Source organism: Calothrix sp. NIES-2100, assembly GCF_963875285.1.
Classification (GTDB): Bacteria; Cyanobacteriota; Cyanobacteriia; order Cyanobacteriales; family Nostocaceae; genus Aulosira.
The window spans coordinates 7,020,046-7,481,418 of record NZ_CAWNLA010000001.1 but is presented as its reverse complement, the minus strand read 5'-3'; the positions used below and the strand labels follow the sequence as shown (position 1 = coordinate 7,481,418).

Annotated in this window: 380 protein-coding genes, 6 tRNA genes and 1 riboswitch (2 of these 387 cut by a window edge); of the genes, 209 read left to right on the top strand and 177 right to left on the bottom strand. The window is 41.3% G+C overall.

Features of this window, described 5'->3' with window-relative positions; all coding sequences use genetic code 11:
* The 3 genes from AACU32_RS30510 to AACU32_RS30500 all read left to right on the top strand — a co-directional run.
* Positions 1-701, top strand: partial view of an Hsp70 family protein gene (locus AACU32_RS30510; protein WP_096605310.1) — the 3' end only. 898 nt of this gene lie to the left of the window's left edge; only the last 701 of its 1,599 coding nucleotides appear in the window; the start codon falls outside the window, past its left edge; the stop codon is at positions 699-701.
* A 5-nt stretch (positions 702-706) separates the two neighbouring features.
* Complete coding sequence (locus AACU32_RS30505; protein ID WP_096605308.1) at positions 707-1,057, top strand: hypothetical protein; 351 nt, start codon at positions 707-709, stop codon at positions 1,055-1,057.
* 372 nt (positions 1,058-1,429) lie between these two features.
* On the top strand, positions 1,430-3,013 hold the full coding sequence (locus AACU32_RS30500) for a multicopper oxidase family protein (protein WP_096605306.1): 1,584 nt from the start codon (positions 1,430-1,432) through the stop codon (positions 3,011-3,013).
* A gap of 5 nt (positions 3,014-3,018) precedes the next feature.
* On the opposite strand, the gene AACU32_RS30495 is transcribed toward AACU32_RS30500, so the two are convergent.
* Complete coding sequence (locus AACU32_RS30495) at positions 3,019-3,360, bottom strand: hypothetical protein (RefSeq protein WP_096605304.1); 342 nt, start codon at positions 3,358-3,360, stop codon at positions 3,019-3,021.
* A gap of 579 nt (positions 3,361-3,939) precedes the next feature.
* On the opposite strand from AACU32_RS30495, the gene AACU32_RS30490 reads away from it, so the two are divergent.
* The 3 genes from AACU32_RS30490 (at position 3,940) to AACU32_RS30480 (ending at position 7,091) form a co-directional block, all read left to right on the top strand.
* Positions 3,940-4,776: a DUF2382 domain-containing protein gene (locus AACU32_RS30490; protein WP_096605302.1), complete on the top strand. Its 837-nt coding sequence runs from the start codon at positions 3,940-3,942 to the stop codon at positions 4,774-4,776.
* A 355-nt stretch (positions 4,777-5,131) separates the two neighbouring features.
* Positions 5,132-6,013 carry a DUF2382 domain-containing protein gene (locus AACU32_RS30485; RefSeq protein ID WP_096605300.1) on the top strand — a complete coding sequence of 294 codons (882 nt, stop codon included), beginning with the start codon at positions 5,132-5,134 and terminating at the stop codon, positions 6,011-6,013.
* Between the two features lie 169 nt (positions 6,014-6,182).
* Complete coding sequence (locus AACU32_RS30480) at positions 6,183-7,091, top strand: DUF2382 domain-containing protein (RefSeq protein ID WP_339378391.1); 909 nt, start codon at positions 6,183-6,185, stop codon at positions 7,089-7,091.
* Between the two features lie 59 nt (positions 7,092-7,150).
* Here AACU32_RS30480 and AACU32_RS30475 read toward each other — a convergent pair whose 3' ends face one another.
* Complete coding sequence (locus tag AACU32_RS30475; RefSeq protein WP_096605298.1) at positions 7,151-8,329, bottom strand: MFS transporter; 1,179 nt, start codon at positions 8,327-8,329, stop codon at positions 7,151-7,153.
* A 125-nt stretch (positions 8,330-8,454) separates the two neighbouring features.
* Here AACU32_RS30475 and AACU32_RS30470 point away from each other — a divergent pair, with 125 nt between their 5' ends.
* A complete protein-coding gene (locus AACU32_RS30470; RefSeq protein ID WP_096605296.1) occupies positions 8,455-9,378 on the top strand; it encodes an ion channel in 924 nt (307 codons plus the stop codon).
* Positions 9,379-9,381: 3 nt separating this feature from the next.
* Here the strand turns inward: AACU32_RS30470 and AACU32_RS30465 are convergent, their stop codons facing one another.
* Together AACU32_RS30465 and AACU32_RS30460 are read right to left on the bottom strand one after the other, a co-directional pair.
* The gene (locus AACU32_RS30465) at positions 9,382-9,576 is read right to left on the bottom strand and encodes a hypothetical protein (RefSeq protein ID WP_096605294.1); all 195 of its coding nucleotides are present in this window, start codon (positions 9,574-9,576) and stop codon (positions 9,382-9,384) included.
* Positions 9,577-9,709: 133 nt separating this feature from the next.
* A complete protein-coding gene (locus AACU32_RS30460) occupies positions 9,710-9,871 on the bottom strand; it encodes a hypothetical protein (RefSeq protein ID WP_339378390.1) in 162 nt (53 codons plus the stop codon).
* A 202-nt stretch (positions 9,872-10,073) separates the two neighbouring features.
* Here AACU32_RS30460 and AACU32_RS30455 point away from each other — a divergent pair, with 202 nt between their 5' ends.
* Both AACU32_RS30455 and AACU32_RS30450 read left to right on the top strand, forming a co-directional pair.
* On the top strand, positions 10,074-10,364 hold the full coding sequence (locus AACU32_RS30455; protein ID WP_096605292.1) for a hypothetical protein: 291 nt from the start codon (positions 10,074-10,076) through the stop codon (positions 10,362-10,364).
* A 192-nt stretch (positions 10,365-10,556) separates the two neighbouring features.
* Complete coding sequence (locus tag AACU32_RS30450) at positions 10,557-11,417, top strand: DUF4351 domain-containing protein (RefSeq protein WP_096605290.1); 861 nt, start codon at positions 10,557-10,559, stop codon at positions 11,415-11,417.
* Positions 11,418-11,557: 140 nt separating this feature from the next.
* Here AACU32_RS30450 and AACU32_RS30445 read toward each other — a convergent pair whose 3' ends face one another.
* The 4 genes from AACU32_RS30445 to AACU32_RS30430 form a co-directional block, all read right to left on the bottom strand.
* Entirely contained in the window at positions 11,558-14,263 is a 2,706-nt protein-coding gene (locus tag AACU32_RS30445) for a type I secretion system permease/ATPase (protein ID WP_096605288.1), read from the bottom strand.
* A complete protein-coding gene (locus AACU32_RS30440) occupies positions 14,212-14,970 on the bottom strand; it encodes a peptidylprolyl isomerase (RefSeq protein ID WP_096605286.1) in 759 nt (252 codons plus the stop codon). Before AACU32_RS30440 ends, AACU32_RS30445 begins: the two co-directional genes overlap by 52 nt.
* 352 nt (positions 14,971-15,322) lie before the next feature.
* The gene (locus AACU32_RS30435) at positions 15,323-16,120 is read right to left on the bottom strand and encodes a TIGR00297 family protein (RefSeq protein ID WP_096605284.1); all 798 of its coding nucleotides are present in this window, start codon (positions 16,118-16,120) and stop codon (positions 15,323-15,325) included.
* A 53-nt stretch (positions 16,121-16,173) separates the two neighbouring features.
* On the bottom strand, positions 16,174-16,305 hold the full coding sequence (locus AACU32_RS30430) for a hypothetical protein (RefSeq protein ID WP_339378389.1): 132 nt from the start codon (positions 16,303-16,305) through the stop codon (positions 16,174-16,176).
* Between the two features lie 157 nt (positions 16,306-16,462).
* Between AACU32_RS30430 and AACU32_RS30425 the strand changes: the two genes are divergently transcribed.
* Positions 16,463-16,894 (top strand): VOC family protein, encoded by a 432-nt coding sequence (locus AACU32_RS30425; protein WP_096605282.1) that lies wholly within the window; start codon positions 16,463-16,465, stop codon positions 16,892-16,894.
* Here the strand turns inward: AACU32_RS30425 and AACU32_RS30420 are convergent.
* Positions 16,824-17,492, bottom strand: a complete 669-nt coding sequence (locus AACU32_RS30420; RefSeq protein ID WP_096608243.1) for an alpha/beta fold hydrolase — start codon at positions 17,490-17,492, stop codon at positions 16,824-16,826. The two genes, AACU32_RS30425 and AACU32_RS30420, sit on opposite strands and share 71 nt — an antisense overlap.
* A gap of 422 nt (positions 17,493-17,914) precedes the next feature.
* Between AACU32_RS30420 and AACU32_RS30415 the strand changes: the two genes are divergently transcribed.
* Entirely contained in the window at positions 17,915-18,466 is a 552-nt protein-coding gene (locus AACU32_RS30415) for a hypothetical protein (RefSeq protein WP_096605280.1), read from the top strand.
* Between the two features lie 167 nt (positions 18,467-18,633).
* Here the strand turns inward: AACU32_RS30415 and AACU32_RS30410 are convergent, their stop codons facing one another.
* Both AACU32_RS30410 and AACU32_RS30405 read right to left on the bottom strand, forming a co-directional pair.
* Entirely contained in the window at positions 18,634-19,725 is a 1,092-nt protein-coding gene (locus AACU32_RS30410; protein ID WP_096605278.1) for a tetratricopeptide repeat protein, read from the bottom strand.
* A 64-nt stretch (positions 19,726-19,789) separates the two neighbouring features.
* A complete protein-coding gene (locus AACU32_RS30405) occupies positions 19,790-20,542 on the bottom strand; it encodes a 16S rRNA (uracil(1498)-N(3))-methyltransferase (protein WP_096605276.1) in 753 nt (250 codons plus the stop codon).
* Between the two features lie 202 nt (positions 20,543-20,744).
* On the opposite strand from AACU32_RS30405, the gene AACU32_RS30400 reads away from it, so the two are divergent.
* Both AACU32_RS30400 and AACU32_RS30395 read left to right on the top strand, forming a co-directional pair.
* Positions 20,745-22,328: an AAA-like domain-containing protein gene (locus AACU32_RS30400; protein WP_096605274.1), complete on the top strand. Its 1,584-nt coding sequence runs from the start codon at positions 20,745-20,747 to the stop codon at positions 22,326-22,328.
* Between the two features lie 27 nt (positions 22,329-22,355).
* Positions 22,356-25,094, top strand: coding sequence for an ABC transporter substrate-binding protein (locus tag AACU32_RS30395; RefSeq protein WP_096605273.1), 2,739 nt, complete (start codon positions 22,356-22,358; stop codon positions 25,092-25,094).
* A gap of 137 nt (positions 25,095-25,231) precedes the next feature.
* Here AACU32_RS30395 and sir read toward each other — a convergent pair whose 3' ends face one another.
* A complete protein-coding gene (sir, locus tag AACU32_RS30390) occupies positions 25,232-27,250 on the bottom strand; it encodes a sulfite reductase, ferredoxin dependent (protein WP_096605271.1) in 2,019 nt (672 codons plus the stop codon).
* A 304-nt stretch (positions 27,251-27,554) separates the two neighbouring features.
* Positions 27,555-28,091 (bottom strand): hypothetical protein, encoded by a 537-nt coding sequence (locus tag AACU32_RS30385; RefSeq protein ID WP_096605269.1) that lies wholly within the window; start codon positions 28,089-28,091, stop codon positions 27,555-27,557.
* A 391-nt stretch (positions 28,092-28,482) separates the two neighbouring features.
* On the opposite strand from AACU32_RS30385, the gene AACU32_RS30380 reads away from it, so the two are divergent.
* Positions 28,483-29,424 (top strand): ADP-ribosylglycohydrolase family protein, encoded by a 942-nt coding sequence (locus tag AACU32_RS30380; RefSeq protein ID WP_096605267.1) that lies wholly within the window; start codon positions 28,483-28,485, stop codon positions 29,422-29,424.
* 238 nt (positions 29,425-29,662) lie between these two features.
* On the opposite strand, the gene cutA is transcribed toward AACU32_RS30380, so the two are convergent.
* The 5 genes from cutA to AACU32_RS30355 all read right to left on the bottom strand — a co-directional run bounded on the left by cutA (position 29,663) and on the right by AACU32_RS30355 (position 32,995).
* Entirely contained in the window at positions 29,663-29,995 is a 333-nt protein-coding gene (gene cutA, locus AACU32_RS30375) for a divalent-cation tolerance protein CutA (protein ID WP_096605265.1), read from the bottom strand.
* A gap of 5 nt (positions 29,996-30,000) precedes the next feature.
* Positions 30,001-31,077, bottom strand: a complete 1,077-nt coding sequence (locus AACU32_RS30370) for a transposase (protein WP_096605263.1) — start codon at positions 31,075-31,077, stop codon at positions 30,001-30,003.
* A gap of 21 nt (positions 31,078-31,098) precedes the next feature.
* Entirely contained in the window at positions 31,099-31,956 is an 858-nt protein-coding gene (locus tag AACU32_RS30365; RefSeq protein WP_096605261.1) for a hypothetical protein, read from the bottom strand.
* Between the two features lie 164 nt (positions 31,957-32,120).
* Positions 32,121-32,780, bottom strand: a complete 660-nt coding sequence (locus tag AACU32_RS30360) for an Npun_F0813 family protein (RefSeq protein ID WP_096605259.1) — start codon at positions 32,778-32,780, stop codon at positions 32,121-32,123.
* Entirely contained in the window at positions 32,753-32,995 is a 243-nt protein-coding gene (locus AACU32_RS30355) for a hypothetical protein (protein WP_339378388.1), read from the bottom strand. The genes AACU32_RS30360 and AACU32_RS30355 overlap by 28 nt, the downstream gene beginning before the upstream one ends.
* Before the next feature lie 123 nt (positions 32,996-33,118).
* Between AACU32_RS30355 and AACU32_RS30350 the strand changes: the two genes are divergently transcribed.
* From AACU32_RS30350 to AACU32_RS30315, 8 genes are all read left to right on the top strand, one after another.
* Positions 33,119-33,191, top strand: a tRNA-Arg gene (locus AACU32_RS30350).
* A 68-nt stretch (positions 33,192-33,259) separates the two neighbouring features.
* Positions 33,260-33,916, top strand: a complete 657-nt coding sequence (locus AACU32_RS30345; RefSeq protein WP_096605257.1) for a group I intron-associated PD-(D/E)XK endonuclease — start codon at positions 33,260-33,262, stop codon at positions 33,914-33,916.
* A 78-nt stretch (positions 33,917-33,994) separates the two neighbouring features.
* Positions 33,995-34,540: a DUF2214 family protein gene (locus AACU32_RS30340; protein WP_339378387.1), complete on the top strand. Its 546-nt coding sequence runs from the start codon at positions 33,995-33,997 to the stop codon at positions 34,538-34,540.
* Between the two features lie 803 nt (positions 34,541-35,343).
* Positions 35,344-36,531, top strand: a complete 1,188-nt coding sequence (locus AACU32_RS30335; RefSeq protein ID WP_096605255.1) for a tyrosine-type recombinase/integrase — start codon at positions 35,344-35,346, stop codon at positions 36,529-36,531.
* 808 nt (positions 36,532-37,339) lie between these two features.
* Positions 37,340-37,519, top strand: coding sequence for a hypothetical protein (locus AACU32_RS30330; RefSeq protein WP_190748831.1), 180 nt, complete (start codon positions 37,340-37,342; stop codon positions 37,517-37,519).
* A gap of 93 nt (positions 37,520-37,612) precedes the next feature.
* Positions 37,613-39,880, top strand: coding sequence for an AAA family ATPase (locus AACU32_RS30325; protein WP_096605253.1), 2,268 nt, complete (start codon positions 37,613-37,615; stop codon positions 39,878-39,880).
* A 918-nt stretch (positions 39,881-40,798) separates the two neighbouring features.
* Positions 40,799-41,335, top strand: a complete 537-nt coding sequence (locus AACU32_RS30320) for a hypothetical protein (protein WP_339378386.1) — start codon at positions 40,799-40,801, stop codon at positions 41,333-41,335.
* 134 nt (positions 41,336-41,469) lie between these two features.
* Positions 41,470-41,961 (top strand): hypothetical protein, encoded by a 492-nt coding sequence (locus AACU32_RS30315; protein ID WP_096605247.1) that lies wholly within the window; start codon positions 41,470-41,472, stop codon positions 41,959-41,961.
* A 454-nt stretch (positions 41,962-42,415) separates the two neighbouring features.
* On the opposite strand, the gene AACU32_RS30310 is transcribed toward AACU32_RS30315, so the two are convergent.
* The 4 genes from AACU32_RS30310 to AACU32_RS30295 all read right to left on the bottom strand — a co-directional run bounded on the left by AACU32_RS30310 (position 42,416) and on the right by AACU32_RS30295 (position 45,501).
* Positions 42,416-42,487, bottom strand: a tRNA-Thr gene (locus AACU32_RS30310).
* 84 nt (positions 42,488-42,571) lie between these two features.
* Positions 42,572-42,657: transfer RNA gene (locus AACU32_RS30305), tRNA-Tyr, on the bottom strand.
* Between the two features lie 108 nt (positions 42,658-42,765).
* Complete coding sequence (locus AACU32_RS30300; RefSeq protein ID WP_096605245.1) at positions 42,766-44,586, bottom strand: ABC transporter ATP-binding protein; 1,821 nt, start codon at positions 44,584-44,586, stop codon at positions 42,766-42,768.
* A 93-nt stretch (positions 44,587-44,679) separates the two neighbouring features.
* Complete coding sequence (locus AACU32_RS30295; RefSeq protein WP_445223200.1) at positions 44,680-45,501, bottom strand: DUF6816 family protein; 822 nt, start codon at positions 45,499-45,501, stop codon at positions 44,680-44,682.
* Positions 45,502-46,070: 569 nt separating this feature from the next.
* On the opposite strand from AACU32_RS30295, the gene AACU32_RS30290 reads away from it, so the two are divergent.
* The 3 genes from AACU32_RS30290 to AACU32_RS30280 all read left to right on the top strand — a co-directional run bounded on the left by AACU32_RS30290 (position 46,071) and on the right by AACU32_RS30280 (position 47,671).
* Positions 46,071-46,211 carry a hypothetical protein gene (locus AACU32_RS30290; RefSeq protein WP_339378385.1) on the top strand — a complete coding sequence of 47 codons (141 nt, stop codon included), beginning with the start codon at positions 46,071-46,073 and terminating at the stop codon, positions 46,209-46,211.
* A gap of 98 nt (positions 46,212-46,309) precedes the next feature.
* Positions 46,310-46,765, top strand: coding sequence for a roadblock/LC7 domain-containing protein (locus tag AACU32_RS30285; RefSeq protein WP_339378384.1), 456 nt, complete (start codon positions 46,310-46,312; stop codon positions 46,763-46,765).
* Positions 46,766-47,116: 351 nt separating this feature from the next.
* A complete protein-coding gene (locus tag AACU32_RS30280) occupies positions 47,117-47,671 on the top strand; it encodes a protoglobin domain-containing protein (RefSeq protein WP_096605241.1) in 555 nt (184 codons plus the stop codon).
* 401 nt (positions 47,672-48,072) lie between these two features.
* Here the strand turns inward: AACU32_RS30280 and AACU32_RS30275 are convergent, their stop codons facing one another.
* From AACU32_RS30275 to ffh, 7 genes are all read right to left on the bottom strand, one after another.
* The gene (locus AACU32_RS30275) at positions 48,073-48,477 is read right to left on the bottom strand and encodes a ChuX/HutX family heme-like substrate-binding protein (protein WP_096605239.1); all 405 of its coding nucleotides are present in this window, start codon (positions 48,475-48,477) and stop codon (positions 48,073-48,075) included.
* 73 nt (positions 48,478-48,550) lie between these two features.
* Positions 48,551-49,504, bottom strand: coding sequence for a PhoH family protein (locus AACU32_RS30270; RefSeq protein WP_096605237.1), 954 nt, complete (start codon positions 49,502-49,504; stop codon positions 48,551-48,553).
* 271 nt (positions 49,505-49,775) lie between these two features.
* Positions 49,776-49,952 (bottom strand): 30S ribosomal protein S21, encoded by a 177-nt coding sequence (rpsU, locus tag AACU32_RS30265; RefSeq protein ID WP_086682879.1) that lies wholly within the window; start codon positions 49,950-49,952, stop codon positions 49,776-49,778.
* Positions 49,953-50,008: 56 nt separating this feature from the next.
* A complete protein-coding gene (locus AACU32_RS30260; protein ID WP_339378383.1) occupies positions 50,009-50,149 on the bottom strand; it encodes a hypothetical protein in 141 nt (46 codons plus the stop codon).
* Positions 50,150-50,211: 62 nt separating this feature from the next.
* Entirely contained in the window at positions 50,212-50,655 is a 444-nt protein-coding gene (locus AACU32_RS30255) for a KH domain-containing protein (RefSeq protein ID WP_096605235.1), read from the bottom strand.
* Positions 50,615-50,878 carry a 30S ribosomal protein S16 gene (gene rpsP / locus AACU32_RS30250; RefSeq protein ID WP_096590652.1) on the bottom strand — a complete coding sequence of 88 codons (264 nt, stop codon included), beginning with the start codon at positions 50,876-50,878 and terminating at the stop codon, positions 50,615-50,617. Before rpsP ends, AACU32_RS30255 begins: the two co-directional genes overlap by 41 nt.
* Before the next feature lie 440 nt (positions 50,879-51,318).
* Complete coding sequence (gene ffh / locus AACU32_RS30245; RefSeq protein WP_096605233.1) at positions 51,319-52,782, bottom strand: signal recognition particle protein; 1,464 nt, start codon at positions 52,780-52,782, stop codon at positions 51,319-51,321.
* Between the two features lie 292 nt (positions 52,783-53,074).
* On the opposite strand from ffh, the gene AACU32_RS30240 reads away from it, so the two are divergent.
* On the top strand, positions 53,075-53,716 hold the full coding sequence (locus AACU32_RS30240; RefSeq protein ID WP_096605231.1) for a Uma2 family endonuclease: 642 nt from the start codon (positions 53,075-53,077) through the stop codon (positions 53,714-53,716).
* Between the two features lie 80 nt (positions 53,717-53,796).
* Here AACU32_RS30240 and AACU32_RS30235 read toward each other — a convergent pair whose 3' ends face one another.
* Both AACU32_RS30235 and AACU32_RS30230 read right to left on the bottom strand, forming a co-directional pair.
* A complete protein-coding gene (locus AACU32_RS30235) occupies positions 53,797-55,176 on the bottom strand; it encodes an aminopeptidase P family protein (RefSeq protein WP_096605229.1) in 1,380 nt (459 codons plus the stop codon).
* A gap of 129 nt (positions 55,177-55,305) precedes the next feature.
* Positions 55,306-55,557: a hypothetical protein gene (locus AACU32_RS30230; RefSeq protein WP_096605227.1), complete on the bottom strand. Its 252-nt coding sequence runs from the start codon at positions 55,555-55,557 to the stop codon at positions 55,306-55,308.
* A 53-nt stretch (positions 55,558-55,610) separates the two neighbouring features.
* Between AACU32_RS30230 and AACU32_RS30225 the strand changes: the two genes are divergently transcribed.
* The 5 genes from AACU32_RS30225 (at position 55,611) to AACU32_RS30205 (ending at position 59,485) form a co-directional block, all read left to right on the top strand.
* Complete coding sequence (locus AACU32_RS30225; protein WP_339378382.1) at positions 55,611-55,754, top strand: hypothetical protein; 144 nt, start codon at positions 55,611-55,613, stop codon at positions 55,752-55,754.
* Between the two features lie 324 nt (positions 55,755-56,078).
* Positions 56,079-56,285 (top strand): helix-turn-helix domain-containing protein, encoded by a 207-nt coding sequence (locus tag AACU32_RS30220; RefSeq protein ID WP_339378381.1) that lies wholly within the window; start codon positions 56,079-56,081, stop codon positions 56,283-56,285.
* 59 nt (positions 56,286-56,344) lie between these two features.
* Complete coding sequence (locus AACU32_RS30215; protein ID WP_096605223.1) at positions 56,345-56,560, top strand: helix-turn-helix domain-containing protein; 216 nt, start codon at positions 56,345-56,347, stop codon at positions 56,558-56,560.
* A gap of 152 nt (positions 56,561-56,712) precedes the next feature.
* Positions 56,713-58,113, top strand: coding sequence for a hypothetical protein (locus AACU32_RS30210; RefSeq protein WP_096605221.1), 1,401 nt, complete (start codon positions 56,713-56,715; stop codon positions 58,111-58,113).
* A gap of 133 nt (positions 58,114-58,246) precedes the next feature.
* Positions 58,247-59,485: a hypothetical protein gene (locus AACU32_RS30205; protein WP_096605219.1), complete on the top strand. Its 1,239-nt coding sequence runs from the start codon at positions 58,247-58,249 to the stop codon at positions 59,483-59,485.
* A 363-nt stretch (positions 59,486-59,848) separates the two neighbouring features.
* On the opposite strand, the gene rsmG is transcribed toward AACU32_RS30205, so the two are convergent.
* Positions 59,849-60,589 (bottom strand): 16S rRNA (guanine(527)-N(7))-methyltransferase RsmG, encoded by a 741-nt coding sequence (rsmG, locus tag AACU32_RS30200; RefSeq protein ID WP_096605217.1) that lies wholly within the window; start codon positions 60,587-60,589, stop codon positions 59,849-59,851.
* Between the two features lie 159 nt (positions 60,590-60,748).
* Entirely contained in the window at positions 60,749-61,423 is a 675-nt protein-coding gene (locus AACU32_RS30195; protein WP_096605215.1) for an ABC transporter ATP-binding protein, read from the bottom strand.
* Positions 61,424-61,825: 402 nt separating this feature from the next.
* Here AACU32_RS30195 and AACU32_RS30190 point away from each other — a divergent pair, with 402 nt between their 5' ends.
* The 5 genes from AACU32_RS30190 (at position 61,826) to AACU32_RS30170 (ending at position 65,309) form a co-directional block, all read left to right on the top strand.
* A complete protein-coding gene (locus AACU32_RS30190) occupies positions 61,826-62,758 on the top strand; it encodes a Sll0314/Alr1548 family TPR repeat-containing protein (protein ID WP_096605213.1) in 933 nt (310 codons plus the stop codon).
* A 94-nt stretch (positions 62,759-62,852) separates the two neighbouring features.
* On the top strand, positions 62,853-63,305 hold the full coding sequence (locus AACU32_RS30185) for a DUF3531 family protein (RefSeq protein WP_096605211.1): 453 nt from the start codon (positions 62,853-62,855) through the stop codon (positions 63,303-63,305).
* An 18-nt stretch (positions 63,306-63,323) separates the two neighbouring features.
* Complete coding sequence (locus tag AACU32_RS30180) at positions 63,324-63,779, top strand: NUDIX hydrolase (RefSeq protein ID WP_096605209.1); 456 nt, start codon at positions 63,324-63,326, stop codon at positions 63,777-63,779.
* A 906-nt stretch (positions 63,780-64,685) separates the two neighbouring features.
* On the top strand, positions 64,686-65,018 hold the full coding sequence (locus AACU32_RS30175) for a Mo-dependent nitrogenase C-terminal domain-containing protein (protein WP_096605207.1): 333 nt from the start codon (positions 64,686-64,688) through the stop codon (positions 65,016-65,018).
* Positions 65,019-65,036: 18 nt separating this feature from the next.
* Positions 65,037-65,309, top strand: coding sequence for a cupin domain-containing protein (locus AACU32_RS30170; RefSeq protein ID WP_096605205.1), 273 nt, complete (start codon positions 65,037-65,039; stop codon positions 65,307-65,309).
* 39 nt (positions 65,310-65,348) lie between these two features.
* Here the strand turns inward: AACU32_RS30170 and AACU32_RS30165 are convergent, their stop codons facing one another.
* Positions 65,349-65,909: a hypothetical protein gene (locus AACU32_RS30165; protein WP_096605203.1), complete on the bottom strand. Its 561-nt coding sequence runs from the start codon at positions 65,907-65,909 to the stop codon at positions 65,349-65,351.
* 128 nt (positions 65,910-66,037) lie between these two features.
* On the opposite strand from AACU32_RS30165, the gene AACU32_RS30160 reads away from it, so the two are divergent.
* Positions 66,038-66,784 (top strand): creatininase family protein, encoded by a 747-nt coding sequence (locus tag AACU32_RS30160; protein WP_096605201.1) that lies wholly within the window; start codon positions 66,038-66,040, stop codon positions 66,782-66,784.
* 285 nt (positions 66,785-67,069) lie between these two features.
* Here the strand turns inward: AACU32_RS30160 and AACU32_RS30155 are convergent, their stop codons facing one another.
* Together AACU32_RS30155 and psbA are read right to left on the bottom strand one after the other, a co-directional pair.
* Entirely contained in the window at positions 67,070-68,461 is a 1,392-nt protein-coding gene (locus tag AACU32_RS30155; RefSeq protein WP_096605199.1) for a malic enzyme-like NAD(P)-binding protein, read from the bottom strand.
* A gap of 278 nt (positions 68,462-68,739) precedes the next feature.
* A complete protein-coding gene (gene psbA, locus AACU32_RS30150) occupies positions 68,740-69,822 on the bottom strand; it encodes a photosystem II q(b) protein (RefSeq protein WP_096605197.1) in 1,083 nt (360 codons plus the stop codon).
* A gap of 672 nt (positions 69,823-70,494) precedes the next feature.
* Between psbA and AACU32_RS30145 the strand changes: the two genes are divergently transcribed.
* From AACU32_RS30145 to AACU32_RS30135, 3 genes are all read left to right on the top strand, one after another.
* A complete protein-coding gene (locus tag AACU32_RS30145; protein WP_096608239.1) occupies positions 70,495-74,859 on the top strand; it encodes an amino acid adenylation domain-containing protein in 4,365 nt (1,454 codons plus the stop codon).
* A 138-nt stretch (positions 74,860-74,997) separates the two neighbouring features.
* Positions 74,998-77,667 carry a hybrid sensor histidine kinase/response regulator gene (locus AACU32_RS30140; RefSeq protein WP_096605195.1) on the top strand — a complete coding sequence of 890 codons (2,670 nt, stop codon included), beginning with the start codon at positions 74,998-75,000 and terminating at the stop codon, positions 77,665-77,667.
* 57 nt (positions 77,668-77,724) lie between these two features.
* Positions 77,725-79,191 (top strand): hybrid sensor histidine kinase/response regulator, encoded by a 1,467-nt coding sequence (locus AACU32_RS30135; RefSeq protein ID WP_096605193.1) that lies wholly within the window; start codon positions 77,725-77,727, stop codon positions 79,189-79,191.
* 164 nt (positions 79,192-79,355) lie between these two features.
* On the opposite strand, the gene ftsE is transcribed toward AACU32_RS30135, so the two are convergent.
* Together ftsE and AACU32_RS30125 are read right to left on the bottom strand one after the other, a co-directional pair.
* Positions 79,356-80,096 (bottom strand): cell division ATP-binding protein FtsE, encoded by a 741-nt coding sequence (gene ftsE, locus AACU32_RS30130; protein WP_096608238.1) that lies wholly within the window; start codon positions 80,094-80,096, stop codon positions 79,356-79,358.
* Positions 80,097-80,322: 226 nt separating this feature from the next.
* Positions 80,323-81,078: a WecB/TagA/CpsF family glycosyltransferase gene (locus AACU32_RS30125; protein ID WP_096605191.1), complete on the bottom strand. Its 756-nt coding sequence runs from the start codon at positions 81,076-81,078 to the stop codon at positions 80,323-80,325.
* Between the two features lie 548 nt (positions 81,079-81,626).
* On the opposite strand from AACU32_RS30125, the gene AACU32_RS30120 reads away from it, so the two are divergent.
* The 3 genes from AACU32_RS30120 to AACU32_RS30110 all read left to right on the top strand — a co-directional run bounded on the left by AACU32_RS30120 (position 81,627) and on the right by AACU32_RS30110 (position 84,757).
* The gene (locus AACU32_RS30120; protein ID WP_096605189.1) at positions 81,627-82,343 is read left to right on the top strand and encodes a response regulator transcription factor; all 717 of its coding nucleotides are present in this window, start codon (positions 81,627-81,629) and stop codon (positions 82,341-82,343) included.
* A 302-nt stretch (positions 82,344-82,645) separates the two neighbouring features.
* Positions 82,646-84,319, top strand: coding sequence for a SpoIIE family protein phosphatase (locus tag AACU32_RS30115; RefSeq protein ID WP_096605187.1), 1,674 nt, complete (start codon positions 82,646-82,648; stop codon positions 84,317-84,319).
* A 3-nt stretch (positions 84,320-84,322) separates the two neighbouring features.
* Positions 84,323-84,757, top strand: coding sequence for an ATP-binding protein (locus AACU32_RS30110; protein WP_096605185.1), 435 nt, complete (start codon positions 84,323-84,325; stop codon positions 84,755-84,757).
* Between the two features lie 120 nt (positions 84,758-84,877).
* On the opposite strand, the gene AACU32_RS30105 is transcribed toward AACU32_RS30110, so the two are convergent.
* Complete coding sequence (locus AACU32_RS30105) at positions 84,878-85,303, bottom strand: nuclear transport factor 2 family protein (protein WP_096605183.1); 426 nt, start codon at positions 85,301-85,303, stop codon at positions 84,878-84,880.
* 359 nt (positions 85,304-85,662) lie between these two features.
* On the opposite strand from AACU32_RS30105, the gene queG reads away from it, so the two are divergent.
* Together queG and AACU32_RS30095 are read left to right on the top strand one after the other, a co-directional pair.
* Positions 85,663-86,637 carry a tRNA epoxyqueuosine(34) reductase QueG gene (gene queG / locus AACU32_RS30100; RefSeq protein WP_096605181.1) on the top strand — a complete coding sequence of 325 codons (975 nt, stop codon included), beginning with the start codon at positions 85,663-85,665 and terminating at the stop codon, positions 86,635-86,637.
* A complete protein-coding gene (locus tag AACU32_RS30095; RefSeq protein WP_096605179.1) occupies positions 86,612-87,247 on the top strand; it encodes an HAD-IA family hydrolase in 636 nt (211 codons plus the stop codon). Before queG ends, AACU32_RS30095 begins: the two co-directional genes overlap by 26 nt.
* A 445-nt stretch (positions 87,248-87,692) precedes the next feature.
* Here AACU32_RS30095 and AACU32_RS30090 read toward each other — a convergent pair whose 3' ends face one another.
* On the bottom strand, positions 87,693-88,067 hold the full coding sequence (locus tag AACU32_RS30090; RefSeq protein WP_096605177.1) for a hypothetical protein: 375 nt from the start codon (positions 88,065-88,067) through the stop codon (positions 87,693-87,695).
* A gap of 216 nt (positions 88,068-88,283) precedes the next feature.
* Between AACU32_RS30090 and AACU32_RS30085 the strand changes: the two genes are divergently transcribed.
* Positions 88,284-88,814: an orange carotenoid protein N-terminal domain-containing protein gene (locus AACU32_RS30085; RefSeq protein ID WP_096605175.1), complete on the top strand. Its 531-nt coding sequence runs from the start codon at positions 88,284-88,286 to the stop codon at positions 88,812-88,814.
* Positions 88,815-89,006: 192 nt separating this feature from the next.
* Here AACU32_RS30085 and AACU32_RS30080 read toward each other — a convergent pair whose 3' ends face one another.
* Entirely contained in the window at positions 89,007-89,738 is a 732-nt protein-coding gene (locus tag AACU32_RS30080) for an ATP-binding cassette domain-containing protein (protein ID WP_096605173.1), read from the bottom strand.
* 256 nt (positions 89,739-89,994) lie between these two features.
* Here AACU32_RS30080 and AACU32_RS30075 point away from each other — a divergent pair, with 256 nt between their 5' ends.
* Positions 89,995-90,444, top strand: coding sequence for an orange carotenoid protein N-terminal domain-containing protein (locus AACU32_RS30075; protein WP_096605171.1), 450 nt, complete (start codon positions 89,995-89,997; stop codon positions 90,442-90,444).
* Positions 90,445-90,634: 190 nt separating this feature from the next.
* Here AACU32_RS30075 and AACU32_RS30070 read toward each other — a convergent pair whose 3' ends face one another.
* From AACU32_RS30070 to AACU32_RS30040, 7 genes are all read right to left on the bottom strand, one after another.
* The gene (locus AACU32_RS30070; protein WP_096605169.1) at positions 90,635-91,954 is read right to left on the bottom strand and encodes a tetratricopeptide repeat protein; all 1,320 of its coding nucleotides are present in this window, start codon (positions 91,952-91,954) and stop codon (positions 90,635-90,637) included.
* A gap of 962 nt (positions 91,955-92,916) precedes the next feature.
* A complete protein-coding gene (locus AACU32_RS30065; RefSeq protein ID WP_096605167.1) occupies positions 92,917-94,134 on the bottom strand; it encodes an ABC transporter permease in 1,218 nt (405 codons plus the stop codon).
* Positions 94,135-94,207: 73 nt separating this feature from the next.
* Positions 94,208-95,680, bottom strand: coding sequence for an efflux RND transporter periplasmic adaptor subunit (locus tag AACU32_RS30060; RefSeq protein WP_096605165.1), 1,473 nt, complete (start codon positions 95,678-95,680; stop codon positions 94,208-94,210).
* 978 nt (positions 95,681-96,658) lie between these two features.
* The gene (locus tag AACU32_RS30055; RefSeq protein WP_096605163.1) at positions 96,659-97,516 is read right to left on the bottom strand and encodes an oxygenase MpaB family protein; all 858 of its coding nucleotides are present in this window, start codon (positions 97,514-97,516) and stop codon (positions 96,659-96,661) included.
* Positions 97,517-97,611: 95 nt separating this feature from the next.
* Complete coding sequence (locus tag AACU32_RS30050) at positions 97,612-98,742, bottom strand: CO2 hydration protein (protein WP_096605161.1); 1,131 nt, start codon at positions 98,740-98,742, stop codon at positions 97,612-97,614.
* A gap of 158 nt (positions 98,743-98,900) precedes the next feature.
* Complete coding sequence (locus tag AACU32_RS30045) at positions 98,901-100,400, bottom strand: NADH-quinone oxidoreductase subunit M (protein WP_096605159.1); 1,500 nt, start codon at positions 100,398-100,400, stop codon at positions 98,901-98,903.
* Between the two features lie 204 nt (positions 100,401-100,604).
* On the bottom strand, positions 100,605-102,461 hold the full coding sequence (locus tag AACU32_RS30040; protein WP_096605157.1) for an NAD(P)H-quinone oxidoreductase subunit F: 1,857 nt from the start codon (positions 102,459-102,461) through the stop codon (positions 100,605-100,607).
* Positions 102,462-103,054: 593 nt separating this feature from the next.
* On the opposite strand from AACU32_RS30040, the gene AACU32_RS30035 reads away from it, so the two are divergent.
* The 11 genes from AACU32_RS30035 to AACU32_RS29985 all read left to right on the top strand — a co-directional run bounded on the left by AACU32_RS30035 (position 103,055) and on the right by AACU32_RS29985 (position 114,065).
* Positions 103,055-103,363, top strand: a complete 309-nt coding sequence (locus tag AACU32_RS30035) for a carbon dioxide-concentrating mechanism protein CcmK (protein ID WP_009457333.1) — start codon at positions 103,055-103,057, stop codon at positions 103,361-103,363.
* A gap of 87 nt (positions 103,364-103,450) precedes the next feature.
* On the top strand, positions 103,451-103,795 hold the full coding sequence (locus AACU32_RS30030) for a carbon dioxide-concentrating mechanism protein CcmK (protein ID WP_010995041.1): 345 nt from the start codon (positions 103,451-103,453) through the stop codon (positions 103,793-103,795).
* 6 nt (positions 103,796-103,801) lie between these two features.
* On the top strand, positions 103,802-104,101 hold the full coding sequence (locus AACU32_RS30025) for a EutN/CcmL family microcompartment protein (protein ID WP_096605155.1): 300 nt from the start codon (positions 103,802-103,804) through the stop codon (positions 104,099-104,101).
* A 79-nt stretch (positions 104,102-104,180) separates the two neighbouring features.
* On the top strand, positions 104,181-105,830 hold the full coding sequence (locus AACU32_RS30020) for a ribulose bisphosphate carboxylase small subunit (RefSeq protein ID WP_096605153.1): 1,650 nt from the start codon (positions 104,181-104,183) through the stop codon (positions 105,828-105,830).
* A 216-nt stretch (positions 105,831-106,046) separates the two neighbouring features.
* Positions 106,047-106,835: a transferase gene (locus tag AACU32_RS30015; protein ID WP_096605151.1), complete on the top strand. Its 789-nt coding sequence runs from the start codon at positions 106,047-106,049 to the stop codon at positions 106,833-106,835.
* 166 nt (positions 106,836-107,001) lie between these two features.
* Entirely contained in the window at positions 107,002-107,790 is a 789-nt protein-coding gene (locus AACU32_RS30010; RefSeq protein ID WP_096605149.1) for a BMC domain-containing protein, read from the top strand.
* A gap of 285 nt (positions 107,791-108,075) precedes the next feature.
* Complete coding sequence (locus AACU32_RS30005; RefSeq protein WP_096605147.1) at positions 108,076-109,035, top strand: LysR family transcriptional regulator; 960 nt, start codon at positions 108,076-108,078, stop codon at positions 109,033-109,035.
* Between the two features lie 156 nt (positions 109,036-109,191).
* Positions 109,192-110,817, top strand: a complete 1,626-nt coding sequence (locus AACU32_RS30000; RefSeq protein ID WP_096605145.1) for a mucoidy inhibitor MuiA family protein — start codon at positions 109,192-109,194, stop codon at positions 110,815-110,817.
* Between the two features lie 16 nt (positions 110,818-110,833).
* Complete coding sequence (locus AACU32_RS29995; RefSeq protein ID WP_096605143.1) at positions 110,834-111,577, top strand: metallophosphoesterase; 744 nt, start codon at positions 110,834-110,836, stop codon at positions 111,575-111,577.
* A gap of 178 nt (positions 111,578-111,755) precedes the next feature.
* Positions 111,756-112,448, top strand: coding sequence for a Uma2 family endonuclease (locus tag AACU32_RS29990; RefSeq protein WP_096605141.1), 693 nt, complete (start codon positions 111,756-111,758; stop codon positions 112,446-112,448).
* 228 nt (positions 112,449-112,676) lie between these two features.
* Positions 112,677-114,065, top strand: a complete 1,389-nt coding sequence (locus tag AACU32_RS29985) for an alkaline phosphatase PhoX (RefSeq protein WP_096605139.1) — start codon at positions 112,677-112,679, stop codon at positions 114,063-114,065.
* A gap of 87 nt (positions 114,066-114,152) precedes the next feature.
* On the opposite strand, the gene AACU32_RS29980 is transcribed toward AACU32_RS29985, so the two are convergent.
* Together AACU32_RS29980 and AACU32_RS29975 are read right to left on the bottom strand one after the other, a co-directional pair.
* The gene (locus AACU32_RS29980) at positions 114,153-115,133 is read right to left on the bottom strand and encodes an endonuclease/exonuclease/phosphatase family protein (RefSeq protein ID WP_096605137.1); all 981 of its coding nucleotides are present in this window, start codon (positions 115,131-115,133) and stop codon (positions 114,153-114,155) included.
* 487 nt (positions 115,134-115,620) lie between these two features.
* On the bottom strand, positions 115,621-115,821 hold the full coding sequence (locus AACU32_RS29975) for a hypothetical protein (protein WP_096605135.1): 201 nt from the start codon (positions 115,819-115,821) through the stop codon (positions 115,621-115,623).
* 309 nt (positions 115,822-116,130) lie between these two features.
* On the opposite strand from AACU32_RS29975, the gene mnmE reads away from it, so the two are divergent.
* The 4 genes from mnmE (at position 116,131) to AACU32_RS29955 (ending at position 119,498) form a co-directional block, all read left to right on the top strand.
* Positions 116,131-117,525, top strand: a complete 1,395-nt coding sequence (mnmE, locus tag AACU32_RS29970) for a tRNA uridine-5-carboxymethylaminomethyl(34) synthesis GTPase MnmE (protein ID WP_096605133.1) — start codon at positions 116,131-116,133, stop codon at positions 117,523-117,525.
* A gap of 364 nt (positions 117,526-117,889) precedes the next feature.
* Positions 117,890-118,660, top strand: coding sequence for an SDR family NAD(P)-dependent oxidoreductase (locus AACU32_RS29965; protein WP_096605131.1), 771 nt, complete (start codon positions 117,890-117,892; stop codon positions 118,658-118,660).
* Positions 118,661-118,764: 104 nt separating this feature from the next.
* Positions 118,765-119,181, top strand: a complete 417-nt coding sequence (locus tag AACU32_RS29960) for a XisH family protein (RefSeq protein ID WP_096608237.1) — start codon at positions 118,765-118,767, stop codon at positions 119,179-119,181.
* On the top strand, positions 119,169-119,498 hold the full coding sequence (locus tag AACU32_RS29955; protein WP_096605129.1) for a XisI protein: 330 nt from the start codon (positions 119,169-119,171) through the stop codon (positions 119,496-119,498). Before AACU32_RS29960 ends, AACU32_RS29955 begins: the two co-directional genes overlap by 13 nt.
* A gap of 1 nt (position 119,499) precedes the next feature.
* Here the strand turns inward: AACU32_RS29955 and AACU32_RS29950 are convergent, their stop codons facing one another.
* Together AACU32_RS29950 and AACU32_RS29945 are read right to left on the bottom strand one after the other, a co-directional pair.
* Positions 119,500-123,564: a PAS domain-containing protein gene (locus AACU32_RS29950; RefSeq protein WP_096605127.1), complete on the bottom strand. Its 4,065-nt coding sequence runs from the start codon at positions 123,562-123,564 to the stop codon at positions 119,500-119,502.
* A gap of 167 nt (positions 123,565-123,731) precedes the next feature.
* Complete coding sequence (locus tag AACU32_RS29945) at positions 123,732-124,580, bottom strand: alpha/beta hydrolase (RefSeq protein WP_096605125.1); 849 nt, start codon at positions 124,578-124,580, stop codon at positions 123,732-123,734.
* A gap of 199 nt (positions 124,581-124,779) precedes the next feature.
* On the opposite strand from AACU32_RS29945, the gene AACU32_RS29940 reads away from it, so the two are divergent.
* The 3 genes from AACU32_RS29940 (at position 124,780) to AACU32_RS29930 (ending at position 130,093) form a co-directional block, all read left to right on the top strand.
* Entirely contained in the window at positions 124,780-125,655 is an 876-nt protein-coding gene (locus tag AACU32_RS29940) for a lysophospholipid acyltransferase family protein (protein ID WP_445223238.1), read from the top strand.
* A gap of 730 nt (positions 125,656-126,385) precedes the next feature.
* The gene (locus tag AACU32_RS29935) at positions 126,386-127,786 is read left to right on the top strand and encodes a Ppx/GppA phosphatase family protein (RefSeq protein ID WP_096605121.1); all 1,401 of its coding nucleotides are present in this window, start codon (positions 126,386-126,388) and stop codon (positions 127,784-127,786) included.
* 180 nt (positions 127,787-127,966) lie between these two features.
* The gene (locus tag AACU32_RS29930; RefSeq protein WP_096605119.1) at positions 127,967-130,093 is read left to right on the top strand and encodes a serine/threonine-protein kinase; all 2,127 of its coding nucleotides are present in this window, start codon (positions 127,967-127,969) and stop codon (positions 130,091-130,093) included.
* Positions 130,094-130,324: 231 nt separating this feature from the next.
* Here the strand turns inward: AACU32_RS29930 and AACU32_RS29925 are convergent, their stop codons facing one another.
* Positions 130,325-131,044, bottom strand: coding sequence for a hypothetical protein (locus AACU32_RS29925; RefSeq protein WP_339378380.1), 720 nt, complete (start codon positions 131,042-131,044; stop codon positions 130,325-130,327).
* 1,381 nt (positions 131,045-132,425) lie between these two features.
* Here AACU32_RS29925 and AACU32_RS29920 point away from each other — a divergent pair.
* Positions 132,426-133,796, top strand: a complete 1,371-nt coding sequence (locus AACU32_RS29920; protein ID WP_096605115.1) for a serine/threonine-protein kinase — start codon at positions 132,426-132,428, stop codon at positions 133,794-133,796.
* Positions 133,797-133,811: 15 nt separating this feature from the next.
* On the opposite strand, the gene AACU32_RS29915 is transcribed toward AACU32_RS29920, so the two are convergent.
* The gene (locus AACU32_RS29915) at positions 133,812-134,723 is read right to left on the bottom strand and encodes a c-type heme family protein (protein WP_096605113.1); all 912 of its coding nucleotides are present in this window, start codon (positions 134,721-134,723) and stop codon (positions 133,812-133,814) included.
* A 185-nt stretch (positions 134,724-134,908) separates the two neighbouring features.
* On the opposite strand from AACU32_RS29915, the gene AACU32_RS29910 reads away from it, so the two are divergent.
* Positions 134,909-135,775 (top strand): phosphate/phosphite/phosphonate ABC transporter substrate-binding protein, encoded by an 867-nt coding sequence (locus AACU32_RS29910; protein ID WP_096605111.1) that lies wholly within the window; start codon positions 134,909-134,911, stop codon positions 135,773-135,775.
* Positions 135,776-135,835: 60 nt separating this feature from the next.
* Positions 135,836-137,041: a glycosyltransferase family 4 protein gene (locus AACU32_RS29905; RefSeq protein ID WP_096605109.1), complete on the top strand. Its 1,206-nt coding sequence runs from the start codon at positions 135,836-135,838 to the stop codon at positions 137,039-137,041.
* A gap of 28 nt (positions 137,042-137,069) precedes the next feature.
* Here the strand turns inward: AACU32_RS29905 and AACU32_RS29900 are convergent, their stop codons facing one another.
* The 4 genes from AACU32_RS29900 to AACU32_RS29885 form a co-directional block, all read right to left on the bottom strand.
* Complete coding sequence (locus AACU32_RS29900) at positions 137,070-137,828, bottom strand: MBL fold metallo-hydrolase (protein ID WP_096605107.1); 759 nt, start codon at positions 137,826-137,828, stop codon at positions 137,070-137,072.
* Positions 137,829-137,899: 71 nt separating this feature from the next.
* Positions 137,900-138,670, bottom strand: a complete 771-nt coding sequence (locus tag AACU32_RS29895; protein ID WP_096605105.1) for a hypothetical protein — start codon at positions 138,668-138,670, stop codon at positions 137,900-137,902.
* Between the two features lie 541 nt (positions 138,671-139,211).
* Positions 139,212-142,013: a GAF domain-containing sensor histidine kinase gene (locus AACU32_RS29890; protein ID WP_096605103.1), complete on the bottom strand. Its 2,802-nt coding sequence runs from the start codon at positions 142,011-142,013 to the stop codon at positions 139,212-139,214.
* Between the two features lie 487 nt (positions 142,014-142,500).
* Positions 142,501-142,986, bottom strand: a complete 486-nt coding sequence (locus tag AACU32_RS29885) for an NADAR family protein (protein WP_096605101.1) — start codon at positions 142,984-142,986, stop codon at positions 142,501-142,503.
* Positions 142,987-143,167: 181 nt separating this feature from the next.
* Here AACU32_RS29885 and AACU32_RS29880 point away from each other — a divergent pair, with 181 nt between their 5' ends.
* Both AACU32_RS29880 and AACU32_RS29875 read left to right on the top strand, forming a co-directional pair.
* Complete coding sequence (locus tag AACU32_RS29880; protein ID WP_096608236.1) at positions 143,168-143,671, top strand: DUF2243 domain-containing protein; 504 nt, start codon at positions 143,168-143,170, stop codon at positions 143,669-143,671.
* A gap of 146 nt (positions 143,672-143,817) precedes the next feature.
* The gene (locus tag AACU32_RS29875) at positions 143,818-144,426 is read left to right on the top strand and encodes a DUF4129 domain-containing protein (protein ID WP_096605099.1); all 609 of its coding nucleotides are present in this window, start codon (positions 143,818-143,820) and stop codon (positions 144,424-144,426) included.
* Between the two features lie 266 nt (positions 144,427-144,692).
* Here the strand turns inward: AACU32_RS29875 and AACU32_RS29870 are convergent, their stop codons facing one another.
* Complete coding sequence (locus AACU32_RS29870) at positions 144,693-146,786, bottom strand: DUF1565 domain-containing protein (RefSeq protein WP_339378379.1); 2,094 nt, start codon at positions 146,784-146,786, stop codon at positions 144,693-144,695.
* Positions 146,787-147,423: 637 nt separating this feature from the next.
* Positions 147,424-148,509 carry a glycosyltransferase family 4 protein gene (locus AACU32_RS29865; RefSeq protein ID WP_096605095.1) on the bottom strand — a complete coding sequence of 362 codons (1,086 nt, stop codon included), beginning with the start codon at positions 148,507-148,509 and terminating at the stop codon, positions 147,424-147,426.
* A 481-nt stretch (positions 148,510-148,990) separates the two neighbouring features.
* Between AACU32_RS29865 and AACU32_RS29860 the strand changes: the two genes are divergently transcribed.
* The 4 genes from AACU32_RS29860 (at position 148,991) to AACU32_RS29845 (ending at position 154,604) form a co-directional block, all read left to right on the top strand.
* Entirely contained in the window at positions 148,991-149,791 is an 801-nt protein-coding gene (locus AACU32_RS29860; protein WP_445223237.1) for an ABC transporter permease, read from the top strand.
* A gap of 348 nt (positions 149,792-150,139) precedes the next feature.
* Complete coding sequence (locus tag AACU32_RS29855; RefSeq protein WP_339378378.1) at positions 150,140-151,984, top strand: bifunctional serine/threonine-protein kinase/formylglycine-generating enzyme family protein; 1,845 nt, start codon at positions 150,140-150,142, stop codon at positions 151,982-151,984.
* Between the two features lie 506 nt (positions 151,985-152,490).
* Positions 152,491-152,637 carry a hypothetical protein gene (locus AACU32_RS29850; protein WP_339378377.1) on the top strand — a complete coding sequence of 49 codons (147 nt, stop codon included), beginning with the start codon at positions 152,491-152,493 and terminating at the stop codon, positions 152,635-152,637.
* Positions 152,638-152,774: 137 nt separating this feature from the next.
* A complete protein-coding gene (locus AACU32_RS29845; protein WP_096605091.1) occupies positions 152,775-154,604 on the top strand; it encodes a bifunctional serine/threonine-protein kinase/formylglycine-generating enzyme family protein in 1,830 nt (609 codons plus the stop codon).
* A 496-nt stretch (positions 154,605-155,100) separates the two neighbouring features.
* Here the strand turns inward: AACU32_RS29845 and AACU32_RS29840 are convergent, their stop codons facing one another.
* The gene (locus AACU32_RS29840) at positions 155,101-155,235 is read right to left on the bottom strand and encodes a hypothetical protein (protein ID WP_339378376.1); all 135 of its coding nucleotides are present in this window, start codon (positions 155,233-155,235) and stop codon (positions 155,101-155,103) included.
* A gap of 479 nt (positions 155,236-155,714) precedes the next feature.
* On the opposite strand from AACU32_RS29840, the gene AACU32_RS29835 reads away from it, so the two are divergent.
* Positions 155,715-158,912 (top strand): glycoside hydrolase family 15 protein, encoded by a 3,198-nt coding sequence (locus AACU32_RS29835; protein WP_445223199.1) that lies wholly within the window; start codon positions 155,715-155,717, stop codon positions 158,910-158,912.
* An 86-nt stretch (positions 158,913-158,998) separates the two neighbouring features.
* On the opposite strand, the gene AACU32_RS29830 is transcribed toward AACU32_RS29835, so the two are convergent.
* Positions 158,999-159,310 carry a DUF1232 domain-containing protein gene (locus AACU32_RS29830; protein WP_096605089.1) on the bottom strand — a complete coding sequence of 104 codons (312 nt, stop codon included), beginning with the start codon at positions 159,308-159,310 and terminating at the stop codon, positions 158,999-159,001.
* Positions 159,311-159,602: 292 nt separating this feature from the next.
* On the opposite strand from AACU32_RS29830, the gene AACU32_RS29825 reads away from it, so the two are divergent.
* From AACU32_RS29825 to AACU32_RS29815, 3 genes are all read left to right on the top strand, one after another.
* A complete protein-coding gene (locus AACU32_RS29825) occupies positions 159,603-160,364 on the top strand; it encodes a MotA/TolQ/ExbB proton channel family protein (RefSeq protein WP_096605087.1) in 762 nt (253 codons plus the stop codon).
* Between the two features lie 198 nt (positions 160,365-160,562).
* Positions 160,563-161,252: a biopolymer transporter ExbD gene (locus tag AACU32_RS29820; protein WP_096608233.1), complete on the top strand. Its 690-nt coding sequence runs from the start codon at positions 160,563-160,565 to the stop codon at positions 161,250-161,252.
* Positions 161,253-161,663: 411 nt separating this feature from the next.
* Positions 161,664-162,029 carry a phage holin family protein gene (locus AACU32_RS29815; protein WP_096605085.1) on the top strand — a complete coding sequence of 122 codons (366 nt, stop codon included), beginning with the start codon at positions 161,664-161,666 and terminating at the stop codon, positions 162,027-162,029.
* Positions 162,030-162,239: 210 nt separating this feature from the next.
* Here the strand turns inward: AACU32_RS29815 and psb29 are convergent, their stop codons facing one another.
* On the bottom strand, positions 162,240-162,947 hold the full coding sequence (psb29, locus tag AACU32_RS29810) for a photosystem II biogenesis protein Psp29 (RefSeq protein ID WP_096605083.1): 708 nt from the start codon (positions 162,945-162,947) through the stop codon (positions 162,240-162,242).
* A 242-nt stretch (positions 162,948-163,189) separates the two neighbouring features.
* Here psb29 and AACU32_RS29805 point away from each other — a divergent pair, with 242 nt between their 5' ends.
* Complete coding sequence (locus AACU32_RS29805; protein ID WP_096605081.1) at positions 163,190-163,786, top strand: chromophore lyase CpcT/CpeT; 597 nt, start codon at positions 163,190-163,192, stop codon at positions 163,784-163,786.
* A gap of 157 nt (positions 163,787-163,943) precedes the next feature.
* Here the strand turns inward: AACU32_RS29805 and AACU32_RS29800 are convergent, their stop codons facing one another.
* Positions 163,944-164,312, bottom strand: a complete 369-nt coding sequence (locus AACU32_RS29800) for an STAS domain-containing protein (protein WP_096605079.1) — start codon at positions 164,310-164,312, stop codon at positions 163,944-163,946.
* Between the two features lie 402 nt (positions 164,313-164,714).
* Positions 164,715-165,767, bottom strand: coding sequence for an oxygen-dependent coproporphyrinogen oxidase (gene hemF / locus AACU32_RS29795; protein ID WP_096605077.1), 1,053 nt, complete (start codon positions 165,765-165,767; stop codon positions 164,715-164,717).
* Positions 165,768-166,253: 486 nt separating this feature from the next.
* Here hemF and AACU32_RS29790 point away from each other — a divergent pair, with 486 nt between their 5' ends.
* The 8 genes from AACU32_RS29790 (at position 166,254) to AACU32_RS29755 (ending at position 175,889) form a co-directional block, all read left to right on the top strand.
* Entirely contained in the window at positions 166,254-166,778 is a 525-nt protein-coding gene (locus tag AACU32_RS29790) for a polyketide cyclase / dehydrase and lipid transport (protein ID WP_096608232.1), read from the top strand.
* A gap of 207 nt (positions 166,779-166,985) precedes the next feature.
* A complete protein-coding gene (locus AACU32_RS29785) occupies positions 166,986-168,056 on the top strand; it encodes an Mrp/NBP35 family ATP-binding protein (protein ID WP_096605075.1) in 1,071 nt (356 codons plus the stop codon).
* Positions 168,057-168,156: 100 nt separating this feature from the next.
* Positions 168,157-169,473, top strand: coding sequence for a rod shape-determining protein RodA (gene rodA / locus AACU32_RS29780; RefSeq protein WP_096605073.1), 1,317 nt, complete (start codon positions 168,157-168,159; stop codon positions 169,471-169,473).
* 131 nt (positions 169,474-169,604) lie between these two features.
* Entirely contained in the window at positions 169,605-169,799 is a 195-nt protein-coding gene (locus AACU32_RS29775) for an NAD(P)H dehydrogenase subunit NdhS (protein WP_096605071.1), read from the top strand.
* Positions 169,800-169,945: 146 nt separating this feature from the next.
* Positions 169,946-170,602 (top strand): HAS-barrel domain-containing protein, encoded by a 657-nt coding sequence (locus AACU32_RS29770; RefSeq protein WP_096605069.1) that lies wholly within the window; start codon positions 169,946-169,948, stop codon positions 170,600-170,602.
* Between the two features lie 300 nt (positions 170,603-170,902).
* Positions 170,903-173,038 (top strand): cation:proton antiporter domain-containing protein, encoded by a 2,136-nt coding sequence (locus tag AACU32_RS29765; RefSeq protein WP_096605067.1) that lies wholly within the window; start codon positions 170,903-170,905, stop codon positions 173,036-173,038.
* A gap of 358 nt (positions 173,039-173,396) precedes the next feature.
* Complete coding sequence (locus AACU32_RS29760; RefSeq protein ID WP_096605065.1) at positions 173,397-174,323, top strand: UDP-glucuronic acid decarboxylase family protein; 927 nt, start codon at positions 173,397-173,399, stop codon at positions 174,321-174,323.
* A gap of 174 nt (positions 174,324-174,497) precedes the next feature.
* Positions 174,498-175,889, top strand: a complete 1,392-nt coding sequence (locus AACU32_RS29755) for a UDP-glucose dehydrogenase family protein (protein WP_096605063.1) — start codon at positions 174,498-174,500, stop codon at positions 175,887-175,889.
* A 470-nt stretch (positions 175,890-176,359) separates the two neighbouring features.
* Here the strand turns inward: AACU32_RS29755 and AACU32_RS29750 are convergent, their stop codons facing one another.
* The 4 genes from AACU32_RS29750 to AACU32_RS29735 form a co-directional block, all read right to left on the bottom strand.
* Entirely contained in the window at positions 176,360-177,154 is a 795-nt protein-coding gene (locus tag AACU32_RS29750; RefSeq protein WP_339378375.1) for an LmeA family phospholipid-binding protein, read from the bottom strand.
* A 218-nt stretch (positions 177,155-177,372) separates the two neighbouring features.
* A complete protein-coding gene (locus AACU32_RS29745) occupies positions 177,373-177,564 on the bottom strand; it encodes a type II toxin-antitoxin system HicB family antitoxin (protein ID WP_096605059.1) in 192 nt (63 codons plus the stop codon).
* 165 nt (positions 177,565-177,729) lie between these two features.
* The gene (hetF, locus tag AACU32_RS29740; protein WP_096605057.1) at positions 177,730-180,216 is read right to left on the bottom strand and encodes a cell division protein HetF; all 2,487 of its coding nucleotides are present in this window, start codon (positions 180,214-180,216) and stop codon (positions 177,730-177,732) included.
* 299 nt (positions 180,217-180,515) lie between these two features.
* Positions 180,516-180,746, bottom strand: coding sequence for a hypothetical protein (locus AACU32_RS29735; RefSeq protein WP_339378374.1), 231 nt, complete (start codon positions 180,744-180,746; stop codon positions 180,516-180,518).
* A gap of 2,128 nt (positions 180,747-182,874) precedes the next feature.
* Here AACU32_RS29735 and AACU32_RS29730 point away from each other — a divergent pair.
* Complete coding sequence (locus AACU32_RS29730; protein WP_096605055.1) at positions 182,875-183,198, top strand: thioredoxin family protein; 324 nt, start codon at positions 182,875-182,877, stop codon at positions 183,196-183,198.
* On the opposite strand, the gene AACU32_RS29725 is transcribed toward AACU32_RS29730, so the two are convergent.
* Complete coding sequence (locus AACU32_RS29725) at positions 183,185-183,418, bottom strand: DUF5818 domain-containing protein (RefSeq protein ID WP_096605053.1); 234 nt, start codon at positions 183,416-183,418, stop codon at positions 183,185-183,187. The two genes, AACU32_RS29730 and AACU32_RS29725, sit on opposite strands and share 14 nt — an antisense overlap.
* Positions 183,419-183,567: 149 nt before the next feature.
* Positions 183,568-185,421 carry a S8 family peptidase gene (locus tag AACU32_RS29720; RefSeq protein WP_096605051.1) on the bottom strand — a complete coding sequence of 618 codons (1,854 nt, stop codon included), beginning with the start codon at positions 185,419-185,421 and terminating at the stop codon, positions 183,568-183,570.
* Between the two features lie 110 nt (positions 185,422-185,531).
* Here AACU32_RS29720 and AACU32_RS29715 point away from each other — a divergent pair, with 110 nt between their 5' ends.
* From AACU32_RS29715 to AACU32_RS29695, 5 genes are all read left to right on the top strand, one after another.
* Positions 185,532-185,951 (top strand): hypothetical protein, encoded by a 420-nt coding sequence (locus AACU32_RS29715; protein ID WP_096605049.1) that lies wholly within the window; start codon positions 185,532-185,534, stop codon positions 185,949-185,951.
* Positions 185,952-186,080: 129 nt separating this feature from the next.
* On the top strand, positions 186,081-186,503 hold the full coding sequence (locus AACU32_RS29710) for a GIY-YIG nuclease family protein (RefSeq protein ID WP_339378373.1): 423 nt from the start codon (positions 186,081-186,083) through the stop codon (positions 186,501-186,503).
* 12 nt (positions 186,504-186,515) lie between these two features.
* The gene (thiD, locus tag AACU32_RS29705; protein ID WP_096605048.1) at positions 186,516-187,349 is read left to right on the top strand and encodes a bifunctional hydroxymethylpyrimidine kinase/phosphomethylpyrimidine kinase; all 834 of its coding nucleotides are present in this window, start codon (positions 186,516-186,518) and stop codon (positions 187,347-187,349) included.
* A gap of 170 nt (positions 187,350-187,519) precedes the next feature.
* Positions 187,520-188,143 (top strand): hypothetical protein, encoded by a 624-nt coding sequence (locus AACU32_RS29700; protein WP_096605047.1) that lies wholly within the window; start codon positions 187,520-187,522, stop codon positions 188,141-188,143.
* A 337-nt stretch (positions 188,144-188,480) separates the two neighbouring features.
* Positions 188,481-188,819 (top strand): P-II family nitrogen regulator, encoded by a 339-nt coding sequence (locus AACU32_RS29695; protein ID WP_086686886.1) that lies wholly within the window; start codon positions 188,481-188,483, stop codon positions 188,817-188,819.
* Positions 188,820-188,968: 149 nt separating this feature from the next.
* On the opposite strand, the gene rdgB is transcribed toward AACU32_RS29695, so the two are convergent.
* The 6 genes from rdgB to AACU32_RS29665 all read right to left on the bottom strand — a co-directional run bounded on the left by rdgB (position 188,969) and on the right by AACU32_RS29665 (position 195,316).
* Positions 188,969-189,553 carry an RdgB/HAM1 family non-canonical purine NTP pyrophosphatase gene (rdgB, locus tag AACU32_RS29690; protein WP_096605045.1) on the bottom strand — a complete coding sequence of 195 codons (585 nt, stop codon included), beginning with the start codon at positions 189,551-189,553 and terminating at the stop codon, positions 188,969-188,971.
* A gap of 193 nt (positions 189,554-189,746) precedes the next feature.
* A complete protein-coding gene (locus AACU32_RS29685; protein ID WP_096605043.1) occupies positions 189,747-191,183 on the bottom strand; it encodes a phosphoglucomutase/phosphomannomutase family protein in 1,437 nt (478 codons plus the stop codon).
* Positions 191,184-191,510: 327 nt separating this feature from the next.
* Positions 191,511-192,014: a plasmid segregation centromere-binding protein ParR gene (locus AACU32_RS29680; RefSeq protein ID WP_096605041.1), complete on the bottom strand. Its 504-nt coding sequence runs from the start codon at positions 192,012-192,014 to the stop codon at positions 191,511-191,513.
* Positions 192,015-192,019: 5 nt separating this feature from the next.
* Positions 192,020-193,168, bottom strand: coding sequence for a ParM/StbA family protein (locus AACU32_RS29675; protein WP_096605039.1), 1,149 nt, complete (start codon positions 193,166-193,168; stop codon positions 192,020-192,022).
* 210 nt (positions 193,169-193,378) lie between these two features.
* Positions 193,379-194,002 (bottom strand): DedA family protein, encoded by a 624-nt coding sequence (locus tag AACU32_RS29670; RefSeq protein WP_096605037.1) that lies wholly within the window; start codon positions 194,000-194,002, stop codon positions 193,379-193,381.
* A gap of 231 nt (positions 194,003-194,233) precedes the next feature.
* On the bottom strand, positions 194,234-195,316 hold the full coding sequence (locus tag AACU32_RS29665; protein WP_096605035.1) for a Gfo/Idh/MocA family protein: 1,083 nt from the start codon (positions 195,314-195,316) through the stop codon (positions 194,234-194,236).
* A gap of 771 nt (positions 195,317-196,087) precedes the next feature.
* Between AACU32_RS29665 and queC the strand changes: the two genes are divergently transcribed.
* Complete coding sequence (gene queC, locus AACU32_RS29660) at positions 196,088-196,765, top strand: 7-cyano-7-deazaguanine synthase QueC (RefSeq protein ID WP_096605033.1); 678 nt, start codon at positions 196,088-196,090, stop codon at positions 196,763-196,765.
* A 198-nt stretch (positions 196,766-196,963) separates the two neighbouring features.
* Here the strand turns inward: queC and AACU32_RS29655 are convergent, their stop codons facing one another.
* The 3 genes from AACU32_RS29655 to AACU32_RS29645 all read right to left on the bottom strand — a co-directional run bounded on the left by AACU32_RS29655 (position 196,964) and on the right by AACU32_RS29645 (position 199,523).
* Positions 196,964-198,325 carry a hemolysin family protein gene (locus AACU32_RS29655; protein ID WP_339378372.1) on the bottom strand — a complete coding sequence of 454 codons (1,362 nt, stop codon included), beginning with the start codon at positions 198,323-198,325 and terminating at the stop codon, positions 196,964-196,966.
* A 184-nt stretch (positions 198,326-198,509) separates the two neighbouring features.
* Positions 198,510-199,211, bottom strand: coding sequence for a hypothetical protein (locus AACU32_RS29650; RefSeq protein ID WP_096605029.1), 702 nt, complete (start codon positions 199,209-199,211; stop codon positions 198,510-198,512).
* A gap of 147 nt (positions 199,212-199,358) precedes the next feature.
* Positions 199,359-199,523: a hypothetical protein gene (locus AACU32_RS29645; protein ID WP_339378371.1), complete on the bottom strand. Its 165-nt coding sequence runs from the start codon at positions 199,521-199,523 to the stop codon at positions 199,359-199,361.
* A 141-nt stretch (positions 199,524-199,664) separates the two neighbouring features.
* Here AACU32_RS29645 and AACU32_RS29640 point away from each other — a divergent pair.
* Positions 199,665-199,737: transfer RNA gene (locus tag AACU32_RS29640), tRNA-Ile, on the top strand.
* Positions 199,738-199,796: 59 nt separating this feature from the next.
* Here AACU32_RS29640 and AACU32_RS29635 read toward each other — a convergent pair.
* Positions 199,797-200,225, bottom strand: a complete 429-nt coding sequence (locus AACU32_RS29635) for a hypothetical protein (RefSeq protein WP_096605027.1) — start codon at positions 200,223-200,225, stop codon at positions 199,797-199,799.
* A 101-nt stretch (positions 200,226-200,326) separates the two neighbouring features.
* On the opposite strand from AACU32_RS29635, the gene pyrE reads away from it, so the two are divergent.
* On the top strand, positions 200,327-200,947 hold the full coding sequence (gene pyrE, locus AACU32_RS29630; RefSeq protein WP_096605025.1) for an orotate phosphoribosyltransferase: 621 nt from the start codon (positions 200,327-200,329) through the stop codon (positions 200,945-200,947).
* A gap of 112 nt (positions 200,948-201,059) precedes the next feature.
* Positions 201,060-201,905, top strand: a complete 846-nt coding sequence (locus AACU32_RS29625; RefSeq protein ID WP_096605023.1) for a transposase — start codon at positions 201,060-201,062, stop codon at positions 201,903-201,905.
* 40 nt (positions 201,906-201,945) lie between these two features.
* On the opposite strand, the gene AACU32_RS29620 is transcribed toward AACU32_RS29625, so the two are convergent.
* The gene (locus tag AACU32_RS29620) at positions 201,946-202,650 is read right to left on the bottom strand and encodes a DUF4058 family protein (RefSeq protein ID WP_096605021.1); all 705 of its coding nucleotides are present in this window, start codon (positions 202,648-202,650) and stop codon (positions 201,946-201,948) included.
* Positions 202,651-202,730: 80 nt separating this feature from the next.
* Between AACU32_RS29620 and AACU32_RS29615 the strand changes: the two genes are divergently transcribed.
* Positions 202,731-203,045 (top strand): type II toxin-antitoxin system Phd/YefM family antitoxin, encoded by a 315-nt coding sequence (locus AACU32_RS29615; protein ID WP_096605019.1) that lies wholly within the window; start codon positions 202,731-202,733, stop codon positions 203,043-203,045.
* A 212-nt stretch (positions 203,046-203,257) separates the two neighbouring features.
* Here AACU32_RS29615 and thiC read toward each other — a convergent pair whose 3' ends face one another.
* Together thiC and AACU32_RS29605 are read right to left on the bottom strand one after the other, a co-directional pair.
* A complete protein-coding gene (gene thiC, locus AACU32_RS29610) occupies positions 203,258-204,637 on the bottom strand; it encodes a phosphomethylpyrimidine synthase (protein WP_096605017.1) in 1,380 nt (459 codons plus the stop codon).
* A 6-nt stretch (positions 204,638-204,643) separates the two neighbouring features.
* Positions 204,644-204,739: riboswitch (TPP riboswitch) on the bottom strand.
* Positions 204,740-205,380: 641 nt separating this feature from the next.
* Complete coding sequence (locus tag AACU32_RS29605) at positions 205,381-206,253, bottom strand: phosphodiester glycosidase family protein (RefSeq protein WP_096605015.1); 873 nt, start codon at positions 206,251-206,253, stop codon at positions 205,381-205,383.
* Positions 206,254-206,538: 285 nt separating this feature from the next.
* On the opposite strand from AACU32_RS29605, the gene AACU32_RS29600 reads away from it, so the two are divergent.
* The 4 genes from AACU32_RS29600 (at position 206,539) to AACU32_RS29585 (ending at position 212,985) form a co-directional block, all read left to right on the top strand.
* Entirely contained in the window at positions 206,539-207,117 is a 579-nt protein-coding gene (locus AACU32_RS29600) for an rRNA large subunit pseudouridine synthase E (protein WP_096605013.1), read from the top strand.
* A gap of 378 nt (positions 207,118-207,495) precedes the next feature.
* Positions 207,496-209,226: a sensor histidine kinase gene (locus AACU32_RS29595; protein ID WP_096605011.1), complete on the top strand. Its 1,731-nt coding sequence runs from the start codon at positions 207,496-207,498 to the stop codon at positions 209,224-209,226.
* A 369-nt stretch (positions 209,227-209,595) separates the two neighbouring features.
* A complete protein-coding gene (locus AACU32_RS29590; RefSeq protein ID WP_096605009.1) occupies positions 209,596-211,581 on the top strand; it encodes a serine/threonine phosphatase in 1,986 nt (661 codons plus the stop codon).
* Between the two features lie 150 nt (positions 211,582-211,731).
* Positions 211,732-212,985, top strand: coding sequence for an FHA domain-containing serine/threonine-protein kinase (locus tag AACU32_RS29585; RefSeq protein WP_096608231.1), 1,254 nt, complete (start codon positions 211,732-211,734; stop codon positions 212,983-212,985).
* A 46-nt stretch (positions 212,986-213,031) separates the two neighbouring features.
* On the opposite strand, the gene AACU32_RS29580 is transcribed toward AACU32_RS29585, so the two are convergent.
* Positions 213,032-213,250, bottom strand: a complete 219-nt coding sequence (locus AACU32_RS29580) for a DUF4327 family protein (protein ID WP_096605007.1) — start codon at positions 213,248-213,250, stop codon at positions 213,032-213,034.
* A gap of 1,080 nt (positions 213,251-214,330) precedes the next feature.
* On the opposite strand from AACU32_RS29580, the gene AACU32_RS29575 reads away from it, so the two are divergent.
* From AACU32_RS29575 to AACU32_RS29505, 15 genes are all read left to right on the top strand, one after another.
* Positions 214,331-214,750, top strand: a complete 420-nt coding sequence (locus tag AACU32_RS29575; RefSeq protein ID WP_096605003.1) for a tetratricopeptide repeat protein — start codon at positions 214,331-214,333, stop codon at positions 214,748-214,750.
* Between the two features lie 253 nt (positions 214,751-215,003).
* Positions 215,004-215,993 carry a UDP-N-acetylglucosamine 4,6-dehydratase (inverting) gene (gene pseB, locus AACU32_RS29570; RefSeq protein WP_096605001.1) on the top strand — a complete coding sequence of 330 codons (990 nt, stop codon included), beginning with the start codon at positions 215,004-215,006 and terminating at the stop codon, positions 215,991-215,993.
* A complete protein-coding gene (gene pseC, locus AACU32_RS29565) occupies positions 215,951-217,153 on the top strand; it encodes a UDP-4-amino-4,6-dideoxy-N-acetyl-beta-L-altrosamine transaminase (RefSeq protein ID WP_339378370.1) in 1,203 nt (400 codons plus the stop codon). Before pseB ends, pseC begins: the two co-directional genes overlap by 43 nt.
* Positions 217,153-217,899, top strand: a complete 747-nt coding sequence (locus AACU32_RS29560; protein ID WP_096604997.1) for a cytidylyltransferase domain-containing protein — start codon at positions 217,153-217,155, stop codon at positions 217,897-217,899. Before pseC ends, AACU32_RS29560 begins: the two co-directional genes overlap by 1 nt.
* A gap of 63 nt (positions 217,900-217,962) precedes the next feature.
* Entirely contained in the window at positions 217,963-219,060 is a 1,098-nt protein-coding gene (pseG, locus tag AACU32_RS29555) for a UDP-2,4-diacetamido-2,4,6-trideoxy-beta-L-altropyranose hydrolase (RefSeq protein ID WP_339378369.1), read from the top strand.
* A gap of 33 nt (positions 219,061-219,093) precedes the next feature.
* Positions 219,094-220,152, top strand: coding sequence for a pseudaminic acid synthase (gene pseI, locus AACU32_RS29550; protein ID WP_096608230.1), 1,059 nt, complete (start codon positions 219,094-219,096; stop codon positions 220,150-220,152).
* Between the two features lie 93 nt (positions 220,153-220,245).
* Positions 220,246-221,397: a hypothetical protein gene (locus AACU32_RS29545; protein WP_096604993.1), complete on the top strand. Its 1,152-nt coding sequence runs from the start codon at positions 220,246-220,248 to the stop codon at positions 221,395-221,397.
* Between the two features lie 51 nt (positions 221,398-221,448).
* Positions 221,449-221,634, top strand: coding sequence for a hypothetical protein (locus AACU32_RS29540; protein WP_339378368.1), 186 nt, complete (start codon positions 221,449-221,451; stop codon positions 221,632-221,634).
* Positions 221,635-221,907: 273 nt separating this feature from the next.
* Entirely contained in the window at positions 221,908-223,794 is a 1,887-nt protein-coding gene (locus tag AACU32_RS29535) for a phytanoyl-CoA dioxygenase family protein (RefSeq protein ID WP_339378367.1), read from the top strand.
* Between the two features lie 35 nt (positions 223,795-223,829).
* Positions 223,830-224,393 (top strand): GNAT family N-acetyltransferase, encoded by a 564-nt coding sequence (locus AACU32_RS29530; RefSeq protein ID WP_339378366.1) that lies wholly within the window; start codon positions 223,830-223,832, stop codon positions 224,391-224,393.
* 3 nt (positions 224,394-224,396) lie between these two features.
* The gene (locus tag AACU32_RS29525) at positions 224,397-225,107 is read left to right on the top strand and encodes a cytidylyltransferase domain-containing protein (RefSeq protein ID WP_096604987.1); all 711 of its coding nucleotides are present in this window, start codon (positions 224,397-224,399) and stop codon (positions 225,105-225,107) included.
* Complete coding sequence (locus AACU32_RS29520; RefSeq protein ID WP_096604985.1) at positions 225,104-226,078, top strand: Gfo/Idh/MocA family protein; 975 nt, start codon at positions 225,104-225,106, stop codon at positions 226,076-226,078. The genes AACU32_RS29525 and AACU32_RS29520 overlap by 4 nt, the downstream gene beginning before the upstream one ends.
* 4 nt (positions 226,079-226,082) lie before the next feature.
* Positions 226,083-227,351: a DegT/DnrJ/EryC1/StrS aminotransferase family protein gene (locus tag AACU32_RS29515; RefSeq protein ID WP_096604983.1), complete on the top strand. Its 1,269-nt coding sequence runs from the start codon at positions 226,083-226,085 to the stop codon at positions 227,349-227,351.
* Entirely contained in the window at positions 227,348-228,337 is a 990-nt protein-coding gene (locus AACU32_RS29510; protein ID WP_096604981.1) for a hypothetical protein, read from the top strand. Before AACU32_RS29515 ends, AACU32_RS29510 begins: the two co-directional genes overlap by 4 nt.
* Before the next feature lie 127 nt (positions 228,338-228,464).
* Positions 228,465-231,179 (top strand): hypothetical protein, encoded by a 2,715-nt coding sequence (locus AACU32_RS29505; RefSeq protein ID WP_096604979.1) that lies wholly within the window; start codon positions 228,465-228,467, stop codon positions 231,177-231,179.
* A 162-nt stretch (positions 231,180-231,341) separates the two neighbouring features.
* Here the strand turns inward: AACU32_RS29505 and AACU32_RS29500 are convergent, their stop codons facing one another.
* The 4 genes from AACU32_RS29500 to AACU32_RS29485 all read right to left on the bottom strand — a co-directional run bounded on the left by AACU32_RS29500 (position 231,342) and on the right by AACU32_RS29485 (position 236,304).
* A complete protein-coding gene (locus tag AACU32_RS29500; RefSeq protein ID WP_096604977.1) occupies positions 231,342-232,145 on the bottom strand; it encodes a class I SAM-dependent methyltransferase in 804 nt (267 codons plus the stop codon).
* 90 nt (positions 232,146-232,235) lie between these two features.
* Positions 232,236-233,390, bottom strand: coding sequence for a glycosyltransferase family 4 protein (locus AACU32_RS29495; protein WP_096604975.1), 1,155 nt, complete (start codon positions 233,388-233,390; stop codon positions 232,236-232,238).
* A gap of 1 nt (position 233,391) precedes the next feature.
* Positions 233,392-235,572 carry an O-linked N-acetylglucosamine transferase, SPINDLY family protein gene (locus AACU32_RS29490; RefSeq protein WP_096604973.1) on the bottom strand — a complete coding sequence of 727 codons (2,181 nt, stop codon included), beginning with the start codon at positions 235,570-235,572 and terminating at the stop codon, positions 233,392-233,394.
* 198 nt (positions 235,573-235,770) lie between these two features.
* Positions 235,771-236,304, bottom strand: coding sequence for a type IV pilin-like G/H family protein (locus tag AACU32_RS29485; RefSeq protein WP_096604971.1), 534 nt, complete (start codon positions 236,302-236,304; stop codon positions 235,771-235,773).
* Positions 236,305-236,667: 363 nt separating this feature from the next.
* Between AACU32_RS29485 and trxB the strand changes: the two genes are divergently transcribed.
* The 4 genes from trxB (at position 236,668) to AACU32_RS29465 (ending at position 240,640) form a co-directional block, all read left to right on the top strand.
* Complete coding sequence (trxB, locus tag AACU32_RS29480) at positions 236,668-238,041, top strand: thioredoxin-disulfide reductase (RefSeq protein ID WP_096604969.1); 1,374 nt, start codon at positions 236,668-236,670, stop codon at positions 238,039-238,041.
* A 234-nt stretch (positions 238,042-238,275) separates the two neighbouring features.
* Positions 238,276-239,250 carry a cysteine synthase A gene (locus AACU32_RS29475; protein WP_096604967.1) on the top strand — a complete coding sequence of 325 codons (975 nt, stop codon included), beginning with the start codon at positions 238,276-238,278 and terminating at the stop codon, positions 239,248-239,250.
* 121 nt (positions 239,251-239,371) lie between these two features.
* A complete protein-coding gene (locus tag AACU32_RS29470) occupies positions 239,372-239,704 on the top strand; it encodes a (2Fe-2S) ferredoxin domain-containing protein (protein ID WP_096604965.1) in 333 nt (110 codons plus the stop codon).
* A gap of 54 nt (positions 239,705-239,758) precedes the next feature.
* Positions 239,759-240,640 carry a DUF5331 domain-containing protein gene (locus AACU32_RS29465; protein ID WP_096604963.1) on the top strand — a complete coding sequence of 294 codons (882 nt, stop codon included), beginning with the start codon at positions 239,759-239,761 and terminating at the stop codon, positions 240,638-240,640.
* 27 nt (positions 240,641-240,667) lie between these two features.
* Here the strand turns inward: AACU32_RS29465 and AACU32_RS29460 are convergent, their stop codons facing one another.
* The 3 genes from AACU32_RS29460 to ygfZ all read right to left on the bottom strand — a co-directional run bounded on the left by AACU32_RS29460 (position 240,668) and on the right by ygfZ (position 242,765).
* The gene (locus AACU32_RS29460; protein ID WP_339378365.1) at positions 240,668-240,847 is read right to left on the bottom strand and encodes a hypothetical protein; all 180 of its coding nucleotides are present in this window, start codon (positions 240,845-240,847) and stop codon (positions 240,668-240,670) included.
* Between the two features lie 26 nt (positions 240,848-240,873).
* A complete protein-coding gene (locus tag AACU32_RS29455) occupies positions 240,874-241,590 on the bottom strand; it encodes a carbonic anhydrase (RefSeq protein ID WP_096604961.1) in 717 nt (238 codons plus the stop codon).
* Positions 241,591-241,781: 191 nt separating this feature from the next.
* The gene (ygfZ, locus tag AACU32_RS29450) at positions 241,782-242,765 is read right to left on the bottom strand and encodes a CAF17-like 4Fe-4S cluster assembly/insertion protein YgfZ (protein WP_096604959.1); all 984 of its coding nucleotides are present in this window, start codon (positions 242,763-242,765) and stop codon (positions 241,782-241,784) included.
* Between the two features lie 196 nt (positions 242,766-242,961).
* Here ygfZ and cobJ point away from each other — a divergent pair, with 196 nt between their 5' ends.
* The 4 genes from cobJ (at position 242,962) to AACU32_RS29430 (ending at position 249,504) form a co-directional block, all read left to right on the top strand.
* Entirely contained in the window at positions 242,962-244,695 is a 1,734-nt protein-coding gene (gene cobJ, locus AACU32_RS29445) for a precorrin-3B C(17)-methyltransferase (protein ID WP_096604957.1), read from the top strand.
* A 158-nt stretch (positions 244,696-244,853) separates the two neighbouring features.
* Positions 244,854-245,141 (top strand): DUF2934 domain-containing protein, encoded by a 288-nt coding sequence (locus AACU32_RS29440; RefSeq protein WP_096604955.1) that lies wholly within the window; start codon positions 244,854-244,856, stop codon positions 245,139-245,141.
* Between the two features lie 70 nt (positions 245,142-245,211).
* The gene (locus AACU32_RS29435; protein WP_096604953.1) at positions 245,212-245,562 is read left to right on the top strand and encodes a hypothetical protein; all 351 of its coding nucleotides are present in this window, start codon (positions 245,212-245,214) and stop codon (positions 245,560-245,562) included.
* Positions 245,563-245,808: 246 nt separating this feature from the next.
* A complete protein-coding gene (locus AACU32_RS29430; RefSeq protein WP_096604951.1) occupies positions 245,809-249,504 on the top strand; it encodes an eIF2A-related protein in 3,696 nt (1,231 codons plus the stop codon).
* 251 nt (positions 249,505-249,755) lie between these two features.
* Here AACU32_RS29430 and AACU32_RS29425 read toward each other — a convergent pair whose 3' ends face one another.
* Positions 249,756-250,319 carry a pentapeptide repeat-containing protein gene (locus AACU32_RS29425; RefSeq protein ID WP_096604949.1) on the bottom strand — a complete coding sequence of 188 codons (564 nt, stop codon included), beginning with the start codon at positions 250,317-250,319 and terminating at the stop codon, positions 249,756-249,758.
* A gap of 235 nt (positions 250,320-250,554) precedes the next feature.
* Positions 250,555-251,523: an SGNH/GDSL hydrolase family protein gene (locus AACU32_RS29420; protein WP_096604947.1), complete on the bottom strand. Its 969-nt coding sequence runs from the start codon at positions 251,521-251,523 to the stop codon at positions 250,555-250,557.
* Between the two features lie 471 nt (positions 251,524-251,994).
* Here AACU32_RS29420 and AACU32_RS29415 point away from each other — a divergent pair, with 471 nt between their 5' ends.
* The 6 genes from AACU32_RS29415 to AACU32_RS29390 all read left to right on the top strand — a co-directional run bounded on the left by AACU32_RS29415 (position 251,995) and on the right by AACU32_RS29390 (position 260,917).
* Positions 251,995-252,135 (top strand): hypothetical protein, encoded by a 141-nt coding sequence (locus AACU32_RS29415; RefSeq protein ID WP_190477982.1) that lies wholly within the window; start codon positions 251,995-251,997, stop codon positions 252,133-252,135.
* Positions 252,136-252,321: 186 nt separating this feature from the next.
* Positions 252,322-255,216, top strand: coding sequence for a glycerol-3-phosphate acyltransferase (locus AACU32_RS29410; RefSeq protein WP_096604945.1), 2,895 nt, complete (start codon positions 252,322-252,324; stop codon positions 255,214-255,216).
* 90 nt (positions 255,217-255,306) lie between these two features.
* Entirely contained in the window at positions 255,307-255,657 is a 351-nt protein-coding gene (locus tag AACU32_RS29405; protein ID WP_096604943.1) for a cupin domain-containing protein, read from the top strand.
* Between the two features lie 809 nt (positions 255,658-256,466).
* Complete coding sequence (locus tag AACU32_RS29400; RefSeq protein WP_096604941.1) at positions 256,467-257,846, top strand: CmpA/NrtA family ABC transporter substrate-binding protein; 1,380 nt, start codon at positions 256,467-256,469, stop codon at positions 257,844-257,846.
* 106 nt (positions 257,847-257,952) lie between these two features.
* Positions 257,953-258,792 carry a nitrate ABC transporter permease gene (ntrB, locus tag AACU32_RS29395; RefSeq protein WP_096604939.1) on the top strand — a complete coding sequence of 280 codons (840 nt, stop codon included), beginning with the start codon at positions 257,953-257,955 and terminating at the stop codon, positions 258,790-258,792.
* A gap of 121 nt (positions 258,793-258,913) precedes the next feature.
* On the top strand, positions 258,914-260,917 hold the full coding sequence (locus AACU32_RS29390) for an ABC transporter ATP-binding/substrate-binding protein (protein WP_096604937.1): 2,004 nt from the start codon (positions 258,914-258,916) through the stop codon (positions 260,915-260,917).
* A gap of 47 nt (positions 260,918-260,964) precedes the next feature.
* Here AACU32_RS29390 and AACU32_RS29385 read toward each other — a convergent pair whose 3' ends face one another.
* Entirely contained in the window at positions 260,965-261,354 is a 390-nt protein-coding gene (locus AACU32_RS29385; protein WP_096604935.1) for a hypothetical protein, read from the bottom strand.
* 76 nt (positions 261,355-261,430) lie between these two features.
* Here AACU32_RS29385 and AACU32_RS29380 point away from each other — a divergent pair, with 76 nt between their 5' ends.
* Together AACU32_RS29380 and AACU32_RS29375 are read left to right on the top strand one after the other, a co-directional pair.
* Entirely contained in the window at positions 261,431-262,297 is an 867-nt protein-coding gene (locus AACU32_RS29380; RefSeq protein WP_096604933.1) for a nitrate ABC transporter ATP-binding protein, read from the top strand.
* A gap of 516 nt (positions 262,298-262,813) precedes the next feature.
* Positions 262,814-265,258 (top strand): CHAT domain-containing protein, encoded by a 2,445-nt coding sequence (locus AACU32_RS29375; protein ID WP_096604931.1) that lies wholly within the window; start codon positions 262,814-262,816, stop codon positions 265,256-265,258.
* A 95-nt stretch (positions 265,259-265,353) separates the two neighbouring features.
* On the opposite strand, the gene AACU32_RS29370 is transcribed toward AACU32_RS29375, so the two are convergent.
* Both AACU32_RS29370 and AACU32_RS29365 read right to left on the bottom strand, forming a co-directional pair.
* Complete coding sequence (locus AACU32_RS29370) at positions 265,354-265,677, bottom strand: hypothetical protein (protein ID WP_339378364.1); 324 nt, start codon at positions 265,675-265,677, stop codon at positions 265,354-265,356.
* A 57-nt stretch (positions 265,678-265,734) separates the two neighbouring features.
* Positions 265,735-266,436: a TIGR02117 family protein gene (locus AACU32_RS29365; RefSeq protein WP_096604927.1), complete on the bottom strand. Its 702-nt coding sequence runs from the start codon at positions 266,434-266,436 to the stop codon at positions 265,735-265,737.
* A 364-nt stretch (positions 266,437-266,800) separates the two neighbouring features.
* On the opposite strand from AACU32_RS29365, the gene AACU32_RS29360 reads away from it, so the two are divergent.
* Positions 266,801-267,688, top strand: a complete 888-nt coding sequence (locus AACU32_RS29360) for a lipid kinase (RefSeq protein WP_096604925.1) — start codon at positions 266,801-266,803, stop codon at positions 267,686-267,688.
* A gap of 152 nt (positions 267,689-267,840) precedes the next feature.
* Positions 267,841-268,446, top strand: a complete 606-nt coding sequence (locus AACU32_RS29355) for an exopolysaccharide biosynthesis protein (RefSeq protein WP_339378714.1) — start codon at positions 267,841-267,843, stop codon at positions 268,444-268,446.
* Positions 268,447-269,041: 595 nt separating this feature from the next.
* Here AACU32_RS29355 and AACU32_RS29350 read toward each other — a convergent pair.
* Positions 269,042-270,031 (bottom strand): cyanophycin synthetase, encoded by a 990-nt coding sequence (locus AACU32_RS29350; RefSeq protein ID WP_096604921.1) that lies wholly within the window; start codon positions 270,029-270,031, stop codon positions 269,042-269,044.
* Positions 270,032-270,610: 579 nt separating this feature from the next.
* On the opposite strand from AACU32_RS29350, the gene AACU32_RS29345 reads away from it, so the two are divergent.
* Positions 270,611-270,844: a hypothetical protein gene (locus AACU32_RS29345; protein ID WP_096604919.1), complete on the top strand. Its 234-nt coding sequence runs from the start codon at positions 270,611-270,613 to the stop codon at positions 270,842-270,844.
* A gap of 41 nt (positions 270,845-270,885) precedes the next feature.
* Positions 270,886-271,023, top strand: a complete 138-nt coding sequence (locus AACU32_RS29340; RefSeq protein ID WP_339378363.1) for a hypothetical protein — start codon at positions 270,886-270,888, stop codon at positions 271,021-271,023.
* 166 nt (positions 271,024-271,189) lie between these two features.
* Here the strand turns inward: AACU32_RS29340 and AACU32_RS29335 are convergent, their stop codons facing one another.
* The 6 genes from AACU32_RS29335 to purS all read right to left on the bottom strand — a co-directional run bounded on the left by AACU32_RS29335 (position 271,190) and on the right by purS (position 276,813).
* Positions 271,190-272,593 (bottom strand): ferredoxin:protochlorophyllide reductase (ATP-dependent) subunit N, encoded by a 1,404-nt coding sequence (locus AACU32_RS29335; protein WP_096604917.1) that lies wholly within the window; start codon positions 272,591-272,593, stop codon positions 271,190-271,192.
* Positions 272,594-272,745: 152 nt separating this feature from the next.
* On the bottom strand, positions 272,746-273,486 hold the full coding sequence (locus tag AACU32_RS29330; RefSeq protein WP_096604915.1) for a DUF5331 domain-containing protein: 741 nt from the start codon (positions 273,484-273,486) through the stop codon (positions 272,746-272,748).
* A gap of 30 nt (positions 273,487-273,516) precedes the next feature.
* On the bottom strand, positions 273,517-274,383 hold the full coding sequence (gene bchL / locus AACU32_RS29325) for a ferredoxin:protochlorophyllide reductase (ATP-dependent) iron-sulfur ATP-binding protein (protein ID WP_190749058.1): 867 nt from the start codon (positions 274,381-274,383) through the stop codon (positions 273,517-273,519).
* An 894-nt stretch (positions 274,384-275,277) separates the two neighbouring features.
* Entirely contained in the window at positions 275,278-275,532 is a 255-nt protein-coding gene (locus tag AACU32_RS29320; RefSeq protein WP_096604913.1) for a TIGR02450 family Trp-rich protein, read from the bottom strand.
* Between the two features lie 144 nt (positions 275,533-275,676).
* Positions 275,677-276,354, bottom strand: a complete 678-nt coding sequence (gene purQ / locus AACU32_RS29315) for a phosphoribosylformylglycinamidine synthase subunit PurQ (RefSeq protein ID WP_096604911.1) — start codon at positions 276,352-276,354, stop codon at positions 275,677-275,679.
* A gap of 180 nt (positions 276,355-276,534) precedes the next feature.
* Positions 276,535-276,813 (bottom strand): phosphoribosylformylglycinamidine synthase subunit PurS, encoded by a 279-nt coding sequence (gene purS / locus AACU32_RS29310; protein WP_096604909.1) that lies wholly within the window; start codon positions 276,811-276,813, stop codon positions 276,535-276,537.
* A 145-nt stretch (positions 276,814-276,958) separates the two neighbouring features.
* Between purS and AACU32_RS29305 the strand changes: the two genes are divergently transcribed.
* The gene (locus AACU32_RS29305) at positions 276,959-277,363 is read left to right on the top strand and encodes a Fur family transcriptional regulator (RefSeq protein WP_096604907.1); all 405 of its coding nucleotides are present in this window, start codon (positions 276,959-276,961) and stop codon (positions 277,361-277,363) included.
* Positions 277,364-277,436: 73 nt separating this feature from the next.
* On the opposite strand, the gene AACU32_RS29300 is transcribed toward AACU32_RS29305, so the two are convergent.
* On the bottom strand, positions 277,437-277,571 hold the full coding sequence (locus AACU32_RS29300; protein ID WP_339378362.1) for a hypothetical protein: 135 nt from the start codon (positions 277,569-277,571) through the stop codon (positions 277,437-277,439).
* A gap of 65 nt (positions 277,572-277,636) precedes the next feature.
* Between AACU32_RS29300 and AACU32_RS29295 the strand changes: the two genes are divergently transcribed.
* The gene (locus AACU32_RS29295; RefSeq protein WP_096604905.1) at positions 277,637-279,451 is read left to right on the top strand and encodes a DUF5777 family beta-barrel protein; all 1,815 of its coding nucleotides are present in this window, start codon (positions 277,637-277,639) and stop codon (positions 279,449-279,451) included.
* 146 nt (positions 279,452-279,597) lie between these two features.
* On the opposite strand, the gene AACU32_RS29290 is transcribed toward AACU32_RS29295, so the two are convergent.
* Positions 279,598-280,575, bottom strand: coding sequence for an SPFH domain-containing protein (locus AACU32_RS29290; protein ID WP_096604903.1), 978 nt, complete (start codon positions 280,573-280,575; stop codon positions 279,598-279,600).
* 210 nt (positions 280,576-280,785) lie between these two features.
* Positions 280,786-281,220, bottom strand: coding sequence for an NfeD family protein (locus AACU32_RS29285; RefSeq protein ID WP_096604901.1), 435 nt, complete (start codon positions 281,218-281,220; stop codon positions 280,786-280,788).
* A 225-nt stretch (positions 281,221-281,445) separates the two neighbouring features.
* On the opposite strand from AACU32_RS29285, the gene AACU32_RS29280 reads away from it, so the two are divergent.
* Together AACU32_RS29280 and AACU32_RS29275 are read left to right on the top strand one after the other, a co-directional pair.
* Positions 281,446-283,365, top strand: a complete 1,920-nt coding sequence (locus AACU32_RS29280; RefSeq protein WP_096604899.1) for a protein phosphatase 2C domain-containing protein — start codon at positions 281,446-281,448, stop codon at positions 283,363-283,365.
* A 635-nt stretch (positions 283,366-284,000) separates the two neighbouring features.
* Positions 284,001-284,273, top strand: coding sequence for a ferredoxin-thioredoxin reductase variable chain (locus AACU32_RS29275; RefSeq protein WP_096604897.1), 273 nt, complete (start codon positions 284,001-284,003; stop codon positions 284,271-284,273).
* A gap of 5 nt (positions 284,274-284,278) precedes the next feature.
* Here AACU32_RS29275 and AACU32_RS29270 read toward each other — a convergent pair whose 3' ends face one another.
* Complete coding sequence (locus AACU32_RS29270; RefSeq protein ID WP_096604895.1) at positions 284,279-284,500, bottom strand: hypothetical protein; 222 nt, start codon at positions 284,498-284,500, stop codon at positions 284,279-284,281.
* A gap of 114 nt (positions 284,501-284,614) precedes the next feature.
* Between AACU32_RS29270 and AACU32_RS29265 the strand changes: the two genes are divergently transcribed.
* Positions 284,615-284,944, top strand: coding sequence for a hypothetical protein (locus AACU32_RS29265; protein ID WP_096604893.1), 330 nt, complete (start codon positions 284,615-284,617; stop codon positions 284,942-284,944).
* A gap of 96 nt (positions 284,945-285,040) precedes the next feature.
* Here the strand turns inward: AACU32_RS29265 and AACU32_RS29260 are convergent, their stop codons facing one another.
* The 5 genes from AACU32_RS29260 to AACU32_RS29240 all read right to left on the bottom strand — a co-directional run bounded on the left by AACU32_RS29260 (position 285,041) and on the right by AACU32_RS29240 (position 290,140).
* The gene (locus AACU32_RS29260; protein ID WP_096604891.1) at positions 285,041-285,832 is read right to left on the bottom strand and encodes a YdcF family protein; all 792 of its coding nucleotides are present in this window, start codon (positions 285,830-285,832) and stop codon (positions 285,041-285,043) included.
* Positions 285,833-286,032: 200 nt separating this feature from the next.
* Positions 286,033-286,536 carry a hypothetical protein gene (locus tag AACU32_RS29255; RefSeq protein ID WP_096604889.1) on the bottom strand — a complete coding sequence of 168 codons (504 nt, stop codon included), beginning with the start codon at positions 286,534-286,536 and terminating at the stop codon, positions 286,033-286,035.
* A gap of 18 nt (positions 286,537-286,554) precedes the next feature.
* Complete coding sequence (locus AACU32_RS29250; RefSeq protein WP_096604887.1) at positions 286,555-288,096, bottom strand: bifunctional aminoglycoside phosphotransferase/ATP-binding protein; 1,542 nt, start codon at positions 288,094-288,096, stop codon at positions 286,555-286,557.
* Positions 288,097-288,415: 319 nt separating this feature from the next.
* Positions 288,416-288,712, bottom strand: a complete 297-nt coding sequence (gene rplY, locus AACU32_RS29245) for a 50S ribosomal protein L25 (RefSeq protein WP_096604885.1) — start codon at positions 288,710-288,712, stop codon at positions 288,416-288,418.
* 84 nt (positions 288,713-288,796) lie between these two features.
* Complete coding sequence (locus AACU32_RS29240) at positions 288,797-290,140, bottom strand: adenylosuccinate synthase (protein WP_096604883.1); 1,344 nt, start codon at positions 290,138-290,140, stop codon at positions 288,797-288,799.
* A 709-nt stretch (positions 290,141-290,849) separates the two neighbouring features.
* Between AACU32_RS29240 and AACU32_RS29235 the strand changes: the two genes are divergently transcribed.
* Complete coding sequence (locus tag AACU32_RS29235) at positions 290,850-293,393, top strand: PAS domain S-box protein (protein ID WP_096604881.1); 2,544 nt, start codon at positions 290,850-290,852, stop codon at positions 293,391-293,393.
* 239 nt (positions 293,394-293,632) lie between these two features.
* The gene (locus tag AACU32_RS29230) at positions 293,633-294,676 is read left to right on the top strand and encodes an adenosine deaminase (protein ID WP_096604879.1); all 1,044 of its coding nucleotides are present in this window, start codon (positions 293,633-293,635) and stop codon (positions 294,674-294,676) included.
* Positions 294,677-294,896: 220 nt separating this feature from the next.
* Here AACU32_RS29230 and AACU32_RS29225 read toward each other — a convergent pair whose 3' ends face one another.
* Together AACU32_RS29225 and AACU32_RS29220 are read right to left on the bottom strand one after the other, a co-directional pair.
* Entirely contained in the window at positions 294,897-295,640 is a 744-nt protein-coding gene (locus AACU32_RS29225; RefSeq protein ID WP_096604877.1) for a class I SAM-dependent methyltransferase, read from the bottom strand.
* Positions 295,641-295,843: 203 nt separating this feature from the next.
* Positions 295,844-296,179 (bottom strand): rhodanese-like domain-containing protein, encoded by a 336-nt coding sequence (locus AACU32_RS29220; protein ID WP_096604875.1) that lies wholly within the window; start codon positions 296,177-296,179, stop codon positions 295,844-295,846.
* A gap of 148 nt (positions 296,180-296,327) precedes the next feature.
* Here AACU32_RS29220 and mutL point away from each other — a divergent pair, with 148 nt between their 5' ends.
* Together mutL and AACU32_RS29210 are read left to right on the top strand one after the other, a co-directional pair.
* Positions 296,328-298,010 (top strand): DNA mismatch repair endonuclease MutL, encoded by a 1,683-nt coding sequence (gene mutL / locus AACU32_RS29215; protein ID WP_096604873.1) that lies wholly within the window; start codon positions 296,328-296,330, stop codon positions 298,008-298,010.
* 222 nt (positions 298,011-298,232) lie between these two features.
* On the top strand, positions 298,233-299,096 hold the full coding sequence (locus tag AACU32_RS29210; RefSeq protein ID WP_096604871.1) for an SHOCT domain-containing protein: 864 nt from the start codon (positions 298,233-298,235) through the stop codon (positions 299,094-299,096).
* Between the two features lie 391 nt (positions 299,097-299,487).
* Here AACU32_RS29210 and AACU32_RS40805 read toward each other — a convergent pair whose 3' ends face one another.
* The 8 genes from AACU32_RS40805 to AACU32_RS29170 all read right to left on the bottom strand — a co-directional run bounded on the left by AACU32_RS40805 (position 299,488) and on the right by AACU32_RS29170 (position 310,617).
* Positions 299,488-299,724: a hypothetical protein gene (locus AACU32_RS40805; RefSeq protein WP_445223198.1), complete on the bottom strand. Its 237-nt coding sequence runs from the start codon at positions 299,722-299,724 to the stop codon at positions 299,488-299,490.
* Positions 299,725-299,883: 159 nt separating this feature from the next.
* On the bottom strand, positions 299,884-301,326 hold the full coding sequence (locus tag AACU32_RS29200) for an FAD-dependent oxidoreductase (RefSeq protein ID WP_096604869.1): 1,443 nt from the start codon (positions 301,324-301,326) through the stop codon (positions 299,884-299,886).
* Positions 301,327-301,468: 142 nt separating this feature from the next.
* Positions 301,469-302,878 (bottom strand): oligosaccharide flippase family protein, encoded by a 1,410-nt coding sequence (locus tag AACU32_RS29195; protein ID WP_096604867.1) that lies wholly within the window; start codon positions 302,876-302,878, stop codon positions 301,469-301,471.
* 98 nt (positions 302,879-302,976) lie between these two features.
* Positions 302,977-304,515 carry an O-antigen ligase family protein gene (locus AACU32_RS29190; protein WP_339378361.1) on the bottom strand — a complete coding sequence of 513 codons (1,539 nt, stop codon included), beginning with the start codon at positions 304,513-304,515 and terminating at the stop codon, positions 302,977-302,979.
* A 97-nt stretch (positions 304,516-304,612) separates the two neighbouring features.
* Complete coding sequence (locus AACU32_RS29185; RefSeq protein ID WP_339378360.1) at positions 304,613-306,814, bottom strand: GumC family protein; 2,202 nt, start codon at positions 306,812-306,814, stop codon at positions 304,613-304,615.
* Positions 306,815-307,333: 519 nt separating this feature from the next.
* A complete protein-coding gene (locus tag AACU32_RS29180; RefSeq protein WP_339378359.1) occupies positions 307,334-308,032 on the bottom strand; it encodes an exopolysaccharide biosynthesis polyprenyl glycosylphosphotransferase in 699 nt (232 codons plus the stop codon).
* A 156-nt stretch (positions 308,033-308,188) separates the two neighbouring features.
* Positions 308,189-309,415 (bottom strand): glycosyltransferase family 4 protein, encoded by a 1,227-nt coding sequence (locus AACU32_RS29175; protein ID WP_096604861.1) that lies wholly within the window; start codon positions 309,413-309,415, stop codon positions 308,189-308,191.
* 29 nt (positions 309,416-309,444) lie between these two features.
* Positions 309,445-310,617 carry a glycosyltransferase family 4 protein gene (locus AACU32_RS29170; RefSeq protein WP_096604859.1) on the bottom strand — a complete coding sequence of 391 codons (1,173 nt, stop codon included), beginning with the start codon at positions 310,615-310,617 and terminating at the stop codon, positions 309,445-309,447.
* Positions 310,618-312,104: 1,487 nt separating this feature from the next.
* On the opposite strand from AACU32_RS29170, the gene AACU32_RS29165 reads away from it, so the two are divergent.
* From AACU32_RS29165 to AACU32_RS29145, 5 genes are all read left to right on the top strand, one after another.
* Entirely contained in the window at positions 312,105-313,622 is a 1,518-nt protein-coding gene (locus tag AACU32_RS29165; protein WP_096604857.1) for a hypothetical protein, read from the top strand.
* Complete coding sequence (locus AACU32_RS29160) at positions 313,607-314,386, top strand: AAA family ATPase (RefSeq protein ID WP_096604855.1); 780 nt, start codon at positions 313,607-313,609, stop codon at positions 314,384-314,386. Before AACU32_RS29165 ends, AACU32_RS29160 begins: the two co-directional genes overlap by 16 nt.
* A gap of 891 nt (positions 314,387-315,277) precedes the next feature.
* Positions 315,278-317,152: a PKD domain-containing protein gene (locus tag AACU32_RS29155; RefSeq protein WP_096604853.1), complete on the top strand. Its 1,875-nt coding sequence runs from the start codon at positions 315,278-315,280 to the stop codon at positions 317,150-317,152.
* Between the two features lie 1,199 nt (positions 317,153-318,351).
* A complete protein-coding gene (locus AACU32_RS29150; RefSeq protein ID WP_096604851.1) occupies positions 318,352-320,244 on the top strand; it encodes a PKD domain-containing protein in 1,893 nt (630 codons plus the stop codon).
* A gap of 1,453 nt (positions 320,245-321,697) precedes the next feature.
* Positions 321,698-322,504: a class I SAM-dependent methyltransferase gene (locus AACU32_RS29145; RefSeq protein WP_096604849.1), complete on the top strand. Its 807-nt coding sequence runs from the start codon at positions 321,698-321,700 to the stop codon at positions 322,502-322,504.
* A 232-nt stretch (positions 322,505-322,736) separates the two neighbouring features.
* Here AACU32_RS29145 and AACU32_RS29140 read toward each other — a convergent pair whose 3' ends face one another.
* The 3 genes from AACU32_RS29140 to AACU32_RS29130 form a co-directional block, all read right to left on the bottom strand.
* Entirely contained in the window at positions 322,737-324,131 is a 1,395-nt protein-coding gene (locus AACU32_RS29140; RefSeq protein WP_096604847.1) for a hypothetical protein, read from the bottom strand.
* Between the two features lie 243 nt (positions 324,132-324,374).
* Positions 324,375-325,472 carry a beta-N-acetylhexosaminidase gene (nagZ, locus tag AACU32_RS29135; RefSeq protein WP_096604845.1) on the bottom strand — a complete coding sequence of 366 codons (1,098 nt, stop codon included), beginning with the start codon at positions 325,470-325,472 and terminating at the stop codon, positions 324,375-324,377.
* A 451-nt stretch (positions 325,473-325,923) separates the two neighbouring features.
* Positions 325,924-327,159, bottom strand: a complete 1,236-nt coding sequence (locus AACU32_RS29130; protein WP_096604843.1) for a septal ring lytic transglycosylase RlpA family protein — start codon at positions 327,157-327,159, stop codon at positions 325,924-325,926.
* A gap of 9 nt (positions 327,160-327,168) precedes the next feature.
* Between AACU32_RS29130 and AACU32_RS29125 the strand changes: the two genes are divergently transcribed.
* On the top strand, positions 327,169-327,339 hold the full coding sequence (locus AACU32_RS29125; protein ID WP_339378358.1) for a hypothetical protein: 171 nt from the start codon (positions 327,169-327,171) through the stop codon (positions 327,337-327,339).
* Between the two features lie 364 nt (positions 327,340-327,703).
* Here AACU32_RS29125 and AACU32_RS29120 read toward each other — a convergent pair whose 3' ends face one another.
* The 12 genes from AACU32_RS29120 to AACU32_RS29065 all read right to left on the bottom strand — a co-directional run bounded on the left by AACU32_RS29120 (position 327,704) and on the right by AACU32_RS29065 (position 348,348).
* The gene (locus tag AACU32_RS29120; RefSeq protein ID WP_339378357.1) at positions 327,704-330,817 is read right to left on the bottom strand and encodes a beta strand repeat-containing protein; all 3,114 of its coding nucleotides are present in this window, start codon (positions 330,815-330,817) and stop codon (positions 327,704-327,706) included.
* Positions 330,818-330,819: 2 nt separating this feature from the next.
* Positions 330,820-335,658: a beta strand repeat-containing protein gene (locus tag AACU32_RS29115; RefSeq protein WP_096604841.1), complete on the bottom strand. Its 4,839-nt coding sequence runs from the start codon at positions 335,656-335,658 to the stop codon at positions 330,820-330,822.
* Positions 335,659-336,325: 667 nt separating this feature from the next.
* Entirely contained in the window at positions 336,326-337,510 is a 1,185-nt protein-coding gene (locus AACU32_RS29110; protein ID WP_096604839.1) for a glycosyltransferase family 4 protein, read from the bottom strand.
* A 239-nt stretch (positions 337,511-337,749) separates the two neighbouring features.
* On the bottom strand, positions 337,750-338,334 hold the full coding sequence (locus tag AACU32_RS29105) for an acyltransferase (protein WP_096604837.1): 585 nt from the start codon (positions 338,332-338,334) through the stop codon (positions 337,750-337,752).
* Between the two features lie 183 nt (positions 338,335-338,517).
* Positions 338,518-339,840, bottom strand: coding sequence for an O-antigen ligase family protein (locus AACU32_RS29100; RefSeq protein WP_096604835.1), 1,323 nt, complete (start codon positions 339,838-339,840; stop codon positions 338,518-338,520).
* A 7-nt stretch (positions 339,841-339,847) separates the two neighbouring features.
* Positions 339,848-340,837, bottom strand: coding sequence for a glycosyltransferase family 2 protein (locus tag AACU32_RS29095; RefSeq protein ID WP_339378356.1), 990 nt, complete (start codon positions 340,835-340,837; stop codon positions 339,848-339,850).
* Between the two features lie 96 nt (positions 340,838-340,933).
* Positions 340,934-342,373 carry an oligosaccharide flippase family protein gene (locus tag AACU32_RS29090; RefSeq protein ID WP_096604833.1) on the bottom strand — a complete coding sequence of 480 codons (1,440 nt, stop codon included), beginning with the start codon at positions 342,371-342,373 and terminating at the stop codon, positions 340,934-340,936.
* Between the two features lie 121 nt (positions 342,374-342,494).
* Complete coding sequence (locus AACU32_RS29085; RefSeq protein ID WP_096604831.1) at positions 342,495-343,451, bottom strand: beta-1,6-N-acetylglucosaminyltransferase; 957 nt, start codon at positions 343,449-343,451, stop codon at positions 342,495-342,497.
* 136 nt (positions 343,452-343,587) lie between these two features.
* Positions 343,588-344,535: a glycosyltransferase family 2 protein gene (locus tag AACU32_RS29080; RefSeq protein WP_096604829.1), complete on the bottom strand. Its 948-nt coding sequence runs from the start codon at positions 344,533-344,535 to the stop codon at positions 343,588-343,590.
* Positions 344,513-345,625 carry a WecB/TagA/CpsF family glycosyltransferase gene (locus AACU32_RS29075; RefSeq protein ID WP_096604827.1) on the bottom strand — a complete coding sequence of 371 codons (1,113 nt, stop codon included), beginning with the start codon at positions 345,623-345,625 and terminating at the stop codon, positions 344,513-344,515. The genes AACU32_RS29080 and AACU32_RS29075 overlap by 23 nt, the downstream gene beginning before the upstream one ends.
* A gap of 43 nt (positions 345,626-345,668) precedes the next feature.
* Positions 345,669-347,702, bottom strand: coding sequence for a GumC family protein (locus AACU32_RS29070; RefSeq protein WP_096604825.1), 2,034 nt, complete (start codon positions 347,700-347,702; stop codon positions 345,669-345,671).
* 523 nt (positions 347,703-348,225) lie between these two features.
* Positions 348,226-348,348, bottom strand: a complete 123-nt coding sequence (locus AACU32_RS29065) for a hypothetical protein (protein WP_339378355.1) — start codon at positions 348,346-348,348, stop codon at positions 348,226-348,228.
* Positions 348,349-348,735: 387 nt separating this feature from the next.
* Here AACU32_RS29065 and AACU32_RS29060 point away from each other — a divergent pair, with 387 nt between their 5' ends.
* The 6 genes from AACU32_RS29060 to AACU32_RS29035 all read left to right on the top strand — a co-directional run bounded on the left by AACU32_RS29060 (position 348,736) and on the right by AACU32_RS29035 (position 361,395).
* The gene (locus tag AACU32_RS29060) at positions 348,736-355,104 is read left to right on the top strand and encodes a DUF4347 domain-containing protein (protein ID WP_339378353.1); all 6,369 of its coding nucleotides are present in this window, start codon (positions 348,736-348,738) and stop codon (positions 355,102-355,104) included.
* Positions 355,105-355,514: 410 nt separating this feature from the next.
* A complete protein-coding gene (locus AACU32_RS29055; protein WP_096604821.1) occupies positions 355,515-356,165 on the top strand; it encodes a sugar transferase in 651 nt (216 codons plus the stop codon).
* 701 nt (positions 356,166-356,866) lie between these two features.
* A complete protein-coding gene (gene pds / locus AACU32_RS29050) occupies positions 356,867-358,306 on the top strand; it encodes a 15-cis-phytoene desaturase (protein WP_096604819.1) in 1,440 nt (479 codons plus the stop codon).
* Positions 358,290-359,222 (top strand): 15-cis-phytoene synthase CrtB, encoded by a 933-nt coding sequence (gene crtB, locus AACU32_RS29045; RefSeq protein WP_096604818.1) that lies wholly within the window; start codon positions 358,290-358,292, stop codon positions 359,220-359,222. The genes pds and crtB overlap by 17 nt, the downstream gene beginning before the upstream one ends.
* 119 nt (positions 359,223-359,341) lie before the next feature.
* Positions 359,342-359,433: transfer RNA gene (locus tag AACU32_RS29040), tRNA-Ser, on the top strand.
* Positions 359,434-360,066: 633 nt separating this feature from the next.
* Positions 360,067-361,395, top strand: coding sequence for an ABC transporter substrate-binding protein (locus AACU32_RS29035; RefSeq protein WP_096604816.1), 1,329 nt, complete (start codon positions 360,067-360,069; stop codon positions 361,393-361,395).
* Between the two features lie 170 nt (positions 361,396-361,565).
* Here AACU32_RS29035 and AACU32_RS29030 read toward each other — a convergent pair whose 3' ends face one another.
* The gene (locus AACU32_RS29030; protein ID WP_096604814.1) at positions 361,566-362,378 is read right to left on the bottom strand and encodes a hypothetical protein; all 813 of its coding nucleotides are present in this window, start codon (positions 362,376-362,378) and stop codon (positions 361,566-361,568) included.
* A 351-nt stretch (positions 362,379-362,729) separates the two neighbouring features.
* Entirely contained in the window at positions 362,730-363,674 is a 945-nt protein-coding gene (locus AACU32_RS29025) for a serine hydrolase (RefSeq protein ID WP_096604812.1), read from the bottom strand.
* 22 nt (positions 363,675-363,696) lie between these two features.
* Between AACU32_RS29025 and AACU32_RS29020 the strand changes: the two genes are divergently transcribed.
* The 3 genes from AACU32_RS29020 to AACU32_RS29010 are packed head-to-tail and all read left to right on the top strand — an operon-like array spanning position 363,697 to position 366,699.
* Entirely contained in the window at positions 363,697-364,410 is a 714-nt protein-coding gene (locus AACU32_RS29020) for a C40 family peptidase (protein ID WP_096604810.1), read from the top strand.
* Complete coding sequence (locus AACU32_RS29015) at positions 364,407-365,420, top strand: glycosyltransferase family 2 protein (RefSeq protein WP_096604808.1); 1,014 nt, start codon at positions 364,407-364,409, stop codon at positions 365,418-365,420. The genes AACU32_RS29020 and AACU32_RS29015 overlap by 4 nt, the downstream gene beginning before the upstream one ends.
* Positions 365,421-365,466: 46 nt before the next feature.
* Positions 365,467-366,699 (top strand): MFS transporter, encoded by a 1,233-nt coding sequence (locus AACU32_RS29010; protein WP_096604806.1) that lies wholly within the window; start codon positions 365,467-365,469, stop codon positions 366,697-366,699.
* 48 nt (positions 366,700-366,747) lie between these two features.
* Here AACU32_RS29010 and AACU32_RS29005 read toward each other — a convergent pair.
* Positions 366,748-366,821: transfer RNA gene (locus AACU32_RS29005), tRNA-Arg, on the bottom strand.
* Positions 366,822-366,858: 37 nt separating this feature from the next.
* Here AACU32_RS29005 and moaC point away from each other — a divergent pair.
* The 9 genes from moaC (at position 366,859) to AACU32_RS28960 (ending at position 374,003) form a co-directional block, all read left to right on the top strand.
* Positions 366,859-367,383 (top strand): cyclic pyranopterin monophosphate synthase MoaC, encoded by a 525-nt coding sequence (gene moaC, locus AACU32_RS29000; RefSeq protein WP_096604804.1) that lies wholly within the window; start codon positions 366,859-366,861, stop codon positions 367,381-367,383.
* 420 nt (positions 367,384-367,803) lie between these two features.
* The gene (locus tag AACU32_RS28995) at positions 367,804-369,003 is read left to right on the top strand and encodes a GAF domain-containing protein (protein WP_096604802.1); all 1,200 of its coding nucleotides are present in this window, start codon (positions 367,804-367,806) and stop codon (positions 369,001-369,003) included.
* Positions 369,000-369,434: a response regulator gene (locus tag AACU32_RS28990; RefSeq protein ID WP_096604800.1), complete on the top strand. Its 435-nt coding sequence runs from the start codon at positions 369,000-369,002 to the stop codon at positions 369,432-369,434. Before AACU32_RS28995 ends, AACU32_RS28990 begins: the two co-directional genes overlap by 4 nt.
* 261 nt (positions 369,435-369,695) lie before the next feature.
* Positions 369,696-370,754: an ABC transporter substrate-binding protein gene (locus AACU32_RS28985; RefSeq protein WP_096604798.1), complete on the top strand. Its 1,059-nt coding sequence runs from the start codon at positions 369,696-369,698 to the stop codon at positions 370,752-370,754.
* Positions 370,751-372,466, top strand: coding sequence for a sensor histidine kinase (locus AACU32_RS28980; protein WP_096604796.1), 1,716 nt, complete (start codon positions 370,751-370,753; stop codon positions 372,464-372,466). The genes AACU32_RS28985 and AACU32_RS28980 overlap by 4 nt, the downstream gene beginning before the upstream one ends.
* A gap of 214 nt (positions 372,467-372,680) precedes the next feature.
* On the top strand, positions 372,681-372,938 hold the full coding sequence (locus AACU32_RS28975) for a 2TM domain-containing protein (protein ID WP_096604793.1): 258 nt from the start codon (positions 372,681-372,683) through the stop codon (positions 372,936-372,938).
* Between the two features lie 118 nt (positions 372,939-373,056).
* Positions 373,057-373,365, top strand: a complete 309-nt coding sequence (locus AACU32_RS28970; protein ID WP_096604791.1) for a DUF3181 family protein — start codon at positions 373,057-373,059, stop codon at positions 373,363-373,365.
* A 61-nt stretch (positions 373,366-373,426) separates the two neighbouring features.
* Positions 373,427-373,648: a hypothetical protein gene (locus AACU32_RS28965; protein WP_096604789.1), complete on the top strand. Its 222-nt coding sequence runs from the start codon at positions 373,427-373,429 to the stop codon at positions 373,646-373,648.
* Between the two features lie 142 nt (positions 373,649-373,790).
* On the top strand, positions 373,791-374,003 hold the full coding sequence (locus AACU32_RS28960) for an acetyltransferase (protein ID WP_096604787.1): 213 nt from the start codon (positions 373,791-373,793) through the stop codon (positions 374,001-374,003).
* An 816-nt stretch (positions 374,004-374,819) separates the two neighbouring features.
* Here AACU32_RS28960 and AACU32_RS28955 read toward each other — a convergent pair.
* From AACU32_RS28955 to AACU32_RS28945, 3 genes are read right to left on the bottom strand one after another with little or no spacing between them, the layout of a single operon-like run.
* Positions 374,820-375,680, bottom strand: coding sequence for a glucose-1-phosphate cytidylyltransferase (locus AACU32_RS28955; protein WP_096604785.1), 861 nt, complete (start codon positions 375,678-375,680; stop codon positions 374,820-374,822).
* Between the two features lie 54 nt (positions 375,681-375,734).
* On the bottom strand, positions 375,735-377,009 hold the full coding sequence (locus AACU32_RS28950) for a class I SAM-dependent methyltransferase (RefSeq protein ID WP_339378352.1): 1,275 nt from the start codon (positions 377,007-377,009) through the stop codon (positions 375,735-375,737).
* A 44-nt stretch (positions 377,010-377,053) separates the two neighbouring features.
* Positions 377,054-378,079 carry an NAD-dependent epimerase/dehydratase family protein gene (locus AACU32_RS28945; RefSeq protein WP_096604783.1) on the bottom strand — a complete coding sequence of 342 codons (1,026 nt, stop codon included), beginning with the start codon at positions 378,077-378,079 and terminating at the stop codon, positions 377,054-377,056.
* A gap of 1,347 nt (positions 378,080-379,426) precedes the next feature.
* Here AACU32_RS28945 and AACU32_RS28940 point away from each other — a divergent pair.
* The 11 genes from AACU32_RS28940 (at position 379,427) to AACU32_RS28890 (ending at position 396,263) form a co-directional block, all read left to right on the top strand.
* Positions 379,427-381,793 (top strand): NACHT domain-containing protein, encoded by a 2,367-nt coding sequence (locus tag AACU32_RS28940; RefSeq protein WP_096604781.1) that lies wholly within the window; start codon positions 379,427-379,429, stop codon positions 381,791-381,793.
* Positions 381,794-382,029: 236 nt separating this feature from the next.
* Positions 382,030-384,114 (top strand): glycosyltransferase, encoded by a 2,085-nt coding sequence (locus tag AACU32_RS28935; protein ID WP_339378350.1) that lies wholly within the window; start codon positions 382,030-382,032, stop codon positions 384,112-384,114.
* Positions 384,115-384,140: 26 nt separating this feature from the next.
* Positions 384,141-384,707, top strand: a complete 567-nt coding sequence (locus tag AACU32_RS28930; RefSeq protein WP_096604779.1) for a hypothetical protein — start codon at positions 384,141-384,143, stop codon at positions 384,705-384,707.
* On the top strand, positions 384,707-386,443 hold the full coding sequence (locus AACU32_RS28925) for an ABC transporter ATP-binding protein (protein ID WP_096604777.1): 1,737 nt from the start codon (positions 384,707-384,709) through the stop codon (positions 386,441-386,443). Before AACU32_RS28930 ends, AACU32_RS28925 begins: the two co-directional genes overlap by 1 nt.
* A gap of 138 nt (positions 386,444-386,581) precedes the next feature.
* Complete coding sequence (locus tag AACU32_RS28920) at positions 386,582-387,787, top strand: hypothetical protein (protein ID WP_096604775.1); 1,206 nt, start codon at positions 386,582-386,584, stop codon at positions 387,785-387,787.
* Entirely contained in the window at positions 387,780-388,967 is a 1,188-nt protein-coding gene (locus AACU32_RS28915; RefSeq protein ID WP_096604773.1) for a glycosyltransferase, read from the top strand. The genes AACU32_RS28920 and AACU32_RS28915 overlap by 8 nt, the downstream gene beginning before the upstream one ends.
* 15 nt (positions 388,968-388,982) lie before the next feature.
* Entirely contained in the window at positions 388,983-390,764 is a 1,782-nt protein-coding gene (locus AACU32_RS28910) for a glycosyltransferase (protein WP_096604771.1), read from the top strand.
* A 110-nt stretch (positions 390,765-390,874) separates the two neighbouring features.
* A complete protein-coding gene (locus AACU32_RS28905; protein WP_096604769.1) occupies positions 390,875-392,071 on the top strand; it encodes a glycosyltransferase family 2 protein in 1,197 nt (398 codons plus the stop codon).
* Positions 392,072-392,110: 39 nt separating this feature from the next.
* Entirely contained in the window at positions 392,111-393,553 is a 1,443-nt protein-coding gene (locus AACU32_RS28900; RefSeq protein WP_096604767.1) for an RNA-guided endonuclease InsQ/TnpB family protein, read from the top strand.
* A gap of 52 nt (positions 393,554-393,605) precedes the next feature.
* Positions 393,606-394,847 (top strand): efflux RND transporter periplasmic adaptor subunit, encoded by a 1,242-nt coding sequence (locus AACU32_RS28895; protein ID WP_096604765.1) that lies wholly within the window; start codon positions 393,606-393,608, stop codon positions 394,845-394,847.
* Positions 394,848-395,081: 234 nt separating this feature from the next.
* Positions 395,082-396,263 carry an ABC transporter permease gene (locus AACU32_RS28890; protein WP_096604763.1) on the top strand — a complete coding sequence of 394 codons (1,182 nt, stop codon included), beginning with the start codon at positions 395,082-395,084 and terminating at the stop codon, positions 396,261-396,263.
* Between the two features lie 207 nt (positions 396,264-396,470).
* Here the strand turns inward: AACU32_RS28890 and cobW are convergent, their stop codons facing one another.
* The gene (gene cobW, locus AACU32_RS28885) at positions 396,471-397,511 is read right to left on the bottom strand and encodes a cobalamin biosynthesis protein CobW (protein WP_096604761.1); all 1,041 of its coding nucleotides are present in this window, start codon (positions 397,509-397,511) and stop codon (positions 396,471-396,473) included.
* Positions 397,512-397,700: 189 nt separating this feature from the next.
* Here cobW and AACU32_RS28880 point away from each other — a divergent pair, with 189 nt between their 5' ends.
* A complete protein-coding gene (locus AACU32_RS28880; RefSeq protein WP_096604760.1) occupies positions 397,701-398,561 on the top strand; it encodes a glycosyltransferase family 8 protein in 861 nt (286 codons plus the stop codon).
* Between the two features lie 172 nt (positions 398,562-398,733).
* Here AACU32_RS28880 and AACU32_RS28875 read toward each other — a convergent pair whose 3' ends face one another.
* Positions 398,734-399,447, bottom strand: a complete 714-nt coding sequence (locus AACU32_RS28875; protein WP_096604758.1) for a biliverdin-producing heme oxygenase — start codon at positions 399,445-399,447, stop codon at positions 398,734-398,736.
* Between the two features lie 888 nt (positions 399,448-400,335).
* Here AACU32_RS28875 and glmM point away from each other — a divergent pair.
* The 7 genes from glmM to AACU32_RS28840 all read left to right on the top strand — a co-directional run bounded on the left by glmM (position 400,336) and on the right by AACU32_RS28840 (position 409,590).
* Positions 400,336-401,796: a phosphoglucosamine mutase gene (gene glmM, locus AACU32_RS28870; RefSeq protein ID WP_096604756.1), complete on the top strand. Its 1,461-nt coding sequence runs from the start codon at positions 400,336-400,338 to the stop codon at positions 401,794-401,796.
* A 59-nt stretch (positions 401,797-401,855) separates the two neighbouring features.
* Complete coding sequence (gene hpsL / locus AACU32_RS28865; protein WP_096604754.1) at positions 401,856-403,517, top strand: hormogonium polysaccharide biosynthesis protein HpsL; 1,662 nt, start codon at positions 401,856-401,858, stop codon at positions 403,515-403,517.
* A gap of 1,048 nt (positions 403,518-404,565) precedes the next feature.
* Positions 404,566-405,546, top strand: a complete 981-nt coding sequence (gene hpsN, locus AACU32_RS28860; RefSeq protein WP_096604748.1) for a hormogonium polysaccharide biosynthesis glycosyltransferase HpsN — start codon at positions 404,566-404,568, stop codon at positions 405,544-405,546.
* Positions 405,547-405,636: 90 nt separating this feature from the next.
* Positions 405,637-406,812, top strand: a complete 1,176-nt coding sequence (gene hpsO, locus AACU32_RS28855) for a hormogonium polysaccharide biosynthesis glycosyltransferase HpsO (RefSeq protein ID WP_096604746.1) — start codon at positions 405,637-405,639, stop codon at positions 406,810-406,812.
* 126 nt (positions 406,813-406,938) lie between these two features.
* Positions 406,939-408,123 carry a hormogonium polysaccharide biosynthesis glycosyltransferase HpsP gene (hpsP, locus tag AACU32_RS28850; RefSeq protein WP_096604744.1) on the top strand — a complete coding sequence of 395 codons (1,185 nt, stop codon included), beginning with the start codon at positions 406,939-406,941 and terminating at the stop codon, positions 408,121-408,123.
* Positions 408,124-408,260: 137 nt separating this feature from the next.
* Positions 408,261-408,899 carry a peroxiredoxin gene (locus tag AACU32_RS28845; protein ID WP_096608224.1) on the top strand — a complete coding sequence of 213 codons (639 nt, stop codon included), beginning with the start codon at positions 408,261-408,263 and terminating at the stop codon, positions 408,897-408,899.
* A gap of 109 nt (positions 408,900-409,008) precedes the next feature.
* The gene (locus AACU32_RS28840) at positions 409,009-409,590 is read left to right on the top strand and encodes a Uma2 family endonuclease (RefSeq protein WP_096604742.1); all 582 of its coding nucleotides are present in this window, start codon (positions 409,009-409,011) and stop codon (positions 409,588-409,590) included.
* An 82-nt stretch (positions 409,591-409,672) separates the two neighbouring features.
* Here AACU32_RS28840 and AACU32_RS28835 read toward each other — a convergent pair whose 3' ends face one another.
* From AACU32_RS28835 to AACU32_RS28825, 3 genes are all read right to left on the bottom strand, one after another.
* Complete coding sequence (locus AACU32_RS28835; RefSeq protein ID WP_096604740.1) at positions 409,673-411,910, bottom strand: dynamin family protein; 2,238 nt, start codon at positions 411,908-411,910, stop codon at positions 409,673-409,675.
* 344 nt (positions 411,911-412,254) lie between these two features.
* Positions 412,255-414,336, bottom strand: a complete 2,082-nt coding sequence (locus tag AACU32_RS28830; RefSeq protein ID WP_096604738.1) for a dynamin family protein — start codon at positions 414,334-414,336, stop codon at positions 412,255-412,257.
* Positions 414,337-414,350: 14 nt separating this feature from the next.
* Positions 414,351-414,686 (bottom strand): DUF3040 domain-containing protein, encoded by a 336-nt coding sequence (locus AACU32_RS28825; RefSeq protein WP_339378349.1) that lies wholly within the window; start codon positions 414,684-414,686, stop codon positions 414,351-414,353.
* Between the two features lie 411 nt (positions 414,687-415,097).
* Here AACU32_RS28825 and AACU32_RS28820 point away from each other — a divergent pair, with 411 nt between their 5' ends.
* The 3 genes from AACU32_RS28820 to AACU32_RS28810 all read left to right on the top strand — a co-directional run bounded on the left by AACU32_RS28820 (position 415,098) and on the right by AACU32_RS28810 (position 417,294).
* Positions 415,098-415,994 carry an ABC transporter permease gene (locus AACU32_RS28820; RefSeq protein ID WP_096604736.1) on the top strand — a complete coding sequence of 299 codons (897 nt, stop codon included), beginning with the start codon at positions 415,098-415,100 and terminating at the stop codon, positions 415,992-415,994.
* Positions 415,995-416,051: 57 nt separating this feature from the next.
* Positions 416,052-416,255 (top strand): hypothetical protein, encoded by a 204-nt coding sequence (locus AACU32_RS28815; RefSeq protein WP_096604734.1) that lies wholly within the window; start codon positions 416,052-416,054, stop codon positions 416,253-416,255.
* 139 nt (positions 416,256-416,394) lie between these two features.
* The gene (locus AACU32_RS28810; protein ID WP_096604732.1) at positions 416,395-417,294 is read left to right on the top strand and encodes an ROK family protein; all 900 of its coding nucleotides are present in this window, start codon (positions 416,395-416,397) and stop codon (positions 417,292-417,294) included.
* Here AACU32_RS28810 and AACU32_RS28805 read toward each other — a convergent pair.
* The 10 genes from AACU32_RS28805 to AACU32_RS28760 all read right to left on the bottom strand — a co-directional run bounded on the left by AACU32_RS28805 (position 417,291) and on the right by AACU32_RS28760 (position 423,573).
* Positions 417,291-417,527, bottom strand: coding sequence for a type II toxin-antitoxin system HicB family antitoxin (locus AACU32_RS28805; RefSeq protein WP_096604730.1), 237 nt, complete (start codon positions 417,525-417,527; stop codon positions 417,291-417,293). The genes AACU32_RS28810 and AACU32_RS28805 overlap by 4 nt on opposite strands.
* The gene (locus tag AACU32_RS28800) at positions 417,520-417,747 is read right to left on the bottom strand and encodes a type II toxin-antitoxin system HicA family toxin (RefSeq protein WP_096604728.1); all 228 of its coding nucleotides are present in this window, start codon (positions 417,745-417,747) and stop codon (positions 417,520-417,522) included. Before AACU32_RS28800 ends, AACU32_RS28805 begins: the two co-directional genes overlap by 8 nt.
* Before the next feature lie 58 nt (positions 417,748-417,805).
* The gene (locus AACU32_RS28795; protein ID WP_096604726.1) at positions 417,806-419,077 is read right to left on the bottom strand and encodes a ribulose bisphosphate carboxylase small subunit; all 1,272 of its coding nucleotides are present in this window, start codon (positions 419,075-419,077) and stop codon (positions 417,806-417,808) included.
* A gap of 90 nt (positions 419,078-419,167) precedes the next feature.
* Complete coding sequence (locus AACU32_RS28790) at positions 419,168-419,548, bottom strand: type II toxin-antitoxin system VapC family toxin (protein WP_096604724.1); 381 nt, start codon at positions 419,546-419,548, stop codon at positions 419,168-419,170.
* A complete protein-coding gene (locus AACU32_RS28785) occupies positions 419,545-419,772 on the bottom strand; it encodes a type II toxin-antitoxin system Phd/YefM family antitoxin (RefSeq protein WP_096604722.1) in 228 nt (75 codons plus the stop codon). The genes AACU32_RS28790 and AACU32_RS28785 overlap by 4 nt, the downstream gene beginning before the upstream one ends.
* Before the next feature lie 77 nt (positions 419,773-419,849).
* On the bottom strand, positions 419,850-420,512 hold the full coding sequence (locus AACU32_RS28780) for a Uma2 family endonuclease (RefSeq protein WP_096604720.1): 663 nt from the start codon (positions 420,510-420,512) through the stop codon (positions 419,850-419,852).
* A 47-nt stretch (positions 420,513-420,559) separates the two neighbouring features.
* Complete coding sequence (locus tag AACU32_RS28775) at positions 420,560-421,147, bottom strand: GDSL-type esterase/lipase family protein (RefSeq protein WP_096608222.1); 588 nt, start codon at positions 421,145-421,147, stop codon at positions 420,560-420,562.
* Between the two features lie 117 nt (positions 421,148-421,264).
* A complete protein-coding gene (locus tag AACU32_RS28770) occupies positions 421,265-421,594 on the bottom strand; it encodes a ribulose bisphosphate carboxylase small subunit (protein ID WP_096604718.1) in 330 nt (109 codons plus the stop codon).
* Positions 421,595-421,638: 44 nt separating this feature from the next.
* Positions 421,639-422,046 (bottom strand): RuBisCO chaperone RbcX, encoded by a 408-nt coding sequence (gene rcbX / locus AACU32_RS28765; protein WP_096604716.1) that lies wholly within the window; start codon positions 422,044-422,046, stop codon positions 421,639-421,641.
* A 96-nt stretch (positions 422,047-422,142) separates the two neighbouring features.
* Complete coding sequence (locus AACU32_RS28760; RefSeq protein WP_096604714.1) at positions 422,143-423,573, bottom strand: form I ribulose bisphosphate carboxylase large subunit; 1,431 nt, start codon at positions 423,571-423,573, stop codon at positions 422,143-422,145.
* A gap of 941 nt (positions 423,574-424,514) precedes the next feature.
* Here AACU32_RS28760 and AACU32_RS28755 point away from each other — a divergent pair.
* Together AACU32_RS28755 and panB are read left to right on the top strand one after the other, a co-directional pair.
* A complete protein-coding gene (locus AACU32_RS28755; protein WP_445223197.1) occupies positions 424,515-425,630 on the top strand; it encodes a ligand-binding sensor domain-containing protein in 1,116 nt (371 codons plus the stop codon).
* Positions 425,631-425,836: 206 nt separating this feature from the next.
* Positions 425,837-426,607, top strand: coding sequence for a 3-methyl-2-oxobutanoate hydroxymethyltransferase (panB, locus tag AACU32_RS28750; protein WP_096604710.1), 771 nt, complete (start codon positions 425,837-425,839; stop codon positions 426,605-426,607).
* A 741-nt stretch (positions 426,608-427,348) separates the two neighbouring features.
* On the opposite strand, the gene AACU32_RS28745 is transcribed toward panB, so the two are convergent.
* The 6 genes from AACU32_RS28745 to AACU32_RS28720 all read right to left on the bottom strand — a co-directional run bounded on the left by AACU32_RS28745 (position 427,349) and on the right by AACU32_RS28720 (position 430,271).
* The gene (locus AACU32_RS28745; RefSeq protein WP_096604708.1) at positions 427,349-427,648 is read right to left on the bottom strand and encodes a hypothetical protein; all 300 of its coding nucleotides are present in this window, start codon (positions 427,646-427,648) and stop codon (positions 427,349-427,351) included.
* Positions 427,629-427,874 carry a hypothetical protein gene (locus AACU32_RS28740; protein ID WP_096604706.1) on the bottom strand — a complete coding sequence of 82 codons (246 nt, stop codon included), beginning with the start codon at positions 427,872-427,874 and terminating at the stop codon, positions 427,629-427,631. Before AACU32_RS28740 ends, AACU32_RS28745 begins: the two co-directional genes overlap by 20 nt.
* A 708-nt stretch (positions 427,875-428,582) precedes the next feature.
* Positions 428,583-429,059: a hypothetical protein gene (locus tag AACU32_RS28735; RefSeq protein WP_096604703.1), complete on the bottom strand. Its 477-nt coding sequence runs from the start codon at positions 429,057-429,059 to the stop codon at positions 428,583-428,585.
* Positions 429,060-429,432: 373 nt separating this feature from the next.
* Complete coding sequence (locus AACU32_RS28730) at positions 429,433-429,657, bottom strand: type II toxin-antitoxin system HicB family antitoxin (protein ID WP_096604701.1); 225 nt, start codon at positions 429,655-429,657, stop codon at positions 429,433-429,435.
* Complete coding sequence (locus AACU32_RS28725) at positions 429,654-429,881, bottom strand: type II toxin-antitoxin system HicA family toxin (RefSeq protein ID WP_096604699.1); 228 nt, start codon at positions 429,879-429,881, stop codon at positions 429,654-429,656. Before AACU32_RS28725 ends, AACU32_RS28730 begins: the two co-directional genes overlap by 4 nt.
* 9 nt (positions 429,882-429,890) lie before the next feature.
* Complete coding sequence (locus AACU32_RS28720) at positions 429,891-430,271, bottom strand: hypothetical protein (RefSeq protein ID WP_339378347.1); 381 nt, start codon at positions 430,269-430,271, stop codon at positions 429,891-429,893.
* Between the two features lie 345 nt (positions 430,272-430,616).
* On the opposite strand from AACU32_RS28720, the gene AACU32_RS28715 reads away from it, so the two are divergent.
* Positions 430,617-431,363, top strand: coding sequence for a Uma2 family endonuclease (locus AACU32_RS28715; RefSeq protein ID WP_096604697.1), 747 nt, complete (start codon positions 430,617-430,619; stop codon positions 431,361-431,363).
* 81 nt (positions 431,364-431,444) lie between these two features.
* Positions 431,445-432,302 (top strand): HIT family protein, encoded by an 858-nt coding sequence (locus AACU32_RS28710; RefSeq protein ID WP_096604695.1) that lies wholly within the window; start codon positions 431,445-431,447, stop codon positions 432,300-432,302.
* A 192-nt stretch (positions 432,303-432,494) separates the two neighbouring features.
* On the opposite strand, the gene AACU32_RS28705 is transcribed toward AACU32_RS28710, so the two are convergent.
* Positions 432,495-433,193: a Uma2 family endonuclease gene (locus AACU32_RS28705; RefSeq protein WP_096604693.1), complete on the bottom strand. Its 699-nt coding sequence runs from the start codon at positions 433,191-433,193 to the stop codon at positions 432,495-432,497.
* Between the two features lie 105 nt (positions 433,194-433,298).
* On the opposite strand from AACU32_RS28705, the gene AACU32_RS28700 reads away from it, so the two are divergent.
* From AACU32_RS28700 to prmA, 3 genes are all read left to right on the top strand, one after another.
* Positions 433,299-435,368 (top strand): serine/threonine-protein kinase, encoded by a 2,070-nt coding sequence (locus AACU32_RS28700; protein ID WP_096604691.1) that lies wholly within the window; start codon positions 433,299-433,301, stop codon positions 435,366-435,368.
* Positions 435,369-436,056: 688 nt separating this feature from the next.
* Entirely contained in the window at positions 436,057-437,637 is a 1,581-nt protein-coding gene (gene serA / locus AACU32_RS28695; RefSeq protein WP_096604689.1) for a phosphoglycerate dehydrogenase, read from the top strand.
* 77 nt (positions 437,638-437,714) lie between these two features.
* On the top strand, positions 437,715-438,635 hold the full coding sequence (gene prmA, locus AACU32_RS28690; RefSeq protein ID WP_096604687.1) for a 50S ribosomal protein L11 methyltransferase: 921 nt from the start codon (positions 437,715-437,717) through the stop codon (positions 438,633-438,635).
* Positions 438,636-438,729: 94 nt separating this feature from the next.
* On the opposite strand, the gene trxA is transcribed toward prmA, so the two are convergent.
* Positions 438,730-439,047 carry a thioredoxin gene (gene trxA, locus AACU32_RS28685; protein ID WP_096604685.1) on the bottom strand — a complete coding sequence of 106 codons (318 nt, stop codon included), beginning with the start codon at positions 439,045-439,047 and terminating at the stop codon, positions 438,730-438,732.
* A 581-nt stretch (positions 439,048-439,628) separates the two neighbouring features.
* Here trxA and AACU32_RS28680 point away from each other — a divergent pair.
* The gene (locus tag AACU32_RS28680; RefSeq protein ID WP_096604683.1) at positions 439,629-440,621 is read left to right on the top strand and encodes a DnaJ C-terminal domain-containing protein; all 993 of its coding nucleotides are present in this window, start codon (positions 439,629-439,631) and stop codon (positions 440,619-440,621) included.
* A gap of 56 nt (positions 440,622-440,677) precedes the next feature.
* Here AACU32_RS28680 and AACU32_RS28675 read toward each other — a convergent pair whose 3' ends face one another.
* The 4 genes from AACU32_RS28675 to AACU32_RS28660 form a co-directional block, all read right to left on the bottom strand.
* The gene (locus AACU32_RS28675) at positions 440,678-441,340 is read right to left on the bottom strand and encodes a glutathione S-transferase family protein (protein WP_096604681.1); all 663 of its coding nucleotides are present in this window, start codon (positions 441,338-441,340) and stop codon (positions 440,678-440,680) included.
* Positions 441,341-441,380: 40 nt separating this feature from the next.
* Entirely contained in the window at positions 441,381-442,037 is a 657-nt protein-coding gene (locus AACU32_RS28670; RefSeq protein WP_096604679.1) for a glutathione S-transferase family protein, read from the bottom strand.
* Between the two features lie 177 nt (positions 442,038-442,214).
* Positions 442,215-442,760, bottom strand: a complete 546-nt coding sequence (locus AACU32_RS28665; protein WP_096604677.1) for a peroxiredoxin family protein — start codon at positions 442,758-442,760, stop codon at positions 442,215-442,217.
* A 266-nt stretch (positions 442,761-443,026) separates the two neighbouring features.
* Positions 443,027-443,638: a peroxiredoxin gene (locus tag AACU32_RS28660; RefSeq protein WP_096604675.1), complete on the bottom strand. Its 612-nt coding sequence runs from the start codon at positions 443,636-443,638 to the stop codon at positions 443,027-443,029.
* Positions 443,639-443,778: 140 nt separating this feature from the next.
* Between AACU32_RS28660 and AACU32_RS28655 the strand changes: the two genes are divergently transcribed.
* Positions 443,779-445,863, top strand: coding sequence for an amylo-alpha-1,6-glucosidase (locus tag AACU32_RS28655; RefSeq protein ID WP_096604673.1), 2,085 nt, complete (start codon positions 443,779-443,781; stop codon positions 445,861-445,863).
* Positions 445,864-446,048: 185 nt separating this feature from the next.
* Here AACU32_RS28655 and map read toward each other — a convergent pair whose 3' ends face one another.
* The 5 genes from map to AACU32_RS28630 form a co-directional block, all read right to left on the bottom strand.
* A complete protein-coding gene (gene map / locus AACU32_RS28650) occupies positions 446,049-446,876 on the bottom strand; it encodes a type I methionyl aminopeptidase (RefSeq protein WP_096604671.1) in 828 nt (275 codons plus the stop codon).
* Between the two features lie 185 nt (positions 446,877-447,061).
* Entirely contained in the window at positions 447,062-447,481 is a 420-nt protein-coding gene (locus tag AACU32_RS28645; protein ID WP_445223236.1) for a cupredoxin domain-containing protein, read from the bottom strand.
* Positions 447,482-447,907: 426 nt separating this feature from the next.
* A complete protein-coding gene (locus AACU32_RS28640) occupies positions 447,908-450,721 on the bottom strand; it encodes an insulinase family protein (RefSeq protein WP_096604667.1) in 2,814 nt (937 codons plus the stop codon).
* Positions 450,722-450,996: 275 nt separating this feature from the next.
* A complete protein-coding gene (locus AACU32_RS28635; RefSeq protein WP_096608221.1) occupies positions 450,997-451,422 on the bottom strand; it encodes a VOC family protein in 426 nt (141 codons plus the stop codon).
* Between the two features lie 129 nt (positions 451,423-451,551).
* On the bottom strand, positions 451,552-452,064 hold the full coding sequence (locus tag AACU32_RS28630) for a TIGR02652 family protein (RefSeq protein ID WP_445223235.1): 513 nt from the start codon (positions 452,062-452,064) through the stop codon (positions 451,552-451,554).
* Between the two features lie 316 nt (positions 452,065-452,380).
* Between AACU32_RS28630 and AACU32_RS28625 the strand changes: the two genes are divergently transcribed.
* The 5 genes from AACU32_RS28625 (at position 452,381) to AACU32_RS28605 (ending at position 457,239) form a co-directional block, all read left to right on the top strand.
* Positions 452,381-452,920 (top strand): gamma carbonic anhydrase family protein, encoded by a 540-nt coding sequence (locus AACU32_RS28625; RefSeq protein WP_096604663.1) that lies wholly within the window; start codon positions 452,381-452,383, stop codon positions 452,918-452,920.
* Positions 452,921-453,123: 203 nt separating this feature from the next.
* Positions 453,124-453,249 carry a photosystem II protein Y gene (locus tag AACU32_RS28620; RefSeq protein WP_096604661.1) on the top strand — a complete coding sequence of 42 codons (126 nt, stop codon included), beginning with the start codon at positions 453,124-453,126 and terminating at the stop codon, positions 453,247-453,249.
* Positions 453,250-453,381: 132 nt separating this feature from the next.
* Positions 453,382-454,632 (top strand): bifunctional folylpolyglutamate synthase/dihydrofolate synthase, encoded by a 1,251-nt coding sequence (locus AACU32_RS28615; RefSeq protein WP_096604659.1) that lies wholly within the window; start codon positions 453,382-453,384, stop codon positions 454,630-454,632.
* Positions 454,633-454,996: 364 nt separating this feature from the next.
* Positions 454,997-456,163: an FIST signal transduction protein gene (locus AACU32_RS28610; protein WP_096604657.1), complete on the top strand. Its 1,167-nt coding sequence runs from the start codon at positions 454,997-454,999 to the stop codon at positions 456,161-456,163.
* Between the two features lie 5 nt (positions 456,164-456,168).
* The gene (locus AACU32_RS28605; protein ID WP_096604655.1) at positions 456,169-457,239 is read left to right on the top strand and encodes a sensor histidine kinase; all 1,071 of its coding nucleotides are present in this window, start codon (positions 456,169-456,171) and stop codon (positions 457,237-457,239) included.
* A gap of 373 nt (positions 457,240-457,612) precedes the next feature.
* Here AACU32_RS28605 and AACU32_RS28600 read toward each other — a convergent pair whose 3' ends face one another.
* Positions 457,613-458,911: an ABC transporter substrate-binding protein gene (locus AACU32_RS28600; protein ID WP_096604653.1), complete on the bottom strand. Its 1,299-nt coding sequence runs from the start codon at positions 458,909-458,911 to the stop codon at positions 457,613-457,615.
* A gap of 141 nt (positions 458,912-459,052) precedes the next feature.
* Between AACU32_RS28600 and pilM the strand changes: the two genes are divergently transcribed.
* The 3 genes in view from pilM to AACU32_RS28585 are tightly spaced (at most 4 nt apart) and all read left to right on the top strand, a layout consistent with a single transcriptional unit that may run on beyond the window.
* Entirely contained in the window at positions 459,053-460,159 is a 1,107-nt protein-coding gene (pilM, locus tag AACU32_RS28595; RefSeq protein WP_096604650.1) for a type IV pilus assembly protein PilM, read from the top strand.
* Between the two features lie 4 nt (positions 460,160-460,163).
* The gene (locus tag AACU32_RS28590) at positions 460,164-460,928 is read left to right on the top strand and encodes a PilN domain-containing protein (RefSeq protein WP_096604648.1); all 765 of its coding nucleotides are present in this window, start codon (positions 460,164-460,166) and stop codon (positions 460,926-460,928) included.
* Positions 460,925-461,373, top strand: partial view of a pilus assembly protein PilO gene (locus AACU32_RS28585; RefSeq protein ID WP_096604646.1) — the 5' portion only. It continues 310 nt past the right edge of the window; 449 of the gene's 759 nt are visible here — the first part of the coding sequence; the start codon lies at positions 460,925-460,927; its stop codon lies beyond the right edge, outside the window. The genes AACU32_RS28590 and AACU32_RS28585 overlap by 4 nt, the downstream gene beginning before the upstream one ends.

Genomic DNA, 461,373 nt, shown 5'->3' with positions numbered 1-461,373 from the left:
TAGAAAACATTCTCAAAGAACACGCATTTTTTGAAAGACTTGATGACTCGATGACGAGTTTGTTACAGCAAGCCAGAAGACAGGGAATCGAACTGGCGGATATTAATGCTGTGTTGTTAGTTGGTGGTACAGTGCAACTACCAGCGGTGCAGACATGGGTAAAACAGTACTTTACACCTGATAAAATTCGTTGTGAACGTCCCTTTGAAGCGATCGCTCAAGGTGCGCTGCAAATCACCCAAGGGATAGAAATCAAAGACTTTCTTTACCACAGTTATGGCGTGCGCTACTGGGATAGACGTAATCAACGCCACAGTTGGCATCCAATTATTAAAGCTGGACAAGCTTATCCCATGAGTCAGCCAGTAGAATTAGTGCTAGGCGCATCCTTAGAAAATCAGCCCAGCATCGAGTTAATCATGGGAGAATTGGGTGCAGAGACTGGTGGTACAGAAGTTTACTTTGATGGCGATCGCTTAATTACCCGTCGTCTCGATAATGGCGCGACTACCGTCAAACCCCTGAATGATAAAGATGGCGCGAGAACAATCGCCCAACTAACACCACCGGGATTTCCCGGAAGCGATCGCATCAAAATCCAATTTCAAGTTGACGAACAACGCTTTTTGCGCATCACAGTTGAAGACTTATTAACCAACGACACAGTCTTAGAAAATCAACTCGTCGCCCAATTGAGTTAACTGAAATGCCATTGTATCGGGTGACAATGCGATCGCATCGCCTTGCAATTGAATTGCATCGCCTGGAAACTCAATTGCATCGCCCTGCAATTGAATTGCATCGCCTAGAAACTCAATTGCATCGCCCTGCAATTAAATTGCATCGCCTGGAAACTCAATTGCATCGCCTGGAAACTCAATTGCATCGCCTTGCAATTGAATTGCATCGCCTGGAAACAATTACAAAGATTGCATACCAAAATAATCTCAACTTCAAACAACAATGGGAAATATGCATTTGTAGGGGCGGGGTCTCCCCGCCCTTTCCCCGCTTTCCCCTTACAAAACTTTACATAGTTCGGTTTAATTGCGCTTAGTTACTCATAACAACAAATATGTAAGCAATACCCTACCGACGAACATTACTATATTGCTAGCGCAGTCTTAAATCATTCGTGAAAAATTAGATCCCCGACTTCTTTGAGAAGTCGGGGATCTGGAAAGCGAAAATTTTCACAAACCATATAGAATTGCTACAGTGAGTGTTAATTTTTCCCACCTACCTCACCCAATTCCCAGCAAAAAGCAATAAATTATTTTTTATATTCACTAAATAGATATACATCTATTGTTGGCGTACTCCTGAATGCATCAAAGAGAACAACATTAAGTACAGTCACATTCAATGTGCATCTAAGCTTGCTTGTTGACTTAGCACTGTTTCGGTCATTTATTAGGAAAACAACAATATGAATATTACCAGACGCGAAGCCATTAAACTTAGTTTAGCTGGCGGTGGAGTTCTGCTATCGCCCTTTGGATTTCCCAGTATTGCTTCAGCACAATTAAGTCCACAAATCCCGCGTTTTCAGCTTCCTTTTAAAATCCCACCTGTTCTTCAACCTAAACGTAGTGATGACGTTTTTGATTATTATGAAATCAAGATTCAAAAATCTGCAATCGAGATTTTACCTGGACTGAAAACAGAGATTTGGGGCTATAACGGTATCAGTCCCGGACCGACAATTAGACAACGAGGTGGTGATCCAACTAAAGGGGGAAGATTATCGAAAGTCCGTTTTATTAATCAGTTAGATAAAGATAGCCAAGGAAGGTTAATTAATAACGTCATTCATTTACACGGTATGGCATCTTTACCAGAATACGATGGCTATGCCATTGATTATATTCCTCCGCAATACTTCAAAGATTACATTTATCCCAACGATCGCGCCGCCACACTTTGGTATCACGACCATACTCTCGATTTCACATCCCGCAATGTCTACATGGGTTTAGCAGGGATGTACATTGTTGAAGATGATTATGAACTGAATTTACCCCTACCGAAAGGCGATTATGATGTCCCGCTCATTATTCAAGATAAGCGATTAGCTAATGACGGCAGTTTAGTATTTAATGACAACAATCAAAGAAGCATTTACGGAGACGTGATTCTTGTCAATGGCGTACCTTGGCCGCAAATGCAAGTAGCTAATCGCAAATACCGCTTCCGAGTTTTAAACGCTTCTGCATCTCGAAATTACCGACTAATTTTGAGTCAAAAACCAGATGCACAAACCAGCGGTGAAAGAATAATTGTCATTGGTAGTGACGGAGGTTTACTTGCTGCACCTGTAGAATTAGTTTCACCATTGCAAGGTCTACAGATTGGCATGGCAGAACGCTATGATATCGTCATCGATTTTTCCAAATATCCCATCGGTTCCCAAGTCTACTTAAGGAATGTTGGCTTCTCCGGTACCATCGATAACGATATCCGCACTCATACCATCATGCGTTTTGATGTCACACGCTCTGAACAAGATGACAGCATCATTCCCCAGCAAATACGTCCTGTAGAATCTTTAACAGATAAACCCATCGCCCGCACCCGAAACTTCCGCTTTGAACGTAACAACGGACAGTGGAAGATTAATAACCTCACCTGGGACTCCAAGCGAGTAGATGCTAATCCCCAACCAGGTGATGTGGAGATTTGGGAATTGGTGAACCCTGGAAGCGGTTGGGTACATCCCGTCCACATTCATCTGGTTGACTTGCAACTACTCGATCGCAACGGCTTACCCCCACGCCCTTATGAACGGGGTTGGAAAGATGTCTTCTTAGTTGGTGAATTCGAGACAGTCCGCGTGATTGCTCAATTTCGTAGTCGGGATCGAAGGGATATCAAAGGTAAATTTATGATGCATTGCCATAATCTTGTTCATGAAGACCATGCAATGATGACTCAGTTTGAAGTTGGTCAAGGTGGTCATGACCCGGTAACGACAGCAGCAGCGCTACCAATTTCCCAAATCACAACGCTGTAATCAGCTTAGTTTCCAGCCCCATAATTTTCCTGATTATATTTCGCGATCGCTTCCATATCGTAAGGATTAGCAGCTTGAGGACGAACAGAGTTGACAGCAGATTGTTTTTCAGGAGTAGAATTTTCATTCTCCGTTTTGCTGTCTGCTGTTTGCTGATTACTCTGGGACTCATCAACTTTAGCCTGAGGTAATTCCGGCGATGGAGTTACCTCAGGTGAAACAGCGTTCACAGTATTTTCAGCCAGCCATGAATTCCCTTCCATCCAAGGCGTTGCAAAAGTCGTTTCCGCAATCAGTAAAACTGAGGCAATCAACAAAATTAGTGTCAAGAACACAGTTTTCCACATACAAATTTTGCCATTTTCATCTGTGAGGTTTTATCTTTACTCTAAACCAACTACTAATTAAATCAATAACTAGAAATAAATCAACACAACTTTGGTATCCTAGATAACTCTTATTTAATTTTTGTAAAAAAAGCAATTGTCAGTTGTCAGTTGTTACAGTCAACCGTCAACCGTCAACCGTCAACAGTTAAGAGTCATTTGTCCCCTTTCATGGTGATGAAAACTTTTTCATTGGCGCTAACTTTCTTAACTCAATTCCACTTCTAGGTCATATTTAGATGATTAAAGTGCCAAAAATTGATAAAAATCTTTACACTACTTTCAGATTGCGACTCTCTGCCTAACGCTCTCATACTAAAGTAAGAGACTTAATTTATAAAATAAATTTATATATAACTTTAGTTATACATAAATTCACCATCATCGATAATCTCAGACTCTTGATGAAGCTCTTCAGTTCTTCAGGATGAAGTCGCTACCCGAACTCTTGCAAATAAATTCAGCCGCCAGCAGGATGAAAATCAATTCAATAATTTATAGGCTGATGTATAGATATTTGCAACTAGTTTTAAAGAATTTATGCCTCTATACAAACTTGAAGATTTTGAACCTAACTACCGAGAAATATTTGGTGGTGATGATGTTAAAGCCTTAGAACTCTATACTGAAGGTGGTGTGAGAGTTGGCTCAGTTGCCGATGCTTTAGTTGACCACGATGGTCGTTTCCGCTATCTAGTTATTGACACCAGCTTTGAGGGTGGTAATAAGAAAATATTATTACCTATTGGTCTTGCTCATATTCATTATTCTGAAAAGAAAGTATATGTTGATGGGTTGAGTAAAGAGCAGGTAGAACGCTTACCTGAATATCGCGAAAACATTGTTGTTAATGAAGATTATGAAGAAAATGTCCGCAATGTTTATCACCCACCAATCGGTCAATTAACTAACGAGCAAGGAACATCGGGTTACCAAGCACCTGATTTATTTGAATTGAATGCTCAAGATCAACAAACCTTCAAACTATATGAAGAGCGATTAATTGCTAGTAAAAATCGTGTAAAAACAGGAGAAGTTACAGTAGGTAAGCACATTGAAACGGAAACTGCACAAGTTTCTGTTCCTTTGCAAAAAGAGCGTGTTGTGATTGAAAGAGTGACTCCAACCACAGAAACTGTAGTCAATGCACAAGAATTACATTTTCAAGAAGGAGAAGTAGCACGCATAGAAGTTTACGAAGAAACACCAGATATTCGTAAAGAAACTGTTGTCCGGGAAGAAGTCCGAGTGAGGAAAGTAGTAGATAGCAATACTGTTGAAGCAGAAGAAACAGTGCGCCGAGAAGAGTTAGATATTGACACTTCCGGTAATTTGGATGTGAATGAAACAAATCCGCCCAGAGATATAGCTATTTAATTACCTAGACTACGGTATGAGAATTTTTGTAGGGTGCGTCAGTGCTAACTATTGAGAGTGCTGCAATTGTACAAGTTTCTGATACAGCCTACAAATTGGGTACTTTCGAGAATTTATAGTGCAGGCGGAGATAATAATCAACTTTGCCTGCACTCTTGATATTTTAAATGAAAGTTAATTTATTGATTTAACCACCATCATTAAAAAAATAAATTTGCATGGTAAAACATTAAATATCTATTTCTTAAGATGAAAATCATCAACTGAATTCAGTCGTGAGAAAGATGAAATAACGTCAATAAAAATATAGTTTAGATAATAGCAGATGAGATTTAAAGACTGAGGAAAAAATATCATGGCACTTTATAAACTACAAGATTTTGATCCTAACTACCAAGATACTTTTCAGGGTAATGATATTAAAGGTCTTGGTGTTTACGCGGAAGGTAGAGATGAGAAGATTGGTAGTATCAGCGATGTTTTAGTAGATGATGAAGGACATTTTCGTTATTTAGTCGTTGACTTAGGCTTCTGGATTTTTGGTAAAAAAGTATTGCTACCCATTGGACGCGCTCGGATTGACTATAACGTTGACCGTGTCTACGCCATTGGTATGACCAGACAACAAGCTGAAGAATTACCAGAGTTCAATGAACGCTCAGGTATTGATTACGATTATGAAGAGCAGGTACGTGGAGTATACCGCCGTCCTGTAGATGCAACATCTGCTGTTGACACATCAAGACCTCTAAATCCTTCTGCACCTCTAGATGCAAGCTATCCTGCTTATAACCGCGATACATACACTTATGAACAAGAACCTTCTTTGTTTAACATCAATGAGAGTGATAACCAAACTCTGAAATTGTATGAAGAAAGACTAATTGCTGGTAAAAAACGTCAAAAAGCGGGAGAAGTAGCGATTGGTAAGCGCGTGGAAACTGATACTGCAAGAGTAGCAGTACCTTTGGAAAAAGAGCGCGTAGTAATTGAGCGTGTCACCCCAACAGATGCTGGTCGTCCTGTTGCTCCTGGCGAAGCTAATTTCCGCGAAGGTGAAGTAGCTCGCGTGGAAATCTATGAAGAAACTCCCGATATTCGCAAAGAAGCAGTTGTGCGTGAAGAAGTGAGAGTCACAAAAGTTGTGGAGCAAGAAACCTCTGAAGCTCAAGCAACTGTCCGTCGGGAAGAATTAGATGTAGATACTACTGGTGGACTACCAATTGAAGAACGTTAATTAACATCGCTATGCTGCTAGATCCCCGACTTCTTCAAGAAGTCGGGGATCTAAATCCTCAAAACCACAATTATCAATTTTTATTTTTGGCGATCGCATTTAATAAAAGCTAGTTAATAAAAGCTATAGTTTTACGTCCCCAAAGCAGTTAGTTAATAATTATTGCCTTATGAATAGCCAAACTGTGACAAGGAAATCGGAAATAGCCAATCCAGCAAATATTAGTAACCGGATTAGCAAAATGCTGGATAATTTGAGCAGTAAAGTGAAAAATTTTGCTGTGCTAGATAAAAAAGGACAACTGATAGGTGAAGTCAAAAATCTAATTTTGGATTCAGAAAATCGCCTAAACTTAGTTATATCTCAATGGGATAATCAATACAGCCTAGAATCTAATAGTAAGCAATATACAGATAATTTTTTACAATTGCGAAGCCAGAGAATTCAGAAAATTGATAACCCGACTCAATCGATTTTCCTAGATTTAGAAAAATCGGAAATAGACAATACACCAGAAAATGTATCAGCGCACAAACAAGGCGGGCAGATCATGTCAGATGGCTCAAATGGACAAATAGCTAATAATCCAACTATCAATAGTAGTCTAGAAACTACAAGTGTAGCAGAAGTTCAGGAAGAAGAGATTATTCAGTTACTAGAAGAAAGATTAGTTATTAATAGTAGCAAACGGAAAGTAGGTGATGTAATTGTCCGCAAAGAAATTGAAACGCGGATGGTACAAGTTCCTGTCCGGCGTGAGAAATTGATTGTCGAACAAGTCAGCCCCGAATATAAACAGCTAGCAGAAATTGATTTAGGGGAAGAGACAATAGCCGATATTAATTTGACGGAAGCGTCAGAAATACCTGAAGTTGCAAGTTTGGACAATGGTTTAACTGTCAGCGGCTTGTTTAGCTCTCCGAAAATTGCTAGCTTACTTTTGAATGCGATCGCCTTAGAGAAGCAACCTGGTTATCAACAGGTACGAGTCTCAATTGTGGTTGACAATGAGGAATACCGCCAGAAATACCAAGAGTGGTTTGATCGCTGTTCTCTAGGTCAAGCACCAAAAGCATAGTAAAAATAAAAAATCAGCTTTTCTCCTGTTAGCTAGTAGTAGGGTGGGCATTGCTCACCCTAATTTTTTGGTGTATATTTTTGCCGAGTAGCGATCGCCAAAAATAAAACTAAAAATGTCAGGGTTCCGGCTAAATATAAAGGATAGCCATAGGTTGTGGGATTTGATTGGTTAATCAGCATTGCTGCAATCACAGGCCCCACACCATTGGCGATGCTTAAATAAGAAGCATTCAATCCTAAAGCAGTTCCCTGTTCTTGGGGTTGAGCATTCAGGGAAATTAAGGCGTTGATCATCGGTTGCACTAGAGAATTGAACAGTGAAAAGAGGATGCTGACTGCTACAAAATAAATAATATTAGCCCAAACTGGCATTAAACTAAACGAAAGACTGCGGATAAATAAACCTAAAAATAATATTTTGACTAAATTAAATTTGCGACTGAGAATTGATACTCCCCAAGTTTGCATGATCACACCCAGCACACCAAACACGAGAAACATCAGTGTTAAATTTTGACTATTTTGCCCTAAAACATTCAAAAAATATGGTTGAAAGGCGTAGGTGAAAATAGTAAAAGTAGTGCCAATAAAAAAGTTAATAATCAGCAGAATACCAACTTTAGGAAGAAACAGACCTTTAATTAAATTATCTAAACCTATATCAAAAATGTTTTGATATTTTTCCGCCTTGTTTTTAAGGGTTTCCGGTAAAAGGAAAATTGTGATGATCACAGCTAAGAATGCTACCGCACCCGAAACAAGAAACCCAGCGCCCAAGGAAATCTGCTGTGCTAACAAACTTGTGGCTGGCCCTAAGACAAAGCCTAGCCCTAATGCTGCGCCATAAATCCCAAAACCTTTAGCGCGATTCTCAGGAGTAGTGATATCAGAAATAATGGCTTGGGCGACAGAAGCATTACCGCCTGTAATCCCATCGAGAAATCGGGCGAGGAAGAGAGCGACTGCTGTTGTTGCTGTGCCAGCCATTAGGTTAGCGATCGCAGTTCCCGCTAAACTAATAATCAATAACGGCTTTCTACCAAAGCGATCGGAGAGTTTACCAATGACTGGAGTCGCAAAAAACTGAGATATAGAGTAAATGGAAAATAATAAACTGGTTTGAAAATCACTGAGTTCAAATTGTTTGCCATAAAGATAGATAATAGGAATTAAAATCGTAAAACTGAGGGAATTAATAAAGGCGATTAAAGCGGTAATCCAAAAATGTCGATTCATAAACGATAGATCAGCACCTGGTTGTTATTAAGTCAAGGCAGAGGGTAGGGGAGCTCCTGAGCAGGGGAGCAAAGGGGACAAGGAAGACCAATGACCAATGACCAATGACCAATGACAAATGACAAATGAAATTTCGATTGCAGAAAATTTTCCGCAAGCACGACCCACATCGGCTTGAGCGAGTATACATCAAAATTAGGGACGGACAGTTTAAGATTGTGGGCTTGGGTGCTTGGTATTCTTACTGGCGCGACCCTTATCATCTTTTGTTGACAATTCCTTGGACTGGCTTTTTACTGCTAATTGCTGTCGCCTATTTGGTGATTAATGCCATATTTGCTTTAGCTTATCTAGCAGGAGGAGACTGTGTTGAGAATGCTCGACCTGGTAATTTTTTAGATGTCTTCTTTTTCAGCGTGCAAACCCTGGCATCTATTGGCTACGGGGCGATGTATCCGAAAACAACTTATGCCAATACTATCGTCACTATTGAAGCGATCGCAGGTTTGATGGGTATTGCTTTGATGACTGGATTGGCGTTTGCTCGCTTCTCTCGTCCTACTGCGCGTGTAGTTTTTAGCCGTGTCGCTGTGATTACAGCCCATGATGGTGAGCCAACTCTCATGTTCCGCACAGCTAATCAACGGCGCAACCAGATTCTCGAAGCTCAAATGCGAGTGTACTTGATGCGAGATGAAGTCACTGCTGAGGGACACAAGATGCGGCGGATTTACGATCTCACGCTGCGGCGGAATCTATCACCTAGCTTTACATTAAGTTGGTCAGCGATGCATATCATTGATGAGTTTAGCCCGCTATATGGAATGACACAAGAATTATTAGTTAAAATGCATACCTCGATTGTGGTTTCCCTCAGCGGTATTGATGAAACAGTAGCACAGGTTGTTCATGCTCGTCATACCTATGGTTCTACTGATATTCTTTGGAATTATGAGTTTGTGAATATCATACATGAAACAGATGATGGACATCGCTATATTGATTACCAAGCCTTCCACGATGTCTTACCTCTGGATGAAGGAAGTTAAATTTTAATCAGCAGTCTCAGTAGGTAGTGGTTGTAATGGTTTAACTACTACTCGACCATTTTCAACCACAGTACAATTTTTGACTACAGTTTTGCTGTGCTTATCTCGAATATCTTGACACTGGTTGTGATGAGAGATATTTTGCTCCTGTTGTTGATTGAGGGCAACTACACAACTAGGGCATGGCGTAGAAGACATATCAATTACTTTGATCTCTATATTAATTATCGCGCGATTAACAGCTTTCGGCTGAAAAATCTGCTATGTGACCGAAGAAAGGCAGAGAGCAGAGGGTAGTAGGCAGAAGGTAAAAAAATGCTAAGTGAACTACCTACACTGACCTTGCGGTACAGTGTAGGCTTCCCAATTCATTGGGGATTGCTGGAGTTTTCACAAGGGTGAGCAGGCGATCGCTTTGCACTAAAGTGTAACTAGATACCATAATTCCGCCTGCGCCTATGCCAGTACCTACGGCTAAAATGGTGATTTGCAAATTGCGATCGCTCTTTTGTTTCTTTTCCTCGGCTAGGCGATCGCTTTGTCGAGTAAGCTGGAACCATGCGTCAAATAGCCTAGTTCCGCTTTAATCTGTTCTTGGAAGTCGGGACAGTTTTCTAAGCTAAATTTTTCTAAAAAGCTGATATCTTCATCTTTGACTATGCCCTCAGAAGTTCATTAATGAGGTTATTTTCCTCGTGAATGAGGCTCAGAAGTTCATTAATGAGGTTATTTTCCTCGTGAATGAGGCTCTGAGGTTCATTAATGAGGTTATTTTCCTCGTGAATGAGGCTCAGAAGTTCATTAATGAGGTTATTTTCCTCGTGAATGAGGCTCAGAAGTTCATTAATGAGGTTATTTTCCTCGTGAATGAGGCTCAGAAGTTCATTAATGAGGTTATTTTCCTCGTGAATGAGGCTCAACTCCTCTTTAAACAGCAAATATACTTAGCAATTAGAAATCGCGGCTATGAAAACGTAGTGGTGTAGTACAGCTAATACCAATTTAAAGAATGTTGGCGACATATAAATTATTCTTTAGGGCACAACAATGTTGTGTCCCTACCCGTCTATCGCAGTTTTTTTCAGAATTCAGGGGATAAACCACTACGCAGGCGATGCCTAAGGCTGGCTACGCCTACGCTTTATTGCAAAATATAGTTACCGAGTAAGCGTAAGGCCTTGAGTTACGATAACACTTGCAAATACCTCGCAGAAACCTACCCAGCCGATTTTGCCAGATGGTTACTTGCATCTGAAACTTCAGATATCCAAGTACTTAAAACCGAATTGACTCTCGAACCCATTCGCGCTGATTCTGTTACCTTTCTGCAAATCGCCAATCAAATCCTGCATTTAGAGTTTCAAACTTCGCCCAAATCCACACCACCGCTTGACTTTCGGATGCTGGATTATTACACCAGATTGAAACGTCAATATTGGTGTGATATTCAGCAGGTGCTAATTTTCCTGCAAGCGACATCATCAGAAATTGCTTTTCAAACTCAATATGTAGACACCAACACCATACATAAATACCGCGTCATTCGCCTCTGGGAAGAAGATCCCACCCCTTTGCTAGCTAACCCCGCACTATTACCCCTGGCGACATTAGCGCAAAGCAACTCACCCCCAGACTTATTACAGCAAGTCGCGGCGGCTGTCGATATGATTGAAGAAACAGATGAGCGACAAAATATATCAGCTTGCGTACAACTTCTAGCTGGTTTGCGGTTTGACAAAAGTTTAATTACACAGCTTTTTCGAGAGGATATTATGCAAGAATCTGTGATTTACCAGGATATTTTGCAGAAGGGATTGCAACAGGGATTGCAACAGGGAGAAGAACAAGGAAAGAAACAAGAGGCGCTACAACTGGTTCTGCGTCTTGTGACACGCCGTTTAGGTGCAATTGAACCCCAGACGGAACAGCAGATTCGAGCTTTAGCGATCGCTCAATTAGAAGATTTAGCCGAGGCGCTGTTAGATTTCACTAGCCAAGCTGATTTAGTCAATTACCTCACAAATATTTCCCCAGCTTAAGCAGATACAGCAAAAAAAGCGGCATTAACGTGAGTCAATAAATCGTAGGGGCGGGTTAAGCCAGATACTCACGGATGATGGGAGCATATCTGTGAACCCGCCCCTACAGCTTGTGAGAAATGTGAGGTAATGCGGTGATGCTAAATGTTCGCTTGTTGGCGTTGATAAAGTGACCAGTACAATCCTTTTTGCTGCAACAATTGGGGATGTGTACCACGTTCTGCAATTACCCCTTGTTCCATCACTAAAATCAAATCCGCACGTTTGAGGGGGGCGAAACGGTGGGCGATGAGAAACACGGTGCGGTTGGCGGAGATTTTTTGCAGGTTTTGCAGTACTTGCTGTTCGGTTTCGCTATCTAAGGCGCTGGTGGCTTCATCCAAAATTAAAATCGGTGCTGAGGAAAGGAACAACCGCGCTAAGGCTATCCGTTGTCTCTGTCCCCCCGATAAGGCTGTACCCCGTTCGCCCACGTTGCTTTCGTAACCGTAGGGTAATTGACTGATGAAATCATGGGCTACGGCTAACCGGGCTGCTTCTACTACTTGTTCAGCAGTAATATCGGGGTTGCCAAGGGTGATATTTTCTAAGATGGAACCGTTAAATAAAAAGTCTTCTTGCAAAACTACACCAATTTGTTGCCGCAGTGAAGCTAAATCGGCACTTTTAATATCAAAACCATCAATTAAGACGCGTCCTGATTCAATTTGATAGAGGCGTTGCAATAATTTAGACAGGGTACTTTTACCGGAACCACTACGCCCAACAATCCCGACAAATTGCCCTGGTTCAACGTTAAAAGAAATCCCGCGTAAAACTGGTTCTGTAGTTGCTTGGTAACGGAAAAATACTTGCTCAAAAGTGATTTGTCCGTTCAGGGCTGGTAATACTAATCCGGTTCCTGCTTCCGCTTCGGGAGCAACGTTGAGAATATCACCAATTCTGTCTACAGAAAGGAGAACTTGTTGCAAATTCTGCCACAACTGCACTAATCGCAACAGAGGCCCGGTGACTCTTCCTGATAACATTTGAAAAGCTATCAGTTGACCAATAGTAAGTTTTTGGTCAATGACTAATTTGGCTCCAAACCAGAGAATTAATAAGGTAGAAAAATTGGTGAGAAAATCACCAAGATTGCTGCTGATGTTGGAGGTAGTCGAAGCTTTAAAACTGGTGCGAATGAAGCGCGCAAATAAACCTTCCCAGCGATCGCGGGCTACTGGTTCGGCTGCATGGGCTTTAACTGAGTGTATCCCGGTAACAGTCTCTACCAGAAACGATTGACTATCAGCGCTGCGGTTAAAGGTTTCGTTCAGCCAACCTCGCAAAATTGGTGTCGCCACTATTGTTAATGTGGCAAATAATGGCAATACAGCCAAAGCCACAAAGGTGAGGGGGATATTGTAATAAAACATCAATGCTAAATACACCACAGCAAAGATGCTATCTAATATCACCGTTAAGGCTGTACCTGTGAGAAACTGACGAATTTGTTCGAGTTCTTGGACTCTGGCTACTGTGTCCCCGACGCGCCGCGATTCAAAATAAGCTAAAGGCAAACGCATTAAGTGACGAAATAGCTGCGCTGATAAACTTAAATCTAGTCGTCGGGCTGTATGGGTGAAGATAAATAGCCGGAGAATGCCGAGTACAGCTTCAAATATCGCTACCAGTAAAAGTGCGATCGCCATGACATCGAGAGTCGGTAAACTCTCTTGTACCATGACTTTATCAATTACAACTTGGGTAATTAGCGGTGTCGTTAACCCCAAAAGCTGCAATGTCCAAGACGCAAGCAAGACTTCGCCTAATAATTTTCGGTATTTCCAAACTGCGGGAGTAAACCAACTCAGGTTGAATTTTTCTTCCTGAGAGATGAGTTCAACTGTCCACATTTGCCCATCCCAAGCGGCTTCCAGCACAGATTGGGGGAGACTTTCACAAGTGCGATCGCTATTTAAAGGATTAGCGATAATTAAGCGATCGCCTTTAATACCATAAGCTACCACCCATGTAGGACTTGCTTGCGCTTCACAATTCCACTGCATCAAAGCCGGAAAAGACAAGGAGCGCAAATCACTCCAACTTATTTGCAACCGTTGCAACACCAACCCCAATTTTTCTGCTGCTTCCACAACATTTTTTGGGCGTTGTCCCCGTAGTTGGCGTTGTACCCATTCCAACTTCACAGCATGATCCAAATGCTGCGCCACCATCGTTAAACAAGCTGCGGCTGTATTCCCGCTAGCCACAAACGGATAGTTATAAGTTGTCGGCGAAGGGCTAGGAGCTAGAGACTGGGGGCTAGGGGCTAGGGGCTGGGGACTATGAACTAGAGAATTAGTTGTTTCTCCCCCTTGTCCCTCTTGTCCCCGGTTGGTGAGCGAAGCCGAACCATGTCCCCCCTGTCCAGCAAAAAACCCCTCCATCTCCGGCGTTAAAACTTCCGTCCACAGTGCTGTTTCCCAACAAACAACTATGACTTCTTTACTAGCAGCAACAGCTTTGCATTCTACAGATAATTTTTGTAAATCCCCAAACCAGTCTCCTGGTTGTAAAGCTGCTAACGGCTTGCCAATTTCTTCTTCGCGCAAGCGAACTTTACCAGTGACAATAAAAAACTGGTTACCTCCTATAGTATTTGACCAAATTTTTTCTCCTAAACGATACCGACGAATTTCTGATTGATTTTGTAATCGGGATTGTTGTTCAGAAGTAAGCCAGCATAGCGGCGGTTGATTCCACGGTACAGAAGCTAGCACGTTTATTCGTAAAGATTGAGTATCCAGAATTTTTATTTCACTTGTAATTTGACTGTCAGCTTTTGAATTTTTTCTGCTAGCCATTTCTCAAACAACTCATTTTGTAGTGCTTGCTTTAGTTGAGTATCTTCTAAAGAGGCTGGCAAAAATTGTTCTACTCGAAACAAACCATAACGACCTTCAATTTCTATTGGGCCGATTAATTGTCCGGGAGTTGCTGCATCAATAGCAGATCTCAAGATATCTGGCAATGTACCCCGACTAATTGGCCCCATCATGCCATTGACAATGCGATCGTCCGTTAATGAATACTCTTTGGCTAGTTGCTCAAAACTGCCTCCTTCTTCGATTTGAGTATGTAGTTCTTCACTCAGTTCGCGATTATCCACAAATATTCTCGAAATTACTACCCTATCTAGATAGATTTTGCGTTCAATAAAATACTCTGGCAGTTTAGGTTCGGTGACTACAGCTTTCAATTTTTCTAACTTAAAAGTCAAAGCAATTGATGAGTGAAATGTCTGGTAATCTGTGCCATTCTTCTTTAACCATTCTTGAAAAATTTGCGGGTCGGTTAGTTGATTTTTCAGCCGAAAATCAATAATTGTCTGTTCTGTGAAAGCCGAACTGATATCAATATCCTCTCTAATACTGATTTCTTGCTCAATTATGTGCTGGCGAATAATATCACCAATAAACTGCGTCAACTTGCCAGAGGCTTGCAGATATTTTACTGCCTGTTCAATAGAAATTGGTTGGTTATCTACAGTTAAAAATGATAAAGATTCCATAAACTGATTAGGTATTAAAATAATAAATAATTGCTACAATTCCAACTGTAATAATATAGAGATTTCCCAAGATTATTGGTTACATTCAATACCAAAATCTCTCTATAAAATAAATTAGTAAATTAATTTAGATAATTACTAATATTATGTTGTGAGCAGAAAAATACCAACCTCATCTCTTACTTAGAGAAAAATAGTGCATATATTTGGCTCTTTAAAACATAAGTAAATTGGCAAAAATTATTTTCCATCCACTGAAAAAGGCAAAAGCATCTGTAACCATGAAAAATGGCTAAAGACCGATGATAAATAACACCCTTAAAAATTATCTTGAATCGTGCTAGCTAGTTAATTAAGCAATAAAAATTGCCCAGACGTAAGCAATTAACATAGCAGCGATCGCACCGATGAATGTATTGAAAATATTCACTAATTCATTAGTGAGCCAGGTATATTGAGATTGCAATGTTGCACCGATTACACTTTCTAAGCTAGTCGCAATCAAAGCCGCGATCGCACACCAAACTACGCCTAACAAGTTTATCAAACCGACTCCCCAACCGAGAGATGCGATCGCAATTGAAGCCACCACCCCGGCTAAAGTTCCCTCTAAACTGACTGCGCCTTCGGTTCCGCGAGGTACTGGTTGCATTGTGGTAATCAAAAAGGTTCGTTTACCGTATGCTTTACCCACCTCACTAGCACAAGTGTCAGAAAGTTTGGTACTAAAACTCGCCACATAGCCCAACACCAGTAAAGACTGGAGACTCGTGACTAAAGACTGAGGAAGAGAAGCAAACAATCCTGCGTTTAAAATTCCAATTCCTAAAGCACACAGCGCCGCAATCAACGCCGAACCCCAGACGTTTTCCGGGCCTCTCGCGCCAGAACGCTTTTCAGCAATTCCTTCGGCTTCTTTTTGTGCTATACCTATCCGCGTCACTCCAGAACCCACTAAAAAATAGAATGCGACTACCAGATACCCTTGCCAACCCAATGTTCCCCAAATGATCACACCCAGAACCCAAGCGTGGAATATTCCCGCCGGGGTGAGCAGCTTCTTAGGAGCAATCCAAACTAAACCCAACAGAATTGCGTTTAATCCGACTCCCACCAACCAAGGATTTGCAGAATCAAAGAAAGAGAGCATCAGCAATACATCTTATTTAGCGTGAACTGAATATCAACAGAATAGCGAATTTCTCACTTTCCTGCTTCATCCTCTTCACCCCATAATCCAAGAATTACAGATATTCTCTCCTGTTTCCGGATAAAGTTGGCATTGGGGAGGCAGTGCGTTGGACGGGTTCCCCGGCTTGAAGCAACTGCCGTCATGGGGCATTAGTCAAAAGTCAAGGGTCACTGGTCAATAGTCAAAAGCTTGTTGAATATTGACTTTGGACTTTGGACTATTGACTCTTTAACTACATTCAAGCAATTAAGAATAAATTATAGATAGCAATAATCAGTACTAGTGTTCTAGGCAAAAACTATGAGCGCAATTTTATTTCATCTTGCTTTCCCGGTCACAAACATTGCCCAAACAAAAGCATATTATGTAGATGGTTTGGGCTGCATTCCTGGACGTGAGAATCCCCACGCTTTGATACTTAATTTATACGGTCATCAATTGGTAGCTCACACCACTAAAGAACCTTTGACACCCCAACGCGGTATTTATCCCAGACACTTTGGGCTAGTTTTTACTTCAGAACAAGATTGGCAAGATTTACTAGAAAGGGCACAACAGCACCAACTACTTTTTCGAGAAGAACCCAAAAAACGCTTTGTGGGGTTGCCTCTAGAGCATTACACGTTCTTTTTAGAAGATCCTTTTTATAACTTAATGGAATTTAAATATTACCGTCACCCAGAGGCGATTTTTGGCGGTTCTGAGTATTCGCAAATTGGGGATAGGACTTAATCGGCTCGCTTAATGTCTCTGCTACTGCGGCTAAACACCTAGAATCTGACAGCATCCAGGGGTGTAAAGCCACAGGAAATATCATCTCTTTTCCCACGGGCATTTGAGAACTCTTAGCTGGGACAATCATCAAATCATAAGGAGTCCAGATTGATGTAAAGTTGATATCCTGCAACATCGCCACATCAGAATTTAAATCTTGCAGCAAAGCACTGTTGGGACGCATTTGCACGCAACCTGTCCGCTGAGATCCATAAGCGATTACAGTGCCTTGATGGGGCGAAGAAATAGTAATAAACCGCTGTACCCGCTTAATTCCCTCCAGCCGCTGGATATAGTAACGACTGACAATTCCGCCCATGCTGAAAGCAACTAAATCCAGTGGTTGTTCTGGAGGAAATTCTTTATTTACATAATCTGCTACCTGCTTTGCCAACTCATCTAAACCTTTAGCACCATTATTGGGCACTAGATCTAAGGCATAGACAGACCAACCACGTTGTTTTAAATATTTCCCCATTCTATAGAAAACTGCCCCTGTGTCATCAATGCCATGTACTAACAACACAGGATTACGTTGCTGATTTTGATTGTTAATTACCATATTTGTGCTGAATCGCTTCTGTAGAAAATGTAACTGAGTCTCATTGTCACTGCAAAACTATCTATGACACTCCTTTTACTGGTTTAAAGTCAACAACTGCACTTTGCTGAAAATCAGGATTTTCCAAATGAAGAATTGTTAATTTTTATTAAGCTAACGTTCAGAATCTTGCCCTGAGTTACAGTAAAATTTAATAATTAATTCTTAGAGTATGTATTGTATGCAGGTTATGGGTGCTCCCACAAATCAGGTGAAAACACTTGCGCTGTATTATTACTACAATGTTGATTAAGTAGAAACCTATGAAGGTGGTCATCCAAAATAGGATGATGCAAAGCAAAAAAAATGTAACATAATGTCGTAATTTTTAATAATTACGGTAAAAATTCCACATAATAAAGGCAGGAGCAATTGTAATGGATTTTATCAAAAAGTTGATTTCGGGCATTGTCGGTTTCCTAACTGGACTTTTACCAGGGAAAAAGAAGAAAAGCAACGGTTACTTCTTAGAACTTGATGAATCCAAGGATGCAAAGCCAGTAGCTGCTGTTACAGAAGCAGCTAAAGAAGCAGCTAAAGAAGTAGCAGATAATGCCAAAAAAGCAGCAGAAACTGTTGCAGATAATGCTAAAAAAGTAGCCGAAACAGTTACATCACCATCCAAGGCAGAATCATTAAACGGCACAAAAACAGCTGCTTCTAAGTCTTCTAAGTCTAAGAAAAAATCAACTAAAGAAGCAAAACCAGCTGATGTGCAACTAGTTCAGACTGCTCAAGGTCTAAAAGTTGAACCAGGTAAGAATGATAAAGCCGCAGCAGCTAAAGTAGTTAAAGAAGCACCAAAAGAAACCACCTTTGCACCCAAATATGTTGCTGGTGGAGTTGGTAGCACTAACGGTCGCCGCCGTCCCGGAGCTAATATGAGTGCTTACTTGGATCTCGCACGTCAAGTGAAAACTCCTGGTTAAGTTTACTTGCTTCGCCTGTCATTTATCATTTGTCAGCGATGCACTAAGTTTCGATTTCCCTGCGAGACGCTACGCGAACGCTCAACTACCGCTGGCCTAAGTGTTGTTTTCCATCGGGTTTAATACTTTCCTTTGTATAGATTTGTCCAACTTTTGTGGTGCGATCGCTAATTATCCCGATCTATTTTTTGGGTAAGGTTTGAAAATACGAGTCCACTATATAAATGAAATGCTGGGTCCCAATTAGTCTTATCCCTACGAAACAGGTGAATGTGAGACTGGATGTTACCCAGCATTTCTGTTTGATCTAATATTGTTTCTGCAAAGTGTGTGAAATCTGACCAGACGTTGATTTGAGGTAGTTGCTGGTCAAGCCATTCTTGTAAAAAATTCCAATTAATTCTGATGGTATTTTGGCTAGTTTGAGATGTGATTTCTAATCCTTTTTGGTATTGATAGCTTTTGTCAGAAAGTCGCAAAATACAACCCCTACCCGGTAGGTGTAAATCACAAAATTGTGCATAGTCTTGGGTTTGAGTTTTGTGTTCTAGTTTGCGGTAAGGATCGCCATCTACGACTTGCTCAAAAATAGGTAATAGTCCCACTACCCGTGCTTTGACTTCTGACCATTTGAAGGTTAGTGAACCGAGTTGATTTGCGGGGTTACGGCAAACAATAGTAGTATTCGCAGCAGATTCGACAAAATTATGCACTTGAAACACTCGAATTTGCCCAATAGCAGCGATTGTTACCCAAAAGCAGGGAATACCAGCTTGTTGTAGTTGTGTACCGTAAAACTTGAGTTCTCCGATTTGTCCAATGCGATATAACTTCCAGCCGCGACTGGGTAAACTTAGCCTTGCAGTGTAGGTGTCAATTTGGAAAATCTGGGCAAATTTGGGCGCTAATTTGGCTTTGAGTTCATTACTCAGAGGTTCTAAGACGAGTACGCCTAATTCTGTATTACTAGGTTCTGTTGTCGCCTCAATAATAGCTCTTTGTCTTGCTTCTTGTTCAATTTCCTGTAGTCGCTGCAAACCCTGACGGGCTTGCGTCAAAATTTTAGTATTGGTTGTACTTCTTAACAAATGTCGGTAAACCTTTTGTGCATTCTCATACTTTCTTGAGACTTCATGCAGTCGTCCCAGATAAAATTGCACCCAAGGATTCTCTGGCGATTCTTCTAACAGGGGCTTGAGTAATTTAGCGGCAGTGTGATAGTCTTTACGCTCAAAGGCATTGGCAACTTGTTCAATCATCACTTTGTTTACACCCACACTGGAAGAATATCTCTCTCGCGCCTCTGCGTGAGATATACATCCTTTATACTTCACACGCTGCGGAAACTAGTGATAAAGCCACAACTGGCGCTGTCACAGCCCGCAAAATCCGACGACCAAGGGAAACTCCTTGAAATCCCGCCGCGATCGCACTATCAATTTCTTGTTGTGTCCATCCTCCCTCTGGGCCTATAGCGATAATTAATCCTTGGTCATTTGTCATTTGTCCTTGGTCATTTGTTATACCTTCGACTTTGCTTATTTGGTGCGGTAAGCAATCTTTGAGGTGAGGAAAGTTACCACGGGCTTCACAGATATATTTGTGGCTATTTTCAAAAGACAAACTACTGCTAAAAGCCACAGGTTCTAAAATTGTCGGCACAAAAGCCCGCTCTGATTGTTCCGCAGCTTCCGCCGCAATTCGCCGCCAGCGTTCGAGTTTTTGGGGGCTTGGTTGCAGTAAAGTACGATCGCTCAAAACTGGGGCAATTGTTGTTACTCCTAACTCAGTACAACACCTGACTACTTCATCAAATCCATTTCCTTTGGGTAAGGCTACCATCAGGGTGATTGATACAGGTAACTCAGTTTCCACCACCAGCGGTTCTAAAACCTGTCCTTGCTCCCCTGCTAGCTGGGTTAACCACCATTTACCCTTACCATCCATTGCAATAAAGCGATCGCCTTCACGCAACCGCAACACCCGTGCTAGATAGTGTTGTTGCTCTTTGGTGAGGGAAATTTGCCCTTGTTGGAGTTGAGAAGGTGCGATCGCAATTCTTTGCAGTTGAGCCATAAGATTTTCTGCACTGTGGGAGTATCAATATTTTTTTGCTTTCCGGAATAACTTCGGATTTGGGTGAAATATCAGTGTATGTCTTCATAAAAACATTAAAATCGAGTAAATCCACTTCAGTAGTTTCTCTTAAGTATACGGAATCAAGGCTAGGACTGAGAAACGATGCAGGTAATTCATTGAGCTTGGGGAATGATTCTGGATGAGTAACGATAGCAAAATTAGAATTTTGTTTTTGACGGCTGAACCTACTGATACTGCTAGACTGCGTTTACAACAAGAGTTACGAGAAATCAAACAAAGGCTGCAACAAGCCAATCAGCGAGAAAGATTTCAGCTAGAGTTTGGATTTTCTGCTCGTTCAGGAGATATAAGCCAAGAATTACTGAATTTTCAGCCTCATATCGTGCATTTTTCTGGACATGGTACAAGTACTGGTGAGCTTTGCTTTGAAGATGAGTTGGGTAAAATGCAACCTGTCACTCCCCAGGCTTTAGCTGCGTTGTTTGAATTAGTAGCCAATCAAGTTGAGTGCGTGATTCTAAATGCTTGTTATTCAGATATTCAAGCCAAAGCTATTGCCCAGCATATCCCGTTTGTAATTGGCATGAATACAGCAATTGGCGATCAAGCTGCGATCGCTTTTGCTGTGGGTTTTTACAAAGCGCTAGGTGCAAATCTCTCACCTGAAAAAGCTTTTAAGTGGGGGCTTGCAGAGATTCAGCTAAAAAATATTCCTGAAGAATTAACCCCAGTTCTTCGTAAAAAGACAGAAAACCAATCTCCAGGCGATTTTTATGTAGAACGTCCTCCCACTGAGCAGCGCTGTTATGAGGCGATTAAGCAGCTAGGTGCCTTAATCCGAATTAAAGCGCCTGACAAGATGGGGAAAACATCTCTGATGAACAGGATTCTTACTTATGCACGAGCGAATAACTTTCAAACCGTAACTTTGAGTTGTCGGCGGTTAGTAAATCGCCAAGTTGCAACTGATATGGAAAGATTCTTACAGTCATTTTGTGCTGTTGTTAGTAACGAGCTAGGGTTAACTAATAAGGTAAATGAATATTGGGATAATCAACTGGCCTCTATTTATAACAGTAGTGAATATTTTAAACAATACCTATTACCAAATACTGCTAACGATTTAGTGATAGCATTGAATCATGTGGATTTGATTTTTGAACACCCTGAAATCGGCCAAGACTTTTGTAATCTTCTCCGAAGTTTTCACGACATAGCAAGACGCGGCGATCCAAATAGCAAAATTTGGGAAAAACTTCGTTTAATTATTGTCCATTCTACGGAATTTTATACATCTTTAGATATTAATAACTCACCACTGGCTAATGTGGGTTTAGTGGTAGATTTACCTGAATTTAGTCGGGAGCAAGTACAACAGTTACTCAAGGCTCATGATCTTAAGTTGAAAGGCCAAAACATTGAGCAACTGATGGCTATGGTAGGAGGACATCCTTATCTTCTGCGAATTGGTATCGATGAATTTAAGTTTAATAAAAAGAAATTTGAGCAATTTTTAAAAGAAGCACCCACCCCATCTGGAGCATTTAGTGACCATCTACGCGAACTCTTGGAACAACTCGAAAATAATCTAGAGTTGAGAACAGCATTCAGTCAAGTTATATCGGCGGATGTAGAAAATCCGGTTAAATTACATCCAAGGATTGCAAAATCTTTACAACGTTTGGGATTGATAAAGTTAAAAGGTTTTTTTGCAGAGCCGCGTTGTGAATTATATCGGCTTTATTTTCAAATGTTCCTTTAATAGATAGCAGATAGGTAAAAATCAACAATGAATCAACCAGAAAAATATTATCAAGTTGGTGGTACTTTAAAACCTGATGATCCTAGTTATATAGAGAGACAAGCTGACAAAAATCTGTATGAGGGATTGAGAAATGGAAATTTTTGCTATGTATTTAACTCCCGACAGATGGGTAAGTCTAGCTTACAGGTAAGAGTCAGTAAAAAATTAGAAAATGAAGACTTTAAATGTGTTGTAATCAGCCTAGAAAGGTTTGGGACTAAAGGAGTTACTCAAGATCAGTGGTATGATACTTTAATCAAAAATATAGCAGATAACTTCGATTTACAAAAAGAGCAATTGTCAACCTTATTTAAAGACAATAGGCGATTAACTCCTTTAAATCGGTTAAGTGATTTTATTGAAAATATCCTATTATCACAAATTGATAAAAACATTGTTGTTTTTATAGATGAAATCGATACTGTTCTCAGTTTAGATTTTCCGACTGATGATTTTTTTGGATTTATCCGTTATTGCTATAATCAACGCGCCAATAACCCAAATTATGAACGAATTACCTTTGCCTTATTAGGAGTAGCTACACCATCACAATTGATCAAAGATACGCAACGTACTCCTTTTAATATAGGGGTAGCGATTCAATTAAATGGTTTTTCCTTTCCAGAAGCTCGACTTTTAACTGAAGGTTTAGAAAGCAAAGTAAATGACTTGAAAATTGCCGAAAACATTATTCGAGAAATCCTGAAATGGACTGGTGGTCAACCATTCCTCACACAAAAGATATGTCAAATTATTTTGTATGATGAAAATGTGATTCCTAGTGATGAAAAACTAATATCCAAATGGATAGAAGAATTAGTGAAAACACTGATAATTGATAACTGGGAATTTCAGGATGAACCACAACATTTAAGAACTATTCGCAATCGGATTATTAATAGTAAAGAACCTATTGTTAAATTACTTAAATTTTATCGAAAAATTTTACAACATCATGAATTATCAATTACTAATACTCCAGAGCAAAGTGAACTTGTATTATCAGGTTTGCTAGAAGAAAAATCAGGAAAATTAAAAGTTTACAACCTCATTTATGAATCTATTTTTGATTCTAACTGGGTTGCTGAAATGCTTGCGGAGATGCGACCTTATGAAGACGAATTACTAGGATGGTTATCTTCTAATCGTCAAGATAAATCTTGGCTATTACAGGGTAAAAAATTACAAAAAGCAATGAAATGGTGTGCTGATAAAAATTTGACAATTGAAGATTATCAATTTATTAATGCTAGCCAGGAGTTAAAACTACGGAAAGTTGAGCGTTTTCAGCGCTGGCTAACATTTATAACTGTAAGCATGGTAATTATTGCTGGGATAAGTACATTTCAATTGAAAGAAAAAATTCAATCGTTATTTTTACCATATATTTTAGAGCCAGAACTATTTAGTCAAGGAGAAAAGACTTTTTTTTTGGGCGATGCAAATTATTATCAGACGCAGGGTGTAGAAGCCTTTAAGCAAGGTAATTATTCAGAAGCAATAGAGCTTTTTCAAAAAGCTAAAAATGTTGATCGTAGTGATCCTGAAGCAGAGATTTATTATAACAATGCACTAGCACATAAACAAGAAAATGATACAAAGATTAAGCCTTTAACTATAGGAGTAGTTGTACCTATATATGCAAGGAAAGAAGTTTCTAAAGCAACATTGAGAGGAGTCGCACAAGCCCAGGCTAATTTTAACAAAAATGGTAATGGTGGATTAAAAGGTCGATTATTGAATATTGTAATTGCCGATGATAGTAATAACCCAAACTTAGCTCGAAAAGTTGCTCAAGAGTTAATTAAAGACTCAAATGTATTAGCAGTGATTGGGCACAATGCTAGCGAAGCTGCTAAATATGCACTTTCTGAATATCAAAAAGCTGATTTAGCAATGCTATCTAACGCTAGCAGTAGTAATTTATTACGCAGTCAAGTTTTTTTTAGAACAACCACTTCTAATAAGGTTAATGCTGAATTATTGAGCAAATATGCTATCAAAAATAAAATTAAGCGAGTTGTGATTTACTATAAACCTGAAGATGCCTACAGTGATGACGTAACACGGAATTTTGAAACCTTCTTTCAGCAGCAGGGTGGTAAAGTAGAGCTTGTAGATTTGAGAAACCCAAAACAGAATGCATCCGATCAATTTAAACTCAGTCTCGTCTCAAAAAATCCACCGGATGCGGTTGTATTTTTTCCTACTACGGAGCTAATTTCTACTGTAATTGACATTGTTCGCGCTCAAGGAGATCTACCGTCCGTAGCAAAAAAGGTAAGGCTGTTGGGAGGAACAACTTTGTATAATTCAGAATCTTTCAAACAAGGTAAAGAATATGTTCAAGGACTAATACTGTCGCTTCCCTGGTTTCCCGAAGAACCAAACTCGAAAGCATTTGCAGAGCAAGCTTGCAACAGATGGGAAGATCAGATTAGCTGGTCAACGGCCTCTAGTTATGATGCGACTCAGGCTTTTATCGCAGCCGTATCAAAGTCTGACAATCCTTCTAGGAAGGATGTAATTAACAATCTCAAATCTATTCAGCTTCCAGCTAATCAAACTTCAGGAGATGAACTCAAATTTACTGATGGTGAACGGACAAATCTTAAACCAGTTTTAGTTCGTGTAGTTAAAGGTAGCGGCAAGAAGTGTGGAGGTCTCGAAGGAGGCGGATTTCATTTTGAAAAAGTGCCGGAAGACCAATCTTTATCTAACTAAATAGTTAAATGAACAAAGATAAACGCTGATAAATTATGAGGGGTTGGGAAGGGTGAGATCCCCGACTTCTTTAAGAAGTCGGGGATCTCGTAGCCTAGCAAAGTAGGTGTGGCGGACTACTAGCCCCTCGTCCCTAACTAGAGATTCTGTAAATAAGCGTCTAGCGCTTCATTTACCAATTCGGTCATTGGCCTACCTTGGGTAGCTGCGGCGGCTTTGAGCTTGTCATAAACCTCATGTTGCAGGCTGACACGACGGCGGGTTTTATAGCTGGCGATCGCTGTATTTGCGATCGCCACTTCTTGTCCTTCACTTTCTGCTGTTATTGAGTCTGCCATTGTTTCTACTAAACCATCGCTATCGTCTGTAACTTCTGGTGCTGCAACGGTTTGGGCTTCGTAATTAGCAGCAAATTCCCGAATGGCATCAAAACCGATGCGATCGCAAAAATCCCCAAAGCTTTCTTCTGCGTTTTTCGACTGTTTAAAGTAAACGAAAATCGGTTCTAGCTGGGTTTCCAAGTCGTTGTGGTGTAGCCGTTCCATGTAAGGCTGGGCTAACCGCGTCTGATTTGGCGAACCTCCTAACCATACTTGGTAACTTTCCGGCGCACTCCCGACAAAAGCGAGTTCCGCCATGTAAGGACGAGCGCAGCCATTCGGACAGCCTGTCATCCTTACCACAAATTCTTCATTTTGTAAACCGACTTTATCCAAAATTTTGCTAATTCGGTCTAAAATACCTGGAATTGCCCTTTCGGATTCGGTGATTGCTAACCCGCAAGTAGGTAAAGCGGGACAAGCCATCGCCAACCTTTCTAAGCGGTCAATTTTGCTGGGGTCGGATATAACGCCGCGACGGTCGAGAATTTCTTGAATCGCGGCTTTGTCTGCTGGTGCAATTTCGTAAAAAATCAGGTTTTGGTGGGCTGTGAGGCGGATGGGTAGGTTAAATTGCTCAACGATTTCCTTTAAGGCGGTTTTCAGTTGAAATGAACCTTCATCCTTGACGCGACCGTTATCAATGGAAATTCCCAAGAACAGCTTGCCATCGCCTTGTTCGTGCCATCCTAAGAAGTCATGATATTTAAATTCTGGCAGTTCTTTAAAGGGAGCGATCGCTTTGCCAAAATATTCTTCGACTTTGGCGCGGAATTTCTCTACACCCCAATCGTGGAGTAAATATTTTAATCTGGCGTGACGGCGGTCAGTGCGATCGCCATAATCTCTCTGGGTGGCTACAATTGCTTTCACGATGTCGTAAACATCTTCTTTGGCTACATAGCCTATCGGATCGGCTAGCCTTGCGAAGGTTTCTTCTTTGTTGTGTGTCCGTCCTAAGCCACCACCAGCAAAGACGTTAAATCCTTCTAATTTGCCTTTCTTATTGGTAATGACGACTAAGGTCAGGTCTTGGGAATACAAATCAATAGAATTATCCCCCGGCACTGTCACACAAGCTTTAAACTTGCGAGGCATATAGTATGTGCCATAGAGGGGTTCTTCGGAATTGTTGATTAGTGTCCCATTACTATCGCTTTGTCGCGCTGCTTTCACCTCTGGGCTTTCTTCAGCACTAATTACCTTTTCGCCATCTAGCCAAATTTCGTAATAAGCACCGGTTTGGGGCGACAACAAGTCAGCAATATTTTGGGCATATTCCCAAGCATACTGATATTCTGGGCGATTCTTCCAGGGTGCTGGGGGAGCCATCACGTTGCGGTTGACATCGCCACAAGCGCCCAAAGTGGAACCGAGATTATTCACAATAGAAGCGATCGCCGCTTTGAGATTTTTCTTTAAAATCCCATGTAGCTGAAACCCTTGACGGGTAGTGGCCCGCAACGTGTGGTTACCATATTCATCAGATAGCTTATCTAAAGCTAGATATAGCTGCGGCGGTACTAAACCACCTGGGTTTTTTGTCCGCAGCATAAATTGGTAATCTTTCTCCTGCCCCTTGACGCGATTATCACGGTTATCTTGTTGATAAGACCCGTGAAACTTCAGTAACTGCACTGCATTTTCGCTAAAGTGAGTTGTATCCTGAAGTATCTCGGTGGCTACAGGTTCACGCAAAAAATTACTATTTTCCTTGATTCCTTCTACTTTGGAAGGCTTACGGCTAGCTATCGGGGAAGGAGGAGATTTAACCATTAGAGTTGTAGACTGTTCTTAATAAGGCATCAGTAGAAGCCGAAGCGGCAAATTTCAAAGCACTGATTCGGCCAGGTGATCCCCGGATATCCGGTCGGAATTATGAGGAATATTTTAATTTTAACATGGCAAAAAGCTGGCTTTGTCAGTGAAGCAACACTTAACAAAACCAGCATACCAGTATATATGGTTGTGCCAAACTATAACATTTGGAACTGTAGAACAAACAACTCACTAATCTACCTTATCTACTTCATCTACCCATTCTCCTCAAACTACGTAAGACTCACCAATGCCCAATGCCCTATTTAAAGCGATAACCTAGACCACCTTGGATGCTGACAGCAGAAGCAGGGCTATTTTGGTAAGTCTTCATACCTAGGGTGGCGTTACTGTAGATCAGGAAGTTTTTGGCGACTTCAGATTCTACACCAGCAGTTAGGGCTACTCCGTCTCTATCGCCTACGGGAGTTTGTTTACCATCTTTTTCTACGAAGGAATAACCACCAGCTAAATAGACGTTAGTTCCTTTAGCAATTGGCGCATCTACGGAAATTTGGGGAATAATTGCAGTTGTCTGATCGGTAAACATAATTTGAGTCCGTGCAGAAAATGGAGTGGGGCCTAATTTTAAACGGCCTGTAACGTTACCACCAAATTGAGCATCTTGACCAACTTGCCCGCCATTAGTCACACCACCTGCAACACCAGCACCGATATAGCTAGCATCAGTACCCTTTTGTGTTTGTGCAGAAGCTTGACCAGCATTTATAAAAAGAGGAGCAACTACTAAAGAAGACAATGCAGAAATTGTTACCAAAGACTTGAGTACACCTTTCATAATTTTGACCAAATATTGTTTTTTTGCTGTTAAATTAAAAGTCGTAAACTGAGAAGAAATGTTCCGATTAATTCTCAATTTCTACTAAATGTTTGTCTCTATTGATGCATATAACTTACAGGCTGTGTATCAATCAAAGCTCTAAATAGCAATGCTATAATTACAGAACATTGTTCGGTTATCCGGGATTTTTTGCCAAAAGTAGACGCTTTTTAAACTGGCACAATAAAGAGCAAAAAAGATTAGCCCAGAAAAGCCGGATAAAAACGATTAGCACCCCGAGCAGAAGATTTATATATAGGATGAAATAGTCGGTTGTAACAGCTATTGCAATAAGCTCTAGAGGGAATCTATAAAGTAAAGTTTTAGAGACTTCTATGGAGACTGAATAATGCTAACCGCTGCAAAAACGTTGTCTGGATTGATGGGTTTATGTATCGGTGATGCGTTGGGTGTGCCGGTGGAGTTTACTAGCCGCGCTGAACGAGTTAAATCTCCAGTTACCAAGATGCTAGGTTATGGCACATGGAATCAGCCGCCAGGAACTTGGTCTGATGACAGCTCTTTGACTTTTTGTTTGGCTGAAAGTCTTTGTAGAGGGTATTCGTTAGATGCTATAGCCAATTCCTTCTGGCGCTGGTACAAAGCCGCTTACTGGACTCCCCGTGGTCAACTATTTGATATTGGCAATACCACCCATGCGGCGATTATGCGCTTGAAACAGGGCATTTTACCCAGGGAAGCAGGGGGAAAAATTGAAAATACCAATGGCAATGGATCGTTGATGAGAATCTTGCCAATGGCATATTGTCACAAAATGTTAACCTTCAGCGAATTAATCGCCAGGGTGCATGATGTTTCTGCAATTACCCATGCCCATACGCGATCGCTCATGGCCTGTGGAATTTATATTACTATTGCCGTTGCCCTGTTAGAAGGGGCTGACCCCCAAGCCGCTTATCTACAAAGTTTAAACAAGCTGGAGACTGTTTATTCTCCACGGGAATATTTGTTAGAAAAACCCCATTTTGCCAGAATCTACAGTGGCGAAATTGCCAAACTACCAGTAGAAGAGATTAATTCTGGTGGCTATGTAATTGATACCCTAGAGGCAGCACTGTGGTGTTTGTTAAATAGCTCATCTTATTCTGAAGCAGTATTAACAGCAGTGAACTTAGGTGGAGATACGGATACTACCGCTGCGGTGACTGGTGGGTTAGCAGGAATTTATTACGGGTTGGAAAATATTCCCCAAGAGTGGATGAACCAAATCGCCCGCAAACAAGACATTATTAACTTAGCAACTCGGTTTGCGGCTGCTGTTTATAGTTAATTGGCGATTGTGAATCAACAACAAAATTAGGTAATAAATATCCCATCTTCTAGGAACGTAGGAAGATGGGGTAATTTCTCTTAATAAAAAACTCCATCCCCTCGTGGATGGAGTTTTTGGGCATGGGACATGGGTAAGATATTCCCAATGCCCAATGCCCAATGCCCAAAGCGACGGGGCGACTATCTCTCTCCACCCACTCTGGCGATGGAGTTTCCCGTCGCTTTCAATGAATTGCCTAGCACTCACCCTTGATTTGTTCCGAAATCCATTGCAGGTAAGGTTGAGAACCTGCAACAATCGGTAAAGCAATAATTTCCGACAACTCATAAGAGTGCAGTTCCCGAATTTTGGCTTCTAAAGTGGGATATTGTGCCAAATCAGTTTTAATCAGTAACTGCCATTCATCTTCTGTGTGTATTTTCCCTTGCCAGGTGTAAATCGAGTGGATGGGCAACAGACTCACACAAGCAGCGAGTTTAGCTTCCACAAGGGCATTAGCGATCGCTTGTGCCTCTTGGACATTGGCTGCTGTCACTAATACCACACCATAGCCAGCAGGTATTTCCATGATATCTAAACCGGAGATAAGGAATATACCTGACCATCAATTAACAATCGCGTGATGCCTTTAGCTTGGAGATGAGTACGAGCCTTGTGTAGCATTTTACTATCAGGCACTTTAATCACGCGATCGCGCTTGGTAGAAAAGCGCTTAGCCACGCGATGGTTATCGAACACTGGTAGAGTTCTTTGCTGAGTTTCCAGGTTGGGGATTTGCCCCAAATCACCAAAGTCTCGCAGTGGACGGGTAATTAATTCTGAGGATCTGTCAATGACCAAATAGCAAGTTTTAGGCAATTGTGCTGACGACAATGGTAACACCTGAACTGGTGCTTCACCGGGTTTGCGTCTTGTCACTAAAGGTCTTGCTTCCTCATAGTCATCGTCCTCATCCTCATCAAAAAAGTCATCATCTTCGTCTAAATCGTCCTCTAAATCGTCCAAATCTTCAGACTCATCTAACAAGTCTTCGCCTAGCATTTGGGCTAAGACGTTGGCTTGTGGAGGCTCATCATCTAACAAGCGGTTAGAAATGTTGCCGATTTCTGCCCGTTTGGGAGTCGGAAGATTGGGGATTTCCGGTGGTTTAGGAGTAGGAAGGCTGACGATTTCTGGTAGCTTAGGACTGGGAAGATTGGGGACTTCTGGCGGCTTTTTCGGGATGATTTCCAGCTGTTCTGCGGCGGGAGGTTGGGGTTTTGCTTCCGCTGAAGAACGCCGCTTTACTCTTCTGATAGCGGGGGTTGATTCCTCGCTATCATCTTCTGGTGATACTACTACTTTTTCCGGCTCAACCTTAGACAACTCCAAAGGCGGTTTGTCCGTAATTGGAATTTCTTTTTTTGGCTGTTGCTGAATCAACAGTGGTAACTGATCGTAGTTTACCTGTGCCCTGCCTTCGGGAGTTCTCGCCGCACGTTTCAAAGAAACGAGGTACTCGTACTCATCTTCTGGTAAGGTGCTTTTGAGCAGGCGGCTAATTGTCGAGTTACTAACGTCATAGCGTTCTGCCAAAGTTGAGGTTGTTTCGGCAGTTTCTCGATATAACTTGAGAATTTCTTGTTTATCAGAATCGGTTAATTTTCTCACGGTAGATCCCAAAAATCTTTTCTAAGCTCGTTTTCTTCCTCGCTCCCGCCGCGATCGGCTCAATGATGTGTCATATTCTAAAACAGCCCCCATGCCAAATAAAACTCCACTAAATACCCAAAACACTTCTAATATGTCTCCACTTTGATAATTAGGAATCGAATTTGTGGCATATTTAAACCACATATCTGCAATGTAGAGTGAAAACGCTGCGGCTGCAATCATTCTCCAAGATTGGGCAACTCGTCCCCCCCAAAAGGCTAAGAGTAAAGTTGTGGCGATAATTAAAATAGCTACATCGCTAACTACGTAAAACCAATTTAAAATACTGCCTAGCAACTCTAGCGGTTTGGTTTGTTTCAACGAAATCCACCAAGCTAACAAACTACCAAATACGCCAATTGCCAAAACAATTAGCCATTGCCATTTTTCGAGATTGATTCGCCTATGAGCCGCTGCTAAAATCATACCTGTACCAAGACACAGATAAGTTACTACAAAAAATACATCGCCAATAGAAACATCCGGTTCTTCTTTCAAGATGATTTCCGTATAACCGAAAATTATCCCTCCTAGGAAATAAGACAGCATACCTATGCCAATAGCGAGCCAAACATTTCGACCACTGACTATTTGCTGACTACGCCAATTCCTCAAGCATAAGATACCGGCACCCAGGTAAGCTAACGCTTCAAAAATATTTGTACCAATTACATACCACTCGGCACGGCTTTCTATGCCATTTGGTTCTGGGACTTTAGCGCTAAACAATAGATAGTATAACAGTGCCAGTACAGCCCAGCCAATGCCAAGTAAGACGATGTTCCCTGTTTTGAAAATAGATTTAGAACCGTAGGAATTGTCGTAAGAAGTACCCATAAGGCTTGACTATGTAAATACACTTTGGCAGTATTGTGACTTGCATGACTTTGTAGGAAGCAGTTTATCTGAAAACCAACTAGTCAATTGCTTTGTCAAACAATACACAATTAAATTAAAAGAGCAACTATCTGTGGTCACAGTTTTTTCCTAGCAGGTCTATGCTATTGCCACAGTTTACTCATTGGAGATTGAATTAGCCAACTAATAAATAGCGATCGCTCTGCTTCTGGCATATCTTGTAACCGATCAACCACTGGATGGGCGAAGTTGGCATTACCAAAATAGGTTTTCCCTAGTTTATGGAGTTCCTGTAAAAAGATAACTATATGATTTTCTTGCCAGGGAGGTAGGCTGGCTGTTTCCAGTGGATCTAGTTTTAACAAAGATTTTACTGCTTCTAGCGAAGATGCTTGCGGCAGTTGCTTTTGCCGCAATACCTCCGCAATATCTTTTTCAAATAAAGACGCTTGCTTAGCACCTAAAAAATCTTCAATGTCGATATGCACCGCTTGCAATAGCAAAATACAGCCTAGGACGAAAATTGCTGTTTTGCTGTGCTCGTCAGTGTCACTACCTAACTGTTCTAAACGGATTTTTCCCCAGACGGTAAAACGATCTGGCTCCTCCAACAATACACAGGCTTTACCTCGATTATCCGTTAATTCTCTCCACAAGGCTCTAGCTTCTTCCTCTTGGCTAGCTTTAAAAACACTAATCAAGCGGAAGGTTTGCCCCTGATAGTGGAGGACTGGCATTGGCTGCTCCCGTTTCGGGTGCTGAATGCTTGATATTTCTACATCCTGCCGTTTGAGAATAAACATGGCACTAGCAAATAACTCCTCACAGGGGCGTTCTCGATATGCGATCTATAATCCGATTTCACAGCATCGCCAAGAGTGCGATTACCTAGCATACAGTAGCCTTGAGCCTGGCGATCGCACCAGGCAACTCGACAATTTACTCCCACACCCAAATCACCCATTGACCACACAATATCTTTAACCAATAGTCCATTTACTTCGTTTTTAGTGTACATTGATTAACTAGCGACTAGCATCTTAGCCTTCCTACAGAGAAATCTGCAATTTTCAATTGCTTCTTTGTCGGAGAAACGATATAATTGGTTATATGACTCCCCCAAGAGCCATAGTATTATTTTGGGCGCGTAGCTCAGTGGATAGAGCAATTGCCTTCTAAGCAATCGGCCGCAGGTTCGAACCCTGCCGCGCTCGTTTCAGATAAGAACGAACCCTTAAGCAAAGACGCATGATATTGTCATGACATCGATTGAGGGTTTGTTTTGCTGCATCACACAAAAAATAAAGGTGATATTGCTGCTACAAAAGCGATCGCAGATCTAACAGTCAAAGGCTATTTAATTCTCACACCAGTAGTGTGTGAGCATTTACCATTTGATTTTGTTGCTTACAAAGATGAGAAATTTTATAAAATACAAGCTAAATATGCAGGAGACAACAGAGTAGTCAATAGGACTATCTGGGTAGATAAGAATGGGACTCATCAGAAAAAATATAAAGCCGAAGACTTTGATTTTTATGCTGTTTATCTACCTGATATAGATAAAGTTGTCTATCCTTCAGTTAATTTTAGTGGTTGCTACATCACCACCCAAATACCTAATTCAGCCACACCTTTTTACTGGTGGGAAGATTTTAGAGAGTTTACGGAAGAAGCGCCTAAGCGAACTTACAAGGAATTTGGAGTTGACTTAACAACTAGGAAATTTAATCCAGACTCTAGAATTAATACCAGAAAAGTAGAACGACCATCAAAAGCAGAATTAGAAAAATTGGTGTGGGAAAAACCTACAGCGCAAGTCGGTAGAGATTTTGGTGTTTCTGATAAAGCTGTTGAGAAGTGGTGTAAGGCTTATGGTATAGAGAAGCCGCCTAGAGGTTATTGGGTGAAGAAGGTTTTTGGGAAAGTAGAAGCCTAGATTTTAAAAGTAGGATGTGCAATTGCTCAATCAAAGTTAGCGTTGAATACCAATGAGCATCCAAATCTGTCTGAATAATTGGTTACTTTTTCGCTGGTTGGCTTAGTGCTAGCGTGGAATTTAAAGTCAGAAAATAGCAACTTAGCAGAAATTAGAAATATTATGTGGGTAAGTGCGATCGTTGCGTATTTGCATTACTTAAGCTTTATCTTGTGTTTTGGTGTGCTGGTGTTAGAAGCATTTACCTTAAACACAGAGTTAAGTTTAAAAGAAGCTGGGAAAATTGTCATAGCCGATGCGATTTATGGTATATCGGCAATTGTTGTGCTGATTACAGGTATCTTGCGTGTTGTCTATTTTGGTAAAGGTACAGATTACTATTTGCACAACCCAGTTTTCTACGCCAAAGTAGCAGCTTTTATCGTTGTGGGTTGTTTGTCTATTTATCCCACTGTTTCTTTTCTTAGTTGGTTGAAAAGTCTGCTACAAGGGGAAGCACCCAAGTTAGAATTAGCAAAGCTGAACCGTCTAATCTGGTTAATTAGGGCTGAACTTGTTGGCTTTATCCTCATTCCCTTATTAGCAGTCATCATGGCTAGAGGAATAGGCATAAACTTTGCATAAATTACTTCAGATAGTGCAGTTTTCATCACACTAAACCCTGATACGTAATCACCTAGTAAATACTTATGAGGATGTGTTAGGGCTATGCAAATATTGGGGAGTTTCAGAAAGTGAGGATGAGCCTAAGCAACATATTTCTCAATGCGTTAAGCGTTGCTATAATGCACCCTACTAGACTGGTTGTTTTCCAAAAATCAAATAATAGACTAGTAGGTTGGGTTGAACGAAGTAAAACCCAACAATACCAAGTTTTTTGGGTGTTAAGTTGGGAACGAAAACCAACCTACGACTACTATTATTAAGGAAGCCACGATTCGGGGGTCTAAGTTCAACCCAACTTACAATTATCTATAATGGTTTCAATTGTTCTAATACTTGAGAATCAAGATATTTTTGTTCAATTATTTCTACCGAATTATCACACCATTTAGCAACTACAGCCGTAGGAACACCTTTTGTGTTTTATTCATAAAATTTGACTATTAAAATAATGTATTCTACTAAAATCATAGTCAAATCATAGTCAAAATACAAGCAGGGTACTCAAAATTTTGACCCAATAGCCAAATCATAGTCAAATCATAGTCAAAAATATGAGTAAAGAACTCAGTTATTGCACGTCTGAATTCCTTATAAGGGCTGAAACCCTTAATTTAGCGTAGGTTATATAGACAAAATAAAAAGCCCGTGACGAGGATTGAACTCGTGACCTCACCCTTACCAAGGGTGTGCAAAATGAACGATTATCAAGGCTTTGAGCGAGTTGCATAGTTGGATTATGCAAGAACTATGCAACTTAGAGAATGTACGAGAAGCCGTCATCTAGAGTACCCAAGATTAACCCACGCAACAACAATGGCGGAATCATAATTAGGTTCCAATACCAAGGGAAGCAATACTCACTCTCTCCAGGTGGCAAATATAGCGATAGGCTAGCGATCGCGAACGCCGATAGAATAGCTAGTCAAATTAAAACTGACATTCTTGCAGGCTACTTTGATCCCACGCTAGAGAAGTATCAACCAATAGTTCAACAGCCTGATAACCTTGTCTCAATCAATAAAAATGTAGCGTTAAACCTTAAGGAATTGTGGGAACAGTACAAGGTAGCTAAACAAGCAAGTGTGGCTGAAACCACTCAAAAAGAGAAATGGTCACAGATTGATAGATGCTTGACTAAAATTTCACCTGAGATGTTGAATCTAGAAAACGCACAGTTGTTGATACCAGAATTACTCAAAACCTATTCTGTTACTACGCTTGAGCGCATTATTAACGATATACACGCTTGTAGTAATTGGGCATTTGAGATTGGATTAATTAGTATTAACCCTTGGAGAAGGTTGAAACAACAGTTACCAGATAAGCCTCAAAGCGGTAGAACAAAAAAAGCATACTCACGAGATGAAGTCAACGCTATCGTTCAAGCTTTTAGGGGTGATTGGTACTGCAACATCAAGTCAGCCTTCAAAGATAGTTGGTATGCTGATTTCGTAGAATTCTTGTTTCTTACTGGATGCCGTCCTGAAGATGCGATCGCGCTAACTTGGGATTGTGTGAAAGAAAAAGTAATTGTCTTTGATAAAGCATATTGCTGTGGTGTACTAAAAAGTACCAAAAATAACAAAGCTCGTATGTTTCCAATCACACCACAAATCAGAGAGTTGCTAGATAGGCATTCAACTTATATTTCTCCCATTCCTGGTAAATTAATATTTCCAGCACAGAATGGTAGTTACATCAACCTCAGAAACTTTACACAAAGGTACACCAAGAGGATTGTAGAAAATTTAGTCAACGAAGGTAAGGTAAAACAGTACTTACCAACTTACAACCTAAGAAATACTAGTATTACTCATTATCTACGTCAAGGTGTAGATATAGCTACTGTAGCGGCGCTTATGGAAACATCAGAAGAGATGATTAATTTGCATTACTGGAGTCCAGATGATGACATTATCAATAATAATGTTCAGTTACCTGAGATTTAGAAGCATAGTCATAATACAGGTACAAGTACCAGCGTTATAACTGTATTCATCATACTCGCACTACAGCACTCATAATACAAACATTAACTAAGGATAGTAAACACGCATTACTATCCTTTTTTCTTACTTCATGTAACAGCTAATAGTTATCTCATGTACGGCGCGCCTTCAATATTAAGTAAGTTACTATGGCTAACTTCACGTATGTACGATAACTAAGATTAACAACTTATTGTAGTTAGCTATTTGCATTAATGCAATTACCAATAGATAAGATACTTATCTTAAGTAAGAGTTACATGAACTATCTTAAATACATTTATCTTAGCTAAGATATCTACCTTAACTATCTATCTTATTTATGATTAGATAATGTACTTGTATGCTGTAAGAAAATAGAGTTATCAATGCTAAAGCTATTAACTAGATTGACATCAATAAGAATGAAGTAAATTTGCTGTTAATATAATCAATTCTCAAAAAATATCTAGATCTAGATAATAGATTTAAATCATTTCTTTTCTAGAAAGTAAACACAAATTCAATTTAAATGTTTACAATGAATATGAGGATTAAAAAACCTCTCTGAACCATGAAAACTGAATATCCAAGACGCTCTGAGGTAACTGAGGCATTGAATAGCCAAGAATGCTGAAGGTAGGTAAAAAACGGGCTGAGGATATTCTGTATAGTACCTGACCACACTTCTAAGGAAGACTGGTTATCCCTTATCGTAAGAAAGGGTTAGACATCTAATAATTAGATGGCTAGGTCGTGTCTATTCAATTTAAATTTAACGATAATAACAATGACAAATATGAAAAAAAATACGCTAACTCGCGTTGTACCTACAAGATTAACCAACTATGATTATGATACTTTTGTGGCTACTGCCAAACAACATAAAATGTCTACTACGGCTTTACTGAGGCAGTTAATTCTAGAGTATATCGATAAGCAAAAAACAAAAATACCAGTACTTAATTGAGTACTGGCGTTTCTGCTTATAAAATTTTAACTATATTACTTCGACTATATTAAGCTGACTAATTTAATTCGATATATTAATAATAATTTTAACATGACTTCTAATTATAATAACATTCCTTATGTAGATCAGCGTCAAGAAGTTATTAATTGGCTATTAGAAAATGGTTATCCAGTATTGCCAGTAGCACCAGCCCAAGACGCTAGTAAGTATCCCCAGCTTAAAAAAAATACTAAAGAAATTGAGTTAGATAAACATGGTAAACCTCAGCCCATATTCACAGGTAAGAATCCATCATATCTAGATAAAGATGGTAAACCACATCTCATAAACCACAGCAAATATCAGAATGAACTACCTACTGATAAAGAATTAGAAGAGTGGTTTGTTCATCCAGATAACGGTATTGGTACGCTAGGTGGATGGAACAATACTATTTGGTTAGATTTTGATACTAAAAACTTTGATTCTCTAGAAGATTGCGAGCGCGCGATTGAATCTTATCTAGAAGATTATCCACAATTACAAGAAACATTTACCGAACGCACTCATAGTGGTGGATATCGATTAGGAGTCAAAGTTAAGCAGCTACCTAATTTTACAAATTTCTCGCTAAAACCCGGTGGTCATCATATAGGTGAAGCATTAAGGGAAGGAAGGTTTACTGTATTAGCTCCAACCGTAGGAACATCAGGGAATGCTTACTGCAATATCAAGCGAGTTCCATTAATTGAAGTAGAATATCTGGAATCAATAGGTATTTATTCAACCAAAAAGAAGAAGGAAGAAAAAATAAAAATCAAAAAGGAAACAACCCGCGCTCCTCAACAAGTTAATACATCTACTATTAGATTGGAATTGTTAGGGAGTGAAACGAGTAAAAGTGTTCTGGAAGGTAATGCTGCTACTGAAGACCGTTCTGAAGCTCTTACAACTGCCATTAGAGAGTGGCTCGGCTGGGAAAACTGGTGTAATGAACAAGGTATTAACTACAGTGGCACAACTGAGAAACTAGCTCAAGAAGCTGGTAAGAAGTTAGGGATTGATTCAGATAAGATTCAACGAATTCTAGATAGTGTTGACCCTAATGATTGCCATCCAGCACTGCTATTTATGGCAGATGAATCTGAATGTTGGTTAAAAATTCGCAACCTAGATAAGAATGTCTATGAACAAAGCTGTCCAGACCATATTAAACAAGATAAGCCAAATTCTCACACAAACTATGAATCAGTAATGAATGAATTAGAGCGAATTTTGCAGATTGAAGACCCTGGACTACAGAAGTGGGAACTAGAACAACTGTCAAGGCAAACTAAAATTAAACCCAGCAAGCTACTAGAAATTTATGAAGCTAAGTTAACTGGTAGTCAGAGCTTTGCCCCTAAAGATGTTCACGAATTTCTAGCCTCAAGTTCAGATGAACGTGAATGGGTGATTGCGGCTCATATCAGTGTAGCTACCACTGTGCTTTTATTTGCCGATGGGGGTGTAGGTAAAACACTACTAGCCTATGACATTTGTAAAGCTGTTGCTACTGGTCAAGCTTGGAATGGTTACAGAACTAAGCAGGGTCAAGTCTTAATCATTCAAACTGATGAACCTGAGATTGATACAACAGAACGGCTGAACATTGCTGGTTTTAAAGATATCCCAAGAGGAGTAATTAACATTGAAACTAATTGGCAGTTTTCACAGATACGCCAATTGAGGCAATGGATTGAGCGTGAACGTCCTTTATTTGTGGTGATTGATTCTCTAACATCAGCTAACCGCAATAGTGGAGTAGAAGAAAAAGATACATCATACGGTGCTGTGTTATATGATCTACGAGATATTGCCAATGAGTATAAATGCTCAATTATGGTTTTACACCATGAAAACAAAGCTGGTGGTACTAGAGGTACAACAGCGATTTGTGACAATGTATCTGAAGTATGGCGGCTGCATAAGGGTGAAGCAAAAGATAATTTATCAACCACACAACGGGTATTAGAAATAGGAAAGTCCCGTTCTGGTTGTACCGGAAAATCTCTAATTAATTTAGATACAGATGATTACTCTTGGAAGCATCAAGGTAACTTCGGGGAACCAGAAAACGTATCTAAATCACTAAAGGAGAAGCTTTTAGGTTTCTTAGAAGACCAACCAGGAATTGAATACACAGCAGACCAACTGGCAACCGAATTTAAGAGCAACCGGGAAACTGTCAGACGTAACCTAGAGAAACTACGTCAAAAAGGGCAGATTGACCGTAAAGATAAAAAAGCAGATACAAATGGTGGTAAGCAACAAGTATGTGTTTATTTTGCTCCTCACCTACGAATAAGTGTGGAACCTTGCCTTGAAATGCAGTTATAGCAAGCTTTGTAAGCCTCCACACTGGGGGTAAATCTAAGGGTCAACACATCTTTAATGTTGATCCTTATAGTCAAAAACTTGATTACTTTAATCAGAACAATTGTAGTTTTTAATTATTAGGTAGATGTTGCCTGTTTGCTAATACCATTTCACGAAAATCTTGATACACTTCACTCCCCCAGCTTGGCTATGTCTATCAATTTTAAAGTTAAACGGTATAACTCCTCTATTTTTACGCCTCTTGTCAAGAAAGGCATTTAAATGACAAAGTTGAGATGCGATCGCACAATTCATTATTGCGTTTAGTGTTCAGAGTTGAAACATTATTTTTCTCTATTCGTAGTAATAAAAGAGAGATAACTAACACAGGAGCCGCGCCATTATTTTTGAATAGGCTGCACACAATCATACTGTGGAACCTACAATTGGAACCTATAGTTGAACCTTCAAACCCAGTCATAGCAATGCTTTTAGCTAAGGTTCCACATAATTTACAGCTATTACACTTCAAAGTTATAGTGGTGGAGAAAGACAGAACCAAAAATCATTCAAGCGCTTAGTATAACTCATTTATTTATTTAAACTAACTGGTTCTTTTGATGCCTAATATTAAGCTCTACCGTTATGATTTCTGCCTTTAATGTTACTTATTTTAATCTTATTGCGTTTAACTAACTATAGTAGTTATGTACTTAATGATGCAAAGTAAATAATGATAGGTTATTGATGCTATAAATATATATATTGGATATATGATGTTTTTATTATTGTGGTATGAGTTACTAGGATTAGTGTAATCGCGCCTCAGTATTGATGAGTATTTATACTTGAATATTTTACAAATTAATCAGTAATTCTTACCTAGCTACTCATATAAGTAGCTATGCCATAGTGGTAGTAGTTTAAATCACAATTACTATGATAAAACTATTAAGTACGCTCACAGTGGCATCCACACTATTCTCTTTATGTTTGCCTATGACAGCTTTGGCACAAGTGGGTGATTCATTGTGTTCTATGACAACCAGTAGTGGAACTACTATTAATTTGAGTAGTTTGTGTTCAGGTAGTAGTCAGGCTAGTGAGTTACAATCAGGTTTGTATCTACAAGGTGTTACTGCAAAACGTATAAAAGAGGTCAATAGTTATAAGAGATTTATTTCAGGTGTTGTCGCAAATAAAAGTAATGAGTTGCATTTTGGCTCGGAATTAGTATATCAAATATACAACCTGAAATCAGGACAACTAGTTGTAACTGATAGTAACTCTAAGCCAATTCATAGTATTAACCCCGGCGAATTAGTTAGTTTTAATTTTGAAGTTCCTCTTAGGTTTGATGTAATAGTAATACAAGTAAAATCTGATAAATTTAGTGGTAGCCCTATTTGTTTTGCAAATACTCAAGAGAAAGAAAATTATTGCAGACAATTGACTAGAGAAGTTAGAAGGCTTTAATTTTTATCAACAGTTTTGAAAGTTTACAGTTGCTATTTACTGAAAACATCCAAGGATAAAGGAAACGCTCAATCAACTGTTATCAACTTTCTCTTTTGGGGAACTATGTATTTAACCAAATAGAGCAATAAGAAATGATTCGCAAAATTTATGCTATACCGTTAGCACTGTCAATGTCTTTATGTACAGGTTTATCAGCTTGTACCCAACAGAAAACAATATCGGCTGCAACTCCTGTACAAACACCAATTCCTGTACAGACACCAACTTCTAAAACTACACCTAAAGCGATTCCATTAACATCAGATGTGAAGGCACGTAAATTTTTGGAAAGCTATTTTAATGAAATAACTACAGGGGGTTTTAATGGCTCAACATATTATTGCAAGTCCAGTAATGCATTTACCTTTTACTCGCCTAGAAAATATGAAATTTTGAAAATTTTACCAGGAAAAGAAAATTCAATGATAGCCCGTACTCGAATTGAATCAAGCAACGCTGGTGGTGTACCTATTATCAAAAATTGGACGTTTCTTATGAAGAATGAAAAACCAGAGTCTTCTTCATCCATTAAAGAAGCTGCTGAATATGGTTATTGTATTTTTATAGTGACAGATCAGTTTTAACAACTATTACATGGAATTTATTGTAACTTCTGTCTAGCATCAACACTTAGCAGGAATACCAAGAAAATCCTACTAAATATCAGTGTTTGGTAGGATTTTTCTTGTCTAGTATTAAATAATTATTAACCCATAATGTAAGCTTTTAGCGCATAAACATTAATACTTACTACTAAAAGCCCCTATAACAGGCGATACGTTGTTTTAGATTTATGACACCTGAAACTGAAAATAGAGGCTTTAGAGGCAGCTAAACCATAGCAGTACTTCCTATCTACGTGGTGATGAATCAACCAAGTAAGTTGTCTGATTATAATAACTTATTGATTTATTGTAGTTTGATAAGTAATCCTGTTATGCAACTTCTATGCAACTAGATTGATATAAAGCGATACTGGTAGAGTACAGCCAATTTATGCAACTTGCACAAAATCGTTGTTTTTTCAATGATTTAAAAAGCCCGTGACGAGGATTGAACTCGTGACCTCACCCTTACCAAGGGTGTGCTCTACCACTGAGCCACACGGGCAAAATTGAACTTTTATTTGAGTTAAGAGTTATAATGCTGGGAAATTTACCATTCACTCAGCGATTATAACTCATAACTTTGAAGTGGTGGGCCGGGCTGGATTTGAACCAGCGTAGGCGTAAACCAACGGATTTACAGTCCGTCTCCATTAACCACTCGGACACCGACCCATTTGTCTCACGATTTACAATAGTAGCGCCAAGTTTTCTAAACCGCAAGGGGTTGAGAAAAATTATTTTGGAGAACTGGATTTCGTAAGGAAACCCAGTTCTTCACGCCTAACTCAGAAGTTCACCGGTTTCTTGCAAGGAATGCAAGCGGCGGTAAATACCCTCTTGGCGCAAAAGTTCATCGTGGCTACCGACTTCCACAATTTTGCCTTGATCGAGAACGACAATCTTATCGGCTTCCCGGACTGTACTCAGGCGGTGAGCGATGATGATTGTGGTGCGAGTTCCTTGAATTGATCGCATCGCTAATTGAATGGAACGCTCAGACTCGTAATCTAAGCTGGAGGTAGCTTCGTCAAAAACTAGCACGTCTGGTTCTACCAGCAGCGCCCTCGCAATTCCCAAGCGCTGTCTTTGTCCACCAGATAACCTCACACCACGTTCGCCGACAACGGTGTAATAACCTTGGGGTAGGTGTTGTACTACTTCATCAACTCTGGCAATCCTACAGGCTTCCTGAACCTGCTCAAAACTAGCATTTGGTCTGCCATAGGTGAGATTGTCTAACAAAGTTCCGTTGAAGATATCGACTTCTTGGTGAACGATCGCTAATCTCCGCCGATAATTACCGACATCTAATGTGCGAATATCTTGACCATCAATGAGAATTTGTCCCTGTTGAGGTTCAAAATACCGCAACAACAGCTTCACTAAGGTAGATTTACCAGAACCAGAACGCCCAACCAAGGCTACTGTTTGGTATGGCTCAATCAATAAGTTGATATCTTGCAACACTAGACGATTGGCATCATACCCAAAATTAACATGGGATAGCTCGATTTTGCCAGTAAATTGATAGGCTGATTCAGCTTGATTTTCTACGTTTAATAAACTCTCTGAATCATAGCCAGTTGGCTCTTGCAGAAATTCGTGAAACCGGAGCATGGAAGAATAGCGACGGGCAAAAACTTCTGCTAGGTTGCTGATAGGTTCCAATTCAGCATACGCCATGCTGGAAAGAGTTAAGGTCATGACAAAATGACCAAGAGAAATCTTCCCGCCGACTGTGGCTGCTAAAGTTAAGCCCAGTATGGCAAATACACAGAATTGAATTACAGTTTTCTGCCAAGTTAATAGATTTACGTAACCTTTGTGGATACGATAATCTACTACTTTTAGTTCCCGATCCAAGCGTTGCTTTTGCCGTTTTAGTTCTTTAGCTTCCGTCGCAAATGCTTTCACTGTTTTGATATTGGTGATCAGTTCTGAGGTTCGACTTTCGGTATTTTCCATATACCTATCTAGCCGACTTTCATACCCAATGATCCTTTGTAAATCTCTCAAACTAAAGCTGAGAATAATCACAAAAGAAATCAAATATAAACTTGCAATCCGCCAATCAATTAACAAGATAAACACAAAAATTCCCAGCACTCGCAGCAGCTTAGGAATTAACTGTCCCGCAATTTCGGGATATGTCCAAGTGTGGTTAGTAACACCTCTGGCTACTCTTCCGGCTATACGTCCGGGGTTATTTTCATCATAAAATTCTAGCGGTAGAGTGAGAATTTTGGCTATAGCTGTTTGGTTATTTTCTCGACGCGCTCTTAAGGCTATATCCCAGTGAAACCAACTAGTTAACCAAGGTTGTGTTGGCGCTCTCACAACTGTGACAATAAAAATTATACCCAGTAATACACCCAAAGATAGATGTTTATTAACTGGGTAATTAATAATGTCAGAAAAATTTGCGATCGCTCTTTGGAGTGGTTTGTCTAATGGTTGACCGGATAAAACGTTTAAAATTTGTCCAATGGCATAAGGTACAACCAAATCAATAATTTCGTAAATGCTGGATGTTGCAATACTGAAAATACTCTGCCCCCAGTAGGGACGAAAATAATGTAGAATATCTCGAAATTTGGCCATGATGCACTCTTCCAAGAGCGTGAGCTTGAGCTTGGAATCTTTATACTACATATGTATTACGCTGTAGTCAAGCTCTAGATCTTTAAATCATCCTTAGGGAGTAGTTGGCAAATGAGAAGGATAAAATTCTAGGTGATAGCGATAAAGAGCCACAGGTTTAGAGCCTGCGGCAAAGTAATCTGGATCTTGAGGTGAAAGGTAAACAGCAGTAACTTGATCCGCTTCTATGGCTGGATGAGATGTTAAACGACGGTAAGCAGTGGTAGATTCGACAGAGTTAAAATAAGGACGAGAACCGCCTTTAAACAGTTGTTGAAACACTTCTGTGGTGATGAACTGACCGTCAGAAGTAGTTTCCGTGGCGCGTGCGGTAACAGCAGAAACTAGTTGACGGTCTCCACGCAATAATGTTATCTGACGATTAGGCGAATTTGGATCTATTTTCACAGATAACACAGCTTCATTGCCTAAATAAGCGCGTGCTAAATTCAAACTATTAAAGGCTCTATCAGCTACTAATTTTGATGATTTGTTATCTATCTGAGGGATGGTTTTTAATCTAGAAACAGGTGATTTTTCGGGAATAAACCTGACTAAAAAACTTATAGGCTGATTGAGTTGTTTGCGGTTAGCGTCAAATCCAGGTGTGACGATATCTGGTGCTAAAGGTGCAACTAAATCCACTAATGTACTCTTAACCTGCCAATAACCTGCCATCCACTCAGGATAAGCTAAATCTCCTGAAGCAGGTTGCACAGAACTTAATTTTTCCCATTGGGGAAAATTAGCCAGTCGTTGAGATAATTCCCCAGCGCTAGCGTATCCACTCCACCCAAATAACAACAAAGCTACCAAGCAAAAGTTCCAAATCGCCTTCATAGCCAGCAATTGATTTTTTAGCGAGTAAAAATTCATCTCCAGAATTATTGTGTTACATTTCGTTGACGCAAATAACAACGAACGCAAGCAAATATAACTTATCAGCTGTCAGCCAACTAAATATGCACATAGGGGAGTACTTTGTTTAGTACTATGGAATACACAAATTTATATAGAAAAAAATAATGGTTTACTGTTTGAAAAGTAAATTAATAATAGTGTAAAATCCGATAAAATACTGATGGACTGATTTCAGGGTGCATAATAACGGATGCAATCGCTTTGTGAATTGCATCTTCGCTGAAAAATAGTTACGTCAAAATTCTCAGAGCATACTGTAAGTACTGATGTGCTTGCAGAGTATATTTGCACTCCTGATATCAGTGTGGGCAATTCCAATTGCTTTTACGCTCATAGAAGGTAGGGCTGCAATTATCCCCAGGGCTATAGAAGTATGATCCTGGGATAAATTGAGATGGAAATCCTACGTATTGCGATCGCACTTAGCGTAGGTGCAGGGAAAAATAGCTTGATTCGCAAACATTCAGATTCTCGACTTTGTCAATCAAAGGGTGCAAATTCCCATACTTAGAGGACTAACTCGCATGGATTGTCCCAGTGCTGCGAAGCCAGAAGAGATTGCGATCGCTTTGGAATTGCATAGTGCAAGCAAAAAACCACCTTTAACGGTTGTGAATCCTACTCAAAAAGCTTCAATCACGGAGGCTTTAAAAGTACTTACTTGAGAAAGTATGAAACCCTCGATATTGTAGTTAGCAGATCAGCCTCAATGCATTTGGGCAATATCCTCAAGCTACTCCCCAGGACATTTAGCCAAATGTTCATGGATGCGCGCAAAAACCGTGTTTTGCCAATAAATTCACAGACAAATAATCAACAAATTATCCCAACAATTACTGAAGAAAAAGCCATGATTAACATTTCCATGTTACAACAGGTTCTACAAGAATTTGTTAGTGGTACATCCCACATTCAAGGAGCAGCTTTAGTCAGTCCTGACGGTCTCGCTTTAGCTTCAGTACTACCTAATGAGATGGATGAAGACCGCACAGCCGCCATGTCAGCAGCGATGCTTTCTTTAGGCGAACGTATAGGTAGCGAATTAGTTCGCGGAACTATTGACCGGATTGTTGTTGAAGGCGAAAAAGGTTTTGGAATTGTCGTTAGCTGTGGACCAGATGCAGTTTTATTAGTTTTAGCTAACGCCGCCGTTAAACAGGGTTTATTGTTCCTAGAAATCAAACGCGCTGTTTCTCAAATTGCGCCTTTAGTGGCTTAATTTTCAACTCAAATTATACCAATTACTAAAATTCGGTTAGACATTGTCATCGGAAAATATAGATTATATCCGAATGGCTTCATCTCAAATAATTCATGTTGATTACGAATTGGTATTAGCTCATACGCTGATTTTTGGATGATTATTTTTCTCGATAATCTAAATCCAAGTATCCAATTTACACAGGAAATAACAATTCTGGATTTTGCAGTATTGTTATTAGGTAAATTTATCAATTGTGAATTTTATCAATATATCTAAATTGGAGAATTCACAATTTACTAATTTGCCATGTTTACTGTGAACATCTCGTCTTATCTAGTTTTGATTGATTCTTAGGAAATTTGCATCATGACTTTAGATCCACATACCTTTATGTCTACTTTAGAAAAGCGTATTGGTTTGACATCTGAGGATAAAGACTTACTTAAATCTCAAGCAGATTGGGGGTTAAAAACAGCTTCAGAGATGGCGGATCACTTTTATACGTACTTGGGACGCGATCCAGAAATGAATGCAATCTTACATCATAGTGAAGAGCGTATGCATCGCCTACATGAAACTTTTATTCAATGGTTTCACGAAATGTTTACAGGTATGGATGATTGGGGTAATGCGTATGCAGAACGCCGTTGGAAAATTGGTCTAGTTCATGTCCGCCTCGGGATAGGGCCTCTACAAGTTGTCCCAGCAATGGCAACGGTAATATATGAAGTAGGCAAGCAACTTACAAAGGATGGCAAAAGTGCAAATCTCAAAGATGCTCTTGGTCGTATGTGTATGATTGACTTAGCCTTCATTGAGCAAGCTTATATAGAAGTATCTTCATCGGCGGTTTTGCGAGAAACAGGCTGGTCAGAAGGACTGTTTAAGCGCTTAATTGTTAGCGGTGCTAAAGCTATGTAAGAGCATATTTGGAAAGTTTCAAGTAACACTTAAAATAATTCGTAAGTAATTGGTAATTCATGACTGTTTTAGACAGGTGATATCGGCAATAATTACTTATTACGTATATACCCTTTGGGTAGTTTCCCAAAGGGTATTATGAAGGGAGCATCCCAAATGTGTAAATTGATTTTTTTGTAGCGATCGCTCTCTAGGGCGCTTCAAATACCTTAGGGAGCAAGATGCTCCCACTACAAATTTATTCAGAGCAAAATTGGGATGCTCCCAATTACGAATTACGAATTACGAATTAGTAGCGATCGCTCTCTAGGGTGCTTCAAATACCTTAGGGAGCAAGATGCTCCCACTACAAATTTATTCAGGGCAAAATTGGGATGCTCCCAATTACGAATTAGTAATTATTAAATCTCAGCTGGTAAAGGTTGCCAAACTTCTCCATACTGATCTTTAAGAGCTTGCCAAGTTTCTACTTGACCTGGTTCATATTCTCCGGGCTTACCCCATTGGAGAAAGAAACTTAAAGCAGGCTCCTGTTTTTCATCTAAAAACCGGATAGCGTAGGTAGTAAAGTTACCTCTTTTCGCTTCACCCGTTTCAAATTTCACTTGAGTAATTTTGTCCATATTCAAGTGAAACTCAAAATTTTCGGTGTGCATATTGGCATATTTACCCTTGGGTAATTCTGCATAAAATAGCTTTTCTAGCTTGCTTCTGACTTCTAATACACCAGCACTGCTAGTTACTATTAAACGCAAAGTTCCTAAGTTTTCGCAAGCTGCTAAAAATTCTTTTAATGTTGTGGTCATTTGTCATTTGTCCTTTGTCAGTTGTCAGTTCTCATTTATCATTTGCTTTTGGAGATTAGCCGATGATTAATGACTATTTTTCATATTGTTCGTAAGCAGCGACGATGCGCTGAACTAGGGGATGACGCACGACATCTTTTTGAGAAAATTCACAAAAAGCTATGCCTTCAACGTTCTTTAAAACGTGTAAAGCTACTGCTAAACCTGATTGTTGGTTTATTGGTAAATCGGTTTGTGTCATGTCACCTGTAATTACCATACGCGAACGGAAGCCCAAACGAGTCAAAACCATTTTTATTTGTGCAGGTGTAGTATTTTGGGCTTCATCGACAATGACAAAAGCGTTATTTAGGGTGCGTCCCCGCATATAAGCAAGTGGTGCGACTTCAATTACACCCCGTTCCATTAAATTGGGTACTTTTTCCGGATCGATAAATTCATTAATAGCATCATAAAGTGGGCGGAGATAGGGATTGACTTTCTGTTGTAAATCTCCGGGTAAAAAGCCGAGTTTTTCGCCAGCTTCGACCGCAGGACGAGTTAAAATTAGCTTTTCAAACTGGTTGGCGAGGAGTGCTTGAACGGCGACTACAACGGCGAGAAAAGTCTTACCAGTCCCAGCAGGGCCAGTAGAGAAGATGAGGTCACGTTTGCGTAGGACATCAATATACTGTCGCTGGCGAAAGGTTTTGGCGCGGATTTCTTCACCCCGGCGAGTTCTGGCAAGGATATCTCTTTGTAAATCTTGCAGTTCCCCTTCTCGATGGGTATCTAATGCTTGACGGGCTGTGGAAATATCCGCACTAGAGATAGTATTACCTTTAATCCAGAGGTCTTCGAGCGATCGCACTAATCGCGAAGCTAAATCAACTTGTTTTGGTGTTCCCGAAATATGTAAGTCCTGTCCGCGTAATACCAAGCTGGCCCCTGTTTGCTGGGATAAAAGTTTGAGATTTTCTTCTCCATCTCCAGCTAGAGCGATCGCACTCGGAACATCCGGCAGCTCAATTTTGTAGGCCTCTGCCATAGTATTTTTTAATATATGAGGAGTGTTTATCAGATTTCAGCAAAACTATGACAAATTTTCTTGTTTAAATATAAAATTCTGAGTTTTTAGTCAGTTGTCAGTTGTCATTTATCTCGCTAGCCCCTAACCCCTAACCCCTCTTCAAGGGGAAAAGTAGAGATACGATTAATCACATCTCTACTTTTTGTAGGTTTGCTCTCAAAATAGTTTCAAACCTAAACTTGCATGATTGATTTAGGTTAACCACATTCACCAAAGACACCACTTTAATTTAGTAGCGGACACCTTTGCGTGCAGCTTCCTCTTTGCGCTTGCGTCGTAAACTAGGTTTTTCGTACCTTTCCCGGCGTCTAACTTCTGACAAAATTCCGGCTTTTTGAATTTTCTTTTTAAAACGTCTCAGCGCTGAGTCTATTGACTCGTTCTCACCTAAACGAACTTCAGCCACTCCCTGGTTTCACCTCCTGAAAGAGATTGTTCAGAGTTATTTATGATTATCACTAACTACAAGCAGTATGGCGATCGCTTCTCCTGATGATAAACACCCATATTTTTAATCCTCAAAAGGATTGAGAGCATTTCTCTAGTGAGGCGATGCCTAACACCACTGATGCCAGAGTACCAAATTTGGCGTTTTTTAACCATTGCTATCTACTAGAAGGTCTGAGCGGAGTATAAACCGCCCAGACTGGCTCTCAAGTTTGAACCTAGCGAGTGCGGGGTTTAGCGATGGGTCTGGGGCCGTTTCCGTTTCCGTTTCCACGTCTGTCCCTTGATTTGGGTGGCGGTAATCGCTCTTCCCGGTCTTCATCAAAAGATGCACCTTCTCGTGAGGCGCTGCTGCCATAAATATCCAGATATACTGATTGGCCAGCAACATCGGCCGCTGCGGCAATTACTGTACGAATCGCCTGAATATTGCGTCCTCCCCGACCAAAGACTTTTCCTTTATCTGTGCTGTCAAAGGCGATGCGAATCCAAGCCTTTTGCAGGCTTTGAGAAATTTCACAATCGACGCTTAAAGACTCTGGAGATTCTAAAAACGGCTGCACTAAAAACCTCACCAACCCCTCATAATTGGGGCTGGCTGTGGGGGATTGTTTTCCGACACTATGATGCGGCTGTTGTGGCACTGACCTGTTCAAAAACATTGGCTTTTACTAGGATGCGACGGACGGTGTCAGTGGGTTGAGCGCCTTGTTGCAGTCGCTTGACGATTCCGGGAACGTCCAATCTTACTTCATCCGTTCTGGGGTTATAAAATCCCAGTTCTTCTAGGGGACGACCATCGCGGCGAGCGAGGCTGTTGATAGCTATGATGCGGTAACTCGCTTCCCGCTTTTTACCGTATCGCTTCAAGCGCAGTTTGATCATGATTTAAAAATCGTTCTCCTGTTTGTAAATATCAGTTGAAAGCAAGTGCCGCTTTGTAGAAGTCAAAAGTTCACAGTCTAAAGTCAAAAGACTTTGTTATCTGTAGTTTTTGACCTTAATGAGCCAAAAACTTATCTTTGGCTGTTGCCGATAAATTGAGGCTCTACTTCTTTTAGGCACAATTTTCCATCCTGGAATGCTAATTTTAGCACTTGCTGGGCATTAACTGCTATTTGTCATTTGTCATTTGTCATTTGTCATTTGTCATTTGTCAGTTGTTTAGGCTGATGACCTTTGACTGTTGACTTTTGACTATGGTCACTGAGTTTAGGCTACGCGGTAATCGAGCGTAAAGCCTTCGGCATAGCTTCGCTTAGCGCGTAGCGTCTCGCAGAGAAGTTGAGATTCAACTACTGCCAAGTAGAAGTGTGGACTGTTGCCTAAAGATTCCCGAAGCCTTTCTTTTTTTTCTCACTCTTTTTCTTTTTCGTTGCGCCGGGGTTGTTGTTGGTGTAACCGCGCCATCCTGGGGCTGGGGGACGATTACCTCCTCCTGCGAAGGCGTTACCCATACCACCACCAAACATTCCGGGCATACCGGGGAATTGACCTTGACCCATTTGCTGCATGAGCGATCGCATTTTTTGGAAATCAGCTACTAATTTGCTGACATCTGCTTCTCTATAGCCTGCTCCAGAGGCAATACGCCGTCTGCGGCTGGGAGAACTGGCTAATAAATCAGGGTCTTGGCGTTCTTGGCGAGTCATGGAGTTAATCATGGCTTCACAGCGTTTTAGCTGGCTTTCTCCATGCTTTAGCTGGTCATCAGAAAGCTTGTTCATCCCCGGAATCATCTTAATGATTCCACCCAGCGAACCCATGTTTTTCAGCAGGCGCAATTGCTTGAGAAAGTCGGTGAAGTCAAATTTTGCCGACAGGATTTTCTCCTGCATTTTCTCGGCATCTGCCAAGTCTATTTCTTCTTGGGCTTTTTCCACCAAGGTCAAGACATCGCCCATCCCCAAAATCCGCGATGCCATCCGGTCTGGGTAAAATGGTTGCAGTGCCTCGACTTTTTCACCCACACCCACAAACTTAATGGGCGCACCGGAAATTTGCCGCACTGACAGTGCAGCACCACCACGGCTATCTCCATCTAGTTTGGTCAGAATTGCCCCAGTAATCCCAATTTCTTCGTGGAAGGTACGGGTAAGATTTGCGGCTTCTTGACCAGTCATGGAATCCACAACCAGCAAAGTTTCGTGGGGTTGGACTATGTCTTTAATCCTGGCCAGTTCTGCCATCATGTCTTCGTCAATTTGCAGACGACCAGCCGTATCAATAATTACCGTATTTACGCCTTCCGCTCTGGCGCGTTCTACACCTTGGCGAGCAATTTCTACTGGATCTGCATCACTTCCCAGTTCAAATACTGGGACTTCAATTTGCTTACCCAAGGTCACCAACTGATCGATCGCGGCTGGACGATACACGTCTGTAGCCACCAACAAACAACTACGATTTAATTTACGGAGATGTAAAGCTAACTTAGCAGTAGCAGTGGTTTTACCAGTACCTTGCAACCCAGCCATTAGCACAATGGTAGGTTCTCCCTCGACTTCTACCAGAGGAACATTTTCTTCCCCCATCACCTGCACCAGTTCATCGTAAACAATTTTGATAAACTGTTGGTCAGGTCGCACGCCAGAGATCACCTCAGATCCCTGTGCTTTGGCTTCGACTTCACTAATAAAATCTTTGACTACCTGGAGGTTGACATCTGCTTCCAACAAAGCGCGGCGAACTTCTCGCAACGCATCTTGAATGTTGGACTGAGAAATTTTATCTTGTCCGCGCAGTTTCTTCCAGGCAGATTCTAAACGGTCAGCTAATGCATCAAACATAATTTCGATTACAGATAGTAAGCCAGTAGAAATTTTCGGTAGAGTTTTAACGTGCTATTTACTAGCTTAGTAGTTTTCTCACCAACTTGAGCAGGGGTATACCTATCTGTGGGGATTGGGGGAAAAGTAGGATTGGGGAGACAACCAGACGCGAGGACGCAAAGAAATGACAAATGTCAAGTTAACACTAGAGCAGTTATTCATCGCTAACTAAAAGCGTCGCCCCTATAAATCAAGTACAGTGAAGGTAAGAATAGCTATTGTACAGCGAGACTAGAGATGACATATCGCTATGACTAGCAACACTCTCATCCAAACCACAGAAATTATTCACCTGTCAGGTATTAGTTGGCAAACTTATGAGAACTTGCTAACTGAACTTAGCGCTAGTCGCCGCCTAAGGCTTACCTATAATCGCGGTACTCTGGAAATTATGGTTCCTTCACCTGAACATGAAAGTTATAAAAAAATCTTGGGTCGATTTGTTGAAACTTTAGCTGAAGAACTAGAAATTAGGATTGAACCACTTGGTTCTACCACTTTCAAGCGTCCAGAAATTAGTGGTGCAGAACCAGATGAATGCTTTTATATTGGAAACATAAATGTAATTAAAGGTAAAAAAAGAATAAATTTGCCGCAAGATCCACCACCAGATTTAGTTGTGGAAATTGATATTACCAGCAGTTCTACAAATCGTTTTGAAGTTTATGCTGATATGGGTGTGCCTGAAATATGGCGGTATGACGGTAATTTTTTTAGTATAAATATACTGCAAAATAAAAAATATATAGCTGTTGATCGTAGTTTAGCTTTTCCAAATTTGCCGCTTCCAGAAATTTCTAATTTTTTAGAGCAAGTTGGACAAAAGGATTATTTAGATTTGATAAGGGAATTTCGCAACTGGATTAAAAGTCAAATTCAGCAAAATAAATGAGCTTCATGATTTCGTAGTCAGGACTTTAGTCAGAGATTTTTCAGCACTTAAGTGCTGACTACAAAACTATCATCGAACCATTAACCAATCAATTCCTCCACAGCATTGGCATCATTAGGTAACGCGGCTGTTAAAACTTCGCTGCCTTCATCTGTAACTAAAACATCATCTTCGATGCGGATTCCCCGGACATCTGCAAATTGGGATAGGCGCTCCCAATTAACTGTATATTGATATGTTGAGCGATTTTGACCATCATTTAAAATTGCTGGCACTTGATAAAAACCAGGTTCAATTGTAACTAACATCCCTGGACGCAGAGGACGATTTAAACGCAGGTAGCCTAAGCCAAAGCGATCGCTTCTTTTTCTCCCTTCCTCATACCCTGCTAAATCGCCTAAATCTTCCATATCATGGACATCTAAGCCCAGAAGATGACCAATACCGTGGGGGAAAAATAAAGCATGGGCATCTCTTTGGACTAAATCTTCAGCATTTCCTTGTAAAATGCCTAAATTCACTAATCCTTCGGCAATCACTGTGGCTGCTAACAGATGAATTTCCCCATACTCTACGCCAGGGCGGATTTTGGCAATACAAGCATCATGGGCGGCTAGGACGACATCATAAATATCTCTTTGGGTAGATGAAAACTTACCAGACACAGGCCAAGTACGGGTAATATCAGCCGCCCAGCCTGTTTCAGTTTCCGCACCAACATCAGCCAGTAGTAAATCGCCTGGTTGCAGGGGGTGGTGATAATGCTCGTTGTGCAAAACTTCACCGTGGACTGTGACAATACTGTTGTAAGCAGTAGTCATATTCTGGGCAATGATTACTCCTTCCATCGCCCCACGAACTTCTGCTTCCCGTTTTGCAACAAGTGTAGCGGACATCCCTGCTTTATGGGCTTCCACACTCACCGCCGCCGCTTGGCGTAACTCAGCTAACGCGCCTGCATCATGGGTGAGGCGTAAAGCAACAACAGCCTTGGCTAACTCTAAATCAATTCCTTGGGGCGGATTTTGCGGTAAAACCCATCTATTTAATAGCTGGGATTGCTGTGTCCAAGTAGCCGCATCTTGGACTGCGATCGTGGCTGCTTCTGCTACCAAAAACTCTAGTTCTGACATTGGTTTAGCCGCATCAGCCCCAATCATCTGGGCGATTTCCTCACGCTTGGGCATTTCTCCATGCCATAAGGCGCTGCTAGGTTGAGGATCGTCCATGAAAAGTTCCAGCTTCCCTGCTTCTAAGCGAATTGCAGCATTTGGCAAGGGTAGTCCAGCAAAATAGAGAAAATGACTGCTAGCGCGGAAAGGAAAAACATTGGCGGGAAAGTTCCGGGGATTGCTGCTTCCTGACCAAAGAATTGCGGGAAAATCAATCAGGCTAGCTAGTCTTTGCCGTCTTTGGCGTAGGATCTCAACTAAAGAATTAGAGGTTTTTGGCATAAACATAAATAGAACCTCAGCTTTTATTAAAATTATGAATTAAAAAATCTAATACTTTTTAGTCTCCACGGAATTTAAATTTCAGTCAGCAATCTAGATTCTGACTGAAACATTCTTCAAGGAGTGCATTTTTAATTAGTTTTTATCGTCATCGTCTTTTTCATCTTTGTCATCATCATCATGATCATCGTCGTCATTCTTCTGATTTGATTCACGCTGTTGCTTAGATTGATTTTTGTACTGTTCCTTTTGTTGCTCAGTTTGATTTAGTGGGTTCCTTACTTCATTAGTGCAGCTGATTAATCCTAGAGAAAGTGATACAAAGTTAATAGCCGCAAAAATGACACCAAGGATTTTTAGACTCAATTGTTGGTTATGATTTACCATTGATTGGAACTCCTAAACAAAAAGTTTGCTCATTTATCAAACATAAACTAAATATGTGTTTCAGAACCATTATGTTTATTGAGCGATCGCCTTTGGGCTATCAAGCCAATAAAGCGATCGCTTCCTCTCACCGGAAGCTTTCTAATACCCGTGCAATTGTGCTTGAATCATTGCGTCAAATACAATTACATGGCTGACATTCGGCACTAATCGCCGCAAAACCTGTAAATAACCGTCTGCATCTTGTCGTCGATGAAATCTAGCAACTACTATTGTTTGCATATTTGGTAATTGCCGAATAATACACCAAGGGTGAGTATTTGACTTTGGCTCGGACGTTGATATCATAGAGCAATCCTCCCCACTTCGTGGGATTTGTTAGGAATAGCGATCGCTCTTAAGTTTTCCAGGCTCATCGGGCGATCGCTTTTGATGTGTCTACACCAAAAATCGAGATTTCGATTTTTGGTGTTAATACAATTAAAAATCGAAATCTCGATACTGTCAAGCCAGGATAATGTGTGTTTAAGTTGCGGATTAAAGAACTTGCGGCGGTAAGGGGTTGGACACTCAAGGAAGTATCTGAGCGTTCTGGACTCCCTTACAGTACTGTTGCGACTTACGCAAATTCTCCTGGAATGGCAATGGTTAATTTAATTTCTGTGCTAAAGCTAGCGCGTGTCTTTGGTGTATCAATGGAAGATTTAATAGAAGTGGTCGAAGAGTAGGCGATCGCCTTTGATGTGTGTTAAATTAAAGGTGAATACTCACCTTTATCAATACATGGATGGGACGAGTTAAGCTGCGAATTAGAGAATTAGCCCAGAAGCGGGGTTGGACGCTACAAGATGTTGCTGATCAATCTGGAGTCAACTACAACACAGTTAAAAGCTATGCTCGCCGCGATGACGGAATGAGCACAGTAGATTTAAGCGCAGTTTATAAGATAGCTCGTGCGTTTGATGTCACGATTGAAGAGTTGATGGAATTGTTGGAAGAGTAGGCGATGTCTCAATACGCTTGGTGTTAGAGCCAAAAACCTCAACCCGCGTAGGTTGGGGAGCCACTGCTTCACCGCTTTGCGTCTATGTATCTACCAGAAACTTTTACCAGAAGACATCTGTCTGGTTGTACAAAGTATCCAAATACTCATCAATGAATTCTTCTGCTCAAGGTATTCCCGGATTACCTGATTTAACACATCCCCATGAGCTAGTGCAATTTGGCACTCAAGCACTTAAAGGTTCTCTATTAATTGTATTTTTAGTTATAGCGTTAGGGATAGCGATCGCTCTAGTTAGTTTTTCTCTACGCCGACATCCCACAGAGCAATCACTCTTCTTTGGTGAATGGGCGATTCATTACGCGCAAATTCTCAAGGGACTACAGCATTTAGCTTTAATTATAGTGCTGTTAATCACAGGATTTTTTCTCTGTTCAACTTTGAGCAATCGTTACCACCATTGGGAACAAGCAAAAGTTGCACAAGTCGCGGAAAGTGTTGCTGGTGATAAGCTAGAACAAACTGCACCGCAAATTCGCTACGTAGCGTCAGAACCATACACCTATACAACTAGAGTTAAAGACAAAATAGTTAAAGTCAATGACACTCAACAAGTCAATCGCTTGTTAACATTAGCTGGATCGCAAATTAAAGTAAAGCTTGATCAAAGTGTAGATGTGAAAGGTCGCAGTTCTATTTATAAAGTAGATTATACTGCTGAATACAAAGTTAATAACCCACTTACAGATATTAATAGTTTTTTCTTTGAAGCACCACCGCCTAACGCTTACTCACTACTAGCTAGATATAAAGTAGAGCGAGATGGCACTCAATTACAACAAAGAAATCCCGGTGATTATGGCTTTCCCTTCCGCTTAGAACCTGGCGCAGAAACTACCTTTAAAGTTACCTATCAAGCCCAAGGCGGGCCGCGTTGGGTTTATAACGCTGCTGGACAGTTACTGTCTAAATTTCGCTTAACAACAATTGCCAACTTTAGCCCAGTTGATTTTGCTAGTGGGATTGTACCTAATAATATTAAAACTGAACGAGGTAGTACCGAATTTACTTGGATATTTGATGATAATGTTTCTGTAAAAAATCCTTTTGGCGTTTTTACCAACACTGCCCCAGTGCGCAACACAGGCATTATACCACGCTTATTATTATTAGCGCCAGCAGTATTTTTGTGGTGGATAATATTGCTTTATTTATCCCTACCCATGAATTTAAAAAATGTAGCGATCGCCGGCGGAATTTTCTTTGCTTGTCTGTTAACTTTAACTTATTTAGGACGCTTAATTAATCCGCAGTTAGTTTGGACAATGATTTCCCTTGTCTTACTCACCTTAATGTGGGGACTGGGGTCAAATCGTCGTGCTTCCTTAGCTGCGATCCTATGTACAATTGCTGGTGCTGTCATACCTATATTTGCATTATTAGTACCATACAGCGGCCTTACTCTCAGCCTAGCTGGCTTACTTTCAGCAGTTTGGCTAGCGGTGCTACATTGGTATAGTTGGCAAAGTGTACCAACAGAGCATGACAAGTAACTGTCAAATAAATAACATTCGTCTATCGCTTTAATAAATTCGTAGTATGCACTTTAATGCTTCAGGGCTGACACATTCAGGACTGAAGTCCTGACTACGAATTTATTGAATTTTTACTATGTGAAATAATAAAATGTTTGCCAGAATCCGCCGTCTGTTAAATCAGCTATTTCGTAAATCAAGGACAATCAACAACGAACCGCTAAATACAGTGAGTTTGATTGTCATTATTTTGATTGATATTTTTATCTTAGTTAATGTTTTTACTGGACTAGATGATATCAGTAGATGGCATCTCAGCCCTAATCAAGCTTATCCATGTTATTCGGAGTGGCAAAATTATCGCACAAAAAACACTCAAGATAAAGACTATGAAGTTATTAGACAGGGATTGCCATACAACCTGAATCAACCAAGTTTTCAGCAAACCTATCAACAAGCTGAAACTGGACATTTAGGGAAAGTTTCTTCGACTTGCTTACAGTACGCTGATGTTAAAAATAAGATTACAAATTCTGCCAATCAACAAATTGTCAAAAACATTGATCAACAGCAAGCGAAAATCAGTAACCTAGAACAAAAAAATCGGACTATTCGCGCTCAATATGACTCAACGCTGTTAGAAAAAATCGCCGGACAGTCTCGCGAACAGTCAATTAATCAAGTAGCTGCGGAAAAGGCTAAACAGAATTTAGAGGAAAATAATCGCCAAATTGCTACACTAAAGGCGGAAATTTCTACTCTGAAAACTCAATTAACATCAAAACCAGAGAGTGTTAGTTATTTAGCTTTTCTCAAAGATGAGAATAAATTCACTGAAGTTGAAAAAGGCTACAAACAAGCATCATTTTGGTATCCTAGCATTCAACTAGGTTTCCAATCGCTGTTTTTGCTGCCGCTAATTCTCATTGCGTTCTCAGTTCACAACTTTGCTCAACGCCGCAGATATGGACTGATTTCGTTAATTAGCTGGCATTTATTGATTATCTTTTTTATTCCCTTAATTCTCAAAATCTTTGAATTTCTGCAAATCGGCGTAATCTTTAAATTCCTGGTTGATATCATTAACGCGATTTTTGGCGGGTTGCTATTCCTAATTAGTTACATTTACATCTTGCTGATTCCATTGATTGGTTTTGGCATTATTAAATTCTTTCAGCAATTTGTTTTTAATGCTAAAGTACAAGCAGCGAATAGAGTACAAAAATCTCGCTGTATCAACTGCGCTAAAAAAATTCGGCATCACGATAGCCACTGCCCCCATTGTGGTTATTATCAATATGTCGAGTGCCAAAATTGTCACGAGTTGACTTACAAGCATTTACCGCATTGTAAACATTGTGGTCATGTGCAAGATGCGATTAATTTGTGATTAGCTAAAAACGAGATTGTCGCAAAGCAAAGCAAAGCAAAGGGCGGGGTTTCCCATACGTGTCAACTTAAGCTAAAAGGCTTGTCCCACAGGCGTTTTACCCCACCCCTTAATCCCCTCCCCGCTTGCGGGGAGGGGACGTTTTGGCTTTAGACAAAACTGGGGTGGGGTAACGCGGATCTTTATCGTAGGCGATTTAATTCAAAATCAATTCCTGATAAGGCTTTCACGTTAAGTTGACACCAATGGGGGTTTCCCCGCTCCTACAGACAGGTGCTACACCTGACTCAAACAAATCCACGTATAGACAAAGGGGAATTAAACCCAAAAATTACGAATTACGAATTACGAATTAGTAATTAGTTAACAAAGTGGATTTTGGGTGGGTACACCAACAGCACGAGGGAAATTAGCAGGGGTGGCGACTATCTTACGCAAGTACAAGCAATGACGAATGCTTTGAGTTAAAGGAGTGGTGAAGGGTGCGATCGCTTCCACCTTACCACCCAACTGACTCACAGCATTTTTCAAAGCTGCGGTTTCTTCCTCAGTCCAATTACCACGGTAAATCACCGCTAAACCACCGCGCTTGAGCAATGGTAAAGTATATTCTGCACAAGCAGATGCGGAACCGACAGCACGGATTAAAGCAACATCATAACTTTGTCGATGCTGAGTTTGCTGAGCGATTTCTTCCACTCTCCCCACAAGAGTTTTGGCATTATCTAAAGCCAGATCAGTCAAGATTTTGTCAATAAAAGTAATCTTTTTGCGAGTAGAATCCAAAAGCGTAACTTGACAATTAGGCGCAGCGATCGCCACTGGAATCCCAGGAAACCCTGCACCTGTGCCAATATCAATTACAGATGCACCCTCATCAAGGAAAGAAATAAATTGCTGTTTTAACACAATTCCCCGCAGCGAATCCCACAGATGCTTTTCCCAAAACTCCTGCGGTTCAGTAATACGAGTTAAATTTAACTGACGGTTCCCTTCAACAATTAATTCATAAAGCTGCTGAAATTGTAATTGCTGTTGCGCATTCGGTTGCCAATTTAGAGTTTCTTGCCAGATTTCTGCCATTTCAGGCAATAAGTTAGTCATTTGTCATTGGTCATTGGTCATTAGTCAATAGTCAATGGTCAACAGTCAACAGTCAACAGTCTGTAGGGGCGGGTTTATTTAGATCATTGTTGCTCCACGAGGATATCTGTGAACCCGCCCCTACAACACTCAACCATCAACAGTCAACAGTCAACCAAATCACACCGCAGGTTGTGGTTCTTGCACTTTCGCTTTCAGTGTCATGGGGTCAACTGATTTTAGTTCACCGTGGTTGAGTGTCCAACAACAATCTGCGATCGCCAACAAATCCCCAGCGTCATGTGTTACTACTAACAATGTCCAATCTTTTTTCAGCTTCGCTAATAAGTTTACTAATTGCCGACGCATTGACCAATCTAACCCAGCTGTCGGTTCATCGAGTAACAGTAAATTTGGCTGGCGAATTAACTGTACCGCTAAAGCTAAACGCCGCTGTTGTCCACCACTCAAAGCATGGGGTTTTGCTGAAAGCGATAAATGCTCTAATCCTACTTCACTTAGCGCATCTCTAACTCGCTCTGACCCTAGTTCTGGATGCCCTAAGCGTAATTCTTCTAAAATTGTACCGCCACAGAAATGTCGCTCTGGAAACTGAAATACCAACCCCGCCAATTGTTGTATCTGTTCGGCTAGCAGTTCTTGTTCGCGCCAGAAAACTGCGCCAGATGTGGGTTCAGCTAATCCAGATAAAATTTCTAGTAAGGTACTTTTACCAGAACCACTAGGGCCAATAATCAAACCTAGCTGTTGAGGTGCTAATTCTAAGTTAACTGCTTTAAGAATCGCTGTTGGGCAGGCTGTTGGGTGATAAATCAGATTTCTGAGATAGAGCATTTGTTAAGATTACCAAGAAGTTAGCGAATAATTGATCAACTAGGCTTAACTACACGAAGAGCAATTAGGAAATTCTCGAAAATTCCGAAAAATTCATAGATGTAACCTGCTTTCCAACCCTAATCTAACAGCTAGAATCTTCTACTTGTTCCTTGGGGTTGCAAGACTGTCTGTGCAAAGCTCTGACACTAAACATTAAAGCTAAACCTCGTACTTTTTGCCATTGTGGCAAACTTACTCCCAAGCAATGGTTACAACCAATCAGGGAACCTGCAACAATTACAAAAGTCGATCTCTGTAGGCAATTCTGGTTAAAACAGACCGAAGTTAGGATTTTTCATTTTTTTTGCATTCTAAGTAACATAAACAACTATTTCAACCGCAATTATTCTGAGGGTTATAATGACTAAATGGTTTTCGGCTCCTCAATCAATTGTGCTGGCTAGAATCACAAGCCTTGCTCAAGCAACTTTTAGCGCTGCGATCGCCTTCAATCTGTCGATGCATCCTTCCTTGGCTGGCGATCCATTTCGGACTAGCAACCCTCATGAAATTGGTGACAAAACAGAAGCAGCTTTTAAGGCGGTTTTTCAAAAAGGTAACTATCCAGAGGCAGAAAATTACCTTAAACAAGCCCTAGCTAGTGAGCCAAACGAACCTTTAGCTTATGCGATGCGGGCATCTTTAGCCTATACCAATAAGGATTTAACCACATTAGCTACTTACAGCACAAAAACCCTCGAAACTGGACAAAAATTAATTGCCACTGATCCATTACGCGGTAATTTATACACAGCCGTTGGCAAATTTTTTGAGGGTGCAGTAATTATCACCCGTGATGGTGCAGGTGGTGCTGGACAAGCTTTAGGTAAACTGCGAGAAGTTTACGAATATTTGGATAAAGCCGAAGCCATTTCCGCCAACGATCCAGAACTGAACTTAATTAAAGGCTATATGGATTTACTATTAGCGGTGAATCTACCTTTTACTAACCCAGACGAAGCAATTCAAGGGTTAGAAAAAAGTGCTGCGCCTCAGTACTTAGTGGATCGGGGTATTGCTATTGCTTACCGTGACTTAAAAAATTACCCTCAAGCCTTGGATTATGTCAACCGTGCTTTAAAAGCAACAGCTGATAACCCAGAGGTATATTACCTGAAAGCGCAAATTCTCCATGAACAAGGGAAAAAAGAAAATAGCCGACAATTAATCCAAGATGCGATCGCTAATTTTGACAAAGCCTTAAGCAAAAAATCCCAACTCCCCGCCGATTTAGTCAAACAAATCGAAGGAGAACGCAGCAGGGCTAACAATACCCTCAAAAATTTGGGTTAGTCAACAGTCAACAGTCAACCGTCAACCATCAACCATCAACCGTCAACAGTCTCCTGCTATGCTTATTCTCAGATAACGGAGCTATTTACCGACAATGTACATCCAATTTCGTGAAATTAATCCTTTTGATGTCTGGATTTGGCTAAAATTCAGCAATATTCCTTCGGCGCGAGAAAAGCAATATGTAGAAGAGGTTTTCAATTCCTGGTTTTACCTTGGTAAATTGGGTGCGTTTAACGCCGAAAATCTCCAGGTACAGGATACTGGGCTGGATATCAGCTACATGAATTATGATCCCCAAGGTTATGACAAAAGCTTATTGGCGTTAATGCATAACATGGGTGAGTTTGAGTATGAAGGTGAATGGGGGCGTTGTTGGTTTGATTTGGGAACCAGTGATGCGATCGCTTTGGATATCCTGATTAACGCCCTGACACAGCTAAGCGAAGAATATGTCACTATTGAACAATTGTATCTGGGTGGCGAAAATGAAGATTGGCCTGTCGAAGATAGCGACAGTCGGTCTTACTCTATGTACGATAATTAGTTAAGTTTAGTTACTAAAATGGGCAAATCAGGGGAAATTAGGGTATTAGCCTTAGGACTGATTCGTGATGGCGATGGCGGAGCCAACGCCAAGGGCGAACGCATATTTGTTTCCGAAGGCTACGACCCTGTAAAGCAATCTACATTTTATCGTGCCTTGGGAGGTGGTGTTGACTTTAGCGAACCTAGCCATTTAGCCTTACAACGGGAATTCCAAGAAGAAATTCAAGCAGAATTAACTAATATTCGCTATTTAGGTTGTTTAGAAAACCTCTTTATATTCAACGGTAGACAAGGACACGAAATTATTCAACTATATCAATGTGATTTTGCTGATCCTAAATTTTATCAGTTAGATAGTTTAATATTTTCCGAATCGGAAAATCATCAACATCGCGCACTATGGATCAACATTGAGCGCTTTAAGTCAGGAGAATTAAAGCTAGTACCTGAAGAATTTTTCAATTATTTATAAATTAGTTCGTCGTCAGGAGTAAAGTCCTAAGTTTTCCAACACTGTAGACGCAAAGCGGTTATGCAGTGATCCCTTCTGATTTTTCGACTCCTGACGTAGGGCTTCCCATAGGGTAGTGCTGACTAAAACTAATCAAAATTCCCAATATAGCTATCAGTTCTCACGGTTTAAGCATTTTGTAGTCAGGACTTCAGTCCTGATTTTGTCAACCATGAAGTGCTAACTACAACTAATCAAATTGATTAATCAATAGAGACATAAACCAGATAGCAATCATGATTTCAGTCTCCGTACACACTTAGGCATTTCAACTCTGAAAGCCCCAGACTCATAATTACAATTACGACTTATTGAAGCGAATCTTCAGACCTGATTTCAAGTATTATATGAGCTTATATCACTTGAACTCAGCAAAAGTCGATTTGCAAGTGATGCAGATAAATTTTTTATAAAGTTTTGTAACAAAAATAACAATTCACTAGATATTCAATACCTGAAACCGGATTTTATCTACAGCCTAATCCTCAAGAAATCTGGCTAGAGTAAGAGCAAAACGGCGCTTGTACAGATATAAGTCCATCTCAGGATACTGTGCATTTTCATAACTAGAGATTTAGACTTAATATATAAGTTTGGTATGTGGAATATAAGTAATCAATAACTTTAGACTATACCATCTTTAGAATTTCTTTGTTATTTTGTATTTAACTGGACAGTTCTCCAGTAAATGGTGCGTTTAAATAATTATTAGTTGCACTATTTGCTAGCGGCTATCTTGCAAATTAGCTGGTTGTACTTGCTTGACTTTTATTGCCAACCACAATATAAAATTGCCAAGTTAGAACGGCTAGCTACAATCCACATCGTTAATTGGTTCATCTACAACAAAAAAACCGACTTAAAAATATGATTAAAACCACTAATCAACGTATTATTCTCTCCGCTTTTATTAACCCTGTCAGCGACACAGCCAAACCGAAATTTGATTTATTGCAACCACTACGTCAATGGCTTGATGATCTCGAAATCCAGAACCGTAAATTAGCGAAATTTATTGCTAAACTGATTCCGGCGCAGTGTCCCTTTGAGCGTGATGTAGTGGTATTTGGTCGAAAAATTGCCCATATTCCCCCAATGTGCAAGCTCAATCCCCTTTACGATCAATTTGTTGGCTTGCGTTTTCGCGCTCTATGCTATTTAGTAGATAAATGTGGAGAAGATATTCAATCCTATTGCTAAAAAGAGCTAAATAGCGGCATGGAAATTAAAATTGAGCATCAACCAAGTCAAGAACGCCTTCAGCAGTTGGGTGTGGCGAAATGGGATATATGGGAAAAAGAAGTTTCAAAATTCCCTTGGACTTATGATACTCAAGAAACTTGCTACTTTTTAGCAGGTGATGTCATTGTTACGCCAGATGATGGACAGTCAGTGCAAATGGGTAAAGGTGATTTAGTCATCTTTCCGGCGGGAATGTCCTGTACATGGGAAATCATCAGCGATGTCAAAAAACATTATTACTTTGATTAGGCAATAAATCAAAGATTCAGAACACACAACTCTTCTAAATCAGTTCTGATGGAAATTGTATGGGGGTTCGCAACGATTGTTATAGGATAACGTGGCGGAATCTGTAAATTGCTTGTATCCGTATCTCTCAAAATTCGTTGCAACTCCATCACCTAAACAATACTCATAAAAATAAATGGTTTCATTACCACTAAATTTGGCAGAAAGTTCCTTCCAGATTGGTGGCTGATAGCCAAATATATAATTGTAAAACTTTGAAGCTTGGGCTTGATCGTAATTGTAGGTGCCTGGATACTGGAAAAAATCTCCGTTGAAGTTCAAGCTGATAGATTTTGCTTGATTGTTCACAAAAGTGATCGAAAAATCACTTTTAGGAAACTGAGGAAATAACCTGCGAAAGCTTTTAGGCGCATAGGTATAAGTAACTTGCGCACCATTGGTTTTTTTACTAATGTAACGCCCAAAATATAGCTCAATTCTTTGGGGTGTTTGGTTCAAAACATAGCGTCCAGCCCAAGCAGGAAGGGAAAGAAAACTGTTGAGGAGCAAAAATCCCACAGTTAACCCCATAAAAGTTGGGTAAAAATGAAAAAATTTCATCGTAATTACCTTCACCTCCCAGCCAGGGAGTTCATAATCGTGTTAGTGGAAGGCTCTTGATTTAATCATACTACCTAGTAGAACAATGTTTCTTTCCACAGCAACTTTGATGAGGAATTTGATTAAAAATGTTACTACATTTGAGTACCTGGCCTGAAGTTGAAGCTTATCTGTTGCAGTCTAGAGGTATTATTCTGCCGATTGGTTCCACAGAACAACATGGCCCTACTGGATTAATTGGTACAGATGCTATTTGTGCAGAAGCGATCGCTCGTGGTGTCGGTGAAGCCACCCAAGCAATGATCGGCCCTACAATCAATGTTGGCATGGCGCTGCATCACACCGCCTTTCCTGGTACTATAAGTCTGCGTCCTAGTACTTTAATTCAAGTGGTGCGAGATTATATCACTTGTTTGAGCAAAGCAGGTTTTACCAAATTCTACTTTATCAACGGACATGGCGGTAACATCGCCACCCTGAAAGCAGCCTTCTCAGAAACTTACGCCCACTTAGAAGATTTGCAAATTCACAATGCACAAAAGGTGCAATGTCAAGTTGCTAATTGGTTTATGTGCAGTCCAGTATACAAACTCGCTAAGGAATTATACGGCGATCAAGAAGGCTCCCATGCAACCCCTAGCGAAGTAGCCGTCACCCAATACGTTTATCCCGAAGCAATCAAGCAAGCACCCCTCTCACCAGAAGTTGGAAAAGGACACAGTATTTACAGTGCAGCCGATTTTCGCCTACATTACCCAGATGGACGCATGGGTTCCAATCCCGCCTTAGCTACCCCAGAACATGGTAAGCAGTTTTATGATTTAGCCGTCAAAGAACTTAGTAACAGCTACTTAGAATTTTTGAACGCAGAATAAACTTCATGCAAAAACGCTACTGCATTTCTCGTTTGGATGCAGTACGCTTTCACCGCAAGCGAGGAGGGAAGACTATAGACTTGAGATAATAGTTGTTTAGAGGAGTAGCTCTTTCAAAGTTGATAAAATTGTCGGCAAAAAAACCCTTTTTAATCTTTTATCTGGAGTGTTCTCTGCGTCTCTGTGGTTAAATAAATTATTGTTGAACCGCAGAGGGCGCAGAGAGTAAAGCAAAGATTTTTCGAGTCACCTAGAAAGGGCTAATTCACCCATCCCTGTAATTGATCAACTTTGCGCAATCCCTTCTTGACGCGCTGCTTGTTGCACAGCCGCAGCTACAGACGAGGCGACGCGCTGATCAAAAACCGAAGGAATAATATGTTCCCGATCCAAATCTGAAGGCTTAACTAAAGATGCGATCGCATGTGCCGCTTCTAAATACATTGTGGTGGTAATTGTCGGTGCTTGACAATCTAGCGCACCACGAAATACTCCTGGAAAAGCCAAGACGTTATTTATTTGATTCGGGTAATCACTGCGACCGGTAGCCATGACAGCAACATTTTTTGTCACTAACTCTGGCTGAATTTCGGGAATCGGATTGGCCATTGCAAACACGATCGCATCTTTCGCCATCGCTTGCACCATTTCTGGTGTCAAAACTCCTGGGGCACTAACACCGATAAATACATCTGCGCCTTGCAATGCACCTGCTAAAGTACCTTGGGCTTTAACTGCAAATTCGCGCTTTTCTTCTGTTAGGTCAGTACGACTACTAGAAAGAATACCCTTAGAGTCGCACATCCAGATTTTTTCCGCCCCAGCTTTGCGCAGTAATCGTGCGATCGCCACTCCCGCCGCCCCAGCGCCGTTAATTACAATCCGTATTTCTGCCATTGACTTGTGTACCAGTTTCAAGGCATTAAACAACGCTGCTAGGGTCACAATTGCTGTACCATGCTGGTCATCGTGAAATACAGGTATATTTAATTCCCGCCGCAGTCTCTCTTCAATCTCAAAACAACGAGGGGCGGCGATATCCTCCAAATTTACACCCCCAAACACAGGCGCAATATTTTTCACTGTCCGCACAATCTCATCTGTATCTTGTGTTGCCAAGCAGATGGGAAAAGCATCAATGCCAGCGAATTCTTTAAACAGCATTGCTTTGCCTTCCATGACTGGTAAAGCAGCCGCCGGCCCCAGATTTCCCAACCCTAAAACAGCGCTACCATCAGTAACAATAGCAACAGTATTCTTTTTGATGGTTAAGTTATAAACTTCCTCTGGATTTTGAGCGATCGCTGTACAAATTCGACCTACTCCTGGTGTGTAAGCCATTGCGAGATCGGAAACAGTTTTTAGGGGAATTCTGCTGGCAATGCTGATTTTACCCCCACGATGCAAATTAAAAGTGCGATCGTACACATTCAGCATTTGAATGTGTGGTAATGCTTTAACTGCTTGCACAATAGTTTCCGCGTGTTCAGTGCTAGCTGCATCTACAGTAATATCGCGGGTTGACTCTTTGCGGCTTTGCTCAATTAAATCAATTTGTCCTAGTAGTCCCCCATTAGCGGCGATCGCCTGGGTGACTGAAGCCAGCATCCCCACACGATTGGGAATCTGCAAGCGGAGCGTCAAACTAAAACTAGAATTAGGAGTTAGGTTGGTCATTGTGATTGGAGATTTTAAATTTCACATCTTATATTGAATTGTTGATAAAAAATCTCTTGTAAATCGTAAATGTCATATTTTACTAATTTATGCTATTAAAAATTTCCTAAATGTACTCAACAACACCAGATACTTTTGCTGTCTTAGGTTCTTCATCACTGATAAGAGTGCGAGGAATCGCTGTGTAAACAGCTTTACCTTGCTATGAGTGGATCTGTGATTCCACGAAAAAAGCGCCCTCCAGTTAGAGAGCGCTGTTAAATTATATTAACGGAATATTAACCATGAATCGCATAATTTAGCGAAGCCACAGGTATTACCTCACCCGTAGCCAAATCCAACGGGAAGTTGTGAGCATTGCGTTCGTGCATCACTTCTAAACCAAGATTCGCACGGTTAACCACATCAGCCCAGGTAGGAACTACACGACCTTGAGAATCAAGCACTGATTGGTTAAAGTTAAACCCATTCAAATTAAAAGCCATCGTGCTGATACCCAAAGCCGTCAACCAGATACAAACTACAGGCCAAGCAGCCAAGAAAAAGTGCAAGGAACGAGAATTGTTAAAGCTGGCATATTGCCAAATCAAGCGTCCAAAGTAACCATGAGCCGCTACAATGCTGTAGGTTTCTTGTTCTTGACCAAATTTGTATCCATAGTTGATTGATTCAGCTTCCGTCGTCTCCCGAACTAGGGAGGAAGATACTAAAGAACCATGCATTGCACAGAATAAGGAACCGCCGAATACACCTGCGACACCAAACATGTGGAAGGGGTGGAACAGAATGTTATGTTCCGCTTGGAACACAAGCATGAAGTTAAAAGTGCCGCTAATACCTAGAGGCATACCGTCAGAAAAGCTACCTTGACCAATAGGATAAATTAGAAATACAGAAGTCGCAGCAGCTACAGGAGCAGAATAAGCTACACAAATCCAGGGACGCATCCCCAGACGATAGCTTAACTCCCATTGCCGACCCAGCCAACAAAAGATACCAAGCAGAAAATGCAAGACAATCAGCTGATAAGGACCGCCATTGTACAACCATTCATCCATCGAAGCAGCTTCCCAAAGCGGGTAGAAGTGCAAACCGATGGCATTGGATGTAGGTATAATCGCGCCAGTGATGATGTTATTACCGTAAAGCAAAGAACCAGAAACAGGTTCACGAATCCCGTCAATATCGACAGGTGGTGCAGCAATAAAGCCAATAATGAAACAAATAGTAGCAGTCAACAAAGTGGGAATCATTAAGACACCAAACCAACCGATATAAAGCCGATTTTCAGTGCTTGTAATCCATTGACAGAAACGATCCCACTGGTTACCGCTTTCGCCTCTTCTGAGAGTTGTGGTCATGGCTGTATCGTTTATAAATTGCTGACAACAAAGTTTCTCAATCCCTAAAAATTGAGAATTCCGCAGTTTTCAAAGATTTTTGCCAAATACCTTCTCCCTAATCACCGGGACTCTGTTATATTGCCTCACACCATGAAATATTGCTCATCTATTTCCCTAGGGAGATGGTGTGAAAAAAGGGGAAATTTTTCCCGGCTCTACTATCAGTTTTTACATAATTTTTTTGTATTTATCAACAATATTTTCATGAAGTTTCATTGCAATTTCTTGTTTAGCCTTGCCAACATCAAGAATTCAAAAGATTTAGTAGTAACTTCAAGTTTTGTTGAAAAAACACATGTTATTACAGCGTAAAATCACGTAAAAATTAGTAAAAAACCTCATTAAAATAGCCTATAAAGTCTTTTTCACTATATCAAGTGGGATTACTCATGCTATCAAGTAAAAATGGCGCTTAAGATAAATTACATTTATTCTTCAAGAGATTTTAACTGATATCTATCTAAGATGTTCTGAAAACTTAAATGTAAATTTCATAACTAAGTAATTTAGGTTTAAACCACATTTTTTGATCTGACAACAATTAGGGTATGCACTGCCACAGATTTCAACCGAGTACTGCTGAGTACTCTGAGCATCTCCAGTTCAACATTTGGTTATATGGAAAAATTCATGCATTGCGATCTTAAAAATGTTTCCATTCATCAATTGGTGGAATTTCAGGTGTCACAAACCCCTGATGCTGTAGCAGTTATTTTTCAAAATGAACAATTAACATATCAGGAACTTAATCAAAGAGCTAATCAACTAGCCCACTACCTGAGAAATCTAGGGGTAAAACCAGAGACTTTAGTTGGGGTTTGTATAGAGCGATCGCTAGAGATGGTAGTTGCGCTGTTAGGGATATTGAAAGCCGGTGGAGCTTATATACCCCTTGATCCTACTTATCCCCAAGAGCGCGTGGAATTCATGATAGAGGATTCCCAAATGCCAATACTCGTAACTCAAAAACATCTGCTGAAGGAATTACCAACAATAGATCAAAGAGTACAGGTCATTTACTTAGATGCAGATCGGCAATTTATTACTCAACACAGCACAGAAAATGTCGAGAGTGGTGTAAATCGTGAAAATTTAGCCTATACAATTTATACTTCAGGTTCTACTGGTAAACCCAAGGGCGTTCAGATTATCCATCGTGCAGTCATAAATTTCCTGAATTCTATGCGCCAAGAACCAGGATTGACCCAAAGCGATGTATTATTAGCGATTACCACAATCTCTTTTGATATTGCAGTCTTAGAAATCTTTTTACCTCTAATTGTAGGTGCTCGCATTATCTTGGTTAGTCGTGAAGCCGTTGCTGACGGCAAAAAATTATCGAAGATTTTGACTCAATCTGACGCTACAGTCATCCAAGCTACCCCAGCAACTTGGCGTCTCCTTTTGGAAGCCGGATGGCAAGGCAATAAGCATCTGAAAATGCTGTGTGGTGGAGAAGCCATGACTCTGGCGCTGGCTAATCAACTGCTGGAAAAGGGTGGCTCTTTGTGGAATATGTATGGGCCTACCGAAACCACTGTTTGGTCAATGCTTTATAAAGTAGAACCTGCTAGCAGCTTTGTACCCTTAGGTCACCCCATTGCTAACACACAGATTTATTTGCTACAAGAACCAGCACGCCGCCAAAATGATCCACTTAAACTTGCTCCTGTTGGTGTACCAGGAGAAGTCTACATTGGTGGTGATGGAGTTGCACGAGGTTACCTTAACCGTCCAGAACTAACTCGGGAAAGGTTCATTCCTCATCCTTTTAGTGATGAGCCAGAGGCCCGCCTCTACAAAACTGGGGATTTAGCTCGCTATCTATCAGATGGAAATATTGAGTTCATTGGTCGGATTGATTATCAAGTTAAAATCCGTGGTTTTCGAGTTGAATTAGGAGATATTGAGACAGCTTTAAGCCAGTATCCAGACGTAAAAGAAGCAGTGGTAATTGCTAGAGAGGATCAACCGGGAAATAAACGCTTGGTTGCTTATGTTGTTCCTAAAACTCACCGAGATGAGCTCGAGTCATCAACACCAATCGATCATTTTGCTACTGATCAACTTCAGGAATGGAAGCAGGTGTGGAATACTAACTACACCAATTCACCAGAGGATTGGGCTGGCTGGAATGATAGTTTCACAGGCCTACCCATACCAGCAGAAGAGGTGCGTGAATGGGTAGACACCACAGTTGAGCGGATTCTCTCTTTACATCCTCAGCGAGTTTTAGAGATCGGATGTGGAAAAGGACTACTCCTATTTCGCATTGCTCCTCACTGTAGTCACTATGTGGGGACAGATATTTCACCAGCAGCTATCCGCTATATTGAGCAGCAACTCCACAATGATCAACACGATTGGTCGCATGTAACAGTATCAGAGGGATCTGCTCATGAACTTGAACGATTAGAAGCAGCCAGCTTTGATACGGTAATCATCAATTCGGTGATTCAATATTTTCCTAGTGTGGATTATCTGTTGCAAGTAATAGAGAAGAGTGTCAAGTTAGTCAAACCAGGAGGGCAGATTTTTATTGGTGACGTTCGTAGTTTACCGTTACTAGAAACTTTTCATACTGCACTTCAAATCAACCAGACTATTACTTCTCTTTCTAGCTATCAACTCCAACAGCTAATTAGAGACAGAATTTCCCACGATAGAGAACTAGTACTTCATCCAGACTTCTTTTCTGCCCTGAAGCATCATATCCCTCGCATCAGTCATGTTCAAACCTTACTAAAGCGAGGTCATTCTCAAAATGAACTAATTAAGTTTCGCTTCGATGTCATCCTTCATGTGGAGACTAAGATGTATCCACATGCTGAGCCTTTATGCTGGGATTGGCAACAACAGAATCTCTCATTACCACTAATTTGCCAAGTACTTCAAGAGAAACAACCAAAAAATATCAAGATTCTCAATGTGCCTAATGCCCGTATTTTCCTAGATAGGAAAGCAGTGGAATTATTAGCAAGTATCAATAAACCTAAAACAGTAGGAGAATTACAGCAATCATTACGGCAAATTTCTCAAGAGACAGGGGTGCATCCAGAAGAATTTTGGAATCTCAACCAATATATACCTTATGGTGTCCAGGTTACTTATTCTGAGTGCAGGAATCCTGGTACGTATGATGTACTACTGCAAAATCAATTGAAAACAACAGACCAAAGCGATATTTTGGTTTTGCCAGAACAACTAGTGGAATTGAAGCCTTGGAATGACTATGCTAATAATCCTCTACAAGTAAACGAGAAAATTAACTTAGTTCCCCATTTGCAATCATTTCTCCAAAAGAATCTACCTGACTACATGGTTCCTTCAGCATTTGTAGTGATGGAGACTCTACCCCTGACACCAAATGGAAAAATTGATCGGAGATCGCTTCCCAAGCCCAAAAAAGACCGACCAATTTTAACGGGGGTTTACATTGCACCCACTACTTTGCTCGAAAAGCAACTTGCTGAAATTTGGTCTGAGTTATTAGACATTGAACCTGTTGGAATCTACGATAACTTCTTTGATCTGGGAGGGCATTCTCTATTGATGGTTCAGTTGCTGTCTCGGATAGAAAAGACGATGCAAATAGAGTTACCTCTGTCCTATGTTATTAAGGAGCCGACAATAGCTGGATTCATCAAAGCCATTGATATGTTGGAGTCCTCAAGTGATTACCGTTTCATTGAAGAAGAAACTAAGGTGGATTGGCAGAATGAAGTTATCTTAGACCCAACAATTCATCCGCAAGTAGAGTTTGTAGAATTCACAACTGAACCAGAACATATCTTTTTAACCGGAGCGACAGGTTTCTTAGGTGCCTTTCTTCTGTACGAGCTTCTACAACAAACACCAGCAAATATTTACTGCCTGGTTCGCGCTTCTAATCTTGAAGAGGGTAGACAAAAAATACAAATCAATCTAGAACGTTACATGCTTTGGAGTAATAAGTTAAGTTCTAGAATAGTTCCTGTAATAGGAGATTTATCAAAGCCGCTATTAGGATTAACTAACGAAGAGTTTAGAGATTTAGCTAGTAAACTTGATCTGATTTATCACGCTGGCGCATTCGTCAACCTAGTTTATCCTTACAGCACATTGCAACCTACCAATGTATTGGGAACTCAAGAAGTTTTGAGACTAGCTTCTCATGGTAAAGTTACCCCTGTTAACTTTATCTCGACGATTGATGTACTTAAGCCTCTTATCTTTTATGAAAAAAAGGTGATCCGAGAAGATGAGCACTTGGCACATGGTGAAGGGCTAACCAGGGGTTATACCCAAACTAAATGGGTTGCCGAACAGCTAGTAATGGCAGCTCAATACCGGGGAATTCCTGTTTGCATCTACAGACCTGGAATGCTCTCAGGTCATAGTCAAACAGGCGCTTATCACACAAACGACCTGATGGGAAGAATTATCAAAGGTATGATTCAACTGGGAACGGCTCCCAATCTGGATAAATGGGTGAATATAACTCCTATAGACTACGCTAGTAAAGCAATAGTACATCTATCAAGACAAAGAGAATCTCTAGGCAGAGCCTTTCATATTGTCAATTCTCATCCATTGTCTTGGAAGCAACTTGTAAGTGAAATCCGCAATTTAGGCTATTCAATTCAAGTAATGCCATATGAACAATGGCAAGCAGAGTTACTTAAGCTGGAAAAATCTCAAGAAAATGTTTTGACCCCAATCAGATCGTTATTTACCGAAAAAAATGCTCAAACCAAAATGACGTATTTGGAAACATTTCTCCTGACATCTCAAGCTTTTGACTGTGAAAATACCCTCAATGGCTTGATAGGAACTTCTATAGTCTGCCCACATGTTGATTCCACGGTTATGAATGCTTACTTTTCCTACTTTATCCAAAGTGGTTTTCTAGAATCTCCTGGAGAAAATGCTGAAGATACTACATACGTAGCTAAAGAAGCGATGGAGCTACATAAGATATATGATACCAATAAATATATACGGCTAGTTACTTGATTCCTGTCACCATCTACAAAATTATTCTTTGTTAGATGGTATTCTACCAATCTATTGGGGAACTATGAATTATGAGTACTTGTATAGATACTTAGATATGAGTAAGCAACATCATGCAGTTGCAGTAGGGTAGTACCAATGAAAACAAAGAAAAGCCTTATACATAATTCTATTGGTTCCAGACTATTTTTCTACGTGTTAAGTGGTGCTTTAGTAGGATTAGGTAGCATGTCCTACTTCTTCTATCAAGCACTGGAAAGTCGAGCTAAGGATGAAATTAAAGGTAATTTAAGTACACAAGTTAAGTCGGTAGAAGGGTCACTGGCTAGAGTAGAACAGTCTATGCGGAATCTATCTGCTGCTGTTAAAACTATGCAGCATCAAGGAATTAAAGATCCACAAGCATATAAACAATTAGTTTTTGATATATTCCAGGAACGTTCACTTCTAACAACTGGTCTTGGTATTGGTCAAACGCCCTTCCAACTGGTGCCAGATCGAGAATGGTATTGGCCGTACTTTTATATTGACCAAAAAACCTCTGGTCAGATAGGTGAAGTTTTACAAAAACCTTATAATCATATCCGTTATGCAGAACTTTTCAAGGAAGATAACTATCAAAAGCAAAGTTATTATCAAAAAGTTGTCAAAGCGAGGAAAGATATCTGGTATGAGCCTTATAAATGGTATGGACTAACTTTAACAACGTATACAGGACCTATAATTGCTGATAATAATAATTTAATTGGTGTCACTGGCTTAGATATCAATGTCACAGCTATAGGTGAAAAGATAAAAGTACCTGTGACAAAAGGAGGTGGTTATTTCGTTATTTTAAGTGAACAAGGCAATTTACTGGCATATCCACCAGAACCAGAAAAAGCTAAGTCACTTGCAACCTATAAGGATATACCAGAATTAAGGTATGTATGGGAACGAATTGCCAGCAACAATGACGGTTTTGTGCAGGCAAAGGGTAAATATTGGGTATTTCAACGGGTACATGGAACCAACTGGTTAATGCTGGCAGTAGTACCTCAGTCGGTTGTGTTAGTCCCGGTATTATCTATTGCCGTTGGCGGTGCTTTAGGTGCTGGTATGGTACTAGCTTTAGTAGTCACTTTATTTATCCGTCAACTCAATAACCGCTTACAACCTATTCTTGAAGAATGCCAAAAGTTAGCAGAAGCTGATGCCCAAAGGGCACTTCGTTTGGGACAAGATAGTATATTGGTTGTTAATAGTCACAAGTCCCAAAATTTTGAGTTGCAGGATGCTGATGAAATAGAAATTTTGGCACAGTCTTTTAATCAGATGGCAGTCCAATTAAAGGAGTCATTTGAGGACTTAGAACTGCGAGTTGAGGAACGCACAGCTGAACTGAAGGAAGCTAAAGAATTAGCTGATAGTGCCAATCGTGCTAAAAGCGAATTCCTTGCTAACATGAGCCATGAACTACGCACACCCCTGAATGGGATTTTAGGTTATGCCCAAATTTTGCAAGCTTCCAAGAATCTAACGGAAAAGCAGCTCAAAGGTATAACTATTATTAATCAATGTGGCTCACACCTCCTGACCCTAATTAACGATATTCTTGACCTTTCTAAAATCGAAGCTCGGAAAATGGAATTGTATCCTACAAGTTTTCATTTTCCTTCATTTCTCCAGGCGGTTGCTGAAATTTGTCGCATTAAAGCTGAACAAAAAGGTATAACTTTTGTTTATCAGCCCGATGACCAACTGCCAATTGGTATCCAAACAGATGAAAAACGGTTACGTCAAGTTTTGATTAATTTACTAGGCAATGCAATCAAGTTTACTGAAAAAGGTAGTGTCACATTTATAATAAAAATTCAGCAGATAAAAAATCGTTATCAAGACGAACCATTAACCTACCAAATGCGCTTCCAAGTCGCAGACACTGGTGTAGGTATGACTAGTGAGCAAATAGAAAAAATATTTTTACCTTTTGAACAGGTAGGTAACGTTAAAAAACAATCAGAGGGAACTGGATTAGGTTTAGCTATCAGTCAAAAAATCGTTGCTATGATGGGCGGAACTATAGAAGTAAAAAGCCAACCCGAAAATGGTAGCATCTTCTGGTTTGATGCAGAAATCTCTGAATCAATAGAATGGGCAGATAAATCAAAGTCTTCTCAACAGGGAACTATTGTTAGTTTTACAGGCGAAAAACGAAAAATTTTGGTAGTAGATGACCGTTGGGAAAATCGCTCTGTATTAGTTAATCTACTGGAACCCATTGGTTTTGAAATTATCGAAGCAGAAGATGGACAAGAAGCATTAATAAAAACTGCTGATTTTTCCCCTAACTTGATTATCACAGATGTGAGTATGCCAGGAATGAATGGATTAGAGATGATACAAAATTTGCGAAATTCTCCTGATTGGAGTCATCTGAAAATAATTGTCTCATCAGCAAGTGTGTTCGACTCTGACAAGCAGAAGAGTTTAGATGCAGGCGGTGATGACTTTCTTCCCAAGCCTGTGCAAGCATCTGATCTATTTGAAAAATTACAGATGTATCTAGAACTAGAATGGATTTATGATGACAATAATACAGATTTACCAAAGATAGAAGAAGTAGTAATACCTCCAATAGAGGAAATAAAACAGTTGTATGAACTGGCGTTAAAAGGTCGGATTAAAGCTATCCAAAAACAACTAAATCAACTAGAGAAAACGGATATTAAATTTAAACCTTTTGTTCAAGAATTACAGCAATTAGCGCAAAGTTTTCAAATAGAAAAAATTCAATACATTATGGAGAAATATATCAAATCAAAATAATTAAATTCCTCATTTGTTAAAATTTATTTGTTTCAACAAAAATTAAAAAATAAAATAATGCAAAACTCACAAACAAATTTCATATTGATTGTTGATGATACTCCGACAAACTTAGAAGTACTTTCGGAAGCTCTCACAGATGCCGGATTTGATGTGGCGGTTGCAACTAGTGGTGAAAGTGCAATTAAGCAAATTGAATACGAGCCACCAGAACTGATTTTGTTAGATGTAATGATGCCAGGAATTGATGGCTTTGAAACTTGCCGGAGATTGAAGGCAAATCATAAAACAAAACATATTCCGATAATTTTTATGACTGCCCTTGCTGACACAGTAGATAAGGTCAAAGGCCTTTCTTTAGGTGCTGTTGATTATATCACTAAACCGTTTCAGCAAGCGGAAGCCCTAGCCCGTATACAAATTCATTTGCAGCTGCAAAATTTTAGTGTAGCCCTGGAGAAACAAAATACACGTCTTCAACAAGAAATTGAAGAACGAGTGGCCGCCGAATTAGCATTACAGAAGTTAACTCAAGAGTTAGAGCAACGGGTAGAAGACAGGACTAAGGAACTTTCCCAAGCAATACACGATCTACAAAAGGCTCAAGTGAAGCTAATCCAGGCAGAAAAATTAGCTACTTTGGGTCAATTAGTAGCAGGTGTTGCACACGAAATTAATAACCCAGTTAACTTTATACATGGCAATCTTCAGCACGCTAGTTGTTATATTGAAGACTTGCTAGAACTCATTAACCTCTACCAGACTCAGTTTCCTAATTCCACCCCAGAGATTACAAAGAAATCCAAAGAAATAGACCTGGAGTTTCTCAGGTTAGATTTACCGAAAATAGTCTCTTCAATGGCAGTTGGAACGCAACGGATTCAGGAAATTGTCCAATCCTTCCGCAACTTCTCCCGTCATGACGAAGCTGAAGTCAAAAAAGTAAATATCCACGATGGGTTAAACAGTACACTGATGCTCATTGACCATCGCTTGAAGACCAAACCAGGCTATCCGGCGATTCAAGTGATTAAAGAATATGGGAATTTGCCTCCAGTTGAGTGCTTTGCGGGAAAAATGAACCAGGTGTTTATGAACATCCTCAGCAATGCAATTGACGCTTTGGAAGAGTTAATGGGGGATATGCAGAGTTTTGGCCATAGCCTATCGCCAATGATTCGGATTCATACAGAAGTTGTGGGTGGCGATCGCATTGCTATTCGGATTGCTGATAATGGCCCGGGAATTTCCGAAGCAGTTCAAAAACGCGTGTTTGACCCCTTCTTCACTACTAAACCTGCGGGTAAAGGAACAGGGTTGGGAATGTCAATTAGCCATCAGATTGTAGTTGAAAAGCATGGTGGTTCGTTGTACTGTATCTCCAGCCTCGGGAAAGGTGCAGAATTTATCATTGAGATTCCAATTCAGCAGGTACAGTTGTCCGATCCTAGCTGGTGGGAGTCTCCAGACTTATCTCAAAACTCTATACATAGTCAAACATCTCCTCTCATAGCACAGATATAAGTATTAGGTAGCAGATAAGATAGTAGGGGCAGGAGTTAGTTAAGGGTAAATACTTAATATAGGCAATAATTAAAATGAGTATTAATGCTCATCTATAATATTAGTAATACGCTGCCATTGACGATCAACTGGTTTTTCAGAGTCATCTAATTCATAACTGCTGCCTATTTGCGCTCTAGCTTCCCATTGCGGACTTGTACCACAGGATGATTGCACCTGCGTACTAGTTGTTCATCGTGAGTAGTTACAATTACTGTTGCTCCAAAGGTATTTAACTTTTGGAGAATCTGCATCACTTGCCAAGAATTATCTGGATCGAGGTTTCCTGTGGGTTCATCCGCTAAAAGCAATGGTGGTGTTCCGACGATCGCCCGCGCAATGCTAACCCGTTGTTGCTCTCCACCAGAAAGTTGATCTGGAAAGCAGTTAGCTTTAGAAAGCAAACCCACAAGCTTTAATGTAGGTTCTAAACGGCGTTGAATTTCTTTTTTGGTATATCCTTGAGCTTGGAGGACAAAAGTCACATTTTCAGCTACTGTCCGCTGGGGAATGAGTTTATAGTCTTGAAACACAATCCCAATGCGTCGCCGCAATAATGACAAGCGATCGCCCCGCAAAGCCGCGATGTTGCACCGCTCAACAATTACCTCTCCCTGTGTTGCCAACTCTTGGCCATACAAAAGTTTCAACAGAGTTGATTTACCAGAACCACTAGGGCCTGTGATAAATAAAAATTCTTTTTGTTTTACCTCTAGGTTGACATCTAACAAAGCGTGACAGCCATTACTATAGGTTTTTGTGACAGAACACAATTGCAACATGACATCAGTGTTGCGCTTGTCAGTCTCTCTACCTTCTGGATGTACAAATTTGTGATTCGTTTGTTGATCTGTTAATACTGACATTGCTGTGTTGTTGGGTACAGATTGATCGAAAGAAAGTTGAAATTCCATACAAAATTAATGATTCCCAGACAGAAGCTGGGAATCTCAAATCTCAATTCAAAAATCTCAAATTTTTTCTGCACCGCAATCCGGAGGGAGCAGAGGGGCAGACGGGTAGAGAAAAAATAACAAATACCCAATGCCCAATGCCCTTGGCCACAAGCCCAATGCCCAATGACTTTTTTCGCTAACTAATTGCACCTCTTGCAGTGAAGTGATAGATAAAAGCTTTGAAGACAAACTCTGGCAAAGCTAACATCCGTCGCCAGCGCCAAGGTTCTTGATAAAGCCGATATAGCCACTCTAAATTGTTATTTCCTAACCAAGCCGGAGCGCGAGTTTTTGTCCCCGACCAAATGTCGAAACTACCTCCAACACCAATCCAAATGGCGTGAGGACACAAATAACGGTGTTGCGCAATCCATAACTCTTGACGTGGTACTCCCAAACCCACAAAAATCACTTGTGGCTGCAATTGGCTCAGAGTTGCGAGCAATCTTTCTTCTTCTTCTTTGCAATGGTATCCGGAGTGAGTACCTGCTATATTTAAGCCAGGAATTTGCCTGTGACAAAACTCTGCAGCTTTTGCAGCCACTCCCGGTGCTCCTCCATAGAAAAATACCTTAGCGCTTGTATGTTGTTGTCCCAGTTCTCGCAATAGTGTTTCTGCTAGTTCAATACCAGGACAACGTTGCACTTTTTGCCATAATAGCAATCGTAAATACAGAACTACTCCTGCTCCATCTGGAATCACTAACTCAGCATCTTGAATGACTTTAGCTAGGACACTATTACGCTCTGCCTGCATAGTCATTTCTGCATTGAGTGTTACCACATGAGTTCCTCTGCCTTGTTGCAGGCATTCTAGCAACCAGCCTGGATAGTTAGCCATCACATGGACTGGTATTCCCAAAACTGAAAATGCTTGATAGCGTTTAGACATAGCCGATTCTTACTTGAGCCTCACACCACAATTTCTCGCAGCTTAGTTTATCAAATTTTTTAATATATTGTCTGTTGTCATTTTAGCAACAAGCAATTTGTTTTTGACATCGATAAAACTAAGTAAATTATCTTTTATGAGTGATTGAAAAATTTCTATGAATACTCAATATTGACTATTTAAAGTAATAAAAATAACTTATATAATAATTGCCACCGACTGCCCAACCGCAACACAGCAGTAAAGAAATTCCCACTGCCCTGTGTGCCTGCGGTGGTTGACCTATTACCAATGCACTTGTACAAATATGTTTAGCAATTACTAGAGCTGAGTAGGTTTGGTGAACGGTATAGCCTTCTTGATTCTATGATTAAAGTGTAACGTTCCTCAAAGAATGAATGCCTATGGCATTGGTAACGCCTTTGCGTGTTAGTCTTACTCACAAAGCACTTTGAGATTTTTGTACAGATGTCTTTGACTGCATCTCTTACAAGTTTTGAGTAAACTCGATTTTACAGTTAAGGTAGTGTAACGGGCGAAAGTTGACTATGAGTAAAATTCGTATTGCTCTGATTGAAGATCATGACCTCACCCGTGTGGGTATTCGGACAGCACTACTGCAAAAAGAGGAAATTGAAATTGTAGGAGAAGCTGCCAATGCTGCGGAAGGTCTGAAAATGCTAAAAACGCTACAACCGGATATTGCGATTGTAGATATTGGCTTACCAGATAAAGATGGCATTGAGTTAACAAGGGAGTTGAAGTCCACTAGTAATGGGTCAGAGTTAACAACTAAAGTGTTAATTTTGACACTACGAGATAACAAAGAAGCAGTACTGGCAGCTTTCGCTGCTGGGGCTGATTCTTACTGCATGAAGGATATTAAATTTGATAATTTGCTGGAAGCAGTGCGAGTCACTTACAATGGCAATGCTTGGATAGATCCGGCGATCGCCAGGATTGTATTACAACAAGCACAACAAAATCCAGCTAAACCAGAGATCGTATCATCAGACACGAAAAGCCTCATGAATACCTCTGGTGGGGAGACTCATGAACATATAGATGCTTACACCCTCACTGAAAGAGAATTAGAAGTGTTACAGTTGATCGTCGAAGGTTGTAGTAATGCAGTAATCGCAGAGAGACTTTACATTACAGTCGGCACAGTGAAAACCCACGTCCGGAATATTTTAAACAAGCTATGTGCTGATGATCGCACCCAGGCGGCAGTTCGTGCCTTGCGTTCTGGATTGGTGGGTTAAGTTGAAGTTGCGGATTTAGCCCCCAACTAGAAAAAATCCAGATAAATCTACAGCCTTGAACAAAATATTTGACTGCAAAGTGGGTATCTTCTCTATAGGACTCCTATGTGATTTTTGCTTTTGCTAGTTAGGCACACCTGGAAGAGCCTTCTTTCCTGTTGCTTGCGCCTACACAAGCTTTTTTCACAAATCAAAGCTGACTGCTATATATGGTGTTGATTTTTGGTTATGTCATTATTGATTAAGTGTGATAAAAGTTACACTTTTTTGCAATTCAAATATCTAAAAAGTTAAAGTCACATATGACTGAAATAGAGGGATGCAAACTCAAGCTCATGGTGGTAGATGATGAGCCAGATAACTTAGATTTACTCTACCGGACTTTTAGACGAGATTTTGACGTATATCAAGCCAGTCATGCTTTGAGCGCACTGGAAATATTAGACAAAGAAGGCGAAATGGCTGTGATTATTTCTGACCAGAGAATGCCAGAAATGAACGGCACAGAATTCTTGAGCCGCACAGTAGAGCGTTTTCCGGATACAATCAGGATTTTGCTGACTGGTTTTACTGATGTCGAAGACTTGGTAGATGCAATTAACTCAGGTCAGGTATTTAAGTACATCACCAAACCCTGGAATCCTCAACGGTTAAAAGTGCTTGTTGAACAAGCTACTGATACTTATCGCTTGGTTAAGAAACGCACCCAAGAGTTACGTAGAGCATTGCGGCGAGAATCTTTGTTTAATGCCGTCACAACAGCAATTCGGGAGTCTTTAGATTACGATAGTATGCTGCAAAAAATTGTAGCAACTATTGGAGAAACATTTGAAACTACTGGTTGCTTCCTGAGACCAGTAGAGGGCGATCGCCTGACATCAGATGTCTTCTCTTATGAAGATCCTAATTCCAATACATTAGATTTCGCCTTTGACCCTAGCGCTTTAATTGAAAAAGTGTTGGCAACTCGTCAGTATCAACTGACTCAAAGTACAGATGACGGTAATCCTTGTCACCAATTGGTTGTGCCATTGTCTTACCAGCAACAATTGCTGGCTGTGCTTGCTCTCTACCAAAGAGGACACGATCATTCTTGGCAAGATGAAGACATTCAACTGATTGCGGGTGTTGCTGAACAAGCTGCTTTAGCCCTCTCCCAGGCAAAACTATACCAGCGCCTGCAAGAAAAACAACAGCAAATCCGCGCTGAATTAGAAGTTGCTCGCCAAATTCAAAATAACCTGCTACGGCAAAGTTTACCTGAGATGAAGGGCGTGAAAGTGCAAGCTTGCTGCTATGCCGCTCGTGAAGTTGGAGGAGATTTTTTTGAAGTTTTTGTTCATCCGAAAGGGGACTTATGGTTAGCAGTGGGTGACGTTTCCGGTAAAGGTGTGCCAGCAGCTTTGTTTATGGCTAGTGCTATTTCAGTGTTACGGCGAGAATTATCTCAAGAAACGCCAGCCCAGCCGAATATAGTCATGCAGAATCTTAATCATGCTATGTCTGATGACTTGATTAGCAACAATTGCTTTATCACTCTCGTCTTAGCATGTTATACGCCTAGCACTAAGGAACTAGTTTATGCCAACGCTGGGCACATCTATCCCTTACTCTGGTCGTCACAAACGCCAAGCGAGGAACAACCCCACTATCTGAAGGTTCGCAGCGTTCCCTTAGGTATCTTGCCTAAATGGCAGGCACAGTCTGGTCACTTAATACTGAATTCCAATGATATTCTGCTGTTAGCCAGTGATGGAATTACAGAAGCAATGGTATCAAATAGTGTGTTTAAATGTAACAATACCGAAGATAAAGCTCAGGTATTTAGCAGAAATATGCTAAATCAAGACGGTCTCTGGCAATTGTTAAAACAACAACCAAAACCACTTTGTCTTAGCGATTTACTAACTTGTATCCAGGCAGACAACCCAGTTCAAGAAGATGACCAAACTATACTCTCATTGGAGGTCTTGTAAGTAATGAAAAGTGAGCTACATGTCCCAAGTGATTTAAATTTTTTAAACATTGTCGAAAACTGGTTGCTAGGATGCTTGAAAATCCAGCTAGGAGAATCGGTTGATTGGTCACGACAATCCAGTCGTTTGCGCCTAGCCTTGGTAGAGGCTTACTCGAATGTAGTACGTCATGCCCATAAGGAACAGGCTAATTTGCCAGTTTTACTGCGTTTGGAATTGAAAAACCGGGATCTTGCCTTAGAAGTGTGGGACTATGGCGAAGGCTTTGATATGTCTACTTACTTTCCACCAAACCCTTTAGAAAAACAAGAAGGTGGCTATGGTTGGCTAATTATGAATCGATTGATGGATAAGGTAGAGTATCAGTTACAGGTAGATGGTGCTAACTGCCTGAAGTTAGAAGCTACCTTACCAGAACTAGTACAAAAAAGCGCTTAGTATCAAGGCTAAAGAATGAAAGTAAGAACCCCATAATGTAAGCTTTTTGAGGATTTACATGAGAGTCTGATTTCCATCAAACTGTACTAGTTAGTTAAAACTCTTTTGGCTGTTGACTGCTTAATCACGACGCAAAGCCAGTAACTCTTGAGGAGAAGCGAGGAGTTTAATTCTGGCTTCTACAATCTGTCGTTGTTGATTGAGAATAAATAGCCATAAGACGTTAACACCACACCAGGATGTTAGGGCTTTTCCTGCTACTTGGACTTGAAGAAGCTCGTTTGCCAAAATCTCAGTAATTCCTTGCTGCGGATCGGCTTTAATACCTTGAGCCTCTTGTTGTAGATAGGTTGCGATCGCATCTGGCCCGACAAAACCAGATTCAAATGGCGGATACATCACACCATCCTCAGCAAACAAGGCGGCTGTAGCTTTAAATTCTCCGGCATTTAATGTTTGAAAGTAACTTAGAATGCTGGGCTCTGTAATTCCCTCGATTGAGAATTCTTCTGTTTGTGTTGTCGCTTGAAATTCAGCTGCTGTCATAAAAATACCTTTGTTAGACTAGCTGAACATCAATCTTCATCGCAAAACCAGGCAAAAAAAAGCTGCTATTGGTATATATTGCTTGGCTTTGGGAAAGTCTTTCTCTGGATGGAGGCAAATAATTAATAATTCGTCGTTTGTCATTTGTGATTTGTCATTTGTTATTAAAAAATGGTGGAATACTAGATTTATATGAGTTGCGGTGTTATGGTTGGTGTAGTTTTCATAATGTAATTACGAATTGTTAATTATTGAAAATAGAGATGAATGAGATCCCCGACTTCTCAAACAAGTCGGGGATCTCATTTTTGTAGTAAAATTTAAGTGCCACAATTTGGGCTGAATGTAAATTAAGATAAATGAATAACTCTGCCATAACCACAAGTGATGTGGTAAAGGAAAAGGCTAAGGAGTTGGGATTTCACAAGGTAGGGATTGCTGCTGTAGATGGGGTAGATGCTGTAGCAGCGCAGCGTTTACAAGCATGGATAGCATTGGGTTACAACGCTGATATGGAATGGATGGCTAACCCGAAGCGTCAGGATATTCGCTTAGTAATGCCAGAAGGGCGATCGCTTATTTGTGTGGCGCTAAATTACTACACACCACATCAACGTCCCGCAGGTGAGGAATACGCCAAGATTTCCCGTTATGGCTGGGGAAGAGATTATCACAAGGTGATGCATAAAAAACTCAAGGCATTGACTATCTGGTTACAATCACTGAGTGAAGGTGTTCAGGCTCGTTATTATGCAGATACAGGCCCAGTACAGGATAAAGTCTGGGCGCAAACCGCTGGTATTGGTTGGATTGCTAAGAACGGCAATGTGATTACACGGGAATATGGTTCTTGGGTATTTTTAGGAGAAATTATCACCAATTTGGAATTAGAGAGCGATCGCCCTGCAACAGAACATTGTGGCACTTGTACTCGCTGTCTGGAAGCGTGTCCTACTGGTGCAATTACTAACCCTTATGTAGTAGATGCTAATCGCTGCATTGCCTATCATACGATTGAAAATCGAGCCGAAAAATTACCCCAAACAGTCCAATCCCATTTACAAGGCTGGGTTGCAGGTTGTGATATTTGCCAAGATGTTTGTCCGTGGAATCTTAGATTTGCTCAAGGTACTGATGTGACAGAATTTAATCCTTATCCTGGGAATCTGGCTCCGAAGCTGATAGAATTAGCAGAAATCACAGATGAGGAGTGGGAACGACAATTTCCGGCCTCAGCCTTACGGCGGATTAAACCAGAAATGTTACGACGTAATGCCCGTGCTAATCTAGACGCATCCAGGCAACAGAATGACTCAAAAAGTAATTATCTTTGATTTTGATGGCACGATTGCAGATACATTAGATGCGCTTGTAGGTATTGCTAATCGTTTGGCGTTAGAGTTTGGTTATGTACAAATTACTCCGCAAGAATTAGGTCTCCTGAGAAACTTAACTTCTCGGGAGATTATTAGATATTCAGGTATCTCTGTTTTGAAGATCCCTTTTTTAGTTAAAAAGGTTAAGTCCGAATTAAAAAACAAGATTCACGAATTTAAACCTATTCCCGGAATTAAAGAAGCTTTAATAGAACTTAAGGAGGATGGTTATAAACTGGGGATTATTACTTCTAATTCTAAAGATAATGTCACCGAATTTCTTCAAATTAATGATTTAGCTAGTTTATTTGATTTTATCTATTCAGGTGTGACAATTTTTGGAAAAACAACAATCATCAATAATGTATTAAGGCAAAAGCAACTTAAACCCCAACAAGTTATTTATGTTGGCGACGAAACTAGAGATATAGAAGCATCGAAAAAAGCTAATATCAAGGTAATTGCAGTAACTTGGGGGTTTAATTCACCAGAAGTGCTAGCTAGACAAAAACCTGATTTCTTGATTCACAATCCCAGTGAGCTTTTAACGGTTGTAAGTAATGCGTAATTCGTAGTCATCAGATGTTAATCGCTCAGATTTAATAGTGCATATAGCGGCCTTATTTGATATATAAACCTCGTCCATTTTGAAACCTGGAGTAGTGCAAGACGTAAAGCCTACTAGTACCAGTAGGGAGCAAGATGCTCCCACTACTTTTAAAACTATGGTTCTCAAAATAGATGTGGTTGAAACATATTAAATAGGAATGCTAGTTGCACAGGAAATGTCGTTTGACTGAAGCAAACGGGCTTTATCTTATACTTTAGGCTAACACATCACAAAGTTGGAATGGTGCGTTAGACGCAAGTCTAACACACCCTACAGATACTATAACTACTGAAATTGTTTCAAAATTCAACGGTGGTTGCTCTATTCGTAATTACTAATTACGAACTCGTACTGAGCGACTCGCCCTGAGCGAAGTCGAAGGGAGTCGAAGTATTACGAATTATTAATTTTTTCTTTGACCTTTTTCTAAAGCTTTTTGCACTAAATCATCATCCACTTGTGTTGCACCCTCTGTTCTAGAGCCTGCAACATCCTTAGCCATATCTGCATAATCATCAGGATTACCAGTTGCTTCGGCTTGAGTTCTGACTTCTTGTGGTTGGGAAACTTGTTGTTTAGGTGCTGTTGCTGCTTCGGCTGCTTTAGCGCCTTCACCTGTGCGATCGATTTCACTGACACTAAATTGCTGCGCGGCGGCGTAATCAGCTTCAAAATCTACCGTTGGCGCTTTTTCTTCACCAGCAGCTATGTTTTCAGCGGCTAACTGTGCATCATGGGTAGGCGCTTCGTTTACATTAGGCTTAATTTCTTCTGGCATAATTTACTCCTTAGGCATTTCTTACTTGCTGAGGTCATCGTATCAAAGCGATCGCCTATATCATTGGCTCCTTTGGAGATATTCTTTCTTCTATTAAAAGATAGATAAAAACTGCAAATTGAAATTAATAAATCTCTTTCTCTTGGCAGTGTCTTCTCATTGTTAAAGTTTGTTAACCCTTTAGTTTGATGTGATAAATTGCCTTGGAGATAAACAATGACTGCTAGCCAAGATAAAAACGTTTCTCAAGCTTTGACTAATGAAACTCAAAAAGTCGTAGAAGCTTTTAATAGCTTAGATACTGATGCTAAATTAGCATGGTTTTATTTTGTTTATGAAAAAATGGGGGATTCAATCACTCCGGCTGTGCCTACTGCGGCAGAACCCAATTTAGCACCAATTTTGCTAGAAGATTATTTGGAATTATCCGATGAAGAACAATTGGCAATTATGCGCCAAATTGTTAATGGCGAGGCGAGTGATTATTCTCGTGCTTATGGTGCTTTAAAAGAAAATAATCAGTTGTTGGTTTGGTATGCTTGGGCTGTAGAAATGGGTGATCAGGTAGTTGATTTACCAGATGACTACGAGACTACAGATAAAATTGACAATCTGCTTTCGCAACTCGAAGGATTAGATTTTGAAGGGCAAATTTCTGTGCTGCGGACGATCGCAGGCAACATGGGGTACAGTGATGTCAAACCGATTGAAACCCAAGCACAGACTGGGAAAACATCAAGTTTGTAAGCTGATAAGCTATTCTGCTTTTAAGTTGCACAATCCATCGTGAGGGCTGTTGACAGTTGAGAGTTGACAGTAGGGGCGGGTTTATTTAGATCATTGTCGATCAATGAGGATATCTGTGAACCCGCCCTTACAACAGTTAACAGCCCTTATTAGTAGTTATGCTTTTTTAGCGCGCATTAGCTTATGTTGTCCCTAAGATACCGCCATCTGGCTTAAATCCGCTGGGGTGAGGTTTAAGTGGACAACTTCACCGTCGCGGAACCAAACAATCCGCTGGGTTTGACGGGCTACATCTGGTTCATGGGTAACCATGACGACTGTAATCCCACTGGCGTTTAATTCGCTAAAGATATCCATAACTTCTTGGGTGGTGCGAGAATCGAGTGCGCCAGTGGGTTCATCGGCTAAAAGGACAACGGGACGGTTGACAATGGCACGGGCGATCGCTACTCTTTGTTGTTGTCCCCCTGAAAGTTGGGTGGGTTTGTTGTTGAGACGCTTTTCTAAGCCTACTCGAATCAAAGCTTCAGTGGCGCGATCGCGTCTTTCTTTGGGATTGATTCCCCCATAAGCCATTGGTAACATGACATTTTCTAGGGCTGACAGTTGAGGTAATAAGTGGAATTGTTGAAAGACAAACCCTAGTTTTTTGTTGCGAATATGCGCCAATGCTTTATCGTTCATTTGCGCGACATCGACGTTATCTAAATAGTAACTCCCGGAAGTGGGGCGATCTAAACAGCCGATAATATTCATGGCTGTAGATTTACCGGAACCAGAAGGCCCCATAATTGAACAATATTCACCTTCATCGATAGTCAAATTCACATTATTAAGTGCTTTAACTTCTGTTTCTCCACTACCGTAGATTTTAAAGATATTTTCTAAGCGAATAATTTTCATTTGTGAGTTGTCATTTGTCATTTGTCATTTGTCATTTGTCATTTGTCTCCCTTGTCTTCCTTGTCTCCCTTGTCCCCCTTGTCTTCCTTGTCCCCCTCATCTATTTTATTCCTTCTGCCCTGGAGCCTTCCTTCATCTGTCTGACAGCGTAAGTATTGTTTCTATCTTTTGTGGGATTAGGCCTTTGGAATCATTCGTTAACTTATGTGGAGTAACTAAAAGAAATTTTTCTTAGGAACCACAAAAATAAGAAAAATTCGCTAAATTTGGAGTGTTTATGACCTATACAGTTGATGAAAGCACAAAACCGGCTTTAGACAGTTTTCTACGCTTTGATGTAGATACTCAACTAGCTTTACTTTGGTACGGTTACCTGGATATTAAGGATCAGCTAAACCCAGCGCCTCCTGAGAGCGTAGAAGTTCCTGGTAAAGCGGTGTTTGATAAAATTCAGGATTTGTCTGAACAAGAACAACTGCAAGCACAACGCGATTTACTTAAGGGCGGTAATAATGAGATTAACCGTGCTTACAAAGCGCTAAGTCCAAACGCCAAATTAGAGGTTTGGCTGCTGCTATCACAAGGTATTGAGAATGGAACTATCATCGGAGTACCTTCTGACTATCAACTTCCTGGTGAAACAGATCAATTTGTAGCACAGATCAAACAGCTAGAGTTTGATCAGCGCCTTAATTTCATGTTAACTGCTGTGCAAGCAAAAGCTTAGTTTATACCATTTTGGATTTTAGATGGAAAATCGCTTTCGGTTTCCAGCTTCCGTGAATCCATCAATCGCAATCATTTTTTCAATTGGTAAGTAGGCGCGATTAAACAGAATTATTTGACATTCTGTCGGGGAAAGGGGAAAGGTTAAAGGGTAAAGGTTTTTCCCTTTTTCCTTTTCCCCTTTCCCCTTCTTATAAATTTAAGGACAAGTCTATGCCAAATAAGTAAGCATTGCCGAGATTATTTTGCGTCATTTCCCATTGTTCAGGAAAGGCGTTGCGGGTATAAACTTCGAGTGCAGCATTGTAAGCGGCGATCGCCTTTTCCATATTTTGGGAATACTCGCCCATAATTCTGTCATTATAAGCTGTCCCCAAATTATTTTGCGTCATTGCCCAATCTTCAGGAAAGGCATCAGGGGTTAAAATTTCTAGTGCAGCGGTGTAAGCGGCGATCGCATTTTCTAAATTCTCGCCGCGATCGCCATTGATTCTATGCAAGTAGGCTGTTCCCAGGCTATTTTGCGTTGTTGCCCATTTTACCGGGAAGGACTTGCGGGTTAAAATTTGCAGTGCATCTGTGTAAACAGCGATCGCATTTTCCAAATTTTCGGCGCGATCGCCATTGATTCTATATAAATAAGCATTCCCTAGATTACTTTGCGTCGTTGCCCATTGTTCGTCAAAGGCGTTGTAACTATAAACAGATAATGCAGCATTGTAAGCAGTGATCGCATTTTCCAAATTCTCGGCGCGATCGCCATTGATTCTGTATAAATAAGCATTCCCCAGATTATTTTGCGTTGTTGCCCATGCTTGAAGAAAGGCGTTGTGGGTATAAACTGAGAGTGCAGCAGTGTAAGCCGCGATCGCATTTTCCAAATTCTCGGCGCGATCGCCAACAATTCTATCATTGTAAGCATTCCCCAGATTAGTTTGCGTTGTTGCCCATGCTTCCGGTAAGGCGTTGGGGGTATAAACAGTCAAGGTGATTTCGTAGCCAGTAATTGCAATTTCTATGTTGTTGGCTTTGCTACCCAAGGGAAACTGCTGAATTAAATTACTAAAATTACCAATCACTGCGGCGATGGATGTTGCTATATCTGGTTCTGCTGCTAAGGTATTTATTGCCCAAGATTGCAATATTTCTGCAAACATCTGATCGAGTTTATCGCTATTGGCTGCTAGTAAGGGGTAAATTACTTGCGGATCGCCATTGCTATCTGCTGTTGCTTGCAGTATATCGAGTAAAAATTCCTGGTAATTTGGGATATCGTCTTCGGTGATGGGGGAAAATTCCTGGCTAAGGAATGTGTCGAAGTTTCTCAACCAGTTAGCAATCTTTTCTTCTCCCTGCTGTTGAAAATTATCTGCTACTGCTGCTAACACCTGCACAAAGCCTATATCCAGCAATTCTGTATTAGCTGCTAATATCTCCGGTTCTTCTCCATGAGGGGAATTTAGCAGGCTTTCGATTAGCTGATAGTAAGCTTGTAGGCGCTGATCTTTCATGGGTAATTCTTAATTAAAAATTAAGACTGTTAGGTTTTTTTATCCAAAATTTTGGGATTATTTTGCCGAATTTTATCAGAAGATGTAGCACAGGAAGTAGGGTGCGCGATAGCTTTTACAATCACACACTTTATTAATATGATTGGACTGATTTGGTATAAGAAAAAACTTAAATTAGGGGTTGCAAATGTAATTTTTTGTTATTTAGACACAAATAATACTCTTTATAGAGAATATAATCCAATACGGTTGGTGTTAGCGTTAAAAACCTTAACCTGTGTAGGTTGGCTTGAGGAACGAAACCCAACATTTTCGAGGGTTTGTTGGGTTTCCAAACGGTAAGCCCAACCTACGATTATCCTTAACACCAAGCGTATTGGAATATAATCTTCTTGTGGGACATTTTTTATGGTAAGTCCCTAAGTCATAGAAGACAAATTATCATTGCAACCGTCGTCAGGTTTTGAATAAATGTCGTCAGAGGTTGTTTGAAAAGTGGTTGGCTGTATCTTCACACTAATCGATCCCCCCTAGCCCCCCTTAAAAAGGGGGGAAAACTTCTTAAAGTCCCCCTTTTTAAGGGGGATTTAGGGGGATCTAAAAGGTTTTGCTACCAACGACAGGACTTTTCAAACATCCTCTAAGGTTTTGAACAAACTCCGTAAGGTTTTGAACAAACCCCGTAACGTTATGAACAAACCCCGTAACCTTATGAACAAATGTCGTAAGGTTATGAACAAACCCCGTAAGGTTTTGAACAAATGTTGTAAGGTTATGAACAAACCTCGTAAGGTTTTGAACAAATGTTGTAAGGTTATGAACAAACCTCGTAAGGTTTTGAACAAATGTCGTAAGGTTATGAACAAACCCCCTAAACCACATCATAGCCCCCTCCTCGCTTGCGGGGAGGGGGTTGGGGGTGGGGTTCTTATTTAGTAAGTAATCAAACGGACATAATATTACTAAGCGCTTCTCAATGCTACAATTGGGTCAAGTTTAGCGGCGCGGCGTGCAGGAACGACACCGAAGAATAAGCCGATACCGCCAGAGATACCCACAGCCATTGTAATTGCTACAGGTGAGATTCCCGCTTGTAATGGTGTTAAAGCTGCGACTAAGAAAATACCACCGACACCAACCCCAGTACCTACCAAGCCACCAATTGCAGAAACAATTACAGCTTCAATCATGAACTGTAGCAAAATATCTTGCTCAGTTGCACCGATCGCTTTCCTTAATCCTATTTCCTGGGTGCGTTCGGTGACGGATACTAGCATGATATTCATGATACCAATACCACCGACAAATAAAGATATACCCGCGATCGCAGCTAACATGATTGTTAATGCACCTGTAATCTGCCCGACTGTTTGCAAAGCATCTTTTTGAGAACGGATGGTAAAGTCATCTTCGCCGTTAATTTTGTGTCGTTGTCGCAGTAAATTGGTAATTTGGAATTCTGCTGCATCCACACTATCAGCATTTTTGGCAGAAGCGACAATATAGGTTAACTCTAAGCCATAGGGAGAAGTCCGCCCAATCAGGCGATTAGCTGTGGTAATAATGGGTACTAATACTGCGTCGTCGTAATTCACGCCTAAGTTAGAACCTTTAGCTGTGAGAACGCCAATCACTTGAAAGCTAGTATTCTTAATTCTTAACTGCTGTCCGACAGGATTACTACTACCAAACAACCTTTGAGCTAAATCTGCACCTAATACAGCAACTTGATTGCTGCGCTTCATATCTATGTCGGTGAAAAATCGCCCTTTGGCTGTTTCAAAATCCCTGACTATTAAGAAAGTGGGAGTAGTGCCAATGATGTTAACATCCGTGTTGCGATTACGGTAAGTAACTACTTGGCGGCTATTTAATTCTGCCGTCACATTTGCTATTGTGGGTACTTGAGATGCGATCGCCTCTGCATCTTCCAAAACCAGAGTTTTTGGTAAATCCCTGGTGATGCGCTCAGTTTCTTGGTTACCGGGAATCACAAACAATATATTTGGCCCTAAAGACTCAAGCTGTTGGGAAACGTACCTTTGTCCACCTTCCCCAATCCCAATCATCGCAATCACCGAAGCGTTACCAATAACGATACCCAGCATAGTCAGGGCACTGCGTAACTTATTCGCCAGCAGGGTTTTCCCCGCCATTTGGATACTTTCTAAGAAGTTCATTTGTCATTTGTCATTTGTCATTTGTCATTTGTGATTGGGCATTTCTTATTTATCTCCCCTGCCCCCCTGCCCCCTACTTATTACTCTTCTCTTTCGCCTTTTCTATTTTGTAATCCTTCGGTGGGTTGACAAAAATGCGATCGCCCCCTTTGACTCCTTCTAAAACCTGGGTTTGGTCTTGGATTTGTGCGCCGACGGTGATTTGGCGAAATTGGGGTTTATTATTTTCATCGGGAATGAGTACACCGGTTTGTCCTTTTTCGGTGACGATGGCGACGGTGGGTAATACTAAAGCATTGTTGACGCGATCGCCGACAAAGGTCAAATCTACATTTAAGCCAGAACGTAGTTTATCTATCCCCGTATCCAATGCAACCCGCACCTGAAAGGATGTCACACCTTGTTCTACCACAGCTTCCGGTGCAATTAAGCGCACGCGACCTTTAAATATTTGATCGGGATACGCATCAGCCACAATTTCTACCTGTTGTCCCGGTTTAATTCTCCCTATATCGGCTTCGGGGACTTGGGCTAACACTTCTAAACCTCGCGCCACGGCGACAATGGAACTAGATGTGGCTGATGCACTACTAGATGCTGAAGTTGTCGGTGTCACAAATGAACCAACGTTGGCATATTTCTGGGTGACAATTCCGGTAAAAGGTGCGCGGATGACTGTATCTGCAAGCCTTACCTCGGCTGCTTTTAATTGCGCTTGAGCCACTTTTACTGCTGCTTGGCGTTGGGCAATTTCCTCAGGACGGCTACCATTTTGTAACAACACTAAAGCGGCTTGGGCTTCGGTAACGGCTGCTTCTTTCGCATCGATTTCTTCACTGCGAGTTCCACTTTGCAGCAGAGATAACCGTTTTTGCGCTTCTTGTAAAGCAGCTTTGGCGCGGCTATTTTCACTAATGTATTGATCAAGTTGATCTTCAGAAGTTGCGCCTTGTCTGGTTAATTCCCGATACCTGTCAACTCGTGCTTGCGTCAACTTCACCTGGGCTTGTGCTGATTCTACTTGGGCTTGCGCCTGTCCAATTTCTTGAGTGCGATTACCTGCACGGGCTGAGGCTAACTGCGCCTCTACTTGGGCTAAACGTGCTTTGGCTTGCGCTATTTCTTGGGGACGACTCCCCGCAAGGGCTTCATCGAGTTGGGCTTGGGCTTGGGCGATGTTGGCGGTGTATTGCAGGATTTGGGCTTGAATTTCGCCGACATCCATGCGTGCAATTATTTGTCCTTTTTGCACGCGATCGCCTTGTTCAACATATAATTCACCTAACACCCCAGGATTTTTGGGGCTGATATTCACACTTTGAACTGGTACTACCTTCCCACTAGCATTAATCCGCAGGGTGACAGTTTGCGTTTCTACTGGAACCGTTAGTTGAGAGATATCTTGTTTACTAGTTCCCCGATTCACTAAATTATAGGTAGTAGTAGTCCCCACAACCAAAGCACCTGCTGTGATTAGCCCTATCAGCCAGCGCAATGGATACTTAACTTTTTTGCCAATGAGGGGGATTTCTATGTACGTATTCATGATACCAGGCGATAAGGATTGCTTTGCTGAAATAGCTATCAGTTAATGGGCTATTACGGCAATTTATGAGGTTCTAAAGTTTAGAATAAAGATTAAATATTTATCAACGACCTCAAGATTAACTTGCGCAGTTATTGCTTAACATGAATTTATATTAGCCTTGAGCTTTGTTGCGTGACTTCACCTGAATGGGTGAGTTATACTTGCAAGTCAAGAGTCAGCCTTGGTGGGAAATTCAAAATAGATTTTTATATTAATGTTGATGAATCGTCATCAATAATTGACCTTTTTCTATATAAATAAACAACAATTCTTTGCTTCTTGGTGCTGAAGAAATCAGCAATGATTTTATTTATAAAAACTCATGAACCAATTTAAGATTTAGGGAACTCCAAAAAATCAATTATTCCGTTAAACGTTGACGGTTGACGGTTGACGGTTGACTGTTAACTGTTAACTGTCAACCGTCAACAATAGCAATGGAATATTTTTTTTCTTGGAAGTCCCTTATTTGTAGGGGTTTCCTTCTAGGGTGTTGACTCTGTGCCTTTTTAGGGGGTGACAATTCATGCAAAATAATGTCATTGCGTTCGCCCTACAGCCCTTCGGGCATCCTACGGCAGGCGTTCCCGAAGGGTACGAAGCGAAGCAATCCCCGGTGGTTGCTTCGCTTCGCTCGCAATGACAAAAGGTAAGGTAGACTTTACACGGACACAGAAACAGCATGAACCAAAAATCCCCAAATTCATTCCATCAAAGTGAACAGCTTAGGTTCCTTCTGCCCCAATACTTCTCGGTTAAGGGGAAAAGGGGAAGGGGAAAGGGTAAAGAAAAAACCTTTAACCTTTACCCTTTAACCTTTTCCCCAAACCCAATTCCGAGTTAAAAATGCTTAACCGAGCAGTATTGCCTTCTGCCCTTTCACCTGTCACTGAGCGAACGCGAGTGCGTCTCTTAGAAAAGCCGAAGTGTGCCTGCTTAACTTTTACTGTTTTCTGCTGGCCCTACATTAGCTATCTCATAACCATGTGGATAACTACGAATCGGACGATCAATAAAGTAGTATGGCTGATTTCGCGGTGGCAATAAACGTAATAATCGCGCCCTAATTTTCAGGATATTTGCGAGTAGCGATCGCAAAAATGGGGAAGGATGTTCAAACCCAAAGGCATCGAGCATGATATCATCAAGTAACGCATAGACCAAAGGTTTTAAAGCGAAACTCATCCACCCAGGAAACCAACTCAAAAATAAATTGCCAGTTGCTTCTCCGACTCTTCTATTTGTATCTGAATAGCGAAAGTTTGCTTTTTCGTAATCGCGGTTATAGCGTTCAAATTCTTCATAAGTTTCCGGAATATTTTGGATATCCATCCGCTTACCTACTTCCCGCCAGAAGTAAAAAGCTGCTAATTTTTCTTGTTCGCACATCAACCGCCAACCAAAACTTGCATTCCAGCGGATTGGCTCGTAAATAAAGGTAGAGAGTACATACAAAAAATCGGCATTATCAATCTTAAAGCGTCCGTGGATTGCATTCATCCGTTGCATCGCTTGTTTGCCGCGATCGCTATCGTAACCCCACTTGCCAATTTCCCCTACAATTATGCCTGTATCGTCGTAGCGTTTTTGCGGACTGTGATAAAATTTTCCTGTTTTATCCAATAATTTAGAAATACTGGGAATACAATAAGTGCGCATTAAAGCAACTTCCAGCGCTCTTGTCATTTCCCAAGGAAATTCGTAACCGTACATTAAAGTATATATCTGGTAATGATCTCTCTCAGGATCGAGCTGCTGAATCAGATGAAGATTTTTGTAGCGATTAAAAAGCATCTGAAATTTTTCCTGCGATCAACCAAGCAAATTTCAATTATTATACCAAATTTAATCAGTAGGGGCGGGGTCTCCCCGCCCTTTAGCTGCGGTTTCTATTGATTCACATCCAACAAGCGGGAAGTTTGGAAACGTTCCATCCACTTTTCTAAATAAACTTGATTGGCTTGTTGTTCCGATGGGTCTTCACTATCTAAAGGATAAGGCATCAATCCCAAAATCGCGGCTGTAGTTACACAAAACATCGACTTCTGGAAAGTTATACAAATTTGCACTAGTAAATCATCTTCACCCCGGCGACTACGACGATATATTTCATGTAAATATTCTGGTAGATAATGCCGCATATCCTGCATTAATAAAGTCGGAGGAATCCCGGCGCTACCAATGGGTAAAGGATCGGCATATAATGCACCATATTGAAAGCGAGCTTGATCGGGAGGAATTTGATATGCTTGGGCATTGTATGTAACTGTCCCAGAAAAAGGAGTTCCCCGGAAGAAAACTGCTTCTACATAAGGAATTGCTGTATCTGCTAAGAAGGTTAAACCAACTTTCTTGGGCAGAAGTTCATAAACTTTGTTATCAATTTTTACTTCGTAAGTAATTGGCTTTAAAGCATCTGCTACTAACCCAGCTTTAATATGTTCTACAACTTGGGGAATTGTTTTAATTTCGCCTTGGTCATAGCGGTCTGATAAAGTTAAGAAGATATCAGCCATTACCCGCCAAAATTGCCCCAAACCACTGTAGTATGCAGAAACCCGCAACATTTCAATTAGGAATTCAGGAAACAGTTGATTTATTCCTAAAACTAAGGGATTATTTTTAAATTTAGCGGCAATTACAGCTTTGGCTGTTTGTTGAAATTCTTTGCTATCCAAATATTTATCTAGTCCACCGCCACCGTGCCACATCATGGACTTCATACAATATTCGGCATATTCAAAATTAATTCTGTCATGCCACCAGTGACGAAATAATTTCTGCCAAGAAAATTCACCATTAAAATATTTAAAAAAGGGGAAAAATACTAAATATTGGTGTTCTGCAATGTATATCAAATTGTTTGAGTAAGCATCTAAAACTACGCCATAGCTTTTGAGAATGCCAACTACTTCTAAAACATTTTGTGGGCTATCAGCCAGTAGGGCTTCGCCTGTTTGCAGTCGTTTGACAAACTCAGCTAAGGGGTTGTTATAGGGCTTGTTTTGAATAGTTACCATGATGAGTTCTCCAAATTAGTTATTTGTCATTTGTTATTAGTGATTTGTTATTAGAAGTTGGAAATTAAGTAGTTCTTAATAGCGGTTAATTATTCATCAGCTTAGAGATTGGGTTTGTAGTCAGGATGATGCAATACTACAAACCCAATCTCTATATTTTAATTTTTGCTTGCCCGATCCAAGGCAACAGTTGTTATGGTGTGTTGTGTATTCACCATTGCTGTAATTGTCGGTTCAGTCCAGCGCGCTAACCAAGCGGGTTGGATACCAAAAATCACAATTACCACAGCTAAAACTATCGATGGTAGGCGATCGCTCCAATACACCCGTGGTAGGTTAATAACTTGGGCAGATAAGCGCCCAAAAAAGGCTTGATTTACCAGAATTAGGAAGTAAACGGCTGTCAAACCTGTACCAATCATACATAACAAGGTTTGCACTGGGTAAACTGGGAAACTACCCCGAAAAATCACAAATTCGGAAATAAAGCCGACCATTCCTGGTATCCCCGCACTGGCCATCACGCCTAAAACCATTAAGCTCCCAATTAAAGGCATACCCCGTTCTGGATTTAGCAGTCCCCGGACAACATCTAAGTTGCGACTGCCAGCTTTTTTATACACAACCCCTACGAGTAAAAACAGAAGTGCGGAAATTAAGCCGTGGCTGACCATTTGCATGACAGTGCCTAAAATGCTTAACTGTGTAGCCGAAGCCGCCGCTAAGAGGATATAGCCCATGTGTCCAATGGAACTATATGCCACCATTTTTTTCATGTCCTTTTGGGCGATCGCGCAAGATGCACCATACAGTACACTGACTACAGCCCAACTCGCTAACCAGGGAGCCAAATAACCCCAAGCTTCTGGCAATAAGTTCATGCCAAATCGCAGTAAGCCATAAGTCCCCAATTTCAACAATACCCCAGCTAGTAACACCGAAATTGGTGTGGAAGCTTCAACGTGGGCATCTGGCAACCATGTATGAAAGGGAACTAGAGGAATCTTAATCCCAAAACCAACTAAAATTCCGCCTAATAACAAAAGTTGCGTTGCTAATGGTAACGTCTTGGCATTCAAGGTAGCCAGAGCAAAGTTAGTACCACCACTCAGCCAAACAAGACCAAGGAAACTAGCTAAAATCAAAATTCCTGAAAGAGCAGTATAAATCAGGAATTTCGTAGCTGCATAACCCCGTTTTTCACCACCCCAAATTGCAATCAACAAATACAGGGGTATGAGTTCAACTTCGTAAAACAGGAAAAATAGCAGCAAATCCTGAGCCAGAAAAGCGCCAGTTACCCCAGCACTTAATAGCAGTATTAATGAGTAATAAAATCTCGGACGGTGCAGAGATTCATCACTGCTGTAGATGGCAATGCAAGTTAATAAGCCGTTCAAAACCAGCAAAGGCAAGGATAAACCATCTACTCCCAGCGTATAGTTTAACCCTAAAGCATCCACCCAAGGTAGGAATTCAGCAAACTGTTGACTAACTAGCGCTGGATTAAATTGAATTGCTAAAATCACCGACCAAATAAAGGCGATACCAGCAAATACCAACGCTACCCCACGGGAGATTTTACCATTCATCCCCGGAGGCCAAAAACCGATTATAGCCGCACCCAATAATGGTACTAAAATCAACGCACTCAGCATACACAGAACTAGTTAAGGATATGGGGAAGGAGAAAAGGGACAAGGGAGACAAGGGAGACAAGGGAGACAAGGGGGACAAGGAGGACAAGGAGGACAAGAAATTTTAGATTTTAGATTTGCGATTTTGGATTCCAATCTAAAATCCACAATCCAAAATTGTTTCCAATGCCCCATGCCCCATGCCCAATGCCCAATGCCTAATGACTAAAAAGGCAACTTATCTAGTAGTCCTAATGACCAACTAATAAAAAAGCCCAGGACGCTGACGACGAAGAGGATGGTCAACATATAACCCTGGGATTGTCCAGAAATGCTGTACTTTAAACCTTGTCCGCTGAGTATGGCAGCAAACCCAACCAAGTTTACCAAGCCATCGATCAAATAGCGATCGCTCCATGCGGAAATTTTAGATAATATCGCTACTGCACTGACTATGGTGACTTTATACACTTGGTCGATGTAAAAGTCGTAACCCAACACATCCTGCAAGAATCTCCACGCCAGGATTCTTGACCTCGACCATGCTTTGTCTAGATACATCGTCGCACCTATCGCTACTCCTACTAGGGTTGAGGAAAGTAATATTGCAACTACGTACCAATTAATACTTTGCCAATCAGGCAGTAAGTACCATTGCTGTAGCATTACGGGTAATAACAGGGTCAATATTATCAATGTCACCATTGGAAATGCCATTTGCCAACCGACTTCTGGGGCCCGGCGGGTTTTTTGTTGCGGTTTATCCCAAAATATATATCTGAATACCCGTGTTAAATTTAATGCTGTCAACCCATTGACTATGACTAATACACCAATCACCCAAGGGCTAATGTTCACAAAGCCATCAGCCCAAGACAGCATTGCCCAAAAGCTGCCTAGTGGTAGCAAGGTTACCATGCCGGCAGAACCGACAACAAAAGCAGTGGTTGTGGCTGGCATTCGCGACCACAAACCACCCATTTCTGTCAAGTTTTGGGTGTGGGTGGTAGAAATGACCGAACCAGAACTCATGAATAATAGAGCTTTTGCGATCGCATGAGTTAACAGCAACATCAAAGCTACACCGCCTTGCTGCAACCCCATTGCCAAAAATACCAAGCCCATGTATGCACTGGTGGAATGAGATAGTGCCCGCTTAATATCAATTTGGGCTAAGGACACTAACGTCGCCCCAATTGCCGTCACCGTACCCATGATTACCAAGGCATTCAACGCCACTGGGGACAATACCAGCAAAGGCTGCATTTTAAATAACACATAAGCACCACCTGCTACCACTAATGAGTTCCGCAACACAGAAGCAGGGTTCGGCCCTTCCATCGCTTCGTCTAACCACAGATGCAGTGGAAATTGGGCACATTTACCAGCAGGCCCAGCAATTAACGCCAATCCTAGTAAAGTCGAATTCACTGGATCTAAGTTAGCTGTTTGCGCCCATTCATATAAATCGGAAAAGTTCAAACTACCTGCTAGGTAAGAAAGCGTCACTACGCCCATCAGCAGTAACAAATCTCCTACCCGTTTCGTCCAAAATGCGTCCCGCGCTGCTGTCACTACTAACGGTTGTGCATACCAGAATCCCACCAGCAAATATGTGGAAAGCGTCAGAACTTCCAACAGAGCATAGCTGAGAAACAATGAATCGCTAATGGCTAAAGCACTCAGCGCCGCTTCAAACAATCCGAATAGTGCAAAAAAACGCGCCAAAGACCAGTCCTTTTCCATGTAGCCCAGGGCGTAAATTTGGGCTAGAACACTTAACCCGGTAATTAAAACCGTCGCCCCAATACTCACAGGTGAAATGTCTAAGGCGAAGGATAAATCTAAATCTGCGACTTTGAACCAGTTAATTAGCAAAGTTTCTGGTTCTTTATCCCAGATATTTTGAAATATCAACAAGCTATGGACGAATGCCGCAATAGTCGTCAACAAATTGAAGTATGCTGCTGGTCTTGGCCCTGTGCGGCGGATAATTCCTATTGCCCAGGGCAAAGTTAAAATAGCACCTATTAAACCATAAAAAGGCACAAACCAACTTGTAATGTAGACAAAATGATCCATTTAAATTTCCTTTGACGACTCAGTATGGAATGCCTTGTTTTAAAACAACTTTTCTTAAAAATATTTTCTCTAATTAGCTTGACATTAGACAGGTAGCAAAATTGAATATAACAGAATAAAAATATTTAATTCCAGAACTACAGTTTAGTTGTAGGATGAGAATTCCTACTTATACATTGCCAGTTTATAGCTTTTATTATAAAAACTTATCTAAGTTTAAGGCTGTGCTTGTATAAACAAAGGTAAATGCAGGAAAGACAGTTCAGATAAACCATCTAGACTCCTGTCACCCCTCTTGATCACAAATTACAAACTTTATTAATCTAAGTTTGAGAAATGTAATTAAAAAATTATAAAGCGTAATTGACCGCTCTAGCAATCCGTGAAATTTCATTAACCAAAAGACAGTATTAATTTTTGTTAAGTTTTCTTAAACAATTTTATTATAAACTATTATAGTGATTTATATTGCCAGGAACGCCAAGCTTTCCTATGCTTAATTTGGAAGTGTTTTCTTAGCTTAAGATAAAGCTCCCCCCGGCAAAAATTTCAAACCCCAGTACTGATTGCATTAATTTTGTAGGAGTTCTGCGATGCCAATTGCAGTTGGAATGATTGAGACTAAAGGCTTCCCCGCAGTAGTAGAAGCTGCTGATGCGATGGTGAAAGCTGCTCGTGTAACATTAGTAGGATATGAAAAAATTGGTAGCGCACGAGTCACAGTAATTGTGCGGGGAGACGTTTCCGAAGTACAAGCCTCAGTTGCAGCTGGGGTAGAAGCAGCCAGAAGAGTCAATGGTGGTGAAGTAGTATCAACCCACATTATTGCCCGTCCCCACGAAAACCTCGAATACGTCTTACCGATTCGGTATACAGAAGCTGTAGAACAGTTCCGCACGTAAAAACCCATTAAAAAAGTTGCTTAACGGGGTTGCCTTAAAGTGCTTTTGTTGTCCAGAGCTAAAAACTGTCATTAAGGATGAGAACGAATGTCGATTGCAGTAGGAATGGTAGAAACGCTAGGCTTTCCAGCAGTAGTAGAAGCAGCAGACGCAATGGTGAAAGCGGCTCGCGTCACCTTGGTAGGCTATGAAAAAATTGGGAGTGGTCGGGTTACAGTCATCGTCAGAGGAGACGTATCCGAAGTACAAGCCTCAGTTGCAGCTGGGGTGGAATCAGTGAAGCGAGTTAACGGCGGACAAGTTTTGTCTACCCATATCATTGCTCGTCCTCACGAAAACTTGGAATACGTCCTGCCAATTCGTTATACAGAAGATGTAGAGCAATTCCGGGAAAATGTGAACGCCATTCGTCCTTTCGGCAGAAGACCATAAGTTGTAATGCAAATTGCCAAAGTACGGGGCACAGTAGTTAGCACACAAAAAGAGCCAAGTCTCAGAGGTGTAAAACTACTGTTGTTGCAATTAGTAGATGAAGAAGGAAACCTCCTGCAAAAGTACGAAGTAGCAGCAGATATTGTTGGTGCAGGCGTAGATGAGTGGGTACTTTTCAGTCGTGGTAGTGCCGCTCGTCAAGTTCCTGGCAACGAAAATCGTCCGTTAGATGCCGCAGTGGTGGCGATCATTGATACTATTTATGTCGAAGATCGTCTCATTTACAGCAAAAAAGACCAATCATAGATAGATAGTCAAGGGTCAATGGTTTTGACTATGGACTATTGACTATTGACAAAAAGCTTAATTTAGGAGGAATCTCGCAATGCCAGCCAGCAGCACGGTGGCACCCCCAACCCCGTGGTCGAGGAACTTAGCTGAGCCAACAATCCATGAAAGCACATTTGTACATACGTTTTCCAAGGTGATTGGAGACGTTCGCATAGGTGCAAATGTAATCGTTGCTCCGGGGACTTCGATTAGAGCGGATGAAGGTACACCTTTTTTCATTGGTGAAAATACTAATATTCAAGATGGTGTAGTAATTCATGGGTTGGAGCAAGGCCGAGTAATTGGTGATGACCAAGAAGAATACTCGGTATGGATTGGGAAAAATGCTTCCATTACCCATATGGCCTTGATTCATGGGCCTGCTTATGTTGGGGATAATTCATTTATTGGCTTTCGCTCTACAGTATTTAATGCCAGGGTGGGTGCGGGTTGCATTGTGATGATGCACGCTTTAATTCAAGATGTAGAAATTCCCCCTGGTAAGTATGTACCTTCAGGAGCGATCATTACTAATCAGCAGCAAGCTGACCGCTTACCAGATGTGCAAGCGCAAGATCAGGAATTCACCCATCATGTAGTAGGAATTAATCAGGCACTAAGAGCTGGCTATCTGTGTGTTGCGGATAGTAAATGTATTACACCCATTCGGGATGGATTAAAAAAATCTTCTACAGGAAATGGCATTACTGTTTTAGAGCTAGAAAGGAGTAGTGAAGTGGCGAGCAGTCGTTTGAGTGCAGAAACAATAGAGCAAATACGCTATTTGTTACAGCAAGGGTATAGGATTGGCACGGAACACGTAGATCAAAGAAGGTTCCGCACCGGTTCTTGGACAAGTTGTCAGCCGATTGATGCGAGATCTCTGGGTGAAGCGATCGCCGCTTTAGAAAGTTGTCTGGCAGATCATGCAGGCGAGTATGTGCGCTTATTTGGCATTGACAACGGTAAACGGCGGGTATTGGAAAACATCATTCAACGTCCCGATGGCACAGTTTCCGCACCACCTACCTTTAAAGCTCCGGCGGCTCAGTCTAATGGCAGCTACAAAGCTAGTAGTAATGGTAACGGTGCTGGTGGTGGACTAAATGCGGAAACCGTAGAACAGATCCGCCAGCTGTTGGCTGGTGGTTACAAAATTGGCACAGAACATGTAGATGAGCGCCGCTTCCGCACAGGTTCCTGGCAAAGCTGTCAGCCGATTAATTCCAATTCTACGAATGAAGTGATTGCGGCTCTACAAGATTGTATCAACAACCATCAAGGTGAGTATGTACGTTTAATTGGCATTGACCCCAAAGCCAAACGTCGGGTATTAGAAAGCATTATCCAACGTCCCAATGGCCCAGCCCAGCCATCTAGCGGCCAAAAATCCTTTACTAGTAGTGCGCCCACGGCAACAGCCACAGCCACCGCAACTAGCACCCGCTTAAGTGGCGAAGTTGTAGAACAACTACGGCAATTACTAGGAGCCGGGTATAAAATTAGCGTTGAACATGTAGACCAAAGACGTTTCCGCACAGGTTCTTGGACAAGTACTGGCCCAATTCAAGCCAATTCAGAAAGAGAAGCGATCGCGGCCATAGAAGCACAGCTTGCGGAATACGTAGGAGAATATGTGCGCCTAATTGGCATTGATCCCAAAGCCAAACGTCGGGTACTAGAGACAATTATCCAACGCCCATAACAGTGAAGGATGAAGTATGAAGTATGAAGTATGAAATGGTAGGGAATGTAAGTTAAGTCTTGAAATCTTTGTAATTGTTGAGAAATTTACAAAACCACATATCCGCCATAAATTTGATTTTTCATCCTTCACCCTACCCTTCGGGAAGGGCTTCGCCCTACATCCTTCATCCTTTAGAAGTTTCTAATTTTTCCGGCTTCCGAGGTGACAATTTCCATGTCTGTGCCGCCACTGCGCCTCAGCAATAACTTTGAATCTTATATTAGTGGCGAGGTGACTATTCATCCGAGTGCAGTACTCGCACCAGGGGTGATACTCCAAGCGGCTTTAAACAGCAAAATCATCATTGGCCCTGGGGTCTGTATTGGTATGGGGTCGATTCTGCAAATTCATGAAGGAACCCTAGAAATAGAAGCAGGAGCAAACTTGGGAGCCGGTTTTCTCATGGTTGGTCAAGGTAAAATCGGAACAAATGCTTGTATTGGTTCAGCGACAACAGTGTTTCACTGTTCGGTTGCGCCAGGACAAGTAATTCCACCTGGTTCAATTTTGGGAGACTCCAGTCGGCAGATTGGTGCTACAAAACCGGAACCAGTAACCAATAATGCTTCTAATAATCCGCAGGCGGCAAGAGAACAAAAGACTTTGATTGGGAGACAAAGAAACAAGAGTCAAAGTAGCAATGGGGAAAAAACTACTTCCTCCACTAGCGTCTCTGCTGGAATTTTCCTAGAATTACAACACCAGTCTAGTTCCGAATCTGTGCCTCCTACTCAAGAGCCAGATGAATCTCCTGCTGTAGAAGAAAATCCCGCGTTGGGCGCTTCTAATTTAGAAGCAGCAGTAGAATCTCAAGAATCTAATAAACCTGCTACCGAATCACCCAACAGTTTTGGTAATCAAATTTATGGTACAGGTAGCATTCAAAGACTATTAGTCACATTGTTTCCCCATCGACAATCTCTAAATGAACCAATCTCTGACGATCACTCATCTGAAGGATGAAGGATGAAGGCTAAAGTATGAAGTATGAAGGATGAAATTCCAGTTAATTTAGGAGTTTAATTTTCATATGTTCCAGACTCGGCCCGAAAAATATAACACTTAGCTTTAGTCTTAGTGTTTTCATTCTTTATCCTTTATCCTTGCTGTGAGTATCCGGAGACTTCATATGGAAACATCTAATCAAAGAATTATTAGCACTGTTGAGGCCTCTCGTCAGCGAGATAGCTTCAAGGACACTGCTTTGGGTTTAGTATCTACCCTGAGTTTTCCGGCGATCGTCGGGACTGCGGACATGATGCTGAAATCAGCAGGTGTGCATTTAGTTGGTTATGAAAAAATTGGTGGTGGTCATTGTACAGCCATTGTTCGGGGTGGAATCGCCGATGTGCGTTTGGCTGTAGAAGCTGGCGTGCAAACTGCCGAACAGTTTGGCCAATTGGTTTCTAGCTTAGTCATTCCCCGTCCTTATCCTAATTTGGAAATAGTGCTGCCAATCACTACTAAACTCAGTAAAATCATGGAAGACGGAAATTACAGCCGTTTGAGTAACCAAGCCGTTGGTTTGGTGGAAACGCGGGGATTTCCGGCGATGGTAGGAGCCTGTGATGCCATGCTGAAATCAGCTGATGTGCATTTAGCAGCGTATGAAAAAATTGGTGCAGGATTGTGTACAGCCATTATTCGTGGCTCAGTAGCAAATGTTGCAGTAGCAGTGGAAGCAGGGATGTATGAGGCAGAACGCATTGGAGAGTTGAACGCAGTAATGGTGATTCCTCGGCCTTTAGATGAATTGGAGCAGACGCTACCATTAGCAAGCTGCTGGATAGAACACCGTCAACCAATCAATTTACCGGTGAATATCAGAGAGCAAGTTGCCGAAATCGTCGAACCGCTTCAGTTGCCAGATTTAGCCCAGTTACCCGTCAAAGTTTTAGAAGAGTTTTTAGAAGAATGATGAATGGTGAATGATGAATTAGGAATGATGGACTGTAGGCAATCCGCATTCAGGATTCAATATTCAGCATTCATCTTGAGCTGGAAGGCATCTTACGCTTTGCTTTGTTGTTCTGATAATAACTGTTTCAGTCTATAAGGAAAAGATCTAACTCGTAATAGGATTCATAGAGTAATATCTATAGATATGAATCATAACTTTTGTATGAGCAATGCTATCGCTAATGCAAGTGTTCAGTGATACTAGATTTATATCAAAAGTATCGCTATTAGAGGAGAATCACCCTTGAACCAAGCGACGCTACACCAGTTGAAGGTGTTCGAGGCGGCAGCAAGACACGGTAGCTTTACTCGTGCTGCTGAGGAATTGTTCCTCACCCAACCCACCGTTTCCATGCAGATCAAGCAATTAACAAAATCAGTTGGTTTGCCTTTATTTGAGCAGGTGGGTAAGCGCCTATATTTGACCGAAGCAGGACGGGAATTGTTTGCTACTTGTCGGCAGATTTTTGAGACGATAGCCCAATTTGAAATGAAAGTAGCAGATTTAAAAGGGCTAAAACAGGGTCAATTAAAATTGGCAGTCATTACAACAGCAAAATATTTTGTTCCGCGTTTATTGGGGCCATTTTGCCAACTTTATCCCGGAATAGATATCTCGCTGCAAGTAACAAACCACGAGCGGATTTTAGAGAGAATGGTGAATAATATGGACGACTTGTATATTATGAGCCAAGTCCCAGAAAATATTGATGTGAATTGCCAGCCATTTTTAGATAATCCCTTGGTTGTTGTTGCTCCCATTAATCATCCACTATCAAAAGAGAAAAACATTCCCATCCAACGTCTTGCCCAAGAACCTTTTATTATGCGAGAACCAGGTTCAGGAACCCGTCGTGCTGTGCAAAGCTTATTTGATGAACATGAAGTCACAGTGAACGTGAAGCTGGAATTAGGAAGCAATGAAGCAATTAAACAAGCGATCGCCGGGGGTTTAGGAATTTCGGTTTTATCTCGTCATACCTTAATTCCCGACACTTCTGAGTTCAGCATTCTGGATGTACAGCATTTTCCCATTAAACGCACTTGGTACATGGTTCACCCTTCTGGTAAGCAGCTATCGATTGTCGCTCGTACCTATTATGATTACCTGATTAATGCGGCAAGGAATTTTATTGAGCAAAATACTTCTTTTGCCTGGGGTACTTTTGAGCAAGTCAAGGATGAAGAAGGGGTTATGAGCTAGGGGCTAGCGCCTCTCTGCGAGACGCTACGCAAACGGCTTTGCTCGGCGACCGGGAGCAGGGGAGCAGCGCCGAGCGACCCTCGGCGACCGGGAGGAGAGGAGACTGTTGTCTATTGCCGAATTGACAAATGACAAATAACAACTGACAACTGACAAATGACAACTGACAATCCAGAAACGCCATGTTTACGCCAGACTGTAGAAAGCCAGATTGTGACTGTGACAGTGTACAGCGATCAAGCCCTAGTCACAAGACGGGGTATGGTTTCCTTAACGGGAGGGGAACAGGAATTAGTCATTACCTCATTACCGGTAACGCTAGAAACTGATTCGTTGAGGATTGGCGGTAAGGGTACAGTGGGGGTGCGCTTGTTGGGTGTCAGCAGCGATCGCATCTATACTACCGAACCCGTTGCAGAACGTGTAGCCCAACTAACCAGACAAATTCAGCAGTTAGAAGCCGAACAACGTCACCTGCAAGCGCAAATCGATGCTTTAGCTTTGCAGTCTAGTTTTATCGCTGGCTTGCGGGAAAAGACAGAAGAACCCTTTTCTCAGAGTTTGTCGCGGAAAAATCTCAGCCTCAGTGAAACCCTAGATTTTCTCAATTTTTTGGGAAGCCAGTATAGTGAATATGCGATCGCTTCTGGGGAATGCAAAACCCAACAAGAAGAACTAGAAAAGGAGTTACAAGTTCTTCGCGCCTCACTGCAAAAAATCCAAACACCCCACCCCAAAGAAAGTTTGAACTTAATTGTCGCAGTGGAAGTTGCTGGTGCAGGCGACTTTGAGCTAGAGCTTTCTTATGTGGTGAATCGCGCCAGTTGGACTCCGCTTTATGACTTACGCTTTAGCAATACCAGCAATATTGTCAATCTCACTTACTTAGCAGAAGTAACCCAAAGCACAGGCGAAGATTGGCTAGGTGTAGCTCTCACCCTTTCTACAGCTAAACCTGGATTAAGTACACTCCCACCAAAACTCCAACCTTGGTATATAAATACTCCCAGCCCGTCACCAGAATTTATGCAGCGTAGAGTCAGACAAATGCCCATGATGGCGGCTCAATCAGCGCCTGCTGGTGCAATGGATGAACAAGAAGATGAATTTTCAGAAGATAGTCTCATAGAAGCTGAAACTGTTGTTGCTGAAGTATCCAAAGAAGGAAGTGTAGTTACATTTAAACTCAATGGTGGGGGTAACATTCCTAGTGATGGCGCACCCCATAAAACTACAATTTTTAATGATGATTATCCTAGTAGCTGCGATTATATAGCAATGCCACGGTTAGTCAGCTTTGCTTATCTCCAAGCTAAGGTGAAAAATAGCGCCAACGGTGCAACTTTGTTACCAGGAAAAGCAAATATTTTCCGTGACAATATGTTTGTCGGGACAACAAATTTAGAGAATATCCCACCAGGGCAAGAATTCAAAATTAATTTAGGAATTGATGAAGGTTTAAAAATTGAGCGTGATTTAGTTGAGCGTCAAGTTGACAAAAAATTGATGAGCAGTCAACGCCGGATTACGTATGCTTATCGGTTGATAATTACTAACTTGCTTAATCAAGATACTCATCTCACACTCACTGAACAATTACCAGTTAGTCGTAACGAGCAAATTAAGGTACGTCTCACCCGCACGAGTCCTCAAATTCAACTGGGAGAAATGGGGATTTTGGTATGGGAGTTAACTCTACCTGCACAAGAAAGAAGAGAAATATCTTATCAATTTACTGTTGAGAATCCACCTGAATTAACAGTTATTGGCTTGGATATTTAAAATTTGATATTTGATTATGAAAATTCAAATATATAGTGATTTACACATTGAATTTCAGCCTTTTACTATTTTTGTTACAGATGCTGATGTTATCGTCTTGGCTGGAGATATACATTTAAGAGAAAAAGGAGTGAAATGGGCAATTGAAAATATTCAAAATAAACCTGTTATTTATGTATTAGGTAATCATGAATATTATGGTAGTGCCTATCCTAAGCTAGTGAAAAAACTCAAAAATTATGCCTCAGGGACTAACGTTTATATTTTAGAAAATGATTGGGTAACTATTAAAGATGTAACTTTTCTAGGTTGTACTTTATGGACTGATTTTAAACTTTTTGATAATGCACATATTGCTAGTTATGAAGCTAGTCAAAATCTGACTGATTTTAAAAAGATTAGATTAGACCCTCACTACTCAAAATTAAAACCTATTGATACAGTAGAAATTCATAGAAAATCAGTTAGTTGGTTAAAAAATACTTTATCTAGCTTGTCTGAAAAAATTGTAGTTGTTACCCACCATGCTCCAAGTAAAAAATCTCTACATTCACAACATCAAGAAGATATCCTAAGTGCTGCATATGCCTCAAATTTAGATGATTTTGTTGATGAATCGGATGCTACGTTATGGATTCATGGTCATATTCACAAGCATTTAGATTATAGAATTAGCTCCACCCGCATTATTTGTAATCCGCGCGGATATCCTGATGAATTAAATACTTTTTTTGAGCCGGAATTTTGTATAGAAATTTGATTTATTATCGAGTAATAATAAAATTATATAAGATTATTAACAGGCAAGCATTCTCAAGCATCTGTTAAATTAGATATTTTAAATATGATGATTTAACCTTTGAGTTTATCGGATGTCGGAGGTAGGCGATCGCTCTTCGCTGCTACGCTAAACTTATAGCACTGAGACACTTAACGCCATGTCTGTTGCCGAAGATTTAGCTACCCCAGAAAATGTTATATTTCCCCCAGGGGATTTATACAGTGACGAACCGCCTTTGGAAACTGACTTACATCGTCTACAAATGACGTTGCTGATCCAATGTCTTGAGTTGTTGTGGCGAAACCGCAATGACTTTTATGCGTCCGGCAATATTACAATTTATTACAGCCCACGCCAGCGCAAATCAGAAGATTTTCGCGGCCCAGATTTTTTTGTGGTGCTAGGAACTGAACGCAAACCTCGTAAAAGTTGGGTTGTTTGGGAAGAAGATGGCAAGTATCCCAATGTGATTATCGAACTGTTATCCAATTCCACAGCTTTAACTGATAAAGGCTTGAAGAAACAGATTTATCAGGATACCTTTCGTACACCGGAATACTTCTGGTTCGATCCTCATAATTTAGAATTTGCTGGATTTGTATTGATAGCTGGTAAGTATCAAGCAATAGAACCTAATACTCAAGGTTGGTTGTGGAGTCAGCAACTAGAGTTATATTTGGGAGTTGAACAAGAAAAGTTACGCTTTTTCACTGCTGAAGGACAACTAGTTGTAACACCAGAAGAACTTGCTCAACAAGAAAAGCAACGCGCTGAACAAGAAAAGCAAAGAAGCGATCGCTTAGCAGCAAAACTGCGAGAATTAGGGATTGATCCAGATACTATTGGCTAAAAAAACTTATTTTATATATCATAAATTACGTATATTTTACCATATATTAAATATTTTTTAATTTATTAAATAAAGAATATTTCGGGAGCAAATTTTGATAATTGCTTTCTAATAACTGCATATATATTTGGCACTGAAGACTCAATCTTAACTTTGCCTTACTTATTTATTAACAAGAGATTCATAGGATTTTGAAACTTCTGAGTTTTGCTGAATCTCCTCTAAAGTATGAACTTATCAAGACGAAAATTTTTCCAGTTAGCTGGTGCGAGTGCTATTGGTGTGACGATGCTTTCTCCTTTGGAAGCTTTTTATGCCAGAACTGCTAATGGTAAAGTCCCCAGAGGAATTGGTTATGGCCCATTAGAGCCAAAGATGCCGATAAATGTGGATGAACTTGCTGGTGTTAATGTTGGTGGAATTGACTTGGGAACTACTCCCTTACTGAAACTTCCCCCAGATTTTAACTACACCGCAATATCCTATACAGGCCAAACTATGGATGATGGGGCACTAGTGCGAGGTAATCATGATGGTATGGCTACTTTTGATGGCCCCAGAAACTCGATAATTGTGGTGCGAAATCACGAGTTGAATCCTAGTAATTCTAGTGGACTAGTTGCCTCCCCACTATATGACCAACTTGGCGGCGGGACAACAACGCTGGTGATTGATTCTCGGAAGCGTCGGGTGAAAAAGCATTTTGTTTCTCTCGCAGGGACTATTCGTAACTGTGCTGGTGGCCCTACTCCTTGGGGTTCTTGGATTAGCTGCGAAGAGAATTTGACTATTCCTGCGCCAAATAATACAGCCACCAAGAAGCATGGCTATAACTTTGAAGTTCCAGCAACAGCAGATATTCGAGTTGCTCAACCTATTCCTCTGGTTGCAATGGGACGCTTTAACCATGAAGCTGTCGCCATTGATCCGAGAACTGGATGGGTATATCAAACTGAAGATGACGGAAATAGCTGTTTTTATCGCTTCCGTCCCCATGAAAAACGTAACCTGCGTGCTGGTGGAGTGCTTGAGGCATTAGTTATTGAAGGAATGCCAACAGTTAATACTGGCAAGAATTTTCTCCAATATAAAAACCAACCATTGCCGGTCAAATGGGTAAAGATTGATAATGTTGATCCTGATACTAATGACTTAACTGCTTCTGTGCGCTATCAAGGACAAAGTAAAGGTGCTGCCATCTTCTCGCGAGGTGAAGGCGCTTGGTATGGCAATGGCTTAATTTACTTTACCTGTACCAATGGTGGCGATGTCGGACAAGGACAGGTTTTTGCTTATAAACCCAACAAACATGACCCGAATCGTGGCACTCTCACCTTGATTGTGGAATCTACCAGTAGTGAGGAACTGAATTTTCCTGATAACATTACTGTCGCTCCTTTCGGCGATCTCTTCTTATGCGAAGATGGCAGCGATACGGAATTTGTGATCGGCGTTAATCAGAAAGGTGAACTCTATAAGTTTGCCGCAAATGCTGTTAACGAAAGTGAATTTGCTGGTGCTTGCTTCTCGCCGGATGGTGATACCTTGTTTGTCAATATCCAGACTCCTGGGATTACACTGGCAATTTGGGGTCCCTGGAGAAGAAAAAGAGATTAATAATTCGTAATTCGTAATACTTCGACTTCGCTCAGTACGAGTTCGTAATTCGTAATTAATAGGACTTACGCTTTGCGTAAGTTCTAGTTAACTTAAAACTAAGTCAGTAATTAATGGTGCATGGTCAGAATTGGCATTTGTTCCTGTATAAATTCGAGATACACGAAAGTGCTTGCTGACGAAGCAGTGGTCAATAGGAATATTCATCAGCGGAATGACCCAGCTTGGTAGATTGACGTGAGTTGCTGGTCGGGGCCAGCTTGGTAAAATGCCAAAACCTAAGCGAGTGTTATGCAAATTTGTTTTATTGATAAATTTTCGATAATAAGGCGACCACGGTGTTAAGTTAAAATCTCCCATAATAATTAATGGCTGATTGAGTTGGTGAATATAATCACTCAATGCTGCTAACTGAAGATTACGGCTGTGAAAGGTATTGCGTTTTATCGGTATCAAGGGATGAGTGCCAATTAACTTAATAGGCTGTTTATTTACTGTTAAGGTTGCTATGAGGTTATGACCGCCTTTGCCATTAAAATTGTCTGCATTCACATCTTGAATAGGTAAGCGGCTAAATAGAGCAAGTCCACCACCAGGACTTCTAAAAGTATAAGGTAAAGTATTTTTTAAACCTATCTTTAAACTTTCAAAAGCAGTTGGATCAATTTCAATCAATAAAGCTGCATCAGGTTGATTATCCTGCACTACATTAATAATTTCTTGATAATTATAATTTTGGGTATTAATGTTAAAAGATAAAAGCCGAATTTGGTTGGTTGCATTTCCAGCTAACTGTTGTGCATGAGGTAAATACCAAGGAAGCACCTCAATTATGTTTAAGCCCACCAGTAATAAGGCGGCAATAACTATAACTTTACTTTTAATTTGGCGAGTTTTCCAAAGAATACCTAAAATACTGGTGATGATTAACGATATGATTAAATAATGAACTCGAAAATGAGCGAGTAGTTCTAGAGGCCAGAACCAAGCTATGTAGCTTCCTAAAGATAAAAATCCTAAAATCAACAGGGTAGCGGTGGCGACAATTAAAAGTATTCGTTGATTCATGGCTTAATTACTTGCATCAGATACAGACTCATCAATTAACATCAAGCACCGTTCAGTATTTTTCGGAGATTGGTGTTAATTTCACAGCCAATTTGCGATCCCAGTTCTCTGTAATGATGCTCTTAATTAAATCTTGCGCCTGTGCGTCAGCTTAATCAGTTCCTAGTACTGAGTCAAACGAAATTTACTAAATTCCTAGTCAGGAGTTTAATCCTGACTACGAACTTAGCTGAATTCACACAAACCCTGATATATATAGATTTTGCTTGGAGAAGATTGTTCCCTACCCAGGTATGTTGATGATTTTTCCAGTGAAATAGAAGTCCCTGACTTCGCCGATGAGATAGCGAAAAATTATAAAAGGACAGCTGATGGTACTAACAAAATCAGCAGCTGTCCAGACAGAACACCCGCTTGGGGCGTAAACACAAAGCGGCTTGTCGTTAGACATCGCTTAGCAGTAAAAAAGCGATAATTGAGCAGAAGACTACTGATCGTCTGGCAAAACCCATTTTGGCGGTTCCATCATTTTTCGTCGCAGTCGTTCTTCTGCCATTTCCAGCATTTTATCTAGAGAAGTATCTTCAATAAATTGTGCTGCTGCTTCTCTAAATTCAAGGTTGGGACATTTATCCCCTAAAACACAACCGTTTACGCAGTCTACAGCGCAGTTAATTTTTTGCTCCACAGTGAATCCCTCTCTATCAGAGCGTATCTACTCTTCAGATAAATCTTACCTTGCTAGTTGCTCTCCTATTAGTTTAAATACTTACCATTATTTAGTATAGAAGTCCTTGATCCCTAGACTTCTGTCCTTAGTAAGAGACAAAATACAGGTGACGCAAAAAGCCACTCAGGGATTAGGTACTGGGAAATTCTGACCACATTGGGAAGAAGTCAAAGTACATTCCCTAACTTTTACGCCCCTTGAATCCTTTCCCCACCTCATGCCAAAGTACCTGTTAGGCTCGTATTATATTTGCTGAAAAGGGCGCTCATGTCGGAAATATTTGCCACTACCGGAACCATCGCCGCGATCGCCACTGCTGTTGTCCCCCAACAGGGTAGCGTGGGTATTGTGCGGGTGTCTGGTTCCCAAGCGATCGCGATCGCCCAAATTCTTTTTTATGCGCCAGGTCGTCAAGTTTGGGAAAGTCACCGCATTCTCTATGGCTATATCCGCCATCCCAAGACGCAAACACTGGTGGATGAAGCTTTGTTGTTGATTATGCAAGCGCCTCGTTCTTACACCCGTGAAGATGTAGTGGAATTTCATTGTCATGGGGGAATTATGGCTGTGCAGGAAGTATTACAACTGTGTTTGTCAAATGGTGCAAGGCTGGCACAGCCCGGAGAATTTACTCTGCGCGCCTTTTTAAATGGGCGTTTGGATTTGACGCAAGCTGAAGGGATTGCTGATTTGGTGGGAGCGCGATCGCCCCAAGCGGCTCAAACTGCTTTAGCTGGGTTACAAGGTAAATTAGCTCATCCTATCCGCCAGTTACGCGCTAACTGTTTGGATATTTTGGCGGAGATTGAAGCGCGGATTGATTTTGAGGAAGATTTACCTCCGCTGGATTGTAAAGCTATTATATCAGAAATTGATCGCATCGCCGCAGAGATTAGTAATTTATTGGCAACCAAAGATAAAGGCGAACTGCTACGCACTGGTTTAAAAGTGGCAATTGTCGGACGGCCGAACGTTGGGAAATCCAGCTTACTGAATGCTTGGAGCCAGAGCGATCGCGCCATAGTTACCGATTTACCTGGAACTACTCGCGATGTTGTGGAATCTCAGTTAGTTGTTGGTGGTATTCCCGTGCAAGTCCTAGATACAGCGGGGATTCGGGAGACTACAGACCAAGTAGAAAAAATTGGCGTAGAGCGATCGCGCCGTGCTGCTAGTGCTGCGGATTTAGTATTGTTGACCATCGACGCTTCTGTTGGTTGGACTCAAGGCGATCAAGAAATTTATGAACAGGTGCAACATCGTCCATTAATTCTAGTAATCAACAAAATTGATTTAGTACCGACAGATGTAAAAAATACTCTTCAATCCCAAATCCCAAAACCCAAATCTAAAATTTTCACAGCAGCAGCACAAAACCAAGGTATTGAAGATTTGGAAACAGCAATTTTGGAGATAGTTCAAGCGGGAAAAGTCCAAGCTGCTGATATGGATTTAGCAATCAATCAACGACAAGCAGCAGCTTTAATAAAAGCCAAAATTTCTCTAGAACAGGTGCAGACGACAATTGTTGAACAACTACCCCTGGATTTTTGGACAATTGATTTACGAGATGCAATTCATGCATTCGGAGAAATTACTGGCGAGGAAGTTACAGAATCTGTGCTTGAAAGGATTTTTAGTAAGTTTTGTATTGGTAAGTAAGTAGGGGTAATAGAAATATTGGTGAGGGTTGTCATTGGTCATTTGTCATTGGTAAGGATACCAAGCGTGTTTAACTTTTGTAGTATATTTGATTTTGTTTCCGCATACTTATACCGTTTCTTTGTTAGCTTTGCCAAACTCTCTTAATCTCTTATTTCTTGGCGTACTTGGCGCTCTTGGCGGTTAATTTTTTACATCCTAGGATAATTAGACGCATCTTCATACAGAATTGGTATTACTTATATACAGTACTTACCCAAAGTTAACGGAAAAATGAACCGCAGAGGACGCAGAGGACACGGAGAAATGAGACTTTAAGAGGTTTTTGCGTAAGGAATCATACATTTACATGGAGAAGAATATTATGTCTTTTATTGATGAAATTAATCAGGTAAATGCATTGATTGTGGGAGCCAGCCAAGGTATTGGTTTAGGTTTCGTAAAAAAATTATTATCAGATGAGAGAATTAGCAAAATTTATGCTACTTATCGTCAAGCAGAATCAGCTGGGGAATTAATTACTCTAGCTGATAACAATTCTGAGAGATTAATGTGTTTGTCGGTAGATATTACGGAAGAAGCGCAAATTGCCGAAGCGATTAAGAAAATTAGTCATCAAGTTAACAAGCTGCATTTGGTAGTTAATTGTGTAGGTTTATTACATGAAGGTAATTTGCAACCAGAGAAAAGTTTACGACAAATAAATCCCGAAAATTTACTGCGTTACTTTCAAGTTAATAGTATTGGTGCTGTTTTATTGGCAAAGCATTTATTGCCATTATTGAAACATAAAGAACGCAGCGTTTTTGCAAGTATTTCTGCCAAGGTTGGGAGTATTGGTGATAACCAACTTGGTGGATGGTATGGTTATCGCGCTTCTAAAGCTGCACTCAATATGTTTATGCGTACAACTGCAATTGAGTATGCTAGAAGTAGTCCTAAAACTTTGGTGGTGACATTACATCCAGGGACAACAGATACCCGCCTTTCGCTTCCGTTTCAAGGTAATGTTCCAGCGGAAAAGTTATTTTCTGTAGAACGCAGTGTTAGCCAATTACTGGATGTAATTGAACAACTCAAAGATGGCGATAGTGGACAATTTTTTTCTTGGGATGGAAGCCGCTTGCCTTGGTAGGATAAAATATAGTATTTTTGTACTGTGTCAAATCTGCTGACTTTGGCGAAGCTTTGATAGCTGCTGCCAAAAAACTGGACAGAAACTATATTTATAATCAAATTATGTCAGCTAGAGATATTTTTCATCGTGCTGTGCGTTCAGCTTTAGACAAGGATGGATGGATAATTACTGATGATCCTTTATCAGTGAAAGTGGATGAAATAGAGTTTTATATAGACTTAGGAGCCGAGAGACTTATAGGTGCGCAAAAAGCTGGTCAAAAAATTGCAGTTGAGATTAAATCTTTCCTTGGTACATCGGAAATTAGTGATTTTTATGTGGCTCTAGGTCAAACATTAACATACCGCTCGGCATTACGTAAAAAAGACCCAGATAGAGTTTTATACCTGGCAATTTCCGAGGATATTTATCGAGATTTTTTTATTCGTGCTTTTATTCAAGAGATTATTGCTGAACATAGACTGAAGCTGATCATTTTTGAACCTATTACAGAAGAGGTTTTGCTATGGAAAGAATAGACTATCGTGAATTAGTACAGACAATTCTCAAAGGTCATTCAATTCACAATGCCAATGATGTTACAGAATTACAGCTAATTTTTGATCAAGAACGTGACCATTATCAAGTTCTTCATTTGGGATGGGAAGGATTAAAGCGAGTTTATGGTTGTATTATTCATGTGGATATTAAAGATGGCAAAATTTGGATTCAGCGCGATGGAACTGAGGTAGGAGTAGCTAATGAGTTAGTTGCCGCTGGAGTACCAAAACAAGATATTGTTTTAGGTTTTCATGCTCCTTATAAGCGGAAGTTTACTGAGTTTGCAACCGATTGATTTATTCGCTTTGCAAAACTTGGGCGATCGCTTCTAGCAACTCGTCTGGATCAACTGGTTTGGAGAGATACATCTGAAATCCAGCTTGTAAGGCTTGCCGTTGATTGATTTCACCTGCATAGGCAGTTAAGGCGATCGCTTTTAACTGTCCCCCTTGTTGTGGTGGAAAGGTTCTAATCTGCCGTAGCAATGTATAGCCATCCATTTCTGGCATACCAATGTCAGCCAATAAAATATCAGGTACTTTTTGATTGAGTACTTGCAATACCTCTTTGGCTGAGGATACTGAAATTACCTCAGCACCGGCTTGTTCTAAAATGAAGGTGACTAATTCTAAATTGTCTGCTTCATCGTCCACCGCTAGCACTTGAATTCCCTGCAAAGTTCCCATCTCTTCGGTTACTGCTTCCGCCTCTGTTGGAGACGTTGATGTTAATAGTAGTGGTAGTTTGACTGTGAAGGTGGCTCCCTGTTGCTCTCCTAGACTTTCAGCTTTCACAGTTCCCCCATGTAATTCTACAATGTGTCGCACGATCGCTAATCCTAATCCCAAACCACCAAAGATTCTGGTGATGCTGCTATCAGCTTGACGGAAAGAATCGAAGACATAGGGCAAGAATTCCGGTTTGATACCTCTGCCTGTGTCTGTGACTTGAATTTGAGCCTCTGTATCAAGTGTTTCTAATCTAATATTAATTAGACCACCAACAGGTGTGAATTTCACGGCATTCGAGAGCAAATTCCAGATCACTTGTTGCAACCTAGCTGTGTCGCCTAACACATGACCAACATTAAATGTCAAATTGGTGAGAATTTGAATGCCTTTAGCTTCGGCTGCTAAACTGACGGTTTCAATGGCGGCGGCAATTGTGGCTTTTAAATCAACTGGTGTAGAATTTAAAATGAGCTTGCCTTGTAAAATCCGCGAAATATCGAGTAAATCTTCAATCAGTTGCACTTGTAACTTAGCATTGCGCTCGATGGTTTCCAAGGCGAAGGCTGTTTTGTTAACATCCAGGTTGCCTTGGCGGAGTAATCTAGTCCAGCCGACAATGGGATTTAAGGGTGTTCGCAGTTCATGGGAAAGAACAGCGAGAAATTCGTCTTTGGTGCGGTTTGCTACTTCGGCGGCGGCTCTAGCTCGTTGCTCTGCTTCATAAAGTTGGGCACGAGCGATCGCACCAGCTGCTTGCTGACATACTGCTAAAATAAACGCCCGCTCATCTTGATTCAAGGAGGAAAATTCCCCAAAACCAAGGGTAATTCCTCCGACTGCTCTACCCTCAATCATCAACGGTAAGGAAATCCAAGCGGCATAATTATAGCTACCATAGATATCTGCTAGGTGAGGATAACGAGCGACGCGCTGTGTATTCGATTCTTCCCAAACAGGTTTTCCAGTCCGAATAGCTTCTGCTAGTGGACTAGATGAAGCGATCGCCATCCGCCGCCATGAATTAACGATATCTGCTTGGAAACCAACAGAGTGGATAATTTCCAATTCTGTGCGATTATCACAGACAATTGCTACCAGAGCAGCAGTAGCATTCAGCACCGAAATACTCTGTTCTACAATCACTTCAGCAACTTGAGCAGGTGTCAGCGACTCTGAAAGGGCGGCGGTAACTGACTGTAGACGAGCTGTGCGATCGGCAATTTGTTCTGCTTGCTGACGTGCTTGTTGTGCCTGTTCATACAGTCGAGCATTGGCGATCGCCATCGCGGCTCGGTCTGCTATATCTTGTAATAATCGAGGATGATCGTTGCTATAGGGATTTCCCGGACGTTCCCGCGAAATACTCAATGCCCCAATGATTTGCTCTTGCACTTTCAACGGTATTATCAACAAACTATAAACGCCAAACCGCTCTAAATAAGACAAATATTCTCGTTTAATGGAATGACGCAGTTGCTCTGGCGTTATAACTGGTAAGAAAACTGTCTCACCTGTATGTATAACTTGTCCGATAATATCATCATCAACAGCACGGGGATATTCTAGTAGTTTGCCAATAAATTCTTTAATCTCTGGATTGATATGGTAGTAAGACACAGTATCCAGCCACTGTCTATCTTCAGATAACAAACTTAACACACAAGCATCACCAGTCAATTCACCAATTAGTTGGGTGATGGTGTCTAAAATTGTCGGCAAATTCAACCTAGCTGCGGCAAAAGTTTGTGAAGCTTGAGCCAAAAACCGCTCTCTTTGCTCGCTGCGTTTGTGGTCATCAATATCTGTGGCTGTCGCTAACCAACTAATGATACTGCCATTTTCGGCTTTGATAGGTACAACTCTACTCAAGTGCCAACGATAGACACCATCAAACCTTTTGAGCCGAAATTCTATTGTGTAGCTATTACCTTTTTCTAAAGCCTCTCTCCACTTATCCTGGGCTAAGGGGAGATCGTCAGGATGCAAAACAGGTTGCCATCCATGAGCTTGAGTTTCCTCTAAAGTTTGTCCAGTGTAGTCAATCGAACTTTGATTGCAGTAATTGGTGATACCATTGGCATCAGACATACAGACAAGCTGCGGTAGAGATTCTGCCAAAGAACGATAGCGTTCCTGACTCAAGCGCAAAGCTTCCTCGGCTTGTTTGCGTTCGCGCAGCGCTGCTTGCAGTTCGCTGATATCCAAGTACGCTCCTACTACTCCTCGGATTTTACCCTGCTCATCTTTGATGGGAACTGCTTTACCGTAGATATGCCGCACTACGCCATCTTCAAACACAAGTTCTGCTTCTTCGCATATTTCCTGTCCGGTACGTCCAGCTTTCTGCAAAGATAATTCTTCGGTTGGCAAATCTTGACCATTGCGTTGCGTCTTAAACTGGAAGCGATACACCCCATCGGCAGGTGTGGCGGTAGCAATGGAACCAGGATTTGCCCGCATTAACTCGTAAGCTGCTGTATTTACAGTTACCTCATGACATTCTGGATCGTGAGCTAGCCAGACAGCAGCCGGCACTACTTCCATAAAAGCTTCTAATTCCTCTGCTCGCGCCCGTGCTTGTGCTTCAGTTTCTTTGAGGGCTGCTTCCGCTAGTTTATGTTCAGTAATATCATGGGAAATGCCGATTATTTGCTGTGGTGAGCCATTGTCTGTACGGATAAAAATTAAATCACGGCTCCACAACCAGCGCCATTCTCCATTACTGTGGCGCATCCGGTACTCCCACTCAATAATTTCCCCATCTTCTGCTTGCTCAAACCTGTCTGAGTGGGCAGGTAGTGTGGCGAGATCGTCCGGATGCATCAGCAGGGCAAATAACTGGTTGCCCATTGCTTGTATTTGCATGGGAGTGTAACCCAAAATTTCAACTATTTGCTGATTGATATAAATATTACGCTGCTCAATCAGGTCATAAATGTACAAAATCCCCGGCATAGCATCAGCAATCTGTTGAATGAACCGCTGATTTTGTTGCAGTTGCAACTCTGTTTGCTTGCGATTGCCAATATCTTGAAACACCATGACGCACGTTGTTGGGCGATCGTACATTGCAGGTAAAGTATCGGCATGAACCAGCAGTGAGTAAATACCCGTCGGCGTGTGCCAGTTCAACTCTGCCCCTTGAATTTTTTCGCCTCGTGCAACTCGGACTGCTGGTAGTTGTTCTGGAAGAATCGGTTTACCTGTAGCGTCAGTGCAGCGAAAATCTCCGTCATAGATTCCCGCCGGGCGATCGCTATAAATTTCACCTCCTGCCATTTCGTTTGCCGCTTGATTGGCAAAAGTGAAGCAAGCGGTATTTGGATCAATAAATAATAGGGGAATAGGTAGCAGATTCAGTACTGCTTCTAACCATTGGCGTTCATTTGCTTGGGTTTGTTCTAATTGCTGGCGGCTATTTACTGTTACAGAGCTACCAAGATTTTTGTCAGCAGAACTTGATTCCAAGCTGCGGGCAAAGCGTTCCACCAGTTCAGAACGGGAAATACCACGTTTATTTGCTTCCTGCTTCAGGCTCTGCCAAGCTGTCTTAGTCAGTGATAAGTTAACTGCCTGTTTAGATTCTAATCCCCAACTTTTGATAAATTTACCTGTGCGATCGCGTTTCACTAAGGCACTGCCCGTATACCTATATGGCTAACCTTATTAAATCACAGGAATTAGCGAGATGAAATCTAACTATCAGTCTTATCAAAATCTACTTTTAGGATGATGACAGCAATTCATGTAAATTTATTAGATACTTTTCAAAATGCCCGAGTTTTCGTAATTACGAATTACGAATTATTATGTTTTTCTAACCAGTTTTCTAAATCAGTCAATACCTCTTGGTAATTTAGGTCACTGTGCAATTCATGATAAGCCTCCGGATACACCACGCGCAACTTATCTTTGTAAGTTACTAGCTGGTAAAATCTCTCACCTCCCTCTGGTAAAGCTACTCGGTCGGCTCCACCGTGGAGAATTAATAACGGCAATTGCCAATCAGCCGCATGGGTATAAATCCAATCAACTGTGGTAAAGTACTCGGTAGCTAGACGCGCAGTACCTAGGGTATGTCTTTGAGGATCTTGGGCGTAGGCAGCTAAAACCTTTTCATCTCGTGAAGCAGTAGACAGATCAATACCAGTACTTAAGGTGAACTGCGGCCAGATGCGGGAGAGTAGCTTACCTATAAGTAACCGGACTTTTGATACACCAACTTTTCCTAAAACTGGTGCCAGGGCGATCGCACCTTTTAATGTCGATGCTTCTTTAGGATGGCGTAAAATATAGTCTAAGACAACTACTGCACCTAAGCTATGACCCATGACAAAAATTGGGCAGCCTGGATGCTTGGTCTGAATCAACTCAATAAAAATTCTCAAATCTTCACGAAACTCTGCCCAACTATTAATATGACCACGCTGTCCTGGCGAGCGTCCATTACCACGCATATCGAAAGCATAGACAGCATATTGTTTAGGTATAAGTTTTTCAATTATATTTCCAAACCGACCGCTATGCGCTCCCAGCCCATGCACAATTACTAATATTGCCCTTAATTCACCTTCTGGTAGCCAGCTTTGGTAATACAGAGCCAGCTTCCCCACACCTTTAAAAGTATCTTCACTGTGGTAAATCATCTTCTTGATTTTTAGTACTTGTTTTAATTTTCTAACCAGAGATTGGTTAATAATATGGCCTCAAGAACTAAAATTTGTTTATCAATGCAAAAATAATTTTAGGGAATTTGTGGCTCAAAACTGCGCTGATGGAGCAACTTTTCAGGCACAAGAAAATCAAACAGAATCAGACACTTTACCGCCTTTAACTACGGCAGCAATACAACGGGTGCAAGAGGGTTTAGCGGCGGCTGTCAATCCGGCTGTGGGCGAAATAATTACGAAAACTCTCCAGCAATTGACAGCAATGACTGTTGAGCATTCAGAACCGAGAGTTAGCGGTAGGGTGCGTCGCTGCGTTTTGCGATCGCTCATTCATACTTTTTTTCGCGTCCGCGTCGAAAATTTAGCAAGGCTGCCTCAAAAACCTGCAATTTTGGCTGTTAACCATCTCCACCATATCGATCCTTTTCTCTTACTGGGCGAAATTCCTACCCAACCTTATTACTACATCCTCGGTGACGCTCGTACCCTCTACAACAAGTGGTGGAAACGCTTCATCCTCAGCTTTGCTGGCGGTGTAATTCCTTTAGCCCGGATGTGGAAAGAAGAATTTGCTGTCATAGCAGAGGCGAAAGCAGGACGACAAGATTTAGTGGAATTGGCGACAGCGCTGGAGTTGAACGTACCCAAAGGCGGAGATATCCACACACTACGACAATGCGATCGCATTGTGCTGAAAATCTTGGCTCGTGATGATGGGATAATTCTATTTCCCGAAGGAAGATTAGGGGAAACTGAAGGTAAATTGCATGTCCCCTTGAAGCGCGGAACTGTGATCTACGCCCTCAAATCGGGTGTTCCCATAGTACCAGTAGCATTGATTGGCACTCATGACCTATTTTTGGGAAAAAAGTTAACTATTCGCTTTGGTCAGCCTTTATACTTTTCTCAAAGCACCTCACCAAAGCGCCAGGAAGTCGATGCAGTTGTAGTGGCGTTACAAAATGCAATGCTTGCTTTGTTACCAAAAGATTACCAAGAACCAACAGGAATCAAGCTATTTCGCAATTTCCTTAATCACTTATTTTGGTGACTAGGGATTAGGGATTAGGGGCTAGGGCGTGTTTTCAAAGTCTTAAATACCCCCAACCCACCTTAAAAAGCTACCGTGTATACACAAGTATACTCCGCAAGGGTTTCAAGCCTTTAGTTCCCCATAAATACCTCACTTTTGAGCAACTGGAAACTCAATTTCTTGGGCTTATTTTATACCTAGGGCAATGAAACCAAGTTTTAGGTGGTATTTCCAGACTTACGTACAAAAAGCCCCAAACAGTATCCGGATTTCGGCGGACACCCTCTTAGACTTTTGGGTGAATTATTAAGTTCGCCAGCAGTATTAGTTACTGGTCAAAAATTTATCAAATTAATACAGAATAGTTTATTTTATATATATAAAATACTTTAAAGCAGTATTTTATACTTAAGAAACAGTTTTTTTTATGACTAGCAGGTTGGATTATATAGATAAGGTTGACATTTATGGTTCTTCCGTCCTCTTGATGCAGATTGAGAATTTTTTGTCGCAAAACCATTACGGAACACATATTAAAAGCGATTATGTTACTTTTCTATGCTAAATCCTTACGCAATAATGCTTTCAACTATTTTTTCTATAAAAATAACCAAAGAAGCATATTTGTTGTATCTGATAAATATTGATGACAAAAATGATTTTGTCATTCAAATTTTCGCAAAGACATTGAAACATCAAAACAAAAATAAAGGTTTATTTAATATTTAGAAAGCAGGACTAAGGTGTTATGCAACAGAACAAATGGATGTGCAACGGCATTGTAGAGGATGGTCAGCAGCATCCTAACCAAGAGCTTCAAGGTATACATAAGCCATACAATAACTATGGTAATGATTGTGTCATATGTCATTTGACACAGGAACAAGTGGTAGGTGACGCTTCTAAGTCTCCTTTTAAAGCGATCGCGATTTCACTACTTGCAGGTATCCTTGCAGCTTTAGGGGTTGGGTGTCGCGCGGTTGTTAGTTCGTCGTCACCGAATCCGTCAGCGTCAGCGTCAGCTTCACCATCAAAAGAGACCGGAAATCAATGCAGTACAGATAAACTTGTCAAGAAATCGGGTAATTTGTTTGGTGCTGTTGAGGTAGGTAGTAAGGGTGTAAAAGGAAAGGTGATTCAAGAACTGGCAACTCTTAATGAGGATGGAGCAAAACTTGTAGTTTTTAGAAAAGAAAAAATTGAAGATCGAAACGTGAATGCTGCTGACCCCAACTCAAAATCGGCAACTATTGTGGAAGCTGTAAAGTCTACGTTTCAGGATATCCAAAAGCGATTTAACATCTCCTGTGAGCAAATAGTGATATATGGAAGTAGTGGGCTTGCAGAGGAACTGGCAAAGAAAGCTCCTCAGAAGAAGGAAGTTATTGTCCAAGAAGTCCGACAAGCAACTGGAAGGATGATGAAATTTATCACCTCAGAGGAAGAAGGTAGTTTTATTTTTGATGGGGTTGTTCCAGCGTGGAGACTTAACGAGACTATTGTAGTTGATATTGGATCGGGTAATACGAAAGGAGCTTACCTTGACTCTAATAATAAACACATTACATTTTCTTTTCCTTTTGGCACAGCGGCTTTTACTAAGGAAGTAAAACAGAGCCAGGGAAATATCGATTTTACGAAAGCGGCAGAAAATGCCAAGCAGAAAGAGTTAATACCACAAATAGTCAGTGAAGTTCAGCGTAAACCAGGTATGCAAAATTTATCAAGAGTATATCTATCAGGTGGTATCTCATGGGCACTATCTACACTTACAAAACCTTGCTCAAAAGAATACATTGTAATAGGAAAACCACAAGAACGGCTTGATTCATTTGTGCCAATTTCTTCAGAAGACATTAAGACTTTTTATTACAATGCGACACAAGATCCGAAGGCTCTATTTAACCCAGACCTAAGTAATTGCAGTGCTGAACGTCGAAAAGAAGTGCAAGAAGATATAGCAAACATTAAAACAAAGATTTTTTCAGGAGACGAGCTAATTGCAGGATCTGAAATTCTTCGCGCTTTTAATCAAGAATTGAATTTTTCTGGAAAACAAGTTTTCTTTGTACGTTCTGCAAAAGATGCTCTTCCGATAGGTTATCTCAAGCAGCAGCTAGAGAAGGTTGAGGAAGATGCTGATCAGTAAGCACCTATGGGACAGACTATTAGCACCGAAGATTTTGAGAATACCTCTAATGTGTAACTAGAAAACTAATTAGAGTCTTCAGCGAATTAATACATAAATTAAACAAAATCAATCGTAATTTTACTGAAAAATCTTGGTAAATGACTGATAATACTTGTATGTGCCAGTATATCTACAGTCATGCTCTGTTGTCTCAACCCAGCTTGTCAGAATCCTTCCGTACATGACAGTACCAAATATTGCCCCAATTGTGGTGCTCCTTTGTTGATACTTAGAAATCGGTATCGTCCGGCTAAATCTTTAGGTGGTGGTGGCTTTGCCAAAACCTATTTGGCAGAAGACGTTGATAAATTAAAGGAAAAATGCGTTATCAAGCAATTTGCACCACAAGTACAGGGAACCACAGGACTGCAAAAGGCGACGGAATTATTTGAGCAGGAAGCGAGGAGACTACAACAGTTGGGAGAACACCCACAAATTCCCACTTTGTTGGCTTATTTTCAAGAAGATAGTCATTTGTATTTAGTGCAGCAATTTATCAATGGGCAGAATTTACTCGAGGAACTGCAACGAAACGGAACTTTCAGCGAGGAAAAGATACGGGATTTATTGCAGGATTTGTTAAATATTCTCCAGGTTGTACATCAACAAAAGGTTATTCATCGCGATATTAAGCCAGAGAATATAATTCAGCGTGAGGATGGCAAAATTGTTTTAATTGATTTTGGCGCATCAAAGCAACTGACACAAACGGTAGTGGCAACACAAGGAACGATGATTGGTTCTTTCGGTTATGCACCTTTGGAACAAATGCAGGGAGGAGAAGCTTACCCTGCTGGTGATTTATATGGTTTGGGTGCAACTTGTTTTCATTTGTTGAGTGGGATTCATCCTTGGGAATTGTGGAAGCGACAAGGTTATGGTTGGGTTGCAAATTGGCGAGAAAATTTACAGCAACCAGTCAGTCAAGAATTGGGGCAAATTCTGGATAAGTTGCTGCACGAAGACTATCAGCAGCGTTATGGCTCGGCACAAGAAGTATTACAAGCTTTCAACCCTCCACCTACACCAGTACCGCCAACCCAGCCTGTAATTATAACACCACCGTCATCACCGTCTGTTGTACCGCCAACCCAGCCTGTAATTATAACACCACCATCATCACCGTCTGTTGTATCGCCAACCCAGCTTGCAATTTCTACACCAGCACCATCGCCAGTACCTCCGACAGTACCCATTCAAGCACAAGCAATACCAGCAGCATCGATAAAGCCGCCTGCAAAGACAAAAATAGCAACAAAAAACCTATTAACACAAAATCCTAAGCTGAAAACAAGGTTATTGGTGGGTGCTGCTATTACCTTATTGGTGTTAGTTGGAAGTCAAATCTATGGCTATGTTCGCTATCAAGGTGTTCTCAGTAATTCTTTCTCAGAAAGAACCCTCCCTGTGCATTCTAGTTTAGTTCGTTCCGTTGCCATTAGTCCAGATGGTAAAACCCTTGTCAGTGGCGGGTACAAAACTATCAAACTGTGGAACCTGGAAACCGGAAAAGAAATCCGTACTCTCACAGGACATTCTGGTAACGTTAGTTCCGTCGCCATTAGCCCAGATGGTAAAACCCTCATCAGTGGTAGTGAGGATAAAACTATCAAACTGTGGAACCTGGAAACCGGAAAAGAAATCCGTACTCTCACAAGAGATTCTGATTTGGTTAGTTCCGTCACCATTAGCCCAGATGGTAAAACCCTTGTCAGTGGTAGTGCCGATAATAATATAAAACTGTGGAACCTGGAAACCGGAGAAGAAATCTCTACTCTCACAGGACATTCTGATAAGGTTAGTTCCGTCGCCATTAGCCCAGATGGTAAAACCCTCGTCAGTGGCAGTTATGATAAAACCATAAAACTGTGGAACCTGGAAACCAAAACAGAAATCCCTACTCTCACAAAAAAACATTCTGATAGCGTTAGTTCCGTCGCCATTAGCCCAGATGGCAAAACCCTCGCCAGTGGTAGTGCGGATAATACCATCAAACTATGGAACCTGCTAACTGGAGAAAAAATTCACACCTTTACAGGACATTCTGATTTGGTTAGTTCCGTTGCCATTAGTCCAGATGGTAAAACCCTCATCAGTGGCAGTTGGGACAAAACTATCAAGCTGTGGAACCTGGAAACTGGAAAAGAAATCCGTACTCTCACAGGACATTCTGATAAGGTTAGTTCGGTTACCATTAGCCCAGATGGCAAAACCCTTGTCAGTGGCAGTTGGGACGAAACTGTCAAACTTTGGCAGCTAGAATAAGAACGGCAATTTTAAATACCCAATGGGGGAATGTAGATATCCAAAGAATTTATTTGAAACTATAATTTATTTTTTTCTTCTCTGAATGTGCGGAATGTGGGTTTAAAACACGCCCTAGGGGCTAAGAGGTGAGGCAGTGTGGGGAGTTTACCCATGCCCAATGCCCCATGACGGCAGTTGCTACAACGGAGGAGACCTCCGCAACGCACTGCCTCCCCAATGCCCAAAAACTTAAGGCTGACTCTGCAACTTCTTCATTTCGTGCTGCACATCTAAAGCAATCTGCAATGCCTGATTGAGTATACGTCCATGCTCAGTAGCCTGTTCGGTAACTTGCATCGCTGTTAAAGCTGCTAAATTATTAGCAAAAAAATCGCTATTATTGATAATAAAATTTTTATTTTCCCGCAAAATTTTTTCTGTTTTCAAAGCCCGCACTAAATCATTTTTAGTAAGTTGTAGTGCTTCCATAATTCTTTCTCGCTCACGAATACTTACACCTTCGTTACCTGCATCTTCTATTTGATCGTTAATATCTATTGCTTTAATAATCGCATTGTATCTATCTACATCGTTTAATAAAATCTTTAGAGAATGTGTCATGTTTGCTTTGAGCAGCTTATGACGTTTTTTCCAAAGTATATATAAACCTATTTGGGTAACTCCCCCCATCCATAACCCTAAAACTATCAACACAAACCAGGAGGGAACTGTTAGCCATAGATCAAATAGCTTGAGCATAAAATCAAATATTATATAGGCCGCAACCAAGCTAGAAAAGCTGATAAAAACTACGGTAGCACCTTCAGTTCCTTTAATTTTTTCTATAACTTGCTTTACAAATCGCCCTAGAGGATCAATAATATTTATGAGTTCATCTTTAACAGGCAGATTAGTCAGGTGTTGTAGTTCTTTCGGACTAATCTCCAACCCTTTTAAATCATCCCGCACAGCTTTCTCCACCTTACCAGAATAGTTATTTAGTACAATATAGCAAGCTAATTTCTCGAATGGTAATTAAGTAAATATTTTATCTAAAAGTCATCCGCTAACTGCTTTTATTAAGCTAATAATTCTTTTTTGTACAATCAGATACTCTTTTTTATAGACAATGGGTGATATTCTCATAATAAGTAACATGCCAGCCTATTGCTGCGAATATCAATATATACCTAAGTCTACTGATGTTTGCCAGTAACATCATTAATAGCCAATCTATTTAATTCGTGACCTGACAAACTAAAGGTAAGGAACCGAGAAATTTTCAAGAACGTAAATACAGCAGGTTCAGGATTAGATCATGTTCTCAAACATCAAATAGAGTCTGATAGAGTAAATTTATAGTTATGCCATAAATTAAGTCATTGCCGTTACATATAAGAAGATTAGTTGGTATTGTCAAGGGTTCAAATTACCGCACTCGAAATCATTGAGTATGGATTCCCAGCACAAACTATCCCCGATTAAATCGTTCCCCAGCTAAATATAGAGGGTTCTATTTTACCATTGTACCTAGCAGACTGCCTAGGAGCAATGCTTACTCCCCAGGATGGGCGAACTATCGGCGAATATATTCGTGACAAAAATCTATTGCCTATAGCCACCTACCTTTAGGAGTGCGTTCATAAATCAAATAGAATAGCTAGAGAACCGACTAATATTTTTTATAAAAAAATAATTGATAGCTAGGAAAATACTAGTAATTTTTGAGGTTGGTAGGCTGTAGTAATATTTATTTTAATTAATAATTGGTTCAGTTATTTAATTTACCTTATAAAATAAGACTCATTAAATTGGCAGTGTGGTTAGAGATATCGGGCAAACGATAAACACTACAATTCTTGAGGTTAACATGATTGAGACTGACGTGATATCTGGCAGTTGGTTTTTGTCTGTATTGATGATATGGATGCGCTTCATGAATAAAATTCACAATAGGCTAGCAAAACCATCAAAAGTCCAGAAATAAAACTACAGGACTCCTATTGGATTTTTGCACAAAACTCCGTACACTTTTATTCCTTCTTTTGTGTTCCCTGTTAAGAGTTCCCTGTCTACGCGAGTAATTTTTCAAAAATCAAATCGAATTACTATAGTAGTCTGTGTCATGAATTTTGATAAATTCATAGTCAGTACAGAACGTGCTTTACAATCTACTGACTGAAGTCCTGCCTAGGAACTCATTAACGCATAATTATTAATATACTGACGTACTAATAGTCTAGAGCAACTAGTCACCAAATGCATCTGGTCTAAAGCTTCTTTTTTAATTAAAGGTGTCAACACCGGTACTTATGTCAAGATTAAGATGAGGACTTAGACGAGTCATAATATGTTAGGAACTTTACTAGACGGGCGTTATCAAGTCCTCCAAGTCCTCGGAGGAGGAGGATTTGGTCAAACATACATCGCTGAAGACACCCACCGACCTGGTTCCCCTAGGTGTGTTGTTAAGCATCTGAAGCCTTTTACTCACAACCCAGAATTTCTGATCACTGCAAGACGTTTATTTAACAGTGAGGCAGAAACACTAGAACAATTGGGTAACCATGAGCAAATTCCTCGGCTTTTAGCCTACTTTGAACAAGACCAAGAGTTTTTCTTGGTGCAAGAGTTCATTCAAGGACATTCTCTCAAAACAGAATTGTTACCAGGTCAACGCTGGACAGAAGCGCAAGTTATTCAATTACTGCAACAAATTTTGGGGATTTTGGAGTTTGTTCATAGCCACAAAGTTATCCATCGAGATATTAAGCCGGACAATATAATTAGACGGCCGCAAGATTGTCGGTTAGTGCTGATTGATTTTGGCGCAGTCAAGCAAATCCAAACTCAACTACTAACAGTTTCCGGGCATGGAGATACTACTATTGCCATAGGTACTCCTGGATATATGGCTACAGAACAGGGACAAGGGAAACCCCGCCCCAACAGTGATATTTATTCTTTAGGTATTATTGCGATTCAGGCACTGACAGGCCTGCATCCTAAGCAACTTCAAGAAGATCCAATTACAGGAGAAATTGTTTGGCAACACCAAGCCCAAGTCAGTCCTTGGTTGGGACATATCATCTCGAAAATGGTGCTGTACCATTTTAAAGAACGCTACCAGACTGCAACAGAAGTTTTACAAGCACTACAGCAAATTAATAGTGATACTGAAGTTGAATCCCAACTCACTCAACCACCCTTAGGAGTTATACAGCCTTCCCAACCTTTATTTTCCCAACAGAATACTATTAAACAACAAGTAACTTCGATCCTGAATCCCCAGCAGTACAAGTTCCTAGAAAATATCCTCTTGGAATATGTTGGGCCTTTAGCGCCGACACTACTAAGACAGATTTCTGCATCAGCTTCCACTTACGAACAAGTAATAGAAAATTTGTCGCTTCATATTGTAGGACAGAAAAAAAATGAGTTTAAGCAGAAGTCAATGTTGTTTCTGCGAGAAACTACTACAAAATCTCAACCTACGTCAAATACTGCACCAAGTCAGGAAATTGCCGTAATCAGCGATCGCTTTGTACGTCAATGCGAGCAGGAGTTAATTTCTTTAATTGGGCCGATCGCTACGTTCTTAGTCCAAAAAGCGATCAAATCTTCTCCACAAATTACTGAAGAGGAACTTGTAAATGTTTTAAAATCACAAATTCCCGATCCCAAAAAAGCACTCTTATTTCAGCAGCGCCTACTTTCTTAAAAACCCCAGTTAAGTTTATTGAGTCTGCTGATTAAGCATATCGATAGCTATTTGTAAACTATATTTCATCCTATTGAATGCTGAAGATAAACCACCAATTTCATCTTTGTAATCCTCATCAAAATTAGCAGTCATGTCTCCTGTACTAACTTTTTGAGCTATTTTTTCAATTTTTCTAATTCGCTCAATTACAGTTTTTTTGATTAAGAAGTTAATTAAAATAACGATGATAGCAAAAATAGCAATTAACAGCCCCATGATCCAAACCCAAGTCTGCTGCGCACTATTGAAAACCTGTTCCGAAGGAACAGAGATGATTTGGGCTGCAACAATTTCATTGAGTTTCCAGCCAAAACCATTATTTGTTCCATAAGTTGTTAACTGGCTTTTAGGAGCCTGATCTGGGGTAGAATGGCAGCGCAGACAGCTTTGTTCTGTAATAGCTAAGGGACGCGCAATATAAAATACTGTTCCTTCCGGTAAATTACGGAAATCAGTAATTTCTTTCAGCTTGGGATTATTGCGGAATCGCTCGACAATTTGAGTTTCAAAAGTATCAGCTTTATCTCTCAAGTTAGTCGGATTAAGTGTTGCTTCTTTGTAAAGGAAATTTTTATATTCTTCGTTTTTCCGCAAATTCTCAAATACTTCTGTAGCAGAGAAAGCAGGTACTGTTTCTGGGATAAACACTGGCTCGCTTTCTAGCCTATCTTTGAGTAAGGGATTTACGCGGTCTTGTGTATATTTTCTTACTGAGTTCATAGTCTTACTCAGAATCAGTGCTTTCGTAGCAACTTCATTTTGCGCTCTTTGCTGGAGTAAACTTGATAAGGCAGTGCCACTTATGACAATGCTAATGATAAAAACTACGATCAAAAGCAAGTTAAATTTAGTACCAATATTCAAATCCTTGATTTTTTTTAGCATAATGATTATCTCTAGACAAAACTTTACATACAACTGCAAAAACTTAACCTTGCTAATCTTACTTATAGCGGGTTTATAGCAGATCCATCAAAAGTAAACAAATATTAATTGAACCATAGTTTATTATTAGGCTGTACTACTCCTCAGCTTGAAATCTAGATAGTTTTTGCTCAACAAAATTACTAATGTCTTGGAAATTATCTCGTCGTTTTTTTCTTTTCCAAATACTGTTTTTGGTAGTTCATGCATGTAAACCAAAACCGCCGGGTGAAGGTGAATTAAAAATTGGCACTATCAGCTATGGTAGTGGAGAAGAAATAATTACCCAGTACGCGAAATTCAATCGCTACCTAGCAGAAAAAACCAAATCACACATTAAGCTAGAACCTGCGTTTAACGAAAATAAAGCAATTGAGCGCCTAGAAGCGCGGGCTTGGGATTTGGTATTTGCACCACCTGGTTTAGCTGCAATTGCGATCGCGCGCTATCAATATGTAGGACTTTTTCCTTTAGTCGGTGTGAGTAATTTGCGATCGGTTTTTGTAGTTCGCGCCGAAAGCCCAATCCAGGAATTAAAACAGCTACAAGGTCAAACAGTAGCTTTAGGTCAACCTGGTTCAGCAACAGGATATTATTTTCCCCTGTTCAATCTTTATGGTCTGACACTCACTGATGTCATTTCTGCACCCACACCAAGAACAGTTATGGAATGGGTAGCTATAGGCAAAGCTACTGCTGGTGCTGTGTCGATCACTGAATATAATCTTTACAGTTCCCAATTACAACAAACTCAGTTTCGCATACTTTATACAGATCCACATTATGTCCCACCTGGTGTAGTTTTGATTGGCCCTAATGTCGAACGCAACCGCCAAGAGTACATCCGCAAAGTCCTAGGTGATTTTCCTTCAACTTTAGCGCAAGAAGTCGGATACGTACCCAACGGGACACTACCGGATTACCAATACATGATTTCTGTAGTTGAGCGAGTTAAATTAATTACCCCTCAACTTCAAACCAAACCTGTGCGGCTGTTTGTCAATAGTCAATAGTCAATGGTCAATGGTCAATAGTCATTTGTCCTTCTTGTCCCCCTAGTCCCTCATCCCTATATGCGAATTCTATTTCTCCATAACAATTTCCCAGCTCAATACCGTCACGTAGCTTTAACTCTGGCGCAAGATCCAAAGAATGTGGTTGTATTTGGTACTAAAAATCGCGAAGTCACTCTATCTGGTGTTAATAAGGTGATTTTTGAACCAAATCGCGATCCCCATCCTTCAACCCATCATTACGTTCGTCCATTAGAAGGTGCGGTATTGCATGGTCAAGCTGTCTACAAGCTAGCTGAACAACTCAAAGCAAAAGGCTTTGTACCGGATGTAATTTGCGGTCATTCTGGCTGGGGACCCACTTTATTTGTCAAGGATGCATTCCCAGATTCACGGCTAATATGTTACTTTGAATGGTTTTACCATGCTCATGGCTCAGATGCAGATTTTGATCCAACCGAGCCACTTACTGTTGATGATGTAGCACGTATCCGGGTCAAAAATGCACCGATATTAATTGATTTATATACTTGCGATCGCGGTCTTTCACCAACAAATTGGCAAAAATCTCAGTTTCCCCCAGAATTTCAGAATAAGATTTCCGTGCTGCATGATGGAGTTGATACAGAATTCTTTCAACCCAATCCCCAAGCTAAGCTTGTACTACCATTACTTGACCTCTCTGGTGTCGATGAAATTGTCACATATGTGGCGCGGGGTATGGAACCGTATCGCGGTTTTCCTCAGTTTATTGAATCTATTGCTTATGTCCAAGAGCGAAGACCAAATTGTCATGTAGTAATTGTGGGAGCTGATCGAGTTTGCTACGGTAAATCTTTACCAGATGGTAGCGGCTACAAAGATTTTATGCTGAAAAAAGTTCCCCTCGATTTATCAAGGGTTCACTTTACTGGGACTTTACCCTATGGACAATATCTCAAAGTAATTCAAGCATCTTCTGTACATGTTTATTTAACCAGACCATTTGTACTTTCTTGGTCGATGATTGAAGCTATGTCCACAGGATGCTTAGTCTTAGGTTCTGATACTGGGCCTGTAACTGAGGTGATTCGCGATGGTGAAAATGGTTTATTGGTAGATTTCTTCTCGCCAAAGAAAATTGCCGATCGCATTGATGAAGTCTTAGATCACCCAACCAAGATGGCAGAAATTCGCGTCAATGCAAGAAAAACTGTGCTGGAACGTTACGATTTAGCTGATTTACTACCTAAACATATTCAACTAATTAAGGATATGGTCTCGTAGTCAGGACTTTAGCCCCAACTACGAATTTTTATAATTGCAACTCAATGCGATCGCCTGGTAATGGTTCAATTACTTGTGTGGTCAAATTATTCTTGGCTAATGATGCCCGAAATTCCTCAACACTACCCGTAGTCGTGAGCAATTTGTTGATCAATCCTTCAAATATGACATCACCTCCCGCAGCTGTGGGTAGCATTACTTGGGGTTTTAACCACTTTGCTACTTCCAAGGCTTTGTTTGTTCCTTTAATAATCGGCCCCACTAAGGGTAGCGCCAAATCAATCAGGGGCGTAATTACCACATCTACTGGTGCAGCTTGCTGGATTTTGGGGTCATGAGTTCCATGAGGATCGTAATATAAGGTTAAACCACTCTGCAAATCCTTGAGGAGATAACCATTTTCTACTGTGTTCGGGCCTGCAAACATACCCTGAGTAGCTTTGATTTCTATTTGATGATTGAATGTGAAAGTTTCACCGTGATTTAGCGCTGTCACAGAGGTGTAACCTAACTTCTGCACTACTTTTGCTGCACTCAAAGAAGCTACCACAGGAATTTGGCGATTGAGTTGTTGTAGTGTTGGTGGGTGAGTATGGTCTTCCAAACCCTGAGACAGCAGAATCAGGTCAATATTTTCTGGTATGGGGCGTTCTTTTGGTCGAGTACCTTTGAATAGCCAATCCAAGTTACTGAAGGTTAACGCACCAACTAGCCAAGGATCTAGTAGGATTCGTTTACCTGCGATTTCAATCAGCCAACTATTGCTGTCTAACCAAGTTAAATGCATATCACATTAAAGATAACACCTACCTTATATTATGAATTTCTTTACAATTTTTAACAGAAAACGAATTGTGATCAAAAAAACAGCTTAAACCTGGCTAACTGGGCTTGAATTGCATCTGTGAGAATTTTATTTAGTTCTGCACTGTCTTGGAATTGGAGAATTTGCTGCTTGGGTAAATCAAAGGGAAATTCTCCTTCTAAGTCTGGGCGTTGCATTTGTGCTAGTAAAATTTGTTCCGATCGCTTACTTTGGATCGCATAGCCAATTTCAATACAGACATTCGGGCTAGGAATTAATTGTGTAGTTTCTTTACCAGAGATGGTAGCGATCGCTGTGGTGTCTGCAATAAATAATAAACTCTTGCGGATTTTGCGCAGAATCCCCGCAGAAAGCCTTAAGGGGCCATTTCCCGGACGATATGATTCTACTAGTGTCAGGGGAAGGCGCGATCGCTTGTTCAAAGTTACTAAACTTTTTTGCACCCCAGCTCGCAAAGCATCACTCGCTGCGGCATACTCAGTTTGATAACATAAAAAAATTGTTGGTTCTAATTGAGCTAACAGCGCCTGCTTGGTGAAATAAATTTCATGACTGATCAAGTCAATATTAGCGACGCTATAGCCCCCACTACCTTCAATATAAAATTCAATATTTTCTCCTTCCAGATAGCGCCCAAACCAAGTCGATGTTTTCACTTCATCGCTGTCTTCTAGAAAGTCTGCTCTCAAACCCGATCTCAGCAGGCTTTTCTTACTCAGACGAATGTCTGGCGGACGTTTTTCCAGTTCTGGAATCGGCTCATAATCTTGTATATACCATGCTCTGAGCGCAATAATGGACATAAGGCGCTATTTTAACTGTATGAATGCTATTGAACTTCGTACAAGCTTATAACAATTTTGCTGTGAATGGTCTATTGTTAGTTGTTTAGAGCGCAACAGTCAACACTCAACAGCAAATTAAACACAACAACACCCAAACATCTACTTCCTGAATTCTTTCCTCTGATTGTTTATCCTAGCCAGGGATGTACTAAGATTTCATCACTTTGTATTAAAGCAATGAAAAGCAGTTACAGCGCCCCCTGATGTTAAATATTTGAGGAAATATCAGTTTTCGCGTTGGGTGTTGTTGATTTTTTGGCGAGACAGAAGTCAATCAAACAGCGTCTTTTACCTCTTACTTATTTTCCCGTGCATCTGTTATATTTGCCGGGGAAGCTTTTTAGCTTCAATTATTAGATTAGCACCAAGGAAGCAGTAGAGAATTTTTTGCCAATAAACTTTACTTTTGCTGGCGCTCAATATTGAAAATATATGAAGTTATTTTAGCCAAATACCCAATCTAAATATCATTCAAATTACTAGCTTAATGAGTAATAGCTCAGTAATTTTTTAAGTTTTGAAAATTAGTGTTGATTTCCCATTTTTGTGAGGTTGGCAGTACAGAACTGATATATTGATGATTGAGTTTGCATTGGGGGTTGAGAGCTAACTCCATCCAGAACTCTGTACCTTTTCCCAATTCTGAGACACACTCAATTACTCCTCCATGCTTTTCGACCATAATCTGATAACTAATAGCTAGACCTAGTCCTGTACCCTTACCCACAGGCTTAGTTGTGAAAAATGGATCAAAAATCCGCCTTTTCACCTCTTCTGTCATTCCCGTCCCATTATCGGCTATGCGAATCAGTACAAAGGAGTTATCTGCTGAGACTCTAGTGGAAATACAGATGGAAGGGATGAAGGATTGATCGGACTGGGCTTTTATTTCCAAAGAATCAATAGCGTTGGTGAGAATATTCATGAATACCTGATTCAGTTGTCCAGCATAACATTTGACTAAAGGTAAATCACCATAGTCTTTGACTACCTTCACACCAGGGAAATGGACAGTGGATTTGAGACGATGTTGTAAAATTAGTAAAGTATTGTCAATGCCTTCGTGGAGATCAACAGGCTTATATTCAGCCTCATCCAAGCGAGAGAAATTGCGTAAAGATTGTACTATTGAGGAAATGCGCTCGGCTCCTACTTGCATAGAAGAGATCAGTTTTGGCAAATCTTGTGCCACAAATTCCACATCGATCGCTTGTTCTAAGGAAATAATTTCGCGATCGGGAGTAGGATAATGGGACTGGTAGAGGGTTAAAAGTTGTAGTAGTTGGTGGCTATAATCACTAGCGTAAGACAAATTACCATAGATAAAGTTAACGGGATTGTTAATTTCGTGTGCGACTCCAGCAACTAACTGTCCCAAGCTAGACATTTTTTCAGTTTGAATTAATTGTGTTTGTGTTTGTTGGAGTTCATGTAATGTCTGCTCTAACTGTTGAGCTTTGGCTTTAGCCTGAGTTTCAGCCGCATGGCTTTGTTCGTAGAGTTGTGCTTGCTGAATAGCGATCGCCGCCTGATCTGCTAACTGTAGCATTAACTCAATTTCCCCATCTTGCCAATTTCGGGGAGCATCACACTGATGAGCAATCAGTAATCCCCATAGTTGCATACCCATTTTAATGGGTATAATTAAGTTAGCTTGCACTTGCAGACTCTGCAAAAACTCTCGATGACAATCACTCAAATTAGCTGTTGACACATTGTGAATTGCCCGCATTCTCCCTTGAGCGTAAAGCAGAGTATACTCATCAGGAAAGCATTCTTGTGGTGCTTTAATTCCCAACACTGAGGGATAATTGCCGTGGATCTCTTCTACAATCACCTGACCTTCAGATTCAGCTGATATTTTGTAAATCAATACCCGGTCGGAATTTAGCAAAGGGCGAACTTCCTGCACAATTGTTTGCAGAGTAATTTTTAAGTCTAATGTACTGCGGATTTGCTCTGTGATTTGCTTGATGACTTTGGTAAACAGTAATGATTTTTGTAATTCATCGGTTTGCCGATCAATTCTCTGTTCTAGGTTAGTATTCAGTAACTGCACCTGTTGGTACATTTGCATCTGCTGAATTGCCATTGAGAAGTGATAGCCTAATGCTTGTCCGAGAAAAATGTCTTTCAGTTTCCATTCAGGTGCTTGTCCTTTTTTTTCCTCTCGCCAAACATCAAAGGAAAGCTGAGGTAGTTGTTGTCGCTGGTTTTGTTCACAGCGTCCAGCCCACAAAATTTCGGTATCAAATTCTGGACGAAATATACTTAAAACACCGATAAAATTGTGGCGATAATATAAGGGAATTACCAATATGCCGCGAATCTTAGTAAATTGAAACCCCACCGCTAAAACTCGCAACCGCGTTTCTTTGTAAAGGTCACAAATTGCTAAAACCTGACTGGGTTTGCACTCAGCTATCCAGTTTTGCCACACGGGATGCTGTTCGATCACAATGTTTTCGGATTCAAAGGGTAAGTTGGGTTGTTCACCCCAGGTATAAAGTTCCCGACTCTGCTCAATATAAAGTCTGCCACCTGTACCATCAAAAGCATTAATAGTTGTTTCTAGGGCGGTTTGTAATTGGATGGTGGGCAATTGATGCAACAGAATCGTGATTTGGTTAATAATGGCTTGTTGTTGTTGCTGGGAACGGGTTTCACTGAGTAGATTGCTTTGAGCGATCGCAATTTCTACCTGATCTGTCACTTGTTGTAATACTTTAAGTTCCCACTGCAAAATAGTTCGTGGCTGGCTGTGGTGCGATACTAACAATCCCCACAGTTGCGGCTTTGCTGATTGCTCTTTCAGATCGCGATGCAAAATTGGCACTACTAAGGAAGACTGTACTCCCATTGCTGTTAAGTATTTAAGATGACATGGATCTACTTCTCGAGCCTGGGTATTTTCTGTTTCTAGAGGTTCGTTGGTTTCTGGGGAATATGGTTGTGATAAGCTAGTTTTGCCATTAACTACATCCACAATTACCCTTTGTCGGGCTGTAATAAACATTTCTCTAGAATACTGTGGAATATCATTTGCGGGAAAATGCAACCCCAATAGAGATGGTAACCGCTGCTCATGAATAGATTCAGCAATCACCTCACCACTATCATCAGTATCAAACCGATAAACCATTACTCGGTCTGTAGCTAAAAATGAACGCACTTCTGCAACGGTAGCTGTCAAGATTTCTGGAAGTTCCAGCGATCGCCTAATCTGACTGGTCATTCGGTGCAGTAAACCTTGTGGATCAAAGGGTTGCTGCAACCCATCTAGTTGATCGGTAAATCTCATTAGTTATCTACACTAAAGTAATGTATAATAATTAAACTTTTCCTGAATAAAGTTTGTTCGCTGAATTAAATTTCACCTTTTTCCAGACATTTCCCCTATTTAAGGATGTTTTTATAACCCTAATTTGAGGGTACGGTTACTCTGATGTTTTTCTCCAAACGGAAGCTGTCTAGAAAAGGTCTATCCAACTCATGCTTACCTGTACTTCCTCTGGAAATCTTTGAGGTTTACAGGCTAAAATATTAAGAAAAAGTTAATTATTAAACAATTAATTTTATAACCATAAATCTTCAGATGCATACGGTAATTTTATGCAAATTATAAAATTTTATAATCTGCTCTATGATTGTATAAATATTTACGCATATATAATTTTTTTAAAAGATAAATAATCAAATACTACAGAAGTTATATAGTTAAAAGCTATTTAATAAGGGGAATGTAGTTATTCCCCCCTCTTAATCGCTTAGTCAGTGTATTAATGTAATTAATGATGCAAATGCTTTTCGGCAATTGCTGTGACAGAGACTAGCTTGCGGATTTCTTCACGTACACTCATCAAAACTTTACCAAGATGATTTTCACCGGTTTGATTGACACCACAGCCCCAAAAATAATCATTGGGCGAATTTTCTACTAAAATTTCATCGCCTGTATCTAGGAGGATATCTCGAATTTCGGCATGAGTGAGAAACTTTTTGAGGACAGCTTCTCGCATCACCTGAGTTTTTACCTGACACCAATCGGCGCGGATTTGGCGGCTACTACAGCGTCCTAAAGCAGCAGCTTCTTCTGGAGTTCTGGCATTATGGATCACGGGTATAATCACCGCATCTATGCTACCGACAAACTTTTGGGCTTGATAATAATGCTCAACCGTTGGCCAGTAAGTACCCTGGATTTTAATTCCGTGGGGAGAAAAGTTAGAAAAACAGCCATAAGGCTGCCAAACCTTGTAAAAGTAAATAGTCATTTGAAAATTGCTCTTGAATATCAATTTCTATCATGCCTGTATATGGTAATTAGCGTCTCTAAAGACTCCCTAGCAGGAAATTTTCCACTTTAAATTGAAAGCTAGCATTTGCCTCAAGATAGAAGATTTTGCTGGCAAAACAATTCTATGGTGGTAAAAATGCCTGTATATGGAGTTGAGTATGGAGGTCAACAGTGAAAAAATTAAGCGACCATTACCACTGATTATTGCTGGGATTTTTCTAGGTTTAGGTCTAGGAGGATTTATCGATGGTATTGTGCTGCATCAGATTCTCCAATGGCATCATATGTTAAGTAATGTTCGTCCCTTGACCAGTACCTCAAATATAGATTTAAACATGGTATGGGATGGGATATTTCATGCCTTAGATTGGGTGCTGACTGTAGTTGGAGTCGCCTTGTTATGGCGGGCTGGCAGGCGTGAAGATGTTCCTTGGTCAGCGCAAACTTTTATTGGGTCTATACTCTTTGGTTTTGGATTGTTTAATCTAGTTGAAGGGCTAATTGATCATCAAATTCTTGGTATCCACCATGTCAAACCAGGGCCAAATCAGTTAGCTTGGGATTTGGGATTTCTCATATTTGGTGCGCTACTTGTTGTTGTCGGTTGGCTCATGATACAAAGTAGCAAAGTCAACGGGGAGTCAAGGGTCAATAGTCAATAGTCATTGGTCATTGGTCATTGGTCATTGGTCATTAGGAGGGGTGGAAAGCTTTTATAATCTCCCCCCACACTCCCCATGTCTCCCTTGTCCCCCTTGTCCTCCTTGTCTCCCACACTCCCCACACTCCCTCATCCCCCTCATCCCCTATGTCAACAGATACTTTTGAAAAAAACAGCTGGGATTGGCAGCTTTCTCAGTTGCAACAACAAGCGGGAGAATGGATAGAATATGAGTTTTCCCGTTTTGAATCAGCGTTACCACAATGGCCTCCAGGATGGTCAATCAGTCCTTGGCTAGGTCGGGTACTGAATTTACTGTTTTGGCTGGTTGTCGGCTTATTTTTGGTCTGGTTGGTTTGGCGATTGTGGCGAGAATTCCGCCCTTATGTATATTCTTGGTTAAGCAGAACAGGCAATTATGATGCTACTAACCCAACCATTATTTCTCATGAATTCTCTGTTGGTTTATTGTTAGCGCGATCGCAACAATTTTACCGTCAAGGTAATTATCGGGAAGCTTGTCGTTGTCTTTATCTGGCTATGTTGCAGCACTTGCATGATACTAGCGTTGTTCGCCATCAACCCAGCCGCACTGATGGCGAATATTTACAATTGTTACGTTCCTCTGTCACGCCAATACAGCCCTATGAAACTTTAATTACCACTCACGAACAATTGTGTTTTGGCAATGCGGAAATTCTGCCGGAAAATTATGAGCATTGCCAACAAGCCTATCGCGAGATTGCAGGGGATTGAAAAATGGGTATGGGGCATCCCTTCTGGTGCGTCCGCTACGCGAACGGCTTCTCTTCTCCCAAGGGGAGACGCTGCGCGAACGAGACGCTTCGCGCTAAGCGAAGCTATGCCGAAGGCTTTACGCTCAGGGCGAGTGGGCATTGGGCATGGGGCAATAGTTATTTGTCTCCCTTGTCCTCCGGTCACTGAGCGAAGCCGAAGTGTCCCCCTTCCCTTGTCTCCTCTGCCCCCTAGCCCCTAGCCCCCAGCCCCTAACCCCTTTTCCATCAATTCAATACCTCAACCATCGCTCTAAAACCATTACTATTGAGCATGTTGATTACCCCTTCAGCGTTAGAGCGATTGCTAAATACTCCTGCTTGCATGAAGTTGCGTCCTTGGGAGACTGTAGAAAAAGCACCAGGAATAAGGTATCGCACTAAATCCTGATCTCTTTGGGTTGCCACTTCCACCAATACGCGGTAACGTACACCCATCGGGGTTGTACCACCGTAGGATGGAGGATTGCTACCCATCGGCAATACAGCATTTGGTAAGGAATCTGCACTCGTTGGTGTTGTACCACGATCCGGTAGTGGAGTATTACCCATCGGCACTACAGCATTTGGTAAGGAGTCAGCACTTATTGGTGTGGTATTATTCGGCGATGCACTGCCATAATTCTCAGTCGGATAACCTTCAGGTACTGGGACTTTGCGCATATTCCGGGTATTACCAATGGGGATATTGGAATTGGGAACAGGCAAAAGATTGGAGTTCCCCCCTGGAGACACTGGTCGCCTTTGTGACGACTGTTTTTTACCCCTAGCTCTCGATGCAGATGGCTTGACTACAGAGTTGCTGGGAGGTAGAGGTGGGGTAAACTCAATTGCATTGGTATTAATTTGTAAATAATTTAACTGTGGTACATTTGCCGGATTCCCAGATGGTGGCACATTTGCAATTGCTGTTTGTTTACCTACCAAGCTGCTGGGGACAGGAAAGCCAGGAACGGCGGAGTTGACTGTGGGGTTGGGTGGCGGTGGATTGAGTTGGGTAACTGTGCGTGATGTGTTGGCTGCTTGGAGTGGTAATAGTTGGGTGTTCAATTGGCCAATGGTCAGGTTATTAGGAGAATTGCTGTTGTTGGCAGATGGTACGTTTACCTGGTTAGGAGTTTGAGCAAGTCCAGGTGCAGAAAAGATGATTTCACCATTGCTAGGGATTTCTTGGAGACCAGCAGCAGCAGGTTGTGCATTACTTGAGGTGACTGTTCTGCTAACAACTTTTATATCTACTCTGCCAGCAATGCGATCGCTAGTCAAATTATTCCCAACGGCAGCAATTACCTGTTTGGCAGCATTGGCGTTAATGTCGTAACGGGCATTATTGCGAAATTGATTACTACCAGGTTCCGTATCATTACCTAAATCTGGCATGGCTTGGGCGATCGCTACCATCCCATCTTCTTTACTACCCTCAATAATATTATTCCGTAAAATTGGGTGGGCGTTGGCTTGGACGATAATCCCCGATCTGTTGCGCTGAATTTGATTGTTTAAAATCACAGGAGCCGCATTTTGGGCAATATTAATACCATAGCCGGTTTCTTGAAAAATATTTTCCCGTACCTGGGCTTGGGAAGTACCAGCGATGGTGATTCCATTAGCGCCATTGCGATAAAAGTTATTTTGAGTAATAGTTGGTGTGGCAGTGCCCGTCACAAACACTCCATCTTGGGTATTGCCAGTAAATGTGTTTTGAGAAACTATGGGATTACTTGATTCAATCCACAAACCATAACCGCGAGGATTGGGATTAGTTACTGTTACCCCCGTTAAACCTGTTTGGTTTGCTCCCACAATTGTGACGTTTTGACCACCATAACTGCGGCTGAGATATTCACCACCGCCAACAATTGTAATCCCTTGACCTTGATTACTCGCGTCCCCTTGAATTGAAATCCCCTGTCTGAGGATTAACGGAAATACCTCTCCAGTTTCGCTACTATAAGTGCCTGGAGTCAGCATAATTACGGTATTTGTAGTAGCTTTGTGTATCGCTTGGGTAATAGTTTTGAAGGGAGCGCGTTCATCACCATTGCCTTCTTTGTCTTCGCCGCTACCAGGGTTAACAAACAGCACATTTACCTGAGAAATTTGTTTTTCTCCCACAGGCGGCACTTGGGCAAAGGCGCTTTTAACACTGCTTCCCAAGCAAGTCAATAAAGCTAAACTTATACCTAAACTTAAAGATAATACGGAGGCGCGACCAACTGTATTCAGCCCGGATTCTGGCTGAGAATGTGCGCGATCGCCATTCAAAGTAGCTGGCAGAATATCAGATCTACGAGTTTTAGGAAACACAATAGGGGAAATCACTTTGACAGCACTCCTGTGAAAATAGAATAACTTTTTATACTCTGAAGTCATAGTATGTCGATTATGTTACTCAACATATTGACAAATTGCCTATTGGGAATACACAGTCATGAGTCAAAAACATGGTTTTGCTCTGGGAAATATGAAGTATTATTAAATACCCACCAGAGCGCAGCCGTTTTCAATGCCTCAGACTTGCTAAAGCATCAAAGCGCTGAAAAAAATAAACCTGTGGTAGATGCTGACTGTTGCAACTAAAGCGCTGATAAGTTAAGCACAACTGTTAAATCTACTGAATTTAACATTTTGAAACTATATTACCCATATTTGTGGTATGTGTCCTGCAAATATGGCAGAAGATTTTTAGCAGAGGGGATGAGGGAGTGTGGGGAGTGTGGGGAGTGTGGGGAGTGTGGGGAGTGTGGGGGACAAGGGAAGGGAGATAAATAAGAAATGCCCAATGCCCAATGCCCCATGCCCAATGCCCAATGCCCATTTACAAAAAAACACAGATAAACATCGATGGACGGCGATGAATATCTGTGTGTTATAGAGGAGTTAAACTTAGGATTCTGATTGGCTTGTGTCTTCTCGCTGCTGCAATCAGTCAATAAAAAGGTGAACCAGAAAGATCCACCTAAATGCGGCTATTGCCTAAACCAACTAAACTATGGGAATGACCATTCTGAGCAAATCGCTTTTGCAGAATCTGTCGATAAACTGCTTCATAACTGTCGGTCATCTTTTGCAAGCTAAAGCGGTTCTCTACATACTGTCTACAAGCATAGCGGTCTAAATCTGTCACTTTAGCGATCGCACTGACGAACTCTTCCATATTTTCGCAGAGAAAGCCTGTTTTGCCGTGATCGATTACTTCCACTGTCGAGCCAAGTTTCATCGCTATCACTGGTGTACCTGCGGCCATCGATTCCACCATGACTAACCCAAATGGTTCTCGCCAAGTTATGGGGAATAAAGTTGCTACCGCACCTCCCATGAGGGCATTTTTTTGCTCATGGTTCGCTTCACCTAAATACTCAATTTGTTTGCCGTCAATTAGGGGTTTGATTTCTTTTTCGTAATATTCTACATCAACGACATCTACCTTGCCGGCAATTTTTAAATGCCATCCGGCTTGTTTAGCAATGGCGATCGCTAAATGTGTTCCTTTCTCTGGAGATATCCGTCCCAAAAATGCTAGGTAAGGCGGATCATTGGGTTGAGCATGATATTTATAACTGCTAACATCAATGCCGTTATATGCTGTGGCTACATAATTCAGCCCTAATCTTGGTTCCCGTTGGGCATGGGAAATACTGATATAAGGTTGATTCTTAGCATATTTAAACATCTTTTCGTTGTCAGGGGTAAAAATACCATGCAACGTATGAACTGTGGGGGTTTTTACCAGATTCGCATAGGGTAAGGCTGCACAACCCATATGGGAATGAATAATATCAAATTCGTCGGCTCGATCATAGACTAAACCCAATTGCAGCATCTCGTAAATGCCATACTCTTTCACATTCGGATCGAGTCTTAAAGCACGGGGGTGAACTGATTCTAGCTCTGCTAAAGTGATAGAATCTCCTGATGCAAATAGTGTGACTTCATGTCCGCGTCGCACCAGTTCATCTGTCAGCAACCCCACTACTAATTCTATACCTCCATAAGCTGGAGGTGGTACTCTCTCCCATAGTGGGGCTATCTGAGCAATTCGCATCACAAACCTCCTGAAAAGTTAGTCTTGGCTGAGATGTTTCGGCTTTGTCAGTTGCATATTTAATGAATAATTTCCAGCTATGCAACAATTGCCCAAAGCACTCTTTGAACGCCAAGCAAATTTATGAATTACTCAATCATAGTAGACTTTTAGTTTTCGCTTATTCTTCTATCTTTGTAGGGAAATTATCTTCTCCTCTAGAGGTAAATTTCATCTTTTTGAGTCAACCTGTAGCACATATCTTGGTTTATGTTTTGCCACAAATAATTCTGAAATTGATTGATTCAGCACTAAATTCATGTTTTTCAGGATAATCAACTCATGGCACTGGCTAGCTTTTTGCAGATACTTGAATCGGTTATTTTCAGCAGTTGCGGTTGTCATTGCCCAAAACTATCGCTTGTCAACTAGCTCATCTTGACTTTTAAACATCATGAGAATATAATGTTTGGCTGATTATATTATCATTAAAAAACCTAACGTGAATATTTCGCCATCCTCAAAAAAACCGCGTGTCGTCTGGCAGGCGGTTTTATCAGTAATTATATTTATCTTCATGTACCTGCCTATACTGGTACTTGCCTTTTATAGCTTTAACAAGTCGCCTTACAGTGCAAGTTGGCAAGGATTTACCCTCGATTGGTATCGCCAATTATTCAGTGATGAGCGTATTGTCTCAGCTTTGCGCAATAGTTTGATAGTTGCTTTTAGTGCAGTGGCGATTTCAGCGGTGTTGGGAACGTTGATGGCTGTGGGTTTAGCACGTTATCAGTTTCCTCTCAAGAAATTGTATAGTGGCATTTCTTATTTACCGTTGATTATCCCCGATATTGCGATCGCCGTCGCCACTCTCGTTTTTTTAGCCGCATTTGCCATTCCCTTAAGTTTGTGGACAGTTATTGCCGCCCATGTGGTATTCTGTCTTGCCTATGTCGGACTTGTGGTTGCTTCCCGGCTGACTCATTTAAATCCCCACCTGGAGGAAGCAGCTTTAGATTTAGGTGCTACACCAGTACAGGCTTTTATTAAAGTATTATTACCCCAGCTAATGCCTGGTATTATTTCTGGTTGTCTGCTGGCTTTTGTCTTGAGTTTAGATGATTTTCTCATCGCCAGTTTTACAGCAGGTAGTGGTTTTAACACTTTACCAATGGAAATTTTTAGTCGCATTAGAACTGGTGTTAAACCTGATATTAATGCTCTCAGCGTTATCTTAATTTTCGTTTCTGCTATCGTCGCTTTTGTAGCCGAATTAATTCGCGCTTACGGAGAAGAAGTTTAAATTTTTAGTTAATTAAAACCCAAAAGCTTTTAGCAGGAAGATTTGCACTGAGACACAGCAATTAACAGGCTTTGATCTTAGCTGTATTGACCAATACAACTATCATTCTGTTGACAAATATCGGAAATTCCTATTATTATTCTTTATGTAAGAAAAATAATAAATTTTAGAAATACTCATATTGAAAAAGTTACAAACAGAGATTAACAAATAAAATGGATTTATCGGTATTTACTTATCCAAGTATCTACAAAGATTAAACTATTCCATACTTATTTGGATAGAGATCTGTTTTCACTTAGATAATATTGGGGCTTACTTTGGACAAGATGCTACCTACCCTACACTATGCAAATCTGCCAAAATCCCAATTGCTCGAATCCATTCAATCATGACAGCAATATATTTTGTATAAGTTGTGGACAAAACAACTTTGGCAAAATGCTCAGAAACCGCTACCGTGTTTTAAGGCTATTAGGTGAAGGTGGTTTCAGTAGAACCTATGCCGCAGAGGATGTAGATAGACTCGATGCGCCTTGTGTCATCAAGCAATTTTTTCCCCAAGTGCAAGGAACTGGACAACGTAAAAAAGCCGCAGAATTCTTTAAAGAAGAAGCATTTCGGCTGTATGAACTCGGAGAAAATCATACTCAAATTCCCCGATTACTAGCTTACTTTGAACAAGGTGCCAGTTTATATCTGGTACAAGAATTTATTCAAGGAAAAACACTTTTACAAGAAGTTCAAGGACAATGCTTTACTGAAGTAGAAATTCGCCAACTCTTAGCTGATTTATTGCCAGTTCTTGATTTTATCCACTCCCATAATGTAATTCATCGGGATATTAAACCAGAAAATATTATCCGCCGCGATAGCGATGGGAAACCAGTATTAATTGATTTTGGTGGTGCGAAACAGGTAACACAAACGAGTTTAGCAAAACAAGCGACAGTAATTTATACAATTGGTTATGCGCCCACAGAACAAATGGCTGGCTTTGCTTGTCATGCTAGCGATTTATATGCTTTAGGTGTAACTTGTGTTCGTCTTTTAACTCAATGTTTGCCCATCCAAAATATGGAAGGACACATTGAAGACAATCTTTATGATGCCATGAATGCGCAGTGGTTATGGACAGAGCGATTGCAAGAACATGGTATTACCATTAGCACTGGGTTAGCAAAAATTCTTGATAAATTGCTGGAACATTTACCAAAAGATAGATATCAAACCGCCACCGAAGTTCTCAACGATTTAAAATCTACCACCACATCGGCATTAGAAGCAGAAATTTTGGCAATTTCCCAGCGGCTATTACTATCGGGAACACCACAGACAAAACAACAAAAAGTCATCAAACCATTACCTTCTTTACAAAGCTTTGAATTTGATGTAGTTACAGTAGATACAGCAGGTAGAGAAGTCAACCGCGATCGCCTTTATAGTCAATATTTTACCGAAGAATTGGGGAAAGCGATCGCCCTAGAAATGGTATCAATTCCTGGCGGGGCTTTCATGATGGGTTCCCCAGAATTTGAAGGTGACGCTGATGAACGTCCCCAACACAAAGTAACAGTCGAACCCTTTTTTATGGGAAAATATCCTGTAACCCAAGCACAGTGGAAAGCCGTAGCCGCTTTACCGAAAGTCCAACAACCCCTAAATCCCAGCCCATCGAAAAACAAAGGCCCAAATCGACCAGTAGAGAATGTATCTTGGCATGAAGCTGTAGAATTTTGTCTCAGACTAGCCGAAAAAACCGGACGTGACTATCGTTTACCCAGCGAAGCCGAATGGGAATATGCTTGTCGCGCTGGAACCAACACATCCTTTCACTTTGGTGAAACCATCACTCCTGAGTTAGTCAGCTGTAGTGGTAGCGATAGTAAAAACCGCAAAGAAACCACCAATGTTGGCAGTTTTGAAGTCGCCAACGCCTTTGGATTGTACGACATGCACGGGCTAGTTTGGGAATGGTGCGCCGATCCTTGGCACAACAATTATTATAACGCCCCTTCAGATGCCAGAGTTTGGGAAGACGGCGGTGATATTCATCGCCGCGTACTGCGTGGTGGTTCTTGGAGTTTCAGTGCAGAACTTTGTCGCAGCGCCAGTCGCAGTTGGAATGAGTCCGATGGTGGATTGAGGATTTGTGGTTTTCGGGTAGTATTTTCTGCCCCAGCAACATATTAAAATCAAGTTTTGCGTTTTTCCTCTGTGTCTCTGCGCCCTCTGCGGTGCAAAAATATTATATTGAACCACTCCAGATACAGTGGAGGACTGTTGACTGTTCACTGTTGACGGTTGACTGTTGACTGTGAACAATAGCAATGGAATATTTTTTGACTTGGAAGTTCTTAAGAGAAGTCGTACTTCTGAGTTGTAAACTAACTTTTGCGATTCGTAAATTAAGCTTTTGCGACTTGTAAATTAAGCTTTTGCGACTTGTAAACTAACTTTTGCGACTTGTAAATTAGGTTTTGCGATTCGTAAATTAGGTTTTGCGATTCGTAAATTAAGCTTTTGCCACTTGTAAATTAGGTTTTGCGACTTGTAAACTAACTTTTGCGATTCGTAAACTGATATCTTGCACCATTCTCAATAACTGCGGGAAATTCTTAGCGTAGATGAAGGTATGATTTTTTCACCCAGAGGCGCAGAGGTGCAAAGAAGAAGGCAAAGGTGGGTTTTATCCCTGAATGCTGATAAAAAAGTTCTCTGGCTTACCCGACATACCGCCCGCAGGAACCGGTAGCCTGGGGCTATCCTTACAAAGCCTGCAAAAGCAGGCTAAAGAAATTGAGCCTGCTTTTGCAGGCTTTGTAGGATTAGCCGCATCCTTCTAGGGTGACGGCGGGATGGCGGTATAAGCGAGAAGTCTTCCCCCTGAATCATCGGTGAAGTCTGTCGAACTCACATTTTATTTAATATAAGCTTTTAACTTTGGGAACTATAAAACAGAAAATCTCAATCATCCCAATTTATGCAAATCTGCCAAAATCCCAATTGCTCAAATCCCTTCAACCCTGATAGCAATAAATTTTGCACGAGTTGCGGACAAAGCAACTTTGGTAAACTTTTAGGAAACCGCTATCGCATTTTGAAACTTTTAGGCGAAGGTGGATTTGGCAGAACTTACACAGCAGAAGATACCAATAAATTTGATGATGTTTGTGTCATCAAACAATTTTTCCCCCAAGTTTCCGGAACAGCAGCACTCAATAAAGCAGCAGAATTATTTAAACAAGAAGCAAAACGCCTTTATGAACTCGGAGAAAATCACCCGCAAATTCCCAGATTGTTAGCTTACTTTGAACAAGGCTCAAGCTTGTGTTTGGTACAAGAATTCATTCCCGGAGAGACTTTATTAACAAAAGTTCAGCAACAAGCATTTAGTGAAGAACAAATTCGCCAACTTTTAGCTGATTTATTGCCAGTTCTACAATTCATCCACGATCGCAACGTTATTCATCGGGATATTAAACCAGAAAATATCATCCGTCGGCAACAAGACGGCAAACTTGTTCTCATTGACTTTGGTGGTGCCAAACAAGTAACCCAAACCAGTTTAGCTAGACAAGCCACAGGAATTTATACTATTGGTTATGCTCCTAGCGAGCAAATGAATGGATATGCTTCCCCAGCCAGCGATTTATATGCTTTAGGTGCGACTTGTGCGCGGTTGTTAACTCAATGCTTGGCTTTAACAGATGTCAATGGGAATTTGAGCGATCGCCTGTATGATGCTTATAATGCCGAATGGTTATGGCGAGAACGGTTACAGGAAAAAGGTACGACTATCAGCGACGAGTTAGGACAAATACTCGATAAGTTGCTGAAACACTTGGCTAGGGAAAGATATCAATCAGCCACAGAAGTTTTAGAAGATTTGAATTCTAACAAAACAATTCCAGCGATTCCACCACCTCAATCTACTCCTGTTCAACCCAGTAATACTTTATCCCTCAAAACTTTTGAATTTGATGTCATAACAGTAGACGCAACAGGTAAACAAATTAGCCGTAACCGACGTAGTGCAAACTTCTTTGAAGAAGACTTAGGAAATGGCGTGATTCTGGAAATGGTATCAATTCCTGGTGGTACATTTATGATGGGTTCACCGCCAGGAGAAGGAGAAAATCGCGAAAAACCACAGCATAAAGTTTCAGTTCCTGGGTTCTTCATGGGTAAATATCAAGTCACCCAAGAACAGTATCAAGCAATTATGGGTAGTAATCCCTCCAAATTTAAAGGTGATAAAGGTCCTGTAGAACAAGTGAGTTGGAATGATGCTGTAGAATTCTGTCAAAAGTTAAGCCAGAAAACAGGACGCACCTATCGACTACCCAGTGAATCAGAATGGGAATATGCTTGTCGTGCTGGAACTACTACACCTTTTTATTTTGGTGAAACTATTACCACTGACTTAGCCAACTACGATGGAAAATATGCATACGCTTCTGCGCCAAAAGGTCAATATCGTCAACAAACAACATCAATAGGTAGTTTTCCTCCCAACGCTTTTGGTTTATACGATATGCACGGTAATCTATGGGAATGGTGTCAAGATAATTATCATGAAAATTACCAAGGCGCACCCACTGATGGTAGTGCTTGGTTAACTAGTGAAATGGTTAAATTTCCTCTACTACGCGGTGGTTCTTGGTACAATGTTCCAGGATACTGTCGCAGTGCTAATCGTATTTATAACCCGGCAGATAACCATAACCTCTACATCGGGTTTCGTGTTGTTGTAAGCCATGAAAAATCTCACTCACTATTCTTCGACATACTGCGTTTGCTGTTAAGTTAACACCTAATGAACATTGCCCTTCTTCTTTGCGCCTTTGCGACTTTGCGTGAGACTAATTCCTACTTTCAATTAACAAAGCCTGCCCACTCTCAAGTTATTAATCATGGTGCAAAATTTAGATTGAAAATGCGATTGACAGCTAAATCCAAATTTGGTATACTAAAACCGATAAGGAAGAACTATCTTCAAAAAAACATATAGCAAGAGCAATCGCACCTCACCCCAACAGAGCATGATGAAATGCGATCGCCAAAAATAGCGCAAGCATGTAGTCAGCCTTTGAACTGCGAAATTGAAAGTAATACCAATATGCATTTTCCGGACTGGGGTTTCCCCGGACTTAACGACAATGCATAAATTGATCTAAGATAGGCGATCGCCAACAGCCACAAAGCCATAGAAAAATTGGCGTTGCAGAATTATCAGCCGATTTCTTTATACCTTTGCGCTTATATCTGAGGCTAATTCATATTTGCAATCAGCAACGCCGCCAAATTTACACTAGAGAACGCTTCAGTGAACCGTCAGCATATAGTTCTAATGGAACTAACTGAATCTTGCCATTAACTTTAACTTGAGAGTAAACCACTTTCACTAAGGGAGCATTATTTTGGTTGTAACGTACAGACATAATTACCTAACCTCTCTATAAATTTTTTGTTTTACAAGCTTCGCTTACCCATAATCTACTTAAAATTTTCTGGGTAGGATTGCTTCTTTTGAATGATTATTTATCCTACTTTAGAACTATTAAAAATAACTTAAAGTTGGGTATTCCTAAGTGAGTATCTCGATAAAGATTTCAAGAAATTTCTCTTTCAGTTATCAGTAGAAAGACGCAAATCGATTTAGTTCCGTAAAATCCAGATAAATCAGGCGACAACAGTTATATACTCTACTATCTGCTTTGTATCTTCCTGACTCTCCAGCTAAATATTTACTTTGGACTACTTAGTTCTTTAAGGATTTTATAAATATCAAGACCAAGAACAGGAGATAATAATAAACCTATACCGATCGGGATCTGTAATCCCATCGCCTTTGGCTAGGCTGACACCTTTAACTTCACAGCTACAGGGTAAATTTCCGCAAATTGCAGCAAGTAAAATTATGGACACTACCAAATTGTATGCCCGCCTAGAGAATTATTATCAGCAAATCAAGACAATCATTCTCAGCCGTCAGAATCCGATTACTGGGTTACTACCAGCGAGTACGGCGATTACAGCCCACGGAGATTATACAGATGCTTGGGTAAGAGATAACGTTTATAGCATTTTGGCAGTTTGGGGTTTAGCACTTGCATACCGCAAGGTTGATGAAACCAAAGGATACACATATGAACTAGAACATAGCGCCATCAAGCTGATGCGTGGATTGTTGTTTGCAATGATGCGACAGGCTTCTAAAGTAGAACAATTTAAACATACTCAGTCACCACTAGATGGGTTACATGCTAAATACAACACTGCTACTGGTGATATTGTCGTCGGTGATGATGAATGGGGACATTTACAACTTGATGCAACATCAATATTTTTGTTGATGTTAGCGCAAATGACAGCCTCCGGCTTGCAAATAATTTATACCATTGATGAAGTGAATTTTGTCCAAAATTTGGTTTACTACATTGGACGAGCCTATCGCACACCAGATTATGGTATATGGGAAAGAGGTAACAAAATTAATCGTGGGAATGCGGAGTTAAATGCTAGTTCTGTAGGTATGGCTAAAGCTGCTTTAGAAGCCATCAACGGACTAGACTTATTTGGTGTGCGTGGTAGCCAAGCATCGGTGATTCATGTTTTACCAGATGAAATTGCCCGCGCGCGTATTACATTAGAATCTCTATTACCCAGGGAATCTGGTTCCAAAGAAATTGATGCAGCATTATTGAGTATTATTAGTTTTCCCGCCTTTGCGGTCGAAGATGAAAAACTACGCGAACGCACTTTTAACGATATCATTAACAAACTCCAAGGTAAATACGGCTGCAAACGCTTCCTCCGGGATGGACACCAAACTGTTTTAGAAGATACCCACCGCTTACACTACGAACCTTGGGAACTGAAGCAATTTGAGCATATAGAATGTGAATGGCCTTTATTTTTCACCTATTTATTACTTGATGGCTTGTTCCGTCACGACAAAGAACAAGTTCAATATTACCAAGAACGTTTAGAATCATTACTAGTAGACCGCGATGGTTTGTCTTTATTACCAGAACTTTATTATGTTGCTGAGTCAAATATCGAAGCAGAAAGGTTAGCACCCCAAAGTCAACCGCGCTTACCTAATGAAAATGTGCCTTTAGTCTGGGCGCAAAGTTTATATTTTCTCGGTCAAATGTTAAGTGAAGGGTTGTTAGCCATTGGTGATATTGACCCCTTAGGTAGACATTTGTGTGTCGGAAAAACTCGAGAATCTCTAGTACAAATTGCTTTAATCGCCGAAGATGAAGATTTACAAGCAAAACTAGAAGTTCACGGGATTGAAACCCAAACTCCCAAGCAATTAGAACCAATTCAAGTCAGAAAAGCTGGGGATCTCTCAGCTATTTATACCCAAATTGGCCGCAACGATAAAGTAGGTTTAACTGGTCGCCCAGTGCGCCGCTTAAGAAGTTTGACTACTTCTCGGGTCTTTCGCATTCAAGACCAGACGATTGTATTTTTACCATCTTTTTTAGATGCGCAACAATTTTATTTAACCCTAGATTATCATTTTTTGCTAGATCAAATTAGAAGTGAACTGGCTTACATTCAAAAATATTGGAGTGATTTAGGTCGTCCGACTCTGACGTTAATGTTAACCCATACCATGTTAGAAATCGGTTCTGAGGCATTATTAGGATTAATGCAAGAACTTAAAGATGGTATTTGTCATGGTGTCCGGGTAAAATTAGGGCGGTTAAATCAATTAATGTTAACAGCCGGAATTCAAAGAATTGATTTTCTCCAAGATAAAGAATTTTCCCTACCAGCGGTCAAAAATGCAGCATTACATTGCTATTATTTGGCATATCATCATGGGAAAAACTGGCAACTTGGACATACCCAAGAATTCCAAATGGAATGTGAAACCAACTTGGGTTTGTTGCTGTCTACTTTACGTGCTTCGGAAAATATCTACGAGCAAATAGAGTTATTGCAAACTTTAACTCGCTTGCAGGGACTAGATTTTGATACTGGCTTTGGTGGGCCGAAGTATCCTGTAACAGTAGACAATTTACTCAATGAAGTATACACCAAAGCTGGGGATTTAGGACTTTGGGCGATTGTCCGCCGTGTTGCAGGGTTGCGACAAATGGTAGATATAGGCTTGTCGGATGCTGTCACCAGTATTTTGGTAAGAGGTAAGCAAATTTCCGTGGGTAAAGCTTACAGCGAAGATTCATTAATTGCAGTACCCATGTCTCACCAGGAAATAGCCGAGAAGATTAATCATTTTTGTCGGGAAGATATCCGCGATCGCGTCCTCACTCAAGAGATTATCATCTATCTGAGTGTGCTGATCAGATCGGAAGCAAAACTCTTTCAAGGACTGCTGACACTGAAAGTCGGCTATCTCATCCTCTTAATTACCAGCAAACTAGCCACAGAATTACAGGTGACGCAAGGTGAAGCCTACGAGTATTTAATGCAACTCTCACCCTTTGAAGTGAAAATGCGATTGCAAAAAGTTTTAACTGAATATGCGGGGATGAGTAACCTTTTGCGTCAGCAAGAATCACTTCATGTCAAGCAAAAAGAAAGTGACATTGATTGGGTATTAGCACCAGCAATGGAATCTGAAATCGAAGTCCCCGCAGGCGGTTGGCGACGGTTCCGTCAAGCAGAAGGCGCAACTGGACGCGTACCAAAAGAGTTTTTTCAACAAGTTTGGCAATTAATGAAACATTGCAAAGGGTTAGTGATTGGCGATAAACTAGAACGGCGCAATCGCTTAGATAGTGAGTTGATGTTGTCAGAAATGACACCGGGAGAAAAGAATTTTGCCTTATTAGTCGAGCATCTGCTGAATAAAATAGAGGCTCCCGAATATCGGCAAGTGAATATTGAAGCCTTAATGGAATTATCTGCGATCGCCGCCAATAACCCCAACCTGCAAATTGAAGAATATATCGTTTTAGATGTATTGATTGGTCATGCAGTCAGACTAGCATGGTTAGATGCCCATCCCCAAAGAGGCGATCGCTATGATGAAGATAAAGCTAATGCTTGGCGATCGTTTTACAATACCTCTCCTAGAGATTGCGCTAGTTATATTTTAAACGCCGTCAGGTTCTTGACAGAGTTCGTCAAATAAGGTGTTCCACATCAAGCTACCATATTTAATGGTGTTGACCGTTGAGAGTTAACTCTCAACAGTCAACAACCCTGTTGTTCATAAAACTATTTGACAGAGACAGCATCAACATCGATAGTATTTCCGGTAGAGGTAGAATCCTTAGATGTATTATCAGCCTGCATATCTACACCCTTACGGGCTTTCCAGCCTTCAATAACTAGTCCAGATACCTCAGTAACTAGCAGCGTCAGCAGGAAAACATCATCAATTTCACCCACAATGGGTATAATATCCGGGACAATATCAATCGGGCTGAGAATATAAACAAGAGTTCCTAAAATTACCCACCAACGGTACTTTGGATTTTGAAGCAAATTGCGATACCAGGCGTAAACTGATTGGATTGAAAATTTCATGTTTTGAACCTCCAGTTACCTTTAATTTTGACAAATTATGCTGGAAACTCCTGGTGGGAATAACCGCCCAAGTATGTCAGGAAGATGCTACAAAACAATTAAAATTGCAAATTTCCCATTTCAAATTAAGCAAACCTAGCTGTCATAGGCATTCTGCTTGCTGAGGTGATGTAAATTTAACATGCAACATTATTAATCTGTAATTCGGCATCAGACTATGGTAATTGTGCATTAATCTCTACAATTAAAGTGCCTTGCAATAGTTTGGAAGTGGAGGGAGGAGACTTCAACAGTGGATATTTTAGATTTGTTTAAAAAGGGTGGCCCAGCAATGTGGCCTTTGCTGGCGCTGTCGATTTTAGCTGTGAGTGTGATTTTTGAGCGTTTGTGGTTCTGGTTGCGCATTCTCACTCAAGAAAAAGAAATAGTTGATCGCGTTTTGGATGCGGCTGGTGATAACTGGGAAGCCGCTGCGGACATTGCTAGACAAGCTACCAATCAACCTATTGGCAGGTTTCTCTATGCTCCTTTAAAATTAGTAAAAAATGATCCCGAAAGCTTTCGATTGGCTTTGGAAGCAACCGCAGAAGACGAGTTAGCTGGGATGCGGCGAGGTGAAAAACTTTTAGAAGCGGTGATTGCGCTAGCACCGATGCTGGGATTGTTGGGTACAGTGTTGGGTTTACAACAATCTGTAGGTAATTTGAAGCTGGGAGAGTTTGGAACCAACGCCGTAGCTGATGTACCGGCTGGTATTGGTACAGCCCTAATTACTACCGCAACGGGGCTAATTATTGCTATTGCTGCTTTGGTATTCTATCGCCTCTTTCAAAGTTTTGTAGTCAACCAAATCAAAGTTTTTCGCAAAGCAGGGAATGATTTAGAGTTACTCTATCGCCAGTCACCACCTGACTTTAGCAATAATACATCGATCGTTCTGCGGGAATCTTCACGGGAAAATTTTACTCCTCCCCGGAAACGAGGTAGAAACAAATTTTCTGGTTCGCCGGAAATCCCAGAGAATAATGATTCTTCTTTAGATCCTGAGCAATAGTCAATCAATTTTGGATTTTGGATGCAAGGATTTTGGATTGACCCCGACCACCTTTTTTACTTGGCTCAGGGATGCAAGGATTTTGGATATGTTTCACCGATGGTAAGGTATGAACCAAAAAAATCTAAAACCGGCAATCTAAAATCTAAAATTGGCACTGTCAAGAATTCCATCCTTGAAGCAGGTAGATATAAGACAATGAAAGTTAATCTGCATACTCCGGTTGAAGAAGTCCAAATTCAACTCATTCCCTTAATTGATGTCATTTTTTGCATCTTGACATTTTTTTTGTTGGCAGCTTTGCAATTTACTCGCCAACAAGCAATTAATATTGATTTGCCCAAAGCCAATACTGGCACATCACCCACAGGCTCACTACAGCCCAATAGTAATATGTTACCTGTGACTATTGATGCTATTGGTCAGACTTATGTAGAAAAACAACCCGTCAGACGAGATCAATTGGCAGAAATTTTAAAGAAGTATGTCCAAGAAAATCCCAATGGTGTTTTAGTGCTGAATGCGTCGCGGACAGCAACATACAATGATGTAATCGATACATTGGATCTACTCCGGCAGGTGGGAGGCGATCGCGTATCTTTGGGCATTATACCCGCACCTGCTCAATCATCCACTAATTCAGTCCTGCCAGTGATTCCATCTTTCCCCATTAATCCTGGTACTAACGCTGTACCAAATACTGCACCTGCACCAAGTAATAATCCTCAAGGTAATATTAACCCTAATTTTCCCCTGACCCCGACTCAACCTCAAACCGGCGGCGGTGTGAATCCTGTGAATCCGCAAATTGCTCCCGTAGTTCCCAAGTCAACAGTACCCAACAAGACTGTAGCCCCTGGAAAAACTAACTCTGCTCCCCAACGGTAAAAAAAATTCGCTTAACAAAACTTATTGGTTGAGATATTTTCCGGCGATGGGAGAAACGAGGGGCTAGTTTCTCCTTTCCCTTATCTTCTTTCAACCCCTAAACATAAAGATATTCAAAATTATTTCTGGTAAAAGAAAATAAATCTGGTAATTTATAAATAATTGGTTAAGTTTCAAAGATTTTTGTTTGATAAAACTTATGCAACTGGCAAACTAAATCAAGCAGCTGGTTGTCAAAACTCAAAAGTCAACAGTCCATAGTCCATAGTCAAAAGTTAACCGTTCCATCACAAATGATGATTGACTATTGACAGCCTCAACTAAAAATGGCGGAACCCTAGCGTAAGTCCTGTGTGAATAGAGTAAGTATTTTATCGTCAATCGCCATTCACGTTTGGTGGGTTTGTGGCAATGAATGAAATTTGGACAGTGTTAATTGTTTGGTTAGTGACATCTGTCAGCTTGTTAATTATTAGCAAGTTGCCTTTAGGTGTAGAGATTGATACTCCAAATAAAGCCTTCTTATCAGCAGCAGTTCTTGGTATCGTTACAACATTAGTAAGACCAATTCTCGGACTCGTATTTGCTATACCAAGCCTCATGACATTTAATTTGTTAGCAGACTTATTTACATTTATGATTGCCGTTGTTTGTTTTAGTCTTGCTGCTTGGTTAGTAGAAGGTTTTCGCTTACGTTATGGTATTTGGAGCGCTATCTTAGGAGCGTTGGCACTGACTATCATCAACAATTTGATTTATCGTTTGTTAGGTATTTAAGGTTTCCTCTAAAATCCCTCTCAAGCAAAATTTTCATAGTCCACAGTCGATAGTCAAGAGACTTTTACTATTGACTATTGACTATGTACCCTGAGCGTAAAATCTGCGGCATAGCTTCTCTGCGAGAGGCTGCGCTAACGCCTAGAGCGTAGCGGACGCACCAGAAGCCGTTCGACGAAGTCGTTCCCGCAGGGTAGGGTTGACTATTGACTAGTCGTTGGAACTAGGAGGTGCAAATGAAGTAATTGATTGTTGTTTGCGCTGTTCGCGTTTTTTGCGATCGGCGGCGAGCATATCTGCCATAACTACCAGTGCTTGTGAGATTTTGTCTAAGTTAGAACGATACAAATCCAAATCTTTACTCAATTTTTCATCAGACAAATGCAAGCCACTAGCAATATTCTTGAGAGCGGCGTTGCGTTGTTTTTCGTCTTTGACTAATTCTGGATCTGATAGCTCTAATAACGAAAATAAACCTATTGCAAACAAGCGACTATATTTAAAATTAGGATTGTTAGCGATCGCTTGCAGTTGCGCCTGTAAGTCAGCATCCCGATCTAAGTGAGTGGTTTGACTTAGCCACGCGATTAAATCATTGACGGGTAAACTTTTAGCTAACTCTCCCAACCTTTGGGCATCTTGCTTGTAGCGTTGCTCATCCTGCTCTACAGCCTGACATAAGGCGCTAAAAACTGATTCCTTATCCCGTTCTGGTTGGTAGCCTTGCATAAAGCGGTCAAAGGTCGTAACGACGCCCAAGCCATAAATTGGATTGTAGCTAAAATCGATATTTACCGACAGCAGATGCATTTCTACCATCAACTCTTCCACCACCCGACGATAAATCGTGTTGATTGGACGGGTGTGAACAGTGTAGAAAGTTCGCTTTGTATCAGAGACAGTACGGACGTTATTCACAAAGAAAATGTTAAGGGCGACGTATTTTTATTCTCTCGCTTAAATGTTACTTTGCCAAGTTCGGGTTTCAACTGGCGAGTGGGCGGTTGACAATATTTTCATTCAAACAGGACTAAAGCTGGGTGTATGCTTGATTTCTAGTTGAGCCTGTCATTGGTAATTGATCGTTAGTCTTTGCTCATTGGTCAAGAAACTTGGGACTATGGACTATAGACTATGAACTTTTGACAAAATCTAAATTTATGACCTTATCCCCAAAGTTAACAGATCTAGGTAAGTACCTGGCTGGTGAATTTGACAATAAAGAGCAAGCTATAGCCGATCCTGTTTGGTACGTTCACCTCCGTCTATGGCAAAGACGAATTAATCTGTTTTCTGAAGACAGTATTACATTGTTTGCTGAACAAGCTAATATTATCAACTTAGAGAATCCTTACCGCCAGCGAATTATGCGGTTACAGCCCGGAGGTGACTTTGATGCACCCCTGCAAGTGCAATATTATATGCCTAAAGATCCAGGCAGTTTAAAAGGAGCAGGTCGCAATCCAACTTTACTCGCTGCTTTGACAGCCGATCAATTAGATTTATTACCAGGTTGCATCCTCACCGTTACCCAGCAAACAATAGCGCCTAACTGCTATAAGTTTGTCGCCACTCCACCAGCAAATACTAACTGTCGCTTTACTTATCTGGGTAACACTATACAAGTGTCTTTGGGTTTTGAAGCCTTTGCCGCAGAATTTCTCAGCTACGATAAAGGAATTGACACAGCAACTGGTAAAGCTACGTGGGGAGCAATTTTAGGCCCTTACCGCTACTCTAAGCGAGAGCAGTACTGAGTACTGAGTGCTGAGTCAGAAGTTGCAGAAAATAGTCATTTTCTTGACTGTTCTTCTGTTCTGTGCATTTTCTCAATTCTTCAACTCAGCAACGCCAGTGAGTACAGTCTTGTCAACCAAGGCGATCGCTTCTTAAAACATACCACTCAGTACAGTTTTAGCTAGCAATGCTACGAGGTACACCTTCTAAAGCTTCATCTTCAGTTTCAAAGATTTCAAAAACTGTGTCCATCATTGTCACTTCAAACACAAGTTTGGCTTCTGTATGTACATTGCAAATACGGAAACTACCCTTGAGTTTATCAGCGTCACGCATCCCGGCTACTAAAGAAGTAAGACCAGAACTATCAATAAAGTTTACCTGACTAAGATTCACAACTACATGACGACTGAGTTTGGAAATACATTCCTGTAACTTCAGGCGAAATTGCCAAGCAGTGGTAATGTCTAAACGCCCGCTTGGTGTCAACACAATAACGGTATTACCGTCTTGGGTGATGTGGGTTTTCTGCTCTATCTGAATCACTGAGCCTCCCTGTAACAGTCCTGTGAAAGTTAACTACTTTATTTAAGCCTGCTACTGGTGAGTCAAAAGACTTGCTTTCCTGGAAATCTCAATGCTCCTATGACTAGGATGAAATCCCGTAAGTTAGTAAATTAATTGACTCACCACTAACAGAATTATTTATTGCTGATACTTGAGATTAACAAGCAACGGCTAAAAATGTCACCTATTTTTACTAGGTGCTTTTCTTTAGTAGTTTAACTCACCAAACCCGGGCTGAGTACTCAGATTAGTGCTGATTCAAAAAGATGAGGATAAAGAAGCTAAGTAAAGAGATTGACAGCAATGACCACAAAAATTCCTGATTTTATTCATGAGGATGGTTTTGTGATGTTTTACTCCTAACTCACTACTCATCAACGATCATTCAGGACTATTTGTGGGTGTCCAATTGATCCAATCTTGAGGCTTCAAGAAAGTTTCATACAATTCGGCTTCTGGGGTATTAACTGCTGGTTGATACCCGTATTCCCAACGCACCAAAGGAGGTAAAGACATCAGAATTGATTCCGTGCGTCCGTTGGTTTGCAGACCAAAAATTGTACCTCGGTCATAAACCAAGTTAAATTCTACGTATCTTCCCCGACGATAAAGTTGGAAATCCCGTTCGCGATCGCCATATTCAATTTCATTACGCCGTTCTACAATCGGTACGTAAGCTGGCAAAAAAGCTCGACCGCAGTCTTGCACTAAGGCAAACAATTCTTCCCAAGTCCGTTGTGGTATTGTTCCTACCTGGTTGCTATATTTAGCTGCTTCCCCATTGGGGTCAGGACCTCGATATATAGCACCTTGACCATCTTGGTAATCTAAAAATAGACCACCTACACCTCTTGTCTCACCGCGATGCTTGAGGTAGAAATATTCGTCACACCAGCGCTTGAAAACTGGGTAATACTCTGGGTGATGTTGATCGCACGCCTGCTTGAATGTTTGATGGAAATGTTTAACATCTTCGACAAAGGGATAGTAAGGTGTTAAATCAGCTCCACCACCAAACCACCATACTGGGCCTGCTTCAAAATAGCGATAATTCAAATGTACAGTAGGTACATAGGGGTTACGTGGGTGTAACACCAGAGAAGTTCCCGTGGCATAAAAACCATGTCCTGCTGCTTCTGGGCGTTGGGTTAAAATTGACGCTGGTAAATGGGAACCCCAAACTTCAGAAAAGTTTACACCAGCTTGTTCAAAGATTTCGCCATCACGCAGAACACGCGATCGCCCTCCACCACCTTCTGGACGTTCCCAACTATCTTCATGAAACTTAGCAGCACCATCCAGACCTGTCAAAGCTTGAGTGATTTCATCTTGTAACTGTCGCATAAACAGACTAACTCTCTGTTTAGCATCAGGTGCTGGGAGAAACTTTGATGAGTCTACAGCCAGAGTTGGGGTTTGCGAGTTGATCAACATAGCATAGATTCCCGAACCTAAATTACAATTTCCCAAAAATCAGAAATTTTGTCATAAAAAATTTCTGAGCAAACACGAAGTTAAATTTGCTTTTTTTTTAGTTGTCAAGCATTTATCCGATTGATTAGCAAGACTAAAGTTTATTTTCCCTCAAATGCGTATAGGCTTGTATATTGGACAAAGTTTTTTTTAATTTCTTGATGGAAACATTCTGGTGTTTACACCAGACTCTGGCGGATTAGTTACAAGCACTCTCAACCTTGATATTTCGAGGTTTGGACTGAAATGCTCTTTGAATTCGACACCAAGCTCAGGAGAGGTTCCACGAGTTAGAGGTTGTCAACTCCCTATCATCGTACTAGTATTTGCACCTTATAGGGCTTGCTATAGTTAGGGCAATTTTGAGAAAGTTTAATGCAAGGGCTAAGTACAATTGCCCACCATGCCAGAGTTCCCAAAAAGTGTTTAGCTAGGAGGATTAGGCAAATGCGAGGTTGTTTATCTAAATTCATTCAACGTCAACGTCGTCGATTTTGCGTTTCTCTGGTGCGGACATATCGAGAAATTAGTTTCGCTTCTGTAGATGAACTTTGGCAACAGGTGGTAAACTTCACAGACGTTTCTTGGCACCCACTACTCAAAAGTACTAACGTACCCTACGGTTTAGTACCCAAACCTGGCTTAATTTTCCAAGCAGTGACGCGCTTTTCGCCAATTCCCATTCGGATTTTTGTCGAGCGTGTCAATCCCCAAGAAATGTTGAGTATCCGAGTGCTGGCGATTCCTGGAATTGAGGAACGGATAACTTACCGAGTGGAGTCCACAGTTTGTGGTACTTGTTTATCTTACTCTGTCACCCTACGCGGTTGGTTGTCACCCTTAATCTGGTCTTTCTCCCGTCCTTACGCTGATCGCGTCGCTCGTTCCTTAGTCGAAGCCGTAGAAAAAGCTGCATTACAAGCAGTGTCAAGTAAGAAAAAATCTCTCAACGACAGTTGTTTTGACTTCTAGGAATGAGGGGACAAGGAGGACAAGGAAGATAAATAAGAAATGCCCAATGCCCAATCCATCAATAAACCAAATGTTTACCATTGATTGATTATGTATTTTTTTTAAGTTTTATTACAGCGATCGCGGCACAATAAAGTATCCAGTTAGTAGTTAAGTTACTTGCCACAAATGCATTTCTTGTTTTGGAAATTTGAAATTTGAATTTTTATGTACGATGTCCTTGATTCCCGCTCGGTTTTAGAAGTGTTGCGACCAGTACAAGATCCAGAACTTCAGAAAAGTCTGGTAGAACTGAATATGATTCGCAACGTCAAAATAGATGATGGCAAGGTTAGTTTCACTTTAGTGTTAACCACACCCGCCTGTCCTTTAAGGGAGTTTATCGTTGAAGACTGTCAAAAAGCTGTGAAAAAGCTACCAGGTGTGACAGATGTCAGCATAGAAGTGACAGCAGAAACACCCCAGCAAAAAAGCTTACCCGATCGCACTGGCGTTACTGGTGTGAAAAATATCATTGCTGTTTCCAGTGGTAAAGGCGGTGTGGGTAAGAGTACAGTCGCAGTTAATGTAGCAGTTGCTCTCGCGCAGACGGGTGCCAAAGTTGGTTTACTTGATGCTGATATTTACGGCCCCAACGATCCCACCATGCTGGGGCTAACCGATGCTCAGATTACAGTGCGCCCCAGTGAAAAAGGTGAAATACTCGAACCTGCGTTTAATCACGGTGTCAAATTAGTCTCAATGGGCTTTTTAATTGACCGAGATCAGCCAGTGATTTGGCGGGGGCCAATGTTAAATGGCGTAATTCGCCAATTTCTCTATCAAGTGGAATGGGGAGAACTGGACTATTTAATTGTAGATATGCCACCAGGAACCGGGGATGCCCAGTTAACTTTAACTCAAGCAGTACCGATGGCAGGAGCAGTAATTGTGACTACACCGCAAAACGTAGCACTGCTAGATTCCCGTAAGGGATTGCGGATGTTCCAGCAGATGAACGTCCCCGTACTGGGAATAGTAGAAAATATGAGCTATTTTATCCCACCCGATATGCCAGATAAACAGTACGATATCTTTGGTTCTGGAGGTGGAGAAAAAACAGCGGCGGAACTGGGAGTTCCTTTGTTGGGACTTGTACCCCTAGAGATTTCCGCCAGAGTTGGTGGTGATAGTGGAGTACCGATAGTAGTTGGTGAACCAGATTCAGCCTCAGCTAAAGCATTAACTGCGATCGCCTTGGCCATTGCTGGTAAAGTATCAGTTGCCGCCTTAACATAAGAAATTCCAATTCTATCTGGTTCCTGGGTCACAACCTAGGAATACAGATTTTTAGTAGTCACTAAATTTAACATCTACAACTTAAGTCTAAACTCACACAATGTTGTTAAAAAGTTCGCTCCCCAAAATTCGCTGGAAGTATTGGGTAAAACCTTGGCAGCAAGTAGATTGGCTATTATTTTGTTTGCCTATTGCTGTCAGTATTTTTGGCGGCATAATGATTCTCAGTACGGAATTAAAGCAGCCAGTCACTGACTGGTGGTGGCACTGGCTGGTAGCTAGTATTGGTGTGGTAATCGCATTATTTCTCGCTCGTAGCCGTTACGAACATCTGATTCAGTGGCACTGGGTAACCTATGGATTGACAAACTTTAGCCTCATTGCCGTGATGCTCGCTGGTACTAGCGCTAAAGGGGCACAGCGGTGGATTAATATTGCCGGTTTTAACGTCCAACCCTCCGAGTTTGCCAAAGTAGGTATAATTATTACCCTTGCCGCTTTACTACACAAACGCACAGCTTCCACAATCGAGAATGTTTTTAGAGCCTTGGCAATCACTGCTATTCCCTGGGGATTAGTATTTTTGCAACCAGACTTGGCAACATCATTGGTCTTTGGTGCGATCGTCTTAGGGATGCTCTACTGGGCAAATGCCAACCCAGGCTGGCTCATACTCATGATTTCTCCTATAGTTGCCGCTATTTTATTTAGTATCTCTTGGCCGTTAACAGAACCGATAGTTTTGTTTAAAGAATTATCCTTCGGCCCATTAGGATTATTTTGGGCGGGAGCAATGGGTATTCTCGGCTGGCAGACTCTTCCGTGGCGAAAATTTGGACTGGGAGCTATCAGTGCATGGAGTCTCAACATGCTAGGTGGTGAACTAGGTGTTTTTGCCTGGAACCATGTACTTAAAGAATATCAAAAAGATAGACTCAGCGTATTTATCAACCCGGAACACGATCCTTTAGGTGCTGGTTATCACCTCATCCAATCTCGGATTGCCATTGGTGCTGGTGAAATTTGGGGATGGGGTCTGTTCAAAGGTCCGATGACCCAACTAAATTTTGTACCTGAACAGCATACAGACTTCATTTTCTCCGCCGTAGGTGAAGAATTCGGTTTTATTGGTTGTTTGGTAGTACTTTTTGTCTTTTGCTTAATTTGCTTCCGTCTACTGCACGTAGCCCAAACCGCCAAAGATAATTTTGGCTCTTTATTGGCTATTGGTGTTTTGTCGATGATTGTATTTCAGCTAATTGTTAATGTAGGCATGACAGTAGGTTTAGCACCTGTAGCGGGAATTCCCCTACCCTGGATGAGTTACGGTCGTTCTGCCATGCTGACCAACTTCATTTCTTTAGGAATAGTAGAATCGGTAGCAAACTTTCGCCAACGGCAGAAGTATTATTCATGAGTCAATGGTCAATGGTCAATGGTCAAGAAATTCTAGGCTGTGGACTTTTGACTGTGGACTCTTGACTATGCACTTTCGACTCCTGACAAGTATTAAGCTATATAACAGGAAATTAAGCGAGGATAAAAATCATGATCCTGCCTGGAGCAACTGTTCGCGTTAAAAATCCCGCAGATACCTATTATCGCTATGAAGGACTCGTACAACGGGTAAGCGATGGCAAGGTAGCCGTACTATTTGAGGGTGGTAACTGGGATAAATTAATTACCTTTCGCTTGAGTGAATTGGAAACTGTAGAAACCACAGGCAAGAAGAAAGGGAAATAATTACTAGTTATTAGTCATTTGTCATTTGTCAATCGGCAAATACTGATGACTAATGACTACTTGCCCTGAGCGCAGCCGTACCCTACAGGAAGCAAGCTACGCGAAGCGGACGCACCAGAAGGGATGACCAATGACAAAAGACTACTATGCGCCTTCCTTTACCACAGTTTGCTACTGGCGATCGCCATCCTCATCATATTGCCGAGGTGATCGAAACCAATTCTACGGAATTTCTGGCACAGTGTCTGGAACCGGAAGACTTAAGTTTTCCTCCTATGCCTCCTTTTGGTAGCTGGGTTTGTTCTGTCGATGAAGAATCGGGCAACCAAATTTATGCAGTGGTGTATTATGCCACAACAATGCCTATAGATTCCGTACACCGTGCAGTAGCTCTAGGATTGTCCTTGCAGGATTTACGAGAAGAACAACCCCAGATATTTGCCATGCTGAAAACTGAATTTCGGGCGGCGATCGTGGGGTTTGAGATGCCGTCTCATACTCAAGGTTATAGTCAAAGGGTATATCAGTATTTACCACCCCGTCCCCCACAAATTCATCAAGCCGTTTATCGATGTGAACCAGAAACAATTGTTAGATTTACAGAAGAACTGAATTTTTTACAGACACTACTTTCTGTAAAAGGTGCACCAATAGAATCTTTGGCTGCGGCTGCTATTCGAGAGGTTTATCAGTTACGTAAAGCCGACCGCAAATGGCTAATCAAAGCCGGAAGAACCCTGAGCTTGCTGTTGAAGGATGACTATGATCGCTTACGGTTCATTTTGAGTCAGGTTCATCCATAGTCAATAGTCATTTGTCCCCCTTGTCCCTCCGAAGTTCTGTTCGTCGAAGACGTTGGCGTTCGCGCAGCGTCTCCCCTTGGGAGAAGCCATCGCCGGACGCCGGCGCTCAGACTTCTCTCCTTGTTCTCCTTGTCCCTCTCATCCCTAGTCCCTAGCCCCTAGCCCCTAATCCCTATCTTCTAAGTACCATAAGTTAAGTTTTTTTTAATTTTTACTCAAGGTGGTTTTTGCAGTTATATTGATCGGGCGATTGCCCTTAAGGTAATCGCAGCTTCATTATCGCCCTTTCAAGTTCTACCTATGGAACTCATCTCACAAGTTCTTGCACTGGAACCAACCTCTGAAATACTTGGCAAAGAACCAATTGTTCCCTTTGCTATTTTGCTGGTAGTTATCTTAGTGGTGCCGATTCTGTTCGAGCGGCTCAGATTACCAGGATTAGTAGGTTTGGTCTTTTCTGGGGTAGTACTTGGTCCTGGTGGCTGGAATTTATTTCAGACAGAATCAGAGATCATGAGACTGCTAGCAGATATTGGGCTAGTTTACTTAATATTTGTAGCCGGACTAGAAGTTGACTTAGAGCAATTCCAGCGTCAGAAAAATCGCTCCCTAGGGTTTGGCAGCTTTACTTTAATTGTCCCCTTAGTCATGGGAAGCTTGTTGGGACGAATTTTTGGCTTTGCTTGGCTGCCATCCATATTAATTGGTTCTTTGTTCAGTTCCCATACTCTGTTGGCATATCCGATAATTAATCGCCTGGGAGTTCTGAAAAATCAAGCTGTTACCGTCAGCATTGGAGCCAAGGTTTTTACCGATATTGGCGCTCTTTTAATATTAACTGTGTGTGTAGCGTCCTTTAATACAGAAGTATTCAGCTTCGCAAAGCTACTAACTTTGATCGGTTGGTTAACTATTTACTGTGTTGTAGTTTTAACCGGCTTTGATTGGGTAGGCAAAGAATTTTTCCGACGTTCTTCTGGAGAAGAGGGAAACCAGTTTTTATTTGTGCTGCTAACTGTGTTTCTGGCTGCTGTTGGTGCGCAATTAATTGGCGTAGAAAAAATTATTGGTGCCTTTTTAGCGGGTTTAGCAGTTAATGAAGTGTTGGGTGAAGGCCCAGTCAAAGAAAAAGTGGTATTTGTTGGCAGTGTGCTATTCATTCCCATTTTCTTTGTTCATCTTGGTTTACTGATCGATTTACCCACATTCACCAGAAGCACTACCAATTTACAATTGACGCTCCTTTTTGTGTTCGGTGCGATCGCTAGCAAATTGATCGCCGCTTTGTTAGCAAAACTGGTATACCAGTACAATTGGCGAGAAATGCTAACAATGTGGTCGCTATCAGTTCCCCAAGTGGGCACAACATTAGCAGCAACATTAGTAGGGTATCAGACTGGGTTATTGTCATCTGAAGTCTTTAATAGTGTTGTTGTTGTCATGCTCGTAACATCAACCCTAGGTCCATTACTTACGAGTCGGGTGGCTGTTGGGTTGGCTTCATCAGTAGCTACAGAGGCAGCACCCACAAATCAGCCGGAGCAAAAAATAGCAGAAACTGGCAATGCTTTCACTATAGTAGTACCTATTTATAATCCGCAAACTCAGCAATATTTAATTGAATTAGCAACATTGTTAGCACACCAAGCAAATGGCAGAATTGTCCCGTTAGCGATCGCTACCGCTGCGGCTAACATGGATGCACCACAGTTAGAAGCCTCTTTGCAGCGAAGTGAGCGGTTATTGGCAAAAGCTACGGCGCAAAGCCGAGTATTGGGCTTAGCAGCAGAACCCTTGCTACGCATTGATGATGCCTTTGCTCAAGGAATTAGCAGAGCCGCTCGCGAACAAAAGGCTAATTTGATTGTTATGGGTTGGGGTAAACGCACTGGGTTCAAAGCGCGTTTATTTGGTAACGTAATTGATAACGTACTTTGGGCATCCCACTGTCCTGTGGCGGTTACCCGTTTAGTAGACTCTCCGAAAAAAATTCAACGGATTTTAGTTCCGATAGAAAATTTAATGGCACCAACGTTACAGCCTGTGCAGTTTGCCCAAATGTTGGCAGACTTCAATCAAGCCCAAGTGACTGTATTGAATGTGTGCGAGCGACGCACCAGTTCTAGCAAAATTGCTGCTAAGCGATCGCATCTTTCACTACTGGTGTCTAGATTGGCTTTTGCAAATCCACCAGAAATTCAAATTATCGCCCATGAAAATGTCGCCCAAGCAATTTTACAGGCAGCAAGATTATACGACCTAGTTGTGTTGCCTTTTATACGTAATCATACAAGTCCTGGTGGCTTAGCTATTAGTGATGTTACCACTCAGTTAGCTAGACAACTGACTTGCTCTCTCGTCATGCTGGGAGAACCGCAACGCAATCAAACAGTAGCTATAGCAACCGGGGTTGCCAGTACCACCTCTGCCTTGTAAAATCTGTTAAATTTTTAAGTAATTTTACGCGGATATTTCGCGATTTAAGTGTTATTTTTTTAAAAAATTCTGATTTGTGACTATAAAATTTGACATATTTAAGTCTAAAAATACTTAATATAGTTGAAGATTTGATGAATTCTAGAATCTGAAGCTACAATCTTTAACTAATGTTTGTTATTTTGCTAATAGATAAAAGTGAGACACGGTTGAAAAAAATATACCCAGAAAAAATTTTGTAAATTTAACAACATATGTTTAGCTAAACATATTCTTTTGGAGTGTTTTTTACCACAATCGGGTAATCAAAAAATACGCACAAAAGCTACTGACAATATATGTAATTAACTGGAAAACTATGAGAATTCTAGTGACGGGCGGCGCCGGGTTTATTGGTTCTCACCTCATTGATAGACTAATAAGTCAAGGGCATGAAATTATTTGCTTGGATAACTTCTACACAGGTAACAAGCAAAACATACTTAAATGGTTGGATCATCCATACTTTGAACTCATCCGCCACGATATCACCGAACCCATTAGGTTAGAAGTAGATCAAATTTATCATTTGGCTTGTCCTGCTTCTCCAGTGCATTACCAGTACAATCCCGTCAAAACTGTGAAAACTAATGTGATGGGAACACTAAACATGTTGGGCTTGGCTAAGCGTGTGAAAGCAAGATTTTTCTTGGCTTCAACTAGTGAGGTGTACGGCGATCCAGAAGTTCATCCCCAAGTCGAAGAGTATAGAGGTAATGTCAATCCGATTGGATTGCGTTCATGCTACGACGAAGGCAAACGCATTGCGGAAACTTTAGCTTTTGACTACTACAGACAAAATAAAGTTGATATTCGAGTTGTGCGTATTTTCAATACCTACGGCCCACGGATGTTAGAAAACGATGGTCGGGTAGTAAGTAACTTTATAGTTCAAGCCCTCCGGGGTGAACCGTTAACAGTTTATGGTGATGGTTCGCAAACCCGTAGTTTCTGCTACGTCTCTGACTTAGTAGAAGGCTTCATCCGGCTAATGAATAGCGACTATGTAGGTCCAGTAAATCTGGGAAATCCTGATGAATACACCATTTTAGAATTGGCGCAGGCGGTACAAAACCAGATCAACCCAGATGCCAAGATTCACTTTGAGCCATTGCCTTCTGACGATCCACGTCGCCGTCGTCCAGATATTACAAAAGCCAGAACCTTGTTAGATTGGGAACCTACCATTCCGCTACAACAAGGGTTAAAACTGACAATAGAAGATTTCCGCAGTCGGATCAAATAGTGATACAAAGCAGCTAGTCTCCTGATTGATGCCGAGCATCGCTGTCTCGCTTGCGTACAGGCTAACCCTATATGTAGTCCGTACTATAGTAATAGGTTTTTTACCTGTACATAGGTGTAGTGTTAAAAGTTTTCCATATCCAGAAGAAACAGAAAAAACGAGGAGTTAAATAGAATGCGTGTTTGCGTAATTGGTACTGGTTACGTTGGTTTAGTCACAGGCGCTTGCTTGGCTCATATCGGTCATGATGTGATTTGCATAGATAACAATGAAGAGAAAGTCAAGTTAATGAAGTCTGGGCAGTCACCGATTTTCGAGCCGGGACTCTCAGAAATTATGCAAACAGCCATTCAAGCAGGGAAAATTGAATTTAGCTCAGATCTGGCTGCTGGAGTTGCTCACGGAGAAATTCTCTTCATCGCTGTGGGAACACCACCTTTACCAACAGGTGAAAGCGATACACGTTATGTAGAAGCTGTAGCTCGTGGCATTGGCAACCATCTTAATGGTGGTTATAAGGTAATTGTAAACAAATCTACAGTACCTATTGGCTCTGGTGACTGGGTCAGAATGATTGTCCTGGATGGCATCGCTGAACGCCAAAAAACACTAGTACCTGCAGGTGGGGTTGCCGAAGAAGAGAAACTGCCTGAGATTGCATATCAGTTTGATGTAGTCAGCAATCCAGAGTTTTTACGTGAAGGTTCAGCCGTTTACGACACCTTTAACCCCGATCGCATTGTGCTGGGTGGTAACAGTCAAAAAGCGATCGCTTTAATGAAAGAACTGTACACTCCCATTGTGGAACGTCAGTACGCTGAAGACAAATCTTTACCACCTGTCCCAGTCCTGGCAACAGACCTAAGCTCAGCAGAAATGATTAAATATGCTGCTAATGCCTTTTTAGCCACCAAAATTAGTTTTATTAACGAAGTTGCTAACATTTGCGATCGCGTTGGTGCGGATGTCACCCAAGTTGCCAAAGGTATTGGTTTAGACTCCCGCATTGGTAACAAATTTTTACAAGCTGGTATTGGTTGGGGTGGTTCCTGCTTCCCCAAAGATGTAGCAGCGTTGATTCACACTGCTGATGACTATGGCTATGAAGCCCAGCTAATGAAATCTGCTGTCAGCGTCAACGAACGCCAACGCCTGATTGCTTTAGAAAAACTCCAGCAAGTGTTGAAAATCCTCAAAGGTAAAACAGTAGGTCTACTTGGTCTCACCTTTAAGCCAGATACCGACGATTTACGCGATGCGCCAGCACTTAACCTGATTGAACAACTAAACCGCCTGGGAGCTAAAGTTAAAGCCTACGACCCAATTGTTTCTCAAACAGGTCTACGTCATGGCCTTTCTGGTGTCCTAGTAGAAACCGACGCTGAAAGACTCGCTGACGGCTGCGATGCTTTGGTACTTGTGACTGAATGGCAACAGTTTAGCACTCTCGACTATGCCAAGATGGCAACCTTGATGAATCATCCAGTGATTATTGATGGTCGTAACTACCTTGACCCTGAAACAATGGTCAGAGCTGGGTTCCAATATGTAGGTATTGGTCGATAGAAAACATTTTTTAAAATCTTTTTGATGATTAAGCTGCCTAGAGTTTTCTAGGCAGCTTTTAGTTTTTTCAGATAAAAATAATCGCCCAATACTTGTCTAGGTAAACATCTGAACTTTCCTATAACTACGCCTTTCAAGGTGCATACAAATTCTGCAAAATAAATTCCTCTATCACCTCCTTTATCGTGTTCTCTGCGCCTAATAAGGTTAAACCAAATATTTTCAACCGCAGAGGACGCAAAGAGCGCTCCAGAGAAAACAAGAGATTTTTTGAGTCAGCTTGAAAGGGGTATTTCCGTTGCTTTCCGCTAATACCGTTTCTGGATGAAGATGCGCTTAATTAGCCCAGGTCGCTGGGCTTTGTTTGTGTAGCCCCACCCTTGGTCGGTGAGAGCGAATATCGCGCAACTTAAAAAGATTTTAGTATAAAAAATCACATTTTTTCTTTTTCTATCGGTGAATCAATGCGCTCAAGAACTACTAGGTATACGCTCAATCTCAGCATATCCACTGAAAATTAATTTTTGCCCCTCAGTTTCTAAACGGTTGAGTCGCATTTTCACCCCATCCAGGTCAAAGCGATCCAAATCGACCATATTATCTAATATTTCTACCAGTGCTAAGCTCAAGGTGCGCGAGATTTCCCTTTGTGCTTCTGGGACTAAGTCCAGTTCCAGTTTAGGATCTCGGAAAGAAACCCGTCGCCGCCGTTCCACAGCTAAGCTGACAATCATATTTAGGGGTACGAGTTCGCCATTATCTAAATCAGCCTTTGCCAAAATCCGCAGGCGATTTTCTGGCAATAGTTGTACTTGAATTTCTGGAAAAGAGACTGGTTTACCGCCAGATAACGCCGTTAAGGCAGGTAGAGAAAGGTTAACTAAACGTTTTCTTACCAATTCAGCATTAAAAGCCTGATTAATACCAGTTTCTGATAAAATCACTTGTGCGATCGCTTGAGTTGGTTGTTTGAGAGTTAATTTGCCACTTAAAACCGAGCCGAAATCAATGGCGACTGCATCCGTTTCAAAAGACATCTCCTCTACCGCAAATTCTCTACGGATGACTAAACCACGTCCACTCATTTTGAAACTATCAATGCTGCCTTGCAACAGTTTGCTGGAGGGATAGCAGCGCACAAAGACTTCTACTGACTCGCTTTGGGTAAACAGGTGGCGAATCGTTTGGCTAGCGACTGTGTTGAGCATTCGCTCTCCCCAATCTGTGCCTTTAGGATCTGTTAAACCAGTAAGTCCGCCGAACATGAGGTTTTGGGTCTCTAGAAGTTCTTTGTACTTTTGTAACAAAATGTGAACAATACAGCAAGCGATCCCCGATTAATTATGCTGATAGGTAGGGCGAAGATAACTGATGGATAATAATTTAGTGTACTAAATTATACTTAAATTTGATTTGAAGATTGGGGCGATCGCACTGCGATGAGAAAAAAAGGCGAGCGCAGCTTAATTGATGAATTATGAAGCTATCTGGCTTCAGGAATTGCTTTTCCTGACATTGTAGCAGCTTCTAACCATGCTTCTTTTGCTTTCAAGACTTCGCAAAGAGCCTCTTCTGCTGTTGAGCCAAATGCTGAACAGTATTTTAAATCAGAAATATCAGCAATGTAGCTATTATCTTCTTCACTATAGAATATCTTAATATCATAGTGTTTCATTGAAGGTGTTAAGAAGTAAAAAGTAAAAAGATAATCCCCATCAATAAATCGCGCTGCGCCGCGATCGGAGCGTGGAGGTTTGGTATTTAATAAGGACGTATTATTTCTCGCGCAGCGCGAGAAATAAATGTTTTTATGTAATAATTAGGAATTACGAATTATCAATTACAAATTATTTTGACTTTTTTCCTGAAGGAGCGATCGCCAATCGGTAATTGCTTTTTCTGTCCACAACCAATTATTACTTAATTTATCTACTTGGAAATTTACGGGATCATCCTTAATCACCAGTTGGCGAAGTTTAATCGCCTCATTAAGATATTGAGATTGTTTATCAGATGGTTGCTTATACGCGGATTTATACAGCCCTAAAGCCAAGCCAGCATAGGAAGTTAAAGCATCTTTGGGTATGGTCGTTGTTTGGATAGCTGCCGATGTAGTACTAGCAATATTCTGTTGTTTCAAAGCTAAGCTCAAGGCCTTAAACCAAGAATCATTAGCTCGATTTAAATTTTCTTCGGCGTAATAAGCAAATCCCAAAGCATTGTTATATAGAAAAGAATCTGGATCAGCTTTCACCGCACTTTCCCAGTAACGACGAGCATCATCAATGCTGTATTTTTTATCTTTAATCTGAACGGATTGCCAAGCTAACCGTCCTTTGAAAAAATTAACAGCCGGATTATTGGCTTGCTGTTCGGGCACAAGCTTTAAGGCAGCTTGCGCAGATGGAAGTACGCCACGGTTAAGTAATTCTTCCACAGCTTCTAGTCCACCTTGCAAGTCGCCTTGGCTCAATTTTTCCGTAGCAGTGGCGGCTACAATATTACTGTCAGCCTTCTTTAAATCAATGGGAGGATGATTTTCGGCTGTAATTGGCCCAGTGGGAATGACTGGAATGTCAGGTAACCTGGAAATGTTGTGACTTTGCCACCAAAAAAGACCAACAACAAGTGCGATCGCACTTGCTCCCAGCATCCCAAAAATTGGCCAAAACTGGCGTTGCTGGCGGCGTTTTGATGATACTTGTGGTGAACGTCCAACAGATGGATTCTGCCAATTATCGGCAAAATTTGTCGAAGTTTCCGTTGATGCAACTGGCTCTTCTTCCCAAAAACTAGCTTCCTGATCTGGTAAAGCCATCTCCTGAGAAACTTGTCTTGATCGCAGAGTATTTTCATTCACCTGTTGCACAAGTTCCGCAGTCATCGGCGATTGCTCAGATGTTCCTTTTTGATTATCTAGCTGGCGAAACAAATCGGATACAAGAGCGGAATCTTCTGCGTAGCTTGGATCATCATACTCAATTTCATCCACGAGATCGCCCCAAGTCTCTTCTCCTAGCCAGTCCAGCCCCGAAGATTCCCGTCCTAAACCAGAGCCATCTATTGCCAAAGGCATATCAGACTCATCTACTACAGCAGAGTACATCGCGGTTTGGTTGGCTCTTAAAGCGGGATTATACTCAGTCATTACTTCTGCACTCTCAGGAATTTCCGGGCTGAGAAAACCGTCAAATTCCGGTTGCAAATAAAGAATTGGTAATGCCCAGTACATCTGGTGAGAACCGTAGGCAGAAATTAATCCCTGACGCACCCGACTCACACACAAATCCACAGAATATCCCTGATTCAAGTTGCGGTAAAACAATTGTGTGAGCGTCAGCGCTACTTCATCAGGAATCCGCTCTGACATGGCTAACACGCTCCTGAGTCCGCGTTTCACCAAGCTTTCTGTGAGGTTACGTTCTCCTGTTTCTTCAGTAGTATCCGAATTTGCTCTGTATGCTCCCAAACAAGAGTTAAACACAGCCATTTGGATATTATTGTTGACGAGCAAACCAGCCAGATCGTCCCCACTTAAGGTTTCTGTTAAGCCTGTTCTGCTACTGACAAGATAAATTTCACCACCGTTAGCACCTAGGTTACTATGACCAGAGTAGTGCAGGACATGATATCGTCCTTGTTCCAGAGCCTGTGTTAATTCTTCTCTTCCTGGTTGGTTGAGCAAAGTGAGTTCTATGTCTGGAAGATAATTGCCACTTTCAGAAACTCGCGGTACATGGCGATTAAGCTCAGCTTGGAGTTTGATCGCTTCATGTTTGAGCAGATCGAGACGCGCTTGATCTGTGGGAGACGCAAGCACCATCAATACTTTGATACCACCTTCTTCTAATGGTTGTGGTATATTGTTCGATGGCAAACGAGATGCTGGTAAAATTCCAGTTTGGTAGCGAGAAAAAGCGACATAATGCCCAGTGGCTAGAGGGCGATCGCCTGCGTGCATTACTTCCCAAGGCAGACGAGCTAACCGAGGGTCTTTTAGCCCTAAGCGTAAACGCAATAGTTGTTGTTGGTTTTGAGCAATACCTTGTGCTGTAATCCAACTATCTCTGAGAGTGCCTTTAAACAGTGCATTATAAAGTTGCTGACCCAAAGCCACTAGGTTGACAGAGTTTCTTGCAAACGCATCCCCCTGTAACACTGATGTCAACGGATCATTCATCAGATGTCCAGCAGCTGCTAACCAATCAGCTACAGGCCAAGTCACTAGTTCTTCTGCCAATGGCACCCCAGGCGCAACCTGTTCCGTGCGCACCAAGTAGTCATTTTGCCCTACTGGGGTTACGGAAATTTGAAATTCCTGGGTCACAACTTCTCCTATTCGCCTCCTAAATCTGGTTTGAAACGCGAAAGTTTCAAGTCGATTTTTCGCTTCTTCTGATACCTTAGATGCATCTTGCCACTGAATGTTTCTGAATTCTAGTTATTTTACTTTTTTGGCTTTGACAACTTTATCCGGATTAGCTGGGATCAGAATAGAACACTTTATTGGTAGATGCACCTTGATCTTCGACTCCCCTAGTTGGCGAATGCCCACTTGGGGATTTTTTTATGTCGGCAAATAACAACAAACGCTAAGGGACTGACAAATTAAAAAATATCCAATATCTAGGCTGGGTCACACAGAACTAAAATAAACATTTTAGTAAATCTATCCGGAGCATGGGGGTTCACCTGAGAACAATGAAATGGTAGATGCACCCTGATAACTAACTCCCCTGGTTGGCTAACGCCTTCTGGGGGTTTTTTCTGTTTGGTAAACCACAACAAACTCAAGACATCGAAAAATTTATCCGGATGATGGTAGTTACCTGGAGAACAATGAAATGGTAGATGCACCCTGATAACTCACTCCTCTAGTTGGCTAAGCCTTCTGGGGGATTTTTTTTTGACACAACTGAAAAAGACTATTGTGACAATTTCATCCGGAGCTTACTTATTTCTTCGAGAACAATGAAATGGTAGATGCACCCTGATAACTCACTCCTCTAGTTGGCTAACGCCTTCTGGGGGATTTTTTTTTGACACAACTGAAAAAGACTATTGTGACAATTTCATCCGGAGCTTACTTATTTTTTCAAGAACAATGAAATGGTAGATGCACCCTGATAACTCACTCCTCTAGTTGGCTAACGCTTTCTGGAGGATTTTTTTTGACACAACTGAAAAAGACTATTGTGACAATTTCATCCGGAGCTTACTTATTTTTTCAAGAACAATGAAATGGTAGATGCACCCTGATAACTCACTCCTCTAGTTGGCTAACGCTTTCTGGAGGATTTTTTTTGACACAACTAAAAAAGACTATTGTGACAATTTCATCCGGAGCTTACTTATTTTTTCGAGAACAATGAAATGGTAGATGCACCCTGATAACTCACTCCTCTAGTTGGTTGGTACCCACTAGGGGATTTTTTTATTGTTAGTACTAACACACCTCTATGAAAATTTTATCCGGATTATAGTAGTTGCACTGAGAATAGTTAAGAGGTAGATGCACCCTGATAATCCACTCCCCTGGTTGGCTGCTACCACTGGGGGGTTTTTTATGGTGATTCACTAGTGACACCCTGCGTCATTATTTTATCCGGATTATGGTAGTTGCACTGAGAATAGTTAAGAGGTAGATGCACCCTGATAATCCACTCCCCTAGTTGGCTGCCACCACTGGGGGGTTTTTTGTGGTTATTCACTAGTAACATCCTGCGTCATTATTTTATCCGGATTATAGTAGTTGCACTGAGAATAGTTAAGAGGTAGATGCACCCTGATAATCCACTCCCCTAGTTGGTTGCCACCACTGGGGGGTTTTTTATGGTGATTCACTAGTCACACCCTGCGTCATTATTTTATCCGGATTATAGTAGTTGCACTGAGAATAGTTAAGAGGTAGATGCACCCTGATAATCCACTCCCATAGTTGGTTGCCACCACTGGGGGGGGTTTTTTTGTGGTTATTCATTAGCTGGGTCTATGTGCCTATTTTGTCCGGATTTAGTATCGACATTCAGAATAAAAATTAGTAGATACACCCTGATAAATCAACTCCCCTGGTTGGCTGCCACCACTAGGATTTTTTTTCTGGTTAGCCATTAACAACCCCCTTTGTGACAATTTGATCCGGATAGTGTTGATTTCTTTGGGAACAATGAAATGGTAGATGCACCCTGATAACTAACTCCCCTAGTAGACTTGTACTACTGGGGGTTTTTTAATTCTTCAAAAAATAGCAAAATCCTTTAGAGAAATTTATCCGGAAGATTGCACTTAAGTTGAGAACAGTGAAATGGTAGATGCACCCTGATAACTAACTCCCCTAGTAGGCTTGTACCTACTGGGGATTTTTTTGAGGAGATAGTTTGCGTTTAGCTTCCCACTGTTTAGATAGTGAGGGCAATATTGTAGCACAACAATCGTGCTGTCATCTTTCTTGCCACTGCCCAACGAAATACTGATTAATTTTGCCGCTAAGCGATCGCTTAGCGGATGTTAACTTTCAAGTGAATCTATCTTATCATTGTTTTTGGTGGCTCTTGATGTGAGTTCTTGACTAAACTTTTAAGGTTTTATTGGCTAGAAGGCTCATGCAATAGTCATTCCACTACATCATCTGCCAAAATTTTTAATTATTTATTTATAATTTCGCTAACTTAAGCACCCTGACATAGTTTCGCTTAGAGGAGGAAGGAGCTTCCAGTGCTATCAGACGTTCCCCTATGAGGAATGTTCCTTTTTAACATAGGTAACTAAATCTTTTGCAAGTTTTACACAACTTCTCTAATTTGGCAACTTTTGTGTTCTCACATTTGTTAGGAGTTGATGACTATAGTCCCAACGCTACCGTTTGGGAACTCAAATAAGAAAGCTAGTTGCGTAACTTTTGTTTGTCTATACTGAAGCACGATGCTGATCTTGAATGTTTTATACTAAAATAGTTTGCCCATATCCTAAAGAGTCGCAGCGTCAGATGAGTTTAGCGGTAATTAAATTTTCCTCAGAAGAATGCGGCATTTGCCACAAAATGTCTTTTTATGACCAAAAGGTTGCTGAGGAGTTGAATTTGCAATTTATTGATGTCAAGATGCAGGATACGGCTACTTACCGCAAGTATCGCCAGATTTTGTTAACTCAATATCCTGATAAATCAGAAATGGGATGGCCTACTTACATTATTTGTGATTCTCCCGAAGGAGACTTTCAGATTATTGGTGAGGTTAAAGGGGGTCATCCCAAAGGGGAGTTTAGAAGTCGTCTACAAGAAGTGCTAAATTCTACAGCTAGTCAGAACTGATCACCTCAAAGGATTTTACTTCCAGGACAGGGCCAATCATGGCAGTAGTCATGACATCTTCACGCACCTGTCCTGTAACTTTTACTTTTTGCCCTGCTTGGAGTAGCTTTTTGTCTGCACTTCTAGGTATTTCATAAGTAACGCCATCATCGGTAACTAATGCCCATGCGCCAGTACCAATATCACGGTGTTGGATTGTGCCTGTAACTGTAGTACTCATAAAATTGCTGACTGTTGATGAGGATAAAATACATTGACCTCACGCCCCTTTCCTCATAGGAGAGGGGAGAAAAAGGATAATTTTCTTAATCCTCCCCGTACAAACAGAGGGTGGCTTGATGGGTGAGGTCTTTGTGATTCCCTCTTAAGTTAAGCTACTTGTTGTTCATTTTTCAACGCTAAACGAGCTAATCCATAACAGAGTAAGGCATTAGCTATGAGAAAAATCCGAGCTAAGTAACTACTACCCAATCCCCAAACTGTAGGATCGTAAACTGCACTTACTGTTAAACAAGCCGCCACGCCGAGGGTTGAACCAATTGCAAACCATTTACCACTAGGATGTCCCAGCAGCAAGGCCACAAGCAAAATGGGAATCAACACGCTGGCAAATAAGGGATTTAACGCATCGGTTCCTTGAACAGCGTTACCTAATTCGGGAATGGAACTGCCTAAAACCCGGAAAGGCCATTGGGGAAGGTCAAAGATATAAAATCCTTTGAGGAAAAATAATCCAGAACTGCCAGCGATTAAACCACTGGATAAAGACCAAGTCCAAGAGAAGGGAAAGTAAACTCGTAAAAACCAAGCTAGGAGATAGGAACCTAATACCATCAAAATCTTGGGTACGAGTGCTACTGCACCGCCATCAATCCAAAAGCCTGGGTTGAGATAGCCGTTATCCCGCAGCCAGCGGAAGAAATCAGAGAAACTAATTTGACCTTCAGTGGCAACTTTAACTGCTGCTTCAGCATTTAGTTGTCCAGCGCCATAATAGTTTAAACCGTCGTCTTGGATCACTCGTGAAGACTGTTTGAGGACTTTCAAAACTTCATCGGGGTCTTGGACTCCTTTAGCTTTGATGAGTGCTGCGACACCGGCAACGTGGGGGGATGCCATACTTGTTCCTTGGTAGCCCAGAAACACTCCTTCACCCTTTTCGTTGATTGTCTCTTGCAAAATCTTGCCAGCATCACTACCACCAGGGGCGGAAATATCTACTCCTGCACCAAAGTTAGAATATGGGGCTTTTTCGCCATCTGGGCCGTATGCAGAAACGCCGATGACGTGGGGATAACGGGCTGGATAGCTGGCACCATTGGCGTTTTCGTTACCAGCAGCTGCAACAATGACCACGCCTTTTCTGTGGGCATATTCTACGGCTTGTTTCATTAACTGACTTTCACCGCCACCACCCAAGCTCATATTAATTACATCTGCGCCTTTATCAGCAGCAAATTTAATTGCTTCGGCAATATCGGCAACTGTACCACCGCCATAGTCATTCAATACCTTTAAAGGCATGAGATTGGCTTCGTAGGCAATACCAGCTACACCATATTTGTTGTTGGTAGATTGAGCGATCGTACCTGCAACATGGGTACCATGTCCGTTATCATCGGTGGCTTCTTCTCTGTCGTTGACGAAATCATAGCCTTTGACAAATTTCGTCTCATACAAGTCCCGTACACGAGTAATACCAGTGTCAATGACAGCTACTGTAATGCCACTACCTTTGGTTTGACTCCACGCACCTTCAACGCCAATTTGGTGCAAGTTCCATTGCTTGCTGTAATACTGGTCGTTGGGGCCAGTTAATGAGGGGCTAATATCCTCCTCATCTTCGTTGGGTTGTAAAAATTCTCCCAAAAAAGCAGCTTCACCGGGTTGGGGAATCTTCTTGTAAATATAATTTGGCTCGATAAATTCTGTAGCCGATTTGAATTGAGATTTTTGCAGTTCTTTCAGCCGTTGGCGATCGCCTTTGATAATATACACATTATCTTTCGCTGAAAATTTATTATCGAGTTGGGGTGTAACCTGGTATTGTTGAGCGATCGCTTGCAAATCTTTCTCTACTACCTCTTTAGGTATATCTTCGCGAAAATCTAGCAAAATCGTCTCAAAATCACCTTTGGCTGCTAATCCCTCAAAATTTAGGAAACCAAACACAGCAGCCCCCAGCCCAATGACAAACAAGCAAAATAATATAAGCTTTCTCATATAAAGTCATCACCGCTTTTTGCCAGTTGCTCACTACGATAACTTATCTGTGCCTATTATTGGTGTATTTTGCACTTTAGTTACAACTTGCACTCAGGATTATTCAAACAATGGAACGTGGTCTTTTGTGGTTACCCCTGTTAATCATCTTTTTCTGGTTGGCTTGGCAAGGCTCAAAGGAGTATCAAAAAGTTGAGGCTTATCGTGTCTGGGCTGAGCAATTTGAGAGAGCTAAATATGATATCTATGCGGTATTAGGTCAAAAAGGTAACGATATAACCTGGGGTAAACCCACAACGAAAGGACCGATTCAACTCGCCACTTTTTCTTTACTTGATGTCCAAAAAGTCCAACTTTTGGTGGATGACAAATTAGTAGATATAGAAACTTTACCAGAAAAAGGTCGTCAGATTGAGTTAGAGTTTCTCTTGAGAGAACCTACTAACTCAGTGCGTGTTCCTTTTACAGAAATTCCTTTAGCCGCAGAATGGGGAAAGTATTTACAGGGAGCGTTACAGATTAGGGGCTAGGGCGTTTTTTCGTGATCGGCATAGCTAATGTATTTAGTATTGTGAAGCACTTGACTCTCCAGAACTATTTCTTCGCGATCGCACTTGGAAAAAACTTTTTGGTTTACTGAGGGTATTAGATGTAGTTTTATGCTCTTAATATGGGCATTCTATGAGAGTAAAGCGATCGCTTACTCTCAAAAAATCATGGAGTGGAAAAATTGGTTCAATGTTCTGTTCACAGAACGGAATCGTTTACCTACTTATTCGGGAATATACGCGATCGCGGATACTAATAATTGCGTGTGGTATTTAGGTCAAGCTATAAATTTGCGGAATCGCTGGACAGGCAAAACTCACCACAGGTATCCGCAATTAATTCGTTCAAATCGCAAATTATCTCACAAAATTTATTATAAGCCAGTTCCCATAGATTCTTTAGATCAACAGGAAAAGCATTATATAAAATTGAATTGGCGATCGCACTTCTGGAAAAAACTTTGTGATCTACTGACTGTCAGAATCCCCAGATGGCTGTTGATTGTGGTAATTGTTAACAATCAGCCCAGGTAAAAGATTAATCAGATGGATGCTGTTACAAAACCAAAGACACCTGTTGCCTTAACCATTGCTGGCTCAGATAGTGGTGGTGGTGCGGGAATTCAAACTGATTTACGCACTTTTGCGTTTCACTGTGTTCACGGTACTAGTGCTATTACTTGCATCACGGCGCAAAATACTTTGGGAGTAAAGCGAGTTGATGCTATACCAACTGAGGCTGTAGTGGCGCAAATTCAAGCTGTGGTTGAGGATATTGGTGTGCAAGCGGCGAAAACAGGAATGTTACTCAACCAGGAAATTATCTTGGCTGTGGCGCAGCAAGTAGAGGCTTTGAAAATTGATAATCTCGTGGTTGATCCAGTCATGGTGTCACGTACAGGGGCACAATTGATTGATGATGACGCAGTACAGACTCTTTGCCATGCTTTAATCCCTCAGGCAACTATTGTGACACCAAATCGCTATGAAGCCCAAATAATGAGTGGGTTGAGTATTAATAGCCTTGATGATATGCAAACAGCAGCCCAAATCATTCACGGAAATTTAGGGGCGAAAGCGGTTTTGGTTAAGGGAGGCGGTATGCAGGGAAATTTGTGTGGTGTTGATGTCTGGTTTGATGGGCAAAATTTGGCAACATTGACAACCGAGCTAGTAGATACAAAAAATACCCACGGTACTGGTTGTACTTTATCAGCTGCGATCGCAGCTAACCTGGCTTTGAAAAAAGACTTATTCATAGCCGTACAGCAAGCAAAGGACTATGTGACAACTGCTCTTACTTACGCTCTCGATATTGGGAAAGGACAAGGCCCTGTGGGACATTTTTTCCCTTTGCTGCAAAATAAACCTAGTTTTTAACTGCTAAACTCAAATGGCAATGCAGTTTTAGATTACTTATATATACTTATTCCATAATGTAAATCACAAATCTTTGCCCTATGAGCATTTTTCTATTATTCTTGGGCATAGTTTCCGATTTGACTATCTCTAAAACAATCAATTACTTGAATTTTCATACCTAGCTGCTTATGCGCGCGAGTACCAATTCCATTTATAACCAACCGCCCACACCAACGGCTCCAGCTTCTCCCCCATCTGTTCCACTATCTGTGTATCGGGAATTAGCAGCGGAGTTACAAACAACACAAGCACATTTAGATAAGCTCACTGCTAAAAATCAGCAACTAACACAAGAAAATCAACTGCTACGTCAAGAAATGACTAAACTCATTCAGTCTTGTTTAAGGTTGCAAAAGTTGGTGGATTTTTCAGCGTCGCCGCCCACTACTACGCCTAGTAACCCAGTATCTGGGAACTCTCCTGAGGTGAAAACTACTTCCCCGCCCACCGCATCTACAAAAGCACGCCCACGTCAGCAAGTTGCTCGTCCGCGTCCACCTGTTGTTGCTGAAGCTCCAGGTAGCAACAGCCACCGTTCTCCAGTTGCTGTACCTGTAATGGAAATGATGCCGCAAATGCCGCAACCAGTATTTATAGAAGAGGAGGAAGTAAGATATTATCCAACTACGGAGCCAGAGACTAAGGAAGTTAGTGGCTGGTGGTTAGTGATTACTATTTTATTAATTATGCTTACGGCTTTTAGTGCAGGGTATTTGGTTGTGCGCCCTTTATTTGAACATCAAAGTCGGTAGTTAAATTTCTCTGTGTTGCGGCTGTAACTGGAAAATTTGCGGTCAATTTCGCTCTCACAATTCTCAATTGCTATATCAGGAAATTTACTGATTTTTTTTGGTTACAAAAAAATACATATTGTCATGGAAAATTAAAGACAGTTTTTTGATGTCGTAATCTCAGCCATTTATAAAATATGTAATATTTGCCGTCGATAATTTTATAAATGTTCCGATAGGTCATTGAAAGTCGTAAATTATTACATATGTTTTTAAAATAGTTCTACTAGTTCAAGTGTCAGCCAAAGAATCTGCTTAGATATATAAACGAAGCTAGTAGAAACAAGGAGTCCAATAAATGAAAAAAGTAGAAGCAATTATCCGCCCATTTAAGCTGGATGAAGTCAAAATTGCCTTGGTCAATGCTGGTATCGTCGGTATGACTGTTTCCGAAGTTCGAGGCTTCGGCAGACAAAAAGGTCAAACTGAACGCTATCGTGGTTCTGAGTACACTGTCGAGTTTCTGCAAAAACTCAAAGTAGAAATTGTCGTTGACGACAACCAAGTTGATATGGTAGTAGACAAAATTATTGCTGCTGCCCGCACTGGTGAAATTGGTGATGGCAAAATCTTTATCTCGCCTGTTGAGCAAGTTGTTCGGATTCGTACAGGAGAAAAAAATACAGAAGCAGTTTAAAATCTGATTGCTGAGTTGTGAGTACTGAGTGGTCAGAGAAAAGAGTTGAGAGAGTAAAGTTTTGGGTGTCTAGCAGATGCTAAATGCCTCTATCTAGAGTTTTGAACTCTTCACCCAGATTAACTCAAAACTTACTCCTAACTCAAAACTTAGGACTCAGGACTCAGCAGTGCCAATTGTGGGAGTAAAGCTGTAAAAGCCTTACCTCTATGACTAAGCGACCTCTTCAACTGTGGTGTCATCTCCGCAAAGGTTAATTGTTTCTCTGGGACATAAAAAATCGGGTCGTAGCCAAAACCACGATGACCTCGAGGTGCATGAAGAATTACGCCTCGACAAACTCCTTCCGATTGGAGGAAAATCTCACCATGCGGATTAGCGATCGCAATCACACAGACAAATTGAGCTTGTCGATTTACTTCAGAACCTAATTCGTTTAATACCCTGGCGATGCGTTCTGAGTCGTTTTTGCCGTAACGTGCAGAATACACTCCTGGTGCGCCATTTAGGGCATCTACTTGTAAGCCAGAATCATCCGCAATTGCCCAGTTTCCCGTCGCTTGAGCAATTTGGGAGGCTTTAAGACCAGCGTTGGCGGCAAATGTATCCCCTGTCTCTTCAATTTCTAATTCTTCGGGTTTTAGGGTCAATTCCCAACCAGAATTAGCCAGATAAGCTTGCATTTCTCGTAATTTACCTGGGTTACCTGTGGCTACTACAAGTACTTTAGTCATTGGTCAATAGTCAATGGTCATTTGTCATTGGTCAATAGTCAATGGTCATTGGTCAATAGTCAATGGTCATTGGTCAAGAAATTTTAAACTGTGGACTCTTGACTCTTGATTATGAACTCTTGACTATGGACTTTTGACTTTTGTACAGACGCGATTAATCGCGTCTGTTGCAACTCTTGACTATGGACTAATCTTACCCTGCCCAGTGTTTTGCCCACGCAAGAGTTTGATGTACGCGATCGCTGGTAGCGGCTTCGCAGTAGAGGCGTAAAACTGGTTCGGTACCACTAAAGCGAATCATTAACCAGCTGTTGTCAGCTAAACGGAATTTGTAGCCGTCAATGGTTTGACAATCAATTACCGCTTGTCCAGCAATCTCAGTTAATGGTTGGGTTTGCAGTTGTTGCAAAAGACGCGATCGCACGGACATATTCGCTAGAGGTAAATCGATGCGATCGTAGGCTGAATTGAACCCTGTTTGCTGCTGTAAGTGCTGGTAATATTCCCCTAAATCTTTTCCTGATTCCACAATCGCTTCTAGCACGTACAATGCCGACAGCAGTGCGTCTCGTTCGGGAATATGAGTACCATAGCCAATTCCGCCTGATTCTTCGCCGCCTAACAATACCTCTGCTGCTAACATTCTGTCAGCAATATATTTATAACCAACAGGTGTTTCAAATACAGAGAGTTTATGTAGTGCTGCTACTAAGGGAATTAAATCAGAACCGCTGACTGTTTTGACGATTTCGCCAGTAAAACCGCGCCGTAAGGTTAAATGGTCAATTAATATCGGGATTAAGACTTGAGAACTTAAAAAGTTAGCTTCCCCATCGACTGCGGCAATGCGATCGCAGTCTCCATCAAACACCAACCCCACTGCTAAAGCGGTTTTATTGCTTTCTCGGTGAGTTTTGATAACTTTAAATAGCTGCGACAGGTATTTAGGTAAGGGTTCCGGCGCACCGCCACCAAATAAAGGATCGCGATCGCTGTTGATTTCGTGGATGCGATCGCCCAGTAATCTTGCCAATCCGCCCGCCGCCGCCCCATGCATCACATCGGCAAATACAGTCAGTTTGCCAGAGGCTATGGCATCGCGAATTTTCGCAATATCAACTTTACCTTCTAAGCCTGCTGTGTAGCTGGGCCAGGGGTCAAATTTATCCACATTGCCAGGTGTAGTTGCCTGTGGTAATCCTTCTGGTATCAGTGCTTCTATCTCTTTGGTAACTTCTGGCGATACCGACCCCCCAAAATATCCCTTGACTTTTAACCCTAGATATGCACCTGGATTATGGCTAGCGGTAACAACCAAGGCCCCCAAGGCATTGAGTTGTTTCGCCGCCCAGCTAAAGGCTGGAGTGGGAGCATAGCTTTCACTGAGTAGCACATCAAATCCGACAGCGGTGACAGCATCGGCGACGACACGGGCAAAGTCTTCCGCCATAAATCGGCGATCATAACCGACAACTATCTTTTTCGTACCCACCACAGAAAAGTAGGTATCATATAGTACTTTGGCGGCGACTGCTGCAACCAAAGCGAGGCGTTCAAAGGTGAATTCATCACCAATCACGCCTCGCCAGCCGTCTGTACCAAATTTGATGGAGTTCGCTACAACTGGCATGGAGGTATCCTAAATTTTTCTCTGAGGATTCTACCATTTATACGGTAGGGTGTGTAAAAAAAGAATATAGTATAATTGCTATTCAGTAGTAGGACTGACGCAAAAACTCTTACGTGCTTCGTTCTGCTGTAATTTTTGCCTAAGTTTGAGGATAATTTGAAAAACTGCTTTAGCCGTGGGCGCAGCGTCTCACTTTGGCAGAAAAGAAGGCTTTGGCGCAGCGATCGCATCTCTATCAATCCTATATAAATATTAATAATCCTTAATAGAATTTCCTATTAAGGATTGTAGATAACAGCACAAGATGCTTAAAACCCTGATTTTGCTTTAAAAATCATCGAGAAACTGGCTGAGTCGGCTGATTACGGGGTCAACCTCTTGAGGAGGTGGAGGTGGCACATAAGTGTTATTGACTACCTCCACTACTGATGATGCTGGGTTTGATGTTGCTGGAGTTGCATACTGAATCACTGGTCGCTCAGCGACCATGATCGCCAAATGAGCAACTTGTTGAGTAAGTTGCAGAATCTGGTTTTCCATTGACTCCAAACGATGAGATTCCTTGGCAAAAAAGCGTTCCTCAAGGTCAGCCAGTTGATTTTGCAGTCTACCGATTTCTTGTTCAACCGCTGTTGTTGATGTTGTTTGCGGACCTGGTTTTACCGATTCCGGTACACATAAAGATTGCCATAAAGCTTCTTTACAGAGGTCGCTGAAAGTTTTATCGACTTGTTTCTCCAAATAGCTTTCTACAAGAGCCAACAAGCTTTCATCAGCAACTCCTGGATTGAACGTGACCGATTTCACTACTTTTTTTGACCATTGGAACATCAGTTTTAAGCCCTAGAAGAGCGAACAGCAGATAATTGGGCCTCTCCATAAATATACTGCCCCAAGGCATTAGCTTGTCGGGAAGGTGCAGCTAAATAAGCGTTAATTTTAGCTTCCTTCAACAGACGTTGTACATCTTCCCAGAAAAATTGACCACCCCCTCCGGTGATAATCACATCAGTCACACGTTCTGGCAACCAAGCTAGTACGCGACTGCAAATTTCCCGAGAAAACATCTCTATGAGATTAGGGAGAAAATCATCGAGATTTGTAGGCTTGCTTGCACCTTTGGGACGGTAGAATCTTTCGCCTTTGGGTTTATTCACAGCAGAAATCAATGCCAGAGATTGGCTATCAGCTCCTTCGATTTCGGCAGCGACAAGTTCATAAAACTTATTCATCCCGAAATCTTCACTCTTAGAAGCGCCTCGGGCGAAGCGAAAGTTATCTACCATCAACAGATCGATGGTTTGATGACCAATATCCACAATTGCAACTGATATTTTCGTAAAATCAGGCAGAGTTGCACCTTTTTGAGGTTGAGCTTCTGTCCACAGAAGGCTACCGTAGCCTTCTGGCATTACCCAAACTTTACTGATATTTAGGCTTACAGATTCGCCTCGGAAATTTAAAACATGAGGCCCGGTGACGGCGCTAATCATCTGTGCTTTTTCTTTTTCAAATTGCTCTAAAGAAAGGAAAGGCAGACCCAGTACGACTGAGATATCGTCTTTGAGTTTAAAATACCCAGCACATGCTAATACTTTGACTAGTGCATCCTCTACCTTAGATTGACCCACTCCCAAATTAGCGCCAAAGTCTGCTGCCAGTTGACCGACAGCGTAGCCACTACCTTGATACTCCAGCCACAAATCCATTAAAGGATCGGTAGCCCGGGCTTCAAAGACACCACCGCGTACCTGTTCGATTGACATTTGCTTGACGTTTGCAGGTACGAACACCACATTGTTTGGTTCGCGGCTGACACAGGTTTTGGTAGAAGTTCTACCTAAATCTACGCTGAGAATTGCCTTACCGGAAAAGGTCGTGGGCTTGGGAGTAGTAGTAGCATTAAGGGGGGTGGACGCAGACACCCTATTCATGGGTATAGCAGCGGCATTTATCGGGGTAGCGGCGGAAGGTTGATCTGTCATACAAGCTCCTAGTCCTAACTTAACTGTAAAAACTTATCCTGCTCAATCTTACAAAAATGGGAATTACCAGAAATTCCAAGCTGCGTCAAGTGTAGCTAGAAATACGCAAAAAATTAAGTCAGGCGATCGCGAATCTAGCATTATTTGGGATAGTGTATGACAATTTGAGGTATATTTAACACTGATTTTATTGCCAAAAGCCTGTGTATTTTATTTTGTAGTGCTTTTACGCTTGCGTTTGAATACCCAAACCACAAATGCCAAGACCAGGCTCACAAGCACAATTTTTGATACCGGAGCAAGGTACTTGTCCACAAGTTCATACTGACTACCTAACAAATATCCTGAGTATGTTAGCAAACCTACCCAAGCTGCGCTACCCAGTGTTGTGTAAAACAGGAAAGGTAGCAAGGGCATATTGCTAATACCTGCCGGCACAGAGATTAAAGTGCGGATTCCTGGGACAAGGCGGCCAATAAATACAGCCTTACTACCTTTTTTATTAAACCATTGCGTTGCTTTGGTAATATCTTTACTAGATATCGCAATCCATTTACCGTATTTGTCAGCTAAATTTTTTAAGCGTTTTTCGCCCATTAACTGTCCTGGATAGTACCAGATGAGCGCACCCAATACCGAACCCAACAGTCCGGCGAGAAATACGCCAAAAATATTCAGCTTTGCACCTCCTGGCTGATATGGACTTGCTGTAAATCCTGCCAGTGGCATAATCAACTCTGAAGGAATGGGTGGAAAGAGATTCTCTAAAAACATCAACAGAGCAATACCCCAATATCCTAAAGAGTTGATTGTATTAGTTATCCATTCGAGCATTAATTCAATCCCTGCAATTACTATAGTTTTGTGGCTAAATTCACCCTGACTTTTGGCAAATTTTCATGATCTGTGCTGATTGGAGCCACAATAACTCCGGTTGACTAAAACTGCTAATTACACTTAGCAAATTAGGAAGAAAATATATAGGGAGCAGCAGAAAAGGCAAAAATCAAAAATGCTTTTTACTTTTGACTTTTGCCTTTTGATTTTTATGCTCCCCCTGCTAATCTAGACTGTCGGAGTTAGTGATTGCACTCTCGGTTCCGATTGCCAATCTAATGGATTCCAAACCCGATCTTCTAGAGCCATCTGTTCAATTAAACTCGCTAATCTTAGAGCTTTCAGAGCTTGTTCACCACCAACTGAAGGTTGATTTCCCCCATGTACACAGTTGACAAAATGCTCTAACTCTGCGCTGAGAGGTTGAACATTAGTGGTATAAACTTTCTCAATCAGACCATCCTGCCGATAAAGCACTTGCCGATGATCGTTGAGAGAGTTGGTATTTGTTTGTCGGTGAATCAAAATTTCATTTTTCAGAAAATCTGCTTCAGTGAATGAATTTTTGCAATGGGCCACAATCTGACGGATTTTTCGATGGGTGACTTTGCTAGCAGTTAAAGTTGCTACAATTCCATTAGCGAATCCTAAGGTAGCCGTCACGTAATCTAAATAACCAGAGTCTAAAGCACGAGTACCGCTAGCAGTCAACTTGACGACTGGGGAAGCAGCTAATTCCAGAAGTAGGTCAATGTCATGGATCATTAAATCGAGCACAACAGAAACATCATTTGCCCGATCTGAATAAGGACTCATGCGATGAGCTTCTAGTGCTAGCAATTCCTCAGTTTTCAAGACTTTACTCAGTTCCCGAAATGCAGGATTGAAGCGCTCAATATGACCTACTTGGAGAATACACTGAGATTCGGCAGCGGCATTCACTAAAGATTCTGCCTCAGAAATACTGGCAGCAATCGGTTTTTCAATTAAAACATGAATTCCTGCTAACAAACAGTTAATGCCCACAGCGTAATGCAAGCGGGTAGGAACAGCAATGCAAACCGCTTGAACATGGGGTAGCAAGTCACAATAATCTTCAAAAAATTTGACTTTGTATTTGCTAGCGGTTTCTAATCCTCTCTCGACGTTAATATCTGAAACACCCACCAGTTCAACATCTTTCATTGAACTCAGGACTCGGGTGTGATGTTGCCCCATGTTACCCACTCCAATTACGCCTATGCGAATTGGCCGTGGTTGGTTCCGCTGTGTATATGGATTTGGTTCTGCCACTGACATGCTATCTTGCACTATGATTCTCTCCTCAACCACCAAATTTAGAGACGCTCCGGTCGTTGGCCTTTATACTTAACTGCCAGTTACGATCCGTCTAAAACCATCCAGATGGTAACATAGAGGTTCTGTTTATGAAGAATTTCAAAGTTTGTTATGGGTTCCCGCAATCTGAGTATCTTTTGTATAGTCAGTTCGCAATTGATTAATTTTTTACACTTTACACAAAATCTAATATGTCTTTTTATTAACTTTAAAATCTAAGTAATACTTAAAAATCCATTACTTAATAGTAATTAGGTAATTAATTATCACGATTAATATTTGATTAATAGAATAAAAAGCTAATAATTTTTTTGTCAGTAAAATTACAAAAAAATCAAAATATCATACTGAGACTTGGTGGTTTGGGTAAAAGCAAGCGAAAAATAGCCCCTCAAAAAAATCTGGTTAACTTGGTAAACTTTGATAATGGGGCAATTTTTCCGCAACCAATCGTCAGGCCAAACTAGTTAAATCATCAAAAGTCTGGCAAATTTTTCTGGATTTGATGAGACGACATAAAAATTGAAATCATTTATTGATCGTGAGTAGTAAGGATGTAATTTAATAATTTTTACATAATTCTCGATAACACGGGGAATTTGTGTAGCTTAATTTTTAGGGCACACTAATCTAGAGAATCACCTTTGACTGTTGAGGTCGTAATCGGAACTGCGATCGCTCAGATCAGTCCCCAGGCAATAGCCGTCATATATAGCGATTTGAAATCCCAAATTTAAAACCCCAATGAAAGCTGTAATTCTGTTGTCTGGAGGATTAGACTCTTCCACAATTCTGTACCAAGCCAAGGCTGATGGCTATGAGTGTCACGCCCTTTCTTTTGATTATCAGCAGCGACATCAGCGAGAGTTACAGTCTGCCCTATTGGTAGCACAAAAAGCTCTTGTGGCAAAACATCAGGTAGTCAACTTTGACTTACGACAATGGGGTGGTTCGGCACTTACAGACGATGGTATAGATTTACCACAGGAGCGTTCTCTCCATGAAATGTCGCAAAACATTCCTGTAACTTATGTACCTGCCCGAAATACGATCTTTTTAAGTTTTGCCCTCGCTTATGCAGAAACAATAGCCGCAGAACGTGTATACATCGGCGTTAATGCCCTAGATTACTCTGGTTATCCCGATTGTCGCCCCGATTATATCCAAGCGATGCAGGAAGTTTTCCGGTTAGGAACCAAACAAGGACGAGAGGGAGAAGCCATTACTATTGTTGCGCCCTTGATTAACCTGAAAAAAACCGAAATTATCCAGCTAGGTAATCAATTAGGTGTTCCTTGGGAACTAACTTGGTCTTGTTATGCTGGTGCTGATGTCGCCTGCGGTGTCTGTGATTCTTGCCGCTTGCGGCTAGCAGCTTTTGCAGAATTAGGCCTAAATGACCCTGTGGTCTATGCTGAGTAGCAAGAGTTGGATGAGGGGCTAAGGGAACCAGGATGAGGGGGACAAGGAGAGAAGTCTCTTGCGAGGCTTCCTCCGTAGACGCGGAGCGGCTTGCCGCAGGCATCAGAACTTCTCACTCGGGGAGACGCGCAAGGGACGGGGAGACAAAGACAAATGACCATTGACTATTTGACTATTGACTATTGACTATTTCCCCCCTCACTGCGTTCCCGAATCTTCTTTGCGCCGTCGTAATTGTACTTGGTGTAACCGGGGCCCAATTACGGAAACAACAGTAAATTCCAGATTTTGAAACCTGAAGGTTTCACCTTTGGCGGGTAGTTTCTGGAGATGGTAAAGCAGAAAACCCCCCAGGGTTTGGTATTCTTTTGTCAAAGGCAAATTCAAATTCAAAACTTCGTTAAGATCTTCTAAGTTGATTTGCGCTTGGACGAGAAATGTTTGCTCGTCTAACATTTGGACGAGTAAGTCTTCACCGCTGTCAACAACACCTGCGTCGCCAATAATTTCGGCAATTACATCTTGGAGTGTCACTAGCCCCACAATACCGCCAAATTCGTTCACAACCATTACCATAGCTGGTTTTTCCTGTTGCATCATTGGCAATAGTTCACTCAAGGGCGTGTGTTCAGGTACAAAGCGCGCCGGACGCATCCAAGGTTGAATGAGTGATTCTAAGGTGAGTTTTCCTACAGCCAAAGGTTGTGCCAAATCTTTAAAGTAAACTATGCCGCGAATATCGTCTAAAGATTCGCCAATGATGGGATAGCGAGAGTGAGCAGTAGAAGCCATTTCCTGAAGGAATCTTTCAAAGGTCGCATCTTTAGGCAAGGCGGCGATGCTGGTGCGGGGAATCATCACCTCTTGTACCATCACATCGCCAAATTCAAAGATGTTATTTAGCAGTTCTCGCTCTGAAAGCTGTAAACCGGTTGATTCCCTTTCTGTAGAGATAATTAGCTGTAATTCTTCAGATGTTACAGGTGGTCTCCAGCCTTGACCAGTATATTCAATGCCGAACAATCTCAACAGCCAGCGATTGGATTGATTAAGAATCCAGATGAAGGGGCTGAAAAAACGCACGATCGCTTTTACGGAAGGCCCCAAAAACCTTGCTAGCTGTTCTGAGTACAGCATCGCTACTGATTTGGGACAAAGTTCTCCTAAAACGATTTGTAAATAGGCAATCAAAAAGAAAGCGATGGGGATGGATAGAGAATGAGCAATAAACAAACTCATTTCTTCAGGTAAAGGCAAAGATTTTAACCATGCATTTACTAACACCACAATTGAGCTTTCGCCAATCCATCCTAGTGCCAAACTAGAGAGCGTAATCCCTAACTGGGTAGTAGATAGCAGTCGGTCAATACTACGTTGCAGCATTTCCACAGCGATCGCGGGAATGTCACCAGCCTCGACTAACTGATGGATACGCGATCGCCTGACTGTCACCATTGAAAACTCGGCTGTGACAAAAAAAGCATTGATGGTGATCAGTAGCAACACTGATAACAATCGCAGCCCCACATCTTTCCAAATTAAGCTAGGAAAACCACTCACCGCTAAAGCTCGTGTACAACTTATGCACCCACTCTTGGATTTGCAACTTTGAATTTGGGAATTAGGGATAGTGGTTGCGATTTTTCCCCAGTCCCCAGTAATAAATCACAGCAGTTATTTGACAAAAGAAGTCGCTCAAACCACTGGCTTTGCCATATCAGCCCCCATCTAGCAATTGCCTTGCTTATTTTTCTACGGGAATATTTGATACTTCCAACTTCAATTGTTGAGCCGGATAATCTGTCAGCGAGAGAGAAATCTTCTTGACATCATCAAGTAGAGCTGTGGGAATGCTTACTGTACCAGAAAAAGTCGGCCCATTTGCTGGTAATTCTGCTGGCAAACCCTCTGTACTAGCACTGAGAGTTCGTCCTTTGTCATCAGTGACATCCAAAAAACTATAAAGGAAGCGCACAGAATCAGCGCCTTTATTCTGCATTTTCACTTTCAGTAGTAAATCTCCACCAGAATAGCGAGCAGATTGCACAGCGAAAGTTACCCCCTTATTTTCAGCGGTAACAGGAAATCCTTGTTGAGGCTTTTCCTGCTCTACTTCTGGAGGCTTTTCCTCAGGCTTATTTTTGCTATTATTGGTCTCCTCTTCATCTTCCTCTAGTTTTTCGGATTTAGCAGCCTTGGTTTTACCCTCAATTCGTGCCTTTACAATTTTGAGGATTTCTTCTTCTCTTAATAGCACTAAGCTTCCTGCTTGCGAGTTAGAAGACTTACTGCTTGTAAATTTGGTTGTGGGACGACCATCTGGCGTTGTCACTCCTTTAAGTGCTGAACTCCCTAAAGTGAACCCCCAAAACGCGCTGACAGATCCTGCTCCCAACATCAGGGTTAACAAAATTAACGTAAGAAGTACAGTGGAATTTAGTTTCATCGCTTTTCAGCTATTGCAAAATCAGGCTAGTTTATTTAAATGTCTTCAGGCTGTTGACCTTGCCAATTTTAAACTTTAGATTGCCGATTTGAGATTTTTTGCCTGGTGTCTCATCTGGGCTTGGGTGCAACTAATTCGTGCATCCGCTCATCCGCCTAACTTCCAGCCCCATCCATTCATCGGTTGGTCAATCCAAAATCTCCCATCACACCACTGGCTACAACTTTGGGAAAGTTCGCAACGCAGTGGCTGCAAAATCACGCCACTTGCACTCAACGCGGGTTCCCCGCCTGGGCGCAGTGGCTCCACCAAAATTTTTTGACCTCAATCCTTATAAGAACTTAATCAATATTAGTCTGCACTATTTCATAATCAAATTATGTAATAAAAAAATCTGGTAAACTATATTCGAGGGTACACGAGTTGGTAAAATCAGGCTACAATAAAAATCGACCAGGGTTGGCCGAGCGGTTGAGGCAGCGAACTCATAATTCGCCCAAGGCAGGTTCAACTCCTGCACCCTGGATTAAACAACTAATTAGTTTTGAGTGCTGAATTAGCATCAGCACTCTCAATTGATAAATCTTACCGTGGTGAATTTTCAAACCGAAACTCTGTGCCAACTTTGAGTTGTTGGGCATTGGAGCGGGGAGACATTAGTACAGATGTACCGTAAGGATTCGGTAAATCTGGGGTGCGAAGATATGGATCGTTGGTAGCTTGCTGAGTCAGCATATCGCGATAAACCCCATTTAACAATTCACCATCGCGGGCAATTTCATTTTCTGGAAAGGAATTTGAGAACGAGCCAGCTCCGAGAAAAGAGTCTAGCTGACGTTTCAAACTGCGATTTTCATAGAAATTGGGATCGTGTCGAAAATAAGCTCGCTCAATGGCATCATTATTTGTTTCATAATTAGGTGTTTTCGTCTGAGCATTGCCAACAGCGGGAAAAGCAATACTAGTAGCTAGCAGTACCAAGAAAACACTTGGCAGTTGAACTTTTATACCCATATTCATGACTCCTCAACTTTTGGGCGAATCTTAATTTATGCTTAAATTCAGAACTCTGATCAGTTCAACCTTTGGTGTAGCACAATTTTTAACGTCTTGTAATGACTTATTCTACTGAAACCCACAACCTATCAGATATTTGGGCAGCTACTGCTGATTTGACTACCCTGCGCCACAAGTTACTAGATTTATTTTGTCAACTTGCTTATCAGGAGGGTGATTTTGTTCTTTCTTCTGGGTTACGTAGTACTTATTACGTGAACAAGACACAGGTAACGCTACATCCTCAAGGCGCTTTAGCTGTAGGCAGGTTACTTTTCCCTCTATTACCTGCTGATACCCAAGCTGTAGCTGGTTTAACGCTGGGTGCTGACCCCATTGTGACAGCAGTCAGTGTGGTTTCTGTTTATGAAAACCGACCAATTCCAGCGCTGATTATACGTAAAGAAGCCAAAGGTTATGGAACAAGGGCTTATATTGAAGGGCCTAGTTTGCCAGAAGGTGCAAAAGTTGTAGTTTTGGAAGATGTTGTCACCACAGGACAATCTGCCCTCAAAGCAGTTAACCGTCTACAAGAAGCAGGTTATACCGTAGAGCAAGTAATTTCACTAGTAGACCGTTTGCAAGGAGGCGCAGAATTATATCAATCTGCTGGATTAAAGTTTGAAACGTTATTTTCGATTGAGGAGATTCAACAGCGGTATCGGGATTTAGGAAAATAGTTGGGTGATGAAGAATGCGATCGCCAGCAAAATAGCTTTGTTGGTGATTAGCCGATCAAGAATGCGATGCCTTCTTTGATATTCCTGGTAATTTACGTGCATCTACAACCCAATGACAAAATCCGCAGATGTCAGCACAAAACGCCTGATTAGCCTCGCACCAGATAACTGGGTAAAATGGGTTACAGGAATACCTGATATTACAGCAGGGGAAATACTAAACTCAGAATTTCAATGGATCAGTCGAGAAAGTGACGTTTTAATTCGTGCGAAAAATCCCCAGTATGGTAATTTTTTAGTTCTCAATGAACTACAACTGCGTCCCACACCAGAAATGCCAAGAAGAATGCGTGCTTACGCCGCACTAGCAGAAGAAAAATATAAATTGCTGACGTATCCTGTATTAATCAACATTTTGAAAACAGGTGATGCAGAAATACCTACAAGTTATGAAACAAATATTGCTGGTTTGCGGGCAATTCAAGATTATCGCGTCATTAATTTGTGGGAAGTTGATGTAAATATTGCTTTTGAACAACCTTTACCATCCTTACTGCCGTTTGTGCCAATTCTCAAAGGTGGTGAAAATGAATCAATCATTAGAGAAGCCTTAAGAATTCTCCGGGATGACGAACAGCTAAACCAACTTGAGACGGTTTTAGCATTTTTTGCTACGTTTGTATTAGAAAGCGCCCTAGTTCAAGAAATCATGAGGTGGGATATGGCTGTGTTGCGCGAATCGCCTTGGTATCAAGAAATTGAACAGCGTGGAGTCGAACGTGGACGACGGGAGGAGTTATTTTCAAGTATTGAATTACTATTAGAGATGAAGTTTGGTAACGAAGGTTTAGAATTGATGCCAATAATCTCTCAAATTAATGATTTAGAAAGCTTAAAATCGATTCAACAAGCGATTAAAACTGCAAATTCAGTTGAGGATTTACGACAACTGCTGTAGTGCGATCGCATTCCTAATCATTTCACCTGCAAATTTATAACTAAGCAGTGTGAATCGGAATTCGCTGTTCTCGACAAGTCCGCTCATAAATACTATTTAATTCTACGGGTAAGCAAATTTCACCATGCAACCACAATGGCAAAGTCGGTAAAGCGCCGCCCACAGTCAATTTTTCTTGCCAAATATCTAATTTATACTGACCATTGTGTTGGATGGGTCGATAGGCAGTAGCATAAAGTTCAGCGTTAAATAGCAATGCATTGGTTTCTGCGACACGGGTTAATAATTCATTGTGAAGATTTGTTTTGCGTTCAGTCACAACATCAACAATCACCAAACCAATCCCCTGTCGTAAATAGGTTTCACATTTAGAAACAAAAGCATTGCGATGAGTAGAACGGTCTTTATTTGCAGGACTTACTAATTCTATTGCCCCAGCCAAAATAGGGCCAGCCTCAGTATTAAAAATATTTACTTCTACTGTTTCATCTGTCGGTATAAAAGTGATTGTTTGAGCAGGTGGTGGAGGCATCCAAATACTATTAGCATTTTTTGATTCCTGCCATGACTCTTCAAAAGCAGCTATATCAATTTCAATGCCAAATTGTACATTTGGTTCAGCAAAGTAGCCTTCTGGCAATTTAGCGTTTAAATCAGATGCAATATAAGTCGCCCAGGCGTTATGAAATGCGTGCCAGTGACGGCGAACTGAGAGTGGCGGACGAAAATGGTCTTGCAGCATCATGTTTCTCAAAGCTCGATATCATTATGAATAAGTATGTAGCTTTAAAAAGCTGAAAAAATAGTCAAAACCAGTTAATTATTATGTCAATTAAAATTACATCAGAAGAAGCCGCTAAAAATTTAGACAGCATTTGTAATCAACTTATTGAAACTAATGAAGTAGTCAGAATTAGCCGACCTGACAGTAAAAATGTTGTATTAATTTCTGAAACTGAACTAGAAAGCTTATTGGAAACACTTTATTTACTTCGTTTTCCAGCAAACTCTACTCGTTTATTCACAGCTTTACAACGTGCAAAGAAAAAAATTGTCGAGCCTCAATCTGTTAGTGAATTATACGAAAGGTTAGGGCTACAGGAAGACGATCAAAGTAGCGATATCAACTTAGCTAGTTAGCTAAAAATTTATTACAAGGGAATGATTTTATCGATTTTCCTTTGCGTCTTTGCACCTAGCCTGCGGAAACTACTTCGTCGAATGCGTGAAACTCAATTCATATTTTTTCATATTTTTATTCTGCAATACTGTTTTTCAATATGCATATAATTAGCCCACGAAGGTGGGCTTTGTATGTATAGCCCCACCCTTCTAGGGTGAGGGCGATTTGATTAACTTTGCGTTACAACATCCTTATCTTTCGCCAAAAACTTCTCTAGTTCCGTCAGCGCATCAGCATCAACTTTGGTTTGCATGGGACAGAACTTAGGCCCACACATTGAACAAAACTCAGCAGTTTTATAAATATCTGCTGGTAAAGTTTCATCGTGGTATTCCTTAGCTCTTTCTGGGTCGAGTGATAATTCAAACTGACGGTTCCAGTCAAAGTTATAACGGGCTTTGGACAGTTCATCGTCTCTATCCCTAGCACCTTGGCGATGTCTAGCGATATCTGCCGCATGAGCTGCTATTTTGTAAGCTATTAACCCATTACGAACATCTTCGGCGTTAGGTAATCCCAAATGTTCTTTGGGTGTTACATAGCACAACATTGCTGTACCATACCAACCAGCCATTGCCGCGCCAATAGCTGAGGTAATATGGTCATAACCAGGAGCAATATCTGTCACCAATGGACCCAGCACATAGAAAGGCGCTTCGGAACACTCTTCCATTTGCTTGCGGACGTTGAACTCAATTTGATCCATTGGGACGTGTCCAGGGCCTTCTACCATCACCTGTACATTATCTTCCCAGGCTTTACGGGTTAGCTGTCCGAGGGTTTTCAATTCTGCTAATTGTGCTGCATCTGAGGCATCATGGGTACAGCCCGGTCGGAGGGAATCGCCTAAACTGAAAGAGACATCATACTTCTTGAAAATTTCAATGATGTCTCGGAAGTGAGTGTAGAGTGGATTTTGTTTGTGATGATGCAACATCCACCGCGCCAAAATACCGCCGCCACGAGAAACAATCCCAGTGATGCGGCTTCTCACCAAAGGCAAATGTTCTAGCAAAATTCCCGCGTGGATAGTTTGATAATCTACCCCTTGCTGGGCGTGTTTTTCGATGACATGGAGAAAGTCTTCAGGGGTAAGTTTTTCAATTGTGCCGTGAACACTTTCTAAAGCCTGATAAACTGGTACTGTGCCAATAGGAACAGGCGAGGCATTGATGATAGCAGTACGAATTTCATCCAAGTTACCGCCGCCTGTAGACAAATCCATCACGGTATCAGCGCCATACTTCACCGCTAGTTTCAGCTTATCCACTTCTTCTTGAAGATTAGAAGAGTTGGGTGAAGCGCCGATATTAGCATTTACCTTACATTTAGAGGCAATACCAATGGCCATTGGCTCTAAATTGGTGTGATTAATGTTAGCCGGGATAATCATCCGCCCCCGCGCTACTTCCTCACGAATGAGATCAGCAGGAAGATTTTCCCGCTGGGCGACGTAGTGCATTTCTTCGGTGATTACACCCTGACGGGCGTAGTGCATTTGAGAAACATTGCTCTGTCCACGACGCTTTGCAACCCATTCTGTCCGCATATTGAATTCCTCGATAAACAGCTTCCCTCCGCTGGTATTACCCAGACTCAGGTGTTAAGGGTGTGATCTCAGCCTGGTATTCAGGCACCCCTAGCATGGATGTAGATTGTACCATTTTGATTGTGGCGGGAGAGAGGGGTGTTAACAATTCCTGAAGATGTGGAGTCAGACAGAATTAATTACACAATGTCATTGCACTAAGCGTTGGCGCAGCCTCTTTGACAGGAGAAGCTATGCCCGTTCGACGAAGTCGTTCCCGTTCGCGCAGCGTCTCCGTCAGGAGAAGGGTAGGGCTTTATGGAGCGAAGGGAAATGAAGCCATCGTGAGGGCTGGGATTGCTTCACTTCGCTCGCAATGACTGTAAATATTTTTGTCCGATTAATTACCATAGAGCGATCGCTTTTTTGATTCCTGACAAATATGACTTGTTGAGGCAAAGGTGCAGGATTTTTATCCCCGATCCTCATGTTTTCCTCACATTTAATTGCTAGAAATAATTTAGGTATACATTGAACCTATACAGTATTCCCCGATCATTGTGTCGGGGTTTTTTCTTTTTACAGAAGATACGTTGACACAAAGCCGCTTGTCGTTCGCCTAGCGTCTGGCAGAGAAAACATCTCACTTGTGTTACCTACACATCATGAGGATCAATCACCAATTGACGCAATCTTTGAGCTTAGCGTTCGGCTTTTTGCTGTTCTTGTTCTAACTGGGATGCTAATTGTTGGGATTTTTGAATTTAACCACCAGGTACTAAAGGGCGATCGCCTTTTTGAAACCTCGCCCATGCTTGTTGTAAAGTAGTAGGTGCTGGGTTTTTGGCATCATAGATGACAATTACATTTGTCAGTGGTCGTCCAGCAGGGACTAAAATTTTACCGTTGGCAGCTAAAGCTTTCGATGCACCACCGTCTAAATTCATGGCTTCATAACAGCCAATAGTTTTCATCGCCTGCGCTTCTTGCTGTAAATTTAAAGCAATATCAAAATTCACCAAAAATAGCTTTTTCCCATCAGCATCAAACCCAATTGCTGTCCTCGCACCCGTACCTAAAACAGCAGGATCTTTAAAACCTTCAATCTCTGGTTTGAGCCAAATTTCTCCTTGGCGCAAAAGTCTGGGGCCACAGGTGATGGAAAACCAATGTTGATTCCATTGCGGTTTACCATCAACTCTTGCTGTCACCATTTCCGGTTGATTCCCAACTCTTAACCCGAAGGTAGTACCAAAGTTCTCCCACTGGCTATATTTGAGAAATCTACCTTCTGCCACCATATTACCCATCACTGTTTTTTGGGCATTTTTGGCAAAAAAAGTGCCATTAGCAATAACAGATGCACGATGACGAGCCACTAACTTGTTAAATTCTTCATCGCCACTCGTCTTTTGCATAGTGTTAGCAAAAGTTGCATTATTTGCTAAACCAATGGAAATGAAAGTTTTGGGGTCAGTCAAGTCAACAATAGTTTGATAAAAAGAGATCCCGTTGACCTTACCCTTTTTTACTTGTACAGCTTGAGCAGTAGCGGGTAGTGCCAGCGTCAATCCTTGTGCTAAGGCAGCACCTCCCATCAACAAGAAAGACCGCCGACACATTTTAGAACTTGGCATAATTGATTTTTAATTATATTGTTTTTCTTATAATGCCCAAACTCGTGCTTAATTTTAGTCAGTCATCGCCGGGTGTGGGGGGATGTGCTTCTCTTCTCCCAAGGGGAGACGCGCAAGGGACGAGAGGCTGCGCCCTAAGCGTTCGCGAAGCGTCTCGTAGAGAAGCTATGCCGCAGGCTTTACGACTTCGCTCAGCAACCGGGGGATGAGGGGGACAAGGGAGACACAGAGACACAGGGACGCGAGGACGCATAGAAATGACTAATGACTATTGACCAATGACAAATGACTTCTATATATAGATATATTATTTTTCACAAACCCTATGGCGTTCTCAGCCAGTTTACCCAGGAAACACCCAAACACCGCACCCTCAAAGACTATATTCCGGTTCCTGATGTCTATCCTGTAGGGCGTTTAGATTGGGATAGTGAAGGGTTACTTCTGTTGACGAATAATGGGCAATTGCAACATCGTCTTGCCAATCCTCGATTTGGGCATCAACGTACTTATTGGGTGCAGGTAGAACGAATTCCGGATGCAGATGCTATAAATAAGTTGCAAACAGGAGTAAAAATTCAAGATTACCGTACTCGACCAGCAAAAGTACACTTATTACTCGAAGAACCACCCGTAGGCGATCGCAATCCACCAATTAGATTTCGCCAAAATGTACCCACAGCTTGGCTAGAAATGACTTTAACTGAGGGAAAAAATCGTCAGGTGCGGCGGATGACGGCGGCTGTTGGGTTTCCGACTTTACGACTGATCAGGGTAAGTATCGCTCACTTACAATTAGATGGTTTAGAACTAGGCCAGTGGCGCGATCTCACCTCCTCTGAAATTAAAACGTTTTCCGAGTGAGGGGCTAAACCCAGCGTCAATTCTCCAAAAACATCGTTGCTGTTTTTCCCATCAATTATCTATTTAATAAGTATTATTGCTGATTATGTTTTTTAATAAATTATTTAGCCAGACTGTGCGGATTTGGCAGGCTTTCAGGCTGTAAATATGAGAAGAATTTTTCCTGATAAATTAAAAACTAAAATAATGTATTTTACTAAACATAATTTACGCCCTAGTTTGAACTAAAAATTCACAAACGACAAAACAGCGTTGAGGTTTGTTACATAAGTTTTTATTTGCATCATTTGACAAAAATCAAAGCGAAAGCCTTATAATATTCTTTTTTTATTCCTGCCCATATCTACATCAACCCTTGGGTGCAAGTGATTCAATCTTATGAGCCGCAATCAGCAATCGATCTGGCATGAAACTTGCCAAGAACAAGATATCTTATCTGCAACGCCTGCACGCTTAGAATTTGTGCCTGAACTAGTCTGCGATTTAGAACTTTGCACAGCAAAAACCTTGCATCGTCTCCAAGAGGAACTTAACTTGTATCGTAGGCTTTATGAGAATATTCCTTCTGTATATTTCAGCCTGGACACAACAGGAATAATTTTGTCTGTAAATCAGTTTGGTGCAACCTGTCTTGGTTATACAGTAGAACAATTGATTGAACAGTCAGTTTTTAATTTATTTGAACAGTCAGACAAACAAAGATTATTTGATGCATTTCAGGAACTGTTAAATACTTCATCTAATAGTAAAATTATTAATTGGGAGTTTCGGTTAAATTGTTCAGATAGCAAGATTTTATGGGTAAAAGTTGTGGCGCGGTTATTACCTGAAGAGGATGGAAACTATCTGAGAAATACAAACCCAACTGATAGCTATCCTCAAAATAAACCACAGATTCTCATGGTTTTAGAAGACATTACTGCTCATAAACAGGCAGAAGATGCATTACGCGAAAGTGAACAACGCTTTCATAGTATGGCTAATACCGCACCAGTGATGTTATGGATGGCAGGAACTGATGGACTATTTACTTTTTTTAATCAATCATGGTTAAAATTTACTGGACGTAGTATTGAGCAGCAGCGAGGATTAGGCTGGCTTCAAGGAGTTCATCCACAAGAGCAAGAATTTTGCCAAGAAACTTACGATTCTGCCTTTCATGCCAGAGGTAAATTTGAGATGGAATATCGGCTCATGCGTCATGATGGCGAATATCGTTGGATTTTAGATACTGGTGTACCTAGATTTACACCCAATGGCAAGTTTGTTGGTTACATTGGATGCTGTATAGATATTACAGAACGTAAATTAGCAGAAGTTGCTCTCAAACATAGCCAAGAATCAGTACAGGCGCAATTAGAGGAAATGGAAAGCCTGAATCGTCTCAAAGATGAATTTCTCAGTACAGTTTCCCACGAACTGCGCACGCCACTTACCAATATGAAAATGGCGATTCAAATGCTAGGAATCGCACTCAATCAAGAGCAAAACTTTTTGACCCAAATGGCGAAGCCACAAGCAGAACGCTCGAAAGCGGCGCGCTATTATGAAATCTTAGACAATGAGTGCGATCGCGAAATTAATCTCATTAGTAACTTTCTAGATTTGCAAAGATTGGATACAAGTGCTAAACCCTTAGTTCTGGAAACTATTCAAGTACAGCAATGGCTGTGGCGAGTTGTAGAACTGTTTAAAGCACGCAATCGCAACTCTTGTCAGCAAAAATTGCGCCTCAGTTTAGCGCCCAATCTTCCTATACTCACATGCGATCCATTCAGTCTCGAACGCATCTTGATAGAATTACTCACCAATGCCTGTAAATTCAGTCCTCCAGATGCAGAAATTACTATTTCCGCCCAATTGAAAGCTCACAATATCCAATTTCAAGTGATTAATTCGGGTGTAGAAATTCCTAGCTCAGAATTACCACGCATTTTCGACAAGTTTTACCGCATTCCAAGTAACGACCCCTGGAAGCAAGGTGGTACAGGATTAGGTTTAGCATTAGTACACAAACTCACCAAGCACTTAGGAGGAACAATTGAGGTTGAAAGCGGGTCAAACCTTACCTGCTTTGCTATCCAACTACCGCTGAGTAGTGAGTTGTGAAGGAAATTTCAGAAGAGTCAATAGTCATTGGGCAAACAGGACATTGGCCAAACAGGGCATTAGGCATTTATTAATTTGTCTCCCCGAAGTTCTGAGCGCCGGACGCCGGCGCTCAGACTTCTCTCCTTGTCTCCCTTGTCCCCTCTACCCCCCTCATCCCCCTGCCCCCTAATTTACCTTTTCGGAGAAATTAGCTTGCTGATATCTGAAATATTCGGCTAATATGCGTCACAATTAATACTGCTACCAAAATTCACTGTGAAACCACAATTTTTTATTAGGTCTACTGTAGGCAGGGGTAGCAAGTTGTGGCACGTTGAATCTTGAGTGGCTACAAGCACTTTGGAACGGGAATAAGGAACTTCCTCTATGCTGATTTGCCCTCAGTGTAAATTTGAAAACTCCAATACAAATAAATTCTGCCAAAACTGTGGTGTATCCCTGACCCATAAAATCTGTCCTGAATGCAATACCTCAGTACCTGTAAACGCCAAAAATTGTCCTAACTGTGGCGCTGAGTGTGGAACATTGTGGTGGGCTATTATTGCCAAACAAGCCACTGGGAGTGGGGAAATAGAAACTGGGGGCGATCGCAAAAATGAGGAATTAGAAAAAGATGAACTATCTCCTCTGCCTATTAGCTCCCAACTCGTAGTAGGCTCTTATTTAGACCAAGAGCAGCGCTATCAATTATTAGAGCCGCTACCAAGCTTAGAAGAACTAGCTCCTAATACTGAGGTGTGTATTCAAGTTTTGGACTGCCAACCATATCAAATTGCACCCCTTGTGGCAATGTTAGAAAATAGCAACAAGGGGCTAGTAACACCATCGGTGGCAGCAACTGGAATTCCCCAACTTGCTAAACCTTATATTGCCTTAAAACCACACGGACATGTAGGGATACCCCCAATTCATGATGCATGGCAACAAGGTGATATACAGGTAGTACTCATCCAAGACCGCTCGAATTGGCCGCATTTACTTGAGCGATGGCAAGAAAACACAACCAGTTCATTGCAAATTTTACACTGGTGTTCTGAGATGACCCAATTGTGGACATTGCTAGAACCAGTGAATTGTTGTCAAAGTCTTTTGGATGTGTCCAATTTACTATTGGATGAAGACCAAACACTGGCATTAGGACGCTTATATTCAGACCCATTAAATAGTCAGATAACTGCTGATGTATCGGCAGATTTAATGGAGCAAACATCTACCCAACAAGAGCAGCCTTTAACAATCCAAGCTTTGGGGCGGGTTTGGCAAGCGCTATTTAGACAGTCTCAACGCACTCAATTTGGTTCCATAGTCCAGATGTTAGGGGATTTAGAAATAGGTAAAATTGAGACGATCGCACAATTGCGATCGCGTTTGCAAGAAATGTCTACCGAAATAGTACCACCCACAGCGGAAACTTTTTCGCCCACAAAGGAACAGTACAACACTGCACCAACTTTGCTGCAAGTAGATGAGCTAGAAGATTTCAACCTCAAAAATGACGATATGCCCACAGTTGTCCTCCCCATGCAGCTAAGTAGCCTTCAAGATGCAGGACAAACTGATGTGGGCCGACAACGTCATCACAATGAAGACTACTTTGGCATTGAAAGCAATATTAACAAACTAGAGTTACCCAAAACTAGAGTTCTCCAGGCGCGGGGCTTATATATCCTCTGCGACGGTATGGGTGGTCATGCTGGCGGCGAGATAGCCAGTGAGTTGGCAGTTAATACTTTGCGGCAATACTTTCAAGAACACTGGATTGCTAACCAACTACCAACAGAAGATGAGATCGCACAAGCAGTATATCTAGCAAATCAGGCAATTTACGATCTCAATCAGAAAGATGCTCGTTCTGGCGTTGGGCGCATGGGTACTACCCTCGTTATGCTCTTAATTCAGGACAGCCACGCCGCAGTCGCCCATGTGGGAGATAGCCGCCTTTATTGTGTAACTCATAAGCGGGGATTAAAACAAATCACTATCGACCACGAAGTCGGTCAACGAGAAATTAGTAAGGGAGTAGAAGCCAGCATCGCTTATGCGCGTCCTGATGCTTACCAACTTACCCAAGCATTAGGGCCGCGTGACGAAAACTCAATTAATCCTGATGTCGAGTTTTTTGAAATTAATGAAGATACTCTCTTCATCCTGGCCTCGGACGGTTTATCGGATAATGATTTACTAGAAAACAATTGGCAGACTCACCTGCTGCCGCTACTTGGCTCTGGTACTAACCTAGAAGTCGGTGTCACCGACTTAATTGACTTGGCAAACCAATACAATGGTCATGACAATATTACCGCTATCCTTGTCCGGGCAAAAGTGCGTCCAAATCTGGATAGTCCAAAATAAGTATAAAGTATGAAGTATGAAGTATGAATTTTCTAATGTTTACCCTGCTATCTAGCCTCAGGGAAGTTGTTCTTACCTGAGAAAACTGTAGCCAATTTCAGTTGCATCTCTGTTTTTTCTCCTTTATCCTTCATCCTTTATCCTTGTATTGTGGTTACTCTGACCCTACTAGAACCGCAACAAAAAACGCCGCTCAAGCAATGGTATTTTGAAAAGTCCTCCGTGATTAAGATTGGACGAGCGGCAGATAATCACGTTGTTTTAAATGATAGTTTAGTTTCCCGCTATCATTTGGAGCTTAAACAAGTCAGTTCTGCCAAAAATGAGGATTCATGGCAGATAATTAGTCACGGCACGAATGGCACTTTCCTTAACGGCGTTCTTGTAACTCAGAGCCAACTACCAGATAATTCCCTGCTGCAATTAGCACAGGGAGGCCCAATACTAAAATTCCAACTTCAAGAGGTAACAGCACCAGACTCTTGGTTGCGGCAAAAAGAAATTCCCGGATCAACGGAAAAAACCTCTGTACCTTCATCTTCTAGCTGCACCCATGAAGGGAACTCTCCTAAAAATCTGTTTTGCATCCACTGCGGTCAACCTCTGTCCGTAGAAAACAAAATTCGTCAGTACAAAGTTATACGGACTTTAGGACAAGGAGGGATGGGAACTACCTATCTCGCTTGGGATGAAGTAGGTGTAATTGCGGGACATCCACAACTGCTGGTGTTAAAACAGATGAATGCCGATATGGCAAAAATTGCTAAGGCCCAAGAATTATTTGAACGGGAAGCCCATACTCTCAAATCCCTTAACCATTCGGGAATTCCCAAATATTATGACTTTTTTGTCGAAGGTGGCAAAAAATATTTGGCTATGGAATTAGTCCACGGACAGGATTTAGAAAAGCGAATCTATACCACAGGGCCAGTCATCCCCAGCCAAGCGATCGCCTGGATGATCCAAACTTGTGATATTTTAGACTATCTCCACAGTCAGCAACCACCACTGATTCATCGGGATATTAAACCCGCTAACCTGATGGTGCGAAATTCTAACAATCGGATAGTTGTGCTAGATTTTGGTGCTGTTAAAGAAATTGGCACAGCACCAGGCACTCGGATTGGTGCAGAGGGTTACTGCGCCCCTGAACAGGAACGAGGACAACCATTAACTCAATCTGATTTGTATGCCATTGGCCCTACCTTAATCTTTTTGCTGACTGGTGAAAATCCGTTCAAGTTTTACCACCAACGAGGGCGACATTTCCGGTTTGATGTCAATAGCGTGCCGACAATTACCCCCCAATTAAGAGAAATAATTGACCGCGTTACCGAGCCATTGCCACGCGATCGCTATCAGACTGCTAAAGAACTGGCTGCTGTATTAGCCGCTTGCAAATGAAGTAAGTAGGTAAGTGTGAAGGCTGAAAAATTTCAGCCTTTAGACTTTATTCTTCATCCCAAGCTTCCACTGCTAACAATTCACTGATTGGATCTTGCATACTAAAGCCAAAATCTAACAGTTCTTGTTTCCAGTGTTGCCATTCATTGCCATAGAGCAAAGCGATTTTCCAAATGCTATCACTTGGCTTGATAATATTGGATTCTACGAGTGATTGCACGTTACGCTGCAATTTCACCATTGGGTGAATTACTTGCTGAGTCATAACCTCGATTCAATTCAGATTTTGTTTAGTAAATACTTAATCAAAACTGCTTTCCGTTTTGCAAATGTTACCGATGCGTAGAGCGTTGTACTTTGGGTAAAGCTAGTCTTAACTTTTTAACTATACCATAACTAACCCTACTAAGTTGCTGGATAAGTCTGTTTTGTACGGTAATTACCACCACAAAACACTCAGTCCACAAAACACCGGTTTTAGACACCAAAAGCAAAAATTAGCCGTCCTCATAGATGCATCAAAAGCAAAAGCAGGTACGACTAGTAAAATTGTATTTGTTTTATTCAACGGAAATTGTGCAGATTTTGGAAACCCCATATAATACGGGCTGCTAGGAAGGTTTTTGGTTACGGCGAAATTATTTACCGTATTTGAATCTTATCTAGAATATCGTAAACATTGGAAGATAAACTATATTTTGGTAAATCTTTATATAAATTTTATAGTGACAGCAAACAGCCAAAATATAAGGTATATATTTTTACTCTAAGTCAAAGAGAAAAATCCAGCCTGTGGTAGATGGAGAAACAATAAAATCTGTTTTATTTTGTCTTGAAAATTGGGCATGGGGCGAAGGGCATGGGGCATGGGGCATGGGTAATATATGGTGGATATGAGGGAGATGGGGAAGAAAACTCCCCACACTTCTCAAAGTTCCTCATCTCTCTTGTCCCTCCGAAGTTCTGTTCGTCGTTCGCGCAGCGTCTCCCCTTGGGAGAAGACGTTGGCGTTCGCGCAGCGTCTCCGTTAGGAGAAGCCAGACGCTCGTACCTCGCTACCGCTGCGCTAACGCCGGACGCCGGCGCTCAGACTTCTCTCCTTGTCCTTTTTCATGCGTGGCAATGAAACTTTTTATTTTTTCATTGGGACTGCCTTATTTCTTCAGAACGGGATAACTGAGACAGCATTGCCCTAGCACAAGATTGTGGTTATCATCCAGATGCCGCTTTTAAATATTGTGTAAAAAATTTTTAGCTAAGATGATAGTTTCTGTGGAGTAGTGGGTATCCTCATAACGGGAGGGTTGCTACTACCTAAGTATTTACCACAGCACCTATATAAAGTATGGGTTTAGACGAAGAATATCTAATTAATCGCGGCAAGAAGATTCAGCGGCGACAACAGTTTTTAACAGTAGTATCACTTGTGTCATTCTTCGGCTCGATCATCTTTGCAGCGGTTCCTGTTATACAACAGGCTATTCAACCATCTAAGACAGCAGTTGCACAGGCGGAGAATACATTAGAACAACAAGCAAAGGGTTTGGAACTAGTTTTACAACGGGAGCCAAAAAACGAAGTGGCGTTGGAAGCGTTAGTCAATGTGCGGATAAAGTTGAAAGACACTCAAGGTGCTATTCAAACTTTAGAAAAGTTAGTGGAGTTACATCCAGAAAGGCAAGATTACAAAGCTGTTTTAGAGGAGATGAAGAAAGAACTAGGTAAAAGCGATCGCAAAACAAATAACCCGCCCAAGCCTAATTAATACTCTTTGCTCAAGCATTGTCTGAACAGGGAGTTTTCAGTTGATATTAGTCAATATATAGTTTTAGTTGCCGGATACCAAAAATGCGATCGCTCTCATGAATTAGCTAAATATCAGGATGATCAGACTGTGTTGGAGGATGTGAAGAAAAACAGGGGTAACAACAGCCCAGTAGTCAGAAATAAATTCATCAGTATTTTTTAGTCATACAAAAAAGAAAAACTTAACTAGGCAGTTTTTGTTGTCAAAAAAAATGTTTAATGATAAAGCGATTTTAATCACCGGTGGTACAGGCTCATTTGGCAAGCAATTAGTGAAAACTCTGCTGAGCCAATATCAACCTCGGAAAGTTATAGTTTACTCACGGGATGAACTCAAGCAATTTGAGATGGCGCAAGAGTTTAACTCTCCAGCCATGCGATATTTTCTGGGAGATGTGCGCGATCGCGATCGCTTGCGGTTAGCTTTCCAGGGGGTTGATTATGTAGTTCATGCTGCGGCTCTGAAACAAATTCCGGCGGCTGAATATAACCCAATGGAATGTATTAAAACTAATATTAATGGGGCAAATAATGTTATTGATGTTGCCCTGGAACAAGGAATTGACAAAGTAATTGCTCTTTCTACAGATAAAGCAGTTAATCCGATTAATCTTTACGGCGCAACAAAGTTAGCCGCTGATAAACTTTTTGTAGCTGCTAACAATATTGCTGGGGCAATGAAAACCCGGTTTTCTGTAGTTCGTTATGGAAATGTAGTTGGTTCAAGAGGCTCAGTTGTACCATTCTTCCAAAAACTCATTCAAGAAAAAGCTACAGAAATTCCGATTACAGATCCACGCATGACGCGCTTTTGGATTACCCTGCAACAGGCAGTTAATTTAGTATTGGATAGCTTTGAAAGAATGCAAGGAGGAGAAATCTTTGTTCCTAAAATTCCTTCCATGAAAATTACTGATTTAGCAGATGCTTTAGCACCGGGAATACCAACAAAAATTATTGGGATTAGACCAGGAGAGAAACTCCATGAAGCGATGTTTTCTGAAGAATCTTCCCATTTAGCAATAGAGTTTGCCGATCATTATGTGATAAAGCCTACTATTGAATATACTCGTGTTGTTGATTATAGCTGCAACGCTTTAGGTGAAAAAGGAGTAGCAGTTCCCGAAGGTTTTGAGTATAGTTCAGAGTCAAATACAGAATGGCTCTCAGGGTTTCAACTGCTAGATATCCTGAAATTATGAGTAACTATATTCCTTATGGTAGACAAGATATAAATCAAGCAGATATTGACACTGTAGTTGAAGTTTTGCGCTCAGATTGGATAACTCAAGGGCCAGCTATAGAAAGGTTTGAGCAAGCGATCGCACAATATTGTAATGCGAAATATGCGGTAGCAGTCTCTAGTGCTACCGCAGCATTACATATTGCTTGTTTAGCTGCTGGTTTAGCTACAGGAGATATACTTTGGACATCACCAAATACCTTTGTTGCTTCAGCTAATTGTGGGTTATATTGTGGTGCAAAAGTTGATTTTGTGGATATTGATGTAAATACCTACAATTTGAGTATAAAAGCATTAGAGAATAAATTAGCTTGGGCTGCAAAGGCAGGTTGTTTACCTAAAGTAGTAATACCTGTACATTTCGCCGGACAATCTTGTGAAATGAAGAAAATTGCCGCTTTATCACAACAATATAATTTTCAAATTATTGAAGATGCTTCTCATGCTATTGGAGCAAAATATCAGAGTAAACCTGTTGGTGGTTGTGAATTTTCTGAGATGACAGTTTTTAGCTTTCATCCAGTCAAGATTATTACTACTGGTGAAGGGGGAATGATATTAACAAATCAGGAGAAATTGTATAAAAAGTTAATTAGGCTGCGCAGTCATGGAATTACGAAAAATCCCGATTTGATGCAAGGTGAATCTCACGGAGCTTGGTATTATCAGCAGTTAGAATTAGGCTTTAATTATCGGATGACTGATATTCAAGCTGCGTTAGGTAGTAGTCAAATGAATCGTTTAGATGAGTTTGTAGAACGTCGTCAATTTTTAGCTCATAGATATAATGAATTATTACAATATTTACCGCTAACATTACCTTGGCAAGATCCAGAGACTGAGTCTAGTTGGCATTTATATGTAATTCGGTTAAAGCTAGATAAGATTAGTAAAACTCATAGACAAGTCTTTGAAGAATTGCGGCAAGCTGGAATTGGGGTAAATTTACATTATATTCCTGTGCATACTCAGCCTTATTATCAAAAATTAGGATTTAAAGCCGGAGATTTTCCCCAATCTGAACAGTACTATCAAGAGGCAATTTCTCTACCTTTATATTACGGTTTAAATGCAGATGAACAAGAGCAAGTAGTAACAAAATTAGCAGGAATCTTGTGATGAAAATAGTAGCAATTATTCAAGCAAGGATGGGTTCTACTCGCTTACCTGGAAAGGTCATGAAACAACTTTTTGGAGAAAGCGTTTTGTTCCATGTAATTGCGAGAGTTAAAGCTTGTTCCTTGGTAGATGAAATAGTTGTTGCTACAACCAAAGATTTAGCAGATGATGTCATTGTAGAAGCAGCAGAAAAATGTGATGTCAAGTGGTTTAGAGGTAGCGAGGACGATGTACTAGAGCGTTATTATCTGGCAGCCAAAGAATATCAAGCAGATGTAATTGTGAGAGTAACTTCTGATTGTCCCTTATTTGATGCAGAAGTTTTAACTTGGATGCTGGAATATTTTCAAACTGAAACGAGTCATGGTTTAGAAATAGACTACCTGAGTAACTGTCTACGTCGCAGTTATCCTCGTGGTTTAGATGCTGAAGTTTTTACATTTAAGGTTTTAGAAAGAGCCTTTCAAGAAGCACATCACGCTTATGAAAGGGAACACGTCACACCTTATATTTATGAAAATCCAGAAATTTTTAGTCTCCATAATCAAACCAACGATGATGATTTATCTGATTATCGTTGGACTTTAGATACTGAAGAAGATTGGAGATTGATAGAGGAGATATATAACAAATTATATCAGCCTGGAGAAATTTTTACAACTGATGAGGTAGTAGATTTTTTAGAAGAAAACCCAGAATTATTAATGCTGAACTCTCATGTGGAACAGAAAACACTTAAGGAATAAGTAATGGGTAATTTAAGTTAGGTTACTCATGTTTTTTATCAGCAAGTAAAAGTGTGGAAAATCGTGGAAAGTCCTGGAAGCGTTGCGATTCGAGTTGATGCAAATCCCACAATCGGTATGGGACACCTGCGCCGATGTATAACCCTGGGTAAACAACTTCAGAATGATGGGTTTACAATCCAACTAATCAGTCAGTGTTGCGGCGATGCCAAGATAGAGAAACTGCTCGAGAACTTCAATATCTCTTGGCTTAATCATACTGAAATTAGTTGTCATCATGATATTACCCAAAACCAGGAGTTGTGGGATGCAGAAGCAACACTATCTATTATTGGACGTTATCCCACTGGTGTATCCTGGGTGATTGTTGATAACTACCAACTTGGTGAATTATGGGAGAAAACTATTTGCAAAGCTGGTCATAAAATATTAGCAATCGACGACTTCCGAAATCGCCGACACCACGCTGACGTGCTACTAAGTGATACAAGCTGCCCTTTTGAATCAGATATTAATGGAAATGAAAATGGCTTTTGCGAACTCGTAGGTTCAAAATTTGCCCTTGTTGATCCAGAGTTTGCATTCGTTGAAAAAACTTCCTTATCACTAGCAAAACCGAAGCAGCTTCTGATTTCTTATGGTGGGAGCGATCCCACAGACGAAACCACCAAAGCATTAACAGCTATTCATCTTTTAAGAAACCATGAACAGTACCGAGAATGCCTTGGAAGGGTTGATGTGGTTGTAGGACAAGTGAATACAAAGGCCGATATCGTGATGCGTTCGGCTGAGAAAATTGAGAATGTCAGGGTTCATATTGCGCCTGAAAGTCTCGCATATCTCCTGCGCAATACAGATATATTGCTCACTGCTGGTGGCAACTCTATGGTGGAGTCACTGACAATGCGAAAGCCATGCTTAGTGACAGTAACAAGCGATAATCAAGCCCTGATGGTGAATCAATTGGTAGAGCAATCAGCAATTATTTCACTTGGTGAGTATGCAACCGTTGATGCAGAAAATATATCAAATGCTTTGATTGAAATTGTGACAAATTATGAGGAGGTTGCTAACAACTTTAGATCTCGGTCTATATTTGACCACTTGGGCGCAAGTCGTGTGTCTAAGGTGATGCAATCTATATCACAGAGTAGAACCTGATTTTATTAAAGTTGAATGTATGGTAAAAAGCAGATGAAAAAGTCAGCTATCAACATAGGTGGTCAGCTTATAGGCTCTGGATTTCGCCCGATGACTATAGCAGAAATGTCTGGGAATCATAATGGCGACTTGGAGAGAGCGATCGCAATTGTTCGGGCTGCTGCGTCTAGTGGTGCTGATGCCATTAAACTTCAAACCTACACTCCTGATACATTGACTATTGATAGCAGGCGATCGGAGTTTTTTATTGATGATCCTGAAAGTCTTTGGTATGGATGTCGCCTTTGGGATTTGTACGCAGAAGCACACACCCCTTGGGAGTGGCATGAACCTATATTTGAGGTAGCCCGCAAAGAGGGATTAGTTTGTATTAGCACAGCATTTGATCTGAAATCTTTGGAATTTCTACTTTCAATAGGAGTAGATGCAATTAAGATTGCTTCCTTTGAGCTGATCCACATTCCATTGATTGAAGCAGCTGCACGATCGCACAAGCCGCTGCTGATATCTACTGGGATGGCTACAATTCAGGAAATTGATGACACAGTGGCGACAATTCGTGCAAATGGCTGCGATCAATTTGTTCTGCTCAAATGCACAAGTGCGTATCCGTCAGTAGAAAAAGATGCCAATATTCTGACCATAGATGATATGCGTTTACGTTATGCCTGTGAAGTTGGTTTATCCGATCACACCCTGCGCCCATACGTAGCTTTCGCAGCGACAGCACATGGCGCAGTGGTGATAGAAAAGCATTTCACTATTTCACGCGCTGAAGGTGGTGTTGATGCCGCATTCTCAATTGAGCCTTCAGAACTCAGTGAACTCACTGAAGGAACTCAGCTAGTTTGGCAAAGTTTAGGTACTATTTCGTATGGTTCACTTTCCGTCGAGGATGCTTCACTGAAGGAGCGACCTTCAATCTATGTAGTTCGTCCCATTAAGAAAGGAGAATTGTTTACAGAAGAAAACCTGCGTGTTATTCGTCCAGGAAATGGTCTGCCGCCTAAGCATTACAGTGCTGTAATTGGTAAGAAATCTACACTTGATATTGAGGCAGAAATGCCGATGTCATGGCAGATGATTGAGTAAATTTGACGACCCAAAGTGAAAAGTTTCATATTTAATTGCTACGGACAAATACGGAAATTTAATTAATAAAAAAATCAGCAGGAGGAATATTTAGTGAAGCTTAACTCCCATAACGAGTGGGATTCTCTCAAAGCTGTTGTTGTTGGAACTGTCGCAGGTTTCCGACCAGGTATCGAGGTGGCAAATGCGTCTTTTGATATTTTGGAAAGTGCAGTTGCACTAGCAAACAAAGCTTATCCACAATGGTATCTAGATGAGGTAGCAGAAGATTTAGAGGATCTATGTCATATCTTTTGGCAAGCGGGAGTTGATGTATTGCGGCCAAATTGGTCGGAAAATTCATCCCGTTTCCAGACACCAAACTGGATGGCTGCGGGATTTGATATTTACAACGTGCGCGATATCCACATTGTTTTTGGTGACACTCTTATTGTCAGTGCGCCATCTTCAAGATTCCGCTTATTTGAGCCTTATGCTTTTCATGATCTGTTCTATCAAAACTTTTTCGAGGACGGTTTTAAATGGATATCAGCACCTTTACCAAAACTTAAAGGTGAGTACATTCATGAAATTCAGCGCCCCCGCAGCGAGTTAGAAACTGTGGAGGATCACCTGCATCAGCGTTTGAGTCATGGACTAAATGAAACCTTCCACTATCTTGATGAGGATGAAGTAATTTTTGATGCGGCGAACATTATCAGGCTGGGAAGAGATGTTCTTTTTCTCGTCTCAAGTACGGGAAACCGCAAGGCTGTTAAATGGCTGACAAATATTCTTGGATCTGATTACCGAGTACACGTAACACACGCTTATCGTTCTTCGCATCTTGATTCTACGATACTTCCCCTTTGTCCTGGTGTTGTGCTGCTGAATGGGGCGCGAGTAAATGAGAAAACCTGCCCAGAAGTGTTTGCAGGTTGGGATAAGTTGTATTTTACGGAAGTTGCGCCAGTTCCTGAGTCTGAGGTGGAATTTCATCAATCTGTCCGGATTCCGGTCTACAAAGAATTATTGGAAATGGGTGTTACTTCACCGCTGAATCACATTAGTTCACCTTGGGCTGGTCTGAATGTGATGTCTATTGATTCAAAGACAGTTCTTGTACATGACCGACAGATTGAGATGATCAAGGCGTTGGAAGCTAAGAAATTCACGGTAGTGCCGGTTCGGATGCGTCACTGTTACACCATGCTGGGTGGTCTTCATTGCACAACGCTTGATGTTATTAGGGATTCATCTCTATAGACTCATTTTTTTCAATGAAATTTGTACAAATGCAACAGTTGGTGATTGAGAGTGAAAGATGCTTATGGTGCGAAAAAGCCTGAAAAAGAGTCTTTGACTGGCAGGCGATCGCTCTATATACCAAAATATATGGAATCACGAGATATCTTAACACCAAAAAATATTAAAGCAGTGCTTCCTGTATTTAGCGATCGCTTACATATTCAGTTCTGCTACTCCATTATTCAGCTAACCTAAATCTTCATGCTGAACAACTACTCAAATCAAATATTTTTGTAAGTAAATTATTAGAGTCATATGTATTCAATTAAACTCTTTTCTCAAGGGCTACGTTTTTTTTTAGAGAATGAAAATTTCTTTGAATATTATAGAAAATTCCTTCTCTTCATTTTTAATGAATTTAATCAACTCTTTGGCAGGAAGTTTTTTAACGAACTGCTCATGGTTTCGTCAATCAGAAAACTGGTCGTTATAGCTAGATATATTTATTATGTCGATATCAAAAAATCAATGGCTATATACCAAGGAGATGATAAATATATTGGTGATTTAACCATTGAACATAACCTGCAAGGGCTAGAGAACTTTGTGATATCGCCAAGAATATTAATCCTGATTAAGCCACTTTCTGTATTGGGAAAAGTCAACCCGAACTCAAATTTATTCGGCATATTAAACCCCAGTTCCAAAATATTAGTTATTGGACCGAGATCAGAAGATGATTTACTTTGCTTAATTGGACATGGGTTTGAAATAGAAAATATTCGGGGTTTAGATTTAATCTCCTATTCTCCTTGGGTAGATATAGGTGATATGCATTCTATGCCCTATGAAGACGATTCATGGGATGCCATAATTTTAGGTTGGGTACTTAACTATAGTAATAATCCTAAACAAGTAGCTGATGAAGTAATTAGAGTAGCAAAGCCAGGATGCTTAGTTGCTATTGGAGTTGAGTATAATCCTCTGACTGATGAACAAATTACAGAAATATATGGTTATGCACCAGGTGGTTCGCGTAGTAACTCAGTTGACGAAATATTGGCTTATTTTGGTGATTCTGTAGATCAAGTTTATTATCAACATGATATTAAATCTGTTGTTGGAGATGATAAAAATAGTGAATTAGCAGTTATCTTCTCCATTTCTAAGAAAAATAGCCAGAAAAATGAACAAGCCCAAACAGAATTACTCAATAATGAGGCAGAGGATAATACAGATTATGAAGAATATTGTTTAAAATTACTGAATATTACATTTAATCTCGAGAATATTGACAAATATGATGTATCTGAAGCCGAAAAAAGCTTGAGGAAAAAAACTTATTTTCAAGAAATATTTTCAGAAGTTGTCAAAGATTGGGCTGTTAATGAAAAAATACCGCTGTTGGTTGAGCGAGAGCAGTTTTTAAACATCATAGATGTTTTCAATCGTGGCTATGAGCATTTTATTAAAAATTCTCAAACACCTCCTCAATCTTATCAGGCTATGCGGTTACTATATTTTTTAACAGATGGAGCATTTAACAATTTTTGGATGTCCTTATATAGCTTGTTTTATTTGCCTTATGATTTAAATACAGCCAAAGAATTTTTGATGCCTAGTAGCCAATCTCAGGCAGAAAGTATTGCTAAGGAAATTCAAGAGCAAGGGTACTATGTTTTTGAGGATAAAGTTTCCAGTGAGATTTGCGATCGCTTACTGGATTTTGCCTATTCCATGCCATGTAATATCAATATACATAACCCTTCACAGCCAGAATATGCAATTTATCAAAAAGAACAACCAAAAGCGCCCACATACCATATTGACGAAACAAAACTAATTGAAAATCCCATTATTCAGGATTTCATTTCCGATCGTTTTCTATTAGAAGTTGCTCAATCTTATTGTGGTTCCTGTGTAACAAATAGAAACACCAGTATGTGGTGGAGTACAAGTATTTTGAATGGTGAAGCTTCTTCAAGAGATGCTCAACTATATCATTGGGATGGCGATCCCATCAAATTCTTGAATTTCTTCATTTACTTGACAGATGTTGATACAAATAACGGGCCTCACTGTTTTGTCAAAGGTTCTCACCTCACCAAGCCAATATCTTTATTGCGAGATGGGCGGTTTTTAGATGAGGAAATAGAACAATACTATGAACAAGACAAGATTATAGAAATTACAGGTTCAAGAGGTACTATTATTGCCGCCGATACCAGAGGTTTTCATAAAGGTAAAGCTTTAAAATCTGGACATAGATTAATATTCCAAGTTACTATGGCTACCTGTCTGTTTGGAGCGCCATATAATTCAATTGAGCTAAATATTAAAACAGTGAAGCCCAGTTTTCTGGAAGCTTATAAAAATTTTCCTTATACATACCAAAGATGGCAAATTTTGCATTAATAACCATTGGCTGTTCGCTGAGATGAGGAAATATCTTGAAACATCAATTTTTGGTAGGTGAGAGAATTTATCTGCGGGCTTTGGAACAGTATGATTTACAAGGTGAATACTTACAATGGTTAAACGATCAGGACATAACCAAATGGATGCAACAGGGAATTTTTCCCAGCACTTATAACTCTCTGGAGAATTATTTTGAGTCAATTCAAAATAGTAAAACTGATATAGTTCTAGCCATAATTTTAAAAGAACAAGAACGACATATTGGGAATATTGGTCTTCATGCCATACATGCAATTTTTCGTTCAGCCGAAATTGGTATTCTCCTAGGAGCGAAAGATATTTGGGGACAGGGAATAGCTACTGAAGCCATTAATCTCTTAGTATCACACGCATTTCTGCGTCTCAATTTAAATCGACTATATGCTGGCTCTGTAGAAAAAAACCTAGGTTGTATCCGTGCTTTTGAAAAAGCTGGCTTTATCCAAGAAGGAATATCGCGTCAGTCTTATTACTGTGAAGGTCAATACTTAGATTGTGTAAATTTAAGCCTTTTACGCTTAGAATATTTAACAAAAATTTCTGCAAGGGGAGACTGAACTGTGACTCGTATTGTAGCAACTATTGAAGCCCGTATGGGGTCTTCACGCCTTCCCGGTAAAGTCTTAAAAGAAGCAGTTGGGAAACCACTACTCTTACTCATGGTTGAGCGTGTGCGTCGATCTCGTTATGTAGATGAAGTGGTTGTGGCAACTACGACTAATGAAAAGGACGAAGCTATTGTCCTTTTTTGTCAAGAAAATAATATTTCTTACTTTCGGGGTTCAGAAGAAAATGTTCTAGAACGAGTTGTAGAAGCTGGACAACATTATCAAGCAGAAGTTAGCGTGCTTTTAACTGGGGATTGTCCTTTAATTGATCCTTATGTAATCGACCAACATATTTCTGCTTTCCTCTCGACTTATCCCCATATAGATTACGTTACTAACTGTGAAGTGCGCTCATATCCTCACGGTTTGGATCTCATAGTTTTACCCTGGAAAACATTAGCAGAAAGCCTAGAATTAGCGACTATTGAACCATTTAGAGAACACGTAGGTTGGTATGTTTGTCGGCATCCAGAACGATATCGCCGTTTAGATATTATTGCTCCTCCTGGAATAAGTAATCCTTTCTTTCGCATTACTCTCGATTATCAAGAAGATTACGATCGCATTAAAGCAATCTATGAAGCTCTCTATCATCAAAATCCCCAGTTGACAACGGTGGATATTCTTGAATATGCCCACAAACAAGGCTGGATAGACTCATGAACATCCAAGTAGGGATTATTGGCTTAGGCAATATTGGGCATCGTTTTGGTGTTTCCCCCCAAGGTGAACCACTCAGCCATTCTGAAGGTTACGCTCAGATACCTAATGTCAAAATTAGCCTGGGAGTAGATCCAAATCCCCAAGCCTGTCTTGATTTCCAGCAACGCTTCCCAGAAACACAAGTCTATACCAACTTGGCAGATGTCCCCTCGGATATTCACCTTGATGTCGTATCCATCTGTAGTCCAACTGCTTTCCATGCTCAAGGAGTTACAGCCGCACTGGCTTGGAAACCGCGTGTAATTCTCTGCGAAAAACCACTTGCACCCAATGTTACAGAAGCAGAAATGATGATTAATGCCTGTGCGACTCAAGGCTGTATCCTCATGACTAATTATTCCCGACGCTGGACACCCATGCTCCAAGCTTTGAAAAAGCTTACCAGTCCAAATGGTAGTTTGGGGAATCCTCGCGGGGCTTGCTTGCGCTATAACGGAGGCTTATTGCACAACGGTACCCATTGGATTGATTTATTACTAGCTTTGTTTGGGCCTGTGACTTCAGCTTATTGCCTAGAAACACTACCCGATACTCATGATCCACCCGAATCAATAGCACTCTGCTGGAATAGTGGATTTACTGCCTTTTTAATCGCCCTCCGGGATATCAAATATTCCATTGGTGAAGGGGAAATCTGGGGAAGTGACGGGATGGTGAAATATCTGGCTAGTGGCGAACAAATCACTTTGCAGAAGTCTGAACCTAGCCAATGGTTAGGCTTTCAAGATTTGAGTCAACCAGATCTGATTTGTGAAGATGGGTTAAAAGGACACATACTTGCAGCTGTCACCGAGGCTGTACAGTTAGCCCAAATGGGCGGGCAACCAACTTGTTCTGGTGCTGATGGTATCCTAGCTCTACAAGTTGTGGAAATGGCAAGAAAAAATAAAATTTATACAGGAAATAAATAATTTTATGGTTGTTACTACAGAAAAACCTGCGTTATTGGGTGGCACTAAAACCTTTACGGAAGCACTACCAAGATATATCAGCACTAGCACTCAGGAAACTGAAGCAGCAGTCCAAGTGTTGAAAAAAGGTATTTTATCTGACTATATTGGGGCAGCTGGGCCATTCTTTATGGGTGGTGAACAAGTTCGCAACTTAGAAGCACAATGGGCTGATTATTTCCACGTTCGACACGCGCTGAGTGTAAATTCGGCTACTAGTGGACTACATGCAGCTGTGGTGGCGGCTGGGGTGAGTTTTGGGGATGAGGTAATTGTCCCGCCACAAACTATGTCAGCAACTGCAACCGCAGTAGTGATGGCAAATGGCACTCCTGTTTTTGTAGATCAACAAGAAGCCACTTGTTGCATTGATCCGGAAGCGGTGGAACGTGCTATTAGTCCGAGGACTAAAGCAATTATCGCGGTGAATTTATTTGGTGGGCCAGCCCAAGTATTGCGGCTGCGGGAGTTAGCAGATCAACATAATTTGATTTTGATTGAGGATAATGCCCAAGCACCGGCAGGTCAACACCAAGGGTTGTACTTGGGAACCATTGGTCATTTGGGGGTTTTTAGCCTCAACTGTCACAAAACTATTCAGTGTGGTGAAGGAGGAATAGTAGTCACAAATGACGATCGCTTGGCTAGAAGAGTAGCCTTAGTACGTAATCATGGTGAAAATGCGATCGCATCTGAAAACTGGGATGAAGATGTCGATATTGTTGGCTACAATTACCGTTTGACAGAACTGCAAGCGGCGATCGCTAGCGTTCAACTGCAACGTTTAGAAGAACTTACAGAACCAAGATTAGAAATCGCCAAAGCTTTAGATCAAGGTCTATCAGAATTCAAAGCATTACGGACAGCTAAGGTTGACACAGGCGATCGCCATGTTTACTATACCTATCCAATCTGGTTTGATCCAAACCAAGCTGGCATGTCACGGGACAGATTTGTACAAGCCCTGAAAGCAGAAGGTTGTCCCGTAGAGGGGCGTTATGTCCGTCCTTTATACAGGTTGCCTTTATTTGAAAAACTCAAACACGATGGTAAGACAATCATCTCTCATCCCACAGGAATCTGTCCAAACGCGGAAAAAGCATACAGTGAAACTTTACTAGCCACTTCTTTCATTCAAGTCCCTGGAGGGATAAAACTAGTTGATCGCTTTGTCGCCGCCATAGCTAAAGTCCTAGCTTATGCCGAAGAATTAAGCAATGGGAAAGAACAATGAAAATACTTGCTTTCGCCCATGATCCTGGTGGTGCAAACGCTGTTGCGGCCACAGTAGCTAGGTTACAGGAAATAGGGGCAGTAGTTGAAGCTTATGCCAAAGGGCCAGCTATCCGTCAGTTTCAACGTCTTGGTGTCGCCTATCAACCAGTAGGGGAAGAACACCAACCTCTGTTTGTAGAATTAGACGGTGATGTGTTGCTAACAGGAACATCACAAGTTGATGAATTTGAAAGAGATGCTATTCTCTGGGCGAGAAAAAAAGGTATTCCCAGCATTGCTGTCATCGACTATTGGGCAAATTACCTTCAGCGGTTTCAACCTGTCAACCATCCTGATGCTAAACCAATTTTTCCAGATACCATCACCGCCATAGATGAAACTTGTGCTGCGGGAATGATAGCAGAAGGATTGCCAAGCGATCGCATTCGGGTTGTCGGACAGCCCTATTTTGCTTGGTTAGTAGCAAGACAAAAACCACAAAAAACGAAGCTAGCTACTCCCCAATACGTTCTTTTTGCTTCCCAATATGATGCGAATGAGGTTGAGATTCTCAGAATATTAATTGAAGTATTGGCTGAATATAAGCCGTTAAAAAAATTATTGATTAGATTTCATCCCCGCCAAAATAAGTGTCCTGCTTCACTCAGTTTATTAGCAGAATCAGGTTTGCCATTTGCAATTGATGAAAGTACTGACGTACTGGAAACCATTCAGCAACAAGATATAGTGTTGGGAATTACCTCGATCATTCTGATTGAAGCAGCCTTGATGGGAATAGCATCTGGTAGTTTGATTATCGGTGTAGAGGATACACTTATGACTAATAAATTGGGTGTCACATATCCTCTGACTTCGCCAGAAAAGTTACAGCAATTTTTGTATGATCAACAGCCTCAGCTAGTAGTTACAGATTTTTGTGTGCAACAGCGTGATGCTGACTTGAGGATTGCACAATTAGTTATGCAAAATGGTAATTTATATTGATGGTTTATAGTTTCAATTGTCACATGAAATACCTGATTATTTAGTTATCTAACATAGGGCGATCGCACTAATTTTTCATAATCTGTCTCCAAAATTCTCCTATTTAATCTAGCCTTCAAATAATATTATGTCTATCCAAAAAAAAGTATTATTTTTCTCTCCCTATGGAGCTGGTTTAGTTCATAAGCAAGTAGATGCTGTTGTCGCTACCTCATTAAGATTGCGTGGCTGTGAAGTTTTAGTTGTAGGTTGCGACGGAATTTATCAGAATTGTGCGGTCGCCAGATTCGACAATAATAAATGCCAAGAATGTACTCATATAGGCAAAGACTTCTTTGCCAATGTATTTGAACTTCCATTCATACAAATAGGAAATTTTATTGAAACTCAAGATTACATTGCTGCTAACAAGTGGCTAGAAACAGTCAGTCCTGAAAATTATGCAAGTGCCACTTATCAAGGCTTAGCTATTGGTCAATGGGTAACTTCTACTATTTATACCTTATTTCGGATTTCTGCTGCTGGACTCTCTCGCAAAGATGTCCAAACAGTTCATAGAAAATATTTAATAGATGGTTTTGTAACTTATCAAGCCTTAGTAAGAATATTTAGTGAATATCAACCAACTAATATATTCTTATTTAATGCGCGATTTGCACCCTATCGCGTAGCTTTTGAAGTGGCTCGGCAAATGAAAATTGATATAATTACTCATGAAAGGGGTTTTATTGATAATAGCTTTACTTTCTTTGATAATTATCCAACCTGGAATACACAACCTATATTAGATTGTGTTAAATCATGGGAAAACACAACGTTAACTTCTGAAGAAATAGAACAAACTAAGAATTATTTTATTCAACGTGAATATGGTGTTAATATAAATTGGCACGCTTTTTATAATTTTCAGACTAATTATATAGATGTTCGTCAGAAACTGCGAATCCCATCAGATGCGAAGATATTAGCTGTATTTACCTCCAGTGAAGATGAATTAGCAGCTTTAACAGATAAAGCTAAAATTACCGAACAATTTGAGATTATTGCTAATCTTATCGAAATTTTTAGAAATAGAAATGAGTATTTAGTCATTCGTCATCATCCCCTGATTGGAGGGAATGGAACTGATATATTAGAAACTTATTCTTTAACAAAAGCTTATAAGCAGATTTTTTCTGCACCTGAAAATGTGAGATTTGTCATGCCTTCTGAGCAGCTAACTTCTTACGCTTTGTTATGGAATGCAGAAGCTGCGATCGCTTGCTTTAGTACCGTAGCAATTGAAGCAATTGCTAGAGGCATACCAACGGCAATTTTGGAAACATCAGCATACGAAAAAGCTGCTCAGCATATTATTAATAATCATGATCAAGAACATCTTAATCAGATTGTGGATAGGCTTTTTGCATATAAAGACAAATTCACAACTGAGGATTTAAAAAAAGTTTATCGATTTACAAATGCTTATTTCTTCCAGTTTTCCCATAAATTCCGTGTCATCGGTATTAGAGATTTCCACTATCTTAATTTGCAATTTGAAACGCTAGATGAATTAAAACCAGGCAGCGATCCAACTCTAGATAAAGTTTGTGACAGGATTATGTTAGGAACTTCCTTTGAAAATTTACCTGGAGAAGATTTCAGTAACCGCATTCCAGAAAATGAAGAAGCTTTCTATCAGCAAGAGATATCTACTCTCAAACAACATAAGCAACTTGTCAGAGAACAAACTGTCAACCATCTCAATAATTTAATTACTGATCCTGTGACAGTAGGTATTATCCACCTCAATTATCAAGTTGATAATCCTGATCAAAATCAGCTTTCGTCTGATTATTTGTTACAATCAAGATATAAAAAAATATTCATACAAGAAGTTAATAAGTGTGCAAAAGATAATTATGAAACAATTATAGAAGCTATATTATCTTTGATAGAAGATACACCAGCAGAATATATCTTACTTGCTAACAACTACACTCAATATGATGAATCATTAATTTCTTCAGCTATAGACATTCTCACCTCTTCAGATGATCAAAAATTGCAAGGAGTTTTTGTAGGAGGTTGGTTATCTGGGATAGAAGATAGAATTGAAGATGCTATATTTATTACGGGAATTTTTAGCGATCAAGATAAATTAGTATTACGTAACAGTGGAAAAATGGCTTATGTACAAGCGGTAAAATTATTACCCATACTCAGATTTCCACTAGCGCTTTTATCCTTTGCAGTAATTAGCAAAGATTCTCTAAGAGAAATTTTACAATCTCTACAAGGACTTTCTAGGATTGAAGCATCACAAAAAGTATTTACTTCTATTTTTGAAGATGAAGCCATTTTTAAATTAGAAGTTGCTAAATTAGTAGTTCGTCAAGAGTTAGCAGTTTTTCAAGATATTAATTCCTACACTTTACAGCTATATCTTGAAGACACTTTAAATTTAAGAGCAACTAATTTCATATTATTTCCCGATTGGGAACAGTCTGAAGAATTGATAGTAGAGGATTTAAATACTGCAATAAAGTCTACAATTATCAATTTTGATATTAAAAATACTAGCTTACTAATTTATCTTGGTGAAGTATCAGAAGATGATGCTCAAGTGTTAATATCTACGGTAATTATGAACCTGATAATGGCAGAAAATATAGAGATTTCTGATGAATTACAAATCTCGTTTGTAGGCATATTAAATGAAACAGAATGGGAAGTTTTGAAAACTAGACTCCATGCTCAAATTATTATAAACCAAGAAAATAATATTCTTATACAGCCAAAACTCGCAGGAATTCCTAAGTATGATTTAAATAGTATGCGCCAACATGTAGAAGTTGTTTAAAAAGTATTGTGATTAACATCAAAGTCTCCCAAACCTAACTCCTTAAGGAATTTTAGCTCCCCAACACTCATGAAGGGATGGAGCTTTAAAAGCCTGTCTCCTCGCAGGAGAGAGGTTTTGAGAGAGGTTTTAAGTAAACTTTGCAAGTTGAGAAACAACCTCTTAGAGATTTAAGTCAAGAGCCTCAATAACTTCATCCAGGGAATTAAATCTTTGATTAATAATTTGATACTTTGCTTCATGACTCTCGATAGCAGAAAGTGTGATGTAGGATCTTTCGTAAGCCCAACTATTAAATGAAACTCTGACATTTAAACCCGCAATCATAGCTAAAGTTTCTGGTAAGTTGATAAAAAACTTCCTGTAAGCATTAATATATCTACTTTCACATAGGTAAGCTTTACCAAATCCCATAGCTACACAATGCAAATTAGGGTTACTTTTTAAATAATCAAACATTGCATGAGTGCAGCAAGCAGAATTAATGTTGAATATATCATCAAGTACTATCAAACCACTGTTTGAAAGATACAGGGTAGAAAGCCCAATATCGGAGTAAACAGCATCATAGCTGTGTTCCCCATCTATATGAATCAATCTGAACAAAGGAGAGTGAGGTTCTAAAAATTTGGAATGTCGCTTGGAAATTAAAATTGAGTCCATTTGAAAATAAACTAATTGTTCATTTTCAATGCCTGAAAATTTAGCTATTGTAGGACAAATTGTATTTGGGTCTTGATATGGATCTATAAGGAATAATCTTTCCTTCTCTTCTAGAGAAGTTGCCAACAATGCAGAGGTTGCACCTTCAAGCACACCAATTTCTAGAATATCGCCTTGTATTTCAAGTAGCTTTTGCAAACCCAAAATTTGCTCAAAAATATAAATGTTGTAGAGACTTAAATGAGTATTTTCTGAAAATGTATCGAGATAGCTTTGGATTAGATAATTATCATTAGTGAGCATAATTAGTATCAACCTAAGATATTACAATTATTAGCATAATAAGATTTAAAAAATATTTATACTTAGACTTATCTTAATTGACAAAATGCTTTACTTCAGTGCTACTAATTTGAGTAATGCATTTTCTAAATTATCAACTGTATGCGCTTGACTAAATATAGACATAGCTTTTTGTTGTCCAGCGTAAGTAATTCTCTCCCACTCTTCTGGATTCTGAGCTAAAGAAGATAAAACATCAGCTAAATCTAAAGGATTTTCTGACTCAAACTTTAATCCGTCATTGCCATGCTCAACTATTTCTCCAGCACCACCAGTACCGCTAGTTACTAATGTTAAACCTGCTGCCATAGCTTCGATTTGACTAATACCAAAAGGTTCGGGAAAGCGAGAGGGAAATACTAAAACATTATGCGCGCGGAAAAGTTCTTTGAGTTCTTGACGAGATAAAGCACCGGGAAACTTTACTTTATCTTGCATTCCTTCTGACTCGACAAATTCTTTTACAGCTTGCACAAATTCTGGATTTAGTGTTCCTCCAGCTATGGTAGCTGAAAACTCCATGCCAGCATTATGCAGTAAAGAAAGAGCCTCAATTAAAACATCAGCACCTTTATAAGGCATAACTAAACTAGCATAGGCGATACGTAATTTATCTCTAGGTGGTAGTTCAGATTGATAAAATTCATCAACTGCTGCACCAGGATAAATAGTTTGAGCAGTTTTTACAGAATGTCCATTTTGCTCTAAAGTATCTTTAATCCAATCGCTACAAGTAATATATTGATATAATTTGCTCTTAGGCGTTAATACAGGGACATAACCAGGACCTGCATTCATTACATAATGGGCAACAGGAATACCATCTGCCAGGATTTTTTCTAGTAATTCTAAACCTAAAAAATCAATATTTCCTGCTAGACAAACATCTGGTTGAAAAGTTTGTAATTCTTCAGCTAAAACTTCACGATTTTGGAAAATTCTAGCTAACACTGGTTCTGGAGAATACCACTGTGGCCCTTGAGGTGTCCATTCTCCACATAAATATAAACTGCGATGAACTATAGGTGCTGGTTCGGGAATTTTATAATTTGTAGTGTATTCTTCAGCGTTAGTTGTGATTACTAAGACATTATGACCACGCTGATGAAGTAATTTAGCATAGTCTGCCATAGCTCTCTCATAGCCACCAATGACTTGGGGTGGATATAAATTGCTAAGAATTAAAATGTTTAACTTATTCAACATCCTATCCTTCTTTTGTTTCTAAATATTTTAGCCACATTTGCTGATAAGCCTTTTCCATTTCTCGGGTAAATTTTTCTGCGTCCCATAAAGGTGCATTTTTTCTTCCTTGTCTTAATTTCCAAGAAATTTCTTGTCTGAGTTTCTCATCCTTGCCTAAGCGCACTCCCCATTCTACATATTCCTCATCAGTCCAAGCAATGCCTTCTGTAATTCCAGCATTAATCATCATGGTATAACTATTGCGAGCAGCAAATTGTTGCCCTACCCTTGTCACTAAGGGAATACCCAGCCATAAGGTCTCTAAAGTAGTAGTTGCACCATTATAAGGATAGGTATCTAAAACTATATCAGCAATAGCTAAATTTGCTCTATGAATTAGTTCAGTTGGATCTTGAGATATAAAGCGCAAATTTTTCGGATCTATTCCTTCTTCCTTCGCTAGTTTTTCATAAAATCTCTGGCAGGCTTCTACATCACTATAACCTTTGATTAATAAGTAACTATTAGGAACCTGCTTAATGATTTTCAATTGTAATCTAGTATTCTCTAAATGACGCTTATAGTCTTTTTGACCAACGAAATATATAATTCCATCCGCCGGAATATCAATTTGCTCTCGTCTTAATGTCGGAGTTTGGATTTCAAAACCCCCTACAGCAACGTAAGTTTCTGGTAAGCGCCAAATTTTTTCACTGTAATAGCTTTGACTTTCTTCTGGTAATACATAAGGATCGGCAATAAAGTAATCAATAGAGGGTAAACCAGATGCATCCCACCCTAACCAAGTTACTTGAATGGGAGCAGGTTTGACTGCGAGAACTTCAAAAATAAAATCGAAGGTTATACTATCTAAATCAACCAAAATATCAATTTCATCTTTAAGTATTTGTTCAGTTAGTTGTGATACACTTTCTATTGTGTCAATACTATGGGCTTGATGAGAAGATTCAATAAAAAACTCCTGTAAACTATCGTGGAGACGGGGATTAATTATGTATGAATAAATTTTAAAGTTATCAGCATCGTGGTGTTTAAATAGCCAACGGGCAATCCAACCTACAGAATGTTGTTTTAAGTAATGCGATAAATAGCCTATTTTTAAAACTTTCTTACTTGTTGTTGAGGAAGTTCTTTGGTGACGATATTGATTAATTTTTTCTCCTAGGTTAAGTTCAAAGTTTTTGACACATAAATTCATTAACTGATTTTGCATCGGTCTAATGACTTGAGGAGTGTCTACTATATAGGGGAAAAAGTACATTGACGTATACAGACGCATAATTCTTGCATCCTCTAGTATTCTCGAGGATTCTTGAATCACAGATGATATTAAACTCTTTTGTTGTTCTATAGCTAAACAAGCTTCTTCCCATGCTCCTGCTGAGATTAATAATCCCCTAATTAGCAAGTGATTATAAAAAACTTTGTCAACTAAATTTGTAGAAATAGATAAGAGTTTTTTCGCTGTATTAATTCCTTGAACATGCTGACCCGTTATTTGATAACAAAAAGCTAAACGAATTAGAACTTCCCGATCGTTAGGATCTATTGCTATATAAGTTTCCAGTAACTGAGCAGCAAATTCAGAATTTCTTAAAGCTGATTCTAATTTAATAGCCGCAGATGCTATAATATAGTTATAGTCATAAAGATTGCTTGCTGATGCCAATACACTTTTGGCTAACTCTAAAGTTAATCTGTGGAGCGGCGGATATTCTACAAGTAGATAAAGAACTTCGGAAAATAATTCTGGCTCTAAAGAGATATTTGGCTCTTGCAAGACATTAGTAATACTAAGTTCTTCAAAATATTCATCATCTAATATTTCTAATTGTGTAGCTAAATATAAGTTAAACAATAAATTATTAACATGATGAAAATCGATTTCCCGTAAATGTTGACTAATGATCCAGGCTTGTTTATAGTTTTCTAATTTTGCCTGCTGTTGAATTTCTTGATATAAAAGCTGGGTTAACTCTGTTGTCCATAACCGAATCTCTTCTTCATTTCCCTCGGTGATAGCCATCAACCAAGTTAGTTGTGCTTCTTGCTCTTTACCTTGTAATAATAAATATAATCCCAAATGCCAGTAATGGGATTTGACATCAGGTTCTACTTCAATGGCATTTTCGTAATATTCAATAGCCTGAGGATAATCTATAGTTTGTGAATTTTGTTGCATTTGTCAGTAATAAAAGTTAATCATTGATAAAAAAAAATATTGTAGAGACGCTCAATCGAACGTCTCTACTTTTAGGTAGGAATGAAAATTGTATATATCTACCTGTTCTCAAGTTGCTTTGACTTAGACTTAATAGATTTAATTCTCGCAATTCAACTTTTGAATGTGTTATGTCATCCTCATTCCTGAATTGTTTAATTACTTACCTACTTCCGTAGAACCACCAGCGCAAGCTTGCCCACTTGTTGGAACTACCGCAGTAACAGCAACAGCAGTAGTTTCACAGAGAATGGCAACACTAGTTGCATCACTGCTTGAACCTTCGGTAATTAAGGAGACCATACCGCTATAGTTTCTAATTACACCGCTAACCCCTGTGAGAGAAGATCCAGAGTATGCAGTTGAGCTAGTACCTGTACCAGAACCGGCGCTTGAATACTTGTAATTAACAGTTTGTGTTTTAATCCCTACGCCCAAATCTTCTATTTTAGTTCCGAAAGTTCCTTTTTCTGTAAAGAAAGCTTGTTGTCCTTTATTCAGAGAACCTACATAGGTCTTAGCTTCGGATTGTTTAGCTTTGTTGGCTTGGTTCAAGAAAGAGGGCAACGCGATCGCAGATAAAATACCGATAATGATGATAACAACTAATAATTCAATGAGGGTGAAACCTTCGTCTTCTTTCTTTTTGCCGAGGATGTATTGGATAAATTTCGCTTTCAATTCGGTTTTCATAAGTGTTTTCCCTGCCGTCCGGGTCGTTTGTTTGTTCTAGAAATAACTTACCCACCTTCGATCAGTTTCATATCACTTGTAGTAAAAAAATTTTTTCGTTAGTTTTTATACCTAAATCTCGCTGATGAGGAGGCTATCCGATTCGATGAAGAAAGGTTATGTGTTGAGGTAGATGACGGATATGGGGAGATGAAATATTAACCTGCGTAGATGCATTAGGGTTAGCGTAGCGTCTCCACTTGGGAGAAGGAGCGTCAGCAGCTTGTTGTAGATAGCGCTCTCAATATCCCTAGTTTTGCCAATTTGCGATCGCAGTTTGTTATGCTATATTAAGCGTAGTCGTTATGAGTTTGTATAACTGTTATGACCAACCCGACAGTAGAAAACTTGGTAATCATCGGTTCTGGCCCAGCAGGATACACAGCTGCGATATATGCCGGGCGTGCTAACTTGAAACCTGTGGTATTTGAAGGCTTCCAAGCGGGGGGTTTGCCTGGTGGGCAACTAATGACAACGACGGAAGTAGAAAACTTTCCTGGGTTTCCCCAAGGGATTACTGGGCCGGAATTGATGGACAGGATGAAAGCGCAAGCAGAACGCTGGGGGGCTGAGTTATATACAGAAGATGTGATATCAGTTGATTTGACTCAGCGTCCGTTTACTGTCCGCTCAGAGGAAAGGGAAGTTAAAGCCAACAGCATTATTATTGCTACTGGTGCGACCGCAAAGCGTTTAGGTTTACCCAGTGAACATGAATTTTGGAGTCGTGGGATTTCTGCTTGTGCGATTTGCGATGGTGCGACACCAATTTTCCACGGTGCAGAACTGGCTGTAATTGGTGCTGGGGACTCGGCTGCGGAAGAGTCAATATACTTAACCAAGTATGGTTCTAAAGTAAATCTGTTGGTGCGTTCCGATAAAATGCGGGCTTCTAAAGCCATGCAAGACAGGGTTTTGAGCAATCCAAAAATCCAGGTACATTGGAACACTGAAGCCGTAGATATCTTTGGTAACGGCCACATGGATGGGGTGAAAATCCGCAATACCAAAACCGGGGAAGAAAGCAAATTATCTGCCAAGGGTTTATTTTATGCCATTGGTCACAGTCCGAATACATCTCTATTCAAAGGACAACTAGAACTGGATGAGGTGGGTTACGTTGTGACTAAGCATGGTTCGGTAGAAACCAGCATTGAAGGCGTATTTGCGGCTGGTGATGTGCAAGATCATGAGTTTCGGCAGGCAATTACGGCGGCGGGTACTGGCTGTATGTCAGCGATGTTGGCAGAACGCTGGTTATCTTCTAATGGTTTGATTCAGGAATTCCATCAACAGCACCAAACACCAGTTAATGAATTAGAACATCCGCCAGCAGCGAAGAAAACCGAAGCTGAGCAAGACGCTGAATTTAATTTAAACGCCACACGCCATGAGGGTGCTTATGCTTTGCGGAAACTCTTTCATGAAAGCGATCGCGTACTTCTGGTAAAATACGTTGCTCCGGGCTGCGGCCCTTGTCATACACTGAAGCCAATTTTAAATAAAGTGGTTGATGAATTTGACGGTAAAATTCACTTTGTCGAAATTGACATCGACAAAGACCGCGAGATTGCCGAAAATGCTGGGGTGACAGGAACACCGACGATTCAATTGTTCAAAAATAAGGAACTGATCACAGAAGTCAAAGGTGTGAAGCAGAAAAGCGAGTACCGCCAGTTGATTGCAAGTAATCTTTGAGGAGATGGGATTGGGGATGGGCTTCTCTGCGAGAGGCTGCGCCAACGACTTTGCTCAGCCTACAGGGAGCAAGAAAGAAATAACTAATGACTCTTGCCTATTCCTAATGCCCAATGCCCCATGCCCATTTTCTGCGATCATCACTAGATTAATGCGATCGCATTGACAGAATACATCCATATTGCCGCCACTATAAGCCAAAATTTTTATAGACAGAACTTAGGTACAGGTAAGATGGATATCAAACATGGCTTCGTCGGCACCATTGGTAATACACCTCTAATTCGCTTAAACAGCTTTAGTGAAGAAACGGGGTGCGAAATTCTCGCTAAAGCAGAATTTCTCAATCCTGGTGGTTCCGTTAAAGACCGCGCTGCACTGTATATTATTGAAGATGCGGAAAAAAAGGGCCTGCTCAAACCTGGTGGTACAGTCGTTGAAGGCACCGCTGGTAATACTGGAATTGGATTGGCACATATTTGCAACGCTAAAGGCTACAAATGCCTAATTATCATTCCAAATACTCAGTCTCAAGAAAAAATAGACGCATTAACAACCCTAGGTGCAGAAGTTCGCCCTGTTCCGGCTGTACCTTATAAAGATCCCAATAACTATGTCAAGCTATCTGGCAGAATAGCTAGTGAATTAGACAATGCTATTTGGGCGAATCAATTTGATAATTTAGCTAACCGCCAAGCCCATTACGAAACTACAGGGGCAGAAATTTGGGCGCAAACAGATGGGAAAGTTGACGGCTGGGTAGCTGCAACTGGAACTGGCGGTACATTTGCTGGTGTCGCACTCTATTTAAAAGAAAAGAATCCAGCAGTTAAATGTGTTGTGGCAGATCCCCTAGGTAGTGGACTTTACAGCTACATCAAAACTGGTGAAATCAATATAGAAGGCAGTTCCATCACTGAAGGTATTGGTAATAGTCGTGTCACAGCGAATATGGAAGGCGTACCAGCTGATGATGCAATCCAGATAGATGATAAAGAAGCTTTGCGAGTAGTTTATCAACTGCTGAGAAAAGACGGATTATTAATGGGCGGTTCTACAGGTATTAATGTTGGTGCAGCTGTTGCCTTAGCCAAGCAGTTAGGCCCAGGACATACTATTGTTACCATTTTATGTGATAGTGGTTCCCGATATCAGTCGCGGATATTCAATCGCGAATGGTTAGCTTCTAAAGGGCTTTCAATAGATTAGTCATTGGTCAATAGTCAGTTGTCAGTTGTCAGTTGTCATTGGTCAGTTGTCATTTATCCTCCTTCCCTTATCTCCCCTGATCTCCCTCTCTGTGTCCTCAGCGCCTCTGCGGTTGGTAAAAATGTCAAATACCACTCAACCATCACACTCACCCACAACAGATCCAAATTCTTCGCCAAGATGTGTACGCGTGTGCCAAAACCGCGCTTGTAAAAAACAAGGTGCAGCAGATGTTTTAGCCGCCTTTGTTGCTTTACCGGTTTCTGGTGTCATGGTTATTGCTAGTGGCTGTTTGGGACAATGTGGCAATGGGCCAATGGTATTAATATTACCGGAGATGGTCTGGTATAGCGGCGTTCAACCAAGTGAAGTACCTCTACTGGTAGAACAACACTTATTAGGTGATCAAAGAGTCAAGCCGATGCTTTATTATCGGTTTCATCCCCAAGGATAAACTGTTTAAAAATTTATCAAGTCTGCACTCTTTGTTGACTGAAGTGAGGAAGCCATGAATATTCAGCAGCTACGTCAATCATTAAAAATGAAGTGGCTGAGTTACTACGCACAAAACCGCCCTTGGTTAGTAAAAATGCGAATCTGGGGTACTTATGATGGTGTGCGCCGCCCTTGTTCTGGTTTTATGTTGGCTACTTTGTCTGTTTTAGAACCGCAGTTTGAACAAGTACTTTCTTTTCTGACTGAATTAAGTAATAATCCTGACAAAATAGTTGCTGCTTTGGGTCTTAACTTCAATCCTGATGAAGAGTTAGATTTAATTATTGAAGAAGATGCTAACGCTGCTAATGAATTGCCTAGTGAGTCTTTGGAGGAAATTCAGGATCAAGTTCAGCATGTATCATTAATAACTGATTATTCAGAAGTGACTTCCGAATCGCCAACGAGAATATTAAATTCCGAACAGGCACTTACTGATTTGGCACCAACAAAAATTACTGTATCATCCTTTTCAGAAACTAATGGAATATTTCGCGATCGCCAATTTGGATCATCGCTTGCAGTGGCTACCCAGGTAAATCGGGAATCTTCAGCGAAGACGCTACTTGTCGAGAAGCCTCCTGCTCAGACTATAGTTCAAAATCATCAAAGGCGATCGCTAACAATGACTACCGAGATTCCTACCCAAAGCACAACTATGTTAGCGTCAGCTATGCCTACCGAGATTCCCCAAGATGATACAAACTTGAAATCCCTTGCTGTCGCTATCAAAGTTCCTAGCAATAGTAAACCACTGAAGATACAATTGCCAGCTATTCCGACTAAAAGTAAAGTCTCACCTAGCAGTAATGCTCGTAGTTTAGCCTCTTGGGTAGATGAGTTCTGTCAAGGTGCTGATTGGAATCCAGAGGAAGCTATTTTTATTCACTTTTGAAGATAGTCAATGGTCAATGGTCAATGGTCAATAGTCCATTGTTACTCGAAGCAATGCCATTGTTAAGCGATGCAATGGCATTGTCAGGCGATACAATGGCATTGTCAAGCGATGCAATGGCATTGTCAGGCGATACAATGGCATTGTCAGGCGATACAATAGCATTGTCAGGCGATACAATAGCATTGTCAGGCAATACAATGGCATGGGTAGTTGATAGTAGCGTAGCCTATTTATCCGGACTTAGTTGCTTCTTCGCAACAACAACCTGCAACCCCATCTGTGGGATGAATCTCAGGCATAGTAACTAGAGACGGTTTGGCAAACAAGGGACATGAAGGTAATTGCCATTGTACAGTTGAGACATTCAAGTCTTTGATTAACCCTGTTTTGATGTCTAGCACCCAACCATGAATTGTCGGGGCGTTTTGCTCATGGAGTGCTTTCCGGATGATGGAAGTTTGGTAGAGATTTTTTACCTGCGCCAGAACGTTGATTTCTGCTAGTCGATTTAGACGCGCTTCTCTGGTTGGTATGGCATTAATCTCGCCTTGGTTGTGTAAATAAAGTTCCCGAATCGGATTTACCCAGCTATCAATGATTCCGGTGCTTCTTCCTTCTAGCGCTGTTTTAATTCCACCGCAATCGTAGTGTCCACAAACAATGATGTGTTTAACCTGAAGATGGAAAATCGCATACTCTAAAACAGCTAAGAAGTTAATATCAGTTAGCGAAACTTGATTAGCAATATTGCGATGTACAAATAACTCTCCGGGTTCTGTGCGGGTAAAGTTCGTTAGCGGTAAACGACTGTCGGAACAACCTATGTAAAGAAAAGGTGGTTTTTGTCCGTCTGCTAATTTGTCAAAGTATTTCGCGTCTAGGGCTAGTTTTTCGGAAACCCAAGACTGATTATTGCTGAGAAGTTCATCAATGGTGTGATATTTCATCAATGATTGAATAAACCTATGATAAGCATTGTATTTTATCTATATATATATTTGTAGTTGATTCAACAATCCCAAACAATTGTCGGCTAAAAAAATTTACGAAATGCGACTTTAGAGCTATTTTCAGGTAAATAGACCAAGGTGTAGAGAATATTGCTCACCAAAAATGCCTGTAGGACAAGCATTTAGGCTTAGGGATATTCGTGAGAGACAAAGGGTACGGCGACTATTTCACCTTCGGTTTCTCCTACTTGCACTTTTAAGCCAACGCCACCTGCTTTAGTCCGAATGTAAGCTAGCCCAAAATAGCCGTCAGCTATTTCAGTGAGACTGGTAAGTTTGCCAACTTTTTCATCGCCAACAGAAATCGCACTGCCAACTTCCGCAAAACCACTCAAGCGAATTCCCCAAAGGTTTTGCTTTACACCTTTATATGTATTTAGTCTGGCAATGGTTTCTTGCCCGATATAGCAACCCTTATTAAAAGATATAGTCTGCCACAAGCCAACTTCTAGGGGATTGTAATCATCTGTTAGTTCCGCATCTGGGGCGGGTCTTCCTTGTAATATTCGCAACGCATCCCAAGCGCGATCGCTCAACTCTACTGCGCCTAATTCTAAAATTTGACCCCACACCTTCTCTTTTTCTGAGACGGGCAAAATTAGGGTATATCCAGTAGAAGCCAAGCCACTACCAACGGCAACAATTAAGCCATCGTTGAGGATAAGATGATTACCGTATGGTTGACCAATAATTGCGATCGCACCCAACTTTTCAATAATCGCATCACTTTCAGGGCCGATGAGACTAAAAGTAGCGGTTTCATCTGTCACATCGGTTAATTGTACCTTATCAGCAAAAAAGATATAGCGATCCAACCACTGCAAGATAAATTCGCGCCGGCTAGGCGAAACCAACAATAAAACCGCATCTTCTAGAACGTATGCTGTCGCTAAATCAATCGTGCGGGCTGTGGATGTTACCATCACCGTATCGCACCCTTGCCCAGGCTTTAAAATTTGGAAATCATTAGTAGTTTGGTTGTGTAAAAAACGGATGCGGTCATCATCAGAAACACGGATGCGTCCCCAATGAGAGCGATCGCATACAGCAACCCCTTCTGTTACCGCTTGGATAGCTGCTGCGTCTTTACCGTCAATTGCAGATGTTGGCATGGTAATGAAGAGTTGCTTTATTTTGAGAACTTACGCATTGGAAATATTAGCAAATTATCTTTTACTGGTTCAAGGGGCATTGGGCATTGGGCATTGGGCATGGGGCATTGGGCATTGGGCATGGTTAATTAATCTGGACTATTGACTATTGACTATTGACTCTGGACTATACCTATATACAGTTCCATAAGTTTTTATGATGTCAAAGGTTGCACCTGCTGTTGTGGTATTGGGTCAAAATAGTGTGGCAGTAGCACGCAAAATCATGAGTGTGCTACCAGGGGCGACGTTATACGGTTTGGCGGGGCGGACTTCTGAAATAGATGTCAGCTTTAGCAATTTTGGTGAGACAGTGCGGGAATTGTTCGCCCAAGGAACGCCACTGATTGGGATTTGTGCAGCAGGTATTTTAATCAGAACTTTAGCGCCGATGATTTCGGATAAACGCCAAGAACCGCCAGTAGTAGCTGTAGCTGAGGATGGTAGTGCGGTTGTGCCGCTGTTAGGTGGATTGAGTGGGGTGAATGATTTGGCGCGTCGCATTGCTGAGGTATTTGATGTCAAAGCAGCAATCACGACTACGGGCGATATCCGGTTTCGCACAGCGCTGTTGTCTCCTCCCTCTGGATATCATTTAGCTAATCCAGATGATGCCAAAACTTTTATTTCGGATTTGCTAGCTGGGGCGCAGGTGAAGTTGGAAGGAATAGCGCCTTGGTTGACTAATAGTCAATTACCCATTGACCCTGATGGCAATTTGACGATTAAAATTAGCGATCGCCTACTAAATCCTACACCAAACTGTCTGATATACCATCCAGCTACAATTGCGATCGCTCTTAGTGAAATCTCTGGAAGTAACGAGCAAATACTAGCTTCAATACAGCAACTATTAGCAGCTGCGGAACTTGCGCCAGCATCGGTAGCTGGGGTATTTGCACCAATTGCGATCGCTGCCAATCCAGCAATTCATGCTGTTGCTAGCGCCTTGGGAGTGCCTACACGCTTTTTTACCTCAAATCAACTAGAAAACTTACAATCTCAAGGTTATAGCCTCACCCAAGCAGTAGCAGTTGCAGCCACAGGGACAGATGGAGAGCTAATTTCCACAGATGCAGAAATTGCGATCGCTCTTTCCCCCGAACCAATCGACCCCAGCATTATCGGACAGCCACGGGGACGGTTAGCTGTGATTGGTACGGGGCCTGGTAGTCAACAGTGGATGTCTCCTGAGGTGAAAGAAATTCTCAAATCGGCTACTGATTTGGTAGGTTACACAACTTACTTAAATTTAGTTGGTTCTCTGGCTGAAGGTAAGCAAAGACATGATTCTGACAATCGCGAAGAAATATCACGGGCGGAAATGGCGCTGGATTTAGCAGCCGAAGGGCGATATGTGGCGGTGGTATCTTCTGGCGATCCGGGGATTTATGCGATGGCGACAGCAATTTTTGAGGTTTTGGATCACCATGCTAAACCGGAATGGGACAGCATCGAGATTCATGTAGCACCGGGAATTTCCGCCATGCAAGCCGCCGCCGCCGCTATTGGCGCACCCTTGGGACATGATTTCTGTGCTATTTCCCTCTCAGATATTTTGAAGCCTTGGTCAATTATTGAACAACGAATTGCGGCGGCGGCTGAAGCTGATTTTGCGATCGCTTTCTACAATCCTGTTTCTAAAGAGCGTACTTGGCAACTAACAGAAGCGAGAAATATTTTGCTGCGCTACAGAACACCTAATACCCCAGTAGTCTTAGGGCGAAATCTCGGACGGACGGGACAGACTGTAAAAGTAATTGCCCTTGAGGAGCTAGCACCAGCAGTAGCGGATATGCGAACCATGATTATTATTGGTTCCAGCAAGACAAAGACGATTCAGCGCAGTGATGGCAGTGTCTCCGTTTACACTCCCCGCCGATACAGTTAAAATCACAATATTAAAAAAGGGAATAGAGCGATCGTTCCGGAAAAAATCTATTTCCTTAAAAGTTGTTGACTGTCAACAGTCAACAGTCAACAGTCAACAATAACAACGGAATATTTTTTTACTTTGGAAGTCCCTTAAAACTTACATCCGATTGCTATATGCCCTACGACATTACTATGTGTCCCGGACAAAATTGTCCGATCAAACAAGAGTGTTACCTGTTTACAGCTGAAATTTTAGGTCGTCAGGATTTTTTTGCAACAGATCCCTATAGTTTAACTACTAATTCCTGTGAGTATTTTATCAGTAACCGCCCAGACGAAAATAAAATCCGTTTGAAAGCTTATGAAATCTGGCAACAAACTGGCTATCCCAATGGCAAGTCTGTGGAACATTGGCTGCAAGCTGAAAAAGAGTTGACAGCCTTAAAAAACTTCCGTTCCTGATGACTATTAGTTTGTACTGTAAGATGAAATCGGCTCATTTGAGCATTGGAAATTCTTCACCTGGAAACTCATGAACAAATTCATACTTCACTTAATGTCAACTCCTGTACTTCTTAGCTCTATTCTGTCAACAGGAATCGTCATTAATCAAGCCCAAGCTATCGAAGCCCAACCCACAAATACAGATCGTCTGTCTTGTATTCGTAATAAACATAAAGTTGGTTTAGTATGTGCGAGAGCGTCTGTTTTAGAGCAAATTCCTAAATATCAAGCAGAAGCCGAACCATCTGCCGATGGTGTACCTATGCTAGAGTTTAACGACCAAGAAAGCGATATGGCGATCGCTTTATTCGGCTGTGATTGTCCTGCTTGTATAAATTCTTTAAGAAAAATGCAGGGTGCAACGCCTTTAGTTTATTAACAATTCAAAATAATTACTCAGTAAGTAGGCACGATTCAACCGAACTATCTAAAGTTTTTTAGGGGGAAAGATTTTGCCCTTTCCCCCTTCCCTATGAACCCTTAGCCCCAAACCAAATATCCACTCGAAGATGCTTAACCGAACAGTAAGAAGTATAGGCATCATATTCAGTTGATAAAAAACATAACACAGATTATAGTAGTTTCACTAGGATAAACCAAGCTAAACGCAGACTGAGCAAATCACATGACAGACGTTTTTATCTCCTATTCGCGCATAGACAAGGAGTTCGTCGTTATTCTCCAAAATGCACTACAAGCTCAGAAGCGTGAAACCTGGGTTGACTGGAAAGATATTCCTTTAACTGCTGATTGGTGGTCAGAAATTGAAGCGGGGATTGAGGCAACTAACACCTTTGTCTTTGTAATTAGTCCAAATTCGATTGCCTCTAAAGTCTGCAATCAAGAGATTGAACACGCAATCAAAAATAGTAAGCGCCTTGTGCCCATTGTACGAAGAGAAGGCTTCGACATAGAGCAGGTTCATCCTGCCCTTTCTCGCCACAACTGGCTGTTCTTTCGGGAACAAGATGATTTTGACAATGTTTTTGCCCACCTAATTCAAGCAATTGATACAAATTTAGAATATGTGCGTGGGCATACGCGCTTGCTGATTCGGGCGCTGGAGTGGGAGAACAAAGGGCGTAATGATAGCTTTTTGCTACGTGGGACTGATTTAGAAGCAGCAGAGCAATGGCTGGTCTCTAGTACTGTTCAACAACCCCAACCAACCCAACAGCAGAAAAACTATATTAGTAAAAGCCACGAAGCCGAAGCCGCCCATCAAAGATTGATGAAAGCTGGACACCAAGCAAGGCAGATGCTTCGCATTGGCTCTGGGATGCTGGTTGTGATGTTGGTATTAGCAGCAATAGCTGGATTCTGGGCAAACAAAACTATTCAAGAAGCACAAGAAGGCACAAGTTTAGAGCGACAGGCAGTAGCAGCTTTACATCAGTTTGAAACACAGTCAATCAAAGCCTTACTCACAGCCATGATTGCGGGGCAAGGATTGCAATCAATAGTTAAGGATGGTCGCCCTCTAGAACAATATCCAACCACCAGACCCATATTAGCTTTACAAAGAATTTTAGATCGGATTCAAGAACGGACGCAGCTGACAGGGCATCAAGATTTGGTTATCAATGCCAGTTTTAGCCCCAATGGCAAGCTGATTGTCACTGCATCCTTTGACAAGACAGCGCGAGTGTGGGACACAACTGGTAAACTTTTAGCCCAACTTCAAGGTCATCAAAAGCCTGTCTACAATGCTACTTTTAGCCCCGATAGCAAGCTGATTGTCACTGCTAGTGAGGACAAGACAGCGCGAGTGTGGGACACAACCGGGAAGTTATTAGCCCAACTCAAAGGGCATCAGGGTTCGGTCAGAAGTGCCAGTTTTAGCCCCGATGGCAAGCTGATTGTCACTGCATCCTTTGACAAGATAGCGCGAGTATGGGACACAACCGGTAAGCTGATAGCCCAACTTAAAGGTCATCAGGATTCGATCAGAAGTGCTAGTTTTAGCCCCGATGGTAAGATGATTCTCACTGCTAGTGATGACAAAACAGTGCGGCTATGGGACATAACCGGGAAGTTATTAGCCCAACTCCAAGGACATCAGGGTTCGGTCAGAAGTGCCAGTTTTAGCCCCGATGGTAAGATGATTCTCACTGCTAGCGATGACAAAACTTCCCGGCTATGGGACATACAAGGTAAGTTATTAGCCCAACTCCAAGGACATCAGGATAAGGTCAGAAGTGCCAGTTTTAGCCCCGATGGCAAGATGATTCTCACTGCCAGTGATGACAAAACAGCGCGGGTATGGGACACAACCGGTAAGCTGTTAAGCCAACTCAAAGGGCATCAAGCTGCGCTCAGAAATGCCAATTTTAGTCCTGATAGTAAGTTGATTGTTACTACCTCCTTTGACAAGACAGTGCGGGTATGGAACACAACTGGTAAGCTGTTAACCCAACTCCCAGGACATCAGCAGCTGGTCATAAATGCCAGTTTTAGTCCTGATAGCAAGCTGATTGTCACTGCCTCTGTTGACAAGACAGCGCGGGTATGGGACATAACGAGTAAGCTGTTAACCCAACTCAAAGGGCATCAGAGTACTGTATACAATGCCAATTTTAGCCCTGATGGTAAGCTGATTGTCACTGCTAGTGAGGACAAGACAGCACAGGTATGGGACATAACAGGTAAGTTGTTAGCCCAACTCAAAGGGCATCAGAGTAGTGTATACAATGCTAGTTTTAGTGCTGATAGTAAGCTGATTGTCACTGCTTCCTTTGACAAGACAGCGCGGGTATGGAACACAAGCGGTAAGCTGTTAACTCAACTCAAAGGGCATCAAGGTGGGATCATCAATGCCAGTTTTAGCCCTAATAGCAAACTGATTGTCACTGCCAGTGATGACAACACAGCACGGGTGTGGGACATAACAGGTAGGCTTTTAACCCAGCTCAAAGGGCATCAAGAACCGACGATAAATGCAAGTTTTAGCCCCAATGGTAAACTAATTGTCACTGCCTCTTGGGACAAGACAGCACGAGTATGGGACACAACTGGTAAGTTGTTAGCCCAACTTAAAGGACATCAAGATAACGTTGACAATGCAAGTTTTAGCCCCGATGGTCAACTAATTGTCACTACCTCTTGGGACAAGACAGCGCGAGTATGGGACACAACTGGTAAGCTGTTAGCCCAACTTAAAGGACATCAGGATAAGGTCAACAATGCCAGTTTTAGCCCCGATAGCAAACTGATTGTCACTGCCAGTGATGACAACACAGCGCGGGTATGGGACACAACCGGTCAGCTGTTAGCCCAACTTCCAGGGCATCCAGGTAGGGTAATCAATGCGAGTTTTAGCCCCGATAACAAACTCATTGTCACTGCCTCTGCTAACACAACGCTAGTGTGGGAAACAACAGGTAGGCTGTTAGCCGAACTCAATAGGCATGAAAAAGCGGTCAACAATGCCAGTTTTAGCCCTGATAGCAAACTAATTGTTACTGCTAGTGATGACAACACAGCACGGGTGTGGTCTGTGGAAAGCTTAGATAAACTGTTGTCACGAGGTTGTGACTGGATGCACGATTACCTTGTTACCCATCCTCAAGACTTGAAAAGACTATCAATATGCCAAAACCCATCTATTTTGATGGCAGCAGCGCCATTTTTGATTGCGGAAGGTGAGGAGCAAGCAAGAAATGGTGCTACCCAAGAAGCAGTTACTACCTTTCGTCAAGCTTTGAAGTGGAATCCCAACTTAAAATTTGACCCAGAGGCAAAAGCAAAGCCATTGGTAGAAGCTGCAAATCAAGTTAATCAGGGTGAGGATTTAGCAGCGGTAGGCAATATTGATGGTGCTGTTGTTGCTTTTCAAGCTGCTTTGCAACTAGACCCTAGTTTTGAATTTGAGCTAAATATAAAAGCCGTTTCCTTGCTAGTTGATAGGGGAAATAAACTGATAGAGGAAAGTAAATTTAAAGAAGCAGTAGCCGCTTACACCAAAGCCCAAAAATTCACTCCCAACGGGGAAATTGATGTGGATTTGTGGAACAAACTTTGTTGGCAAGGGAGTCTGCGGGGTCATGTCAAGGATGTGTTGTCTGCCTGTGAAAAAGCTGTGGCGCTTGCTCCTAATGATGGTAATGTTCGTCATAGTCGTGGCCTTGCTAGGGCGCTAACAGGAAACACAAAAGGCGCAATTGATGACTTTCAAGTATTCATCGCTGAGACTGACAATCAAGAAAGGAAATCACAACGCCAAGGTTGGGTAAAAGTTTTAAGTTCTGGAAAGAATCCATTTACACAGCAAGAAATCAACGGTTTACTTAAAGAGTATAAACTTACAGAGGAAGAGAGGTAAGGAAAAAAGGGTAAACAGTGAATTGAAACCTTTCCCATTTTTCCTTTCTCCTTTAACATATAGCGTTTCTCTGTTTAGTGAGGTACCGTCACCCCACCCCCAACCCCGTCCCCGCAAGCGAGGAGGGGGCTATGATTTACAGAAAATGCTATAACCGTATTGCCAGCGTATTGGCCTATAATAAGACCAGTTTTGTTTAGTGTGTAAATCAACTAACCTGACGTAATTACGATTTATGAGTGACAAATTATTTAATTTTGAATTATTGAGCAACTACCAGCCCAAGTCACCCATTTATGGGATAAACCGATATGCAAAATGCTGTCGCCCATTTCTTGTACAGTAAGACTTGCTCCAGTTAAATCTGCATCAGTAATTTCTGCTTCATCCAGATTACAACAAATCAAATTTGTTTCTCTTAAATCAGCACCTCTTAAATCCGCTCCACTCAATTCTGCTTCGCTGAGGTTTGCACCAAATAGCTTTGCCATTGTTAAATTTGTACCCCGCAAATCAGCACGGCTGAGGTTGGTTTTTTCCAGATTAGCGCTGATCATTTCTGCGCCAATCAAGTTTACCTCACTCAAGTTGGCATTGTTGAGATTAGCACTCGTTAAATCTGCATCAGTCAGGTTTGCTCTAGTTAAGTTACATTCACTTAAGTTCGCTCCACTTAAGTCGGCTCCGCTCAAGTCAGCATCGGCGAAATTTATTCCAGTCAAATCAAAATTAGACAGGTTCGCCTGATGCAGATTGGCTCCATTAAAATTTTTTTCCCCTGCTGCATATCGACTCAGGAGCTTATTGGAGTCCATATTATCACCTCGCTATTTCTAGAGGTATATAAAGTCTAGTTGTGAGTTATCCACTACCCAAACCACACCAAAGTTTCTTGGTTGAGTTATTAAAAACCTAAATATTATTTAGGAAAAACTTTTAGTTTTATTTTGCTATAACTTCTGGAATTTAGAATATCAACTTAATGTAAATATAGGAATGATCGGGAATTATAGACAAGTTGTTACTAACTTTTTGTCATTTAATAGCTGATTATTGATAATCCGATCGCACTTGCTCAATCATTCCCACAAGCGATCGCTCGATGAGTTGGCACACTAGCTGATTACCTTGTAAGTTGAGGTGGATGTGGTCTTGATACAAAGCTTTCACGTTTGGGGTAGAGTTGAATATGGGCAATACATCTATATAAGTGATCTGCTGGGCTTGCGTAAATTCATTTAACCGTTGACGTGCTTTAATTTCGTATTCACGGGAGCCTGGTTCAGCAATCTCTCGCAATAAGGGAGTCATCACTAAGAGAAATTGGCTGTTTTTTTCCTGGGTTAGCGCCTGGATTTTAGCGATCGCCTCTAAATTTATCCCCACGCGATCGCCTGCTTCCTTTTGTAAGGCTTGAATTTCCGGATTTGGCTTTTCTTTGAGCAAATAACGTGAACAGACTTCTACTACAGCTAGAGGCGGTTTCCGATCTGGATAATTGCGATCGCGTCCCACTGGTAAGGATGTCGGAGCCGTAGCAAATAAATCATCGGTATTAATTAATAACACTACTACCTGGGCTTGAAAACTCCCAAATCTTTGCAGATAGGCTAATTCATTTCTTGGACCCCAAGAATTAGCTGATGCATTTAATACTTCGACTTGTTGATATTTACCGTTAGTCGCTGAAGTTAAGGAGCGCATCATTAACTGAGAAATTGTATTATCCTGATCTGTCCACCAACCACCATTAGCGATTGAGTCTCCCAGCATTAACACTCGTAATGTAGAAGGTGCAGGTGTTTTTTGGATCGGCTGGCTACGCATAGAATATTCATTAATCTCAATCCGATTCCCAAAGCGACGGGTGTGCTGGTTAGGCGCTAACAAATAACCTATCTGCTCATCACCAAGGTAAATCAGGGGATTCCCAAAACCAAAGAGCGATCGCAATCCCACTTCAATCACTACCAGTAATCCGATAATTACTGCCAAAATTATCAGCAATGCTAATTTCACCTGCAACTACTCTCCAATTAATTTAAGAAAATTAATCGCCTAACAGTAAAGTATTAAATTATACTATTTTTATCTCAGCCTCTAGACAGATTTCTCATAATTCGCTATCTCTAAAGTTATAAATACATTTATGCAAAAAAAATTTAAGTTTTAGTATTTTAAATCACTTTTATTTGCAGAAATTTTAGAGATACTTATGTCTAAAATCTCACTGTTCGGACTTTAGGCAACTGGCACAGTCAAGAGTCAATAGTCCATAGTAATTATTCTTGACCAATGACCAATGACCATTGACTACTGAGTATTAAGTATAAACTACTACTTTATTTTCAAAGATGTAGATAGATTTCTGGGGGTCATTGTTGCAAAGCTTAAACAAAATAATAATAACGATTTAATACTATCTTTAAACAGAAGGACTACAATCAAAGCGGACAAATTAGCACTGTAACAAAGGAGGTTTACAAAGCTATGTCCGATTTAAATCGCGGAATCATGAAATTTGATGGAGCAGATTCGCCAAAAGTGGTCACTATCTCTACCGTGCTGCTGTTGGGGTCTATTGCTGGTCTAATTATTTGGGCATTACAAGCTGCTTATGCGCTAAACTAGGAATTAGCTGCTTAGTATTCGGTCGGTTGGCAGGACACTGGCTAAATTGGCTTCTGCCTCAGCCAAGTGTACCTTGCCCAACTCCGCGCCCTTGAAAGCATCAATAAAATTTCCGTAAGATTTTAGATTTGAGATTTGAGATGCAAAATGCAAAATCCAAGATAAATCTAAAATCCAAAATCCACGATGTTTGAACTTTGGGGTGCCTTAACTATTTTAATTGTCTGCCCCTTACTGGGTGCGTTACCGCTAATTGCCTGGATTACCTACGCCCTCACAGGGAAGCAATTAGCAAGACTCGGTACTGGAAATATTAGTGTGTCAGCCGCTTTTTACCACGGTGGCAAACTGGTAGGCATTCTCGCAGTAATATCAGAAGCTTTTAAAGGGATTGCAGCAGTTCTGATTGCCCGTGCTTTCTTTGGAGAGGGGTCAACTTGGGAACTGATAGCTCTGATTGCTTTGGTAATAGGTAGATACTCCATTGGTAAAGGAGCAGGTACAACAAACGTCGTCTGGGGATTTTTGGTACACGATCCACTCGTGGCAGGTTTTATAGCTTTTTTAGCAGCGATCAGCTTTACTGTTCTCCAATCCAAGAAATTAGTAAAGTTCGGCGTTTTGCTGCTATTCCCGCTGTTTGTCGCCGTGCTGCACGTTGAAGATTTCTTGAGAATTATTGCAGCGGCTAGCTTGGCGGGATTATTAGGTTGGATTTATACCAAGATTCCTGATGACCTGAATCTCCCAGCCGAAGGTGCAAAAGCAGAATCAAAAGCCATGCTGCAATTTTTGGGTGGCGAAACCAAACTTCTGTCTCTAAGTGAAGACTTAGATGAGACAAAAGTTGGGCACAAAGCAGCGGCGCTATCTCAACTCAAGCGCTGGGGTTACCCAGTTCCTAAAGGGTGGGTACTTACTCCCAACGACGATCCCAATGGCGTAATCGACTTTTTCGCTCCTTCGGAATTATCACCTTTAGTAGTGCGTTCTTCGGCAATTGGTGAAGACTCAGAACAAGCTTCTGCGGCTGGACAGTACGAAACGGTGTTGAACGTTACCAGCGAACAGAAGCTCAAAGAAGCGATCGCCCAAGTAAGATCTTCTTATGATAATCCTACTGCGGTACAATATCGGCGCGATCGCGGTTTACCAGACCAAGCAATGGCGGTGCTGATTCAACAACAAGTCCAGAGTGTCTATTCTGGTGTGGCTTTCAGTCGCGATCCCATTACTCAGCAAGGTGATGCCATTGTGATTGAAGCTTTACCAGGCAACGCCAGTCAAGTTGTCTCCGGCAGAGTCACCCCCGAACAATATCGGGCTTTTGTGGTCGAAACTGAAAATTTCTCTTCTGTACAATTAGAAGGTACAGGCAGAGTACCACAAGCATTAATTAAACAAGTAGCCTTATTAACCCGCCGTTTAGAAAAACGTTATCACGGCATTCCGCAAGATATAGAATGGAGTTACGACGGTCAAACGCTTTGGGTATTACAAGCTAGACCCATCACCACCTTGTTACCCATCTGGACAAGAAAAATCGCCGCCGAAGTTATCCCCGGAGTGATTCATCCCTTAACTTGGTCGGTGAATCGCCCCTTAACTTGTGGCGTTTGGGGAGAAATTTTTACTTTGGGTTTAGGCGATCGCGTTTTGGGATTAGATTTTGCCGAAACCGCAACTCTGCATTATTCAAGAGCATATTTTAATGCATCCCTCCTAGGGCAGATATTTTTGCGCATGGGTTTACCACCAGAAAGCTTAGACTTTTTAACTAGAGGCGATAGCTTAAGTAAACCGCCTTTAATTTCTACTTTGCGGAGTATACCGGGATTGCTGCGGTTAGTACGCCGGGAAATGGATTTAGAAGCAGAGTTTAAGCAAGATTACCGCGAGAAGTTTGTACCTGTATTGTCCCAGTTAGCCCACGAATCGATTGCAGAACTGGAACCATCCCAGTTATTAGCGAGAGTTGACATGATTTTAGAAGTGCTGCGCCTGGGAACTTACTATAGTATTTTCGCTCCCATCAGTGCTGCCATCAGACAGAAAATTTTTCGGGTCAAGGATGGGCAAATTGATAATAGTGTTGCACCAGAGGTAGCAGTTTTAAGAGCGCTGAGTACTTTAGCGCAAAATGCCAAACAGGTATTACCAGAATTTGAGCCGGAGAAAGTCTTTGAGCAGTTGGAGTCAACGCCCGAAGGCCAGAACGTTTTGTATGATTTTAACGAACTGCTGCAAGATTACGGCTATTTAAGTGAAGTTGGCACTGATATCTCCGTGACCACCTGGAAAGAAGACCCCCACTATGTCAAACAGTTATTTGTGCAGTTAATGCAGGGAAATGAAGCGCCCACAGGTGGTATAGATCCCATAAATCAAGTTTTTTCAGGGAAACGAAAACGGGGAAATGTCCAACGCCGAGTGGATCTTAAAGGTCGAGTCACCGAGGTATACTCCCGACTGTTAGCTGAATTACGTTGGAGTTTTGTGGCTTTAGAGCAGATTTGGTTAAAATCCGGCTGGCTGAGAGAACCTGGCGATATCTTTTTTCTCGAGTTGGATGAAATTGGCATTTTAGTTGCGGCGACTGATCCTGAATTTAGTAGCCATTTACAGCAATTGGTGCAAACAAGGCGATCGCAATTTGAACAAGACAGCCAAATCACTCAAATTCCCCTCCTAGTTTACGGCCATACACCGCCCCATCCCCTAGCCCCCTCAGCTTTGTACTCCGACCAAATTTTACAGGGTATTCCCGCCAGTCACGGACAAGCTGAAGGCAAAATCAAGGTGTTACGAAATTTACAAAACTTGCCCACAATTGACAGACAGACAATTTTGGTAGTACCTTACACAGATTCCGCCTGGGCCCCAATCTTAGTCAGGGCAGGAGGATTGATTTCTGAAGCCGGAGGCAGACTTTCTCACGGTGCGATCGTTGCTCGTGAATACGGAATTCCCGCAGTCATGGATGTGCGTGGTGCTACCTGGTTGCTGCAAGATGGGCAGCGAGTACGAATCGATGGCTCTCGGGGGATTGTGGAATTATCCAATGATTTAAGACCCGAATGATATCATGTCCGTTTGAACACATGTTAATGAAAGCGTTGCTTAGAGGTAACGCTTCCATTGACATATATAAGTAATCTCCCGGGCAGAATTATGATTACCACGTCCCTGAATGAATTGCCAGAAGAGCCAGTTTCTCACAACCCCCAAATCAAGAAAAAAGTGATGCTGCGGTTTGGGGATTTACCTCATCTGACCAACTTTTCCCAAGCACGTTTTGCTCCCGGACAAAGCGCCCCAGCCCACGCCCATCAAGATATGTCTGAAGTGTTTTTTGTGGAAGCGGGTGCAGGAGCTATATATATAGATGGCAAAGAATACTCCTTGGTTCCCGGTAATTGTGTAGCAGTAGAACCAGGGGAAGTGCATGAAGTTGTGAATACTGGTACAAATGAACTTGTTATGACCTACTTTGGTTTGCGCACAGAAAAGCCCGTCTCATAATTTTCTCTGTAGGGTGGGCAAAGTGCCCACCAGAGTGCGATCAGACAGTGGTGCAAGATATCAGCCTCCCACGGGCGCGATTAACGCTCCCGCAAAATATGAAACTTGCACATTTTGATAAAATTTCTCAAAGCCTTACTATATAAAGGTTTTAAAATGTGCAAGTAGAGAGCAGAGGCTTGAATATCCTGAGTTGAGGAAAAGTTCGGGCAATCCGAAAATCATCTAAGACTATATAAGATCACAAATGCAGCAATATTAAGTTTTGTTTCCCCAACTCCACCTACGGGCTGTTCCTTGACTTTACATAAGTTAATCAATCAAATCGCTCATTATAGATTCACACAATGGTTACTATTAAAAATTTGTAGAAATCATTATTAAAAAGGCAATTGAAATCATTTAAAAATATGCATTCATAGCCGAGCAACCATAAAATCCATAGAGAAAAACTTATATATTAGAAGTTTTTGGCGGCTTTCAGGCTGATTGATAAAATTTTACTTATATATCTAATCTAATATTTATTTAAGAATCATCGTTCCAAAGTTACCATTTACGCCGGAAAACCTGTAAACTAATTTCAACAAGTTAAGTGATGCTTCCTCCGTTGGCAAGATTCTAATCTATCCATTCCCAAATTTTTTTTGATAAACGCAGAATTTGCTATCGCCATTTCTTCTAGAAATGACGAAAGTCTGTGTACCTAAAAACGCTCAAATTAACAATTAAGATGTGCAAGAAACTTTTGATTTACTTGCCTTGATTGCCATACATAAAAACTTACATTTCACCTGTTAGGAGACATCATGACGGAATTTTTAAATCGATTTTCTCGCCGCAAATTTATCTTAACAGCTGGAGCTTCTGCGGGGGCTGTATTCCTGAAAGGCTGTTTGGGCAATCCTCCTGAGAATCTTAGCAGTGGTGGTGGTACAACAAAACCAGCAGTTCAAGAAGTAGCTAATATTAGTCCTGAGCAAAAGCCAGAAACTACCACAGTTAAACTGGGATATATTCCTATTGTGGAAGCAGCGCCTCTAATTATTGCTAAAGAAAAAGGCTTTTTTGCGAAGTATGGCATGAATGTAGACCTTGCCAAACAGGCTTCTTGGGGTGCAGCTAGAGATAACGTAGAAATTGGCTCGGTTGGTGGTGGAATTGATGGCGGTCAATGGCAAATGCCAATGCCTCATTTAATTACAGAAGGCTTAATTACCAAGGGAAATCAAAAAATTCCCATGTATGTATTATGTCAATTAATTACACATGGGAATGGAATTGCGATCGCCAACAAGCACCAAGGTAAAGGTGTAAGTCTGCAATTGGCTGGCGCTAAGTCTTTATTTAAAGAACTCAAATCTTCCACACCCTTCACCGCTGCTTTCACCTTTCCCCATGTCAACCAAGATTTGTGGATTCGCTACTGGTTAGCAGCCGGTGGAATAGACCCAGATGCAGATGTGAAATTGCTCACCGTACCTGCGGCGCAAACCGTCGCCAACATGAAAACCGGCACAATGGATGCATTTAGTACTGGTGACCCCTGGCCCTTCCGCCTGGTTAACGACAAAATTGGCTACATGGCTGCATTAACCGCAGAGATTTGGAAGAACCATCCTGAAGAATACTTGGCGATGCGGGCTGATTGGGTAGACAAACATCCTAAAGCCACCAAAGCCATACTCAAAGGTATTATGGAAGCCCAGCAGTGGTTAGATAATTTTGACAACCGCAAAGAAGCTGCTCAAATTCTCGCTGGTAGAAATTACTTTAACCTACCCTCAGCAGAAATTCTCGCAGATCCATATCAAGGTAAATATGATATGGGTGATGGTCGCAAAATTGATGATAAAACAATGGCGGCTTACTACTGGAAAGATGGCAAAGGTAATGTTTCTTATCCCTACAAGAGCCATGATTTATGGTTTATCACCGAAAATGTGCGTTGGGGATTTTTACCCAAAGATTACATCACCAATAATGCTGCCAAAGCAAAAGAACTAATCAATAAAGTCAACCGCGAAGATATTTGGAAAGAAGCTGCGAAAGAAGCAGGAATTGCGGCGGCTGATATTCCTACAAATACATCTCGTGGTGTGGAAGAGTTTTTTGATGGCACAAAGTTTGACCCAGAAAAACCTGAAGAATATTTGAAGAGTCTCAAGATTAAAAAGGTCAGTGTTTAGTTAAGGGACAAGGGGGATAAGGGGGACAAGGGAGAAATAACAAACGACAAATGACAAATGACAACTGACTAACACCAAATACCAAATTTAGAGGAGAAAACAGTATATGACAATTGCTCAAAAACGCCCTGCAAGTCCTAGGTTTGACAACAGCTTTATATCCCGGTTGCAAAAGCAATTTCCGAATGTTGTACCGCCTGCGATCGCAATTATAATATTTCTGGTTGTCTGGCAACTGTTTGCTTTGACTCCTGGCGCTACATTACCCGGGCCAGTTCAAGTGATCACAGATACTTGGATATTAATTTTGTATCCCTTTTATGACAAAGGTGGCACAGATAAAGGTCTTTTTTGGCAGATTTGGGCAAGCCTACAAAGGGTGGCAATTAGTTACACACTAGCGGCAATTGTGGGTATTGGTTTGGGTATTTTGATTGGGGTGAATAAAACCATGTCTAAGGCTTTAGACCCAATCTTTCAATTATTACGGACTGTACCACCTCTGGCTTGGGTGCCAATTTCCTTAGCAGCTTTACGCCAAAACGAACCAGCAGCTTTATTTGTTATCTTCATCACCGCAATTTGGCCGATATTAATTAACACTGCTGTGGGTGTAACTCAAATTCCCCAAGATTACAACAACGTCGCTAAAGTTCTGCAATTGAGCCGCAAAGACTACTTTATCAATATCTTAATTCCTGCTGCTTTACCCTACATTTTCACAGGTCTAAGAATTGCGATTGGTTTGGCTTGGTTAGCGATTATCGCCGCAGAAATTGTCATGTCCGGTATTGTCGGGATTGGCTTCTTTATCTGGGATGCTTATCAAAATAACAACGTTAGTGAAGTTATTTTGGCTCTAGTTTATATCGGCGTTGTCGGTTTAATCCTCGATAAATTAATGGCTTGGGTGCAAAACCTGATTTTACCAGCAGAACAAAAATAGCCAATAGTCATTAGTCATTGGTCATTGGTCATTAGTAAAAAATAATGACCAAGCACAAATGACAAAGGACAAATGACAAAGGACAAATGACAAAGGACAACTGACAAAGGACAATTGACAAATGAGTGTATTCGTTGCTGTTGACCAAATTGATAAGGTTTTTGAGTTGACTGGTGGTGGTAAATATATTGCTCTCAAAGGAATTGACTTACAAATTAGAAAAGGTGAGTTTGTTTCTTTAATTGGTCACTCCGGTTGTGGTAAATCTACTCTGTTAAATATGATTGCGGGGTTAGATTTACCTTCTGAAGGTGTTGTGACCTTGGAAGGACAAAGAATTGCTAAACCAGGCCCCGATAGGATGGTGGTATTTCAAAATTATTCCTTACTACCTTGGCGGACTGTTAGAGAAAATATTGCTTTGGCTGTAGATTCAGTCATGAAGGGGATGCCGGCTGCTGAACGCCGATCTATTGTAGAAAAACATATAGATATGGTGGGTTTGCGTCCCCATGCTGATAAGCAACCGGGGATGTTATCGGGGGGACAAAAACAGCGAGTTGCGATCGCTCGCGCCTTAGCGATTCGTCCCAAATTACTCTTGCTAGATGAGCCTTTTGGTGCTTTGGATGCACTGACACGGGGGAATTTGCAAGAACAATTAATGCAAATCTGCGAAGAAAATCAAGTCACGGCGGTAATGGTTACCCATGACGTAGATGAAGCAGTGTTGCTATCTGATAGAATTGTCATGTTGACCAATGGCCCCGAATCGAAAATTGGTGACATCTTAGAAGTAGATATCCCCAGACCCCGCAAACGCATGGAAGTAGTAGAACATCCCAGCTACTACAGTCTGCGGAGTGAGATGATTTACTTCCTCAACCAGCAGAAACGCATCAAGAAAATTCGGGCGCGGAAAACTGCTAATATTTCCCGTCATGGTTTAGAAAAAGTTAACTTAGAAATTGGCTTTTTACCCCTCAGCGCTTGCGCACCTCTGGCTATTGCGAAAGAAAAAGGCTTTTTCGCCAAGCATGGTTTAGATGAAGTTAACTTAGTCCGGGAAACCAGCTGGCGTGGTATTGAAGATGGTATCACGGGCGGTTATTTAGATGCAGCCCAAATGCCTTCGGGTATGCCAATGTGGTTAACATTGGGCGGACATAAAAACCAACCAGTACCCGTAGTTAGTTCCCTCACCATGACTCGTAACGGTAACGCTATTACTTTGGCGAAACGCTTTTACGACCAAGGTGTGCAAAGCTTATCAGACTTTAAAAAATATCTCCTGCGTACCCGCGAACAAAGACACATCATGGGGGTAGTGCATCCCGCATCCATGCACAACTTACTGCTGCGTTACTGGCTAGCTGCTGGGGGAGTTGACCCCGATATCGATGTGGATATGAAGACCATTCCCCCGGCGCAGATGGTAGCTGACTTACAAAATGGTAGTATTGACGGTTACTGTGTCGGTGAACCTTGGAACTACCGCGCCGCAGTTGAAGGTGTTGGCTTTACCGTAGCGACAGACTTAGAAGTTTGGCTAGGACACCCTGGTAAAGTTCTCGGTGTGCGGGAAGATTGGGCGGAAGCTTACCCTAATACCCATATTGCTTTAACTAAAGCTTTATTAGAAGCTTGTGTTTACTGTGCAGATCCCCAAAATGCTGAGGAAATTAGAAGGATTACAGCAGGGCGAGATTATGTCAGTACTGATTTAGAGTATATTCAACTCGAAGATCCTGATAATTTGACTTGTGATTTAGACCATCCATTACGAGATTACGCCCATCACCAATTTTATTCTGAGTCGGCAATTAACCGCCCCAGCCGTACCGAGCAAATTTGGATCATGAGTCAACTAGCGCGGTGGGGTGATACTCCCTTCCCCAGAAATTGGGTAGAAGTTGTAGAAAGAGTTTGTCGGGTGCGAGTTTTCAGCACCGCAGCGAGAGAATTAGGCTTAGATATCAGCTATACTCGCCAGCCGATTCAGCTATTTGATGGTACACCATTTAACGCTGACGATCCGATCGCCTATCTCAACAGCTTGCAGATTAAGCGTGATTTCTCTGTTGCTGAAGTCGTTCTTGATGCACCGCGCAGAACAGCAGCGTAAATTCAGGCTTCGACTTCTCTGCGAGACGCTACGCGAACGCTCAGCCTTCATTTTTCCAGACTTGAGAGTCGAGGAAGCTCATTAATGAGGCTCGGAAGTTCATTAATGAGGCTCAGAACTCGGTTAATCAAGTTCAGAACTCGGTTAATCAAGCTCAGAACTCCGTTAATCAGGTTCAGAACTCCGTTAATCAGGTTCAGAACTCCGTTAATCAGGCTTTGAACTCCGTTAATCAAGCTCATAACTTGGTTAATCAAGTTCAGAACTCGGTTAATCAAGTTCAGAACTCCGTTAATCAGGTTCAGAACTCCGTTAATCAGGCTCAGAACTCGGTTAATCAGGTTCAGAACTCCGTTAATCAAGCTCAGAACTCGGTTAATCAGGCTCAGAACTCGGTTAATCAGGCTTTGAACTCCGTTAATGATTTTTAAATTCAAATTCCCCTAATTTCATCCTTCATCCTTCATCCTTCATCCTTCATCCTTCATCCTTCATCCTTCATCCTTCCTTGCTATGCAAAACCGCAATTTAAGATTAGCCGAAACTCCCAGAGATGCACAAAGAACAGGATATGTCAATAGCGTCAATCGCCAGCCTTTCCTAGAGATTAAAGACGTTTCTAAAGTTTACCCCACAAAAAAAGGCCCCTTCACCGTACTTGATGGCGTAAACCTCAACGTAGAACAAGGCGAATTTCTCTGTGTAATTGGTCACTCCGGCTGTGGCAAATCAACCCTGCTGAATATGGTATCGGGTTTTAACTTTCCTTCGTCAGGACAAGTACTGCTAGAAGGACAACCCATCACCAAACCAGGCCCAGACAGGATGGTTGTGTTCCAAAACTATGCTTTACTTCCCTGGCGCACAGCATTTGAAAATATTTATCTCGCTGTCAACGCAGTTTACCCCGAAAAACCAGAAGCTGAAAAAAGAGCGATCGTCCGCGAACATTTGGCAATGGTGGGACTTGGTGATGCAATGGAAAAGAAACCAATGCAGATGTCTGGGGGGATGAGACAGCGGGTTTCCATCGCCAGGGCTTTGGCGATTCGTCCCAAAGTTCTCATTTTAGATGAACCCTTTGGGGCATTAGATGCGATTACCAAAGAAGAATTACAAGAAGAATTACTGAAGATTTGGGGTGATAATCGCTGCACAGTGCTGATGATTACCCATGACATTGATGAAGCGCTATTTTTAGCCGATAAATTGGTGATGATGACCAATGGCCCCCATGCAAAGATTGGGGAAGTCTTGGAAATTCCCTTTTCTCGTCCACGCGATCGCGCCCGCATCATGGAAGATCCACAATATTACAAGCTGCGGAACTATGCGCTGGACTTCCTGTTTAACAGATTTGCCCACGATGACGTAGGGTAAACCCTCCCCCGACACCTTAAAGGTTAGCACCCAGTCAAAAGTAAAAGGTAAAATCAACAACCAGCCTTTTATTTTTGACTTTTTTTCATGAGTGTAGTTTTCTCGCTTACCCGATATATCGCCCGCAGGCTGGAAGCCTGGGGCTAGCGGTACGAAGCCCACCTTCGTGGGCTGATTTATTTAGCCCACGAAGGTGGGCTTTGTAGGATTAGCCTTTTTTATGAGTGTAGTTTTCTCGCTTACCCGATATATCGCCCGCAGGCTGGAAGCCTGGGGCTAACGGTACGAAGCCTGCCTTCGCAGGCTCAATTTATTTAGCCTGCGAAGGCAGGCTTTGTTCGATTAGCCGCACCCGGAGGTGACGGCGGGATTGGGGGATAAGCGAGGATCTCATCCCAATTCGCCAGCAGCATCACAACAATTAATCTTCATGCCAAAAATAAATTTCACCAAAACTGCATACCCTGAACTATCACAGAGATATATGTTACTGACAGGGAAACCTCAGTAACACCCATGAAAATACACAAAATTGCACTTCTTACCCTCATTACCCTACTCATCACCATTGGACAAGCGCCCATCAACCACAGCGCAATTGTGGGAATAACCCAGGTGTTAGCGCAAAATCCATCCGCGCAGAAAGCAGAAGCTGATAGATTATTTAACCAAGGTAAACAGCAGTATCAAACCAGTCAATTTGAAGCTGCATTGCGATCGTGGCAGCAAGCACTAATTATTTACCGAGAAATCAAAGACCGTAAAAGCGAAGAAAACGCGCTGGGTAATCTCGGTAATGCTTACTTGTATCTGGGAAACTACAAAAAAGCTATTGATCACTTCCAGCACATTTTAGCGATCGCCCAACAAATCAAAGACCGTCAAGGTGAGGGTAATGCGCTGGGTGGTATCGGTCTTGCTTACTTGTATTTGGGAGACTACAAAAAAACCATTGACTACTTCCAGCAGAATTTAGCGATCGCCCAACAAATCAAAGACCGTCAAGGTGAGGGTAATGCGCTGGGTAATCTCGGTATTGCTTACAGTGTTCTAGGAGAATACCCCAAAGCCATTGATTACCACCAGCAACACTTAGCGATCACTAGGGAAATGAAAGACCGTCAAGGCGAAAGTAATGCGCTGGGTAATCTCGGTATTGCTTACCGTGAACTAGGAGGCTACAAAAAAGCTATTGAGTATCAACAGCAAAGTTTAGAGATAGCCAGGGAAATCAAAGACCGTTTTGGCGAAGGTGGGACATTGGGTAGTATCGGTATTGCTTACTATTTTTTAGGAGACTATAAAAAAGCCATTGATTACTACCAGCAAAGTTTAGCAATTCTCAGGGAAATCAAAAATCGTCAAGGCGAGGGTTTGACACTGGGTAATATCGGGAGTGCTTACAATACTTTGGGAGACTACAAAACAGCCATTGATTACCACGAGCAGCACTTAGCGATCGCCCGTGAAATTCAAGACCGTAATGGCGAAGGAAGCTCTTTACAGAATTTAGGACTTACTTTCTACAAACAAGGTAATCTCCTCGCAGCAGAGAAAACCCTGTATGAGGGAATTACGGTTGTTGAATCTCTGCGAGATAAAAAGTTAGCCGATACCGACAAAATCTCACTTTTTGATGCCCAAAGCACCATCTACAGAGATTTACAAAAAGTCCTCATCGCCCAAAATAAAACTGATGCTGCTTTAGAAATTGCTGAACGCGGTCGCGCTAGGGCGTTTGTTGAGTTGTTAGCATCTCGTGTATCTACTAATAATAAACAGGCGTATAAATCACCGCAACCACCAACAATTTCTGAGATTAAACAAATTGCTCAACAGCAAAATGCCACTCTTGTTCAATATTCTATTATTTATGATGATTTCAAAGTTACAGGCAAAGAACAAACTAAAGAATCAGACCTCTATATTTGGGTTGTCAAGCCTACAGGGGAAGTCACATTCCGCAAAGTTGACATTAAACCCCTGTGGCAAAAAGATAATACAACTTTAGATAAATTAGTGACTCAAGGCCGTCTAGGTATTGGTGTGGTTAGAGGTGGACGCGCTGGCGGTATTATTGCCACTCAAAATCCTGATGCTGCAAACGTGAAAAAGCCATTACAAAAACTGCATGACATTTTAATTAAAGATATCGCTGATTTGTTACCAAAAAATCCTAATGAAAGAGTTATTTTCATTCCCCAAAGTTCTTTATTTCTTGCACCCTTCCCAGCTTTGCGCGATGAGCAAGGTAAGTACTTAATTGAAAAACATACCATTCTCACAGCCCCAGCAATTCAAGTGTTAGATTTTACTCATCAATTAGGCGCAGGGAGACAAACTAATTATAATAATGCCTTGATTGTCGGTAATCCTACTATGCCTGTAGTTTCTACAGAACCGGGTAAATCTGCAACACGCTTAGATCCACTACCAGGGGCGGAACTAGAAGCAAAGACGATTGCGAAGATGTTGAAAACTCAGGCGATTCTGGGTAAAGATGCGACGAAAGCCAATATCTTGCAACGCTTATCTTCAGTCGATGTGATTCATCTTGCTACTCACGGTTGGGCGGATGATAACCGGGGTTTGGGTAGCTGGATTGCTTTTGCACCATCTCTTAATGATGATGGTTTACTCACAGCTGAGGAAATTTTAGATTTAAAATTAAAAGCGCAATTAGTCGTTCTCAGTGCTTGTGAAACTGGGAAAGGGAAACTTTCCGGTGATGGGGTGATTGGGTTGTCGCGTTCTTTAATTTCTGCGGGTGTTCCTAGTGTGTTGGTGTCGTTGTGGCAAGTAGCGGATGAACCGACACAATATTTAATGGTGGAGTTTTATAAAAGTTTGCAAACTCAACCTGATAAGGCGCTGGCTTTGCGTCAAGCGATGTTGAAGACGAAGGAGAAGTTTCCGAACCCTGTTAATTGGGCGGCGTTTACGTTGATTGGCGAAAGGTGACGGGCTTCTCTGCGAGACGCTACGCGAACGACTTCTCTGCGAGACGCTACGCGAACGCTCAGCCCTCGATGCTCAGTAGTGGGTTTCGACTTCGCTCAACCCACGATCGCTATATCGGCGATCGCAATTGTTATATCGGAGAACCCAAAAGCTATATCGGCGATCGCAATTGTTATATCGGAGAACTCAATTGCTATATCGGCGATCGCAATTGTTATATCGGAGAACTCAATTGCTATATCGGCGATCGCAATTGTTATATCGGAGAACCCAAAAGCTATATCGGCGATCGCAATTGTTATATCGGAGAACCCAAAAGCTATATTGGCGATCGCAATTGCTATATCGGAGAACCCAATTGCTATATCGGCGATGCCTGCGGCGGGCGACGCCGGAGCAATTGCTATATCGGATGACAAATGACTAATGACTAATGACAAATGACTAATGACTAATGACAAATGACAAATGACTAATCACTGACACCCACTTCTTAATTGCAACATAATAGCCGCCGAAAGCCCATCCCAAAGCGGAGTGTTAACATCAGCTTGTCTCAATGCTTCTGCCGTCCAATTATTACAATTTCGTAATATAGAATAACTGCCCCACGCATCATAAAAGCCAGCATTAGTAGTATGACCATTACCAATGCGGATAACTCTACCTTGATTGTCTACTTTAAAAGTAGCTTCAATAAATTTTATTAATTTTAAATAATTATTTTTATTAACTTTAATACATTTAACTTCCAGATAATCTGGTATTAATTGATAACCTTGAACATATATTACAGATGGAGTCGGTAAAAATAAAGCTTTAAAAGTCGTAGACAATCGTAAATCCCCCAGAGAAGGGGTTGACATATAAAAAGCGCGATCGCCCCAGCCAAAACTTAAATAATTATAACCATTGGAATTATCTATACCAATTCCCTCTACAGAGATACGATTGTGCCAATCAAAAACATGATTTTTTGTTGGTAAAATTATATTAGAATGAATACCTGTATTAGAAATACAAACATCCAAATTACAATTATCTTTTGGTTTATAAGTCCATTTCCTAGGGATGAAGACACCAATAGCTAATAAAGCTAGACTAAATAAACACCCTTTAAAAAAGTAACGCCGAAAATTTACAAACCAGTGGGCAAATGAATTCCGAGTAACTTTCATAACAATGAAGGGGATAAGGGAGACAAGGAGAGAAGTCTGAGCGCCGGCGTCCGGCGTTAGCGCAGCGGTAGCGAGGTACGAGCGTCTGGCTTCTCCTAACGGAGACGCTGCGCGAACGCCAACGTCTTCTCCCAAGGGGAGACGCTGCGCGAACGACGAACAGAACTTCGGAGGGACAAGAAGGATAAGAAGGACAAGGAAGACAAGGAAGACAAGGAGGACAAGGAGGACAAGGAGGACAAGGAGGACAAGGAAGACAAGGAGGAAAAATCACTATCACCTTCTTAACAAATAACAAATGACAAATGACAAATGACAAATGGCAAATGACAAATGACAAATAACGATATCAAAGGTAATACCCATGAGTTCCCGCGCATTGTTATTAGTAAATCGTCATGCGCGCCAAGGAGAAAAGCGCCTCACAGAAGCGATTGAATGTCTCAAAAAATCAGGCTTTGATTTAATTGAAGAATCTACAGAACACCCCAAGCACCTGACTGAAATTATTCTTCACTACCAACATCAAGTTGACTTGGTAATTATTGGCGGCGGCGATGGTACACTCAATGCCGCAGTCGATGCTTTAGTCGATACGCAATTACCTTTAGGTATCTTACCTTTAGGAACTGCTAACGATTTAGCTAGAACTTTAGGAATTCCCAATTCCTTAACCGAAGCCTGCAAAATTATTGCTGCTGGAGAGCAACGCCGCATAGATTTAGGATGGGTAAATGGCAAGCATTTTTTCAACGTCGCCAGTATGGGACTGAGTGTAAAAATCACTCAGCGACTTACCAAAGAAGTAAAACGCCGTTGGGGAGTATTCGCTTACCTCGCCACAGCATTGCAAGTAATCTGGGAATCTCGCCCCTTTAGCGCCGAAATTCGCATTAACGGGGAATCGATTCGCGTGCGCACTGTACAAATTGCTGTCGGCAATGGTCGCTATTATGGTGGGGGAATGGCAGTAGCTCACGATGCCACAATTGACGATCAAAGATTGGATCTCTACAGCTTAGAAATCAATCATTGGTGGCAAATCATACCCTTACTTCCAGCCATACGACAAGGAAAACATATAAAATGGCGAGAAGTTCGTGCTTTGCAGGGTCAAGAAATGGAAGTTCATACCCGAAAACCACGTCCCATCAATACCGATGGCGAAATAACTACCTATACTCCTGCGCATTTTTACGTTATCCCTACAGCCGTATCTGTATTTGTCCCGTCAGAAGGAGAGCAGTTTTAATTTTCGCGTGTTAGATTATTAACACAGAATATATTAAAGATAAATAAAATTTGATTTTTTACGGAATTTTTTGTAGAACAAATGTATACCTTGATCAGCGATTCACTTAACTAAAGCTGGGTATTGTGGAAATTCGCCCAGACTCACGCCAAATGCACCTCAGATTTTCTCAAGAAATTAAGTCATTGCTGCAAAATTTAGCCGAACAGCCGCTAACCCTAGGAGAGATTCTGGCAAAAACTTCCGAGCGTGGCTTTAGCTTGGTAATAGCATTATTAGTTTTACCATTTTTATTTCCCATGCCACCAGGATTAACTGGGCCATTTGGTGCTGCTTGCTTGATATTATCATTGCAGATGGTTTTAGGAAGGCGATCGCCTTGGCTACCCAAAAAAATAGCCAACTACAAATTTCCTCGCCGCTTTGCTCACGTATTGTTGCATAACATGCGTCGAGTTACCAGGATAGTAGAAAAAATTGCTCGTCCCCGGTTACCGAAAATAGCAAATAGTAATTGGGCTTGGCGATTCAATGGATTTTGTATTTCCTTATTAACCTTACTCCTAATTACACCAATTCCCTTTACTAATCCCATCCCTACTGTCGGTATTTTACTATTAGCAGTTGCCACCATCGAATCTGACGGTTTATTGATGTGTATTAGCTATGTATTTACTGTCTTAATTACCGGAATATTTGCATTTCTTGGTTATGCACTGTGGTTAGCGCCAAGTTTGTTACCAGCTATTTTCAGATAAACTTATCTTTTATTCTCTGCGTACTCTGTCTTGAAAATAGCGTTGACTCTTAAGGGACTTCCAAGTCAAAAAATATTCCATTACTCTTGTTGTAGGGGCGGGTTTAATCAACATATCTGTTTTCGGCGTGAATATCTCACAGAACCCGCCCCTACAGACGGTTGACGGTTGAGTGTTAACTGTTAACTGTGAACCGTCAACCGTCAACGACTTTAACGTTTTTGCATAGCAAAAAATCAATACTGGATGCAATCGTTATCACCTGCTCACAATCCCCACTTATGAGTACATTGAAGGTGGGGACTTCCGCAATCCATAAAAAAAGTCCCCAACCTAAAGCTGAGGACTGTAGTTAAAATTAAGGTGCATCTACCATATCTATCTCCATCATGATTTAGTGATATCAGGAAGAATTAGATTAATCACAGAAACTTTATAAAACTCCATTTGTAGTCAGAACTTCAATCGTGCATTTTCCAGCAATAAAATACTAACTACGAAATCATCAAAATCGATAAACTCAGATTCCCGACTTTTTTAAGAAGTCGGGGATCTTGTTGTTAACTACGAATTACGAATTACAAATTACGAATTACTAATAATTCTCCATAGCTTGCAGAACTTTGAGATACAAATTTTCTACTCTCTTAGTTTGTAATTCACCAAAAGAAGCATAATTCAGTAAGCCAGGAGAACCATTAACTTCAATCAGAATATAATCCTCCATTGGCTGAGTTATATCACTAGTAATAATATCTACGCCTGCTAATCTTAAACCCATATCTTTTGTGATCTTAATTGCCAATTTTTGGAAATCTGCATGGATTTTTTCAGTTAAATCAACCGCTTCACCTCCACTGGATAAATTTGCATTGTCCAAAAGATAGACAATAGTATCTTTCGGGAGTACACTATTAAAAGATAGCTTTTGTCTTTTTAACTTTTTTTGGATTCTAAAGTCCTCAAAATCGATAATTCTTCTACCAGCTTTATTCAAAATCACCTGTTTTTTTTGCAAAAGCTCCCAAATACTATCTTTTCCATCCCCTACTACAAATAAAGGAATTCTTTGATAGGTAATAATTACCTCATCATCTAGCACTACAATTCTGTAATCATTACCAAAATGAAATCTTTCAACAATAAAACCTGATGTTATTTGTAAGATTTTTTTGGCTACTTGATAGTATTCTCGTTTATTATGAACTTTAGTAACTAAAATACCTTGACTAAGATTAAGTGGCTTAACAATTACAGGAAATTTTAAAGCTTTAGCATAATCAAACCCATCATCCATATTTCTTAAGGTGCCGATTTTTTGACACAATCTATCATTAAAAAATGTTTTACCCTCAGGAACTCTATAACCAAAATGCCTGAGAAAAAAACTAGAGCAACCTTTATCTTTGGCAATTTCTGCTGCACCGAAACCATTAATGTTAAATTGAGTTGACCGAAAAACAGTAGTTTTACCGGTTTTAAAAGTAATGTGTCCGACAAATTTACATTCTGGATCTATTAATAGTACTGCTCCTATTTGTTCAACAATTTTTTGCAGTATTGATACTATAAATGGTGTTTTCATCTTGATAAAGATTAGGTTTAAATTGCCAGTAATCTAGACATTTGTGCTAGTTTTGAGCAGGATTAAAAATCCCATAGGCATAATCCTGGGGAAATTAGCTCTGCTGCTTTGATGTTCAACTGTGGTTTTCTTAATTAAGATGGAAAAATGGACACATATATATTCAAGTGTTAGGTACTAAATTGTCAATCCGGCAATTTGTCTCAAAGCTATTCAGTAGGTGTTTAAAAATAACCATTCTGTTCTTGTCAATAAACTCACAATGATACCTCTGACTCCTAGGGGGTCACACCCATTTTAGTAGTTATGTAACGATGATTCTCGCTAGGAGTGCGAACAATGCCAAAGATACTTTTTTTACCTCCTGAATGAGGGGTCTTACCCTTTATTTGTTACCATGACCATAACAAGTACAACTAATGAAATATTTAGCTTTCACCAAACATTTAACACTCAGTGTTGACAAGCTAAAAATAATGTATTAATAAAGGTGCATCAATATTTAAAAAGCGTTAGTAAAAATCCCTGAAAAGAAAATTACTAACGCCCTTGACTTTAACTCGTAGGGATATCTAGATCATGCCACAAAATACCGATTACGATTCCACAACAGAAAATCAAGCAAAAGCTTACAGAAACCGCTTGAATGCTTGGGCAATCACTCGTATTACTCCTGATACAAAACCAGTGATTGTGGCTAGATTCCGCACTCGTTCTGATGCTGATGGATATTTGCGACACTTACGCCAGGTGATACCTCACACTAGCTTTGAGATTATTGTTGATTATCAACACGATGAAGTAGTTCTTTAAAGGATGAAGTCTGAAGTCTGAAGTCTCAAGGATGAAAAACATTGCTAGTAGCTAAAAATCCTAGATTTCAGCTTTTATCTTTTACCTATGTGGCTAACCGAATTTTAGATTTTGAATTTTGGAGCCACTGGGTTGTGCAGGTTAAGAGTGTTGTAGCAAGTGGCGTGATTTTGGATTAGATAATTCGTCAATTAATCTAAAAATTAAAATCTAAAATCCAAAATTGTTGGACTCCCAAAGAGACATCCTGAAGGGTTTTCAGCTAGTATTCTGACAAAAAAAGGCGAACATGATGTTCGCCTCTACTCAGATACTTTTATAGTGTTGCTTGATTAATCTCGAATTCTAAATTTTTGCTTCTTCTTTGACCAACTTATCCCAACCTAAATCTTTTAAGCTGTTATTTCGACGTAGGGGACGAGTGACCAATTCCAGAATGTCACGGGCATTGCCAAATCCGTGAATTTGCGCAAATGTAAACTCTACAGACCACTTAGTATTTATACCCCTAGCTTCGAGTGGGTTAGCATGAGCCATACCAGTAATTACTAAGTCTGGCTTCAACTGATAAATACGCTGAACTTGGTTGTAATTATCTGGCTTCTCAACAATCTTCGGTAGGGGTACGCCCATTTCTTTACAAGTTTGCTCTAGTAGCGCCAACTCAGCAGCTTGATAGCGCTTATCCATGTAAGGAATCCCAATTTCGGGAACTGTCATCCCACAGCGAACCAAGAAGCGTGCTAAGGAGATTTCCAGCAAGTTATCACCCATGAAGAATACAGATTTGCCGCGAATTAATTTGACGTATTCTTCTAAACCTGCCCAGATTTGTGCTTCCCGTTCATCTAAACCTGTGGGAGTAATACCGAACACAGAGCAAATTTTCTCAATCCAAGCACGAGTACCATCAGGGCCAATGGGAAAGGGTGCGCCGATGAGTTTGCATTTACGCCGACGCATTAAAGTAGTAGCAGTCCGACTGAGGAAGGGGTTAATTCCAGAAACGTAATAGCCTTCTTCCAAGACTGGCAATTCAGTGAAGCGTTTTGCAGGTAGCCAGCCAGAAACCTTAATACCTTGCTTTTTCAGTTCTAGAGTTAACTGAGTTACCACAGGATCAGGAAGGGAACCGAAGAGAACCAACGGTGGATGATCTACATACTCAGATTCTTCTTGAACTACTTCTTCTTTCTTTTTACCAAAGTTGAGCAGTTTGGAAATAGCGTTGCGTTCGTTTTTGTCTGTTTCCGCCACTGGCGCTTTATCAGGACAACGATTAGCCATAGCGGCTAAGACAGTGTCTTCTCCTTGGGTGAAGGCGTAATCTAGACCGTTAGCACGCGCTACGACGATGGGAATGCCAATTTCACCTTCTAACTTGGGAGCCAAGCCTTCCAAGTCCATTTTAATAATTTCCGTAGTGCAAGTGCCAATCCAGACAATTACACTAGGGTTGCGATCGCGTTTAATTTGCAAGCACAATCGCTTTAACTCTTCATAATCATTCAGCTGTGCCGAAATATCTCCTTCTTCCAACTCTGCCATTGCATAACGGGGTTCAGCAAAAATCATCACCCCCATCGCGTTTTGCAGGAAGTACCCGCAAGTCTTGGTTCCAATCACCAAAAAGAAACTATCTTCAATTTTTTGGTATAACCACGCCACGCAGCTAATTGGGCAAAAGGTGTGGTAATTTCCAGTTTCACACTCAAAGTTTAAAGCTTCTGGTTGTTGAGCGACAGTCATTTTGGTTATTTCTCCCCTTGATTTTTAAAGCGAACAAGGCAGGTGAATATCGGGTAGGTTTATGGGGAAAGAATGATTCTCTCCCCAAATTCCTGTGATGTGGCACATAGCACCAGTCAGCAATCCCTAAATTCAACAGGAACGCTAATAATTTAAGCGTTGGGGAAGAGACGAGCCATTTCCGATTCATCAAAAACGCCAGATGGCAGTTCTTCCCCTAAAAATTCATTGTTGTCATCACCCTTTTGCAGTGCTGTTTCATCGCCCCAGACATCCGATAACACATCACTAAAAGCGTTCTCGTCTGTTGAGTTCAAATCTTCAAGTACCTGCTCGTCTAGCTTGATTTCCGATGCAATGGTCGTATCGAAGGAAATCTCACCAAACTCATCTAAATCTCCGCTGGATGTACTTTGGGACTCATCTTTTGAGTTTTTTCCATTCAGTCCATTTGAGGTTGGAGCAGAACCGACGATGGTAAATTCTTGAGCAATCGCCGCATCTGCAAAACTACTGAGATGAGCATTTTTTAATGTCTCATCTTGAAAATTTTCGTTAATGATGCCTACTGCATCATGTCGGTAGTTATCTGCATCTACTTTGTGAATATAGCGGTTACCAAGAGCAATGTCTGGGTCGAAATGCAAATCCAGTACTTCAATTAGGGTATCAGCATCAGGATTCAATCTGGAAAAAGGTAGCATCAACTGCGCTAGCTTTGGTTCCAGCGCATTGATAACTCCCAGGATGAGGTAAGAAGGTGGTCGCTTCCCGCCATCAGGGGTGTACACTGATTCCACTTCCATGTGGAGAGTAATCCAATCACGATTTGTCTGGAAAAACAGTAACCACTTTTGCTTTATTGACTCTGTAAAGCTATGAAAGAAAGCCATATTAATTCCCCATCCTGAGAATTTGATGATTTATACAATCATCAAGTCTAGTTCCTCTTCCGGATTACGTACCTGGGGTTTACTCGGATTTAAATAAAAATCAGATAACAAAGAGAACAATTCTCTATCTTGAGCATCATTCGGGACAACACCTTCTGGCCGTGCCAGAATTTGGTCGGCAATATTGAGATAGTAATCGCAAACGTAGTTCAAAGATGGGTCAGATTCTGCCATTTCAAACAAAGTCTTACCCTTGACGCGAGAAACACGGATATCTTCAATTAAAGGCAGAACCTCCAAAACTGGCATTGGTACTGCTTCTATATATTTCTCGATTAAATCGCGTTTGGAGGTGCGATTACCAATTAAACCCGCTAGGCGCAGTGGGTGAGTCCGTGCTTTTTCTCTGACTGAAGCTGCAATCCGATTGGCAGCAAATAAAGCATCAAAGCCGTTGTCGGTTACTATCATGCAGTAATCAGCATAGTTGAGTGGTGCTGCAAAACCACCGCAAACAACGTCGCCTAGTACGTCAAACAGAATTACGTCGTATGTGTCAAAGGCGTTGAGTTCTTTCAGTAGTTTCACGGTTTCGCCGACTACGTATCCACCACATCCCGCACCTGCTGGTGGCCCGCCTGCCTCAACGCAATCAACACCACCGTAGCCTTTGTAAATTACATCTTCTGGCCAAACGTCTTCGTAGTGGTAGTCCTTTTCTTGCAGGGTATCAATAATTGTCGGAATTAAAAATCCGGTAAGGGTAAAGGTACTGTCATGCTTGGGGTCGCAGCCAATTTGCAACACTTTCTTGCCGCGTTTTGCTAGGGCGACTGAGATGTTACAGCTAGTTGTGGATTTGCCGATTCCACCTTTTCCATAAACTGCTAGTTTCACTGTTGTTTGCCTCTTATAGTTTATTGTCAAACTTTTGGCTGAAACATTTGCCTTCACCTAGCCTGATATGGCGATGCGTGAGGTCTTGTGGTTGTCATTATTGTCCAAATCACAAGGAAAATAAAGGGGCTTTAAATATGAAAAATGCCTATAAATGACGTATTAACCTTTATTAAAGGATAAATATATACAAAAAGCTGTAAAAATAATTCAATAATCTAAAAAACAGATTTTATATTTTTTTGTTTATTAATTTTATAAAAATAGTTACAAAAGACAAAATGCTTAAATAGAGTTTTATCAATGGTTTCCATTGAATTAGATAATGATTATCTCGACCGCTGAGAGCCAATCAACCTCTATTTCGATTTTGAATCAACAGATCCCAGGACTTAAGGTCTCAGATGTACAGACAACGCACAAAGATGTTCAATTTTACCCAGGAAGCCTCTGAGGTTGAAAGCCGCAGCTTAGAAGCTTCAGCTAGGGTAAGCCTGGGGATTTAGGCGATAACAGTCCTGGTTTTGCTTTTATTTTGATGCGAGGAACCAAAGTCCACCAGTACAGAAGCCTGAGGCTAGAAATAAAAAGCCCGCCTGATTGGCTAGCTAAAATCCTGATAGCACAAAAAGGCGAGCTTTGTTGATATGGCAGTAACCTAAAAGGTTGTCTAATTGTAATCAAAGAATTTTTGATGTAATTGCTTTTTATATGCAACAAATTATTAAATTTTTAAATTAGTAGTTATTGGGCATTGGGCATTGGGCATTGGGCATTGGGCATTGGGCATTGGGCATTTATTATTTCTCCCCGTCTCAGCGTCTCTTTGTCTCCCCCATCTCCCTTGCCCCCCTTCCCTTGTCCCCTCTGCCCCTCTGCCTCCTCTTGGGCAAATTAAGACACATCGTTTTCGAGTTGTGCTATTTCTTTGAGTGGTTGCCAGCCCGCTTGCCACTGGGAGTTATCTTGTAATAATTTGGCATTAAGCCAGAAACGAACTTTTGGATCGCACGCTGAAACCATTTCAGCGTAAACCCAATTACCTTGATTTTTCCGATTGACGACTTGGAAATGTCGCCAACCATCTACTTTTTGCTGGGCTGTCCATTTAGAACCCAGGAGGTAAGGAAATTTCTGTTTTTTAGGCATTTGTCAATAGTCAATAGTCATTTGTCTCGGAAAATAAGTTCGTAAGGGCACGGCATCCAAAATCTTTTCGTGTATGGAGTAATCTTACTGATGCCGTGCCCCTACTTCAGTCGGTGGATTTTTCAGTAGTGTTGACTACGAACACTAGGCGATCGCAGCCACCTTATCTAATAAACTTTGAAATAGCCTCAAACCATCATTACCGCCTAAAATCGGGTCAGAGGCTCTTTCAGGGTGCGGCATCATGCCCAAAACATTGCCCTGACGGTTACAAATCCCGGCAATGTTGTTCAATGAACCGTTGGGGTTCTCGCCTGCATAACGGAACACTACTTGCCCGTTATCTTCCAGTGCTGCCAGAGTAGCTTGATCCGCATAGTATCGACCTTCCCCGTGGGCAACTGGTACGGTAATAATTTCACCAGTTGTATAGGCTTGCGTCCAAGGTAAATTGGTACGCTCAACTTTGAGAGGAAGGCGATCGCAGATAAAATGTAAATCCTGATTTCTGGTGAGTATTCCTGGTAACAAGCCTGCCTCAGTTAATACTTGAAAACCATTGCAAATACCCAAGACAAACTTACCCTTTTGGGCATGTTCGACTACCTGCTGCATTACTGGCGAAAATCGGGCGATCGCACCACAACGTAAATAATCCCCGTAACTAAAGCCACCAGGGATGACAATCACATCCAAATCAGCAATATCAGTCTCTTGATGCCAAACCATGCGAGTCGGTTGCCCAAGTAAGTCTCTGGTTACATAAGCAACATCGCGATCGCAATTAGAACCCGGAAAAACTATTACACCGAATTTTGTCATTTGTCAATGGTCAATGGTCATTTGTCATTTGTCAATGGTCAATGGTCATGGGGCATTGGGCATTGGGCATTGGGCTAAGATTCATCAATTATTTCTCCCCTGCCCCCTGCTCCCCTACCCCCTGCTCCCCTGCTCCCCTGCTCCCCTAGTCCCTAGCCCCTAGTCCCTAGCCCCTAGTCCCTAAAACACCCCCGTCTGTGTTTCGACTTCTATCAATTCAAAACGATAATTTTCAATTACTGGATTGGCGAGCATTTGGTCACAGATGTGATCGAGGTCTTGACGCGCTTTAGCTTCTTGTGTCGAGGTTATGGTCAATTCAATGTACTTACCAATCCGCACCTGTTCAACATTGTCATATCCGAGTTGCTTGAGACCAGATTGTACAGCCACACCAGCTGGGTCTAAAACAGAAGGACGAAGTGTGACAAAAATTTTGGCTAAATACTTCCTTTGCATGGGCGATCGCTGAATGCTGCGATCGCTATACTATAACTTTCTGTTCCAACTGAGTAAAAATAAGATTATGAAGCGCTTATAGTTAATTTATTCAATTAGCCAGTATGACAGCTTCAACTACAGCGGCAAATTTAAACAATTGTCTATGAGAGCCATACGCACCCGCAGTCAGGAGAGGATTTTAAACCTGTTGAAAACCATCAAACAAGGAATTTCCGCACAAGATATATATGTGGAATTACGTAATCGTAATCAAAGTATGGGATTAGCAACAGTTTATCGCTCCTTAGAAGCCTTAAAACTAGAAGGAATGGTACAACTACGGACTTTAGCGAATGGTGAAGCCCTTTATAGTCTAGCGCAGCAAGATAAACACCACCTCACTTGCTTGCAATGTGGTGTCTCAATTCCGATTAATCAATGCCCAGTACATGACTTAGAAGAAAAGTTAGAAGCCAACCTGAAGTTTAAAATTTTTTACCACACTCTAGAGTTTTTTGGGTTGTGTAACCAATGTCAGAGTGAGCAAGCTGCGGAGATTGGTCAATAGTCAATGGGTATTGGGCATTGAGCATTTCTTTGCGTTAGAGCGTCTGCTTGTCTCCACTGCTCCTATTGTCCCATCATGCTGCGATCGCTTTTAGGGAAATGGAAAAGGTGCGATTTGGAAACGTAGAAAGGTTGTCAATAGATTGACAGCCTTTTTTAATAAACTGACAACGCGAAACTTCGCTGTCAGCAATTCTCATTGCGTTCACAAGGAAATTGGATTTTTTTTATACTATTTTTTATCTGGAATTAGAGCGATCGCCCCAGAAAAAACATGCATAAAATCAAAATCTTTTCCTTTTGTTTGCTTTCTCTAACTTTTGGGAGTTTAAGTTATGCATCTGAAGGTGCATACTCTGTTTCTTCGCTAGAAACGGTCACAGAAGAAGTTCCGCAACCGCGATCGCCTGTGAGTACTCAAGCCAAAGATTTGCAAACAGAAGCACCGCTAGTTGCTTTTCCAGACATTCCACCAGAGAAATTGCAAAAACTGCGATCGCCTGATAGCACTTCAACCCAAGATTCGCCTACACAGGTGCAGCTTTCCCCATTGCAACTACCGCCAACCCAATTGCATAACTTGGAAACCGCCAACCAACTGCGACAGGGTGCAGTTCAGATCGAAGGTGGTTTTTTGCAAGTTCTGCCAACGGATAATTCGGTTTCTGGTACAGGTTTACAAACCTATCATTTAAATATCGACTGGGGAATCACAGACAACTTCCAAATAGGTTTTACAGGTGATATTTTTGACGATTATCTAAAATGCCCAGTTAGAAGCGAATGTACTATCTTTACAACTGTAAGTTATGGCACTAAATTAAAATATCAAATCCTCAACCAAAATCACTGGGCTGTAGGTGTTGCAGGTACGTTTCAGTTATTACATATATCTGCCAATACTGGGGTGTTTAACAATAGTCCAAACAAACAATTTTTTGTTGTTCAACCTGTTGGGGCTTTACAGTTACCAATTACCTACAAAGCATCTCCAAATTTGCAACTACATTTCACTCCTGGAGTCGTTTTCTTTCCGGAAAAAGTTGCTGGTGGAGATTTTTTTGGGACTTTTTTCAACATTGGAACAGGGTTTAACTGGCAAACTTCCAAAAGAGTGAACTTATTTGCTAATATACAAACTCCTTTGGGGCCTGGAGGTAATACTTTTATTGCCAAAGACCGCTCGATTACAAGGAAATTACTCTGGACTGTCGGTATAGATTACGCTTTCAATCCCAAAATGGCAGCAGAGGTTTACGCTACCAACAGTTATGGTACAACACCGACCACAGGCTTGTTGGGGTTTATTCCTGATGGCGATGATTTATTGTTAGGAGTTCGCTTCAAGCATGTGATCGATTTTGGACAAGGGTATGCAGCTAATTTTAGTAATATTCCCCAAACTTCACTTTCCTACCGCAATCGCACATTGCTGTTTGATGGGCTGACACTTGCAACTGCTAACACCTTACCAAGCGGCAAATTCCAACTCAGAGGAGGGCTAGGTACACATGGTAGTTCCAGTTTTGCTCTAGCCTATGGCTTAACAGATGATTCACAGTTAGAACTAATTGTGGATCAATTTGCATCAAGCGATCGCTTTTCTGAGCAAGAAATACCTGGCACAGGAGTTAAAATTGGCGGTGCAATGAAACTCAAGTTTTTTGATCAAACACGAGGCGATGGTCTCACCCTCAGTGCTAAACTTGCAGGAATCAGCGAGACAACCTTGCAACAAGGTGGTCTTAACGGAACTTTGTATGTAGAGTTGCCTATTGCCTATCAACTCAGTACCCAAACTGCCATATCCATTAATCCCAAGGGAGCATTTTTTGGAGACACGAGGCGTATAGGGGTAGGAATAGGAATTAACCAGGCTTTTGGGGATCAGCTGCAATTGATTGGGGAATATACCCCTGTCTTGGATGGCAAAAGAAGTATTTGGAGTACAGGCTTACGCTTTTTACCCAGTTCCGGCTTCGGATTAGACATCTTTGCAGGCAATGCAATTGGACAAACTGGCTTAGGAACCTTAACCGCAGAACCCGAAGGTACTAATTTTGGTTTTAGCATCAATTGGGGAATTTGATATTTGTCAGTTGTCAGTTGTCAGTTGTCAGTTGTCATTGGGCATAGTTCACAATTCTCTTTGTCTCCCTTTTCCCCTTTGTCTCCCTTGTCTCCCTTGTCCCCCGTGCCCCTCTGCCCCCCTGCTTCTCCTCATCCCCTCCCCAACTAACTGCGATTATTATTTAGCCCTGGTATCTCCTGAGCATCTGAGACAATAGATTTTATGCCCTCTAAAGTTGCAGGAATACTGCGGGGATCGATAAACATGACTTTACTGCTATCACTTTTACCAATTGTCGCGCCCATATCCAGATAACCCAAGGCAAATAAAACTTCTAATGCTTTGTGCGCGTCGGGGTTGCTTTTGATTTTTTGCGCAATAATGTCTGCTGACTCAGCAATAGCTTGAGCTTTGAGAACTTGCTGCTGACGTTCAGCTTGCGCTCTCAGAACAATGGCTTTTTGTTCAGCTTCAGCTTGTAAAATAACGGATTTTTGACGAGCTTCTGCGTCTAGAATTTGGGCTTCTGCTTTACCTCTAGCGCTATTGATAGCTGATTCGCGATCGCCTTCGGAGGTTAAAATAGATGCTCGTTTTTTACGTTCTGCTGACATCTGTAATTCCATCGATTCCTGTACTGCTTTTGATGGAATCAGATCTCGCAGTTCTACCCGCGTGACTTTCACACCCCAAGGATCGGTAGCAATGTCTAAATCCCGCAAGAGAAGTTCATTAACTTGAGAACGGGCAGTAAAAGTTTCATCTAACTCTAATTGTCCCATTTCGGAGCGGATTTGAGTTAATACCAAATTCACCATTGCTGATTGGAGATTTTCTACTTTGTAATAAGCCTTCTCCATATCGATGATCCGCCAGTAAACTACTGCATCAACAGTGATCGAAACGTTGTCACGGGTAATGCACTGTTGTGGTGGAATATCTAAAACTTTTTCGCGGATAGTTTGTTTATAAACAATTTTATCGAGGAAAGGGGCAACCAGGTTTAGCCCTGGTTCGAGTTTTTTGTTGTAGCTACCCAATCGTTCCACCAAAGCCTCATCGCCTTGATTAATAACTTTCACAGCACCTGCTAAAGCCGAACCTCCAAGTGTCAAAAATATTAGCAAAAATAACTGTCCCATTGTGATTCTCCTAAATTTTTAATATCGAGATTGAGTGGTGAGAGTTCGGGAAGGGAGATGAGGGGGATGAGGGAAGAGAGATGAGGGGGATGAAGGAAGGGAGACAAGGAGGACAAGAGAGATGAGGGAGTGTGGGGAGTTTTCTTCCCCATCTCCCCGATCTCTTCCCCATACCCAATGCCCAATGCCCAATGCCCAATGACAAATCATCTAAGAATGCAACAGGGTTTCGGGCATCACAATCAAGGTGGTGCCTTCTCTGCGGACGATATAAACTCTTTGATGGGGCGGGATGCTGATTTTGTCATCATCACATCTTGCTTGCCAAGAATTTCCTTCGTATTGCACTCGGCCTGTTTTTCCAGGCGGTATTTCTGTTAAAGTTTCACCTGTAATTGCATTTTGAATTTTTGTGTTACGCCGTCGCGGTTGCACAAATCGACGGGAACCCAACACTAGTAACGTAGAAAGCAACAGCCAAGCTAAAACTTGCAGCCACAAACTACCCAAAACTACGCGAGACAGTAGCGCCACTATAAAAGCGCTAATTCCCATCATGAAAGCGACAAAAGCAGACGGCAAGAACAGTTCCATTAGACACAAAACTGATCCTGCCAAGAGCCAGATTACGGTATAACTTGGCATAGCGCCATCCTAGACACTACATTTATGTAAATCTATTTCTCTTAACTAGATCCACCCTGGGGCTGAGTGTTTACGGAAAGCTAAATATGGTATTTTTAACCATCAATTTTGATTAATTTCAGTAACAAGTTGTAGCCAAGGGTACACAGAACCAGTCTATTCTAGCCTTCAAGTATTTGCCAGCTATATTTAATCGAAATTAATGAGTAGAAATTAATTGAGTTTATGATTACTACTGAACGGATCATCTATTGCATCAATCCAGACTGTACAAACCCGATTAATCCCTTGAAAAGTCGTGTTTGTGCCAATTGTCAAACTGCCTTAGTTCATCGCTATCTTTGGGCTACTGGGGGATCGGCGGCGAAAATTCCCCCAGGAACAATGGTAGCAAATAGGTATGAGGTAATTACGCATCAAATTTGGTTGGATACACAACCAGGACTGTTACCTGAGATACCTGAAGAATTGCCCAATGAGGTGATTCCTTATCTACGCTTGTATTATGAACGATTGCACCTACCCCAAGCTTATGGGTATATTCGCTCTTTTGAGGGCAGTGGGGATGATATTCTCTTGCTAGAAAACGTGCCGATCGCGGACAATGGAAATCTCTATCCGGCGATCGCTAATGCATGGGAACAAGCAACGGCGGTAAGACAGGTTTACTGGTTATGGCAAATTCTCCAACTTTGGCAACCTTTATTAGAACAGGGAGTAGCCAACAGTTTACTCATGCTCAACAATCTGCGGGTGCAGGGTTGGTGTGTGCGTCTATTGGAACTTCACTCCACAACCGAAAGCTTACCTAGTTTGCCAGATTTGGCAGAATCTTGGCAGCCTTTGGTAGGATCTGCTAAAGCCGCTATCGCTCAAAGTTTACAGCACATAATTAAGCAGATGCGCTCAACTGAAGTTGAGTTTGAGGCAATTTCCACTCAACTTAATACCCTGTTACTCTCATCAGCCGCAGAATTGCCCTTAAACTTAGAAGTAGCAGGCGCAACCGACACTGGAATAGTGATGACGCGCAATGAAGACGCTTGCTTCCCTGCTAACTCTGATGACCTCAAAGACCGATTAGTACCACACTTATCGATGGTTTGCGATGGTATTGGTGGACATGATGGTGGTGAAGAAGCTAGTCAATTAGCAGTACAGTCCTTAAAATTACAGATCCGTGCATTATTCGGCGAGTTAGCCGCACAAACTGAACTAATTACCCCAGATTTGTGGGAACAACAACTAGAGGCGTGCTTGCGCGTAGTCAATAACGTGATTTCTGCCAGTAATGACAAACAAAATCGCCAAGGTAGAGAACGGATGGCTACAACTTTGGTGATGGCATTACAACTGCCACAACGAGTGCAGGCAAAATCATCTAAAGGCTCTGCAACTACTCATGAACTTTACCTAGCTAGTATAGGTGATAGCCGTGCTTACTGGATTACTCGTAATTATTGTCAGTTACTGACAGTAGATGATGATGTAGCAGCACGGGAAGTTCGCTATGCCCGCAGTTTCTATCGTCAAGCCTTGATGCGAAAAGATGCAACTGCCCTCACCCAAGCATTGGGAACCAGAGATGCTGAATCCCTGCGGGTTGAGATCAAGCGGTTCATTTTGGAAGAAGATGGCATATTGTTGCTGTGTTCTGATGGGTTAAGTGACAACAACTGGGTAGAACAATCCTGGCAGAATTACGCATTAGCGGTGCTAAATAAGCAACTAGATATAGAAGATGCTGTACACCGTTGGATTAAATTTGCGAATCAGAAAAATGGTCATGATAATACGTCGGTAGTGATGACCCTTTGCAACGTTTCCCGAGAATACTTTGTCTCTTTAACTTATGCACAACCGCAAGTAGAAGTGATCGCAGCAGAACAAACACTAGACCTTTCTTTGGAGGAAGATGCGCCCATAGTTGTAGATGTAGACATTACAGCCCAAGAAGCTACCCCAACCGAAGTCAAACAACCAAGCCGAAGTAAAGCTTTAGTCCTATTTGGGGGATTATTGTTACTTTTGGGTGGTACAACTTTGGGATTATTGATTTGGTGGCAACTTCAGCCGCAAACATTCCAACAATTTTGTCGCCAGCTTCCAGGTGTGCAGCAGCTATGTTCGCAGAATAGGGAATAGGGACTAGGGATGAGGAGGTGAGGGAGTGTGGGGAGTGTGGGGAGTTTTCTTCTCAATGCCCAATACTTCTCTTCTCCCAAGGGGAGACGCTACGCGAACGAGACGCTCCGCGAACGACTTGCGAGAGTACAAGTGCCCAATGCTCAATGCCCAATAACAACTGATTAAGTAACTTTTCTGGTACTTGTATTTCGCTTTTTGTACCTGTATGCTCAAATTAATGCCAAAAACCAAGGCTTAATCATCTGGTTTGTAAACCACGGTCGATTCAACCCTTCGGCTGCGCTCAGTTTCAAAACTGGCAAGCCTGTAAAAAGGTCAAACGGGAATCCAAGGTTTGTTAAATTTGTTGAAAATAATGGCTGAACAATGGCTAAAAGCTTCAAAAAATTGCTTGGTGCAAAAACATATTAGGATGATAAAAAGTTAATTAATTGATGAGTCAAAGGATTAAACCTCTTGCTAACGCACTAGGTAAATCTAGTGTAGTGAATCTATCAGTAACAAAGCCTGCATGGGCAGGCTTTGTTCGTATAGCAGTTACGGATGCATTCAACAGCCAGTCTGTGCGTATGATATGCAAAGCGTGACTGTTGTAAGCAGTTTATTTTTCAAAAAAGCAAGTTCAGTGAGGGATGGCTGTGGAGATAGTTGTGGAAAAGGAAAAGCTAGGTGTAGATGTGGTTATGAAAGTGGGCGATCGCGTTCGTGTTAAAGATTCGGTAGTAGTTTACCATCATCCTGAACATCGCGGTCAGGCTTTTGACCTCAAAGGCTCAGAGGGCGATGTTTTGGCTATTGTCACCGAATGGCAAGGCAGGCCTGTAAGTGCTAATTTGCCATTCTTAGTCCAGTTTAGTAAAAAATTTAAAGCTCATCTCCGTGAAAATGAGTTAGAAATTATCTAAATTCTTCAAGAGCGGCGAAACCATCGGAAAATATTTAGTTCGCCGCGCATTTTTTCTAGCTCTTGACGGTGGCGAATTGCGGTTGTATAGTACCACTCACAATGCTGCCTAAATTCTGAGCGCTCCCTAACTTCATGGTAGAACTGATGAGTTGTTTGGTAAGTAGCAAAGGTTTCCTCAACTTCGCTGGGAGTGGCTGGGATAATATAAGGTAAATTTTTAGACATAATGTCAGGAAGTGCTGAGTCCTGAGAACTTTAAAAATCAAAACTCTGTGACTAAAGAAATTATAGCGATTGAAAAATAAACTTTTGAAACTAACGGTACTGTAGTAAATAAAAATGGTGCAAGCCTTACAAACCGAATTAACACTAGAACGAGTAAACCAAGCTGTTGATGCAATTATTGAAGTTTTGGGATCTCCAGAGAGCGATTTACACGCTCAGGCTTATAAAGCATTTCGTAGCGGCGACTATCAGACAGTAAAAAGATTAGCTTCGACAAATCTATCTGATTCTTATCTCAAGGCATTAGGGTATTTGGGGGGAGCGGTGAAGCTGACCCCAAATACAGATACTATTCTGGCTGAATCTGCACGGGCGGCGGCTGACTTTGTAAAAGAAAAAGCATTACAACGGCTTGGGTCAGCGATCGCAACTGCTCTCAACTAACAATTTGTCACAATAGGGAAGGCGATCTGGTCAAACTGTGGCTGCGATCGCCTGTGTTTTTGGCGAGTCAAAGTGATGGCTTACGTTAAATGCGCGTCACAGCCAACCGCGCAAGCTATAAATAAAAAGACCAACGTACTCTTTTAAGGCTCTAGTAAATTTATCTAAGTTGTCGCTATCAGGCAATAAATTCAAGATAGCGGCTTTAGGACTGCTGCTAATTTCTTGCATTTCGCCTCGGCTAACAAGAAAATCAGTAGGTGCAGGAATCACCTCAATTCCTTGACGCTGAAAAATTTTTAGCGATCGCGGCATATGCATTGCCGAAGTCACCAACAATACTCGGCGAATATTACGAAATTGTAAAATCTTCTTGACATTTACAGCATTTTGATATGTATTCAAAGAATCAGGTTCTTGAACGATCGCCTCAGAAGGTATACCAATAGAAGTGAGAATATTTGCCATATCTGCCGATTCAGGCGCACCACTACCACGCCAATCAATTCTCCCACCACTGAGGATAAGTAGCGGCGCTTTTTGTTGGCGATAGAGTTGAGCGGCATAAATTATGCGATCGCCTTGTTCGCTTAAATCAGCACCAGGGCGAGGCCAAAAAGCTGATTTAGTTGCACCACCTAACACCACAATCGCTTCGGCATTGGGTATTTGGCTAGTTGCAGTATTTTGCCATTCAAGCGATCGCACCAGCCATTGAGAAACCCAAGCATTACTGCAAAATAGCAATAAAATTAAAGCTAGAGCGATCGCCACTGCTGCCGTGCGTGGTCGTTTCCATAAAGTTATCAAAGCTACCACCAAACTGATAGAAGCAAGTCCCAACGGATAAAAAAACAGTGGTAGTAACTTGGAAAGATATAAAAACATAAGCTATTCTGCTTTTAAGTTGCACAATCCATCGTGAGGGCTGTTGACTGTTGACTGTTAACAGCCCTTATTAGTAGTTATGCTTTTTTAGCGTGCATTAGCTTACTAGGGGCTAGGGGAGCAGAGGGTTAGGGGGATGAGGGAAACAAATTACACTGACAACTGACAACTGACTCTTGACTATTGACTATTGACAAATTTTACCGTTCCCAAAATCTAAAATTTATACCTCCTCCAGGTGTACGACGGAACCGCCTAGTGGTGTTTCTTCTGCGCTTGACAGTCCTTCTATCGCCTGTTTGTTCCTCTTCAGCTTCTTCTGTTGACTCTAGTGGTAACTGAGTTCTAGTTTCTTCCTTACTTCCCCACCAAGCGATCATCCAGCCCGCACCTAAAGCACCTAGCGCTCCCAATAAGATACTCATGGGTGCTGGATACCCTAACCAACTAAAGCCGATTAAGAACAATAACCAATATTTTAACGCTGCATCAATCCCCTCGGAAGAGTCTACAGACTGGGACTGGGGGCTATTCTTGCTGGCTGCGGTGATCCAGCCTAAGGCGAATCCGCCCATGATCCCGAGGAAGATACTCAGTGCTAGTGAAGACCCTGTCAGACTTAATACCAGGGTTAAAATTACGCCAAATATCAGTTGCGATAGGAAGTTTGGCGAAATATTCAATAGGTCTTTTTTTTGTGCCATGAGATAAACAACTGGGCTTTAAGGAATTATTTGTTTTAATTGTGCCTGTGGTGGCTGAGTTGTGTCCCAAATCTTAACGTAGGGTTTTTCCGTATCGGTAAATTTTTCAAATTGTTTAAGTTGGGATGCCAATAAATCGGCGGTAGCATCAGCAATATCCCCAGTACGTTGATGAAGACGCTCTTGCAAAACTTCTAGAGGCGCTGTGCATTGAAGAATCTGGAGAGGGATTTGATGCTCTGCGGCTTGGTTAATTGCTTCTTGGCGTAAATTTTGGCGGTCATACTTAGCATCCAAAATTACGGAGAAACCTTGATTAGCTAGTAGAATTCCTAATTCCAGCAGACGTGCATAAGTTTTTTGCGTCATCTCTGGTGTATATATTTCATCACCACCCTTTTCTAATAAGGGAATTCCCGCCAAATGTTTCCGCACTGCGTCTGAGCGAATCTGAATTGCTCCTAGTTGACGGGCTAAATATCGTGCTGTTGTACTTTTACCAGAGCCAGATAAACCCGACATTAAAATCAGTTGCCCTTGTTTAGATTTAGTATACTCCCAAGCTAGTGTGTAATATTTTGCTGCTGTTTTTGCTGCCTCTTCCTTGACAGCTACTGGTACACCAGGATCGTTTAACAAAAATGAAGTCACTTTTGCGCGGACATATGACTGACGAATTAAATATATAGGTAAAACCTGTAACCCTTCCCAATCACCAGTTTGTTCTACATAAGTATTCAAATAGGCATTACTGAGGTCTTTTCGCTGCTGTGCTTCCAAATCCATCACCGCATAAGCGATATCGAACATGACATCCACAAAGCGAAACGGCTCATTAAATTCAATGCAATCGAACAACATAATTTTGTCATGCCACAGAGCAATATTTCTCAGGTGTAAATCTCCATGACATTCGCGAATGTAATTATTTTGCATTCTGCTAGTAAATAATTCTGGGCGTTCTGCAAAAAACCGATCAGTGTATGCTTGAGTTTCATCAAACTGTACCTGAGTCTGAGGGCCACCGATATATTGCTCAGTTTGCTCATAATTTTCGTCAAACGCCGCCCGGACTTGCGGAACTTCACCAAAACTACGAATATAATCATTTGTCTGGGCTTTGGCGTGGTATTGAGCGACAACCCTTCCCAATTCCTCTAGATGTGTCTCATTTAACTTACCCTGTTCAAAGAAAGCACTCAACAAAGCTTCTTGGGGAAACTGGCGCATCTTCAGCACATATTCTACAGGTTCATCGGTTCCCCCCAGATGGTATTGCTCGCTAACTAAAGTTATAGGTAACACTTCCAAATACAGTTCCCCAGCACCTCGCTGATTCAACCGCAATTCTTCGTGACAAAAATGCTGCCGTTTTTCTAAGGTTGAGTAGTCTAAAAAGCCAAAATTCACAGGCTTTTTCAATTTATAGACATAATCACCAGTCAGCAGTACATAAGAACCGTGAGTCTGAATCAGTTGAATCGGTTCTAGAACTGCATGGGGATAAAACCCAGGCTGCAACATTTGCTGAATCAATGCGGGAATAGTTGCTTCTGTCATAATTTTTAATTTAGATTGATTAACCGCCGTTAACTACAGATAAACGCAGATAATTATCTCAAATGATTGGCGTTTATCAACAGTTGCAATTTTTACTCTTGATATTGGGGCATACCAAAAAATCAATTATCCCAAATTGTAGGGGCAGGGCTACCGCAAACCTACAATTTATACAATTGGCAAATGTATGATGAGGATATTTTTTATTTGCAAGTCTCTTGACGCTGATAGCTTAACAAAAAACCAGGGTGAAAACCCTGGCATCATCAGTAATTATGTCAAACTTTAAGTTACAACAAAGATGAAATATCTTCCACAATTAGCTTTTAGCAGCAAAAAAGCTGATGTGGTAGGTTGTGCCCTTTGCCGGATGGGACTGAACTTCGCGCAGTACGGTTTTACCAGTCCACTCAATTTCGGGAATGCTGAGTTCAACTTCAGTTTTGTTGACAGCAGCGTGTTTGAGCAGACGCTCAACAGTTTTAGCCTCAACTACGAGAGAAATTGATTCGGCACCGTTGTGACCGTATAAATTGGCAGGGATTAATCCAGAACGGCGCAAAGCATTTGCTTTGGTACCTTCTGGGCGCTTTTTAGATTCGACTGTCAGAGTCATACAAGTTGTTAGTTGTTAGTTGTCATTGGTCATTGGTCATTGGTCATTGGTCATTTGTTAATGACTGATAACTAATGACTAGCTTTAAGCACTAAGTAAGGAGACGGGAGTGCCGTCAGGATGTAACAAAGCACGTTTAGGCCCGTGAATTGGGTCTTCTACAATTATGGTTTGATCGCGGCTAGCTCCTAAGGAGACGATCGCAATCGGGACTTCCATCAATTCGGCTAAGAATTTGAGATAGTCCAGCGCTTGCTGTGGTAACTCTTCCAAAGTACGGCAGTTACTTGTAGATACTTGCCAACCTGGTAAAGTTTTGTAGATGGGACGACACCGGGCGAATTGACGCGAACTGGTGGGGAAGTGTTCGCAGCGTTCGCCATCAATTTCGTAGGCGATACAAACTTTAATTTCCTCTAGTTCATCAAGGACATCTAGTTTGGTGATGGCAATACAGTCCATACCGTTAATTCGGACGGCGTACCGACCAATCACAGCATCAAACCAGCCACAGCGACGCTTCCTGCCAGTAGTTGTACCAAATTCCGCACCGCGATCACACAACAATTCTCCCAATTCACCTTGTAGTTCGGTTGGAAAAGGCCCTTCCCCAACTCTTGTTGTGTAGGCTTTCGACACCCCAATTACCCGGTCAATCATTGTCGGCCCTAATCCGGTGCCAACGCAAGCCCCCCCTGCTACTGGATTGGAGGAAGTGACATAAGGATACGTGCCATGATCTAGGTCGAGGAGTGTCCCTTGTGCGCCTTCAAACAAAATATTCCGTCGCCGGAGAATCGCATCGTATATTTTTAGCGAACTATCGACAACGTAAGGTTTTAACCGTTCTGCATACCCCAGATATTCATCTATTACCTCTTGTGGGTTGAGGGGTGGCAGGTTGTAAAGCTTTTCTAAAATTGCGTTTTTATAATTAATCGTCCACTCTAACTGATCGCGTAACCCCTGTGGGTCCATTAAGTCTAAAACCCTAATGCCTGTACGCTCAGATTTGTCAGCATAGGTGGGGCCAATGCCTCGCCCTGTAGTGCCGATTTTATGGCTTCCCCGTCGCTCTTCCGATGCCTGATCGATCAATCGATGATAAGGCATGGTGACATGGGCTGTCTCAGAGATTAGCAGATTTTTAGTAGAAATATTTAATTTTTCTAGTTGATCGAGTTCTGCTATCAAAACTTTCGGGTCGATAACTGTACCACAGCCGATAATGCATTCGGTATCTGGATACAAAATACCAGAGGGAATCAAATGTAGCTTAAAGGTCTGACCTTGAACTACAATTGTGTGTCCAGCGTTGACACCCCCTTGATAACGGACAACAACATCTGCGGAGCGGCTGAGTAAGTCAGTTATTTTACCTTTTCCTTCATCGCCCCACTGGGCACCTATGACAATGACGTTAGCCAAGCTTTTATTTTATAGGTAAAGTTTCCACAAACAATAATTATCAACATATTATGTAATTTATGTCAACGACTTTAAAGAATAATTTAAACATTTCTTGATAGTACAAATGTTTTAAAATAATCAATGACGATCAAAAGACACATTGTCAGGGGTCTTACCGAATATTCGCCATCATTATCCGACAAATCAAGAGAGGTGGAGGGTTGAGATTTTCGGTGATTACTGGTTTCATTCAATACTTTTTCAACAACCACTTACGCAACTAGTAGATGATTTTAAGTTCGTAGTTTTAACTTTAGTCTTCCAAAAGAAAACCCTTACTCAACAGGATAACTAGCTCTCTAGGGTAGAAAGACTAGAGAAAAAATGTTCACATAGGATTTAAACAATTGAAATCTGGTGACGATGCTTACACTTCAATTACCTACGAATTGATGATTTTAAATTTTTGACAAATCCAAGTTTTTGCTTTTAGCGTTTTCCATATTCTGGAACTTTAGCGGCGGCTTTTGTGTCTGAGGAATACCCTAGAATTGACAAGATTGCAGCATTTTGGTCGCTGTTAACTACGTGAGTGCATCTCAAGGAACATACCACAGATTGTGCTGTGTTACTATCGCTGCCCAGCGTCTTGACTTATGCTAGGTATTTGATTTTTAATTTTTAATTTTAAATAATAAGGTATATATGCCGCATCAAGGGCGATCGCATGATTAAATGGTCTGTCATCCAAAAGCTGAGAGCAGTATTTATTCTAGTCTTGGCAGTTTTATTTACTAATGCTGTGGTTTCCTATAGCACCACGATAAAGCTAATCCACAATCAGCAATGGGTGACATCCTCCCAGGAATTTATTACTCAATTAGAATCTTTAAATTCCCAACTCCAGAATGCTGAAATTGCACAGCGTAGCTACTTACTAACTACAAATCCAGATGATTTAGCAGCCTATCTTCAATCAAGGCAACAGACTGATAACAATATCCAAATTCTCAAAAAGTTAACTCATACTTCGCAAAAGAAGCAATTAATTTCTATACTTGAGGACAAAATTACCAAAAAACTCACTATCCTGCAAGCAGAAATTTCTGTTTATCATAACCAAGGATTGGATGCAGCGCGGAAGTTAGTTTCGTCTCATAAAGAGCAAATACTTAGTCATGATATTTCCCAGTTGATTCACGACAAACTAGAAGCAGAAAAAAATATATTACAGCAGCAGAGTCAAAAATCACAAACAAGTGCGCAAAAATCAATTACGACATTTTTCTTAGCCGCTTTTATCGATTTATTATTAGTCGCGTTGCTGTATGATTTGCTGTGGCGTTATGTCAAGAGACTTCAGCAAACAGAACTGGATTTACGCCAAAGTGAGAATCGTCTGCGAGCAATTATACATGCAGAACCGGAATGTATAAAATTAATTGCTAGAGATGGTACGCTGCTAGAAATTAATGCCTCTGGACTAGCGATGTTGGAGTTAGAAAGTGCTGAAGGATTGATTGGTAAACCTATTGATGTAGCGATCGCACCAGAATACAGACAAGCTTTTGCAGATCTCCATGAACGTGTTTGTCAGGGTGAAAAGGGTACTTTAGAGTACGAGATTGTGGGATTTAAGGGTACTCGACGCTGGCTGGAAACTCATGCTGTACCACTGCGTAACGAAGCTGATGGTACATTTGTGCATTTGGCTGTGACACGAGATATTACTGTGCGCCAGCAAGCAGAACAGAAAATCCGCGAACAAGCAGCACTGTTAGATGTAGCAACTGATGCAATTTTAGTCAGAAATATCCACAATGAAATATTAGTTTGGAATAAAGGTGCTGAACGTCTCTACGGGTGGAAGCTTGAGGAAGTTTTAGGTAAAAATGTTGTAGATATTTTGTATAAAAAAACTTCAGCACAACTACAAGATGCATTTTTTCAAGTCCTCCATAAAGGTGAATGGCGAGGCGAGTTGCAGCAGTTAACAAAAGATGGTAAAGAAATTATCGTTGCCAGCCGCTGGACATTAATGCGGGATGCAAAAAATAGACCAAAATCAATCCTCAGTGTCAGTACAGAAATCACCCAGAAAAAACAACTAGAAGCCCAGCTTTTGCGATCGCAACGCTTAGAAAGTATTGGCACTCTCGCTGGCGGAATTGCTCACGACCTGAATAACGTACTAGCTCCCGTGTTAATGTCAGTAGAGTTATTGCAGATGAAATTGCACGACCAACAGAGTCAACGTGTGCTGCAAACCTTAGAAAATAATGTTAAACGCGGCGCTAATTTGCTCAAGCAAGTTTTGTCCTTTGCGCGCGGTATTGAGGGCAAACGCACAATTGTGCAAATTAAGAATTTAATACAAGAAATTGAGCAAATTGTCAACCAAACATTTCCTAAATCTATTACTTGTGACCTAGATGTATCAGAAAATATCTGGTATGTATCTGGAAATATCACCCAACTGCATCAGGTATTAATGAATTTGGTAGTTAATGCTCGTGATGCCATGCCAGAGGGTGGTATCTTGAAAATTGTAGTAGAAAATGTAGTTATTAATGAAAATATTAATGCTCAGGCAGGTTCCTATGTTGCTATTTCTGTAATAGATACTGGCATAGGTATAGATCCGGAAATTCAAGAGCGAATTTTTGAGCCATTTTTTACCACCAAAGACTTGGGCAAAGGTACAGGGTTAGGATTATCGACAACGATAGGTATTATTAAAAACCACGGTGGTTTTGTCAATGTAGATAGTGAAATCGGCAAAGGTACTAAATTTCAGGTGTACTTACCCGCCGTACGCGATGCCTACGGCAACGTCAAGGACGAACGCACTCAACCAGTACAATTAACCGAACTGGAAACAGCTACAGGAAATGGCGAATTAATTTTGATAGTAGATGATGAAGAGGGAATTCGGGAAATTACCAAATCATCCTTAGAAACATATAATTATCGGGTTTTAACTGCCAGTAATGGTGTAGAAGCAGTAGCAATTTATGCACAGTATCAGCAGCAAATTAGTGTAGTGTTGCTAGATATGATGATGCCAGCGATGGATGGTGCGATCGCCATTCGCCATCTGAAAAAAATCAATCCCCACATCAAAATTATTGTCATGAGCGGACTCTTATCAAATCAAAATAAAAGAGAAGTAGCTCTCATGGGTGTGAGAGCATTTTTATCCAAACCCTGCACCGCCAAAGAGTTATTGCAGACAATTAGTGCAATCAAAGTTCCCACTAGCGAGTCATGAGAGAAATTTTCATCCCCACGCTTGAACAAGAAGAGGGATGAGGGGGATGAGGGGGACAATTAACTGTTGACTGTTGACTGTTGACTGTTGACTGTTGTGCAATGCTCAATGCCCAATGCCCCATGCCCCATCCCTAATGTCATAAATTAACAATAGCTTTACGAATATTCCTACAGACAGAGATTTTTTTTCGCTATCCTATTGTTAAGATTATTAAAATTTCTCCGGAAAATACCACTATGGCTTTATACGCTGAATTGCATCGACATCTAGGCGGTTCGGTTGTACCTCGTGTGTTATGGCGATATTTTGAGAGACATGCATCAGATTTGATTACGCGATTTGCGAACTATCCAGAATTTGAAGACTTTTATACCAGACCGCGCAACAGCTTAGATGAGTATCTAGAATTACATACCCTAGTAGAAAGTGTACAGACTGTAGAAACCTTGCCTTATTTCATCTATCGCTTGCTAAGGGGTGCTTATATATTTGAGAATTTGGCTTATTTGGAACTACGCTACACTCCCTATCTACGGACACCCGAACATCTGAGTCAATCAGCAAGAATTGACAAGATGGCAGAAATTGTCGAAGTTGTTGGACGAGCTAGTCAGTTAGAAGAATATCCGATTGTGACTAGCCAAATTCTCTGTATGCACTCCCGCCTACCTTATGAAGTTAATAAGGCAATTATTGACTTAGCGGCGCAAAGCAAACAGTATGTTTGTGCAGTAGACATTGCAGGCGGTGATAGCTACTATGCCGATCGCCTCGAAGAATGGATGAATTTGTATGATTATGCTTGCTCTCTAGGTATTCACACTACCGGACATCTTTACGAAACCACAGCCGGTTGTTACACCCAACTTTTACCTTATCTCCAGCGGATTGGTCACGGAATTCAAATTCCCCTGTTGTATCCTGAGTTACTGCCAGATTTAGCTAAAAGGGGACAATGTTTAGAGGTTTGCCCAACAACATACCTAAAAACAGGTACTTTACAAGATATACGTCAACTCAAGTTAGTTTTTGACCGATGTTTTGAAGCAGGGGTAGACATTGCTATTTGTACTGATAACGCCGGTCTGCACAATGTACGTTTGCCATTTGAGTATGAAAATCTTTTGACATACGACATTATCAACTTTAAACAGTTGCAAGCTTGTCAGGATGCAGCTTTCCGTCACGCTTTTGCTTGGCCTCACAGCGAACGTCCTGCATCTTTATTGAATGGATTGCTAAAACCTGAACCCCCGAAAGTTTTGGCAATGAGAGATTAATCAATTTCTCATGGGAAAAGTTTTGACTTAAAGGTCAACTCCCTTTGGGGAAATTCCAAATTATCAATCCCCCTGAATTTATCCCAGGGTTTGAATAATCTTGTTAGGAAATCCAAAACATAAATTATCCCAAATTGTAGGGGCGGGGTTTCCCCGCCCTTACTTACGAGTTATGAGATTGGTAAATTTATAATTGGGATGTTTTTTATTTGAAAGTCTTTTATTTCAGACATTCAATACCAACTATGGGCACACAGTCAAGGAAATCCTGCCAAAATTCTTGACCAAATTCTTCCACTCCTTGAGGAGAGACTATTGGTTTTTGCCAGCGAACTGCTTTGAAACCGACATTCTGGAACGCCCATTCATAAGTAGCTGTGCCAAGATAATAGTTATCAAAGCTTAATTGCTGCTCGCTATCAGAAATTGTGAATGTGTATTTTATAGGCGTGCCTTCTTTTAATGGTGAGGCTATGCTTTTGATAAATCCATATTTTTCAGTTGAAAGATAGGAAGTAGGGGGTTGGGAGTCATTATTATTAATGGTGACGAAACGACCGCCTGGTTTCAGGTTGGCAAATATGCTTTGACACATTTTGAGTAGTTGTTCTTTGGTTTGGGCGTAATTGAGTAGATAGGAAGCCACCACCAGATCAAAGCTGCCAATTTTACCAAGTTCAAATACATCACCAAGAATATATTCAATGTTTTGAGGTTCTCTGGCTTCTTCAAGTCTTGCCAGTTCAATCATTTTTTCGGAAATTTCCACTCCTACAACCTGTCCTGCACCTTGGAGTTTGAATTGTCTAGTATAAAATCCCTCTCCACAGGCCAAATCTAGAAGTGATTTTTCCCCAAGCTCACCAAGAAGATGAAAGTATGTATAAGCTTCAATATGCAGGCGAAACGGCAATAGTTTGGATTTTTTATACTGTTGGGCTATGGAGTCATAATAAGTTGCCATTTTTTTACTCCACTGATAGGCGTAATGTTCAACAGCGAGTTTCTCTGACTAACTCAACATCTATAACACTGCCCGTATTGCCTAATAAGAATTGTTGGACTTGAAAAGTAAATCTGAATCTCTTTTCATTCATTTAATTATAGAAAAAATTGTACTGCACAACGTGCAGTACACAGAAACCAAACAATATTAACAAACAATAATTAAGCACCAGGACCTTCTGTAGCACCACCTGCGGCTTTCCAACCAGCAAGACCACCTAGGATTGAAGAAACTTCAGAAAACCCAGCAGACTTTAGTGTTTGAGTCGCACTAGCTGATTGTTGATCATCCGCGCCATAAACATAGATATGGCGTTCTTTGTGCAAAGAAGATTTGGCTCGTGGTGCTAATTCATTTAAGGGGATGGGAATTGCTCCACTAATATGGCCTTGGTTGTAGGTGTGGCGATCGCGCACATCAATGATTGTCAAGGCTGGGTGTCCCCATTCTAGACGCAACTTTAAATCGTGGGCATCAGTGACTAAATTGCTACTCATCGGCATTTTCCGCTTATGACCTTAAAAGCAATCTATCAAAAATCTAAATTCAATCGACATTTCTTTACAATTAATAAAAATTTCTGTTGAGCGGTCAACAAAATTGCTTATCCTATTCAGTGGTTGGCTGTTCGCCTAAACTGTATACATGACATCTACTATTCATGCTTTACCAACAGAAGTCGTATATTTAATTACAGCAGGAGAGGTCATTGACTCTTTGGCTGCTGTCGTCCGCGAATTGGTAGAAAATTCCCTTGATGCAGGCGCCACGAGAATTGTAGTTTCACTCTGGCCGCAGCAGTGGCGAGTCACCGTAGCAGACAACGGTTGCGGAATGAACCTAGAAGACTTGCAAAAAGCCGCTGCAACCCACAGCACCAGTAAGATTTATAGTAGTGCAGATTTATGGAAAATTAGCAGTTTAGGGTTTCGTGGTGAAGCGCTGCACAGTTTGACAAATTTGGCAAGGTTAGAGATTTTGAGTCGTCCGGCGGATGTAAATTTCGGCTGGCGAGTGATTTATAGTGATGGTGGGAAAGTAGAACGAGTAGAAGTCGCGGCGATCGCTCCTGGTACAGTAGTCACAGTCTCGAATTTATTTGCCAATTGTCCAGCCCGTCGCCAGGGTTTACCAGCATTAGCACAGCAAATGAAAGCCGTGCAAGCCACAATTCAACAAATAGCCTTGTGTCACCCCCATGTTATCTGGCAAATGCGCCAAAATGACCGTGAATGGTTCACCATCTATCCAGCTACATCGATTAAACAATTATTGCCCCAGTTTCTACCTCAAGTTAAAGAAGCTGACTTACAGGAAGTCAAACTAGCAATACCCCAGCCGGAGAATTCAGAACTCTCATTAGTGGTAGGATTGCCAGACCGCTGCCATCGTCATCGTCCAGATTGGGTAAGAGTAGCGATTAACGGCCGGATGGTGAAGTCACCAGAACTAGAGCAAACGATTTTAACAGCATTTCATCGCACATTACCACGCGATCGCTATCCAGTTTGTTTATTACATCTTCTCATTGCTCCCGATCAAATTAACTGGAATCGCAACCCCGCCAAAACAGAAATTTATCTCAACGAAGTCAGTTATTGGCAAGAACAAGTTAACCAAGGAATTGAGCAAGCACTCCGCCTCAGTTCAGCTAATATTAAAGAAGCAGTTCATATCACGCGAGTCAGTAAATTACTCAAAGCCGCAGAAGCCAAAGGCGGTTACAATTTCAACCCGAAAAATCATAGCGAAGGCGATAACAATCAGAACTCAGTAATCAGCAATTCTTACTCTTTAAAAGCTGTTGCTCAAGTCAGCAATACTTATATTGTGGTGGAACATTCTCAGGGAGTTTGGCTAGTAGAACAGCACATCGCCCATGAACGAGTTTTGTATGAGCAATTATGCGATAATTGGCAACTTATTCCCGTCGAACCCGCAATAATTCTTTATCAATTATCTCCAAAACAAGTAGCTCAATTACAACGCATAGATTTAGATATAGAACCCTTTGGTGAACAACTTTGGGCAGTCCGGAATATACCTGCGATGTTGCAACAACGAGAAGATTGTGCTGATGCAATTTTAGAACTGAGTTTAGGCGGTGATTTACAGACAGCGCAAGTAGCCGTTGCTTGTCGCAGCGCTATCCGTAATGGTACACCGATGAGTTTGCCAGAAATGCAAACATTGCTAGATCAATGGCAACGCACTCGCCACCCCCGCACCTGTCCCCACGGACGACCAATTTATTTATCATTGGAAGAATCTGCTTTAGCGCGATTTTTCAGGCGTAATTGGGTGATTGGCAAGAGTCACGGAATTTGATTTTTAGAACTGGAACTCTTTGCGCAAGCTTATTTGCGTCGTTTCATTGTTGATTTGAGCAGGATTTTGTTTTGTAATGACGAGGAACATTGGAAGGGAAAAAGCTGGGTGTAAGCAACTTAAATTCTGTATTTCTGTGTTAGTGCAGATTAAATGCAGGGAATTCTAAAATAGGCAGACCTCAGAATCCAGCTTACACAGCAAGATTTGCAAGGAAGAAATATGACTAAAAAAATTTACCGCGATCAGAATCGTGATCTGGACGTTTTATTGAAAGATATCGAAACTTGGTTCAGTGGGCAAGGTTATCAGACACAGACTAATAAAGCTGACGAGACTTGGCTTTTGCAAGCTGCCAAAACTGAGGCGTGGCGTAAGGTAGTTGGTGCTTCTAGAGCATTCAACGTATTGATTCAAGGACAGCCAAATGATTTCTCAGTGGATCTCAGCACTGGAGAATGGGCATCAAACCTTGCCGCTGGAGGCGTTGCAGCAATCTTAACAGGTGGTGCTACTTTGCTCATTAGCGGTGTTACAGCAGGTTGGTCAAAGAAGATCGAGGGCGATTTATGGAGTTTCATTGACCAGAAAGTTATGTTTGGTGAAAAACCTAAATCTGCTCAAGAGGTAGCTGTCATGCAATCCCAGAGTAGTTTGGAGGAAAAACTCAAACAGCTCAGAGATGCTTATGATCAAGGCTTCATTGATGAAATTGCGTACAACGCGAAAAAGCTGGAAATTGAAGGACAAATGCGAGCTTCTAAGCAGAGTGCAGGTACAGAAGAGAAGCTTATGAAACTTAAGAGCCTGCTCGATGCTGGAATTCTAAGTCAGGGTGAATTTGAGATGAAGAAGGCTGAATTAATACGTGAGTCTTCTAACTCGGAATTGGAAGTTCAAATTTCCAAACTTAATGCGGCTCTTGCTTCTGGAATTCTGAGTCAAGAAGAGTATGAGATGAAGAAATCAGCAATTAAACAACAATCCGAACTAGCAGCGAAGATCAAGCAACTTGAAAATGCTAGAGATGCAGGAATTCTTACCTATGAGGAGTTCGAGAAGAAAAAGTTAGCACTACTTGTCTAGTTCTGGTGTTTGAGAAGGTAGAGGCTGTGGTTCCTCTTTAGATGAGTTAGCTAATCACAGCAGGCTAACAACCCCGTTACAGGGAACGAACAAAAAATACTGGTGGGGTGGCAAAAGTTACTTGCCACCTCTGAACAGGAATGTTAACGCACCCTAAATAAGTAGTTGTGCAAAATTAAATATACATTTGTCATTGCGTAAAGCCTTCGGCATAGCTTCGCTTAGCGCGGAGCGTCTCATAGAGAGGAACGAAACAATCGCAACGGTTTGGGATTTTTGCAATTATATAAATATTTTTGCGTATCTACTTAATTAAGATTAATTTAGGTTTATTAAAATTAAGTTATAGCTCAACCTTTTGGACAGAACAAGCGATCGCTATATCTTTCGGTTAGAGTAAACGTTGATTGATTGGATAGAAGCGATCGCAAACTAAAAACAACGCACTCAACGTAACTCTACGGACTGGCAATCTAATATCAGGATTGACCCTAATATACTTGTCGGCAAACCCATTATCAAAAGCACTCGCCTTGCTGTCGAGTTTATTATCGACTTGCTTGCTCAAGGCTGGACAACCGACGAAGTTCTCCCCAATTAACCTGGTATTACCCTTGAAGATATTCAAGCCTGTCTCAGCTATGCTATCGCCACTCTCAAGGCGGAAAAAGCCTACTAGTTGTCTATCGCATTAATTTTGCTCTTATGCAAGATCCCCGACTTCTTTCAGAAAAAAGGGATCTAAACCCTCACAACCTCTCATAAAGTAGCCATACAATCAATATTTCTAAGTCAGAAAATTCCATATTAAAATCAATATTGCCAGTCCTCCCAAACTTAATAAAATTTGAGTAGTGCTGTTACTTTTAGCCAAAATTTCTGAGTAAGATAGTTCATGATTTTGAATCAGTAAGAAGGAATGGGGATTAAATATAAAAGGAAGTAGCCTATTTAACAGTAAGCGCAGAAAGAAATTAAGACTCCATAATCGCTTTTGTACAAGGTCTTGATTATATTGCCAAGGATAACTAATTTGTGCTAAACGAATTAAGGCTTTAATATCGGATTGGCGTAAGTTCTGATAGCGAGGAAGTGCTTGAGACAGATTATCGTTAGTTTCGGCTAATATTTCCTGAAAAACGTAAATATCTTCTAAAGCAGAATTAACTCCTTGTCCAATGTCAGGAGGAAAACAATGAACCGCATCGCCCAATAAAATTACGGCTGTTCCTTGACCATTTTCAGGGTTTCCCCAGATTTTATACAATCCTGAACAATATTGAGGAATGGGAAATTTACCCCCTTCACTGGATGTAAATCTGGCTATTTCTTCAGGAGAAATAATTTTTTCTAGAGGTAGCTGAGGAAATGCTTGCTTTAAAAATTCTTCAACTTCTTCTTTAGTTTCTAATTGCCATATTTGATGATCAGGGTAGGTAATAATATTTGCACTTCTTGGTATTTTCTGATTTTTCAAGGGTAATAAACCCAGAGAAATTGCTTTTTTACGCCCTTTAAAAGCAGACCTAATGGCATAAGCCATTGTAGATTTTGCTACATCTCCTTCTTTTTCTGATAAGGGGAATTGAGGAGGTAAAGTGAGAACTTTGTACTTTAAACCGGAACTAGGAGAAGGAAATTTTTGCATTTCAAAGAAATGTGATTGACCTTCCATTTGATGAAGGGTTTGACGCACAATAGAGTTTAACCCATCACAACCTACTATCAAATTAGGAACAAAGGTCAATTTTTCCTGAAGTTGAGATTGAGTAATAATTTCTAAATGCTCTAGAGATTGTTTAATCTCTACACATTCAATATTAAATAAAACCTGAATCGAATCTTGCCAATGTTGTAGAATTTCTTGGTAAAGTAATTCTACAAAAGATGCTCTTGGCAACCAGTAGGCTGTTTTACGTTTAGAATCCACAATGGGTAGTTTTGTTGTTTTGCGTGTGCCGTCTTTTTGAATAAGAGTAAAGTAAAAGTCAGTGTTAGGCACACTCAAATCAGCAAGTTTGGGAGTTAGCTCTAATAAATCGGTTAATTTCTGCCCCCGTCCATCGATTTGATAGCTAAAGGACTTATCAGGTTCGTAATAATCTGCTGATGGTCTTTTCTCAATAACTGTAATATCTTTCCAGCCTCTTTTGGCTAACATTAAAGCAGCACCTAATCCCGCAGGGCCGCCACCGATAATGACAACATTTTTTTTGTAGGAGTGATTCATTGTACGCGCAAGTAATTTTCACTCTAAATCCTAATTGTAGCTAGTTGTCAGAAAAAGCGATCGCTAATCATCAATCTTGATCAGAAAAGCCCGCAGGATGCAAACCTACGGGCTTTTCTTAAAATTGGCGAAATATTATGGTTTAAGCGGCTTTTTTTCTAGCAGCCCAGAGATCTAAAGGAATCTTGCGGATACCAGGACAATAAATAAAGATTGCCCCATAACTGACAACCAGCACTCCAACAGCAGCAATTGGTGGTAAGAAAACCCCTGCAAACATACAAATTGTCGATACTAAGGTGATCCAAAATGAATCCCAATAATTAGGAGAACCAAACAACTTAACTATAGAGGTATGAAGCAAGTAAAAGGTAGGTAAAGCCAGAATTTCTGACAAACCGTATCCCCATAAACCCATTAAGGGCAGTAAAATTATAGTTGCCAGCCAAAGAACGCCTACATACCAAGCATTGCGTTGAGCAATTTCGTAGTTATGCCCTACAGCATACAAGCTAGATGTATGCAGTTCAAAAACTGCGCCTACAAGGACTCCTACCGCAATGAAGGGAAAGATTTGGGCACTGATTAACCATTTATGAGAGAACATCAAAGGAATTAACCAGGCAGAAGTACAAGAAAAGGCAGCACAAATAGGGCCAATCAAAAGCGCCTGATATGTCATGCCTTTGCTGATAGCATTACGAGTTTGCTCAGGCTTATCTACCAATTTTGCCATGACACTAATTGACATCCGACGTACCACCAAACGCAGGATTGCCAACTGTTCTGCCAACCGCATAGCAATACTGATGTAACCAACTATTTCTGTACCGCCTAAACGACTTACCAGTAAAGGCAGCCTTAATCTGCGAAGATTTAAAATCGCATCAGAGCCAGAATAAGTAAGTCCATAATTTATGGCAGGTTTAACTACCTTCCACTGCCACCGCCAGCGCAAAGGAACAGGATAGTAATAATACGCCATTACCAGCTGTACCAAATAACCCAAAACAGTGCCAATAATTGGCCCCCAATAACCCCAACCGATTAATACTAAAGGAATTGCCGAAACATATAAGACAACCTTAGAAACTGCCTCTAACAACCCCACCTTATCAAAATTAAGTTCTCGCTCCAACATACTAGTCGGAACACGAGCAACCATATCCATCCACAGTGCAGGTAAGACTGCTTGTAATCCGAAAGTCACCTCTTGCTCTTTTGTCCACCAGCCAATAAGCGGAGCCACGCAGAACAAGATGGCACAAATAACTATGCCGAGAAAGTTATAAAATGCCTGGATTTGTGCGGGTTCCTCTTCCGTGAGATTTGGCTGGCGTACTAAATAAACCTGCAATCCAAAGCGGCAGACTTGGTTTAAAAAATAAAAGATACTTAAAACAATAGTGACAACGCCGTATAATCCTGGGCCTAACATCCGGGCAATTACCAGCACATTCACCATTGAAAGTGCTGCGACTAGTAATTGCCTGAGTGTCATGGAGACACCACCGCGAATAATTTTTCCTTTAATATCTTTTGATTGGGACATTTATTATCAAAACTTTGGTTTTACTTACATGAAGAACATCATGGCAAAGGTTACAAATATTCAGGTGCAAAACTTGATATTTTTTCTTAAAGTTTCCGTCAACCTCTTCGTGGCAATTGACGACGGAAGGAATTATTTTGAGAATTCAAATATTTCTGCTTTGAAGTATTGAATATTGACTCGTTTTGTGGAGAAGGAGTTGCATCATCTCCCCCAGTCACAGGTTTATCCCAATTCCAGCCAGCAACTGCTAATAAAGTCCACCAGTAGAAGAAGAGGGTGGTGTGACTCCAGACGTTTCCTGCTATCATCCCCACTAGCATGGAGATGAGAAACGCTAGCATAACAAAGCAGAGATTTTGTTTAGACGACCCAGATTTAACTGAGTAAGCTAGTTGAAACAGGCGGAAAAATAGCGCACCAATAAAAATCAAAAATAGAAAGAATCCAAAAATTCCTTCTTCTGCCAAAAATCGAATATAGTCATTATGAGAATAGCTAGCAAGGGGAGTTAAAAACCGAGCTGTGTCTAATCCATATCCTAAAAGTGGTTCATCTCGCCATCGGTTGACTAAAAATGTCCACTGAGCAACACGCCAATTAAAACTATTACCATCAGTCCATTGTAGCAAAATTGCTCTAGATGTATCAATATGCGGATTTAAGAGTGGTGTTCCATACAAGGATTGCAGGCGCTCTTGTCCCATTTCTGAGCCAGCAAATAAGTAAAAAACTATACAAAATAGGACAATACCACCAATTACATTACCTATATTCAGCTTTGGTGCCAAGAATGCTGGGATGAAAGCAACTAGCATCGTTAACCCAGTCAATGATTTACTACTAACTAAGAAAAAAGCCAGAGCCGTTACCAGGATCATCCAGGGTAGGCGTTGCTTTACCTGTCCCATTTTCCAAAGTGCAAGACCTAGAAAAAACAAGGTGAATGTAGCAAATGCATTGGGATGTCCGAGAGTTCCATTCATTCGCGATCCTGCTTCAATGGCATATCCACTCTGAAACACCAAAAAAGAAGGCAACTTGGATGGGGGAACAGTAATTTGTAAGGTGGCTGCCGTCAATGGAGCGATTAAGCTCAAGAATAAGCTAGAAACTACCTTTTCTGGTGGCAATCGATCCTTCAGTTGCATAACTAGCAGGTAAACCATTAATCCGGAGAAAATTCGCAGCCATTCCCGCAATCCCCCTAAGAAATATGAGGGGCCAAGACCTAACCCTCCTAGTTTCTGTAAAATCACCCATACTGCTTGCAAAGCAATCCATCCGGCGAGAAACCACCAAAATCCATCGATATGTATCTTTTTTCTAGCTACTAAGCAATTGCCAACATAAAGCAATGCCAAGATATCCAAACCTAGACCAAATACAGCAGGTACTTGTTGGTCAGAGAATGCATCCAAAGCACTGCGCAGAATTAATAAACCCAAAAGGGTTTGCTCAAAATTTTTAAAGAAGTTGATGGTAACAGAAATGGCAACAATCAATACAACTAATAAAGCTATGTATAAAGGTTGAAGATTCGCTACTACACCAAAGATAATGCTCAACAAAATTCCTACAACACTCATCAAAACTGTAGGAAAAGAAATCAGATTCTTGCCTTGATCTATTGCCATCGTCTGTCAGTTTTATGTTTTTCTTTTGAGAAAAGGGAAATGCACCTGTGATGAATAAATAGTTATAAAAGTTACAAAATTGGCAATCCAGAAACAATTAGTGAATACTGTTGCTAGTATCCTTGACTATGGGCCCTGAAAACACACTTCTAGCTGGTGGTAACTGCTGATGTTCGTCAATGGGTGTGAGTACAGCCAGCTCTTTTTCTATTGGGAGTACAGTTTCATTGATGACTACACCCAAAAGAGTTGCACCACTTTTTTGTAAATCTGAGATAGCTTGAAGCGCAGCATTTTTGGAGGTGGAGTTGGGCTTAACAACTAAAACCACACCATCTGCTGATTGACTTAAGGTGGCAGCATCTGCATTACTACTGATAGGTGAAGCATCAACAATTACATAGTCATAATGTTGTGCAGCTTCTTTTAAGAGTTTATCCATCGACAATTTCTCAATGATTGTTGATGGGCGATTGGGAATTCTACCCGAGGGCAGCACTGATAAATTGGGAATTGACGTAGGTTGAACTAGATCCAACAAAGGTAAATTATCAGTCACGACCTCTGTTAATCCTGGGTAAGCAGGCACATCCAACAGGTTATGATATATAGGATGCTGAAGGTCTGCACTGACGATTAATGTACGTCTTGACAAAATCCCTGCCACAGCAGCTAAGTGGAGAACTACTGAAGATTTTCCTTCGCCAAAACCAACGCTGCTGACAATTATGACTTTTGATTGCTCTTTACCCAGAGATTCTAAGGTTTTGAGCAACATGCGGTATGGCTCTACATACTCAGAATTATCTAACAAAGAGTCTAGAGTCGCTAAACTAAAGGTTTTAGGATTAAATTTCGGTAGAACTCCGAGTACAGGTGTATCTAGCCAAGCTTCCACCTCAGCCGCATCACGCAACCTGGATTGCATCAATTCTAGAAGTAACACTAAAAGTCCAGCTGCAATGATAGCGACAACTGTGCTAAGTACAACAATCACCAAAGGTCGAGGCGAAACTGGGTCTGTAGGGATTTCTGCTTCACCGACAATCCGGATGTTGCTGAGAATTTGCCCTTCTGCAATGCGTGCTTCTTCTAGTTTGTCATCCAGTGTTTTGAGGGCTTTTTCCGCTTTTTCTCGCTCACGAGCTAGCGCTACTAGGGACTGTTGGGAAACGGGGATTTTAGCAACACGCGATCGCAAACTTTCTACATCACTCTGCACTACCCTGAGTTTGTCTTCTAAGCCTTTGCGTTCACTTTCCACAACGATATAGCGCGATATAATGTCTTGGCTTAACTGGTTAGAAGCGATTTCTTTAGGATTTACAGTTTGATTTTCCGGAATTATTTGTGATAGTTGTTGATTATAAAGGGCACGTAGTTCGTCTCGCTTTTGTACCAGTGATACAACTTGCGGATGTTGATCTGTCCAGCGGGAACGCGCATCGGTAATTGCTACTTCTACGTTGGTAATTTGTTTGTTTAACTCTTTGATCTGTTCATCCTGTCCGATGCGATTAAAAATGTATGCCCCTGTCGGAGTATTCGCTCCTATTACTTGTTGCAATGATATCTCTTTTTTCTTGGCTTCTTGCAATTGAGCGCGCAGTTGCCTTGCTTCATTTTCCAGAGATGATAAGCTTTCAATTAAACCGTTAGTTTGAACATCGGACGCAACAAAACTATATGCTTCTCGATATTTTCTTTCAGCTTGTTCTGCTGTTTGCAGTTTTTTCTGTTGTTCGGGAATTTGCTCTTCTAAAAAGTTGCGTAAACTGGTAGCTTCTGAGCGAATTAATTTTGTGTTTTCTGCAATTACCAATTGAGCAATCTGGTTCAGCAGAACCGTAGCAACCTTCGGATCGGTATTTGTATAACTGATCTCTAAAATACTAGTTGCAGGTACAATTTCTACCTTAATTCCCATCTTCAGTTCTTCCAACGGGGGTAGCTTTTCAATTGGTATCTTGCCCTCACTCAAAGCTCTTTTCAAAGCACCACGAAGAATTTGTTGGGATTTAATCAGTTCTGCCTGCGTTGCTACTGGGTCAGCCGCTTTACTTGGTGTTTGGTTATTAATATTTGTGAGTTCTTGACCTAACGCTGAAATCCCTACTTCTTTCTGACCAACCATCAGTCTGGCTGATGTTTCATACAACTTAGGTGAAATAGCCAAACTAATTGCTGTCACACCTATTAATACAGATACAAACGTTGATGAAGCGAGCCAAACATGTCGCTTCAGGGCGGTTATATAAGATAACGGAAGAACAGCTTTACCCATTAATGTACCTGCCAATTTTTTATATTCACAAACTTACTAGATGACCTATTCTAATATACAGATATATGACAATTAACTACCACTTATTTGAAATAGACTTCATGTCTAACAAAGGTTTTGGCAATTAGTCCTAATTAATCTTCAGTAAACTCTGAAGATGAGGCACAATCAGATTAGTTAACACTCATTTCTGGCAAGAGCTACAAACAATATTATTGATAGATTTCACACTGATGAACCTCTAAGCCATGCTTCTAGATTATTTTAAGCTGAGCAACCTGATATTTTGCCAAACTTGCTACTGAAGACTAACTTAGGTTTAGTAATTATCCCACTTAAGAAAAGTGTATAACATTTGTGTTGATTTTTTTAACAAAATCCTGTAAAGACATATTGTTGATTTAAATAATGCTGTTGCTGATGAACTAGATCTGCACTTTGAGCATATTTATTTGGAGATGAAGAATCTGGTTTAGTTGCTCAAAGGCTTTTTAGCGATGAAAGAGCAGTAACTAAAAATCCAACTCGAAATGCTTAGTAAGCTCCATCACGATTGAATACTACTTGCAGCGTTTTCAGAATCAACTTGAGGTCGTAGACAACAGACCATTTTGACTGATAAGTCAAATCCAACTTGACTATATCTTCAAAATCTTCTATTTTAGAACGTCCATTGACCTGCCATTCACCTGTGATTCCAGGCTTAACCAGTAAGCGCCGGAAGTGGTGAGGCTCATAATTCTCTACTTCATCAAGTGTCGGTGGACGAGTACCAACCAAGCTCATATCACCCTGCAACACATTCCAGAATTGTGGTAGTTCGTCTAAGCTAGTACGCCTGAGAAAAGAACCAACACGGGTAATTCGGGGATCTTGGTGATTCTTAAAAATGTTACCTTTAGCCTGATTTTGCACTAAATGCTTCATTTGTTCGGCATTAACTCGCATGGTTCGGAACTTCCAAATGCGGAAGGTGTTACCATTTAAACCACAGCGAATCTGGCTGTAAAACACAGGGCCTGGATTATCGAGTTTAATGGCGATCGCTATTGGTATTGAGAGTAGTGCTGTCATCACTAATCCAATTACAGCACCCATAATATCGATCAATCGCTTAAGTTGAGAGGTAGCGGAAGGATGTACTCGTTGTTGAAAATGAGGAAGATCTGGAAAATGAATCTGCATTGATTTTGGAGGCAAGATAGTAACTAAGGGTTTGTTAGGTATGATCACGATGTCTTCACTTCTCTTACAGGGAAAACAACCTTGTAAACTCTTGACTCGTAAGTTGCACCCTGATGTCGCATATTATGGAGATATCAGCCTAGATGAATTATTGAACCCGGATTGCGTACTAAGATGTCAAAAAGGCTGATGAAACCTGTAGATTTACGCGTAAGCCTTTAACAATTGACCTTGTCCATCTCTCCAGTTTTCGAGTAACTCAGTATAAATACCATTGACGACGTAACGGGCATCATATGGTTTGACAACTCGAACACAAGCTTCAGAAGGATAATTGTGAGGATTTATTAACACCTGTTTCCATGCAGAGGCGATCGCTTCTGGAGTTTGTTCGTCAACAACAATGCCACTATCAGCGCTCAAGAAGTTTGGTGTTTCTCCGGCACGAGTTGTAACTACAGGGGTTCCACAAGCAAGTGCTTCAATACTGCCTCGACATAAACCTTCGTAAGCACTGGTTAACACAAACATGCTAGAAACTCGATAGAAGTTTGCCAGCTTTGTCTGTGGTAGCGGTCCAAATATCGTCACGCGATCGGTCAAACCTAAGCGGGTAATTTCCGCACGGACTTCTTCTTCTAATTCACCCTGTCCCACAATTAGTAAGTGAGTATTTGGCTGATTGAGTTCTGCAAATGAGCGCACCAATAGTAGGGGTTGCTTTTGCGGATGTAGACGACCAGCAAACAGAATAAAACGAGTGTCGGTTGACAGTCCTAACTCTTGTGCGAGCTTGATTCTTCCTTCTTCTTTTTCTTCGGGAGATACAGAATAAAAAACATCGCTGTCTACTGTATTCACCAAATAAGATACGTTGTCTGCGATCTGCGGATAACGCTCCTTATATTGGTTTGCGGCTTTGGTATTGCAGGAAAAGATGCGATCGAACTGCCTGACTAATCGGCGTTCTAGTGCAAAATAAGCCCAAGGAATATGCCGCCAGAGAATACCCCCTCCCTGGTTTGTTCCTCTCATTTCTTGATCGATGTCATTGTGAATATAGAAGATCCTCTTACCAGACCAGCCGGAGCTACCTAGAGATGCTTCTATACGATGAAATTGCAAAAAGTCCGAGGAAAAATCATGCCCTAGAAGTGCCATTGTATATTTAACAGTCGTGGGCACCAAACCACGAAAGTTGTCATTCTTCAGCTCAATCAAGGGCATAAACGAAAAGTTTCTGCCAAATAATTCAGCTTCATGCCATTGCCCAATGGGCATTTTCGGATCGCCATTACCAGTTCCAACTAGGCGGATGTGGATATCTTTAGGCGCATACTTGAGAATATAGCGGATACATGTCTGAATACCACCAATAGTGGGACTCCAGGGATTAAATTGATAAAAAATCGTGAGAGTTGGCTGACGCATGATTGAATTCCTTCACTATAGTGGGTTATCTAAGAAAGCTTCGTCGTCACGAGTTTTTCACCTGCTCGTTGACCAGGTGTATTTAACAGGTTCTCGTAGAGACTCAGATTGTCAGCCGTAATTTTTTCCCAGCTATAGTTCACTTGCACATTTCGTTGAGCATTCTCAGCCATTTGTTTCATTTCTTGAGGATGCTGAACTGCCCAATCCATTTGTTGCACCAAAGAGTCGAGGTTTCCGGCACGGAACATCACCCCTCTATTGGAACTTATCAGTTGTTGATGTGGCGGAATATCACTGGCAAGTACTGGGATAGCTTGTGACATTGCTTCCAGCATTGCTAAAGGTAATCCCTCTAAATCGGATGGTAAGGCAAATAATCCTGCTCCCCGGACGATTTCCCACAAACGCGCACCCCGTAACTCACCAGCAAAAATGATATCGGGGTCATTAGCTACTTGCTGCAACATTTGGGAAGTAAAGTCTTTGGTATCGCTGACTCCCCCAGCTAATACAAGTTTCCAGCCTGCTGGCTTCAGTTTTTTGAAGGCTTCAATCAGTAAATCAGGGCATTTTTCTGGAACCAGTCTGCCAAGAAATAAAACGTAGCGCCCTGAGGTTAAGCCTAAAGATTGCCCATAAGCAAAGGTAGGATCGGAAGCACCGTAAGTTGCTGCGGCATTGGGAATATATACAGATTGCTTACCGTAGGTTTGACGGAAGTAAGAACGTAATTCTTCTGAAACCACAATCAGCCCATCAGCAAAGCGGACAGCAGCTTTCTCTCCTTGCAGAATTAAATTACTAGACAACTTGCCCCATTTATTACGTTGCCAGTCTAAGCCCTGACAGGTAACTACAACTTTTGTCGATAAAGAAAGCTTTGGCATCCAAGTAAATAAAGCTGGGCCCAATGCATGAAAATGCACAATGTCGTAGCGATTGCCCACAGACATCATTGCTCCCAACATTGAACTAAAGAAAGCATCTAATCCTTTCGTTCTTGGGCCTGGTAAAGAAACGACGCGCACACCTTCAAAGTCATATTCCGAGAAGGGAGATGAGTCAGTTGTTGATGAGCGAGCATATAAATCAACAGAATGACCTTTCGCAACTATGCGTGGATACACTTCCGCACAGTAATGTTCAATACCGCCTTGTTTTGGAGGGAGACCTTTTGCACCTATGACAGCGATTTTCATGGTTTTTACTGAAATAATGATGGATTGTTAAGCAAGAATTATGAAGCGGGGAAGCTGGCGAGTGCAGAACATAGAATAACTATTGTGTAGTTAATTGGCTAAGTCAGCAGTTATACCAGTTTGCAATCGCTTTTAGGGATGTTCTTGGAAGACTTGAATGCTGGGCATCTTACTTGCCTGAATCATGCCATTTTTATACATAACGGATGAATCATCTTCGGATCACACAAAGCAGCAATATCCTCAATCGATGAATTAATCCTAAATTGACAAACTCGGTAAATACTGTCAGATACACCCGCTTAGCCTCCTGAAATTGCCGAAAACTTAATTTAATAGGGGTTACAAGACTTTTAATGTCAGATGGAGAGACGAATGCTGAATACTGAAAGTAAAGGAGCCAACGTAACTCTAACCATGTGAATTTGCATTAAGTTAAATAGAGGTTAACAAATGCTCGGTATTTAGGTTAAATCTTGCTTGAACATAGTATATAAGACTTTCCACGTAAAAAAAATTGAAGTTACGGTGAATATGGACAGTGTTTTATTGAAGTTACCGTTAAATTGGCACTGTATTGATTGCAAAATTTACGTGAAGACTACGAACCGAAAAAAATTACTGTTAAAATGCTAAATTGGCAATAGTTTATTACCAATTTTCTGTGAAGAGTACGTGAAATTACTAGAGCAGCCTCATCGTTGCTTTATCAACAGCGAGAGAAAAATAAAATTTTGGCTGTAGAAGATGCCGAAAAACCATAAATCCTTTTTCCTGGCAATGTCAGAAAATAAAACCGCAAACTTTCTTCGTGTCAGAGTTTGACAACTTTTGCACCAATTTTCATCTGCTAGAGTAATCCAGGATATAGGCTGTCCAAATATAGCGGTTCTCGGTAATTGCCAAAATTGTCTTGATGTGTTATTAGTGCAGTATGGTAGGATTTACTGATCAAATGAACACGCATCAAAAAGCTATTTAATGTCAAAGTCTTTTGAAATTGAAATTCGGGAATTTCACTGAAGCTCAACCAGTAGGGACTAATTCAAGTCCATCCTTATTGGCTCCCGACAGTGATAAAAATACAACTAATATCACAGCAGTTTTCACGTAGTTGAACCACACTCAAGAGGGCACAGCACTGCTGTGCCCCTACGGCCAATGTGGTCTATTTACCTGAAAATAGCTGTAACTTGAAATATAGTAATTTTGCGTAGATACGCAGTGGCTTGCCGCAGTTATTGCGTCTAATTGCACATTTACATTTTATGGGTGCGAAAGTAAGTAGAAATAATGGTTATAAATAATTTTTCTGTGAACTATTCTCAAAGATTCTTAATTCTGAGTTGAGAATAGTCAGCAATTAAAGTAAAACTGCTAACAGAGTCATCATTGTGGTCAATGAACTGTGAATTGCACAGGGAACTAATAACAGATATAGAAAACATACTCAATTACTACGGATTTATTAAGGAGCAGATGAAATAATGCCAGCACTCCAGGTTGTTCAAAAGCTTAACTACTACCTCGATCAGAACAATATTCGTTACTGTCACTGGAAGAGTAATGAGCATGTTGATGCAGCTGTAGAAGGTAAAACTGATCTAGATGTTTTAGTAGATGAAAACGAAAAAGCCAATTTACAACAGGTGTTAAGCGAAGTTGGTTTCAAGTATTTTGAAGCTATTCCTTGCCGGAGATATCTTGATATTGATGATTATTTAGCGCTCGATGAAGAGACAGGAATATTGGTACATCTCCATCTTCACTATCGCTTGGAACTGGGGGAAAAATATCTTAAAGGTTACCGTCTTCCTTGGGAAGAGTTGTTATTGTCTACGAGAATTTATAGCGACGAATATCAAATTTATATTGCAGAGCCTAATATTGAAACAATTTTACTAGTTGTCCGGGCGGCGCTGAAGGTAAGAACTCGCGATCGCATCAACAATCTCTTGGGTAAAGATTATTTTAAAGGTGATTTTATCCGGGAATTTCGGTGGCTCAAAGAAAGACTCGATCGCCAAAAAGTCCAAGAACTGAGTGAGCAGCTTTTAGACAGCAAGGCTACTAAGTTGGTTTTAGATGTGATTGACAGCGAATCGAACCTCAAGCTTTTATTAAAATCCGGTAATGCCATCCAAGTAGCTTTAAAACCATACCGACGATATCACCCATTAGTGTCAAAGGTTTTAAGATGGCGGCTGGAAATTCAATACCTATTCTTCAAGAGCTTGAGAAAGTTTTTCCAGGCTCCAGTTGCAGCGCACAGAACACCCACCAGTGGTGGTTTGATTATTGCGGTTCTAGGAGCAGACGGATCTGGTAAATCTACCGTCACCTCGGAAATCAAAAAATGTTTCTCTCATAAACTCGATGTTCAGCCAGTTTATCTAGGTAGTGGAGATGGCCCTGCTTCTTGGTACAGACTACCGTTAGTATTAGCAGGTAGAGCGGCTAAAGTTTTGCGTCCAAAGCGATCGCATCATCAGTCTAATCAAAGACAAAGTTCTTCTGACTTGGTAGGAACTTCCCAGCCTAAATCTCCATTGAAAAGACTGGGTAAAGCTTTATGGGCTATCACCCTGGTTTACGAAAAACACCAAAAACTTCAGCAGTGTTCTGTAGCTAGGAAACGAGGAATGATTGTGATTAGCGATCGCTATCCCCAAACCCAGATTCTTGGCTTCAATGATGGCCCCTTACTGATGAACGGTAATGGGAATTCATCGCCATACCCTGGCTTTCTTAAAGAATGGGAGTTGAAAAATTACCAAGACATGACTAACACCGTACTCCCCGATTTAGTCATCAAGTTGGACGTAACGCCAGAGGTTGCTATGGCTCGTAAGTCAGATACTCCTACGGACATTGTTAAACAAAAAGTTGATGCTGTGAAGTCATTGAAGTTTACCTCAAAAACCACAGTAGTCAATATTGATGCTACTCAACCGCTAGATCAAGTTTTATTACAGGCAAAACAGTCCGTATGGCAACATCTTTAACTGAAATTAATATTCCTCATAACACAGTTAACAACCCCATAGTCTTAGAGTTTATCGGACTGCCAGGTGCTGGTAAAACCACTGTGTTTAATCAAGTAGTTTCACGACTAAAAGAGCAGGGAGTATCCGTCGCCGCCGGAGACGAAATCCTGCGAGAATGGAAGAATCAAAAACTTTGGCAACGGCTGTGGAAGCTGATTCCACAAACAGAAAATCAATGGCGGATTTTGCTTCATTCCCTGTTTCTTGCATCTCAAGTCAAACCTACTAACTGGCTAAGTTTTTCCAAAGCTATTAAGACTTATGCTAATTTGAAACGCATTGATGCGATCGCCCATAGTCAGAATGACCAATTAATCCTACTCGATCAAGGATTGTTGCAAGAAATTTGGTCAATCGGAGTTACAGGTACTACTCCTTCTTTAGAAGATATAAGACAGGAATTAGCACTGCTTTTCTCCCAAAGACCAATTGCCATTGTTGATTTCCAAATAAACGTAGAAACTGCAATTCAAAGGATTCAAAATCGTCCAACTGACCAAAGCCGTTTCGACCTTATGTCCAAAGAGGTAGCACAGCAATTGCTTTCTCAGTATGCTCCCTATCTTCAGGATATTATCAACTGCGCTCAAACATTTAATATTCCAGTTTTGTCAATTGATAGTTCACTATCTGTAGAGGAAAAAACACAAAAGATTTTGTCCTGGATTAACAACAGCTTAACCAAGCATCCTGAACCTGTTAGGTTGCAAAATGTGATTTAAAACTTTACACATTTTCTCTAGCAATCCTAAACAATTTTCTAGAATAAATCAGCTTTAAAAATTGTCATCAGGATTGCTTTAGCTTTTTTTGTTTAGTTTAGTAAAACATACACACTTATAACAAATATCTAAAATATGGCAACAATTTTTTATACTTAGACCCAGATTACATTTGAGTATTTGAATTGCGAATTACGTAGACGCTTTCGATGCAGCGCTTCTCGTACTCCTTCGAGTTAACCGAAGGAGTACGAGAAGCAAGTGATAGGTTATTACGAGTTACGAATTACTCTTAATTATTTTAAAAGTATTTGCTAATTGAAAATTTCCTGAGATATATTGCTTTTTGAAAGCTGAATTACGTTATATATAAATCCGATTTAATTTTTGAATTAATTCCATACAATTGAAGCTTAACTGTCGGCTGGTTAATGCTCAAGGCTACTCCTCTCAAGTCGGGAAACCCGCGCATGAGGGTGGCTCTCCTAGGTATCTTTCAAAAATTAGGTAGGAATCTTATATTTACACAAGTTTATAAATTTATAGATTGACGCTGAAATCTCAAAACATTAGTAAGCGTACAGTCTATACCAGAAGCATTTTGTTACTGAGTACTCATATTTCTTGGAATAAATTTACTAAGAAAAGAATTTTCTTTTTGGCTACCTAAGCAATTAAGTACAGGAATCAGATTTGATTGCTGTACTAGTCATCGTTTTCGTATATGCATATTAAATAACTAATTTTATAAATTTATGATGAATTATCTATAAATTTTCTTTTTCACTAATTTAGTCTTCATACAATAAGTTTAAAATTCTTACTGGTTGTATCTACTAGCAAGAGTTTTTGCTAATCGCATAACCGCAAAAATACTTAGCTCAAAAAATCATGCCAAAGCCTCAAAATTTTGTTTTACCACTGATACAGGTTACCCAAACCTCTAAATTTTCACCCGCAAGTCCAGATCCATCAGGGATTGCTTATATTAGTCATTTAGGCGGACTGTTGATTGCTGATGGTGAAGTTGATGAAATTTCTCGATTATTCACCGGTAAGAACCTTTTTCAAACCAATCTGAAAGGTAATTTACAGAACACTTTCACCACAATTAGCTTTTCTGATGAACCGACAGGGGTAGCATATAACCCAGACAATCGCTTCCTCTACATTTCTGATGACAACAAGCGTAAGATTTTTCAACTCAATCCAGGCGGAGATGGACAATACAACACTAAAGATGATGTTGTCACTTCGTTTAATACTCTTTCCTTCGGTAGTGATGACCCAGAAGATGTAACATATTCGACGAAGACAGGTAATTTATTTATTGTTGATGGGGCGGGTGCACAAGTATACGAAGTTACTACTAAAGGCAACTTAGTTAGTCAATTTGATACTGCTAAATTGGGACTTCTTGATCCAGAAGGTATCTTCTTAGATCCTGGTAGTGGTCACTTGTTTATGGTGGGTCACCCAAATAACTTGGTGTTTGAACTGACAACATCGGGTGAAGTTGTCAACACTTATGATATTTCTGCGGCTAAAGCAATCAAACCAGCTGGGATCACCATTGCACCCACTAGCAACGATCCTACTAAGCAAAGTCTCTACATTGTCGATCGCGCCATTGATAATGATCCCGAACCCAATGAAAATGATGGTCGGATCTATGAATTTGCACTAGGTACATCTGGTGGTAATCCTCCTCCTGTGAATAATCAAGCACCAACGGTTAATGCAGGTGAGGATCAAGTGATCTTAAAGCAGGCGATTTTGAATGCCAGTATTTCTGATGATGGCTTACCCAACCCACCAGCTTCCTTAACTAATACCTGGAGTAAATTGAGCGGTCCTGGCAATGTTTCCTTCGCGAATGCAAAAACAGAAGATACCACTGCCACATTCTCCCAGCCTGGTTCGTATGTACTACAACTGACAGCAAATGATAGCAAATTGACAACTAGCGATCAAGTGTCAGTTTTGGTATTAGATCCGCAGTCAACTTCGTTTTTCAGCTTGAGTGGAAGTGGCACAGTTGGGGGAGTTGCTTTTGATGATGAGGACATTTTGGCCTATAATCGCTCTACTAAGAGTTGGTCTATGTATTTTGATGGCTCTGATGTGGGCTTATCAAGCCGTAATGTTCGAGATTTCCACATCAATCCAGATGGCTCAATTTTGTTTAGTTTGGATGGTTCTGTTACCCTAACTGGTGTAGGTAAAGTAGAGAAACAAGATATTGTCAAGTTCACTCCCACTTCCACAGGAAACACCACATCTGGCAGTTTTGAATTATACTTTGACGGTTCAGATGTAGGATTATCAACGAGTGACGAGGCGATAGATGGTATTGCCTTTACACCAGATGGACAGTTAGTTCTCAGTACCACAGGTAAATTTGATGTGCCAGATAATTCGGGTAATATCAAAGGTACGGATAAAGACCTGATTGCTTTCAACGCTACTAGCTTTGGCGCAGATACAGCTGGTACATGGAATCTATATTTTCAGGGTTCTGATGTTGGGCTGACAAAAAGTAGTGAAGATATAAATGGTGTCTGGATTGACCAAAATAACAAGCTATATCTAACTACTAAGGGTGCATTCGAAGTACCTGGTGTTACAGGTGATGGGTCGGATATTTTTACGTTTACCCCTACTAGCCTTGGTTCTAATACAAATGGGAACTATACTCCATTTTGGGATGGTGTTGATAATGGGCTTGCAGGTGTGGTTGTTGATGGTTTTACCCAAGTATTTTGAGGATATAAATGCTTGACACAATTTGGTGAGTTTATTCTCTTCTCAAATAGTGTTGGTCATTCAAGGGTCTTACGTCTCACGCTAATGATTTTATACGGTTGAGCAAGAAATACTAAATGATGCGTAGGTGTGTAGCATTACTCTTGCTGAGGTCGTCTGGTTTTAAGGGTATCCACGGAACTGCCCCTTTACTCTAGCCTACTCTTGGGGAACTATGGAGTAGGCTAGGGCTTTTCCTCAAATATCGCTAGCGGAAAAGGTTGATTAAATTTTGGACTGAGGGACATCACACTTGATTGACCAATAGTATGCTTTGAGAGGATTTTACGAAAATCCCCAAGACAATTTACTTCCCTTGCTCACGAGAGCGATCGCTTATTTGTTTATGGTAAAGTTTGTCACGCTAAACTCAGAGAATGTGCATATTCAAAGCTTTTTGGCAATTTCAAGCGAAAGAAATCGAGAATCCCAATAATGCTCAATACGGTTCGGTTAAGGGGGAAAAGGGCCCATTCAAACCTTTCCCCCTTACCCCTTAACCTTTTCCCTTTCCCAAAAGTGAGATGAAAATTGCTTATCCGAACCGTATTGCAATAACGCTAAACCGATGCTGAAAAAAGAGTATTTGCAGCATGATGTTAGGAATAAAAGTTTCACACACTTTCTATCATAAAAATTTGAAATAGATAATTTTATTCTGTCTATAGGGAGATTTAATAGTGATATATTCCTAGTAAATTACAATTTTGTAAAGTGACCCACTTAGGTTTTATAACTAGGCAAAAAGCGTGTAATAGCACTTAAATTTACTGTATGTATAGCAATCGCATTTGATTGCTATATATAAATGTTAAGGATTTTTGTCAAAAATTTAAATAGTAATCCTATGTAGCATCAGCTTTATAGGACAAGTTTTAATGGCTAGACTCAGTATCTCCATAACTTGTCACAGAGTTTATATGCTCATCATATTCAATGACATTTTTTTATGAATTTACGATGAAGTATATATGAATTTTATTATTCACTAGTTATCAAGTTATACAATTTATTTATTGTACTTACTTGGTTTTTCTGGGACTAAAACTTTTTGCTCTAAACATAGCCGCAAAAACACTTAGAACAAGAAATTCAACTACTCAAGAATAATCGCCTCTTCTAACTCTTTTGCGATTGATTTATTAGCTAGGAAGACAAACATGGAGAAGCTGCCACTCATCAAGCTCATCAACACCTTTGAATTTGGGCCACCAAGTCCCGATCCATCAGGGATTGTATATATCAGTCATTTAGATTCATTTTTAATAGATGATGGTGAAGTCGATGAAATGCCAACCTACTTCACCGGGAGAAATATATTTCAAGTAAGTCGGACAGGTACTCTGGAGAAGACTTTATCAACCATCAACTATTCCAACGAGCCGACAGGGATAGCATATAACCCAGCGAATCGCTTCCTCTACATCACAGATGATAATAAGCGTCTGGTTTTTCAGATCAATCCTGGTGCGGATGGAAATTACAATACCTCCGATGATGTGGTGACCTCGTTTAGTACCTCTTCTTGGGGGACTGCAACAGATAACACCGATGACCATGACCCAGAAGATATAGCATATTCGCCGACGACAGGTACTTTATTTGTAGTTGATGGATTCGGTTCACAAGTTTATGAAGTTACCACTAACGGCACCTTACTAAAGACCTTTGATACTGAAAGGATTGGACTTCACGATCCCGAAGGGATTGCCATCGATCCTAGTACTGGGAACCTGTTTATGGTGGGATATCTATCTAAAAGTTCGCCAGCTACACCAGCTTTGTTTGAACTGACAACTACGGGTGAATTTATCAAATCCTATGATATTTCTGCGGCCAGTCCAGACAAGCCAGCGGGTATTACCATTGCACCCAGTAGCACTGATCGTACCAAGTTAAGTATTTACATTGTCGATCGCGGTGTTGATAACGATGTCGATCCCAATGAAAATGACGGTCGGCTCTATGAATTTGCCTTAGGTAGAGATGTCCCCAACCAAGCACCAGCTGTGGCCGCAGGTGAAAAACAGGTAGTTTTGTACCAAGCAAACCTCGACGGTTCTGTTTTTGATGATGGTTTACCTCTTGGAGGAACTTTAACAACTAAATGGAGTATGGCTAATGGACCTAACGATGTTGAGTTTGCCAATGACTCTGAAGTTGATACAACTTTGAGCTTCACGACTGCGGGAACTTACACTTTGCAATTAGTTGCAAATGATGGGAAATTAACGGGAAGTAGCCAGACAACTATCCAGGTTTTAGATCCTACATCCACGACTTTTGTCAGCCTTGCTGGTAGTGGTACTATTGGCGGAGTCAGTTTTAATCGGCAGGACATCTTAGCATACGACAAGTCTACTAGTAGCTGGTATATGTATTTTGATGGCTCCGATGTCTTGGGTGCTGCTAACAAAAGTGTCTACCTGCGAGATTTTCACCTCAATGCAGATGGCTCGATTTTGTTTGCTCTCAATAACCCTGCTGTCTTACCTGGTGAACTTGCAGTAGATGACTCGGATATAGTTAAGTTTATTCCTACTACTACAGGTGACTTTACCAGTGGAAGATTTGAAATGTATTTTGACGGATCGGATGTCGGATTAACCAACGACTCTGAGGAGATAGATGCGATCGCTATTGACCGGGATGGTAATTTGGTCATTAGTACAAAGGGTGGTTTTACTGTTAATGGAGTTTCCGGTTCCGATGAAGACCTGATTAAGTTCAAAGCTACTAGTTTAGGGGAAAATACAGCTGGTACTTGGACAATGCTTTTTGATGGGTCTGATGTTGGTCTAACTGACTCGTCTGAAGATGTAAATGGTGTTTGGTTTGACGCTGATAGTAACCAGATTTTCCTCACTACTGAGGGATCTTTTAACGTTGCCGGTGCAACAGGTGATGGTGCTGATATCTTTGTATTCAATCCAACCTCACTTGGTAGCAATACCAGTGGTCGTTTTAGCTCCTATTGGGATGGGTCAAATTATGGAATACCTAGTGGTATTGCCGTTGACGGTATTAGCGTTGCTCCACCTCAAGCTCCTTAGGTTTGCGTTTACTAGCTCAGTCACAAAAATATCGTATTTGCATCTACCAATTTTAAAAACAATTCAAAATGCAGAATTCCGCATCCAATTAGTTGAGTCTGTAGCTTGAACTTTTGGATAAGCAAGGAAAAAATGCTCAAGAGCGCACTCAATTATTTCTCAAAAAAGCTGGTCAAAGGATAAGAGAGCTAGTCAGCGACAGCATTACCTCAACCGACTAACAAAGCATCAAGTAACCAATTACCGCAAATCTGTAACTCACTTTGAGTTATATTGTCCAGATTTTTTTGTAAAAAAGTTAACTACTTATTTCCAAGTTTTACTATTAGTTATAGCTGGGATAATTAGCGTTACAGCATAACTTAATATTCAGGATATTAAAAAATAATTATATTTTCCTAAACTTTATCAATAAAAGCAGAGGGCATGAGGCACAAGGCATTCGGGAATTCTGATTAGATCCCTCTGCCTTTAGCATAGCTGCCTTATTCAATAAATTATCACGTATTTAAATTTAAAATACAGTGAATCAATCTTTGATTTAGGATGTTTTGGATTGACCATATGCATCAATTTTGGATGTGGAATTTTAGATTAATATTTACTCAATTCTACATCGGAAATTTAAAATATAAAATTTGGATATTTTAGATTTATTAACCGAATGAATTTCCTGGCTCTCCAACCTCGAGAGCAATTTTGAATTTTCAATTCCATGATTTACAGCAATTTTCAGGTAAATTAACCACAAATAGATCTTTCTGGTAAACCTCTCTCCTACCTCTCCCTAGCCCTCTCCTCTTAGGAGAGGGTAAAGGAGCAGCTTTTATTATTTGAGAGGCTTTGATTTTCTCCCCTTCCCTTGTAGGGAAGGGGCTGGGGGTTAGGTCTTTTCATTGTGGTCTAAATACATGAAAACTGCTGTAAAAACCAAAACCTAAAATTCGGTGAGTTCGACAAGTTCTCAATAATACCAATTCAAATAATGTTTGCGACACATCAATATATTCTAGAGGGCACGGCAGTGCCATGCCCCTACCATCTGTCGCATTCTTTTTTCAAATTGGTATAACCCTTCTCCAAACCTCTCCCCGTTTCGGGGAGAGGCTGATAAAATGTAATTTTTTGTGCCCAAATCAGAATATTGAAGCCCCTCTACGAGCCGGAGGGTTTAGGGAAAGGCTCATCAAACTCAAGTTTATATTATGATATGAAAAACACGTTTTCTGAGCGATTGCCACAGTTTCCAGGATTGATTATTCTGAATTGTCTGAATAAGCGATCGCTCTTTCCGTAGCATACATTATTTCTAAAAACCGTATGCTTAGACACGCTTAAATATTATTTATAAAATATTCTTATTTAGACTAAAACTTTATTTAATTAAAATTTTATAAATCAAAATACGATGATAGAGTTTGACAAGGTATGAACAACCGCGAAGCTGAAAAATATGCAACGAATCCAAAAAAGCATCAAACAATCTTTAAAAAATTCTTTTCTTGCCTATGAACAAATTACAAATTCCAGATTTTACAAATTAAGAGAAGAAACAAATGGCATGTTATTGCCAATTGTCTATAGAAAAATGTACGATCTTTGTTCCCAGTTACCTGACCTTGATATTATCGAAGTTGGTGGTGCGACAGGTACGGGAAGTGTTTCCTTGGCTTGGGCACTCAAGGATCAGCAAAAACAATCCAAATTAATTGTGGTGGAAAAGTGCGAAGGTGGTACGCGTACAGATGTTGGCGGATATGCTGAAAATTTGGAATTAATCAAAAATCATTTTAGCAAATTTGGTGTGAGCGAACAAATACGTCTGTTTCCGAAAGAACTGACTTTTAAGAATGGGGAAGAAGCAATTTCTTTGGTGAAAACTCCTAAAATAGCAGCATTTATTCATGATGCAGATGGACGTATTGATCGAGATTTTTATTTGTTTTGGCCTTTGCTGTATGAAGGGGGATTAATTATTATCGATGACTATGCTAATGAAGCAAATTATCAACCCATCAGTCCACGTCATCCCCTTGGTGGTGCAAAATTAATTTTGACCTATCGTCTGCTGAATCAAATAATTGAATGGGGACTTTTCAAACCAACCCATAAAATTGGTAAAACTATTTTTGGTATTAAGCCACGCAATGCAGATTTTAGTCGCTTTAATTTGGCTACTTGCCAAAAGATTGTTGCAGATATTGAATCAGAGCGCAGAGAATATTTAGCTAGTCCTTTAATGACTTTAAGTTCAATTTAATTGTTGGCTGTGCTGGGAAGATATAGTCTAGGAAAGAAAAAGCGCAATTAACAATCAATGTGTCTGAACTGGTAACGGTGTTTAAACCAGAGTCTTGCGGAAATTAATTCGTTACTCATTTTTGCAATTCTGCGGTGAAATTGGGATGAATGACAAACTGTAAATTTCAATGGTAGATGCACTGAAAGGTAGATGCACCTGTGTAATTAATGAATGGTGTTGAATATCATGCTTACATCAGCTTGACATTAACACTATTCATTTTTATTAAGCTAGGAGGTCCTTCAACTCTTTGCAGGATACCTCGGTATTCAATAGTTCCTCCCTGAACTGTGATCTTGCCATTTTCTTGAGATTGGAATACGTCAGTTGTGGGATTGGTTGATTTAAATGTGCAACGGGTGAGTGTAGCATCAGCTTGTTCTGTTACATAAACCTGAGCTTGACAACTTTTACCACCGCGACAACGAGGTTCTTCACCAACACAGTCTTGAGCATTTGCTGTTGACCAAAATCTGTAGTTGCGCTTGTTGTCTGCTGCTTTTGTCCGAACTAAGACAGAGTTTTTGGCTTTAAGGTCATAACCTGCATCAGTATTTCCAGATGCACTAGTATCTTCAAAGTAAATATCTGAGACATTTTCCTCTGTAGCAAAACCATCTCCATTCCAATAATCGTTGGGTTTGAGACTCTGCTGACAGTTATTCATGGTCGTTTTCACCAGCTTGACGTGATGCACATCTCCTTGTAGATGAACACCCATACAGAAGTTGTCCCCATCTTGTCGCTGGGAGTCACCAAAGACTTCCTCGATGAGAATATCATGTGCATCAGGTGTGTTATTAGCTTTCTCATCAGGTTTACCAAAACGTATGGCTCCTTTTGAGTAGCCTTGAATCTGTGCGTTTCTAATAACGACGTTGGCTAGCTCCCAAGCATTCGCTTGACTTGTTGATTCCGGCTGATGTTCAACGTATCGTTGAACATTTGTCGCTTTTGTTTTTTCTATGGTCACATCACCTTTACTACCAGCAAACACAAAGCAACCATTGCCTTGGTTCATACAATGAATGTTACGGAAAGTGAGGTAACTAGCGCCCGGAAGGAGTTTAAAGAGGCTTTTTCCGGTTCTTCCTATTGGAGGTGGTTGATAAGGATTGGAACGAACGCCCATAATTACTGGCATAGATGTTTCTTGTCCAGATGCATCTGTACCGTGGATCAGCACAGGTTTCCCTGGTGCGCCTCCACTAGCAATTTTAAAGGTCTTGTCCTGGTTGTAGACTCCATTGAGTAGCCTAATTTCACCTCCTGGCCCGACTTTGTTGATAAATGCAGGTAAATCTTTGAGGATTCCTGCATTTTGGGCGCTACTACCATTACGACTACCAGAACCTTGCGGTGAAATATACAGAACCTGCGATGCTACTGTCGATTGTGCGCCGGCTGAAGTATGACAAATTCCCATAACGCAACCAGAGAATCTGAGTAGGAATTGCGTCAAAAGCAGCGCCAGCAAAAAGCCTAAAATAGAGAACACAAACATCAGTCCAGCAGCACCAAATCGCTGTCGCAATTTGCGCGTGAAGGTACTGATGGGACTCATCAGTGCAAAATATTTTTTCATGAAATCGCACTCAACTAAATAAACTAGCCGAAAAATCGAAAATATTCTATGCCATTACTCCAAAAGATGGCTACACGGCTATTTTAGTGTTTCCGTGTGATTATTTGTAGCCATATCTAAGGCACCCAGTATTACTACGTAATGGCTTTGGTATTTGATGTTATTGATAACATTAAATTCATCAATTAGTCAAATCCTTTGCAAAATCAACAAAAAATTTTTGGGAAAAACCGCTATGATCGATCAGCCAATTTCTTGGTAGGAAGAAGCGATCGCTAATTCGGCATGTTCTTTGAGAGTATCTTGATCGAGAGTATGCACAAGATACTGGGGAGTAACAGCCAGCAGGTTATCAATTCTCTGTTTAGCAGCGGCTACTACAGATTTATCAAGGCTACCGTTACCCAGAGAATCAGCAAAATCTTGGGCGATGAGATAGGTTCGTTCCAGGGATGATGAATTTATGTTACGAGAAATAATAAATAGATCGCAACCAGCATGAATTGCTTGTGCTACAGTACCTTTTGTGGTAAATCTCTCTGAGATAGCTTTCATATCTAGGTCATCAGAGACAACCACGCCACCAAAGCCCAGTTCTTCTCTGAGTATGGTGGTGAGAATATTTCGGGAAAGAGTTGCTGGGACATCAGGATCGATGTTGGGAAACAGGATATGGGCTGTCATAATCAAAGGAATCTGTTCCTCAATTAAAGCTTTGAAAGGAATCAATTCTCGATTTCGCAAGTCTTCTTTGGTAAGATGTAGTATCGGTAGCTCTAGATGAGAATCTTGGCTAGTGTCCCCATGACCAGGGAAATGCTTAGCACATCCGAGAATTCCTGACTCTTGCAATCCGAGGTAATATTCCCTAGCACCTTTAGCAGCAGTTTCGGGAGTTGTACCAAAAGCGCGAGAACCAATAACGGGATTTTCCGGATGGGAATAAATATCTGCTACAGGTGACCAAGATAGATTGATGCCTAAAGATTTTAGTTCTACGGCTGTGGCTTTTGCCACTTGACGCGATCGCGATTGCAGCGACAAAGCATAAGGAAATCGCGTAATTGGTACAGGTGTACGCACAACCCGACCACCTTCATGGTCTAGGCTAAAAAACATAGAATCACGTTCAGCGTATTGTCGTATTTCGTCGATCAATTCCCTAAAGGTTTGCAACCAAATTTCATAGGAAGCGTCATCCAAAAAATTTTTCGCAAAAAATATGACCCCAACAGGTTGCAATTCACTAAGTGCTCGTTTGTCCTCGTCACTTAATTGTGTTCCGGAAATACCGAGAATTAAATGATGACCAAATTCTTGGAGATGCTGTGCTACTGACATAATGTTTTACCTGTGGTGATGAAATTAACAACATTACAGCAGAATTCAAAAGTAAAACAGGTGTGATACCAATTCGTTCGCAATTCCGAAATTTTGAGAGAATCTAGGTATTAAGGTGGGAATCTGTGACCGAATTTGAAAAAATTGGTATGATAGTGAGCTTTTAGACCTAACTTATGGACTTAATCAGAATCAGATTGAAATCTGCTGTAAGTTCTTATATCAGAAGTATGGTAATTGCTAGTAGTTATTTATGCAATCAATTATTTTGTAGCCAGGATTGTAGTCCTGACTACGAATTGATTCACCCTTGATTGTGTAATGAACTACTAAACTTCGTCCATTTTGAAACCTGGAGTAGTGCGGGACACAAAGCCCGCTACGAAGAGTAGGGAGCAAGATGCTCCCACTACTTTTCAAACTATGGTTTTCAAAATAGATGTGGTTTAAATCAAAATTCGGGGATTAATGCAAGTTGTCTGACAGGTTTAGGTTTGATGCTTGTCAAAGTGGAAGCTTTCAAAGTAATTTTCGGTTCACTGCTGTGTAAAATTACCGCTTCGTAGGGTACTACCCCAGCGATTTCGCTACCGAGACAACGAGCCGCCGCTTGTGATAGATCTAAGCTTCTGGGTGGGATATATGGGCCGCGATCGTTGACGCGCACAATTACTGATTTGCTAGTTTTTAAATTTGTTACCTGCAAATAAGTATTAAAAGGCAGAGACTTATGGGCTACTGTCAATTCATTTTGGTTGTATATCTCGCCATTGGCTGTGAGACGACCATGAAAATAGCCTCCATACCAAGAAGCTAAGCCAGATATTTTTGTCGCAGAAGGAGTGACACCATACATTTCCTTCTGTGCTTCCACGAGTGTCAGCGTTGATGCTTTGAAAGCGGAACGTAGATTATTAATCCATTCAATTGCTAACAAGTCAGGGCTGCGGTGGAATCGTCGAGAGATTTGGGTTTCAATTCCCCATAAAAAGCGATTACCTGCCATTAATGCAGGTAATCCATCTACTAAAGCAGGTTTTAATTGATTAGCATCGAAGTTTGTTGACTTAACTAGTTTTGTCAATCGTTTTTGTATTGACTTGGCGGCAATTTCTGTGGGTAAAGTTGCAATGAGATGGTTATTTACCCAAACTTCATAGTTATCTGGCTGTCGATGCACAACCAATACTGGTAAGAATGCAGACATCAAATTCTGCTCTCCAGGATAAGCAAAACGGAAGAAATCTTGGAGCGATCGCAGAAATTTATTCGGTAAAAAATCTTGCTGTTCTGGACTAGAGTTAATGATGGTTCCAGATGTCAAAACACTAGAGGTTTTGATACCAGGCTGTTTAGATACCATCTCTTCCTCAAAAGTGCAAAGCTGTTTTTTGCTATTTTTAACTGCTGTTTCTGGAGAATTTAGCGGTTTAGTCAATCTGGTTTTGGGTTCATTATTGTCCCAATCTATGCTTAAAAATCTTCTTGGTAGCAGCGTTGTACTCCAAACATTTATCGGCTGCTGAGGTTGCACAAACAATGGGCGATGCTTACTGATAAATTTGCCGATGTGGGCTGAAACTTTTACTGGTAATACATTTGATGTCTTACTTGGTAGTAAGTTTTCGCTAAATGAGAAAAAAGAACCAATCCAAGACGTAATCCAAAGAAATTCAAACACTATCATGTCGGTTTAATGTCCAAGCAACTGCACAATTCATCTAGTGCAACCCTGGTTTTGCTAAACAACATTTTGGCTAAGAAATTAAAATCTTATTCTTGGGATATAGAAAAATCCTCTGAGTTGGTTGACAAAAAGCTGAGCGATCCCCAGCAGGGATTATCATATCTTGTTGTTGGTACATAGACACATAAAACTTTCAGATGTGGTTTTGAATTATTAGTCTGTTTTCAATTTAAATTTTTTATAATTCACTTGTATGTCATATAAAAAGAAGTCACATTCACTTAATTAACAAGTGTAAAAATACTTATTTATTACCTTATTGCGTATTAATTATTACAATAAATATTTATTGATCAAAGTAAAATATGCTGATGATGTTTTGAGGGAATTGCGATCGCTTTGTCAGTTTCTCCCTCATTTGCCATCAAAAGTATATGGGCACGGATAATGCTTCTGGCTTTACTTTTGTTGACAATAAAAAAGAGGGGTAATGTACCCCCCTATTGATGTTAGTTATTTAACAGCAGTTAATGATGTCTAACTTTTAGATCAACAAGATATGAGAATCGACGGAGAAGTCAACAGGTTTGTTGTCAATCGTCGCAAATTGAGTTCCTTGGTAAAATAACCCACCTGTGGTGTCGTTATAACTGAAATCATTGAGGGTTGCAGTGCCAAGTAAGATAGCGATGCTATCACCGTCTGTCACATTAAAGTCTTGAATGGTGTCAATGCCTTCAGATTCAGATAAAGAGTTGAAAACAAACAAATCTGCACCCAGACCACCAACGAGTATGTCATTGCCATCCCCACCAACGAGTATGTCATTGCCATCTTGACCAAATAAGCTATTGTCACCACTATTACCGATGATAATGTTATCAGCATTATTACCTGTAGCGTTAATAGCAGTAGTACCACTCAGAGTGAGATTTTCAACATTTTCTGTCAAGGTGTAGTCTACACTTGCTTCAATGGTATCTGTACCTTCACTAACATTTTCATTGACAACATCACCAACGTTATCAACGTAATAAAAGTCATCACCAAACCCGCCAAACAAAGTGTCTACGCCATCCCCACCATTGAGGGTATCATCGCCATCCCCGCCATTGAGAATGTCATTCCCAGCTTCACCATTGAGGATGTTGTCACCAACATTACCTGTAATGAAGTTATTGACACTGTTACCAGTACCGCTAATAGCAGAACCAGAAAGAGTAAGATTTTCAACGTTATTTGTCAAAGTGTAGTTAATGGTAGAGTAAACACTGTCTATTCCCTCATTAACATTTTCACTGACGACATCGCCGGGCTGATCGACATAGTAAATGTCATTCCCAGCATTACCAGACAGACTGTCTGCACCCAAACCACCATCAAGGATGTCATTGCCACCACCACCAGTGAGGTTATTATTGGCGCTATTGCCTGTGATCAAGTTATTCAAATTGTTACCAGTACCATTGAGACCAGTAGCAATGAGGGTGAGGTTTTCAACGTTAGCTGACAAAGTGTAGTTATTAGAAGAAGAATAGATAATGTCAGTTCCTTCAGCAAAATTTTCACTGACAACATCACCTACATTATCAACATAGTAACTGTCGTTACCAGCGCCACCAAGCATGACATCATTACCAGTACCACCATTGAGGGTATTATTAGCGCTAGTACCTGTGATGAAATTATCAACACTGTTACCTGTACCACTGAGAGCCGTACCAGTGAGGATGAGATTTTCTATGTTGTCTGTCAAGGTGTAGTTGATGGTAGTAAACACCGTATCTGAGCCAGCATCGGCATTTTCATTGATCACATCACCTGTGTGATCAACATAGTAAATATCATCACCAGTGCCTCCAGACATGGTATCTGCACCTAGACCACCATTGAGGGTGTCATTACCATCCTCACCATTGAGGGTATTATTAGCGCTAGTACCTGTGATCGAGTTATCAACACTGTTGCCAGTACCACTGATAGCCGCGCCAGTGAGGATGAGATTTTCTACGTTAGCTGTCAAGATATAGCTGATGCTGGAAGAAACTGTGTCTGTTCCTTCATTGATATTTTCCTTGATGACATCACCTGCATCATCAACTGTGTAACTATCATCACCAGCGCCACCATTGAGGTTATCATTCCCAGCACCACCATTGAGGTTATCATTGCCAGCGCCACCATTGAGGGTGTCATTGCCATCTCCACCATTGAGGATGTTATTGGCACTGTTCCCTGTGATACTGTTATCGCTGACGTTACCTGTACCGTTGATCGCCGTCGTACCAGTCAGGGTGAGGTTTTCAACATTGGCTGTCAAGGTGTAGCTGATGGTTGAAGTAACTGTATCTATACCTTCATTGGCATTTTCGCTGACAACATCGCCTGCATTATCAACATAGTAAAGGTCATTACCAGCACCACCAGACATAGTATCAGCACCGACAACACCGTTGAGGATGTCATTACCAACCCCACCATTAAGGATGTTATTGCTGCTGTTTCCTGTGATAGTGTTATTCAAATCGTTGCCAGTAGCAGTGATGGCAGTACCAGTCAGGGTGAGATTTTCAACATTAGCCGTCAGAGTATAGTTGATGCTAGCAGAAACTGTATCTGTTCCCGAAAAGACATTTTCGTTGACAACATCACCTGCATTATCAACAGTGTAACTGTCGTTGCCAGTACCACCAGACATCGTGTCTGCACCCGTACCACCATCGATAGCGTTATTGCCGCTATTACCAATGATGCTGTTATTGAGCGTATTACCAGTACCGTTTAGACTACCAGAACCTGAGAGGATGAGATTTTCTAAGTTGGTTGCTAAGGTATAGTTGATGCTGGCAGCGACTGTATCTGTACCTGCACTGGCAGCTTCGGTGACTACATCAAGGGCGCTATCAACGATGTAAGTATCATTACCAGCACCACCAACCATTGTGTCATTGCCAGCAGCACCATCGATAATATTGTCGCCAGCATTACCAGTAATGGTGTTATTGAGAGTATTACCAGTACCGTTGATCGCAGCGGTGCCAGTGAGAATGAGATTTTCGACGTTATCTGTTAGGGTATAGCTGATGTTGGCAGATACTGTATCTGTACCTTCATTGGCATTTTCGCTGATGACATCGCCGATATGATCGACAATGTAAGTATCATTACCAGCACCACCAGACATGGTATCTGCCCCCACACCACCGTCTAGGGTGTTGTTAGCAGTATTGCCTGTGAGACTGTTAGCCAGACTATTACCAGTACCGTTGATCGCAGTCGTACCTGTGAGAATCAGATTTTCGACGTTGTCTGTCAGGGTGTAGGAGATGCTGGCGGATACTGTATCTGTACCTTCATTAGCATTTTCTGTGACCACATCACCTGTATTATCAACATAGTACAAGTCATTGCCTGCACCACCTAACATCGTGTCTGCACCCGTACCACCATTGATAATATTGTCTGCACTATTACCTGTAATGCTGTTATTGACAGTATTACCAGTACCACTAACAGCAGTGCCAGTGAGGATGAGATTTTCTAAGTTGGCGGCTAAGGTATAGTTGATGCTGGCAGCTACGGTATCTGTACCAGCACTAGCAGCTTCGGTGATTACATCACCCGTATTACCAGTGCCTGCGATCGCACTACCTGTCAAAGTTAGATTCTCACATTAGCGCTGAGGGTGTAGCTAATAGCCGCAGAGACTGTATCTGTACCTTCATTGGCATTTTCGCTGATGACATCGCCGATGTTATCGACAATGTAAGTATCGTTACCAGCACCACCAGACATGGTATCTGCCCCCACACCACCGTCTAGGGTGTTGTTAGCAGTATTGCCTGTGAGACTGTTAGCCAGACTATTACCAGTACCGTTGATCGCAGTTGTACCCGTGAGAATCAGATTTTCGACGTTGTCTGTCAGGGTATAGGTGATGCTGGCGGATACTGTATCTGTACCTTCATTAGCATTTTCACTGATGACATCACCTGCAATCTCAACATAGTACAAGTCATTGCCTGCACCACCTAACATCGTGTCTGCACCCGTACCACCATTGATAATATTGTCTGCACTATTACCTGTAATGCTGTTATTGACAGTATTACCAGTACCACTAACAGCAGTGCCAGTGAGGATGAGATTTTCTAAGTTGGCGGCTAAGGTATAGTTGATGCTGGCAGCTACGGTATCTGTACCAGCACTAGCAGCTTCGGTGATTACATCACCCGTGCTATCAACAATGTAAGTATCATTACCAGCGCCACCGGACATACTATCATTGCCAGCGCCACCATCGATAATATTGTCGCCAGCATTACCAGTGATGGTGTTATTGAGAGTATTACCAGTGCCTGCGATCGCACTACCTGTCAAAGTTAGATTCTCAACATTAGCGCTGAGGGTGTAGTCAATAGCCGCAGAGACTGTATCTGTACCTTCATTGGCATTTTCGCTGATGACATCGCCGATGTTATCGACAATGTAAGTATCGTTACCAGCACCACCAGACATGGTATCTGCCCCCACACCACCGTCTAGGGTGTTGTTAGCAGTATTGCCTGTGAGACTGTTATCAAGACTATTACCAGTGCCGTTGATTACAGTCGTACCTGTGAGAATCAGATTTTCGACGTTGTCTGTCAGGGTGTAGGTGATGCTGGCGGATACTGTATCTGTACCTTCATTAGCATTTTCTGTGACCACATCACCAATAATATCGACTATGTAACTATCATTACCAGTACCACCTAACATCGTGTCTGCACCCGCACCACCATTCAGGGTGTCATTGCCATCTCCAGCATTGAGGATATTTTTACCGCCATTGCCTGTGATGATGTTATCAAGACTGTTACCAGTACCATCGATCACAGTAGTACCAGTCAGGGTAAGGTTTTCGACGTTGCCTGTCAGGGTGTAGGTGATGCTGGCAGATACTGTATCTGTACCTTCATTGGCATTTTCTGTGACCACATCACCTGTATTATCAACATAGTACAAGTCATTACCTGCACCACCAGACATTATATCAGTGCCTACACCACCATTTAGGGTATCATTACCATCCCCAGCATTGAGGATATTGTTACCTGCATTACCCGTGATTGTGTTATCGAGAGCGTTACCAGTACCAGTGATAGCAGTACCAGTAAGGGTGAGGTTTTCTAGGTTGTCTGTCAGGGTATAGTTGATAGTGGCAGATACTATATCTATACCTTCATTGGCATTTTCTGTGACTACATCACCGATGTTATCAACAGAGTACGAATCATTGCCTGCACCACCTAACATGGTGTCATTCCCCGTACTCCCATTAAGGGTGTCATTGCCAGCCCCACCATTAAGGATATTGTTAGCGCTATTACCTGTGATGATGTTATCGAGACTGTTACCAGTACCAGCGATCGCAGTACCAGTCAGGGTGAGGTTTTCTAGGTTGTCTGTCAGGGTATAGTTTATACTGGCAGATACTATATCTGTACCTTCGTTGCCATTTTCTGTGACCACATCACCGATGTTATCAACGGTGTAACTATCGTTACCAACGCCACCTAACATGGTGTCATTCCCCGTACCACCATTAAGGGTGTCGTTACCTGCACCACCATTCAGGTAATCATCACCACTACCACCAACTAAACTGTCATTACCTAGACCTGCCTTGATATAGTCATTACCTGTACCGCCAGTAAATTGGGTAATGCCGGCAAAACTACTAAAGTCAAATTTTTCAAAGTTTAACAGTGTGGTTCCAGTGATGTTCTGAACTTGATTAGTAGCATTATTCAGATTGATGGTGATGGTGTTTGATGAAATTCCACCTTGAAGAATCAGGGTATCAATGCCCAAACCTACATTGATTTGGTCGTTTTGCTGTAATTGTTCAAAAGTAGCGTTGATAGTGTCGTTGCCGCTACCAATATTAATGGTATCTGTTGCTGTGGTAGCGCTTAAGGTTTGGTTAACGACATTTACCTGAACTGCAATAGTTTTAGTATCGCTTAAAGGTTCACCTGTACCTGTATTGCCTTGGTCGTTGACAGCAAGGGTAATAGTGTCTGCGCCACTATAGTTGAGGTTACTGCGATAAACCAGGTTATTCAGGGCATTAGTGATATCAGTGAGTGACCCGGTAAAGGTCATGGTGTTGCTGTTATTGCCACCACTGGTAAATGTGAGTCCGGTAGTGTTGCCAAAGGTAAGTTTACCGTTGTTGGCACTCAGGGTGACTTGTAAGGGACTGCTAAGAGCATCGACATCGGCAATGCTGATACCTGTGAGGGTGAAGTTGGTGTCTTCATTGACAGTTTGGGATGCAGGTACTGTCAGGACTGGGGCATCATTGACTGCGCTTAAGGCAAAACTGCGAGTTTGTCCGCTTAAGGTACTACCATTACCATCTGTGACTGAATAGGTGAAGGTGACAGTACCGTTGTAATTGGCATTCGGTGTAAAGGTATATGTGCCGTTGTTATTATTGACTACAGCCCCATTGGTGGCTGTTAATCCTGTGACACTGAGAGTATTGCCATCTGCATCAGCAAAGCCTTGTAACAGAGAAGCCGCAGTAATTGTATATGCTGTGTCTTCTGTTCCAGCTGCTAGGGTGGCAGTAGGACTGCCTGTGACTGGATCATTAACGGGTACACCTGTAATGGTTTTAGTCCCTGTAATAGCTGGGGCTACACCATCAGAAATACTAGTAGCAATGGTGAAGTTGCTGTTGAAGTTGGCGGCGGGGGTGAAGGTTAATCCGGCTAGGAGGGCGTTGACATTTGCTGTTGCACCACTAGCTGTCCATACTCCTGTAGCAGCGTTATAGGTGGATGTGACTGTACCAGAAGTGGCAATATTAAAACTACCTGCGGCTGGGTTCGATAATGTCAGGGTAGCTATGATGTTGGCACTGTCTACATCTGTGACAACAATATCCGTAAAATTTAGGAGTGTATCTTCGGTGTAGGTTTCGGCTGTACTTAAGTTGGTGGCTGTGGGAGCATCGTTGACATTATTGACGGTGATGTTAAAGTCATCTGTTGCGGTTGCTTGCCCATCACTGGCTGTGACTCGGACGCTGATTGTGGCAACATCGCTATTGGTAGGAGTGCCACTGAAGGTGCGAGTAGTAGAATTAAAAGTTAGCCAACTAGGTAAGGCAGAACCATTGCTCTGTGTGGCACTGTAGGTGAGGGTGTTGCCGTCAGCATCGGTGAAGGCATTGCTTGTAACTGTGAAACTGAAGGGAGTATCTTCTGTGGCAGCTGTATCTGGAATAGGGTTGGCTAGGCTGGGGGGTGTATTACTGGGGGGTGTATACGAAGAAACAGGCACGCCTGTTGAGCCTAAGAAAACTAAATTAGCCTGTGAAGTTGAAGTTTGGGTAACCTGAATGCTTTGTAAGGTTTTTGTCGAATCGGAAGTGAAGCGCAAACCAAATACCGCAGCACTATCAGTGTTTTCAAATGATGGGCTGCCGCTGTAAAAATTAGCACGGTCTAATCCATCAATCAGATAGTATAAGTCTGGTGTTTCATTAATATTATAAAACCAGTCAGGAACGTTGGTGTTAACTTGGGTAAATGAGCCATCGGTATAATTAAGTTTGACATTGATAGAATTTGCATTGTTATATTCATTTGTGCTAAAAGCAAATAGGTGGACTTCGGAGTATTTAGTCTGCGGTACTGATATTGTGAAACTCGGATTGCTGGAGTTGAGAAGCCTGACATTATTACCGTCATTACTGTTGGTATAATTAAGTTGTATATCTGGATGGTAGGCATTAGCGGCGAAAAAGCCATTATCCGGTAGACCATTGCCATTACTACCCCCTGCTGAAGTCGCATAGGATTGGGTGATCAGTGTAGTTGAGCCATCTAAAGCATTCTGGGAGGAGTCTGTGACACCGTTACTACGGTTGACAATTCCATCAGCATTGAATAATGAGGAGACATTAAACTGAACAGGCTGAGGCTGGGCAGTTGTAATATCTAGACTCCACCCACTGCTAATGGTGCCTGTACCACCGCCTAGGTCATCAACAACAAAAAGTTGCCAAGTACCGTTGGCAGTTGCATTGTTGAAGGCAGAAAGGGAAGTCCCATAGGGGCCTGATGGTGCTGAGGAGGGAAAAGAATCACCAGACTGATAATCAGTTGGTTTATATGTACCAGACGATGTTATTTGTGTATTATCTGCTAATAAACTGGTAGCTGAATCGCTAAATGTTAAATTGATATTGGTCAGTGAAAAATCTCCACCTGCATCAGACATCAACAAAACTTTTTGACCATTTGGACCAACCAGTAAGATATCAATATCGTCTGCGTACTGATGATTTAAACCGTTAATTTTCACCTGTATCCCAGTTATCACACCTGTAGTACCTGAGACACTAATAGCAGCTGGGTAAAGTGAAGCTGCTGTAGGTCCGTTTGCTGTAGCGTCGTTTATGGTGATGACGCTTGTGTTACTGAAAGTGTAGTTTGCCATAGTTGAAGTACAATTTGGTTAAGTAAATTACGGTAATAGTCACAACAAGTTAGTCCCTACAGTGAAAATGAGTAGGGAGGCAAAATGATACCGCTCAAATCAAAGAGCAATTACATTGATGAAAATGCTGCTACAAATTAAGACCTATGTCCCGAATGACACGCTGGTTATGAGAACTCAAGAATCTAATAAATTTGATTGAAATTGGATTTTAGCCATCTAGAATATAAAAACCCACTCACGTATCAAACACAGGATAGGCTGAAACATTGTATTTATGAGGATTTACAGCGTTGTTTGGGTAAATAGAGCAATAAAAGTCAATATTTTGAATTCCCCCTTGCAGGTAAGTGTGTTATTGGGTGTTAGTATTCAAAGTTACTCTCATTTCATCCCTGTGCGCCAGTCGGAAAAGTCGGATCTTAAAGTTGGAAAAGTCGGATGATGTCTAAAATATTTCTTTGCAAAAAATATTTATACTGATCAATAGTTTTAAGAGCCAATCACCAAAATTAACTTTCGATAATACTCTTGTACTATCAAAGGGCGATCGCGCTGTGCCAGTTACGTAAGTCCTGACTTATTCTCTACTCATGCAAAAATTTGTAGGGACAGGAAAATCCAGCCCCTACAAATGCATCTATTGAATTATGTTTTTAAGTTGCTACTATACTGCTTGCAAATATATTTCTTTCATTTTATTTGCATACTTGCTGAGCGAATGATTGTCCTTAATTCCTTGAATTGAGCGATTCGATTTGTCAATTAAAGTATCTCGATTGGCGAAGATTTCATGTATTACACGCTCAAGTCCTAATTTGATGGCGGAACTAATTTCCAGTCGCTGTTGTGGGGTTGTGTAGATAGCTTCACCTAAATAATTTGTGGGAACTTCAATGATCCATCCTCTATCATTGTCGTTAACTTCTGGTAATGCTCTAATATTGGTTGTAATCACAGGACAGCCAGCAGCTTGAAATTCTAGAACAGAAAAACCGTAGGTATCTGCATAGGTTGGTAGTAGTCCAACATGACACTGCTTTGTTAATTCTAGAACTTCTTTATTGGGAAGCTGCTCATAATAATTAATCCAATCGAGATTTTGTTGAATTAATATTTTCGCTTTTTGAATATCATCTTCGGTTTCTTTAGTGGCATAATCATCTAAGCGGAGTGAAGAGATGAGTGTTAATTCTAAATCATAGTTATATTCTCTCTTCAATCTGCTGAATGTTTCGACTACTTCCATACCTCCTTTTCGGAAAAAAGAAGCGCCAACGAGAATAAATTTAATTTTGCCATCTAAAGTAATATTTTTCTCAGCATAGGATGAAACAAGTAATGGCTGTGGGGGATGCAAAACTGTTATTTTAGGTTCAATAGCTTTTTGATATTCGGGAAAATCCTTTAACAGAATTCTCTGCATATTGGCATTACAATGAGACATGGCAATTAGATGTTTACATGAGTGGCTAGCCATTGCCTCTAAAGCATTTTTGACATTTTTATAATTGGAAAGTTGAGAAAAATCTGGTCTAGAACCTTGATGACAGGAGAGGGTGCGATCTAATCGAGGTAAAATTGTTTCAAATGTCGTTATCCAAGGGGTTTTACCGTAGCTGATGGTATTAAAGAAGTGGAGAATATCGACTTTATTTAAATTTAAATCTGTGAATTGATAAATTAAATCGTTGAAGGGTAAAAGATTTTTTCTCGCCAGTTTATTGATGGATTTAATTGCGGGATAAGTTAGAGCAAATAAATTATTAACTTTTTGATATTCGACATTTTCGACAATATTAATAATGTTGCGTTTGTAGAGATAATTATCCGAAAGATAACCGACTTTCATTAAAGACCTACCTTAAATTATTTAGAGAAACAAACCGCACAGACGCAAGGGACGTGGAGATATAAGAAATATAGAAATCCTATTTGATATCTGAATCAAAAATGAGAAAGGGGACAAAGAAAAAAGTCTGAACGCCGACTTCCGACGCTCAGAACTTCGGGAAGGCAAGGAGGAAAGATATTTGTAGGACGTACAAGGATTACTATAGAGGGGGTTATGAGGTTAGTTAAATACTTTAACTACACAGGCGATAAATTGACTTTTTTATCTGCATCTTTATAGAGGTTTTTGACAATTTGTTGGGGATTTCCAATTACGACAACTCCAGCAGGAACTGGTTGGCGAATAATGCTTCCTAATCCAATAACGCTATCTTGACCAATGTGGACACCTTTCATGATAGTTGCTCTGGCTCCAATCCAAACGTTACGCTCAATGACTATGGGCGCTGATACTTTTGGGCCGGGAGGAGCAAAACGCAGATGTGGTTCCAGGTTGTGATAGTCGGAATCTTGCAAAAAACAATCGGAAATGAGACATTCATCACCAATTTGAATTGAGCGTACAGAGCCAATCCAACAACCATTAAGTAGGGTATTTCTGCCAATTGTTACGTCACCAGAACCGTAAATTTTTACGTTCATCCCGATCCGAGTTCCCGCGCCAATTTTCACTTTGACATCGCCGGAAATAATCAATTTTCCTTTAATTAAAACTCCTGGTTCTAAGGTTAAATTGGGATACCGCCATTGGTAATAAAACTGCTTAATTGCAAAGTAATATTTTGCTAGTTTGAGTAATAGTGGATGTTTATTTTTATTCATATATATATATATCCGGTTATTTGCAAAAAATCTGTAAATTTAAACTTTATCTACTACCATTCATGTTAATTTTTGCCTATTGCTTATCAGACTTTTCAAGTTATCTGGAAAACCTCTCTCAATATCTCTAATACAAGGAGAGAGACTTTGAATTTTCAGCGTAAAGGCGATATAATATGACTATTATATCAGTTGTTGCCATCTAGAAATTGGTGGACGTTTTAATTGATGTTCAAACAAAATCACCCCTAACCAAAGGAAATAAAACCAGAAATAAATACACATCCAACTTAATGGTAGACCTTCAATTAATAGACACAATGCTAGAAAGCTGGCAAAAGCTCCCTGAGCTAATTTATTTCCTTGCATAGCGATGTTCCAAAAGTTCCAGAGAGTTGTGCCTAGTGCAGTAATCAAGCAAGTAAAGCCGAAAATTCCATGTAAATATAAAACACCTGCATAGGTTGAAAAGGAGCCAAGTACAACTTTGTAGATGTACCAAGTAACTTCTCCTTGGGGAATTCCCCATCCCAGCCAGGGGCGCTGTTGCCATGCTTTGATGGTTTCACCAACGACAAGGCTACGATCGGCTGAGGATGAAGCACGAGCACCTGTGAACACATCTAAGGACTGATGTATTACGTCTACTAAGGTGACACCGATGAATGCACAACTCATAAACACGGCAGAAGTTACCCAAAGATAACTGTGGCGTGCTGTACGATCGCGAAAGCTGAGGGATATCCAAACAACTATGGGAAAACACAGCCAAGCTACGCGGCTTTGACTTACTAATAAGGCCAAAAGACTACCCGCGATCGCTAAATAGCGGAGACGACGATTTGATTCACCACTACAAATAAAAAAGCAAAGCAACCCACACACGCCGGGAATGGGAGGATCGGCCATGTACAGCGATGTTCTGGGGAGTGGAATGCCAAAAAAGGTTTGAAACATTGCTGGTTTTACCAGCAAGCTTAATTTGTCACCAGGAATCAGTTTTGCTAGGGGCGGATAGAAGGGCTGATCCCAAACCCCAACAAACAGAAGAACAAATTGTAGTATAACAGTAATACCGTAACCAACAGCCATCCAAGCGATCGCCCGCGTTAAAACTTTGGAGCGAATGGGATTCCAAAAGGGGAGAACCAGACAACTAACTATGAGAAAGTAACCTTTGAAAAAGGTGACTAGTGTGGAAATTAGGCGAAAGGGATCAAAGTTAACATCTACAAGCCCGAGAGTAGCTGTCCAGATCATCGCGATCGCCATTGCTAACCATGCCCAAATACAAGCTGGGATATGGGTATTCAGCAATTTATCTAAGCGGAAGGAACGTACTAGCAGCCAAACTGCGATCGCGGGATACAACAGAGTTTGTACACCCAACAACCACCACAGTGGAGTCAGTACAATTGTCCAATACAAGATGCGCTCGGCAAATAACATTTGTCCTAGCTCATCATCTGTGGTAAAATTCAACCCCTTACTAATTACTGTCAACATTCCCCTGTTAGCTCTCAACACTACTTAGCGGTTGCTCGAGATTTTGTTTCTCGCCCAACAATCCTTTTAGCCACCGTCGGGTATCTCTAGGAATCAACCAAAAGCCAAAACATAATAAAAAGTCAATCGGTTTTGGGCTACCAAATCGGATTGCTTCCCAAAGCAGCGGCAGAAATTCCTGCCATTTCCCTTGTGCTGAGGCTTGCGCGCCCACCTCCACCATGATGAAAGAAGCGTAGGCTCGGCGAGTTACCAAGCTACGATTTTCTTTAATCCAGTTTAGGGAATACTGCCAGTCATGGGTATTACTAACACTTTTTTGCGTTTTGGAGTGATACCAAATTGCCATCGGTTCAGTGACAAATTGAACTTCTACTCCTTCTAGATTACCAACTCGCAGTAGCCAATCCCAATCTTGGTGTTTACGTAAATCGGCTCTAAATGGCACTTGTTTTAATAATTCTCTTGATGTAAAAATTCCTGAGGTTTGAATCAATCCCTCACCAAATCCGGGAGAATTGCGGACGAGGATATATTCACTTAAAGGTTCTGCTGGTTGAGGAAACCGTCGCGGATGGACAAATTCTCCGTGAGGTGTATGAGCTATCACTGAACAAGCAATAATGGGAAAGCGAGCAGTAGAGCGATTTGCAGCTTCGACCTGAAGCTCTATTTTCCGGGGTAACCACTGATCATCATCGTCTAGAAACGCAATCCACTCTCCCTCAGCCATTGCAACTCCCGCATTCCGCGCTGCTGCGCCACCGATAGAATTGGGGAGTATAAGCACACGCAAGCGAGGATCGTCAATCTGCTGGAGTGCTTTTGCGGTTGCGGGATCGGGGCCATCCACCACCACGACAACCTCAAGCCGCCAAAATGTTTGTTCTAAAACACTTCTGACAGCACGAGTGACAACAGATGCGCGATTTCTTGTGGGAATCACAGCACTAACTAGCGGTTGAATCGGATGGTTCATTTTTACCTCATTTGTCATTTGTCAGTTGTCAGTTGTGATTGGTCATTTGTCCTATCTTACAAGGGCTTCTCTATTTAAAATGATTGGCGATCGCATCTCAAATAGTTCTTAAATTTAGCGAGTACTAAACATTTTAACTTTATGCCCTAACTTTTTAATTAGGGATAAATATGTAGAAAATTGCTCAGGTAGCAAAACCCGAATCAGAAATAAATAGAGCGTGATATCAATAATCGGTGAAATAAATTTAGGTATAGGTAAAATTCGGCTAATGCTAATGGCAAATAATGCCATAAATAAAGCTTTAAAACAAGGTAGTAAATATTTTAAAAGAGACCAACCAAAGGTTTTACAAGCTGACCACCACCAAAAAACTGTCCAACTAAAACCTAAAATTACAACTACGGCGATCGCTACTCCCAAAATGCCACCTTTCCAAGCACCAATTAAAAAACCTAAAACAGCTAGAGGCGCTATCTGTAAATTAACTTTGGCATTAATATCAGGTCTACCCTTGGCAGCTAGCATACTAGATAGGGAAGTATTTACTAACCTGAAGTAGGCAAAGATGAGTAGCCAAGGAATTACCGTAGCTGATGGAATAAATTTCTCTCCAAATATATAGGTAATAAATGTTTCATCAACTATCAGATAAATTACAGAAAATAACAGAGCCGCAAAATATGACATCTGTTCGACAACCCTAACCAAAGCCTTTTCTTGCTCTTGGTCGTCTTTCATTTGTGCAAAAACTGATATCCCAAGTTGGTTCATTACTTGAGACATGATTAAGCTAAAAGCTGTAGTTACTTGATAAGCAAAGTTGTAATAGCCTAAATTAGTAGTTCCTAGTAATCTGCCAATTACAAAATTATCAGAATTGGAATTAATATAAAATCCCAAACTAGAGCCAACAGAACCTATGCAGTAGGATAGAGCTTCTGACCTGATTTGTGGATCTATTTTTAAGTAAAACTTGAATTTAGTATAATAAAAAGTAATCCAAAATATAGTCAACCAAAAAATAGTATCACCTATGGCGAAAGACCAATAACTTAATCCTGATAAAGCACATCCTGCTGTAGTAAAGATGCGAATCATCGAGGAAATTAAGGTAGCATTTGCCAATTCTTGATACTGCATTCTTCTCCTCATGATTCCAGCATAGACAGCTTGGACAGAGGAAAGAAAAAAATTAAAAGCGAAGAAAGCTAATAGTCCGATGAGGTTTGGGATACCGAAAAAATTGGCAGCCAAAGGAGATAAGGCTATCATCACTGCTGCGCCAACCATACCAATACAAATACTCAAGGAGTAAGTAGTATCGATATAACGTCGGTCTTCAATTCCTTTATAAACTAAAAAATCTCCAGTTGTACCTTGAACAAAAAGATTAATAAAAGACCAGAAAATATAGGCGACACTGATAACTCCAAAGTCTGATGGCAATAAAAGTCGCGCTAATAATAAATTACTGAATAATGCAAATAAGCGGTTGACAATTGCTCCGTATGTTGTCCAAAAACCACTTTTAATGATAGAAGTACGATTCATAATGAGTTAGCACACCTGAGAATATAGTGGTTATAAGGCAGACGGCAGAAGGCAGAAGGTAAGAAATAAGTATCAATAACCTTTTATTGGCATGTAAATTTTCTTTTTCATCCTTCATCCTTTATCCTTCATAATTATTAGCGATTAATTCTTTAGTTGTAAAATTCTTTTTATCGATTAAATCAAAAATCTGCTGGTCTAACCCCATATCCAATTTTCTGGCAAAGTGGGCTTGACTGTTTGCTATATTTTCATAATCATCTTTGGTGAGAATGCTAGGGCTACCATCCTGAGATTTTGTGAAATCAAAGTAGCGTTTACAATCATTACAAAGGTTGAACAATCGGCTATTTACTAAAATGGTTTGAATGAAACACTCAACAGATATGCTGGTACTGCGACAGTATTGCACAAAACTGGGATTGTTTTTGGTGTAAGTGTAGAGATATTCTACGCAGCTTCGAGAAAGGGTACAGAAAAAGGAACCACCGTAGCATTTAAAGGATTGATTAAAGGGAGTAGTTGCTTTAACACCAATCCGGAGGTCGTAGGAACAATTAAACCGAATCCAGGGTTGAATATAGTTGAGAATCTTTAACGGTTTGAGCATTTTTTGTAAGCGATCGCTCACCGTTGCTGAGAGTTGTTTGTACTGATAAAAGTAACGACTATATCCTTCATGGATGCTCCATTGGCTTTGGGATGACAAAACATCAAAGTATTCTAAGAAACCCTCATAATGAGTTGTCTCCAGAAAAGCTTCAATTTCTCCGATTGGTTGAATTGGGTAATCCTGACCGGTAATATTGATCAACCAATCAAAATCAATTTGATTTGTAAACAGCCAATTCAATGCATCGAGGTAGCTCTGAACCATACTAAAGTCGGCTCGTCCACCTTTGGTGAAAAATAAATGAATGTTAGTACTGCGATGGAGCATTGATAAATCCAACTGACAAAAAGTTGGATCGTGGCTAATCAAAATTTGGCATCCTGGGCTGGATTTTTGAATTAAGTTGATTAACCGATAAATTTGAGCGGGATTTTTATGCGTTTGAATTAAGTAACAAACTCTCATGAAGGTTTTCCTAGGAATTACCAAGAAGACAGGGAGAAGGGGAGACGCTTTGACGGTAGGTGTCAGATCCCCGACTTCGTCAAGAAGTCAGGGATCTTGTAGGGTTTCTTTGCGTCACCGCGTCTTTTCAAGAACTCTACTCGACAGAACCAAGTGCTTGCTGAAGTATGAGCTTTGTTAAGGGAGCCAAACGCACAGAAATGAGTGTAAGCAGCGATCGCGGATCGCGAAAGAAAATTGAGCGATCGCTTACCCAAGCCTGGTTAATAAAAGCTGCTGCTTGGGTTAAGTCACCGGCTGTAACAGAGATGCGCGCTAAATAGCGATACATATAAGCGTAGGCTGTTGGTAGCATCGGTTTGACGACTTCAGGCGATCGCTCATAAGCTGATTTGAGTACTTGTTCCTGCGATCGCTGCATTTGCGCTACATTGAAAGATAACCCTGAAGGGCGTACGCGGTAGTAACACAAAATCCGAGGTTCCCGATAGAATCGCCACCGCTCTGTAGCCGCAATTCTCAACCAAAAATCAATATCTTCAGAACTACGGAGGGTTTCATCAAACTCTCCCACTTCATCTATCAAACAACGGCGAAATACAGCATTCGAGCCATGTCCGATGAAGTTCTTACACAATAATGCCAACAATATATTGTTAACAATTGGTTTACCACTTAAGGACATAAAAGTAACTTGTCCATCATCCCGAATAGCTCGAGATGCACTGTAGGTAACTCCAATCTCTGGGGATTTATCGAGTTTTGCTATATGAACAGCTAACTTATCAGGATGGTAAGTATCATCTCCATCCAGCAACGCAATATATTCTCCCTGAGCATGATGAAGTCCATAATTGCGAGCCGATGACAGTCCACCATTGGGTTTTTGCAGCAATTGAAACCGAGAATCTCGCCGGCTAAATGTTAATGCAATCTCAGCAGTTTCATCGGTAGAACCATCATCAACGATTAAAACTTCATAATCTCCAAAAGATTGACATTCTACAGAGAATAAAGCAGCCTCAAGATAACCACTAACGTTATATGCAGGCACTACAACACTAACTTTCGGAGTATACGCCATTTAACAACTCCTTAGTTCTGCTTTGATTTTGATTGCTGAGGATGATATTTTTGACGATAAAATCGATAGTTTGCTGTTTAATCCATCCCTTATTGATCAGGATGTCACTCAAGGGAACTCCTGTCTTTCTTTGTTCAGATAGAGCAATATCGATATGGTTGATGGTCAGCAAACCTGCTTCAACTAAGGAATCACTCAGGCTCTTTGTCGGTGTTGAGTTGGATGGCGAAAGAGCGTTAGTAAATGCACTTGTTTTCCAGTTATAGTACTTTCCTGCTTCAAGTTGCGTGACTCCTTCTCGGAATTGAGAGAGTTTAGCTAGAGCAATATGACAAGCAAAAGCCGGATTACCTAGCAAATAACGAGCGCCCAATCTCTTTGGTTCACGGAGCAGACGATAAAGCCATTCCAAATTGTTTTTAGCCAGAAAATCGGGACAATCAGAAACTACTCCTGCTAAACGATCGATGACTGCTCCTCCTAACAAAATTGCATTCACATGCAATCTATCTCTATATCGAGCTACCCAATTTTCCTGAAGAGGCATTCCCATACCAACTAAGAGAATATTCGGTTTTATCTGGTTGATACGGCGAATAATTAAATCATTGGTTTCCGGATCATCAATAGAAAAGTAACCATGATGACCTGCTACTTTAATATTTGGATAATTTATTGCTAAATTATTAATTGCTTTTTCTAGATATTGAGGTTTTGCCCCAAGGAGAAATATTGACAGTTCTTGTTTATGAGAAAATTTTAATAGTTCTGGCATCAGCGTTGTATAGGAGACCCGATATTGAATCGGCAGGTCAAGTCCCATATAGCTTAAGGCTTTTAAAATACCTGAACTATCACAATGCACGATTTCTGAACTTTGCAAAAATTCATAAAACCAGGGCAATTGCATCGATAAATTGAAGGCATGAACGTTGTAATTTGCTACCGTAATTTTTTGATCTACCTTACAAGCGGTGTGAATTGCTTCAATAATGCCATCAACAGTTATGGGAGTAATTCTTCTTCCCAAAAGATAAACAACTAAGCTAGGTAAATCTAATGGTGTATCGATATTGTTGATTGTTTTCATAGCAGTAACCAAGTGAAGAGGTAGATGTACACAAGGTAAAATATTAGCCAGTAGTAATCAGGGAATTCTTAGTTGCATAGGATGAATCCATAGGTTTCATATCCATGCCGTTAACAATAATTCCCATTGGTTTAACTCTCTGATGATTAAGTTGAGTCAGAGCTTTTTGAAATAAATATCGTTGACTAACTCCAGGACGAACAACAAACAACACACCAGATATAATAGATGCCATCAAAGAGGTTTCAGTAGTTGAACAAATAGATGCGCTGTCTATCAGGACGTAGTCGTAATTGCCATTCTCTTGTAAGACTTGGAGGGACTGTTCAAATCCTTTGCTAACGATAAACTCAACTAATTCGCGTTCAGGTTGATGTATCGTCATCACATCGATGTTATGACGCACAGAAATAGGTTGGTCGGATGGGTGGAAAGTTTGTGAAGATGAGTTTCCTAATGTTGCTTTCAGTGCTGACTGATTTTGATCCGCATCTATAATTAAAATGCGAAACCCTAAAGTAGCCAGAGCGATCGCCAAACCTAAGACAACAGTAGTTTTACCTTCACCAACGGTAGAACTGCTCACCATGAACCGACGATCTTCTAAGTTCATGGCGCTAATAGCTAAAGCCAACCGCTGAAATTCCAGATGTGTTTCTGCTTCCACAGCTTCTCGATTGTGTAAAACCTTGAACTGTGGGACACCTCCCAAAATGGGAATTTCTGTCTTTTGTAAATCTTCTGGGCTAAGTAAGGGATTGCGACTTTCTAGGAACAACGCCAAAGCCGCGCTACCAAACAATCCAGCCAGAATCACTCCGATAGCAATTTTTTGCTGACTGTTGCTAGCAGCTTGAACTTCAACACTAGGGTCATCTAAAACTTGTATACTCGGAAAAGCACTAAAAGCATTGAGTTTTGCCTCTTGTACTTTTCCAACTAAACCGTTGTATACGCCTTCAGCAATCTTATATTGATGTTGCAGCTCTAATAATTTAGCTTGAGCGGGAGGAAAAGTTTGGAGTTTTTTATTTAATTCATCAATCTGTCGCTGTAATTGAATTTCTTGATTCTGCAAAGCACTGGTGTTAGCTTCTGCTAATACCAGGTTTTGGATCAACTCTCCATAATTTTCACCAACAGATGCATTAACACCCTGTGTATTAGCGGCTGCTTCCGCAATATATTGTGTTAACTGTTTTGATAATTGTTCCCGCTGATTCAGCAGATTTTTTACCTGAGGATGCTCGGGTGTGAATTTAGCTTCAGCCTCTAAAAGTGGTACCTCAAGTTCCGATAACTTCTGGCGAATAAATTGAAAGTCGCGATTTTCTGCTAATCTCAGAGAACGAATAGCTTGATCGGAACTTAATCCCATGCGGCTAGAAAGTTCTTTGACATTAGCTTGAGATGACTTAAACTGAGCGATAATTTGGGAGCGAGTTGTAGTCAGTTGAGTAACGGCTGCTACAGTTTCGCGAATTTGATTATCGCTACTGACTAATCCAGAAGATTCTTGAAATTCTGTGAGTCTGGTTTGAGCTTGGCGTAAATTTCTCAGGGCTTGATTCAGCTCAGTGCGCATAAATTCTGAGCGTTGCTTAGCATCATTTTGACGCAGCTGGCTCATGCGCTGTTGAAAGACATCCAGTAATCGTCTCGCACGTCCTTGGGCTATCTCTTCTGTAGAACCATGTACAGTAATTGAGATAATGGTTGATTCACTTTGAGGCGCAACAGTAAAGATTTTCCGGTAACTACTGACATCGGAAAACTGATCTTTTTGAGGATCGGAATTCCAGAGTTGGCTGAGAGTTTGATCGCTCAAAAGGATCGACGAGAAGATATTTAGAGGATTTACCTGCTGAGAAAATACTACACCACCACTGTTGAGACTACCTAATGTCCCTAAATCTGCGGTTAAGCCACTACTAGTCACTGGTAAAATTAGCTGAGTCTTAGCAATCCAAACCTGAGGGACTCTTGCGATCAGCACAGAGGCGATCGCAAACAACACAGCATTAAAGCTTGCGACAAATATCCAGTGTCTCAAAAAGATTGCAAAAACTCTATTCATAACTCTTAGGTAGCTTCTCCCTTTAGACCACAGACATATGGTATCAACAGTGGTTACTCTGATGATGGGATTAAAACATATCCATAGGAACCTTCGGTAGATTACTTTACCATATCTTTAAGGTTTCTTCTGTAATCTTACTATTGTGCATTTTTTACTACGGTTAGAATGCTTGTCTGGCATAGCTTTCCAGGGTCTCAGACTTCGCACAAATGTTAGCAGAGTATCAGATTTGTCCTACCCATAATCTTACCTTAACTTTAAATACATCGTTTCTTAATCCTCGACCTGCTTCAGTCCAGGGTTTTGGATTGCAGATTTTTGCCGACAATGGATTTGTTTATTAAGTTTAAGTAAAAACTTTTGCGGACTATTGCATAATTCATGGTCATTCGTGTTTCCTACAAACAGTAGGTGTATTCTTATGTGTTCTTTTTCACAAAAGAGTTCAGGTGTCAGCAACTAAAATTCTCGTGAATTTTGGGCGACGAGCAGATGAATCAATGGGTGTAAGACCCCCAGACTATCGGTTTGGCGATCGCTCATCAGCTGTTACCTGTAAATAGAAGCCTAAATTTAGGCTTTTAACAATCAGAACTGCAAACAGTTCCTTTGCATCTAACAAGTGTTCTGGAAACTCTGCCACACACTTGTTTGGAGGAAGGCCTCTCGCCAGTTCCTATACAAAGCAAACCACCAAATACCAGACTAGTTCACCAAATTTTTCATTTGGTGAATTGCAATCACTCGGAATTCACATACTCCACTGATTGGATTTCAAATTCTTGGCAAATTTTCCGTAGTCGGACTACAAAAATATACAAGCATTTCCAATCCTGACAGCCGTTGATCCAGCATTTTTGTCAATCACTATGCTGTCGTAAAGGTCAATATATTTGGTTGCTTGCTAGGTAAATTATACAGATATTGAAAAATGGAACTTTTTCATCTCATCCCTCAATCTTTTAAGTTTTCTTTCAAGAAACCGCTTTACCCAACTCACAGATTAAGAGTCTCAAAGGGAAATCACTATTTGGGGAGTACTGATCTGCTTGGGCGTGAAATTGTCTTTGTTGATGCTGGTGTAGAGAGCTATGAAAGCCTGATAAATGGGGTACGTTCTGCGATTACTGATGTTGTTCGTCTTGACCCAACTCAGGATGGAGTAGGGCAAATCAGTAAAAAGTTAAGACAGCTCAATCATGTATCCGCAATTCACATAGTGTCTCATGGGCAGCCAGGAAAGTTATTGCTTGGCTCATCTGAACTCAGTTTAGAAACTCTCGAATGCGATCGCGATCGCATTCACAGCTGGTCTAATGCATTACTACCGCAAGCCGACATCCTCCTGTATGGCTGTAACTTAGCAGCTACACCATCAGGTTTAAAGCTGATTGCACAAATTAGCCAGCTAACAGGTGCTAATGTCGCCGCTGCCACTACTCCTGTCGGTAGCAGTGCTTTAGGTGGCAAATGGGAATTAGATGCAGTTATTGGCAAGATAAAATCGGCATTGGCATTTCAACCAGCAGTGATGGCAGCCTATAGCGGTGTGTTGGACGCGAAGGCATTTTTAAAGATTGATCCACCGGGGAATGGTATTAACTCCAGCACCTTCAGCAGTGGTAGTTTGCAACTAACCAATAACTCCACCACAGGGCAAAAGATTAAACGGATCTTAATAGATACCAGCACAGCCTTATTGCCCGATATTGTGTTTGACCCCTTTGGAACTGCGGGAGATACCATTGACAAACCATTCACTGCTGATAGCAATCCTGGTGTTGGCACTATCACCACCAATTACCTCACTCCTAAAGATGGCGGTTACTTTGGTTTAGAACTGCTGTTCACAGATTTTGGTGCAGGCAAAACCTTAACTTTCTCCATTGACATCGACCCAACCAGCACCAAGGGAACAGGTGCTCCAGGCCCGCAAGAGTCTGCCAGTGTTTCTGGTTTTGAGCTGATTGGCGCTAACGTCATTGTAGAGTTTGACGACAACACTACATTAACTGGGCAACTCTACCGAGTTCCAGACAGTGTTGATGGTTCCCAAGTCACACTCCAACTCAATCAACTTGCAAAGCCCACCATTGAGATTCTAGGTGTTTCTTCACAGCAGGCGATCGTAGAATCTGCATCTCAAACAGTTCGAGTCACTGGTACTGCTGGTTCTCAGGTTTCATTGCTGGTTGCTGGAGCAGCCATGTTTACGAAAAGTGATGGCACAGCCTTTGATATTGACCCCTTTGAAGCCAATAGTGTCACCGGTGTTAATGAGATCACTGCTACTATCGGTGCTTCCGGTTCTGTAGATATTCCCATCACCCTCACTACACTTAGTAGTCAGAACGGTTACAAAGGGTACAACTATATTACCGCTGCCATTAAAAATGCTGATGGCACCACAGGCCCCGTCTCAAAACCACAGGTTCTACAACTGAATCTGCCCTCAACACCGACTCAAACCATTATTGAAGCTGAAGCCTTTGTTCTCAACGGCGGCTTCAGGAAGGAAACCCTGACAGGTGCTGGAGCCTCTGGTGGTCAAGGTATTAGCTTTATCGGCGGGGCAAGTGCGGAAACAGGTACAGCATACTTTGACTTCAACGGTGCAGCCAGTCAGTATGACATATACGTCTCCTACTGGGATGAAAATGATGGCAATGGCAGTTTAGAACTCTCCGTTAATGGAGCAGTGTTAAATACCCTAACCTTGAACCAGAGTCCAGGGGGAAGTACTGCTACCACCACCAATAAGAAAGAAACCAAGATTGCAAGTGGAGTCTCCTTACAAGCAGGATCTCGGATTCAACTCAAGGGCGTTGAAGATAACGGTGAAGCTGTACGAACAGACTTTATCAGGTTGGTGCCATCTTCTGGTTCGCCTGCCAACACGGCTCCGACCTCCTCTGGTATTGCTAATGTCTCGGTGGTTCAGGATGCTCCTGACACGGTCATCGACCTCTTTGCTGCCTTCAGCGATGCCCAAGACCCAGATACTGCTCTGATCTACAAGGTTTTAGGAAACACCAACTCAGCTTTGTTTGAAGCTACTCCTAGTATTAACCCCGCTACTGGGAAGTTGACGTTGAACTATGCACCAACTGCCACTGGTACTTCTCAACTGACGGTGCAAGCCACTGACACAGGTGGTTTGTCTACAACTACAAACTTTACAGTCAACGTCTCTCCAACACCACCCGCCAACACGGCTCCGACTACCTCTGGTATCGCTAATGTATCAGTGGTTCAGGATGCTCCTGATACGGTTATCGACCTCTTTGCTGCCTTCAGCGATGCCCAAGACCCAGATACTGCTCTGATCTACAAGGTTTTAGGAAACACCAACTCAGCTTTGTTTGAAGCTACTCCTAGTATTAACCCCACCACTGGGAAGTTGACGTTGAACTATGCACCGACTGCCACAGGTACTTCTCAACTAACGGTGCAAGCCACCGATACTGGTGGTCTGTCTACAACTGCAAACTTTACAGTCAACGTCTCTCCCCTATCTACTCCCGGACAGACCATTATTGAAGCTGAGTCTTTTGTTCTCAGTGGCTTCAGGACAGAAAACCTCTCTACTTCTACTACTGGAGCTTCTGGTGGTAAAGGCATTAGCTTTATCAATGGGGCAGCTAATGAAACAGGTACGGCATACGTTGACTTCGCTGGGGCTGTCGGTCAATATGACATTTACGTCTCATACTGGGATGAAACTGATGGTAATGCCAAGCTAGAACTTTCCGTAAATGGAAACCTGTTGAACACCCTGAACTTCAACCAGAGTCCTGGGGGAAGTACTGCCAACACCACCAATAAGAAAGAAGTCAAGCTGGCTGGTGCAGTCTCTTTACAAGCAGGATCTCGAATTCAACTCAAAGGCTTTGAAGATAACGGTGAAGCTGTACGGACAGACTACATCAAGTTGGTTCCTGTTTCCGGAACGCCTACTAACACGGCACCCACGAGTGCAGGGATTGCCAATGTTTCAGTTGTGCAAAATGCTCCTGATACGGTCATCAACTTGTTTGATGTCTTCAACGATGCTCAAGACTCGGATACTGCTCTCACCTATAGCGTTGTTAGCAATACCAATGCAGGGCTGTTTGAGGTCGCTCCTAGCATCAACCCCACCACTGGGAAATTGACCCTCAACTACTCACCTACTGCAACAGGTTCCTCACAACTCACGGTAAGAGCGACGGATACAGGCGGTCTTTCCACTAATACTAACTTCACTGTTAATGTAGGTACTCCTCCTGCTAATACAGCACCAACAACTTCGGGCATTGCTAATATCACAGTTACGCAGAATGCTCCGGATACCGTCATCAACTTGTTTGATGTCTTCGCTGATGCTCAAGATCCTGATACCGCTTTGACCTACAGTGTTGTTGGCAATACTAACGCAGGGTTGTTTGAAGTGAATCCCAGTATTGACCCCACAACTGGGAAGTTGACGCTGAACTACTCACCCACTGCAACAGGTAGCTCACAGATTACGGTGCAAGCGAAGGACACAGGTGGACTTTCTACTAACACTAACTTCACGGTTAACGTTACTCCACCCCTGCCTACATCCGGTGATATTGTGTATGAAGCAGAGAATATGACTCTGACTGGCTACCGCGTAGAAACCTCATCTGGGATCGGAGCATACGGTGGTAAGTTAATTACCTTTGTCAACGGCGGAACTAATGAAACGGGGACAGCCTACGTTGACTACAACGGTCCTGCGGGTGAGTATGACCTAAAACTGGCATTCTGGGATGAAAGTGACGGTAACGCTAAGTTTGAAGTCTACGTTAACGGGACTCTGAAGGGCACGGTTAACTCCAATCAAAGTCCAGGAGGAACGACCGCTACGCTCAACAACAAGCGGGAAGTCAGGGCAGTAGAAAATCTCGTTTTGAAACCAGGCGATCGCATTCAAATCAAAGGCTTTGAAGATTCGGGAGATGCAGCACGCTTAGACTACATCCGCCTCACACAAGACAAATCAATTCGGATCAATACGGGAACAGGTACGAATTCGCCCAATACCGCTGCTCTTTACACTGATACGACTGGGCGCGTATGGGATCGGGATGCCTTCTCCCTGGGCGGTTACGTTAGTGCAGTTGCCAGCAGCACTGAGATCTTTAAGACCACTGATGATGCACTTTATCAGAATGTGCGAACCGGTAAGGATTTGTCGTACCAAATTCCCGTTGAAGAAGGTGCTTACACACTCAAACTGCATTTTGTGGAACCGACGAAGACGAACTATGCTCAACGGGTGTTTGATGTCAAGGTGGAAGGCGATCTGGTTCTAGATGACCTGGATATTTTTGAGGAATCCAAAAATGCCTTCTTCCCAGGTAACAACTCTGCTCTGGTGAAGACGATCGACCAGCCCTTCTTTGTCAGTGATGGTTTCCTCAATATTGACCTGAATGCCAGCGTAGATAATGCGGCGATCGCCGCCATTGAGGTACTACCTCTCGAAGGCCCAGCGGTCATTGTCAAACAAACCGATGGCGGTACTCAGGTAAACGAAGCAGGAGGCAATGACACCTACTCATTAGTCCTGAATACGAAGCCTACAGCCAATGTAACGATCGCTCTGCAAACCGGCGATCAGCTCTCTACCACTACGCCCAAAGTCACCTTTACACCCGATAACTGGGATACTCCGCAGACTGTCACGGTAAAAGCTGTGAATGACACAGCCGCTGAGGGGGTTCATTACGCTACGATTACCCACACAGTTAGCAGCAGTGACAGTGATTACAACAATGCTCCTGTGCGATCGCTACCTGTGACGGTTCTAGATGATGATGTCGTGGCAATCAGCTTCACCAAGAAGATTGTTGACATCACCAGCGCCAATGATCCCAGTATCACCGCTGACGATAATTTGCCTAACGTTTCTAATCCCACTGTGGGCGCATGGGGTCCAGATGGTAGGCTCTATGTAGGCTTCTATGATGGGTCGATTCGGGCTTACACCTTCGATGACAATTACAATGTCAAAGCAATTCAGGCAATCAACACCATCAAGGGGCAGTACAATGCTCAAATTTTAGGTATCGCCTTCAACCCTTATGATAAGGAACCTAAAATTTATGTCTCCCACAGTAAGCTTTACGCTAATGGCGGCGGTACATTTCCATCAACCGAACTCTCTCCTTACAGTGGACAGGTGTCTGTCCTGTCAGGTGCTAACTTCTCTACCCAGACACCGTTAATTACTGGAATTGGTGTATCCAACCACGATCATGGTGTCAATGGCTTAGAGTTTGATAACGATGGCAATCTTTACATTACGGTAGGTAGTAATACCAATGCGGGGATTACCGCCGATGAAATTGGTGGTGTACCTGAGTCTCCATTCACGGCGGCAATGCTGAAGGCAGAGATTACCAAGTCCAACTTCAATGGCAAAATTCAGTACAAGGTGCCTGCGGGAAGTATTGTGCCGACATCCTACCCAGATGGTTATACTCCCCCTGCTGGAGAAACGATTGGTGCCGAAGATCACCAATTGAATGGCGGAGTTGCCGATGTTGTACCTGGGGTTGATGTTTCAGTTTATGCTAGCGGTCTACGCAACTCGTTTGACCTGGTTTACACAACCAAAGGTAAACTCTATGCCACTGATAACGGTGCTAACGCTGGATTTGGGGACTTCTCGACCTCAAAAAACACCCAGCAACCGATGGGAAGTGGCTCAGCCGATGAGTTAAACCTAATTACTGAAGGAGCTTACTACGGTAGCCCCAACCGTAACCGAGGACGTACTGACGATCGCCAGAACGTTTACTATAAAGCCGATGTACCAAGCATTCCTGGGGTTTACACAGCTCCCATCTCGACGATGACCGCTTCAACCAACGGCATCACCGAGTACCGCGCAACCACCTTCAACGGACAACTGCGAGGTAATTTGCTCGCTCAAGACTGGAACGGACCTGTCTACCGATTCAGAATGTCAGACGATGGCACGCAGGTAACGCAAAAAGATACGCTGACGGGAGTTTTAGATGGGTTGGATTTACTCACTGGACCTGGTGGCGTACTTGTGAGCGTCGATTTGAGCGACAATGCGATCGCCGTTGCCACTCCCAATGATGCAGGTGCAGTTGGTTTAACTGTGTATGATGTCTTCCCCTGGCGCGCTCCAGCAACAAGCGGACAATCCTTCGTCCTCGGTGGGGATAACTTTGGTACTCTCGCCGACACCACAGTGAAGGTAGGTGGAGTAGCAGCACAACTGTCATATGTCTCTGACAATAGAATTAAGGGAATTTTGCCCACATTAACTCCAACTGGTGGAGATCTCTTGGATATTACAGTTAGCTCTGCTGGTCAAACCTATACTCTCACAGATGCATTTCTTCCCCTTGGTTGAGGGTAAATCTGTTGATTTTTGAGTGGATTAGGCATTGATAATGTTGGTTCATCTAACACTTGGATATGCCTACCACTCCATAGGTACTTTGTAGAAGTTGATTAAGAGGGCAGAAAGCTAAAAAAATGTTCTACAGCTATTTTTACGTATTTAATTCACTGTTTGTAGAAATAGCTGTAACTTATCTAAGTTCGGGTTTTGACATTCGATAAAATTTAAGACTAATAAATTTAAAATTTGCTGGTCTTGAATTGGAATGATTTAAATAATTGCTAACTTTAAAGCCGTGATGGGTAGCGTATAGATAATTACTTTCATCTACTCTTAAAAGTTATTTAACTGCTAAAAGCAGTACAGGAATCGCCAGCGTAATTAACAAAATTTTACTTACTATCTTTCCTAGAAAATCAATGCAGGTTCATCTTCCAGAAATTTATAATTTTCAACAACGGGTGCATCCTTCGGCTACCTGTCAAGTTAAACGACTAATAGATATTGTTGGTGCTTTAATTGGGTTAGTGATGACAGCAGTACTCACAATACCAATAGCGATCGCAATTAAACTCGATAATCCAGGCCCGGTTTTTTACAGTCAGATTCGTTGTGGTTTAAACGGTAACACCTTCCGCATCTGGAAGTTCCGAACCATGCTAGTTAATGCTGACCAAATCAAGCATTTAGTGCAAAATCAGGCTAAAGGAAATATTTTTAAGAATCACAAAGATCCGCGTGTTACTCGTATTGGTTCTTTCTTACGCCGCACTAGCTTAGACGAATTACCACAATTCTGGAATGTGTTACAGGGTGATATGAGCCTGGTGGGTACTCGTCCGCCCACAGTAGATGAAGTCATGAAATATGAGCCTCATCACTTCAAACGCTTGCTGGTAAAGCCAGGAATGACAGGTGAATGGCAGGTCAATGGACGTTCTAAAATAGAAGATTTTGAAGATATAGTCAAGTTGGATCTGGCTTATCAGTTTAAATGGTCTATCATTTATGATTTGCAGCTAATTATCAAAACAATTTTGGTAGTACTTAATCGTAATGGCGCTTACTAAGCTATTCTACTTTTAAGTTGCACAATCCATCGTCAGGGCTGTTGACTGATGACCGAATTTTAGATTTTAAATTTTAAATTTTGGATTGAAGATTCAAAATTTAAAGAATCTAAACGGGTGACAAGCCCCCGAATTAAAACGCGAGAATAAATCCACGCATCCAAAATCCACAATTTTTAATTAAAGAAAGAGCATTCATGCATGGGGTTAATCTAAAATCCACGCATCCAAAATCCAAAATTGTTTGACTGTCAACGGTTAACAGTCAACAGTTAACAGCGATATTTTCCCCGAAAAATCTCTTTTCCCAAGCAAAAATTTTATGATTGACAAATAGCCCGTCAAGTGGTATTTGATTTCTAAAAAACTGTGCCCTAAGTGTAATTGTGGTTCAAAACCAGAAAACCGACTGTAAAGGACAGTTTAGTGATTTTTTTGACTTCGTGTAGACCTGAGACTTCAGGAAAAAGAGTGAACTTTTGCCTGGAAGTAAGAAAATCTCAGACTCTGATGGGCAATAATGAAAAAATAGAGGCTTAGCTCTGCTAAACCTCTATTTTTGATGCGCTTCTAGACATGGCGCAGAGTATTTAAAAGTTTTTTATCAAAGCGATCGCACAAAGGCTGCTAAATGTAACAGATTGCAACGTATAATGAAAACGACAAAACGATTAAGAAATATTGAAGAGCAGTAGGGTTAAATGCGAGTAGCGATCGCGGGAGCGGGTCTAGCAGGACTTTCCTGCGCAAAATATCTCACAGACGCGGGTCACACTCCCATCGTCTTGGAACGCCGAGACGTACTCGGAGGTAAAGTGGCAGCGTGGCAAGACGCTGACGGAGACTGGTACGAAACAGGTCTGCACATATTTTTTGGGGCATACCCCAATATTTTGCAGCTATTCAAAGAATTGGGGATTGAAGATCGTTTACAGTGGAAAGAACACACCATGATCTTCAACCAGCCCGAGGCCCCAGGTACATACAGCCGTTTTGATTTTCCAGATTTGCCAGCGCCCTTAAATGGGATTGTGGCAATCTTGAGAAACAACGATATGCTCACCTGGCCAGAAAAGATTCGTTTTGGCCTTGGCTTATTACCAGCAATGGTGCAAGGGCAAAAATACGTAGAGGAAATGGACAAGTACTCTTGGACGGAATGGCTGAAAAAGCAAAATATTCCTTTAAGAGTAGAAAAAGAAGTTTTTATTGCCATGTCTAAGGCATTAAACTTCATTGGCCCAGAAGAAATCTCTGCTACTATCCTCCTAACAGCCCTCAATCGCTTCCTGCAAGAAAAGAAAGGCTCAACGATGGCTTTCTTAGATGGTTCACCAACTGAGCGATTGTGTCAGCCGATAGTAGATTACATCACCGAACGCGGTGGGGAAGTTAGATTAAATGCCCCTTTAAAAGAAATTTTGCTCAACGGAGATGGTACCGTGAGCGGATTCTTAATGCGGGGATTAAATGGGGCAGAAGACGAAGTGTTAACGGCTGATTTGTATGTATCTGCCATGCCCGTTGACCCGTTCAAGGTAATGCTACCAGCACCGTGGAAGCAAATGGAATTTTTCCAGCAGCTAGATGGGCTGGAAGGAGTCCCAGTAATTAACCTCCATCTCTGGTTTGATCGCAAACTTACAGAAATTGACCACTTACTATTTTCGCGATCGCCCCTCCTCAGCGTTTATGCTGATATGAGCAATACCTGCCGTGGATATGCTAATCCCGAGCGCTCAATGCTGGAATTAGTTCTAGCACCGGCGAAAGATTGGATCGCCAAATCCGATGCGGAAATTGTCGATGCAACCCTTGCCGAACTAGAAAAACTCTTCCCCGATCACTTTGGCGGAGACAATCCAGCAAAGTTGCTGAAATCTCATGTGGTGAAAACGCCGCGTTCAGTTTACAAAGCGACTCCAGGTCGTCAACAGCACCGTCCCTCGCAGAAAACCCCCATTGCCAACTTCTATCTCACTGGAGATTACACCATGCAACGCTATTTAGCCAGTATGGAAGGGGCCGTACTTTCTGGTAAGCTGACAGCGCAGGCGATCTCACAAGCAATCCCGGTGGCAAATGCCTCAAACCCGCAAACGCTCACCCGATCGCCCGCAACGAATGCTGCAACTGCCTGATTCACCCCCGCGCATGAAAACGCTGGTCTCTGTAGACGATTCCTACAAACTTTGTCGGCAACTCATAGCCAAGTATTCCGCAACTTTTTACCTCAGCACTTTGCTCCTGAGTAAAGAAAAGCGTCCCGCTGTTTGGGCAATTTATGCTTGGTGTCGCCGTACAGATGAGCTGGTAGATGGCCCTGCATCTGCTATGACTACGCCAGAAACCCTAGATCTATGGGAGAAGCAGCTAGAATCAATTTTTGCTGGACAGCCAGTAGAAAATTTTGATGTTGCTTTAGCAGATACAATTCAACGCTTTCCGGTGGACATTCAACCCTTTAGGGATATGATTGCCGGTCAGCGCATGGATTTATACCGCAGTCGCTACGAAACTTTTGAGGAATTATACCTCTACTGTTACCGCGTCGCTGGCACTGTAGGATTGATGTCCACAGCAATCATGGGGTTGGAGAATAATAGAAATACAGCTCCTTGGTATCGTGAACAACAGCCCTATATTCCCGTCAAAGAAGAAATTGCCTTGGGAATTGCCAAGCAACTCACCAATATCTTGAGAGACGTTGGCGAAGATGCGCGCCGAGGGAGAATTTACATTCCTTTAGAAGACTTAGCAAGATTTAACTACACCGAGGAAGACTTATTTAAGGGTGTAGTAGACGATCGCTGGCGTTCCTTAATGGATTTCCAAATTAGACGAGCCAGAGAATTCTACAGCAAGGCAGAAAGAGGAATTTCCTACCTCTGTGCTGATGCTCGTTGGCCTGTTTGGGCAGCGTTAATGCATTACAGCCAAATTTTAAATGTCATTGAACGCAATGATTATAATGTTTTCACTCAACGTGCCTACGTCCCGCAGTGGAAAAAATTGCGTACTCTACCACTGGCTTGGATGCGATCGCAAGTCCTATGAGGATTAGTCAATAGTCAATAGTCAATAGTTAACGCCCAATGACTAATGACTAATGACTAATGACTAAAAAGTATTTGACTTTCCTCAATGTGTCTGCTACTATTAATATTCGTGACCGAGGAGAGGTGGCTGAGTGGTCGAAAGCGGCAGATTGCTAATCTGTTGTACGGCAGGCAACTCCGTACCGAGGGTTCGAATCCCTCCCTCTCCGTTTTTCGACCTAATTTAAAAAAAGTGATGAAATTAAGTTTTCATCACTTTTTTTGTTGTTAAGCAATATCAGCCGTATTTGACGATAGTAATATCAATTTTAAATAAGCCAGCATAAACCTGTTTAATGACTTTCAAAGAAGAAAAATAAAAACCAATTTTTCCAATGTAGATGGTGCAACAATTTGAGGGTTGATTTCTTCAGGAATAGCCAATTAAAAAATGTCCTACCATCGAAGCAAATCCTTTGATTATTGAATTGGTGTTCTACAACCGGGGACTTCCAAAAAATAAATTATGCCCTGAAAAATAATGATTATCATTTTGAATAACTGTATATTTTATTTCCTGGCAATTTTTGAAACAGTAATCCCCAGGAACAGCTTTGCTCATGGGTAGAGAGCTTTAAAAAACTTAACTTCATCAGTTTCTTCATCAATTGGCAATAATAATTTTTGAACCTCTATAAAAATACGTCTTTAGACGTAGGTATTAATGTTGGCATAATTACGTCTATATCTTCAGGAGGATGATATTATTTATCCTTTGGAGTCTGTTAAGATCTACCTAACCGGAAAATATAGTTAGAATCTGACTTTCAGACTCCTAAAGAATAGAGGAGTGGAAGTAATTTATGCACAGAATTAGTACTGCCTTAGCCTTGAGTGTGGCTACCCTAGCAACTGGGTTCTTTTTAGGGGCTTGTAGTGAGACCCCTACTAAACCAGATACAACAGCTAACTCTCCAGGTTCTGCTACCCCAGCAGCTAACTCAACTACCGCAGCTAGCAGCGCTAAGGGATTAAAGATTGGCTCACTGTTACCAACAACTGGGGACTTAGCGTCTATCGGACAGCAGATGGTGGGTTCAGTTCCCTTGCTGGTTGACACAGTTAATGCTTGTGGTGGCGTTAATGGTGAACCAGTAACCTTAGTAGCAGTAGACGACCAAACAGATCCAAAAGCTGGTGCTGCGGGTATGACTAAACTGGCGACTTTAGATAAGGTGGCTGGTGTAGTGGGTTCTTTTGCAAGTAGCGTTTCTACTGCGGCTATTTCAGTGGCTACACCGAATAAAGTGATGCTGGTTTCTCCTGGTAGTACCAGTCCTGTATTTACACAAAAGGCTCAAAAAGGTGACTTTAAAGGCTTTTGGGCGCGGACTGCACCCCCAGATACCTACCAAGCACTAGCTTTAGCTCAACTTGCTAAGAAAAAAGGATTTAAGCGCGTTTCTACTGTAGTGATTAACAATGACTACGGCGTTGGTTTTGAAAAAGCATTTGTAGAAACTTTTGAAAAATTGGGTGGAACTATAGTTAATAAAGATAAACCCATCCGCTATGACCCGAAAGCGCAGACATTTGATACCGAAGCAGGTGCGGCTTTTGCGGGGAAACCAGATGCTGTACTGGCGGTACTTTACGCTGAGACAGGTAGTTTATTCCTCAAAGCTGCTTACCAGCAAGGCTTGACTAAAGGAGTGCAAATTCTTCTGACAGATGGTGTGAAAGCGCCTACTTTCCCTGATCAAGTCGGTAAAGGTAGTGACGGTAAATATATTTTAAGTGGCGCGATCGGTACAGTACCCGGTTCTGATGGCAAAGCCTTAGAAAGTTTCAACAAGCTATGGAAAGAGAAAAAAGGCGGTTCTCCAGGAGAATATGCGCCTCAAGCTTGGGACGCAGCAGCATTGTTGGTATTAGCTGCGCAAGCTGCTAAGGAAAATTCAGGTGTTGGTATCGCCAGTAAAATCCGGGAAGTTGCTGCTGGGACAGGGACAGAAGTTACCGATGTCTGTGAGGGGTTAAAATTACTGAAAGAAGGTAAAACAATTAACTATCAAGGAGCCAGTGGCAACGTAGATGTTGACGCTAATGGCGATGTAGTTGGTGTTTATGATGTTTGGACTGTGGGAGATGATGGCAAAATCAAGGTGATTGACAAGGTTAGTCCTAAATAGGGACTAGGGGCTAGGGGCTAGTGGTCTAGGAGATTGATTTCGTAGTCAGGACTTTAGTCCTGCATTAAACAAGCACGTTTTGTGCTTACTACTAAATTGATCAAAATTAATAAAACGCACCACTATTGGTGCGTTTCATTAGTTATTAAGTTTGTAGTCAGGACTTTGATTTAGAAGCCGCTGAAGTTATAACCAACTCCTACCAACAAACCAATATCGGTATTCTCAAAAAAGCCAGCATTGACACCAATAGTACCAGTAAATTTGGAAGTTAAGGGCACATCAATACCACCGGATAATAAAAAGGCTGCTTCAGAATTATCGCCGGTTTTAATGGCTGCACCAACTCCAACGTAAGGCGCAATTGGTAAGGGTTCGCTAAATGGGTCTGCTGCCTGCTGGAAGGAAAAATCATAGGTTATGGGCAGTAAAATCGTGGTATTGTCTCCTAATACTGCTGCTGGTCGGACTGATATAGCATTTGTCAGTCCAATTTTGCTAATGACGGCAAAGTTACCATCACCTAAAGCTGAGTCACTACCACTCAAACCAATGTTACCAGCAAGCCCAAGATAGCTTCTACCACCACGAGTTGGTCTACCTGGATCGATATCTGCTTGCGCCACTGTTGTAGCAGCACTTTGAGAAGTAGATTCGGTGGGAGTCGATTCTGGGTTCTGGGTTGCAAACCCAGCTGCTGTGGTCTGCACTGTACCTGGAACAGGTGTAACTATGCGACTAGCAATTTCTTGGGTCGCAGCGTTAGGGAAAAGTTCCTTCGCTGTCAAATTTTCAGTTTCAGTAGGGAGTTGTTGGCTGTTAGGAGACTCTGTTGTGGAAGTCGCACTTAACTGCTGACTACCTAAAGTATCTACAGTATCTGCTGTTTGGGCTACACTAGGTAAGCCAGTAGTAGCTAAGATGGCGATCGCTGCTAAATTGGACAGCCAAAAACCACTTTTACGAACAATAATAGTATTCACATTCACTCCTTACACAATATTGCCACACATAAATCAAGGTTTTTTGATGTTGTCTCAAGAAATCTTGACATCATTCAACCATTTAACACGAAAATTTTCATTATTACATCCTGTATTTGACGGAATTACCTAAGTAGTCTTCATTCTCGGCTGACACGAAGACGGATGAAAATTTTTTGTCAATAGTCATTTGTCAATAGTCATTTGTCATTAGTCATTTGTTATTTGTTTTTCCCCATCTCCCCTAGCCACACATGAAAATTTCTCTTGGACAGTCTCAGCGCCGCTATTTTCCAGTCAGGTCGGCGCAATGAAAATACTGGCGAAGGTTCCCTGAAAAACTCGCTAAAGTTACGATTGTAAACTGCCGACCGCTTCGGCAATTAGCTTGGAGACAAATGGTAAAATCGCCCTGTTTTTAGCGTTGGTTTTGCCTTCAGTAAACAATACTAAAAGGTAGGGATGGCGATCGCGGATTTCAATGTAAGCTGCATCATGACGTACCTGACTTGTCCACCCTGCTTTTGACCAAATTTGGGCATCTTGGGGTAGTCCACCGCCTAAAAAGCCTGTTACTTGGTCTTCTTCAACACCAGTAGGTAAATCATCGCGATTGAGACTCCGTTTGAGCAAGGCCATCATGGCTTGCGATCGCGCGCTGGAAACCGCAACTCCCCCAACTATACTATGTAACAATCGGGCGATCGCATTTGTTGTCAGCATATTGCGATTTTCTAGCATTTCCCCATAAAATTCCCTTTCTCTCCCATAAGGGCCATCGCCCCAGGTTTTTTGGCAAACATTAATTGTGTCCATTTCTTCCCAGCCTAAAGACTGAAAATAGCGGTTGACAAAATTGCGCTGGGATTTCCAAGTTTCAAAAGGGCCGGGAGGTAATTCTGGGCCGGATGTAGTGCCGGTTAAAACATCGACAACTAAGCTGGTAGCATCATTGCTAGAATCGACAATCATATCGTGCATAGCTCTGTCCAAATCCTTGGAAGCTTGCACCATTGCTTTTTCTAACCATTCATGCATGGCTACCAGATAAAATAATTTTACCACACTTGCTGGGTAAATTCGCTCTACACCGCGATAAGTAAAACCACGCACAGCATGGTTCCAAAAAGCATCTGGAGTTAATGCCCCACCAGTATTTACTAGTACAGGCGGATCGTAGACAATCCAAGTCAGAGCAATTTGATTTCGGGCTAATGTGGGAAATGCAGCCCAAGTTGCTTCTAAAATACTTGACCCCAGATTTTCGAGTTGTTCGTCTTTACGGAAAAACATCATTTTTAGCTATTAACCTTGCAGAATGGTCTCTAATTTAAAATCCTCAATCCAAAATCTCAAATCGGCTGAGTACAATTGTCTGGCTGACCTAAATTTATATGATTCTCCTGAATGTAGTCGCCTAGCCACTCAGGCGGCTACTGGGCGACATCTTTGGGTAAGCTCAAATTTTCAGGATGCAGCTGTTGAGGTGTATTTGTGTGAAGATGATTATCCTGGGTGGGTATCTCTTGCTGATGTAGGTTTATTACAAAGAGCTACTTTACCTTATCGGGCAGCAATATTATCTGAATCGGAAATTAAGAAACTCCTACCAGGGGCGATCGCTTTTACTCACCAAGCGATGCAACAATCAAATTATTACCTTTGGGGTGGTACGGTGGGGCCAAATTATGATTGTTCGGGATTGATGCAAGCGGCTTTTGTCTCTGTGGGTATATGGTTACCGAGAGATGCTTATCAACAGGAAGCTTTTACGCAAGCAATTGCGATAGCCCAATTAGAACCAGGAGATTTGATATTTTTTGGTACTCCCCAAAAAGCAACTCATGTAGGACTTTATTTGGGTGATGGTTGCTATATCCATAGTTCGGGGAAAGATCAAGGACGCAATGGAATCGGAATTGACCGACTATCGGAACAGGGAGATGAGGTTAGTCAGTCATATTATCAGCAGCTGCGCGGTGCTGGCAGAGTTGTTAAGAGTTATGAACCTCAGGGACGCAAAGAAATATGAATAGTGGGTTGGTTTCTGCAAGGACGGATGGGGAAAATGGGGCGATTTTAGGAATTGTCCCCGATGTTTCCGTGGTGGTGCCTGTACGTGATGAAGTGGAAAGTTTGCCATTATTATTAGAGGCGATCGCTTCTTGTTTGAATGCCAATCAGTTGACTTATGAAATCATCTGTGTTGATGATGGTTCTAGCGATGGTTCTGCGGAATTTCTTAAGGAACAAGCACAAACCCGCAATGATTTAAAAGCGGTAATTTTGCGGCGAAACTACGGACAAACTGCGGCGATGGCTGCGGGGTTTAACTATGCTTTGGGTCAGATTATCGTCACTTTGGATGCCGATTTGCAAAATGACCCAGCTGATATACCCATATTATTAACCAAACTAGAAGAAGGCTACGATTTGGTCAGTGGTTGGCGACATAAACGCCAAGATGCAGCTTTATCCCGTTTACTTCCTTCTAAAATAGCCAATTGGCTGATTGGTATGATCACGGGAGTGAAATTACATGACTATGGCTGTTCTCTCAAAGCATATCGTGCCGAAGTTTTGGCAGATATGAATCTTTACGGGGAACTGCATCGCTTTTTACCAGCTTTAGCCTACATTGAAGGGGCAAGAATTACCGAAATTCCTGTGCGTCACCATCCCCGGCGTTTTGGTCAAAGCAAGTATGGGTTATCCCGGACTTTCCGGGTGATGATGGATTTGTTAACAATTTCTTTTATGAAAAAGTTCCTGACAAAACCCATGCATGTTTTTGGGCTGTTAGGCTTAATTTCTATGCTTATAGGGACAATAATTGGGATTTACTTAACTTTTGTCAAATTAGCTTGGGGTCAAATGATTGGTAATCGCCCATTGCTGATTTTAGCCGTTCTATTACTAGTAACAGGCGTGCAATTATTTAGTTTTGGTCTGTTAGCAGAGTTATTGATGCGTACTTACCATGAATCCCAAGGAAGACCGATTTATCGGGTGCGGGAAGTGATAGCCAAAAATGTTAAGTAACGTAACAATAAGAGAAAAACACAATTAGTATTTAAGTGCATCTACCTTGAAAGTCTTTGAGAATTTCGACTCGCAACTAAGACGTACCCTGCTGGCTTTGTTTACAGCAGGGTTATTATTCTGGTCTAGCTTGACTGCTTTATTACCAACGCTACCACTTTACATAGAAGATTTAGGTGCAACCAAGCAACAAATTGGTATTGTGCTGGGTAGTTTTGCGATTGGGATGTTACTATTTCGCTCCGGATTTGGACTATTAGCAGATAGAAAGGGACGGAAAATAGTCTTACTAATTGGGATGCTGGTAAATGCGATCGCACCCCTTGGTTACATAATAGTGCAATCAATACCTGGCTTAATGGCAGTGCGTGCTTTTCATGGTATTAGTATCGCTGCTTTTACTACAGGTTTCTTAGCATTAGTAGCAGATTTAGCACCCGAAAAAAATCGCGGTGAAATCATGGGCTACATGAGTCTGGTAACGCCGATTGGTGCAGCTATTGGCCCAGCTATCGGGGGATATTTACAAGCCGCGAGTGGTTACACGCTGTTATTTTTGTTATCTACGGGATTGTCTGTAATGGGTTTGTTGTGTCTTATACCTATTGTCAATCCCCCAATTCACAAACAGCAACAGGTTAATAGTAATGATGGTAAATTTTGGCAATTGTTATTTAGTCCTAGGGTAAGAGTCCTGGCCACAATCATGCTGATGATTGGCTTGGCTTTTGGGACTTTGCACACCTTTGTACCTTTATTTATCAAAGCAACTAAAGTCAATTTAAACCCAGGCTTGTTTTACACAGTTGGGGCACTTGCGAGTTTTAGCGTCCGATTTTTTACTGGTAAAGCTAGCGATCGCTATGGTCGAGGTTTGTTTATTACCCTCAGCCTGGTTGTTTATGCTCTGGCGATGATTTTACTCTGGAAAGCTAGCACTGCGAATGTTTTCTTAATAGCTGGGACTTTAGAAGGGGCTGGTTCTGGTATCCTCATGCCGATGATTTCTACTGTAGTCGCAGATCGGGCGCTACCACAAGAAAGGGGAAGGACATTTTCTCTCTGTATTATGGGCTTAGATATCGGAATTGCGATCGCCGGGCCTGTTGTCGGTTCCGTGGCTGAACAAGTTGGCTACCGCAATATGTTTGGTTTTTGCGCTGGTTTAACTGTTCTGGCGCTGCTGATTTTTCTCACCCAGTGTAACAACAATATCCCTGATTCCCTACGCTTTGCCTTAGGTCGTGGCAAAGATGTTTATTCACTCAATCAATCTTGATATACAACAAGAGACGCAATTTTGATTGCGTCTCTCACATTTATTGAACGGGCGAGGAGGGATTCGAACCCCCGACACCGTGGTCCGTAGCCACGTGCTCTAGTCCACTGAGCTACACGCCCCTGTCAGAAACTTATATTAGCACCTGCTCTAAGAATTATGCAAGACAATTTTTCATCTAATTTTGCCAACCTCTCCCATCTTGATCAGCAAGGACAGGCGCAGATGGTGGATGTGTCACAAAAAGCACCCACTGTTCGCCAAGCTGTAGCTGCTGCTCAAGTGCGAATGTTACCAGAAACTTTTGCCGCCATTCAAGCCGGGAATGCGCCCAAAGGCGATGTTTTAGGAACTGCCAGAATCGCCGGCATTATGGCAGCTAAACAGACAGCGAATTTAATACCCTTGTGTCATCCACTACCATTGCAGAAGGTTGAAGTTGAGGTGATAGCCGATGCCCAACTTCCAGGCTATCAAATTCAGGCCACTGTGAAAACCAAAGCGGAAACTGGGGTAGAAATGGAAGCTTTAACTGCGGTTTCGGTTGCAGCTTTGACTTTATACGATATGGCAAAAGCTTTAGAAAAATCGATGCAAATTGAATCCATTCGCTTAATTAGCAAAACTGGCGGGAAATCTGGAGATTATAGCAGTTATCACTTGGATCAAAACGTAGACTTGTAGCGGTCGATATGACATACAGCGTATTTCAGGTAAATGAGGTACACCGGTAGGGGCACGGCACTGCCCATTGGTGTCAACTTAAGTTCAAAGGCTTATCCCACAAGCATTTTACCCCACCCCTCAATCCCCTCCCCTTGGCAAGGGGAGGGGAGGTTTTGCGTCAGCAAAGCCGGGGTGGGGTAACGCGGATCTTGATGGTAGGTGAAGGAATTCACGCATCACGTCTTCATAAGGGTTTCACGTTAAGTTGACACGTATGGGCACTGCCGTGCCCTGACAATTATCAGTACCTCACCAACTTGCAATCTGCTGTATTTTCTTGGATTAATCAGCAAGAGAATGTTAAAATAGTAGACTTAAAAAAAATCCCCAGAAAAAAACGTGAGATAAAGCAGATAATTGTAAATTGAGATAAAAGCCATGTCCTCTGTAACTAGGAATGCTGTTGAAGCAGGACGGGTATATAAATCAACAGGTGCAATTCCTGTAAATCTATTGCGATCGCCAATTTATCATGCCTGGGAGCGATCGCACCTCCAAGGATCAAACCCCTACGCTCTCCAAGCAGAAAAACTCTCAAGCTTAGATACAGAACGCTTGGTAGAGCAACATAGTTCTCTAATTAATGCCACACGTACGTATTCGAGAATATTATCGCAGGCGGCAGGATCTGATCGTCACGCAGTCATGTTAAGCGATCGCAACGCCGTTGTGCTAGATGTCGTCGGCGACGAGCAGACTGTACATGGGCCAGAACCTTTTCCTGGCCCTGGTTCCCTACTTTCGGAAGGTGTGGCGGGAGCCAATGGGATTGGTACACCCCTAGCAGCAGCAGATTATGTCGAAATCGTCGCCGCCGAGCATTTTATTGAGGGTTTTCATCCCTTTACCTGTCAAGGAATTCCGCTTAGGAACGACAAACAAGAAATTATTGGCGTATTTAGTATCTCGCTGCGCCGTCCAGACGCAGGACAACGCCTCAAAGAGATATTGAAGTGTGCAACCAATGGTATTGAAGCAGAATTTGTCATCGCCAAAATCGAACAAGATGTTCGCCGGATACTCAATGCTCATCCTGAAGACTACCAACCACTAGAAGAACTGCGTCAGGATATTATCCAAGCCCATCAAGCAGCACGCTTAAAGCTGGAAGTTGGCTCTCGTATGGTAGCTAGTAATCGCTTAGATTACGCAATGCAAATACTGCGACAGGCCGACAAATCAATTCAAATATTTCGCCGTCGTGCTGAAGTTTGGCAGAGTTTGGCATCATTTGAGATAGGTACAGTTCAACCTGTATCCCTGACTGACAGTATTCGCGATTTAGTGGATCTGCTATCAACTGAAGCCTCAATCCGTAAACTAGAAGTTGTCACATTCTGGGAACAAGAGCCGATTAAAGTTGTGGCTGATTCCAGAAGTCTGTTACGCAAGCTGTTTCGTTATTTTTTACTAGCTTTTGAGAGTGCAGGTAAAGGTGGCAGAGTAGAAGTATTAGTGTATATGCTAGATTCTGAGTCTGTACAAGTAAGTTTTATACCAAATTCCGGATTAAATCTTGACCAATCAGAATTGACCCAGTACACTTTTTCTCTACCGATAGCTAATAAGAATTTATGAATAACAACAGTTTAGTGAAGCGCAAAGTGTTGATTGCAGACGATGACAATGATAGTCGAGAGATACTAGCTTTTTTACTTGAGGATGAAGGCTGGGAAGTAACAGAAGCACGGAATGGCAGAGAAGCTTTAGACACAATCGTTAATAATCGCCCTGACTTATTAATTTTAGATAATCGGATGCCAGAACTAACAGGAGCCGAAGTTTATCAGTCTCTCCAGGCACAAGGCATCAATCTAGCAGTAGTCTTCGCTACAGCCTACGGTCATATAGAGGAATTAGCCTCATCCTTGGGGATTGCGTATTTTATCAATAAACCCTATGACATCACAGAATTATTAACAACTATAGAGTCTGCTTACGAACATTTTCCACTTGCAAAAATCTGCCCAGATCAAAATGCACTTGATTCCAGTGGGGGGTTTGATTGAATCAGCAATCAATCCCGATGTTTATGGCTGCTAGCAGTCAGTGAAGGAAAAATTGATACCACAATACAGTTTAATTAGCCTGTTTTTTCTCCTCTGTGTTCCCTCTTCCCTGTGATGCACTGAGAAGCTCATAGAAGTGTTCCCAGTTCCCTTTCCTCCACAGAGTAATTTTCTTACATCAAAAGTATTGAGTTATACCAACTATATTTTTGGGAATCCTTTGTTGTAAGTACAGTTTTCCCAAACTAAGATTGGTATTTTATGAAAGTTGCTCAAACTATCGTCACATTAGGTATCTGGTGGAAGCAAAAGTTGAGATTAGGTATTCAGCCTACCTTTTTGTATTTGTTTGCGATCGCCCTTGCCGTCACTTTTATAACTAATGCCTGTAGTTTTGGGCAAAACCAATCTCTCAAACCTCTCCGGGTAGGAATTACAAGCTGGGCGGGGTTTGATATTGCACGCTATGCCGAACCCGCAGGAATTTTCCAGCAACGGGGGCTAGCGGTGGAGTTGGTACAATTTGATAACCAGCAAGATTCCAGTCGGGCAGTGATTCGCGGTGGGTTAGATGCAGCATTTGTTTCTTTCTGGGATGTGATGCAAGTTGATCCAGGTAATGGTAAACCTGTGGTATTAATGACGACCAATATTTCTGCGGGAGCCGATGGAATTGTTGCCAAGCCAGAAATTAAATCACTAAAAGATTTGCGCGGTAAACAAGTAGGAGCAAAGTTAGGAACCGTCAACCATTTAATTTTACTAGAAGCTTTAAAAGCCCATCAAATCAAACCTGCCGAGGTAAAAATTCTCGATTACTCCAATGATGTAGCCGCCGAGAAAATTAAGACAGGTGCGATCGATGCTGCTGTACTGTGGGAACCGATGCTAGGGGAGACAGCAAAGAACATCAAGGGCAATGTGATTCATACCACCAAGCAAGTAGACAGTCTGGTGATTGATATCTTGATGTCCAGTGACAGTACGGTGAAAGCGAAAAAGGCGGAACTCAAGCAATTTATGCTGGCATGGTTTGACGTGATGCACGCCGTAGAAACTCAGCCAACAAAGGTGTTTAAAACTGTTGGGGAGAAACTCGGACAAACTGGAGAAGCTTTTGCCAGTGATTATGCTGGATTAAAAAAAGGTGATATGACTTTGAATCGGCGGATGTTTGCTGCAAATGGTCGTCTCAATTCCGCAAAGGCAGAAATTTTGCAACTGCTGCAAGCAGATCCGCGTCATGGTCGAGTGATTCGGCAAGATGTAGAGATTAATACCGCACTTGTCAATGAAGCAATGGCGGGATGGAAGTCATGAGCCAGTCATCTAAAAATCACTTATCCCACCAACTACTGATAGGTTTTGGTATTTCTCTAGCAACCGTTGGCTTAACCACATTGGGATTCAACTACTTCTTAATTCAATCCAAGCTAGAGATTGAGCTAGAACAACGTGCCCAATCAATTACCCAGGGAGTTGGTTTTTCCACCGAAGGATTAATCGAACTGGGGAATACGAGCATTATCAAGCGAGTGGTACAAAATTATGCCACATTGCCAACTGTGGTGGAAGTTGCGATCGTTAGTCCAGATGGACAAACTCTGGCTCGGAGTGGAGCAGAATTACAAAGCCCGCCCTATAATTCTATTCATCCAGAATTAGCTCAGAGCTTAAAACAGGCTTCGGAAACGGGTTTGGACATGAGTTTTAGAACTACAATCGGCGCTAAACCTGTATTAGTCCAAATTTTACCATTTAGCAGCACACTATTTGCTCAGACAAACCGACGTGGATTAGCGATCGCTATTCTTGATGTCAAAGAACTGCAACAGCAAGCTTGGCAAAGCTTCTCTACCTCTACCGTTACCCTACTCATTGGCATGTCAGCAATTCTGGTGCTGATGACAATGATGATTCAGCGATTTGTCTTACATCCACTCCAAACTTTAAATAAAGCCGTCACCGATAGTCAAAGCATTGACCATTTTGTCATGCCCAGTGGATTGCCAAATAACGAAATCAAATTCTTGGCTCAGACAATTCAAGCGGCGGCTACACGAGTAGAGGCTTATCAGCAACTCGAACAAGAAGTAGCGCAGCGCCAGCAAGCAGAAACTGCTTTACTGGAGTCAGAAGCACAACTACGGCAGCAAGCCCAAGATTTGGAGAAAGCTATCCAAGACTTGCAGCAAGCTCAAATGCGAATTATTCAAACTGAGAAAATGTCAAGTTTGGGACAGTTAGTCGCAGGTGTTGCTCACGAAATTAACAATCCAGTCAGCTTTATTCACGGCAATTTGACTTATGTTGACAGCTACACTCAGGATTTGCTGCAATTAATCGACCTTTACCAACAACAATATCCCCATTCCACAGTCACAATCGAGACAGCAGTGGAAGACATTGACCTGGAATTTCTCAAGCAAGACCTTCCCAAATTGCTCAGTTCCATGCAAGTAGGAACAGAACGCATCAGGGGAATTGTGCAATCTCTACGCAACTTCTCCCGTCTGGATGAAGCTGAGTTTAAAACAGTAGATGTGCATGAGGGTCTGGAAAGTACACTGCTGATCCTGCAAAGCCGCCTCAGCGCCAAACCTGACTTTTCCGGCATCGAAGTAATAAAAGATTACAGTCCGTTACCCTTGGTTGAATGTTACCCAGGTCAACTCAATCAGGTGTTCATGAATATTTTATCAAATGCGATCGATGCCCTAGAAGATCGCAAACTACCACACAAAACCAATCCCACAATTTGTATTGTGACGCAAGCCTTGGCAGACAAAGCCATCTCAATTCACATTAGTGATAACGGCTCAGGGATGGATGAAACAGTACAAGCGAAGTTATTTGACCCTTTCTTTACCACCAAACCAGTCGGCAAAGGAACAGGCTTAGGTTTATCGATTAGTTATCAAATTGTGGCGAGTAATCACAATGGCAAGCTGTACTGTCAGTCTGCACTAGAACAGGGAAGTGAGTTTGTTATAGAAATTCCCGTTCATCAGCCATGTCGTCACCGTCCGTGAGAAAATTGCTCAGGGCGGATTTCCGAACTAGTATTGCTGCATAGAATTCGTAATTAGCTTTTTGCCAAGATTTTACACATTTTCAATAGTTGGCTGACTTTTATTTTCCTGTACTGGTAGTACTGAGGTTCAGTTTCACAGTAAATTTGCCGTTAATTAACCCCCTAACAATCTTAGAATGATTAGGGTATGTTGAATTATGTAACAAATATTTATGCCTCCTCGTTGGCCTACTAAACCCGATCGCCAAGACCCAGCCTACCGTAAGATAGATGACAGAATGAATTTTGCTGTACATGTAGCGATCGCCGCTACAATTAATTCTGGGCTGTGGTTTGCCCACAATCTCAAAGCAGCTAACTGGGAATGGCTGCCTTGGGTGACAGTAAGTTGGCTCGTTGTCTTGTTAGTACATCTGATATATATCAGTGCGATCGCCAATTATTCCGATACCCCGCCAAAATCTACCTAAATATAGACTAAGGATGCTAGGGTGATGTAACCTGTGGCTGTAGAGTTAGCCTGACTAATTGAGCGATAATAATAGAAAGCCTGAGAGTTAGCGCTCTTTGTTAATATGGGGTCATTTTATGGCTAAGACTAACACCACAGAAGTGCTAGAAGCCCTAGCAGCCGAAATTGGGGAAAATGTTTATATAGATATCGCTAAGTGGCATCTTTATTTATCTAATGCCAAACTGCATACCTTTGTTGCCGAACAGCTGTATCCCTTAATTACTTCTAATACGGTCAATGAAGACCGAGTTATGGCCGTATTAGCATCAATTCCTGTTAAAATTGGTGGTGGGAGGAAAGAAATTCCCTTGATCGATTTACTACCCTTGCAATGCCAGGTAAGTTTAGTAGATATTTTAGAAAAATTCCAACGCGAGTTTTAACATCTCTACTTTAAGTGTCCATACTGGCTCTTGCAGTATCCTCTTTGAGTAGTTAAAGGACATGAATAAATATCAGTTTCACGATGAATTTACCCTAGCCCAAACAGCCGAAACCCTAGGTAAAAAAGCTTTGGAGTTGGGTTTGATTCCTAGTTTTGTAGTGCGTTATTTTCCTGATAACAGGCAATATTACATTCCGAACGAAAAAGAATCTGAGCCGTTAACACCAGAAGAAGCATATATGCGGTTAAAAAAACTAGTTGAACAATCTGGTAAGGCATAAATAAGCAATCTCTTTATTCAATAGAGTATTGCTTAATTCTGATAGTTCAACATGCAACTTGAGTACTTACTACAAGTAAGCCATTTCTGCCATAAATACTAATTGGCGTTAAATCTTCAGTAAATTTAGTGAGGTGAATTATATGTTTTTACAATTAAAAGATACCAATGATTTAGTCAAAATCGTTGATTTGAAAGAATTGATTGATCCCAATATTGATAGTATTCATGCACAGGATCAGGAAGGTCAAGAAGAACAAGAAACAGATATCTTTAAAAAAGAGGAGTTAGTTTTTCCTTCGGGAGAAAGTCTCCCACGCTGTTGGCTAGATGCTAACTATAGAAAAGCTAGCTAAAGCTTGATGGGTAATAGGATATTTCCGATTACCTATTACCTATTACCCAATTAATACCAATTTTTTATGAAGCTGCATAGAATTCGATCCCCCCTAGCCCACGCCAGTCGTCTCAAGTCGGGAAACCCTCCCACGACGCTGGCTCCCCTTAATAAAGGGGGAATCGGAAAAACATCTATCAAAGTCCCCCTTGAAAAGGGGGATAATGGGGGATCTAGATATGTGCAACTTCAGATTAAATTGGTATAAGGTGAGTTCAACAAATTATAAATAACCCCACTTTTATCAAGAAAGGCAGAGGGCAGGAGGCAGAAGGCAGAAGGGAATTCTGATTCCTGCCCTCTGCCCGTGACCGTAGGGAACAAGGGTTTAAGACCCCCACCAAATTAAAAATTTGGTGGCTCCAAGTCAGGAGGGGTTTGAATCCCCTTCTGACTTGATCCTTCTGCCCTCTGCCGTCTGCCTTCTGCCTTCTTCAACTCGTTTCCAGCTTCCGTCTGAAAATGCGTATTCGTGGGCTGCTGCCTCGTCTGCTGATAAATTGAGGCGGAGCCTGATGATTTTAGCTCCCACGCAGAGCATGGGAGCTAGATATCGAGTTTTGACAAGGGTTTCACGTTAATTTGACACCAATGGGGTAAACCCCGCCCCTACAGTTTTTTAATATTTTGAGAAATACTTGCTTAAAAGAACGTGAGTTTGCTGTACAAGATTTCGGACTCACCCTCATTTTTTCTCCTACAAGGATAGGGAATGAGGGTGGGTGTTAGTATAATTCACATTTGAGAAGATATCTACTCTCAAAGAGATTGATAGTTATCCTTGAGCAAAACTTGCTATTGCAGAACCATTTGTAAACTGACTAATTCGGCTATATTCCAAAGATTCTTTCTTGGTTTGATTGAGTTTCCATAGTTCCCAAGGAGCCTTACCTTGACAATACATATCATCTAACTGTTGCTGTTCTTTGAAAGTATCCATGCACGCCCAAAAGCCGTTATATTTATAAGCTACTAGTTGTTTTATTTTCATCAGCCTTTGAAATGGTTCTAGCACCAATTCTTCGCCGCTTTCCATGTATTTAAATATATCTTTTTTAAATACAAAGAAGCCACCATTTATCCTAATACCAGCTTCCTGAACACTTTGGATATCATCTACTAAACCATTTTCTTCTAGTGAAACTAAATGGAAACTTTGTGATGGTTTTACACACAAAAAGCTGGCTATTTTGTTATGTTGATAAAAGTCATCAATTAAATTAGGTAGGTGTAAATCTGTTAAGCCGTCGCTATAATTGGCTAAAAAGACTTCTTCTCCTTCTAAGTATTTTTCAACTGCCTTGAGTCTTTGCCCAATATTTGAAGTCAATCCTGTATCGACAAAAGTAATATTCCAATCTTCAATATCACTATTGGCGAGTTTAATTTTTCTGCCTCCCTCCTGTAAAGTAAAGTCATTAGAAACACACTCATCATAATGGAGAAAATAATTTTTGATGACATCTGCTTTATAACCAAGACACAAAATAAAATCTTTGTGTCCATAGTGAGCATAGTATTTCATGACATGCCACAATATTGGTCTATAGCCAATATGAACCATTGGCTTAGGAATACTAGTGGAAAATTCTCTTAATCTTGTGCCTAAACCACCGCAAAATAAAACTACTTTCATCTTAAATTTCCTTTTGTCTTAATAGGTCACATTAAATTTGAGTTATTTTTTGGCTCAAGAATAGACCTTAACTTCCGGAATCGGAACGATAAATTTAGCGCCCCATTCACGCACATAGGACATCTGGGACATGACTTCATTTTGCAGATTCCAAGGTAAAATCAACAGATAATCTGGCTGAGTTTCTTTAATCTTGTCAGGATGAAAGATGGGGATATGAGTTCCTGGTAAAAACTTACCTTGTTTGAAGGGATTTCGGTCTACAGTGTAATCTAGGAAATCTTCTCTAATTCCACAATAATTCAAAAGAGTATTACCTTTACCAGGTGCGCCGTAACCAACAATTGACTTTCCTTGGCGTTTAGCTGCAATTAAAAATTCCAAAAGTTGAAACTTGGTTGACTTCACCTTTTCAGCAAAGTCAAAATAAGTTTCTAATTCCAGAAATCCTGCGCTTTTTTCCTGCGCTCTTAAATCTTTTACATCCTGACTGATAGATTTAGAATTATCCTCTATATGGCAAGCATAAATTCTCAAAGAGCCACCATGAGTTGATAATTCTTCTACATCAAAGATAGCTAAATTATGAGCAGCAAAAATCTTCTCTACGGTGAGTAATGATAAGTAAGAGAAGTGTTCGTGATAGATAGTATCAAACTGGTTTCCCTCAATCAGTCGCATTAAATGGGGAAACTCCATAGTAATCACACCTTCAGGCTGAAGTAAAATTTTACAACCTGCGACAAAATCGTTGATATCGGGTACATGAGCAAGCACATTGTTACCTATTAATAAATCTGCTTGCTTTCCATTAGCAGCTAACTCAGCTGCTGTGTTTTCTCCAAAGAACTTGATAACTGTGGGAATACCTTTAGCGATCGCTACCTCAGCAACGTTAGCTGCTGGTTCTATACCTAGAACAGGGATTGCTTTTGATACAAAGTTTTGCAGTAAGTAACCGTCGTTACTAGCTATTTCTACCACTTGGCTAGAAGCGTTAAGTCCGAAGCGAGCTATGACTTTGTCGGTATAATTTTTGGCATGTTGTAGCCAAGAATCAGAGTAAGACGAAAAATACGCATAGTGACTGAAGATATCTTGCGGACTTACATATTCCTGAAGTTGAACTAAAAAACAGCGATCGCATACGTACACATGGAGTGGATAAAACGCTTCCATTTGGTTGAGCTGTTCTGCTGTCACGTAACTTTCACAAAGCGGTGACATTCCCAAATCCACAAAGGTATGCTTTAGCGTTGACCCACAGAATCTACAGCCACAAATATTCGCCATTGTAACATTCTGTACAGATGTCTGCAAAGTTGCCATAATAATTGATTAGCTCCTACTGAGTGAAGTTTTTGTCAATAGCGTCACTTAGTCCAGAAGAAATTTTGATCGATTTGCTGAGTGCGAATTAGATACTCTAGCTGCTTTAAGCGGGTGAATCCTTTAAATTGAAAAGTGGATGCTGACATATCGATAGAACTAAACAAATCGAACAGCTGTTGCGCACCCTTAGCCGCATTCCACTCACACTTAAATTCTGGTAGTGTAGTGCTAATCTTCTCAAAAGAAACCCGATAGCTACGATTATCCGCACCAGTATTCCCAAAGGAAAGCTTGCATCCTGTAAAAACTTCAGCCACGATTTCCGCAATTTCTTTAACTCGATAGTTGCTAGCAGTGTCACCCACATTGAAAATTTGGTTGTGAATAATCTCCCGGGGTGCTTCGAGTGTACAGACAATTGCTTTGCAAATATCCAGCAGATGAACCAACGGACGCCAAGGAGTCCCATCGCTGGTCATTTTGATTTCTTTAGTCGTCCATGCAAGTCCAGACAAGTTGTTTAAAACAATATCGAAGCGCATTCGCGGACTGGCGCCGTAGGCTGTAGCATTCCGCAAAAAGGTGGGAGAGAAACTATCATCAGCTAATAACTTGACATCTCGCTCTACCAAGGTTTTGCATTCTGCATAGGCGGTTTGGGGATTGACAGGGGACTCTTCGGTCACATAGTCATCAGTACCAACGCCATAGACACTGCACGAAGATGTATAAACAAAGCGACGTACACCCGCTGTTTTAGCTAATTCAGCAAGACGAACTGAGCCTTGATGGTTGATTTCATAGGTGACATTGGGGGATAGCTGTCCGGCAGGATCGTTGGAGAGTTCAGCCAGATGTACAACTGCTTCCACACCTTGTAAATCAACAAGTGTAATGTGGCGAATGTCTTTATTCAGGGTTTTGGCAGTTAGCTCGGTACCATTGTACAGCCAACCAACTTTGTAGAATCCTGTATCAACCCCAATGACTTCATGTCCGTGTTGCATCAGTATCGGAGCTAACAACGAACCGATATAACCTTCCGTTCCAGTTACGAGTATTTTCATCGGCTTCAAATCCTATAAGTAAAGCCAGGTTGTCTAAAAAACCTCTGTTGACTTACTACAAAACCCTTGACTCGTAACGAGCCACTCTCGCACGAAATAGGTGTTTGCAACACTAAGCTGTTCGGCATTTAAATTGCATATTGACCGGAGGCTGCTGTTGACGGTTGACGGTTAACTGTTAACAATCGACAGTCAACAAACAACAGTCAACAAACAACTTTTCCCCACGAGTAGTTGTGCAATTTAGACGCGCATTAGCTGACCTTGACTGTGCTTATTTTCTGGTACCAGCACAACCTTTCATAAAATAAAATTATGCACCTGCTTTGTTTGCGATCGCGTTCGGCAATATGTATGATTTAACGTATAAGTTCCCAAAATGGGGCTGCTAAACAATAAATCGCACAACAAACCCAAAAAACCAGATTTTCATAAGAATGATAATCATTAAATAAGCGTGTACCTCTGAAAAAACTACAGATGTAAAACTGACTCACAACAGCGAATTAATGGACAATTCGTCGTTCTTGCTCACCCTCTTGTCGAAGTAAAAGCAAAATATTTTGAAATGATCAAAGCACTTATTTCTCAGCGGATAGATCATTGATATTTTATATACATATATGACTAATATTTATTTTTGCCCAAATAAGCTGCCTAGAAGCTGGAAATACAAAGCTTTTCTGCTCAGAATCTTGAGCAAGATTTAAGTAAAATTACTATGAATTATCTACTATGAATTATCTACTATGAATTATCTACTATGAATTATCTAATCGTTTGCCAAAAAAATTTAATTTTGTTATCAGTCTCAAGATAGAGGATTGAGAAAATATAGCGGTAGAGGATAAAAAGCATGAGAAATTTACTCTCTTGATAAAAAATGTTAAGAGTTATACATATATTTTGTTTGTTTTTCCCATATAAACAAATTCAGTAGAGAGGCACAAAAAACGAAGTATGTAACTAAAACTAAAATAACTTAAAAACTTATTGCCCTGAGGATGACGCTACGAGCGTCGAAGATTGAGGCGCTAACAACGGACATCTGTCATGTTGGCGGCTGCTGCACCAAGGGGTTGCACCATCTGCTTTTTTTATAACAACCATTTTTAACGCAGACCTACTTAGTTTTTAGATAATGCTTAAACATCTCAAATAACTGAGAGGATTTATAAGTATAAAACTTTTACTTATAAAAATCTATGAAATTAGCCTGTTTTTTCTTGGGGTACAGGCTGCTGCATTAAAAAATCACAAAAATAACAGACAAATCAATACAGACACATCAAGAGAGTAAATTTGTGGCTCTCAATTGACAATATCTGGAGGTTTAAAGTCTAGTTTATGGCACGACGTTCATTAAAAGCATCTATAACAGGTATCGAGAAAGCAAAAAAGGCTTTTCAAGTCAGGGAATGGACGCAAGATTATTTAGCTAGTGAAGTAGGACTGGAAACTCGCCAGCCAATTTGGAAATTTTTTACAGGTAAGCCGATTGAGCGTCAGAGTTTTATGGAGATCTGCTTTCAACTCGGCTTGAATTGGCAAGAGATTGCTGAGTTACCGAATCAGAGTTTACTGACTCAAGAACATAACCAGGATGGCGACAGCGGCGAGGATATTGATACCTTGGTGCAAATTACGCGATCGCGCCGCAGCGATAAAATTCAAGCCCAATGTGCTACTACGCGGTTGTTAGATATTGCCCAACCAATTCAGTTAGAAGACATCTATGTAAACGTCAATATTCTCACTCAGATTACAAGCCAAAGATGGTCAAATATCATTGACTTGCAAGGCTTTGTTCCCGAAGAATTCGATCGGTTTGATTTAGCTCAAGTTTGCCAGGAAGGAGTAAGTGCGCTCCAAGCAGTGACAACTTACCCCAAACTGATGCTTCTAGGTAAACCAGGGTCTGGTAAAACTACATTTTTGCAATATATTGCCACTCAATGCGATCGAGGTAAATTACTATCAGATAAAATACCGATTTTTATCCGCTTGAGAAATTTTGCCGAGGATGCAAGAGTTATAGGCAACTATAGTTTGTTGAATTATATTAATCAAGCTTTCGCTGGCTTCGGCACTTCCGCCCAGGACATCCAAACAATACTTGCCCACGGCAGAATGTTAATTTTGCTGGATGGTTTAGATGAAATTCCCGAAGATGAGAGCGCGGAAATTATAAAAATTATTTGCAATTTCTCTGAGGAATATTACAAAAATCAGTTGATTATTACCTGTCGAATTGCTGCTCTACAGTACCAGTTTGCCGGATTTACCGAGATGGAAATTGCAGATTTTAACCAGGCGCAAATTGAAGCATTTATCCAAAAGTGGTTTATCAATGTTGGTAGGAATTCCTTAGAGTTAGCAAAGGCTAAGACTTGCCAGCTCATGCAAAAGTTACAGTTATGGGAAAATCGAGAAATTCGAGAACTAACCGTGACACCGCTTTTGCTTAACCTAGTTTGTTGTGTGTTTCAAGTCCATTTAGACTTTCCAACTAGACGGCTGGAACTTTATAAAGAAGCATTGAAAATTTTGCTTTACCACTGTGATGAAGCCAGGGGTGTTAAACGCGATCGCGTTTACAGTTTTTCTTCACTCCACAAACTTAAACTGCTGAGTCAGATTGCTGCCATTACCTTTAAACAAGATTGTTACTTTTTTACCCAAAGTCATGTCGAGTACTACATCGACGAATTTTTGCGTAACTTACCGAATGTACCAACTGAGACGGAATTACGGCAATTCAACAGTGAAGAATTACTAAAATTGTTTGAAGTACATGGACTAATGATAGAGCGGGCGCACTTAATTTACTCATTCTCTTATCGAGCTTTTCAAGAGTATTTAACGGCTAGAGATATTGTTGCTAATACTGAACCACAGATATTAAAAGAAAAACTCATCGATCTGGTCAGTCATGTGACTGAACCCCGTTGGCGCAATGTCTTTTTACTGACAGCTGGCATGTTAAATAATGCCACTTATTTGTTGCAGTTAATGAAGCAACATATTGATGGGCTGGTTGCCTTTGATGAGCAATTGCAGGAGTTCCTTACCTGGCTCCACCAGAAGTCTCTTTCAGTTCAGGCTCCCTACAAATCAGCCGCTATTCGCGCCTTTTATCTCACACTAGTGCTTCCCAAAGATTTGATGTTAACTGATAACCAAGCTTTGTGTATTGCTATCGATCCCCGGCTTGCTAGTAATCTTGCCCCTGATTTGAAAATAGATTTGGCTCTTAAGTGTGCATTGTACTTAAGCCAAGCCCTACCTAACGATCCGGCTTTGGATCGAGTTATTGCCCTCAGCTTTACCCTTTGTGAAAACCAAACTCTGATTTTTAACCCTGAATTACAGCTATTGCTGCAACAACTTAAAGAAAAACTCCCATCCCCAGATCAAGGCAAAGAAAGGTTAAAGGAATGGTGGAATACTAAAGGTCAAGCTTGGATGGAAACATTGAGGTTTGTGATGCTGCGATATCGCAATATTGGTCAGCAATGGCAATTCAGCGAACAGCAAAAAGAATTGCTCAAACAGTACTATATTGCTAACCGATTACTGGTGGATTGCTTCAACAGCAGTTGTGAAGTGAGTTCCCCTGTGCGAGAGACAATTTTGGAAACGTTGTTATTGCCTGTAAGAGCAGCAAGTTTTGAACTCTGCGATTATAAAAGCGCAGTGGGCGCGACAGATTAAATTTGCTCAATAACCCAACGTAGACGTTACGTCTACGTTAAGTTATACATTTTCCTGAACGCGATCGCAAACAGACCTGTTATTTGATAAAAGAAGTGTGGTATTTCCCACAACAAAGAAGTCTGCTTTCGGTGACTTGCTTGTGCCAGTTGCGCTGCGGGAGTTCACCTAAACGCCAAGCAGCTTCTGTTGAAGATGGAAACTGACATTGTCGGCAGCAAGGGAACAAATTTGCAGTGAATTGTGGGGAGGGTAATTTGCAAGACTTGACTTCACCACCTTCTGGTTTCTGTCCTGAACCCCTTGCAGATAGGGAGACAGTAACAGTAAAAGGAAAATTTTTCTTTCTTGGAGATAAAAAGTTTTTTCTCAAAGGAGTTAGTTACGGCCCCTTCTCCATCGGTACCCACGGTGAGTCTTTTCCAGAAAAACTAGTTGTCGAAAAAGACTTTGCCTTGATGGCAGAAATGGGGGCTAACTGTTTACGTACTTATACCGTTCCACCTGATTGGCTTTTGGATCTAGCTGCAATCTCCGGTCTCAGGCTGTTAATCGGTATACCTTGGACTCAGCATGTCGCCTTTCTTGATTCTTCTACTGTCAAGGCAGAAGTTCGTAACTCCATTGCCCAAGCAGTTAAAGTCTGTCGAGATCATCCCGCCACCTTTGCCTATTTGGTGGGTAACGAAATTCCTCCAGATATTGTGCGGTGGCACGGAGCAAAAAGAGTTCGGGCTTTTATCAAAGAGTTAATGGCAGTAGCAAAAGATGGCGATCCCGACGGTTTGGTGAGCTATGCCAATTACCCTTCTACAGAGTATTTAAATATTAACTTTACAGATTTCTCGTGCTTTAACGTCTACCTGCATAAAGAAACAGATTTTCGTCGCTACCTCTCACGACTCCATAATTTAGCCGAAGATAAACCTTTAGTGCTGAGTGAGTTTGGTGTTGACTCGATACGTGAGGGAACCCAAGCCCAAGCCGAAATTCTCGCTCAAAAGCTGTCATCTAGTTTTGAGATGGGAGCAGCAGGAACGGTAGTCTTTTCTTGGACAGATGAGTGGTTTACTGGTGGATATGCGATTCAAGACTGGGCTTTTGGTTTAGTGGAAGCTGAACGGCTGAAAAAGCCCGCTTTCCATACAGTACAGCAGCATTACACAGCCCCTCTACCGCCAATATTACCCAAGTATCCCAAAGTCTCAGTCATTGTCTGCGCTTACAATGCTGAACGCACGATGGATAGTTGTCTAGCCTCGCTCCAAGAACTCAACTATCCCAACTATGAAGTCATCGTCGTTAACGATGGATCGAGCGATCGCACTTTAGAAATTACTCAGCGTTACGACTATGTACGCCTCATTAGCCAAGAAAACAAGGGATTAAGCGTCGCCCGCAACGTCGGTCTCGCCGCCGCCACTGGCGAGATTGTCGCCTATACCGATTCTGATTGTATGGTAGATCCAGACTGGCTCACCTATCTGGTGGCTAAGTTTCTCTCCTCAGGTCTAGCCGCCGTCGGCGGGCCTAACTTATCTCCCCCAGAGGAATCTTTGGTTCCCGCCTGTGTTGCTGTCTCCCCCGGCGTACCTACCCACATCCTTGTGAGTGATGAAGTAGCCGAACATATTGCTGGCTGCAACATGGCTTTTCGTCGGGAGGTTCTACAAGAAATTAACGGCTTCAACCCGATATTTCGTACTGCTGGTGATGATGTCGATATCTGCTGGCGACTGCAAGATAAAGGTTACACGATTGGCTTTAGCCCAGCGGCAATTGTTTGGCATTTTCGCCGGAACACAGTAGAGGCCTATCTCAAACAGCAAAAAGGCTATGGCAAAGCCGAAGCACTGGTTTATTTTAAGCATCCTTTCCGGTTTAACCTTTTGGGACAGCCTTCTTGGCTGGGAAGAATTTACGGAGATTTATCCGCATTTGTGCGTATTGGTCAACCAGTTATCTATTCTGGGGTGTTTGGTGGCGGTCTGTTTCAAACTCTGTACGAACCTTCCGCTTCTCTGATTTCTTACCTCCCCCTAACACTGGAATGGAATGTAGTAGCTTTTCTTTTGTTTGTGTCTGCACTTTTATCTGGCGATCGCCCCTGGCTGAGTGCGGTAATGTTCCTCATCTCTGTTAGCTGGTGTGTCGCAGGTGCTATACAAGCACGGATTGATTCCCGATTTGTGGGATTAAGAGCAAGGTTGCTTGTGGCGCTACTGATTTACCTGGGGCCACTTGTGCGTAGTGTAGAGCGCTACAAATGGCGGATTAAGGAACTGACGAAAGCGCAACCGATAAACTTTGATGAACTGTAAATTTAAATACCAGAAGTTTTAAGCACATGACTCAAACATTAACTCAAGCAGATTTAATCAACTTTGATTCGCCAGCATCCAAAATCAATATTTCCTGGGGCGATCGCGGCTATGAATTGTCCTATTGGACAGAAACAGGAATGGAGAAAGAGACCCTGCTGCACAAAGTCATGGATTTACTCATAGCCTACAAATATTTCATTGTTATAGATCAAGGCTGGAGTGACTGGGATTTAGAGATTTCTCAGGGGATTTGGTCAAAAGTGCAGCTGAAAATGTGTGCTGAAAATCATGGAGGTAACAAACGAGTTCTGAGAGTGCGATGTGCCCTGAGAATGTCACAGTTAGCTACTATGGCTATGGTTGGTTATTGTCTGTTCACAATTTTGGCAATGCTTCTGGGAATGCCAGAAGTAGCAGCAATTACAGTTACACTCAGTATATTCAACGCTTGTGTCATCCTCTACCAGAACATCCAACTCGGACGTGTTCTCTACCAAGTGTTGGAAAGCATTGCCAAAAGAGTCTATCTGCTGCCGATACAAGTCGCTAATAACAAATCTGTCGCCCAAAGTCCGATCTTACAGCCATAATGACTACCTCGAAGTTCAATATAGATTTGCATATCTATCGACGCTTGTTACTTCAAGTAAGACCATACTGGTTTCACATTGTCGGTACTTTTCTCCTCGACCTGCTGTCAACTCCCCTGGCTTTACTTACGCCTTTACCATTAAAGATTGTTGTTGACAACGTTATCGGCTCGCAACCGCTTCCTAGCTTCTTAAATGCACTGCTACCAGTGACTTGGACAGATTCCAAAACCGCTGTACTTGTATTTGCTGCTAGTTTAGTAGTATTCATTGCCATACTGCGCCCACTGCTGGGGCTGGCAAGTTCGTTACTGCGAACCTATACCAGCGAAAAGATGGTTCTGGACTTCCGGGCCCGCCTGTTGCATCACGCTCAACGTGTCTCACTTTCTTACCATGATTCCGTAGGTACATTCGACTCCACATACCGCATCCAATACGATGCCCCGGCTATCCAATGGACAACGATTGACGGCATTGTACCGTTATTTATTACCAGTTTGTGGCTTGTGGGTATGTTCTATGTAACTGCCCTAATTGACTGGCAATTAGCTTTGATTGCGCTGTTAGTTTCACCCTTTTTGTTTTTAGTGACAAGGATTTCCAGCAGCAGCTTGCGGACTCAATGGCTTGACTATCAAAAGTTTGAAAGTTCAGCAATGTCAGTGGTTCAGGAGGTGTTAGGAGCAGTTCGAGTCGTCAAGGCTTTTGGAAGGGAAGAACGAGAACGGCAACGCTTTGTCAGCAACTTTAGTAAAGCAATTTGGATACGTATCCGCGTCGTTGCCATTCAAAATTTTGTCAGTTCCCTCATTAACCTAATAACTGCTCTGGGATATGCTGTCATTCTGTTTATGGGCGTGCGACACGTTCAAACAGGTATTTTGACTTTGGGTGAACTGCTGGTAGTAGAGGCATATATTACACAGCTATATGGGCCATTGCAATCAATCGGTAATCAAGTCACAGGGCTACAGCGATCGCTTGCGAGTGCGGAGAGAGCTTTCTTACTTCTCGATCAAGCACCAGATGTAATTGAGAGCAAAAATGCCCAACCGATTACTCGTGCTTTAGGTGCAGTCAGCTTCCACAATGTTTCCTTCGCCTTTAATAACAACCAAGTTTTGCAGGGGATATCCTTTGAAATTCCCGCCGGAACCCACTTAGGCATTGCTGGGAGAACCGGTGCAGGTAAAACAACTTTAGTAAACCTGCTGATGCGGTTCTTCGATCCCAGCAGTGGTCAAATTTTGCTCGACGGCGTTGACTTACGAGACTACAAACTCGCCGATTTGCGTAACCAATTTGCGATCGTTTTACAGGAGCCTGTACTGTTCTCAACTACTATAGCCGAGAACATAGCCTATGCTAAACCAGATGCGAGCGATCGCGAAATTATTGCCGCAGCCAAAGCAGCCAACGCTCATGAGTTCATTTCCAAACTACCCCAAGGCTACGAAACTCAAGTTGGCGAACGTGGTATGTGCCTTTCCGGTGGCGAACGTCAGCGAATTTCCCTCGCCCGCGCCTTCCTTAAAGATGCTCCCATCTTAATCCTTGACGAACCCACCAGTTCCGTTGATACCAAAACCGAAACCGCAATCATGGAAGCGATGGAACGACTTGTACGTGGACGCACCACCTTTATGATCGCCCACCGCTTGAGTACCCTAGACATTTGCGATATGCGGATGGAAATTGAAGATGGACGACTGATCAATTTAATAGCTGCTTAATCCTGAGTCAACAGTCAATAGTCATTGGTCATTTGTCATTTGTCATTTGTCCTCCTTGTCCTCCTTGTTGCCCTTGTGCCCTTTGTCCCCCTCATCCCCCTGCCCCCCCAGCCTCCTTCCATTACTAAGTAGCTGCCAATGTCTTCAAAACTTCGCATCATCGTCACAGGACTAGTCGGCTTGTATCCAGTCGGTGGAGTAGCGTGGGATTATCTCCAGTACGCCATCGGGCTGGCGCGATTGGGACACGACGTATACTATCACGAAGACACTTGGAGCTGGCCGTATCATCCCATTGATAAAACTTATACCTCAGACCCTAGCTACTCCGCACAATACATTCAAGAATTCTGGGAACAGTACGCGCCAGAACTGAAAGACCGCTGGCATTACCTGCACCTACATTCAACCAGTTTCGGCATGAGTCTGGCAGAATTCACCGAAGTAGCACGGACATCTGATGTATTCCTCAATGTCAGTGGAGCGTGCATAATTCCCGATCGCCTCTCCTCACGGTGCGTGAAAATCTTTCTCGACACCGATCCCGGCTACAACCAACTGATGCTCAGTGAACGCTTTGCTTGGTCAGAGAACGTCGAGCGATGGTGCGATTCCGTAGCAGCCCATGACCGACACTTTACTTATGCAGAGAACATTTATAACGCAGATTGCCTCATCCCTAAGGTAGATTTTACATGGCAGACAACACGAATGCCAGTTGTCATGGATTTGTGGCAGCGTGTCGCCTCTGTTCCACCACCCCAAAACGGAGCGTGGACGACAGTAATGACTTGGAACGCCTTCAAAGGAAAGCTGATCTACAAAGACGTAGAGTATAACAGCAAAGGCGCTGAGTTTGAGAAATTACTGACTTTACCCCAACAGACAAATGTACCCCTGAGTGTGGCGGTAGGTGGCGTAAAAGCTCCCCTAGAGGAAATAGCAACTGCCGGGTGGAAAGTAGTAGACGCGCCTAGTGCAACATTGACACCAGAAAGTTATCAGAAATTTATCGCTAACTCACGCGGTGAACTTTCCCCAGCTAAACACGTATACGTAGCAATGGCCAGTGGTTGGTTTAGTTGCCGTTCTGCTTGCTACTTGGCTGCGGCTCGTCCTGTGGTTGTTCAAGATACTGGCTTTAGTAGCATCCTGCCAGTAGGAAAAGGGATTTTGACATTTACAACACAGGAAGAAGCGATCGCAGCTATCCATGAAGTCGAGGCAAATTATACATGGCACACAACAGCAGCACTTAACATCGCTCACGAGTATTTCGACTCGAATCTAGTACTCAGCCAACTGCTTGATGCCGCCCTATCTTCAGGAGGTCGTCATGACTAGCCTACGTTTTAACAATTCCGATCCAGTCAACCGCCTGCGGATTATCGTACTTGGCTACATCGTGCGCGGCCCTATAGGTGGCATGGCTTGGAGCGATCTACACTACCTCTTAGGTCTTGCCAGCTTGGGACATGATGTCTACTTCGTTGAAGATAGCGATGACTATCCCTCTTGCTATGACCCAGTAAGAGGTGTGATGGATACAGATCCGACCTACGGGCTGGAATTTGCAACGCGGATTTTTGCCAAAGTTGGACTAGGCGATCGCTGGGCATATTACGATGCTCACACAACCACTTGGCATGGCTCCTGCGCTAATCATATTTTAGACATCTGTGCTACTGCCGATGTGGTTTTGAACTTCTCTGGCGTAAATCCCCTGCGTCCTTGGTTGATGGAAATTCCCGCACGTGCATTTATCGATAAAGATCCAGTTTTTACCCAGATTCGGCATTTAATTAATCCAGCAGCTTTAAATTTAGCCAAGCAACACACAGCTTTCTTGAGCTTTGGGGAAAATATCGACAACAATCGCTCTACCATCCCCAATGATGGACTACCTTGGCAAGCTACGCGCCATCCTATTTTCTTAAATGCTTGGCCTGCCACACCAGGAATCGAACCAGGAAAGTTTACCACGGTCATGCTCTGGGACAGTTACCCAGCCCGTGAATACAATGGGCAAAAATATGGCATGAAGTCTGATTCTTTTGAGCCTTACTTAGATTTACCCCAAAAGAGTGAATCTATTTTTGAGTTAGCCGTAGGTAGCCCAACAGCACCGCGATCGCTACTTGCAAGTAAAGGCTGGTTACTACAAGACCCCCATGAGACAACCCTAGACCCTTGGACTTATCAGCACTACATTCAACAGTCAAAAGCAGAGTTCACCGTCGCTAAACATGGTTATGTCATTAGTCGCAGCGGTTGGTTTAGCGAACGGAGTGCTGCTTACCTCGCCAGTGGTCGTCCGGTACTGGTTCAAGAAACAGGCTTTTCTGATTGGTTGCATCAGACAGGATATGGCGTTATTCCCTTCAATACCCTGGAAGAAGCACTCGCGGGAATCGGTGAAATTAACAGCCGCTACAAGTTCCACTGTCAAGCAGCTAGAGAAATTGCCGAAGAGTATTTTGATGCCCGTAAAGTCCTAACCCAACTCCTCGATCGCCTAATTTAAGCAGGAAAATTGCCGATGATTACCTCTACTTCCCCTACCATCAGCGTCATTATCTGCACCTACAACAGACATTCGAGCTTGCAAAGGGCAATAGACTCTGTTTTGCTGCAAGACGAGAAAGACTTTGAACTCATCATTATTGATGATGGTAGTGATGAACCTGTAGAGATACATCATCAAGCATCTATACGCCCGATCCGCACTCAGCATCATGGTGTAGGTGCGGCGCGTGCTGAAGGATTGAACGCTGCTAGGGGTACATTCGTTGCCTACTGTGATGATGACGACGAATGGAAACCGAATCATCTCAGTACACTTTTGCAGTATTTGAAAGCAAACCCAGATATCAGCCTTGTTTACGGTGATTCTGAATGGGTGCAAGCAGGGGTGTCACCGTCCCCAGTAGTTTACTCATTTGAATATGACGGGACACTTCTGAGTTATGGAAATTACATTTTTGCTACTGATGTAATGCACCGTAGAAGTGCCGCACTGGAAGTAGGAGGTTTTGACTCATCGTTACCAGCCTATGAAGACTGGGATTTGTGGTTGCGAATGAGTCAGGTGCATTTACTCCGCCATATTCCAGTGGCGATCGCATCTCATCACTGGCATGAAAATTGCGTTTCCGCAGGCGATCGCTGGCAAGAATGGGAAAAAGTCTATTGGAATCACCAGCAGCGATTAGCTCAAGCGGGGGCTGCGGCTCAACACGATTTGATACCTAACGCTGCGGAAATTGCTGATTTTGCTCGCAGTACTTGGCAGCCAGGACGCAGGGAATTAATTTGGCACTCGATACTACGTCCCAATGAAGGCTATGGTTCTGTGGGGCGACAACTCTTGAAAGCTGTTGCTAGTCTTGGTGTTGATATTACAATTGCACCCACAAAAAACCAAGCGCCGATAGGCTTTGAGGAATTTTTTAACCCGCTGGATAGTTGGAGTAGAATTGGCTTTTACTATCACTATGCTGTTCGTCCCAGCGTTTTGCAATGCGATCGCATTGTTAATTATTGTATGTGGGAATCTACTTTAGTTCCCAAAGATTTTGTTGAGGAAATCAACAAATCTGTAACATTACAATATGTCCCTTGTCAGCAGAATGTAGAGAGCTTTTTGGAATGTGGTGTCCGTGTTCCGATTAAGGTTTTGCACCACGGGGTTGATACACAACAGTTTCCTTTACTGAACCGTTGTCACTCAGAAATTTTCACTTTTGGAACCTTTGGTGACTTCAGTCCGAGAAAAGGAATAGATGTTTTACTGCGTGCATTTCAAGACGAATTTTCTCCTCAAGAATCAGTGCGTTTGCTGATGAAGAGTTCGTCAAAAGCTGCGGCTTATGAAGTCAACCATCCGCAGATAAAATTCATTTCTGGCTTTATGAATCAACAGGCGTTACTAAACTTTTTGCAGGATCTGGATGTATTCATTCTCCCGTCTCGGGGAGAGGGATTTGGTCTTTGCGGTTTGGAAGCAATGTCTACAGGCTTACCGCTGATTGCGACAAACTGGAGTGGCCCCTCAGAGTACCTCGATCCTGAAGATAGTTTTCCGCTGGATTATCGTCTGGTAGATGCACAGGGTATCGAATCAAATCGCGTTCGCTACTTCGGTTTGTGGGCGGAACCTGATTACGAACACCTGCGTTATTTGATGCGGTGGCTGTACGAACACCCGCAGGAGGCTGCTGTGGCTGGACAAAAAGCAGCACGGCGAGTTCATGCCAATTGGACATGGGAGCGTGTTGCCAAACAGATGTGTGCTGATTTTGACAAATTTGCTAGTGAATAGTACGGTTTGATGAAAAAACGAACCGCAGAGTACGCGGAGTACGCGGAGAAATAAGAGTTTAAAAGAGTTTTTGTATAAGTATTGTTGTGTTTTGTTTATGGGTATAAAAAATGTCTCAAGAAAAAGTTACTGTTGCAATTCCTACATACAATCGGGCAGATTTACTTAAGCGTTGTATGGAAAGTGTGTTAGCCCAAGACTATCCAGATTTACGATTGTTAGTTTTGGACAATGCCTCCGATGATGATACTGACATGGTTGTGCGATCGCTGGCGAAGGAAGACCAGCGAATTACCTATATCAGGCACGAAAAAAATATTGGTTTCGCCAGAAATTGGCAACGCATCATTGAAGTGAATCAAAGTCCATATCTAACCATAGTGCCGGACGACGATTTAATTCTCCCGAGCTTCATCCGTGAATCTGTCCAAGCTTTGGATGAACATCCCAGTGCTGGGTTTTCTTTGGCGTTGCCTAAGTTCATCGATGAGAATGGCACAATCTTGCCGCAAAAACAAGACACTGGAGATATGCCCGATGGTTTAATCAAAGGTCTGGAATACATCGATTTGTGTATTGCTTGGCGCGGTTGCTCTATTTATACTGCTACTACAATGATGCGGGCTGCTGCAATTGCAGAGGTCGGCTCGTTTGATAGTCCACATTCCTGGACGACGATTGACTCGAATTTGTCCTTCCGGCTAGCGGCGCGTTTTGATATTGTTTTCTTGAAAAAGGAACTGGCGCTGATTCGCGCTCATCCAGGACAGATATCAGAGCATCCTTGGCAGAAGTTTTCTGTCTTGGCCGAGTCCATAGATGCGATCGCTTACCTTCTACAATCAGACCGTGCTGCCGATCCCACCTATCGTCAGCAACTAGGAGAACGCTTGCTAGCTTTGAATGCTAGAAAAAGTGAGTCCATACACCACTTAGTACCACATCTATATTGGTCTTGGACGGAACGATTAGAATTAGCAGCACAAGACGTGGCTGCATTGATTCCCCCAGGAGAAAGTTTTATTTTGGTTGACCAAAATCAGTGGGGAGGTGAGTTTGTAGGCGATCGCCATGCTATTCCTTTCATTGAACGAGATGGCCAGTATTGGGGCCCACCAACAGATGATGAAACTGCAATCTCAGAAATAGAGCGATCGCTCTCAAGGGGCGCTAGCTTCATCGTTTTTGGATGGCCGGCCTTTTGGTGGCTATATCATTACGATCGCTTGCATCGCTACCTGCGCGATAATTTCCGCTGTGTATTGAAAAATAGCCGCCTCGTCGCCTTCGACTTACGAGAGTGTTAGCTAAATCAAAAAGATTAAAAATTCAGGAGGTGAGTTTCCTTGTTGCTTAACTATCAATATCGTATTTACCCAAATACCAATCAAAAGCTAGAGCTTAATTACTGGTTGCGAGTATGTAAGTACTGGTACAACAAGCAACTAGGAGATAGGTTTAATTGGTGGGAAAACAATCGCAATAGCATTAATGCCTGTCGATTGATTTGTTCGTTGCCTGAATTACGAGATCATCCTAACTTCTATTCTCAAAAGAAACAGTTACCTATTCTCAAAGAAGATTTAATAAAAGTTGTTTCTTCTGGTGAATTGTTGGATTTTACTCGTGTTCCATCACAGACGTTACAAGATGTTTCTAAGCGGGTGGATTTGGCTTTTTCTCGTTTTATTCAGGGGAGCCAGTCCCGTGCGCGGGTTCCCCGCGTTGAGGGAACTGGCGTTGATAGCAATGGGGTACGTGCAGGAAAGCCACGATTTAAAAATGCCGCACGTTACCGAACTATGCGGATAGAAGGGCAAGCTATAACGATAGAGCGCATAGAAAAAGATTGGTTATTCTTGTCGTTTTCAAAGTTAAAAGGTTGGATAAAGGTACGTTTACACCGTCGATTGCCTGATGGTTTTGTCCTAAAAAACGCACTTTTGACTAATAAAGCTGATGGCTGGTACATCACTATTTGTTTAGAAGACCCAAGTGTACCAAATTTTTCTCCTGATAACATTATCCCAACTTGGGATAATACTTTGGGTCTAGATGCTGTACTTCATGAAGATGATTATTTGGCAACCTCATATAACAATAAGTTGCCATCTCTTAAGTCTTTCAGAAAATCTGAAAAAAGACTAGCGCGTATATCTAACCGTAAATCTGCTAAGAAAAAAGGTAGTAAATCACGTCGTAAACTAGCTAAAAAAGAAGCTAGAGTTCATCAACGTATTGCTAGAGCAAGAATTGACCATGCTTTCAAAACTGCTCATGCTTTGATAAGAACAAATAAGAAAGTTTTTTTATATGAAGACCTTAAGTTAATATCTCTCTCAAAAAGGAATAAAGCTAAACAAGATGAAAACGGTAAATATTTACCCAACGGTCAATCAGCTAAATCAGGATTGAATAAATCTTGGAATGATGCTGCATTTGGGCAGTTTTTTACAATCCTAGAATACATAGCTGGAAAAGCTGGTGCTAGGACAATAGCAGTAAAACCTGCATACACATCTCAATTACTTGCGTATCGTGACGAGTTCATTTTTACTGATCGCGATATCCGTGAGTATTGGGATGAATTTGAATCGCTAAAAGTTGACCGTGACGTTAACGCCGCTATCAACATTAAGCGCGTGGGGCTGGGACTGTTCCCCACGATAAAACGCCGTAAAGGGAATCTTGTAGTAACTGAATCTACTACTAATAGTACCTCGAAGGAAGTTCTGGAAACATTAAAATGTACCAGAAGCCTACAGCGCTCTTCGAGTCGCTGTAGGTAGTTCACTCGTCCTCACTTGTAGCCAACTGCAAACCCACACTAGGACAAGTCTCATGATCTGGAAAGATGAAAAAAATAGATTCAAAATTGCAGGTCGATGGCTAGCCTGGTCAGGAGTTTTGACTTCAGTCGGTGTTGGCGGTTGGCTGACATACTTTTTAGTTATCAATCAACCTCCTGAGCCAATAGCAGTGCGCTTACTCACCGTCGAGCGGGGTAATGTTGAAACCACAATCAATGAAAGTGGTACTGTTGAACTGCGGGAACAGCGGATTTTGAAGTCACCAAAAGAGGGTGCAGTGGAACGGGTAATGGTAAAACCTGGTTACAGGGTTAAACCTGGTCAAGTTTTACTCACCCTGCGCTATCCTGAGAGAAAAATTGCCCTTGCCGATCAACAGTTGCAAATTCAGCAAGAAGAACTCAATTTAGCACGCAATCGCGATAAAATTATCGAAGCCCAAGAGCGTTTAAGCGCCGAAGAACACCAACTTCAGAGGCTGAATCCCTTAGTCAAACAGGGAGCAATTGCACTAGAACAAGCTCAATCTCAGGAAGATGCAGTGCGCGTAGCTAAAGCTGCGCTGCGAGATGCGCAGTCAGAGACACGTACATCCGCGCTCAAAATTCAAAGCCTGCGATTGCAGAGCCAACTGATTCAGCAGCAACTCCAAGATAATATCGTCACTGCACCAATGAATGGCGTAGTTTTAGGTGTCAATGTGCAAGATGGTGATGGAGTAGAGGTGCGTACCAACCTGCTTACCTTGGGCGACCCCAGAAAAATATTGGTGAAACTCCAGCTTTCTACTCTCAACGCTGCTCAAGTCCGAGTCAGCCAATTTGCCCACGTTACAGCCATCGGCCCTAATCCTCAGACATTCACTGGACGCGTACAAAGCCTGTATCCTCAAGCACTCACAGCTGACGCTCAAAAACAGGAGGGCGGCGGTCAAAATCCATCAGATCAACCAACAGTACCCGCAACGGTTCGGCTTGATACCCCGACTCGGACACTGCTCCCTGGTAGCCGAGTAAACGTTGAGATTATTTTGCAACAAAGGCAGAATGTAGTAGTTTTAAACACAGAAGCTATTCAGCGCTCTGAAGCACAGCCTTTTGTGTGGATTCGGGATACTAAAAATCAAGCTCAGAAAAGAACTATTAATTTAGGATTGGAGGGATTATTGAACGTAGAAGTCACCTCTGGTTTGCGTGCTGGCGAACAAATTATCCTGCCACCTGTAGAATCGCAATTAAAGCCGGGAATGCCAGTTAAAATTACTGACAAGTAATACCAATTTGCAAAAATAATGTAACAGATATACACGTCCTAAGCCTTATATTATCTAGCTTTCTTTTCTTACAGCGATTTTCAGGTAAATGAACCACATTTTTTTATTTCACGCAAAGGCGCAAAGGCGCAAAGGTACAAAGAAATACAGATACCAGCTTGTAGTCTAAATACATGAAAACTGCTGTAATTTTGAATTTTGAATTTTGAATTTTAAATTTTGAATTGTTATCAAATGGCTCTTTCAGCTTTTGACTTACTGACTATTACTTTTCACTCCTTAGGTAGGAATCCTTTACGTTCTGCCTTGACTACTCTAGGGATATTTATGGGTGTGGCGGCTGTCAGTGCCACACTTCAGGTTGGCACTATCAGCCGCACTTTGATCGCCCAACAACTGGAAAAACGAGGCGCACCTCAAGTCTCGGTATACCCAGACTGGGATTCTGGTGGTCGCAGTAGTCAACTTAAGTTGGAAGATATGGAATACTTGCGCCAACGGTTAGTGGGTTTACGGGCAATCAGTGCTTTTAATTGGGCTGGCCCTACACCAACTGTATTTCAGGACAAGGAATTTAGTCCTCCTATGTCACCTGTATCTCAAGATTTTCTGCTGACTTCTGGGAAAGCCTTACTATCAGGAAGGTTCTTTACGCCTGAAGATTTTGCCAGTTACCGACCAGTGGTAGTTGTCGATCAATTGCTAGCAGAACAACTTTTTCAGAAGCAGAATCCTTTAGGTCAGATGATTTATGCTGGGCGTAGACCCTATATCATCGTCGGGGTGGTAGCGACTAGTCTAGATGAAAATGCCCCGCCAACGGGTCAATTGTATGTACCGATGCCTGTTTATAATGCTCTAACTGGTAGCCGCGATATTGGCAGCATCCAAATGCGCCCTGACAAACTGGAAAATGTAGAAGATTTGAGCCACCAAGCTGAGGATCTGCTGCTACAAAGATTCCCAGGTCAAAAATTTAAGTTTTGGAATAATGTATCAGACATCATCCAGCAGCAGAAAACCCTGGAGATGGCTTCTCAAGGTTTAATGGCAGTAGGCGCGATCGCACTATTAGTTGGCGGTGTCGGGATTGCAAACATTATGATTGCCTCTGTAACCGAAAGAACCGCTGAAATCGGTTTGAGACGGGCATTAGGAGCAACCCAACAGGAAATTATGCTGCAATTTATTCTCGAGGCTATGCTTTTAAGTCTAATTGGAGGAACAGCAGGCTTGGGAGCAGTACACGGATTGACGGTTATAGTCGCTGATACCTTTAAATTGCCCTACGAGTTTAATAACAGGATTGCAGTGTTGGCATTGGGTTCAGCTTTACTGGTGGGGGTAGGAGCTAGTTTACCTCCCGCCGTGCGGGCTAGCCAGATCGATCCAGTCAAAGCCCTACGTTCAGAGTAATCACCAAATTTTATACCAATTTGAAAAAAGAATGTGACAGATGGTAGGGGCACAGCACTGCTGTGCCCTCTAGAATATATTGATGTGTCGCAAACATTATTTGAATCGGTATTAGATTTGAAATTTTGGATTTTGGATTGAAGAAATTTTCATCTAAAATCCAAAATCTATGCTCAAATCAAATTTGATATCCGCTAGCTAACTAACTTATAAAGCTACAAGTTGCGATTCTATCTCCGCAGATTTTAAATCGCGACCGATGAATACTAAACGAGTTTGCCTAGCTTCTTCTGGTTGCCAAGGGCGATCGTAAAACTTATCAAATCTAGTGCCGACACCTTGCATAACTAAACGCATCGGTTTATTCGGTACAACTACAAAACCTTTAATGCGATAAATCTCTTGTTGATTTGCTATTTGTTGCAGCTGTTGTTGTAGTTTTTCCGGGTCAAAGGCACGGTCTAAAATTACGTGAGTTGAAGTAATTTCGTCATCGTGGTCGTGGTCTTCTTCCGTATCATGATGACTAGGACGGCTATCTAAATTGTCTTCCACAGCCGCTTGCAAACCGAGTAATATAGATGGATCGAGTTGACCGCGATCGCTCTCCACAATCTTCACCACCCTCGGCAATTCTTGTTTGACTAATTCCTCAACTTGTGATTTAGTCTCACCATCCACCAAATCAGTTTTATTTAAAACTACCAAATCTGCACAAGCTAATTGGTCTTCAAACAGTTCTTGCAATGGAGTTTCATGTTCTAGACTATCATCTGCTTGCCGTTGGGCTGCCACTGCTTCTGGATTACTGGCAAATGTCCCCGCTGCTACCGCCGCACAATCCACGACAGTAATTACCGCATCCACTGTTGCACCAGTGCGAATTTCTTCCCATCGGAAAGCCTTAATTAGGGGTTTTGGTAAAGCTAACCCAGAAGTTTCAATCACAATGCAGTCAATGCGATCGCGTCGCTTGAGTAACTGTTGCATCGTCGGATAAAACTCTTCTTGCACGGTGCAGCACAAGCAGCCATTAGTTAACTCAAAGATATTACTTCCATCCTGACTATCTTCGGGACAAATTTGACAGGATTTCAACAATTCGCCATCAATACCGAGTTCGCCAAATTCATTAACTAAAACCGCAATCCTTCGTCCTTGGTTGTTTTGTAGCAGGTGGCGAATTAGGCTGGTTTTACCACTACCTAAGAAGCCTGTGATCACTGTGACAGGAATTTTTGTAGCCATATTTTTGCCTAATTTACTCAGTATAGTGAATTTTGCTGATTACAAACTTAAATACTGAGGTTAAACTGAATCAAAAGTTCGACTTAGTTATTTTAAGCTGAAATTCTGCACTAATTCTCAAACTCTTAATGCTGTTTGTGAATTTAATTCCCTATTGAAACCATTTCCATATAAAAATTTAGGAATCACATGGAAATTCTGTTTTGTTTTGATGAACAATATGAACAACACTTTGGTGTGGCTGTCACCTCTCTAATATTGAATAATCTTGAACATGTCAAACAAGTTCATATAATAACTAATAAAATCAACAGTAATTTGCATCATAAACTTGAACAACTTAAAGCCAAGTGTGATGTGAATTTTTTAATTTATCAAATAGATGATGCATCTGTAAAAAATTTAAAATTATCTTACCACATATCATCTGCTTCATATTATAGATTACTAGCAGCCGATCTCCTGCCCAGCCATCTTAGTAAAGTTCTTTATCTTGATTCAGATTTAATCGTTAACGGTTCACTTCTGGAGCTATATAATTACGATCTATCCAATTATATAATTGCAGCTTATAGCGGTTTAGCAAAAGCTGTAGCTACAAAAAAAAGGCTTCAACTTCAGAGTGACTATTATTTTAACGCTGGTGTCATGCTAATTAATTTAGATGCATGGCGCAAAATAGATGTGGGCAGTAAATGTCTTGATTTAATCCGTAATCAACCTGACTTAGTCCTGTTATTAGATCAAGATGCTTTAAACAAAGTCATTGATGGTCAATTTTTAAATTTAGACAACAAGTGGAATTCATTAGTTAACTTATATGCGGGAGAATCAGCGATTAATGAGGAATCAATTATCGTACATTTTGTTGGCTCATTAAAACCTTGGCATAGCTGGTGTATTGCTGCTGAAAAGAAAATTTATTGGTTATATCTTCAACAATCGCCCTGGTCAAGTGCTTACCCAGAATTACCTAATAATTTTAAAACTTTTTTATCCGCTATAAAAGCATTAATCCAACAAATTAAACTGAAAAAGCTAAAATCATGACTTATTAGTCCCGAATCCCGCTGAAAACAATATCCCATTCCAAATTCACAATCTAATATTCCCAGTCTAATAGCCTGAGGGGCAACTTCCTTGCGATCGCCTAAGCCTCATCTACTCAGGTGACCCCAGGGAAATTGCCCCTAGATTTTAAAAAAATTGATTTTACAACGAATTATTCAGCGGTAGCGAGTTCGGTGCTGCCACGGGTGCGCTTTCTGGTTAAGGTGTTGTAAAGCATGATACCGATGGCTTTGATTAAATTACCTTCCAATTCTTGGAACATCTTCATGTTCATACCAAAAGCGGCGTTGGCTTCATCCACGATGCGATCGGCTGTAGCTTCATCAATCGGCAATTCATCCAAAGCTTGACGATACTTAGCTTTAAATTCCTTCTCGTCGGTAATCTCTGCAAATTCATAAAAGGCAGTACCACCATCAGTGAGGTTCATTGCTGTTTGGGCAATACCTTTAAGGATTTGTCCACCAGATAAATCACCAAGGTAACGGGTGTAAGAATGGGCAATTAATAATTCCGGTTCTGTGGCTGAGATTTCCCGGATACGTTGGACGTAAGCTTCCCCAGCTGGAGATAGTTTGACTTGCTCCCGCCAGTTAAAACCATAGTAGTAACTCAGGTCTTCCTCTAAGGTTTGCTTGCGGTTGAGTTGAGGAAAATTAATTTTACTAACAATTGGATGGTTCTGGTGCTTTTCCATCTCCTCTTCCATAGCTGAGTAGATGAAATAGAAATTACCAACTAGCTTGCGGTATGAGCTTTTCTCCACAACCCCTTTTAAAAAGCACTTGACAAAACCGACATTTTCTGCCATCGTATGGGCTTTTTTAGTGCCTACACGCAATTTGCTTGCTAAATTGCTACTCATGCTAAAATTCTCAACTTTAAAAGGTCAACTACCAGAGTTTCGATTTACTAATGGCTAAATTAGGCCATTAAAACGTTACATTAGAACGATTTGATGAGAATTTATATTAAAAATTTTTAAGCAACCGGAGTTTGAACTTTTTTTGCACAGTAAAGCGTAAGAACCTGTAGTTTTAGAAGATGATTCGCAGTCGTCATGAGCTAATTTGCGGATTTACCCCAATAACTGCTGATTTTGCGAAAAATCAGCGGATGTGATGTTTTCTACAGCTTAGTTGTCTGCCGCTGCTTTGTAGAGTCATCATTAACTAGGAAAAACCGTCAAAAGTCCTAGTCATGCTTGCAAAGATTATTTATCAATTTGCAGAAACCAGATATTTTAAGGAATCTTTACGATAAAATAAGAAAATTCATAAGTATTTTTGCTGATAAACAGTATTCTGAGAATTAGAGATATTCTCTAAAAAGAACAATCTATAAGTAAGTTTATTAGCATCGATGAACTAGAAGCGAAGAATCGCGATCGCGCAAACAATTATTCAGTAAATATGCTATGATTTGGCACCATTTCCCATAATGGTAGAGGAGCCTATTAGTCTGTCAATTTTGTTTTGAGGGATTTTTGGTAGTGTGAGCGTCTCGCTCACGCGGCCTTTTCGGCCCGCACTACAGTCCATAATTTTTATCTTGACAGAGTACTAGAGGCAAATCTACAAAAATTGCCATCAAAAGTGAAGGGGCAAAATCTAAGTATTAGCACTGATAAATGGGATACTAGTGATTTATCTATATATAGTTACTTATCCAAATCAAACAGTAATAAGTCAGAATTGTTGAACAAAGTGTAAAGTGCTATTTTGCAGTGTGACTGTGTGGAGTGTTTTAATATATGGTTTCATCAATAACTCGAACTCAAGGCGGCCTGAATGGAAGTTCTGCTGTAGTCAGCAATATCGCCAGCAATTATTCCCCTAACTTAATAACGCTGCCAAACAATCCCTTATTTGGTACAGATGGGATTCGCGGGCGAGTAGGAGAATTGCTGAATGCGCCTTTAGCATTGCAAATAGGTTTTTGGGCTGGGATTGTTTTGCGTACTCATGCCAATAACTCAGGGCCAGTGATTCTCGGACAAGACTCCAGAAACACCAGCGATATGCTGGCGATGGCTTTGAGTGCCGGGTTAACAGCAGCGGGAATAGAGGTATGGTATTTAGGTTTATGCCCTACTCCCTGCGTTGCTTATCTGACAAGCGTCAGTGATGCCATAGGCGGAGTTATGATTTCTGCCAGCCATAACCCACCAGAGGACAACGGCATTAAAATTTTTGATGGGGATGGTGGGAAGTTATCACTAGCATTGCAAGCAGAAATTGAAGCTGGGCTGCGAGGCAAGAAACCAGCCGTTGCTAGTGTGGTAAATAATTGCGGGCGACATTATTTACGAACAGAATTAGTTGCAGATTATGGTGATGCTTTAAAACAACCTTTACAAGGTGCAGTTAATCTCCAAGGGATGAAGATTGTTTTAGATTTAGCATGGGGCGCAGCAGTTGGGCTAGCCCCAGCAGTATTTAGGGAAATGGGGGCAGAGGTTATTTGCTTGCATAACGAAGCAGATGGCGATCGCATTAATGTTAATTGTGGTTCTACCCATTTAGAAATTCTCCAAGCTGCTGTCAAAGAACACAAAGCTAATGTTGGCTTTGCTTTTGATGGCGATGCCGATCGGGTTTTAGCTGTAGATAGTACAGGTAGACAAGTTAACGGTGATTACATTCTCTACCTGTGGGGACGCCACCTCAAGCAACAGCAACAATTACCAGATAATTTGATAGTTTCCACCGTCATGGCTAACTTAGGCTTTGAAAGGGCTTGGGAAAAATTAGGTGGAAAATTGATTCGCACCGCCGTTGGGGATCAATATGTGCAAGCCGAAATGTTGCGACATGGGGGAATGCTAGGAGGCGAACAATCTGGTCATATTCTTTGCCGTCATTATGGTATGACCGGAGATGGCTTGTTAACGGCCTTACATATAGCAGCTTTGATTAAAGAAGCTGGTGTTGAACTGCATGAAATGGTAGACCAAAGCTTTCAGACCTACCCCCAACTATTGCAGAACGTGCGCGTACTAGATCGCGATCGCCGCATGGCCTGGAAAGATTGCGAACCACTACAAAAAGCGATCGCCCAGGCGGAAACAGCAATGGGTGATGCTGGTAGAATTTTAGTCCGTGTTTCTGGCACAGAACCAGTTATCAGGGTTATGGTGGAAGCGGCCAATGCAGAACTGGCACACCACTGGACAAATGAACTGGTTTCACAAGTCCAGCAACACTTAGGATAACCAGTGCTGAAGTGCTGAGTTATACTTACTCAGAACTCAGCACTTCAGTACTGAAACACATGGCGAAATCCAATCAAAAATCTCAAAAATCAAAAAAGCGTAGGCGTAGCCCGCCGCAGGCATCGCAAACAGAAAAATCTACCCTTAGCCTCAAAGAACAGTTAGCCCAAAAGCGCAAGGCTAATCTAGCAAAAAAAGAATTTATCAGTTTATTAACTACCGCCGTTGGTGGCGGTTTATTCTTAGGCATACTGCTGTTTTTTGCAGGTGGAATTAAAGCAGCAGTTCCCGGTGTTTTAGCAATTATCATCCTTTCTTTTTCTTATAAATATCCCCGCCAAGCCCTTTTTGCCTTTATTATTTACGTCCCTTTTGGGGGTACAATCACTTACTACATTGGTAATAGTCCCATACTGCAATTAGCTAAAGATGCTTTCTATATTCCCGCCTTAATTGGAGTTTGGCAAAGTTGTAAGAAGCAGGGGTTACCTTTCATTATTCCCCAAGCCATTAAAACCCCACTATTAATTTTATTAGGCTTGTGTTTACTAACACTAATATTTATCAATGGCGGACAGCAGTTTAACCCACCTCAAGTAGGATTGCTAGAAAAAGCACCAAGTGAATTTCCTATAGGTTTGGGTATTTTGGGATTAAAAGTATTTTTAGGCTATGTACCTCTAATTACCTGTGCTTATTATTTAATTCGCAATCAAAAAGATTTTCTATTTTTATCACGGCTACAAGTTGTCTTAACACTTATTTGTTGCGTCCTGGGATTTATTCAATATTTATTATTACTCACTGGTATATGTCAAGGTACTAGAGGTTATGTAGGAGATGCCTTATTTAGAGCCACATTAGAGGCTAGATGTTATTTTGGCGGCTCATTATTATATAGTCCAGAAGAAGGAGTTATTCGCCTTCCAGGAACTTTTGTTGCTCCTTGGCAATGGGCATGGTTTTTAATTTCTAGCACCTTTTTTAACTTTGCTACTGGCTTCTCCGACCCTTCGATAATTTGGCGATTTATAAGTTTAGCTTCCTTAGCAACAGTGTTTATTAATGCTGTGATTTCTGGGCAAAGAATTGCTCTAGCTTTAGTACCAACCTGCTTCGTAGTTTTATTATTTCTTACTGGTCAAATTGCCAACCTCAAACGGTTTATTCCCATCGGTATCGGATTGGCTGTAATTTTGGGTATTGCTATGGTAACTAACCCTACTGTAGTGCAAGAAAGAATCGATAGTTTTACAGGTCGCTGGGAAACTTCACCACCCCAAGAGTTTATCTTTCAGCAATTTGAAGACACCTGGAAAAATGTAGATGCTCCTATAGGAAGTGGCTTAGGAAGAGCCACTAATTCTGCTCGTTCAATGGGTGAAACTAAACTGATAGAAACATACTTTCCCAAAATACTTTATGAAGTAGGAATTAGTGGATTAATTGGCTTCTTATTTTTTGTGACTACCCTCACAAGAACTGGCTTTAAAACCTATCGCTCAATAAAAAACCGTAATTTCCGCACTTATGGAGCATCTTTGTGGGTATTTATATTGTTTATTAGCTATAACACCTACTATTATCCTCTCGATGTCGATCCAGTTGCTGTTTATTACTGGTTTTATGCAGGAGTTCTTTTTAAATTACCATTCATAGATAAACAAGAACAAGCAAATAGTGAAGCGACGCAGAAAACCAATAAAAAACCTCTCCTCTAAGCTCGACTTTATCCAAAATTAAGAACTTGGTTCTCCATATCCGGCAAAAATCCTGGCTTTTTGGCAAATACTTTTTCCATGTCACTGATTCAAGCTCAAGTCCAAAAACTAAAACTACCGTCCCGCAATGCTTTCAGCATCGGGGTGGGTTGCGTAAAAATGGATAAAGTCGAGCTTAGAGCGTGTTTGAAAAGTTTTTTGCTGTACCTTTCCACTTTAAGATCCCCCCTAACCCCCCTTTTTAAGGGTAGGGCTGTTTCATTCCCTAAAAGGCTTGCAAATGCAAGGGTTCAGGAGATAAAAAATAAGCTTGGCATTCAATCTTAGGCATTAAAATGGTCACCAATTTATGACTTTTGCCCTGATATTTATCACCAATCATATTGACAAAATACATACCATTACGAATGAAACGGCCCTGCTTTTTAAGGGGGGAAGCGGAATCAAAGTCTCCCTTTTTAAGGGAGATTTAGAGGGATATAAAACTTTTGATAGCGATAAGACGACTTTTCAAACATCCTTTAACTGACAAGTTCCCAGCGATAAAATATCCATTTAGGATACTACCGTAAACTCCCTGAGGGCAAATTCCTAGCTGTAGTTTAGGCTAGATTCAGGTGACAAGATTGTCTTTTTAGATTAATAGAGTCAACTAAATACTCAATTTCTTAAAGAATTCGGGTATCTGAAGGAAATCAAATACGACTGTTATATTAGACTTCTTGCAAAAGTCCTTATTCTTACCTTCTTCTTTGCGTCTTTGCAACGGCAGTCGCTACAACGGGGGGAACCACCAAGGGCGCGCTGCCTCGTCTTTGCGTGAGACAGGTTTAATGTTGGCAGTAATTCCAAAAATTATCTCAAGCCTGTTTATTAATAGTGAGTATTATTTTAATAATTTATAGTATTTTATTTGTTAAATTAGCATATTTTTTAATAAAAAATTACTACTTGTGAGATACATTTCTGAATATATCAGCATATAAATTTTAATTAAAATGAGAATTTTTAATAAAAAAATACAACATTTATTTTGCATATAAAAACTATGATTAATCTACCTTTAATTTCTGTAATTATCCCTACTTATTCTCGAGAGGAAGCCCTAAAAGATAGTCTGATAGATATTATGAAACAGGATTATCCAAATTTTGAAGTTATAGTAGTAGACCAAACTCCAAAGCATCTACCAGAAATTCAAGCTTACCTAGAAGAATTAGTAAAAGCCGATAAAATTAAATGGTTCCGCTTAGATTGGGCGAGTTTACCAGGCGCACGTAATTATGGTGTACGACGGGCAAAGGGTGAAATAATTTTATTTATTGATGATGATGTACAGTTAACATCTGGCTTTTTATCAGCCCATGCAAAAAACTATTTGCAAAATCCAGAAGTCGGGGCTGTTGCTGGACGAGTATTTGACAGAATGAAATTAGGTGATTCTGGGGGAGAATTGCAAATTGAATATCTTCCTCCCCAAGCAATGGACCCAGGAATTGCTTGGTATCACATAGATTTAGTCCACACAATCAAACCCCAGCAAGTACTCACTGCTAGGGGGTGTAATATGTCTTTTCGCCGGGAAATTTTTACTAAATATGGACTGAGATTTGATGAACGGTTTCGCGGTAGTGCTGTGCGCGAAGAATCGGACTTTTGTTTGCGCGTGCGACAGACAGGATATAAGATTTGGTACGACCCAGAGGCTGATTTAGTGCATTTGGGTGAAGAAACAGGAGGTTGTCATGATATTAGTATGCGATCGCTCAAATATCAACTCACCTTTTACCACAATCATTTCTTACTGGGACTGAAAAACCTTACCGTTACTCAAGCTTTACGCCTCTACGCCCGTTTATTTGATTGTCACGTCCTGGGACGACCTCCTTGTCATAAAAGCGCTTCTCCCATCAAAATCTTAACTCGTTGCTTTTTCTATATTTTGGGTTTTCTCAAAGCTGTAGGTACTATCATTCAATCATTATGGAATGATGGGCAAATTTATAGTCGTCTTGATCAAGAATTTTAGTTATTTTTTACCCTTATAAATCTAGTTTTGTAGGGTGGGCAATGCCCATATTACGATTTCTCCCTATTACTTAAATTATGCAAATTATCTATGAAAATTTTAGTTGCTAGCCATACTTATATTGTAGACTTAAATTGCCAGAAGTTACGCACTTTATCTCAACTAGAACCAGGAATTGAAGTAACGGTTGTTGTTCCTAAAACCTGGCGACCGGGCGGTGTACAAAACAAAGTTATTGAAACAGAATACCGCGATGAAGGCGCATTTAAAATCGTCCCTGTTTCTAACTTTAGTCAAAATCAGCAAGGATTGCTCACGTTTGGTGTTGATTTAGTATCTTTATTACAGCAGTTTCGTCCCCATGTAATTCAGGTAGAACAAGGTTCTAGGGGACTGGCTTATACTCAGATAATTGCGTTAAATGTACTCTTGGGTTTGAACGCCAAAAATGTATTTTTTACATGGTGGAACTTACCATATAATCTAAAGTTACCAGTTGAATTATTAGAAAAATATAATCTTAGCCATAGCCACGGAATTATTTGTGGTAATCAGGATGGGGCAAAAATTTTCCAAGATAAAGGATATAAAAGACCGATTAAAGTTATGCCACAGTTGGGTGTAGATGAACAATTGTTTACTCACCAACCTCAACCGGAGTTAGGCGCTAAATTAGGAATTTTATCAAGTGATTTTGTTGTGGGTTTTGTTGGCAGATTTGTGCAAGAGAAAGGTTTGCTAACCCTTTTAAAAGCATTAATAAGCATAAAAGATAAACCTTGGAAGTTACTGCTGCTTGGACGGGGAGAGTTATATACAGAATTACTGAAAATAACAGCGGAAAACTACATTCAAGACCGGGTAATTATCATTGAAAGTGTTCCTCATAATGCAGTACCTCAGTATATTAATTTGATGGATACTTTAGTACTACCTTCAGAAACGACATACAAATTTAAAACTTTGACTGCTATTGGCTGGAAAGAACAATTTGGTCATGTACTCATTGAGGCGATGGCTTGTAAAGTCCCTGTAATTGGTTCTAACTCTGGTGAAATTCCCCATGTGATTGGTGATGCTGGTTTAGTCTTTCCTGAAGGTGATGCTCAGGCTTTAGCTAATTGCTTAACTCAATTAATTGATAACCCAGAACTTGCTAACCAAATCGGTGTGATGGGTTATCAAAAAGTGATGAATCAATATACAAATAAAGCTTTAGCACAGCAGCAATTGGATTTTTATCAGGAAATTGTTAATAGTCATTAGGTGTTGAAAAATTTTAGGTTTTAAACGCAGAGTGGCGCGGAGGGTTACGCAAAGTATCGCACATATTTTATCAGATACGGTTATGTTTTCTAATTAATATTCTTCTCAATAAGAAAGGACAAATTTATGAAAATCCTACACATTGTCCCTTCAATTTCTCTAATTTATGGCGGGCCTAGTCAAATGGTTTTAGGGCTGGCTCCCGCCTTGGTAAAAGAGGGAGTAGAGGTTACAGTCATCACAACTAATAGTAATGGCGATAATGGACAAAAACCTCTGAATGTTCCTTTAAATGAACCTGTAAAACAAGATGGTTATGAAATTTTATATTTCCGTTGTGCGCCATTTCGTCGCTATAAGTTTTCCCTAGATTTAGTCAATTGGTTAAAACGTCACGCTTGTGAGTTTGATTTAGCGCATATTCATGCTTTGTTTTCGCCTGTGAGTAGTGTTGCAGCAACTATCTGTCGCCAGCAAAAGTTACCTTATATTTTGCGACCTTTAGGAACTCTTGATCCGGCTGATTTACGTAAGAAAAAATTATTAAAACATCTGTATGCAGCAATTATTGAACGGCAAAATTTAGCTGGGGCGGCTGCAATTCATTTTACTAGCGATCAAGAAGCAAAAATATCATCAAGATTTGGGGTGAATACCCAAGATTTAGTGATTCCCTTGGGTGTGGTTCCGCCTCAATTCAGCAACCAGCGACAGGAAAATTTGGTACGCAATCAGTTGGGTATTCCTTGTGATGTACCTGTGATATTATTCATGTCACGGATTGATCCGAAAAAAGGGTTAAATTTGTTAATTCCAGCTTTAGAAAAGTTATTAGCTATTGGGTGCAATTTTCACTTTGTCTTGGCTGGGACAAATCCCCAAGATCCAGATTATGAACAAAATATCATTGCTCAAATCCAAAATTCACCACTGCGATCGCACTCTACAATTACAGGCTTTGTCACAGGTGAGCTAAAAGCTAGTTTACTACAAGCCGCTGATGTCTTCGTCTTGCCTTCCTACTATGAAAATTTTGGCATTGCTGTGGCTGAGGCGATGGTAGCAGGAATACCTGTAGTAATTTCCGACCAAGTGCATATTTGTCACCAAATACGCGAAAGTCAGTCTGGGTGGGTAGGTAGACTGGATGTACAAGTACTGGTAAATTTATTGCAAGCAGCTTTGGAAAATCCCCAAGAACGTCAACGCCGGGGAATCAACGCCCAACAATATGCATTACAAAATTACAGTTGGGATGCGATCGCTCACCAAACTATCGAAGCATACCAGCAAATCAGGCCATCGCCTTAATGTATTGAGCTTCTTTACGGGAAATTACGTAAAATAACATTTCTTTACAAATCTCTTAAACCGATGGGGAAACCGGGGTATTTTGTCACGCTTACGTAGTAGAATACTTAATGCCTTCTAACTACAGGGAAGCTCTCATGACTCTCCGTCTAGGTGATACAGTACCCAACTTTACGCAAGCCTCTACACATGGCGACATAGATTTTTACGAATGGGCAGGTGACAGCTGGGTAGTGCTGTTTTCTCACCCTGCTGACTATACACCTGTTTGCACCACTGAACTAGGCACGGTTGCCAAGCTAAAACCAGAATTTGACAAGCGCAACGTTAAAGCGATCGCCCTCAGCGTCGATGATGTAGAATCCCATAATGGATGGGTGGGCGATATCGAAGAAACCCAAAACACTACTCTCAACTACCCAATTTTGGCAGATGCAGATCGTAAGGTTTCTGACCTTTACGATATGATCCATCCCAATGCTAATGCAGCTGTGACAGTGCGATCGGTTTTCGTTATTGACCCCAACAAAAAGCTACGTCTGAGTTTCACATACCCTCCCAGCACAGGACGCAATTTTGATGAACTGTTGCGAGTAATTGATTCTCTGCAACTGACAGATAATTACAGCGTGGCTACACCAGCTGACTGGAAAGATGGGGATAAGGTTGTAATTGTCCCCTCCTTGAAAGATCCTGAAGTGTTGAAGGAGAAATTCCCCAAAGGTTACGAGGTAGTTAAACCCTATCTGCGCTTGACACCTCAGCCTAACAAGTAAGTCTGAAGATTATTTCATGTAAATATCTGCTGTCAAGGCGCGAAGATAAAACTTTGCGCCTTTATATTTTTACGTGAAAATATAAATAAAAGTTAGTCTGGTAAGCATTATGCTCTCATTCCCCTTGGTGTTACAAATTCCGCCATCAATGCAAATGACAGATGAACAATTCTTTGAGTTTTGTCAGGTAAATCGTGATTTACGCATTGAGCGAGATCAATGGGGAAACATATCAATTATGTCGCTTACAAACGGAAAAACAGGGAATCGTGACGAACACATATTTAGTCAACTTTATGCGTGGTCAGAACAAGATGGTACGGGTATTACTTTCGACTCCAGCACAAGATTTAAGCTATCAACAGGTGCAAATAGATTACCCCATGCTTCTTGGATGAAATTAGAAAGGTGGAATACTTTGTCATCAAAACAAAAAGAACGATTTGTTCATCTATTTCCCGATTTTGTAGTTGAATTCAGATCCCTCAACGAGAACCTGCAACCCATAAAGGAAAAAATGGCAGAATACATGAGGGAACCAGGAGTAAAGTTAAGCTGGTTAATTGACCGACAGCATCGCCAAGTATATATTTATCGTCCTGGCGAACCAGAGGAATGTTTAGATAATCCTGACAGGGTTAGCGGTGAATCAGTGTTACCAGGATTTGTTTTAGATATGAAAGTTTGGTAGAAACCTGTAGCAGTGTCAAACTATTAATGAAAACCGAATCCCGCTTCTGGTGGTGCAAGTTCATCATCTACAGTAGTCAACATCAATGAGTTTGATTAGATAATATTGTATAAGCTTCGTTAATTAGGCGCATTTTTTCTTGAGCTTGTTTTTGTAACTGTGGCTGATGCACAAATAAATCTGGATGCCATTTTTTTACTAAAGTTTTGTAAGCTTGTTTCACTTCACTCAATGATACACCTGGCTGTAATCCTAAAATTCCATAAGCACGGGTAATTTTGTCTTTTTCTGCTTGGGTTTTAGGTGGCTGAGGTGCTTTATTGCTTTGGGATGTATTCTGCTGTTTGTTAGCTTGAGAACCAGGATTACGCATTTCTGCTTTCATTCGCGCTATCTCCTCATCAAGTTCCCAATTGCGAAATTTTGCTTCCAATTCTGCTGGATTTGGCGAGGGTGAAGCCTTGGGTGGTGGAGGTGGAGGTGTATTAACTCGCTGAGTGGAAGATGTTTGATAAGTATAAGAAGTTTTAGATGTTGAGGATGCAGAAGCATTAACTTTCTCTTCTACTTTTGAGTAAGTTTTTTGTTCCTTTTCTACTGGTGGGGTATATGGCGTATATTTTGGCGTTTCTCGGTAAGGTTGATAATTGGTAGATATCTTAGCTTTATTTAACTCTTGTAGTAATTGATTAAAACTATTTTGTAATTGCTGCAAATCTTTACGCTTATTGGCAATTTCTAAAGGTTCTTGGCTACCTGAAAAGTGAATTACCTTTTTAGCTTTATGCTCAAATTCAGCCAAAATTGATAATCCTTGATTGCTCAATTGGGAGAAATAATCTTCAGTTGCAGCTATGCAAAGTTGCGCAACCTGCTGATGATAAGATTCCTTAGCTGATTTGTCGTCAGATTCTTGAATATTTTTGTTTAATAAATAAGAAATACTCCCAACCACAGCCGCACCTACAGGGCCACCCAATAACCAACCAATACCACCACCAACTGCAATCGCACCAGGTTCACTTAAATCATTACTATTACCTGGTTTAGGTGGTAATGTAATTTGTGGTTCTCTAGGTAAGGGAATATATAAATCTTCTGGCCTTGCTTCTTTGAAAAACTCGTAAGCTTGATAAAGCCATTTCATGATATTTAGTTGTAACTCAGTCAAGTCTTTTTTTAAAGTATCTATTTGCCAAGTTTTAAATTTATCTTCGGCTATTGCTACTGTGGCATTAGTTTGATATTTCTTGAGCAGATTGGATAAATCTAGCCAAGTGCGTAATTCAGCAATACTCTTACTTAAGCCTTGTTGAATTAGATTAGCAGCTTTTTGTTTAACCTCAATTTTAGCAGTTTCCTTTCCATCAAAAGAGTTGATTTCGCTCAGGAGGGGGTCAATTTTTGATTTTAAATTGAATTGAATTTGCGAAGCGATCGCCTGCACTCTGGGTAATCGCACATCGCCACGATTTTGTTGTAAAATACTGACAATATTTTGCAAAGCTGCTTCAAAGGTTGCTAACCCGCTACTAGTAGCAGCAGCAACATCACCTTTTAATCTGGCTCTTAAAGCTGGTAAAGCATCCACACGATATAAATTACTAAACCCCGGTGGTAATTCGGCGCGAAAACTTTCGGCGACAAACAGCAGGCGATTTTGTACTTGCTGTTGTTCTTCGGGTTCAAGTAAGTTAATAAAATTAGCGACAAAAATAACTGTTTTAATACCCCGATCTAATAGCCAATCGCGCAAGTTTTCTCGCTCACCCAAAGTCATTAACTTGCGAGCATCGAGTAATTGTACTACTAAATCTGTAGATAACAGGCGATCGCGTACTAAATTATCTTGTTCTTCGCGATCGTTTGTACCTGGTAAATCCAGTAATTCTATACCCCTTTCTAAAAAAGGATGAGGACAAAAAACTTCTACAGATGTAACATCTTGACGCATCTGTCTGTTACCATCCAAAATTGCATACTGCTGCAAAATTTCCGTACCACTGCGATAAATTTCTGTACCATCTCTCAATAGAATTCGCGTGCGTAAATCAGTACCATACTTGACGGTAATCGCCGCGCCTGTCGTGGGAATTAAATCAATTGGTAAAGTACGATTTCCTAAAATGGCATTTAATAGGGTGGATTTACCATGATTGAAGGGGCCAAATACCGCAATCTGAAAGTTAGGATTAGCCAAGTAGTGAGAGATAGTATTTATATCTTGAGATAGTTGTGATTTACGCTCTAAATTTAGCAATGTAGATGCAGATTTGAGCGCCTTCACTAAATCCTGATAACTTTCAGATTGTTTTTGCATATTTTTCTGGTTGTATGTTGTGTATGCAAATAGATTTTGGATTGGTAAATACAGATAAACACAGATTTTTCTCGGTGTTTATCTGTGTTTATCTGTGGTTTAATCTTCATTGCTTGGTATTAGCTTTCCTCTCTGTGTTCTCTGTGACTCTGCGGTTCAAAAGTAATTTAACCACAGAGACGCAGAGGGCACAGAGATAAGAGGTGATAGTTTATCTATGTTTATTTAACTAACCGCCAATTACGCCAAGTAGGGTGGGCATTGCCCACCAGCTCCGGGTTTTGGTGGGCAATGCCCACCCTACATATATTTTCTCATTTCTTAGTATGACCTAATATTAACTTTCAACTATAGTAAGCTAATAAATTATTATAAGCAGCTTCAATTTTTTGCAATTGTTCTATCACATTTTCCTGCAAATTTTTCAGCCGCTTTAACTCACTTTCGCGATTAATTTCCCGTGTAGCTTTCTGCTTGAGGAGATTATCTAATTCAGATTTCCGAGATGTGATATCGTCGTTGATTCTCCTACTCACTTCTCTTTCATAAGAGTCAAAACACTCTTTAACTGCATCATATACTGTTTGCGATTGCTCATGTGCTACTTGGGGTAGGTATTTTACTAATTCTTTCTTGGTAGTTTTTACCAATTCTTTACGTGCTTGATCTGCTTGGAGAAACCCTACTCCTAAGCCTAGCAATGCAAACCCAATCGGACCGAGAAAAACACCAGTTACAGCTGAAATTATGCCACCAATACCAATTACAGTGAAGTAATTTAATAAAATATTTTTCCAATCAAATCCTGCGCCAGCTAATGCAACCCCAGCTAAGTTTCCTCGCGATAAAGACAACAATCCCATCGCCCATTTTGCCCATCCAGGAGATTTATCATCTTCTGGAGTACCAGCAGGATTTACTTTTACTTGTTGTCCTGTTAATTTTTCGGTAATTTGGTCTGTAACTTGACTATAAGATGCGCCATATTGTGCCGCACTCAAAGAAAGTTCTCTAAAACCTGCATTGATATCTTTTTCAGCCGTTAAAGTCCAAGCGGAGAATTTATCAGTCATGTATTGCTCAAAAGCTTTTTGCAATGCAGTATTAAATTCATCTCTTTTTCCACTACTGAGGAAATCAAACAAATTTAACTCTGGCTGATAGCGTAAGAAATCAGTTTCAAAGGTATTTCCTAAGTTTAAAACATAGCTGCGAAAGGATTCAGAAATCTTTCTGGCTTGGGTATCTCTAGTATTGATAATTTCTTTTTGGAATTGATCGCGGATATTTGTCAGTTTTTTAAATTCCGGTTCTACAGAATCAATTCTTTGTTTCAATTCATTGACATCTTTATCCAGCAATGGTAAGCGTCTTTCTATAGCTTCGTGGGTGTGATTGCAGGCTTGTCTCGCTAAAGTTCTCACTTGTCGCAATTCTGCGATCGCACGTTCTCTGGTAAGAAATGTATTCAAGGCTCCCATAAACTCTAAAAAGCCAGTCCCAGCTAAATCAGCTTGGGGATTTTTCAATCTTTTTCTGAGTGCTTGAATTGATGAAAGCTCAAATACACGCTCATTGTAAATGTTCTGACCATCTACATAACAATATTCTGCTAAATTCGCTTGAAATACTTGCCGTAATCTATCTTCTGCTGCACTTAATTCTTCTACATCATCAGGATCAATCAATGATTCTTTTACCTGATCCCAAGCATTAACTAAGAAGAAAACCGTCAAACCTCGACCTTTAATGTAATTTTCGAGATAGCGACGCTCACCCAATGTGCAAGGTTGGGATGCTCTCATCACAAACAAAATTGCATGGCAATTATTGACATATCCTAACGATAATTCGTTACGTGCTTCTGTATCGTTTAACCCTGGACTATCAACAATTTCAATTCCCTTTTCCAATAGTGTTAAGGGATACTCAACCACTGCATAATCGACATCAGGAAAAGCCTGTTTTTTTTCTTGTTCTAATTTTTTTGCTTCTGCCGGATCAATAGTATATTTATATTTAAAGCTTTGAAAATCTAGTTGTTGTGGGCTTTTACCATCATTAAAATGTATTGTGACTTTTTTCTCTGGTCCGTAGCGTAAAACTGTTAATACTGCGGTACAAGGATTAACATCACTGGGTAGCAAATTTTCGCCAATTAAGGCGTTGAGAAACGTACTTTTACCCCGTTTCATATCGCCTAGAACCAAAAGGCGAAACACACCTTGGCGCAGATTTTTACTAGCTACTGTAATATCTTCAATATCTCGTTCTAAACTAAGTTTACCTGAGGAAGATTCGCCAGCTAACTCTGCTTGATTAATTGTGTCAGCAAGTTTGCTCAAACATACTGACATTTCTGATCGCACTTGCGCAACACGTTCTAAATCGTTGAGAAACTTGTCAGCCGCAACTTGATTAGTCATTTTGATACCCTAAATTAAGGTTTGTTTTTTGGAGATTCTAGGAAAAGTTTGTAAGCCATCCAAACCAGCGCACCGAACATCACAATTCCCGCTACCGCTGCGGCTATCCTCACAGCAACTAACACCGCCACCCCAATCCCAAAAAGCTGTATACCGAAAATCGCTTTTTTCATCCACGGTTGAGAAAACTTTTCTGACTGATGCTTGACAGTTTTATGAAAAGGTGGTTCAGGACGATTGATATCCGCTTCCATTTCCCGGAGTCGTAATTCCATTTCTCGTTCTCTGAGTTTACGTTCGCGCTGTTCTAAGTCTTGATTGCGATCGCCTTCCATTGGTTTCCACCCCATTGAGGACAATGAAATATTTTCAGTAATTATAGGTTATATTTGTGTATTTTATTTTACTGATAAATAATAACCCTCAGTATAATCCCTATTTTCATTGAAAATGCTTAACAGCAAAATTCATCAGATATATTAGATCCACCAGTTGAGCTTGCTTTTTCGGAATTTTGAGTACAGAAAGGCAGAATTCAGCAGTTCGGCTTAGCGAGAGTTTCGACTTCGCTCAACTCCCGCTAAGTTAAGATTCAGTTGGCAGAGGGAGCAGAGGAGACAAACAATTCAAAATTCACACATTATGCTCTGTTAAGATTTCCCTGTTCCCTTTTACAAATGACAATTGACCATTGACAACTGACCATTGACAAATGATATGTAAAATGGTCAGCGTATCTCGCTCGATGTAGGCGATCGCTCATGTCCATGACAAAACGGCAAATGCCGTCATTTTTACGCTTTCCCAAAAATCCGAATCTTTCTCAACGACTAATGTTGATTGGGATAGCCATTACTCTGTTTTTTATATTCCTGGCGTTCTTTGCTCCCGTATTTCAAGCTTGGGGATGGCTACAAGATCCCACAAAAACGACACCTAACCCAGTTTCCGATCCACCTTCAGGCCAATTTTGGTTTGGCACTAGTATCTTGGGACAGGATGTGTTTTCTCGGACAATCTTTGGCGCTCAAGCGGCTTTGCAAGTGGTGATTTTAGCAACAGCGCTGAGTATGGTAGTTGGTGTGCCATTAGGTATGGTCAGTGGCTATCTCGGCGGTAGATTAGATAAGATATTGCTGTTTATCATGGATAGCATTTACACCCTACCAGGACTACTGCTCTCAGCGACACTAGCATTTATGGTAGGGAGGGGGATATTAAATGCAGCGATCGCTATTAGTATTGCCTACATTCCCCAATATTACCGAGTTGTGCGCAACCACACTGTCAGCGTGAAAACAGAGGTATTTATTGAAGCTGCTCAAGCAATGGGCGCTTCTACTTGGATTGTGCTGTCTCGCTATTTATTTTTCAATGTCATTCAAAGCGTACCTGTGTTATTCACCCTCAACTGTGCCGATGCGATTTTAGTCTTAGGTGGTTTGGGATTTTTGGGTTTAGGATTGCCAGAACAAGTTCCAGAATGGGGACATGATTTACAACTAGCACTATCGGGATTATCCCTCGGCATTTGGTGGACTACACTTTTTCCTGGTTTAGCGATGACATTGATGGTGGTAGGGTTATCACTACTTGGTGAGGGTTTAAATGAATTTGTCAATCCTCGTTTGCGACGACAGAATAGTATTCGGAAATAATTCAGTCAATAGTGAACAGTAATTAGTACACAGGCTGATCTTGATTTGGAGATTGATGTGAAAGATAATTTAACTTTAATTGCCGCCGCTACTGGCGGGTTTATGCTTTCTGTAGCTTTATCAGGAATTTTACGGGGAGCACCAGTCACAGCTTGGCAAGGTGAATCAGGTATGCGGCAGACGAATGTTACCAATTTACAATTTGCCGCCAAGAAACCTGAAAACTCAGAATTTTTTAGCAACAAGACACAAAAAAGCTAATATGCTTTTTGAAAGTGATTGGGCATTGGGCATGGGGCATGGGGCATTGGGCATTGGGCATTGGTCAATAGTCATTACTCATTACTCCTCCTTGTCCCCCTTCCCTAGCCCCTAGCCTCTAGTCCCTAGTCCCGAAACAGTGGTGAATTCTCAAGTAATTGGTATCGATTTGGGGGGAACAGCGATTAAGCTGGGGCGATTTGATCGAGATGGCAATTGTCTGCAATCTCTGACAGTAGCAACTCCCCAACCATCCACGCCCCTATCTGTGCTGGCGGTGATGGTGGATGCGATCGCCCAAGTTGATCCAGATAATCAAACTGTGGCGATCGGTGTCGGCACTCCGGGCCCTGCTGATGCGAAGGGACGCATTGCCAAAATCGCCATCAACCTGACAGGATGGCGAGATGTACCTTTAGCAGATTGGTTAGAAGCGAAAACTGCTAAACCCACAATTGTTGGTAACGATGCTAACTGTGCAGGTTTGGGCGAAGCTTGGTTAGGTGCTGGTCGCTGCTTTCAAAATTTTATTATGCTGACTTTGGGGACTGGTGTTGGCGGTGCCATCTTCCTCAATGGCAAACTATTCATCGGACATCAAGGCGCAGGGGGAGAACTAGGTTTAATCAGCTTTAACCCTGAGGGGCCGATGTGTAATAGTGGTAATCGCGGTTCTTTGGAACAATACACCTCAATTACAGCCATCCGTCGCCGCACTGGCAAAGAACCTTGCGAATTAGGCGCTTTGGCAGAAGTAGGAGATGCCAAAGCCTTGACTTTTTGGCAGGAATATGGTACAGATTTGGCTATTGGCTTAACAAGTTTGATTTATGTTTTAACGCCAGAAGCGATCGTCATTGGTGGTGGCGTGAGTGCGAGTTTCCAGTTTTTCTTACCCGCTGTTAAAGCAGAAATTGAGCAAAGAGTTATGCCGACATCGCGTGTCGGTTTACAAATTTTACAGGCCAAATTAGGTAATGCTGCGGGTATGGTAGGTGCAGCAAAGTTAGCATGGCATCTGCTAATAAGCACGATTTAGGCAACCTGATTAACAGTATTAACAGTATTAAAAGTTGGCTGTGGAAGCTGTTCATTTGTAGCTTCGTAAGCCATAATTAGGGATTCTAATGCTTCAATACCATTTGTCACAGCTTCTTCATAAGTATCGCCATGAGTCCGCCAACGCTGTCCGGGAAAATCAGGAAATCCAACTAAGAAGCAGTTGTCTTCAAGAGACCATTGAATTAACATTTGATACTTAAATTTACTCATCTTTCTGTTTTTCTTGCTGTTGTTTCTCCTCTACCTCTTTTATAGCTTGTTGCACATCCTTTTCTTGGTAGGGTTTAGCGTCCGAACTATCTTTTCCTGAAACCGTTAGCTTTCCAGCATATAAAGGATGTATCCAGTTAGTGTGGCTTCCTTTTCCTGGGAGTTCAGTAAAACCTACTTGGCGTAACCATTGTTTTAACTCCCTAATCTTCTTAGGCATTATTTAGATCGACAAATAATTTGGCAATCAACAAGGGGCGGGGAAACCCCGCCTTTATCTAATTTTTCCCATTCGGACGCTGAATAATGGTTTCTAGCACCCGCCGCTTCGCCTTTGGATCAATCCCCACCAACCGCAGATATTCACCGCTATATTCAGCTAGACATGATTCTAAAGCGGAGATTGCATCTGAGTGTGCATCGATGTGGGTGTTCAGACAACTTTGCCAAGAACCTGTACGAAAGCGGCGTTCATCTACGTGTTCAATATTAATCGTGTAACCTTGAGCCAAAATTTGCCGAATCTGTTCTTGTGTTTCTAGGGTTAAATGTGGACTCGATACTTGCTGGTGTAAACCATTAGTTTTTGCGGCTTGATATCCACCATCGCTTAACGGCTGACTAGTTGGTGTCGCATTCGTAGGTGGCGCAGCTTGATAATTTCTACCGCGATTCAGGCGATTGTACTCATCAACCAACTGGGAATTTTCCACCCGTTTTTGTTCACCTACCATTAAGTGACCAGCTTCAATTAAATGCGCTAGGCTAAAATATGGCTTTTTAAATGCTGGTGGCCCTTCTAGGCTATTCACAACACGTAAGGAAATGCGCTCAAATCCTACTTTATGGATAAACTCACGGATTTGTTCGTCATAAATACGCGATCGCAAAGCGCTAAAGAAATCAACCGATTGATTAACAAAAGTATCAACTAGCTGTTCAATTTCCTTTTGGGAAAGTCCATCTGGCTCAAAAATTCCCCCAACAATCCCTACTTTATCGTCACGACTTGGTTCCCAATAAAATTTTTCCATACGACCGTCCCGAATTAACGGTGCATACAGGGTAGTAAAATCATTACCTGTGACAATAATTGGTACACGACGTAAAGGTGTGGAATCATAGCTTCCAGGTAACTGGACATCTGTAGGATTATCCGCAATATTCATCAGTGTGGCATTCACCAACTGAGTATTTACTGTATATTGAGTGCCTTCATCAAATCTACCTGCACCCGCATCTAAATCATTAATCATCAGCACGCACATTTTACCGCGCACTTTGCTTAATTCCGACGTTTCTCGGTAGCGTAAGCGAATTAAACGTGCTGGATCTCCCGCATCTGGACTTTCTAATTCACCACCAGAGATGAGCGTCACTTCCACACCCATTTTTTCAAAAGCTAATTCACATTGAAAAGTTTTTCCTTCACCTTTACGTCCATGAATCCCTAAAATCAAAGGTACTCTGATACCAGGAATATTCAAGAAATTCTTGGTGATGTGGACAGCAATTTTATCTAAAAATCGAGGAGCAATGTAGTAACCCATAAAATTGTTCTACCCTGGGACTTATTAAAATAATGCTACGTGTTTTTGTGTCAAATTTTCATTTATCTTTTGGTAGAAAGAGAATCCTAACTACCACAAACGCTGAATTGGATAGGCATCAAAAATTGTATCAGCACTCAGTATAGGAATACCTTCTACTATAGACTGTGCAATTAACATTCTGTCAAATGGGTCACGATGATGTAAAGGAAGTTGGGAAACAACAATAATTTCTTCTCTAGCGATTGGCATTACTTCAATACCATTGTTAATTATTTGCTGTTCAATAAACTCAGGAAAACTCATATTGAAATTGAGTTTACCAATACTGTGTTTGATTGCCATTTCCCAAACACTGACAAGACTGAGCAGGTTATCATTGTTTTCAATTCGCGATCGCAAATTATCGCTAATTCTTGGATTACCCATAACAAACCAAATAAAAGTATGAGTATCCAGTAGTTGTCTCATTCCATATATTCCTTAAAATCTTCTAATGGTTCGTCAAAGTCATCAGATATAGTTATTAATCCCTTAGCACTACCAAACTGAGGACGTCGTTTAACTGGTGCTACAGGCGTTAACTTTACTACAGGTTGATTGTCTTTGATAATAATAATTTCTTCACCGCTTAGGGCTGCTTCAACCAAATCAGATAAGTGTTGCGATGCTTCATCTAGAGTAATTTGCTGCATAAATAATACCTTCAAATATTTAATTCTAGGTTAATCTCAATCTCTATTTCAATATTGAAGCCGAAATATTTGAGTAATTATGCTAGAAATTGTTGATGCTCTCGCGAGTTCAATCCTTGCTGTAATACCGCTAAAACTTGCGTCATTTCTCCCTTTAATAATGCAACCACATCCAACCATAAACCAGGAAATACACGACTTTTGATAATCCCATCAGCATCAGGTGCTAATGTGACATACTCACCATTTTTTAAAATAAACCAATCAAATTTATTTTCAAATACTTGCCAAACAATATATTCTTTAACCCCATTGCGACGATATACCCGCTTTTTATCATATAAATCATTGGCGGCACTACTAGCAGCAACTTCTGCAATTAATTCAGGCGCGCCTTCTATATAGTCATCTTCACTAATCCGGGTTTGTCCACCGAGTTGTTCGTCAAGTATCAGTACAACATCCGGTTGTACTTCATTATCTGCATCTAAGCGGACTGTAGCATTATCGCCTAACTCCACACCTGGGGTAGACACTTTGTAAGTTCCTAACCAGATAATCAAGTCACCGTGAGGTTGTCCATGACTTCTAAAACGTAATGGTGAGGCCACGTAGACGACTCCTTCGATTAATTCTGCTTTTTTGGTATTTGACATCGCATAATAGCGGCGTTCAAATTCTGGGCGAGTTAGGCGATCGCCACTTTCTAAAGGTGGTATTTTGGTATCTGAAGCTGTCATTTGCAGATTCCTCAAAGAAGTTTCGCTGCATCTAGTATAAGCAATTCTTATCTAAACCAATTTAGCCAAGCGTCCCAACTGTCTACAATTTGGGCAAATTCAGCATAACCAGCGGCTCTGGGATGAGCGCCATCATAATTTCTGGCTTCTTCTAGCCAAATAGCTGATTTTTCTAATATCGGGAAAACGTTGAGATAGGGAATATTTAATTCCTGACAAACTAAAGCAAACTCTTGAGCTAAATTAGCAATTCTTTGATTTTGTGCCTCATCTGTGCATGGAGGCGGACTCACCATTAAAACTGGGTATAACTGTTGAGCTGCACTCAAAATACTCCAGATATTTTGAATTGAATCTTCAACAGCAACACGAGTTTTACCATTTTCAATTGTCGTGTCATTGACACCAAAGGAAAATACAACTCTCCCGTCATATTCTTTTGGCAGACGATAAGTAACTTCTCTGTGCCAACGGTTTTTCAGTTCTGTACTCGTTTCTCGCCGCACACCTAAATTATAGTAGGTGATTTCATGACCTTTTTTCTGAGCATTCACACAGATTCGACCTGTCCAACCGAGGCATTCTGGATCACCTGTACCATTAACAAATGACTCGCCCAGAAAGCAAATTCTCATTTGGGATGGAGATTTTTCAGTCACAAAACTTCTACTCAGTCGCTATAAAAACCAGAAAAGAGAGGTAAAACTATCTACCTCTCTTTGATGAATAAATTATTTAAACGAAATCAGCTTTTAGTATCTGCTGGGTTTGTGAACGATGAAGCTGAGTACTTGGCACTGCTTGATGTTATCAAAACCAACAACCCGGATATATTGGTTGGAATACTGAGAACGGCAAGCTTGAACTTCGTTCAGCACTTCTTGAGTAGATTTAGCACCAAACAAAGGCAGCTTCCACAGTGTCCAATATAATTCTGTTGGCTCAGAAGTTTCGTTAAATTCAACTGCTGGGATATAACCTTGGCTCAGGATGTACTGAACCTGCTTGGCAATTTGAGCGTCAGACAGGGGAGGTAAATAAGAAAGGGTTTCGTAACGACGCTCTTTTGGTAAAGTTTGCATGGCTGTTGATAATGGGTTGCGATTTTTACTACTACGTTGATCAGCTAACTGGATAAGTTATCCAAGTTTGGGTCTGAGGTGGTTTGCTGTTCCGCTTGCAGACTGGGGTCTGATGTTTCTATTTGAGTGATGCGTTCTAGATGCTGGCGACGCTGTTCCATATTGGCTTGCTGAATGCCAGTGCGAACCATTTCCGGTAAGAATTCTGCAATTTCCTCAGCAATGTGTTCTCTGACAGTCATGATCCGCAATGCCAAATCTGGCTTCTCTTTTAACAATTGGGCAATATACGATTCTCCATCCTGAATTTTGTCAGCGGAATAGTTATGCAACCAAATTGCCAATGGAGGATTAGTTTCGCCTAGCTGTGCCAGTACCGTCCTTAGTGCCTGATAAGTCAGGTAGCTTTGGAGAGTCTTGGCTGTGTCCTTCGCAATTTGCTTAAGATTCATGCTTGACCCCAGCCTTTAGTTAAGTAAAAAGTAAAAAGTAAAAAGAAAGGATGAATATTTCTTTTACCTTTTAACTTTTTACTGGTTACTTGAGGATCAGACGGTATCCATTGCCTCGAATTCAAACTTGATTTCTTTCCACAGTTCGCAAGCTACAGCCAATTCAGGAGACCACTTGGCGGCTTCGCGGATAATGTCGTTACCTTCACGAGCCAAGTTGCGACCTTCGTTACGAGCTTGAACACAAGCTTCTAAAGCGACACGGTTAGCTGTAGCGCCAGGAGCGTTACCCCAAGGGTGACCAAGTGTACCACCACCAAATTGCAATACAGAGTCATCACCAAAGATTTCTACGAGTGCGGGCATGTGCCAGATGTGAATACCACCGGAAGCAACTGCCATTACGCCAGGTAGAGAAGCCCAGTCTTGGGTAAAGTAGATACCGCGAGACTTGTCTTGCTCAACATAGTTTTCACGCAATAGGTCAACGAAGCCCATTGTGATACCACGCTCACCTTCCAACTTACCAACTACGGTTCCGGTATGGATGTGGTCACCACCAGATAAACGTAGGGCTTTAGCCAATACACGGAAGTGAATACCGTGGTTCTTTTGACGGTCGATTACAGCGTGCATCGCCCGGTGAATGTGCAATAGAATACCGTTATCGCGGCACCAACGAGCCAATGTGGTGTTGGCGGTGAAACCTGCGGTGAGGTAGTCGTGCATGATGATGGGCATTTTGAGTTCTTTGGCGTACTCAGCCCGTTGCAACATTTGTTCGCAGGTGGGGGCGGTAACGTTCAGGTAGTGACCTTTGATTTCGCCGGTTTCTGCTTGAGCTTTGTGAATAGCTTCTGCTACAAACAAGAAGCGATCGCGCCATCTTTGGAATGGTGCAGAGTTGATGTTTTCGTCGTCTTTGGTGAAGTCCAAACCACCGCGTAAGCACTCGTATACAGCGCGTCCGTAGTTTTTAGCAGACAGACCCAATTTGGGCTTAATTGTACAACCCAACAAAGGACGACCGTATTTGTTTAACTTGTCACGCTCAACTTGGATACCGTGGGGAGGACCTTGGAAAGTCTTGATGTAAGCTACAGGGAACCGGATGTCTTCCAAACGTAGTGCCCGTAAGGCTTTAAAACCAAACACGTTACCTACAATTGAGGTCAATACGTTGGTTACAGAGCCTTCTTCAAACAGGTCTAGAGGATAAGCAATGTAGGCAATAAATTGGTTATCTTCGCCGGGAACTGGTTCGATGTCGTAGCAACGACCTTTGTAGCGATCTAGGTCGGTGAGCAAGTCTGTCCACACAGTTGTCCAAGTACCAGTAGAAGACTCAGCCGCTACTGCCGCAGCTGCTTCTTCAAAGGGAACACCAGGCTGGGGTGTTACACGGAATGCCGCTAGAAGGTCTGTATCTTTAGGTGTGTAATCGGGTGTGTAATAAGTAAGTCTGTAATCTTGAACCCCGGCTTTATACCCAGATTTTGACTGAGTCTTCGTTTGAGCGTAAGACATAAATTCCCTTCCAAGAAGTCACACTTTATTACTTAACAAATCACGTTGCATACAATTTTCCCCCACTCCACTTCTTCCCCTGTAAGCAAAGGGAAAATTAGGAAAATTTTTTGTTAGGGGTTGTCTATGGCAAAGGGTAGTGGTTTTTATTCAGGAACATTTAGTGAAGTATACAAGACATCATCACCAGCTTCCTTTATTTTTCGAGGTACACGACTGTGTACTTCTGGCTCTTCCTCTGTCCCAGGCATATAAATTCTTTTTATCTGTTCTTCTCACTCCTATAAAGCTTATCTACCTAAATTCACCTTGCCGCTTTACAAGGCTGACTCTTGCCCATTCTTCCTGAGAACTATCTAGGTTTACTGGTTTTCCTGCTGATATATCTCCTGGATTTCCTTGATTTACAGGGAAAGAGGAGCAATTTGGATTTAGGTAGGTTTAAAGGAGTGGCGATCGCAAGACAAAAATTGCACACCACGTAATTTGTAACTTGTCTCACAATATATCAAGAAATCAATAAGTTATACTTTGAAACTTTTTAACTTATATATTTAAATTTTTTATTACATAAAGTTTTAAACATTTTGTTAAGAATAGTTTACAAATATACATTTATGATTATATGTGCCTTTGGGGAGGGGCTAGGGGAACCAGGATGAGGGGGATGAGGCAGACAAGGAGGACGCGGTGACGCGGGGAGGGGAAATGACAACTGACAACTGACAACTGACAAATCAAGAGAAAAATTGCTGAAGGCGTTTAAAAAATGCCTGTGAGGGGAACACTGAAAATTAACCCCCAGCCAATTTCAGCAACAGAGATCTGTTAGCGGTGGGAAGCGGGAAAATTAATCTCTTTGAGTGTTTCTCCCTTCTCCTTTACCCGACTTCTGTCAGTCGCCTAATGGCTAGGGTATTGTCTTTAAAGGGAATCTCATTGTGGTTAAGCGTACTAGTTTATTGATTACTTCTATTCTGGCAGGAATGGTGATGCTGCCAAGTATGGGAATTATCGCTGTGACAAATCCAGCGAAAGCCCAAAAAACCGATAGTCCTACACCAACACCAACAAAACCTGTTACCAATACCTCTAAGCCCACTACCTCTTACCCAGCTGCTGCGCCACCTCCGCGAGTAGACCCCTTACCCGATCAACGGGAAGAGCAAGAACACTCAATAGAAACAGATTACCGTGTTAGCAGCTTATTAGGGGATGTTACCGGAAATCTTTGGGTAGCTTCTTGGCGGGGATTATCACGAATTGACCCCAAAACTGGCAAGATTGTCTCTCGTGTTAGTTTACCTAATGTTGCCATTAGTGCTTTAGCCCAAGACAAAGTAGGGCGCGTGTGGGTGGGAAATTATGAGGGATTGATCCGCATCGAACCCCGCACTAGTGAAATCAGCGCCCAAAATTTACTTTTGCCTTCCAAACGGGTGTTATCGCTATTGATTGATAAACGTGGCTATTTGTGGGCGGGAACTGATAACGGACTGGCTTTGATTAGTCCTGACCAAGGCTTAATTATGACCACTTTAAAAGACTTGCCTGGTGTTAGCGCTAATGCCCTAACTTTAGATGCAGACGGTCACTTGTGGGTAGGCACTCTCGACGGATTGATCCGAGTAAATAGTGCGAATGCTTTAATTATGAAGCGAATTGCTGATTTGCCTGGATCGACTGTGCAAGCTTTAGCTATTAGCCCAGAAGGATTAATTTGGGCAGGAATGCCGAATAATCTATTAGTTATTAACCCAAAAACCGGTGCAGTAATGCGATCGGTGACTCGCTTGCGTGGGCGTAATGTTACAGCAGTGCGTTTTGCTCAAGATGGTAGTGTTTGGGTCGGTACTAACAATGGTTTGTTACGATTAAATCCAAATACAGGAGCTGTATTGGACGAAGTTGCCGGTCTTCCTTCTAGTCGGGTACTTGCCCTTGCTCCTGATATCGCCAATAAATTGTGGATTGGCACTACTGAAGGTCTAGCTTGGTTAATGCCCAAAATGGGTAGCGCCAAAACCCATCTTGCTTTTAGTCGTGCAGTGAAGTAGGGATTAGGGGCTAGGGGCTAGGGTCTGTTTTCAAACCCCAAATGAAACTTAAATGTAGGTTGGGTTGAGGAACGAAACCCAACATTTGCGTTGCTTTGTTGGGTTGTGTCACTTTCCCCAACCTACTTTTTGAACCAAAAAAACACGCCTTAACCCCTAGCCTCTAAGCCCTAACCCCTAACCCCTAACCTCTACCCCAATTGAAAATGGTAGTTACCACCCAGCAATTAATTCAATGGAAACAACAAGGACGTTCAATTGTAGCTTTGACCGCCTGGGATTATGCGATCGCCCAACTCCTCGATGCAGCTGGGGTAGACTTAATCCTGGTAGGTGACTCTATGGCTGTGGTTCTTGGGTATGAGACAACCTTGCCCATTACTTTAGAGGAGATGCTCTACCATGCTAAATCTGTGCGCCGTGGTGTGAAACGCGCTTTAGTTGTCGTAGATTTGCCGTTTTTGACTTATCAGGAAAGTATTCAACAAGCGATGCACTCCGCTGGGCTGGTGCTAAAAGAAACCGGCGCTCAAGCTGTGAAGTTGGAAGGTGGCTACCCAGCGATGGTAGAAACTATTGCGCGGTTGGTACAAGCCGGAATTCCCGTTATGGGTCATGTGGGTTTGACACCACAATCAGTCCATCAACTTGGTTTGCGACAACAAGGAAAAACCCAGGAAGCAGCAGAGAAAATTTTAAATGAAGCGATCGCTCTCGAACAAGCCGGTGTTTTTGCGATCGTCTTAGAGCATATTCCTGCAGATTTAGCGCTGCATATTACAGAAAAACTCCGTATTCCTACTATTGGCATTGGTGCCGGAATCCATTGTAATGGACAAGTGTTAGTCACTTCTGATGTTCTGGGACTTTCAGAGAAACAACCACCGTTTGCCAAAGTTTATACTAATCTACGGGAGACTATAACTAAAGCTGTCCAGGATTATGCCTTAGAAGTGCGCGAGCAAAAATTTCCCTAATTAAGAGAACAACAAGGGAGAGATTGAAGACGCGGTGATGCGGTGACGCGGTGACGCAAAGAAGGACAAATTACCAATGACCAATGACCATTGACAAATGACAAATGACCATTGACAAAAAAATAGTAATTGAAGATGAAGATACCGCAATTATCACTGCTTGACAATTAATCACGCGAAATGTGCGAGTGATAAGTTTGCAAATATAACATCAACAATTACTAAAGTTCTAACTTGAATCGGGAGGAAAAATCTAAATCTTTAGTTTTATTTCCAGGAAACGTGTTTATCGGAGAGGTAGATATTGAGAAACAGAATTGCTATCTGTACCCCATATAACTAGTGTAAGTAAACTCCTATAGTTTAGCGTAAGGCGTTCTGAGCCTACAAAATCAAGCAAAAATCTAGACAGATACATAATCAACGTCTTTCGAGTTTTGACTGACGCACAGAAGTACTAGATTATTAGCATTCAGCTTAACTGTAGAACAAATCACACAACTGTTGTCTTTGGACGTTATTCAATTCCAGTAAACAGTACAGCCAATTTTTCCACATCCGTCAATCTAGACAAGAAACCAAAACTTAAATATTTGTAGAGTCAGAGTATTAAGCGACTGAATATTTAATGCAACGGCTAAGATAAATAATTATCTGACTTTAAGTCGTTTTTCCCTAGCCAGTGCAGATTTCATTTTTAGTCAGTGCCAATTCTAGCAGTAATACCAAGGTTCACAACTGCTAATTGTGTAAATCTGCGAATCTTTTATCAAGACGGAAATCAGGCGCAGGCTCTAACTTCAGCCAATGTTTACGTTTAGTCTTATTCTTGAGGATATTGACATAATTATCAGCATAGCGAAAAGCTGATGCACGGTCATAAGCAGCAATGGCTACAGCTTGCGAAAAAACCTTTGTCGGGATTTCATAGCCTGCGAATTTCTGCATTAAAATCAACAAATCTTCTTCTGTTACAGGTAAACTAATTTCTTCAACCTGTTCTGGTTCATGAAATATATCTTCATTTAGCGTTTTGTACATTGAGCACCTCCCCAAAAGCATAAGAAGCGAAACCGGCGATGAAATTAAGCTGTTGCTCACGAGTCTGTAAATTTACAGGAAGTTCACTACTAGAACATCCAATTTCCCGCAGAATTTCCAAACAATAAGCACTCAGTTCAGTATATGAAGCTCGTTCCCAATTTCGAGCAACCTCTTTGGCTTTTTCCAGGTTGACTCGAATCACCGTCATTACAGGGCTTGTCATCAATCTACCCTCCTAAACTGGATATTCGCCATTTTGATCTGAACAACAAAATGGCGTAACCGTGTTATTGCGGAATTTCTCTAGGAGGGGGGGGAGAATGTCAGGGTATTTACGGTTAAATTTTTTAGGGGTAGCGCTCTGTTATTTTCTTAATTAATACACTTACAACACTTAGTAGTTGCTGGATAATTTATATCAATTAAAAGGGCTTACAGCAAAATAGTTTATATTTTTTTTAGTTTTTGCGTATACTTACTTGCATTTACTTAAGTGATGCTACTTAGAAATAAAAGAGATGAATGCTGAATTACCAACGGATGAAAACAGCTAATTTTTAAGTTACAAAATACTTCACAGGTGTGGAGTGAGTGCTTGCTGATGAATCTGAAGAAAAATTATGTTACAGATCTGACACAATTGTCGATACTTCATTGGTAATAGTTTTGGATGGCGTACGAAGATTTACGGGCGCGCCTGGGATAATATCAACATTCCCTGTCTTTTCCAAAATGGCATAGTTGAATTCTCGGATAGCAATACTGTCTAACGGAGTTCTGAGCTTGGTTAACGGAGTTCTGAGCTTGGTTAACGGAGTTCTGAGCTTGATTAACGGAGTTCTGAGGCTGGTTAATGGAGTTCTGAGCTTGGTTAACGGAGTTCTGAGGCTGGTTAATGGAGTTCTGAGGCTCGTTAACCAGTATGAATTTATCAATTACCAGATGCAGCTTTAACAGGTCTACCTTTGAGAGCTTTGAAGCGTTCACCTAACTGTTCTGCTAGAGTTTTTAAGCCTGGAGTCTTTTTCGCAGCGGTTTTGACGTAATCATAAACTGTCAAACTACTGCTCATAGCTTCACTACCGACTGCCAAAAGAGTATCATCCACTTGTTCGGTGAGTTGCCGCATTGAGGTTAAAAGTTCGGTGAGTGTGGTGGCTAATTGATAATCCCGGACAAATTCCTCAACGTTAAAGCTGGCTGGGAGAATATCACGGTTAGATTGCGCCGCAGTGACGCTATTGTTTACAAAAGCTAGGCTTTTATCGCCCATTTTGACTAACTTCTGCCGTTCCTCCGCACTGAGGGTAACGAGAAAGGGTAGCTTTTTGTGGATTGTTTGTAGTGATGCTTTAATTTCTTGGATATCTTCTGGCGAAATAGCCGCATTGATATTTTGATAAGCCATTCTAGATTCCCCTGGTAATTATATAAAGTCAGTAGCAATCGTTGCTCCGTATATAATTCCCACTGATTAGGCTAATCGAACATTTTGCAGCAAATTTAAGAAAAATTGAGGAACGATGTCTGGAAGCAAGGTGTTGAGAGAGTCTAAACAGATACCACATCAACAGACTTCTGGCATGAATCAAAAGCCCTCACCCTAAATCCCTCTCCCTGCTTGGGAGAGGGACTTTGAAATTTGCTCCCCTTCTCCCACTTTTGGGAGAAGGGGTTGGGGGATGAGGGCAAATTTTGCATTCGTGCAAGAGGTCTAATAATTCTTGGGTAAGGGAAAAAGGATAAAGCAATGAATTTACCCCTCCCCGACGCTGAAAAATCTACGCTACCTGCAATGACTGTCCGAGAGTTTTTGCTTCAGGGAGAGGTTCACCGAGTTCCAAAGCTGTTTCAATTAACATCTCCAGCACTTCTTGGGCATTTTTCAGCGCTTCTTCGTAGGTATCTCCGTGAGTACAAGGCTGCATAACATTTGTAAACTCAGGCAACAGGACAACATAACATTGGTCTTCGTCTGACCATTGAATAATAATTGTATATTTCATTCTTCTGTTTCCTCTGGTTCTACTTCTATTGTCTTGAGTTGTTCCAGCGCTTGATTAACTTGCTTTTCTAGATAAGGTTTGGCATCACTACCATCTTTTCCAGCGATAATAATTGCTTGAGGTAATTGTGGATGTATCCATTTACTATGGCTACCTTTTGCAGGTTTATAAGTAAACCCTGCTTGCAGCAATAAGCTTTTCAATTCTCTAATTTTCTTGGGCATGATCTCAGCTTACATTTGCACTTTCCACAGCCTCAACTTTTTCTGAGCAAACTCCCGCACTTTCTCATCTGGGTCATTTTCTGCTTTGTCGCGCAACAGTGGTAAAGTCTGAGGATGTTGAGGAAACTGCTTGATAATTATGTCAAGGGCAATGTACCGAGGATTGGGAATAAAACTATTATGACTACCATCAAACGGGTCATTGACAGCGCAGTTATAAAACACGTCAAATATTGCCCGGTCATCTTTAAAATTCTTCGCTAATTGTGCAATGGCTGCACCTCGCACATACTCGTGAGCATCCTGGGTAGCGCTGTCTTTGAGGATGGATTTGGTGTCGGGGTCATCTTTAAAATTTTTCGCTAATTGTGCAATGGCTGCACCTCGCACATTGTCAGTAGACTTTTAATTGTAGGGCGGGCAATGGGTACTTTAGCTGGAAAATAAGAACCCACCCCTAACCTCTCCCCGCAAGCGAGGAGGGGAATTAGAAATTTTTTTATGTGTGCTGGTGTAAGCAATCGATGACGGTTACTTAGAGGATGTCTGAAAACTTTTTCGTGTCGTATTTAAGACTTGTAGATCCCCCTAAATCCCCCTTATAAATGGGGACTTTGAGGTTATTTCCCCCCTTTTTAAGGAGGGCTAGGGGGGATCTATAGCGATATTTAATACCTCAAGAGACATCCTCTTAAGATTTACTGATAAATTTAAATTGATAGTAGGAATAGTTTTATGGTTCTCCAAATTAACCCCATTCAAAAAGAACCAATTGTTACTTGGGAAGCACTTCCAGCCGATTTTATTTTACCCGACGATCCCGTGGAAAATATTCAGCAACCCACTCTCGCAGCGGCGCTTACCGATGCTTTGGGAACAGCAGGACGCATTCAACCCCAGATGTTGATTGGCTCAAATTTTGGATTGGTAGCTACAGTCAATAAAAAAATCGTCGTTAAAGCGCCGTATTGGTTTTATGTACCTCAAGTTCAACCTGTAGCTGCTGATGTTATTCGGCGTAGTTATACCCCAAATTTAGAAGGTGCTGCTGTAGCTGTGGTGATGGAATTTCTTTCAGACACAGAAGGGGGAGAGTTATCAGTGCATTCAACTCCACCTTTCGGTAAAGTCTATTTTTACGAAAGAATTCTTCAGGTTCCCACCTACGTTACCTACGATACCTACGAACCAAGTTTAGAAGTACGCTGCTTGCAAAATGGACTATATACTTTGCAGTCAGCAGACGCAAATGGTAGTTTCTGGATTCCGGAGTTAGAGTTATTTCTGGGAATTTGGCAAGGTGAAAGATTATGCCAAACTATGAATTGGTTACGCTGGTGGGATAGGGAAGGAAATTTGCTGTTATGGAGTAGCGAACAAGCGGAACAAGAACGCCAGCGTGCGGAACAGGAACGCGATCGCGCTGAGAAGTTAGCTGCTAAGTTACGTGAGTTAGGTATTGACCCGGATGCGATCGCCTAAAGCAATATCGGGAATAATAAACTACCCCGCCTAGAAAAATATCTACCTACAGGCGGAGTAGGACCTCAGTACCGAAATTCCATGAAATTGCAAAACAATCAATTCAGTCATCTCACAGCCATAGAAAGAACTAATCTGTCCTTCCCTGCACAGTTTTTATTAACTCAAAACCTGCTGCAAGGTAAAATACTAGATTTTGGTTGTGGCTTTGGCAATGATGTTAAAATCTTGCGTCAAAAAGGCTTTGATATTACAGGTTATGATCCTTATTATTTTCCCCAATATCCTCAAGAAAAATTTGATACTATTATCTGCTTTTATGTATTAAATGTTTTGTTTCCTGAAGAACAAACTAATGTTCTCATGGACGTATCGCATTTATTAAAACCAGGAGGCAAAGCTTATTATGCAGTGAGAAGGGATCTGAAAAAAGAAGGATTTAGAGAGCATTATGTCCATAAAAAGCCTACCTATCAATGTGTTGTCAAACTTCCATTTCATTCTATTTATTTAGATGAAATGCGAGAATTTTATGAATATACACACTATAATCATCAACGTAATTCATCTAATAATTGTATATTTTGTAATCCTTATACACATCTAAAATTCTTGACAGAATCAGCAACTGCCTATTCAATTTTAGATGGTTATCCTATAAATAAAGGTCATGTTTTAGTTATCCCGAAACGCCATGTTAGCAATTATTTTGAGCTACCCTTTAAAGAACAATCTGCTTGTTGGTTGATGGTGAACAAAGTTCAAGAAATTCTCAAACAAGAATTTGCACCCGATGGTTTTAATGTCGGAATGAACATTAATCGAGCAGCCGGTCAAAATATGATGCACGCCAGTATTCATATCATCCCTCGTTACAAAGGTGATACTGTCGGTGCTAAAGGCGGAATTAGAAATGTGATCCCGCAAAGAAATAAGTAAGTCGGGGAGCATCCCAATTTTGCCAAAATAAAATTTGTAGTGGGAGCATCTTGCTCCCTAAGGTCAAGTCAGCGCCCAAGGGAGCCATCACTACAAAAAAATCAATTTACACATTTGGGATGCTCCCGTAGTCGATAAGAGAAATCTCACCCTTCGACTTCGCTCAGGGTTCGAGTATATTCTTGATGGTATTTATACCAAATTATCGGGATCTATTCCTAAGGCTCTTAATTGTTCCGCCAATAGTTGGGCGCGTTGTTCTGCTTGTTGGGCGCGTTGTTCTGCTTGCTGAATTTGTTCTTTTGGGGTGGGATAGCGCTTACCTTCCTCGTCGTACCAATACAGCCATTCTCTGGTGACACCGCTATAGTTTCCGCGATCGCAACCAATTCCTAAGCCAATTTCTGGTAGCCAAACTGGGTTTCCTGCTTGCAATTCATATCTACCATTAACTAATTTATGCACTTCTAGGCGCGGTTTGCGACGACGGCGAGAAGAATAAATTACGTAATACAGTACGCCTAATTCGGCATATTGATCTAATTTAGTCGTGTATTCTTTACGATAATTTGGGGAAACTACCTCTAACACCAAACTAGGTACAACATTCTCATCCCACAATACATAACTGGGACGCAATTCCTCATCATAAAACCGCTCTACGCCTAAACTCAAAAACCCATCGGGCACAATTGCTGGTTCATCGGGATGATAATAAATACCCATATCTACCCCAAAAAACCAGTCCATTCTATCTGCCCAAAGTATCAGCAGTATTGCCTTCAGTAATCCTGGGATTAATTCTTGCAGTTCATTATCCACTGGTGTGTCGTCAGAATCTGGTAGTTCTTCGGCTGAGGGCAAGTACCTAGGCAGATTGTAGTTTAACATGGCTGCTTTCCCCAAAACACACCAGAATTATAGCGATTTATCGGGTTGCTGACAGCAATCAATGACTAGGCGATAATTACTCTATGTATTGATAGACATACCTGTATGATATGTTGCCTCAACTCTTCTTGCCATAATCCACCGCAGCCTGATGGAACTGAGTTTTGCTCTAACTGTGGTGTTCCCTTGATTGTATTGCGACACTATCGCCCGATTCGGGTATTAGGTAGTGGGGGATTTGGTAAAACTTATCTGGCTGAAGATGTTGAAAAGTTTAATGAACTATGCGTTATTAAACAATTTGCTCCGCAAATACAGGGAGGTGGCGCACTACAAAAAGCAACGGAATTATTTGAGCAAGAAGCAAGGCGATTGCAACATTTAGGAGATCATCCACAAATTCCCACACTGTTAGCATATTTTGAGCAAGAGCATCGTTTGTATTTAGTGCAGCAGTTTATTGATGGGGAAAATTTATTTGAGGAATTACAACAGCAGGGTAGTTTTAGTGAGCAAAAGATTTGGGAATTATTGCTCGATTTATTAAACATTCTCAAAACTGTTCACGAGCAAAAAGTAATTCACAGAGATATCAAGCCGCAAAATATTCTCCGGCGTAAATCATCTTCAGCAACCAAGGGAAATATAATACTCATTGATTTTGGTGCATCAAAACAGTTGAGTGAAACGGTAATTTCTCAACCAGGAACAACTATCGGCTCTTTTGGTTATGCTCCCCTAGAACAGATGCAAGATGGACAAGCATATCCAGCTAGTGATTTATATAGTTTAGGTGCTACTTGCTTTCATTTGCTCACTGGTGTTCCGCCTTGGGAATTGTGGAAGCAACAAGGGTATGGCTGGGTTGGTAATTGGCGATCGCATTTACAGCAATCAGTTAGTCAAAAATTGGGGACGATCTTAGATAAGTTGCTACAACCAAACTATGAGGAACGTTATCAATCAGCAGAGGATGTTTTACAAGATGTGAATGATGGGGAGTCACATTCACAAATGCCTGCTACAATTGCTCATCCTCGTCCAGTATCGCCGCGATCGCCGGAATTAGTACCGACAGTCAATTATCAAATTCCATCATCACCGCGATCTCCTGAAGTACCAACAACAGTTAACTATCAACCTCTACCATCAACATCGGTAGATTTACTCAAACCGAAACCCAAATTAAAATTACCATTGCTGGTGAGTGGCGCTATCTTGCTGCTGGGTTTGGGAGGATATGGAGTTTGGCAAGTTAGTAAATCTTTTTTACCGCAAACAATTGCCTATGAAAAACTAGCATTAGCTAATACCTTGGATGGCCATAATGGACAGATTTATGCTCTAGCAGTTAGTGGCGATAGTCAAACTTTAATTAGTGGTAGCGCCGACAAGACTATTAAGGTTTGGAATTTGCCAACTGGAGATGTAAAAACTACTATTAGCCTAAATTCTGATGCAATTACTTCTTTAGCTATTAGCCGTGATAGTAAAACTTTATTCAGTGGGAGTAAAGATGGTAATATCAAAATTTGGAATTTACCAACTGGGACGTTAAAAACTACTCTACCTAAAATTGAAGATTCAGTTAGTTATATTGCTCTTAGCCCTGATGAACAAACTCTAGTCAGTGGTGGAGACAATAAAATTAAGATTTGGAATTTGTTAACAGGGAAGCTAAAAAATACTCTCACCGGACACACAAAATCAGTGATGGCTGTGGCTATTAGCCCTGATGGTAAAACTTTAGTCAGTGGCAGTGAAGATAATAATATCAAGATTTGGGATTTGCCTACGGGTCAGTTAAAAAATACTCTCACCGGGCACACAAAATCAGTGATGAGTGTTGTTATTAGCCCCGATGGCGAAACCTTAGCCAGTGGAAGTTCAGATGATACTATCAAAATTTGGAATCTGCAAACTGGGAAGTTAAAACATACCCTCACCGAACATTACTATCCGGTTAGTGCTTTAGCAATTAGTCCCAATGGAGAAACTTTAGCAAGTGGAAGCTGGGACTATCGAATCAAAATTTGGAATTTAAAAACTGGTGCTATTAAAGCGACTCTGCTTGGACATAGAAGTGCAGTTAATAGCTTAGTAATTACCCCAGATGGACAGAGTTTAATTAGTGGAAGTAACAACAGGACGATTAAAATTTGGCGAGTACCTTAGAGGTTGTTTTAAAAGTCCTCTGGTTGCTAGCAAAATATTTTAGATCCCCCTAAATCCCCCTTTTCAAGGGGGACTTTCAGAGGTTTTTGCCCCCCTTTTCAAGAGGGGTTGGGGGGATCAACAAGTGCGAAGATACAGCCAAGCACTTTTCAAACATCCTCTTAGGGACTTCTAAGTAAAAAAATATTCCCGAAGCTATTGTTCACAGTCAACCGTCAACAGTCAACCGTCAACAGTCAACCGTCAACCCCTAAGAAAGTTGTGCTATTTAAATACATATTTATCCATTATTGTCAATGCGTAATTTATGTAGCAAATGCGCTCGCCAAATAGCAATTGAGAGCAACTAAGCGATCGCCACTTTGGTTCAAGTTAACAGAACAGGTGTTGGCGTAGCATCTACTGAACCTGTGGGAAATCTAAGTAACTCTTAACTATTAATAAATATCTATTGCTGTCCTCAATTCATGGTTTATATTTATCCAGAGGTGGCGCAAACAGCCACTGATCTTCAATCATTAGGAGGCAGCATCATACCACCCCTGTAACTGATGCATATCCTCACTCTCAGGTGTCAGTGTAAGGATAATTTGATATTACAACAAAGAATTTTTGCTGAATTGCAACGGATAAAGACTACACTTAAAAGTCTTGTGCAGCAAAACCTGTAGCTTTACAAAAAGTAATCATGTCCAAGGTTCTTGTCTCCGATCCTATTGACCAGGCTGGAATTGACATTCTCTCGCAAGTTGCTACTGTTGATGTCAAAACAGGTTTAAAACCAGCAGAACTGGTAGAAATCATTGGTGAGTATGACGCGCTAATGATTCGTTCTGGTACACGCGTTACCCAAGAAATTATTGAAGCGGGTACGCAGTTGAAAATTATCGGTCGTGCTGGTGTGGGTGTGGATAACGTGGATGTTCCCGCAGCCACGCGCCACGGAATTGTGGTAGTCAATTCTCCTGAAGGTAACACGATCGCAGCGGCCGAACATGCGATCGCCATGATGTTGTCTTTATCTCGCCATATCCCCGATGCGAATGTATCCGTGAAAAACGGTGTGTGGGATCGCAAAACTTTTGTCGGCGCGGAAGTTTACAAAAAAACTATCGGGATTGTCGGGTTGGGGAAAATCGGCTCCCATGTAGCCGCTGTGGCGAAAGCGATGGGGATGAAGCTACTAGCTTTCGATCCCTTCATCTCTACAGAACGGGCCGAACAAATTGGCTGTCAGTTAGTTGATTTAGATTTGCTGATCCAGCAAGCCGACTATATCACCTTACACATTCCCAAAACGCCGGAAACTGCCCATTTAATCAATGCCAAAACCCTGGCAAAGATGAAACCTACTGCCCGGATAATTAACTGTGCCCGTGGTGGGATCATTGATGAAGCGGCTTTGGCTGTGGCAATCAAAGAAGGTACAATCGCTGGTGCAGCTTTAGATGTGTTTGAGTCTGAACCTCTAGGCGAATCGGATTTGCGATCGCTCGGTAAAGAAGTTATCCTCACCCCCCACTTGGGAGCATCAACTGCGGAAGCGCAAGTGAATGTAGCCATAGATGTTGCTGAACAAATTCGCGATGTGCTTTTAGGACTACCAGCACGTTCCGCTGTCAACATTCCCGGACTTGGCCCTGATGTCTTAGAAGAACTCAAACCCTACATGCAGTTAGCAGAGACTTTGGGCAACCTAGTCGGACAGCTAGCTGGTGGTAGAGTAGAATTACTCAATGTGAGATTGCAAGGTGAACTGGCAACTAACAAAAGTCAGCCATTGGTAGTCGCTTCCCTCAAAGGACTGCTTTACCAAGCACTGCGGGAACGGGTAAATTACGTCAATGCCAACATTGAAGCCAAAGAACGGGGAATTCGGGTAATTGAAACCAGGGATGCTTCTTTCCGTGACTATGCAGGCTCTTTGCGTTTAGAAGCTACAGGTAATTTGGGAACTCATTCTGTTACCGGTGCTTTGTTAGGCGAAAAAGAAATTCACCTAACTGACGTTGATGGTTTCCCGATTAATGTCCCCCCCAGCAAATATATGCTGTTCACCCTGCACCGCGATATGCCAGGGATCATCGGTAAACTCGGTTCCCTACTCGGCAGTTTTAATGTCAATATTGCCAGTATGCAGGTAGGACGCAAAATCGTCCGTGGTGATGCAGTTATGGCTCTCAGCATCGACGATCCCCTACCTGAAGGTATTTTGGCTGAAATTACCAAAGTGCCGGGAATTCGTGATGCGTACACGGTAACTCTTTAAAAAGGATGAAGGATGAAGGATGAAGGATGAAGTCAATTCCACTTCATCTTTTATCCTTGACACTTCATACTTCAACTATGGCAAAAACCTGGTGGGAACTACAAATTTTATGTGAACCAGACCTAGAAGATTCTATCTTTTGGCGTTTGGAAAGTTTTGGCTGTCGTGGCATTGCGATTGAAGCTAAAGGAAATGCCTCTTTGGTCAAGGCTTATTTACCGGAATTTCAAGCACAGCTATTAGATTTAGCGGCGCTGTCGCTGTGGCTGCGTCAAGATGCTCTGTGTGTGGGATTAGGCACGCCTACTTTAAACTGGCAGTTAATTAATGAAGAGGATTGGGCTACTAGCTGGAAGCAATATTGGCAACCAGAAAAAATAGGCGATCGCTTTTTGATCAATCCTGCTTGGTTACCATTACCAGAGACAACGGAACGCCTCGTAATTCGCCTCGATCCCGGAGTAGCATTTGGTACAGGCAACCATGCTACAACCCAGCTATGTTTGGAATCCCTAGAAATGCGGATGAGTGAATTACCTAAATCTTTTGCTAGCTTATCTCCAAAAAAAGACACTGTGGTAATTGCGGATATTGGTTGTGGTTCAGGTATTCTTTCTATTGGGGCAGTACTCTTAGGCGCACAGAAAGTCTACGCCGTAGATACTGACCCTTTAGCAGTCCAATCGACCTTCAGCAATCGCGCACTCAATGACATTAGTCAAGAACGCTTAATACCAGCAGAAGGTAGTGTAGACATATTGCAGAAACTGATTACACAACCAGTAGATGGGATTGTCTGCAATATTTTGGCTGATGTGATTATCGAGTTGATTCCAGAAATTAATGCGATCGTCAAACCCACAACTTGGGCAATTTTCAGCGGGATTTTACTTGAGCAATCTAAATCTGTCGCTGATGCATTAGAAGAGCATGGCTGGATCGTTGCTACTTTGTGGAAAAAGAAAGAGTGGTGTTGTTTGAATGTCCGGCGTTCGTGAACTACCCAGCCTTGTGGCTTCGCTGGTTGGCGTTAGCCTCCCGAAGAGTAGGCTGGGTTTTTGTCCTGACTTAAGAACTGATTACAGCACCATTTTAAATTATGCTTTGGAGGTGTTGCACTAACTGCGGTGCTTGCATTACACCTTCAATTCGATCTACTGGTTGACCTTGCTTAAACAATACCAAAGTTGGTAAAGCGTAAATCTGATACTGACCGGCTATCTCTGTATATTTTTCTGTATCTATTTTAACTATCCGTAACCTATCTTTAAGTTGGGCATTGACCTGGTCTAAAATTGGCCCCATCATTTGACAAGGGCCGCACCATTCAGCGTAAAAATCTACCAGCACAGGTACATCAGAATCAGACAACATCTCTTCAAAGCTGTTGAATTCTTTTTTAGTAGCCATATGACACACCGATTTTCTCTTGTTTGATATTAATAGTAATGCTTGCTTGAAAAAAAGGTGTCAATGGTTAATGGTCATTTGTCATTTGTCATTTGTCACTTGTACTCTCGCAAGTCGTTCGCGGAGCGTCTCGTCCCTTGCGCGTCTCCCGTTGGGAGAAGAGAAGTATTGGGCATTGGCCAAACAGGGCATTTATCTCCCTTGTCCCCCTTGTCTCCCTTGTCCTCCTTGTCCCCCTTCCCTCATCTCCCTCATCCCCCTCATCCCCTAATTGCGAAAGTACGGATATTGCACTCTTGCGGCGAGCGAGAACCACACTTGATTTTCTCTGATGTTTGTTAATTTAAAATCAGAATCTATGTTGCTGGGTATTATACCTGGCAGATCACAAATCTCATATCTTAGAAAAAGCGCAAAGTCGAGCCAGTCTCGTGGGCGGGTTTCCCGACTTTAGAGAACTGGCGTTGAGCGCCGGCTTCCGGCGATCAGACGGCAGTTCCTTTAAGCGGGGGAACCCCGCCAACGGACTGCCTCAACTTTGTAAGAATAACATAACAGGAATTTTTAGAGGAGGCTGGTAGATGGCTGCAACCGACTTCAAAGACTATTACTCAATTTTGGGAGTTAGTAAGACTGCCAGTCCAGAGGAAATTAAACAAGCTTTTCGGAGGTTAGCCCGCAAGTATCATCCCGATGTTAACCCAGGCAATAAACAGGCGGAGGCTAGTTTCAAAGAAGTCAACGAAGCCTATGAGGTTTTGTCCGACCCAGATAAGCGCAAAAAGTATGACCAATTTGGTCAATACTGGAAACAAGCTGGTGAAGGTTTTCCAGGTGGTGGTGCTGGGGTCGATATGGGCGGTTTTGACTTCAGCCAATACGGTAGTTTTAATGATTTCCTTAATGAGTTATTTGGTGGTGCTGGGCCTCGCAGTAACCGCCAAACCTATTCTTATAGAACTTCCACTGGTAGACCAGGTGGTTTTGGTGGGTTTAATGATTTTGGGTTTCAAGATGTAGGTACGGGTACAGGTACTCTACAAGATAGCGAAGCTTCGATCGCTCTATCTTTGGGTGAAGCATTTGCTGGTGTGCAAAAGCGCTTTAGTTTAGGCAATGAAACGATTGATGTGCGTATCCCGGCTGGTGCTAAATCCGGGACTCGCCTGCGTGTACGGGGTAAAGGTCAAATAAATCCTATGACCCAACAACGAGGTGATTTGTACTTGAAGGTAGAACTTCAGCCCCATTCGTTCTTCCAAATGGAAGGCGACAATCTTGTCTGTGAAGTTGCCATTACACCAGATGAAGCCACCTTAGGGGCTGCGATTGATGTGCCTACGCCTGATGGTTTGGTGAACGTCAAGCTACCTGCGGGAGTGCGTTCTGGTCAATCCCTACGCTTGCGTGGCAAAGGCTGGCCTTTAGCCAAGGGTGGACGTGGCGATCAGTTGGTGAAGGTGGCGATCGTGCCACCAAAAGAACTTAGCCAACAAGAGCGGGAATATTATGAAAAAATTCGGTCTATACGTACTTATAATCCCCGCAGTCATTTGCAACAGGTCAAGCTATAGTATTATGTTTCGCGCCCAGAATCATCGCATCTGAGGCGCGAAGCCATCTTAATTGTTTATTGCGGTTGACTTTTCGCCATTAAAACTTTGATCCGAGACTTAAACGCTTCAATTGTCTCTGGGGTAGGTTGGGTGGTTTGCCAGGATGGACGTTGCATTAAGCGATCGCACCAAGCATTCAGTTGAGGATAGACATCTAGAGGTAACCCCATTTGCGGCAGCAAGGGAATGGTACTACCTGCAACAATATCAGCAAGAGTTAATTGCTCGCTACCAAAGTATGAGCGATCGCCTAGTAGTTGCTCAAAAAAAGCCAGTACGGTGGCTGATTTCAGTTTTGCCTCCTCTAGCTTTTGCGGATCGTTATCCAACTCCATCATTTGGCGTAATAGTGGGTTCATGGCTGGTAAAAGTTCATTTATGGTCAGCATTTCCACCATGCGCACGATTGCTAAAGCCTTCTCTTCCTTTGGCAACAAAGCAGGGGTGGGATACTTGGCTTCTAGATAATCTAGAATTGCTAAGGATTCCACTACCCTAAAATCATCGTCAACTAACACGGGAATATGATGAAAGGGATTAAGCGCTACAAACTCTGGTTGAAACTGATCGCCATCCAGTTTCATTTCGATTAATTCAAAGTCCAGTCCCTTTTCCAATAAGGCAATCCAAGGACGGCGGGAGTTAAATGAAATAGGTTGGTGGTAAAGTTTGAGCATCAGAAAATCCCTCAGCTATCATCAGTATTAGCTTAATGCTTTAACTTGGTTTGTGCTGTGCCATTCTTGCCGCCATCCGCGCCTTGAGAACTTCCAATGGTACCTCAGTAGCTTGCCAACTAGGACGTTTCAGCAAACGATCGCACCAAGCACTGAGTTTGGGAAACTCGCTAAAAGATACATCTGCTTTCGCTAACCAGGGTACTAAAGTGCCAGCAACAGGCTCAGCTAAAGTAATATTTTCACTACCAAAGTAAGGGCGATCATCTAGTAAATTATCGAAAAACTTCAGCACTGTTGAGGCTTTCTGCTTTGCTTGCTCCATTTTTTCCGGATCTCCTCCAGGTAAGCCTAATATTTGTGGGGTTAAAGGCATGATGGCGGATAACAACTCATTCACCGTTACCATTTGCACCATGCGCGCGATCGCTAAATCTTTTGCCTCTTTGGGTAGCATCGCCGGCGTGGGATACTTAGCCTCTAAATAATCCAGAATTGCTATTGATTCTACTAGATGAAAACCTTCATCTTCTAAAACTGGCACATGATGAAAAGGGTTAATTGCCAAAAAATCTGGTTGAAATTGCTCGCCATCCAGTTTGACCTCTACTAGTTCAAATTCCAGTCCTTTTTCTAAAAGCGTAATCCAGACTCGGCGGGAGTTGGGAGACATTGGGGAGTGATAAAGCTTCAGCATAAGCCAACCTCAAAACCTTATAATTAGGGCAAGTATTGTCAATTTTATACCTTATAAGGAATTCGGCAAAATTCTACTTATGCATAAAAAATCTAAATATCTGTAGATAAGGCTATGCCTTACACAACCTGTGTAAATAAGGCATAGCCATACATATATATGATATTAATATCTCTACTAAACTAAGGAATCGAATTGTTCTAACAATGTCTCAACGCTAGCGTTATGATCCAAAAAAGAAAATAGATGGAAATAGCGAAGTTTTCCAGTTTTGTCTAATACAAACTGTGCTGGTAAAGGCGCTCCTAAAGCTTGTCCTACTCGATATTTACGAAATACTCGACAACTAGGATCACTTAGTAAAGGCATTTTTAAACCTAAATCTTTCACAACTATTTGGCTTTGCCTTTCATCGGTACTAGTAATCATCAAAACTTCTATCCCACGCTCTTTAAATTGCTCGTAGTTCTCATTCAAAGATTTGATGTGAGGATAGCAAAATGGGCAATATTGCTTTTCTGTAAATATCCTGGTGAAAGCCAGTAAAACTGGTTTTTTGCCGCGATAATCTGACAATTTTACCAAACTACCATTAGTAATATCTGGTAATTGAAAATCGGGTGTTCCCACTTCCAGTCTTAACTGATTTAGTGCGGGAATTGGCAGAAAATTACGGAAGAAACGCTCATTTAATAAGCCGCTAAAATCAGTTGAAGTTAGCATATTTATTATCCTTGATTGTTTAAAGTTAATAGTCAAAAGTCCAGAGTCCAGAGTTTAGAATTTTTTGACCATTGACCATTGACTATTGACAAATGACCATTGACAAATGACAAATGACACGCGCAGCGCAATGAAAAAACCACAGATAGGCACTGAAGTTAACACCGATTAATATGTATCTGTGTTTATCTGTGATTATCTGTGGTTATAAATGATACTGCTCTTACATCCAGTATACTGCGTTGCCGTTTTCTGGCAAGAGGAATCTAGACAGCAGAGAAGTAAACTTTAGATTTCACTGGATCAGGATTCATGGTTTTATCCCCAGGTTGCCAACCAGCAGGGCAAACTTCGTCTGGGTGAGACTGAACGTACTGAATAGCTTGTAATGTCCGCAGGGTTTCATCAACGCTGCGACCAAAAGCTAGGTTGTTAATGGTAGCGTGCTGGATTACACCATCTTTATCGATGATGAACAGACCACGCAGGGCAATACCTGCGGCTGGATCGAGAACGTTGTAAGCTGCACTTATTTCTTTCTTAATATCGGAAACTAGAGGATAATTCAAGTCGCCGACACCACCAGATTTGCGGTCAGTTTGAATCCAAGCTAAGTGAGAAAACTCGCTATCAACGGAAACACCAAGAATCTCCGTGTTAATTTTCTTGAATTCTTCGTAGCGATCGCTAAATGCTGTGATCTCAGTGGGACAAACAAAGGTAAAGTCTAGGGGATAAAAGAATAGAACAACATACTTTCCGCGATAGTCGGAAAGTTTGATGGTCTTAAATTCCTGATCCGCTACAGCTGTTGCTGTAAATTCTGGAGCCTGTTGACCAACGCGGAGGCTTCCTTCTGTTCCGTAAGTGAGGGACATTAACTTAATTCTCCTTCAACTTATATTCATTTACTAGCGTTGGAATTCGGGTCAGTGAAAACTTACCCTTCCACGCTGTCTCACAGTTTAATTACGATCTGTTACGACTATATCATAGTCATAACGATTTTGAGTAGCAAATGGTAGATTTAGATCAAAGAGAGTGGTTGCTGACCAATGGCTTGGGTAGTTTTGCCAGTGGTACAGTTTCCGATGTCAGGACACGTACTTACCACGGTTGGCTATTTGCCGCGACAAACCCACCTTCTGGACGTACTCTGCTGCTTTCGCACTTAGAAGCTAGTCTGGAAGTAGAAGGAAAAGTTGTGACACTAGGGACAAATTACTGGAGTAGTGGTCGAATTGAACTTACCGGCTACCAACTGCTACAGGCTTTTGAGATTCATCCAGTTCCAAAATGGATTTGGGGCAAGGATAATTGGCAATTGAGCAGACAACTGGTAATGCCCTATGGTTTGGTAGAGTCTAGAAATGGTAACAAAGGACAAATTTCTCCCCTATCCTCCTCACCGACTTTATGCCATCGCCTGTTAATTCAATATCGCTATGAGGGCACACAAGCAAGTATTTTAAGGTTGCGGTTGCTGATTGGCGATCGCGATTTTCATCATCAACAAACTGCTTCTGCAGAATTACACTTCTCACAAGTGCAGCTATTACAAAAACAAGTTTGTTTACAAGCAATCATTGGCGGACGTTTTGGTACACCTTGGTATTTACGATGGACACAAGGAGACTATAAACCTGATGGAGTTTGGTACTGGGATTATCGATTAAAAGAAGAAACTCAACGGGGATTAAGCGACAAGGAAGACTTATATAGCCCTGGTTACTTAAGTGTTCATCTCCAACCAGGTGATGTTGTGACTTTAGAAGCACAAGTAGGTTTACCCAATCCACAAGCCGATCCCCTGACTTGTGAAACCTTTACCGAAGCGATCGCAACGGAGGAAGAAAGACTTTCCCAGATTTTTGGGTGGAATCGGGGGGATGAGGAGGACAAGGGAGAAAATGCTCTGTTGTCTCATACCCAATCCCCAATTTGGCAGCAATTACTCAAAGCCAGCGATCAATTTATCGTCTATCGCGCCTCAATTGCCGGCCCCACTGTTATAGCTGGTTATCATTGGTTCAATGACTGGGGACGTGATACTTTAATTGCCCTACCAGGGTTAGCGCTAGTGACGGAACGCTTTGATCTGGCAAAAGGGCTGTTGCAGACTTTTGGGCATTACTGTCGTCAAGGTTTAATTCCGAATGCATTTCCTGATGTCGGTGGTGAGCCTTTTTACAACAGTATTGATGCAGCACTGTTGTGGATTGAAACTCTCGGACTTTATTTAGAAGCAACCCAAGATTGGCAGTTTTTAGCAGAACAATTTCCTGTAGCGCAGCAAATCCATAAAGCATTTGTAAGTGCTACACGCTACAACATTCATGTTGATGCTACTGATTGGCTGGTTAGTTGGGATGCTCCTCATGTAGCCTTGACCTGGATGGATGCGGTGGTGGGAGGGCAACCTGTAACTCCTCGTCTCGGTAAGCCAATAGAAATAAATGCCCTGTGGTATTCTGCCTTATGTTGGCTGAGCCAGTGGGCAGAACGATTAAGCCAAATTCAGGATGGCAATTCCTCAGAACGTCTGGCAAAGCAAGCACAGCGTTATGCCCAGCAAGCACAACAGGTAAAAGCTTCCTTGCAGAAATTTTGGAATGCAAAACTCTGCTACTTTTACGACACCATCCAACTGGACGATCGCCGTAATTCCCAAATTCGCCCTAACGCAGTTTTAGCGCTGTCTTTACACCATTGTGGATTTCCAGTAGAACAAGGACGCCAGGTACTGACTGTAGCAACTTCTTGCTTGCTTACCCCCTATGGACTGCGCAGCCTTGATCCCGGCGATCCCCAATATATTGGTAAATACCAAGGTACTCCAGAAAAACGCGATCGCGCCTACCACCAAGGTACTGTTTGGAGTTGGCTAATTGGCCCGTTTATTCGTGCATGGGGGCGTTTTTATCCAGAAGAACCCATACCTTTTGATTGGGAACCCCTATTAAAGCATTTCCTAGATGATGCTTGTCTTGGCTCTATTTCTGAGATTTTTGATGGTGATCCACCCCACCAACCCAAAGGCGCGATCGCCCAAGCTTGGTCAGTAGCGGAAGTTATTCGTTATTTACCAAAATCTCAGCTTTAGAATTATGGTCAATGGTCATTGGTCAATAGTCATTGGTTTTGACTGTTGACCGTTGACTGTTGACTGTTGACTGTTGACCGTTGACTGTTGACCGTTGACTGTTGACTGTTGACTGTTGACTGTTGACCGTTGACTGTTGACTGTTGACTGTTGACTATTGACCGTTGACCGTTGACTGTTGACTGTTAAACTTTTGTGCGATCGGTCAAAATTTCATAGCCGGTTTCTGTAACTAACACAGTATGCTCAAACTGCGCCGACAAAGCATTATCTACAGTTACCGCTGTCCAGCGATCGGCTAAGGTTCGCGTATGTTTGGAACCTGCGTTTAAAATTGGCTCAATAGCCAAAGTCATTCCCGCACGTAGTTTTACATTTGGCATTTCTCTGGTGCGGTAGTTAAACACAGAAGGTTCTTCGTGTAAATTACGTCCTACACCATGTCCGGTAAATTCTTCAACCACACTAAAACCATTAGCTTTGACATGGTCTTCAATTGCCCCAGCAATATCCAGCAAGTATACACCTGCCTTGACTTGTTCAATACCTTTGTAGAGAGATTCCTCGGCGACGCGAATTAGTTTAGCGGCTTGGGGGGTAACTTCACCCACGGCAATTGTAATGCAAGAATCACCATGAAACCCTTGGTAGTAAGCACCTGTATCTACTTTTAATACATCTCCAGTGCGAATTACTTTCTTTTGACTTGGAATCCCATGTACAACTTCATTGTTAATACTGGAACATATAGAGCCAGGAAATCCGTGATATCCCTTAAAGCTCGGGGTTGCACCCATTTCGCGAATGCGTTTTTCCGCATGAGCATCTAAATCAGCCGTAGTCATTCCTGGTTGGACTAGCTCAGAAATTTCTTTGAGTACAGTAGCCACAATTTTGGCTGATTCCCGCATGATATCAATTTCTCGCGGCGATTTAATTTCGATACCTCGGCGTTGTTTGCTGGGAGATGCTGGCTGAGTTGCTTGAGCAAGTAAGTTACTGAGAATGTTCATGGGAAATTAAAAGTGATCAGCGCAAAGAACGCTGGAGGTTAAATGTTTTCTATAGCAGTCGTAAATCATTCGTGAGAAATTATATCCCCGACTTCTTTGAGAAGTCAGGGATCTGGACACTGCTAATTCTCACAGTTGAGAAATTATGTCTATATTTAAATTAACTTATTTTAACTTTGGAATTGTTAATTGCTGACGGTAATCTCTCCAGTCATCCCTGCTTCTGTATGTCCTGCTACTGAGCAGCGTAAGGTATATTTTCCCGGCTTGAGCGGCACAAATACCCATTCAGCTGTCGCACCGGGTTTGAGTTCCAGTTCATGGATAGCTCCTTTAATTTCTACTTTGCCTGCTTCGACTTTTTGTGTCCAGATGCCATCAGCAAAGTCTTTGGCAGTAAAATAATGCTTCAGTTGGCTAGGATTGGTGAGTCGGAGATTGTAGCGTTTCCCAGTCACAAATTCTAAGGTATTTGGCTCAAATTTGAGTTCGTTAGCTGCATTCCCTAAGCTAATGGGAATTTCGATCGCAGCTTGTTTGAGTAAATCGCCAGAGACATTCGCTGCTAATGCCGGATTAGTACTGCTGAAACTAATGCACAGCATTAATAATAAGAGGATATAAATCCGTTTGATTGTTTGCATCTCAGTAAAATAAATATATAAATTTCCAAATTATAATCACAATTTGGGATTGATTTTTAAATAATTACTAATTTGTAATTTTTGGGGAAACACTATTCGTTTATAGGCGGCTTTGTTGCAGTTAGGTGTAGCACCAGTTCCAAACAGTTAATGACGAATTATTTTAATAATTTTTGTAACTAATCCCGATTCAATCAATGATTGTATGCACGGATTTTCCTCATGGGCGGGGAAACCCCACTCTTACAAATGCATCATTCGTATTCGTTTTTCCAATTCGGAATTACTCGATGGATGGTGATTTAAAAATACTCCGAGTTCTAGAGATTGCAAACTCTCAATAATTGTTGAATTACGAATTACGAATTACGAATTACGAATTAGTAATTATCTAAGGTTGGCTAAGACAGCAGGGCCTGCGGTGACTACGACAATCTTATCGGGGTGGAGTAATTCACGGGCTGCTTGATTGACTTGATCGAGGCTCACTTGCTGAATTTTTTCTGAAAAAGAGTGCAGTTCGACTTCATCGAGTCCATACACTTGGTTCATCAAGATAGTTTTGCTTAATTCCTCTGGGTTGACTAAAGAAACATTGTAATTGCTGACTAGTGTTTGTTTAGCTGCATCCACTTCTGATGCGATCGCACCTTGTTGATGAATTTGCTTTAACAGCTTTTGGGTGCTGGCGATCGCTTTATTCGTATCTTCTGGGCTGGTTTGCAATTCAATCCAAAATGTGCCAGCATTTTTTCCGACTTGGAAGTAGCTATAAATTCCATAGGTAAGTCCTTGGCGATCGCGTACTTCTGCGCCTAGTCTACTAGATAAGGTGTCGCCTCCCAAAATCTGATTCAAAACTAAGGCTGCATAAAATCGGGGATCTTTACGATTAATGCCTGTGTAACCCATATAAGTAATCGCTTGGGCTTTCCCTGGTAGGATAGAGTTTACACGCACTACTTTTTCGGGCATTGAGACTTGAGGATATTCTAATTTTGGCGGTTGACCGCTAATTTTCCAATCACCAAACTCTTTTTCAATGAGCGATCGCACTTTTGCTGGCTCAAAATCTCCTACCAGGGCTATCACTGTATTGTCTGGACGATAATATTTTTCTTTGAAAGCAATCACATCTTTACGCTTAATCTGCTTTAAGCTCTCTTTTGTCGGGAAGCTATGTAAAGGATGCTTTCGCGGATAAATTGACTGTACAAATGTTCTAATTGCTACTTCATCTGGATCATCTAAGTCCAATTTGAGATTAGTTAAAGCTTGTTGGCGTTCAAGTTCCAATTCTTTCGCTGGAAATGTACTATTTTTAACTACGTCTGCTAAAGTTTGCAAGAGTACAGGTAAATCAGCAGCTAAACTATCACCTTCAATGTGTACGCCTTCGCGGTATGCTCTAAACTCCAGATTTGCACCTCGTTCTTCCAAGGCTTGGGCAATTGTTAAGAAGTCTTTAGTTTTAGTCCCATTCGTCAAGTTATCTGCTACCAAAGATGCTAATCCAGCTTTATCCTCAGGGTCAAATTCCATTCCGGCGTTGATATGACCACTTAGGGTGACAGTAGGAATACTGCGATCGGGTAGTAGTAATAACCGCAAACCATTGGCAAATTTCAATTGTTGTGGTAATTCTCGCTTGCCTATGTCTATTGCTTCATCCACCGCAGGTAAATATTTTAATACCTCGGTTGGAGCTACAGGCGATCCGGGAGCGAAATTTTCGGTATTTTGTGCAGAATGTGCTTTGTTTGTACCCGCTTTTGTCTGCTTTTGACTAGGTTCAAATAAACCGACTATACGTGCTTCTGGTTTGAGGTATTTTTTGACTACAGCCACAACATCCGCTGGTGTCACCTTGCGAATAGCTGCTAAGTAGCGTTCTGTATAGCGATAGTCACCAGCAGTTGTTTCATCATTACCCAATTGCATTGCTTGGTTGGTGAGATCGCGGTTAGCTAAAATTACCGCTGCTTCTAATTGGGTTTTCGCTCGATTGACTTCTGCTGCTGTGACTCCTGATTTTACTAAATTGGCGATCGCCTGATTTAATACCGAGTCAATTTTGGTCAAATTTTGGTCAGAAGCAGCTGTTACCAACAGTTCATACCAACCAAATTCCCGCAAGCTAACCACAGAAGCACTGATTTCGCTAGCTAAACCTGATTCTACCAATACCTGATCCAGTCTTGAAGTTCTTCCCTCAGTCAAAATATAATCCATCACATCCAATGCTGGCACATCTGGATGGTTCACATCCGGTAGGGGGTAAACTACTTGCAACAGTTCCCCTGCTCCTGCTTCTTGTAGCACAATGGGTGATGCTGATAACTGTTGACGGTTGACGGTTGACGGTTGACGGTTGACGGTTGACGGTTGAGTGTTGGGTAATTTCCCAAATATTTCTTTGACTGCTTCCAGAGTTGGAGCAGTTTGAAAATCTCCGACAATTACTAAAACGGCATTGTCAGGACTGTAATATTTCTGATAATACTGCTGTACCTGTTCTACTGTAAATTTTTCTACATCAGCTTTTGTTCCACCCACAGGTAAACCGTAACCATGATCGGGAAAAGCTGCTCGCATCACGGCGCGGTTTAGACGGTATTCTGGGCTATTTTCGTAACCTTGTAACTCAGAAATTACTACTCGCTTTTCACTGGCTAGTTGTTCAGTACCAATAAGCGAATTTTGCATCCGATCTGCTTCTAAAATTAGCAGCGCTTTGAGCTTATTTCGTTCCGCAGTCCCGTAATACGCCGTTTGATCGTAGCTGGTGAAAGCGTTCGAGTCACTACCTAAAGCACTAAACAACCTCCCAAATTGAATTGGACGAGTTTGCGTCCCTTTAAACATCATGTGTTCTAACTGGTGAGCAATACCATTCATTCCCGCTTCTTCGTTGCGCGAACCTACCTTGTACCAAACCTGAACAGTTACCACCGGTGCGGTATGCACTTCCTTTGTCAGCACCGTCAAACCATTCTCTAGCAATGTCTTGTTGACGTTTTCTGTCACTTTTAGGGGTAGAATTTTTTCTCTATCTACTATTGACTGAGCATGTATCTGCTGGGACACTACCATATTTTGGCTATCAGCAGGTTTATCGCTAAATAATAACACTGCAATCATCGATAGACTCAACAGCAATAACGGAAAACGATATCGATACCAGGTGGAGAACACAGACATGAATTTTGCAGATACCCTGTAAACTAAGTTACATCTTTTGCATGATGACTATAGTTTAATCCCTGTGCTTAATCTCTTAGTGAGTCCAAACAAATAAATTACCCAAGATTTATGTGAGTAGGGTGCTTGATCCCTAAATATTGACAATGCACGAGGCCATGATTTCCTGATGTCAGGTCAAAATTAAATATTTTTTTAATTATTAATCTTTTGCCTAAGTGAATGTATCAAGATAACTGATTTTAGCAGCCAAAATCAGCAATATAAAAGCCAAATTAGTTTAATTTGGCTAAAATTCGCAGAAATTCCAAAGGTAAACCATCAGCATCAGCGATGAAAGCGACTTCAAAAATGCGATCGCCTATTTGTTGCTGTGTTGGTTCTAAAAGTACTTTCAGCGGTTGCAGATCTGCTATTGCCAATCGTTGTTGTAAACTGGTTAACCAACTGGGCAAATCTGGTGTAATCTCTGTTAAATCGAATGAGAGATGATAATAGCCCACATAATGTTCGTCTGCAAAAGCATCTGGGGCTGGTTTTGGTTCGGGAATTTGGATGAGTTCAATTCTCCCACCCAATCCTTCCATCCAACAAGCTAGGGTGTAGCCTGTAGTGAAGCGTTCACAAACTGTAAACCCCAATTGTTCATAGAAGGCGATCGCCTGATGAATATTCGCAGTCCGAATCGAAGCGTGGTGCATAGTTTTGTCATTAGTCATTTGTCCTTTGTCATTAGTCATTTGTCCTTGGGCGTTAGTTTTTGTCATTTACTGCACAGCAATGACTTTTAACTCTTGACTAATGACTAATGACTAATGACTAATGACCATTTACTCAAATAATCGGAAATAAGGATAGCGCACAGGGACACCAGGCTCTTTTTCCAAATCAAAATTAATCACTTCCCAACAGGATTCCTCAGCAGCATCGGGGCTAAACTCCACAGGTAAACCGTATAGTCGCGCTGAGGTATTTTCTGGCTGTTGTCCAGAACGCCAAGGAGTGCTGCGTTCTAAATAGCCACTCATTAACTCCTGATAACGACGCGCAATAATCACCCGCGTTGCTCGATACCCTTGGGTATAAAGCTTATCTAACGCTTCGTGAATTTCAAACCGAATCCCATCGGGATGGGTATGTTGTCTGTACCATTCATTATTCCACTTTCGCCAATGCCGTCCCGACTGTAAATGAACTAATTCACCCGTTTTCGGATTAGCCTCAAAAGCCCCATGACGCGGACACAAATAGGTATCTGTGAGTGTCAACGCCTGAATGGTTTGGCGACAGTGGGGACACTGAATTTCGGGGCCAAATATTGGGTACTGCAAGCCTGGATTCATCATGAAGTGCGTCGAAACATAGTTTTGTCTTCACCAGCACCAGTGGGTTTGATTTTACACTTCGGCTCCACCAATTGGGGTTACCTGCCTATTGCTACACAGTCACTGACTTGTGGCAATTACAGTATTCACGAGTGTCTTCCTCAGTATAGAAGCTTGACCAAAGAAGTTTGAAGTTTAAAGGATGAATTCAGAATTTCAGACTTCAGACTTCACACTTTAGTCTTCAGTTGACCCTGTGATATTCTGGTTTTGCAACCAGCCTGAAATGTTGGAGTTTCTCCAGTGTTCCTGGGTACCATATTCATATTCTATCGTGTCTACAGCTTCTTACTGGCTATCTCCCGATTTTTCTGTTGCTGCTTTTATCGCAGCCAATGCGATCGTTATCGGTTCGGTAAACATCAAGGCAGGGGTAAGCATTTGGTATGGAGCAGTAGTCAGAGCAGATGTAGAACGCATTGACATTGGTGAATGCACAAATATACAAGATGGCGCGATCATACACTGCGACCCTGGCTTTCCTACCATTTTAGAAGATCATGTCACCGTAGGACATCGCGCTGTGATACATTCTGCTTACATTGAACGTGGCAGTTTGATTGGGATTGGCGCAATCATTTTAGACGGTGTACGGGTAGGTGCTAGTAGCATTATTGGTGCAGGTGCTGTAGTAACTAAGGATATACCACCTTTTTCCTTAGTCGTGGGCGTTCCTGGTAAAGTAGTACGCCAAATCACAGACACCGAAGCCGCAGAACTTCTTGAACACGCCAAAAAATATCAAAAGTTAGCCTTGGTTCACGCCGGTAAGGGAACTGATCTCGGATTTACCAAGCCGGAATCAGGGGGATGAGGGGACAAGGAGGACAAGGAGGACAAGGGAGGACAAGGGACTTTGCCCAATGATCAATGCCCAATGCCCAATGCCCCATGCCCCTTCACCCAAATTGTAAACATTCTTTACAAATGGGGCTGGAAAAATTGCCCACTTCAGCTAACAATAAAAATGAGAGTAGTTGACAAAAGTTTAATTTATTTAACAGAGGGGTTCTAAATATGGACATTGATTTTCGCGTAGCTATCGTTTTAGCACCAATCGCCATTGCTGCTGGTTGGGCTGTGTTTAACATTGGTGCTGCTGCATTAAGACAAGTGCAAAACTTTTTAAACAAAGAAGCCTAAAAGCAAATAAAAATTAACATTTTTTAACCGGCTGTTTCTTTTTCTAGGAACAGTCGGTTAATTGGTGATTGGTCAATTGTCAATTGTCAATTGTCATTTGTCCCCCTTCCCTCATCCCCTCATCCCCCAGTCGTGGATATTGATTCTCTACTAAAATCTTTTCAACCCTTTGGTATCAATTTAGGACTCTTACGGATTGTCAAACTATTGGCTAATCTTGGGAATCCTCATCACCAAGTCCCGGTGGTTCATGTTGCTGGTACTAATGGCAAAGGTTCTGTATGCGCCTATCTTTCATCGGTTCTAACTGAGGCTGGTTATCGTACAGGACGTTATATTTCTCCTCATTTAGTTGATTGGACAGAACGTATTTGTCTCAATGAACAGGCAATTTCTACCGATGAATTGTATGAATTATTACAAAAAGTGCAAGCAGCGTTCGCTCCTGATGATGAATCACCCACTCAGTTTGAAGTGATTACCGCAGCTGCTTGGTTGTATTTTGCGCAGCAGCAAGTTGATGTGGCGGTGGTAGAAGTGGGATTGGGTGGGCGGTTGGATGCAACTAATGTTTGCGCCAACCCTTTGGTGACTATAATTACTTCCATCAGTAGGGAACATTGGCAACAACTAGGCCCGACTGTCGCTGATATTGCTAGAGAAAAAGCGGGAATTCTCAAACCTGGATGTCCGGTGGTTGTGGGACAATTGCCAAAAGATGCCCTAGAAGTTGTGCGATCGCGGATTGTCGAATTACAATGCCCAGTATTTACCCCCCAGCCTGCGCGTCCCATATCTTCCGGATGGGCTGAATACCAAACTCAGGACAATTCCAAATTAATTCAATATCCCCTACCCTTACAAGGACAAATTCAGTTAACTAATTCTGCCTTGGCTTTAGCTGCGATAGAAATTCTCCAAAAACAGGGGTGGCACATTTCCCAAGCAGCCATAATTAATGGTATGGCAAAAACTAAATGGCCTGGGCGTATCCAATGGGTGGCGTGGAAAAAGCATAAATTATTACTAGATGGGGCCCATAACCCAGCAGGTGCTGAAGTATTACGCGATTATGTCGATACTTTGAATCATCCTTCTGTCACTTGGGTGATGGGAATGATGGCTAATAAAGACCATGCTGATATTTTCCAAGTCTTGTTACGCCCAGAGGATAGATTATTTCTCGTACCAGTACCGGATACCGCTTCAGCCGTTCCCGATCAATTAGCAAAGCTAGCGGTTGATATCTGTCCCGGCTTAAGTCTTTGCCAATCATATCCAGATTTATTATCAGCTTTGTCAGCCGCTTTTGCTGCGACGGAAAACTTAGTTGTATTGTGCGGTTCCCTATATTTAATCGGACATTTTTTGGCAATTAGATAACTTATACAATGCTGTTTTGGGATTGTGTATCTATTGCCAAAGATATACTGTATGAAAATTTTTACAATTTTTAATAGAATGTAGGAATACAACACACTTCCTGGATAAATTAACACGTTTAATTATAGCGATCGCTCCACCGCTCAAGGTGAAAGATTGCACTATAACAGAGTTCAGAGTGGCTCATAGTTTTGGTTGTAGTTGCTTTTAAAGCTGATGCTAAGTAATTAAATTTCTTATGTAAATTCAATTTATTGCTGTGATTTGCATTAATTTTATGGGCAAAATTAACTGAGAAATCGTCTGACAGATGAATATTGTTATGTATGCTACTGTAGGACGTTCTAGTTAATAGGAGATATTTATGTTAAAAGTTGTTGTTGGTCACAGTGACGATCCAGATTCTCAAGATGCAATTTTAGAAGTTTTAGAGCAATGTCTTAACGATTTAGCAGGAGTCATACCTCAGGCTGGTATTTTATTTACCGCCATTGATTTTGAGCATGAATTAATCCTCAAAGAAATTAACCAAGTGTTTCCCGAACTTGATTTGATTGGTTGTACCACAGATGGTGAAGCCTCGTCAGTACTGGGATTTCAACAAGATTCTTTGACGCTGATGCTCTTTTATTCTGATACTGTAGAAATCAGTGCAGGTGTAGGGTATGGAGCTAGAGAAAACCCTTTTGCTGCTGCCGAACAGGCTGTACAACAAGCAACAGCAAAAATGACTAATAGCCCGAAATTATGTATTACTGTACCAGCCAGCTATACAGAAAGTGGTTCAACAACAAATGGAGAGTTAATTCTTCAGGGATTGAAACTAGCCTTGGGTTCCCAGATGCCAATTTTAGGTGGAACGGCGGGAGATCAGTTTAGGTTTCAAAAAACCTACCAATTTTTTCGCAATCAAGTTCTGACTGATTCTTTACCAGTTTTAATATTTTCTGGGGATATTAAATTTTCTTATGGAATTGCCTGTGGTTGGAAGCCCATTGGACGTAAAAGTATAGTCACCAAAGCTGTTGGAACCCTCCTCTACGAAATCGATGGTAGCACAGCAATGGAATATTATCAGAAGTATTTAGGCGATCGCCCACCGACTGCGGAACATCCATTAGCTGTATATGAAGGAGATAGCGATCGCTACTACATGCGTGTACCTAATACTCATGATCTAGAAACTGGTAGCATCAATTTTCTCGGTAATGTCCCAGAAAACGCCATAGTTCAAGTCACAGATATTCGTAGGGATGAAGTGATTGCTGCGGCTGAAACTTCATTTAAGACTGCTTTAGCAAATTATCCAGGAACTGAACCAGAAGCAATTTTGTTATTTTCTTGTTGCTGTCGCCGTTGGCTTTTAGGAACCAGAGCAAAAGAAGAATATCAACTAGTTAAAAATGCAGTTTCTCAATCAATACCTATTTGTGGATTCTATACATACGGTGAATTTGCACCCTTAGAACCTCATGGTTCTTCTTACTATCATCAAGAAACTTTTGTGACTTTGCTTCTAGGAACAAAATAGGGCTTATGGAACCCATTGACTATGAAAAGAAGCTGAAAGAATTAGAAAAAACTGTTCGGACTCTGAAAAAAAAATTAGAGCGTTCAGAAGCCGATCGCCAACAACTGGAAAACGTCAGTGAAGTCAGAGAAAGCATCCTCAAAAATGTCATTTCCGAGTTAGAGGAGTCGCAAATAGCTATCAAAAATCGCGGTGATGAGCTAGAAGATGCACTAAAAAATCTCAAGACTTTACAGATGAAATTGGTGGAATCTGAAAAGATGTCTGCTCTTGGAGTTATGGTGGCTGGGATTGCCCATGAAATTAACAACCCAGTCAACTTTATTTATGGAAATTTAAATTATGCTCAACAATATTTTCAAGATTTACTGAGGCTAATTGTACTTTATCAAAAGTATTACCCTGAACCAGCGTTAGAAATTAAAAAAGAAATAGAAGTAATTGAACTAGAATTTATTAAGAAAGACTTAGATAAACTCTTCCAATCTATGACTGTAGGAGCCGAGCGAATTTCGGAAATAGTTAAATCGCTCCGGACTTTTTCGCGTTTGGATGAAGCCGAATTTAAATCAGTTGATATTCATGAAGGCATTGACAGTACACTAGTAATTTTAAATAATCGCCTAAAACTACCAGCCGCCAATTTACCAGAAATTAAAGTAATTAAAAATTATGGCAAATTGCCCTCGATTAAGTGTTATGCCGGACAAATGAATCAGGTATTCATGAACATCATTGTTAATGCAATTGATGCTTTAGAATCTTCACTGTTGAAGGCAGCCAAAACTGACACAGGGCAATCAATAACTCATCATCCAGAAATTCAGATTAAAACAGGAATTACTGATAATAATTGGGTAGAAATTCGGATTGCTGATAATGGGATAGGAATGGATGAAAAAGTTCGCACAAAATTATTTGATCCCTTCTTTACCACCAAAGCAGTAGGTAAAGGGACAGGCTTAGGTTTAGCAATAAGTTACCAAATTATTATTGAACTACATGGTGGAAAATTGGAATGCTATTCCGAACCTGGAAAAGGAGCAGAATTTATGATTCAAATTCCTATTCGTTAAGTAAAGGGGCAAAAGAGGCAGAGGATAGTGTTGACTGTTGACTGTTAACTAAACGTGAGTTCGATGGTATAGGAATCCGGTTTGATTCTTAAAAAAATTCCCTACACTTTAATCTTAAGTGTAGGGTGGGCAATGCCCACCATATCCGGGTTTTGGTGGGCATTGCCCACCCTACGTGTATTTCAGAAATCAAATATGAGTCCTATAGTGTCGAGAGAGCTGCGAAGAATGGGGAAAAGGGGAAAGGTTAAAGGGTAAGGGAACGCAAGAATCAGTCTTTTCCCCTTCCCCCTTACCCTTTCCCCTTGCTTCAGACTTATTGAACTAGTCTGTCGAACTCACGTTAACTAATGCTCAATGCCCAATACCCAATTTACCGATTATTCCACTCTTGCGCTGCATCTTCAACAGCTTTATCTACCGTTTTTTCTCCTAACATTGCTGCTTGCAAATTCAAATAAATTGCCTTTTGCAATTTATTGAAATCTTTCAAAGTCGGCGTTAATATCTCTGCTTGTTGTAGTTGTTGGGCGCTAACAATCCGGGCTTTTTCCACGGTTGTCGCATTAGCAGGAACATCTTTAAAGTAGCTGTCAGTAAGTGCTTTGACTGTAGATGGTAAGACGTTAGCAGCTTTAGCAAAAGCTAATTGGTTTTGATCGTTGGTGAGAAATACAGCAAATTTCACAGCCGCATCGGGATATTTACTATCTTTGGGGATGACTACGTTCATCACAGCGACGTTTTTCTTACCTGTGTCACCTGTAATTTGGGGTGCGATCGCGGAAGCTTGGGCAATTTTCGGAGCATTATTGGCGATCGTTTTCAGAAATTCAGGTCCAGAAGCGAGAAATGCTGTTTCTCCCCCTTGATATAAATCAATAGCATGACGATGACCTTGAGTTAACACCTCTTGAGGTAGCAATTTTTTCTTGTACAAATCTACCCAATACTGAAAAGCGGCTTTACCTTGTAGGGAATTAAAGGCTGCTTTACCCTCGGTATTTACTAAGGTGACTCCCATTTGCACAAAAGATTCCAATACTTCACCGGAATCTTGCGGAACAAAAGTCACAAAAAAGGCGTATTTTCCGGTTTTATCTTTAATTTGTTGTGCTGCTTGAGCTAATTCTGCGTAGGTACTGGGTGATTTGTTGATACCTGCCTGTTTTAATAAATCAGTGTTATAAATGGTTAGCCGGGTGGTGAGGTACCAGGGAATACCAAAGCTCTTACCATTGATTGTGCTAGCTTTCCAAATATTTGGCAGATAGGAGGAACGGACTTCTTTTGAAACTTTCGTATCTACATCCAGCCAAGCATTTCGTCCTGCAAGTTGCGAAGCAAAATCCGGATTGAGGTTCACAACATCAGGTGGCGTTTTTGCTGAAACAGCTGTTAAGATTTTGTTCTCCATCGCAGCCCAGGGAATATCAACCCAGTTAACCTTTATACCTTGATTTTGTGACTCAAAACTGGCAATCAGATTTTTAAAGTAGTCAGTAAATTGAGGTTGGAGTTGCATTGTCCAAAACTCAATCTTTGCTCCTTCAGCAGCAGTTTGTTTTGTTTGGGTGGCAACTTTACCTGTGCTGCAACTAACAATCCAGCTAGTCAATAAACCAAGCAGTACAAATACAGACAATCGTTTGAATTTGTGAATTTTAAACATTTTACTAGTATATTTACGCTTGCTGTGAGCGAAAAGCTTATGCAGAATTGTCGAGATTATAGGCTAAATCAATAACCTAGTACCAAGATAGTTTTTTAGTATCATTTAACTTTTCAATTTAGCAGTGCGACGGGCAAAAAAGTGGTGAAAAGCTTCAATAGTCTGTTTGGCAAATCTCATAAAGGAATCGGTATTGAACTCGCACCAGAACGGGTGAATATAGTTCAATTACGCAAACAGCGTCAAGGCTTAAAAATAGAAGCCTTAACATCGGTAGGAGTTCCCGAGGGACTCGTTAGCGATGGTCAGATCACTGACCCACCAGCAATGGCGCAGCTAATTCAGCAAGCGCTGGCTGATAATAAAATTAAAGCTTCTCGGGTTGCTACTGCTGTACCAGGAAGAGATTCAATTGTACGTTTAATTCCTGTACCAGCAGAGTTAGATGATAAAGAACTGCGGGAGATGGTACTCAACCATGAAGCAGCTTTGTATTTACCCTATCCTCGTGAAGAAGCTGATGTAGATTACCAAAAACTTGGTTATTTTGTAGATGAGGATGGAATAGAAAAGGTACAGGTACTGTTAGTAGCTACACGTAAGGAGGTAACAGACACATATATCAGTACATTTGAGCAAGCAGGTTTGGAAATCGACGTTTTAGAGATTAACAGCTTTGCGCTAATTAGGACAATTCGCGATCAACTGCGACAATTTGGTCCACAAGAAGCAGCAGTATTAGTTGATATTGAGTTTGACAGTTCAGAAATTGCCATCATTGTCAACGGTGTACCACAATTTTCCCGGACTGTCCCCATCGGGACTTATCAAATGCAACATGCCTTATCGAAAGCGATGAATTTACCCGCATCACGAGATATGGAACTGTTGCAGGGGATGACGATTATGACAGCTCCCATAGAGGGTGGTAAAACTGGCATGACAGAAATTAATCCAGGGATGGCAGCCATCTTAAGAGTTTTGGGAGAACTCACAGATGAACTGCGTCGTTCCATCGATTTTTACCTCAACCAGAGTGAAAATTTGGAATTAGCGCAAATCTTCCTAGCAGGCCCTGGAGGCGGACTACAACAGCTGGATGAGTTTTTCACTCAAAGATTGAGTTTGCCAGCTGCCCAAATCGATCCAATAGCATCTTTGTCCTTAGAAGTTAACGAAGAAAAATACCCTGTAGTGCTACGCTCTGGCTTAGCGACAGTACTGGGCTTAGGAATGAGGGAGGTGTAACAGAATGTACAGTCTCGATATTAACTTTCTCAAGGACCGTCCAAATTACCAGAAAAAGTCTACTAAAAAACCAGGAGTTAAAGTTCCGATTGGAAATTTAACACCGTTGTATTTGGGAGTGGCATTAGGCGTATGCTTTCCCGCTCTGACGGTAGGTGCTTTGTGGTTGTTACAAGCGAAAGTTGTGGAATCAGAGCAAAAGGTAGCACAACTAGAGGAGGAAAACAAGAAGTTAGACACAGAAATTGGAAATATTAACAAAATTAAAGAAGAAACCAACAAAGTTAAAGGAGAAACACAAGCTTTAGTGACAGTGTTTGACCAGATTCGCCCGTGGTCAGCAATGTTACAAGATCTGCGCGATCGCATTCCAGCTAAAGTGCAAATTGAGAACATCAAGCAAATCCCACCCATTGCTCCAGCCCCAGGACAACCACCAGGTAATCCCGCCGGCGGAATCGAAATTACCGGAATAGCTCGCTCTTTTAACGATGTCAATGATTTTTTGCTAACTCTGCAACAGTCTAGATTTTTAAAATCTTCAGAAAGCAAAATTAAGACAGCTGAGTTAGTCAGTTCGCCAATACAACCAGAGCCTGCTAAAGAGGGTGAAGATATTCCACCGATTCAAGTGGTTAAATACACTATTCAATCCAGCCTGAGCGATGTTCCAGCCTCTGAATTAATCCGGGAGTTAGAACAAAAAGGCACTGTAGGATTGGTGGCTCGAATTCGTAGTATGCAACAAACAGGAGTCATTTCAAAATGACGCTGAGTGAAGATTTTAATTTTGCAGACGGTGGGGATTCTGGTGAATCTCCCTCCTCACCTGTGCTTTTTGGCATTAGCTTTACGCCCAAAATTATTGGTATTGTGGTCGGGGTTTTGGGTCTTGCTGGAGCCTTGTATATAGTTTTAAACATGTTAATGCCCGCTTGGGATAGCTATCAACAAAAGCAAACAAAAATTGCCGAACTCCAAGGACAAGTCGATCAAAAGAAAGCCAGTATCAGAAAGATTGACCAGGTAAAAGCCGAGCTAGACCAGGCAAAGCAGCAAAAAATCCAGGTTTTCAATCTGTTTGCTAATGAGCAAACCTTGGATACTTTGTTACTCGATCTCAATCGCTTAGTTGAAACTACGAATGCTCAAGTTACTGCCAATGGTGTCAGAGGAGAACTCAAAAGGTTTGTACCAATTTCACAAACATCAGA

What these genes read in the sequence shown, in the direction of transcription:
- AACU32_RS30505 (WP_096605308.1), top strand. Translation starts at nt 707, where the DNA reads ATGCCATTGTATCGGGTGACAATGCGATCGCATCGCCTTGCAATTGAA.
- AACU32_RS30500 (WP_096605306.1), top strand. Translation starts at nt 1,430, where the DNA reads ATGAATATTACCAGACGCGAAGCCATTAAACTTAGTTTAGCTGGCGGT.
- AACU32_RS30495 (WP_096605304.1), bottom strand. Translation starts at nt 3,360, where the DNA reads ATGTGGAAAACTGTGTTCTTGACACTAATTTTGTTGATTGCCTCAGTT.
- AACU32_RS30490 (WP_096605302.1), top strand. Translation starts at nt 3,940, where the DNA reads ATGCCTCTATACAAACTTGAAGATTTTGAACCTAACTACCGAGAAATA.
- AACU32_RS30485 (WP_096605300.1), top strand. Translation starts at nt 5,132, where the DNA reads ATGGCACTTTATAAACTACAAGATTTTGATCCTAACTACCAAGATACT.
- AACU32_RS30480 (WP_339378391.1), top strand. Translation starts at nt 6,183, where the DNA reads ATGAATAGCCAAACTGTGACAAGGAAATCGGAAATAGCCAATCCAGCA.
- AACU32_RS30475 (WP_096605298.1), bottom strand. Translation starts at nt 8,329, where the DNA reads ATGAATCGACATTTTTGGATTACCGCTTTAATCGCCTTTATTAATTCC.
- AACU32_RS30470 (WP_096605296.1), top strand. Translation starts at nt 8,455, where the DNA reads ATGAAATTTCGATTGCAGAAAATTTTCCGCAAGCACGACCCACATCGG.
- AACU32_RS30465 (WP_096605294.1), bottom strand. Translation starts at nt 9,576, where the DNA reads ATGTCTTCTACGCCATGCCCTAGTTGTGTAGTTGCCCTCAATCAACAA.
- AACU32_RS30445 (WP_096605288.1), bottom strand. Translation starts at nt 14,263, where the DNA reads ATGGCTAGCAGAAAAAATTCAAAAGCTGACAGTCAAATTACAAGTGAA.
- AACU32_RS30440 (WP_096605286.1), bottom strand. Translation starts at nt 14,970, where the DNA reads ATGGAATCTTTATCATTTTTAACTGTAGATAACCAACCAATTTCTATT.
- AACU32_RS30435 (WP_096605284.1), bottom strand. Translation starts at nt 16,120, where the DNA reads ATGCTCTCTTTCTTTGATTCTGCAAATCCTTGGTTGGTGGGAGTCGGA.
- AACU32_RS30430 (WP_339378389.1), bottom strand. Translation starts at nt 16,305, where the DNA reads ATGACGGCAGTTGCTTCAAGCCGGGGAACCCGTCCAACGCACTGCCTC.
- AACU32_RS30425 (WP_096605282.1), top strand. Translation starts at nt 16,463, where the DNA reads ATGAGCGCAATTTTATTTCATCTTGCTTTCCCGGTCACAAACATTGCC.
- AACU32_RS30415 (WP_096605280.1), top strand. Translation starts at nt 17,915, where the DNA reads ATGGATTTTATCAAAAAGTTGATTTCGGGCATTGTCGGTTTCCTAACT.
- AACU32_RS30410 (WP_096605278.1), bottom strand. Translation starts at nt 19,725, where the DNA reads ATGATTGAACAAGTTGCCAATGCCTTTGAGCGTAAAGACTATCACACT.
- AACU32_RS30405 (WP_096605276.1), bottom strand. Translation starts at nt 20,542, where the DNA reads ATGGCTCAACTGCAAAGAATTGCGATCGCACCTTCTCAACTCCAACAA.
- AACU32_RS30400 (WP_096605274.1), top strand. Translation starts at nt 20,745, where the DNA reads ATGAGTAACGATAGCAAAATTAGAATTTTGTTTTTGACGGCTGAACCT.
- AACU32_RS30395 (WP_096605273.1), top strand. Translation starts at nt 22,356, where the DNA reads ATGAATCAACCAGAAAAATATTATCAAGTTGGTGGTACTTTAAAACCT.
- sir (WP_096605271.1), bottom strand. Translation starts at nt 27,250, where the DNA reads ATGGTTAAATCTCCTCCTTCCCCGATAGCTAGCCGTAAGCCTTCCAAA.
- AACU32_RS30385 (WP_096605269.1), bottom strand. Translation starts at nt 28,091, where the DNA reads ATGAAAGGTGTACTCAAGTCTTTGGTAACAATTTCTGCATTGTCTTCT.
- AACU32_RS30380 (WP_096605267.1), top strand. Translation starts at nt 28,483, where the DNA reads ATGCTAACCGCTGCAAAAACGTTGTCTGGATTGATGGGTTTATGTATC.
- cutA (WP_096605265.1), bottom strand. Translation starts at nt 29,995, where the DNA reads ATGGAAATACCTGCTGGCTATGGTGTGGTATTAGTGACAGCAGCCAAT.
- AACU32_RS30365 (WP_096605261.1), bottom strand. Translation starts at nt 31,956, where the DNA reads ATGGGTACTTCTTACGACAATTCCTACGGTTCTAAATCTATTTTCAAA.
- AACU32_RS30360 (WP_096605259.1), bottom strand. Translation starts at nt 32,780, where the DNA reads ATGTTTATTCTCAAACGGCAGGATGTAGAAATATCAAGCATTCAGCAC.
- AACU32_RS30355 (WP_339378388.1), bottom strand. Translation starts at nt 32,995, where the DNA reads ATGTACACTAAAAACGAAGTAAATGGACTATTGGTTAAAGATATTGTG.
- AACU32_RS30335 (WP_096605255.1), top strand. Translation starts at nt 35,344, where the DNA reads ATGTACGAGAAGCCGTCATCTAGAGTACCCAAGATTAACCCACGCAAC.
- AACU32_RS30330 (WP_190748831.1), top strand. Translation starts at nt 37,340, where the DNA reads ATGACAAATATGAAAAAAAATACGCTAACTCGCGTTGTACCTACAAGA.
- AACU32_RS30325 (WP_096605253.1), top strand. Translation starts at nt 37,613, where the DNA reads ATGACTTCTAATTATAATAACATTCCTTATGTAGATCAGCGTCAAGAA.
- AACU32_RS30320 (WP_339378386.1), top strand. Translation starts at nt 40,799, where the DNA reads ATGATAAAACTATTAAGTACGCTCACAGTGGCATCCACACTATTCTCT.
- AACU32_RS30315 (WP_096605247.1), top strand. Translation starts at nt 41,470, where the DNA reads ATGATTCGCAAAATTTATGCTATACCGTTAGCACTGTCAATGTCTTTA.
- AACU32_RS30300 (WP_096605245.1), bottom strand. Translation starts at nt 44,586, where the DNA reads ATGGCCAAATTTCGAGATATTCTACATTATTTTCGTCCCTACTGGGGG.
- AACU32_RS30295 (WP_445223200.1), bottom strand. Translation starts at nt 45,501, where the DNA reads ATGAATTTTTACTCGCTAAAAAATCAATTGCTGGCTATGAAGGCGATT.
- AACU32_RS30290 (WP_339378385.1), top strand. Translation starts at nt 46,071, where the DNA reads ATGGATTGTCCCAGTGCTGCGAAGCCAGAAGAGATTGCGATCGCTTTG.
- AACU32_RS30285 (WP_339378384.1), top strand. Translation starts at nt 46,310, where the DNA reads ATGGATGCGCGCAAAAACCGTGTTTTGCCAATAAATTCACAGACAAAT.
- AACU32_RS30280 (WP_096605241.1), top strand. Translation starts at nt 47,117, where the DNA reads ATGACTTTAGATCCACATACCTTTATGTCTACTTTAGAAAAGCGTATT.
- AACU32_RS30275 (WP_096605239.1), bottom strand. Translation starts at nt 48,477, where the DNA reads ATGACCACAACATTAAAAGAATTTTTAGCAGCTTGCGAAAACTTAGGA.
- AACU32_RS30270 (WP_096605237.1), bottom strand. Translation starts at nt 49,504, where the DNA reads ATGGCAGAGGCCTACAAAATTGAGCTGCCGGATGTTCCGAGTGCGATC.
- AACU32_RS30260 (WP_339378383.1), bottom strand. Translation starts at nt 50,149, where the DNA reads ATGGTTAAAAAACGCCAAATTTGGTACTCTGGCATCAGTGGTGTTAGG.
- AACU32_RS30255 (WP_096605235.1), bottom strand. Translation starts at nt 50,655, where the DNA reads ATGTTTTTGAACAGGTCAGTGCCACAACAGCCGCATCATAGTGTCGGA.
- rpsP (WP_096590652.1), bottom strand. Translation starts at nt 50,878, where the DNA reads ATGATCAAACTGCGCTTGAAGCGATACGGTAAAAAGCGGGAAGCGAGT.
- ffh (WP_096605233.1), bottom strand. Translation starts at nt 52,782, where the DNA reads ATGTTTGATGCATTAGCTGACCGTTTAGAATCTGCCTGGAAGAAACTG.
- AACU32_RS30240 (WP_096605231.1), top strand. Translation starts at nt 53,075, where the DNA reads ATGACTAGCAACACTCTCATCCAAACCACAGAAATTATTCACCTGTCA.
- AACU32_RS30235 (WP_096605229.1), bottom strand. Translation starts at nt 55,176, where the DNA reads ATGTTTATGCCAAAAACCTCTAATTCTTTAGTTGAGATCCTACGCCAA.
- AACU32_RS30230 (WP_096605227.1), bottom strand. Translation starts at nt 55,557, where the DNA reads ATGGTAAATCATAACCAACAATTGAGTCTAAAAATCCTTGGTGTCATT.
- AACU32_RS30225 (WP_339378382.1), top strand. Translation starts at nt 55,611, where the DNA reads ATGTGTTTCAGAACCATTATGTTTATTGAGCGATCGCCTTTGGGCTAT.
- AACU32_RS30215 (WP_096605223.1), top strand. Translation starts at nt 56,345, where the DNA reads ATGGGACGAGTTAAGCTGCGAATTAGAGAATTAGCCCAGAAGCGGGGT.
- AACU32_RS30210 (WP_096605221.1), top strand. Translation starts at nt 56,713, where the DNA reads ATGAATTCTTCTGCTCAAGGTATTCCCGGATTACCTGATTTAACACAT.
- AACU32_RS30205 (WP_096605219.1), top strand. Translation starts at nt 58,247, where the DNA reads ATGTTTGCCAGAATCCGCCGTCTGTTAAATCAGCTATTTCGTAAATCA.
- rsmG (WP_096605217.1), bottom strand. Translation starts at nt 60,589, where the DNA reads ATGACTAACTTATTGCCTGAAATGGCAGAAATCTGGCAAGAAACTCTA.
- AACU32_RS30195 (WP_096605215.1), bottom strand. Translation starts at nt 61,423, where the DNA reads ATGCTCTATCTCAGAAATCTGATTTATCACCCAACAGCCTGCCCAACA.
- AACU32_RS30190 (WP_096605213.1), top strand. Translation starts at nt 61,826, where the DNA reads ATGACTAAATGGTTTTCGGCTCCTCAATCAATTGTGCTGGCTAGAATC.
- AACU32_RS30185 (WP_096605211.1), top strand. Translation starts at nt 62,853, where the DNA reads ATGTACATCCAATTTCGTGAAATTAATCCTTTTGATGTCTGGATTTGG.
- AACU32_RS30180 (WP_096605209.1), top strand. Translation starts at nt 63,324, where the DNA reads ATGGGCAAATCAGGGGAAATTAGGGTATTAGCCTTAGGACTGATTCGT.
- AACU32_RS30175 (WP_096605207.1), top strand. Translation starts at nt 64,686, where the DNA reads ATGATTAAAACCACTAATCAACGTATTATTCTCTCCGCTTTTATTAAC.
- AACU32_RS30170 (WP_096605205.1), top strand. Translation starts at nt 65,037, where the DNA reads ATGGAAATTAAAATTGAGCATCAACCAAGTCAAGAACGCCTTCAGCAG.
- AACU32_RS30165 (WP_096605203.1), bottom strand. Translation starts at nt 65,909, where the DNA reads ATGAAATTTTTTCATTTTTACCCAACTTTTATGGGGTTAACTGTGGGA.
- AACU32_RS30160 (WP_096605201.1), top strand. Translation starts at nt 66,038, where the DNA reads ATGTTACTACATTTGAGTACCTGGCCTGAAGTTGAAGCTTATCTGTTG.
- AACU32_RS30155 (WP_096605199.1), bottom strand. Translation starts at nt 68,461, where the DNA reads ATGACCAACCTAACTCCTAATTCTAGTTTTAGTTTGACGCTCCGCTTG.
- psbA (WP_096605197.1), bottom strand. Translation starts at nt 69,822, where the DNA reads ATGACCACAACTCTCAGAAGAGGCGAAAGCGGTAACCAGTGGGATCGT.
- AACU32_RS30145 (WP_096608239.1), top strand. Translation starts at nt 70,495, where the DNA reads ATGCATTGCGATCTTAAAAATGTTTCCATTCATCAATTGGTGGAATTT.
- AACU32_RS30140 (WP_096605195.1), top strand. Translation starts at nt 74,998, where the DNA reads ATGAAAACAAAGAAAAGCCTTATACATAATTCTATTGGTTCCAGACTA.
- AACU32_RS30135 (WP_096605193.1), top strand. Translation starts at nt 77,725, where the DNA reads ATGCAAAACTCACAAACAAATTTCATATTGATTGTTGATGATACTCCG.
- ftsE (WP_096608238.1), bottom strand. Translation starts at nt 80,096, where the DNA reads ATGTCAGTATTAACAGATCAACAAACGAATCACAAATTTGTACATCCA.
- AACU32_RS30125 (WP_096605191.1), bottom strand. Translation starts at nt 81,078, where the DNA reads ATGTCTAAACGCTATCAAGCATTTTCAGTTTTGGGAATACCAGTCCAT.
- AACU32_RS30120 (WP_096605189.1), top strand. Translation starts at nt 81,627, where the DNA reads ATGAGTAAAATTCGTATTGCTCTGATTGAAGATCATGACCTCACCCGT.
- AACU32_RS30115 (WP_096605187.1), top strand. Translation starts at nt 82,646, where the DNA reads ATGACTGAAATAGAGGGATGCAAACTCAAGCTCATGGTGGTAGATGAT.
- AACU32_RS30110 (WP_096605185.1), top strand. Translation starts at nt 84,323, where the DNA reads ATGAAAAGTGAGCTACATGTCCCAAGTGATTTAAATTTTTTAAACATT.
- AACU32_RS30105 (WP_096605183.1), bottom strand. Translation starts at nt 85,303, where the DNA reads ATGACAGCAGCTGAATTTCAAGCGACAACACAAACAGAAGAATTCTCA.
- queG (WP_096605181.1), top strand. Translation starts at nt 85,663, where the DNA reads ATGAATAACTCTGCCATAACCACAAGTGATGTGGTAAAGGAAAAGGCT.
- AACU32_RS30095 (WP_096605179.1), top strand. Translation starts at nt 86,612, where the DNA reads ATGACTCAAAAAGTAATTATCTTTGATTTTGATGGCACGATTGCAGAT.
- AACU32_RS30090 (WP_096605177.1), bottom strand. Translation starts at nt 88,067, where the DNA reads ATGCCAGAAGAAATTAAGCCTAATGTAAACGAAGCGCCTACCCATGAT.
- AACU32_RS30085 (WP_096605175.1), top strand. Translation starts at nt 88,284, where the DNA reads ATGACTGCTAGCCAAGATAAAAACGTTTCTCAAGCTTTGACTAATGAA.
- AACU32_RS30080 (WP_096605173.1), bottom strand. Translation starts at nt 89,738, where the DNA reads ATGACAAATGACAACTCACAAATGAAAATTATTCGCTTAGAAAATATC.
- AACU32_RS30075 (WP_096605171.1), top strand. Translation starts at nt 89,995, where the DNA reads ATGACCTATACAGTTGATGAAAGCACAAAACCGGCTTTAGACAGTTTT.
- AACU32_RS30070 (WP_096605169.1), bottom strand. Translation starts at nt 91,954, where the DNA reads ATGAAAGATCAGCGCCTACAAGCTTACTATCAGCTAATCGAAAGCCTG.
- AACU32_RS30065 (WP_096605167.1), bottom strand. Translation starts at nt 94,134, where the DNA reads ATGAACTTCTTAGAAAGTATCCAAATGGCGGGGAAAACCCTGCTGGCG.
- AACU32_RS30060 (WP_096605165.1), bottom strand. Translation starts at nt 95,680, where the DNA reads ATGAATACGTACATAGAAATCCCCCTCATTGGCAAAAAAGTTAAGTAT.
- AACU32_RS30055 (WP_096605163.1), bottom strand. Translation starts at nt 97,516, where the DNA reads ATGCTTTTTAATCGCTACAAAAATCTTCATCTGATTCAGCAGCTCGAT.
- AACU32_RS30050 (WP_096605161.1), bottom strand. Translation starts at nt 98,742, where the DNA reads ATGGTAACTATTCAAAACAAGCCCTATAACAACCCCTTAGCTGAGTTT.
- AACU32_RS30045 (WP_096605159.1), bottom strand. Translation starts at nt 100,400, where the DNA reads ATGCTGAGTGCGTTGATTTTAGTACCATTATTGGGTGCGGCTATAATC.
- AACU32_RS30040 (WP_096605157.1), bottom strand. Translation starts at nt 102,461, where the DNA reads ATGGATCATTTTGTCTACATTACAAGTTGGTTTGTGCCTTTTTATGGT.
- AACU32_RS30035 (WP_009457333.1), top strand. Translation starts at nt 103,055, where the DNA reads ATGCCAATTGCAGTTGGAATGATTGAGACTAAAGGCTTCCCCGCAGTA.
- AACU32_RS30030 (WP_010995041.1), top strand. Translation starts at nt 103,451, where the DNA reads ATGTCGATTGCAGTAGGAATGGTAGAAACGCTAGGCTTTCCAGCAGTA.
- AACU32_RS30025 (WP_096605155.1), top strand. Translation starts at nt 103,802, where the DNA reads ATGCAAATTGCCAAAGTACGGGGCACAGTAGTTAGCACACAAAAAGAG.
- AACU32_RS30020 (WP_096605153.1), top strand. Translation starts at nt 104,181, where the DNA reads ATGCCAGCCAGCAGCACGGTGGCACCCCCAACCCCGTGGTCGAGGAAC.
- AACU32_RS30015 (WP_096605151.1), top strand. Translation starts at nt 106,047, where the DNA reads ATGTCTGTGCCGCCACTGCGCCTCAGCAATAACTTTGAATCTTATATT.
- AACU32_RS30010 (WP_096605149.1), top strand. Translation starts at nt 107,002, where the DNA reads ATGGAAACATCTAATCAAAGAATTATTAGCACTGTTGAGGCCTCTCGT.
- AACU32_RS30000 (WP_096605145.1), top strand. Translation starts at nt 109,192, where the DNA reads ATGACAACTGACAATCCAGAAACGCCATGTTTACGCCAGACTGTAGAA.
- AACU32_RS29995 (WP_096605143.1), top strand. Translation starts at nt 110,834, where the DNA reads ATGAAAATTCAAATATATAGTGATTTACACATTGAATTTCAGCCTTTT.
- AACU32_RS29990 (WP_096605141.1), top strand. Translation starts at nt 111,756, where the DNA reads ATGTCTGTTGCCGAAGATTTAGCTACCCCAGAAAATGTTATATTTCCC.
- AACU32_RS29985 (WP_096605139.1), top strand. Translation starts at nt 112,677, where the DNA reads ATGAACTTATCAAGACGAAAATTTTTCCAGTTAGCTGGTGCGAGTGCT.
- AACU32_RS29980 (WP_096605137.1), bottom strand. Translation starts at nt 115,133, where the DNA reads ATGAATCAACGAATACTTTTAATTGTCGCCACCGCTACCCTGTTGATT.
- mnmE (WP_096605133.1), top strand. Translation starts at nt 116,131, where the DNA reads ATGTCGGAAATATTTGCCACTACCGGAACCATCGCCGCGATCGCCACT.
- AACU32_RS29965 (WP_096605131.1), top strand. Translation starts at nt 117,890, where the DNA reads ATGTCTTTTATTGATGAAATTAATCAGGTAAATGCATTGATTGTGGGA.
- AACU32_RS29960 (WP_096608237.1), top strand. Translation starts at nt 118,765, where the DNA reads ATGTCAGCTAGAGATATTTTTCATCGTGCTGTGCGTTCAGCTTTAGAC.
- AACU32_RS29955 (WP_096605129.1), top strand. Translation starts at nt 119,169, where the DNA reads ATGGAAAGAATAGACTATCGTGAATTAGTACAGACAATTCTCAAAGGT.
- AACU32_RS29945 (WP_096605125.1), bottom strand. Translation starts at nt 124,580, where the DNA reads ATGATTTACCACAGTGAAGATACTTTTAAAGGTGTGGGGAAGCTGGCT.
- AACU32_RS29935 (WP_096605121.1), top strand. Translation starts at nt 126,386, where the DNA reads ATGCAACAGAACAAATGGATGTGCAACGGCATTGTAGAGGATGGTCAG.
- AACU32_RS29930 (WP_096605119.1), top strand. Translation starts at nt 127,967, where the DNA reads ATGCTCTGTTGTCTCAACCCAGCTTGTCAGAATCCTTCCGTACATGAC.
- AACU32_RS29920 (WP_096605115.1), top strand. Translation starts at nt 132,426, where the DNA reads ATGTTAGGAACTTTACTAGACGGGCGTTATCAAGTCCTCCAAGTCCTC.
- AACU32_RS29915 (WP_096605113.1), bottom strand. Translation starts at nt 134,723, where the DNA reads ATGCTAAAAAAAATCAAGGATTTGAATATTGGTACTAAATTTAACTTG.
- AACU32_RS29910 (WP_096605111.1), top strand. Translation starts at nt 134,909, where the DNA reads ATGTCTTGGAAATTATCTCGTCGTTTTTTTCTTTTCCAAATACTGTTT.
- AACU32_RS29905 (WP_096605109.1), top strand. Translation starts at nt 135,836, where the DNA reads ATGCGAATTCTATTTCTCCATAACAATTTCCCAGCTCAATACCGTCAC.
- AACU32_RS29900 (WP_096605107.1), bottom strand. Translation starts at nt 137,828, where the DNA reads ATGCATTTAACTTGGTTAGACAGCAATAGTTGGCTGATTGAAATCGCA.
- AACU32_RS29895 (WP_096605105.1), bottom strand. Translation starts at nt 138,670, where the DNA reads ATGTCCATTATTGCGCTCAGAGCATGGTATATACAAGATTATGAGCCG.
- AACU32_RS29890 (WP_096605103.1), bottom strand. Translation starts at nt 142,013, where the DNA reads ATGAGATTTACCGATCAACTAGATGGGTTGCAGCAACCCTTTGATCCA.
- AACU32_RS29885 (WP_096605101.1), bottom strand. Translation starts at nt 142,986, where the DNA reads ATGACTATTTACTTTTACAAGGTTTGGCAGCCTTATGGCTGTTTTTCT.
- AACU32_RS29880 (WP_096608236.1), top strand. Translation starts at nt 143,168, where the DNA reads ATGGAGGTCAACAGTGAAAAAATTAAGCGACCATTACCACTGATTATT.
- AACU32_RS29875 (WP_096605099.1), top strand. Translation starts at nt 143,818, where the DNA reads ATGTCAACAGATACTTTTGAAAAAAACAGCTGGGATTGGCAGCTTTCT.
- AACU32_RS29865 (WP_096605095.1), bottom strand. Translation starts at nt 148,509, where the DNA reads ATGCGAATTGCTCAGATAGCCCCACTATGGGAGAGAGTACCACCTCCA.
- AACU32_RS29855 (WP_339378378.1), top strand. Translation starts at nt 150,140, where the DNA reads ATGCAAATCTGCCAAAATCCCAATTGCTCGAATCCATTCAATCATGAC.
- AACU32_RS29850 (WP_339378377.1), top strand. Translation starts at nt 152,491, where the DNA reads ATGCTGATAAAAAAGTTCTCTGGCTTACCCGACATACCGCCCGCAGGA.
- AACU32_RS29845 (WP_096605091.1), top strand. Translation starts at nt 152,775, where the DNA reads ATGCAAATCTGCCAAAATCCCAATTGCTCAAATCCCTTCAACCCTGAT.
- AACU32_RS29840 (WP_339378376.1), bottom strand. Translation starts at nt 155,235, where the DNA reads ATGTCTGTACGTTACAACCAAAATAATGCTCCCTTAGTGAAAGTGGTT.
- AACU32_RS29835 (WP_445223199.1), top strand. Translation starts at nt 155,715, where the DNA reads ATGGACACTACCAAATTGTATGCCCGCCTAGAGAATTATTATCAGCAA.
- AACU32_RS29830 (WP_096605089.1), bottom strand. Translation starts at nt 159,310, where the DNA reads ATGAAATTTTCAATCCAATCAGTTTACGCCTGGTATCGCAATTTGCTT.
- AACU32_RS29820 (WP_096608233.1), top strand. Translation starts at nt 160,563, where the DNA reads ATGAAAGTTAATCTGCATACTCCGGTTGAAGAAGTCCAAATTCAACTC.
- AACU32_RS29815 (WP_096605085.1), top strand. Translation starts at nt 161,664, where the DNA reads ATGAATGAAATTTGGACAGTGTTAATTGTTTGGTTAGTGACATCTGTC.
- AACU32_RS29805 (WP_096605081.1), top strand. Translation starts at nt 163,190, where the DNA reads ATGACCTTATCCCCAAAGTTAACAGATCTAGGTAAGTACCTGGCTGGT.
- hemF (WP_096605077.1), bottom strand. Translation starts at nt 165,767, where the DNA reads ATGTTGATCAACTCGCAAACCCCAACTCTGGCTGTAGACTCATCAAAG.
- AACU32_RS29790 (WP_096608232.1), top strand. Translation starts at nt 166,254, where the DNA reads ATGCGAGGTTGTTTATCTAAATTCATTCAACGTCAACGTCGTCGATTT.
- AACU32_RS29785 (WP_096605075.1), top strand. Translation starts at nt 166,986, where the DNA reads ATGTACGATGTCCTTGATTCCCGCTCGGTTTTAGAAGTGTTGCGACCA.
- rodA (WP_096605073.1), top strand. Translation starts at nt 168,157, where the DNA reads ATGTTGTTAAAAAGTTCGCTCCCCAAAATTCGCTGGAAGTATTGGGTA.
- AACU32_RS29775 (WP_096605071.1), top strand. Translation starts at nt 169,605, where the DNA reads ATGATCCTGCCTGGAGCAACTGTTCGCGTTAAAAATCCCGCAGATACC.
- AACU32_RS29770 (WP_096605069.1), top strand. Translation starts at nt 169,946, where the DNA reads ATGCGCCTTCCTTTACCACAGTTTGCTACTGGCGATCGCCATCCTCAT.
- AACU32_RS29765 (WP_096605067.1), top strand. Translation starts at nt 170,903, where the DNA reads ATGGAACTCATCTCACAAGTTCTTGCACTGGAACCAACCTCTGAAATA.
- AACU32_RS29760 (WP_096605065.1), top strand. Translation starts at nt 173,397, where the DNA reads ATGAGAATTCTAGTGACGGGCGGCGCCGGGTTTATTGGTTCTCACCTC.
- AACU32_RS29755 (WP_096605063.1), top strand. Translation starts at nt 174,498, where the DNA reads ATGCGTGTTTGCGTAATTGGTACTGGTTACGTTGGTTTAGTCACAGGC.
- AACU32_RS29750 (WP_339378375.1), bottom strand. Translation starts at nt 177,154, where the DNA reads ATGTTCGGCGGACTTACTGGTTTAACAGATCCTAAAGGCACAGATTGG.
- AACU32_RS29745 (WP_096605059.1), bottom strand. Translation starts at nt 177,564, where the DNA reads ATGAAACACTATGATATTAAGATATTCTATAGTGAAGAAGATAATAGC.
- AACU32_RS29730 (WP_096605055.1), top strand. Translation starts at nt 182,875, where the DNA reads ATGAGTTTAGCGGTAATTAAATTTTCCTCAGAAGAATGCGGCATTTGC.
- AACU32_RS29725 (WP_096605053.1), bottom strand. Translation starts at nt 183,418, where the DNA reads ATGAGTACTACAGTTACAGGCACAATCCAACACCGTGATATTGGTACT.
- AACU32_RS29720 (WP_096605051.1), bottom strand. Translation starts at nt 185,421, where the DNA reads ATGAGAAAGCTTATATTATTTTGCTTGTTTGTCATTGGGCTGGGGGCT.
- AACU32_RS29715 (WP_096605049.1), top strand. Translation starts at nt 185,532, where the DNA reads ATGGAACGTGGTCTTTTGTGGTTACCCCTGTTAATCATCTTTTTCTGG.
- AACU32_RS29710 (WP_339378373.1), top strand. Translation starts at nt 186,081, where the DNA reads ATGCTCTTAATATGGGCATTCTATGAGAGTAAAGCGATCGCTTACTCT.
- thiD (WP_096605048.1), top strand. Translation starts at nt 186,516, where the DNA reads ATGGATGCTGTTACAAAACCAAAGACACCTGTTGCCTTAACCATTGCT.
- AACU32_RS29700 (WP_096605047.1), top strand. Translation starts at nt 187,520, where the DNA reads ATGCGCGCGAGTACCAATTCCATTTATAACCAACCGCCCACACCAACG.
- AACU32_RS29695 (WP_086686886.1), top strand. Translation starts at nt 188,481, where the DNA reads ATGAAAAAAGTAGAAGCAATTATCCGCCCATTTAAGCTGGATGAAGTC.
- rdgB (WP_096605045.1), bottom strand. Translation starts at nt 189,553, where the DNA reads ATGACTAAAGTACTTGTAGTAGCCACAGGTAACCCAGGTAAATTACGA.
- AACU32_RS29685 (WP_096605043.1), bottom strand. Translation starts at nt 191,183, where the DNA reads ATGCCAGTTGTAGCGAACTCCATCAAATTTGGTACAGACGGCTGGCGA.
- AACU32_RS29680 (WP_096605041.1), bottom strand. Translation starts at nt 192,014, where the DNA reads ATGTTCCAATGGTCAAAAAAAGTAGTGAAATCGGTCACGTTCAATCCA.
- AACU32_RS29675 (WP_096605039.1), bottom strand. Translation starts at nt 193,168, where the DNA reads ATGACAGATCAACCTTCCGCCGCTACCCCGATAAATGCCGCTGCTATA.
- AACU32_RS29670 (WP_096605037.1), bottom strand. Translation starts at nt 194,002, where the DNA reads ATGCTCGAATGGATAACTAATACAATCAACTCTTTAGGATATTGGGGT.
- queC (WP_096605033.1), top strand. Translation starts at nt 196,088, where the DNA reads ATGAAAGCTGTAATTCTGTTGTCTGGAGGATTAGACTCTTCCACAATT.
- AACU32_RS29650 (WP_096605029.1), bottom strand. Translation starts at nt 199,211, where the DNA reads ATGAAACTAAATTCCACTGTACTTCTTACGTTAATTTTGTTAACCCTG.
- AACU32_RS29635 (WP_096605027.1), bottom strand. Translation starts at nt 200,225, where the DNA reads ATGGGTATAAAAGTTCAACTGCCAAGTGTTTTCTTGGTACTGCTAGCT.
- pyrE (WP_096605025.1), top strand. Translation starts at nt 200,327, where the DNA reads ATGACTTATTCTACTGAAACCCACAACCTATCAGATATTTGGGCAGCT.
- AACU32_RS29625 (WP_096605023.1), top strand. Translation starts at nt 201,060, where the DNA reads ATGACAAAATCCGCAGATGTCAGCACAAAACGCCTGATTAGCCTCGCA.
- AACU32_RS29620 (WP_096605021.1), bottom strand. Translation starts at nt 202,650, where the DNA reads ATGATGCTGCAAGACCATTTTCGTCCGCCACTCTCAGTTCGCCGTCAC.
- AACU32_RS29615 (WP_096605019.1), top strand. Translation starts at nt 202,731, where the DNA reads ATGTCAATTAAAATTACATCAGAAGAAGCCGCTAAAAATTTAGACAGC.
- thiC (WP_096605017.1), bottom strand. Translation starts at nt 204,637, where the DNA reads ATGCGGACAGAATGGGTTGCAAAGCGTCGTGGACAGAGCAATGTTTCT.
- AACU32_RS29605 (WP_096605015.1), bottom strand. Translation starts at nt 206,253, where the DNA reads ATGCCAAGTTCTAAAATGTGTCGGCGGTCTTTCTTGTTGATGGGAGGT.
- AACU32_RS29600 (WP_096605013.1), top strand. Translation starts at nt 206,539, where the DNA reads ATGACTTCTATATATAGATATATTATTTTTCACAAACCCTATGGCGTT.
- AACU32_RS29595 (WP_096605011.1), top strand. Translation starts at nt 207,496, where the DNA reads ATGAGCCGCAATCAGCAATCGATCTGGCATGAAACTTGCCAAGAACAA.
- AACU32_RS29590 (WP_096605009.1), top strand. Translation starts at nt 209,596, where the DNA reads ATGCTGATTTGCCCTCAGTGTAAATTTGAAAACTCCAATACAAATAAA.
- AACU32_RS29580 (WP_096605007.1), bottom strand. Translation starts at nt 213,250, where the DNA reads ATGACTCAGCAAGTAATTCACCCAATGGTGAAATTGCAGCGTAACGTG.
- AACU32_RS29575 (WP_096605003.1), top strand. Translation starts at nt 214,331, where the DNA reads ATGGGTTTAGACGAAGAATATCTAATTAATCGCGGCAAGAAGATTCAG.
- pseB (WP_096605001.1), top strand. Translation starts at nt 215,004, where the DNA reads ATGTTTAATGATAAAGCGATTTTAATCACCGGTGGTACAGGCTCATTT.
- pseC (WP_339378370.1), top strand. Translation starts at nt 215,951, where the DNA reads ATGGCTCTCAGGGTTTCAACTGCTAGATATCCTGAAATTATGAGTAAC.
- AACU32_RS29560 (WP_096604997.1), top strand. Translation starts at nt 217,153, where the DNA reads ATGAAAATAGTAGCAATTATTCAAGCAAGGATGGGTTCTACTCGCTTA.
- pseI (WP_096608230.1), top strand. Translation starts at nt 219,094, where the DNA reads ATGAAAAAGTCAGCTATCAACATAGGTGGTCAGCTTATAGGCTCTGGA.
- AACU32_RS29535 (WP_339378367.1), top strand. Translation starts at nt 221,908, where the DNA reads ATGGCTATATACCAAGGAGATGATAAATATATTGGTGATTTAACCATT.
- AACU32_RS29520 (WP_096604985.1), top strand. Translation starts at nt 225,104, where the DNA reads ATGAACATCCAAGTAGGGATTATTGGCTTAGGCAATATTGGGCATCGT.
- AACU32_RS29515 (WP_096604983.1), top strand. Translation starts at nt 226,083, where the DNA reads ATGGTTGTTACTACAGAAAAACCTGCGTTATTGGGTGGCACTAAAACC.
- AACU32_RS29510 (WP_096604981.1), top strand. Translation starts at nt 227,348, where the DNA reads ATGAAAATACTTGCTTTCGCCCATGATCCTGGTGGTGCAAACGCTGTT.
- AACU32_RS29505 (WP_096604979.1), top strand. Translation starts at nt 228,465, where the DNA reads ATGTCTATCCAAAAAAAAGTATTATTTTTCTCTCCCTATGGAGCTGGT.
- AACU32_RS29500 (WP_096604977.1), bottom strand. Translation starts at nt 232,145, where the DNA reads ATGCTCACTAATGATAATTATCTAATCCAAAGCTATCTCGATACATTT.
- AACU32_RS29495 (WP_096604975.1), bottom strand. Translation starts at nt 233,390, where the DNA reads ATGTTGAATAAGTTAAACATTTTAATTCTTAGCAATTTATATCCACCC.
- AACU32_RS29490 (WP_096604973.1), bottom strand. Translation starts at nt 235,572, where the DNA reads ATGCAACAAAATTCACAAACTATAGATTATCCTCAGGCTATTGAATAT.
- AACU32_RS29485 (WP_096604971.1), bottom strand. Translation starts at nt 236,304, where the DNA reads ATGAAAACCGAATTGAAAGCGAAATTTATCCAATACATCCTCGGCAAA.
- trxB (WP_096604969.1), top strand. Translation starts at nt 236,668, where the DNA reads ATGACCAACCCGACAGTAGAAAACTTGGTAATCATCGGTTCTGGCCCA.
- AACU32_RS29475 (WP_096604967.1), top strand. Translation starts at nt 238,276, where the DNA reads ATGGATATCAAACATGGCTTCGTCGGCACCATTGGTAATACACCTCTA.
- AACU32_RS29470 (WP_096604965.1), top strand. Translation starts at nt 239,372, where the DNA reads ATGTCAAATACCACTCAACCATCACACTCACCCACAACAGATCCAAAT.
- AACU32_RS29465 (WP_096604963.1), top strand. Translation starts at nt 239,759, where the DNA reads ATGAATATTCAGCAGCTACGTCAATCATTAAAAATGAAGTGGCTGAGT.
- AACU32_RS29460 (WP_339378365.1), bottom strand. Translation starts at nt 240,847, where the DNA reads ATGCCATTGTATTGCCTGACAATGCTATTGTATCGCCTGACAATGCTA.
- AACU32_RS29455 (WP_096604961.1), bottom strand. Translation starts at nt 241,590, where the DNA reads ATGAAATATCACACCATTGATGAACTTCTCAGCAATAATCAGTCTTGG.
- ygfZ (WP_096604959.1), bottom strand. Translation starts at nt 242,765, where the DNA reads ATGCCAACATCTGCAATTGACGGTAAAGACGCAGCAGCTATCCAAGCG.
- cobJ (WP_096604957.1), top strand. Translation starts at nt 242,962, where the DNA reads ATGATGTCAAAGGTTGCACCTGCTGTTGTGGTATTGGGTCAAAATAGT.
- AACU32_RS29440 (WP_096604955.1), top strand. Translation starts at nt 244,854, where the DNA reads ATGCCCTACGACATTACTATGTGTCCCGGACAAAATTGTCCGATCAAA.
- AACU32_RS29435 (WP_096604953.1), top strand. Translation starts at nt 245,212, where the DNA reads ATGAACAAATTCATACTTCACTTAATGTCAACTCCTGTACTTCTTAGC.
- AACU32_RS29430 (WP_096604951.1), top strand. Translation starts at nt 245,809, where the DNA reads ATGACAGACGTTTTTATCTCCTATTCGCGCATAGACAAGGAGTTCGTC.
- AACU32_RS29425 (WP_096604949.1), bottom strand. Translation starts at nt 250,319, where the DNA reads ATGGACTCCAATAAGCTCCTGAGTCGATATGCAGCAGGGGAAAAAAAT.
- AACU32_RS29415 (WP_190477982.1), top strand. Translation starts at nt 251,995, where the DNA reads ATGTCCGATTTAAATCGCGGAATCATGAAATTTGATGGAGCAGATTCG.
- AACU32_RS29410 (WP_096604945.1), top strand. Translation starts at nt 252,322, where the DNA reads ATGTTTGAACTTTGGGGTGCCTTAACTATTTTAATTGTCTGCCCCTTA.
- AACU32_RS29405 (WP_096604943.1), top strand. Translation starts at nt 255,307, where the DNA reads ATGATTACCACGTCCCTGAATGAATTGCCAGAAGAGCCAGTTTCTCAC.
- AACU32_RS29400 (WP_096604941.1), top strand. Translation starts at nt 256,467, where the DNA reads ATGACGGAATTTTTAAATCGATTTTCTCGCCGCAAATTTATCTTAACA.
- ntrB (WP_096604939.1), top strand. Translation starts at nt 257,953, where the DNA reads ATGACAATTGCTCAAAAACGCCCTGCAAGTCCTAGGTTTGACAACAGC.
- AACU32_RS29390 (WP_096604937.1), top strand. Translation starts at nt 258,914, where the DNA reads ATGAGTGTATTCGTTGCTGTTGACCAAATTGATAAGGTTTTTGAGTTG.
- AACU32_RS29380 (WP_096604933.1), top strand. Translation starts at nt 261,431, where the DNA reads ATGCAAAACCGCAATTTAAGATTAGCCGAAACTCCCAGAGATGCACAA.
- AACU32_RS29375 (WP_096604931.1), top strand. Translation starts at nt 262,814, where the DNA reads ATGAAAATACACAAAATTGCACTTCTTACCCTCATTACCCTACTCATC.
- AACU32_RS29365 (WP_096604927.1), bottom strand. Translation starts at nt 266,436, where the DNA reads ATGAAAGTTACTCGGAATTCATTTGCCCACTGGTTTGTAAATTTTCGG.
- AACU32_RS29360 (WP_096604925.1), top strand. Translation starts at nt 266,801, where the DNA reads ATGAGTTCCCGCGCATTGTTATTAGTAAATCGTCATGCGCGCCAAGGA.
- AACU32_RS29355 (WP_339378714.1), top strand. Translation starts at nt 267,841, where the DNA reads ATGCACCTCAGATTTTCTCAAGAAATTAAGTCATTGCTGCAAAATTTA.
- AACU32_RS29350 (WP_096604921.1), bottom strand. Translation starts at nt 270,031, where the DNA reads ATGAAAACACCATTTATAGTATCAATACTGCAAAAAATTGTTGAACAA.
- AACU32_RS29345 (WP_096604919.1), top strand. Translation starts at nt 270,611, where the DNA reads ATGCCACAAAATACCGATTACGATTCCACAACAGAAAATCAAGCAAAA.
- AACU32_RS29335 (WP_096604917.1), bottom strand. Translation starts at nt 272,593, where the DNA reads ATGACTGTCGCTCAACAACCAGAAGCTTTAAACTTTGAGTGTGAAACT.
- AACU32_RS29330 (WP_096604915.1), bottom strand. Translation starts at nt 273,486, where the DNA reads ATGGCTTTCTTTCATAGCTTTACAGAGTCAATAAAGCAAAAGTGGTTA.
- AACU32_RS29320 (WP_096604913.1), bottom strand. Translation starts at nt 275,532, where the DNA reads ATGCCTAAAAAACAGAAATTTCCTTACCTCCTGGGTTCTAAATGGACA.
- purQ (WP_096604911.1), bottom strand. Translation starts at nt 276,354, where the DNA reads ATGACAAAATTCGGTGTAATAGTTTTTCCGGGTTCTAATTGCGATCGC.
- purS (WP_096604909.1), bottom strand. Translation starts at nt 276,813, where the DNA reads ATGCAAAGGAAGTATTTAGCCAAAATTTTTGTCACACTTCGTCCTTCT.
- AACU32_RS29305 (WP_096604907.1), top strand. Translation starts at nt 276,959, where the DNA reads ATGAGAGCCATACGCACCCGCAGTCAGGAGAGGATTTTAAACCTGTTG.
- AACU32_RS29295 (WP_096604905.1), top strand. Translation starts at nt 277,637, where the DNA reads ATGCATAAAATCAAAATCTTTTCCTTTTGTTTGCTTTCTCTAACTTTT.
- AACU32_RS29290 (WP_096604903.1), bottom strand. Translation starts at nt 280,575, where the DNA reads ATGGGACAGTTATTTTTGCTAATATTTTTGACACTTGGAGGTTCGGCT.
- AACU32_RS29285 (WP_096604901.1), bottom strand. Translation starts at nt 281,220, where the DNA reads ATGCCAAGTTATACCGTAATCTGGCTCTTGGCAGGATCAGTTTTGTGT.
- AACU32_RS29280 (WP_096604899.1), top strand. Translation starts at nt 281,446, where the DNA reads ATGATTACTACTGAACGGATCATCTATTGCATCAATCCAGACTGTACA.
- AACU32_RS29275 (WP_096604897.1), top strand. Translation starts at nt 284,001, where the DNA reads ATGGCTGTGGAGATAGTTGTGGAAAAGGAAAAGCTAGGTGTAGATGTG.
- AACU32_RS29270 (WP_096604895.1), bottom strand. Translation starts at nt 284,500, where the DNA reads ATGTCTAAAAATTTACCTTATATTATCCCAGCCACTCCCAGCGAAGTT.
- AACU32_RS29265 (WP_096604893.1), top strand. Translation starts at nt 284,615, where the DNA reads ATGGTGCAAGCCTTACAAACCGAATTAACACTAGAACGAGTAAACCAA.
- AACU32_RS29260 (WP_096604891.1), bottom strand. Translation starts at nt 285,832, where the DNA reads ATGTTTTTATATCTTTCCAAGTTACTACCACTGTTTTTTTATCCGTTG.
- AACU32_RS29255 (WP_096604889.1), bottom strand. Translation starts at nt 286,536, where the DNA reads ATGGCACAAAAAAAAGACCTATTGAATATTTCGCCAAACTTCCTATCG.
- AACU32_RS29250 (WP_096604887.1), bottom strand. Translation starts at nt 288,096, where the DNA reads ATGACAGAAGCAACTATTCCCGCATTGATTCAGCAAATGTTGCAGCCT.
- rplY (WP_096604885.1), bottom strand. Translation starts at nt 288,712, where the DNA reads ATGACTCTGACAGTCGAATCTAAAAAGCGCCCAGAAGGTACCAAAGCA.
- AACU32_RS29235 (WP_096604881.1), top strand. Translation starts at nt 290,850, where the DNA reads ATGATTAAATGGTCTGTCATCCAAAAGCTGAGAGCAGTATTTATTCTA.
- AACU32_RS29230 (WP_096604879.1), top strand. Translation starts at nt 293,633, where the DNA reads ATGGCTTTATACGCTGAATTGCATCGACATCTAGGCGGTTCGGTTGTA.
- AACU32_RS29225 (WP_096604877.1), bottom strand. Translation starts at nt 295,640, where the DNA reads ATGGCAACTTATTATGACTCCATAGCCCAACAGTATAAAAAATCCAAA.
- AACU32_RS29220 (WP_096604875.1), bottom strand. Translation starts at nt 296,179, where the DNA reads ATGAGTAGCAATTTAGTCACTGATGCCCACGATTTAAAGTTGCGTCTA.
- mutL (WP_096604873.1), top strand. Translation starts at nt 296,328, where the DNA reads ATGACATCTACTATTCATGCTTTACCAACAGAAGTCGTATATTTAATT.
- AACU32_RS29210 (WP_096604871.1), top strand. Translation starts at nt 298,233, where the DNA reads ATGACTAAAAAAATTTACCGCGATCAGAATCGTGATCTGGACGTTTTA.
- AACU32_RS29200 (WP_096604869.1), bottom strand. Translation starts at nt 301,326, where the DNA reads ATGAATCACTCCTACAAAAAAAATGTTGTCATTATCGGTGGCGGCCCT.
- AACU32_RS29195 (WP_096604867.1), bottom strand. Translation starts at nt 302,878, where the DNA reads ATGTCCCAATCAAAAGATATTAAAGGAAAAATTATTCGCGGTGGTGTC.
- AACU32_RS29190 (WP_339378361.1), bottom strand. Translation starts at nt 304,515, where the DNA reads ATGGCAATAGATCAAGGCAAGAATCTGATTTCTTTTCCTACAGTTTTG.
- AACU32_RS29175 (WP_096604861.1), bottom strand. Translation starts at nt 309,415, where the DNA reads ATGCGTCAGCCAACTCTCACGATTTTTTATCAATTTAATCCCTGGAGT.
- AACU32_RS29170 (WP_096604859.1), bottom strand. Translation starts at nt 310,617, where the DNA reads ATGAAAATCGCTGTCATAGGTGCAAAAGGTCTCCCTCCAAAACAAGGC.
- AACU32_RS29165 (WP_096604857.1), top strand. Translation starts at nt 312,105, where the DNA reads ATGCCAGCACTCCAGGTTGTTCAAAAGCTTAACTACTACCTCGATCAG.
- AACU32_RS29160 (WP_096604855.1), top strand. Translation starts at nt 313,607, where the DNA reads ATGGCAACATCTTTAACTGAAATTAATATTCCTCATAACACAGTTAAC.
- AACU32_RS29155 (WP_096604853.1), top strand. Translation starts at nt 315,278, where the DNA reads ATGCCAAAGCCTCAAAATTTTGTTTTACCACTGATACAGGTTACCCAA.
- AACU32_RS29150 (WP_096604851.1), top strand. Translation starts at nt 318,352, where the DNA reads ATGGAGAAGCTGCCACTCATCAAGCTCATCAACACCTTTGAATTTGGG.
- AACU32_RS29145 (WP_096604849.1), top strand. Translation starts at nt 321,698, where the DNA reads ATGCAACGAATCCAAAAAAGCATCAAACAATCTTTAAAAAATTCTTTT.
- AACU32_RS29140 (WP_096604847.1), bottom strand. Translation starts at nt 324,131, where the DNA reads ATGAAAAAATATTTTGCACTGATGAGTCCCATCAGTACCTTCACGCGC.
- nagZ (WP_096604845.1), bottom strand. Translation starts at nt 325,472, where the DNA reads ATGTCAGTAGCACAGCATCTCCAAGAATTTGGTCATCATTTAATTCTC.
- AACU32_RS29130 (WP_096604843.1), bottom strand. Translation starts at nt 327,159, where the DNA reads ATGATAGTGTTTGAATTTCTTTGGATTACGTCTTGGATTGGTTCTTTT.
- AACU32_RS29125 (WP_339378358.1), top strand. Translation starts at nt 327,169, where the DNA reads ATGTCCAAGCAACTGCACAATTCATCTAGTGCAACCCTGGTTTTGCTA.
- AACU32_RS29115 (WP_096604841.1), bottom strand. Translation starts at nt 335,658, where the DNA reads ATGGCAAACTACACTTTCAGTAACACAAGCGTCATCACCATAAACGAC.
- AACU32_RS29110 (WP_096604839.1), bottom strand. Translation starts at nt 337,510, where the DNA reads ATGAAAGTCGGTTATCTTTCGGATAATTATCTCTACAAACGCAACATT.
- AACU32_RS29105 (WP_096604837.1), bottom strand. Translation starts at nt 338,334, where the DNA reads ATGAATAAAAATAAACATCCACTATTACTCAAACTAGCAAAATATTAC.
- AACU32_RS29100 (WP_096604835.1), bottom strand. Translation starts at nt 339,840, where the DNA reads ATGTTGACAGTAATTAGTAAGGGGTTGAATTTTACCACAGATGATGAG.
- AACU32_RS29095 (WP_339378356.1), bottom strand. Translation starts at nt 340,837, where the DNA reads ATGACAAATGAGGTAAAAATGAACCATCCGATTCAACCGCTAGTTAGT.
- AACU32_RS29090 (WP_096604833.1), bottom strand. Translation starts at nt 342,373, where the DNA reads ATGAATCGTACTTCTATCATTAAAAGTGGTTTTTGGACAACATACGGA.
- AACU32_RS29085 (WP_096604831.1), bottom strand. Translation starts at nt 343,451, where the DNA reads ATGAGAGTTTGTTACTTAATTCAAACGCATAAAAATCCCGCTCAAATT.
- AACU32_RS29080 (WP_096604829.1), bottom strand. Translation starts at nt 344,535, where the DNA reads ATGGCGTATACTCCGAAAGTTAGTGTTGTAGTGCCTGCATATAACGTT.
- AACU32_RS29075 (WP_096604827.1), bottom strand. Translation starts at nt 345,625, where the DNA reads ATGAAAACAATCAACAATATCGATACACCATTAGATTTACCTAGCTTA.
- AACU32_RS29070 (WP_096604825.1), bottom strand. Translation starts at nt 347,702, where the DNA reads ATGAATAGAGTTTTTGCAATCTTTTTGAGACACTGGATATTTGTCGCA.
- AACU32_RS29055 (WP_096604821.1), top strand. Translation starts at nt 355,515, where the DNA reads ATGCAGGTTCATCTTCCAGAAATTTATAATTTTCAACAACGGGTGCAT.
- pds (WP_096604819.1), top strand. Translation starts at nt 356,867, where the DNA reads ATGCGAGTAGCGATCGCGGGAGCGGGTCTAGCAGGACTTTCCTGCGCA.
- crtB (WP_096604818.1), top strand. Translation starts at nt 358,290, where the DNA reads ATGCTGCAACTGCCTGATTCACCCCCGCGCATGAAAACGCTGGTCTCT.
- AACU32_RS29035 (WP_096604816.1), top strand. Translation starts at nt 360,067, where the DNA reads ATGCACAGAATTAGTACTGCCTTAGCCTTGAGTGTGGCTACCCTAGCA.
- AACU32_RS29025 (WP_096604812.1), bottom strand. Translation starts at nt 363,674, where the DNA reads ATGATGTTTTTCCGTAAAGACGAACAACTCGAAAATCTGGGGTCAAGT.
- AACU32_RS29020 (WP_096604810.1), top strand. Translation starts at nt 363,697, where the DNA reads ATGGTCTCTAATTTAAAATCCTCAATCCAAAATCTCAAATCGGCTGAG.
- AACU32_RS29015 (WP_096604808.1), top strand. Translation starts at nt 364,407, where the DNA reads ATGAATAGTGGGTTGGTTTCTGCAAGGACGGATGGGGAAAATGGGGCG.
- moaC (WP_096604804.1), top strand. Translation starts at nt 366,859, where the DNA reads ATGCAAGACAATTTTTCATCTAATTTTGCCAACCTCTCCCATCTTGAT.
- AACU32_RS28995 (WP_096604802.1), top strand. Translation starts at nt 367,804, where the DNA reads ATGTCCTCTGTAACTAGGAATGCTGTTGAAGCAGGACGGGTATATAAA.
- AACU32_RS28990 (WP_096604800.1), top strand. Translation starts at nt 369,000, where the DNA reads ATGAATAACAACAGTTTAGTGAAGCGCAAAGTGTTGATTGCAGACGAT.
- AACU32_RS28985 (WP_096604798.1), top strand. Translation starts at nt 369,696, where the DNA reads ATGAAAGTTGCTCAAACTATCGTCACATTAGGTATCTGGTGGAAGCAA.
- AACU32_RS28980 (WP_096604796.1), top strand. Translation starts at nt 370,751, where the DNA reads ATGAGCCAGTCATCTAAAAATCACTTATCCCACCAACTACTGATAGGT.
- AACU32_RS28975 (WP_096604793.1), top strand. Translation starts at nt 372,681, where the DNA reads ATGCCTCCTCGTTGGCCTACTAAACCCGATCGCCAAGACCCAGCCTAC.
- AACU32_RS28970 (WP_096604791.1), top strand. Translation starts at nt 373,057, where the DNA reads ATGGCTAAGACTAACACCACAGAAGTGCTAGAAGCCCTAGCAGCCGAA.
- AACU32_RS28965 (WP_096604789.1), top strand. Translation starts at nt 373,427, where the DNA reads ATGAATAAATATCAGTTTCACGATGAATTTACCCTAGCCCAAACAGCC.
- AACU32_RS28960 (WP_096604787.1), top strand. Translation starts at nt 373,791, where the DNA reads ATGTTTTTACAATTAAAAGATACCAATGATTTAGTCAAAATCGTTGAT.
- AACU32_RS28955 (WP_096604785.1), bottom strand. Translation starts at nt 375,680, where the DNA reads ATGAAAGTAGTTTTATTTTGCGGTGGTTTAGGCACAAGATTAAGAGAA.
- AACU32_RS28950 (WP_339378352.1), bottom strand. Translation starts at nt 377,009, where the DNA reads ATGGCAACTTTGCAGACATCTGTACAGAATGTTACAATGGCGAATATT.
- AACU32_RS28945 (WP_096604783.1), bottom strand. Translation starts at nt 378,079, where the DNA reads ATGAAAATACTCGTAACTGGAACGGAAGGTTATATCGGTTCGTTGTTA.
- AACU32_RS28940 (WP_096604781.1), top strand. Translation starts at nt 379,427, where the DNA reads ATGGCACGACGTTCATTAAAAGCATCTATAACAGGTATCGAGAAAGCA.
- AACU32_RS28930 (WP_096604779.1), top strand. Translation starts at nt 384,141, where the DNA reads ATGACTCAAACATTAACTCAAGCAGATTTAATCAACTTTGATTCGCCA.
- AACU32_RS28925 (WP_096604777.1), top strand. Translation starts at nt 384,707, where the DNA reads ATGACTACCTCGAAGTTCAATATAGATTTGCATATCTATCGACGCTTG.
- AACU32_RS28920 (WP_096604775.1), top strand. Translation starts at nt 386,582, where the DNA reads ATGTCTTCAAAACTTCGCATCATCGTCACAGGACTAGTCGGCTTGTAT.
- AACU32_RS28915 (WP_096604773.1), top strand. Translation starts at nt 387,780, where the DNA reads ATGACTAGCCTACGTTTTAACAATTCCGATCCAGTCAACCGCCTGCGG.
- AACU32_RS28910 (WP_096604771.1), top strand. Translation starts at nt 388,983, where the DNA reads ATGATTACCTCTACTTCCCCTACCATCAGCGTCATTATCTGCACCTAC.
- AACU32_RS28905 (WP_096604769.1), top strand. Translation starts at nt 390,875, where the DNA reads ATGTCTCAAGAAAAAGTTACTGTTGCAATTCCTACATACAATCGGGCA.
- AACU32_RS28895 (WP_096604765.1), top strand. Translation starts at nt 393,606, where the DNA reads ATGATCTGGAAAGATGAAAAAAATAGATTCAAAATTGCAGGTCGATGG.
- AACU32_RS28890 (WP_096604763.1), top strand. Translation starts at nt 395,082, where the DNA reads ATGGCTCTTTCAGCTTTTGACTTACTGACTATTACTTTTCACTCCTTA.
- cobW (WP_096604761.1), bottom strand. Translation starts at nt 397,511, where the DNA reads ATGGCTACAAAAATTCCTGTCACAGTGATCACAGGCTTCTTAGGTAGT.
- AACU32_RS28880 (WP_096604760.1), top strand. Translation starts at nt 397,701, where the DNA reads ATGGAAATTCTGTTTTGTTTTGATGAACAATATGAACAACACTTTGGT.
- AACU32_RS28875 (WP_096604758.1), bottom strand. Translation starts at nt 399,447, where the DNA reads ATGAGTAGCAATTTAGCAAGCAAATTGCGTGTAGGCACTAAAAAAGCC.
- glmM (WP_096604756.1), top strand. Translation starts at nt 400,336, where the DNA reads ATGGTTTCATCAATAACTCGAACTCAAGGCGGCCTGAATGGAAGTTCT.
- hpsL (WP_096604754.1), top strand. Translation starts at nt 401,856, where the DNA reads ATGGCGAAATCCAATCAAAAATCTCAAAAATCAAAAAAGCGTAGGCGT.
- hpsN (WP_096604748.1), top strand. Translation starts at nt 404,566, where the DNA reads ATGATTAATCTACCTTTAATTTCTGTAATTATCCCTACTTATTCTCGA.
- hpsO (WP_096604746.1), top strand. Translation starts at nt 405,637, where the DNA reads ATGAAAATTTTAGTTGCTAGCCATACTTATATTGTAGACTTAAATTGC.
- hpsP (WP_096604744.1), top strand. Translation starts at nt 406,939, where the DNA reads ATGAAAATCCTACACATTGTCCCTTCAATTTCTCTAATTTATGGCGGG.
- AACU32_RS28845 (WP_096608224.1), top strand. Translation starts at nt 408,261, where the DNA reads ATGACTCTCCGTCTAGGTGATACAGTACCCAACTTTACGCAAGCCTCT.
- AACU32_RS28840 (WP_096604742.1), top strand. Translation starts at nt 409,009, where the DNA reads ATGCTCTCATTCCCCTTGGTGTTACAAATTCCGCCATCAATGCAAATG.
- AACU32_RS28835 (WP_096604740.1), bottom strand. Translation starts at nt 411,910, where the DNA reads ATGCAAAAACAATCTGAAAGTTATCAGGATTTAGTGAAGGCGCTCAAA.
- AACU32_RS28830 (WP_096604738.1), bottom strand. Translation starts at nt 414,336, where the DNA reads ATGACTAATCAAGTTGCGGCTGACAAGTTTCTCAACGATTTAGAACGT.
- AACU32_RS28825 (WP_339378349.1), bottom strand. Translation starts at nt 414,686, where the DNA reads ATGGGGTGGAAACCAATGGAAGGCGATCGCAATCAAGACTTAGAACAG.
- AACU32_RS28820 (WP_096604736.1), top strand. Translation starts at nt 415,098, where the DNA reads ATGTCCATGACAAAACGGCAAATGCCGTCATTTTTACGCTTTCCCAAA.
- AACU32_RS28805 (WP_096604730.1), bottom strand. Translation starts at nt 417,527, where the DNA reads ATGAGTAAATTTAAGTATCAAATGTTAATTCAATGGTCTCTTGAAGAC.
- AACU32_RS28800 (WP_096604728.1), bottom strand. Translation starts at nt 417,747, where the DNA reads ATGCCTAAGAAGATTAGGGAGTTAAAACAATGGTTACGCCAAGTAGGT.
- AACU32_RS28795 (WP_096604726.1), bottom strand. Translation starts at nt 419,077, where the DNA reads ATGGGTTACTACATTGCTCCTCGATTTTTAGATAAAATTGCTGTCCAC.
- AACU32_RS28790 (WP_096604724.1), bottom strand. Translation starts at nt 419,548, where the DNA reads ATGAGACAACTACTGGATACTCATACTTTTATTTGGTTTGTTATGGGT.
- AACU32_RS28785 (WP_096604722.1), bottom strand. Translation starts at nt 419,772, where the DNA reads ATGCAGCAAATTACTCTAGATGAAGCATCGCAACACTTATCTGATTTG.
- AACU32_RS28780 (WP_096604720.1), bottom strand. Translation starts at nt 420,512, where the DNA reads ATGACAGCTTCAGATACCAAAATACCACCTTTAGAAAGTGGCGATCGC.
- AACU32_RS28775 (WP_096608222.1), bottom strand. Translation starts at nt 421,147, where the DNA reads ATGAGAATTTGCTTTCTGGGCGAGTCATTTGTTAATGGTACAGGTGAT.
- AACU32_RS28770 (WP_096604718.1), bottom strand. Translation starts at nt 421,594, where the DNA reads ATGCAAACTTTACCAAAAGAGCGTCGTTACGAAACCCTTTCTTATTTA.
- rcbX (WP_096604716.1), bottom strand. Translation starts at nt 422,046, where the DNA reads ATGAATCTTAAGCAAATTGCGAAGGACACAGCCAAGACTCTCCAAAGC.
- AACU32_RS28760 (WP_096604714.1), bottom strand. Translation starts at nt 423,573, where the DNA reads ATGTCTTACGCTCAAACGAAGACTCAGTCAAAATCTGGGTATAAAGCC.
- panB (WP_096604710.1), top strand. Translation starts at nt 425,837, where the DNA reads ATGGTAGTTACCACCCAGCAATTAATTCAATGGAAACAACAAGGACGT.
- AACU32_RS28745 (WP_096604708.1), bottom strand. Translation starts at nt 427,648, where the DNA reads ATGTACAAAACGCTAAATGAAGATATATTTCATGAACCAGAACAGGTT.
- AACU32_RS28740 (WP_096604706.1), bottom strand. Translation starts at nt 427,874, where the DNA reads ATGACAAGCCCTGTAATGACGGTGATTCGAGTCAACCTGGAAAAAGCC.
- AACU32_RS28735 (WP_096604703.1), bottom strand. Translation starts at nt 429,059, where the DNA reads ATGGCTTATCAAAATATCAATGCGGCTATTTCGCCAGAAGATATCCAA.
- AACU32_RS28730 (WP_096604701.1), bottom strand. Translation starts at nt 429,657, where the DNA reads ATGAAATATACAATTATTATTCAATGGTCAGACGAAGACCAATGTTAT.
- AACU32_RS28725 (WP_096604699.1), bottom strand. Translation starts at nt 429,881, where the DNA reads ATGCCCAAGAAAATTAGAGAATTGAAAAGCTTATTGCTGCAAGCAGGG.
- AACU32_RS28715 (WP_096604697.1), top strand. Translation starts at nt 430,617, where the DNA reads ATGGTTCTCCAAATTAACCCCATTCAAAAAGAACCAATTGTTACTTGG.
- AACU32_RS28710 (WP_096604695.1), top strand. Translation starts at nt 431,445, where the DNA reads ATGAAATTGCAAAACAATCAATTCAGTCATCTCACAGCCATAGAAAGA.
- AACU32_RS28705 (WP_096604693.1), bottom strand. Translation starts at nt 433,193, where the DNA reads ATGTTAAACTACAATCTGCCTAGGTACTTGCCCTCAGCCGAAGAACTA.
- AACU32_RS28700 (WP_096604691.1), top strand. Translation starts at nt 433,299, where the DNA reads ATGATATGTTGCCTCAACTCTTCTTGCCATAATCCACCGCAGCCTGAT.
- serA (WP_096604689.1), top strand. Translation starts at nt 436,057, where the DNA reads ATGTCCAAGGTTCTTGTCTCCGATCCTATTGACCAGGCTGGAATTGAC.
- prmA (WP_096604687.1), top strand. Translation starts at nt 437,715, where the DNA reads ATGGCAAAAACCTGGTGGGAACTACAAATTTTATGTGAACCAGACCTA.
- trxA (WP_096604685.1), bottom strand. Translation starts at nt 439,047, where the DNA reads ATGGCTACTAAAAAAGAATTCAACAGCTTTGAAGAGATGTTGTCTGAT.
- AACU32_RS28680 (WP_096604683.1), top strand. Translation starts at nt 439,629, where the DNA reads ATGGCTGCAACCGACTTCAAAGACTATTACTCAATTTTGGGAGTTAGT.
- AACU32_RS28675 (WP_096604681.1), bottom strand. Translation starts at nt 441,340, where the DNA reads ATGCTCAAACTTTACCACCAACCTATTTCATTTAACTCCCGCCGTCCT.
- AACU32_RS28670 (WP_096604679.1), bottom strand. Translation starts at nt 442,037, where the DNA reads ATGCTGAAGCTTTATCACTCCCCAATGTCTCCCAACTCCCGCCGAGTC.
- AACU32_RS28665 (WP_096604677.1), bottom strand. Translation starts at nt 442,760, where the DNA reads ATGCTAACTTCAACTGATTTTAGCGGCTTATTAAATGAGCGTTTCTTC.
- AACU32_RS28660 (WP_096604675.1), bottom strand. Translation starts at nt 443,638, where the DNA reads ATGTCCCTCACTTACGGAACAGAAGGAAGCCTCCGCGTTGGTCAACAG.
- AACU32_RS28655 (WP_096604673.1), top strand. Translation starts at nt 443,779, where the DNA reads ATGGTAGATTTAGATCAAAGAGAGTGGTTGCTGACCAATGGCTTGGGT.
- map (WP_096604671.1), bottom strand. Translation starts at nt 446,876, where the DNA reads ATGAACATTCTCAGTAACTTACTTGCTCAAGCAACTCAGCCAGCATCT.
- AACU32_RS28645 (WP_445223236.1), bottom strand. Translation starts at nt 447,481, where the DNA reads ATGCTGTGCATTAGTTTCAGCAGTACTAATCCGGCATTAGCAGCGAAT.
- AACU32_RS28640 (WP_096604667.1), bottom strand. Translation starts at nt 450,721, where the DNA reads ATGTCTGTGTTCTCCACCTGGTATCGATATCGTTTTCCGTTATTGCTG.
- AACU32_RS28635 (WP_096608221.1), bottom strand. Translation starts at nt 451,422, where the DNA reads ATGCACCACGCTTCGATTCGGACTGCGAATATTCATCAGGCGATCGCC.
- AACU32_RS28630 (WP_445223235.1), bottom strand. Translation starts at nt 452,064, where the DNA reads ATGAATCCAGGCTTGCAGTACCCAATATTTGGCCCCGAAATTCAGTGT.
- AACU32_RS28620 (WP_096604661.1), top strand. Translation starts at nt 453,124, where the DNA reads ATGGACATTGATTTTCGCGTAGCTATCGTTTTAGCACCAATCGCCATT.
- AACU32_RS28610 (WP_096604657.1), top strand. Translation starts at nt 454,997, where the DNA reads ATGTTAAAAGTTGTTGTTGGTCACAGTGACGATCCAGATTCTCAAGAT.
- AACU32_RS28605 (WP_096604655.1), top strand. Translation starts at nt 456,169, where the DNA reads ATGGAACCCATTGACTATGAAAAGAAGCTGAAAGAATTAGAAAAAACT.
- AACU32_RS28600 (WP_096604653.1), bottom strand. Translation starts at nt 458,911, where the DNA reads ATGTTTAAAATTCACAAATTCAAACGATTGTCTGTATTTGTACTGCTT.
- AACU32_RS28590 (WP_096604648.1), top strand. Translation starts at nt 460,164, where the DNA reads ATGTACAGTCTCGATATTAACTTTCTCAAGGACCGTCCAAATTACCAG.